We start from the raw sequence: 461,373 nt of genomic DNA on the forward strand, positions 1-461,373 counted from the left end.
CGCTGAAAAGAGTACAAATGTGCTCCATGGACAATCTTACCCCCAAACGCCGCGCAATCCTCGACTTCATCCGTGAACGCATCACCGATCATGGCCAGCCGCCGAGCCTTGCCGACATCGCCCAGCGTTTCGGCTTCGCCTCCCGCAGTGTTGCGCGCAAGCACATCACTGCCCTGTGCCAGGCCGGCTACATCGACGTCACGCCCAATCAGGCACGTGGCATCCGCCTGGCCGCACCCTTGCGCCGCCCGGAAATTCTCGAAGTGCCCGTGCTGGGCCAGGTGGCTGCAGGCGCGCCGATCGGCCCCGACCTGGGCATTCACGAGCAGTTGCTGATTGACCCCAGCCTGTTCCGGCGTACACCGGACTACCTGCTCAAAGTGCGCGGCGACTCGATGATCGATGACGGCATCTTCGACGGTGACCTGGTGGGTATTCGCCAGCAAGGTGAGGCCCGCGATGGCCAGATCGTGGTCGCCCGCCTCGACGGCGAGGTCACCATCAAACGCCTGCAACGCCAACCCGGCGGCTACCGGCTGCTGCCACGCAACCCTGCCTATGCGCCGATCGATGTCGGGCCTGAGCGCGAATTCTTCATCGAAGGCGTGTTCTGCGGCCTGTTGAGGCGCGACTGATGGGCGCGGTGGTCGACCTTGACCGCTTGCTGGACCAGCGCCAGGTCTGGCGCGGCCGGCAGGCGCGGGTCCGGCCGGCCGGGTTGCAGCCCACCGGCCATGCGGCGCTTGATCAACGGCTGCCGGAGGGTGGCTGGCCCGCAGCTGCGCTGAGCGAGTTGCTGTTGGCCAGCCCTGGATGTGGCGAACTGCAACTCTTGTGGCCCTCATTGGCCCGGCTGACCGCCGATGGCGGGCGAGTGGTGCTGGTGGCGCCTCCCTTTATCCCTTACGCACCGGCATGGCAAGCGGCCGGGGTGGACTTGCGCTGGCTGGTCCAGGTCGATGCCCAGCAGGCTGATGCCCTCTGGGCTGCCGAGCAGTGCCTGCGCTCTGGCAGTTGCGCCGCAGTACTGTGCTGGCCGGAGCGAGCCGATGACCGTGCGTTGCGCCGCCTGCAGGTGGCGGCAGAAACCGGGCAGGCGCTGGCTTTTGCCTGCCGGCCGCAGCAGGCTGCGCACAATCCATCCCCGGCCGCGGTACGCATCGCCATCGACGCGCGGCCCGCGCAGTGGCGTGTGCTCAAGTGTCGCGGTGGTTTACCGCCGGCTGCAGCCATCCCCTGTGCCTGGCAGGGGTGATGCAACATGCTCTGGGCCTGCATCCTACTGCCGCAATTGGCGCTGGACTCGATCCTGCGTGAACGTGATGACGCCGATGCGCCCCTGGTGCTGATCGGCGGGCCGGTACAACGGCGTGTGTTGCAAGCGGTGAACCCTGCTGCGGCAGCGCTCGGTCTGCGTGCTGGGCTAACCCTCACCGCCGCCCGCGCCTTGGCCGACGGTTTCACCTGCGTTGAAGCAGACGCGGCGCGCATCGAGCAACTGCAGCAATTGCTGGCGGCCTGGGCGTACCGCTTCAGTGCCCAGGTCAGCTTGCATTACCCGCGTGCCGTGTTGCTGGAAGTGGGCTCCAGCCTGCAACTGTTTGGCCCATGGCCCGTGTTCGAGGCGCGTCTGCGCGAGGAGCTCGCAGCCCTCGGGCTGCGTCAGCGGATTGTCCTGGCCACCAACCCAGTGGCGGCGCGCATGCTTGCCAATGGTCATGACGGCCTGGCATTGAGCTGCCCGCAAGCAACCCGGTCGGCGCTGGCGCGTATGCCCATTGCGCGGGTGGGGTTGCCACAGGACGCCGCTGAAGCGTTCGCCAGCATGGGGCTGCATCAGCTTGACCAGGTATTGGCCTTGCCGCGGGATGCCCTGGCCAGACGCTTCGGTGCCCAGGTCCAGTTGCACCTGGACCAGTTGCTGGGGCTGCGTACGCTCGGCTTGAGCTTCTATCAGCCGCCGGACCGCTTCGAAACGCGGCTGGAGCTCAACTTCGACGTGGAATCGCACCAGGCGTTGCTGTTCCCGTTGCGGCGCATGCTCAACGACCTGGCCGCCTTCCTGGCCGGGCGAGACTGCGGGGTACAGCGGTTCAGCCTGTACCTGGAGCACGCCGAGGGGCCGGACACGCCCCTGCAGGTCGGCCTGCTGGCGGCAGAACGTGATGCGGCAATGCTCTTCGAACTGGCGCGCGGGCGCCTGGAGCCGCTGCGCATCCCGGCACCGGTGCGTAATCTGCGCCTGGTGGCCGATGACTTGCCGGCTTTCGTGCCCCAGCACCATGCGTTGTTCGACCCACGGGCCCAGCAGGCCCAACCCTGGGAGCAACTGCGTGAGCGCTTGCGTGCCCGGCTGGGCGACGACGCGGTCAAGGGCCTGCGCGCTGAAGCCGACCACCGCCCCGAATGTGCCTGGCAGGCCGCCGAGTATGGCGGGCAGGGCAGCCTGCCCACCTTGCCCGGGAGCCGCCCAGGCTGGTTGTTGCCCCAGCCACTGGCACTGGACCCCAGCGTTCACAGGTTGCTGGGGCAGGCTGAGCGTATCGAGTCGGGCTGGTGGGATGGCGGTGATGTGCGCCGCGACTATTACCGCATCGAAACGCGTGAAGGCCTGCGCGGCTGGGCCTACCGCGACCTGGCCCAGCCCGGAGCCTTGTGGCTGCAAGGCTGGTTCGCATGAGCGCGCCGGGTTACGCCGAACTGCATTGCCTGTCCAACTTCAGCTTCCAGCGCGGCGCATCCAGCGCCGAAGAACTGCTGCGCCGAGCGCGGGAGCAGGGTTACCAGGCCCTGGCGATTACCGATGAGTGCACCCTGGCCGGCATCGTGCGTGCCTGGCAGGCTGCCAAAGCGCAGCAGATACGCTTGATAGTCGGCAGTGAAGTGCGCGTGCAGGATGGCCCGAAGCTGGTGTTGCTGGTCCAGGACCTGGGTGGTTACCAGAACCTGTGCGCCTTGATCACCCGTGCGCGTCGGCGAGCGGAGAAGGGCGACTATCAGTTGTTGCATGACGACCTGCGCGAGCTGCATCAAGGGTTGCTGGCGTTATGGCTTGCCGAGGACCCCAGCGACCTGGCAACCGGTCAATGGTTGCAGGGCGTGTTCGGCGAGCGCCTGTGGCTGGGTGTGCACCTGCACCGTGGCAGTGATGACGAGCGCCGCCTGGCCCAGCTGCGTGGCCTGGCCGGGCAACTGGGCATTCGCGCCGTGGCCTGTGGTGACGTACACATGCATGTCCGCGGCCGGCGGGCCTTGCAGGATTGCATGACCGCTATCGGTCAGCGTTGTACCGTCGCCCAGGCAGGGCAGTATCTGTTTGCCAACGGCGAGCGTCACCTGCGTACGCTGGAGCAACTGGCCGAACTCTATCCGGCCGACCTGCTGAGCGAAACGCTCTGCATTGCCGAACGCTGTCAGTTCGACCTGGGCCAATTGCGCTACCAGTACCCGCGTGAGCTGGTGCCCGAGGGGCAAACCGCGGCCAGTTGGTTGCGCCAGCTGTGCGAGCGTGGGCTGGCCCAGCGCTGGCCGGCGGGGGCGAGCGACAAGGTGCGCGAGGTGCTGGCCAAGGAGCTGGCGCTGATCGCTGAGCTTGGCTACGAAAGCTACTTTTTGACTGTGCACGATATCGTTGCCTTTGCCCGCAGCCAGCACATCCTTTGCCAGGGCCGAGGTTCGGCGGCCAACTCTGTGGTGTGTTTCGTGCTGGGCATCACCGAACTCGACCCAATGAAGCACCGGCTGCTGTTCGAACGTTTCCTGTCACGCGAGCGCAACGAGCCACCGGACATCGACGTCGACTTCGAGCACGACCGTCGCGAAGAAGTGATCCAGTACGTTTTTCGCCGTTATGGCCGGCACCGCGCAGCGCTCACTGCGGTGGTCAACACCTATCATGCTGCCGGCGCGGTGCGTGATGTCGCCCGTGTGCTGGGGTTGCCTGCCGACCAGGTCGATGCCCTGGCCAAGTGCTGTGGCCGCTGGACCGACCGCATCCCGGACGAGCAACGCCTTGCCGAGGCCGGCTTCGAACCCGGCAGCCCCTCGCTGCGGCGCATTCTGGTGCTGGCCGGGCAACTGATAGGCTTCCCCCGCCATCTGTCTCAGCATCCAGGCGGTTTCGTCATTTCCGAGCAACCGCTGGACCACCTGGTGCCGGTCGAGAACGCCGCCATGGCTGAGCGCACGGTCATCCAGTGGGACAAGGACGATCTGGACATGGTCGGCCTGCTCAAGGTCGATGTGCTCGCCCTGGGTATGCTCAGTGCCTTGCGCCGCTGTTTCGACCTGTTGCAGCAGCACCGGGGGCGGCACCTGACCCTGGCGACGATCCCTCCCGAAGACCCGGCCACCTACGCGATGATCAGCCGCGCCGAGACAATGGGCGTGTTCCAGATCGAATCACGCGCTCAGATGGCCATGCTGCCACGGCTCAAGCCCAGCACCTTCTATGACCTGGTGATCGAAGTCGCGATCGTGCGCCCGGGGCCGATTCAGGGCGACATGGTGCACCCCTACTTGCGTAGGCGTTTGAAGCAGGAGCCGGTGACCTACCCATCGCCCAAGCTCAAGGAAGTCTTCGAGCGTACCTTGGGTGTGCCGCTGTTTCAGGAGCAGGTGATGGAGCTGGCCATGGTGGCCGCAGACTACAGCCCGGGCGAGGCCGACCAGTTACGCCGCAGCATGGCCGCCTGGAAGCGCCATGGCGGCCTGGAACCACACCGCGAACGGCTGGTGCAAGGCATGCTGCGCAACGGCTACGACCTGGCGTTTGCCGAGCGCATATTCGAGCAGATCAAGGGCTTTGGCAGTTATGGCTTCCCGGAGTCGCACGCCGCCAGTTTCGCCTTGCTGTGCTATGCCAGCAGTTGGCTCAAATGCCATGAACCGGCGATTTTCACCTGTGCGCTGGTCAATAGCTGGCCGATGGGCTTCTACAGCCCCGACCAACTGTTGCAGGAGGCACGCCGTCAGGGGATCGAGGTACGGCCGGTGGATGTCGCCCACAGCCACTGGGATTGCACGCTGGAACCGGTTACCGAGGGTGTCCTTGCCATCCGCCTGGGGTTGCGGCAAATCCGCGGTTTCGCCGAAGCCGACGCGCGCCGGCTCGAAGCGGCGCGGGCGCTCAGGCCGTGGCGCGATGTCGAGGACCTGTGCTTGCGTGCCGGCCTCGACAGCAGAGCCCGCGCCCGGCTGGCCGATGCCGGTGCGTTGCGCGCCTTGGCACGTGACCGCTACCAGGCGCGCTGGCAGGTCGCGGCGGTGCAGCCGCAACTGCCCCTGTTCGCCGAGCTTCAGGCAACGCCCGAAGCCGCGGTGGCCTTGCCTGTGCCTAGCGTGGGCGAAGACCTGGTGGCCGACTACGCCACCTTGGGAACCACGCTGGGGCCTCACCCGCTGACCTTGTTGCGCCCGCGTCTGCGGGCGCTGGGCTGTCGCAGCTCGCATGAGTTGGCGGGCGTTGAGCATGGCGATGCAGTCGCCGTGACCGGCCTGGTGGTGGGGCGGCAACGGCCACAGACCGCCAGCGGGGTGACCTTCGTGACCCTTGAGGATGAATTCGGCATGGTCAATGTGGTGGTCTGGCGCGAGCTGGCCGAGCGGCAGCGGCGTGCGCTGGTCGGGTCTCGATTGCTCAAGGTGAATGGCCGCCTGGAACAGCAGGACGGGGTGCGGCACCTGATTGCACGGCGGCTGGAGGATGTCAGCGTGTTGCTGCAGGGGCTGGACGTACGCAGCCGGGACTTTCATTGATTCGACCGGCGAACGGGCTGCACAGCAGCCCCAGTCGCCGTTGTTGCCGAGCTGTCAAACCATTGCCAGGTGCTGCTTGCGTGTGGGCGCCGGGAATGCCCGGTCAATGGCTTGCAAGTCCTCGCTGGTCAAGGTCAAGCCTGCGGCTGCCGCATTCAACCTTACGTGCTCCGGCGACACCGCCTTGGGGATCGCGATGACACCGTCCTCGCGCGTCACCCAGGCCAGGCAGACCTGCGCCGGGGTGGCCCCATGGCGCTCGGCAATCTCCTGCAATAACGGATGCTGCAGCAGCTTGCCGGCCTGGGCCAATGGGCAGTAGGCCATGGTCGGTAGCCCGTGTTGCCGGCTCCAGGGCAGCAGGTCGAACTCGATGCCACGCTGCACGGGGTTGTACAGCACCTGGTTGGTGCCACAGTCAGGGCGGTCCAGCTCGATCAGGTCGTCGACATCGAAGTTGGAAACACCCCAGCGGCGAATCTTGCCCTGTTCGCGCAAGCGTTCGAACGCCTCGACGGTTTCTTCCAGCGGGTACTGGCCGCGCCAGTGCAGCAGGTACAGGTCGATGACATCGGTGCCCAAGCGAGCAAGGCTGCGTTCACAGGCAGCGGGTACGCCGCGCCGGCTGGCATTGTGCGGGTACACCTTGCTGACCAAAAAGACTTGATCGCGCCGCCCGGCGATAGCCTGGCCGACCACTTCTTCGGCGCCACCTTCGGCATACATTTCGGCGGTGTCGATCAGGTTCATACCCAAGTCGATGCCGTGTTGCAGGGCGGCAACCTCAGCAGCCCTGCGTGCCGGGTCTTCGCCCATGTACCAGGTGCCTTGGCCGATGGCCGGCACGTTGCAACCTGCCAGTTTCATGTAACGCATGTCACCTCCGGAATCTGGGTATGGGAAAGCAGTACCTCAAGCAGCGCCTGCGCTGCAGTGGACAGTTTATGGTCGCTCAAGGCGATTACGCCGATCCGCCGTTCGACAGTGGGCTCTACCAGGGTAATGCAACGCGCGCCGAGCTCCTGCATCTGGTTGATGCACAGCGCCGGCACCGCGCTCACGCCCAGCCCACTGGCGACCATGCGGCCAATGGTCGAGAGCTGGTGGCTTTCGAACGCCACCGCCAGCTTGCCATGCAGTGCCGCCACGTTCTGCTCCAGCAGCAGGCGCACGGCCGAAGGGCGCTGCAGGGCGATGAAATCTTCGCCCAGCAACTGCGCCCAGCTGACTTCGGCCAGCTCGGACAACGGGGAGTCGGTGGGCACCACGGCAACGAAACGGTCCAGGTACAGCGGGCGGAAGCGCAGGCCGTCGGTGTTTTCCGGCTCGAAGCCGATGCCCAGTTCGACGCGGCGGTGGCGCACCAGTTCCAGAACCTGCTCGTTGATCACATCGTGCACCGTGACGTTGACCTTAGGGTAACGCTGGCGAAACACCTTAAGTGAGTGGGGCAGCAGGTTGCCGGCAAACGCCGGCATGGCCGCCACCGACACCCGCCCCAATTGCAGGGTGAACCGCTGGCGCAGCATCTCCTCGGTGTCGTCCCAGTCGGCCAGCAGGCGCCGGGCCAGTGGCAGCAGGACCTCACCTTCGGCGGTCAGGCTGACGCTGCGCGTGGTTCGGGTGAGCAGGGCGCCACCCAGGTTCTCCTCCAGTGCCTTGATGGTAAGGCTCAGCGCCGGTTGCGAGACATGCAGGTGTTCGCCGGCCTGGGCAAAACTCTGGTACTTGGCCACGGCGACGAAGGCGCGCAGTTGCTTGACGTTCATGGCGGGCTCACAGGCTGTTTTGAAAAAGTTATCAATCGATGACGAAAACAAAATTAACAAATTAGTCGCCAGCGGTGAAGATGCCTGCACACGCTCACCGACAGCCTCGTCGGTCAACAACTACAAAAGGCGGATCAGCATGGCCGGACTGGACAAGCGCGTAGCAACCTATGAACAGGCCCTCGAAGGCCTGACCGACGACATGACGGTACTGGCCGGCGGCTTCGGCCTGTGCGGCATCCCGGAAAACCTCATTGCCGAAATCAAGCGCCGTGGCGTCAAGGGCCTCACCGTGGTTTCCAACAACTGCGGCGTCGACGGCTTTGGCCTGGGCGTACTGCTGGAAGAGCGGCAGATCCGCAAGATGATTGCCTCCTACGTCGGCGAGAATGCCGAATTCGAGCGCCAGTTGCTCAGTGGCGAGCTGGAAGTGGAACTGACCCCGCAAGGCACCCTGGCCGAAAAAATGCGCGCTGGCGGCGCCGGCATCCCGGCCTTCTTCACCGCAACCGGCTACGGCACGCCAGTTGCCGAGGGCAAGGAAGTGCGCGAGTTCAAGGGCCGCAACTACATCCTGGAAGAATCGATCACCGGTGACTTCGCCATCGTCAAAGGCTGGAAGGCCGACCACTACGGCAACGTGGTCTACCGCAACACCGCGCAAAACTTCAACCCGCTGGCCGCCACCGCCGGCAAGATCACCGTGGTCGAAGTCGAAGAAATCGTCGAGCCAGGCGTGCTGCTGCCCAGCGAGATCCATACCCCTGGCATCTTCGTCGACCGGGTCATCGTCGGCACCTTCGAAAAACGCATCGAAAAGCGCACCGTCAAGGCCTGAGCGCCGTCCTCCAGAACAATAAAGAGACTTTCACCATGGCACTGACCCGCGAACAGATGGCACAACGCGTCGCACGCGAACTGCAGGACGGCTTCTACGTCAACCTCGGCATCGGCATCCCCACCCTGGTGGCCAACTACGTCCCTGCTGACATGGATGTGATGCTGCAGTCGGAAAATGGCCTGCTGGGGATGGGCGAATTCCCTACCGAGAGCACGATCGACGCCGACATGATCAATGCCGGCAAGCAGACCGTCACCGCCCGTCGCGGCGCCTCGATCTTCGATTCGGCACAATCGTTCGCCATGATCCGTGGCGGCCATGTCGACCTCACTGTGCTCGGCGCCTTCGAAGTGGATGTCGAGGGCAATATCGCCTCGTGGATGATCCCGGGCAAGCTGGTCAAGGGTATGGGCGGCGCGATGGACCTGGTCGCCGGTGCCGAGAACATCATCGTCACCATGACTCACGCCTCGAAAGACGGCGAATCCAAGCTGCTGCCACGCTGCAGCCTGCCGCTGACCGGCGCCGGCTGCATCCGCAAGGTGCTCACTGACCTGGCCTACCTGGAGATCGAAAACGGTGCCTTCATCCTGCGCGAAACCGCACCGGGGGTGAGCGTCGAAGAAATCGTCGCGAAAACCGCCGGCAAGCTGATCGTGCCGGATGATGTGAAGGAAATGTCTTTCTGATACACCTGCCCAGCCCTGTGGCAGTGGCGGCAACGGCGAATGCGGTGGTGAATGCACCAACGCTTTCGACGGTGGCGCTGCTGCCACAGGGTTTTGTGCGTTGTGCCTGAAACGTTACACCCCATAAAACCAATAAAAGGAAGTTGCCGTGGCCGCTGAAATCCAAGACAGCCGCTCCGCCCGATTTGCCCTGCGGTGCTCCAACTGGGCCGAGCGCTGGTTCCCCGATTCCTGGGTGTTCGCTGCCCTGGCAGTGGTGCTGGTATGCCTTGGCGCCATGGCCATGGGCGCCAAACCTACCGATACCGCCAAGGCCTTTGGCGATGGCTTCTGGAGCTTGATCCCGTTCACCATGCAAATGGCCTTCGTGGTCATCGGCGGCTATGTGGTGGCCAGCTCGCCCCCGGCCGCTCGGCTGATCGATCGCCTGGCGCGGGTGCCGAAGAACGGCCGTTCGGCGGTGTGCTGGGTGGCGCTGATCTCGATGCTGGCATCCTTGCTCAACTGGGGCCTGTCCCTGGTGTTCGGTGGCCTGCTGGTGCGCGCGCTGGCACGGCGCGGTGACCTGAAGATGGACTACCGCGCCGCCGGTGCTGCTGCGTACCTTGGCCTGGGGGCCGTCTGGGCCCTGGGGCTGTCGTCTTCAGCGGCGCAGTTGCAGGCCAACCCGGCCAGCCTGCCGCCGTCCATTTTGTCGATAACCGGCGTGATCCCATTCACCGAGACCATCTTCCTCTGGCAGTCCGGTGTATTGCTGGCCGCGCTGGTCATCGTCTCGTTGGTGATCGCCTACGCCACCGCACCTGGCCCGAACAGTGCGCGCAGTGCCGAAGACTGCGGCGTCGACCCCAGCTTCACCGCACCGCCCGCACCCCAGCGCACGCGCCCGGGTGAATGGCTGGAATACAGCCCGATCCTGATCCTGCTGATGGTGGCGCTGGCTGGTGGTTGGCTGTACCAAGAGTTCGCCACCAAGCCTGCCATTACCGCAATATCGGGGCTCAATACCTACAACCTGCTGTTCATCATGCTTGGCGCCTTGCTGCACTGGCGCCCACGCAGCTTCCTGGACGCCGTGGCGCGTGCGGTGCCGACCACCACCGGGGTGTTGATCCAGTTCCCGCTGTACGGCTCGATCGCCGCCATCCTCACCCAGGTGAAGGGTGTCGACGAGCAGACCCTGGCCCACCACATCTCGTTGTTCTTCACCCAGATCGCCACCCATGACACCTATGCCGTGCTCATGGGCGTGTACTCAGCGGTGCTGGGGTTCTTCATCCCCTCGGGGGGTGGCAAATGGATCATCGAAGCGCCCTACGTCATGTTGGTGGCCAATGACCTGCAGTACCACCTGGGCTGGGCAGTGCAGATCTACAACGCCGCCGAGGCGCTGCCCAACCTGATCAATCCGTTTTACATGCTGCCGCTGCTCGGGGTGCTGGGCCTGAAAGCGCGTGACCTGATCGGCTTTTCGTTCGTGCAACTGCTGGTGCACGTGCCGCTGGTGCTGGTGCTGCTCTGGGCGTTGGGGACGACCTTGCAGTATGTGCCGCCGGTGATGCCTTGAGCTGAACTGGCGTCAAGGGGCGGTTGAACAAACCTTATGCAGGAGTAACACGTAGTGGGGATGGGCGTCAGAGGTATGCTATGCCGCCCATTTCCTCGAGATGTTGGTAGTGCGTACGCGGCCATTGCCAAATCGCGTACAGGTTTTGTAATAGTTTGGCGCTATCAGAATGATATTTCGCTCTTGTAGGATTATTTTCCCTATCTTCTATCCAGGTCCCCATGAGCACCTTCGCGGAACCCCCCAGTTTTCGGCCGTCCTGGCCATCCTTCACCCGTCTTCGTGACGCTTCTTTCGTGAGTACCCGCTAATGGAATGGCTAGCCGACCCCACGGCCTGGCTGGGCCTGTTGACGCTTATCGTCCTCGAGCTGGTGCTGGGTATCGACAACCTGGTGTTCATCGCCATCCTGGCCGACAAACTGCCGCCGCATCAGCGCGATCGCGCGCGGGTGATCGGTCTGAGCCTGGCGCTGATCATGCGCCTGGGCCTGCTGGCCAGTATCTCGTGGATGGTCACCCTGACCGCGCCGTTGTTCGAGGTGTTCGGCAAGAGCTTCTCCGGCCGTGACCTGATCATGCTGTTCGGCGGTGTGTTCCTGCTGTTCAAGGCCACCATGGAGTTGCATGAACGCCTCGAAGGCCATGTCACCCAAGCCAGTGGCGCGGTGCGCCATGCCGCGTTCTGGCCCATCGTGGCGCAGATCGTGGTGCTCGACGCCGTATTCTCGCTCGACGCGGTGATCACTGCAGTGGGTATGGTCGAACACCTGTCGGTGATGATGATCGCGGTGATCTTCTCGATCGGCATCATGATCGTCGCCAGCAAGCCGCTGACCCGCTTCGTCAACGCCCACCCGACGGTGATCATGCTGTGCCTGGGCTTCTTGATGATGATCGGCTTCAGCCTGACCGCCGAAGGCCTGGGCTTCCATATTCCCAAAGGCTATCTGTATGCGGCCATTGGTTTCTCGATCCTGATCGAGCTGTTCAACCAGCTGGCGCGTGCTCGCCGCAAGCGAAGCCTGCAGCAGCACCGGCCACTGCGTGAGCGTACCGCCCACGCCGTGCTGCGCCTGCTCGGCGGGCGCAGGGTGGAGGCTGACGAGGTCGGTGAGGAGATCGCTGACCTGGTCGCGGGCGGTGAGGAACATGTGCTGTTCGACCGCCGTGAACGGGTGATGATCAGTGGTGTGCTGAACCTGGCCGAGCGGCCGATCCGCACGGTGATGACTGCCCGTACCGAAGTCGACGTCCTCGACCTGGCGCAGCCTGCGGCGACGATTACCGAAGCGTTGGCCAACTCACCTTACTCGCGCCTGCCGCTGATCCGTGACGGCCGCATCGATGAGCCGCTGGGCTTTGTGCACAAGAAAGAACTGCTCAAGGAGCTGCTCTCTGGCAACCAGCCAGACCTTGAGCGCATGGCCCGGGCGCCGTTGAACCTGCTGGAAAGCTTCAGCATCCTCAACGCGCTGGAGCAGATGCGCAGCCAGTCGACGCACATCGCCTTCGTGGTGAACGAATTCGGTGACTTCACCGGCCTGCTGACCATGACCGACATTCTCGAGTCGATCGCCGGTGAGCTGCCGGATGCCAGTGAGGTGGAAGGCCCGGCGATCGTCGAAGACGCTGATGGCTTCGTCGTCAGCGGCGCGCTGAACCTCAGCCAGGTGCAGGCGCGCACCGGCTTCAGCGCGCGTGCGACCGAAGATTACCAGACCCTTGCCGGCCTGGTGATGAGCCTGCTCGACCGCCTGCCGGTGGTCGGTGACCACCTGGCCTGGAACGGCTGGAGCATGACGGTGGTGGCGGTGGAAGAACGGCGGGTGCGCCAGGTGCGCCTTAAACCGAACGGCGACGTTGGCGCAGCAGGTGCTTGAAACCCTCAAGCACCAGCACCAGGACCGCGGCCCAGATCGGCAGGTAAGTCAGCCACTGATCCGGGCCGATCGTCTCGCCCAGCAGCAGCGCTACGCCCACCAGCAGCACCGGTTCGACATAGCTGAGCAGGCCGAACAGGCTGAACGGCAGCAGTCGGCTGGCCAGCACATAGGCGATCAGGGCTGAGGCACTGATCGCGCCAAGCAGTGGAATCAGACCGTACAGGCCAGGATGCGCAACCAGGTCAGCACTGGACAGCGGGCCTTGGCTGACGAAGTACAGGGCCCAGGGCAGCAACAGGCACATGTCGCACCACAAGCCGCCCAGGTGGTCGGTGCGGCAGCGCCGGCGCAGCACGAAGTAGACGGGGTAGCCGATCATCACCAGCATGGTTTCCCAGGCGAAGCTGCCGTGCTGGTAAAGCTCGTGCGCCACGCCCAGCGCAGCGCAGGCCACCGCCACTTTTTGCAGGCGTGACAGGCGTTCGCCGTACACCAGGCGCCCCGTCAGCACCATCGCCAGCGGCAGCAGGAAGTAGCCCATCGACACCTCAAGGCTACGCCCGTGCAGGGGCGCCCAGAGGAACAGCCACAGTTGCACGCCCATCAGCCATGAGGTGCCCACCATGCCCAGCAGCAGCGCTGGGGTCTGGCGCACGCGCGCGAGCAAGTCACCGACCCGTTTCCAGTCTTTGCTGGCCAGCATGAACAGTGTGAGGCAGGGCAGCGTCAGCAGCGTGCGCCAGCCAAAGATTTCTTCGCCATCGAGCGGAGTGAGCAGGGAGGTATAGAAGTACATCACGGCGAACAGGCAGGAGGCCATGACCGAACAGAGAATGCCTTTTGACACGAATGCCTCGAATAGCGGGGTGGGCGGTGGGATCAGCCGCGCATGATCTCAGGGGCCGCGTCATGCGGCAACCGCGGCACGCCTGGTCGCGTGGCCAGTGCCTGGAGAAATTGCGCTGCCGGCATTGGCCTGGCGAACAGATAGCCCTGCTGAAAGTCCACGTCATACCGGGCCAGATAATCGCGCTGCACTTCGGTTTCCACGCCTTCGGCAACGATGCCCAGGCCCAGCTTCCCCGACAGTTCGATGATGCTGTCGAGGATATGCTGTGACAGCGCATCACCGCCGATCATTGCCACGAAGCTCTGGTCGATCTTCAGGTAGTCGACCTTGAACTGGCGCAGGTAATTGAGGCTGGACTGGCCAGTGCCGAAGTCGTCCAGTGCGATCATCACGCCCATCTCATGGAGCTGTTCGAACAGTTCGAGGGTCACTGCGCTGGCCTCGATCAGTTTGCGCTCAGTCAGCTCCAGCGTCAGCACCACCCGCCCGGGGGGGAAGTGTTCGAGGAACGTGCGGCAGTCGTCGATCAGGGCCAGGTCACGGCAGTGATCGGCCGTGATGTTGATGCCGATGTGGAAGCCGTCTTCCAGCAATGCTGCGTAAGGCGCCAGGCTTTGTGCGGTGTGCTGCATCAGAGCTCGGGTCATGTCGACGATCTGGCCGCTGTGTTCGGCATAGGGAATGAACAGGTCGGGGCGCACCAGGCCTTCTTGCGGGTGGTCCCAGCGCATCAGCACTTCGGCGCCAGCCCAGCGATAGTCGCCCTTGCGCACCACCGGCTGGAAAAACGGCAGGAACTCGTCGGCTTCCAGCGCGCGGCGCAGTTCGGCGCGGGGGGAATTGGCGCGGCGAATTTGCCAGCGGCAGGTGCAACCGGCAGCAACACCGAGCAACAGCAGCAAGCTGAGCAGTGCCGGGTAGCGGCTGCGCAGTAATTCGCTGCGTTTGTCGGCGGTGTAACCGCCGTGGACGCTGAAAGGGTAGTGCGTCGACCCGAGTGTCACGTCGCCAATGGCTGCAGGGGGTGGCAGGCCTTGATGCACCACGCCATCCTTGCCCATCCACGCCGTGCCGACACGCAAGTGCAGTGCCTCGCTGGGGCCGATAAGGCGCAGCGCGGTCAGCAAATGGTCGCCATCGACGGTGGTGATGGCGCCTCGGTCGCCGTCACTGGCCCGATACACCAGCAATGGGTGCCCCGGTGTCACGGAGTTGCCGTCCATCAGCCACAGCTTTCCATCGCTGTAGTCGCGGGGGTCCACCGGCTCGTCGAATTCGCCGAACAGCGAGGTGCAGTACAGCGTGTCTTGCCGGAACAGGTTGGTCGAGCGCACGAAAGCGTTGCGCGTCACCTCTTTACGCAAGGCCAGTTCGGCTTGCGCGCACGGGCTGCCCGCCAATGGCAGCAGCGTCTGAGCGGCACCGGAAAGGCTGTCGAGAATATGCTCGACCTGTTCGACCACTTGCCGTGTGGTGGCCTGGCTGCTGGCGCGCAGTTCGCGCTCGATTTGCCAGTGCATCACGATCAGGCCGAACGCCAGGGGCAAGATGCCAACGCCCCAAGGGAGGAGGGTGCGCCAGCTCCAGCGGGCGGGTCTTTTACTGCGCAGGGGCATGTTGGCGTAATCTTGACTTGAAATGACTGAGGATAGCCGTTTGTCGTCGCAGCCGGAGAACAAATGCGCGACAAAGAAATTTACGCACTGTAGAATCGGTTTACGATTACAACAATAAGGTCTTTCATCACTGAAGGATCATCCCCACCGAGAATGGGAATATATGACAAACCAAGGGTTCAAGCTGATCATTGGTGACTATCTCGCCAGAAGCGTGCGCGGCATCCCCTGCTCGCCGCCATTTTCGTACCACATCCCCGGCACACAATAATTTTCGCTGCAGATGAGGACACGAACATGGCTGATATCTTCGACAACCCTATGGGCCTGATGGGCTTTGAATTCATTGAACTGGCATCGCCAACCCCAGGCGTTCTTGAGCCCGTCTTCCAGATGCTCGGTTTCACCAAGGTCGCCACACACCGCTCCAAGGACGTGCACCTGTATCGGCAAGGTGGCATCAACCTGATTCTCAACAATGAGCCGAAAAGCATCGCCTCCTACTTTGCAGCCGAGCATGGGCCGTCAGTGTGTGGCATGGCGTTCCGCGTGCGCAACGCTCATGAAGCCTACGCCCGTGCCCTGGAATTGGGCGCCCAGCCCGTCGAGATCGAAACCGGCCCGATGGAACTGCGCCTGCCGGCGATCAAAGGCATCGGCGGCGCCCCCCTGTACCTGATCGACCGCTTCGAAGAAGGCAGCTCGATCTATGACATCGACTTCAACTTCATCGAAGGCGTGGACCGCAATCCGGCCGGCGCAGGGCTGAAGATCATCGATCACCTGACTCACAACGTGTATCGCGGCCGCATGGCTTACTGGGCCGGCTTCTATGAAAAGCTCTTCAACTTCCGCGAAATCCGCTACTTCGACATCAAGGGCGAGTACACCGGCCTGACCTCCAAGGCCATGACCGCTCCGGATGGCATGATCCGCATCCCGCTCAATGAGGAGTCGTCCAAAGGGGCGGGGCAGATCGAAGAGTTCCTGATGCAGTTCAACGGTGAGGGCATCCAGCATGTCGCCTTCCTTACCGATGACCTGCTCAAGACCTGGGATGCACTCAAGGGCTACGGCATGCGCTTCATGACTGCACCGCCGCAGACCTATTACGAAATGCTCGAGGAGCGCCTGCCAGGGCACGGTGAGCCGGTTGACCAACTGCAGGCTCGCGGCATTCTGCTCGACGGCGCCTCCGAGGCCGGCGACAAGCGCCTGCTGCTGCAGATCTTCTCTGAAACCCTGCTCGGGCCGGTGTTCTTCGAGTTCATCCAGCGCAAAGGTGATGACGGGTTTGGCGAAGGCAACTTCAAGGCACTGTTCGAGTCGATCGAGCGCGACCAGGTTCGCCGGGGCGTGCTCGACGTTCAATAACTGAACTGTACCGCCGTCACTTTTTTGGGGCGGCGGTACGTTCCGCTTTACGCCACTGCCTGAACAGCCCCCAGTAGACGATCGACCCTGTAATGATGCCGATCAACGTAAGCGATGGCAGCATCTGCATCAGCATATGGCGCCTTTCATCAGCGGCAAAGCCGTCCGGGTAGCCGACTTTCACGGTGTAGCCGTACTTGTCCGATTTCCCGGTCATTGAAAACTCGGACTGCGAGGGGCGGGCAGGGTCCCGGCTGTCGCCATCGGCCCAGATGTAAAAATCCCCGAACTCCAGGAGCAGCACCAGCCCGGTTTGAAATGCGCGCAGTTCGTTGCGCAGTTCCAAGCCGGAGGTCGATGCGATCACACTCAGATTTTCATCACGAAGCTGGTAGGCCACAAGCACTTCATTGGGCGCTGCGGGCGAGTCGAAGATCAGTTGCACCGGAGCCTCAAGGTCAGGCGAAAACCGGTTTTGTGCACTCGGCGGAACCAGCGTGTCACAGTACGTACGGCCATCGACAGCCAATGCCAGCGCTCGCAGGTATCGAACATCCTGAATTTGTTTCAGCAAGTGCGTCCTGGCTGTCTCGCAAGCACTGCCCGCCAGTGGCATTGCCGCCAAGGCCGCGTCGTGCAAGCGGTTGAGGGACAGATCAATGGAAAAAATGGCTTCCTTCAACGATACGCGAGCCGTCTCTTTGAGCTTGTTATCGTGCTGGTAGATCATCACCATCAAGCCTGACGCAACGGGTATCAAACTGATCGCCAGTGTCAGCAGCAGCGCCATCATGCTGCGACCGAGAACCTTGAATTTCGACATAGGACTGCAGCCCTCCTGGTTCGAATTGTCCGAGATGGACAATTGACCGGAGAGCCTATGTTTTCTGCGTAGTCGCCACTGTAATCCCCAACCGTGTTTGAGTGAGGATTCGCGCGGTTGGCGCGTAAGAATGATTACGGCTTGAGCGCCTGGAGCACTTTCTCTGCCAGTGAATGCGTCGAGGCGGGGTTTTGCCCTGTGATCAGGCGGCCATCACAGACCACGAAGGGCTTCCAGGGATCATCATGTTTGCTGTAACTGCCCCCTCGTGCGACCAGTTCGTTTTCGGTGAGGAAAGGCACCACCTCCTCAAGCTCGGCAAGCTTTTCTTCGGTATTGGAGAATCCGGTGACCTGTCGGTCCTTGAGCAGCAACTTGTTGTCACTGAGCTTGATGTTCAGCAGCCCTGCGACGCCATGGCACACGGCGGCCACCACGCCGTCGTTCTCGTAGATCCTGCGCGCCAGCGCCTGCAATTGCGGGTCGTCAGGGAAGTCCCACATCACACCATGGCCGCCGGTGTAATACATGGCACAGTATTCCTCTGCCATGACCTGGCCGGGGCTTAGCGTGGTGCCCAGGCGGTTCATGAATGCCTTGTCGGTGTAGTAGCGCCAATCCAGCTCGGGGGCCATCTGCAAGCTGTGCGGATCGATTGGCACGTATCCGCCGCCAGGGCTAACGTAGTCCACTGGATGACCTGCTTGCTCGACCGCGTCTACAAAATGCACAGCTTCACCCAGCCATAAACCGGTTGCGCGATTCAGGGTCGGATATTTGGCGGTATTGGTCAGTACCACCAGAATTTTCTTGCTCATCACGGCACTCCTGCCTGTAATCGAACGGGGAAGCCAGCACATGGCGCGGGAAGCCAATAAAGCATAGCTGGCGTTGGAAACACTGGCGGTGCATCGCTGTCAAAATCCCTGCAACCCGCATACGGCCTATTGCAGCGCTTGACCATGGAGTCGATGATGCAGGAGCACGTCCTTGAACCTTGAGCAACGGTGGAACCCACGTTTTGGCCGATAACAGTACACCTTGCGATATCTCTGCCCGTGGCGTGGCATCGTCTGCCCCACAGTCGACGGCTGGCATGCGAGAGAAAATCGTGGAGTTCGACTGGCGGGATACGGACCTGGGGCCTTTGCCGCACTGGGATGCCACCTTGCGCATTGCGATCGACATGATGCTGACATGGTCATTTCCCAGTGCCGTGGTCTGGGGGCCGAATATGAACGTTGTTCATAACGACGCCTACGTAGCGCTGATCGGTGACCGGGACCAGGCGCTGGGCATGCGTTTCGATGCGTTGTGGAAGGGCGTCTGGGGCGATATCGGCCCATGGGTGTTCAAGGCGCTGGGAGGTACTACCAGTTTTGTCGAGGATCAGCCTCATCAGATCACCTGCGCAAAGTCGGGAGCCGAGGGGTGGTTCGTGTTCAGCTATGCGCCGATTCGTGACGAGCAATATGAAGTTGTCGGCATGCTGCATACGGTGATCCCGAGCTCTGCCAGCGCTGCAGTGCATGACAGGTGGCGCGAACAGGCGCAGTCATTCGAGCGGCAGATAGCGCGATACATTGCTGACCGCGATTACATCTGGCGTCTTTCACGTGATGTCATGATCACGGTGAGCCTGGACCTCATGATGATCGGGGCAAACCCGGCCTGGCATCGCGCCCTGGGCTGGAGCGAGCTTCAGATACAGGGCATGTCGATCCTGGACCTGGTTCACCCGGCCGACAGGGAAGAAGTCGAGGCAGCTGCAATCGATTTCGTCAACGGCACAGGGCCTGCAGAGCTTGAAACACGTGTGCGCCATGTCGACGGGCATTACCGCTGGTTCCACTGGAGTGGCAGCTTCGACGGTTCGGTGCTGACTGCCGTGGGGCGGGACATTACAGCCGACCGTGAAGAGGCCATGCGCCAGTCCCAGATACTGTTGCGCAACACCCAAAGGCTGGAGGCTGTCGGTCAAGTGGCTGGCGGCATGGCTCACGAGATGAACAACCTGTTGTCAGGTATCGGCGGCAGCCTGGAGTTGCTGCAACGGCGTCTGAGCCAAGGCCGGACGGAGGCTATCGAAGGCTACGTGGAGATGGCGCGCGATTCGGTGCAGCGCGCCATGAGCCTTACCCACCGCCTGCTGGCGTTCTCCCGCCATCAGCCCCTTGCCCCGGCACCTTTGAACGTGAATGCCCACCTGACCACCCTGGAGCCGATGTTGCGCCATGTACTTGGGGCTGAGGTGTCTCTGTCGTGGCAAATGGATGTCGAGCCATGGACCGTGTGCCTGGATGCCGGCCAACTGGAAACCACCCTGATCAATCTGTGCGCCAATGCTCGTGAAGCCTGCCTGTGCCGGGGCAATGTTGCGATTCGCACGATCAACACACGGTTGACCTCGGCGTTTCCTGAAGAAGGAGGCCTCCCGCCGGGGGACTACCTGGGGCTGCAGGTGATCGACGATGGCCACGGCATGCCGGCCGAAGATGTGGCCAGGGCCTTTGAGCCGTTCTTTACCAGCAAACCGATTGGGCGTGGCTCTGGGATGGGGCTGGCGATGGTGCATGGCTTCGTCGGGCAATCAGGCGGTTATGTGTGGATCGAATCGTCACACGACCAAGGTACGAAGGTCTGCATGCTGTTCCCGCGAAGCCTGGAAGCGATACCGCAAGCCCCTGCTGTGCCAGTACCGCAGGCGTCACGGGCAAGCGGGCAGCGGGTGTTGTTGGTCGACGACGAGCACAGCCTGCGTGCAGTCATGGCCGAGTATCTGCGCGAGCGGGGTTTTACCGTCAGTGATGTGACAGACGCCAATTCCGCGCTGGAGTGTTTTCGTCATAAGGGCCCGTACGAACTGGTCATCACCGATATCGGGCTGCCTGAAGGCTTCAGTGGTCGCCAGATGGCCAGAGCCATGCGCGCCATTACCCCTGACCAGAAGATACTGTTCATTACCGGCTATGTGGATCAGCCGCTGGAGCCGCACATACTGGACGTGCCAGGCACGGCGCTGTTGATCAAGCCCTTCGAATTGTCGACCTTGGCCAACCAGGCGCTGTTGTTGCTGGACGACTGAGGCCCTCAGGCCTCACCGAAAATCTGTTTCACTCGGGCATGCAATTGTGCCAGTTCGAAGGGTTTGCACATCAGTTGCATGCCTGCGCCGAGAAAACCCTCCCGTGCCATTGCCGTTTCGGTGTAGCCAGTGATGAACAATATGGGCAGATGCGGGTGCAAGGTACGGGCGATTTCTGCCAATTGCCGGCCGTTCATGCCTGGCAGGCCGACGTCACTGACCAGCAGGTCGATCGCCTCGGAAGAGCGCAGTATTTGCAGGGCCTCACTGGCATTGCCGGCACTGCGGCACGGGAAGCCCTGCTCCTGAAGGGTCTGGCACAAAAGCTGTCGCACATCCGGGTCATCCTCGACCACCAGTACCGTGCGGCCGTTACGCCGTGGAGGAGGAGGCGCTGCGGGTGCCTGCGCTTGTTCCTGCTCCAGGTGGCGCGGCAGATAAAGGTCCACACGGCAGCCCTGGCCAATCTGGCTATGCAGTACCACATGCCCATGGGATTGCTTGCTGAAGCCGTAGACCATCGACAGGCCCAGGCCGATACCTTGGCCCACCGGCTTGGTGCTGAAGAACGGCTCGAAGGCATGTTCGAGTGTGCTCTGCGACATGCCTTGGCCTTCGTCGGTGACGCTCAGGCAGGTATAGTCGCCCGCCGCCAGGCTGCCATCGGCGAACGGTTGCGCGGTGACCTTTCGATTGCTGGCTTCGACAAATACCGTGCCGCCGTTGGGCATCGCCTCGCAGGCGTTGTGCAGCAAGTTGTCCAGCGCTTCTTGCAATTGTGTGTCGTCGCCGGCCACCGGCCAGGTGTCTTCCGGTACTGTCAGTTGCAGTTTCACGCCCGGTTGCAGCACGGCCTCCAGCCGCTGCGGCTGCAGCAGTGCCCGAAGGTCGATGCGACGGCTATGCAGCGACTGGCGGGAGGAAAACGCCAACAGACGATGGGTGAGGCGTGCTGCGCGTGAAACGGCCTCCTGTCCCCTGTGCAGCAGGCTTTCAAGCCCCTTGGTGCTGCCCTGTTTCACCCGCCTGTCGATCAGTTCGAAACTGCCCCCGATGCTGGTCAGCAAGTTATTGAAATCGTGTGCCACACCGCCGGCCAATTGCCCGATGGCGTCCATCTTGCGGGTCTGGTGCCGCGCTTGCTCGGCGCTCTGCAGTGCCTCGCTTTGCGCTTCCAGGCGTTGCTCCAGGTCCAGTAACTGGTCGCGCGCCAGATACTGGCGGCGACGGTGACGCAGCGCCACCTTGATCAGCGCCAGTAGCTGTTCATTTTCGAACGGAACGGCCAGCAGGGTCAGGTTGCCCAGTGGATGGTCGGCGGGCGTGCAGGGGCTGGTTGAGTTCTGCGGGCTTTGCGTGAGCATTACGATGGGCAGGTCCGACCAAGGCGGTTGATGGTCGATGAAAGCCTGCAACAGGCCGCTTTGGCTGCCGTTGAGCATGTGTTCGTCGATGACCACCAAGCCCGCGCCACTGCCCAGCCCATCTTGCAGGTGGGTCATGTCACGCGAACACAGGCACTCGATGCCAGCGCTCGTCAGAAACGTCGAGGCGTGCGTGGCAAGTTGCCTGGGTGCCAGAATCAAGGCACGTTCGTCCAGCGACAGCGACCTGGCCAATGCGATTCTCCTTGGGGGCTGCCATGTCTGGCCAAGCCGTGAGTGGTCCGATACCCACTGGACCACAGGCAATCGCTTGGGGTTCAACGCATCTAGAGCCCTTGTTGCAGAAATGGATCGTCCGGGTTTTGCCGCTCCAGTTCGGCAAGCAGCACCTGAACGTTCTGCAACTGCCCTGTTTCTTTCCAGTATTGAATCAGCAACACCCGCGCCCGGCGATTGGCCGGTTGCCGGTTGAGCAGCGTCTCGAGCTGCTTTTGCGCTGCATCGGACTGTTCCAGGTCGTGCAGGGTCACTGCCAGGTTATAGCGATAGTCGGCATTGTCCGGCTCCAGTTCGACTGCGCGGGACAACGCGAGCAGGGCGAACTCGCGCTGGCCATGGCGGATCAGCCAGCGGCCCAGTTCGTGTTGCAGGAAGGCCGAATCCGGACGCAGCGCCAGTGCCTGGGCCAGTACCTGCCGGGACTGGTCATGCTGGCCTTGACGTTCGAGCAAGCGGACCTGGGTCGCCAGGGCCTCGAGGTTGTCGGGGTTGGACGCCAGGCTGCGTTGCAGGGCGGACGCGGCCCCGTTGTAGTCATTCTCGTGCAGGTACAGGCGTGCCAGGTGGACCTGGGCCGCAGCATCCTGGGGCTGCTGCTCCAACGTTTGCTGATACTGCTCCAGCGCCGCCTGCAGTGGGCCGAAGTACAGGCCTATGGCGTCGGGGTCCAGGCCAAGCAAGGCATCGACGGCGGCAAAGCGAACGCTTTGCTCGGCATCATCGAGCAGTGGGCCAAGCACCAGGCTGCGTTGTGCGGCAGGCAGCAGGCGGCGGATGCTGGCGATCGCTGCACGACGGACCAAGGGCTCATCGTTTTCCAGGTCCATGCGGGCCAGTTTCAGCGCTTGTGGCGAGGGGTAATTGGGCAGCTCGGCATACAGGGCGGCGCGACGGATCGGCGCCAGGTCGGTGCGTTGCAGTTGCTGGTAGAGCACGCGGGCGGCGCCCGGTAGGCCATCATGCGCCTGGCGCAGGGCTTTGGCGTAGCTGTGCGGCGGTAATGTCGGTTGTGCTGGCGGGGTATCCCGGCGCAGGTAAGCGATGCCGACTGATACCAGAATCAGCAGAAACACAGCGATCAGGTAGCGGCGGCGTGTGGACATCGGAAGGGGCCATGGCGGAAGAAGTGGAAGCTTGGGGCAGATTGGCCTGGGCTGCAAGGGCGCCACAGCAATCGGGCCATGCGCCTGGCCGCGCCGACAGCGGCCTGCAACCCTGGCAAAAAAAGCCCCGCAAGCCAAGGCCAGCGGGGCAAACGGTTGGGGGAGGAACCAACCAAAGGAGTCGTTGAAGAGAGGGGAGTCAGCGGGCGCTGGCCACCGTTTCCGGTTGCCAGCCGCCACCCAGCGCCTTGTAGATCGAGACAATGCCGCGATACAGGTCAACCTCGCCCTGCGCCTGTGCGTCTTCAGCGCTCAGCCGCTCACGCTCGGCATCGAGCAGCACCAGATAATCCACCGTGCCTTCGCGGTAGCGCACCGAGGCCAGGTCAGCCGCCTTGCGGCTGGCCTCGCTCTGGCGCATCAGCGACAGCAGCCGCTGTTGGGTCTTGTCATAGTCGCTGAAGGCGTTGGCCGACTCTTCCAAGGCCAGCAGTACCTGTTGTTCATAGTTGGCCAAGGCGCCTTCGGCATCGGCCTTGGCACCGCGCAGGCGGGCCCGTACGCTGCCCAGATCGAACGCCGCCCACGTGATGCTTGGCCCCAGCCCCCAAGCGTTGGCGGCCGACGAACCGATCTGCGAACCGCGCGCCGCGGTAAAGCCCAAAAAGCCGCTCAGGCTCACCCGCGGGAACAGGTCGGCAGTGGCCACGCCCACATTGGCAGTGGCAGCGGCCAGTTGGCGCTCGGCACTGCGGATATCCGGGCGGCGGCGCAGCAGCTCACCCGGATCGCCCACCGGCAGGGCCTTGGCGATGGCCGGCAAGGCCTTGGGCGAGAGGTCCACGCTCAGGGCGTCCGGGCGTTGGCCGAGCAGGGTGGCAATGCGATGACGCGCGCGTGCCTGCTCGGCCTGCAGTTGTGGCACGGTGGCTTCGACGCCGGCCAGGCGGGCGTCGGCGCGTACCACGTCAAGCTCGTTGCCGACCCCGGCGTCACGCAGGGTCACGGTGATGCTGCGCGACTCCTGCTGGGTCTTGAGGTTGGCCACGGCGATCTTCTCGCGCAGTTGTGCACCGCGCAGCTGGCCATAGGCGTCGACCAGTTCGGCGATCAGGCTGACCTGCAACTGTTGCAGGTCGGCCTCGGCGGCCGCGGCCTGCGCGTCGCTGGCCTCGATCTGGCGTTGAATACGGCCGAACAGGTCGAGCTCCCAGGCCATGTCCAGGCCCAGGTCGTAACGCTCGCTGTTGACCCGCTGATCGGTCTGGCCGGGCACCTGGCCCTTGCCGATCTCACTGCTGGCGCGGCTGGTGACCACTGGCAACTGGTCGTTCGCGGCATCATCGCGGATCGCCCGTGCCGACTTGAGCCGGGCAAAGGCCACGCGCAGGTCGCGGTTGCCGTCCAGCGAAGCCTGCACCAACTGGTTCAGTACCGGGTCATCGAACTGCTTCCACCACACGCTCTCGAAGCGGCTACGGTCGAAGGCCTTGGCCGGCACGTCGCTGGCCATACGCGCAGGCTCAGTGGCTGGCGCTTTGTAGTCCGGGCCTACCGCGCAGGCCGCAAGGGCCAGGGCCAGCAGGCTCGGGGTCAGGGGTTTGAGCAGCTTCATGCGTGGTTCTCCAGCGATTGAACGCGTTCGGCCTTGCGCGCCTGGCGACGTTCGACGAAACGGCGAATCAGGAAGAAGAACACCGGGGTCAGGAACAGGCCGAACACCGTCACGCCGATCATCCCCGAGAACACCGCGACACCCATCGCATGGCGCATCTCCGAACCGGCCCCGGAGGAGAACACCAGCGGTACCACGCCCATGATGAAGGCGATCGAGGTCATCAGGATCGGCCGCAGGCGCAGGCGGCAGGCTTCCAGCACCGCAGCCAGTGGGTCGAGCCCCTTGGCTTGCTCGTCCTTGGCGAACTCGACGATCAGGATGGCGTTCTTGCAGGCCAGGCCCACCAGTACGATCAGGCCGATCTGGGTGAAGATGTTGTTGTCGCCACCGGACACGATCACCCCGGTGATCGCTGACAGCAGGGTCATCGGCACGATCAGGATCACCGCCAGTGGCAGGCTCCAGCTTTCGTACTGGGCCGCCAGCACCAGGAACGCCAGCAGTACGCACAATGGGAACACCAACAGTGCGGTGTTGCCGGAAAGGATCTGCTGATAGGTCAGGTCGGTCCACTCGAAGGTCATGCCGTTGGGCAGTTCCTCGTTGAGCAATTTTTCGATCGCGGCTTCAGCCTGGCCGGAACTGTAGCCCGGGGCTGCCGCACCGTTGATTTCCGCGGTGATGAAGCCGTTGTAGTGCATCACCCGATCTGGCCCGGAGGTGTCGCTGACCTTCAGGAAGGTCGCCAGCGGGATCATTTCGCCCAGGTTGTTGCGTACCTTCAGCTGGCCGATCTGCTCGGCATCAAGGCGGAACTGCTGCTCAGCCTGGACGTTGACCTGGTAGGTGCGGCCAAAGCGGTTGAAGTCGTTGGTGTACAGCGAGCCCAGGTAAACCTGCAGGGTGTCGAAGATGTCGGTGATCGCCACGCCGTGGGTCTTGGCCTTTTCCCGGTCGATGGCTGCATCGACCTGGGGCACGTTGACCTGGTAACTGGTGAACAGGCCTGCCAGCTCCGGCACATTGTGGCTCTTGGCGATGATGTTCTGGGTTTCCTTGTACAGCGCTTCGTAGCCCAGGTTGCCGCGGTCTTCGATCTGCAGGCGGAAGCCGCCGATGGTGCCCAGGCCTTGTACCGGCGGTGGGGGGAAGATCGCGATGTAGGCATCCTGGATGTCGGCGAACTGGGCGTTCAGCGCTGCAGCGATGGCAGCGGCCGACTGGCTCGGGTCCTTGCGCTCATCGAACGGCTTGAGCGGGGTGAACACGATGCCGCTGTTGGGGCTGTTGGTGAAGCCGTTGATCGACAGGCCCGGGAAGGCTACCGAGTCGGCCACGCCAGGTTGCTTCAAGGCGATTTCGCTCATGCGCTTGATCACCGCCTCGGTGCGGTCGAGGCTGGCGGCATCAGGCAATTGGGCGAACGCTACCAGGTACTGCTTGTCCTGGGCCGGTACGAAGCCGGTCGGGGTGGACGAGAAGCCGAGGTAAGTCAGGCCCATCAGGCCGGCATAGACGAACAGGGCGATGCCGCTGGAGCGGATGACCCGGCGCACGCCACCGACGTAACTGTGGCTGGCGCGGTCGAAGAAGCGGTTGAACGGGGAGAACAGCCAGCTGCCCAGCAGTTTTTCCAGCAACCGCGAAAAACGGTCCTTGGGTGCGTGGTGCTCTTTGAGCAGCACTGCGGCCAGGGCCGGTGACAGGGTCAGCGAGTTGAACGCCGAAATCACGGTCGAGATGGCAATGGTCAGGGCGAACTGTTTGTAGAACTGCCCGGTAAGGCCGGAGATGAATGCGGCGGGCACGAACACTGCACACAGTACCAGGGCGGTGGCGATGATCGGCCCGGTCACTTCACCCATCGCCTTTTGCGTGGCCTCCAGCGGTTTGAGGCCCAGCCCGATGTTGCGTTCGACGTTCTCCACCACGACGATGGCGTCGTCCACCACGATACCGATGGCCAATACCAGGCCGAACAGCGACAAGGCGTTGAGCGAAAAGCCGAACAGGTGCATCACCGCGAAGGTACCGATCAGCGACACTGGCACAGCCAGCAGCGGGATGATCGAGGCGCGCCAGGTCTGCAGGAACAGGATCACCACCAGCACCACCAGCACCAGCGCTTCGAACAGGGTGTGCACCACCGCTTCGATGGAGCCGCGCACGAAGATGGTCGGGTCATAGACGATGCTGTAGTCCATGCCTTCGGGGAAGTCTTTCTTCAGCTCGGCCATCTTCGCCCGCACTTCGTCGGAGATCTCGATGGCGTTGGAGCCAGGGCGCTGGAAGATCGGAAGGGCCACTGCGGGCTGGTTGTTCAGCAACGAGCGCAGGGCGTATTGGCTGGAGCCGAGCTCGACCCGGGCGATGTCCTTCAAGCGGGTGATTTCGCCATCGGCACCGGCGCGGATGATGATGTTCTCGAACTCTTCCTCGTTGACCAGCCGGCCCTGGGTGTTGATCGACAACTGGAAGCTGGTGGAGCCGGGGGCGGGCGGGGCGCCCAGCTGGCCTGCCGCCACCTGGCGGTTCTGCTCGCGGATGGCCGCGACCACGTCGCCGGCGGTCAGGTTGCGCGAAGCGGTCTTGTTCGGGTCGAGCCACACCCGCAGCGAGTAGTCGCCCATGCCGAACAGTTGCACATCACCCACGCCGCCCAGGCGTGCCAGTTCGTCCTTGATGTTGAGGATGGCGTAGTTGGACAGGTACAGCATGTCGTAGCGGTTGTCCGGCGAGGTCAGGTGCACCACCATGGTCAGGTCGGGCGAGGCTTTGTCGACGGTGATACCGATGCGGGTCACTTCTTCCGGCAGCTTGGGCTGGGTGCGCGTGACACGGTTCTGCACCTGTACCTGCGCGTTGTCCAGGTCGGTGCCCAGGGCGAAGGTGATGGTCAGGGTGAGCTTGCCGTCGGCGGTGGATTGCGAGGACATGTACAACATGTTCTCGACACCGGTGATGGCCTGCTCCAGCGGTGCGGCGACGGTTTCGCCGATCACTTTGGGGTTGGCGCCCGGGAAGTTGGCGCGCACCACCACGGTAGGCGGCACCACTTCCGGGTATTCACTGATCGGCAGCTGGAACAGGGAGATAGAGCCCGCGATCAGCAGTACCAGCGACAGCACCGCGGCGAAGATTGGCCGGGTAATGAAGAATTTCGAGAAGTTCATCGGTGTTGTCCCTTAACCGCGCGGCGCTTGGGCGCCGGCGACTTTTGCATTGGTGCCGGCCACCTTTGGCGCCGGGTTGCTGGCCTCCAGCGCCTGGCGCTGCTGGGCGAGGGCAGCGAGGGTCTGTTCGCTGGCCATCGGTGTTTCTTCGGGGGTGACTGGCGAGCCGGGGCGCACCCGCTGCAGGCCTCTGACCACGATGCGGTCGTCCTTGTCCAGGCCGCTGCGCACGATACGCAGGCCTTCGAGCTTGGGCCCCAATTCAACGGCGCGGTAGTTGGCCTTGTTGTCCTTGTCCATGACCAGCACGAACTTCTTGCCAAGGTCGGTGCCCACCGCCTCATCGTTGATCAGCACAGCGTCGTACTGGGCGCTGCCCACCAGCTTCAGGCGGGCATACAGGCCAGGGGTGAACTGGCCGTCGCGGTTGTCGAACACGGCACGGCCACGGATGGTACCGGTGCGCGGGTTGACCTGGTTGTCGACGAAGTTCATCTGGCCCAGGTGCGGGTTGCCGGTTTCGTTGGTCAGGCCGAGGTAGACCGGCGTGGCCTGGCCGCGCTGACCGTCACGCGCCAGCTGGGTGTACTTGAGGTACACGCGCTCGTCGGCATCGAAGTAGGCATAGACCTTGTCGGTGGAGACCACGCTGGTCAGTGGCGTGACATCGGCGGTGACGATGTTGCCGGCGGTGTACTGGGCGCGGCTGACACGGCCACTGATTGGCGCGGTGACGCGGGTGAAACTCAGGTTCAGGCGTGCCAGGTCGAGCTGAGCCTGGATCGCATCGACACCGGCGCGGGCCTCAGCGGCTGCGCTGCTGCGCGATTCGGCAAGCTCGGCCGAGATGGCGTTGCTGTCACGCAGGCGCTCGCCGCGACGGGCTTCGTTGGCACTGCGCACGGCGGTGGCCTTGGCTTGCTGCAACTGGGCTTCGAGGCGGCGCACTTCAGCCTGGAACGGGCGGGGGTCGATCTGGAACAGCAGGTCGCCTTTCTTGACCTTGGCGCCTTCGGTGAAGGCCACCAGGTCGATCTGGCCGGACACGCGCGGGCGGACTTCGACGGTTTCCGGTGCTTCGAGGCGGCCGGTGAATTCATCCCATTCGTTGATCGGCTGCTCGATCACCTTGGCGACGGTGACCTTGGGCGCGGCGGGAGCCTGCACGGCATCTGGGGTGCGGCCACAAGCGCTGAGCACCACCACTGCCAGGGCAGCGAGGGGAAAGCGCAGGGGTTTGAGTGAGTGGTCCATGGAGAACTCCGCCAAAGTATTAGTAGTGGGCGGAGTGTGAGTGCCTTGCGCGTGACGCACGAATCGAACGCAGCGAAGGTTAATATCACGCGCAATGATATGTCGGGATATTTCATCGATGGCGAGCATGGTAGGGTGCCCGTTCTGATCTTTCCCCGCATGTGACCCAAGGCCCGATCGTGAACAGCTCCCCCCAACTCCCCGGGCCCCTCGGCATCGTCTGCCTGGGCATCCTGCAAATCCTGGTGTGGGGCGGTTCGTTCTTCCTCATGGCGGTGATGGCCGAGCCGATCAGCCACGATACGGGATGGCCCAGCCAGTGGGTGTACGGTGCGCTATCGCTGAGCTTGATGGTCTCGGCGCTGTGCGCCCCGCTGTCCAGCCGCCTGATCGCACGCTTCGGTGGCCGTCCACAGATGGCCGCCAGCGGCGCGGTGGTCGCGGTGGGCTTGCTGATCATGGCCACCAGCCAGAGCCTGGCGCTGTTCTTGCTGGCTTGGGTGGTGATCGGGGTGGGTATGGCAATGGGGCTGTACGAGGCACTGTTCGCCACCCTTGGCGGTTTGTATGGCGAGGGTGCGGGCAAAGCCATCACAGGGATCACGCTGATCGCCGGTTTCGCCTCGACCCTGTCCTGGCCCACCGTGGCCCTGGCCATAGAACACCTGGGCTGGCGCACCACGTGCGGTTGCTATGCGCTGGTGCTGCTGTTGCTGGTGGCGCCGCTGTATTGGCGAGTGTTGCCGGCCGGAGGGCGGGTGGAGGTACGCAGGGCGCAGGGCCAAGGCACCGCGATTGGGGTCGATCGCCAGCTTTACCTGCTGTTGACCGGTATGTTCGCCATTGGCGCGATCATCATGACCGCCATTGCGGTGCAACTGGTGGCCGTGCTCCAGGGCCTTGGGCATTCGTTGCCTGTGGCCATCGGCCTGGCGGCGATGCTCGGCCCCAGCCAGGTGGCGTCCAGGGTGTTGCAGATTCTGGCCGGCCAACGCCATCCGATCTGGACGGCGCTGGCCTGGGTCAGCCTGGTGCTGGTCGGCCTGCTGCTGGTGACGCTGGTCCCGGCGGCCACGGCCGTGGGCCTGCTGGTGTTCGGTTGCGGTAATGGCTTGCGGGCGATCGTGCGCGGGCTGTTACCCTTGGCGATGATGCCGCCCGCGCAATACGTGCTATTGATGGGGCGTATGTCGCGGCCTTCGCTGATCGGGCAGGCGTTGACGCCCGTGGTGGGGGGTTACCTGTTCGAGCACTTCGGCGCGATGGGGGTGCTGGTGACCTTGTGCCTGTTGGCGTTGATCAATGTGGTGCTGGTGGGGATGGTGATGCAGCGGGTGCGCAGCGACGCGTGACGGGCGTGAAACTGATGTAGGCAATACTGGCCCCATCGCCGGCAAGCCGGCTCCCACAGGGATCGCGCCAGCTTTTGCAAGTTGAGCAAGACAGTTATTGCCAGGTTTGGACAACAATCCTAAGTCCAGGCGCTGTCCATATTGTGGGAGCCGGCTTGCCGGCGATGAGGCCGGCACTGCCAGCGACCGACCAACCGGCAAGGGCATCCAGGCTACCGGTCAACCCCGGGCAAACTGCAGCAGCTTGTCCCCATCCAACCGGTAGCGCACCCACTCATCCTGCGGCTCGGCACCCAGCGATTTGTAGAACCCGATCGCCGGCTCATTCCAGTCCAGCACACTCCACTCCAACCGCCCGCAGCGGTTCTCCACGGCTTCGCGGGCAATGTGCCGCAGCAAATCGCGGCCTGCGCCACCGCCGCGCTGTTCTGGCGTGATGTACAGGTCTTCCAGGTAAATACCGTTGCGCCCCAGCCAGGTCGAATAGCTATAGAAATACACGGCGAAGCCCACTGCCTGGCCATCGCGCTCGCAGATCAGGCTGTGCACCGTGTTGCCTTCATCGAACAGGCTGTGCTCGATGTCGGCAAGGGTGGCGATGACTTCGTGGCGTGCCCGCTCGTAGTCGGCCAGTTCGGTGATGAATGCAAGAATTTGCGCGGCGTCAGTGCGTACTGCGGGGCGAATGGTAAGGCTCATGCTGGGCTTCCTTGAAATGCAGGGTGTTTCATCGATACAGTCATGTGTATCTGCGTAATTTAATGTAACTGTACCGGTCGCGCGGATGTCGACTGCCGTAGTGTGACAGCACTCATAACGATTCTGGAACGCCTGCCATGCTTGCCTCTTTCGACCTGCTGATGGCCTTTGTGCTGTTTGCCTTCGTTTCCTCCATCACCCCGGGCCCCAACAACACCATGCTGTTGGCATCAGGGGTGAACTTTGGCGTGCGGCGCTCCATCCCTCATGCCCTGGGCATCAGCATCGGCTTCATGGTCCTGGTGCTGGCCGTTGGCCTGGGCCTGGGCGAGGTGTTCAAGGCCTGGCCTGCGTTGTACACCGTGCTGCGTTACGTGGGCGCTGCCTATTTGCTCTACCTGGCGTGGAAGATCGCCACTTCCGGCCCGCTGAGCACCGATTCGCCCAATGCCCGCAAGCCACTTGGCTTCTGGGGGGCTGCAGCGTTCCAGTGGGTCAACCCCAAAGCGTGGGTCATGGCGGTAGGGGCGATCACCACCTACACACCGGCCCAAGGCTATGTGATGAACGTGATCGTCATCGCGGCTGTGTTCGCCTTGGTCAACCTGCCCAGCGTCGGCGTGTGGGTGATGTTTGGCAGTGCGCTGCGTAACCTGCTGCAAAACCCGCGCTGGCTGATGCTGTTCAATGTCCTGATGGCCTTGCTGCTGGTGATATCGCTTTACCCGCTGCTGTTTGTAGAATCGGCGTTTTCGTAACGCGTCGAGTACGGCACACCCATGCAGTTGATCCCCTGGTCTCACCAATGCTCCGAAGGTTTCACCTTGCGCGGCTGGCGCTCGCCGGCCAGCGGCAGGCCGCTGCTGCACTTTTTGCATGGCAATGGCTTTTGCTGCCTGGCCTACCAGCCGATGATGGCGCGTCTGGGCGAGCACTTCGACCTGTGGCTCAGTGATGTGCAGGGGCATGGCGACAGTGACCATGGCGGTGTGTTCCGCGGTTGGAACCGCACGGCTGAGTTGGCGGTTGAGGCCTTCGAAGCAGGCCGTGGCGAGTACGGCGAGGTACCTCGCTACGCACTGGGGCACAGTTTTGGCGGCGTGCTCACGGGGCTCATCCTGGCCAGCAGGCCTGGGTTGTTCGAGCGCGCCGTATTGCTCGACCCGGTATTGTTCAGCCGGCGCATGATCGGGGTCATGGGGGCTGCCGCGCTGATGGGGCTGCACCGCCGGCACGCTCTGGCACGCAAGGCCGCCAACCGCCGCAGCCATTGGCCCGACCGCGAAGCGGCACTGGCTTCGCTGCAGGGGCGGGGCATCTTCAAGGGCTGGAGCGATGCCGCGCTGCAGGCCTACATCGAACATGCCATCGGTGAGTGCGGTGAAGGCGTGGTGCTCAAGTGCCGGCCGAGCCGAGAAGTGGAAATTTTCAGTTCGTTCCCCACGCGCCTGTGGGCGCATCTTGCCGCCATTCAAACGCCCACCCGGGTGCTGTATGGCGAGCAGACCTATCCCTTCGTACCACGTTCGGTGCAGCGGCTGGCGTCGATCAACCCCAGTGTCGAAGCCTGCCAGGTCGCCGGAGGCCATTGTTTCATGCAGGAAGATCCCGGCATGGCAACGCAGCAGGTACTGGAATACCTGCAGGGCTGAATCACTGTTCCATCGCTGGGACGATGCATGCCATTTGCGCGGGCTACCGGCCGATTGGTCTCATTGGTAAGGTTAACTTAGCCTTAGAGAGGAGACTTCTTATGAAAAAGATCCTGGGTCTTCACCGCAGCCCCCACACCCACTGGGTGGGGGATGGCTTCCCGGTGCGCAGCCTGTTCACCTACGACCACCTGGCCAGCCAGATCAGCCCGTTCCTGCTGCTGGATTATGCCGGCCCGCATGCCTTCACCCCCACCAGTGCCCGGCGTGGCGTAGGCCAGCACCCTCACCGTGGTTTCGAAACGGTGACCATCGTTTATCAAGGCGAACTGGAGCACCGTGATTCGACCGGCGCCGGCGGCCTGATTGGCCCTGGCGATGTGCAATGGATGACGGCCGCCAACGGCATCCTCCACGAGGAATTCCATTCCCCGGCGTTCGCTCGCAGTGGCGGCACACTGGAAATGGTGCAGCTGTGGGTCAACCTGCGTGCCCAGGACAAACGCGCCGCTGCCGGTTACCAGACGCTGCTGGCAGCGGACATTCCTGAGGTGCCGCTGCAGGGCCAGGCAGGCAGCCTGCGGGTCATCGCCGGCAGCTACCAAGGGCACCCAGGCCCGGCGCGCACCTTCACCGCGATGGATGTCTGGGATATGCGCCTGGGTGCAGGTGCTGCGCTGCAGCTGCCTGTCGCTGCTGGCCGCAATGCTGCACTTGTGGTGTTGCGTGGCACTGTGCGGGTCAATGGTGAGCGTGACGCCGGGCCGGCCAGCCTGGTATTGCTGGAGCGAGCGGGGGAAGGCGTGGCCATAGAGGCGCTGGAAGGCGCAAGTGTGCTGCTGCTCAGCGGCGAGCCGATCGACGAGCCGATCGTGGGCTATGGGCCATTCGTGATGAACAGCCAAGCGGAAATTGCCGAGTCCTTCGATGATTTCCATGCCGGGCGCTTCGGCCAGATGGCAGCCGAGCCACACTGACCGGCCTTGCACCGCTGACCGCCTGTCGTGAAGTGCCATGATTGGATCGAACGGTAGCAGGGCGCGCCCGTTCTTTTACTAAGGTGCTAGATGATTCTCCGCATCACTATTGCCGCGGCGCATGGACGGCCGCCCTGGCATGCTCATTATCAATTGGCACCGCGCCTGCCAAAGGCGTATTCCAATAAACAGGCCATCCACTCAAGAGAGGGTCGCGACAATGTCATTGATAGGCGTTTCGATGCTGGAAATGAGGCAAATGATTGAACAGGCCTGCCTGCCTGATCACTGTGAAGTCAGTTGCCTGGACGGCACCAGCCTGACCATTCGTTTGGCTCATGGGCAGAACATGGAACAGGGCGTGACGCTCAGTGGGGTCTCGTTGCAGGACCTGAACAGTTGCCGTGACGTGGTGAAACTGGTCGATCAGCTGCATGCGCTGCGCGACCGTCAGCCAGCGTCACTAAGGGCCACTGCCTGACCACACGGTGTGCCAAGGTCAGCCGATGCTGGCCGTGGCACATATAGGTCAGTCCCGTGCCAGTTCAAGTTGGTTGACCGCCGCTTCATTGCAATTCAACCAGCAGATTAAGACCGCCATCGCCGCATTTGCCCTTGTCACGAACGACGCCGTGATAACTGCGGCCATCCCACACGAAAGCCACACTGTGCGCGCGCTCGACTTTGTCCGGAAGCGGCGGGCAGATGTGCAAGCGCAGGGCAGGGCGGCCCTGTAAATTAAGCGCGGCGAGCTGGCACTGGCATTCCACGCTCAGGGCGACCGGGCCAAACAGCGTGTCGCGCACATAATCGAGTTGCACATTGGCGTTCGGGGCGCGGCCGGGCATCTTCATCGTTGCGGGGCTCCAGGGAGTTGGTCTCAATCATCATCTTGAAAGCGCGTGTGCGTGGACGTTCAATTTTTTTCGAAAGTTGTAGACAAAGCAGTCACCCCGGGCCCCAAAACCATCCGTGAATAATCCATTGCCAGGTGTGCCGCTCCCTGCAATGACAACCAATGCCATCCCCTGATGTGGGGATCGCAGCGGGGAATCCTCCCCAATCCGGTTCAATTTCCAGGCCAAGGCATTGATCTAGAAGAAAAAATTGTTCTGGCATACACCTTGCTGACCCTCTTGCACAGTTTCTGTGTCCCGGAGGTGCAGCATGTCGACCCCCAATAAAGGCCCCGTCCTCACATCACTTGTATTGGCCCTGCTGAGCGTTACAGCGACCAGCGAAGCGGCTGTGCAATGCCAGCGCACCTTGGTGGCCAACGTGATTGCCCTGGACCAGCCGCTGATGTTCAACCGCCTTGGTGCGCAAAACGCCAACGGCATGATGTTCGCCCTGCGCCAGGATGTGGTGGACGAACACCAGGTACCGCTGAGCAAGGGGGGCGCCGCAGTGCCGGGCAAAGTAACCCTGCGCCCGGACAAACGCCCGCGCCCCATAGTGCTGCGGGTGGCCGCGGGTGATTGCCTGACGGTCAACCTGACCAACCTGTTGGCTTACCAGGCCAATCCCAATAAACACGGTATCGACCATGATGACAACGAGGTCGAAGGTGTAGAGGAAGAAGAAGGCGAAGAAGGCGAAGAAGCCGCAGAGGTGGAAAATGAGGGCGGCGAGAACTTCGTTGTCGACGAGCAGGTCACTGACCGCCACGTCGGCTTTCAGGTCAATGGCCTGCAGGCGGTCAACAGCATCGGCGACATTGCCGCCAACACCGGCCGCAACGGCAACTTCCTGATCGCCCCAGGCGCCACCCGCAGTTACACCCTTTATGCCGAACGCGAAGGTGCCTTCGCCGCCACCAGCCAGGGCGCTACCTTCGGCGGCCAGGGTAACGCTGGCAACGTAGCCAATGGCCTGTTTGGCCAAGTGGTCGTGGTACCCAAAGGTGGGCGCACCTACCGCAACACCCTGAGCGAAGAGGAGATGCGCCTGGCCAGTACCGGCCGGGCCGCCACCGGCCAGCCCGTGGTCGATTATGAGGCCCGCTACCCTCAGGTTGAGCCGTGGATCGCCGAAGGCAAGGCGGGCAAGCCGATCATCGCGATGGTCGACGGCAACGAAATCCTCAGCAGTGAAACCGATGCCATCGTCATGGGGCCCAACCCGGACGGTAGCTTCCCACGTTCCACCTACCCTCTGGAAAGCATCAACAAGCGCAACCCGGCCTTGCCCAACCGGCTGGAAGCGTTTCGCGACTTCGCCTCGCAGTTTGCCGATGAAGTGGCCTCCACTCAGGCCTTCCCCGCCTACTGGGCTGACCCTGTCATGGGCCACGTGCTGGAGCCTGCGCGCGACGCCTTCATGATCAACTACGGCTCGGGCGGCATGGGTGCCGAAGTCGTTGCCAACCGCTTGGGTGTCGGGCCGATGCACGATTGCCTGTCCTGCGCCTTCGAGGAGTTCTTCCTCAGCGCGCACACCGTGGGTGATATCGGCACCCTGGTGGACGTGCCAGCCAACGTCGGCCTTGAACACATTCGCCCAGGCGATACCCCACCGGCCAGCGCCACTGGCGTCAAGGCCAGCATGGCGCTGTACCCGTCCGAGCCGTCCAACGTGCACCACAGCTACATTGGCGACTTCACCAAGTTCCGCAACACCCACAACGGCCATGAGCAACACATTTTCCACCTGCACGGCCACCAGTGGCTGTTCAACCCCAATGACGACAACTCCGACTACATCGATGCCCAGGGCATAGGTCCAGGTGTGGGGTACACCTATGAGATAGCCAATGGCGGCTCGGGCAACCGTAACCGTGTGGCGGGCGATGCCATCTACCATTGCCACTTCTATCCGCACTTCGCCCAAGGCATGTGGGCCATGTGGCGGGTGCACGATGTGTTCGAGGAGGGGACCCGCCTGGAAGTCAGCGTGCAGGGCCAGGATGGCTTCCATGACACGCCGTTCGCCTTGCGCAGCGGCAAGCCGGCGGCCGGCGCACGTGCGCTGCCTGACGGCGAAATCATCGCGGGTACGCCGATACCGGCGATCGTGCCGCTGCCAGGCAAAGCCATGGCGCCGATGCCGGGCAAGGTGGTGGTCGTGCCGAAGCTGGCGCAAGAGCTGGTCGCCGAAGGTGACGACGATCACGAAGACCCAGAGCATGGCGATGACGATCACGGCAGTGCGCCGGGCGCGGCCAAGGCTATAGGCTCGCTGGCACTGGTCGACCGCAGTGAAACCAACCGCAACGCTGATGGCACCCTGAAAAACCCAGGCTACCCCTTCTGGATCGGCGGTATGGAAAGCAGCGTCGGCCAGCGTCCGCCGACCCCGCCGCTGGACATGCTCGACCCGGCCATGGCTCGCCAGCTCAAGGACAGCGGCGCAGCGCTGTGGGCCAACCTCGACGGCAACCAGGTCGACGGATGGGACGGCGGCCTGGGCCGACATGCGCTCGATGGCGTCTCCGCTGGGGGCGAAGCCGTGACCACCACCACCAAGCTCGATTTCTCCAAGGTGGTAGAAAAGGCCAAACCGATCTACCTGCCCGAGGAGGGCACCGAGGTCGAGCAGGCCGCCATGCAGTTCCACGCCAAGGCCGAGCACCCAAGCTTTGCCCTGATCCCTGGCAGCCAGCCGGTGGCCAAGGCGTTTCGCACCAACGGTGCTCTGCCAACCGCCGGCGCCCCGTTCTTCGAGCCGTGCATGGATGACCGCGGCAAACGTCTGACCCAAGCCTCGTCCACGGGCGAATACAACAGCGGTGAAAGCCTGAGCAGCATCAGCTTCCGGGGTGCCTCCACGTTCACTGCCGACCGTCCTCGCATCTACAAGGCGGCCAATATCCAGTTCGACGCGGTGTTCAACAAGGTCGGCTATCACTTCCCGCAGACGCGCATCCTTGCGCTGTGGGAAGACGCCTGGCCGGTGATCACCAAGCAGCGCCCGCCAGAGCCGCTGGTGATGCGCATGAACACCTTCGACTGCACCATGTACCAGCAGACCAACCTGATCCCGGCGTTCTATGAAATGGACGACTACCAGGTGCGTACACCGACCGATGTGATCGGCCAGCACATCCACCTGCCCAAGTGGGACCTGACCTCAGCCGACGGTTCGGCCAATGGCTGGAACTACGAAGACGGTGTCCTCTCGCCCGGCAGCGTGGTGGAGCGCGTGCATGCCATCCGTGCGTTCAATGGCTGTTCCGAGGGCGACAGCCGCGACGGCACTGCAGCCTGCCCGACGGCCAAGCCGCACCCGTACTTCGGCCGCTTTGGCCGGGCCGACTGGGTGGGCGCGCGCACGGCCATGCAGCGCTGGTTCGCCGACCCGCTGGTCAACGTGCACAACGTCGACCGGGGGCTGGGCACCATCTTCACCCATGACCACTTCGGCCCATCGACCCACCAGCAGTTGGGCCTGTACGCCACTGTGCTGGCCGAGCCTGCCGGCTCTACCTGGCACCACGCCGAAACCGGCGAGCAGCTGTACAACCCGGCACTGCGCCAGGACGGTGGCCCGACCTCGTGGCAGGCGGTGATCAATACCGGCGACAATGACGGCGATGGCAAGAACGACAGCTACCGCGAGTTCTTCCTCGAGTACAGCGACTTTCAGCATGCCTATGAAGCAGGCGTGTATGTGGGCGCCGGCCCCGATGGCGTGCCTAACGCCCAGGCCTACCCAGCCTCGGGCGACAGCTTCCGCTACGCCATCAACCCGCCCGTTCGGCAGAAGGCCTCGAACCTGCTGGAGTCGGTCGTCGAATCGCGCGGGGGCCTCAACCCTGGTTGCCCGACCCGGCCATGCCCACAGGCGATCTCGGTGGATGACCCGGGCATGTTCGTCGTCAACTACCGCAACGAGCCATTGGCCCTGCGCGTCTTCGACCCGAACAAGGTGGCGCCGGATGGCAAACGCGGCATGCAGGCCGATGGCCTGGGAGGCGACCTGGGCTATGCCCTGCAGAGCCGCACCGACCGAGCCATCCCGGCCATGAACCTGGCCCCCTCGGCGATCAACTCGGCGGTGGGCCCCACCGGTGGCACCACCTTGTTCCCACCGCACATCAATACAGCAGGCAGCGAACCAGGCGACCCGTTCACCCCGATGCTGCGCACCTACTCTGGCGACAACGTACGGTTGCGTATGCACGCTGGCGGCTATGAGGAGGAGCACAACGTCACGATGCACGGCGTCAAATGGCTTCAGAACGGCACCGGCTACGGCAGCAGTTCCAACTCGGGGTGGAAGGCCTCGCAGATGATCGGCATTTCCGAGCAACTGGGCTTCCTGGCGCCGGTATCGATGATCTCCAGCTCGGCAGCCACCAATGGTGACTACCTGTATTCGCTGGACGCGGCGCTGGAAGGCTACTGGAACGGCATCTGGGGCGTCATGCGCAACTACACCGCGCAACGGCCCGACTTGTTCGCGCTGCCGAACAACCCGCAGCCGGTGGCCATGCGCAACACCACCAATTTCGATGGCATCTGCCCGAAAACCACGGCCAACCCCAACGGCGTCGGCACCCGGCCAACGGTCAAGCGCAACTACGAAGTGGTCGCCGCGCTGGCCAACGACATCCTGGAAAACCGCCATGGTGTGAGCATCAGCGACCCGGCCGGTATCGGCCAGCACGTCGGCGGCCCGCTGAAGGCCAATGGCGGCACCCTGGTATTCAACAGCCGTACTACCAGCATCCCGCAGGTGACGGTGACCGACGAGGAGGATGGCACCACCTTCACCGTGGGCGGGCACAGCGCGCCCCTGCACGACCCGACCGCCGTGCTGTACGTGCGCAAGGCCGACCTGGATACCAGTACCGGCAAGCTCAAGGCTGGGGTGCCGGTCGAGCCTCTGGTGTTGCGCGCCAATGCCGGGGACTGCATCAGCATCACCCTGGAGAACCGCCTGCCGCTGGTGATGCCGGACCTGCCCAGCACGGCGGTGATGCAGAACGTGGTCAAGCGCGACCGCAACGACAGCGAAGGCTCCACCGCCTTCAACAACAACCTGATGCGGCCCTCCAGCCACGTCGGCCTGCACGCCCAACTGCTGGCCTATGACATCACCAAGTCCGATGGCGTCAACGTCGGCCTCAACCCGGTGCAGACCGTACCGCCGCGCAGCGGTAACAGCGGTGCCTACCCGACCAGGGTGTACCAGTACTATGCCGGGCACCTGGAGCGCGAAGGCAAGGCGGTGCTGCAACTGGGCCGCACGGTGGACAACATCCGCAACACGGCAATCGAGTTCGGCGCCCTCAACCTGACCCCGGCGGATGTCATCAAGCAACCGCAGAAAGGCCTGGTCGGTGCCATGAGCATCCTGCCGCAGACCGCTACCTTCACCGAGGACGCGGCCAGCCGCGTGCAAGCCACGGTCAAGGTCAGTGGCCAGCCAGACTACCGTGACTTCGTCACCGTCTGGCAGCGGGCGCTGAACATGCGTTGGGCCGACGGCCGCCCGGTGGAGGGCATCGCCACCGAAGGTAACGGTGTGCCGGGTGACCCGAAAGACAACGGCAACATGGCCATCAACTACAAGACCGAGCCGCTGTGGTTGCGCTTCGGCCTGGCACCGGACGCTCCGTTCGGCCGTGCCGATGGCTTTGGCTTCGGCGATGTACCCAACGCGCACATGGCCTACAGCAATGCCCTGGTGGGTAGCGACCCGCAAACCCCGGTGCTGTACGCCAAACCCGGCCAACCCGTGCGCAGCCATGTGGTGATGCCCAGTGGCGGCAGCCGTGGCATCACCTACCAGCTCGATGGGCACCTTTGGCCGCTGCATGCCTACCAGGCCGAGAAAAATGACCTCGACGGCTACCCGATGAAGCAGCCTGGTATCGGCTCGGTACGCTTTGGCTACAACCCGATGTCGATGTACATCGGTGCCCAGGAGAGCGTGCTGCCCGCCGCGCACTTCAGCTTCATGTTGCCCAGCGCCGGGGGCGCCAATGCCGTACCGGGCGACTACCTGTTCCGTGACTATGCCGCCTACGGCAATACATCGGGGCTGTGGGGGATTCTGCGGGTTACCGACGACGCACCGCCGGCAACGGCGCCAGCACAATAAGAAAAGGGGCGTACCAACATGCATAACAAGAAAACCCGCCCCGCCGTGCTGGGGGTATTGCTGGGCGCGGCGTTGATCGGCCTGGGCGTGGCCTACGAGGAGCTTTGGTGCGACCCGCGCGAGCTGCTGCAGGCGCCTGCCGACCCGCAGGCGCTGCACCGGCTCAGCCGGGATGGGGTGACGGTGGAGTTCGAGGCCCGGCCGCTGGCCGGGAGCGAGTTGCGCGAAGGCGCCTTCGCCAATATCCGCTTCAAGGTCACCGACCAGACCAGCGGCCAACCGCTGTCGGGGATGGCGCCAGGGGCGTGGATCGACCCGGCACAAGCGGCACCGCAGGAAAGCAGCCGTGACCAGAGCTGCAAGGCCCGGGTGGCGCTGTTTCTCAAGAGCAGCATCGGTGCCAGGCCGCTGCTGGATCTGAACAGTTACTTCCTGCTGGTGCTGAACAAGGATGCCAGCCTGACGGTGATCGACCCGACCGTCTCGGTGGGCGGTGTCACCAGCACCCTGGCACGCATCGAACTGCCGGGGCGGCCCATGGACTGGGTAGCTACCGCCGATGACAAGCAGGTATTCGTGTCGATACCTGAGCGCGGCGAGGTCGCGGTGATCGACACCGAAACCTTTACCCGTGTGGCCAACCTGGAGGCTGGCGAGATGCCGCTGCGTGTAGCCCTGCAGCCGGACCAGCGCCGGTTGTGGGTCGGCAACAACAGTGATGACCCGGCCAAGGGCGGGGTGACGGTGATCGATGTGCACAGCCGCAGCATGCTGAAAAGCTTCGCCACCGGCTCCGGGCACCACGAAATCGCCTTCAGCGCCGATTCGCGCTACGCCTTCGTCAGCAACCGCGACGGCGGCACCCTGAGCATTATCGACATCCCCGAGATGCGCTTGGTGAACACCCTGGAAGTCGGCCCGCATCCGTTGGCTGTGGCCTACTCGGCGCTGTCGCAGGCGGTGTACGTCAGCGATGGTTCAGAGGGCACGGTGCGGGTGTACGATGCCCGCAGCCATCAGTTGCGCCATACCGTCCAGGCCGAGCAAGGCCTCGGGCCGATGCGCTTCAGCAGTGATGGCCGGTACGGCATCGTCCTCAACACCCTGGAAAACCAGGCCCTGGTGATCGATGCCAGTACCGACAGGTTGATCCACCGCATCCCGGTCGCCGCCGAGCCGTACCAACTGACGTTCACCAAGGGTTATGCCTACGTGCGCGGCCTGGCGTCTTCGAAGGTCAGCATGATCAACCTGAGCAGCCTGGGCGAAGGCCGTCAGCCGATCGTCCAGGGTTTCGATGCCGGCCCCGCCGCGCCGCGCCAGGCCGGCGACCTGCCGCTGGCCCAGGCGCTGTCGGTGTCACGCGATGACAATTCGGTGTTCGTGGTCAACCCGGTGGACAACACCACGTACTTTTATACCGAAGGCATGAATGCACCGATGTCGGGTTACAACAACCGCGGCCACCAGGCCCGGGCCGCCATCGTCATCGACCGCAGCCTGCGCGAACTGGCCCCGGGGGTGTATGGCTCGACGGTGAAGATGCCGGCGTCGGGCAAGTTCGACGTGGCGTTCCTGCTCAACCAGCCGCAGATCATCCACTGTTTCAGCACCGACGTGGCCGCCGTGCCGGATGCGGCCAAGCGCAAGGGCGCGCATGCCGAGTTCATCGGCCTCGACCAGCCCTTGGCGCAGCACCGCGCCATCACCGCCAAAGTGCGCATCTTCGGTGACGACGGCCGCCCGCGGGTGGGCCTGGACGACCTGACCCTGCGCTACTTCCTGGCGCCGTCATCGATGCCACGCAACCTGCGCCTGGAAGAGGTGGGCGAGGGGGTTTACCAGGCTGCACTGATGCTGCCTGAAGCCGGCGCGTGGTACCTGCATGTGCAGTCGCCATCGCTGGGGCACAAGTTTGCCGAAGAGAACTACACCAGCCTGCGTGTCCTGCCGGCCGCAGCGTCTACCGCTTCCCAGACTGAAGTGAGGAATGTGCAATGAACGCCAGACATTCTTGCAAGCTGCTCGTACTTTCCATGGCCATGGCCAGCCAATTCGCCCTGGCCCACGCGGGCCATGACCACAGTGGGCATGCGCAGCCGCCAGCGGCACATCAGGAGAAAGCCAGCGTGCGTTTCGCCGATGTTTCACTGCTTGACCAGGATGGCATGCCGGTGCGCCTGGAAAAGGACCTGGTCGGCGATCATCTGGTGGTGATGGGCTTCATTTACACCAGTTGCACCACGGTGTGCCCGGTGGTGTCTTCGATCATGGGCAAGGTGCAGCAGCAACTGGGGGGGCGGGTAGGCGAGGAAGTGCGCCTGGTGTCGATCAGCGTGGACCCACAACGTGACGACTCCAAACGCTTGCAGAGTTACGCCAAGGCCTTCCAGCATGGCCCCGGCTGGAGCTGGCTGACCGGCTCGCCCTATGCCATTACCGAGACCCTCAAAGGCCTGGGCAGCTTCAGTGCCGACCTCAGCCAGCACCCGCCGCTGATTCTGGTGGGTGACGGGCACAGCGGGCACTGGACGCGTTATTACGGCTTCACCGACCCGGCCGTGCTGATCGACGAAATCAACCGCCTCAGTGCCCGTCGGGTGCATGCCAAGAGCACGGCCATCGCCGAACACCAGGAGGTGCAACCATGAGCAGCCAAGCGTCCTGTCGTGTCGGCATGCGCAGCTTCGACTGGCTGGCCCTGGCCGGTTGCCTGTGGATCTTCGCGTCGGTGGCCCTGGCCCATGAAGGCCACGCACCGAGCGCGCCCAGCCCTCAGCCTTCGCCACCGGCGATGGCCAGTGGCGAAGGCACCCGCGACGCGCAGACCTGGTTCACCGACACCGTGCTCCAGGACCAGAACGGCCGCGCGTTGCGCTTCTACAGCGATGTGCTCAAAGACAAGGTGGTGATGCTCAACGTCATCTTTACCCACTGCACCGATGCCTGCCCGCTGATCACCCGCAAACTGCGTGAGGTGCGCGAGGCCATGGGCCCTGAGCTGGCCAGCCAGGTGACCTTCGTGTCCATCAGCAGCGACCCGCTCAACGACACCCCAGCTGCGCTCAAGGCCTTCGCTGAAAAACAAGGGGTGGACAGCGCCAACTGGCTGTTCCTGACCGGCGACAAAGCCAGCGTCGACCTGGTGCTGGGGCGTATCGGCCAGTTCCTGCCCAGCCCCGAGCAGCACTCGACCCAGCTGATAGCCGGTGACGTGGCGGGCAAGCGCTGGAGCAAGATCCGCCCCGATGCACCGCCAGCGGCCATCGCCCAGCGCATGAAGCTGCTGGCCCAGCCGTTGGCCGGACGCTGAATGCACTGACAGCCTGTGCGCAGCGGCGCAGAACACAGTGGCAGCACTGACAGGATCTGTTCAGCGGCGCAGAACAAAGTGGGAGCCGGCTTGCCGGCGATGAGGCCAGAATGAACACAGCGAGATCACTTTGCTTAGCGCTAGGCCTGACCTGCTGCGTTCAGGCGCTTGCCCTGGACCTCACCGCCCACGAGCAAGCCGGTAAACGCCTGTACCGCGAAGGCGTGTCCAGCAGCGATGCACAGTTGATGGCCCGGATAGGTGCCAGCGAAATGAGCGTCCCCGCTAGCGTATTGCCCTGTGCCAGTTGCCACGGCAATGACGGCCGTGGCCGCGCTGAAGGCGGGGTGCGCCCGCCCAGCCTCGACTGGCAGCGCCTGGCCCTGGGCCAGGGTGCACGCCAAAGCAACGGCCGCAGCTACCCGGCCTACACCGATAACAGCCTGGCCCGCGCCATCCAGCACGGTCTGGACCCCGCCGGCAACCGCCTGGACCCAGCCATGCCTCGTTTCGAGCTCACCCTGGCTGACCAGCGCAACCTAACCGCCTACCTCAAGCGCCTGGCTGACGAGCGCGACCCCGGCGTGGAAGAAGGGGTGCTACGCCTGGGGACCCTGTTGCCCGCCAGCGGGCCGTTGGCAGAGGCCGGGCACGTGGTGCGCACGGTGCTCGAAGACGGGGTGGCCCAACTCAATCAACAGGGCGGCGTGCATGGCCGGCGCTTGGCGCTGGTGGTGGTCGACCCCGGCAGCGACGCGGCAAGTGCCGAGCATGCGCTGCGCCAGTTGCTAGAGCAGCAGCGGGTATTTGCGCTGATCAGCCCGTTGGCACCGATGCTCGATTCGCGCCTGGCCCTGCTGCTCGAACAACACGGCGTGCCCTTGGTTGGCAGTGCCCCGCGTAGCGGCGGCAACGCGCACATCTTCGACCCCTTGCCAGGCATTGCCACGCAGTTGCTGAGCCTGGCCGTGCATGCCCGCGAAACGCTGGGCCTGGCGCGAGATGGCTTGCGCGTCGTGTATGCCGGCGATGACCAGGCAATGCTGGCCGAACAGGTGCGTGGGCGCCTGCAGCAGCAGGGTTGGGCGCCGGGGCCGATCGAGGCCTTCAGTGGCCAGGCGGTGCAGGGGCAGGGCATTGTGTTCGTCGGCCGCGCCCAGGCCTTTGCCGAGCTGGCTGCAGCGTTGCAAGCGGCAGGCCGTAACCCCTACCTGTTCGCCACCTCCAGCCAGGTGGCCGGCGCCGTGGCCGCGCTGCCGGTGCAGTGGTCGCAGCGGGTGTTCCTGGCCTATCCGTTCGTGCCAAGCGACTGGACCGAACAAGGCATGGCGACCTTGGCCGGCCTGCAGCAGCGCCAAGGCCTCGACCCACGCCAGGCCTCGTTGCAGGTGAACACCCTGTGCGCACTGCGCCTGCTTGGCGAAGCCCTCAAGCAGATCGGCCGTGATGCCAGCCGCGAACGCCTGGTCGCGGCGCTGGAGGGCTTGCATGACGTCGATACCGGCCTGACCCCGCCGCTGGGTTTCGGGCCCGGCCAGCGCCAGGGCCTGGCTGGCGCCCATGTGGTGGCGGTGGCGCTGCCTGGGCCGCGCTTTACCGCTGTCGCCCCCTATCGGCCTGTGCCGGTCAGCCCATGAATGGAGGTTGCCATGCGTATCGTGATGCTGTGCCTGTTGCTGCTGATCGCCAAGGCGGGCTGGGCCGATAGCCCGGCGGCGCGGGTCAATGGTGTGGGCATCGGGCTGATGCGCCTGGAGCGCTATTTCAGTGACTATCTGCAGGCACAGGGGCGGGCTGTGACCAGCATCCGTAACCCCACGCTGTACAAGCGTCTGCGTAGCCAGGCGCTGGATGAACTGATCGACAAGGAATTGCTTTGGCAAGAAGCCCAGCGCCGCGGCATCGCCATCAGCGATGAGCAGGTGTCGGCGCAGCTAGGTGAAGTGGAAGCCGCATTCGGTGACCCGGCGCTGTTTGAAAGACGGCTTGCAGATGCAGGGTTCGACCGCGCAGCATACGCTGACTACCTGCACCGGGAGCTGGCAGCGCAACAGGTGTATGCCCAGCTCAGCGCGGTAGCCGAACCCACCCAGGCCGAGGTGGAAGCGTTTTATCAGGCCAACCAACAGCGGCTGCAAGGAGCGCAGAACCAAAGTGATAATTCTTCGGTCATACGCGAACAGGGCCTGGTGCTGGCCAGGGCTTCGCTCATCAGCCAATTGCAGGCGCAGGCACGGCAAGCGGCGCGCCAACGTTTGCGCGAATCCGCTAAAGTGGAAATCGCTGACTGAAGCCTGCGATGGCGTTTCCCCAAAGCTGGGGAATAACGGCTTGGCAAAGTGCCATCAGCTGCCCCGGATGTGGGGCACCGGGCCTCGGCCTGTTCGTAGGGCTGGCAAAGGTGCTTTGAAAATCAACAACTTGACGTGGTGCAACATGACTATTCATGCCTGGCACGAAGCCTGCTCAAGCCTTCCCAAGGCCGCACTTCGCAGACCGGGGAACCGGGCAGTTCTTGGGAGTCGACCTTGGTGAACAGAGTATTGGTAGTCGATGACGAACAGACCCTTGCGCAAAACCTGCAAGCGTACCTGCAGGCGCAAGGCCTGGAAGTCCATGTTGCCCACGACGGTGCCAGTGGTATCGGCCTGGCTGAACGCCTGGCACCGGATGTGATTGTGCTGGATTACCGCTTGCCCGATATGGAGGGTTTTCAGGTCCTGCAGACCGTGCGCAAGAACAGGCAGTGCCACTTCGTGCTCATCACCGCCCACCCGACCGCCGAGGTCCGTGAGCGAGCCGCCGAACTTGGCGTGACCCATGTCCTGTTCAAGCCGTTCCCGCTCTCGGAACTGGCGCGCCCGATCTTCGACCTGATGGGCATCGAGCGCCGGCGCAGGGCCACGGACAACCCGGCAGAAGGGTTCGTCGAACGACGCCAGAACAGGAACGAATCGTTCCCCTTGCAGTTGTACGATGGTAGCTGGGTACTGGCCGACCGCCGCCGTAATGGCGCCAAGCCCTCTGGACCCGACGACGACCAACTGCTCACCGGGGAATAGCGGCGCCCGCAGCCCTCACTGAGCCTGCGACGCGCCCCCTGAGCGGAGTCGCAGGCCATGTCCGATGCAGTACAACCTCTGCCAATCTCGGGATACCCCCGCGATCTGCTGGCCCAGGCCCGCTTGCAAGCCGGCGACGAGCGCCTGCTCAACTGCCTCGAGCGCCTCGCCTGCGACACCCCTGCCACCTTCATCCGCCGCCTGGGCAGCACATTGCATTACCCGGTGCTGGACAGCCAGCGCCTGTTGGCCAGCAGCCCCCGGTTCGACAAGATCAGCCTGGCCCAATGCCTGAAGCGCGAGTTCGTGCTGATAGAGCAGGGCGGTGAACTGCGGGGTGTGTTCGCCGACCCCTTCGACCACGCCCGCCTGGCCTGGATCGACGATGTGCTGCAAGGGGCGCCATTGTACCTGGCCCACGCCGCCGACCTGGCCACGTTCCTGGCCCGCCACGAAGAAAGCTTTCACGCCGTCGATGCCCTGGATCACGACGCCGAAGCCAGCAGCGAAAGCGACCCGCTGCAACGGCTGTCGCTGACCAGCATCAGCGAAGACCAGAGCAAGGTGGTCAAGCTGGTCAACTCAACCCTTTACGACGCCCTCAAGCAGCATGCCAGCGATATCCACCTGGGCATGACCGGCCAGGGCCTGACCATCAAATACCGCATCGACGGCGTGCTCAATGCGGCCGGCAAGGCCAGTGGCAGCGCCTTCGCCGACCAGGTGATTTCGCGCATCAAGGTCATGGCCGAGCTGGATATCGGTGAGAAGCGCGTGCCACAGGACGGCCGCTTCAAGGTTGCCGTAGGCGAACGCCAGATCGACTTCCGCGTGTCGATCATGCCGAGCATCTTCGGTGAAGACGCCGTGCTGCGGGTGCTCGACAAGCAGGATTTGTCCGACCGGGTCAGCGGCGTACAGCTGCAGGCCCTGGGGTTTGCCGATGAAACCCTGCGCGCCCTGCGCCGCCTGGCCGCCGAGCCCTACGGGATGATCCTGGTCACCGGCCCCACCGGCAGCGGCAAGACCACCACCCTGTACGCCATGATCAGCGAGATCAACCACGGGGTGGACAAGATCATCACCATCGAAGACCCGGTCGAGTACCAACTGCCCGGCGTGCTGCAGATCCCGGTCAACGAGAAGAAAGGCCTGACGTTCGCCCGTGGCCTGCGTTCGATCCTGCGCCACGACCCGGACAAGATCCTGGTCGGCGAAATACGCGACCCCGACACCGCGCAGATCGCCGTGCAGTCGGCACTCACCGGCCACCTGGTGTTCACCACCATCCACGCCAACAACGTCTTCGATGTGATCGGCCGCTTCAGCCAGATGCAGGTCGACCCCTACAGCTTCGTCTCCGCCCTCAACGCCGTGCTGGCCCAACGCCTGATCCGCCTGGCCTGCCCGCATTGCAGCACGCCGTGCGAGGCCGATGACGAAACCCTGGCCGCCTCTGGCCTTACCCGTGACGCCGTGCAGGGCTGGACGTTCGTCCGTGCCCCGGGCTGTGGCCAGTGCCGCGGCAGTGGCTACCGCGGCCGCAGTGCCATCGCCGAACTGCTGCACCTGGACGATGACCTGCGGCAGATGATCGTCGAACGTCGCCCACTGGCGCAGATCAAGGCGCTGGCCTGCCAGCGCGGCCTGCGGCTGCTGCGCGCATCCGCCCTGGACCTGGTCCGCGAGGGCCGTACCACGCTTGAGGAGATCAACCGTGTCACATTCATTGCGTGATCATGCCTCTACCCGTTATTGCATCGTGCTCGGCGCCGAAGGCGTCGGTGTGGGCCGCTGGCACGGCAACCAGCACCAGTGGCTGGGCAGCCGCGCCTTCACCAGTGACGCCGGCGAACCGGCCTGGGCAGCGGCCTTGCCGGCCCTGGCTGCGCTGCTGGGCGAGCATGCCGTGCGCGCAGGCCAATGCCAGGTGCTGCTGTCGGCGCGTTACAGCCGCTTCTGCCTGGTGCCATGGAGCGCTGCCATCAGCCATCCACGCGAGCTGCAGGCCTACGCCCAAGCCTGCTTCGAGAACCTCTATGCCCAGCCGCTCGACGGCTGGCGCATCGTCCTCTCGCCAGAGCCAGCCGGTGCCGCGCGTATCGCCACGGCGTTGCCCGAGGCATTGCTGCAGGGCCTGCAGGCACTGGCCCAGGACAACCGCTTACGCCTGCGCTCGGTGCAGCCGTACCTGATGGCTGCCTACAACCGCTGCTCAGCGCACTTGCAGGCAGGGGATTTCCTGTTTGTCCTTGCCGAGCCACGGCGCAGCGTGCTGCTGCTGGCCGCCGGAGGTGCCTGGCAGCAGGTGCTGACCCAGGGCTGCGCCGACAGCGACCAAGCCCTGCAGGCGCTGATCGAGCGGACGTGCGAGCTGTATGGCGAGCACATGCCGCAGGTCTACCTGCATGCCCCTGGGCGGGGCGACGTGCCGCAACTGGCGGCGGTGCAGCTGTGCCAGCCGGCCAGCGAAACCGACCCGCTGTGCGCCATGTGGCGGGCGGTGGCCTGACATGCGCCGCCTCGACCTGGAATTCCAGCCCCGGCGCAGCAGCCCGCTGGCCTGGTCACTGCTGGCCTTGGGCGGCGCCGTGGTGGCCGTGCTGGTGCTGCTGCAACAGCACCTGCAAGCCGAGCAGGTCCACCTTGAGGCCCGGCTGCACAGCCTGGAGCTGCAACTGGGGCGCCGCTCGGCCACGGCCGCCCCGCAGAGCAGCGCCGCCAGCCGCGAGCAGGCCGAACGCCTGGCGCAGATGCGTAGCGTTTCCCAGCAACTGCAACGGCCCTGGCAGCAACTGTTCGCCATGCTTGAAGCGCAACCCCAGGCGGACGTGGCCCTGCTCAGCCTGACCCCTGATGCCCGCAAGGGCCAGGTCCGCATTGCCGCCGAGGCCCGTAACCTGGAAGCGATGCTGCAATACCACCACCGCCTGGAGCAGAGCACCGAGCTCAGCGATGTCTCGCTGCTCAACCATGAGGTGGTGGCGGGCCAACCCGAGCACCCGGTGCGCTTCACCCTGACTGCCACCTGGGAGACCGGCCATGCGCGCCCCTGACTCGATAAGCCCCCTGATCCTGCAGGAGCAGCTGCGCCGTATCGGCCCGGTCGGCCTGGCCGGCGCCGTAGTGGCCGTGCTGGCAGTCGCCCTGGCGCTGGCCGGGGTGCTGCCGCAGTGGCAGGCCCTGCGCGAGCTGCGCGCCAGCGAGGCCGATGCCAGCGCCCAGGTCGAACGGGTGCGGCGCGGCGAGCTGAAAATCGCCGTCAAGCCAGAGCAACAGGCGCTGGACAGCCTGCGTCAGCGACTGCCAGGGCAACCTGAAGCCAGCGAACTGATCGAGCGCCTGTACCGCCTGGCCAGCGCCGAACGCATCAGCCTGGCCCGTGGTGAGTACGCCCTGGGTATCGACCCCAAGACCCAGCTGGCGCGCTACCAGATCGTCCTGCCGGTACGCGGCAGCTACCCGCAGATCCGCGGTTTCGTGCGCGGCCTGCTGGGCCAGTTGCCGACCCTGGTGCTCGAAGACATGGAGCTGCAGCGCAAGCGCATTGGCGACAGTGAGCTCAATGGCCGCCTGCGCATGACCCTTTACCTGTCGAGGTCGTGATGAACACTCAGCGTGCAGTGGTGTGGGTGGGGTTTCTGGGGCTTGCCGGTGCCTTGGCCTGGGCGCCGGGGCACTGGTTCGGCGAGGACAGCGAGGTGGCCCTGAACGCTGGCAAGCAGGCGCCCACACAAACGGTTGCCGAGGGGGCGAGCGTACCAGCGACCAAGCCACAACAGGCCACCCGTGACCTGTTCCCGCGCCAGCAGTGGACCAAACCCAAGGCCGTGACCACTGTTACCGAAAAACCTGTGGTCGCCACCGCGGTGGTCGCCGCTGCCCCTGCAGCGCCGGCGCTGCCGTTCCAGTTCGTCGGCCGCCTGGGTGATCGCGACGACCTGCAGATCTTCTTGCGCAGCGGCGAAAAGCTCTACGTCGTGCGCCAGGGCGATGTGATTGACGACACCTACCGCCTCGATCGGGTCTCGGCCAATGAGCTGGGCCTGGTCTACCTGCCTTTGCACCAGTCACAGACATTGTCTGTCGGGAGCGCACCATGAAGCCATCGAAGTTGTGCAAGCCTGCTCCGTTCATGCTGCTGGCGCTCTGCGTGGCCATTGCCGGCTGCGGGTCGAGCGCGGTGCGCAAAGACAGCCAGGCGCTGATGAAAGAAGGCCAGTACGAGGCCGGTATCGCTCGCCTGGAAGAGGCGCTGCGCGACGACCCACGCGACACCGAACTGAACATCGCCTTGGCCCAAGGCCGCCAGCAAGCGGTCGAGGCGCTGCTGAGCCAGGCCGACAGCGACCGCATGCGCCACGACTTTGCGAGTGCGCGCCTGGGTTACGGCCGCGTGCTCACCTTGGAACCGAACAACCGCCGCGCCCAGGAGGGCATCCGCCAGCTGGAACTGATGCGCACCCTCGATGACCGCGTTGCGCTGGGCCAGGCTGCGCTGCGCCAGGGCGACCTGTTCGGCGCCGAGCGCTACATGCGTGAAGTCCTGCGCCTGGACCCGCAAAACCAGAAGGGCATCATGCTGCGCAGCGATATCGAGAACGTCCAGGCGCGTACGGCGCAGCCTTTCCCGCAACTGCGCAGCAAGCTGGAACGGCCGGTGACCCTGGAGTTTCGTGACGCCGAGCTGAAGATCATTTTCGAAGTGCTGTCCCAGGTGGCCGGCATCAACTTCATCTTCGACAAGGACCTGCGCCCGGACATGAAGGCCACCATTTTCGTGCGCGAGGTGCGTATCGAGGATGCCATCGCCCTGTTGCTGGAGCAGAACCAGCTGCGCCAGAAGATCGTCAACGACAACACCTTGCTGGTCTACCCCGACTCGCCGCAGAAGACCAAGGACTACCAGGAACTGGTCATGCGCACCTTCTACCTGACCAGCATCGATGCCAATACCGCCCTGAACATGGTCAAGACCATGCTCAAGACCCGCGATGTATTCGTTGACGAGCGCCTCAATACCCTGACCATGCGCGACACCCCCGACGCCGTGCGCATGGCCGAGAAACTGCTGCAGTCGCAGGACCAGTCCAACCCCGAGGTGGTGCTGGAAGTGGAGGTGATGGAGGTGGCCCGCTCGCGCATCCTCGACCTTGGCCTGCAATGGCCCAATACCTTCGGGGTGCTCAGCGATGAGGGCAACCCGGTGAGCGTGCTGGACCAGTTGCGCGGCATCAACTCCGGGCGTATCAGCATCTCGCCGGCGCCCCAGGCCAAGATCAACGCCCAGGACAAGGACATCAACACCCTGGCCAGCCCGGTGATCCGCGTCAGCAACCGCGAGCAGGCGCGCATCCACATCGGCCAGCGTGTGCCGATCATCAGCGCCACCTCGGTCCCTTCCACCCAAGGGCCGGTGATCACCGAAAGCGTCACCTACCTGGATGTCGGCCTGAAGCTTGAAGTGCAGCCTACCGTGCACCTGAACAACGAGGTGGCGATCAAGGTGGCGCTGGAGGTCAGCAACGCCACCCCGCTGGAGCCTACCCGCCAGGGCACCATCCCGGTCCAGGTCGACACCCGCAATGCCCAGACCAGCCTGCGCCTGCACGACGGCGAAACCCAGGTGCTGGCGGGGCTGGTGCGCAACGACAAGACCTCCAGCGGCAACAAGATCCCCGGGCTGGGCGATATCCCTGGCCTGGGCCGGCTGTTCGGCAGCAACCGCGATGACATGAGCAAGTCCGAACTGGTACTGGCGATCACCCCGCGGATCGTGCGCAACCTGCCTTACCAGAGCCCCTCGGACATGGAGTTCGCCACCGGTACCGAATCGAGCATGCAGGTGCGCCAACTGGCCCAGCCGTTGCCGGCCGGCGCGCTGCCGGCCGATGAGCCGGGCCAAGCGCCTGGCGATGCACCGGTTGTCGACAGCCAGATGGCGGTGGTGCCTGCCAGCAAGGGCCCACGGCCATGAAACGCCGCGTGCAAGGCTTCAGCCTGATCGAGGTGGTGCTGACCCTGGCATTGCTCGGGCTGCTCGCCAGCATGGCGGCACCGCTGACCGAAACCGTGGTGCGCCGCACCAAGGAGCAACAATTGCGTCAGGCGCTGTACCAGATCCGCGATGCCATCGATGCCTACAAGCGTGCCTTCGACGCAGGTTTCATCGAGAAAGGCCTGGACGCCAGTGGCTACCCGCCAAACCTGCAGGTATTGGTCGACGGGGTGCGCGATGTGCGCAGCGCCAAGGGCAACAAGTTCTACTTCCTGCGGCGCATCCCGCACGACCCGCTGGTGGCGGCAAAGGACGATGACGGCGGTGGCTGGGGCGTGCGCGCCTATGACAGCGGGCCGGACGACCCACGGGAAGGCGAAGACGTTTACGACGTGTACTCCAAGGCCCGCGGCAAAGGCCTCAACAACATCCCCTACGGGCAATGGTGACGGCCATGAAGCGCAGCCGAGGTTTCACGCTGATCGAACTGCTGGTGGTGATGGCAATCATCGCCACGCTGATGACCATTGCCATGCCGCGTTACTTCAACAGCCTGGAAAGCTCCCGTGAAGCTGCCCTGCGCCAGAGCCTGGCGGTACTGCGTGAGGCGTTGGACCACTACTACGGCGACACCGGTCGCTACCCGGACTCGCTGGAGCAACTGGTCGAGCAGCGCTACCTGCGCAACACCCCGGTCGACCCGATCACCGAACGCGGTGATGCCTGGCAACTGCTGCCGCCGCCTGAAGGCGTGGCCGGTGGCGTGGCCGACATCAAGAGCGGTGCAACAGGGAGGGCACGTGATGGCAGCCACTTCGCTGAATGGTAAGGCCTGCGAAGGCTTCACCTACCTGGGTGTATTGCTGCTGATCGCAGCCAGCAGTGTGGCCCTGGCGTCCAGCGGCACGCTGTGGGCCAGCGCGGCGCAGCGCGAAAAGGAGCGCCAGTTGCTGTGGGTGGGGGGCCAGTATGCCCAGGCCCTGCGCAGCTACTACCGCGCTTCGCCAGGCCTGGCGCAGTACCCGCAGGCGCTGGCCGAACTGGTGGAGGACAACCGTTTCCCCGAGCCGAAACGGCACATCCGCCGGCTGTACCCGGACCCGGTCACCGGCAGTGATGAATGGGGGCTGCTGCGTTCGATCGACGGGCGCATCACGGGTGTGCACAGCCGCTCCGACGCCCCTGCGTTCAAACGCAGTGGGTTCGACACTCAATGGTCGGGCTTCGAAGGCCTCGAGCGCTACAGCGACTGGCAGTTCGTCGCCGAGCAGGCCTTCAGCCAAAGCGCCACTGACGCACAAACCCACAGCAGCCCGGGGGGCACGCCATGAAACGCCTGAACGTGTTTTGCCTGAGCCTTGGCCTGCTGTTGGCCGCCGGGGTGCCCAATGTGGTGCGGGCCAATGCCGAAGACGAGATGAAGGGTTTCATCGTCGATAACACCATCTCGCACATCGGGCACGACTTTTACTGCTACTTCGCCGACCGCCTGCGCGCCACCAGCCGCCTGGATTTCAACCTGGTGGTGCGCGAACGCCCGGATGCCCGCTGGGGCAGCCTGATCACGGTGGAGTTCGAGCGCGACGTGCTGTACCGCCGCTTTCTGCCACCCAACGTCACCCAATTGAAAGAAGAGGCCGTCGCGGCCGCCGACCTGGTCAAGCAGGAGGTCATTCAGCGCAAGCTGCAACGCCTGCTCCAGGACACCACTGATCTGGAGAGGGACGAGCTATGAACACGCGTATTCCGCACTGCATCGCCGCCTGTTTCGTGGCCTGCGCCGTTACCGCCCAGGCCACTGAACTGGTGTATACCCCGGTCAACCCGGCGTTCGGCGGCAACCCGCTCAACGGCACCTGGCTGCTGAACAACGCCCAGGCGCAGAACGACTATGACGACCCCGACCTCAAGGACCGCACCTCCGCTTTTGGCGGCACCTCGGCCCTGGAGCGCTTCAGCAACCAGCTGGAGTCGCGGATGTTGTCGCAGCTGCTGGACAACATCAGCAATGGCCAGACCGGCAGCATGGCCACCGATGCCTTCCTGATCGATGTGATCGATGACTCCGGTGCCCTGAGCATCAAAGTCACCGACCGCGTCACAGGCGAAATTTCGATCATTGAGGTCAGCGGCCTGAACCCCTGAGAGGGAAGGGTTGTTATCTGGGGAGAGAACACCATGAAACGTCTGCTGAGCACTTTGCTGATCCTCGCCGCCCTGCAAGGCCTCCAAGGTTGCAGCCTGCGCGAGCCGATGTCGGCTGAACAGGACGCGGAGAGCCCGACCCTGACCCCGCGCGCTTCGACCTACTATGACCTGATCAACATGCCACGCCCCAAGGGCCGGCTGATGGCAGTGGTGTATGGCTTCCGTGACCAGACGGGGCAATACAAGCCGACCCCGGCCAGCTCGTTCTCCACCAGCGTCACCCAAGGGGCGGCGAGCATGCTGATGGATGCCCTCAATGCCAGTGGCTGGTTCGTGGTGCTGGAGCGTGAAGGCCTGCAGAACCTGCTGACCGAACGCAAGATCATCCGCGCCTCGCAGAAAAAGGCCGACGTACCGGAGAACATCCAGACCGAGCTGCCGCCGTTGCAAGCGGCCAATCTGATGCTCGAAGGCGGCATCATCGCTTATGACACCAATGTGCGCAGCGGCGGGGAAGGGGCGCGCTACCTGGGCATCGATATCTCCCGCGAGTACCGTGTCGATCAGGTTACGGTCAACCTGCGGGCGGTGGACGTGCGCACCGGGCAGGTACTGGCCAACGTGATGACCAGCAAGACCATCTACTCGGTGGGGCGTAGCGCTGGGGTGTTCAAGTTCATCGAGTTCAAGAAACTGCTCGAGGCAGAAGTGGGCTACACCACCAACGAACCGGCGCAGTTGTGCGTGCTGTCAGCTATCGAGTCGGCGGTAGGGCATTTGCTGGCACAAGGCATCGAGCGGCGCTTGTGGCAGGTGGCAGGGGATGCAGGGGAGGGCAAGGCTGAGGTGGACAAGTACCTGAGCCAGTCTCAGCCGAAATGACCATGCACACGGGCCCGACCTTCACAGGTACAGCGCCACGAGCGCGCTGTACCTTGGGATTGCCTTCTTTGCCCACCTGACCCCTGGCTTCAGGACGCAGGCTTGGCACCCGCCGGGATCCAGGTTTGCTTCGCTTGACATTGAACGCCGATCTGCAGGTTTTTTTCTTCCGTGTATGGGGTGCCGTTGTCGTCGACCAGGTAGAACACCTCGTGCAGGTACTGTTTGCCCTGCGGATCCTGGTAGCATCTGAACGCCGTGTTCTCAGGGAAGGCCTCGCGAATCTTCGAGAACGCGGTAGCGTTCCCCACCATCGCATTGAAGGCTTCATTGTCAAAACGCACGACTTTTCTCAAGTCGACGAAGTCCTGAAAGTACGCCTGCATACCCTTGCCTGAGCAGGTACCGTGTTTTCGCCACTCATGCGCGAACATGCCCATCGGCTCGCGGGTAACGATGTCCCGCAGGGCTTTGTTGGCAAGCACTGCATTCATGTCATCGGCGCTCATTGCACAGGCCTCGCCGTCGGTGCAGTCAGGGGACTGGGTGCAGTATTGGGGGTGACGGTTGGTGAGTTTGCCGATGCTTTCGCTGTAGGGCCATATACCGTGGGTGAGAAAGCGTTGCGGTGCCCGTTCACACCCTTCTGTCGAGGGCCGCATGATGCAGAACGTGGGTTGCCAGGTGACGGAGTAGACCAGGTACTTGGAGGGCGGTGCATCGACATAGGCCTCTTCATTGCGATCCAGCGCCATGACGCGGGTTGCCCCGACGAGGGTCAGCAGTAGCAGGGTGGTTGTCATCACACGCATGGGTTCGCTCCCTTGAACCAGGCCGCCCGGGGAGTGGCGGCGTCAGCACAATTAACCGGGAGCAGGACGGCGCGCGTCTACTGGCAGAAATGTCGGGTGGCTTTTTGACTGCATCACCCCGCCTTACGCAACGTCAGGTTGATCCGCCGCTCGCCCATCCGCGGATGCACGCCCGGCTTGATCGGCAATACCCCATGGAAGCGCAAGCGGTCCTCACCGCCCCAGACCAGCACATCGCCATGGCTCAACGCTATGCGGCTGGTCTTGTCCGAACGCTGGAAACCACCCAGCAGGAACACTGCCGGCAAGCCCAGCGATACCGACACGATTGGCTGGCCGAAGTCCGCTTCATCGCGATCCTGGTGCAGGCTCAGACGGGTGCCGGGCAGGTAGTGGTTGACCAGGCAGGCATCAGGCACGAACCCGTCGAAGCCTGCCGCGGCCGCAGCGCGCCCGGCCAGTTGAAGCAGCGCTTCAGGCAGGGCTGGCCAAGGCGCGCCGCTGACGGGGTCGGTCGGGCTGTATCGGTAACCCTGGGCGTCGCTGACCCAACCCAGGGAACCGCAGTTGGTCAACGCCACCGCCATGTGCAGCCCGCCGGGCGTACGCATGTGCCGGAAGGGGGCTGCGCGAAGCACCGGGCGCAGGGCGTCGAGCAACTGCTCGACGTGCGCAAGGGCAAAGCCGGGCAGCAGCACGGTGTGGCTGGCCAAGCGTTGTGGCTGGGGGCCGAACAGGTCGAGATCGGACTGGATCATGGTCGTGACGTCGAGGGATGTGTGTGGCCATTCTAACGCGCTCAGCAGGCCGGCCAGGGTTTTTCACTGCTATGGAACACGGCCAGCCACACGGTATGCGTGCCTTTGGCGGTCCATTCCACGCGATGGCGGCAATGGGCCGGGATGTCCAGGCAATCTCCCGGCCCCAGCAACCGTGTGTAGGCTTCGTGCTCGAGACGCAGGCCGGCGCTGCCGCTCAATAGCACGATCCATTCGCCTTCGGGCTGGTCGTACCAGAACCCGGGTGGGCTGCACTGGCCGCTGGAAACGATACGTTCGATGCGCAGGCCCGGGCGTTTCAGCAGATCATCGACCCATTCCGGTGCGCCAGGGTCACACGGCGGGAGGTGGGTCAGGACGTTGGCAGGTGTCATGGCAGATCTCGCTGTAGGGGAGGTGTTGCACTATGGACTGGATCGAAATGCGGCGCGCTTCTTGACCAGCTATCTCGAATGTAAGACTTTTCTGAGACAAAACGCCAAAGGACTCATATGGACAAGCTTCTGGCAATGAAGATGTTCGCTGCCACTGTCGACGCCCAGGGCTTTTCCGCGGCAGCGCGCCAGCTTGGCGTTGCCACTTCGTCGGTCACCCGGCTGGTCGATGCACTGGAGTCGGCGCTGGGGGCCACCTTGCTCAACCGCTCCACGCGCCAGGTCACCCTGACTGAAGCAGGTGCCCGTTACTACGCCCGTGCACGTGAAATCTTCGACGCGCTGGATGAAGCCGATGCCAGTGTCGCCGACCGGGGCGAGGAACCGGTGGGCGTGCTGCGCTTGTGCCTGCCGGTTGAGTTCGGCCGCCGGGTGATTGCCCCACACCTGGGGCAGTTTCTGGCGCGCCATCGCGCTCTGGAGCTGGACATCGACATGAGTGACCGGGTCGATGACCTGCTGGGTGGCCGTTACGACGTGTCCATCAGGCTTGGCGACCCTGCGCCCAGCGATGAACTGGTGTGCCGGCAACTGGGCCGCTTCGAGCGCTGGCTGGTAGCAAGCCCTGACTATCTGGCCGGTCGCCAGCCCTTGCAGCACCCCGGTGAGTTGCTCGAGCACGCCTGCCTGCGCTTCAGCTATGGGCAGGTGGTGCGGCCTTGGCGCTTGCGGCTGGGCGATGAGGTGCTGGAGCTGGATGTCAGGGGCCCACTGCGCAGCGCCAACGCGGATCTGCTGCGTGAAGCTGCGCTGGCCGGCAGCGGCATCGCGCTGCTGGCTGACTGGCTGGTGCGCGAAGATGTCGCGGCCGGGCGCCTGCAACGTCTGTTCGATACCTGGCAGGTCAGCCCAGGCACCGCCAACGCCAGCATCAATGCCTTGTACCTGCCCAACCACCGCGGTTCGCGACGCGTGCAGGCCTTCGTCAGGTTCTGCGAAGCGCTGCTGGTGCCCTGAAGCACTGGCGTTGCGCAGGGTGCAAAGCCCCGTTGCGCCCAGGCCCGATTCTCCTGCCGGGGATCTACCGCTAAGGTGCCCTGCATATTCCAACTGATGCCGAGGAACCTCGCATGAATCCCTCCCTAGCCGCTGCGCAGGCTACAGCTCCAGTACTGAGTCGTGGCCTGATCACCCTGCTGGCGTTCTGCTGCGGTGCTATCGTCGCCAATATCTATTACGCCCAGCCGATTGTCGGTTTGATTGCCCCGGACCTTGGGCTGTCGGCAGAGCGCGCCAGCCTGATCGTCTCATTGACCCAGTTGGGTTATGCGCTGGGCTTGCTGCTGCTGGTACCGCTGGCCGATCTCGTCGAAAACCGCCGGCTGATGATCTTCACCGCCGCGCTCGCTTGCGCCAGCCTGGTGTTGGCAGGGACCAGCAGCGCTGGCCAGGGGCTGTTGTTCCTGGGGTACGCGCTGCTGATCGGTTTCAGTTCGGTCGCCGTGCAGATGCTCATTCCGTTGGCAGCGCACCTGGCACCGGAGCAGCAGCGCGGGCGTGTGGTCGGCAACATCATGGGCGGCCTGTTGCTGGGCATCCTGCTGGCGCGGCCGCTGTCGAGCCTGGTGGCTGACCATTTCGGCTGGCGCATGGTGTTCATCGGTGCTGCGGGCCTGATGCTGGCGATCATCTTGCTATTGGTGCTGACCCTGCCGCGCCGGGTACCCGACCACAAGGCCAGCTACGCGGCACTGATGCGCTCGTTGAGCGCACTGCTGCGACAGTACCCGGTGTTGCGCCAGCGCTCGCTGTACCAAGCGTTGATGTTCGCGGCGTTCAGCCTTTACTGGACGGCGGTTCCGCTGTTCCTGGTGGCAGAGCATGGCCTTTCGCAAAGCCAGATCGCGCTGTTTGCGCTGGTGGGTGCAGTCGGGGCCATTGCCGCGCCACTGGCCGGGCGCCTGGCTGATGCCGGCCATGCCCGCGCCGCTTCACTGCTGGCCTTGGTGTTGGCGCCTGTGGCGTTGCTGCTGGGGTTGACCGCACCGGGCTATAGCGTCATCGGCCTGGCAACGACCGGGGTACTGCTGGATTTTGCCGTGCAGATGAACATGGTCATCGGCCAGCGCGAGGTCTACGCGCTGGACCCGGCCAGCCGTGGGCGGCTCAATGCGCTGTACATGACGAGCATTTTCCTCGGCGGTGCATTGGGTTCGGCAGCGGCCAGCGCGGTGTTTGCCGATTATGGCTGGCAGGGTGTGGCAGTGTTGGGAGCTGCGTTACCGGGCCTGGCGTTGCTGGTGTTCCTTCTGGTGGAACGCCGCGAACCTGCCCGTTGAGCCCTAGCGGCCCAGCGGCAGTGCCACCCCGATCAACGCGAACATACCCCCACAGCAGCGATTGAAACCCTTGCCACCTCTGGCCAGCCAGGGCCTGATACGAAACGCCAACCGCGCCAGCAGGTACTCGACCATGAATTCCACGCTGGCGAAGGTGGCGGCCATGATCAGGAACTGCATGAGCAAGCCGCGCTGGGGGTCGATGAACTGCGGCAGGAACGCGCCGTAGAACAGCAGTACCTTGGGGTTGGCCATGGCCGACAGCAGGCCTTGGCGGAACAGCCCGGCATTGCTCAACTGCGCGGCTCGCGCGTCCATCTCAAGGTGCAAGGCCGGGCTGCGCCAGAGCGCGATCCCCAACCACACCAGGTAGGCGCCACCGACCCACTTCAACACCGTCAGCAGCGCCGCTGACGTTTGCAGCAGGGCCGTCAGCCCGAACATGGCCAGGGCGATCAGCGCACTGAAGCCGAACACGCCGCCAACGATGGTGAACAAGGTGCGGTGAGCGCCATACAGCGCGCCATGGGTCAGTGCCAGCAAGCTGTTCGGCCCTGGGGTCAGCGACAGGCCGATGCTTGCCAGCAGGTAAATGAGCCAGGTATCAAGAGCCATGTCATGCGCCTTTTTCTTATCGGTGTGTTCAGCTGTTCAGTCCAGCGACCGTTCGCCAGCCGCAACGCGTAGGTGCTGCGTAACGGGGCTCACTGCGGTGTGCCGAACAACCCCGTCCAATAGATGCCCGCATCGCTTTTCGGGTCCACGGCATAGGCGGCCCCCATTTCGCGGAAGTCCGGGTTCATCAGGGTTGCGCAATGCCCGGGGCTGGCCAACCAGCCATCCACCACCTTCTGCGCCGAGTCGCGCCCGGCTGCGATGTTCTCACCAATCTGCTGGTACAGGTAGCCGGCCAGTTCAGCGCGGTCACCTGGGGTGCGGCCGTCGCGGTCGATGTGGTCGAAGAAATTCTGGTTGGCCATGGCCCTGGTATGGTTGGCCGCCACCCCCGCCAGCACAGTGCTCCAGCCAAGCGCGGGTGCCGGGGCAAAAGGTTGGCCGCCGCATTGCCGGGGTGCCTTGCGCGCAGTGTTGATCGCCTGCAGGACTTTTTGCCCCTCAGCCTGCCAGTCGCCCAGGCGCCCGCTGAGCAATGGGCGCGCCAGTACGATGCGCCAGTCACGGCCTTCCTGGCTGACGCCGATGTCGACGAACTGTGGGTCGAGCACCACCTGGCAGAAGCTTTCCTGGATGGCATGCATGGCGGCGCGCGCATCGCGCGGGCCGGACAGGCTGATGGCCTGAACGTTGACCATGGGGTAGGCCGCGCGGGTCATGGCCTGCTGGAGGTCGCGCGTACCTTCGGGCGACAGCGCCAGGCGGGTATCGCTGTTCAACGGCGGCAGCTCAAGCGATGCTTCATCGCCGCAGGGTTGGGCCTGGCTGCGGTAGGCATTGATCGAATCGATCAGTTGCGCTTCTTCGCCGTTGGCAGCCAGGCTCGAAGTCGAAACGGCCAGGCTTAACGACAAGGCGGCAACGGATGACAGGACGCGCATGTGGATCTCCCTGTGGCTGGCAGCGTCTTGGTGTGCGCTGCTCATCCTACACAAGCCCAAGGCTTTTGGCCCGGTGTCGTGCAAAGCAATGAAAACACCAGCAATGGCTTGCAGGCGGCAAAAGAGGTGGTAGACCGCGGGCCGCCGTAAAAGTGCGATGAGTTGCCACGCATTGTCGGGGCTTGAGTTTGACTGCACGGCGTGGGTAAACGTTCGTTGGCGTCAGGGCGCGACGATCACCCGGCTCAGCGTGCCAACGCCTGGTTGGGTTTGTAGAACAAGAAGCGCCCTGTCTGGGCGGTCCTGCGGTAGGCCTTGGCCCAGTCGGGGTGCACGGTGCGGTCGTGGAAGTACAGCGCGCCGCCGGTGGTGTCCTTGAGCTGCTGGTTGAGCGCCTTGCGCGCGATCTCTTTGGCGATGTCGTAGCGTTGCGGCTCCTCGACCTGGTCGGCGCGCCCGTCACACCACCAGGAAAACTGGCAGGACTTGCTCTCCACCCCTTGCTTGACCACACCGCAGATGGTGTCGGGGAAACCGTCCTTGCCCAGGCGGTTGAGCACCACGCTGGCCACAGCGCTCATGTCCTGTTCATCGGCACCTTTGGCTTCCCAGTAGATCGTGCGTGCCAGGCAGGTGATGCTGTCGTCCAGCGGTGCCTGGCCTGCGGGGTCGACTGCCTTGACCTCACTGGGCGTCAGGGTTTCGGCTTTTTTCGGTGCAGGCGCATCTTCGACCACCTTCTCTTCAAGCACCTCGGCTTTGTCCTCGGCAACGGTGGCCTTGGCAGTGTCAGCAGCATTCAATGGGCCTGCGAGCAGGGCTGAGGTGAAGCCGATTACCATCCACGATAGGCGCATGGTGCAGGTTCCGAAGTGTGTGCTGATCCTCAGTCTAGCCAAGCGTATTCAATTGAGCGAAAGCATTAACACCAAAGGCAGGGTTACCGCGGCGGCTACGGTCTGCAAGGCGATGATGGTCGCCATCAACGGCGCGTTGCCGCCCATTTGCCGCGCCATGACATAGGACGACGATGCTGTAGGCAATGCCTGGAACAACACCGCCACCACCGCCGCCTGGCCACTCAGGCCGAGCAGGCGGCACAGGCCCCAGGTGGTCAGCGGCATGACCAGGAACTTGAAGGTCGACGCCGCCAGCAGCGGGCGCACCTGTTGGCCGACGCTGGCGCCGCCCAGTGCCGCGCCTACACACAAAAGGCCCAGGGGCAGGGCGGCCTGGCCCAGCGCCTTGATCGTTGGCTCGATGCCCGCGGGTAGCCCCAGCCCCGTGACGCGCAGCAGCAGCCCGCCGGCACAGCCAACGATCAGCGGGTTGGCGAAGATCGCCCGCAGCACGGTGGCCGGGGAGCTGTGGCGTGCGCTGAAGCGGGCGAACACCAGCACGCAGAGCAGGTTCACCAACGGCACGATGGCGGCATTGGCCACCGCTGCCAGGGCAATGCCTGCACTGCCGTAGAGCCCGGCGGCCAGGGTAGCGCCAATATAGTTGTTGAACCGCACTCCACCCTGAAACACCGAGGTGAAGTCTGCGCCATCGTGGTTCACCGCACCTTGATACAGCACCAGCAGCGCGGCGCCGAGCAAGGTGGAGAGCATCAGCACACCGACCATGCCCAGCACTGGCACACCCTCGAGGTTGGCGGTCGCCAGGCCATGAAGGAACAGCGATGGCAGCAGCACGAAGTAGCTCAGGCGTTCGGCACCAGGCCAGAAGGTTTCGGCAAGAAAACCGCGTACGCGCAGGAATGTGCCCAGGGCGATCAGCAGGATGATGGGAACCAGCGTGGTCAGCAGGAGGTGGAGCATGGGCGGGATCCGTGGCCGGGTAACGGCCACAGGTTAGCGTGGCTGGCGGGTTGGATGAAACGCTTGTTTCGGCTCTGAAGGATGCGCTGATGGGTTTGGGTGGAAGTATTTCATTCTGTGGCCGGATTGAATGCCTGCCAACCTGTGCAGTCCCACCTGTTAGGTGGGTAACCGTTCACCTCAAACCATGGAGATACATCATGAAAGCAGTGGTATTCAGTGCCTTGCTGGCCACGGCCGGCCTGGCCCAGGCTGCGCAGACCGTGGAACTGCAACTGGCCACCCCGGATGGCCCAGGAAAAGCGATCGGCACCGTCAGCATCGAACAGAGCAAGTACGGCGCCGTGCTCACCCCAGACCTCAAAGACTTGCCACCGGGTATCCATGGCTTCCACCTGCACCAGAAGCCTTCATGCGCACCTGCCGAGGAAAATGGCAAGCCTGTGCCTGCAGGTGCAGCGGGCGGCCACTGGGATCCGGACTCGACCAATGCACACAAGGGCCCTTACGACGACAGTGGCCACCGCGGTGACCTGCCGGCGCTGTATGTGGGCGCAGATGGCAAGGCCACCTACCCGGTACTGGCCCCACGCCTGAAGGCGTCGGACTTCAAAGGGCACGCGCTGATGGTGCATGCCGGGGGCGATAACCACAGCGACCACCCCGAGAAGCTTGGTGGCGGTGGTGCGCGGGTGGCTTGCGGGGTGGTTCAGTAGGCTGCCTTAAGCGTGCAGGGCGACGTCGGCAGGCCTTAACCCAGTGTGCTGCAAACACAAAGCCCGCCAGATAGCGGGCTTTGCGACAGCCTCGAGGGCTTAACGCTGCGGGTTCAGGGTCAGGTGCACGTGACGGTTGACGTCTTTGTACAGCAGGTAGCTGAACTTGCCTGGGCCGCCGGCATAGCAGGCTTGCGGGCAGAATGCACGCAGCCACATGAAGTCGCCGGCTTCCACTTCGACCCAGTCTTGGTTCAAGCGGTACACCGCCTTGCCTTCCAGCACGTACAGGCCATGTTCCATGACGTGGGTTTCAGCGAACGGAATCACGCCGCCGGGCTGGAAGGTGACGATGTTGACGTGCATGTCGTGGCGCATGTCGGCCATGTCGACGAAGCGGGTAGTGACCCAGCGGCCTTCGGTACCCGGCATTTCGATGACAGTGGCGTTGTCGCGGTGGGTGACGAACGACTCAGGGATGTCCAGGCCTTCGACCTTCTGGTAGTGCTTGCGCAGCCAGTGGAAGGTGACGTTGGATTTGCTGTTGTTGCGCAGGCTCCACTCGGCGCCTGGGGCAAGGAACGCGTAACCGCCCTGGCCCAGGGTGTGATGCTTGCCTTCGACGGTGATGTCGATTTCGCCTTCGACGACGAATACCACGGCTTCGGCGTTAGGGTCCAGCTCTGGGCGCTCGCTGCCGCCTTCGGGGGCCACTTCGACGATGTACTGGGCGAAGGTTTCGGCGAAGCCGGTGAGTGGGCGTGCGATGACCCACATGCGCATCTTGTCCCAGAACGGCAGGTGGCTGGTGACGATGTCACGCATCACACCTTTAGGGATCACGGCGTAGGCTTCGGTGAACATGGCACGGTCAGTCAACAGCTCGGTTTGAGCCGGGTGCCCACCGTGGGGGGCGAAGTAGGAGTGATTCGACATGAACGATCTCGACTTGTTGTTCTCTCCCCATGCCTTGGACCACACCGGCCGGTGCGTGCAGGGGATGCATGGACAGCATAGGGGCCAGCGCTGCACATCCACAAATTAAATGTTGGAATGCGCAGTATTTGATTGCTGAATGGCAGCCTGCTTCGCTGGGCGTGCCTGGTCCAGAGTCAACCCGCCCGATCAGCCACCAGTAACAATGACTGCGGCGCTGTGCTTTGTGGGTGTTGCGGCTCTTGTAAGCTCACCACCCTGAAACCTGCCATGTCCAACGCGTTCAACCAACTGGCCAGGGTGCGGAAATACCACGGCATGGGTTGCCACTTCCCGGCTACCCCGGCAAACGACTCTTCACGCCAGCCATCCTGGTAATCCCCGTGCGCCTGACTCCAGGGGTGCAGTGTCTGGATCACCAGCGCGCCGCCAGGGGCCAACAGCGCGTTGATCGCCACCAGCAGCGGGATGATGTCCTGATGCAACAAGGCGAAGTTGCTGCAGATCAGGTCATAACCCCTACCGATCTGGACCGCGCCATCGCACAGTTGCTGGTAGCTGGCCAGGTGCACCTTCGGCGAGCCTGCTTTGCGTGCTGCCTCAACCAGCGCGGCGTCGCCATCCACCCCGGTGGCATCGATGCCGCGGTCGGCCAAGGCGCGCAGCAGCCACCCCTCACCACACCCCAGGTCCAGAACGCGCTCAGGCTGGCGGCCCAGTATCGCGAACAGCATGGCTTGATCGGTGACTTGCCGCCGGCTTTCGATAGCCCCGCTGCGCACGGCTTCGATCCAGCGCTGGGCGTTTTGCTGCCAGCTAAGGCGCAGCGCTGCTTCAGGTGAGGGCATGGTGGCCTCCGGGGTTGCCTGCGACAACGCCGGTACGCTCAAACTCAATGTCCATACTTGCCAACCAGGCTCTGCGCACCTAATGCATGCCCTTGCAGCAACTCCATCAGGCCATTGCGATCCAGCCCCTCGGGCAAGATGCCGATGGGTATGTCCGTGGCTATCAGGGTCAAGGCATAGTGGTGCGGGTTGTCCCCGGCTGGTGGGCACGGCCCGCGGTAGGTGAGGGTGCCGCGCGAATTACGGCCCACGGTCACACCCTTGGTGGTCAAGGCGTACTTGCCTTCTTTGAGGCTACCCAGCTCAGGGTCGATGTTATAAGCGACCCAATGCACCACCCCGATACCCTTGGCGCCGTCCGGGTCGAACATCACCAAAGCCAGCGAGCGCGTGCCAGCAGGCAAATTCATCCAGCTTAACTGCGGGGTACGCTCCTCGCCCGCGCCGCAGGCCGGGTCGGGCCCGACCTGCTGCAGGGCGATGACGCCCCCATCGGTGAACGACGATGAGCTGATCGACAGCGCACCGGAGTCGCTGCCCGCAGCCAGGGCGGTGCAGGGCAGCAGCGCGGCGAGCAGCCAGGGTTTGAGGTTCATGGCGATTCCTTGGCAAGGCGACTCGCCGCAGTGTAGCCCAGGCTGCCGTCAGCGGCTGTCCTGGTCCTCGGCAGTGCCGCCGGTATGCCCAGCGCCAGACCCCGTCGCTTCGCCAGTGCTGTTGGAGCCGCCTGCGGCGCCATCGGCGGCATCGCCGCCAGTGTTGGCGCTGTCGTTGTCCCGGCTGCTGCCGGGGCTGTTGACGCTGCTGCCTTCACCGGCAGTCTTGCCGCCTTGCTGGTCGGTTTTCGGGTAGGCGTCGGTGTTGGTATTGGAGGTGTCAGAAGCGGCGAAACTGGTAGCCGAGCCAAGGCCCAGGGCGAGCGTGAAGAGCAGGGGGAGGGGGCGAATGCGGATCATGGCGAATCTCCTGTGCGGATGATCTGTCATTCGTTTGGCTGGCCAATGATGGCCGGGTGCCCTTGGGGCGACGGGCGGTCACCCTGCGGGCCGCCCGGCAGCCCCCTGGCTTCAGTGGGCGTTGACGCCTGGGGCCGGAGCCTCTGTTGGCTCCAGCGGCGGGTGCTCCTGCGCCGCCTGCTTCAGGTCTTCGGTCACGCGCAATTCTGCGCCAGTCGGCGAGAACGTGGTCGAGGCGGTGAACGGTGCCGGGTGCTCCGCCGCTGGGCGTTTGCCGCGGCGCCAGAGGAAAAAGCACACCATACCCAGGTTGACCACGGCAAAGGCCCAGAACAGCCCCGCCTCGCCAAACTCGGTCATCGCCGGCGAAATCGCCAGCGGGGCCATGGCCGACCCCAGCGAGTTGATCAGCAGCAGGCCCTGGATCATCGGCACCAGTGCATCGGACGGGGCCCGGTCGGCCGCATGGCTGACCGCAACCGGGTACAGCGCGAACACCCCACCACCGAGCAGGAACAGCATCACCGGCAGTAGCGGTGACTGCGAGGGCAGGAACACGGTGATCAGCGACAGCACCACGCACAGCGCTGCCAGGGCGATCAGCACATCCTGGCGGTCCTTGCGGTCGGACCAGCGCCCCACCGGATACTGCAACAGCATGGCGCCCAGGATCACCCAGGCCATCATGTTGCCGACTTCGCCCACGTCCAGGCCGATGCGCTGCAGGTACAGCGGCAGCAAGGCGTAGATCCCGGCGATGGCCACGCCCGAACCGAAGCAACCGACCAGCCCGGACGGCGCCACACCCAGCAACTGGCGTGGCTTCAACGGTTCGACCTGGTCCAGCAGCGGCGATACCCGCGGCAGGATCACGATCGGCAGCACCGACAATGCGGCCAGCATGCCGGCCAGCATGAACGGTGCGCTGTCACCCAGGTGCGTGATTTCGCCCAAACCGGCCTGGGCAATCACCCCGGCGCCGTAGAAGGCAATCATGTACAGCGCCAGCAACCGGCCGCGGATCTTCGCGTCGCCCGCCAGCAGCAGCCAGCTCTCGATCACCAGGAACACGCCGACTGCAGCCCAGCCGTTGATCAGGCGCAGGATCGACCACCAGGTGGTGTCGTAGAAAAGGCCCTGCAGCAGGATGGTCGCGGCGATCAGCGCGGCGAAGCTAGAGTAGGCGCGGATATGGCCGATGCGCAGGATCAGCCGGTCGTTGAAGATTGCGCCCAGGGTCAGGCCCAGGAAGTAGCTCGACGAAACGATACCGATCATCGTTGCCGATTCACCGGCAGCGCCAAGGCGCAGGGTAGTCAGGGAAGACATGAAACCGTTGCCCAGGGCAATGATGAACAGCCCGAGCAGGGGCGCCAGCGCCATGGCCAGCAAACGCGCAGACATACAAACCTCAAGTTGGAGTGGCGGTGAGAGAGCGCCTTTTCGAACGCGCACGCCAAACAGGCCCAATGAGGGCCGCGAGGTTGCACGGGTGTGCCTGGGCTGGATGCGACCTGGGCAAGACTCAACCGCTGGCAGCATGAAGCGCTGGGCCGGGCGGGGTCGGTTGAGCCTATTTCACATGACGGGCATGTGGTCAGGCACGGACTCTGTCGTTGCTGCCGGTTGCCACCGTTCAAGGCGACGGGCGAAAAGGAGGCGCGATTCTACGGCCTGCGCACGATTTACCCAAGGGGCCAGGGGCTGCGACGCGACGCCGCAGGTCGGAAGGGGGCCGTTTTCAGCCTTACCCGGTATTCAAGAGAGCAGCAAATCAGCCGCAGGGCCTTGACGCCTGCTGCATAATGTCGCCCTGCACCCTTTCCAAGGAAGGCTTACCCCATGCTCGCTTCACTGTTCGCCGTTCTGGCCCCGGTCTTCATCGTCGCCGGCATCGGCTACGCCTGGGCCCGCAAGGGCCTGGATTACCCCACCGCATTCGTCGCGCGCATGGTCATGACCGTGGGCACGCCTTCGCTGGTGCTGTCGACCCTCAGCCGTACCGAACTGGACCCGGCAGCTTTCACCAGCATGGCAATGGCCTGCCTGCTGTGCACCCTGGCGATGGCGGTGGGCGGCTGGCTGGTGTGCCGCGCCTCGGGCCATCACTGGCGCGTGCTGGTGCCGGCGTTCATGTTCCCCAACACCGGCAACATGGGCCTGCCCATCAGCCTGTATGCCTTCGGTGAGCATGGGCTGGCGTTGGCGGTAGCGTTCTTCCTTACCCTGTCGATCGTGCAGTTCACGCTGGGCATGGCCATCTCCGGTACGGCAGCCTCGTTCAAGGCGCTGCTGCGCAACCCCATCGTCATCAGCCTGGCTGGGGCCATGCCGATCATCTTCCTGGACTTCGAACTGCCGCGCTGGCTGGCCAATACGGCAGACCTGCTCGGTGGCATGTCGATTCCGCTGATGCTGCTGACCCTGGGCGTATCGCTGGCGAGCATCCGCGCGCAGCACATCGCCAGCGGCCTGGTGCTGGGCGGCGTGCGCATCGTGCTGGGGGCGGGTGTGGGTTGGGCAGTGGGCATGGCGCTGGGGCTGGAGCAGATGGAGCGGGCGGTGCTGATGCTGCAGTCGGCCATGCCGGTGGCGGTCTTCAACTACTTGATGGCGGTGCGCGCCAACCGTGAGCCGGAGCAGGTGGCCAACCTGGTGATGTGCTCGACCGTGTTGTCGTTTGCCTGGTTACCGCTGGTGCTGGCCTGGTGGCTTTGACTCGACCGGCCCCGCGAAGGGGCCGGTAGTCACCCTCACTTATCGAACAAGCGCTCGTGCACCCAGCCCTTGTCGGTCAGCACCATCGCTGTTGTTTCCTTGACCGGCGCCTGGTTGGTGGCCACGGCCTCATGCAGCGTGGGAATGTTCGCTTGCACTTCGTCGTCCGCCGCCCAGGCCGGCAGGCCGGTGATCTTGTAGGCGTAGGTGACATTGGAAATCGTCTGGCCCATCACCTCACCCGGTTCGGTGAAGCGCTCGATCGCAGTGACCTGCGCCTTGCCGAAACACAACCCACCGCGGGTTTTGCCGTTGAGCGTTTTCTGCGCGTCAGCCTTGTAGTACTTGCGGCCTTCATCGGTAAGGTCGTAGGCGTAATAGATGTCGGTGCGTGCTGGCTGCCACAGGCGTTCCGGCACTTCAGTGCGGGAAATTTCCTTCTCGCTGACCACGCCGACTTGCGCCAGCGCGTGCAGCGCCTTGTTGGTGCCGGTGGTGTCGAAATCCTGGGTCTTGGCGGGGAAAGAAGTGACTACGAAGCAGTGGGGGTACTGGGTGTCGAGGTAGGCTTGCGCGGCGTTCTGGAAATGGGTTTCGCGGGTGTCCGTGGTGTCCGAGCAGCCAGCCACAGTGGCCAGCAGCGCCAGCGGTACGAGCTTCCTGTACATGATCAAGCGTCCTTGGATGGCGAAGATAAAACCGGTGGGTCAGAATTAGAACCCACGGGCTAGAGCGGCGCAATCGTGGCAAGACGGCATCTCGACGTAGTTCTCAGATTCACCGCGGGCCGGTCCAGTCATCTTTCATCCTGGGTATCGATACTCACCACCACCGACATCCCAGGGCTCAGACGCCTGGCCGCTGGCTGGTCGGCATCGACGGTAATGCGCACGGGTATTCGCTGGGCGATCTTGACGAAGTTGCCGGTGGCGTTGTCGGCTTGCAGTAAAGCGAACTCGGAGCCTGTGGCCGGTGAAATCTGCTGCACATGGCCCCGCAGCTTCAGGTGGTTGAGGGCGTCGACGGTGAAGGTCACCGGCTGGCCGATACGCACATTGGCCATCTGGGTTTCCTTCATGTTGGCAATCACCCACACGGTATCGGGTACCAGCGCCATCAGTTGAGCGCCGGAGTTGACGTAGGCCCCCAGGCGCGTGCCGATCTGCCCCAGTTGGCCATCGCGCGGGGCTGTGACGCGGGTATTGTCCAGATCGATGCGCGCCAGCTCCACGGCTGCCTTGGCGTTTTCCACCGAGGCCTCCAGTGCGGCGCGGTTGACGATGACCGTCTCGCGGTCCTGACGGGCGATGGCCAGCGCGGCTTTGGCCTGGGCCAGGGTGGCGACGGCAGCGGCCTGGCTGGCACGGGTGACGTCCAGGTCGCGGCGCGACACCGAGCCATCGCTGACCAGCGCCTGGTTGCGGCTGAGGTCGGCGCGGGCCTTGTCCGCCTGGGCCTTGGCATCGCCGATGGCGGCCTGACGTTGGGCGATGGTGGCTTCGGCGCTGTTGCGCTGCTGCAGGTTGTTGGCCTGCGCCGCTTGCTCCTGTTGCAATTGGGCGATGGCCTGGGCCAGGCGTTGTTTGTAGATGCGGTCGTCCAGTTGCACTAGCAAATCGCCGGCCTTGACGGACTGGAAGTCATGTACAGGCACAGCGACCACATAACCGCTCAGTTGCGGCCCGATGATGGTGACCTGGCCGCGTACCATGGCGTTTTCGGTACTTTCGATGGCACTGCCGAACGGCGGCAGGCGCCAGGCATAGAGCACCAGCAGGATGCCGGCCAGGGCCACGCAGGCAAACATGATCGAAGACAGGATACGCACCCGTCGCGTGCGCACCGGGCTGGTGGGTTCGCTGGGCGGTGTGGCGCCTTCCGGGGTCTCGGCAAGCGCAGTGGTGGTGGTAGTGCGGCTTTGGTCGGTCATCGGTTGGTAGTACCGCTGGAGGAATCGGGTGAAGCGGCCTGGCGGGCTGTGTACCACAGCCAGGAACCGCGGATGCAAATCCAGATCATGGTGAGGATGGCGATGCTGCCGATCAGCATGAACACATCGTTGTAGGCCATGACGTTGGCCTCACGCGTGGCCGCGTTGGCCAATACGCGCAGGCCGGCCTCGCTGCGCAGCGCCGGGTCGGCGAGGATACCGGCATAACCACTGCCACCGCTTTGCACGCGGGCGTTGACCAGCGGTTCGAGGTAGCTCAGGCGGTCGACCAGGTGGCTGGAGTGGAATTTTTCGCGCCAGGTCTGGAAGGTCCCCAGCAGCGCGGCGCCGATCAGGCCTCCGAGGTTGTTGCAGATGCCGAACAGCACCGAGAAACTCACCAGGTTGCGCGGGTTGGCGCGCACGTGGCTGATGCCCAGGGCCATGGACGGGCCGAGGAAGAAGGTACTGCCAAAGGCCAGCAGGAACTGGCTGAGGTACATCTGCGCCGGCCGGGTGAGGTTGCTCGAGCTGCTGTCCATGAACGCCCCGGTGGCCATGGCCAGCAACGAGATGAACAGCGGGATCACCAGGTGGTTGGGGCTGATGGTCAGGGCGCTGGTGGCCAGGCCCGCCACCGCGCCGAACAGCATCACCCAGTACAGCGTGCGCATCTGTTCGCTGCCCATGTTCAGCACCTGCAGAAACCCCACGGCGCCGGTGGACTGCTCGGAGGTGACCATGCGAATCAGGATCACGCACAGGCCCAGGCGGATGATCGCGCCGCTGCCCAGCCAGCGTGTCATCAGTAGCGGGTTCTGGCGGTTGTGCTCGATGGCCAGGCCGCTGAACACCAAGGCGATCGACGCGGCCAGGGCGACCCCTATCCACGGCGCTTCCAGCCACCAGTCGATGCGCCCCAGCGACAGGGCGGCGCAGAGCAGGGCGGTGCCGCTGGCCATCAGGGTAAAGGTCAGAAAGTCCAGCGGCTCGAAGGTTTTGAAGCGGTCGCCGGGGGGCAGCTTGAGCAGCAGTACGCAACCGAGCGCGGCCAGTGCCAGGCCCAGTTCGAACAAGTACAGGCCGCGCCATTCAGCGATCTGCAGCAGGTCTTCTGAGAAAATCCGCGCCAGCGGCAGGGCCAGCTGCGAGGCGCCCAGGCCCAGCACCATGGCCTTGAGCCGCCACTGCGCGGGGAACGCCTGAATCATGTAGTACAGGCCCAGCGAACTCAGCGCGGCCCCTACCATGCCGTGAGCGGCCCGCACGGCGATGGCCGAGTTGAGGTCGTTGACGAACAGGTGGGCGAAAGTGACCAGTGCGTAAAGCACCAGAAATACTTCGGTGAAGGCGCGCAGGCCGAACTGTTGGCGAAACTTGACCAGCAGCAGGTTCATCGACACGTTGGTCATGACATAGGCGGCGGGTAACCAGGCCATTTCCGCAGTGGTCGCGCCCAGGGCCCCTTGCAGAAACACCAGGTTGGCGGTGACCAGCGCGCTGCCCAGGCCGCCGGTGATCGCCACCAGCAGCCCGACCATGCCGAAGGCCAGGCGTTTGGCCGGTGTATGCAGGGGCGTGGAAGGGGAACCGGGCAGGCTGGGCTTTTCGTGCGGCAGCCACTGGTGAGGGGTGTATTTATCCATGGCGCAGACTGTACCCACAGGCCCTACTGCCGGCAAGCCGCCAGCAGCGCCACTGCTGGCTCAGCCCCGAGCAGTGCAGAGCTCATACTGCAGCTCGAACCTGTCCGTTTTTGAGGAGCAACCCAAATACCTTTGGGCGCACCTGTCTTGCTCAACTCCAAAAGCTGGCGCGACCCCAGTGGGAGCCGGCTTGCCGGCGATAGGGCCAGTGCAGGCGCAAAAAAAGCCAAAGGTCTAAAAAACTAAAGAGCTCTGGCCAGAAACTCGGCTGTGCGGCTAGCAGAACACCTCGCCACATCCCCGGGCGTACCACTCACCACCACCGTACCTCCCGCATCCCCAGCCCCTGGCCCGATGTCGATCACCCAGTCGCTCTGCGCGACCACGCGCATGTCATGCTCGACCACCACCACACTGTGCCCGCCGTCTACCAGCCGGTTCAGCTGCACCAGCAGGCGATCGATGTCCTGCGGGTGCAGCCCGTTGGTGGGCTCATCCAGCACATACAGCGTAGCGCCGCGGGCGGTGCGTTGCAGTTCGGTGGCCAGCTTGATCCGCTGCGCCTCGCCGCCGGACAGTTCGGTGGCCGGCTGGCCCAGCCGCAGGTAGCCCAGGCCGATGTCCTGCAGCACCTGCAGGCAGCGCCGGGCCGGGGGCTGTTCGGCAAAGGCTTCAAGCGCCTGGTCGACCGTCAATTGCAGTACCTGGGCGATGGTCATGCCTTGCCATGTCACGGCCAGGGTCTGCGGGTTATAGCGTGCGCCGTGGCAGGTCGGGCAGGGCGCATAGACGCTGGGCATGAACAGCAGTTCGACACTGACGAAGCCTTCGCCTTCGCAGCTTGCGCAGCGGCCCTTGGCGACGTTGAACGAGAAGCGCCCGGCATCGAAGCCAAGGGCCTTGGCCTGCTCGGTTGCGGCGAACAGCTTGCGCACATGATCGAACAGCCCGGTGTAGGTGGCCAGGTTGGACCGTGGCGTGCGGCCGATGGGCTTCTGGTCGACCTGCACCAGCCGCTTGATGCGCTCCAGCCCCGCACTCACGCGCCCGCTGCTGGGCAGTTCAGGCTCGTCCTCCAGGCTCTGCTCCTCGGGTTCGGACAGCTGTTCGGCATGGCCCAGGTGTGTACTCACCAGCTCCAGCAAGGCCTGGCTGACCAGGCTCGACTTGCCCGACCCAGAGACGCCAGTGACCGCCGTGAAACAGCCCAAGGGAAATTGCACACTGAGCTCACGCAGGTTGTTGCGGGTGATGCCTTCAAGCCGCAACCAGGCCTGCGCTGGGCGCGGCGTGCGGCGGGTCGGCTGTTGTCCGGCAAACAGGTAGGCGCCGGTGCGCGACGCCGCGACCTGTGCGAGGCCTGGTGGCGGGCCGCTGTAAAGCACTTGGCCGCCGTGTTCACCTGCCGCCGGCCCGACATCTATCAGCCAGTCGGCCCGGCGCATGGTGTCCAGGTCGTGCTCCACCACGTACACCGAGTTACCCGCCTGCTTCAGCTGCTGCAGCGCCTCGAACAGCGCCTCGCTGTCGGCCGGATGCAGCCCGGCCGACGGCTCGTCGAGCACATAGATGACGCCAAACAGCTGAGAGTTGAGCTGGGTGGCCAGGCGCAGGCGCTGCAATTCGCCCGAAGACAACGTCGGTGTGCTGCGCTCCAGGGCCAGGTAGCCGAGCCCCAGGTCGATCAGCGGCGCGATGCGCTCCAGCAATTCGTGGGCGATGCGTTGGGCCGCCAGGCGTTTTTCCAGGGTCAGGGTGTCTTCATGCTGCTCCAGATAACCGGGCGCTGCCACTGTGCGCAACACCTCGGCCAGTGCCTGCAGCGGCAGGCGCGACAGCTCGCCGATGTCACGGCCGGCGAAGGTTACAGCCAGCGCCTCACGCTTCAGGCGCTTGCCCTGGCACAGCGGGCATGGGCTGGGGCGCATGAACTGGGAGACCCGTTTGCGCATCTGCGCACTCTGCGAATGCATGAACGTGTGCATCACGTAGCGCCGGGCGCCGCTGAAGGTGCCCTGGTAGCTGGGTTCGAGCTTGCGCTTGAGCGCGGCGCGGGTCTGCGCCGGGGTGAGGCCGGCATACACCGGGACGGTGGGTGTCTCTTCGGTGTAGAGGATCCAGTCGCGTTGCGCTTGGGGCAATTCACGCCAGGGGATGTCGACGTCATAGCCCAGGGTCACGAGGATGTCGCGCAGGTTCTGCCCCTGCCAGGCCATCGGCCAGGCTGCCACCGCCCGCTCACGGATGGTTAGCGACGGGTCGGGGACCATGGTCGCCTCGGTCACCTCATAGACCCGGCCCAGGCCATGGCATTCGGGGCAGGCGCCCTGGGGCGTATTGGGCGAAAAGTCCTCTGCATACAGCATCGGCTGCCCCACCGGGTAGCTGCCGGCGCGCGAGTAAAGCATGCGGATCGAGCTGGAAAGGGTAGTGACGCTGCCCACCGACGAGCGTGCGCTAGGGGTGCCACGTTGCTGCTGCAGGGCCACCGCTGGCGGCAGGCCCTCGATGGCGTCGACATCCGGCACGCCGACCTGGTCGATCAGGCGCCGGGCATAGGGCGCGACCGATTCGAAGTAGCGGCGCTGGGCTTCGGCGTACAGGGTGGAGAAGGCCAGCGAGGACTTGCCGGAGCCAGAGACGCCGGTGAAAACCACCAAGGCGTCCCGGGGGATGTCGACGTCGATGTTCTTGAGGTTATGCTCACGGGCGCCACGTACGCGGATGAAGCCTGGCGGGGTCGGGGGGCGGGGTGGCATGGGGTGGTCCTTGGCGGGGTGGCAAGCCACAAGTTTGCACCATTTGTGCCGGCAGTGCAGGCCTCAGGAGCGCTGCTCGCGTGTCCCCAGCACGTCGCGGATGTTGTCCACCACATTACTGTCTTTGATCACATCGCTCAGCCAGCCCTCGAGCGGCATGTTGCCCCACTTGATGGCGCGCTCTATCAGATACGGTACCGGGCTTTGCGGCTCGGTCTGTTTGAAGAACTGGGCAATGCCGGCGAGCATCGTAAAGGCTTCGTCTCGGGTCAGCGGGGTGGTGCGCATGGGCGCAGGCGCTGTGGTCTGAACGGGCGTATTCATCGCTTCACCTGGCTCGCTGGCTGCGCTGAGGGTGACGGCAGGCTCTGGCTCTGCGGCGGCAGGATGCAATTCAATGCCGCGGTCCTTGAGCAGTTTCTCTGCCAGTTGGCTGGCCCGCGAAAGCATGTCGGCGAGGCTGGCAAAACTTGGCGCTTCGGTACCGAACAGGCGGTCGGTGGTCGCTTGCAGGCGTTGGCAGGCCTGCAGGCTCGCGGCAATTTGCACGGCCTTGGCCTGCAGGTGCTCGGTGTCGCTGAGCACCACCGAGCGCTGGAAGATCTCGGCGTTGATCTTGCCCTCGCTGAGCGCGGTTTGCATCGCCTTGGGGTTTTGCAAGGCAAGGTTTTCTACATGGCGTGATTCGTCGTAACGCAGCACGCCGAAATTCTGCCCTTGGGTAATGGGCAAGCCACCGACGATGTCGGTGAGCGTGGTCTTGAGCCAGGACAGCCGCGCGGCGCGCTCGTCCAGGCCGTCCTCGAGCGACGGGTAGGCGGTCTCCCAGAAGGTTTCTAGGATGCGTTCGCACAGGTTCAGGCCGAAGGTGATGCCCTGGAAGTGATCGCGCTGGGCCAACCCTTCGTTAAGCCAGGCGACCAGCATCAGGTCCTTGCTCTGCTGCTCAAGCCCTTGGGCCGACAGGTTGATGACCTTTTCCCAGTCGGCGGTTTTCAGGTCGGTCTGCCAGTCACCCTGGGTCAGGTAGTCAGGGTCTGCCCGGCGCGCCTCCTTGATCTGGTCGAACAAGGCAGAGAAGCTCAAGTCTTCGCCGCTGCCACCGTCGATCGGCGCGGCCAGCGCGGCCAGCGAAAGGCCGTTGAGGAATTCAGGCATAAAACACTCTGATCAGGGGTATAGAGCAACGTGCCGGGAAGCCCGGCACGCCACAGGGTATGGGCCGCTCGCGCGGCCCAGGCCAAACAAGTGCTTAGGCAAACACTTTGTTCGCGGTGCGGTCCCAGCCACCGACGATGTTGCCACCAGCCTGGCCGTCGGTACGGTTCTGCTGGGTGTAGGTGGTTTTGATGCGGGCGAAGTTGAAGCTGATTTCTTCGATCGGCAGGTCGCTGACCGCCTTGTCTTCACCGCCCTGGTTGCCACCGGCGACGAACCTGACCGAGGACACCACCACTTCTTCCATGTCGATGGTCAGGTAGGTGACCTTGTCACCACCGGCACGGTTGACGTTCAGCTTCAGCTTGGCGATGTGCTTGCCGGTGCAGCAGTGCTCGAAGAGCTTGGCCGAGGCCTTGTCGACTGCCTTGCGGATCTTGAAGTCGGTCAGCGACACGCGCTCGGACGACGCACCGCCCGAGGAGCTGGCAGTGGCCGAGGTGGCCTGGGTGGCGCCGTACTCGTAGCCCAGCACTTCGATCCAGTCCTTGTGTTTTTCATCCAGAACTTCGCCCGGGATGCCGTCGATTTGGATATACGCGTCAAATGCCATTGTAAAACTCTCCATTAACATCAATTAAAGGCCGCTCATGCGCCCCTTCGTGTTGACCTCGCTGAACGCGTCAGCAGAGGTAGCTTGCCGCCACCTTGGCCTCCTCCTGTGAGGCCCCGGTGGCCGGTTCGTGCAGCGCGCGCTCAGTTCAGCCCGCGCACTTCGATTTCGACCCGCCGGTTGGGCTCCAGGCACTTGATCAGCTGCGCCCGCGGTTGTTGCATGTCGCAGTTGACCAGCGGTTTGCGGCTGCCTTCGCCCTGTGCACTCACCAGCTCGGCGGGTACGCCCTTGCCGACCAGGTAGGTGCGGATGGTTTGCGCCCGTTGCCGGGAAACCTGCAGGTTGCCTTGCGCATCGCCGAGCTGGTCGGCGTGGCCCGAGATAATGATCTTGCCAATGTTCGGTGTGTTCAGCAGTTTGCTGGCGATGGCACTCAACTGGTTCTGGCCTTCACTCTTGAGGCTCTGGAAGTCGGCGCGAGCAAAGGCGAACAGGGTGTCGGACTCCAGCGTGATGGTTTCGATCGAGCGTAGCGACTGGGTCAGCAGGCTGTTGATGTAGTTGCGCGAGCTGGACATCAGGAAGGCATTGTCGAGAATGCGCGGCACATCGGGCTCGCGAATCTGGTCGCTGTAGAACACGATCTGGCGGCTGGCGTACAGGTAGTCCTGGTTGCCGGCAGTTTCGCTGCCAGTGGCGCCCATGCGCTTGCCGGTGTGGCGGGCGATGGCCGGGTACCAGTAGTCCGGCAACCTGGCCTTGAGCAATGCCGGGTCGGCCTTTTCTCGCTGGGCAGGCGACAGCATTACGTAAGTGTCCAACGCTGCCTTGCCGAAGTCGGCGATCGACTGGGCGCGGTTGTCATGCGGCAGGGCTTCGGCCTCGACGCTGTCGACACCGGTCACCGGCTGCAACTCTCGGGTATTGCGCTGGTAGACCTTTAGCGTGGTCAGCAGGTACAGGGTGCGTGTCAGGTTGTCTGCTGTAGGCTTGAGCATCACGTTTTGCAGGGTGGCGAAGTAGCGCGCACGCAGTACCGGTTCCACCGCATGGCCCTGGTACAAGCCCAGGCGCATGCCCAGCGGCACGGCCTGGTCGTGGTGCTGCTGGTAGTAGTGCGCGGCCCAGAAACGCAGGCGGTCGAGGCTGTGCCATGGGGCGTATTGGCCAGGGTTGGCCTGGTCCTCACGCTTGGCCTGGGCCAGTTCGGCGGCCATCGTATCGAGGGTGTTGCGGTTGTTGATGTACGACCAGCCCCACAAGCTGCACAGCAGCAGGCCCGCCAGGCTGGCAGCACCCACCCAGGCGGCCTTGCGCTGGCGTTCGCGCCGGTTGCTGGTGTATACGGCCACCAGATGCTGGTCGGGGATGATCACCTTGCGGAACAGGCTATTGATGAACAGCGGTGCCGGCTGGCTGTTACCCGCGCTATGGTCCTGGCCGTGGGCCAGGGCGAAACGCTCGGCGACGTGCTGGCCATGGCTGCCCCACAGGGCGTCGTCGGCTTCCAGCGCGGCGGTGAAATAGAAACCACGCAGCAGTTCGGCGTTCTGGTACGGGTTGGCCCGCAGCAGGCTGTCGACGAATTGCTGCAGGCGCGGCTTGAGCGCAGCCAGTTCGAGGGGGAAGCGGTAGGCGGCATTGTTCTGGCGGGTTACCTGGATATCCTGCTGCATCAGTTGCTGGCTCGCTACCTGCTGCCAGTAGCCGGTCAGCTCGTCCATGGCTTTGCCGAAGCGCTGGCCCCAGTCGGCTTGTTCGTAGCCTTTGTGCGAGAACGTCTTGCCCATTACCTCGCCGCGCGCTGCGTCATCCAGCTGGCGATAGAAGGGCATGAAGCCCGGGATCAGGTCGCATTTAGTGAACACCAGGTAGATGGGCAGGCGCACCTCCAGCAGGGCGCAGCTTTCCTGGATACGCTCGCGCAGGCGCTTGGCCACGCGCTCCTGGTCTTCAGCCGAGCCGTGCAGGATATCGGCGATGCTGACGCTGACGATCAGCCCGTTGAGTGGGCGGCGCTGGCGGTGCTGGCGGAGCAGCTGCAAAAACCCGCGCCACTTGCCCGCTTCCTCAGGGCTGTTCATGTAGCGGCCGGCGGTGTCCAGCAGCACCGCTTCGGAGCTGAAGAACCAGTCGCAGTTGCGCGTGCCACCCAGCCCTGCAACCCGCGCACCTTCACGCTCGGCGTAAGGGAAATTGAGCCCGGATTGCAGGATCATGGTGCTCTTGCCGGCGGCCGGTTGGCCAATCACCAGGTACCAGGGCAGGGCGTACAGGGCGTCCTTCGCTGGGGTGCCGCGTGGTTTGTTGCTGTGCAGGCGTTCGATGCTCTGCAGCAGGCGCTCGCGCAGCAGGCTGATTTCTTCGCGGTCGGCCGGGGTGGCGTTGAGTACCGCTTGGTCTGCGTCATCACGCAGCAGCGCCTCAAGGTTGTGGTGCTGGCCTGCGCCACGATAAAGCAGTAGTACATAGCCCGCCGACAGCAGCAGGAACACACCAATGCCTGCCAGCAGGCTGTGCAGCGAGGCAAAGCCCAGGGCACGGCCCAGGGCCCAGACCACGAAGATCGCCAAGAAGAAGGCCAGCCCCAGCAGGTAGGGTTGATAGCGCAGGCAGTAGTACTTGATCTTGTTCATACAGGCGTCGCATCCAACGCATCGACAAAGCGGTCGATAACGTGTTGTAGGGGTCGGTCGTAATCGTGCACGGGCGCTTTTGGCGGCAATGGGTCGAGCAGGTCCAGGCGCTGGCCGGCTGCAGCCGTGCCGCTGAGCAGGCGGTACGCTGTGCCGGTATGGCGCGACGGGAAGCAGTACAGGCGCGGGTGCATGAAGTCGTCGGCAAGCAGGCTCACCGCCGGTACGTCATGCCGCCTGCCGATGCGTGCCAGCCAGGTCAGCCACAGGTCGGCGGTAGGGTTTTTCAGGCCACGCTCAGCCGGCAGTGGCAGCTCGATGCCGCCGTCGAAGTCGCCGTGCAGCACCGCTTGCGTAGCCTGCAAGCGTGCCAGTGCGGTAGCACTGTCGAAGGCCGGCCAGGAGCCGTGCAACGCACGGGCGACGTCACTGAAGCTGAAATCATGCAGGAACTTGCCGTGTACCCGCCGGAACAGGTCCAGGTCCTGGGTTTGCAGTGGGCGCAGGGCCTTGATGCGTTCGAACAGGCTGGCGCGCTCGGCGCCTTGCACTGCCTGATGCAGCAACGGCTTGATTTGCGCGCTGAACAACTCGCCGAGGGTGAACGGGTTGAGCAGCGTTTCACCTTCCTGGCCCTTGAGCACTTGGAAGATGAAGAAAGGGTAACGTCGGGCGCTGGCATCGCGGGAGCTGAGCAGGCCGCCCAGCAGCCAGTTGCCATTGCGCGCGCGGTAGCAGAAGAAGCACATCGGCAGTGCATCGAACAACGCCTGCCAGTCCTCGCGGTGGCGCATTGCCGCCAACGAGGCCTGCAGCCAGGCGTCGAACTCGCAGACTTCTTCTGCCGCGCCATGCAGGCTGACGAAGTCTGCGCTCGACGGCAACTTGCCGAAGCAGCCGATCATTGTGCGCCCCTGCCAGCGTCGTTGAGGGCGCTCAGCGCCTTGACGTCGCCCAGGTCGGTGAGTTTGACCCCACCGAAGTTGCGCACTACCAGGCTGACGCGACCATTGGCGGTGTTCCAGCTGAAGCGCTGCTGAATGCCATCCAGGTCATCGACCCGGGCGCTTTCGTTCATGCGCAGCAGGCCCCAGCGCCCCGGGAAGTCGAACACGGTGATGCGTGCACCGCTGAGGGTGACCACGTCCAGGCGCGCGCCCGGCGCATTGCTGGTACCAGGCCAGGCAAAACGGCTCCAGCTGCTGCGGCCGTTGCGATAGTGCTGCTCTTGGCCATCAAGGGTGAACACGATGTCGGTAAAGTTGGCCGACGGCTCAAGCATGATCTCGAAGCCGTTATCGCGGTCCGACAGGCTGGCGATCACCTGGCCCACGCTGCTGGCCTTGTCGATGCTGTTGAGCATCCCCGGGTTGACCAGCGCAGGCGCCTTGCCGTTGCTCAGCCCCAGGCCTTCACCACCGGACAGGTTGCCGATCTCATTGCGCTTGAAGGTCGGCAGCAGGCCGCTTTCGGGGTCGACGAAACGCTGCAGGTCCTTGACCGAAGCCTCGTTGCGGCTGCCGGTGGCGATCGGGTAACGGTGCGCCATGACCTGCTCCCAGGGCTTGGAGATCTGCTGCTTCCAGGCTTTGGCGATCTGCTGGCCGGCCGGGTCGCGCAGGGTTTCCCAGGCGTACTGGATCGGCAGGCTGAACAGGCTCTGCAGCGAACGCGACAGGCCGTCCTGGCTGGTGTCGACGCTGGTTTCCACGTAGTTGCGCACGGTGGTCACTTCGCTTGGCTGGCCTTCCAAGGTTTCGCTGATCAGTTGCTTACTGCTTTTACCGACATCCTGCGAGCGCTGGATGTTGTTCATGCGCACCTTGAGCTTGCGCAGCGCCGCCAGGTAACGGTCCATGATGGTGCTGTCGGCGCCTTCGGCGTTGTTGGCTGCGAACACACGGGCGACCGGCTCGAAACGCTTGGCCAGGCTGCCGTCGTCCACGGCCGGCAGGCTAGGGGCCAGGGCTTCAGGCGCCACATCCTTGGCTTCGTCGATCAGGCCGGTGACCTTGCTCCAGAAGCTGTCCGCGCGGGCATTGCCCGTAGGCGTGGCGTCACGCTTGACCGGTAAGTCCCACTGAGTGTTGTCATTGACCGCTGCCAGCAGGTTCTTCACCGGCGAGTTCTGCACGTCGCTGAGCAGCCCGAGGTGTTCGGTGGCCGAGGCCAGGTCGGCGAAGTGGCGCACGCCCACGCTGCTGACCATCTTGTACCAGGCCTGGGTGTAATCGCGTTTGTAGCGGGCCATGAACTCGCGCACGAAGTTGGCTTTCTGCACGATGGCATCGCCGCCTTCGCCATCGAGCACCCAGTCCGACTCGTTGCGCAGGTTGCCCGACACCAGCTTGATCAGCTCGGGCTTGACGAAGGTGTCCCAGCCTTGGCGGGTATAGATCGCCGGCACGCCGGCAGAGCTGTACAACAGGTTACGGCCAGGCGTTGGCACCAGGTCGTTGAGGCTCAGCGCGGGGAACTGGCGGCTGGACTCCAACTGCAGGCGCAGGTATTCGCGATCCACCAGCGAACTGGAAATCATGAATGCCTTGAGGTTCTGCCGGGTTTCGTCGATCAGCTGTTGGTTACGCGGCAGCGACGGCGCCTGGCCTTGCTCCAGCAATTGAACGTACAGAGGGGCGTTTTCGCTGATGACGGCTTCGTCGGTGGGGGAACCTTGGGTTGCGGCGCCTGCCCAGGCCTGTGGCAGGCTGGCGGCGACGAAAGCTGGGTCCGGATGGGCTTGCGGTTCGGTCAGCAGCAGGTACAGCTTGAGGGTGTTGTAGGCCTCGATGATCGACGCCACCTGCTGTTCGTCCAGGCGCCCGAGCATCTCTTCGGACAGCGACAGGCCACCGGTGGTGGCGGACAGTTCGGCCGCGTCGCTCGCCGTGGCCAGGTTGACCTTGGCGGCGTAGGCGCCGGCACGGGTCTTGGTCAGGGCCGCCTGGGCCTTGGCCGCCAGGCGTGGCGCCAACGGCTTGCCATTGCGGCTTTTCGGCGTCGGGGTGAACTCCAACTCCTGGTTGATGCCGCTGGCAAAGGTGTTGAATGCACGCATCTGCACCTGCAGGCTGCGGGCGATCGGCTCCAGTGCTTGGCTGCGCAGTTGCGCCAGGTAGGCGTCGCGGGCCACCTGGTGAATCGCCTCACCGTGGTACAGGCCAGCGCTCAATTGCAGCGGCACGCCCTCCTGGCGATGGGCTTCGACCGTCGCCATCTGCCCGCGCAGCACTTCCAGGCCTTTACCAGCAGCCAGCAGTTGTGCGCGGTCATCGGCGCGTTCGATCTCGGCCAGTTGCCCACGCAGGCTGTCCAGCCATTGGCGGTTGTTGGCGAACGACAGCGCCTGCCAGCCGATGAAGGCCACCCCGGCGGCAGCCGCAAGGCCAAGCAACAGGGGGCTGAAGCCAGCCTGGCGGCCTAGGCGCGACTGATACAGGGTCAGGTCGCGGTCGGGGAAGATCACCTGGCGGAACGTGTCGGTGATGAAGTAGCTGCGGTTGCCTTGCGGGTGGCTGGCCGGCTGGGCGCTATCGTCGTGGGCCGCTTGCAGGGCAAAGTTGTCGGCGATGAGGTCTTCGTACACCTGGCCCAGTTGCTGCTCGGTTTGCAGGGCACTGGTGAAGTACAAACCGCGCAACAGCAGCGGCGCACCGCCACCCTGGCCGCGGGTGAAGTGTTCAAGGAACTGCTCCAGCACGCCGTTGAGTTCTGCGAAGTACTGGGGGAAGTTGAGCAGTGTGCTGTCGGCGTCTGCGCCGAGGCTGATCATCTGCGCATCGACGTGGCGGCGGACGTGGCTCTGCAGGTTTTTCAGGCGGGTGTTGAGCACCGCCTGCAAACCGTTGTTGCGGATTTCCGACAGGCCGAAGGTCATGCCCAGCGGCTGCTGGCGCTGGTGCAGGTCCAGCCCTTCGAAGGCCTGGTTGAAGCCGGGCAACTGGTCGGTCTTGCTCAGCATCAGGTACACAGGTGGGTTAGTGCCCAGGCACTCGGCGTATTCCGCCACGCGCGCTACCAACTGCGCGGCCAGCGCATTACGCCCGTCGCTGTTGGCCGGCAGCAGTTCAGGCAGGCTGACCACGAGCACTAAGCCGTTGATCGCAGCCTTGCCGCGTTGCTTGCGCAGCATGCGCAGGAAAGCTGAGAACTCGCTGGCAGACTGATCGTCCCGCAGGTAACGGCCTGCGGTGTCGATCATCACTGCGTCGGGGCTGAAGTACCAGTCGCAGTGCTGGGTGCCACTTTCACTGTCATTGGCGGTGGCGATGCTGGCCGAAAGGCCCGAGTGGGTCAGCAGCGAGGTTTTGCCTGCAGCCGACATGCCGATCACCAGGTACCAGGGCAGGTCGGACAGGGCTGCCTTGCCACCACCACCGGCGGAGCGGTCGGTGCGCAGCATGGCGATGGCATGCTTGAGGCGCTCGCGCAGCACCTGCTGGTCACGGAATTCACCCGTGGCGTTCCACGAGCGATCGACCTCGATCTGCAGCAGGTTCTCCAGGTTATGCTCGGCGCGGATGCGCTGGTACTGGCGCAGTACGATCACCAGCAAGAAGCAGGCGCTGATGATGGCCAGCGCTTCAGGCACATGGTGGCGCAGCCAGGGCACCATCGGGGCCACCAACCAGCAGATCAACAGGGTCACCAACCACAGCAGTGGCAGGAGAATCCAGAAACTCTTCAACAGACGCAGTAATGTTTTCATGTCTTCCTGACTCGGCTACCTGAGGTGTGCTCAGGCACTGAACAGCTGGCGGATTTGTTCGGAAAGGGCGGCGACATCCTTGTCCAGCAACCAGTCGAGCGTCAGGTACACCGCGACGCAGACCAGCGCAATCAACACCAGGTACACCCACAGCGGCACTTCGTGGCACAGCATCTGCGACACCTGATCGGGCAGGGCCCAGTCCGGCGAGAGGGTTTTGGGTGGCTTGCGGTAGCGCGCGATGTCCTGGCCCAGGGCGTTGGCCAGGTAGCGCAGCTGGTCTTTCTGGCCGAGGCTGAACTTGCCCTCGAAGCCCAGTGCCAGGCACAGGTGGTAGACCTCCAGTACATCGAGGTTCTGTTTGACGTCGCCGCGCAACGTTTCGACCTTCTCGAAGAAGCCTTCACCGGCCAGGTGCACGCCGAAATAGCGGAACTGCAGCGGTTGCAGCTCGAAGTGCCCCCGCAGTTCGTTGTCGCCGGAGCGCAGCACGCTTTCGTCGAGGAAGGCGCACAAGGCGTACTGAGTGTCCTTGACCTGCTCGACGCTGTAGTTGGCCGCGCGGGCATCGCGCTCCAGGGTGGCGAAGAAGCGGTCGACGCTGGCTTCGAAGGCTTGTACCGAGGTCACCTGACGGCCACGGCGGACAATCAGCGCCATGCTGATGAAGTCCTGTACCAGGCTCTTGAGGGTTGGTTTGTCGGTGGCGGGCGCGACGGCGCCCTGTTGCAATACGGCTTCGGTCATTTGAGCACCGCCATCAGTTCAAGCTTGAGGTTGGTAAAGGCGCTGGGCGCATAGAAGCAGATGGTCTGGGCGTTCATCATTCGCTCGTAGACATGGCCATGTGGCTCGATGGCGAAGTACTGGTTGTCCAGGCGTACTGGGATGGCGTTGGGCAACCGGGCGGCATGGTTGAGGGTGACGCCAGGCATGGCGCTGTTGACCACCACTTCGATGTCTTCCGGCGAGCCCACCTTGAACGCACGCGGCACCAGCTCCAGCAGGCTGGCACCAGGCATGTCGGCGTGTACCGAGATATAGAAGTCGGCCTCGACCAGGCGCGGGTCGCGCAGTTGCCCCTGCCAGTACGACGGCTTGGTCTGGGTGAGGTTGATGATGATGCATTGGTTGGGCACGACGTTGTCGAGCATCACCCGGATCATCTCGTCCAGTTTGACCAGTGACGCCGCCGGGTCGTGGTGATCGTATTCAGGAACATCACTTAGCTGGGTATCGAGAGTGAACGTCAACAGCCCGCCGGCAAGGTCGGCCAGGAACAGGTACAGGCGCTCCGGGTGCAGCCGCGGATGGGCCAGCAGGTGGGCCAGTTGCGGGTGCGCACGGTTGACCGTGTTCAGCAACCAGAACAGTGTGACGTCGCTGGAGCCGAATTCGGCGATCTGGTCGGCGCGCTCGCGGCGCCGGCCCGACAACGCCTTGCTCTTGGCCTGTAGGGCACCGAGCAAGCGCTTGCCGATGCCGGCCAGCGTCTCATGGCTGCCCAGGTGCAGGGTAGGGTGGACGAAGTGCGGGTCCAGGTTGAAGCCGCCCATGCTGTTGCGGGTGAGTTTGGCCAGCGGGCAATGGCTGTAGCCATCGAGGCTGTCGCCATCGACCAGCAGCACGACATTCAGGCGCAGGCTGGTGATTTCGTTTTCCAGTTCGCCTTCGTTGAGGTCGGGCAGGGTATCGAACTGTTTGCGAAAGCGCCGCGCTGCCTTGTGCTCTTGGCCATCTTCGACATAGTTCAGGCCGAAGGGCTCGGGCAGTTTGAGTGCGGCGTAAACCTTCAGGTCGTTGGCCTTGAGGAGGTCTTTGAGGTCGCGCGCGGCCGGCAGCGGGTCGTGCTGCGGCGCGTCGTACAGGCTGCCGTCCGGAAACACCAGTTTCAGCCGCTTGAGCTGCAGCGAACCGTTGGCCAGGGCATCTTCGTCCACCTGCAGCGCCTGTACCCCCCAATGAAACGGGGTGCCGCGCAATGTGGCCTCGGCCAGCTGGTGCTGGTGGAACTCGTCCTGGTATTGGAAGTGTTGGGGCAGCAGGAACATGCCTTCCGACCACATCACCCGGCTCTGCTTGCTCATTTGACGCTATCCACTAAAGAATTGAAGGTTGAATCCATGGCGTTACTGGCCGATTTGCCGGCAGCGTCGGTGGCCTTTTCGATCACAGCGTCCTGCACTTTTTCGGTGAGAGCAGACGGCGCTTCGTCGGCCTTTTGCGCAGCAGCCAACTGGTCAGCGGTGGGCGGCTTGTTCAGCACATCGACGCCACGCAGGGCGCTGATTTCGGTGTTGTCCACCAGTACCCACAGGCCATCGGAAGAGAACCAGATACCGTCCTTGCGCAGCGACTCGGCATCGAAGGCGACCTTCCAGCGGGCATCGTGCTCATCACGGAAAAACGCCGCCACGCCGACATAGCGGGCGGACTTGGCCAGTGGCCATTGGTCGGTCTGGCCGATACCTGGCAGCAGGGTGAGCTCGCGGGCTTCTACCAGCGTGTTGCCCAAGGCTTTTTCCGGAGCGTCCCAAAGTGTCTCGGCGTCGGTGGCTGCAAAGCGCTCGAGGTCGGTCAGCTGGTACACGCGCATCACCACCGACAACGGCTTGCCTTCAGCGTCGGGGTTGAGCTGGTTGCCTCCGTCGGAGGTCAGGATGACCTTCTCGCTGTCGGCCAGCATGTCGGCCGCCCAGCTGTCTTCCATGCGCTTGCCGATACGGTCGGTGACGCCGCAACCCGCCAGCACCAGCAGCAGGGCTGCGACGGTCAGGCGCTTGAGGGCAGTGTGTGTGTGGTACATGACGGCTAAACCTCCGGGTACTCGTTCAGGCCATGCGATAGGCGAAATCGCCATCGCTGCCCAACTCGATCGTCAAGCGCTCGATCGGCGCGTCCTGGGCCATGCGCTCGAGAACGTGCTGGGCAAGCTCGGGCATCAGGGTGCGGGACAGGATGTTGTCGATGTTGCGTGCGCCGCTGTCGACCTCGGTGCACCGTGCCGCGATGGCCTTGACCAAGTCGTCGTCGTAGCTCAGCTCGGCCTGGTGGTTGCGGGCGAAACGTTTGGCGATGCGCTCGAGCTTGAGGGCAACGATGCGCTCGAGGATCTGGTCCTGCACCGGGTAGAACGGCACGATGCTCAGGCGGCCGAGGAAGGCCGGTTTGAAGACGTGGTTCAGCTCGTCGCGCAGGCCTTCGACAATGGCCTCGGGGGCAGGCAGCGTCTGGGCATTCAGGCAGGTCTGCATGATGCGCTCGGTGCCGGTGTTGGACGTGAGGATGATCACCGTGTTGCGGAAGTTGATCTCGCGGCCTTCGCCATCGTCCAGCACGCCTTTGTCAAACACCTGGAAGAACAGCTCGAGCACATCAGGGTGAGCCTTTTCCACCTCGTCCAGCAGCACCACACTGTAGGGCTTGCGGCGCACAGCCTCGGTCAGCACGCCGCCTTCGCCGTAACCGACGTAGCCGGGTGGCGAGCCCTTGAGGCTCGACACTGTGTGGGCCTCCTGGTACTCGGACATATTGATGGTGATCAGGTTGCGCTCGCCACCGTACAGGGTGTCAGCCAATGCCAGCGCGGTTTCGGTCTTGCCGACGCCGCTGGGGCCCAGCAGCAGGAACACGCCGATCGGTTTGTTCGGGTCTTCCATGCGGGCGCGGGAAATCTTGATGCGCTTGCCGATTTCGTGCAGCGCGTGGTCCTGGCCGAGCACGCGTTCACCGAGCAGGGCAGGCAGGCGCTGCACGGTGTCGATTTCGTCACGCAGCATCTTGCCCAGTGGGATACCGGTCCAACCGCTGATCACCTGGGCGATGGCGCCAGCGTCAACCAAGGCGTGGACCAGGGGCTGGTCGCCCTGCACGTTGCTAAGCTCGGCGCGCAGGGCATTGAGCTGGGCGGCGTCGGTGTCCTTGGCGCTGTCCAGGGCTTTGAGTTGTTCGACCAGTTCCAGCTCCTGCTGCCACTGGGCGCTCAGGCGCTGCTCGTGCTCCTGCTCGGCCTGTAGGGCGGCCTGCAGCTCGGCCAGCCGCCGGGCATGGTCGTGGCCCTTGCCGGCTTCGTGGTCGAGCACGGCGATTTCGGCCTGCAAGTTGTCGATATGCCGACGGCAGTCTTCCAGCGCGCCGGGTTGCGACGACTGCGCCAAGGCGATGCGTGCGCAGGCGGTATCGAGCACGCTGACAGCCTTGTCGGGCAATTGGCGGCCGGTGATGTAGCGGTTGGACAGGCGTACGGCCTGTACCAGCGCTTCGTCCATCACCGCCACCTTGTGGTGCTCGCGCATCTTGCCCAGCAGGCCGCGCAGCATATGGATGGCCTTGTCTTCGTCAGGCTCTTCGACCTTGACTACCTGGAAGCGACGGGCGAGGGCGGCGTCCTTTTCAAAGTACTTCTTGTATTCGGCCCAGGTGGTGGCAGCGATGGTGCGTAGTTCGCCACGGGCCAAGGCTGGCTTGAGCAGGTTGGCGGCATCGTTCTGCCCGGCCTGGCCACCAGAGCCGATCAGGGTGTGGGCCTCGTCGATGAACAGGATGATCGGGTGCAGGCTGCGCTTGACCTCTTCGATCACCGCTTTGAGGCGGTTTTCGAACTCGCCCTTGACCCCGGCACCCGCCTGCAGCAGGCCCAGGTCGAGGGTGTGCACGGCGACGTCCTTGAGTGGGGCCGGCACATCGCCCTGGGCGATGCGCAAGGCCAAGCCTTCGACCACTGCGGTCTTGCCGACGCCGGCTTCGCCGGTGAGGATCGGGTTGTTCTGGCGGCGACGGGTGAGGATGTCGACCATCTGCCGCACTTCGAACTCGCGGCCCAGTACCGGGTCGATCCGGCCGTCACGGGCGCTTTGGGTGAGGTTGACGGTGTACTGGTCCAGGGCCGGGGTCTTGCCGCCAACCTTGCCGGCACCTGCCACTGGCGCCGAGGGGCTGGCCAGAGGGCTGGCGAGCCTGGATTCGGCACTGCTTTCGACCAGTGCGCTGAGGTTCAGGCGCAGGTCGTCGGCGTTGATCTTCTCAAGCTCAGGTGCCGAGGCGATGACCACCCGGCGCAGTTCGGCGTCGTCGAGCAATGCTTGCAACAGGTGCGCACTGCGCACCTGGCCCACCCCGTACTCGATCGACGCCAGCACCCAGGCCTGCTCGATCATGCGGGTGATGTGCGGGGACAGCGCCGGGGTGCGGGTGTTGCCTTTCTTGAAGGTACCCAGTGCGGTCACAAGTTGCGCCTGCAGGCGCTCGGCGACCACATCGTAGTGGCGCAGGATCAGCGGCAGGTCACTGTCGCTGTTATCCAGCAACTGCAGCAGCAGGTGTTCCACCTCTACATCGTAGTGGTGCTCCGACAGGCACAGGGCCGCTGCGCTTTCAGTGGCCGTGCGGCTGGTTTCGTTAAGCTTGGCGAACAGAGACTTCAGGTTCACAAGGCGACCCCATCGTAAGGAATGTGGAAGACGGCGCAACGCGAAGGCTCTGCGTCACGACCAGGGCGTTTGAGCCAGCCCAGCCAGCCCAGCGCGACATTGCCGCTGCGGCCCAGTTGGGCACGGGGCACGGCCTCGCGCTTAAGTAGCGGGGCGATTTCGAAATCAAGCTCGGCACCCACGTAAAACCGCACCAGTTCGACCAGCTTGCGGTAGTCGTCCGTGCCAGGCTGGAACCGACGGTAATCGGCCAGCGCCAGGGGGCCGAGCTCGATGCGGATGCACGACTGGTAGTCCCACACGCGGTTGCCGGCCACAGCGCTTTGGCCAAGCTGGGCGTTCTTGCGGCCAAGCTGGGTGCACTGTTCGGGCTGCAGGTTCAACCAGCGGCCGGCGAACTGCCTGACCTTGATCGGCAGGGCGAAATAAAAACCGAGCATTCGCTCAAGGTTCAGCGCATTGCGTGGCTTCTGGCTGAGCAGCCCGGCGAAGTAGCTGAACAGCTCGCGGCGCAGCACCGGTTGCTGTCGTTCGAACTTCAACTGCTGGGCGCGCGGGCCCAGCCCGACCAGGTTGAGCAGGTAGCCATCGAAGCCCGAGGTACCGTTGCGCTCGTGCTCGATATGGAATTTGTACTTTTGCCAGGCTTCGTAGAACAGCGTGGTCATGCGGTGCGAGAAAATATCGAGAAACGCGTGGGCGGCATCGTCTCGGTACTGCACGTGGCGTTCGAGCAGCAGCTCGGTGTACGGGCGAGGCAGTACGCCCGACGGGCCCACCAGGCCCATGAAAGTGACCTGCACCTCAGACAGCGGCAGGCCGGCCGTCGATACCTTGCCCTCACGCTCGAACTGCAGGTCGCTGACCTCGCTGGCCGGAAACGCCAGCGACAGCTGGGTGCGAAAACGCAGCGGGTCTTCGTGAGGCCGGGTTGCCAGGTCCATGCGCCCGGTACGGCTGTAGTGCAGGCGAAGCAGGCGCACCAATTGAAAGAATTCGAATCGGTGCGGCTCGGCTCTGGCTTGATCGATCAGACCAGGGGCTGATCGCCAGTACGTGCTGGCCATTGGACGACTCTCTTTTCTCGTTGTTGGGTACGCAGGGTCAGTTGGGTGAAGCTGTTCATCGAGCAGTACTGGCCAAAGAAGTGGTCCAGCACCATGCCGAACAGGAACACACCGCTGCCGGTGAATTGGCTTTCATCGAAGGTCAGCGTGATGCCCACGCCACGCACGAAATTCGGCCGCGGGTGGCCGATGCGCGCTACTACCGGCTCGCTGCTGATTGCCTTGATGCCGTTGATCTGTTTACGGATGGCCGACACGTTGCGGTAGTTGTACAGCGACAGCAGCTCGAGCAGCACTTCGCGGCCCTGGCTCACCAGCGACAAGTGGTTGAGCGACAGGTGCGCGATCAGCCGCCAGATCAGGCCTTTACCCAGCGGCACGCGCACCGTGGCGGTGGGTTTGCGCAGGCAGCGGATATCTTTGATCACCGAGTTGGCCGGGATGTTGAAATCACCCCGTTCGCCACCGAACGGCAGCAGCAGGGGGACGTCGCGGTTGCTGCAGGTCAGGCTGATGCTCAGGGTGTCGCTGTTGCCGTCGATCAGTTCCAGGTCGCGGTCGACCACGCGAATGCTCATCGCCGTGGCATCGCCCTGGTTACGCCGGCGGGCAATCCAGAAGCTGTTGTGCGGGTCTTGCTCGCCACGCGGCTCGAAGAATGGCTGGCAGGTGCCGACGTGGTCGATGCCACCGAGCTTGCGCACGCGCCGTACCCGGTCGATCGAGACCACTTCCGCCGCATTGTGCAGGCGAATGTCCGGGGTGACCGGGTATTCGTGCTGAGTGTGGGTGAGCTTGATCGGCTCGGCCTGTTGGCGGAACAGGTTGATGATCGGCGTGCAGTTGAGCTTGAAGTTGTTGCGACCGATGTTCTGGGCCAGCCGCGCCAGGCGCTCGCTAAGGTCGTAATCGTTGAAGTAGAAGTTGATCTCGACCTGCTCGATGGCTTTGCCCTGCAGGATGCGGGCAAAACCTGAGAGGTCGAAGAACATGAATTTGTCGGGAAACGTGAAGTACTCGTGCAACAGGCGGTAACCGAGGAATGAGCGCTCGGAATAATCCACCAGGCCTTCGTCACGGGCATAGCCCACCGCCTGCAGGGCGTCGGCGGGCAGCGCGACTTCCCGGCCGCGGCCTTCATCCTGGAAGCTGAGTGTGGCCTTGGCCAGGTTGTTGAACAGCAGCTCGTAGAGCTGGTGCATCAGTGTTGCTTCGCCATCGAGGAAAAAGCGCAGGCGGTCCAGCTCCATCTGGCCAAACAAAGCGTCGCCGGTGGCTTCCAGGCGGATGCGCAAGCGCGCCACCAGATCGGCGCTATGGCCGTTGAAGGCCGAGCGTTCCATCTCTGCGAAGGAGGCGTGTTGCACGGCCACCGGCCACAGCTCCACCGGATAGCAGGTGCGGAACTTGCACACGACGCCTTCAACGGCGTTGGCGTGCAGCTCGGTGTGGCGCGCCACGCGGTAGGCTTCGGTGACCTTCTCCTGCTTGCCAAGGCTGAGCTCGGCGATCGACATCGAAGGGGTAGGGCGCAGGTAGTGCGGGTACAGCACCTCAAGGAACGACTCGACAATCTCGGGGAACTCGTCATCGAGCTTTTTGTGCACCCGCGCCGACAGGAACGAGAACGCCTCGATCAGGCGCTCGGTATGCGGGTCCTCGCAGTTGTCGCCCTCGATCAGCAGCCGCGAGGCGATTTTCGGGTACTGCGCAGCAAACTCCTGGCCGAGGAAGCGCAGGTGCGACAGTTCCTTTTCGTAGTAGGGCAGCAGTTCGTCGAGCATCAGTTGAGGTTCTGCACTTTGTATTCCTGGGTGTTGACCTGCAGCACCGCGTCGAACGACACCTGGCGGCTGATGTCCTGCAGGCGCAAAACTGCGTCCACGCGGAAGGTCAACATGCGATGGCCGTTTTGCTGGGCCAGCAGCTGCACGCGCACCCGACGAAAACGCCGGTCGCCGGTACTGATCGCGCGCTCCAGCTGTTGCTGGATCAGCCGCCGGTCGTGCGGGTCGAGCACGCTGCGGCTGATGAAATCGGGCATGCCGTATTCGAGGATGGACCCACCGAGCTGGCTGAAACCTTCGATCTGCTCGGCGACCAGGGACTGGCGGGTATTCACCAGCACCTCCAGGTCGCGCACGATGCTCGCCTTGTATTCGGCCAGCGAGCAGGTGCGCTGCACAGCCGGCTCGGCCGACTGAAACGGACGGTCGTCCAGCAGCCGGTCGAGCAGCGAGGGCAGCAGGCGGGCCTGATTACTCATGTGTCATCCTTGAACACGCAGGCCGGTTAGCCGCGAGCGCCTTGCGGCAGCTCTGCGACCAGGCGCAGCGAAGCGGTCAGTTCGTCGAGCTGGTAGTGCGGGCGCAGGTAGGTCACGGCCTTGTACACACCTGGCTTGCCTGGCACCTCGAACACCTCGGCACGGGCTTCGCGCAGCGGGAACTTGGCCTTGGCCTCCTGGCTGGCGGTGTCGTCGAGCAGCACATAGCTGGCCAGCCACTGGTTGAGGAAACGCTCGACGTCCATGCGCGAGGCGAAGCTGCCGATCTTGTCGCGCATGATCGCCTTCATGTAGTGGGCAATGCGCGAGGTGGCGAAAATGTACTGCAGCTGCGCCGAGAGGCGTGCGTTGGCATTGGCGATGTCGGTGTTGTATTGCTTCTGCTTCTGCGCCGACTGGGTGCCGAAGAACGCGGCGTAGTCGGTGCCCTTGCAATGCACGAGCGGGATGAAGCCAAGGTCCGACAGCTCTTTTTCACGGCGGTCGGTGATGGCGATTTCAGTTGGGCATTTGAGGGCGATTTCGCCGTCATCGGTCTTGAAGGTATGGGTTGGCAGGCCTTCTACCAGGCCGCCACCTTCGACGCCGCGGATGGCCACGCACCAGCCGTAGCGCGAGAAGGCATCGGTGACGCGGGTGCCCAGGGCGTAGGCGGCGTTCATCCACAGGTATTTGTTGTGGTCACGGCCGTCGACGCTTTCGACGAAGTTGAATTCTTCCACCGGAGTGGTATCAGGGCCGTATGGCAGGCGGCCGAGCACATGCGGCAGGGTCAGGCCGACATAGCGCGAGTCCTCCGAGGCGCGGAACGACTTCCACTTGGCGTATTCGACCGTGTCGAAGATTTTCGCCAAGTCACGCGGGCCGGACATGTCGGTGAACGAGTCCCAGCCAAACAGCTCGGGCGAGGCGGCCGAAATGAACGGCGCGTGGGCCGCAGCGGCCACGTGCGAGATCTCTTCGAGCAGGTACATGTCTTCGGGGTTGCGGTTGAATTCGTAGTCACCGATCAGCATGCCGAACGGGGCGCCACCGAAGGTGCCGTACTCTTCTTCGTACACCTTCTTGAACAGCGCGCTCTGGTCGAATTCGCTGGCGGCCTTGAGGTCGCGCACCAGGTCCTTCTTCGAGGCGTTGAGCAGGTGGATCTTCAGCGTGGTGCTGGTTTCAGTCTGGTCAACCTGATACTTCAGGCCGCGCCAGGAGGCTTCCAGCTGCTGGAATTCACGGGCGTGCATGATCTCGTTCATCTGCTCGGAGAGCATCGAGTCGATCTCGGCGATGCGCGCGTCGAGCACGGCGATCAGGTCTTTGCTCGGGGTCATCTCGCCCTCGAGCACCTGGTTGACCAGCTCACCGATCAGGTCACGGGTGCGGTTGCGCTCGGTGTCGGAGCGGGCCACACGGCTTTGCGAAATGATGCTGTCGAGCAGCGAGGCCTGCGGGGCGAAGGTTTCCACCTCGACCAGGTCGGTGTCCTGTTGTGGCAGTGTTTGCTTGTCGGTCATCGTCTGGCTCCTGCTTACTCTTTGCCATCGGCGGCGGGGACGGCGGCTTCGCGACCGAATTCCTTGCCCAGGGTTTTCAGCTTCTCGGTGTTCTGCAGCACGTCCATCAGCAGCTCTTCGAGCTTGTCGTTGCCGCCCATCTTGTTGCGCAGGTCGGCCAGCTTGTTACGCACTTCCAAGAGCTTGCGCAGCGGCTCGACTTGCTTCACCACGTTCTGCGGCTCGAAGTCTTCCATGCTGTTGAAGTTCAGCTCCACGCCCAGCTGGGTGCCGTTCTTGGCCAGGGTGTTGTCGACGCGGTAGGTCAGGCGCGGCTTGATGCCTTTGAGCACGCCGTTGAAGTTGTCGCGGTCGATGAAGACGAACTTGCGGTCCTTGAGCTTGGGCAAGGGCTCCAGCGGGTTGCCGGAAAAATCGCCCAGCACGCCAACGACAAAGGGCAGCTCCTTTTTCTCGATCGCATCACCGATGTCCACGTCGTAAGTGATGTGAACCCGCGGCGCGCGAACGCGGTCGAGTTTGTGCTGGGTACTTTCCTTCTTCGCCATCGTGTTCTCCAGTGCGAGCAATTCGCTGCGAATCATGGCGCGGCCCGGCGGGGCCTGCGCGTTACAGTCCTTCGATCGTCAGCAGCAGGCGCTGACGGATTTCGTCGTTCATTTCCAGAATGTTGTCGCGGCCCACCAGCTCTTCGAAACTGGTGTTGCCGGCAATTTGCGTGCTGCTACGGATGACCGAATCGTCGGGAAGTTCCGAACGCACCGGCGAGCTGATGACGCAGAAAGGCAGGTCGCCCATGCCTTTGAGGCGTTCGAAGCTCAAGCCAAAGCGCAAGCCTTCGAACAGGCGGCCAAGGCCAGGCGACTTGCTCAGGCAGTAGAACAGCACCAGGTAGTGCACCACGAAGCGGTACAGCTCTGCGCTGCTGCGGTTGGGGTCGCTGATGACATTGCGAAAGCGCGCCAGCTCGAAGCCCTGAAAACCCACGACCCAGCGCACAGGGCTGGTGACGCGGATGACCTGCCCGCTGGGGGCCAGGACCTTGTCGTATTCGAGGGGGAACAATTCGGGGGTGGTGCTGATGAGGTTAAGCGGCACTTCCAGCTCGCTGACCAGCTGGAAAGGCGTGGCCGAGCCGATGCGTTCGTACAGTTCGATAAGCGACTGGAAGTGGCCTTGGGTTTCGCGCCCGCTGCTGCGTTGCGCCCCCTGCAGGTATTCGCCGAACAGCGTTTGCGGACGGATCAGCGGCGCCACGGTAGCGAGGTAATCGGCCGCCTGCGCCTTGAGCGCATCGGAGATTGCCCGCGTTTGGCTACGCAGCTTGATCAGTGCTTCGACATCAAACGTCTCTGTCATCGGTACATCGTCCATGAGCCTTTTGAATCGTCCTGATACGCCGCTGGCGTGGACTGGAAACTCGGTACTGGCACATGAATATCGTGTTGCCAGTAATGCCGTGTAGGGCACCCCACGTTGGAAGAAGTTCCTGTGAGGGCCGCGATTTTTTCCCTGTTTGTGACGCAGCGCAATGATGTCGCATTGATATCGGTCAGGGGTTTTGAGTGCGTAAAATCTGGGCTCGGGCCCGTGGGGAAGGGGCTTGAGGCCTGTGAAAACAGCTGAAAAAGAGATTGGAAAATATTTTGCAAAAGGTGAAGCAGGTCGCATTTCTGGGTGGCCCTGGTGGTGCTGCGAGGGCTTTACCACGGGCCTTTCAATGATGGCAATGCGACGGAATACGCCGCATGTGGCAGCCTGGAGCAAGGTGTTCATACTCCAGCAACCGCATAGTTGAGCTGCGTGTTCGGCAGGATGACTGGCACGGGCTGCGCCCTTGATCGCCGGCAAGCCGGCCCACAGGAGGGTGAGGTGTGGGCTTTGGATATTTGACCCAGGCCGCTATTGGCACGCTGGTCGCAACCGCTTGAGCGTCATGTGCGCCGACGATTGTGGCACCGCTTGCCTGGTTCTTTTCCAGTATTGATGAGATTTGTCCAAGGGCAGTCCACCCCTGTGGGAGCCGGCTTGCCGGCGATCACCGGCAAAGCCGGTGCCATCCCACCTCGACCGTGCCGTTCGGCGGCAGGTCGTGGCGTTGCTACCTACCGTCCACCTGGACGCAAATAGTCTTCTCCCCCACAACTTTGCACGGCCAATGGTCGTTGATGTAGGAATCGGGCGTAAAGCATATGCGCTCATCGTTCACCCAGAACATCTGCCATGCGGAGCCTGAAATACGGAGCTTTGGGCAAGACCAGTAGCCCTTCGCAGAGAGTGTGGCCGTGGTCGCAATGATCATGGCCGGGGCAGCGCAGCACATTATCGCGAACATCAACTGCAACGACCGGATTTCGAAGGTGTGAAGCCTGGACTTTTTGGGCGGGTCGAATTTCTGACCGGTCCATACCGCGAAGGCGCAGACAACGAGCGAGTAGGGCGTCCCCGGAATCGCCGCGAGTACGAAAAAACTCATGAGCGGCGTCTCCACAACGGGTGCATTTCTGTAGAGGCGCCCATAAAGCGGCAGCAGTTCGGTCCACAGCACGTAGAACGCAAGTGCGCACACCGCTAGCATGCACAGCGCAAAGCCGATGGCCACGCAGCGAAAGAGCAGCGGGGATCTGACATGGAGTTCGGGATGAGATTTCATGATGAGGTCAGCGTTCCTTGCTGTCCTTGATCGTTGATTTTGCCAGAGCCTGTCTGGCGGTGTTGTCAGGGGCTGACCAGGTCAGCAAAATGGGCCGATGGATGAGCGCAAGCCTTTGCAAGGAGCCAGCATGATCGACCTGAGAAGCCCGGACGCAGTCCTGAGCGAATACGCCCAGCGTTACATCGACCTGGTCCCCGACGTATCCCCCCAGTTACAGCAACGCATGGAGTACGTATACGATCCAGACCCGCCCATATTGCCACGCATCAAGCCAGCCTGGCTTAGCGACAGGCCTTGCACGCTTTCACGCGAACAAGCACTCGACCGCGCACAGGGCGCACTGCTGGGCCTGGCAATCGGTGATGCGGTGGGGACCACACTGGAGTTTCAGCGCCGCGGTCAGGGCCAGGTTACAGACATGGTCGGTGGTGGCCCGTTCCGTCTGGCGCCCGGCGAGTGGACCGACGATACCAGCATGGCGCTGTGCCTGGCCGATACTTACGAGGCCAAGGGCAGGTTCGATTTCGCGACTTTTGCAGATGCACTGGTGCGTTGGTACCGCCAGGGCGAGAACAGCGTCAACGGGCGCTGTTTCGACATCGGCAATGTCACTCGGCGCGCGCTCGAAGGGTGGGAAGCTGAGGGGCTTGCTTGGCAAGGGAATGCCGAGCCCTCGTCTGCTGGCAATGGTTCGCTGATCAGGCTTGCGCCCACTGCCATTTTTCGTCGCCACTCGCTCTCGGCGACCTGGCGAGAATGTGCCACACAGAGCCTAGTCACACATAGCGCGCCCGAAGTACTGGAGTGTTGCAGCCTGTTCGGCGCGCAGTTGCATCTGGCACTCAATGGCGCCGACAAACACGAGGCGCTGGCAGCCAAAGTGCGCCCGCTGAAATCTCGGCCGCAGATCATCAATGCTGGCGAATACAAGCTCAAATCACGAGAGCAGATTCGCTCTTCTGGCTATGTGGTCGACACCCTCGAAGCAGCGCTCTGGGCGGTTTGGCACACTGATAATTTCAAGGATGCGATTCTGCTCGCGGCCAACCTTGCCGACGATGCCGACAGCGTGGCCGCCACGGCGGGGCAGTTGGCGGGTGCCTTGTACGGGGTATCGGGAATGCCGCCCGAGTGGGTAGCCAAGGTGGCCAGGTCGCACCGTATAGGTCACTTGGCAAGCCGCTTGTTTGAGCATTCGCCGGCAACTGACGAACTCGATGAGCTGGTGTATGCCGACAACTGATGCTCAAGCCTTCCTCTGGTGAGCGGCTCGCAGAACGGGATCTTGCGCCACGTCGTTGAGGTACGAATCACTCCCAGGTTTGCTGCTTTCTACAAGGGGCTTCGGGTTGGGGGCGAATAGGGTGATTTATTAGTAGGTAGCAAATAGACTTATGTTTACCACGGATAGATTTTTTGCAAAGATTTGGTCGGCCTGGACGCTGGTCGTAATAGTCACTGTACTTATGATCGGTCTGAACCCAACGCTTTTCGCTATACCAGCATTCATTGTGGTGGTCGCAATGACGCTGTGGTGTATCCATTGTGCTTATCGGACTGAGTACTTTGTAAGCTTCGCGAATTTGCGCGTGTTCTTCAATGTGTCGTGTGCGCCAATGTTCGCGTCGTTGCTGATATTGGGTATTACGTTCAAGAAAATGAAGCTGAGTGCGCCAGCGTCGTTGATGTTAGGCCTCGCGCCTGTCGTGTTGGTGTTGTTGGCCTACGCGGCAGCTTATTACTGGCGCAGCAAAAATGACATTCTCCAATACAAAGGGCGCCGCGTTGAATCCATAGAGCCGCCTCAGCAAGTTAGTTGGTGGCAGGCAGGTTTGGCCGCGGGCTTGAGCAGCGTAATTTACCCCCTGATGAAAAGTCATGACGTGCCGGCCACCGGGTTGATCTATTTCCTTATGCTCATCTCTGTGTATATGGTTTTTTATAATCGCGACAAGATCAGTGCGCTCAGAGACCTGAAAGCGCGCGAGGCGAAGGAAAACGGTCATTACATTTTCATGGACATTGAGGCTATTCAGAGCATGCGGGCTGCCTCGTGGCTGGGTAGGCTATTTGCCGTGCGGGCGCGCTAATGTTCACTGTTGCAGGGAGTCATTATTCTGACTGATGTTCTTTCAGTAGCATCTTCATGATTGGCCCCGCCATCGTTGGGGTTGGCGCTGGCTGGAGCGCAGGTGTCACTATCTGGCTGGCATGACTGAAGAAGTGATTTGCACAATTACCATGTCGTTATATATGGTTTTTTGATCGCCACAGTATTGTGCTTGACCTGTTGCCACGCCCTGAGTACCACCACGCGTGATGCAGTCAGTATCCAAAATGTGAAAGGGGGGGGCTTAACGTTCCGCTATGTTGCAGGAGGGTCAAGCTCGTTTAATAAGGAGCCGCAGAGAGATTTCGTGGCTCCTTTTCTACAGCTGGTTAGCGACTGTCAATTTGTACGCATACATTCTTGTCCCCGATGCGCTTACAGGGCTGGTTGTCGTTAGTGTAGAAATCAGGCTTGAAGCAGTACCGCGCATCGTTTACCCAATATACCTTCCATGCTGATCCGGAGATCAGCAATTTTTGACACGGCGTGTACCCCTTTACCCACAAACCAAGCGTTACAAGTACAGCCAGTGCTGGCGCTATGCAAATCATTGACCATAATGTCAATTTGTAAGATTGATACTGGAATCGATAAAGGCGAGAGTTGATAGGTGGGTCAAACTTTTTGGCGCGCCAGCATGCGTAAGCGGAGGTTATGACGAGTATGGGGCTAACGGTGCACATGGCGATGAGCATAAAGCCCAAATAGGGTGTGACTACAATGGGTGTATCTGTAAACAGGCTGCCGAATAGCGGCAGTATGTCGCTTACAAACCAGTTGGCTGAAAGGAGGCCTAAAGCGGCGGTCAATAGACAAATACTAAAAGCTACGAGGCGGAAGATATACGGTGAGCGCTCGTGAAATTCATAAGGGCGATGTGTGGTCATTGTTAGAACTTTGGCAGATTGAAAGTCGGGACGGAGGGCATGGACGGCAGCTCAGGCAATGACGGCCACCCAGGTAAATTGAGGTCTCCAGGCTGCAATTTTCTAAGTGCCCAACGCTTGGCCTCGCTGTACAGGTTCTCCGCAATTTCACTTACAATGTTCGTGACGGTTTCTTCTGCGTATTTTTGCATGTCTTCAACGCTGATGAGGCTGGCCTGCTGGTGTAGATATTGAATGTTATCTACGGCGTAGCGGAGTCCGGCTTTAACAGAATTTTTTATCCCGTATTCGGCGTCGAGTACGTTAAGCCCCCAGCCCACTGCGAACACAACAGCCGCACCCGCGATCACCGGTGCGGCGGCGAAAGTGGCCATTGTGCCAATAGCAAGCCCAACAGCATATCCGACTGCTGTCGCAATCCCAGCTTTCACCAACTCCACCCCGATACCACCAAACAAGTCACTCATCACGTGCTCGTCGCCAAACGCCCACTCCGCGACTTCGATACCGACGGCTACATAGCAAGAGAGCTTAAGCGCCTTGAGAGAGGAACCGCGAATGCCGTATTTGCCGATGCCCATGCTGATCAGTTTTGCGTTCTGAATACCATAGCGCGGCGCATTGAGCGTTTTACGTAACCCAGGGTACCCCGTGATAATTACGTACTGTTTACCCTTGTAAAAGGTGTAGCGTATCTTGGTGAGTAAACCACCCATATCTCTAACGAAAGAAGCCGCGTTACGTGCATCCCAGGCGGCCATGGCTGCGGGAACGCCCCATGTGGTATTCACAAACGTATGAGGCAGCCCGTTGTAGGCAGACTTGACACTTTGCCCGATGCCGCTCAGCAGGTCTGCCTGTGTGCGAGTGCATACCTGCGGAGGCTGTGTTACGGCGTGTGCTTGCGGTGTGGAGCGGTCCTGTGCCTGGAAAGCTTCAATCGGCATCATCACCATTTCCATGTGGTTAGAATCCATCTCCCGGTCAAGTTGGCTGAGTTGGCTCTCACTCACGCTCATCGCGGTGCTCCCTGAAAAATTCGCTATATGCTGCCTCATGGCTATGCGCAGGGAGCCTACACCTCAGACGTCAGCCAGAGCAAACTCATGGTCATGACGTCAGGTGATTTCAGCTTGGGTGAAAGGGGGATGGCTTAATGGCATCATTTGACAGCACCGGCGAACCACGTTTTCATTGGTAGATTTCCAGCTTGATGCAGGATGCATTGAAATGATTACGGACGCCCTCGAGTCGATGCTCACGCAGAATAAACGCCTGTTCACCTTCGACTCACCTTTGCCTCCCGAACAAGAGCTCCAACTGCTTAGTTTCAGCGGCCGCGAGGCGATTTCGGAACTCTTCAGCTTCCAGGCAGAACTCATCTCCCAGGATGCTCGGATCGAGCTCAAGAAACTCATTGGCAAGAAGGTAACTGTAGGCATCGCGCTTGCCGATGGGAGTACCAGATACCTCAGTGCGCATGTGTCTGACTTCGTGCATACCGGTGCCGACGGGGGTATTGCTAACTACAGCGCAGAGCTGGTGCCATGGCTCTGGATTCTCAGCCGTCGCCGTGATTCGCGCATCTTCCAAGACAAGACCACCGAGCAGATCGTCAAGGAAGTCTTCGACTACTACCTGACCTTGGCCGACCATGAATTCCGCCTGAGCCAACCGCTCAAACCGATCAGTTACTGTACGCAGTATCAGGAATCTGACCTGAATTTCGTGCTGCGTATGCTTGAACATGAAGGTCTGTTCTTCACTTTCGAGCATTCTCAGGAAGGCCATCGCATGATCATCAGCGATGACAGCAGCATCCTTCCGCAGTTGGAGCGCCAGCCGCTGATCCGTTACCACAGTGCGTCGGTAACTGAAACTGCAGACTCGATCACCGCGTGGTCTTCGGCGCGGCGGATGCAGCCAACGCGCTTGGCTCTAAAGTCGTTCGACTACAAGCAACCTGCCAACCCGCATCTGGTACAGCTGAATTCCGTCAACCAGCAGGGCGAGGTCGGCCAGTACGAAGTCTTCGAATACGAAGGCCTTTACGGCTACGCCGATTCAGATGAGGGCCTGCGCAAGGCTCGGCGTCGGCTCGAGGCAATAGAGGTGGACGGCAAGACATTCCACGGCAAGAGTAATTGTCGCGCCATGGAGCCGGGTCATTACTTCGAGCTTAGCCAGCATTACGATCACGACAACGACACGCCGGACGATCGCCAGTTTCTTCTGCTATCTGTCACTCACTGGGGGCGTAACAATTACGCCAATGACGGTGAGGCAGGCTACGGGAACAGCTTTACCTGTATCCGGCGCAAAATCCCGTTCCGCCCGTCATTGAGCACGCCTAGGGCAGGCATCTCCGGGCCCCAAACGGCCATCGTCGTCGGCCCGCCCGGCGAAGAGATCTATACCGACGAACTGGGGCGTGTGAAGCTGCAGTTCCACTGGGACCGCAACGGTGAGTTCAACGACCAGAGTTCCTGCTGGGTCCGCGTTGCCCAGTCCGGTGCCAGCGGCGGCTTCGGCAGCATCCAGATCCCCCGCGTCGGCGATGAAGTGGTGGTGGTGTTCCTCGACGGCAACCCAGATCGCCCGCTGATCATGGGCAGCCTGTACAACAGCAGCAACACCCCCCCATGGTCGTTGCCAGCGAACAAGACCCAGAGTGGTTTCCTGACCCGTTCGATGAAGGGCGACGGCGGTACCGCGAACTTCTTCCGCTTTGAAGACAAGGCCGGCGCCGAGCAGATCATCATGCACGCCGAGCGGAACATGGACACCGAGATCGAGCTGGACGAGAAACATGAAGTGGGGAACAACCGCACGATCACTGTTGGCGGTACGCACAACGAAACGGTCAAGAAAGACACCGTGGTGAAAGTGACCGAGGGCTCCTACACCTTGCAGGTCGACAACCAGTTCATTCAGGTGGCGGCCAAGCAGCACATCATCCTGAAGGTCGGCGACAGCAGCATCACGCTGACCCCTGAAGGCATCCAGATCAAGGGCAAAGTCATTACCACCACCAGTACCGACATCACCAAGATCACTGGCGCCCCGGTGCGGATCAACGACTGAGGCCAGGCTCATGTACAAACCCTCTATCTACGACCGTATCTCCGCCAAGCGGGAAGCGCTGGAGGAGGAGGCGCGCCTGGCCAAACTGGCAGAGGCATCCTCGGTACTCGAGCCGGAGCCTGAGCCGGAACCCGAACCGGTACCTGTGGCGCTGCGGGACGTGGCCAGCGGGTTTACCTTCGGTGGCTTCAACCTGCAGTTTCCGGCCGGCTTTCGTTTTCGCGACATCCAGACCACCCTCGAGCATGAAGGCGAACCTGTCTCGCTAAAAATACGGCGCCGCGATGCGCCCGCGCAGCAAACCTTGGAGCAATTGTTCGACGCCTCGATACAGGCGCTGCGTGAGTCGAACACGACATTGCGCGTAATCCGGCAGCGTGATTGCAGCCTTGCCGGCAATGCAGCCAAGGTCCTGGATTTTCATTTTTCGGCCGGCCTTGAGCAACGGCATGGCAGGCTGGTTGGGGCTCTGGTCCCAGTCGAAGGACAGGACAGATTGCAGTGGGTCGACATCTCGTGTGTGGTCGACCCCTCCAGGCCAGCGCTCAGCCTCTGGCTGATCGAGTTTGACAGCATGCTGGCAGGCCTTGTCGGCAACTGAGGCTCAACCTTTTTCGTTATCAGGAATTTTCATTACATGGACTATCAACTGCAGGAAGGCGGCATCGTGTTGCCAGAGGGCTTTCAGGACCGCACCGTCAACATGTTCGTATTGGGTGCCAGTATTCCTGCTCCCTTGAGTATCACGGTTTCCAGGGACAACCTTTTGCCGGGGGAGGCGTTGAAAGCCTACGTCGAACGGCAGGTGAAAATGCTTTCGTCAAAGCTGCGCAACTACTCGCTCCTGGGCACGAAAGCCGTCACCCTGTCGACCACAGCGCCCATCGAGGGGCTGCAGATCGATGCGTACTACATCAATGAAGGCCGCCCGTTTTACCAGCGCCAGGCCGCGTTTCTGCTGACGCCTGAACGCGCACTGATTTTCTCCACCACAGCCCAGGCAGACTTCAGCCCTGAACAGAATCAGGACTGGCAAAACCTGCTGGCCAGCTTCCAGCCCCGTACGAACGGTGGGACGACTACCGAGCCAAGCGAACAGGAGTAACCCCTCATGTTCGAAGCAGCCCGGTTTGGCGACGAAATCGCGCACACCAGTGCACTCGGAGGGTTCCTTCTTGGAGCCGCCCTGGGTATCGCGCTGGTGGCCACGGTGGCCATCGCCACCTTCACCTGTGGGTTTGGCGTCGCACTGCTGGCCGGTATGGCAGCGGGCATCGGTGGTAGCTTGCTCACTGCTGCGGGGGAGGCGTGGGGGCGAAGTAGGTCATCCCCCTCAGGGACGATAGCCACCGCCTCACCCAATGTGTTCATCAACAGCCTCAAAGCCGCACGCGTTGAAAAAAGCATCGGCGCCTGCGACAAACACCCAGGGCCGGTGAAGATCGCCGAAGGCTCGACCAACGTCTTCATCAATAGCGTTGCGGCTGCACGCAAGGGCGACAAACTGACCTGTGGTGCGACCATTTCCGGTGGTTCGGACAACGTGTTGATTGGCGGTGGTACCTACCAATATCTGCCCGTGGACGACGAAGTCCCGAAATGGCTGCGCACGACCGTAGACGTGCTGATGGCCGTCGCCGGTGCCGCCGGCGGTATCGCCCAGCTGATCAAGGCCGGCACCCAGGCCGGCATGAAAGCCGTCATGCCCTGCGCCCTGAAGTTCACCGCAGGCTTTGTCGCCGGCGAAGTCGCCAGCCGCTATGTGGTTGAACCGGTAGCGCAGCGGGCCATGGGCGCCCTCACCGGTAACCCGGTAGACCTGACCACCGGCCGCAAACTCATCCCCGACGAAATCGACTTTAGCCTGCCCGGCCTGATGCCCATCGAGTGGTCGCGCTTCTACGCCAGCGACCTGACAGTCGACAGCGTGCTCGGCCGCGGCTGGGTACTTCCGTGGGAACAAAGCCTGCGCCGCAAGGGCAGCTTCATCTACCTCACCGACAACCAGGGCCGCGAAGTGCCATTCGTGACCCTGCAGCCGGGCGAACGCATCTACAACCCCCACGAGCAGGTGTACCTGGTGTGCACCGAGGGCGGCCACTACATTCTGCAGACGCTGGACAACCTGTTCTTCTACTTCGGCGAAGTGCCAGACACCGACACCGACGTGCCGCTGCAGCGCATCGAAAATGCCCTCGGCCACTTCCTGCACTTCACCCGCACTGAGGATGGCAGGCTGACTGATATCAGTGCCACCGGTGGCACCCGCGTGCACCTGCATTACGACAACCCGCTGGGCCGGCTGACCGACATCAAGCGGGTAGTGAATAACGAAGCGGTCGAAACCCTGGCTCAATACCGCTACGACGAACACGGCCAGCTCAGCACGGTGATCAACCGCAACGGCGACACCGTGCGCAGCTTCAGCTACGCCGACGGCGTAATGGCAAGCCACAGTAATGCCCTGGGCCTGACCTGCCATTACCGCTGGGAAACCCTCAATGGCCAGCCGCGCGTGGTCGAGCACTGGACCAGCGACGGCGAGCACTTCCACTTCCGCTACGACTTCACCCAGCGCATCAGCTGGGCCACGGACGTACTCGGCCGCGAGCTGGAGGTGCAGTACAACGCCGACCACCGGGTGTTTGCCAGCCGCGACTACGGCGGCGAGCGCTACGCCATCGACCTGGACGATTTCGGCAACATGGTCGGCCTGACCCTGCCGGACGGCAACCAGCTGCACTTCAAGTACGACGAGTTCGCCCGCCTGCTCGAAGAAACCGACCCGCTGGGCCGTACCATCACCTACGAATACCATCACCTGACCACCCTGGTAACCAAGGTCACCTACCCGGACGGCAGCACCTGGCAGGCGCGCTACGACGACAAGGGCAACCTGCTCGCCGAAATCGACGCGCTGGGCCAGATGACCGAGTATCTCAACGGCGATGATGGCCTGCCGCACACCATCATCGATGCGACGTACAAATCCAAGCACCTGTGGTGGAACACCCTGGCCCAGGTCGAGCGGTATCAGGACTGTTCGGGCAAGAACACCTATTACCGCTACGACGAGCGCCATCACCTGGTGGCCGTGACCGATGCGTTGAACCAGACCACCATGCTGGAACGCAAACCGGACGGGGAGGTGGTCAAGATCGACCACCCGGACGGCACGGCAGAGACCTTTACCTACAACCCGTACGGCCAGGTGCTGACCCATACCGATGGCAAGGGCCAGACCACGCGTTTGTTGCGCACCGCCCGAGGCCTGCCGAGCAGCCGCCAGGATGCCAAAGGTCAGCAAGTTCGCTACGAGTACGACAAGGCCATCCGCCTGACTGCATTGGTCAACGAAAACAGCATGCCGTACCGCTTTGCCTACGATGCCTCGGACCGGCTGATTGAAGAAGTGCGGGTGGACAACCTGACGCGGCGCTTCACCTACAACGACGGCGGTCATCTGACCCGGCTGGATGAAATTGGTTACGGCGAGAACGGTGAACAGCCCCAGCGCGAAACGCTGTTCGAACGCGACCCAATTGGCCGCCTGATGGCCAAGCTCAACCGCGATGCGCGACAAGACTATGCCTATGACGATGTTGACCGGTTGCTGAGCATTGAACGGCAACCCAGCGGCATCGGCAAACAACTCGGCATTACCGAAGAAAAGCTGGAATACGCCTATGACCTGCTGGGGCGACTGACCCAGGAAATCACCCCACAAGGCGTACTCGGCTACGAATATGATCCGCTGAGCAACCTGACCACGCTGACCCTGCCGGACGGGCGCAAGGTCAACCACCTGTACTACGGCAGCGGGCACCTGCACCAGCTGAACCTGGACGGCCAGGTCATCAGCGACATGGAACGCGATGACCTGCACCGCGAGGTATATCGCACGCAGGGCAAGCTGACCAGTTGCTTTGGCTACGACGCCATGGGGCGCAAGGCGTGGCAGTTTGCTTCGACGCTGCCTGCAGAGAAGCTGTCGCAAGTGCACAACCCCGGCATCAATACGTCGTTGCTGGTGGAGCATGCGTACAACCCGATTTACCGCCGTTACCAGTACGACCCGGCTGGAGAGTTGGTACGCACCCTCGACAAATTGCGTGGCGAGATCAAGTACGAATACGAAGCCAACGGCCAGTTGCATAGCCGCGATACTGGTTCCATCATTGGCAGCGAAGAGTTCCGCTACGACCCGGCAGCCAACCGACTGGACTTCAATGCGCGGCAGTTGGAGAAGGTCAAGGACAATCGCATCAAGCGTTGGCGGGATCAGGAGTACCGCTACGACCCGTGGGGCAACCTGATCGAGAAGCGCTCGGGGCATAGCAAGTTGCAGAGCTTTAGCTATGACTGCGAGAACCGGCTGGTTCGGGCTGAGACGCTGGTCAATGGCAAGTTGGAAAGCACCGGCGCGTATCGCTATGACAGCCTGGGTCGACGGGTAGCCAAGCAGTCCGAGATCAACGGCACCACCGAGCAGAAGCGTTTCCTCTGGCAAGGGCTGAGGATGCTGGGTGAGGAGATGCCGGGGCGGAGCATCCTCTATCTCTACGAGCCGGGCAGCTATGCGCCGTTGGCTCGCGTTGATCAGGCTGAAGGGGAAGAGCAGACGGTCTACTACTTCCATACGGACCAGATTGGGACGCCATTAGAGTTAAGTAACAGCGAAGGCGAGATCGTTTGGCAGGCGACGTATCGTTCTTGGGGAGCGATTGAGCAGCTTACCATCAGTAACATTGAGCAGAATCTACGTTTCCAAGGTCAGTACTATGATGACGAGACGGGACTGCATTACAATACTTTTAGATATTATGATCCTGAAACCGGTCGCTTCATCAGCCATGACCCGATAGGCCTGTTGGGCGGATACAATCTTTATAGCTATGTTTCTAATCCCTTTAATAGAATCGACCCATGGGGCTGGTGCGAAAAGAAAGGGATGGGTGTGAGTAAGTCTGGGCATCATGTTCCATCGGTACGGAAGTCTAAAGGAAGACCTTTTGCCGTATCGAGATCTGATAAAACCAGGCCGACATTATTTCCAAAGGGGGAAAATCCAGAGCATGAACATTGGCTTCTACATGAGGCGGAACGAGGGCCAATTGGTCCACGACAAGGAGACTTCAAGGGCACTGATGATCAGCTTTTTTCTGCGTATCGAGAGGCATATAAAGATTTGGATCACATAAAGGTAGATGTGGTTTCTCCAAATGGAACTCATGTACTTGGGGAAAGTGTTACTCCGCGCGCAGCGGTTGATTTAATTGAAAACTGGCTTAAAGAGAGTGGCTTGAGATGAGTGATTCTTTGGATTCTATAAAGCAGATTGTTGAGAGAGATGGTTTTTTTGAAACTATCTTGAATGGTGTTAGTGACTGGGATAACGCTTTAGATGAGCGTGACGAGCCTGAGTTTGATGAGGCGTGGGTCAGCGCTTTTGAAGAGCTTAAGGCTCTTGATTACCCTGTCTGCGGGAGCGAGGTAATTGTAAGTGAGATAAGAGAGTTGGTCTTCAAAAAGGTTTTTTCTCTTGTGAGTAATTCTGAAGTTGCAGGTTATATCTCGGATGATTTTGGACTTATTGCAGAATCGGCTTCTAAGTTCCACAGCGTGGATTTTATTAGTAAGCTTTTGGCTAGTTATGTTTCCGGGTGCTTTCCGAGGTGAGCAGATCTGTGTAGGAGTGGGGGGTAGTAGCGGTAGGCTTCTGTGATGCCGCTACGGAGCTCCGAGAGTTTAGCAAGCAATTGGCGAGAAGTCCTGCCTTGCCACAGGCTAAGATACTCTTCAGCCACTTTTTGGAATTGCGATTTAATAGATGGTGGCATGAACTAAAAAAGCACCGCTGCAACATGCTGGTTTGCGAGGCTCTTTATTAAGTCGGAATTGTCCTGGTCTGAGGTGGCGATTGATCTTAATGATGTCGCAGCGCTTCGAAACTCAGATTTTTGCTCAATTGCCAGAGTCATTGAAGCATTTTTTTGGGCGGGGTAAGTGATACGACTTGGTGAGATGGTGATGACGAAAGCGAAGCGATTCGATTAAAGCTATAGCACGGTCTGGGGCTCAAGATGCTTCTGATGCAAATTGTTTCGGTGGGCTATTGTAACTGTGAAAGTTTAACAAGTTATGCCTGTAACGTTGCTCTCATTTGCAATTTATGATGGTGGTAATTTTCTGCCTTGACTTGGTCGGCGGGTGAGCATGTTTTGATTCGACCGATCTTATAGCTCTGAACTTCCTGTTAGTGAAAATTAACTGAGCTTATCGTAAGCATTATTAGTAGCTAAGGATTTTGATTGGCAGGGTTGGAGTCCCATGAGTTTACAAAGGGTATGGTTGGCGTTGCAAATTCCGCTTGTCTAACCAGTTGATCTTTAAAAATCTAAATTAAGGACTGAGGCACAAGCCTCAGTCCTGTTGGCGAAGTGCCAAACTGCTGCAACGCTTTAAAAAACGGCCTCGGCCACTTCCTGCACTGCACCTGCACCATACAAGGCACGCTGAGCGTGGTCGAGCACTGGACCAGCGACGGCGAGCACTTCCACTTCCGCTACGACTTCACCCAGCGCATCAGCTGGGCCACGGACGTACTCGGCCGCGAGCTGGAGGTGCAGTACAACGCCGACCACCGCGTCATCGCCAGCCGCGACTACGGCGGCGAGCGCTACGCCATCGACCTGGACGATTTCGGCAACATGGTCGGCCTGACCCTGCCGGACGGCAACCAGTTGCACTTCAAGTACGACGAGTTCGCCCGCCTGCTCGAAGAAACCGACCCGCTGGGCCGCACCATCGCCTACGAATACCATCACCTGACCACCCTGGTAACCAAGGTCACTTACCCGGACGGCAGCACCTGGCAGGCGCGCTACGACGACAAGGGAAACCTGCTCGCCGAAATCGATGCGCTGGGCCAGATGACCGAGTACCTCAACAGCGATGATGGCCTGCCGCACACCATCATCGATGCGACGTACAAGTCCAAGCACCTGTGGTGGAACACCCTGGCCCAGGTCGAGCGGTATCAGGACTGTTCGGGCAAGAACACCTATTACCGCTACGACGAGCGCCATCACCTCGTGGCCGTGACCGATGCGTTGAACCAGACCACCATGCTGGAACGCAAACCGGATGGGGAGGTGGTCAAGATCGACCATCCGGACGGCACGGCAGAGACGTTTACCTACAACGTCTACGGCCAGGTGCTGACCCACACCGATGGTAAGGGCCAGACTACCCGCCTGCTGCGCACCGCCCGAGGCCTGCCGAGCAGCCGCCAGGATGCCAAAGGTCAGCAAGTTCGCTATGAGTACGACAAGGCCGTGCGCCTGACCGCGTTGGTCAACGAAAACAGCATGCCGTACCGCTTTACCTACGATGCGTCGGACCGGCTGGTGGAAGAAGTGCGGGTGGACAACCTGACGCGGCGTTTCACCTACAACGACGGCGGCCATCTTACCCGGCTGGACGAAATCGGCTACGGCGAGAACGGTGAACAGCCCCAGCGCGAAACGCTGTTCGAACGCGACCCCATTGGCCGCCTGATGGCCAAGCTCAACCGTGATGCGCGACAAGACTATGCCTATGACGATGTTGACCGGTTGCTGAGCATTGAGCGGCAACCCAGCGGCATCGGCAAACAACTCGGCATCACCGAAGAAAAGCTGGAATACGCCTATGACCTGCTGGGGCGACTGACCCAGGAAATCACCCCACAAGGTGTGCTCGGCTACGAATACGACCCGCTAAGCAACCTGACCACCCTGACTTTGCCGGACGGGCGCACGGTCAACCACCTGTACTACGGCAGCGGCCACCTGCACCAGCTGAACCTGGACGGCCAGGTCATCAGCGACATGGAACGCGATGACCTGCACCGCGAGGTGTATCGCACACAGGGCAAGCTGACCAGTTGCTGTGGCTACGACGCCATGGGGCGCAAGGCGTGGCAGTTTGCTTCGACCCTGCCGGCAGAAAAGCTGTCGCAAGTGCAGAACCCGGGCATCAACACCTCGCTGTTGGTGGAGCACGCCTACAACCCGATTCACCGTCGCTACCAGTACGACCCGGCGGGCGAATTGGTGCGCACGCTGGACAAGCTGCGTGGCGAAATCAAGTACGAATACGAAGCCAACGGCCAGTTGCATAGCCGCGATACCGGCTCGTTGGTCGGCAGCGAAGAGTTCCGCTACGACCCGGCAGCCAACCGCCTGGACTTCAATGCGCGGCAGTTGGAGAAGGTCAAGGACAACCGTATCAAGCGTTGGCGGGATCAGGAGTACCGCTACGACCCGTGGGGGAACCTGATCGAGAAGCGCTCGGGGCACAGCAAGCTGCAGAGCTTTAGCTATGACTGCGAGAACCGGCTGGTGCGTGCCGAGACAGTGGTCAACGGCAAGCTGGAAAGTACGGGCGCTTATCGCTATGACAGCCTGGGGCGGCGGATTGCCAAAACCGCTGAAATCGAAGGCGCGACGGAGCAGAAGCACTTCCTATGGCAAGGATTGCGGATGCTGCGCGAGGAGACGCCGGGGCAGAGCATTCTGTATTTGTATGAGCCGGGTAGCTATGCGCCGTTAGCGCGAGTGGATCAAGCGGAAGGAGACGAGCAGAAGGTCTATTATTTCCATACTGACCAGATAGGTACGCCGTTGGAGCTTAGCAATAGCGAGGGCAAAATCGTCTGGCAAGCGACATATCGCTCGTGGGGCTCCATAGAGCAGTTGGCCGTTAGTGAGGTCGAGCAGAATCTCCGATTCCAAGGTCAGTACTTCGATATTGAAAGTAACCTGCATTACAACATCTTTAGATACTACGATCCTGAAATAGGCCGCTTCTTCACTCAAGACCCTTTAGGGCTAGAGGGTGGGAATAATCTGTATGCGTATGTGTCTAGCCCGATTACTTGGGTCGATCCATTAGGGTTGGCCCCTTGTCCGATGCGGGAAGTTAACGGTGCAAAAGTATTTGGTAAGGGGCAAAAAGATGGTACGCCAGGTCATGATCAGTTCTCTGAGGTCATCGCTAATAAGTTAGCGATGAGCGGTAAGTTCAAAGAGATTTATATGAACAGGTCGTACAGCTTTGCAAATGGTAAGGGGGTTTCAGGCAGGCGTCCCGACATAATGGCTATTGACAAGGCTGGCAGGGTTCACGCCATAGAGTTAGCATCCAAAACTGATATGGGAGGCAAACTGCCATCGTTGACGGCACGTAATCAGGCTGCTATGACTAATTTGCCAAAAACCGGTCAGGGTAACATTGTCGTATTGAAACATCCTTACAATGCATCAAAAATAAAAAGTGTTTTGGATAATTTAATTGAGAGTATATGAGGGGCTGTTATGTCAGTATCTAGCGCTGTAGCAATATATGGTGTCGATAAAACCCCTGTCGAGACCGCCTTTGCGATTGGGTTGGATTTTTTTTCGATTATAGGGTTTGATATTATAACTTCTGGATATTATAAGTATAGAGAGGATAGGAGCGAGGAAGATCTTGACTTCGTTGAGCTTTCAGTAGTCGAACTGAAGGACGAAATACGTGCCGGTAATGTTACTTCGTTTAGGCTTTATTCTGAAAATAGTAGCGGTAGGCTGTGGGATGCATCTTTTGGCTATTCAACTGAGGATTTTGGTGGTTTTTTTCATATTGACGCGCAGTGTGTAAAGTCGCTCTTTGGAGAGCAGGAGTTTGTGGCATTTATTCGAAAGGTTTGCGACTCTTCGGAATTTAAGTATGCGATATTCTACGAGGCTGATGATGTTTCCGAAGGCTTTTATTATGCTCAAGGAGAGAATCTGGTCAGTCTTTATAACTACGAGAATCCAGTGTTGTTCGCAAGAGAGACAGGGGGGAGGTTTAGGGGCGCGGAACGCTATAATAACAATATGCTACGGATGGTCTATCCAATAAATGTGTTGAATGAGATGCATCTCCATATAGAAGTTGAAGGGATGATGCTTCGCGATTGGATTCTTAGTGACGGGCGGCACGGCACCCTTGGTGAAATGCCTAACGGTATGTGGATTTGGCAGGTAGAAGAAAAGGATCTAGGCGATGTTAATGCTGCGCTCGGAGCTTTGGGTGTTTTAATCTCTTGGAAGCCCCCTCGATCTTTAAAGTCGTCCAGAATTCTGCTGTAAAACTGATTTCTATGAATGATCGAATGATGCCAAAGGTCAGCAAGTTCGCTACGAGTACGACAAGGCCCTCCGCCTGACTGCATTGGTCAACGAAAACAGCATGCCGTACCGCTTTGCCTACGATGCGTCGGACCGGCTGGTGGAAGAAGTGCGGGTGGACAACCTGACCCGGCGCTTCACCTACAACGACGGCGGCCATCTTACCCGGCTGGACGAAATCGGCTACGGCGAGAACGGTGAACAGCCCCTGCGCGAAACGCTGTTCGAACGCGATCCGATTGGCCGCCTGATGGCCAAGCTCAACCGCGATGCGCGACAAGACTATGCCTATGACGATGTTGACCGGTTGCTGAGCATTGAACGGCCACCCAGCGGCATCGGCAAACAACTCGGCATCACCGAAAAAAAGCTGGAATACGCCTATGACCTGCTGGGGCGACTGACCCAGGAAATCACCCCACAGGGCGTACTCGGCTACGAATATGACCCGCTGAGCAACCTGACCACGCTGACCCTGCCGGACGGGCGCAAGGTCAACCACCTGTACTACGGTAGCGGTCACCTGCACCAGCTGAACCTGGACGGCCAGGTCATCAGCGACATGGAACGCGATGACCTGCACCGCGAGGTGTATCGCACGCAGGGCAAGCTGACCAGTTGCTTTGGCTACGACGCCATGGGGCGCAAGGCGTGGCAGTTTGCTTCGACGCTGCCTGCAGAGAAGCTGTCGCAAGTGCAGAATCCGGGCATCAACACCTCGCTGCTAGTGGAGCACGCCTACAACCCGATTCACCGTCGCTACCAGTACGACCCGGCGGGCGAATTGATGCGCACGCTGGACAAGCTGCGTGGCGAAATCAAGTACGAATACGAAGCCAACGGCCAGTTGCATAGCCGCGATACTGGTTCCCTCATTGGCAACGAAGAGTTCCGCTACGACCCGGCGGCCATACGGATCAGATTGGGACGCCATTAGAGTTAAGTAACAGCGAAGGCGAGATCGTTTGGCAGGCGACGTATCGCTCTTAGGGTTCGGTAGATCAGCTAGTCGTTACAAACATCGATCAGAATTTGAGATTCCAAGGTCAGTATTTTGATGCTGAAACTGAGCTGCATTACAACATGTTCCGTTATTATGACTCAGGTGTTGGGCAGTTTGTGACCCAAGATCCTATTGGGTTGCAAGGACGAGTTAATTTATACAGATATGCTATTAATGCTTTGTCTTGGATTGATCCTCTCGGTTTGGCAAATAGGCCGAACAACGGCAGATATGATATTTTTTACGATCACGCGCTGGGTCCTAAGTATCGCTACTCCAGCGATGCCGTTCAGTTTAATAGGGCAAATGCAGATCTGTTAAATAGAATGGAGATCGAGCCTGAGTTCAGGAAGGATATGCTGAATCGCTATCCTAAGCTTGAGGGGTGGGCTAACGCGGGGAACAAAAGTGCCGGCACGCCTGGTTTAATATGGCACCATCATGCAGATGTCAATAGGCTATCTCTTGTAGATCGTATGGATCATAAAGCTAATCATGGGCTATGCCACCCGATTGGTAAGGGTGGTCGAGATATATGGGGTGGCGACGCTCAAGGGTGAAAAGGGAAGCTTGACGGCGCAACGGGAAAAATTTGCTGCGGTTAACATACTGGAGTTATTAAATGTTATTAAAGAATAAATTTTATGCGCTTTCAGAGATAATTGATCATGTGAGGTTTTTTGCAGAGCAAGATGATGAGTTTTGTATTTATGGTGAGGATCAAGATCGCCTCGATCTGAGTGCGCACTATCTTGTCGCGGATTACCCAGACGTGAAGGATGATAAGGAGGTATTTCCAGAGTCTGTTAAAAAAGCAGGGCTGTGCTATTTATATTCTGGGCAGCAATTTGTTGACGTTGTAACATTGCTGGCAGAGCAAAGTCCTGATGCATCTTACGGGGACTATATTAAAGCGCTAAATTATTATCAGGATAACGATGAGTTTTTTGATTTGTAATTTTCCCGTCTTGCTGTAAGCGAGCACTCACATATCATATGTAACGTATGCTGTGCGTGACACACTGATCTCGCACAGTCATACGTATCGAGCTAGCAAACGGATGCACGAGGTGGGCGTGAGTGATGGTTGACGGCAGCAGCGGTAGTGATGACCTGTACCGCGAGGTGTATCGCACCGACGGCAAGCTGACCAGTTGCTTTGATTACGATGCGATGGAACGCAAGGCATGGCAATTTGCGTACACGCTGCCGGCAGAAAAGCTGTCGCAGGTGCACAACCCCGGTATCAATACCTCGTTGCTAGTGGAGCATGCCTACAACCCGATTCACCGTCGCTACCAGTACGACCCAGCGGGCGAATTGGTGCGCACGCTGGACAAGGTGCGTGGAGAGATCAAGTACGAGTACGAAGCCAACGGCCAATTGCACAGCCGCGATACCGGCTCGCTTATAGGTAGCGAAGAGTTCGGCTACGACCCGGCGGCCAACCGGCTGGACTTCAATGCGCGGCAACTGGAGAAGGTCAAGGGCAACCGCATCAAGCGCTGGCGCGATCAGGAGTACCGTTACGACCCGTGGGGCAATCTGATCGAGAAGCGCTCGGGGCACAGCAAGCTGCAGAGTTTCAGCTATGACTGCGAGAACCGGCTGGTTCGCGCTGAAACGCTGGTTAATGGACAATTGCACAGCGTCGGGAATTACCGCTATGACAGCCTGGGGCGGCGGATTGCCAAAACCGCTGAAATCGACGGCACCTCGGAACAGAAGCACTTCCTCTGGCAAGGACTGAGGGTGCTGCGCGAGGAGACGCCGGGGCAGAGCATTCTGTATCTCTATGAGCCTGGTAGCTATGCGCGGTTGGCACGTGTGGACCATGCGGAAGGGAACGAGCAGAAGGTCTATTACTTCCACACTGACCAGATTGGTACGCCGTTGGAGCTGACTGATAGCGAAGGCCAAATTGTCTGGCAGGCGACATATCGGTCTTGGGGAGCGATTGAGCAAATGACGGTCAGTGAGGTCGAGCAGAACCTACGCTTTGAGGGCCAGTACTTCGATGCCGAGACAGGGCTGCATTATAATACATTCCGTTATTATGATCCTGAAATGGGTAGATTTATCGTACAGGACCCATTGGGCCTGATGGGCGGGGATAATCTTTATCGTTACGGTCCGAACCCAACACTGTGGATTGATCCTCTCGGCTGGATGCCGTTGGCTAACCCAGTTAAAGTAGGTCATCACATGGTTTCACATTCGCTGGCTACTTCTTTGGGGATAACTCCATTCAAATCGTTTAATAATGTTACCTCCATGTTCTGGCTGCAGCCAGGACAATGGAATAGAATGGAGCACAGCGGTATGCACGGTTACAACGGTTTGGCCGCAAGTACCAAGCCGGCATTGACGCTGGATGCTTTTAAATCCGAAGGTCTAACGAATGAGAAATGGCTGCAGTCGCTTGAGGCTCATTATAATAATCGGAAATTTCACACTTTAGAGGAGATTTAAGATTTGTCGAGAACGGAAATTCTGGGCGTATCATTGCTGTGAATGTTTCTCCTGCTGAAGGTTGGGCGGCTACCAAAGCATGGGCGCGATCTAAAGGTGCAAGTTTGCCGGGGTGCAGTTGATGAAAAGCGCTAAAATCAGTTTTATAACGGTTAATGATTCAAGGTTGGTAGCTAGTGGTAAGTTGGAAATTGGTGGTGCAGTGGTGCGCCTTAATGATTTTGACTTTGGCGAGTTTGGGGCTGTCCAGCGAAAGGTTATTGTTGGCTGGTGTGTTGGAGAAAGACCTAGATATTCTACCGCTGTTCGTGGGCGAGAGATTTCTTCCAAGGAAATATCCATAGTTGACGAGTCCGGCGGTCCTGTTGTGCTAGATCTCGGCTGCGAAAGATTAATGCTGGACGAAGTAAGCAACGCTCATGCATGCTGCAAGCTAGTTGTTAACGTTTCGCTTGAAATTCCATTAGAAGCTTTTGGTGAAGTGCCGCCTCATATCGAGCCGCTACTCCAGTACTCTGAAATATTACATGTCACGATCTCACTTTTTAGCGAGGATGTAGGCGCGCATGTGGAGTTAAGTCCCAAGCGGCCGGTGTACGATGGTTACGGAGAATTGGGTTTTTCTCGCTGATCTGGATAAGATGAATGAATACATTGTTTCCAGGTTGGGTGCTGATGTTATTAACCTTAAAGATGCGTTCTGTGAAACTGAAATTGCAAATGAGCTGTTTGCTGAAGGCCTATTAGTCTTGGTTTGGGGGATGACGCCGTCGCACTACTATCTGTATGGCTTAAACGAGGCTGGAGATGCCGCTTATATTCCAAGGCTTATCAATCCGCAGTTCCATGGCAGCTATAGATTGCGTCGTGAAATTCAAAATCCGAGCGTTGTGCCAGGCGAGTTTTTGCTGAATTGGCCAGAATGCCTTAGCAAGAGCTTTCCAAAAATCAAAATAGGTGGCGAAGGGGAGCTATTAAAGGTCCATATCAGTGTTATGGGTTTTTACGTTCCAAATGTCGGTGTTGGACCGCCCCTATCGGTAATCATAGCTAGCAGAGAGGACAGTGAGCCTGTTATTGATCCCTTGCTAATGGTAGATATTGAGGCGGTAGAGCCTAAATTATGTTTTTGATATTTTAATATTGTTTTTGTGGTTTGTGCAATTGTATGCAGTAAGTTTACTGCATGGCTTATTTTGATTGTTTGATTTAACGTGGGTGTTTTCTCTACGTTGGTGCAGTGAGTTGTCGGATCTTTAACATTGCTGGGGTGGAACCGGATGCCAACGTTGTCTCATTCGCTTCCAAATTAGGAGAGCTACTTCTACCTCACCGACAACCAGGGCCGCGAAGTGCCATTCGTGACCCTGCAGCCGGGCGAGCGCATCTACAACCCGCACGAGCAGGTGTACCTAGTGTGCACCGAGGGCGGCCACTACATTCTGCAGACGCTGGGCAACCTGTTCTTCTACTTCGGCGAAGTACCAGACACCGACACCGACGTGCCGCTGCAGCGCATCGAAAACGCCCTCGGCCAATTCCTGCACTTCACCCGCACTGAGGATGGCAGGCTGACCGATATCAGTGCCACCGGTGGCACCCGCGTGCACCTGCATTACGACAACCCGCTGGGCCGGCTGACCGACATCAAGCGGGTAGTGAATAACGAAGCGGTCGAAACCCTGGCTCAATACCGCTACGACGAACACGGCCAGCTCAGCACGGTGATCAACCGCAACCGCAACCGCAACCGCAAAGGCGACGCCGTGCGCAGCCGCAGCTACGTCGACGGGGTAATTGCAAGCCACAGCAATGCTCTGGGCCTGACCTGCCATTACCGCTAGGAAACCCTCGATGGCCAGTCGCGCGTGGTCGAGCACTGGACATTGAGCAGAATCTGCGTTTTCAAGGTCAGTATCATGATGGCGAAACGGACCTACATTACAATACCTTTAGATATTATGATTCCCAAAATGGCCGTAACATTAGCCAAGATCCCATCGGTTTGTTTGGCGGTAATAATCTTTATCAGTATGCGCTGAACCCAAATTCTTGGATAGACGCCCTGGGGTTGGCGTGTGATAAATGGGATGTAAATGCTCATCAAGCAAACAAAAGTGCAGTAAAAGGTAAAAACTTAGGATTTGGATTCACATCATGTTGGGCAGAAAAACTTGATGTGAGACCTTGTTGAGGGCTACGATCCTGCAAGAGGGCCTGCTATGCTGGTTCCGCGAGTAGGGCATACTGTTTCTAAAGAGGGTGTAGGCATTGTCTCTTGAAGCAATATAAATCCTAGGACGGGACTTCCTTTTGTTAATGCTCGTGATGTGGTTGCGCGTGATATCAGAGAGCTTAGGCGTGTTTATCCAGACGTGCCAAATGAAAAGCTGCAAGAACTGATAGCTCTAAATGAGGCTATGTAACCAGAAGTGCGAAAATAGAGGAGTGTGCCATGAGTGATAAACTATTCGTTGAAGCTGTTTTTTCTGAGCTGTACGGCAAAAACCTTTCGCAATACAAGGATTCGCTTACTAAGCCTGTTAATGGAGATAAGGACTCCTATGCGCGGGCTCGTAATGCTCTAGCATCATTGAGTGAAACTCAAAAGCTCGATGTTTTTGATTTTTTGAAGGTTGTTATTGCGGATAGTGCTTCTGTGATTCTTGGTACGTTGGATGGGGTTCATTTTCCGGATAATCTTGAGGGTGAATTTGTGTTAAGTGTGGATGGCAATGAGATTCAAGGTAATTTGCAAGATATATTCATTGACAAGGTCCAGGAAGAAGGTGTTTATGATTAACTCTTAAATGCACTTCGCCCCAGAAGTCTGCCATCCTGTTGTGGTGTCATAAAGCTTTGAACTTAAAAATACAATTAAAAATGGCTGAGGCGTAAGCTTCAGTCATTTTAGCTATATGGTAATCGTAACGTATGTGGTTCGGCGCAGTGCCCGACACCGAGGTCCCGCTGCAGCGCATCGAAAACGCCCTTGGCCACTTCCTGCGCTTCACCCGCACCGAACAAGGCAAGCTGACCGACATCAGCACCACCGGCGGCACCCGCGTGCACTTGCACTACGACAACCCATTGGGTCGACTCACCGACATCAAACGCGTGGTCGACATTCAGGCTGTCGAAACGCTGACCCAGTACCGCTACGACGAACACGGTCAGCTCAGTGCCGTGGTCAACCGCAACGGCGACACCGTGCGCAGCTTCAGCTATGACGAGCGCCAGCACCTGGTGGCGGTGACCGATGCGCTGAGCCAGACCATCACGCTGAAACGCAAAGCGGACGGGGAGGTGGTAAAGATCGACCATCCGGACGGCACGGCAGAGACGTTTACCTACAACGTCTACGGCCAGGTGCTGACCCATACCGATGGCAAGGGCCAGACCACGCGTTTGCTGCGCACCGCCCGAGGATCCTGCTGGATTATCACCTAGCAAGCTTCTTGCTGCTGCCATGGCAAAGGCTGGAAAAACAGTTCCCTCTGTGACATGCCGCCCGCCATTTAATTCCTATTAATGTGGTAAATAAGTCTAATCTCATTCAAGAGGCAATGAAGCGAGGTATATATAATCCAAATGGCGCTAGCAACGGATCACCACTCCCTACCACATCTGCGGAATCCCTAGCCTCAGGTAAACCGCTGCATAGTGGTGGCCATTTGGGTTCTTACTATGACGCAGCTAGGAACCGCTTATTGATAGCGGAGCAGAAGATTGGCAATGTGGCTACTGCATCTGATAAGACTCTTCTTAAAAAGATCGGCGCTGTCGAACGCAGTATGATGATGAGTCTTGGTTCAGATACCTTGCGCTTACAAAATACGGACCCTAGGCCGAAAGGCACCAGGTGGACATGTTAGGAGAAAAATCATGAAATATTTCACAATGTCGCATGAGTTGGTTGAGGGTGGATATACGGATGGCGATGTTTTATTCTCTCCAGGGCTCGAAGATTACTATCAAGTAGGAAAATCCCTTCCGTTAGACGGTATATCAATTACCGTAGTGTTGGATAAAAAAGTCCGCAGTCTGAAATCTGATTTTTTCTTAACAGCATGCGGTGCGTTTATTGGGTCGAAAGAGTTAAGGGTTGTATGTGAGGAGTTGGGTTCAGATGCCAGGTTCGTAAAAGCTGAGGTGAAATATTTTGGCGGAAAGTCTGTAGAAAAGGATTACTTTTTGATTCATTTAGATGCGAAGATCAAATGCTTCGATTATGAGCAATCAGATTATTCTGGTAAGAACATGGTTTTAAGAAGATTGCAGTCAGGGGAGTTGGATGCTGAGTACTTGGCCCGAGGTGTAACAAAGCTGTGTATTGATGAATCAAAAGCAGATGGTTCTCATTTTTTATTTTTGGGTGACGTGGCTTGGATTGATCCGATAGTGTCGGAAGTTTTTGTTAGTAAGGTTGAAGACAAAAAGCTCGCGACAAGGTTCATTGCTCTCGGCTGAGTGGTCGGTTTCGCGGGTGTCACCATGCGTTGATGTGCTAAGTGTCGTAGAGTGGGGTTCGTCGAAGTTTGTGCATCGGAGATAGGCTTGATCACAAAGCCTATCAAAAAATATATCACCCTGGTTGCACGGGTGGTCGTAATAAATGGGGCGGAGGTACCGCCTGAAGATGATGGAGATATGATGAAAACATATAATGGGTTTGCCGCACTCCTGAAGGACGTCAATCAGCTTCCAATCACTGGGTGGATTTTTATTGATCGAGGTATTGATGTCGGGTCCGAGGCTTCGATTGCTGAAGCTAATTACCACCTCGCCGAAGCTGAGCTCGAAGAGATTGATTTCGAGAAAACCAAGAAGACTTTCGTTGAGTGTCCAACCTTTGTGGATATTGTTTCAATTCTTGATAAAAGACCGACTCGCCAACACTTGGGTGACTACATCGCTGGCGTGATTCATTATCGAGAAAATGACGATTTCCTTGACTGAGTTTCAGGCATTTTAGCTGGCGCTGCATCAGGCTTGTTCTTTGGCGTGTGTGCTTGCTGGTTGGTGCGGTTAACCAAACTGGTGGTAGATAGGGGGGTGCCTAAGTTATTGAACTGTTCCTATAATGCTCTTTAACAAAGGAATGGATATTTATGGAGCTGATGATTCCTCATTTTTTCAAAACCACTATGGGTGGAATCAAATCGTTGTCGCTCTGGGCTGCCGAGAATTATCGTTCCTGCCGGTGCGCGATAAAGTTTAAGGCTTTGTACGAGAAGGAATCTCACAAACCGGTTACGGCGAGAATTGCGAACAGCCCCAACGCGAAACGCTGTTCGAACGCGACCCAGTTGGCCGCTTGTTGACCAAGCTCAACCACGATGCGCGACAAGACTATGCCTATGCCTATGCCTATGACGATGTTGACGGGTTGCTGAGCATCCAGCGTCAACCCAGCGGAATCGGCAAACAACCCGGCATCACCGAATAATAGCTGGAATACGCCTATGACCTGCTGGGGCGACTGACCCATGAAATCACCCCTCAAGGCGTGCTCGGCTACGAATACGACCCGCTGAGCAACCTGACCCTACGTCAGCTGACCCAAGACGAGTCTGGCCGATGGCGCAAGTTTTAAGTGGTTTCCATTCGAGGCATGATAGGGTATTGCAAAAGTGTCCTAATCAGTGGGATAAGACTTGGGTAGCCGGGGGCGAACTAAGGCTCCTCTATAGTAGCGCGCCTCCGAGTATGAGCCGTAGACCATTAAATACTTAAAAGAAATCTTATTGGAAACTGCCAGCATTGAACTTTTGAGAGGGTTGGTATGAGCTATATTGATGTGCTTGACTCAGAGATTAATTTAAGTGGTGAGGAACCTGCGTTTGCAGGTGGCGCAACAGAAGAAGTCATCCTCGCTTTCGAGAAGGCGCTAAGTGTTAAATTTCCCGACTCGTATAAAGAATTTCTTAGGAAATATGGTGCTTTGTCATTTGCAGGCGATACTTATTACGGGATTACTAAGAATGGCGTGGACGCAGTATCCATCCCCAGCGTGGCCTTTGCTACTAAAAGCGCTAGAGCAGCTGGAGAGGCCGACGATTCGATGATCGTCGTTAAGGCTTCAGGATATGGGCCGATTTATTCAATCGATACCTCTATAACTGGGGCCGCTGGAAAGCCTGCGGTGGTAGAGACAGAGCTTTCGTTTAAACGGAAAAAAGATAAAAAAGTTATTTCTCAAGACTTTCAAGAATTTTTTACTGATATGGTAAGGCAGGCAATAAAGCAGCTATAGTCGGCCAGTGGTCAAGCCATGATTGATTTTCGGCTTGGATGATGAGCATAAAATCTATGCTTTGTCATGGATTTCGGTGCGTTCGGCAACATCATTGGCTTTACCTTGCCTGACGGTAATCGCCTGCGCTCAAGCATCCGCCAGGATGCCAACAGCCAGCAAGTTTGCGACGAGTACCACAAGGCCATCCGCCTGACTGCGTTGGTCAACGAAAACAGCATGCCGTACCGCTTTGCCTACGATGCGGCACCCAACCTCCACCGGCAAGCAATGGGCATCACCGAAGAAAAGCTGGAATACGCCTACAACCCGGTTCACCGTCGCTACCAGTACGACACGGTGGACGAATTGGTGCGCACGCTGGACAAGCTACGCGGCGAGATCAAGTACGAACACGATGCCAACGGCCAGTTGCACAGCCGCGATACCGGCTCATTGGTGGGCAGCGAAGAGTTCCGCTACGACCCGGCGGCCAACCGCCTGGACTTCAATGCGCGTCAGTTTGAGAAGGTCCAAGACAACCGCATCAAGCGTTGGCGTGATTAGAAGTACCGCTACGACCCGTGGGGCAACCTGATCGAGAAGCGCTCGGGGCACAGCAGGCTGCAGAGCTTTAGTTATGACTGTGAAAACCGGCTGGTTCGGGCGGCGACGCTGGTCAATGGCAAGCACCGGCACGTATCGCTATGACAGTCTGGGACGGCGGATTGCCAAAACCGCTGAAATCGAATGTGCGACGGAGCAGAAGCACGTCCTCTGGCAAGGATTGCGGATGCTGCGCGAGGAGACGCCCGGGCAGAGCATCCTCTATTTCTACGAGCCAGGTAGCTATGCGCCGTTAGCGCGGGTTCACCAGGCGGAAGGGGAGGAGCAGAAGGACTAATACTTCCACACTGACCAGATTGGTACGCCGCTGGAGCTGACGGATAGCGAAGGCCAAATTGTCTGGCAGGCGACATATCGGTGTTGGGGCGCGGTTGACCAGCTGACGGTTAATGAAATCGAGCAGAATCTGAGGTTCCAAGGCCAGTATTTTGATACCGAAACAGAACTGTACTACAACACTTTCTAATATACGATCCAGAAGTAGGTAGATTTACTACTCAGGATCCAATTGGGAAAAATGGAGGACTCAAACTTTACCGATATGCACCAAATCCATCATCGTGGATCGATCCATGAACTGGGTATTACACTTGATTCCCCATCATGGTTTCTCAATGAGATTGAAGGCTCTGATAAATTGCAACAGGTGTTTCATGACGCGATTAGAAAAGAAGGAGTACCTTTCAACAGGAAGTTTGAGGGAACTACTGAGGACCTAGTTAAGAAGCTGGATAAGGCATATGAGGGTATCCCTCAAAAACACTCAAAATCCCACGTTCTGGTGAAGTTATTGCGAAAAACGTAACAATCGGTGAGGCTCTTACCAAGTCCATGGGTAAGGCTTCGAGTAGTAATTCTGCAGGAGGGTGTAGTTAGTGAAAACAAAAGCTAACATTCAATTGTTTTCCCCAGGCATTGTGTTGTTTGATCCGCTGGTGTTGTCAAGTTTCTTGCAGCATAATGGTGTTGCGGATTCAAACGTGTTCGAGCAATTTATTCAGGATGAAAATTTGGGTAGGGCTGCTATTGAAAACGGCGTGATTTGTCCAATGTATCAAATCTCAGAGCAGGATTACTCAGTTTTCATTGAGAACGGAAATGATGCTAAGTATGAACTGCCGGTGCCAAAATTTTCTTACTCTGATTTTCCGCTCAAGATTAAATCAGGTATTATGATTGCGTCTGATTTGAATGCTCTTTTGGATTGGGATGATGACTTTTTCTTGAGTTACAAGAAGAGGTACGACTCCCGGCTTTCGAGTAATGATTTTCTTGAAATCGAATCAGGCCTTTACAATTTGACAATTAATGGGTACGTGGGACTTCGGAGTCGTTCCGCCAACTGCGGCTATGGTTTGATTTTTCAAGCTGTGGACTGCTTGCCCGCTGTTTCCAAGGATACTTTTGCAGACGACTTGGATTTTGAGTTGGCCGGTTACCAGCAATGATCGCAGAGTGGTGGAACCGGTAGCGCATCTGGCCATGGACGACCTGGCCGTTAACCATGTACTCAACCAGCGTCGGCAGGTAAATGGGCATCGCCGATACGGTAATGACCCGCAGGGCTGATTGACCCAGGAAATAACACCGCAAGGCGTGCTCGGCTATGAATACGATTCCCTGAGCAAGCTGCGCGGGGAGATCAAACACGAATACGAAGCCAACGGCCAGTTGCACAGCCGCGATATCGGGTCCCTCGTAGGTAGTGAAGAGTTCAGCTACGACCCGGCAGCCAACCGCTTGGACTTCAATGCGCGTCAGTTTGAGAAGGTCCAAGGCAACCGCATCAAGCGTTGGCGGGATCAGGAGTATTGGTATGACAGCCTGGGTCGGCGGGTTGCCAAGCAATCCGAGATCAACGGCAGCACGGAGCAGAAGCACTTCCTTTGGTAAGGGCTGAGGATGCTGCGTAAGCAGATGCCTGAGCAGAGCATGCTGTATGTCTAGGAGCCGGGCAGCTATGCGCCGTTGGCAAGGGTCGATTGGGCGGAAGGGGGCGCGCAGAAAGTCTACTACTTCCACACTGACCAGATTGGAACGCCTCTGGAGCTGACTGATAGCAAAAGCCAAATTGTCTGGCAGGTGACGTATCGGGCTTGGGGGCGATTGAGCAGGTGTCGATCAATGAAGTCGAGCAGAATCTGCATTTCCAAGGTCAGTATTCTGATACTGACGAGCCGCTGGGGTGGTGTTCTTCCAGGCTTGGGCAGAACATGGGGCATAGGACGGGAGATGGGATGGCTAACCATCACCTTACTCCTGAGTAGTTCATTAATAAGCCTATTGTCAGTTCTATGTTTAAAAGGCTAAAAGGGCTAGGGTTTGATGCCGACGGGGCGTAAAATGGTATTTTCTTGCCCGATAAGAAAAATGTTCAGCTTGTCGATGTGCCAGGGCATTGAACGAATCGTGATGTCTATGCCGCTGCTGTTGGTAAGAAATTACTCGAGCTCAATAAAATGGCACGACAATGGAGTGATATTCAGTTGGCTTTGGGTATTAAAAATATCCAGGATTGAGCAAGGTCCGGACTTCAGAACGGGTTGCTTAATACTGATCCATCTAACTTTAGGTTGCTGTGAAGTTTATGAAAGAATTTTATATGATCAGTGCTGCGGAAAGCGACCATGTTCCGCTTTTCTTTGACGAGGTGTGGGTCCCAGAATTGCCTGCGTTCAATCAAGTGATTGCGAATCCTGATGTATTGGATTTTTCAGATTCTTATGAGATGGAAGCTGACCTGAATAAATTTCACGTCGATGTGACATTTGAGCAGTATCTCGCCTCATCGGAATTCATTCGAATGTGCGAAAATTTTAATTGTAAGTTTCTGAGCATACCTGTGATGATTTCGCTTCGCGGCTCTACGAAGCCTGAAAAAGATTATAAGTTTTTCTGTGTGCTTAGTAGATGTTCATTACTAGACGTCGAGCGGTCTACCTTTGAATTGGTGGATGACGGGCTCTTGCGCCCAGAGAATGAACGGCAATATATGTCTCCTTTATATGCTCGAATAGATAGGTTTTGCGCAAGGTCAGATGTAGAATATGATTTATTCTACTGTGAAGAGTTGAAGCAAGTGGTCTGTTCTTCCGAATTTAGAGAAGCATACTTAAAAAATAGTTTCATTGGCCTCTATTTTGAAAAAATTGATGAAGGATTTGTATGTGCTCCTTGGAGTTGAGCTCGTAAAGTCAAGCACTTCTAGAACTGCGCTGGTAGAAACACCCATTACCGGTGCATGAGAAATTATATAGATCAATTGGAAGTGGAAGTCATTGCGGGTGTGAAGTCTCTGGCATGTGAACGAAGTCATCAACCTTAAAGGGGTTAATGTATGGTGACCGAGGTTGATTTGGATTTGGTGCAGGTTGTTAGTTCTGAGATCTATTAGAAGATGCTGTCATAATTAACTAGCGTCGTTGGAATTGAGATCGAGTCAGGATATGCGGAGGTCTTCGCAAGGCACGATGCAGCGAAGCTAGTGAGAGCGGGTCTAATCGCTCAAGATATAATGGTTTTTATGAACGAAAAATATGATTTCATAAAACAATATTCTATCGTTAAACTGTCTGCACGTCCCAAAGATGAAGAGGATGAAGAGTATTCTCCGGGATTCGCTCCCCCTGATGATGAGAGAAGCAAAACACTCAAAGTAGGCAAGTATTCGCGAGGCTTTTTGGTTACCGATAGTATAGAGTACGCTTTGGCTATCGAAGGGATCGAGCCTTTGCTTCAATATTTAAAAAACCTAGAATTCCAAATGCAAAAAACTATGCTGGTCAAATTATAGGTTTTGTCGACGTTAAGTGAAATTCACCGTCGCTACCCATACGATCCGGCAGGTGAACAGATACGCTCCCTCGACAAAGCGCGTGGCGAAATCAAGTGCGAGTACGAAGGCCACGTCCAGTTGGACAGTCGCAATACCCGCTCGGACAGTGGTAAACGGCTAGATTGAAAGTACGAGGGTTTAATAGCTATGAAAGCCTGGTGCGGCGGATTGCCAAGCAGTCGGAGATTAATGGCACCGCGGAGCAGAAGCGTTTCTTGTGGCAAGGGCTCCGGGTATTGCGTGAGGAGACGCCTGGCCAGAGCATTCTGTGTCTTCTACCTTGAGACTGTCGATGATCAATTATTGACTTCTGATTTCTAGGCCTAATTCAAGCCCTATCTGCTCCCGATAAGGTTACTCATCCATGTTAAGGCATAATTTATTCCCATCCACTATTTTGCAGGGCCATCTATTTTCTGTGTAACTGTCGGGCACAAAACAGAAACCGGGGTGGCTTACCCAATAGGTCTGCCAGGCCGAGCCTGACTTCCTCAGTTGTGGGCAACTGGTATAGTCCAGTTTATTAAGCGCAATTGTCGTGACGATGCCCGCTAACGGCGCGAGCACGATGAGCGAGTAAACAGAGGCTTTCATCATTCCCGTCTGAAATTTCGCAAGGCCGGATTTGGTAGGTGGATCGAACCTTTTTCCTGTGTATATTGCGAACGCGCTTGCAACGACGCAAACAAGCATCACGGGCGGGGCCATGAGCAAGCCGAAAGCCATGTATTGAACCTCAATTGCCGACGCCTGTCGCCACAGCTGCCCGTAAATTGGCAGCACATGAGCGATCAACCAATACGTAGAAAATCCACCTATTGTCGCACATATCAAGAGCGTCAATGCGGCACGTAGCCTGAACTTGAGAGATTCAGTAGACCATTTACTCGGAGTCATTGGTGCGTGCTCAAAACCTAGGGTGTTGAAGTCCGGAAAGCGCAGGCAGCTTGACGCCTCAGGCCAATCGAAGCCTGGTGTGCTCGGAATAAAATTAGGGGGTAAATCATGTAGTAATCCTGAATCCCTTTGTCGATGGCCGCACGCAACAAGCGCTTCAGTAAAACTATTGATAACGTCATTCTATAGCGCTCAAGGTCGCTCGTGTCGATGGGTTCGGTCAATTGTCGGATATTGTCAACGGGGTAACGTTGGGCGTCCCTTTGATCTCAAGGTCGTTATCCCCAAGCAGAGCACCCAGACACGCCATTGAGTCGCCCCGGCCATGGGCTTCGATAAGAGATCGGTGGCCGCATCCCAAGCCTCGTTCGATAACTACACAGCCGGCCCATCAAAATCTGCCACACGAAAAGGCCAGCCTGCAGATTGACTACCTAACGACGCATCCCGAGCTCAGCATCATCCAGAAGCGCCTTGGCCAGCGCGCTCAGGTAGTAGGACGCCCAGATCAGTTGCGGATTTTCATCCATCACCCCGGTGATGGTCAGATCGCGCACGCAACCCATCAGCTCCGAGGCTTGCTCCCTGGCATCCTGGCAGGGGATACCTGGGGCGATGCAGAACAGCGGGCGGGTTTGGCCCTCAGCCTGGTAGAACATGGTTTTGCCGGGTGTGGTGTATTCGTTTGTGCCGTCTTTTGGCATTGGCTAGCTCCCTGAAAATGCGGGTGCCTGGGCTGGCCCTTTCGCCGGCAAGCCGGGCCCACACGGGTTCACCACGCGCCTAAGGGTCGTCTACAACCTCAGGGGCGGCGCCGTGCGAGTGGTTAGCCTTTGAAAACGCCAGAACAGGCCTGACATGATGCGGCTTAGTGAAGCGTTCTCGGCTCTGTCGGCATTTGCACTTGCACCAAGGCCACCTCAAGCAGCTTGCGCAAGGTTTCGAGCTCGTGCATGGAGGTCATGATCAACAAGGAGCAGGGCGATTTGGGGTGCATCACCATCGCCTGCTGGGCGACGGCCTCGGCACAGAGTGCGTAGTCCGCAGCCATCATGAGTGTGTCTTCCAGGGTGTGGGGAGTGTGGGGTGGGTCGGGGACTATCTTCAGCATAAAACCCTCTCAGTGCCTGCAGGGCTGCCGCAAATCCGCTGTCAAACGGAAAGGGTGGCAGCTGTTCGTGGGTTGACAGACCGAGGGCACTGAGAATCCCGGCGCACACAGAGGTGCCCCACGTACAGCTGCCATAACAGGCATTGCACATGCTCTCAGTGACTCACGGTCTGTCAAAACCGTATCGCCGATTGGCAGCGACCGGCCGAGACTATGACCCACGTTTAGCGCATGCAACGAAAAACAGGTGCACGCATTATCTTTGGGAAATGGACTACAACAAAGGGAATTAATCTGATTCTTTCAGCCGTTTTCCGTAGGAAAACATCCCCGCCACCGTGATGTTCCACCACGTGAAACCACATTCAATTGTGCTCCCGCCCCACTCGCGCTTATCTGTTCGCAACCACGACCTGCCTCAACCGTCGTGACCTCAAAGCGAACAACAAGAACGGGACCCACCCGCGCGAGGAGATTCCCCATGCAGCAGCACCAGCACATCCTGGCCTGGCTCACCGACGTAGCCAGCGACCTGCGCGCCATCCGCCACGATATCCATGCCCACCCCGAACTCGGTTTTGAAGAAAGCCGCACCGCGGCCCTGGTCGCGCAACTGCTCCAGGAGTGGGGCTACGAAGTGCACACCGGCATCGGCAAAACCGGTGTGGTCGGCGTGCTGCGCAATGGCAGCAGCCCACGCAAACTGGGCCTGCGTGCCGATATGGACGCACTGCCTATCGTAGAAACCACCGGCGCTGAATACACCAGCCGTCACCAGGGCTGCATGCACGCCTGCGGCCATGACGGCCACACCACCATGCTGCTCGGCGCGGCTCGCTACCTGGCGGCCACGCGCCAGTTCGACGGCACGCTGACGCTGATTTTCCAGCCGGCCGAGGAGGGCCAGGGCGGGGCCGAGGCGATGCTGGCCGATGGGCTGCTGGAGCGCTTCCCGTGTGATGCGCTGTTCGGCATGCACAACATGCCGGGGCTGCCGGCGGGGCACCTGGGTTTTCGTGAAGGGCCGATGATGGCTTCGCAGGACCTGCTGACCGTGACCATCGAAGGCGTCGGCGGGCATGGCTCCATGCCGCACCTGACGGTCGACCCATTGGTGGCGGCAGCCAGTGTGGTGATGGCGCTGCAAACCGTGGTGGCGCGCAATATCGATGCGCAGGAGGCGGCGGTGGTAACCGTGGGCGCCCTGCAGGCAGGCGAGGCGGCCAACGTGATCCCGCAGCAGGCGCTGCTGCGGTTGAGCTTGCGTGCGCTGAACGCCGAGGTGCGGGCGCAGACCTTGGAGCGGGTGCAGGCGATCATCGTCAGCCAGGCCCAAAGCTATGGCTGCAGCGCCCGCATCGAACACCGCCCGGCGTACCCGGTGCTGGTCAACCACCCCGACGAAAACGCCTTTGCCCACCAGGTCGGCGTCGAGCTGCTCGGCGCCGAGGCGGTGGATGGCAACACCCGCAAGCTGATGGGCAGCGAAGACTTCGCCTGGATGCTGCAACGCTGCCCCGGCGCCTACCTGTTCATCGGCAACGGCGTACAGCGCCCGATGGTGCACAACCCTGCCTACGACTTCAACGACGACATCCTGCTGACCGGTGCCGCCTACTGGGGCGCCCTCACCGAGCGCTGGCTCAACTAGGCAGCTTCAAGCTTCAAGCTTCAAGCTTCGAGCTTCAAGCTGCAAGTAAAGGCCGCGCATGGCCCGCTTCTGCTTGCAGCTTGCAGCTTGCAGCTTGCAGCTTGCAGCTCGCCGTTCGCCGCCGTTTCTGGCCAACAGATTGATGGAGTGTCCCGCATGCAGACTTCACACACAGGCGCGTCGCGTACCCGGCAAGTGGTCGCGGCGGTCATCGGTAATGCCCTGGAGTGGTATGACTTTATCGTGTACGGCTTTCTGGCCAGCATCATCGCCCGCCAGTTCTTTCCCTCCGACGACGAGTACGCCTCGCTGCTGATGGCCTTGGCCACCTTCGGCGTGGGATTTTTCATGCGGCCGGTGGGCGGGGTGCTGCTGGGTATCTATTCCGACCGCAAAGGGCGCAAGGCGGCGATGCAACTGATCATCCGCCTGATGACCGTGTCCATCGCCATGATCGCCTTTGCGCCCAGCTACCTGGTCATTGGCATGGGCGCGCCGCTGTTGATCGTGGTGGCGCGCATGCTGCAGGGCTTTGCCACGGGCGGGGAATACGCCAGTGCCACGGCGTTTCTGGTAGAAAGTGCACCGGCCCATCGCAAGGGGCTGTATGGCTCGTGGCAGCTGGTGGGGCAGTGCCTGGCGGTGTTTTCGGGCGCGGCCATGGTCGCGCTGGTGACCCACCTGTGCACTCCCGAGGCGTTGGACAGCTGGGGCTGGCGAATTCCGTTCGTGATCGGCTTGCTGATCGGGCCGGTGGGGCTGTGGATTCGCAAGCACATGGAAGAGCCCGAGGCGTTCCTCGAAGCGCGCAAGCAGGCCAAGGGCCAGGCGCCGAGCTTGTGGCAGGTGCTGCGCGAGCATCGGCGCAGCTTGCTGGTGTCGATGGGGCTGGCCTGTGGGGCGACCGTGTCGTTTTACGTGGTGCTGGTGAACATGCCCACCTTCGCCCACAAAAACCTTGGCCTGCCACTGGACCAGGTGCTGCTGGTGCAGATGCTGGCCGTGGGCCTGATGACCGTGGTCATCCCCCTGGCCGGAGCACTGTCGGACCGGCTTGGCCGGCGCCCGGTGCTGATGGCCTTTACCTTGGCATTTTTCGTGATGGTGTACCCGCTGTACGTGTGGGTAGCCGCAGCGCCGTCGATCGAGCGCCTGCTGGTGATGCAACTGCTGCTGTGTACCGCCATCGGCGGCTTCTTCGGGCCGGCGCCCACCGCCTTGGCCGAGCAGTTCCCGATCGAGGTGCGCTCCACCGGGGTGTCGGTGGCCTATAACGTGGCGGTGATGGTGTTCGGCGGCTTCGCGCCGTTGATCGTCACGTGGCTGAGCAAGGTGCTGGGCACCCCGGTGGCGCCGTCGTTCTATGTGCTGTTCGCTTGCTTGTTGACTCTGCTGGGCACCTACTGCCTGAAAGAAGCCCCTCGCGCTGGCAAAGCTGCCGCTTTCAACTTTGGAGTGAAACCGTGAACCCGTTAGCCATTGACCCGATCGTTGCCCTGGATGCCCAGGCGCTGTCCGAGGCGATCCACGCGCGCCAGGTGTCGTGCCGTGAAGTGATGCAGGCCTACCTGGGCCACATCGAGCGCTTCAACCCACAGGTCAATGCGCTGGTGTCGCTGCGCGAGGGCGCGGTGCTGCTGGCCGAGGCCGAGGTGCGTGACCGCGAATTGGCCGCCGGCCAGTCGCGCGGCTGGATGCATGGTATGCCGCAGGCGGTCAAGGACCTGGCCGCCACGGCGGGGCTGCGCACGACGCTTGGCTCGCCGCTGTTTGCCGAGCAAGTGCCGGCGCATGACGCCATCAGCGTGGCGCGGGTGCGGGCGAGCGGGGCGATCATTGTCGGCAAAAGCAATGTGCCGGAATTCGGCCTCGGCTCGCAGAGCTACAACACGTTGTTCGGCACCACCACCAATGCCTATGACCACCGCCGTGTGGCCGGCGGCAGCAGTGGCGGCGCCGCGGCGGCGTTGGCCATGCGCCTGCTGCCGGTGGCTGACGGCAGCGACATGATGGGCTCGCTGCGCAACCCGGCCGCGTTCAACAACGTGTTCGGCCTGCGCCCTTCGCAAGGGCGGGTGCCTTACGGGCCAACGCCGGAGCTGTTCGTGCAGCAGTTGGCCACCGAGGGGCCGATGGGGCGCACGGTGACGGACGTGGCGCGCTTGCTGTCGGTGCAGGCCGGGCACGACCCGCGCGCGCCGCTGTCGCTCAGTGACGGCCCGCGTGACTTTGCCGCCGGGTTGCAGCGCGATTTCAAAGGGGTGCGGGTGGGCTGGCTGGGCAACTTTGACGGCTACCTGCCGATGGACGAGGGGGTGATGGACCTGTGTCAGGCGGCCTTGGCAGACTTCGCCGAGCTGGGCTGCGAGGTCGAGGCGTGCCAGCCAGGGTTTGACCCGGGGCGTTTATGGCAATGCTGGCTCACCCTTCGCCACTTCCTGGTGCACGGCAACCTGGGCGCGGCGTATGCCGACCCAGGCAAGCGTGCACAGCTCAAGCCTGAGGCGCAGTGGGAAGTGGAGGGCGGCCTGCGCCTGACCGCGGCGGACGTCTACCAGGCTTCGCTGGACCGCAGCGCGTGGTACCTGGCGCTGGGCAAGTTGTTCGAGCGTTACGATTATTTGCTGTTGCCGGCTGCCCAAGTGTTCCCTTTCGATGCAGCCGAGCCGTGGCCCAAGGTGGTTGGCGGGCAGGCGATGGACACCTACCACCGCTGGATGGAGGTGGTGATTGGCCCGACTTTGGCCGGCCTGCCGAGCATGAGCGTGCCGGTGGGGTTCAACGCCGCCGGGCTGCCGATGGGCCTGCAGATCATAGGCCCGGCCCAGGCGGACCATGCCGTGCTGCAACTGGCCTATGCCCACGAACAACTGACCCGCTGGGTAGCGCGGCAGCCGCCTGGGTGCCTGCAGGTGCGCTGAAAGCCCTGGGCAGGCCCGTATCTTGCTGGGCATGATGACCATCCACGCACAGACACGGAGGTCGAACCCATGGGTATTACCGCAGACAGCGGGGGCGTGCGCTCGGTGGAGCGGGCACTGGCGATTGTCGAACTGCTTGGTGAACACCACGCGCTGGGGCTCGAAGAGCTGCATTACCTGACGGCACTGCCCAAAGCCACGGTATCGCGCATGCTCGCCACCTTGCAGGAGCAGGGCTGGGTCTACCGTGGCCTGAGCGACCGCCGTTACCGCTTGTGTGCCCGGCGCCTGTTTGGCGACCGCCAGCTGCGCTTCAAGCGCACACTGGTGGAACGCGCCGCGCCGCTGTTGTTGGAGCTGAGCGAGCGCACCGGGCTGGTGGCGGACCTTTCTTCTTTTGACGGCGAACGGCTGGAGGTGATGGAAAGCGCCATTGCGCAGGTGCTGCGCAAACGCTACCCGCACACCTGCCAGCTCGTTGGGCACCATGCCAGCTTGTTTCACTCGGCCATGGGCCGGGCGTGCCTGAAGGAGCTGGCGCCGGATGAGGTACAGCGCCTGGCGGCGCATGAGCGGGTGCGCGATGAGGCGCTGTTGCGCGATATCGAGGCTGATGGGCACAACGGCTTTGGCCAGCGCACCGAAGGGTTCTGGGAATACCCGGTGCGCTTGCCGTTCCTGATCCGGGCGATTGCCCTGCCGGTGCGGGTGGAGGGGCGGCTGGTGGGCAGCATCGCGCTGCACTGGCCGCTGGACCTGGCACCGGTGGAGCGGGTGCAGAGCTTGCACCTGAACAGCTTGGCGGCGACGGTGGGGCAGGTACAGCACGCGTTGCTGAACTGAGGCGGCTGTTCCGGCCTCACCGCCGGCAAGCTGGCCTCATCGCCGGCAAGCCGGCCACAGGGACCTGGGCTGGGTTCAGGAATCTGGACACCCATCCAATGCCCTGGGCAGTCCAGGTACAGCACAGAGCTCAAGCACTGCGCGGTCCCTGTGGGAGCCGGCTTGCCGGCGATGAGGCCAGTGAAAACAGTGCAAACAGTTGCCCCAAAGCGGCGTTTGCAGCTATGCCTACTGTTGCCCCCCAAACAAGGTCCCAAGCTAATGTTGGTCGTCGAAAACCTGCGCAAGTCATTCGCCACCGCCCAAGGCCCTCTGGAGGTGCTGCGCGGGGTGGACCTGTCGCTGGACCGTGGCAGCAGCCTGGCCCTGATGGGCGAGTCGGGCAGCGGCAAGAGCACCTTGCTGCACCTGCTGGCGGGCCTGGACCGCGCCGACAGCGGGCGCATCCTGATCGATGGCCAACCACTGGACAACCGCGGCGAAGCGGCCTTGGCACGCTGGCGGCGCGAGAGCATCGGCCTGGTGTTCCAGCAGTACAACCTCATCAGCAGCCTGGACGTGGCGGCCAACCTGGCCTTCCAAGCGCGCCTGGCGGGGCGCCATGACCCGGCCTGGGTGACCCACTTGGCCCGCCGGTTGGGGCTGGCCCCATTGCTGCAACGCTACCCGGAGCAACTGTCTGGCGGGCAGCAGCAGCGCGTTGCCATCGGCCGCGCGCTGGCCAGCCGGCCGTTACTTCTGCTGGCTGACGAGCCCACCGGCAGCCTTGACGAGGCCAGCAGCGATGAAGTGTTGGCGCTGCTGCTGCAACTGGTGAACGAGGCGGGTAGCAGCGTGCTGATGGTGACCCACAGCCAGCGCCTGGCCGCCAGGCTGCAGCGCCGCTGCATGCTGCAGATGGGCCGGGTGCAGGGGTGATGATCAGTTTGCGGACCACCTTGCAGGCCCTGTGCAGCCATTGGTGGCGCCACCGGCTGCAGTGCATCAGCATCTTCACCGGGCTGTGGCTGGCCACGGCGCTGTGGAGCGGCGTTCAGGCGCTCAACACCCAGGCCCGTAACGACTACGCACAAGCCAGTGCGGTGCTTGCCGGGCCTGCCCGCCCACAACTGGTAGCACGCTCGGGGCAGCGTTTCGACCAGGCGTTGTATGTGCAATTGCGCAGGCTGGGCTGGCCGGTGACGCCCGTGCTGGAAGGGCGCCTGCGCCTGGCGGGGCAGCAGCAGGTCGCGTTGCGGCTGATCGGCATCGAGCCGCTTGGCCTGTTGCCGGGCATGGCCGTGGCCGGTGCCGATGTGCAGAATTTTGACTTACAGGCGTTCGTGGGCACGCCGGGGCAAGCGTGGGTAGGCCCGGACACGCTGCGCCAGCTGGGCCGCCAGCCCGGCGATCAGGTCAGCACGGTGGACGGGCAGGTACTGCCGCCGCTTACCTTGCACGCGCAGCTGGCACCGGGTGTAGTGGTGGTCGACATCGGCCAGGCGCAGGCCTTGCTCGATGCCCCCGGGCAATTGTCGTGGCTGCTCAGCGACAGTGACCGGCCACTGCCGAGTGACATCGCGGCCAGCCTGAAGCTGCAGCCGCCCGGCGACGATGCCGACCTGCAGCGGCTGACCGCCAGCTTTCACCTGAACCTCACCGCCCTCGGCCTGCTGGCCTTCGTGGTGGGGTTATTCATTGCCCATGCTGCCATCGGGCTAGCGCTGGAGCAGCGCCGCGGGTTGATCCGCACCTTGCGCGCATGCGGTGTGAGCCTGAAGGTGCTGTTGACAGCGCTCGCCTTGGAGCTGGGGTTGTTTGCGCTGCTGGGTGGTGTGGCGGGCGTGGCTGCAGGCTACCTGCTGGCCGCGCTGATGCTGCCTGATTTCGCCTCCAGCCTGCGCGGGCTTTATGGGGCCCAGGTGGCAGGGCAATTGCACTTGCCGGCGCACTGGTGGCTGGCAGGCATTGCCGTCAGCTTGTTCGGCGCACTGCTGGCGGGGCTCGACAGCCTGCTGCGTGCGGCGCGTCTGCCATTGCTGGCCTTGGCGCAGCCCCAGGCCTGGCGCCTGGCGCAAGTGCCTTGGTTGCGGCGCCAGGGTGGCGCTGGCGCCGTGCTGCTGATGGTGGCGGCGGGCTGCGGCTACCTGGGTCAGGGGCTGCCCAGTGCGTTTGGCATGCTGGCCGCTTTGCTGCTGGCGGCGGCGCTGTTGTTGCCGGGGTTGCTGGCGCTTTTGCTCGGCGGCCTGGCGCGGGTGTGCAAGCGCCCGCTGGCGCAGTGGTTCGTTGCCGACAGCCGCCAGCAACTGCCGGCCTTGAGCTTGGCACTGATGGCGCTGTTGCTGGCCTTGGCCGCCAGTGTCGGGGTCGGCGGCATGACCGAAGGCTTTCGCCGCACCTTCATCGGCTGGCTGGACCAGCGCCTGGCCGCCGATGTGTACGTCACGCCCCGCGACAGCGCGCAGGCGCAGCAGATCTACGCGCGCTTGCGGGCAGACCGTACCGTCAGCGCGGTGCTGCCCAGCTGGCGGGTGGACTGGCGCCTGCAGCAGTGGCCGGTGCAGGTACAGGGGGTGGATGATCACCGCTTCTACCGTCAGCACTGGCCATTGCTGCAGCAGGCGCCGGGCGCCTGGCAGGCGCTGGCCGACGGCCGTGGTGCGATGCTCAGCGAGCAGCTGGCCCGTCGCCTTGGCCTGGCTGTAGGGCAGGCCCTGCAGTTGCCTGGCGAGCCACCGCAGGCCATGGCCGTGGTGGGCATTTATGCCGACTATGGCAACCCCAAGGGCCATGTGCTGGTCAACGCTGACTGGTTGCGCAGGCATGCACCAGCGGCCAGCCTGGCCGGCTTGAGCCTGCTGGTACCGCCTGAACGGGTAGCTGCACTGAAGGATGAACTGCAACAACGCTATGCCCTGGATGACAATCAGGTGGTGGAGCAGGCCCGCCTCAAAGCCTGGTCGAGCGAGGTGTTCAGCCGCACCTTCGCGGTCACCGCGGCATTGAACAGCCTGACGCTAGGGGTTGCCGGCGTTGCGTTGTTCATCAGCCAGCTGACCTTGAGCCAGCGCCGCCTGGGGCAGTTGGCGCCGTTGTGGGCGTTGGGTGTGCCACGGCGCTGGCTGGCCTGGCTGAGCCTGGGGCAAACGCTGATGCTCAGTTGCTTCACCGTGCTGCTGGCGATACCCCTGGGCCTGCTGCTGGCCTGGTGCCTGGTGGCGGTGGTGAACGTGCAGGCGTTCGGTTGGCGGTTGCCTTGGCATGTATTTACCGGGCAGCTGGTGCAACTGGCGGTATTAGGTCTGTTGACCAGCCTGCTGGCCAGCGCCTGGCCGTTATGGCAGCTGGCACGCAGCCAGCCAAGCGCACTGTTGAGGCAATTTGCCGATGAAAGCTGAAACGTGGCTGTTGATGGCATGCCTGCTGCTGGCCGGCTGCGACCCGCCTGCGCCAGCAGCCAAGAGCTTTGCGGGCCTGGGTGAGGATGCGGCGGCGTTCAGCCAGGTGGTACCGGGGCATGCGCTGGCATTCCCCCGTGACCATGGCGCGCACGAGGGCTTTCGTATCGAATGGTGGTACGTCACCGCCAACCTGCGCGATGCCCAGGGCCGTGACTGGGGCGTGCAATGGACGTTGTTCCGCTCGGCCTTGCGGCCCGGGCCTGAGACCTGGAACTGGAACAGCCCCAACCTGTGGATGGGCCACGCCGCGCTGACCGGCCCGGGCGGCCATCAGGTCAGTGAAACCCTGGCGCGCGGTGGCATCGGCCAGGCTGGCGTCGAGGCGCAACCGTTCCGGGAGTGGATCAACGACTGGTCGCTGCTGGGCAAGCCCGGTGTCGAGCGCCTGCAGATGCGTGCCAGCGGGGAGGGGTTTGGCTATGACCTGGCCCTCACCAGCGATCAGCCGCTGCTGCTGCACGGGGTGCAGGGCTACAGCGAAAAATCCGGCAAGGGCCAGGCGTCGTACTACTACAGTCAGCCGTTCTACAGGGTCAGTGGAGAGGTCGAGCGAGCGGGGCAGCGTGTCGCCGTCACAGGGCAGGCCTGGCTTGACCGGGAATGGAGCAGCCAGCCGTTGGCCGCCGGGCAAAGTGGCTGGGACTGGTTTTCCCTGCACCTGGATACGGGCGCCAAGCTGATGCTGTTCCAGGTACGCGAGGATCAAGGGCCGCCTTACCGCGCGGGCACCTGGGTCGATGCCCAGGGGCAGGTACGGGCGCTGCAGGGCGGGCAGATCGAATTGGCACCGCTGGCCTGGACGCGGCAAGACAATGGCAAACAGGTGCCCACCCGCTGGCGGGTGAAAGTGCCAGCGGTGCAGGTGGATGTCGAGGTGGATGCGCTAGAGCCCAAAGCCTGGATGGGCACACGCTTTCCTTATTGGGAGGGCCCGGTACGTGTGGGCGAGAAGGGCCGTGGGTATCTGGAGATGACGGGTTACTGAGGCCCGCACAGGCAGCGCAGTGCTGTGCGGGCATCGGATTGCCACCGGTGGGACTTCACCGGCCTACTTGAAGCCCGTCACCGCATGTGGCACGTACGGGGCTTGCAGGCGCTGCACTTCCTCAGCGCTGAGCTCGAACTGCAGCGCGCCAATCGCATCGTCGAGGTGCGCCACCTTCGATGCCCCTACGATCGGCGCCGAAACCCCTCGCTTGCCCAGGACCCAGGCCAGCGCCACCTGCGCCATGGGCACGCCACGTTCGCCGGCGATCTGTTCGACCACATCGATCACCCGACCGTCTTCCACTTCAGTTTTTTCATAGAACGACTGGCCGGAAATGTCGGTACGGGTACGCGCGGTCTGCTGGCCATGCGGGCGGGTCAGGCGGCCGCGGGCCATCGGGCTCCAGGGCATCAGGCCCACGCCCTGGTCCAGGCACAGCGGGATCATTTCGCGCTCTTCCTCGCGGTAGATCAGGTTGAGGTAGTTCTGCATCGACACGAAGCGGCTCCAGCCGTTGCTGGCTGCCACCTGCTGGGCTTTGGCGAACTGCCAGGCATACATCGAGGAGGCGCCGATGTAGCGCGCCTTGCCGGCTTTGACCACATCGTGCAGCGCTTCCATGGTCTCCTCGATGGGCGTGTGGTAGTCCCAGCGGTGGATCTGGTAGAGGTCTACATAGTCGGTGCCAAGGCGGGTGAGGCTGGCGTCGATATTGGCCATGATCGCCTTGCGGGACAGGCCTTGCTCGTTGGGCCGGGTGCTGCCTTCCCACATGTTGGCCGGGAAGAACACCTTGGTGGCGATCACGGTTTCTTCGCGGCGGGAGAACGCCTTCAGCAGCTTGCCCAGGATCAGCTCCGAGGTGCCGGCCGAGTAGCTGTTGGCGGTGTCGAAGAAGTTGATGCCTTGCTCCACGGCGTGGCGGATGATCGGGCGGCTGTCGTCTTCGCCGAGGGTCCAGGGGTGGGTGCCGGCGCCCGGCTCGCCGAAGGTCATGCAGCCCAGGCACAGTTTCGAAACATCCAGGCCGGTGTTGCCCAACTTGACGTACTGCATCCGCTTCTCCTCGTGGTCGTTTGCGATGGGTGAAGCTTAGCGGGGCTATGGCCCTGCGGAAATCCCGTATCGCTGCAGGCGAGCTCTGCAGAAATTCACAAGCGCAGCAGGGGCTTGACCTGTTGCTGCAAAAAGTCGGTGACGGCCTTGATGCGTGGTGTATTGCGCACGTCCTCATGCACGGCCAGCCATATTTCGATGCTCATGGTTTGTGTTTCTTCCCCGATGGCCTGCAGGCCATGCTCCTGGGCCATGAACGCCGGCAGGCAGGCGATGCCGATGCCGCCGGCCGCCGCCTGGGCCTGGATACGCAGGTCGTTGCTTTGCAAGACAAAGGTTTGATGGTGGGTTTGCGCGAGCAACCACTGCTGCTGCGGCGACTTGGCCTGGGACTGGTCGTAGCCGATGTAGCGTGGCGCGCTGGTGCTGCGCAGGTAGCCGGGGGCGGCATACAGGCGGTAATCCAGGTGGCCGAGCAGGCTGGCCACCAGCGTCGGTTCGCTCGGCCTGGCCAAGGTGATGCTGATATCAGCCTCGCGCCGTGCCAGCGAGGCCCGGGACTTGCTGCCGACCAGTTTGAGGCGCAGCTGCGGATAACGGCTGCACAACTCGCCCAGGCGCCGGGCGATGATGCTGCCCAGCAGCGCGGGCGGGGCGGCCAGCACCACGTCGCCTGCAACCTGTTGCTGGTCCGCCGTGGCGAAGTGTTCGAGGGCGAAAGACGACTGGGTCATTTGCTCGGCATATTCGCCCACGCGGCGGCCCTGCTCGGTCAGCACATAGGCCCTGGGGCGGCGGTCGACCAGTTTTAGATTGAGCGCGGCTTCCAGCGCGGCGATGCGCCGGGCCACAGTGGCGTGGTCGACGCCCAATTGCTTGGCCGCAGCCGAGAGCGAGCCTTCGTTGATGAAGGCAGAGAAATGGCGCAGATCTTCCCAATCGAACATGGCGGGCCTCAGGTAAGGGGGCCCCATGATAAAGCCGTTGGGTAAACCTGTGGGCACGCGTTCACCCGCGAACACGAGCCAAGCCCACCCCAAGAGACAACAGCGCCGTTTTCAACTGATGCTAGGATGGCTGCCACCCTCTGCCCGGACACTGCCATGCAGCCCCTCGATCACCTGTCACTGCACCTGTTCATCGTGGTCTGCGAAGAGGGCACCATCGCCCGCGCCGGTGAGCGGGCGTTCATGGCGCCGTCGGCGGTCAGCAAGCGTATCTCCGATATCGAGGCCCGCTTTGGCACTGCGTTGTTCACACGCAGCAAACGTGGGGTCGAACCAACCCCGGCAGGGCTTGCGCTGTTGCGCCATGCCCGCGGCCTGACGCGGGCCATGGAGCGCCTGGACAGCGAGCTGAGCGAATACGCCGAAGGCGCGCGTGGGCATGTGCGGGTTCTGGCCAATGTGTCGTCGATCATCGAGTTTCTGCCTGAGGAGCTGTCGGCCTTCATGCTGGAACACCCGCTGATCCAGGCAGACATCGAAGAGCGGTTCAGCCCGGATGTGGTGCGCGGGGTGGCTGAGGGCAATGCCGACCTGGGCATTTGCAGGCAGTCTGCGGCAGTCGGTGACCTGGAATACGTGCCTTATCGTCAGGACCACCTGGCCGTGGTGGTCGGCGCCAGCCACCCGCTGGCAGGGCGCAGCAGCATTGCCTTTGCCGAAACCCTGGGCTACGAGCACCTGGGCCTTTCGGCATTCGCCACGTTGAACAATTTCATGCGCAAGAGCGCCGAGGCCACCGGCAAAGAACTGCGTTTTCGCTCCTATGTGTCGTCGTTCGACGCCGCGTACCGGCTGGTGCAGTTCGGCCTGGGCCTGGCGGTGTTCCCGCAGGAGGCCGTGGCGCGCTATGCGCCGCTGTTCGATTTGCGCGTGATCCCGCTGACCGATGACTGGGCGCTGGGTGAATTCGTTATCTGCATGCGCGACCGGCATTCGCTGTCGCTGTCGGCGCGGCGCTTGCTGGACCACCTGTTGTTGCGCGCCCCAGCCAGGCAAAGCCTGCCCTGATATCCATCGTGGCTGGCGATGGATCAGCCCGTGAAACACGTCTTTTCTGCCTGCCGTGGTGCTCGTAGTCTGGCTGCACGCTTCAGACAGAGAACCCCTGATGACAACAATAACAATCAACGAAGTCGGCCTGCGTGATGGCCTGCAGAGCCTGCAAACGGTCATGCCGACCGCCGCGAAGCTGCGATGGATCGACAGCGCCTACGCCGCCGGCGTACGCCATATGGAAGTCGCCTCGTTCGTGCCGGCCAGGCTGCTGCCTCAGATGGCCGACGCCAAACAGGTGGTCGCCCACGCCCTGACATACCCCGATTTGCTGGTCACGGTCCTGGCCCCCAACCTGCGCGGCGCCCTGGATGCGCTGGAGTCTGGCGCGCAGCGTATCGTGGCGCCGGTGTCGGTGAGCACTGCCCACAGCCTGGCCAACGTCCGCCGTACGCCCCAGGAGATGGTCGAGGAGCTGGGGCGCATGTGCCAGCTGCGCAACGAGACGGGCCGGCATGAGGTGCAGATGATCGCCGGCATGTCGGTGGCCTTTGGCTGCACCCGCCAGGGTGACGTGCCGCTGAGCGACCTGTGCGCCTTGACCCGCCAGGTGATCGAGGCCGGTTGCGACCTGGTTTCGCTGGGCGACACCACCGGTTACGCCAACCCCGGCCAGGTCGCGACGGTGATCCAGGCCGTACGCGCCATCGCCGGCGAGCGGCTGCGCGCCGCGCATTTTCATGACACCCGTGGCCTGGCCTTGGCCAACAGCCTGGTCGCCGTGCAGCAGGGCATCCGCGAGCTGGACGCGTCGCTGGCGGGGCTTGGCGGTTGCCCGTTCGCACCGGGTGCCTCGGGCAATACCGTCACCGAAGACCTGGTGTTCATGCTGCAGAGCATGGGCCTGGACACCGGCATCGACCTGCAGGCGCTGATCGACTCACGCCAGGTGCTGCGTGACGCCTTGCCCGAAGAGCCGCTCTACGGCGCTATCGCCCGTGCCGGGCTGCCACTCAACTATTAAGGGATACAGCAATGTCCAGACTCCCCTTGGATGGCATCCGTGTCGTCGAGATTTCGCACATGGTCATGGGCCCCACCTGCGGCATGATCCTCGGTGACCTTGGCGCCGAAGTGATCAAGATCGAGCCTACCCGCGGTGACGGCACGCGCCGGTTGCTGGGTGCGGGGGCGGGTTTTTTCCGCACCTTCAACCGCAACAAGCAATGCATCGCCGTTGACGTCGAAACGCCCCAGGGCCGCGAAGCCGTGCTGCAGCTGATCGACACGGCCGACGTGTTCATCGAGAACTTCAAACCCGGGCGCATGCACAAGCTCGGTTTCGACTACGCCGCGCTGCGCCAGCGCAACCCCCGGCTGGTCTACGCCTCGCACAAGGGCTTCCTCAGTGGCCCTTACGACAACCGCCTGGCGCTGGACGAAGTGGTGCAGATGATGGCGGGCCTTGCCTACATGACCGGCCCGGTGGGCCGGCCCTTGCGCGCGGGCAGTTCGGTGAACGACATCATGGGCGGCATGTTCGGCGCCATCGGTGTGCTCGCCGCGCTGAACGAGCGCAACAGCACCGGCAGCGGCCGCGAGGTACAAAGTGCGCTGTACGAAAACTGCGTACTGCTGGCCGCCCAGCACATGCAGCAGTATGTGGTGACCGGGGAGGCCGCAGCGCCCATGCCCAACCGCATCAGTGCCTGGGCCATCTACGACGTGTTCACCTTTGCCGGGGGCGAGCAGATGTTCGTGGCCGCGACCGGGGAAGGGCAGTGGAACGCGCTGTGCCAGCTGCTGGGCCAGGCCGCATTGCGGGATGACCCGACGCTGGCCACCAACAATGACCGGGTGCTGCAGCGCCCACGCTTACTGGCGCACCTGGCTGAAGTGTTCGCCAACCTCGATGCCCAGCAACTGGCGGCTGAGCTGGAGGCCAACGGCATCCCGTTCGCGCCCATCCGGCGCCCTGAAGAACTGTTCGATGATGCGCACCTGCTAGAAAGCGGCGGCATGGCCGAGCTGGTCCTGGAAGACGGCAGCAGCACGCCGATGCCGTTGCTGCCGCTGTCGCTCGATGGCCAGCGCCTGCAACCGCGCCGCTCGATCCCGCGCATTGGCGAGCACACGCACAAGGTCATGCGCGAGCTGGGCTACAGCGACCAACACATCGCCCAGCTGTGCGCAGCGGGCGTTCTCAAGACTGACGAGCAGGGGTGCTAAGGATGGCTATCTATCGCTACGACACACTCACTCCCACCCTTCACCCAGAAACCTTCGTCGCCGAACAGGCCACGGTGATAGGCGACGTCACCCTGGAGCAGGGTGCCAGTGTCTGGCCGCAGGCGGTGCTGCGCGGCGACAACGCTGCAATCCGCATTGGCCAGCACAGCAATGTTCAGGAAGGCGCGGTGCTGCATGCCGACCCAGGCTTCGCACTGACCGTGGGCAGTGGCGTCACCATTGGCCACCAGGCGATGCTGCATGGCTGCACGGTCGCTGATGGTGCACTGATCGGCATTCAGGCGGTGGTACTCAATGGTGCGGTCATCGGCCGCAACTGCCTGGTGGGCGCGGGCGCCATCGTTACCGAAGGCAAGGTCTTCCCCGACAATTCCCTGATCCTCGGCGCACCGGCCAAGGTGGTGCGCGAGCTGACGCCTGACGCTATCGCCCACATGCACGCCAACGCAGCCGATTACCTTCGCAAAGGGGCCGCCTACAAGGAAAAGCTTGTGCGCATTGGCTAACAGCCCTTCAGTGGCGCCCAAAAGGGCGCCGCCGCTCTCCAATAATTACAAGAACGGAGATCCATCATGGTTGCCTTGACCGGTGTTCTGGCGCGCGAGCGCAATGACAGCCACATCAATGAACTGCTGCTGTACCGCCGCGTGGCCTGGCGCATCATGCCGCTGGCCATCATCTGTTTCCTGTTTTCCTACTTCGACCGCATCAACATCAGCTTCGCCAAAGCCCAGATGCAGGCTGAGCTTGGCCTGAGCGACGCTGCCTATGGCCTGGCCGCGAGCATGTTCTTCATCGGCTACGTATTGTTCGAAGTGCCGAGCAGCCTGGGCCTGAAACGCTACGGAGCGCCGGCGTGGATCTGCCGGATCATGGTGTCCTGGGGGCTGGCTACCGCCGCGCTGGTGTTTGCCTACACACAGTACACGTTGTACTTCCTGCGCTTTCTGATCGGTGTGATGGAGGCCGGTTTCGGGCCGGCGATCCTGTTCTACCTGGCGTGCTGGTTCCCGCGTAGACACTTGGCGAAGATGAATGGCCTGTGGTTCCTCGCGGTGCCTCTGGCCGGTGCGATGGGTGGGCCGGCAGCGGGTTTCTTGCTGGGGACCATGGACGGCGTGCTTGGCCTGGCCGGCTGGCACTGGCTGTTTTTGATGTCGGGCCTGCCATGCGTAGTGCTGGGTATCGTAGTGCTGTACAAGCTCGACCGTGATATCGAGTCGGCCCGCTGGTTGAGCCGTGCGGAAAAAGACCTGCTGGTGGAAAACCTGGCGCAGGACCAACGCGCGCAGAAACCAGTGCTGGGGTCGTTGTGGCGGGTACTGCTGACCCGCGAAGTGGCGATCATGGCGTTCATCTATTACGTGGTGAAATCCGCGTCCTACGGCCTGAACTTCTGGATGCCGCACCTGATCAAGTCCTCGGGTGTGCAGGACATGCTGTGGGTCGGCGTGCTGTCTGCGCTGCCGTACGCGGTAGCCTGTGTCGGCATGGTGCTGCTGACCCGGCGCTCGGACCGCACCGGCGAGCGCAAGCGCTACCTGGTCTATTGCCTGCTGGCGGCCGCGGCCGGCTACTTGCTGGCGTGCCTGTTCTCGGACTCGTCCTGGGCGATGATGGCGGCGCTGGTACTGGCCACGGCAGGTACATTCATCGCCATTCCGATCTTCTGGACCATCCCGCAGTCCACGTTCTCGGGCCTGGCGATCGCCACCGGCACGGCGGCGATCAACTCTGTGGGGCAGCTCAGCGGCATCGTGGCGCCGGTGATGGTGGGGCAGATCAACGACCTCACCGGTAGCAGCTACATGGGCATGCTATCCATTGCGCCGCTGATCCTGCTCGCCTGCCTGGTGGTGATGCGTTACGTCAAAAACCCCAAGGCCTGAACCTGCCCGACAACAACAATAACAAGGCACATTCATGATCACTTCCACCTCCGTGCGGGCATCGCTGATGCTCGCGGCGTTCTGCTGCGCGTGGCAACCCGCGCAGGCTGCCTTTGTCGAGGACGGCAAAGGTAGCCTGGAGCTGCGCAACTTCTACTTTGACCGCGACTTTCACGGTGATGCCGCCAGCCAATCCCGGCGTGGCGAATGGGCCCAGGGCTTCATGCTCAAGTGGCAGTCCGGCTACACCCAGGGTGTGCTGGGGTTTGGCCTGGATGCGGTCGGGATGCTTGGCGTAAAGCTCGATTCATCGCCGAACCGCAGCGGCACCGGACTGCTGCCGCGGGGCAGCGACAAGCGCGCGGCGGACAGCTACAGCAAGGCGGTCGCCACGTTCAAGACGAAGCTGTCGCAGACCGAGCTGCAGGTGGGCGCGCTCAGCCCGCAGTTGCCGTTGCTCGCGTCGAACAACAGCCGCTTGTTCCCACAATGGTTCAACGGCGCGCAACTGGTGAGCAAGGACCTCGACAACCTGGTGCTGACGTTACTGCAGGTAGATGCCACCAAGCTGCGTGACTCCACCGATTATGAAGACCTGACGGCGATGGCGCAGCAGGGCGCCTATTCGGCCACAGTGAGCAGTACCCGGTTGTATTACCTGGGGGCCGATTATCAGCCGATCAAGAACCTGACCCTGAGCCTGCACGCCAGCCAACTGGATGACCTGATCCGCCGGGATTACGCCGGGTTCAAGTACAGGACTGGCGTGGGGCCAGGTGAAGCCTTCACCGAATGGCGCTGGTTCAATGCCCAGGAGCAGGGAAGGGCGTTGCTCGGTGAGGTGGATAACCAGACCTTGAGCACCCAGTTTGGTTACAGCTTCACCGGCCATACCCTCAGCGGGGGTTATCAGAAGGTCAGTGGCGATACGGCCTACGCCTATGTGGGCGGGACCGACACTTATCTGTTCAGCGAACAGCAGGTGAGCACCTTTGCGCTGGCCAACGAACGCGCCTGGATGTTGCGCTATGACTACAACTTTGCCGCGCTGGGCATACCTGGACTCACGTTCAATGTGCGCTATGTGAAAGGCGATCAGGTCGACCCGCAGCGCATCGCCAGCGCCAAGGGCAGGGCGCTGGCTGCGCGAGGCGGTGAAGGGGAGGAGTGGGAGCGCACAACGGACGTGACCTATGTGGTGCAGTCGGGGGCGCTGAAGAATCTTTCGCTGCGCTGGCGCAATGCGAGCATGCGCTCGAATTTTGCGGATGCGGCGGATGAAAATCGGGTGATCGTGGGGTATGTGGTCGAGTTTTGATGGGTGGAGTACAAGTGTGCTCTAGTGAGTGGATGGCTTGTTCTTCGCTTTGGGTGGCCACCCACGCAAGCGCGCCTGCGCGGGTGGCCACGACCCATGCAAGTGATATGAAACCGGTTTCAAAATGTTTCCGAACCAGCTAGATTAGGCGGTTTATCAGGGCCTCTCCCTGACCGAAACCCAGACGGCGCAACCCAAGGCCGCCCTATGCTGATGAGGACTCGCAATGCCTGAGCATGCCCCCGACAACCCGCGCCGGGACTTCCTGCGCAAAACGTTGACCCTGATTCCCGTGGTCACCGTGGCGACCAGCACCGGCCTGGGTGCCGGCCAACTGCTGGCCCAGCCGGCCCGCGAACCGAAGGTACCCGCGACACCGCCCGCTGGCCATTACCAGCCGACGTTCTTCACCGCTGAGGAATGGGCCTTCGTGCAGGCGGCGGTGTCGCGCATCATCCCCGCTGACGAGCTGGGCCCCGGCGCACTCGAAGCAGGCGCCGCCGAATTTATCGACCGCCAGATGAACACCCCCTATGCCACAGGTGCCCAGTGGTACATGCAAGGCCCGTTCAAGGCCGATGCCGCCCCGGAGCTTGGCTACCAGCTGCAACTGAGCCCACAGCAAATCTACCGCCTGGGCATCGCCGCTGCGGACGCCTGGTGCAAAAATGCCAGCGGCAAAACTTTCGCCGAGCAAGATAGCGCTACCCGAGACAAGGTTCTTGCCAAGATCGAAGCCGGTGAGATCGTTTTCGACCAATTGCCGGCAAAGGTGTTTTTCAGCCTGCTGGTGCAGAACACCCGCGAGGGGTTCTTCTGTGACCCGATTCACGGTGGCAACAAGGGCATGGTCGGCTGGACGCAAATCGGCTTCCCAGGTGCCCGCGCAGACTTCATGGATTGGGCCGAGCGCAACGAGCCTTACCCCTTCCCGGCAGTATCGATTCGTGGCGAGAGGGCGTAAGGCATGGCCAATGCAATGAAGAAGGTCGATGCGGTGATCGTCGGTTTCGGCTGGGCGGGCGCCATCATGGCCAAGGAACTCACCGAGGCCGGGCTGCAGGTGGTCGCGCTGGAGCGCGGGCCGATGCAGGACACCTACCCCGAGGGCAGCTACCCACAGGTCATCGATGAGCTGACTTACAGCGTGCGCAAGAAGCTGTTCGTGGATGTCTCCAAGGAAACCGTCACCATCCGCCACAGCGTCCACGATGTCGCGCTGCCCAACCGCCAGCTCGGTGCCTTCCTGCCCGGCAAGGGCGTGGGCGGCGCAGGCTTGCACTGGTCCGGCGTGCATTTTCGTGTAGACCCGATGGAACTGCGCATGCGCAGCCACTACGAAGAGCGCTACGGCAAACGCTTCATCCCTGAAGACATGACCATCCAGGACTTTGGCGTGAGCTACGAGGAGCTCGAACCTTGCTTCGACTTCGCCGAGAAGGTCTTCGGCACCTCGGGCCAGGCCTGGACCGTGAACGGCAAGGTGGTCGGCGAAGGCAAGGGCGGCAACCCCTATGCACCGGACCGCTCAAACCCCTTCCCGCTGGTGTCGCAGAAGAACGTGGTGTCGGCGCAGCTGTTCCAGAAGGCCGCCGCCAGCCTGGGCTACAAGCCCTACAACCTGCCTTCGGCCAACACCTCGGGCCCCTACACTAACCCGTATGGCGCACAGATGGGGCCGTGCAACTTCTGCGGCTTCTGCAGCGGGTACGTCTGCTACATGTACTCCAAGGCCTCGCCCAACGTGAACATCCTGCCGGCGCTGCGCCAGGTGCCGCATTTCGAGCTGCGGGCCAATGCCCACGTGCTACGGGTGAACCTGGACGACAGCAAGCGCAAGGCTACCGGCGTGACCTACATCGATGCCCAGGGGCGGGAAGTGGAGCAGCCGGCGGACATCGTCATCCTGGCCGCGTTCCAGTTCAACAACGTGCGCCTGATGCTGCTGTCGGGCATCGGCAAACCCTATGACCCGATCAAGAACGAAGGGGTCGTGGGGCGCAACTTCGCCTACCAGAATATGGGCACGGTGAAAGCGTTCTTCGACAAGGACACCTACACCAACAACTTCATCGGCGCTGGCGGTAACGGTGTGGCGATCGACGACTTCAACGCCGACAACTTCGACCATGGGCCGCACGGTTTCGTCGGCGGCTCGCCGATGTGGGTCAACCAGGCCGGCAGCCGGCCGATTGCCGGTGTTGCCAACCCACCGGGCACGCCCGCGTGGGGCAGTGCCTGGAAGAAGGCCACGGCCGATTACTACACCCACCAGGTGTCGATGGACGCCCACGGCGCGCACCAGTCTTACCGTGGCAACTACCTGGACCTCGACCCGACCTACCGTGACGCCTATGGCCAGCCGCTGCTGCGCATGACCTTCGACTGGCAGGAAAACGACATCAAGATGAATCAGTTCATGGTCGACAAGCTAAGCAAGATCGCCCAGGCGATGAACCCGAAAACGATCGCTGTGCTCGGCAAGAAGGTCCAGGAGCACTTCAATACCGCCAACTATCAGACCACCCACCTCAACGGCGGCGCGATCATGGGCACCGACCCCAAAACCAGTGCCCTGAACCGCTACCTGCAAAGCTGGGACGTGCACAACGTGTTCGTCCCGGGGGCTTCGGCGTTCCCCCAAGGCCTGGGTTACAACCCCACCGGCCTGGTGGCGGCACTGACCTACTGGTCGGCGCGGGCCATCCGCGAGCAGTACCTGAAAAACCCCGGCCCGCTGGTTCAGGCGTGAGGAGCGATGGCATGAAACGACTGTTGATCGCGACCCTGCTGTTGGGCACGGGCCTGGCTGCCCAGGCTGAGGAAGCCACCGATGCACTGGTGAAGAAGGGCGAGTACCTGGCCCGTGCCGGTGACTGCGTGGCCTGCCATACCGCCAAGGGCGGCAAGCCTTTTGCCGGTGGGCTGCCGATGCAAACCCCTATCGGCACCGTGTACTCCACCAACATCACCCCGGATGTCACCGGCATCGGCCAGTACAGTTTCGAAGATTTCGACCTGGCCGTGCGCAAGGGCGTGGCCAAGGACGGCAGCACGCTGTACCCGGCCATGCCGTACCCGTCCTATGCGCGGGTCACGGACGAGGACATGCGCGCGCTGTACGCCTACTTCATGCAAGGCGTGCAACCGGTGGCGCAGCCGAACAAGGCCACCGACATCCCTTGGCCCTTGAGCATGCGTTGGCCGCTGGCGATCTGGCGGGGCATGTTCGCGCCAGAGGTGAAAGCCTGGCAAGCGCCGGCCGGCGCAGACCCGGTGGTCAGCCGGGGTGCCTACCTGGTGGAGGGGCTGGGCCATTGCGGCGCGTGCCATACACCGCGTGCCCTGACCATGCAGGAAAAGGCCCTAAGCCCCGCCGATGGCGAGCAGTTCCTTGCCGGCAGCGCGCCGTTGGAAGGCTGGATCGCCAAGAACTTGCGCGGTGACCACAAGGACGGGCTGGGCAGCTGGAGCGAGGAGCAGCTGGTGCAGTTTCTGAAAACCGGCCGCAGTGACCGCAGTGCCGTTTTCGGCGGCATGAGCGATGTGGTCGAACACAGCATGCAGCACTTGAGCGATGGCGACCTGACGGCCATTGCCCGCTACCTCAAGACGCTGCCGGCAAGCGACCCGGACGACCAGCCGCATGTGTATGACAAGCAAGTGGCACAGGCTTTGTGGAATGGCGATGACAGCAAGCCGGGTGCGGCGGTGTACATCGACAACTGCGCCGCCTGCCACCGCACCGATGGCCAGGGGTATACCCGGGTGTTCCCGGCGCTGGCCGGCAATCCGGTGGTACAGACGGCCGATGCCACCTCGCTGATTCATGTGGTGCTCGAAGGCGGCACGGTGCCGGCGACCCATACCGCGCCGTCGAACCTCACCATGCCAGCGTTCGGCTGGCGCTTGAGCGATCAGGAAGTGGCTGAGGTGGTGAACTTCATCCGCACCAGTTGGGGTAACCAGGGCAGCGCTGTTTCGGCCAGTGATGTGAAGGCCATTCGATAGGGCTGGCGCTATCCCCTTGTGGGCGTCGGCTTGCCGGTGGTGCCGACACCGCGGTGTATGGCACCGGCTTCGCCGGTGATCGCCGGCAAGCCGGCTCCCACTGGGGGGTGAGCGGCGCCTCAAATAGTGGACACCAATCCAGCCTTTGGCGGCTAGATGTGGCGTCAATAAGACTGGCACTAGACCTTTGTGGGAGCCGGCTTGCCGGCGATGCGGACACTGCGGTGCATGGCACCGGCTTCGCCGGTGATCGCTGGCAAATTGAATTACTCAGTGACCCGCAAAGGTCGCACCCCTGTAAAATCCCGACGAACGGTAGGTGACGAAAGCGCGCGGTTTTGATGTATTGAAACCGGTTTCATTCACCGTCACCGACAATAATCACAAGGGACCGAAATGACCGATCTGCCTGCCCATTCCCGTGAGCGCGTGACCATCAGCGAGGTCGCACGCGTTGCCGGCGTCTCCAAGGCCACCGTGTCGCGCTACATCGGCGGCGATCGCCAACTGCTGGCAGAAGCTACCGCCAAGCGCCTTGAAGAAGTCATCGAACGCCTGGGCTACCGGCCCAACCAGATGGCCCGCGGCCTCAAGCGTGGCCAGACGCGTTTGATCGGCATGCTGGTCGCAGACATCCTCAACCCCTATTCAGTCGCGGTGATGCACGGCGTTGAAACCGCCTGCCGCCAGCACGGCTACAGCCTCGTGGTGTGCAACACCAACCGCGACGACGAGCAAGAGCGCCATCACCTGGCGGCCCTGCAGTCTTACAACGTCGAGGGCCTGATCGTGAACACCCTCGGCCATCACCCCGGCGAACTGCTGAACCTGCAGCGTGACATGCCCATGGTCCTGGTAGACCGGCAACTGCCAGAGCTGAACGTCGACCTGGTAGGGTTGGATAACGCCCACGCCATCGGCCAGGCCCTGGACCATTTGCAGGCGCGCGGCTACCGCGACATCCTGGCGGTCACCGAACCGCTGGACGGCACCAGCTCCCGGCTGGAACGCACCCAGGCATTCACCGCGTCGATCAGCCGCCGCGCTGGCATGCGCCAACAACTGGTGGAAATCGACAACGCGCTGCCCGCCCGGCTTGACGCCTTTCTCGCCAGCAAGGGCCATGGCCCGCAGGCGATCTTCACCTTCAACGGCGTGGCCACCCTGGCGGTGACCCGTGTACTGCACGACGCTGGTTGCAACCTGTTCCAGGACGTAGGCCTGATTGCGCTGGACGAACTGGACTGGTACCCGCTGGTGGGCAGCGGCATCACCGCGCTCGCCCAACCCACCCAACGCATCGGCGTGGCCGCCTTCGACTGCCTGCTCGACCGCCTGCGCGGGGAGAGCGGGGCGCCCCGGCGCCTGAACTTCGAAGCAGAGTTGATCATCCGAGGTTCCACGCAATCACGAAACTGAAGCAATGGCTGGCAAAGACGCCGGCCATTGCTGCAGCCTAAAAATGAAACCGGTTTCATAAGGATAAGAACAATGCACGCGAACCCCGTTTCCATCAGCCTTTCCAGCTACGGTGCCAGCCTGGTCCGGGAGCGTGGCCAGGAGAGCTTCCTTGAAATGCTGGCCGCTGCCGGCGTGAGCTGTGTCGAACTGCGCGAAGAGCTGTTCGACGAGGCGCCGGATGCCACCGCGCTGTCGGCGGCAATCACCGCGCTGCAGTTGCAGTGCCTGTATTCCACGCCACTGGAGCTGTGGACGCCTGAAGGGCAGCTGGACGCGCGCTTGCCCGCCAAGCTGGCGCTGGCCCGCGCACTCGGCGCTGTGGCGCTGAAGGTGTCGTTGGGGCATTACCCTGGCGCAGGCGACCTGGCAGGCTTGCAAGCGCACCTGCGCCCGGGTGACCCGCTGTTGCTGGTGGAGAACGACCAGACCGTGCAGGGCGGGCGCATCGCCCCGCTGCTGCAGTTTTTCCAGCGCTGCGAGGAGCAGGGGCTGGCGCTGGGCATGACCTTCGATATCGGCAACTGGCAATGGCAGGGTGAATCCGCCGCGCAGGCAGCCCAGTCGCTTGGCCGCTGGGTGCGCTATGTGCATTGCAAGGCGGTGCAGCGCGAAGCCAGCGGGCGCCTGGTAGCTGTTGTGCCCCAGGCACGCGACCTGATGGCTTGGGAGGCGATGTTCGCCGAGTTCACCCCTGGGCTGATGCGCGCCGTGGAGTACCCGCTGGCCGGCGCTGATTTGCTGGCGTTGACCCGCGCCCAGGTCAATAACCTGGCCCGCATCGCCATGAGCGAGGAGGTGAGCCATGCCTACGCATGACGTTCTGTGTTTTGGCGAAACCATGGCCATGTTCGTTGCCGAGCAGGTCGGTGACCTGGCGGCTGTAGGGGCATTTACCAAGCGCATTGCCGGCGCCGACAGCAATGTGGCCATCGGCCTTGCCCGCCTGGGTTTTCGGGTGCGTTGGCTGAGCCGGGTGGGCAACGACTCGCTCGGGCGCTTCGTGCTCGACACCCTGCAGCAGGAAGGGCTGGACTGCAGCCAAGTGGAGGTCGATGACCAGCACCCGACCGGCTTTCAGCTCAAGGGCCGTTGCGACGACGGCAGCGACCCGGTGGTGGAGTATTTTCGCCGCAACTCCGCGGCCAGCCACCTGTCGCTGGCGCAGCTCAGCCCGGCGTTGCTGCAGGCCCGCCACCTTCACGCTACCGGTATTCCACTGGCGCTGTCGGCCGGCTGCAGGGCGCTGGCCCATGAGCTGGTCGAACGCATGCGCAGCGAAGGGCGCAGCATCTCCTTCGACCCCAACCTGCGCCCGTCGCTGTGGCCCGACAGTGCGAGCATGGTCCGTGAGGTCAACGCGCTGGCGGTGAAGGCGCATTGGCTGCTGCCAGGGCTGGAGGAAGGGCGCCTGTTGACCGGTTTGCAAACCCCGGCAGACATCGCTGCGTTCTACCTGGACCGTGGTGTCGAGCATGTGGTGATCAAGCTGGGCGGCGAGGGTGCCTACTACCGCAATGCTCAAGGCCAAGGGCAGGTCGCCCCTGTACCCGTGGCCAGGGTGGTGGACACTGTCGGCGCCGGCGACGCCTTTGCCGCTGGCGTGGTCAGTGGCCTGCTCGAAGGCCGCCCGCTGGCCGAGGCGGTCGCTCGCGGCAACTGGTGCGGCAGCCGCGCCGTGCAATCGCGCGGCGACATGGAAGGACTGCCCCTGCGCCGGGAGCTGGAAGCGTACGCGTTACTCAAGAGTGCCTGAAACTTTGATCGCCGGTACGCCGGCCGGTTGCTACAAAAACAACAAGCTCAGGAGCCGCATCATGCAATCGACAAGCCTCGCCCCACGCCGTTGGTGGTACATCATCCCGATCGTCTTCGTCACTTACAGCCTGGCCTACCTCGACCGCGCCAACTACGGCTTCGCCGCCGCCTCAGGCATGGCCGATGACCTGAACATCACCCCGGCGCTGTCGTCCCTGCTGGGGGCGCTGTTTTTCCTCGGCTACTTCTTCTTCCAGGTGCCTGGCGCCATCTACGCGCAAAAACGCAGCGTCAAAAAGCTGATTTTCGTCAGCCTGATCCTCTGGGGCAGCCTGGCGACCCTGACCGGCATGGTCAGCAACGTCTACCTGCTGATTGGCATCCGCTTCCTGCTCGGGGTGGTCGAGGCCGCGGTGATGCCGGCGATGCTGGTGTACCTGTGCCATTGGTTCACCCGCGCCGAACGCTCGCGCGCCAATACCTTCCTGATGCTGGGCAACCCGGTGACCATCCTGTGGATGTCGGTGGTCTCGGGGTACCTGATCAAGCATTTCGACTGGCGCTGGATGTTCATCATCGAGGGCCTGCCGGCGGTGCTCTGGGCGTTCATCTGGTGGCGCCTGGTGGACGACCGGCCAGCCCAGGTGGGCTGGTTGAACGAGGCGGAAAAAGCCTCGCTCGAACAGGCCCTGGCCGCTGAGCAGCAAGGCATCAAGCCGGTGAAGAACTACCGCGAAGCGTTTCGCTCGGCGCAGGTCATCGTGCTGTCACTGCAGTACTTCTGCTGGAGCATCGGGGTGTACGGCTTCGTGCTGTGGCTGCCTTCGATCCTCAAGCAAGCGGCGAACGTCGACATCGTCGAGGCCGGCTGGCTGGCCTCGGTGCCCTACCTGGCAGCGGTGCTGGCCATGGTCGGGGTGTCGTGGGCCTCTGACAAACTGCAAAAGCGCAAGCGCTTCGTCTGGCCGCCCTTGCTGATCGCCGCGCTGGCGTTCTATGGCTCCTACGCGTTGGGCACCGAGCATTTCTGGGCGTCCTATGCATTGCTGGTGATTGCCGGGGCTTGCATGTACGCCCCCTACGGCCCGTTCTTCGCCATCGTGCCGGAGATCCTGCCCAGCAATGTGGCCGGTGGGGCCATGGCCCTGATCAACAGCATGGGCGCGCTGGGCTCGTTCGGCGGCTCGTGGCTGGTGGGCTACCTCAACGGCGCCACCGGTGGCCCTGGCGCTTCTTACCTGTTCATGTGCGGTGCGCTGCTGACAGCAGTGGCGCTCACGGCTGCACTGAAAACTCCGCAAACCTCCGGCCAGGCCAAGCCCCGCGGCCAGCGCCTGGCCATGAGCCAATAGGAAACAGCCATGAAAAAGCGAATCGTCCTTTACAAGCGCCTGCCCGAGGCCTTGCTGGCGCGCCTGCAACAGCAGGTCGAGGTGACCTGGGTGGATACCACCGGCAGTGACGGCCTGGCCCGGCTGCGCGATGCCTTGCCCGGCGCCCACGGCCTGCTGGGCGCCAGTGTGCGGCTGGACAGCAGCCTGCTGGACCTGGCGCCCCAGCTTGAAGTGGTGGCCAGTGTGTCGGTCGGCGTCGACAACTACGACATTGCCGAACTCACCCGCCGTGGCGTGATGCTGACCAATACCCCTGATGTCTTGACCGAAACCACCGCCGACACCGGCTTTGCCCTGATCCTGGCCACTGCCCGTCGGGTCGTGGAGCTGGCCGGCTGGGTACGTGACGGCCACTGGCAGGCCAACATTGGGCCGGCGCACTTTGGCAGTGACGTGCATGGCAAGACCTTGGGCATCGTTGGCATGGGGCGCATTGGCGAGGCCTTGGCAAGGCGTGGCGCCGCCGGGTTCGGCATGCGCGTGCTGTACCACAGTTCGCGGGCCAAACCAGAGGTGGAGGCCCGCTATGGTGCCCGCTATCGCACCCTGGACGCGCTGCTGAGCGAGGCGGACTTTGTCTGTTTGACGGTGCCTTTGAGCGCCAGCACCGAAGGCTTGATCGGTGCACGGGAGCTCTCGCTGATGAAGCCCGAGGCCATCCTGGTGAACATTGCCCGCGGACGTGTGGTGGATGAGCAGGCACTGCTTGCGGCGTTGCAGGCCAAGCGCATACGCGGCGCCGGGCTGGATGTGTTCGTGCAGGAGCCGTTGCCGGCACATTCGCCCCTGTTGCACCTTGACAATGTGGTGGCAACCCCGCATATCGGCTCGGCAACCCATGAAACCCGCGAGGCCATGGCGCGCTGTGCGGTAGAGAACCTGTTGAGCGCGTTGGCGGGGCACAGGCCGGCGAATCTGGTGAATGAGGTCTGAACGCGAGCGCCGCACGTGCGGCGCTCACTGGAAGGCAGCCTGCTAATGGCCACCCTTCATGCGCCGCGCCACCGCGTATATCCCCAAGCCCACCAGCGCCGCAGCGGCGCCGATATAGCCGGTGCTGGTCCAGCCCAGCCCGGCACTGATGGCCATGCCGCCAAACCACGGCCCCAAGGCATTGGCCAGGTTGAAGGCCGCATGGTTGGAAGCCGCTGCCAGGCTCGGCGCTTCGTGGGCAATGTCCATCAGGCGGATCTGCAAGGGCGCGGCCAGTGCGATCATGGTGCCGACCAGGCCGATGCCCAACAACAGTGTCCACAGCGAATGGGCAGCGAAGGTGAAGAACACCAGCACGGCGGTCGACCACACCAGGACGATGCCCACGGCGCGGAACTGCAGCCGGTCGAACAGCTTGCCGCCGGCAATGTTGCCGATGATGCCGCCAAGACCGAAGGCGGCCAGGCCAAAGGGAATCCACTGGGGCGCTACTCGAGTCACTTCCAGCATGGTCGGCGCCAGATAGCTGAACACACAGAACATGCCGGCAAAACCGATCGAGGCGATGCCCAGCGCCATCCACACCTGCGGCAGGGTGAAGGCTTTCAGTTCCTTGCGTGGGTCGCTGCGTACTTCATCGCTGCGTTGCGGCACGTAGTGCCAGACCAGGGCGATGGTGCACAGGGCGATCAGGCCCACCAGCAAAAACGCCGAGCGCCAGCCAAAGTACTGCCCCAGGAATGTCGCCACGGGGTTACCCAGCAACATGGCCAGTGTGAGGCCCATCATTACCCGGGCTACGGCGCCGGCGCGCTGGTTGCTCGGTACCATGCTCGAGGCAACCACCGCAGCGATGCCGAAGTACGCACCATGGGGCAGGCCGCTGATGAAGCGGAAGGCCACCAACCCTGCGAACGACGGGGCGAAGGCGGTGGCCAGGTTGCCGATGGCATACAGCGCCATCAACAAAAGCAGCATGTGCTTGCGCAGCAGCTTGGCACCGAGAATGGCCAGTGCCGGCGCACCCACCACCACACCCAGCGCGTAGGCGCTGATCGCATGGCCTACCTGGGGCTCGCTCAGGTGCAGGTTGGCGGCGATGTCCGGCATCAGCCCCATGATCGCGAATTCGCCGGTGCCAATGGCAAAACTGCCCAAGGCCATGGCGGCTTCCATCTTGCCGATTTCGCCTTTGGAAAGGGCGACTGGCGGTACTTCATGAACTGACATTAGGATCCCTATTGAAACATGCTGAAACGTTCAAGGCGGGATCATAGTCAATTCGTCCACTGAGCGTCGAGGACGACGGGCAGTGGTTCAGTCCATCATCTGCAGCTCGGGCAGCTTCACCCGAAAGGCGCGGGTCAGCCCGAGCAAGCAGACGAAACCTGCCGCCATCCAGCACAGGCCGATGGTGAACGACATGCTCGACAGGCTGCTCCACAGCCACAGTGTGCTCAAGAAACCCAGCGCCGGCAGGGCGCCATACAGCAGGCAGTTGCGTGTGCCACGCAGCTTTTGGTCGACGAGGTAATGCTTGACCACCGCTAGGTTGACGGCCGAAAAAGCAAACAGTGCGCCGAAGCTGATCATGTTGGCGACGGTGTCCAAGGTGATGAACAGGGCGACCAGCGACAGGGTGCTGACCAGCATGATCGCCGTGGCCGGCACGCGCTTTCGCGTCACCAGGCGGCCAAACGCCCGCGGCAATGCGCCGTCGCGGCCCATGGCGAACAGCACGCGGGACACGCTGGCCTGGGACACCATGGCCGAGGCGAAGCAGCCGGCCACGTAGGTGGCGGTAAAGCCGGTCACCAGCAGTTCGCCACCGACATGGCGCATCACATCCACCGAGGCGGAGTCCGGGTCAGCGAACGAGGCCCAGTCGGGGAAGACCATCTGGGCGCAGTACGACACCAGCAAAAACAGCAGGCCACCGATCACCGACACGGCCAGGATCGCCTGCGGGATACGCCGGGTCGGGTCGCTGGTTTCCTCGGCCATGGTCGACACCGCGTCGAAGCCCAGAAACGACAGGCACAGCACCGCAGCGCCGGTCATGATCAGCGGAACACTGAAGCCCTCGTGGTGGAACGGTGCCAGCAATGACACCGGTGCGCTCTGCTCGCTGAGGTTGCGCACCGACAGCGCGACGAAAACGATGATGAACACCAGTTGCGCCACCACCAGTATCCAGTTGACCCGGGTGATCGACTCGATGCCGATCAGGTTGAGGAAGGTGACCAGGGTGATCGAGCCCAGCACCCACACCCAGGCGGGCACCGCCGGGAAGTACTCGGACATGTAGATGCCGATCAAAAGGTAGCTGAGTAAGGGCAGGAAGATGTAGTCGAGCAGCAGGGTCCAGCCGGCGATGAAACCGAAGTGGCTGCCGAAGGCCTTGCGGGTGTAGGTGTAGACCGAGCCGGAGTACGGGTGGGCCTGGACCATGCGGCCGTAGCTGTAGGCGGTGAGCAACATGGCGGCGAGGGTCAGCAGGTAGGCGGTGGGCAGATGCCCTTTGGTCATCTGGGTGACCAGCCCGTAGGTGGTGAACACGGCCAGGGGCACCATGTAGGCGAGGCCGAACAGCACCAGTGCGGTCATGCCCATGGATTTTCTGAAGCGGCCTGAAGCGGTGGGGTGCGACGCAGAGCGGGGCGGGTGGGCTGTATTTGTTGTTGTATGCATTGCTGACTCCTGGTTCTGGATGCAGGACGCCGCAATATGCGAGCAGGCTCGATACTGTTGATGGCGTTGGATCAGGGGCAGAGCTTGAGGTGGGACGAGGGAATGCTCCCACACTCGCGGCGCACCCGAAATCACCCTTTGGGGGGAGCCTGTACAGGAGCCGCGCCATGGCTCCTGCACGCAGGTGGCGCGCTAGGCCAGCAGGTTTTCCAGGTTGTGCAGGATCGAGGCTGCGTCGTAGGGCTTGCGCACCACCGGCACATGTTTCAAATGCTCGGGGATGTTCATGCTGTCGCCGTAGCCGGTGGCGAACAGGAAGGGGATATTCAGGTTGGTCAGCGCTTCGGCCACGGCAATGGAGGTGCCGGTGCCCAGGTTGATGTCCAGCACGGCGACATCCGGGGTGTGGCTGGCAAGCAACTTCAGGGCTTCGGCTTCAGAGCTGGCGGTGAGCACTTCCTGCACCTGCGCATCGGCCAGGATCTGCTCAAGGCCAACCGCGATCACCAGCTGGTCTTCGAGTATCAGCACGCGCGCCTTGGCCAGGCTGCTGCAGTCTACCTGTGGCTGCTGGTGGGTAACGGCCGGGGTCTCGCTGGCGAGCTCTTCGACCAGCGTCAGGTGCTTCGCCGGAATCCGGAAGAAGCCCTGCAGGCCCTCTGGCCTGTATTCGAGAGTGCTGCTGCCACCCAGGTCGAACGGGATGCTTCGCTCGATCAGAACAGAGCCGAAGCCGCTGCGGGTCGGTGCCCGTACGATTGGCCCGCCGCTCTCGCGCCAAGTGATGTCACAGGCCCCACCCGAGTCGACCACCCAGCTGACGGCCAGCTTGCCGCCCGCCCTGGACAAGGCCCCGTACTTGGCCGCATTGGTCGCCAGTTCGTGAAGCACCAGGGCCATCACCGAATAGGCGCGGGCATCGAGCAGCAGCGCGGGGCCGTTGAGCGCCAGTGCATCGGCGCTGGTGCGGTAAGGCGACAGTTCGGCCTCCAGCAAGTTGCCAAAACGGCCGCCACCGTCACCGCGTACCACCTGATCATGTGCCAGGGACAATGCCTGGATCCGCCCTTTGAGCGTCGCCACATAGCCACTGAGCGTCTGGTTTTCCGAGGTGGGGTGGGCCACCAGCGTACCGATGAGCGCAAGAATGTTCTTCACCCGGTGGTTCAGTTCCTCGTTGAGCATCCGCTGGCGAACAGCCGCCCTGGAACGCTCATCGGCCAGCAGTTCGCTGTTATGCAGCGCCACCTCGACCACCGCCGCACGGATGGCTTCGCCAAACTGGCGGTCCTGCTCGGACCAGGGCAAGCAGTGGTGGTGGACTGTCTCTTTCCACACGGCGAAGCTCTTGCGGGGGGTGAGGCGGTCGCCCAGAGGGCCGCTTTCGTACGTCTTGTTGGGGTCGCCCGCCCAGTTCAGGGTTTCGACCACCTCCTTGCGAAACAGCATGAGGTAGTCACGTGGGTGCTGCGACATCGGGATGATCAGCACCCCCGCGACATCCAAGGCATAGTCCTTGGCTGCAGGGTGCGCCAGCGACAGGCAGTTCGACGCCCAGGTGCGGCCTTCGGCGACGCCTTCGGCAAAGCTGAGCAAACCGGGTACCGCCTGCCTTGGCGGCGTCAGCCCGGCCACGGTCCATTGGCCTTGCAGCGCCATGCCAATACCGTCGCAGGGGATCAGGCCCTGAAAGTCGGGCAAGCGCGCGCGCAGCAGTTCGTCGATGTCCGTTGTGCGGTGCGCATCGTGCAGCAGGTTGTCGAGCACCTGCCGGGCGTGGGCGGCGGCCTCCAGCGTTTGGCGGGCGTTGAGGGTCTGGATGTGCAGGGAAAAGAACTCGCCGAACATCTCAGCCGCGACCCGCTGCCCCATGCTCAGCGTGCGTGGTGCGTAATGGTGGCAGGCGATCAGCCCCCAAAGGGCACCGTCGACGATCACTGAAATCGACATGGATGCGCCCACGCCCATGTTGTTCAGGTATTCGCAGTGAATCGGCGAAACGCTGCGCAGGTGGGCATAGGAGAGGTCGAGGGGCTCGCCAGACAAGTCCAGTACCGGCTCGAGCGGCACGGTCTTGAAGTTGGCGTCGGAAATGACCCTCACCGGGTTACGCAGGTACAGTGCCCGGGCCTGCTGCGGAATGTCCGAGCCTGGGAAGTATTGCCCCAGGAAGCTCTCAAGCCCGCTACGCCTGGCTTCGGCCACGACCTTGCCAGCGCCGTCGGCGCCCAGCTGGTAGATCATCACGCGGTCGTAACCGAGCAGTGCGCGAACCCGCTTGGCGGTATCGGCCACGAGCCTGTCGGAGCGGTCGATCTCGCGCAATTGGGCGATGACCGTGCGCACCAGTTCGATTGGTTCGGCGATGCTTTGGCTGGCAGGCTCGAACTCAAGGATGACAGTGCCCTTGAACAGGTGGGCAGACACGTCGAATGCTTTGCCTGAGGCCAGCACCACGCCAAACGACAGCGCTGGTCGGGAAGCTTCCCTCACACGCGCCAGTGAGTTGCGCACCGTGTGGGCTGCCTCGACGCCGATGATTGCCTCCAGCCGTTGACCATTGACGCCGCCTGCCACGCCGAGCATGGACGCGGTATTTGCCGAGTGGCGCAGGACCAGGCTGGCTGAGGCGTCGCAGGCGAGCAGGCAGCCGTGTGGCTGGATGCTGCCCGGTATCTGGATCGGCTCGCGATCGCAATTGGTCAAGTTGACGTGAGGTTGCAAGGTCATGGTTTTCCGCCGGCAGTGCTAAGACCGGCTGCCTGTGTGACCGCCGAGCATGTTCAAGCAAACGCAGTGTTCACAGTTGCATTAACTGGCGAGTCTAGCCTGCGCCTATGGCTTAGTCACCTTGGCGTCGCAGAGGTTTCGGCGGCTATCGCCCAAATTGCCATCAGCGGGTGCCGGCGCGATGGCTTGGGTGTGCAGGCTTGGGCCAAGGGCGCCGGGGCGGGTTGACCTACGCCTGGAAGTCCGATGGGTTGGGCGCATCATTGAGTGCATCCTGGCGGATGTCGAGATATACGGCCGCTCCGCATACGCCGAGCAGGCCTACCGAGGCGATCACGATGTCGCCCAGCAGCATGCCGGCGAGCAGGATCAACAAACTTAGCCTACAGAACAGCGCCATGGCCACCTCCTTGGCAATTGGGATGCGCGATGCCCCGTACCCTATCGCCTGAGGCCCAGGGATGCAGCCTTGCCTGCTGGTTGTGGCAATCCTGGCGCCCGCTTTGGCAGAACGAGCGCCTTCGGGGCGCGAACGGTGGTTCACCTGCCTGATCTGGTGTCCGTTTTGCCCTGCGCGCGTAGGTGGACTAACAGGTTCGCCAGTTGCACTGCACCGATCAGGATGAAGCCGGCAACGATACCTTCCAGGCGTATCAGCCCAGGTTCAGGGCTGGCATCGGCATAGGCGTCCGGCACCATCACCACCAGGTACACCAGCGCGAACTGAGTGCCGGCATAGGCGAAGGAGCGGTTGCTGTTCTCGATATGCCGGCCCAACAGCACCCCGATGCACATCACCAAGGTCATGGCCAGCCAGTTCGAACCCATCAACCCCAGTGCCAGCCAAGCGCACGCGGCGCCGGCAGCACAGCCGATCAGGCGATGGATATTGCGCAGGGTCACTGCCTTGCTGCCAGGCACCAGCGCGGCTGGCGGCACCATCATCACCGCCATGATGGTAATGGCTGCCTGGCTTAGCCCCTCGACGGCGAGCCACTGGCCCAGCAGTGGAATCAGTGCCAGCGCAACGCCGGCCTGCAGGGCGTGCACCCGCATGCTGCGGGTAACCTTGGCGGGCAGGGCCGCCTTGGCAAGCGGGGCGTGCGCTGTGACGACAGGCAACGCGCGCCTCACTGTGTGGCCAGAGAGCATCGCCACGAACCAGCAGGCCAGGGTACCGCAGGCCACTTCTTCGATCCGGGTTCTGGCGAAGTACAGCACGGCATCGGGGTCGTCGGCCTGCAGGCTCGCGATAGACACCATGGCGAAGGTAAGCCCGGTGAACAACCACGCATAACCATGGGCATAGCGGATGGCACACAGCAACGTGGCAGCACCGACCAGGCCGATGACCAGGCCAAGCCAGTGCCCGGGCAGCCCCGTGCGCGTCGCGAGTACGGCAGCGGCCATGGCGCCGGCCGCGGTGCCGATGATTCTCAGCCCGCCCCGATAGACAGTGTCGTGCAGGCTGGAGCGCATGACCATGTACCCACTGAACGCGGCCCAGCCGACATTGGCAACGCCCAGGTAGTGCGCCATGGCTATGGCCAGCAGCACTGAAAGCAGGGTTTCCGCCTCGTCGACCAGGCGCTGGGGCAGCCGCTGTGGGGTGACGAACTCCGAACGTATGCCTTGGCAGAATTTCGCCAGGCCGTGCCAAGGTGAGTGTTGATCGGACATTGCAGTACCGTGACCATGTTCGACGGCGTGGCGCGACCTGCCACTGGCCCCTGAGCACAGGATAGGCCAGCAGCGGGCAGTGGTCGGTTTACCTAATCCCCCTGGGGTACTGCACTGTTGCCATGAACCTCTGCTTCAAAAGCCTTCCAGCACGATCTTGCCGCGGGCTTTGCCGCTTTCGAGCAGGGCATGGGCGCGCCGCAGGTTGTCAGCGCTGATGGCGCCGTAGTGCTCGCCCACGGTGGTCTTGAGCACACCCTCGTCGACCAGGGCCGACACGCGCTCGAGCAACTGATGCTGTTTGATCATGTCTTCGGTCGTGTACAGCGAACGGGTGAACATCAGCTCCCAGTGCAGCGACAATGACTTGCGTTTGAGCGGCACGACGTCCAGTTGGGCGGGGTCATCGATCAGCGCAAGCTTGCCTTGCGGCCGAAGCACTTCCACCAGTTGCGCCAGGTAAGCGTCGGTGTGCGTCAGGCTGATCACATAATCCACTGGCTCCAGGGCGTGCTCTGCCAGTTGCTGGGGAATCGAAACGGTGTGATCGATCACATGGTGGGCACCCAGTTCGCTGACCCATTGCTGGGTTTGTGGGCGCGATGCCGTGCCGATCACGGTCAGTTGCGTCAGCTGCCTGGCCAGCTGCACCAGGATCGACCCAACGCCGCCACCGGCGCCAATGATCAGCAGGCGTTGCCCCTTGCCACCGTGCTGCTCAACGCCCAGGCGGTCGAACAGCAGTTCCCAGGCGGTGATGGACGTCAGCGGCAAGGCTGCGGCACTGGCATCGTCCAGGCTGCGGGGTTTACGCCCGACGATGCGCTCATCCACCAGGTGGTACTCGCTGTAGCTGCCAGGGCGGTCGATGGCACCGGCATAGAACACCTCGTCACCGGGCTGGAACAGTGTCACCGCGTTGCCGACCTCGCGCACGATACCGACCGCATCCCAGCCCAGCACCTGCGGCTGGTCGGCGCTGCGCGAGGCCCTTACCTTGGTGTCCACCGGGTTGACCGCAATGGCCTTGACTTCGACCAGCAGATCGCGGGCACCTGGGGTGGGCTTGGGCAGATCGGCCTCGTACAGCGACTGCGGGTCCTGAATCGGCAAACCGGGTTGGGTGAAAACAATGGCCTTCATTGCCATGACCTCGTTAGGGGAAGGAGTGCTGCTGAGGCTACCTGCATTGTGTTGAGTCAAAAACAGGGGCAATCGGATAAGACTTTCACTTTTACGGTGAAAATCAGCCGCGCCGCGCCTGTTTCGGTCGGCGCGGCTCAAAGCCTCTGCAGCGCCGGGGTTGGCTCGTTACACAGCGACAGCACCCCGCGTTCCGGCGAGTTGAACATCGACTTGAGATTGCTTTCGATATTGCGGCAAAAGTCTTCGGTACGGATGCGGTGCTGGCTGTTGCCGAACGGCGCCTGAAGGTCCGTGCCGATCCGTTCCATGGCCAGCAGCATGCAGCCCACGACCGTCGATACGACCGGCGTGAACCAGCCTAAGGTTGGAACCAGGCTCAGCGGCATGATGATGCAGAACAGCGTGCCAAACAGCCTGGGGAAATACACATAAGGGTAGGGCAGCGGTGTATTGGCGATACGCTCCATGCCGCCTTGCCAGTTCGACAGGTCTACCAGGGTCGACTCGATGCGCGCCAGCCTGATGCTGTCCAGGCGACCTTCGTTGAACTCGTGCGTGATCAATTCTGCCGAACCGCTGAGAATGTCGTTGGGCACGTTGCTGGACCCGGCCAGGCGGGCCCGTTCACTTTCAGTGAGCAAAGCGCCCAGCGCTTCGGGGTTTCTGTCGCCACCCAGGTGCATGCGCAGGGCATGCAGATAAGCCACGTGCCGGCGCATGAGCTGGGCTTTGACCGGGTTCAGGCCCTGGCTGTCTTCGATGAGGGTAAGCACCTGCCGGCCCAGGCTGCGCGAGCTGTTGACCATCGACCCCCACAGCGTCCTGGCCTCCCACCAGCGATTGTACGCACTGGAGTTGCGAAAGCTGATGAGCACCACCAGCGCGGAGCACAACAGCGTCAGGGGCATCAGCGGAAGCTCGAACCCGTAGCCTGTGACCAGCATGGCATCGAGGGTAACGGCCACGTCCCACAGCAGTAGCCACAGCAGCGACCACCCGACGTATGTGACCGTCCTGGCCAGGCATTTCCATTTCATATCCAGTGCGTGGGTCATGGCACAACTCCTTGTAAGCCCTTTGAAGACGGGCGAAAGCGCCTTTGCTGGGGACAGGTTAAGGTGCCAGACTTAATCGCAGCTTAATCTTGAGCTTGAGCATGGTGGAGCCTTCCGGCGCTTGGCGCAGGTGTGCGACCATGGCCGACGGTTGTCACTGAGAGACAGGTTATGGATCGCGAAAGTCCTGGCATTTACAGCCCTACTGGCGCGTCTGCAGCGCAGAACCAGGAACATGCGTTTCCAACCAATACTGCAGAGCGATTGCAGCTGGCGCTCGATGCAGGTGCCATCATCGGCACCTGGTTATGGGATATCCCCAACAACCAGGTCACAGCCGATGAGCGCTTCTCCCGATCCTTCGGGCTGTCGGCAGACAGGTGCATGGCGGGCATACCGATCGAAGAAGCGTTCGCCTCCATTCACCCGCACGACCGTGAGCGAGTCTGGGCAGACATCCAGCAAGCGATGGACCGTGGTGGGGCATTCAGGTGCGAGTACCGGGTGCGTCACGACGATGGCGGCTACAGATGGGTCGAGGCCAATGGCCGCGCACAGCACGACCTGCAAGGTGTGGCTGTGCGCTTCCCTGGCATACTCATGGATATCGAGTCGCGGCGTTCGGCAGAGGCTGAGCGCGACAGGATGTCGGCCCTTTTGCGAACATTCACGGCAGCGGTGCCCGGGGTTGTCTATGCCAAGGACCTGGCGGGGCGCATGCTGGTGGCCAACCATGGGGCCACGCAACTGATCGGCAAGCCGCCGGAGTTCTACCTGGGCAAGACCGATGTCGAGTTCCTGGAGGACAAAGCCCAGGCTCGCCAGGTGATGGAGACAGATCAGCGCATCATGCACGGCGGTGTGGCCGAGCAGATCGAGGAACGGGTCGACATGCCCGATGGCTCGGCGACCTACTGGCTGTCCATCAAGGCCCCGCTGCTGAGCGACACCGGCGAAGTCATGGGCCTGATCGGGTCCTCCATCGATGTAACCGCCCGCAAAAATGCTGAATCCAAGTTGCGTGAGCTCAACCGTACGCTGGAAGCACGCATCGAGGAAGCCGTGGCCGAGCGCGAAGCGGCCCAGGCGGCGCTGCGTCAGTCGCAGAAGATGGAAGCGGTCGGCCAACTGACCGGGGGGATTGCCCACGACTTCAACAACCTGTTGGCAGGCATCACTGGCAGCCTGGACCTGATCAAGCTGCGTTTGAACCAGGGGCGGGTCGCGGACGTGGAGCGTTACTTGTCGGTAGCGCAAGGGGCTGCCCAGCGTGCTGCCTCACTGACACACCGCCTGCTGGCATTCTCGCGCCGCCAGACGTTGCTGCCTGAGCATACCGACGTCAATACCTTGATCAGCGATATGGAAGAGCTGATTCGTCGAACGGTCGGCCCCTCGATCAACCTGCGGGTGCTGCTCAATGCGCAGGCCAGCACGTGCCTGGTCGACCCGGCGCAAGTCGAAAATGCGTTGCTCAATCTCTGTATCAATAGCCGTGACGCCGGCGGCGGTGAGATAGCCATCAGTACATTCGACCAAGTGCTGCAGCCAGGCCTGGACCTCGATCCAGAGCTGTCCCCCGGAACGTATCTGACAGTTTGCGTGGCTGACAATGGCATCGGTATGAATGCCGAAACACTCAGCCGCGCATTCGAGCCCTTTTTCACGACAAAGCCGGTCGGTGCGGGCACCGGGCTGGGCTTGTCGATGATCTATGGGTTCGCCAAACAGTCAGGGGGGCAGGTGAAGATCGAATCGCAGGAGGGCGCAGGCACCCGCGTCTACCTGCAGTTACCCAGCCAAGCCGCCCGTGCAGGCCAGGATGCGTCTGTACGAGCGCCAGTGAAGGCGCCGCCGGTGCTATCCGGTGCCACGGTCCTGGTGGTCGACGATGAGCCCTCGGTGCGGATGTTCGTCAGCGAAGCCCTGGGCAGCTGTGGCTATGTCGTGATTGAAGCGGCTGACAGCCTGGCGGGCTTGCAACTGCTGCGCTCGGATACGCGTATCGACCTGTTGGTGACGGACATAGGCCTGCCTGGTGGCATCGACGGCCGGCAGATGGCGCAGACGGGCCGCCTTTGCAGGCCTGGGTTGCCGGTGCTGTTCATGACCGGGTATGCGCAGCCGCATGTACTGGACCAGGCCCCGATGGAAGCGCACACGGCAGTGCTGACAAAGCCGTTTGCACTCGAAGCGCTGTCGCTGAACGTCAATACGCTGCTTGGACATTCAAGCCGATAACGGCTGGACGCTGCTGTTGCGCCTCACGGTTCAGCGCGTGCAGCACTTTTGCAACGGCGGTGATCAGTGCTCGACAGGGCAAGTGCTGTTCGTCGACGAAGCCGCTTGACTGATCAGGGCCACCAGGCGCTTGACGTTGGCTTGCTGGGCGATCACAACGTCATCGATGCTATTGCCGGCCGCCGTCTGCAAGGTGCTGCGGCAAGTCAGCTGGGCATCGGCGCCGCGTGCTCGCAAGCGCCATCGTGCGTCCAGCAGGGCATACTGCCCGGGCACCGAATCGAACCGTTGCACATCCACCCGCAGTGACAGCTTGCGCGCAGGGCGGGTGTTGCTCAATTGGTCGATCAAGGCGCTGCGCAGCTCATCCACCAGGGTGGCGCCCCACCACTGCGTCTCGAGGATGGCCAGGCTGCTATTACCTTGACGGATCACCAGTTGGGGCCGGTCGACCTGGGGCGGCACGCTGACACTTTCAAGCAGGATTTCGTCCGTGGCGGCGTGGGAGGACGGCGCAGGCATCGCCGGCGTGAGGGTATGGAACTGGATAGGGTCACTGCGGCAGGCGCCCAATGCCATCAGCGCGACCAGCAGGGTAATCCTTGGCAACGGGGTCATGCTCAACACTCCTGTGGTCAATTGCGTGGCGGCCCTTGCAGGTCCATCGGTGCGGCGTTGTCCGGGCGGCCACGCAGCAGGGACTCAGGGTTGCGGCCCAGGTAATCGGCGAGCTCGCGCAGCGAGCGCGACATACGGCTGAGCTCGTCCAGGGTCTGCGTCAGTTGTTCCCGCTGGGGCGAATCGTCTGCCAGTGTCGCGTTGGCAGATTTCAGCGTGCTGCTGACTTCGGCCAAAGTGCCTTGTACGCCCGGCAAGGTCTTGGCGTTGAACTGTTTCAGGCTCTTGCGCAGCTCGACCAGGTTGGCGTCCAAGTTGCTGGCAATACGTTCCAGCGGCAGCCGATTGACCTTGTCTACCATGGTCTGCAACTGCTCTTGCAGCAGCTCCAGGCTGCCAGGAATGGTCGGGATCATCACCGGTCGGGCAGTAGGGTCGAATGCCGCTTTCGGCGCTTTTGGGAAGAAATCCAGGGCAATGTACAGCTGGCCCGTGAGCAGGTTGCCACTGCGTGCCTGGGCTCGCAGGCCGTTGTCGATGAACGTCCCCATCAGTTTGGCGGCGGACGCTTCGTCATTAGGATCGTGCTGCAGGGCCTTGAGCATCTTCTCGTGCGCGCGCCCCAAGCGCTGGGGGTAGATCACGATGCCGACGTTGACCGGGAAGCTGCGCTGTTTCTCATCGAAGTCAAGGTTCACCGAGACCACGCGGCCAATCTCCACGCCCAGAAACTCTACCGGTGCCCCCACCTTCAGGCCGCGCATCGCCTGGTCGAAGCGCAGTGCCAGGTACTGCGCCTTGCCGGCGGGCGGTGCCAGCGCGCTGGCCTGGTCGGCGAACAGCTCGAAGCGCTGGTCTTCACTGGCGGCGCTGTCATTGGGGTTGTAGTCCGGTGCACGGAAGGCGATGCCCCCGACCAGAATGGAAGACAGCGATTCGGTCTTTAGCGCGAAGCCATTGGCGCCGACGTCTATGTCAATGCCACTGGCGTTCCAGAAGCGGGTGTTGGCGGTCACGAAGGCATCGTTGGGCGCGTGGACGAAGATCTCTACATCAACCCCTCTGCCATCCTTGTCCAGGGCGTAGGCGACCACCTGGCCGACCGGGATCTTGCGGAAATACACCGGGGAGCCGATGTCCAGCGAGCCCAGGTCCTGGGTGTGCAGGGTGAAATGCTTGCCGGGCTCGCCGTAGGTGATGGCGGGTGGGTTTTCGAGGCCGGTGAAATGTTTGACCCGGGTGTTTGACTGGCCGATGTCGGCGCCGATGTAATCGCCCGAGAGCAGGGTGTCTATGCCCGACACGCCGCCGGCACCGATCCGTGGGCGGACCACCCAGAATTTCGAGTCCTCACGGGTGAAGCCTTCTGCCTGCTTGTCGAGCTTGACGGTGGCGTTGACGTTCTTCTGGTCGTTGCTGAGTGCGACCTCGGTCACGTGGCCGATCACGACGTTGCGATAGCGTACTTCGGTCTTGTTGGCTGCAAGCCCGGCACCGGTCTTGAAGGTGAGGGTAATGGTCGGGCCTTCCTGCATGAGGTTGTGCACCACCAGCGAGAGGCCCACAAGCACTGCCACGATCGGCACGATCCACACCAGTGAAAAGCTGAACCGACGGGTCTTGACCTGTGCCTTGCCCGGCACGGCTGGGCTGTCATTGCTGGATGGGTTCATCCATGAGCTCCTTGTCAGGTGGCGTGTCCCAGATCAGACGGGGGTCGAAACTCATCGCAGAAAGCATGGTGAACACCACCACCAGGCCAAAGAACAGAATGCCGGGGCGCGGCTCGATATCGCCCAGCGCCTGGAACTTCACCAGCGCCGCAACCAGGGCAACGACCAGCACATCGAGCATCGACCAATAGCCGATCAGTTCAACGAACCGGTAGAGCTTGGAGCGCTGCTGTTGCGCCCAATGGCTGCCACGCTGGACCGTGATCAACAACATCGACAATGCCATGAACTTCACGCCTGGCACGGCGATGCTGGCAATGAAGATGATCAGCGCGATATCCCAGGCGCCGTGCTCCCAGAACTCGATCACGCCGCTCATGATGGTGCTGTCGGCACCGCTGCCGAGCATGGTGGTGTTCATCACCGGCAGCACGTTGGCCGGTATGTAGAAGGCAAGCGCCGCGAAAAGGTAGGCCCAGGTACGGCCCAGGGAATTGGTCTTGCGCCGATGCAAGGGGGCGTCGCAACGGGGGCACCGATGCGGTTCGTCGCGCATGTCGCAGGCGAGCCCACAACTGTGGCAAAGGCACAGGTTGAGTTCGCTGGCGGTTGGCGGCCTGTTCATGGCATATCCCACAGGTCGCGGATGTCCCGGCCGGCAATGCGGATCATCAGCAGGCTCAGGGCGGCCAGTGCGAGCAGGCCGATGCCCGGCAGCACATCGAGCATCCCGGCGAGCTTGAACACCGCCACCATCGCGCCGAGCAGGCACACTTCCAGCATGCTCCAAGGGCGCAGTGTCTCCAGCCAGCGCATGCACAGCTTGAATGCCGGTGAGCGGCGGGCGGCAAGGGCGTAACCCAGGACCCAGATGAGCAGAAGCAGTTGGAATGCCGGGGCGATGATGATCGAGATGGCCGCGACCATGGCCATGAACGTGATCGGCCCCTGGCTCAGTGCCAATACCGAATCCCACAACGTGGCGCTGTTCTTCAGGCCCTTCAGGCTGATGCTCATCACTGGATAGAAGTTGGCGAACAACCACAGCACCGCGGCCGTGAGCGTGAGCGCCAGGCGTTGCTCCACCGTCAGGCCATTGTGCCGCTGCAGCACACCGCCACAGCGGGCGCACAAGGTCTTCTGATGCTTGGCGAGCAGTGCTTTCTCGTACACGCAGTCGCAGTGCTCGCAGATGATCAATCGCTCTGTCGGGGGCATCATGACGCTCTGGTCAACTGAGGGCAGGCCTTTGTGAATATAGAAGCGCTGCTGTATTAGGCAAATGTTGTGCGAACAAACTGTAAACCCGTGGGCCAGCGCATTCAGTCGGCCCTATCGCTAACTTTGCCCGATAGCACCGCTGGCGGCCTGCGGGCCGGTAAGCATTGCCCTGATGCTCAGCTGACCGGGCCTTGTTCAGGGGAGTGGGGGCTGGCCGGGGCGGTATGCCACTGCTCTTTGGGTACCCATTTGGCCTGCTCGGGGTCATCCAGGTAGTGCGGGGACATGATCTGCACCCCATATTCGTTGAACACGTCCTGAATGTTGGCGTGCAACAGGCTCAGCAGCAGCGCGCGCGGCCTGGGCTCAGCGGGAACGGCCTGCGCGACCAGGCGGTATTCGGGGTAGAAATCCGAGAGAGCCGTCTGGAACACCTGTGGTCTGGGGTCCTGGAGTACGCCGTCGGTGCGCCGTGCCGCTTCCAGCAACATGGCCTCCACCTGTCGCCAAGGCGTGTCGTAGCCGATGGTCACAACCGTGTCCACGACATAGCCTTGCCCTTGCACGATACGCGAGTAGTTCTTGGTCACCGCCCCTGTAATCATGGAGTTGGGCAGCGTCAGGACTTCGCCGAGCCCGGTTCTGATCGTCGTGGTGAACATCCCCACTTCGGTCACTGTGCCTTCGTATTCGCCCACCCGGACGAACTCGCCGGCCCGAAGGGTACGGGTGTAGGTCAGGATCAAACCGGCTGCGCCCTGGCCGATGACGCTGGTCGCCCCCAGTGAAATCATCAAACCGATCAACACCGACAGCCCTTTGAAGGCATCGGTGCCTGAACCTGGCAGATACGGGTAAGCCATCACCAGCGCGAACAGCCAGATGGCCAGCGAGGTCAGGCGCATGGTGGGTTGCAGGGTTTCGGCGGTGAGCCAGGTCAATGTGCCCGGGCGGGCCATGCGCCGCAGCACACGTTTGGAAAAGGCGCTGATGCCACGGGCGATGAAGAAGATCGAGATGGCCACGGCAAGGCCCGGCATGGCACGCAGAATGCCGCTGACCAGGTACCTGAACAGCTCCATCAAGTGGATATTCAGGCTTTCGCCCCAGGAGCGGGTGTAGGGGAACTGCGACAGCACGAACCCCAGCCACTGGTAACAGAGCAGCAGCACGATCAACCAGTACAACAGCCACAGTGAGCGGTCGATCAGGTAGTAGAGGTTCTGCAGATCGAACAGCGGCGTGTGCCCGACCTTGAAGCGCTCGGAGTGTTTGCCCATCAGGCGGGGCAACAGGCCCAGCAGCTTGCTGCGACCCAAACCTGCAGCCTTGAGCAGCAGGACGAACACCAAGGTGGCGGCCGCCGAGTAGCCCACCGCCGTCAACAGGAACTTCAGGCTGCGTGCCTGGCGGGTTTCCTCGACCACCAGGCGCAGGTTTTCGGCAGCACGTTCGGCAGCCTCGTTTGGCGTGATGGCGTCGGCTGCGGCATCGAGCGGTGTAACGATGAAGGCGCGACGGCCCCCCAGCAACACCAGATAACTGTTCAGGATAGGGTCGGTCCTGACTTGCAGGTCGTTGTCTTCCTGCAGGGTTTCTTCGATCAGGCTCTTTGCCCGCTGGGCGCGCGCCTTGGGCGTTTCGCCCAGCAAGGTAGAACGAAAGACGAAAACCGTGCGGTTGATGACCGTGAGCGCGGCTGGCTCGGCAATGACGCCCTCGACACCTGTGGCGGGCTGCTCGCCGTCGGCGTTAACGAGGGGAGAGACGATCATGTACAACCCCAGAATCAGCCAAGCCACCCGCCCAGACCAACGCTTGATCCCCATGCTTCACTCTCCGGCGCCTGCCTGCGAATTGTTTCCAGCATAGCCGGCTTCAGGCAACCTTCAGTGGCGTGCAGGAGTCGGCTTCATCAAGCGATGCAGGGACGTCACCACGCTGTAGAATGCTCACCTCTGCCTTCGCCAAGGAATCAAGATGCCGTTGCACCCTATGCCCACCGCAAGCGCCGCTTCATGAGCCGTTCGCTGTTCGTCTCCATGGACGGGCCCAAGGGCACCGGCAAAACTACATTGTTGGAGTCCGTCACCCAGGCACTGCGGGCTGACGGGCTGAAAGTCATCCGCATCTGCGAGCGAAAAAGCGACCCCTACAGGGCTGAAACCATGGCACTGGTCAACCAGTTCGTCAGAAACCCCAGCCCGGACCTTGAGCTGGCGATCTGTGAGCGCTTTGCCCAGAGCCGTGCGTGGATATCCCGGCACGTGCTGGCCAGGCAGCCGCCGGACAGCATCATCCTGATCGACCGCTGGTACCCTTCGGACGCTGCATTTCGCCGGCTGATCCCGTTCCCTGGGATTCTGCGCCTGAACACCGCTTGTGATGTGCGCATACCCGACCTGCATGTGGGGGTGGTCACCGCCCCGGCTATTTCATGGGCGAGGGCGACGGCACGCACGCGCGGGTTGAGCAGCACGGTGATGCACAGGTTCGAAGAGCATGTGGCCTGTACCCAGGCCTTCGAGCGAGCCGTTGCAGACAACGGCTGGCTGATGTGCCGCAATGAAGGGACGATCGAAGACGCTACGCTGCAGGTGGTTTCAGCGATTCAGCGCGTGCTTCGACGCCCTTAGCGCGTGCCTCGTTCAGGCGTCGAGCACCAAGCGCGAAGAGCGCGCCCCTGAGACACACGGCGTGATCCATTCCCCGCTGCTGCGTTGAGCTTCGGTCAGGCACTCGTCACGGTGCTCTGGCGTGCCCTCGATGACCCGGCACATGCACGCGCCGCAAATGCCCATGCCGCACGAGATGGGCAGGTCCACCCCGACCCGCGCAGCGGCTTTCAACAGGCTCTCGCCCGTTTGTACCTGCACCTCATGCCCGCTGCGCTGCAACACCAGTGTGCAGCTGGAATGGGTTGCGGCTGTGGGCTCGCCGGGCTTGAAGTGCTCGCGGCACAGGGCCGATGCTGGCCAGCCCTGGTTGAGAGCGGCGTGCTCCACACTGTCCATGAACCCTGCGGGCCCGCAGCAATACACGCTGGCGTGGGGCTGCCAAACGGGCAACAGCTCGCTCAAGGCTTGCTTGATCTGCGCAGCGCGCAAGCCGCTGAATACTTCGATGGGCAGGCCCTGGCGCTGGACCAGCGGCAGCGGGTGCGCATCACGGGTGAAATACAGCAGGCGCGCCGCGCGCCCTTGGGCCAGGCATTGGCGGTACATCGGTAGCAGAGGCGTGATGCCGATGCCGGCCGCCAGCAATACCACTGAACCTGTCCCCGGTTGCAGGGCAAACTGGTTGCGCGGGGTGCCGACCTCGATCCGTGCACCCAGGCGCAGGTGCTCGTGCAGCCACTGTGAACCGCCGCGTGAGGCAGGCTCACGCTTGATACCCAGGTACAGATGGCCCTCCTCGGGCAGGCTGACCACCGAATACTGGCGGACCATGCCGTTGCCCAGGCGCAGGTCGACATGGGCGCCGGCGGCCCAGCTCAGCGGCAGCGGTGCGCCGCCCGGCGTGCCGAGCTCGACACCCAGCACGTCGTCAGCTTCCAGGCGCAAGGCGCGTACTTGCAATGAGGTCCAGCTCATGCGCGCACCCCCGCAGCGCGCTGCAGGCGCAGCACGGCCTCACGGGCCTGGCTACCGAGTTCGGCGAGGTCCAGGCCAGGGATCGTGTCGTTGTCCACGCTCAGGCGCCCACCTACCAACAAGGCCCGCAAGGTCGGCCGACCACCCCCCACCACGGGCGCAATGCCCGGGTCATGCAAGCCGAAGTACCGCGGCTGGTCCAGGCGGTAGACGGCCAGGTCCGCGGCCATGCCAACCTGCAGCGTGCCAAGGGCGTTCAGCCCGAGCACCTGAGCCCCACCGGCGGTGCCCCAACGCACCACGTCTTCCACGCTGGCGGCATGGGCGCCGCCTTCCAGCTCGCCGCCTGCATAGTCGGGCAACGCCCGCTCACCGGCCTTGGCCCGTTGCATCAACCAGGCGGCGTGGGTTTCGCTGATCATGTCGCAGGCTTCGTTGGAGGCTGCGCCGTCGACACCGATCGAGATCGGCATGCCGGCCGCTTCCATCGCCAGGATATCGGCGATGCCGCTGCCCAAACGCCCGTTGCTTTGCGGGCAGTGGGCAATGCCGGTACCGGTGGCGCCCAGCAGGCGGATTTCCTCGCGGCTGAGCTTGACCAGATGGGCGAACCACACGTCAGCGCCGAGCCACTCGTGCTCTGCGCAGAACGCCACCGGAGACAGGTTGTAGCGGCGCTGCACCTCGTTCTGGTACTCCACCGTTTCGCTCAGGTGGCTGTGCAGGCGGATGCCCAGCTGGCGTGCAGCGCGGGCGGTTTCGCGCAGGTGCTCTGGCGGCATCGAGTAAGGCGGGCTGGTGGGCGCCATCACCACCCGGCGCCAGGCGTCGGGGGCAGGGTCGTGGTAGGTGCGCACCAGCCGCCCGACGTCATCAAGGTACTGTTCGAGGGTTTCCGGGCCGGCACTGGCGGCGCCTTCGGCCTGGCGCACCTGGGTTGCGCCGCCTCGGCACAGCACGAAACGCAGGCCTAGTCGCTCTGCCTCCTCGAACAGAATCTGCGCGCTATCAAAGGCCATGCCTGGCAGGTACAGGTAATGATGATCAGCGACCGTGCTGCAGCCGGAGCGGGCAAGCTCGACCAGGCCGATACGCGCGGCCAGGCGGAAGCTGTGCTCATCGAACAGGCCGCGGTAGCGATAGGGCACCGCGGCCAACCACGCCCCCAGGCTGTGATCGATGCCAGCCGGGATCCCTTTGAGAAGTGACTGGAACAGATGATGATGGGTATTCACCCAACCTGGGTAAACCACGCAGTCGGTGGCGTCGAGCACCTGCTCTGCGGCCAGCGGTTGCAAAGCGCCGAGGGCAGCGATGCGCCCTTGGCTGATACGGATGTCCGGCCCGGCGTGGCGGGCGGCTGCGCCGGGCAGGCCGGTGAGGATGGCGCTGGCGTTGCGGATCAGCCAGCTGTCGGTAGGGTTCATGAGGGGCTCCAAGGGCTTAACCCAGTTCACTTTCGTGCCAGTGGCGCAGGCTCAAACGTGCCAGCAAGGCCATCAGGCTGAACAATGCGACGCCGGTCAGGGCGATCAGCACCAGGGCGGCGAACAGCCGCGGAATATTGAGCTGAAAGCCCGCTTGCAGGATCTGGTACGCCAGCCCGGCGCCGGTGCCCCCGGTGCCGGCCACGAATTCGGCCACCACCGCGCCGATCAATGCCAGGCCACTGGCAATGCGCAGGCCGGCGAAGAAGCACGGCAAGGCACTGGGAATACGCAGGCGCAACAGCACCTGCCAGCGGCTGGCGCGATTGAGGCGGAACAGGTTGAGCAGCCCCGGGTTGACGCTGCGCAGGCCCAGCACAGTGTTGGCGATGATCGGAAATACCGCCACCAGAGTGGCGCAGATCACCAGCGCCAGGGTGGTGTCGCTGCACCAGATGATGATCAGCGGTGCAATCGCCACCACCGGCGTCACCTGCAGCAATATCGCGTAGGGGAACAGGCTGGCTTCCACCAGCCGGCTCTGTACGAACACGAATGCGGCCAGGGTACCGATGACCACTGCGAGGGCGAACGAGAGGAAGGTGATCTTCAGGGTCATCCACAGCGCACCGAGCAGCATGGGCCCGTCGCTGATCAGCGTGCGGCCGATGTCGGCGGGTGATGGCACCAGGTAGACTGGTACTTGCCAGGCAATGCATGCCAGCTGCCAGAGGCCCAGCAGCACAGCGCCGACCAGCAGCGGCGAAGCGATGCGCAGCACCGTGGGGTTGTGTAGCCAGGGAGTAGAGGGTCGACTCATGTCAGGGCTCTCATGTTGTGCTCTGAAGTTATGCGCTCAAGCAGGCTCGCCGTTGGCCTGGGCCAGCAGCCGGGACAGGTGGGCGCACTGGGCGATGAAGGCGGGGGAGGTGCGGTAGGCCTCATCCCGCTGCAGCGGGCCGTCGATGGGCACATCGGCGATCACCCGCCCGGGTCGGGCACCCATCACCACCACCCGCGATGACAGGTACACCGCCTCGAAGATGCTGTGGGTGACGAACACCACGGTCAGGTCGCGCTGGGCCCAGAGCTGGCGCAGGTCGCTGTCGAGCTTGTTACGGGTGAACTCGTCCAGGGCGCCGAACGGCTCGTCCATCAACAGCAGGTTGGGTTCGGTGGCCAACGCCCGGGCGATCGATGCGCGCATCTGCATGCCGCCCGACAACTCGCGGGGGTAGGCCTGGCCGAACGCGCCCAGGCCAACCAGCTCCAGCGCCGCCTGTACCTTGGGCTGGCTGTGGGCTTTGGGCATGCCGGCGAGGTCAAGCGGCAGGCGCACGTTGTCCTGCACCTTGGCCCAGGGCATCAAGGTCGCCTCCTGGAACACCATCGCCAGGCTACGCCCCGCACCGGTGCCCAATGGCTCGCTGCCTGGGGCATCCTTGCCCCACCAGCGCACGTGGCCTGCCGAGGGTTGTTCAAGGCCGGCGAACATTTTCAACAAGGTGCTTTTGCCGCAGCCTGACGGGCCCAGCAACGACACGAACTCGCCGCGCTGGATCGCCAGCTTGACGCGGTGCAGGGCGACGGTGCCGTTGCTGTAGGTCTTCTCGACCTGGTTGGCGAACAGCGGCGTATCGCCACCCAACGCGTCGGCGTTGGGTGGCGCCTGCAGCTGGGCGCGGGTTTCGGATAGGGTCTGCATCAACATGGCGCTCTCCCATAAGGTCATGAGCGGTTGCATATGCCCCGGCACACCGGGGCGCCGAACAGGCGGTCAGTGGCTGGCGAACACTTCGCTTTCGCCGTGGGCTTCGAGCAGGCCCAGCAGTTGCCGGCGGATCACCAGGCCTGGCTTGTCCGAGGGCATGTGCAGCTCCACACGCCGCCGGGTATCGACGCAGGCGTCCGGGTCGGTGGCCTCAAGGATGTCACGGTCTTCGGCGGTGATCGCCGCGTCCCAGTCGATCAGCGCCTGGGTCGGGCAGTCGGTCTCGCTGTCATTGCGATAGAGCCACTGCACCAGCATCAGCCGGCCGTCATCGATCGGTGTGGCGCAGTTGTAGATGATGTGGTGGATGCCGCTGTCCGGGTACATGCAGCCAAAGCGGCGGGAGAATGGCAGGTAGTAGCGGTTGACCAAGTGGCGCTCGGTGATCGGCGCACGGGTGCCGGTAATGGCGAAGCTTTCTTCAGGGTTGCGGATGGGCACGCGGGTCTCGGCTTCAAAGCCGTAGTCGGTTTCGCGAAAGTCATAGCTGGCCGGTTGCGGCTGGTCGAACAGGCCGAAGTTGGCTTTGTGCACGAAGGAAAAATGCGAGTTGTCGAACGAGTTCTCCATTACCCGCAGCGGGCTGGTTTTCCACTCTTCATAGAACTGGAAGATACGCCGGTAACCGGGGGCGCCGTCTTCGGGGAAGTCGGGGATCGGCTGCAGCGGATCGTCCAGCGCGACCCAGGCATAGCCATACTTTTCCTGGCAATGGTAGGCCTTGACGGCTGCGCCCGGTGGTATCGCCCCCGTGGGGTTCTGCGGGATCTTCACGCAGGCGCCGCTGCAGTCATACTCCCAGCCGTGGTAGCCGCAGGCGATATTGCCGTCTTCGCTGACAAAGCCCTTGGATAGTTTGGCGGTGCGGTGGCAGCAACGGTCGCGCATCGCTACCGGGGTGCCGTCGGGGCGCTTCCAGAGGACCAGGGCTTCACCGAGCAACGTGAAGGGTTGTGGCCCGTCGTCCAGCGCCGTCATGGGCAGCAGGGCGTACCAGAAGCGTCGCAATACAGGTTGTTTGGTGACCAGCATGATCCAGTTTCCTCACGGTGTGGGTTGTTGTTACAAGGCTCAGCGGCTGGCCGCCTGGACGGTGTCGGGCTGCACATTCAGGCCTTGCACGAAGCGAGTGGTGTAGGCTTTCTGCCAAGGGGCCGCGGCGCCGAGCAGGCCGGCCTGGACCATGAAGTCGCGGGTGGCTTGCCAGCGGGCGTCATTCATCGTGCCGATGCCGTGGCTGGCAGCATCGCCACCGGTGACCAGCTGGTATTGCTTGAGCGTCGAGACGCCCCAGGCCAGCAGTTCATCGCTCATGTTGGGGTTGTCGCGCTTGATCAGCGCATTGCCCGCCGCGGGGTTGGCCAGGTAGCGTTTCCAGCCTTCGAGCGAGGCGCGGACAAAACCGGCGACCCGCTCGGGATGCTGGTCGATGACGTCCTGGCGGGTGACCACGGTGGAGCCGTAGGGCGGGTAACCGGCATCGGCGAACAGGAAGAAGTTGGGTTTCTGGCCGGCCTTGATGGCCTGGAACAGTTCCGAGCTGGCGTAGGCCTGCTGGGTGGTGTCGGCGCCGGCGAGGAAGGGCTGCAGGTTGAAGGTGTAGGGCCGTGCCTGGTTGTCCTCGAGCTGGTACTTGCCCTTGAGCCAGGGCCACCAGGTCTGCTGGCCGGACGTAGAGACCAGCACCTGCTTGTTCTTCAGGCCGTCCAGGCCGTTGACATCGGCGTGCGTCATCAAGCCCTGCGGGTCACCCTGGAAGGGTGCAGCCACCGCGACCACCGGCAGCCCTTGCTCCACGCTCTTGAGGATCTGCAGGTCGTAGTTGACGATGAAGTCGGCTTGCTTGCTGACCAGCAACTGCATGCCGTTGACCTGTGGGCCGCCCATGCGGATGGACACATCCAGGCCTTCTTTTTCGTACAAGCCATCGGCCACGGCCTGGTAAAAGCCGCCCTGTTCTGCCTGGGCGTACCAAGAGGTGAGCAACACGACTTTGTCGTTGGCCATGGCCAGGGAGGCGCTGCTGAACACTGCTGCGCCAAGCAGCGAGCGAAGCGGGTAAGTCAAAGCAAAGCGGTTTTTCATGATTGTTCTCCACCTCGATTCGAAATGCGCCAGGTGTTCGGGAACACGCCAGCGAGGACCGAGCGGAGACAGAACGCAGCAAGAGGAGGGGTGCACAGCATGCAGCAGCCACGGCTGACACTTCTCTACTTGCCCAGGGCCGGCAGGCCTCGTGCAAATCATCCGCTCGGATGTACGCCCTTTCCAAGGCGCAAGAGCAATGCCCCATGCCATGTCTGGCACTGACCGCTTCTACTCGAAGGCAGCTCAAGCCAGAAGCGTGCCAATGTGCGGCAACCGCCAAAAACGGGCTGTTCAGGTGCAGGTAGGTGTTGCGAGGGCAGGACAGTGATCCGGGAAGGTGCAGGGCAGGACTGCCGGGCGCCATTAGAGTGCGCAATCCTTGGGGGTCTGGTACTCAGTAATCCACGAAATTGGCCACAATCACCGAACTAGACTGTATTCGATCAGTTGGCACGCGCCCTGCTATGGCACAGTCGAGTAGAAGCGGTCAGTGCCAGATATGGCATGGGACATTGCTCTGGCGGCAGCACGCCGCACACCCGGCAAGGGTGGCGCCACGGTTTGCAACGTGGCCAGAGGAGAGGTCCGTCCGCTGAATCCCTTGCTGGTGAACCTCACCGACCTCGACCCAAGGGATGCCCATGAAACTCACCCCTCTTGCCTGCCTTAGCTACTGCTTCCTGCCCCTCTGTGCCCTGGCCAGTTCCGGCGCCCAGGCCGGCCCGCTGATGTGGTACGACAATAGCCTGAGCTACCTCTATGGCCACAATTACAAAGTCGACGGCACCGGCAACGACATCCAGCAGACCGTCACCTTCGAACACGCCAGCGGTTGGAGCTGGGGGGATGTGTTTCTGTTTGTCGACAACAAATGGTCCAACGGGTTGTCGGGCAATGACGGCCATACCTACTACGGTGAATTCTCTCCGCGGTTATCGCTGGGTAAGGTCAGCGGACAGAACCTGCGCTTTGGCATCGTCAAGGATGTACTGATCGCCGCCACCTACGAGCGTGGCGAGGGGCGTAATCGCAAGTACCTGCTGGGGCCTGCCGTGGACTTGACGATCCCGGGGTTCGATCGCTTTTCGCTCAATACCTATTACCGCAAGCCCGACGGGATTACCGGCAAGGCGTCAGGGCAATGGCAGATCAACCCGACCTGGGCGATGACCCTACCGCTGGGGCGGTCGGACATTCTGTTCGATGGTTACCTGGAGTGGTACGTGAATGACGTGGGCAGCAAGGGTACGTCGGATTACGTGGCCAAGAGCTTCCACTTCAATCCGCAGGTCAAATACGACGTCGGCAAGGCCCTCGGGCACACGCCGAAGCGGTTGTATGCGGGGCTCGAATGGGATTACTGGTCGGACAAGTATGGGATCGAGGACAGCCACGGGTTCCCGACGGATCAGAATGCAGTAAGTGTACTGGTCAAGGCGCATTTCTGAGAAAACATATTAGGACTGTGACGTATCCCGTTGTTTCCAAATGAGTATTGCATCGAGCGCAGCACGGGCTGCGCTCGATGCTCACGAGCGCCAAACCGATAATGTTCGATTATCGGGCGCTAACGCCCTTTATGCACTCAACCTTCTGATCGACATGCCGAACGTAATGGGTAGTACATCCCACTGCCATCCGGATACGTCCCCCATGCGCCTGCGCCATCTCAACATCGCTACTCGCTCTTACCTGAGTTTCAGCCTGATCGCTGCACTGGTCGTAGTGCTCGGGCTGTTTTCCATCAACAAGATCTCCAGCATGCGCGAAGCGGTGGTGTATACCGAGCAGGTGACCAACGTCGGCACCCGCTACCTGGGCGAAGTGCGCAGCCACATGCTGGGCCTGCGCATCATCACCATGCGCATGGCCATCGCCCGTGAGCCCGCGCAGTTGGCACCGACCCTGGCGCGCCTGGAGGTGCTCAAAGGCCTGCTCGACAAGGGTGTAGAGGGCTACGGTGCAGTATTGCCAGCGGCGGGCAAACCGGCCTTTACCGAGATGCAGCACCTGATCGACGAATACCGTGTGCTGCTCGACCAGTACAAGGCGTTGTCCGAGCAAAACCAGGTAGCCCAGATGCAGACGATGCTTAGTGGCGCCATGCAGGACATTTCCAACCGTATCGGTGAGCTATACGACAACCTGGTCAAGTTCAGCAGCGACACCGCCGAACAGCACACCGCCCACGCCCGCGCTGAGTACCAGAGTGCCCTGTACCTGACCTTCGGTGTGCTTGGCCTGGTGCTGGTGCTGACCATTGGCCTTGCCTGGTTGCTGACCCGTAGTATCGTCAGCCCGCTGCGTGAAGCCATCGACGTGGCACAGAACATTGCCCAGGGCGACCTTTCCCACACCGTGCATGCCACTGGCCGCGACGAGGCGACCCAGTTGATGCATGCCCTGGCGGCGATGCAGGCCAGCCTGAAGGACGCCCTGCGGCTGATCGGCGACTCCTCCCATCAGCTGGCTGCGGCCAGTGAACAGATGTCGGCGATTACCCAGCAAACCTCCCGCGACCTCAACCGGCAGAACGACGAGATCCAGCAAGCGGCGACTGCCGTGACGCAGATGAGCGTGGCGGTGGAAGAGGTGGCGCGTAATACCGTGAGCACCTCGGAAATCTCCCGTCAGTCCGAAGACGCGGCGCGGCGCGGTCGTCAGCGGGTGGGCGAGGCGATCAGTTCGATCGGCAAGATGAGCCAGGATGTACATGAGGCGTCGCGGCAGATCGAAGCGCTGGCGGTGCAGTCGCAGGAAGTGGGCAAGGTGCTCGATGTGATCGGCGCCATTGCCGGGCAGACCAACTTGCTGGCGCTCAACGCCGCGATCGAGGCGGCGAGGGCGGGTGAAGCGGGGCGCGGCTTTGCCGTGGTGGCAGATGAAGTCCGCGCGCTGGCAGCGCGTACCCAGACCTCGACACTGGAGATCGAGGAAATGATCAACGCCATTCGCAGCGGCACGGCGCGCGTGGTGGAGTCGATGCACAGCAACAGCCAGCAGGTGGGGCATACCCTGCAGGTGGCTGAGTTGGCCGGGCAGGCACTGGATGAGATCACCGATGGTGCGACCACGATCCATGAGCGCAATATGGTGGTGGCCAGTGCCACTGAAGAACAGGCACAAGTGGCTCGAGAAGTCGATCGTAACCTGTTGAATATTCGGGAACTTGCCGTGCAGACCTCTGAGGGCGCGGACCAGATCAGCACGGCGAGCCAGGAGCTGGCCAGCTTGTCGATCGGCTTGAACGGGATGATGAAGCGTTTTCAGCTCTGACAACCGAGGGATGATGGTCGACATGAGTCGAACCATATGCTGACCCACTGGTCAGGATATTTACCTATCCAGCACTAGAGAGGTCAGCATGCACACGTACAACCTGACGTACCTGTTCAAGGGCGAACCGCGTGATCACCGTTTCGAGCTCAAACAGCACGGGCTTTCGCTTCATGAAGCCGCGTTGCATTTGATTGTGTTGCATTACGGGGATGGCGAAAACAGCCTGGTGATGCCAGCTGCAGATGCCTCCCCGACGGAGATTCTGCAGCAGGCCAAATCGCTTGAGATAACCCAAGTCGAAGTACATCCAGGCGAGTAAGCGTGGTCGGCGGGTTGCGCGCGTGCAGGCTGCTCAGCCTGCCTTCAAGCCGGCCAACTGCTGCTGAAGCTCGGCGAGCAACCGCCGACCCGCTGCTTCCACCAGGTCCCCGTACTGAGCGATGGCATTACACTCCCGGCAGGTGACAATCGATTTTCTGTGGAGCCTGCCGGGCTTTACCAAATCTTGCCCACCGCACGTGAGGCATTTCAGGGTGACACTCATGATCTTCCTCTCCATGGAACATGCGCAGGATCCTTCACTGCGTTTTTGTCGCGGCTGGCAATGATGATGCGGTACATGGAGTGGTCAAGTGGGTAAAACGTTCCTTCCGAAAGCAACTAAAGCAGAGCGGGCCCTTCAAAAGTTGCCAGGGAACGTTTTGCGCGTCACCAAGACCCCAACAGAACCGGAGATCGCGAAGTGATTGACCATCTGGACCACCTGGTACTGACCACCGTCGATGTCGATGCATGTAAAGATTTCTATGGCCGCGTGCTCGGCATGCGCCTGGAAACCTTCGGCCAAGGACGCTTGGCGTTCTGCTACGGCAATCAGAAGATCAATGTACATGTGCGGGGGCATGAGTTCGAGCCCAAAGCTCATCTGCCTGTTCCGGGCGCATTGGACCTGTGCTTCATCGCCAGTGTCAGCCTGGAAGCGGTCATCGCGCAGCTGGAACGTCAGCGTTGGCCGATCATCGAGGGGCCGATTCAGCGAACCGGTGCGACCGGGCCTATCCGTTCCGTGTACGTGCGCGACCCGGATCTCAACCTGATCGAGATTTCCGAGCAGTTGTGACTCAAGCTGGCAGTGGGCGATGCAGGCGTCACCAAGCGTGGCGAGAGGCGCGCCCGGCAAGCGGGCGCAGAAGGCTGAAAAGGCGGGCTGGTCTATCGCAGTACGACGGCGCCACGGCGGCAACGGGCTTCTCGGCCCCTTCGCCGCCAGGCGGATACAGGCAGCAGCTTACTTGATCAGCGGCACGCCACTGAGCTTCTGCAACTCGTCGAAGTCGATGTCAGCGCAGATCTCTACCACTTTCAGGCCGTCGGAGGTCACTTCCAGCACGGCCAGGTCGGTGTAGATGCGGCTGACGCAGCCGATACCGGTCAGCGGGTACGTGCACTCAGGCACGATCTTGCTTTCGCCTGTCTTGGTCAGGTGGTCCATCATCACGAACACCTGGCGCGCGCCGGTGGCCAGGTCCATCGCGCCGCCTACGGCCGGGATCGAACCCTCAGCGCCGGTGTGCCAGTTGGCCAGGTCACCTTTGACCGACACCTGGAAGGCGCCCAGAACGGCGATGTCCAGGTGGCCGCCACGCATCATCGAGAAGGAGTCGGCGTGGTGGAAGAACGCACCCCCGGTGAGCAGGGTCACGTGCTGCTTGCCGGCGTTGATCAGGTCATCGTCTTCCTCGCCCGGCGCGGGGCTCGGGCCCATGCCCAGCAAGCCGTTTTCGCTGTGCAGAAACACTTCCTTGTCGCCCAGGTAGTTGGCCACCAGCGTTGGCGCGCCGATGCCCAGATTCACATACGCGCCTTCCTGGATGTCTGCGGCCACACGCTGGGCCATCTGGGTGCGGGAAAGTTTTGTGGTAATGGTCATGGCAGGCCTCAGACAGCGTTGGCGATCGAAGAAGCAGCAGCGCCGGTAACGGCGACCACGCGCTGCACGAAGATGCCCGGGGTGATGATGTGTTCCGGGTCCAGTTCACCGAGTTCGACGATCTGGTCGACCTGAGCGATGGCGGTCTTGGCCGCCATGGCCATGATCGGGCCGAAGTTACGCGCCGCCTTGCGGTAGATCAGGTTGCCCCAACGGTCACCCTTGTACGCCTTGATCAGCGCGAAGTCGGCGTGCAACGGCATTTCCAGCACGTACTGGCGACCATCGATCTCGCGGGTTTCCTTGCCTTCGGACAGCAGCGTGCCGTAGCCGGTCGGCGAGAAGAATGCACCGATGCCCGAGCCTGCTGCACGGATACGTTCGGCCAGGTTGCCTTGCGGCACCACTTCCAGCTCGATCTTGCCGGCCCGATACAGTTCGTCGAAGACGTAGGAGTCGGACTGGCGTGGGAAGGAGCAGACCACCTTGCGCAAGCTGCCGGCCTTGAGCAGGGCGGCCAGGCCAATCTCGCCATTGCCGGCGTTGTTGCTGATGATGGTCAGGTCGCGAGTACCGGTATCGATCAGCGCATCGATCAGCTCGGACGGCATGCCGGCAGTGCCAAAACCACCGACCATGATGGTCGACCCGTCTGTGATTCCTTCCACCGCGCTGGCGATGGACTCATATGTTTTATTGATCAAAGCGAGCTCCTGGTTGTTCCTGGAGTATGGGTTGTGGGCCTGCCTGGCGCGCCCTTTGAACAGGGGGCCAGCCAGCGCTTGGGACATGTTTGCTGCATGTGCTAAGCGTGCCGCAAGATCGGGCACAAGTAGAGAGGGGGTAAGCGGATGGTGTGCGATTATCGAACCATTGTGCGATCTGCGGGCGGGGCTGTTGCCGATGTGGTCAGTGCCAAAGCCCCGTCGATCAACGGTGGTGGGCTAGCGCTGCGCAAGTTTTTCCGGGGTAATCCAAATCGTGCGACCAAGGCCATGCCTTCGACGGTCATGGCCATTCCCCTTGGACGCGCTCCCGGCGCAGGCAGTGGCTTGTGATAGTGGACCAGGCCGAACACACCACAGCTCGCGCCGTTATCGCTGACCGTGAGCAGAACAGCAAACACTGCTGTTCACGCGCAGGGCAGCTGGGCGGAACTCAGCCTGCCACGGCTTTGATCAATTGCTCGTTGAAGGCAGGAATATCGTCCGGCTGGCGGCTGCTGATCAGGTTGCCATCGACCACCACCTGTTCATCTACCCACGTGCCGCCGGCGTTGCGAATATCATCCTGCAAGGTCTTGTAGCTGGTCATCCGCTTGCCTTTGACCAACCCACTCGATATCAGCAACCAGGCACCGTGGCAGATGACCGCCAGGGGTCTGCCGGCAGCGTCATGGCTTTTGACCAGCTGTTGCGCGCCAGGGATCAAGCGAATGGTGTCGGAGTTCTGAACGCCGCCGGGCAGCACCAGGGCATCGTAAAGATCGACCTGGGCATTGTCGAAAGTCGTATCCACGGTGAATTCGTCGGCGGGCTTGTCATGGTTCCAGCCTCGGACCGTACCTTCTTTCTCACCCAGGATGTCGACCACCGCGCCGCTCTTTTCCAAAGCCTCACGGGGGCCGGTCAGTTCCACCTGCTCGAAGCCCTCAGTGACCAGAAACGCCACGCGCTTACCGCTCAGTTGTGCATTCATCATTGATCTCCTTTACCAATAAACCTTCAATAGGGGCCCGCCATGGCGAGCAAAGTTCCTGCTCGATGCTCAGCGGTGTGCTTAGCGGCGCCTGCGTGGCGAGCGGGTGGCGGCGAGCCCGGCGATGACACCGACGGCTGCCGCAACCACCCACAGGGTCATGTTGCCGTTGCTGGATTTCCAGCCGCCCTCCACGCTGCGCCGGTCATTGGTTGGCTCGAACAGGTTGCCAGAGGTGATCTGTGCACTGGGGCTGCGGTTCAACGCCCTGCGTGTCAGCCACCCTGTGACCAGCGCCAGGCGCGGCACGAGGTAGCTCGCCAGGTGGGCAAGGCGGGCGGCAGTGCCAACGGTGGTGTGGGCGCGAGGGGAAATAGCGCTGGCCACCATGGCCCTGGCTACCTGCTGCGGGTCGTAGATCGGCCCGGGCGGTGTGAGCGCATGGCCGGTGTAATTGCCACCATCCCTGAAGCCCGGGGTGTCCATGACCGCTGGATAAATGTCGCAGACGTGGATGTCCGGGAACTCGGTCAATTCGCCGCGCAGCGCCTCGGTCAGCCCGCGCAGGCCGAACTTGCTCGCCGAATAGGCCGCCGCGTAGGGTTGGGCGATCCAGCTTCCCAGTGACAGGGTGTTGATGAGAATGCCGCTGCGTTGGGCCTTGAAATAGGGCAGGGCCACGTAGGCGCCACGCAGGTAACCGATCAGGTCGGTCTGAATGACCTGTTCGTGTGCTTGCAGCGGTGTTTGCTCAAAGTTGCCCACCGCGCCAACGCCGGCATTATTGACCCAGATATCGATCCGTCCGTGGCCAAATTCGGCAGCCTGTGTGGCCAGCGCCTGCACCTGGTCGCTGCGGGTAACGTCGGTGACGATCGCCACGGCGTCTGTGCCACAGTCGGTGCACTCATCCAGCACATCGAACAAGGCTTGCTCATCGCGTGCAGCGAGCACCAACCGCGCGCCGGTGCAAGCGAATGCATGCGCCGCGGCCCTGCCTATACCACTGGAAGCGCCGGTGATGACCACGACCTTGCCACGCAACGGGCCCTTTAACGGGGTAGGGGCTGCAGGCTGGGCAGGTTCTGGGGCCTGCTCGAGGTTGTCCGCGGTAGGTGCGAGGGTGGCGCTGGCGGGTATCTTCGAGAGCTGCAGGGCCGTGCCGTCGATCAGCACCAGCTTCATGCCCTCGATGGTGCCCGCCACCCGGTCCGGGAAAACGGGTTCACCCTGCGCATCCAGGCTGTCATAGAGGAATTTCGTCCCTTCGAGCCAGCCTACTGCCGTGAGCAGCTCAGCGCCGAGGTAATACTTCCCGTCCTGAAAGAAACCAGGGAACTGATGAGCGCGCTCGACGTTCTCCACGCTGTAGCGTTCGCCTGGTTTCATGCCTGTCGCTTGATCGATCATGGTTCGAACCCCTTCGGTCAAAGGCCAGCGATCGCTTGGCGTTTGCTGTGTTCGTCGGACTCTGCGAGGCACAAGCCCCAATGAGGAGTGACTAAGCAACTGAAGCCGGCAGAGGCAGCAAAGTTCAGAGCAGATGGCAGGCGGCATGAGCAAGGCAACGAGCCCAAATGCGGATGGCGTGAACTTGCCGGATCTTCAGGCGGTCCACCGTCACTCAAGAATGGAAAAGGGAGTGAGGATGTCGACACCTGGCAAGCTCCGGACGCGTGCAACAGTGCTCTGCTTTCGCAGTGGCCGACTGTTGTTGGTGCGCCGTAAATCGCGTGGATGGAATTTCCCAGGTGGCAGCGTCAAGCCGCATGAGTGCCCCCTCAGTGCTGCCGTTCGTGAACTCCAGGAAGAAACGGGTATCCGCCGGCAACGCTTGGTACAGCTGTGTACTATCCGTGCCGGTCGAATTGTCCATCACATCTTTACCTTGCAGATCGATGAACGAGACCGGCCTGTGCCGCAGAACGAAATCGTGGCGTGCAAGTGGGTACAGCGCCGCAAGCTGGGACCGTCCCGGCTAGGGCCCGCAGCTGCTGAACTGCTGGCGCGCAAGCTTCCGGCCTTGGTCGCTTGACTGGAGAAGGTAGCGCTGTAGCTAGGCAAATGATGCCCGAGGGTTGGGCACTAAGCCGGTGAATCTCCTTGTTTCAGGCGCGCCACGTTACAGGCCAGCCACTCCATCCGGCCCGATTGTGCAAGTGCCCGGCGCGTGCAAACCCATCGGCTCATTTCCAGACAAAGCCATTACTTCAAGATGGCAGTTGACCTGAACCGTTTTTGATGGTCATCTGCGCGCCTGTTTCAGGTGCCCCCTGCCGCCGTGCATGGGGTGAAACGGGAAGCCGGTTCGTCATCCTCGCGATGATCAGTCCGGCGCTGCCCCCGCAACGGTATGCGAGCGAAGTATTCGACACACCACTGTGCCTCGGCATGGGAAGGTGAATGCTTCATGACCCTCGCGAGCCCGGAGACCGGCCTGAAGCACAGTTTGGCAAACCCGCGGTGGGCGGGCGCAGGCCGGTTTCCGTGGGCGTGCGCGCCTGCGCGTTCCCCATGCGTTGTTCCCTCCGGGATTCTTTCATTCCTGCTGCAAGTGGAAAGATATGTCCCGCTACTCGCTTTTCAGTTCTCTGCCAGGCACGTTGATGCGTGCAAGCCTGGTGCCTTGTGTTTTCATCACCGTCCCGGCGTACGGCGCCGAAGTTGACCAGGCACTGGCGTTACCGGCTACCGCCATTACAGGCACCCTCGGGCAAGACACCCCACCGGATCTGCATACCCCCAGCACCAGTGGTTCGCGTCTGAACCTCACACCCCTGGAAACGCCTGCGAGCGTCACCAGCATCAGCGCCGAGCAGATTCAAGCCCGCAACAACAACACCGTCCAGGATGCAGTGACGCGCTCGCCCGGCATCACCTTCATCGGTACCCCCGGCAACGGCGGCACGGCGCTCTCGGCCCGAGGGTTTACCGGGCACAGCTCCACCATGCAGCTGTACGACGGCACCCGGCTGTACGTGGGCGCCGGCACCGTCACCTTTCCTGTGGACACCTGGTCGGTCGAGCGCATCGACGTGCTGCGCGGCCCGGCATCGGTGCTCTATGGCGAGGGTGCCACGGGCGCGGTCATCAACGTGGTGCCGAAAAAGCCCTTCGATGGGGAAGTGCGCAACCATGTACGCTTGGGCTATGGCTCCAACGATCGTCGGCAGGTGGCGCTGGACAGCGGCGGCTCGCTGACCGATACGCTGAGCTACCGACTGAACCTCAACAAGCTTGCCAGTAACGGCTGGGTCGACCGCGGTGAATCAGAAAGCATCGCCGTCAGCGGCGCGTTGCACTGGCAACCGAATGACGACCTCAGCGTCACCCTCAGCCACGATTACGGTGATCAGGACCCACAGCAGTACTTCGGTACACCGCTGGTCAACGGGCATTACCAGGAGTCGATACGCGACCACAATTACAACGTCGATAACGCCGAGGTCCGCTACAACGACCAGTCCACGCGGCTGGTCACTGACTGGGTGATCAGCGACAACCTCACCGCCAGCAATCAGTTGTACTTCCTCAAGGCTCAACGCCGCTGGCGCAACGCCGAGAGCTATACCTGGCTGCCGGGTGGTCAGGTGCAGCGCAGCAACTTCATCAGCATCAAGCAGGTCCAGGAGCAGATCGGCGATCGCCAGTCGTTTACCTTGCAGCATTCGCTGTTCGGGCTGGACAGCCAGACGGTGGTCGGCGCCGACTACAACTCGATCCGGTTCGTGCGCAAGCATGACTTCGGCAACACCCACACCGATACCGTGCCGCTGTCCGGTTCGGGTGGCGGCGACTACATCAGCACTGACCCCTACCGCTCGCGCGAAGCCAACCAGGCCAAGCAGTTCTCGTTGTTCGCCGAAAACCGTACGCAGCTTACCGAGCGGTTGTCGTTGATTACCGGGGTGCGGCGTGACCAGGTGCACCTGGACCGTGATGATCTGGATACCGATACCCGGTCGGATCGCAGCCTGAATGGCGACAACTGGCGAGCGGGCCTGGTGTTCGCGCTTAGCCAGGACCTCTCGGTCTACGGCCAGTACGCCACCAGCACCGAGGGCGTCAGCAACCTGCTGACGCTCAGCGCCGCGCAACAAAGCTGGGACCTGAGCACCGCCAAACAGACCGAGGTGGGCATCAAGCAGATGCTGCCTGAGGGCCGTGGCGAGTGGACCCTGGCGGCCTACCACATCGTCAAGAAGAAGCTGCTCAGCACCGATCCGCTCAACCCGACGGTGCAGCAACAGATCGGCCAGCAGTCTTCGGACGGCATCGAAGTCACGCTGGCGCTACGCCTGCCCTACGATATGCAGCTTTCAGCCAACGCCGCCTGGGTGCGTGCCGAATACGACGAGTTTGCCAGCGGCAGCAACGACTACAGTGGCAACCGGCCCGTCAACGTACCGCGGCGTTCGGCCAACCTGTGGTTGAGCAAGGACTTCGGTCAGCGCTTCAGCGCCGGGGCAGGGGCGCGTTATGTCGACAGCCGCTATGGCGATAACGCCAACACCGTGCAGGTGCCGAGCTACACCGTGGTCGATGCCAACGTCGACTGGCATGTCCAACCTGATCTCACGCTGGGCCTGCAAGTGAACAATCTGTTCGACCGCCAGTACGCCACCACCACAGACAACAACGGCCTGCAGTGGTACCTGGGCGAGCCGCGTTCGTTCTTCGTGACGGCTGACTACAGCTTCTGACGGGGCCGCCACCGGCCTTCGGGCCGGTGCTTGCTGGAGTGGGTTCAATGATGCATCTGAAAATCGACGGCCTGCATTGGTCTGTGCCTGAGCGAGGCGGCAGGCAACGCCCGTTGCTGCACGCCGTGGATCTGTGTGTCGGCAAGGGAGAGTTCGTTGGGCTGATTGGCCCCAACGGCAGCGGCAAGACCAGCTTGCTGCGCTGCGCCTACCGGGCTACGCAGCCAACCGCAGGCCAGGTCAGCTTGAACGGCGTCGAGTTGTGGCAGCGCAACCCGCGCTGGTGCGCCCAACGCATTGCCGTGGTTCTGCAGGAGTTTCCAGAGGAGTTCGGGTTGAGTGTCGGCGAAGTGGTCGCCATGGGCCGCTCGCCGCACAAATCGCTGTTTGAAGGGGACACAGCCGACGATCTGCAACTGGTCGCTGAGGTGCTCGAACGGGTAGGGCTGAGCGGCTACCGCGAACGGACCTTCGCCACGTTGTCGGGAGGTGAAAAGCAGCGAGTGCTGCTGGCCCGTGCGCTGGTACAGCGCCCTGAAATGCTCATTCTCGATGAACCGACCAACCATCTCGACCCCCGCTATCAACTCGGGTTGCTGCAGCATTTGCGAGGCCTGGGCCTGAGCACCCTGGCCAGTTTTCACGACCTCAACCTGGCAGCGGCGTTTTGCGACCGCTTGTACGTCATCGACGGCGGGCGAATCATTGCCAGCGGCGCGCCGCAGCAGGTGTTGACCGTCGAGCTACTGTGGCAGGTCTTCGGCCTGCAAGCGCTGATCGACACGCACCCGCTGCATCCTTACCCACGCATTACCTGGATAACCCGGCCATGAACATCTACGCCTTGATCGGCCTGTTGTCTCTGCTGATGGCATTGCCCATCGCGGCCAGTGAATACCCATTGAACATCCGCAGTTGTGAGCGTTCGGTGAGTTTCAGCAAAGCGCCGCAGCGGGTTGTGGTGCACGATGTGAACATGACCGCCATGCTGTTGCACCTGGGCCTGCGCGAGCGCATCGTCGGTTACACCGGCTTTACCCGCCACAAACACCGCGACCCATGGATCGATGATGCGCTGGAGGGCGTGCCGCAACTGGCCAGTCGTTACCCCTCCATCGAAACCTTGCTGGCGATAGACGCCGACTTGTTCTTCGCTGGCTGGAACTACGGCATGCACGTGGGTGGCCCGGTCACGCCCGCAACGCTGGCAGCGTTTGAGATCCCGGTCTATGAACTGAGCGAGTCGTGCTCCTGGGTCATGCCCCAGCAACGCGCCAGCTTCGATGATGTCTCCCGCGACCTGGGCAATCTGGGCCGCATCTTCAGTGTCGAGCCGCAAGCCGAAGCCCTCACGGCGCACATGCGCCAGCAGGTTGCCGAGGTGCGCAGGCGGGTAGCTCAGGCGCAGCATCGGCCACGGGTATTCCTTTACGACAGCGGTGAAGACCGGCCGACCACGTCGGGGCGCCTGGGCATGCCGCAGGCCTTGGTCGATGCTGCCGGTGGCGTGAATGTGATGCAGGACGTGGCGGCCAGCTGGACGCAGGTGAACTGGGAGAGCGTGGTGGAACGCGACCCTGAAGTGATTTTGATCGTCGATTACGGCCCTAGAACCTGGCAGCAGAAGCGCGACTTCCTGTTGCGCCAACCTGCGTTGAAGGATGTGCGGGCCATACGCGAGCAGCGCTTTGTCCCCTTGACGTACCTGCAAGTCACCCCTTCGGTGGAAAACGCCGAGGCCGTCGCGAAGATCGCGCGGGCGTTGCATCCGGCGTTGTTCAAGGAGGCAACACCATGACCTGGGGGCGCAGCCCGGGGAGTTATCGCTGGCTGATCGTGATCCTGGTTGTGCTGTTGGTGCTTTCTTCAGTGATCGCTCTGGCATTCGGCCCGGCCTCGGTCCCGGTGGGCCATGTGTTCGGGATCGTTGCCCAGCAGTTGGGCGTCGATCTTCCGGGAGCGTGGAGCAACAGCCAGGCGCAGATCGTCTGGATGATCCGCGCACCGCGTGTGTTGTTAGGGGTAGTGGTAGGCGCGGGGCTGGCATTGGTGGGTACCGCCCTGCAGGCCGTCACGCGCAATCCGCTGGCCGACCCGCACCTGCTGGGCGTGAGCTCTGGCGCCGCGCTGGGCGCGGTGCTGGTCATGCTGTACCTCGGCGAATTCATCGGCGTGTTCAGCCTGCCCCTGGCAGCTTTTGTGGGGGCAGCGGCGAGCATGCTGTTGGTTATCGCCGTGGCCAGGCGTGGAGGGCGCATGGAGAGTGACCGCCTGCTTTTGGCGGGTGTCGCGGTGTCATTCGTCCTGATGGCCTTGGTCAACCTGTTGCTGTACACCGCTGACCAGCATGCTGCAGCCTCGGTGGTGTTCTGGATGTTGGGTGGGCTGGGCGCGGCGCGCTGGAGCGTTATCGGCTTGCCGGCAGTGTGTGTGTTGCTTGGGTTGCTTGTGCTACAGGTGATGGGGCGTGGCCTGAACGCGCTCATGAGCGGAGAGCAGACCGCGATCAGCCTGGGGTTCAGCGGCCGCCGCCTGCGTCTTCATGTATTCATCTGCACGTCGTTGCTGACAGGGGTGCTGGTTTCGCTTTCGGGCGCCATAGGCTTCGTGGGGCTGATGGTGCCGCACGTGGCGCGTGCGCTGGTGGGGGCGGAAAACCGGCGGTTGATGCCGGTCAGCGCGCTGCTCGGCGGGCTGTTCATCGTTTGGGTGGATGTGGCTGCGCGCACGCTGATCGCGCCGGAGGACCTGCCGATTGGCATTGCCACTGCAGCCTTGGGTGGGCTGTTCTTCATCGTGCTGCTCAAGCGTTGAGAGCACGGCAAGCGACGGCCTGGTCGCTTGCCGTGTCTTGCGTCAGAAGTCGACGGTGAGCCCCGCATACAGGGCGCGACCGTCGCCGGGGGAGTGCAGCGATGCATCGGCACCGTCCGGGTCGTACCAGACGTATTCGTAGTAGCGATCGGTCAGGTTCTTCAGTTGCAGGTCGACGCTCAGCGTTTCGCTGAGCTTGTAGGTGGCGCCGAGGTTCATCAGCACGTAGCCGCCATACGTACCTTGGGTGTTCTCCCGCTCCAGGTAGTAGTTGGTCTGCCCGTTCGCCCAGGCAGTCAGCTGCAGCTTCGGGGTAGCCTGATAGCTGATGCCGGTGTTCCACAGATGGTGGGGCACGTGATCGATTTCCTGGCCTTTGCTGCCTGGTAAGGCGCTGCTGGGCTCCAGGATCTTGGAGTACTGCCAGGAGTAGGACATCCACACCTCAGTGCGTTCGTCCGGGTGCAGGTTGACCTGCAGGTCATAGCCCCAGCGGCGTGTTTCACCAACGTTGTCCGACTCCCCGCTGGGGTCGTTCAGGCGACGGCTCACCTCGCCAGAGGCGTCCTGACGCCAATAAGCCACGCGGCCATCGATCCAGCTGGCCGGGGTGAACTTGACGCCCGTTTCCCAGCCTTCGTTGATCGATGGGTCCAGGTCCTCGTTGCGCGGCGGCACCTTGTAGGCTGCAGCGCCCGTCCCGACCTGGAAGGTCCGGCCCCAGTTGGCGTAAACGCTGGCGAACTTCCACGGCGAATAGACAATGCTGAGCTTGGGCTGCTTGATCAGCCCGTAGTCGTTGATGTCCGAGTCCAGCCCGGTCATCTTGTTGGTAAAGTCACCGCTGATCTTGTCGACGCGATAGGCCGGCACGATCTTGAGCGACTCCACTGGCTCGATTTCAGCCTGCACATAGGCCCCGACCGTGTTGAAGTCGAAGTCCTGGTCACGGGTCTGCGCCTGCCGCACGCGATTGATCGTGCGGTATCGCTCGCTGCGGTTCTGCTGTTTCTGCACATCGCTTCCGCCTTCAAGGGCGAACGCATGCAGCCAGTCCACCTGTGGCCGCCAGGTCAGCGAGGTAATGGCACCGTACTGATCCTCGTAAGTGTCGCGCTCCTGTTGTGAACTGGTGCGCCAGTACTGCGTCCAGCGACGGTCGTCATAGGTGTTGAGGTAGGTCTTGGCCGACCAGGACAGCGTTTCGGCCAGGTCGGTGTCGAAGTGCACGCTGACCTGGTTCATTCGCCGCGTGCCTTTGTCCGTGGCGTTGTAGTCATTGCTCATGCGCGGATGATGGCGGGCGTCATCCTCGGTCAGGTAGCCGGCCTCCTGGGCTTCGGACTCGTAGTGGCGGGCGATCAGGCCAAGGCGATAGCTGCCATCGTCAGGGGTATAGAACCATTTGCCGCCGAAGCTGTAGCGTTCGGTATCGGCATGGTCGCGGTAACCGTCGACCTGCTGGCGGGCGAAGAAGTAGTTCTGCGTCCAGTTGCTGGTCTCGATGCCCTTGGCCAGTTGCACCTCGCGGGTGTTGAAGCTGCCGTAGCGCAGGCGCGCCTTGTTGTAGTTGCCGCCGGTGCGGGTGTTGATATTGACGTTGCCGGCGATGTTGTTCAGGCCATAGCGCGGGTCGCTGGTGCCGCGCACCACCTCGATGCTGTCGATGTCCATGGGGAACACCGAGTCGATGAAGGGCATGTTGCCGTCATTGGTGTTGCTGGGGATGCCATCGATCAGCAACTTCACCGCGTTCACTTCGCCTTCGCCATTGAAGCCGCGGAACGACAATTTGCCTGAGGTGGTGCCCTGGTTGAACTCGGTGAGCATCACCCCTGGCGCGCGGCTGAACAGCTCCCAGCTGTAGGCCACGGGCATTTTTTCGAGGATGTCACCGCCCAGAATGTCCACCGAACTGAGCACGCTGCTGGTGGCCAGCGGGCCGCTTTCGGTACTGGTCACGTTGACCGCGCCAAGGGTGAGGGTGGAGTTTTCAGCAGGCAGAGTTTCGGCAACGGCCAGCGACAGGGGGCTGAGGCTGAACAAAGCGAGCACGGGCAGGACAGCGCGTGCGGTGCAACGGAACGCAGGCATGGAAGGTTTCCTGGTCAGACAGTCGGGCAGGGCTGCGCACCGAAGGTCACGGTGCAGCCGTGGGCAAGCAACGACAGGTCAGGCCAGGGGAGAGGCACGCGGGTTGAGCTTTGGCCACTGCTCGCGCGGCAGCAACAGCGTGTGGCTGGCGCCGAGCAGCAGCGCGTCGGGCCAGTAGCGGGGATAGAGGTGGCGATAATGGTCGCTGGCCAACATGGCATGGCCGGCATGACCACAGCAGCAGTCGCCTGCCGGGTGTTTCGTCTCGGACTGATCGCCGAGTTGCGGCAGTTCGGCTTTGAGCTGGGCCAGCAACGATTTGGGCAGGCTCTGCGCACCGTGCAGGCTGCAGAAGCTGCCGAGAATCAGCGATTGGCTGTCGATGCGGGGTGTTTGCAAGGCACGGTCGAGCGGCATCGCCAGCAGGTTGAACAGCATGGCGAGACAGGCGAGGAGGCAAAAATGTGCGCGAGCACGTATCGTCATGAAACCCCCGGACGGGTAAGGCGTGCATTAAGCCGCATCTGTTGCGGGCTGTAAAAGTTCAGCGGTGCGCCATTTTGTCGCAGGCGCACCCCACCGAAGGCTCAATGACTGCGCATGCCGGCGGCCACCTTGGGAGCGTCCTGGCCGGCTCTGCGCTGTTGTCTGCGTGGGATTGCACCGAGCCATTGCGATGGCGGCGCCACTGTAAGGACCGTGGTGGGTCTGACCAACTGTGACAATCTGTCCCTGGGGGCCACCCGCATTGGCCAATGGCGTCCAACTGCGCCAAGTGTGGCGGCTTGTCGCAGACGGGGCAGGCCACCGCTGAAGCTTCTACGGGGCCGGTTTCGATGCTAAAGTCGCCGCCCATGAACCGTCTGCCTTCAAACCGACCCCTCGTTGCCTGGGCACTGTACTTCTGTGTCCTGTTCAATGTACTTGGCTGTGGCCTGGCCCACGGGCAGGCAGTGGGGCTGGCGCTGAATGGATTCGGCGGCGCGTTCTGCAGCTTGGGTGGCGATACCGCCCCTCTGAAGGCCAAGCAGGACGGCGCCCTGGCGAGCGACTTGAGCATTCCGTTCAGTTGCCCGATGGGCTCGGCGGCTTTTCTTACCCTGGTCTTTCTCATCGCTGTCGGCTGGCTGCTGGCCAGCAGCGAGCGCCGGCCAATCCTGCGTGAAGTACGCAGCCATGCCCCGCCGCGTTATTGCTGGCCCTCATCCAACCCTCGCGCTTCACCTCTCTGACGCTACCTGCGCCTAGGCGCCGTGGCGGGCCAGTGCCTGCCATTAACACGCCGGATCTACGGTGCATGCTCAAGCATGCACCTGCCGGTTGGTTTGGCCGTCGTTGGAGGTAAGCCCTCATGACCTGTCGAATCTCCACGCCCGCGCTACCTGGCGAGGCATGAACATGCGCCATTGCGGCCTGCGCGCACGCACCTGGGATAGCCTCTGGGTCGCCGCGTTGCTTGCCATGCTGCTCAAGGTATTGGCATTGCCCATGGCCAGTACCCTGGGCGACCTGAGCCTGGCGCAGTTGCTGGCGGGCAGTTATTGCTCGTCGGGCGGCGTTCAGCCGGCCATGCCGGACAAGGACGGCAACCTCAGCCCGAAGACGTCCGCCCCGGGGCATTGCTGTTGCGCCCAGGGCGGCCCTGCACCTCTGCCTGCCTCGTTGATCCTGGCCGGCTTCGTGCTGCCCGTGCTGCCGGTCGACCAGCAGCCCGCCGTTCTGGTGCATTCACCGCGGCACTGCTGGCCGTCGATCAACCCCCGTGCCTCCCCGACGTCGATCGCCTGACCCGCAAGGACCCAGGCCGCACCCGCTGGAAGCGGGGCGTCGGCCTGCCGATGGCTAGCCGTACCCAGGAGCACACGATGTCTCGCACCCTGACCGCTTCAGCGTTGCTGGAGCCCTCCATTCGCCCGTCGCGCGCGGGCGACTTCCTGTTGCCGTTTCCCGATTACCCCTGCAACGCCCGCAGTTTCGTCAACCTCGATGCGCGCCTGTTGCCTTACTGGCACACGCTATTCGATGTCTGCCCAAGCTTGCTGAAGCTCGACCCGCCTGAGGGTCTTGAGTTGTTCCGACGCTTCATGACGTGGGCCTACCGGCACCATCCGGCGCTGGATTGGACGTATTACATCAGCGTTTGCCGCTGGTTGCTGAGCTCCCCCTACCAAGCGCGTGTGACTGAGGAGCACATCGAGGCCTTCATGGTGGCCGCGGCCGCCTTGTGGGTGGCGACTGATGTGTCTCAGGCCCGTGGCTTGGTGCTGGCCTGGCAGCCTATGGGCGAACGGGTCGTGGAGTGGAAAACCGGCGTACGGCCGGCGCTGCCAGCCTCCCAGGCGGACGAAGACTTGCCGTCACCCCCTTGGGAATTTTCCTGGAGCCCACTCAGCGCCAAAGGCCAGAGCAGCTTCCGGCGTTGGTTGCCGGTACCTGGCTAAGGCAGGGCGGCACAGGGGCGGCGTTGCGCCGCCCGTTTTCCTATTCGTTGAATGCTTAGCGAGAGACCGACGATGGACATACTCCAAGCCATGCGCGCGTTCAGTTGCGTGGTTCAGGCCGGCAGCCTGACCGGCGCGGCCGAACGCCTCGACACCACCACCGCCAGCGTTTCCCGGATGCTCTCCAACCTGGAGGCGCATCTGCATATTCGCTTGTTGAACCGCACGACCCGCCGCATCGCCCTGACCGAAGCCGGCAACCGTTACTTGAAGCGCTGCCGGGTTATCCTCGAACTGGTGGATACCGCAGAGAACGAGATACACCGCCACACACTGGACTTGCCCACGAACGGGCAGGCCAACACCCGAACGGGCGCAGCGCTCCAACTGGGCGCTTGTTAATCGGGTAGGTCGTCTTCGCCGCTGGCCAACGGGCGCACAGGCGCATCGACCTTGACCGAGGTTTCGTTACCCGCGTCATCGACCACGGTCAGGGTCAGCGGCACAGTGGCGCCTTCCTTGATCTGCTCTTTGGGGTTGATCAGCATGATGTGGTAGCCGTGGGTGTCCAGCACCACTGGCTGGCCCGCTGGCAGTGACAGGCTCGCCAATGGCTTCATGGTCATTACGCCGTCCTTCATGGTCATCTCGTGCAGCTCCGTCTTGGCGGCCACGGGTGAACTGACCCGAACGAGCTTGACGTCCTCGTTGGCGGTAAGGCGCATGAAGGCTCCGGTGGCGGGCTGGCTGGGTACCGTGGCCCTGACCCAGGGGGCCTCCACCTTCACTTCGACCTGAGCCAGGGCGGTGCTGGCGAAGCTCGTCATTAACAAACCGAACAGGAGGCCATTGGCCTTGCGCAAGCCTTTGAGCGCGAGTGGTTTCATCAGGAACTCCTTGTTGATTGGCGGCGCCAGCCTTGTGTATGAAGGACGCCTGGTCAAATAGCATAGTCGGTGCTGTATGAGGGCGTGGCAGGTGTGGTGCCGGCACGTTGTGGTGCGACAGACTGCCGCAGCGAGCCCAAAGCCACTGCTCGACGCCCGTGCAGTCAGCGCGTTGCGCGACATGCGACGAGCTGTCGCAGTTGGGCGGGCAGCAGACAGCGCCTAGCATGGTCGGCGCCTGTATTCCTTCGTCCCCTTCACGCTGCACGCCAGGCGACCCGCAACGCCCCCCGCCTTTGGGCGGGCCGCTTTCTTTCGAGCCGAGAGAGCCGTCATGGACCATGAACTGCTGAAAATCGTCTGGTGGCTACTGATTGGCGTAATGCTGATCAGTTTTATGCTGGGCGAAAGCCTGGACGTGGGCGCGCGGGTACTGGTGCCGTGGTTGTCGGGTCGAAGTGGCGACCCGCTGCCGCAAGCACCGGCGGCGCCAGCGCATATCAACCTGCTGTGGTTGCTGGCCCTGAGTTTCACCCTTGCGCTGGTCTGGCCATCGCTCGGTGGCCTGGCCTGCCTGATGACGGGCCTGTTGGGCCTGCTGGTACTGTTGCGCCGATCTGCCTCGCAAGCCGCCCGGCCACGACAAGCCTGGCGCGTGCTGGCAGTCGGCCTGCTGCCGGCAGTTCTGCTGGGGGGCATGCTGGGCAACGTGCTTCTTGGGTTGCCATTGAGTCGCTGTGGCCAGGCGGGAATACAGTTTCACGGGAGCGTGGGCGGCCTGTTCAGTCCGTTCGCCTTGCTTACAGGCGTGGTGAGCCTGGCGATGGTTTGCCAGTTTGGCGCTGCCTGGGTAATGCAGCGCGGCGGCGGCGGCTGGTATCAGCCTGCAAGCCGGGTCGCAGGCGTTGCAGGCGTTATGTTCCTGGCCAGTTTCATAGTGGCTGCGATATGGCTGGCAACGAATGCGCGCGGCTACAGTGTGTGGGCGGTGGAGCGTTCCGCTACCCTGTGCGGGCCTGGCACCTGGGTGGTGCTGGCCAACAACCCTGGCTGGCTGGACAATTTTCAGGCCTGGCCTGCAGCTGTTCTGGCACCACTGTTTGCCTTGTCTGGCACTGTCATCAGTCTGTTCGCTTGCGCCAATGGCCGGTCTAGCCTGGCGCTATTGGGCAGTGGCCTGACGGTGGGGGCAGTGCTATGCAGTGTGGGGCTCGCGTTATTCCCTTTGATCTTGCCTTCCAGCGTGCAAGTGTCTGCCAGCATGACGCTATGGAGCGCGGCCGGTGACGAAAGAACCTTGGGGACTTTGCTGATTGTTGCCAGTGTGCTGCTACCGATGTTGCTGGCTTACACCCTGGGTGTCAGCCTCAAGGGCTCGCACCTGCTGATCGAGCCATCGAAGCGAGTTGGAAAACGCCAACGCCATGCGCTTTGCTCGATCCAGGGCGATGAACGCATTGCGTGAATCACGCATTCGAGCGTCATGCCTCGAGATTATCTCTGGCAAACTCCGAACCCTGCCATCGTGAACCAACTGCGAATGTGCGCGCAAACTCCCTGGCCATTGCCTGGACCAGTTGTGCCCGCAAGGTATCGCTGTACCACAACCGGACGGGGGCCTGAAAGCCCCCGGGTTGTTCATCAGTGATTGCCGTGGGCAGCGTCCTTGTCGACCTTGACCACGCCTTGGAACAGCGCGAACTGCTTGACCCGCTCGGCGGGTTGAGCACTTTCGGCCTGGCGCACTGCCTGGCTCAGTTGGGCCGCGTCCTGTTCACTGAGCCCGGCGCTGTGCAGGGTTGCCGGGTCGAGCAGTGAATCGCCGGCGCACAGCACCACGCGCCAGCCGTGAGGCCCTTTACGCAACAAGGCACGGCCGCCGCGCTGGTCTTGCAACCAGCCGGCTACCGCATGCTCGCCCTGGATGGTAACCGGGCCAACGTCCAGTGGCGCATCCGGGCGTTCGAAGTTGTGTCGCATCAGGTGCTGAATGCTCTGCTGCTCGCTGGCGGTATCGGCCACGGCCAGCAGCGGGCTGCAGGCCAGCAGCAGCGCAAGGATCGGTGCTTTCATGTGCTTGTTCCTTGTAAGGCTGCCGACTGCTGTCGGCAGCTTCCGGTGGCGGGCTCAGAAGCCCATCTTCACACCCAGTTGCGCCGAAGTACCGGGCATCGGGTAGTTGGTACGGTAGGCGTAGTCACGGTCGAACAGGTTCTCCACGGCGACGAACACTTCGCCCACCTTGCCCAGTGCGGGTACGGCGTAACCGACGCGCATGTTGACCACGGTGAAGCTATCGACTTTGGAGAAGTTGCTGGCGCCGGCGGTGCGTTCCTCGGCCAGCACGTACATGTCTTTCTGGTACTGCGCATCAGCCGACAGGCGCCAAGGCCCGGTCTCGTAGGTGGTGCCCAGCGACAGCGATTTCTGCGGCGCGTAGGGCAGGGTCTTGAGGGACGGATCGAGCCAGGTGAAGCCGACGAAGCTGCTCCAATTGCTGGTCCAGCGCTGCTGCCAGGTGGCTTCGGTACCCTTGATGTCGTAGTCACCCAGGTTGATGTAGGAGGGGCTCGACACGGCCGGCGGGAAGGCGAACAGATAGCGGTCCTGCAGCTTGTCCTTGAACACCGCGAGGTCCAGGGTGGCGCTGTCGATGGGGTTGAAGCGCACGCCCAGTTCCTGGTGGTCGACTTTCTCGGGCTTCAGGTCCTTCCAGGTTTCACCCAGCGCCGGGATCAGGCTCGACATCACCGAGGCTTCCAGGCCGGGGTAGTTGATGCCGCGCGAGGCGTTGGCACGGAACTCGACATTGCTCGATGACAGCAACAGGCCTGCGTGCGGGGCGGTGGCGTTGTCGAACACATTGTGCTCATACGTGCGTACGCCGACCGAGGGGGTCAAGGTCCAGGTGTCGTTGAGGGCAAAGGCATGGCTGACGGCGAGGTGCGGCGATGTCACGCGCAGGGTGGGCGCATCGAACTTCGCTTGTGGCGCCGGGGCGATGCGCTTGAAGTGGACCTCGCCCTTGCTCTCGTCGATGTCCAGGCCCAAGGCCACTTCGCCGCCTTGCCAGGGGCGCAGCTGTTCTTCCCAGCGAATGCCTTGGAGCGTGAAGTCACTGATGGTGTCGCCGTCCAGGCCGGTCTGGTCAAGGGCCGAACCTCGGCCTTCGTTGTGGTAGACCTTTAGGCTGCCATCGCCCCATTCGTGATTGTGCGCCAAGGACAGCGAAGCGAGTGTGCCGCGGGTATTGAACTCGCCATTCTTGGTTTCCGGCAGGCCTTTCTGCCCGGGGTCAGAGACCTGGTTATTGGCATGCAGCAGCAGCAACCCGGTACTCCAGTTCTCATTCAGCCGGTAACCCAAGCGCGCCATGCCATTGTTCAGCCGGCCATCACCGTCACTGCGGTCACCGTCGGAGTGGGCCGCACCCTGGGCCAGCAGGTAATCAAAATCGCCTTCCCGGCCAATCAGGCTGGCTTGTTCGGTGGCTGTGCGGAAGCTGCCGCCGGTGAGTTGCAGCTCCCCATGGTGGTTGTCGCCCTGCTCGGCAACCTTGGGCGTCAGGTCGATGGCCGCGAAGGTGTTGCCGAACTTCTGCGGCTGCGGGCCTTTGTACACGCTGATGCTCTGCATCGCGTTGATCGGCAGCAAGTCGAGCAACGGGTGGCCCCAGACGCCCATGTAGAACGGAACGCCGTCGATGTAGGTCTTGATCTCGCTGCCCGGGCGGCTGGCACCCATGCCGCGGATGTACACCGCACCGCCTTCGGCACCGCCGAACGAGCCTACCGGGTTGAAGCGCGACACCACTACGCCGGGTGTACGACGCAGGGCCGAGGACAGGTCGAGGGCGTTGAGGTCGCGGATTTGCTCCTGGCCTACCACGGTGGTCAAGCTGCCGAAGCTATCGACGTTGTTCTGGTCGATGACCGAGGTCCCGACCACCGAGGTTTCGGCCAACTCCACCGTGTTGGTCTGGGCCAGCGTGGCACCACTGGATAACGCGAGTGCAGCAGCGCAGCAGATTGTCTTGTTCTTCATGCTCTGGGTATTCCTGAATGCAAAAGTGGCAAGGCGAGCCGTAGTCCACGCGCCAGGCGACATCCCCATGTGTATAGAGCCGGGGGCGTGGTGAGGCTATTGGGTTGATTCAGGTCAGGGCGGGTGAGGCGCGGGGGTTGACTGCAGGCCAAAGGCGACGAGGCCAGGCTGCAGGGGAGGCGGGCAGGGAACTGTCAGGTGTCACCCGGGCGACCGGAAGGTCGCGCAGCAGGGGCATCAATGCCAGGCCGGTGTGGCTGCACAAGGGGCAATCGAGCGTAGCGCCTGCGGCCAAGGTGTCACCCAGCCTTGGCGCGAAGCCAAGCGGACCGGGCGGGACCCCGGCGTGGCCGCAGAAGGCGCTACCTGCGCCATTGAGCGTCAGGCCGCTGGTCTGGCCGTGGCCGAGCCCGCAGTGCAGCACGGCAAACAGCACGCTGGCGTAAAGGAGCCAGGCGTAGGCGTGACGACGTCCTGCTGATCGGTGCATATCCCTTGCTCGATGACTGCGGCGGTTGAAATGGTGCGGTGCGCGAGTCTAGCAACGCTTGCTGTTTACGCAGGGTGCGACAGCCTGCCGCACCTGAATTTGGCTCCGAGATACCGCCGCACTGACCCTGTGTAGGCGGTTACCAAGGGCGCGCCTTGCTGAAGGCGGCCCTGGTACGCCAATCACTTGGACATGTAGTCGATCACGGCCTTGTAGTCGTCTGCGGTGCAATCCATGCACAGGCCGCGCGGCGGCATGGCGTTGAAGCCTTCGGTGACGTGCTTGACCAGTACCTCGTTGCCTTTGGCCAGCCGTGGCTTCCAGGCCTCGTGGTCACCTTTTTTCGGTGCCGTGGGCAGTTGGCCGTTGTGGCACATCTGGCACGCGCGGTTGAACACTGCCTCCGGGTCCTGGGCCGCTTGAGCCAGGCTGGCGGTTGCCAGGCAAGCAAGCATTGCCAGTGTTTTTTTCATGACCGACCTCTCAGGTTTTTTATTGGAAGGCAGAGTCTATGGGAGTACGCATGCCTGTCAGGTGCGACACCCTGCCGCACCCCGGGCTGCCAAGGCTTACCTGCCTGGTTGGTGCATGGGGTGCGGCAGGATGTCGCAGGGCGGCGTTGAGCCGAGGCCGTGCTACGTTGAAGTCGATCCGATGTTTGACTCTTGGCAGGGTTTTCATCGGGTCAAACAAAAGCCGGGGCGTATCAACGCCCCGGCTTTTGTCTTTTCAGGTGCTCAGTTGAAATTTCAGGCCGCGAGCACCTTGACGCTGGCCAAGTGGGCGCCCAGCAGATCGCCGCTGCCAAAGCCGTTCAACCGCGGGCTCGAACTGTGGAGCGACGTAGCCTGCGCCAGCCTAAGATGATTCCACTTAGCGAGATCACCAGGCCGCCGATGCTCAAGGCGATGATCAGGCTTTCGCGTAACGCCGGCCTTTGCAGCAGGGGTTGCAGGTCCCAGCTGTGCAAGAGATTGAACAGCCAGCGGCCGGTGCGTTGCCTGGTATCGTGGCTGGCCACCATCTCCCCGCTGGCCGGATCAAGGTAGACCCAAGTGCTGGCGGCATCGTCGAATCGCAGGCGCAGCACCGGCAACGGGCGGCGCTGGGAGCCATACATGCTCTGCGGGTCGCGGGCGAAGTAGTAGGCGTCGTAGTGGCGCTGCCAATGGGTATGCACCGGGATGCCTGCCGCCATCGCGTGGGCAGCGTTGAGCAGGCGTTGCTCGGACAACTGCCGTACGGGTGCCGCGTCGGCCTCCAGAATCCGACTATCGCCCACGGCATCGCGGGCCACCAGAAAGGTGTCAGCGCCAAGGCGTTGCCACTGCAGTTCCACAGGGGCGAACCCAGGTATCTTGTGCAGGCGGGCCAAGGCCTGAGCCACTGGCTGGCCGATGTCCACCGCACGTAGCGGCCCTTGATGCAGAGCCTGGGTGGCCAGTTGCGAGCGGCTGTCGGTGAGGCCCCAGGGGCGCATCGACATGAATCCGCTGAATATCCACAGCACCAACATCCCACCGAACAGTAACCCACCTATATGGTGCCAGCGCAGCCAACCGCCGGGATAAGGGCTGCACGAGCCACTGCGATAGCGCTTGCGCAGCCGCAGGCGCAAGATGCCGACAGCCATGCCCAGCAGCGCCATGATCGTTGCGGCCAGAGACAGCCCGATTACCAGGGTGCGCCAGCCGTTGCTGAACCCAAACCCGCCGCGTAGCGGGTAGAGCCAATGCAGCCAGGCCCCGACCCAGTTCCAGGCGCGCTCCGGGGCTGTGACGTCACGCACCACTTCTGCAGTACGTCCGGACAGGTACAGCCAGGTACCGGCTGCATCGTCGACCTGCACCCGGTGCAAGGGGCGGTCGCTGTCCAAGGCGGTGGAGTGGGTCCACATGTCCTCGTCCACCGTGCCCCGGTACGCCACCCCGACCTCGCCTGCATACTGCCGCGCGCTTTCCAGCGCCCAGCCGGCGTCGACCTGCGCCAGGGGCTGGCCGCTGGCAGCGTCGAGCGCGACGCGGCGGCCATCGGCCAATTCCAACAGGTAATACGGCCGCCCACCCAGGCTGGTCAGGCGCAGCGCTTTCAGAGGCCGCTGCGCCCACTGCTCGGGTAACTCGGCGCAGCAACCCGCAGGCAACGCCGGCAGGTGGGCAAGGCGTTCGGCCGGTGTCAGCTTGGGGTAGCCGACATACAGCATGACCACCCCAGAGACGAACCACAGCGCCATGAACAGGCAGGCGACGATTCCCAGCCAGCGATGCCACAGGTAGAGCTGGCGCTTCATGCTCATCAGTACCGCCACTGCACGGCGACTTCCAGGCTGCGCGGCTCACCCAGGTAGTACTGGGTATTGGTCTGGTGGATGAACCGGGCGTAGACCTCGTCGGTCAGGTTTCGCAACCGCGCGCTGATTTGCACGTGCTTGTCCAGGTCGTGGGTCATGGAAAGCCCGTAAACGGTGTAGGACGGTACCGACGAGGTATTAGCGGTGTTGGCGTACACCGACGACACATAACGGGCGTCGGCGCCGACTTGCCAGCCGGGGGCGAGGTCGTAGGTCAGCCAGAGATTGGCCACCCGATCAGGGATGTTCACCGGGTTCTTGCCTTTGCGCGAATACACCACACCGCTGATGGTCTCGTTGAATTCGTCGTATTCGGCGTTCACCCAGCTGAAGTTACCTGCCGCCAGCAGCTTGGGCGTGACTTTGAACGAAGCCGCCAGTTCGATGCCGGTAGAGGTCTGCTGGCCTGCCTGCTCAGTGGTGTTTGGCACGGTCGAGGAGGGCACCGAGATGTTCTTGCGCACGATCCGGTAAGCCGCTGCAGTGGCCGTACCGCGGCCATCGAGGAAGTCGAACTTGCTGCCCACTTCGACCTGGCGCCCGGTACTCAGGTCGAAGTCGCCCACTTGGCTGATCGAGGCACTGGTCAGAGTGCCTCCCGGCGGCTCGGCCGAGGTGCTGTATTGGGTATAGAGGCTGACATTCGGGGTCAGGTCGTAGACCAGGCCCAGGCGACCGGTCACTGCGTCCCAGCGCCGGTCCAGCTTGGCCCGCGCAACGTGGTCGATGACGTCGAAATCGATGTGGTCGTAGCGCAAGGCGGTTATCAATGACAGCTGATCCGTCAGACGGGTACGGTTCTCGACAAAGGCCGAGGTGGTGTCGGTGGTGGTGGTGCGTCCCTTGGCCATGGGCGCGTCCATACCGGGGATATCGAGGAATTGCCCTGGCTCGAAGCCATTGGGGTCAACCGTGTCGAACGCGCCCTTGGACAGCGGGTAGTTGGTTTGCTGGTTGGTGTTGTAGTCCATGCCGAACGCCCAGTCACTGGCCAGGCCGAACAGCTCACCCTGATGGGTCAGCTCGACCCTGTCGCCGTTCACCTCCTGGTCGTGACGCTGGCGGTAGCCGCCCGAGCGAGCGATGGCGCTGTTGTCGGCGTTGTAGCGATACACCTCGAGGTTGCGGTAATCGCGCTGGCCGTTGTAGTGATAGAAGGTATTGCGCAGTTGGGTATTGTCGTCGAAGCGGTAGTCGGTGATCGAGCGTAGCCAGCGAGTGCGCTGTTCGTAGCGACCGTCTTCAACGTTGTAGTTGTTGAAGCGGTTGTGCTTGTCGATGTGCAGGGTGCCGACCAGTGGCTGCAATACCGGAGTGCCCCAGTAGGGGCTGTCTTCTTTCTCTTCCAGGTATTCGATGGCCAGCGTGTGCGAGAGCTGGTCGTTGATGTCGCTGAGCAGCGAAAAGGCCAGGTTGCCGGCCCCATTCTCCTGGCGATCGATGTAGCCGTTGGTGCTGGTGCGGCTGTAGTCGAGACGGGCGTAATGGCGCGGGCCGTCGCCTGTGTTCAGGGTCTTGTTGAAACCGACCGAGGTTTCCGTGGTGTCGAAGCGGCCATAACTGACGCGCCCTTCAAATGTGTCTTCGTCTCGGCTTGCCAGCCGGGTGATGAAGTTCAGGCTGCCACCGACAGCACCGCTGCCATTGAGGAAGGAGGACGGCCCGCCGAGCAATTCGATGCGGTCGTAGATCCAGGCGCCCACCGGGCGCGCTGCGCCGCCATACTGCAAATTGATGCCGTTGAACAACTGGCCGATCTGCGCGCCATTGAAACCCCGGTACGAGACATAGCCGCCCCAGCCTGGCGGCGCCGAGGCGTTCACGCCAGGCAGTGCGTTGGCGGCGTCCTGGAAGTTGCGCGCGCCGATACGCTCCATGGTCTTGCGGTCGGCCACACTGACCGAAGCAGGGTTCTCACGTGCGCTGAGGTTGAGGCGCGAGCCGCTTTCGATGGGGCGGTCGAGGTCCAGGCGCGTGGCCTCGGTGGATTGGTCAGCGGTGGCGGTAATGGTGCTGGATGGCAATGTAAGGGTTTCATCCTGCGCCCAGGCGCAGTTTGCGCTGCCAACGAGCAGCGCCAAAGTGGTCATGCGGAGCATGCGAGGCTTCCTGGTTGAAATCGATGAACGCACCGCCGATGCCGGTCGGGTGGCTCGGGGGCGATGTCAGAACGCGGGAAGCGAAGCAGGAGAGGCGCGGGGGTTCACCCGTGGCCAGCGCAGCTTGGGCAGGCGTGGCGTGGGTTGGCTGGGTAAGGGGCTGGCCGACTGTTCGGCGAGCAGGGTCAGCAGGCCGAAAAATACGGCCAGCAGCGTGGCGCTGAACAGGCTGGCGATCACGCAGTCACCGCCGGCAGGCAGCATGGGGTCGGCAGTGTCTTGCTCAGCTTTGAAAGAACCGCTGGCGTCGGCGGAGCACCAGGCGGCGTCATCCAACCCGGCGAGGCGCAACCCGGCCATCTGCCCATGGCCCATGGCGCACAGCAACGAGCCGAACAGAATGCTGAAATACAGCATCCAGGCGACATGCGATCGTGTGTGGCGGGCCAGTTTCATGGCAGTACTCTGGATGGCACTGGGTTGTCAGGTTAGATGTGGCGGCGCGATTCTACATCTTCTGAAACGTCTGAACAGGGTGTTTTTTAAGGTGTGAGTATTCAACCGAATGATGCAGTTCGCTGCCCGAGCCCAACGGATGTCGAGTAAAAAGTGCTTTGTTGGTATGCGGTAATCACTCGCTTTTCTACCTCTGGCGGCGGCCAGGGCCGACTCAGTTGCAATCGTTTGAAAGGCTGTGACTAGAAAGAAAGGCGTTGCTTTCGACGTGTTATAACATATCATTATGCGGGTGAGGCCAGGGTTTTCCGGCCGCGTCATTCCTTTCGTTTTGGAACTCACCCGTGATTCTGTGCCAAGACCTCTTGTGGGGGGCTGCCAAACGCCCGTTGACCCCGCACCTGAACATCACGCTGCCAGCGGGTAGTTTGACTGCAGTGGTGGGGGCCAATGGTGCTGGCAAAAGCAGCCTCTTGAAAGTGCTTGCCGGCTTGCAGAAGCCTCTGTCCGGGCGCCTTCGCATCAGTGCCGAAGGCACGAAAATTGGCTATCTGGTCCAGCGCTCTGCCATTGACCGGCAGTTCCCCATCAGCCTGGGCGAGTTGATCAGTGGCGGCTTCTGGGGGCAAGGCCTGCACCGTCGGGAGCGCAGCCAGCGGTTGCGCCAGGCATTGCAAGCCTGGGAAATCGAAAAGCTCGCAGCCCACCCGCTCGAAGCGCTTTCCGGCGGCGAACTGCAGCGTGCGCTGCTGGCACGCTTGAGCCTGACCGACGCCAACCTGCTGCTGCTCGACGAGCCGGACTCGGCGCTGGACAAGCCGGGGCAGGCGTTGCTCTGGCGGCATATCGACGCTTGGCACAAAGCTGGCCAGACAGTGGTGGTGGTCAGTCATGACCTGCCGCGCGTGCAAGCGATGGCCGACTATTGCCTGCTGATCGACCGCGAGGGGTGCCAATACGGCCCCAGTCAATCTGTGATCGGGCGTGCCGCACTGGGGCAGGTGCAGTGATGTTGGATATGGCATGGGCACCGTTCGTCGAGTTCGCTTTCATGCGCCGTGCGCTGTTCGGCGGGCTCACCCTTGCGCTGAGTGTCGCGCCGTTGGGGGTATTCCTGGTGGTACGGCGTATGAGCCTGATCGGTGACGCCATTTCCCATGGCATTTTACCGGGCGCTGCTTTGGGCTTTTGGCTGGCAGGGCTGTCCGTGGTTGCCATGACACTGGGCGGCCTGGTGGCGGGCTTGATGGTGGCAGGCTTTTCAGCCCTGGTGAGCCGGCACACCGGTTTGCGTGAGGACGCAAGCCTGGCGGCGGTTTACCCGATTTCACTGGCTTCGGGCGTTCTGCTGCTCGGGCTGGCGGGCAAGCGCCTGGACTTGTTGGGGTTGCTGTTTGGCTCGGCCCTGGCGGTCGATCAGGCGACCTTGCAAACCATGGTGTGGGTAGCCGTAGGCAGTCTCTTGGTTTTTGCCCTGATTTACCGGCCTTTGCTGCTCGACAGCCTCGACCCCCTGTTCCTGCGCAGCGTCAGCCGCTTTGGGCCAATCGCCCATGGCGTGTTCCTGGGCCTGGTGGTCATCAACCTGGTGGTTGGCTTCCAGGCCATCGGCGCCTTGATGGTGGTTGGCCTGATGATGCTGCCAGCCATCGCCGCACGTTTCTGGAGCCAGCGCCTGCCCTGGCTGATAGCCATTTCGGCGCTGATCGGCATGGGCTCGGTCTGGCTGGGGTTGCTCTTGTCCTACTACGCCTCACTGCCCTGTGGCCCGGCGATCGTCGTCGTGGCCGGCTGTGCCTACCTGCTGTCGGTGATGGTGGGGCCGGTCCGCGGGCTGCTGCGTCGTCACTACACCCCTGTCACTCACTGAGGAGCCGCTATGCGCCCGTTGATCGTTGTGCTCATGTTGTTGCTGTCACCGTTACTGTCTGCCGCCGAACGCATCAAGGTAGTGACCAGCTTCAGTATTCTGGCCGATATCACCCGACAGCTCGGTGGCGATCAGGTACAGGTCATCAATATCGTCGGGCCCGACAGCGATGCGCATGTCTACGAAACCACGCCGGATGATGCCAGGCACGTGTTGCAGGCGCGCCTGGTGGTGGAGAACGGCCTGAATTTCGAGCCCTGGCTGGACCGCCTGATCAAGACCACCGGCACCCAGGCTCAGGTCGTCCGGGCTAGCCAGGGGATCCTTCCGCGTACCTTGGACGAGGAGGGCCAGACCATCCCCGACCCCCATGCCTGGAACAGCCTGGCCAACGCCAAGATCTACGCGGCCAATATTGCCAAGGCGCTGGAAGCGGTTGACCCCGGCAATGCGCAGGCCTATCGCAGCCACCTGGCTGCCTACCAGCAGCAGATCGACGCCTTGCTGGCCGAGGTGAAGAAAAGCTTCGCGGCCTTGCCGACGAACAACCGGCGTATCGTTACCTCGCATGATGCCTTCGGTTACCTGGGCCAGGCTTACGGCATCGAGTTCCTGGCACCCCAAGGCCTTTCCACCGACCAGGAGCCTACTGCCAAGGATGTCGCCAGCATCATTTCGATGATCAAGCGCGACAAGATCAAGGCCGTGTTTATCGAGAACATCAAGGATTCCCGGCTGATGCAGCAGATTGCCGACGATACCGGAGCGAAGATAGGTGGGACGCTGTATTCCGATGCACTTGCCGCCGAAGGCCCTGCCAGTACCTACCTGGGCATGTATCGGCAGAATGTGCAAACCCTCACCCAGGCGCTGGCAGGCCAGTGAGGCCAGCGCCTCCAGCCCTTGCCGGCTGGAGACGGGCAACGGTCATTTGACCACGGTCACCGGGCCGTGGTCGTCGCAGTGATCGCCGTGCGGGTGGTGGAGGTGGCCATCGACCAGGTAATCGACATGATCACCATGGGGGATCGCCTCATGCCCGCAGCCCGGGCCGTGGGTATGGTCGGCAGCATGGCCGCCACATTGGTGGCCGGGGGTGCAACGGTCGGGATTCTGGCCGTTGGCTTCCAGTGTGTGTTCATCGACATGGTCGCCATGCACGTGATGCAAGTGCCCGTCGTGCAGGTAATCGATATGCCCATCGTGCTCGATTGCAGTGTGGCCGCAGCCGGGTTTGTGCTGATGGTCATGGTGGGGATGCTGGTTGCAGGTACCCATTTCGAACGCCTTTAACGAGTGCTGAGACATTCAGCGTAGTTGGCGGGCGCCGCTTCTTCCAATCCGGTGAAGACCGTCGGTCCTTGGCCTGACATCCCTGCCGTACCTCGGCCGAGATGGCCGAGGTACGCTACTTTCGTCACTCGTGGTGCGGTTCACCCAGGAACGTCAGCGAACTGAAGAAGCTCTGCTGGGCAACGGGGCTGCCTTCGGCCATCGGCAGGGTAGCCTGAGCCGCGATGATGTTGAGCCCTTCATTGCGAACGGTGACACGTGCGCGGCCTTGCTGGTCGGTGGTGGCGCTGACCTGGTGAGGGGCGCCCCGGTAATCGCCCACAAGCGGGATATCCGCAGCCGGTTTGCCATCGAGCAGCACCTGCACTTCCAGCATCTTGCCCGGGCCGACCTGCAGAGGATCGCTCAGGGGAACGATCGCCAAACGCAGCATGTCCAGTTTCGGCAGCCGAGCACCGCTCTGGTAGATCGCCAGGCTGTACTTGAAGCTGTGGGTGGAGGCGATCGCATCCTTGATGTGGGTGCGATCCTGATTGACCCACTGCTTGTCCGGGCGCTGCGACCAAGGCCCGTTGTCCAGCAGCACGGCCAGTGCCGCAGGCGGCGTGAGCGGCTGCAGAACAGCATGGTCCGCCAGGCGCTCGACGGTGACCGGGACCATGTCCCCGGTCGCGTCGAACGCCCAGGCGCGCTTGATCTTCTGCGCCCTGTAGGCGTTATCCTCGGCGCCGTGGCCGTACACAACCTCGATATTGCCGCGTCGCTCCTCGGTCCACAGGCCGTGGGCGCCTGCGTTGACGCTGACCATCAGGGTCAACAGGGCGACGACTTTCAACGATGGATGCATGATGATTCCTCGGTTCAAAGGCTTAGGGTCAGGCTGACACTGAAGTTGCGCGGCTCACCGGGCAGCACCCAAGAACTGTTGTACGACCGTTCGTAGTACTTGCGGTCGAACAGGTTGTTGAGGTTGAGGCCGACGGTGACCTGTTCGCTGGCCTTGTAATGCGCCAACAGGTCGACGGTGGTATAGGCGTCCAGGGTGAAGTCGCTGCCGGCCTGACCGGAACGTTCGCCGACGTAATTCACCGCCGCCCCAACGTCCGAACCGCGCAGGGCACCTTCCTGGAATTCGTACACACCCATCACGCTGCCGCTGTTGCGAGCGATGCCCAGCAGGTCGCTGCCTTTTGGCAGGGCCGCGTCGCCCTTGGTGACCTCCACGTCGATATAGGCGTAGGCACCGATCACCCGCAAGGCGTCGGTCAGCTGACCGCTGAACTGCAGGTCCAGGCCTTGGCTGCGGGCCTCGCCAGCCGCCACGCTCTCGCCAAGGGCGTCGGTGGTGATGACGTTCTCCTTGTCGATATGGAACAGGGCGATGGTCGCGCCCAGGCGGCTGTCGAGCAGGTCGAGCTTGACCCCGGTCTCGTAACCCAAGCCCTTTTCAGGCTTGTAGACCTGACCCTGGGTGCCGATGGTGTTGGGTTTGAACGACGTGGATGCGTTGGCGAACACGCCGACTTGCGGGGTCAGTTGATACAAGACCCCGATGCGCGGAGTCGCGACGTCCTTTTCCTGGCTGTCGCTGGCACCGGTGGTGCGGTTCTGCGATGTCTGCTCGAAGCGCTCCAGGCGTACACCCAGCAGTCCGCGCAAGCGGTCGGTGAAGGCGATCTGGTCTTGCAGGTTGATCGCGTAGCTTTCAGTGTGCTCGAAAAAGTCGTTGGCACGGGTGATGGCCGGCTTCGGCTTGCCGTATACCGGGTTGTAGATATCCAGGCCATACCCTGCAGAGGTGGCGCTTTGCGGGTACTTCTGGCTGTTGCGGTAGTTTTCGTACTCCAGCCCGACCAGGGTCTGATGCTGCCAGCCACCCAACTCGAACTGCCCGTGCAGCTCGGCCTGGGTGATGTTGTCGTTCCATTCGAAGTCGCGTTCGCGATAGAAGCGCGTGATGGTGGTGCCCACCAGGGCCTGGGGCTCGGAGCTGTTGCCCTTGAGCGTGCCTTGGGTGTAGTGGTTGGCCAGGCGCAGCTTCCAGTTGTCGTTGAGCACGTGTTCCAGTGCGAGGTCGAGGGTCTGGTTGTCGTTGCGGATCTTGCCGTCATTCGGCTCGCCGAGGAAGGTCGAGCGCTTGACCGAACCCATTTCGCCGTTGACCGCCGGAATGCCACGGTCGAACACCGACTCGGTACGGGAAAACTCGGTGTCGATCATCAGCCGGGTGTCGGGCGACAGCTGCCAGCTCAGGGAGGGGCTGACGATACGGCGCTCGCTGCCGACATGATCGCGGAAGCTGTCGTTGTCCTCGATGGCGAGGTTGATCCGGCCCAACAGGTTCCCTTCGCTGTCCAGCGGCGAGTTGGCGTCCAGGGCGGTGCGGTAGCGATCCCAGCTGCCGGCACTGAGGGTGAGGTTGCTGAACGCTTCGGCCTGGGGACGCTTGGTGACGATGTTGACCAGGCCTCCAGGGTCGCCACGGCCGTACAGGCTGGCAGCCGGGCCTTTGAGCACTTCGATGCGCTCGATGTTGGACGTGTCCGGCGCGCTGTAGCTGCCGCGGTTGATGGCGAAACCGTTCTTGTACAGCTCGCCAGTGGTGAAGCCGCGCACACTGTAGTTGAGGAACGTCAGGCCGCCGAAATTGTTCTGCCGCGACACGCCGCCAGCAAAGTCCAGGGCGCGGTCGATGCGGGTGGTGTTGAGGTCCTTGATGACCTGCGCGGGCACGACATCGATACTCTGCGGTGTGTCGCGGATGTCGGTATCGGTGCGGGTGGCCGTGGCTGAGCGGGTGGCACGATAACCTTGCACCGGCCCGTCGGCGCGCTCTTGGAGGTAAACGTCGGTGATGGCGGTTTCGTCCAGCACCAAAGGTTCTGCCGCTAGAATCGGCTGGCCGAACAAACCCAGCGTCAGGCCGGCCAGAAGGGGTGTACGAGGGTTCACGAAAAGTCTCCGTTTTTCACGCCATAACGCTGCATTTTTTAGTTGTCCTGGCTTGGGCACTGCCCGCGAGTTGGTAAGGGATTACAAGGGACACACGTCAGGTGTCACGGCGCAGGCCTAGCGCCAGGCCTGACAAATGAATCTTGATGAGGAAACGTTCATCTTGGGGCGCGCATTTTAGAAGATGTAATAACGTAACGCCAGAGCTTAATGATCATTCCCAGTTGCAAGTGATTCGTATTGGTAGTGTAATGTTATCCAGTAACGTTAAGGAGTTATTTATGAAACCTGGCATCCATCCCAACTATCGCCCCGTGCTGTTCCACGACACCTCAGCGAACATCTTCTTCCTCATCGGCTCTACGGCCGAATCCGACCGCACCTACCAGCACACCGACGGCAAGACTTATCCCTACGTGCAACTGGACGTTTCCAGCGCCTCGCATCCGGTGTATACCGGCCAGCAACGTCAAGCCACGACTGAAGGGCGCATCGCCAACTTCAAGAAACGCTTTTCCGGGTTTGGCGGTAAGCCGTAACAGCAGGCTGGGCTAGAAGGCGAACCGTGTCAGCGCACTCTGGAGGGTCGCATGCAATGCTGCCCTCCAGAGGCGTTGGTTCAAGGCGGGTTCAGGCAGTCGCTGAGCGATTGGCAGGCGAGACGCCCGCCCACAGGCGCTCCATCTCCAGTCGCCGCTCAGCCGCATCCGGCGCTTGGCACTGCTGCAACAGCAGGTCGATGGCCGAGCGCAGTTCGAAGCTGCCCATGTCTTGTCCGTCGCGGTTGCGAATGGCGATGGTGCCTTCTGCCTGTTCCTTGGCACCGGCAATCAACAGGAACGGAACACGTTGCAAGGTCTGCTCGCGCACCTTGTAGCCGATCTTTTCATTGCGCGTATCGGCCTCGACACGCAAGCCGGCGCCGCGCAACAGCTTCGCCACATCCTGGGCATAACCTGCGTACTGCTGAGTGATCGAGGACACCGCCACCTGTACCGGCGACAGCCAGGCTGGCAGCTTACCGGCATGGTGTTCGAGCAGGATGCCAGTGAAGCGCTCCAGCGAGCCGAACAGTGCACTATGCAGCATCACCGGTCGCTGGCGCTGGCCGTCCTCGTCGACATACTCCAGGCCGAAACGTGCTGGCAGGTTCATATCCACCTGCAGGGTGCCGCATTGCCAGTCCCGGCCAATGGCGTCGCGCAGCACGAACTCAAGCTTCGGCCCATAGAACGCGCCTTCGCCGGGGTTCACCTGATAGGCCAGGTGCATAGCGTTGAGCGCGGTGATCAGCGAGCCTTCCAGCAGGTCCCATGTGGCATCGTCGCCCATACGGTTGTTCGGGCGTGTGGAAAGCTTGATACGCACATGCTCGAAGCCAAACTGGCGATAGATGTCGAGCACCATGGCCACCACCGACTGGCATTCCTGATCCATCTGCTGTGGCGTGCAGAAGATGTGCGCATCGTCCTGGGTGAAGTGGCGCACCCGTAGCAGCCCGTGCAGCGCACCCGAGGGTTCGTAGCGGTGCACCTTGCCGAATTCGCCCATGCGAATTGGCAGGTCCCGATAGCTTTTCAGGCCGTGCTTGTAAAGCAGCGAGCCGCCGGGGCAGTTCATGGGCTTGAGCGCCAGTGCACGGCCATCTTCGGTTTCGGTGGTGAACATGTTGTCGCGGTAGTTGTGCCAGTGGCCGGAAATTTCCCACAGGCTGCGGTCCATCACATCCGGCGTGTTGACCTCGATGTAGTCTCCGTCGTCCCGGCGACGACGCATGTAGGCGATCAGCGACTGGAATACAGCCCAGCCCCGTGGATGCCAGAACACCGCGCCAGGCGCATCGTCTTCGAAATGAAACAGGTCGAGCTCGCGGCCCAATTTGCGATGATCGCGCTTTTCTGCCTCTTCGAGACCGCGCAGGTGCTCCGCGAGCTGTCTGGCATCGGCCCAGGCAGTGCCATAGATGCGCTGCAGTTGTTCGTTGCGCGCATCACCGCGCCAGTAGGCGCCGGCCAGCTTGGTGAGCTTGAATGCTTTCAGCAGGCGGGTGTTCGGCACATGCGGACCGCGGCACATGTCGACATATTCCTGATGGAAGTACAAGCCGAGGTGCGTGGCCATCGGGAGATCGTCGATCAAGCGAAGCTTGTAGGTTTCGTTGCGGGCGCTGAACACGTCGATGGCTTCTGCGCGGCTGAGCATGCGCTTGATCACGTCGTAGTCCTGGGCGACCAGTTCGCGCATGCGGGCCTCGATAGCCTCCAGGTCGGCCGGGGTGAACGGCCTTTCATAGGCGACATCGTAGTAGAAGCCATCGCGAATCACTGGCCCGATCACCATCTGCGCGGTGGGGAACAACTGTTTCAAGGCGTGCCCAAGCAGGTGAGCGCAGGAGTGTCGGATGATTTCCAGGCCTTCGTCATCCTTGGGCGTGATGATCTGCAAGCTCACATCGTGGTCGATAACCTCGCAGGCATCGACCAACTGCCCGTCGAGCTTGCCGGCAACGGTGCTACGAGCAAGGCCGGGGCCAATCGATCGTGCGACGTCGAGCACGGTGACGGGGCTGTCGAAGTGACGCTGCGACCCGTCGGGCAAGGTCACGGAGAAGGCGGGGGGTTGGGCGTTTTCTGGCATTTTTTCAGGCTCGGCGTTCAATAGTGTGGCGGCGGGTCGGTCAACCCAGCCCTTGCTCGGTCTGCAGCATGGCGGAGTGGGATTTGAGGTGCTCGAACACGCCTGGGTTTGCCCAGGCTTGGCAGATGGCGGGCGAAAATTCGATGGCGTGCAGGTCGATCAGGCCCATTCGCGGGTTCTGCGCGTCTGCCCGGAAGCACTGGGCGTAGCCGGTCTCGGTTTCATGCACGATGACCGAATGCAAGCGTACATCCGCCTCGCCATTGCGCATTTCGGCCTGCGACAGCGCTGCGTCGACCAGGCAGAAGAACAGGCGCGAGAACTGTTCGGCGCTGGGCGAAACCGGCACCAGCACCCAGCGTTCCGAATGCCGGCGGACCGACGCCAGGTAGTCGGGATCATCACCGGACCACAGCGCGACGCTATGGTCAAAGGCGTCGATCAAGTCCCTGATGTCGCCCTTGAGCAGGCCGAAATCGTAGACCATCTGACCATTGTCCAGCGCGTCGGCGTGCAGGATCAGCTCGACCTTGTAGGAGTGCCCATGAATAGAGTGGGAACAGCGCCGGGTGCTGCAGCCCCGCACGATGTGGGCGTTCTCGAATTTGAACAGTTTGCGAATCAGCATGGGTCACCTGCATTGTCGCGGCCGCGGGTGGGCTGCTGGAGGCGGCGCAGTCTTGGCCCTTGGGCGGTATCCTCGGCGGTGTAGCCAGCCTCTTCCAGCTCGCTGCGCAGTCGGTCGGCAGTGGCAAAGTCGCGGGTTTTGCGCGCGGCCTCGCGGGCCTCGAGCAAACGGAGTAACGCGGCTTGCGGTGGCGGCTCGTCCCTGTGTGGCTGCAGGCCCCGCAGTGCTGCCAGCGGTGCCTGCTGCAACAGGCCGAGTAGCGCGGCCGACTTGAGCAGCCGGGCCTTGGCCTGGGCACGGGATGCACCGTCACTGGCATTGTCGAGCGCCTGGCGCAGCACATGCAGGCGGGCCAGGGCTTCAGCGACGCCCAGGTCGTTCCTGAGGGCAGCAAGCAATTGCGCGTCGGCTGGTACATCGTTGGCGCCGGGCAGATCGTCGCAGCGAGCCAGGCTAGCGTAGAAGCGGATGAGGCTCTGCACGGCCGCGCTCAGGCGCTCGGCGTTCCAGTCCATCGGGCGACGGTAGTGGGTGGACAGCAACGCCAGCCGAATCGCTTCGCCAGGGGCCTGGCTGAGCAGGTCGCGCACCAGTAGCACGTTGCCCAGTGATTTGGACATCTTCTGCCCATCCACGGTGACGAAGCTGTTGTGCACCCAGGTGCGGCAGTACAACGTGCCGTGGGCACAGGTGCCTTGGGCAATCTCGTTCTCATGGTGAGGGAAGATCAGGTCCTGGCCACCCCCATGGATGTCGATGGTATGCCCAAGGTGTTGCCCGATCATCGCCGAGCACTCCACATGCCAGCCCGGCCGGCCTCTGCCCCAGGGGCTGCTCCAGCCGGGTTGGTCGGCCGTGGACGGCTTCCACAGCACGAAGTCCAGCGCGTCGCGCTTGTAAGGCGCGACCTCCACGCGGGCGCCCGCCAGCATGTCCTTGGTGTTACGGCCGGAAAGCTCGCCGTAGGCTGGGTAGGAGGGCACATGGAACAGGACATGGCCTTGCGCCACATAGGCATGGCCACGCGCGATGAGGGTCTCGATCAACTCGATGATCTGCGGGATGTGCGCGGTGACCCGGGGTTCGAGGTCGGGTGACGCCACCCCGAGTGCCGTCATGTCCTGATGGTACGCATCGATGAAGCGGTCAGTGATATCGGCGATGGGCACGCCTGCCGCTGCCGCGGCGGCATTGATCTTGTCGTCTACGTCGGTGAAGTTGCGGGCATACACCAGCTCGGCATAGTCGTGGCGCAGCAGCCTGGCCAATAGGTCGAAGACCACCGCAGGGCGGGCATTGCCGATGTGCGCATAGTTGTAGACCGTGGGGCCGCAGACGTACATCGTCACTCGCTCGGGGCTTGCGGTGCGCAGCACTTCCTTACGCCGGGTAAGCGTGTTGTGCAGGTAGATCGGTTCAGTCATGTGCAGCGGCCTGCGGGGCGGACCAAGCCGAGGCATCGTGCGGGTGCAGGCTTTCCAGGTGGCGAACATGCACTTGGCTATCGCGGTAACCGTGCAGGCTGAACTGGATACGCCGCGCAGCGTCCTCGACGAACATCAGGTTCTGCCCGTTGAGGGCTGCGAACGCCTGTTCGTCAGCCCGCTTCACGGCGGTCTGAACCGGGGTGCGCAAGGCGCCTTCGACTTGGTCGATGAGGGCCAGCAACCCCAGATCAGGGGCATCGGCAGGCACCGCGACGCGCACCCGGGCTTCGCTGCGTTGGCTGTGCGGCGTGGCCAGCGATGCGTTGCTGCGCAGCCACTGCGCGACGGCGCTGGCTTCGAGCAGTGGCTGGTCTTTGAAGGCTCGCACAAAGCCGTCCTCGATCAATTGCCGGGACAAAGCGGCCGAGCAGGGGCACGTCGAGGAGTAGCCGATCCTGACCTCGATGCTCAGGTTCGTCACCCCCCCGACCTTCGTGGCGAGCACGTGAACCGGGTACGACTTCCAGCCAGATAGGCCCTCGGTCACCAGTGCAGGGCGGCGAACCAGAAGGTCGAAATCCAGGCGCAACCTGGCATTGCGGCTTTCGCAGTCGTGATGGCTATCGATCATGTCCTGCAACAGCGCAAACAGGCTTGCCGGCGACAGCGCTGCAGCCTCCCCCCAGGCGTCCAGCAGGCGGTAGAGCCTGGACATGTGAATGCCTTTGACGTGCGGTGCTGGCAGGTCGACCTGGACATCCGCCCGGGCGTGCAGCTCGCGCTGGTAGGCCGGTTCTTCGATCCTTAGCGGCAGGTCGATACCTTGCATCCCGACCCATTGCAGCGGGCTGAGGGTAGGGGCGAGGTCGGTGACGGAAACGTCGGGTAATGCTGAGCTCATCATGTATATCCAGTGGTGGGAGCCTTGCACCTTGCAGCAAGGCGTATGAATCAGGTCCCGCGGGTGAACGGGTTGGGCAGCTTCACCCAGCCTTGCGGTCCCTGGGCCATTTCCTCATCGGTCAGCAGACAAGCATCGAAGCGCGGGCGCAGCGCGGCCTCGTTGCTATTGGGGATGGGGGTGCTCATCGGGACGCCTCGTGATAAAGGGGGGTGCGCATGCGTGCGGCTCTGCTCAGTTCTCGCCTGCATCACGGCGAGTGCAGAGGGCACATTTACCGCGCAACTCGATGACCGAGCTGCACAGCGAAAACACGTTCTGTTTCATCCAGAGACCCAAGGCCTGGCTCAGGTGCGGCACGTTGAACTCATCGACGTGGCCGCAGCTATCGCAGATGGCGAACGCTCTGAAACCTGCTTCGCACTGGCCTGGGCAGGTGCAACTGACATAAGCGTTCAAAGACTCCAGCCGGTGAATCAAGCCTTGCTCGGCCAGGTGGCCCAGCGCGCGGTAGATCTGCGTCGGCGCCCTGACACCTTCATTGCGCAGGCTGTCCAGGATGGCGTAGGCACTGAGCGGCTTGTCGGCTTGCCGAAGCGCCATCAGGACACGTTGCTGATTGCTGGTCAGTTGCATGCAGGCCTCCTTGCGTTTGGCAGGCAGTCTTCATTTTTATCTGGAAGTAGGATGTTATAAAGTAACATTTATAAAATGGCCAGCTAAATTGCCGGGGGGCCGCTGGTTCGCAGGTCAACAGGAGTACGTATGGATCGACGCAGAGTGCTGAAATTAGTGCTTGCCTGCCTGGCATTGCCGCTGCCTCTGGCGGCGCAAGCCGGGCAGGCGGTGAAACGGGTCCGGGTGAGCCGGGCGGGCAGCGTGACCAAGGTGTCGCTGGAGTTGACCGGGCCGGTAGCCGCGAAGCATTTCAGCCTCACAGCGCCTGCGCGATTGGTGCTTGATCTTCCTCATGCCACGCTGGAGGCGTCACTGAACGAGCTCGCCCTGGACGGCACTGCGGTCACGGCCGTGCGCAGTGGCATTACCGCCACGGGTGACTTGCGTATCGTGCTCGACTTAGCCGACTCGGCGGTGCGCAGCGAAGTGCGCTCGCTCAACACAGCGAGCCATGGCCTGGAGTTGCTGCTCACTCAGCCAGCGGTGGCCGTTGTGCCAGCGGTTGCCAAGCCCTCGCGCCGTCAGCGCGACCTGTTGATCGTGGTCGATGCCGGGCATGGCGGTAAAGATCCCGGCGCGCTGGGCGCCAAGGGGGAGCAGGAAAAACGCGTCGCGCTACAGATCGCCAGTTTGCTGGCCAAGCGCATCGATGCGCAGCCGGGCTACAAGGCGCGCTTGGTACGTCGTGACGATGTATTCATTCCGCTGCGCAAGCGTGCCGAACTCGCTCAGCGGCTGAACGCGGACTTGTTCGTTTCGGTACACGCCGATGCTGCACCGCGGCTCACGGCGTCGGGGGCATCGGTGTTCGCCTTGTCGCAAGGCGGCGCTACGTCGTCGATGGCACGCTGGATGGCGCAGCGCGAAAACGGTGCCGACAGGGTCGGCGGGGGATTACCGATCAAGCTGCGCGAGCACGACCCTATGGTCGCGGGCGTGCTGCTGGACATGTCGATGAACTCGACGATCGCCACCAGCCTGGATCTCGGTCATCAGGTGCTCGCCCAGCTTGGGCAGGTGTCGGGCCTGCATCAAACGCGGGTGGAGCAGGCGGGCTTCGCCGTGCTCAAGTCAGCGGCGGTACCCTCGATCCTGGTCGAGACCGGTTTCATTTCCAATGCTGGAGATTGCCGGCGGCTGCATGATGTGCGCCATCAACGCAAGGTGGCGCAGGCGATATTCGACGGGCTGGACAGCTACTTCCGCCAGAAACCACCGGCTGGCAGCCTGATCGCGGCCAGGGGGCAGGCGTGATCCTTCATTGGCTCAGACGTCATTGAGCGCGGGATTGCTCCCTATAGCGCCGAGGGGTCAGCTTGAGGTTGCGCTGGAACACCCGGCGCATCTGTTCTTCGGAGCCGAAACCGCACTGGTCGGCAATGCGCTTGAGTGCAGTGTCCTCGTCCACCAGTAACCGCCTTGCCTTCTCCATTCGCGCCCGCTCGATGAATACCAAGGGTGAGCAGCCCGACTCCCTGTGGAACAACCGGCGCAAGTTCCGACTGCTCATGTTCGCGCGCTCGGCGAGCAACTCCAGGCTCAGCGGCCGATCAAGGTTCTGCAGGATCCACAACCGTAGGCGCCTGATCGCGGAGTGCGGGGTCATCTGGCTGTCCAGGTGCTGGCTGAACTGCGATTGGCCACCCGGGCGCTTGAGGAATACCACCAGTTCGCGGGCAATTTGCAGGGCCATTTCCTGGCCGAGGTCTTGTTCGACCAGCGCCAGGCTCAGGTCGATGGCAGCTGAAACGCCAGCACACGTCCATATGCGCCCCTGCTCGATGAAGATGGCATCGGAGTCGACATTGACCAAGGGGAAATCACTGGCCAGCTTACTGGCGACGCTCCAGTGGGTAGTGACATTCAGGCCGTCTACGACTCCCGCTTGGGCAAGAAAAAAAGCCCCCGAGCAAACGCCGACCAGCCGCTCGATGCGAGAGGCGGCCTGCCTGCACCAGTCGACGATCAACCGCTGCTCGACTATCGCCGTGCCAATGTCGCGTGCGCCGACAACCAGTGCGGTGTGCGGGCGTGGGCTGCTACGAAGGTCGTCGGCTTGCAGGGTGACCAAGGTGTCCGAACCTACAAGCCCCGGTTGTGGTGCCACCAGATGCAGGCTGTAGGCCGCAGGCAACCCTTCGGCCGCCTGGCGTATGTTGGCGTAGTCGAAGACGGTGAGGGCACCTACAGCCTCGATTGATTTGAAACCGGGGTAGATGACTATGTGCACCCTGCGTTCAGAAGAGGCTTGGTCAGACATTCGCGATCGAACTCCATGGGCGCTTGCGGACAGATTTCGTACGGATCCGGCCACTTTTGGCCGGGTGATCTGGCGCACGGAATCACGCAGGTTAATGTTCTCAAGCGTTATAACATTACATGGAGAACGACATGAAAACACGTGCAGCTATCGCCTGGGGGCCCAATCAACCGCTTGAGTTCGAAGAGGTCGACTTGCAGGGGCCCAAAGAGGGCGAGGTGCTGGTTCGTATCGTCACCACGAGCCTTTGCCACACCGATGTATTCACCCTGTCCGGTCGTGACCCGGAAGGGAAGTTCCCCTGCATCCTCGGCCATGAAGGCGTCGGTATCGTCGAGGACGTGGGGCGGGGGGTGACCACGGTCAAGCCGGGCGATCACGTGATCCCGCTCTATACACCGGAAGATCCGAACTGCCCGTTCATCAAGTCCGGCAAGACCAACCTTTGCCAGACCATTCGCAAAACCCAGGGGGAGGGGCTGATGCCCGATGGCACCAGCCGCTTCTCCTACAAGGGGCGCACGATCTTTCATTACATGGGCACGTCCACATTCAGCGAGTACACGGTCCTGCCGGAAATCGCCGTGGCCAAGATCGACCCTGCGGCACCATTGGCCAAGGCCTCGATCATGGGCTGTGCGATTCCTACCGGGATCGGTGCCGTGCGCAATACCGCCAAGGTACGCCCCGGTGACACGGTCGCGGTATTCGGCCTGGGCGCCGTCGGTATGGCGGTCATTCAGGGGGCGGTGTTACAGGGGGCGGGGCGGATCATCGGGATCGACGTCAACCCGAATAAGTTTCCGTTGGCCCTTTCCCTGGGGGCGACCGAATGCGTCAACCCAAGGGATTTTCGCGAGCCGCTGCAGAACGTGATCATCGATATGACCAACGGCGGCGTGGATTTTTCGTTCGAATGCGTCGGTAATGTGGAATTGATGCGTGCAGCCCTTGAGTGCTGCCACAAAGGGTGGGGCGAAAGCATCATCATCGGCGTGGCAGGGGGCGGGGAGGAGATCGCCACGTGGCCGTTCCAGCTGGTTACCGGCCGCGTCTGGAAAGGCAGCGCGTTCGGCGGGGTGCTGGGGCGTTCCGAGTTGCCGGGGATGGTGGACGAGTGGTTGCGCGGGGAAATAAATGTCGACCCCTACATCACGCATAACATGGACCACGAAACGCTGAATCACGCGTTCGATCTCCTCAAGCGCGGTGAAGCGATTCGCTCGGTCATTCATTATCGGGAGCATGAGACCCTGAGCCACGATTTGCCTGGGGTGATACTGGACCGCGACGGGCGCGTGATTGCCAAACCAGCGGTTTCCACCCCTTTGATATGAAGCGCTGAACGGACGCATTCACATCACCGATGTGAATGCGTCTATCAAGGCCGTCACCCCCGCCGCAGTCGCGTGGCGGCCTCCAGGGCGAAGTAAGTCAAAATGCCGTTGCACCCTGCACGTTTGAACGCCATCAATGCCTCCAGAATGACCGTGTCCGGATCCAGCCAGCCCTGGTCGATCGCGGCCTTGAGCATCGAATACTCGCCGCTGACCTGGTAGGCGAAGGTTGGCACGGCAAAGGTTGCCTTGACCCTTTGAATGATGTCCAGGTAGGGCATGCCGGGCTTGACCATCACCATGTCGGCGCCTTCTTGAAGGTCCAGCGCGACTTCACGCAGGGCTTCGTCGCTGTTGGCCGGGTCCATCTGGTACGAGCGCTTGTCGCCTTTGAGCATGGCCGCCGAGCCCAGCGCATCGCGGAACGGGCCGTAGAAGCCGGACGCGTACTTGGCGGCGTAGGACATCAGCCGCACCTCGTTGAACCCGGCCAGGTCCAGCGCTGACCTGAGCGCGCCGATGCGCCCGTCCATCATGTCCGAGGGTGCCAAGGTGTCGATGCCGGCCTGGGCCTGGACCACGGCTTGAGCCGCCAGCATCTGCAAGGTCTCGTCGTTGGCCACGCGGCCTTGGCGCAGCACCCCGTCGTGGCCATGATCGGTGTAGGGGTCCAGGGCGACGTCGCCGATCAGGCCAAGGTTGGGGAATGTGGCCTTGAGCAACCTGGCGGCGCGGCAGATCAGGTTGTCCGCGTCTAGGGCGTGGCTACCCTCACTGTCCTTGCGCTGCGCCGGGGTAGCTGGAAACAGGGCAATGGCCGGAATGCCCAGCTCGACCGCCCGGCCTACATGATCCGGCAGTTCGGCCAGGCTCACCCGTACTTGGCCCGGCATGGCGCTGATCGCCTCGCGTGTACCTGAGCCTTCCTTGAGAAAGACCGGCCAGATCAGGTCATCGCAAGACAGGCTGTTTTCAGCGACCAGACGACGCGTCCATTCGTCAGCGCGGTTACGCCGCATGCGCGTAGCAGGGAAAGCGCCCGTTGAGTGCGGGAAGTGGGCCACGACCTTCATGCCTCGATGGAGGAATGGTGGCCGGTGATCAGCCACTGCTGTTCGATTCGTTCGAAGGTGAACAAAAAGCGCGCTGGCACTACCCGTTGCTCGCCGTCTTCACGGTAGACGAAGGTGTACTGGCCGCCGACCACCACGGTGCCCAGCTTGCGGCTGACGCGCTTTTTGAACAGCTGGATGTCACAGACCAGCCCGTCGTTGGCGAGGAAATTTTCAAAATAGTTGCGACGGCTGTCGTCGCAGTCACGCACTTGGTTGGACAGGGTCGGCACCAGGATCGCATCCGGTGCGTACAGTGCCAGTACCTGATCAACATCACGGGTAGCCACGGTAGCGGCCCAATGGTAGAGCGCTGCTTTGGCACCTGCCAGGCAGGCCAGTTCGGTGTCGGCGTAGGTTTCGGTGCAAGGGTTGGTGCGTGTTTCGGTCATGGCGTTTTACCTGCGCGAGTCGAAAAGATGAACCGTAGGGGCGTTATCTGCTACATTATCAGTGTTATAACATAACATTTACAGTAGGTCGCAAATCATGTTCCTTACCCTTGAGCAGGCAGTAGCGGATAGTCGCTTTGCCTTGACCGATGTGCTTCGCCACATTCCCTGGAGCCCCCAGGGGCTGATTCCCGCCATCACTCAGCAGCATGACAGCGGCGAGGTGCTGATGTTGGCCTGGATGAATGAAGAGGCGTTGCTGGAAACCCTCGAAACCCGGCGGGCCTGCTATTGGTCGCGTAGCCGCGGACGCTTGTGGCGCAAAGGCGAAACCTCGGGGCATGTTCAGCATGTCCATGACGTGCGGCTGGACTGCGATGGCGACGCGCTGTTGGTGTTGGTAGACCAGACAGGGGCCGCCTGTCACACGGGGCGTCGTAGCTGTTTCTACAACGCGATCAAGGGTGATCAGGTAGTGGTGACGGGCAACCCGGCGCAGGTGGGCGCATGAGCCGGATCATCATTCGCAACGCCCGCCTGGTCAATGAAGGGGCCATACAGGAGGCCGATGTCCTGGTCGCCCATGGCCGTATCGAAAAAATCGCCCGCAGCATCACGGGCGTCAATGCGCCGATCGAAATCGACGCCCGTGGCCAATGGCTGCTCCCCGGCATGATCGACGACCAGGTGCATTTTCGTGAGCCTGGCGCTGCGCACAAGGGCAGCATGGCCAGCGAGTCGCGCGCCGCCGTGGCGGGCGGTATCACCAGTTTCATGGACATGCCCAACACCAACCCTGCCACGCTGGATCTTGCCGCCCTGCAGGACAAGAAAGCCCGCGCCGCCGCCACCTCGGTTGCCAATTACGGTTTTCATTTCGGCGTGAGCAAGGACAACCTCGATACCGTGGCAGCCCTCGACCCACGTGAGGTCGCGGGGGTGAAGGTGTTCATGGGCGCCTCCACCGGTGAAATGCTGGTGGATGACCCAAGGGTGCTGGAACGGCTGTTCGCCAGCGTGCCGACCATCCTCCTGGCACACTGTGAGCACACCCCGTCGATCCTCGCCAACGAAGCGCGCATGCGTGAGCGCTACGGCGATTTCATCCCGCCGGCCATGCACCCGATCATTCGTGATGCCGATGCCTGCCTGCGCTCTTCGAGCCTGGCCGTGCAGCTTGCCAAGCAGTTCGGCACACGGCTGCACGTGCTGCACCTGACCACCGCCCAGGAGCTGAAGTTGTTCCAGCCAGGCCCTTTGCAGGGCAAGCAGATCACCGCTGAAGTGTGCGCACATCACCTGCTTTTCGATGACCGCGACTATGCCAGGTTAGGCAACCTGATCAAATGCAACCCAGCCATCAAAAGCAGGGAAGACCGGGACGCCCTGCGTCAGGCGCTGCTGTGCGACCGCATCGATGTAATCGGTACCGATCACGCCCCCCACACCTTGGCAGAGAAACAACGCCCGTATGCCTCGGCGCCTTCAGGTTTGCCGTTGGTACAGCATGCACTTGTGGCGCTGCTCGAGCTGGTGGAGGAGGGCGTGCTGACCATTGCCCAACTGGTGCGCAAGACCAGCCACGCCGTCGCGGACCTGTTCGCCATCGCAGAACGCGGTTACCTGCGTGAGGGCTACTGGGCCGACATGACGCTGATCGAGCGTTTGCCCGAACCCCGCGCTGTCAGCCTCGATCCAGTCCTGGCGCACTGCCAGTGGACGCCGTTCGAGCACCATCGTTTTCATCACCGAGTAGCCACGACTTTGGTCTCCGGGCAACTGGCCTGGCATGAAGGCCGGCTAGTCGAGGGCTGCCAAGGCTTGCCTCTGGCCTTCAACGCACGACGCGGCTGAGCCCCATTTCTTTTCATTGACTTGAGAACACCTGCAATGACCGAACAAGAGCTGCTATCCCAACCTGAAGACGCTTACATGGACGCTGCGCAGCAACGTTTCTTCCGTGAGCTGCTGCATGCCCAGCGCAAGGAGCTTCAGCAACGCATCGCTGAAGAGTTCGAAGTGATCCGCGACTTCGAACCCACCAGCGATCCTTCCGATATCGGCACGGCGGAGGAGCATCGTCAATGGCAATTGAGGCTGCTGGAGCGGGAGAAAAAACTACTGGACAAGATCGACGAAGCGCTGGAGCGCATCGCCCGTGGCGAGTATGGCTGGTGCAAGGAAACCGGCGAACCGATCGGCCTGCAGCGTTTGCTGCTCAGGCCAACCGCCACCCTGTGCGTGGAGGCCAAGGAACGCCAGGAGCGCAATGAACGGCACATGCGCGACGATTGAGTGAACCACTAATGCTTCGATCCCCCCAGGCGTGCTGCTAGCTGCGGTTGGGCATGCGAGCGGCATGGCGTTTGACATACCAAGCGAAAAGCATCAGTGCTAGGAGGCACACAGAGGTTTGAGTGGCTCCCAGTACGGCAATCGTGGGGAACTTCGGTGTGGAGACCACCCAGGTCGACACTGCGCCGATCGCCATGGTGAGGAATCCCAAAAGGGCTGAGGCCAGCCCTGCTTCTTTCGCGAACGGTGTCATGGTCAAGGCCGTTCCCAGCGGGTTGGCAATCCCCATACCCCATAGGAATAGCACCATCGACAATGAGTACCAGCCCAGGCCTGGATTGCTTGGGCCTACCAGCAGCAAGGCACCCGCTGTAAACGCAGTGGCGAGACCTGCCAAGGTGATGGCGCGGCTACCCCAACGATGAGCCAGGCGAGGAGCCGCCACGCCAGCGGCAAAGACCACGAAAACAGTTGCCGCGAAATACAGGCCCACTTGCAGCGAGTTGAGGCCCATGCCTTCCATCAGGATTGAGGGCGCAGCGGCGAACGACGCGAATAAACCGCTCATCAGCAGACTGGTCGCGAGTGCGGGCAAAATGAAGATGCCCTTGGACGCCAGTTTGCCGTATGCGATCAGGGTCGCAGGTACTGATTGGCTGACCCGCCGATGGCGCGGAAGGGTTTCACCTATCCCCCTGAGGTAGAGCAGGGCGATGAGGATTGCCGACATGCCGACGGCTATGAAAAGTGCGCGCCAACCCAACGTGGTGTTCAGCACACTGCCGATCAATGGTGAGAAGCCTGGGGCCGTGGCGGCAGCGATCATGGTCAGCGATAACGCGCGTGCCAGGTTCTCGCCCTCAAAAAGATCTCGCGCGATGGCTCTGGCCAGCACTGCGGCGGCACACACGCCAATGGCCTGGATTACCCGACCAAGGATCAGCATGTCGAGTGTCGCCGCGTTAGCCGCCCAAAACGTACCCGCCACGAAAATCATCAGCCCACCGACTACCAGCCGCTTTCGGCCATAGCGATCGGCAAGCGGCCCTACCACTAACTGGGCGAAGGCGAACGTAATGAAGAAGCTCGAGAGCGTCAGCCCGAGTTCCTGGGACGAGACGTGAAGTTGTCGCGCTATGTCCGGAAAAGCGGGCAGGATGATATTGGTAGACAAGTTGCTGATGGCAGCGAGTGCTGCCAGTAACAGGATGACCTTGACCGTCAGGGCGTTGGCTTTCAGAGCGTCGCCATCAGCTTCGTTGGCGTGTGGCTCGAGTTGGCTATTCATACGTCGGCCTCCCAGCGGCGGAACAGCACGCTGGCGTTCACACCACCGAAGCCGAAACCATTGGACAAGGCATATTCGATGGGCATTTCACGGGCTATGCGGGCAACCAGGTCAAGGCCGAGCGCAGCGTCATCGACCTGCGTCAGGTTGAGCGTGGGTGGGACGATCTGGTCTTGCAGCGCCAGCACCGTGAATAGGGCTTCGACACCGCCCGCCGCGCCCAGCAGGTGGCCGGTGGCCGATTTGGTCGATGTAATCGCCACGCCGCTGCCGCTACCGAATACTGCACGAATCGCTGCAAGTTCACCCTTGTCGCCAACCTGGGTCGAAGTCGCATGTGCATTGATGTGGTCCACATCCCCAGGCGCTACCGACGCCTGTTGCAGCGCAAGTTGCATGGCACGCCTGGCCCCGCTTCCGTCTTCTGGGCCAGCGGTCAGATGGTAGGCATCAGCGCTCGTTCCGTAGCCGACCAGTTCGGCCAGTGGCTTGGCGCCACGGGCCAGGGCATGTTCCAGCGACTCGATCACCAGCAAGCCAGCCCCTTCAGCCATGACAAACCCGTCACGTTGGCGATCGAAAGGACGGGAGGCTTGCTCAGGGCTATCCGAAAAGCCCGTGCTGAGCGCTCGTGCAGCCGCAAAGCAGCCAAGCGTCACACGATCGATTGCCGCCTCGGCGCCGCCGCAGACTGCGATATCCGCTTCGCCGCTTCTGATTAGCCGAGCGGCGTCGCCGATGGCCTGCACCCCCGCAGCGCAGGCTGTGACGGGTGCCCCAAGTGGGCCTTCGAACCCGTAGCGTATGGAGACATGACCCGCTGCCATATTGGCCAGGAATGATGGCGCCGTGAAGGGCGAGAGCTTGCGAGGGCCGCGCGTATCAGTGGTACGTACCGCGTCGGCAATGGCGCCGAAGCCACCTACGCCCGATGCGATGATCGTGGCGGTACGTGACCGTTCTTTCGCGCCCTCGGGGTGCCAGCCAGCTTGCTGCAAGGCTTCATCCGCAGCAACCAGAGCGAACTCGATGAAGCGATCCATCTTCTTGCGCGCTTTAGCGGGGATGATACGATCGGGCTGGTAACCTGCCGCTGGATCCTCGTCCAGCGTGGGCACGCGCCCACCCACCGACACGCCAGTGCCTTCGACGGTATCGGCTGCAAGGGCGCGAATCCCGGACTGCCCCGCCAGCAAGCGGCGCCACACCTCCCTTACGCCGCAGCCCAATGGGCTGACAACGCCGGTGCCGGTCACCACGATGCGCTTTTGACTAACGTTGTGATTCATTTCGACCTCTCTTGGAGCCTGTGCGCACCTCGAACTCCATCGTTGGCGCGCGGTTTGAAGGCAATGCGTACTCAGGCGCTGCGAGCAGCTTCTGGCTTGGCAATGCGGTGAGTGCGGTTAATGCGGCGGATCTTGAACCAGATGGCGTACATCGCCGGCAGGAACACCAAGGTCATGATCGTACCCACGAACGTGCCTCCGATCAGGGTGTAGGCCAAGGTGCCCCAGAACACTGAATGGGTAAGAGGGATGAAGGCCAGGATGGCTGCCAATGCCGTGAGCAACACTGGGCGGGCGCGTTGCACCGTGGCCTCGACCACCGCGTCGAAAGGCGCGAGCCCTTCAAGCTGGTTGTGGTCGATCTGCCCGATCAGGATCAGGGTGTTGCGCATCAAGATCCCGGACAGCGCAATCAAGCCAACCAACGCGTTGATGCCGAACGGTTGTCCGAACAGCAGCAACACCGGGACTACGCCGATCAGCCCCAGCGGTGAAGTCAGAAACACCATGGCCATCGCCGAGATAGAGCGCACCTGCAATATGATGATCAACAAAGTCCGGGCGATCATGATCGGCAGAAGAGGGACGATAGCCTGGCTTGCCTTGCCTGACTCCTCGATGGAACCTGCCATTTCGATCTTGTAGCCCGCCGGCAGTTGCGTGACGATGGGCTGGAGGTCTTTCCAGAGTGCCGTGGATACATCGGGCGGCTGCAGCCCTTCGGCAATGTCGCCACGCACGGTCATGGTGGGGGTTCGGTCGCGGCGACGAAGGATGGGATCCTCCAGGCGAATACTCACATCACCGATCTGCGAAACCGGAACCCGCTGACCGTTCGAGCCTACCAGGGTGAAATTCTCGATCTGGGCAGGGTCGAGCCTGATCCGGCCCGCGGCCCGCCCGACCACCTGCACAGAGCGAATGTCTTCCCTGACCGACGTGATCGGCACACCGGTGAGCAAGAACTGAAGCTGCTGCGACACCGAGGCGGACGTCAGGCCAACCGCCTGCAGGCGATCTTGATTCAGCGAGAAGTGAAGCGTGGGTACAAGCGGGCCCCAGTCGGTATTGACGGTCTTCATCATGGGGCTTGCCTGCAGCACGCTCTGGACTCGGCCAGCGATCTGGCGCAGTTGCGCAAGGTCGGGGCCCATCACGCGATAGGCCACCGGATAAGGCGAGTAAGGGCCGAACACCAGTTGGGTTACCCGCACTTGTGCTTCAGGCGCCAGCCCTTCGGAGGCGGCCTCGCGCAGACGATGCTTGAGGGCCTCACGAGCCTCCTGGCTCTCGGTCAGGACGACAATCTTGGCAAAGGACGGGTCGGGCAACTCAGGGGCCATTGCCAGGAAGAAGCGGGGCGGGCCTTGGCCGATGTAGGTGGTGACAATCTTTGCCTCCTCTTGCTGACGAAGCCAGGACTCCACCTTGATCGCGGTGGCATTGGTTTGTTCGATGGCGGTGCCATAGGGCATCTGCAGCTCGACAAGCACTTCGGGGCGGTCAGAGGTCGGGAAGAACTGCTTCTTTACCAGGGCCATGCCAAGCACAGCGGCCACAAATGACGAAACGACGGCGCCCGCCACGAGCCATTTATGTGCGATCACCCAGCCCAATAAGGTACGGAACCGGTTGTAATGCCGGGTGTTGTAGATGGCGGCATGCCCCCCTTCGATCGCTTTTATCTGAGGCAACAACTTCACACCCAGATAGGGGGTGAACGCTACCGCGACGACCCAGGATGCGATCAGGGCGATGCCGACAGTCCAGAACATGTTGCTGGTGTATTCGCCGGCAGTGGACTGGGCGAAGCCGTTAGGCATGAATCCAATGGCGGTAACCAATGTGCCGGAAAGCATGGGGGCAGCCGTGTGGCTCCAGGCATAGGCCGACGCCTTGATGCGGTCGTAACCTTCTTCCATCTTCACGACCATCATTTCGATGGCGATGATCGCGTCGTCGACCAGCAGCCCCAAGGCCAGGATGAGCGAGCCCAGGGTAATCCGATCGAAATTCTTGCCTGTTGCGGCCATCACCACTAATACGATCGCCAGTGTCAATGGCACTGCGGCCGCGACGACCACGCCGACACGCCAGCCCATGCTGAGGAAGCAGACAAGCATCACGACCAGCAGGGCAACGAAGAACTTGATCATGAACTCGTCGACGGAGGACGTGATGTTCACCGCCTGATCGGTGACCTTGCTGAGCGTCATGCCCAAGGGCATGCGTTCGTTGATTCTGGCTGTTTCGGCGTCCAGGGCTTTACCAAGGTCGAGGCCGTTCCACCCTTCGCGCATGACAATGCCAAGCAGCAGGGCTGGCTCGCCATCGTTACGCACCAGGAACGTCGCGGGATCTTCGTAGCCGCGTTCTACGTCGGCCACGTCCGACAGCTTCAGCGGGCGGCCCTGTGCGACCACCGGGGTTTCGCGAATCTTTGCCAGTTGATCGAAGGCGCCGTCAACCCTGATCACCACTTGTGGCCCCTGCGTTTCAACCGAGCCCGCCGGCGACAAGGCGTTCTGGTTGGCCAGGGCTGAGAAAATGTCCTGCGGCGTGATTCCGAGCGTGGCCAGCCGGTCATGGGAAAAGGACACGAATATCCGTTCAGCCTGCTCCCCGATGATGTTGACCTTCTTGACGCCCGGCACGTGCAGCAGCTGCTGGCGCAGCGTTTCGGCGTCGCGTACCAGCTGACGCTGCGGTTCGCCTTTGGCTTTGAGCGCGTAGACCGCAAATGTCACGTCCGAAAATTCATCATTGAGCATTGGGCCGACCACGCCCGCTGGCATGAGCTTGGCCTGGTCACCCGCTTTCTTGCGGGCTTGGTAGAACTCCTCCTGAACCGCCGAAGGCGGGGTCTTGTCTTGCAGCGACACCATCGTGAAGGCTAACCCAGGCCGGGTGTAGGTTTCGGTACGGTCATACCACCGCAGCTCTTGCATGCGTTTTTCCAACGGTTCGGCCACCAGATCCTGCATCTCTTGTGCAGTGGCGCCGGGCCAGGCAGTGATGATCGTCATCTGCTTGACGGTAAAGGGTGGATCTTCTGCACGGCCCAGTATGAAGAACGCCAACGTTCCGGCGAAGGCGATCAGCACGATCAGGAAGAGGGTGATCGACCGCTCGCGTACCGCGAGCGCGGATAAGTTGAAACCAGGCTGGCTCATTGCTGGTGCTCCGTGACCTGCGCTGTTTGAGCCTGTTCCATGACCTCGACGCCATCGCGCAGCAGATGCGCACCCAGTGCCACGATCCGATCGCCAGCGTTCAGATCACTCTTCACGACAGCTTTTTCGTCACTGACACTGAGCACCTGCACTGCGTGCCATGACACCTTGGCCGGTTGGCCTGCGATTACCCAGACCCCGGCGCCGGTCCCCGGGTCGAAGAGTGCACCGATGGGTATCTGCTTAGCGTCGGAATGCGTATCAGAACTGGGAATATCAAGCGTAATGGTTGCACCCAGTGGCGCGCTCGCCAAAGGGCCAGAGAGTACGTACCTGGCCTCGAACGTACGGGTGATAGGGTCTGCTGCATCGGAAAGTAAGCGCAGTTGGGCGGGTACGGCCTGTGAAGGCTTGCCAAATAGCGTGGCCAGAGCAGTGGAGCCAGGCATCGGGCGAAGCGTTTCTGGCAAGTAGACGACAGCTTCTCGTTGGCCGGCCCTGGCCAGCTTTACCACTGCTTGGCCAGCGCTGACGACCTGGCCCGGTTCGGCCAGTGTCTCCACCACCACACCATCGGCGTCGGCTAGCAAGACCGCATAGCCGGTGGCGTTCCTGGCAACGTCAGCCTGTGCTTGCGCCGCGCTGAGTTGCGCCTTGGCAGCATCAGCCGCAGCTTTGATCTGGTCGTAAGAAGATGCCGAGACCGCGCCCTCGGCCACCAACCTTCGATAGCGAGCTTCGTCGTCGCCGGTCTGCTTGGCCCGTGCGCGAGCAGCGGTTACTGCTTCTTGCTGCGCGCGTGCCTGTAGGTTCAGATCCACTGGATCCAGACGCATCAAGGGCTGACCGCGTTTGACTGGTTGGCCGGTATCGACCAGGCGCTGCAAGATTTTGCCGGATACTCGGAAGCCGAGGTCACTCTGTGTGCGAGCGACTACAACTCCGGAAAACGAACGTGCAAGTTCTGACGCGCCCTGTACTGAGGCCGCCTTCACGACCGGCGGTTTATCTCTCGGGTCTTTTCCAGGTGAAGAGTCCCCGCAACCGGCGAGGGCCAGTGGGAGTAAGCAACCGACTAAGGCGGCAGGACGCAGGCGCATGGGATCCCTTTCTGAAAAGGCGATTGAGGAATCCCATTTTTCAACCAGTGACCAATATTGTCAATGGTCACATCATGCTAAGGCGCGAGACTTCTGAGTATCAAAGCCGGCAGTTGGATGACCGCATCCTGAAGCGTGTCTAGGTTGTGCTGAAGGAGCGCGGCATTTACGTAAGGCCTCATGATCAGAAAAATGGCCAGCGTCAATTCGTCCAATGGTGTCTTGCGTTCAAATTCCCCAGCGTCGCGGCCCTGGATCAGGATCTCCATAATGACCTTGCTGATATTGGCCTCATGAGACTTGACCGACGACCATTGATCGCGCGATGCGACCGCCGCGATGTCGTAGAGCTTCCGCTCGTGGAAGAAAAGGTCAGCTCCCGCCTCTGCAAGCGCGCGGAATAGGCGTCTTAGCTTTTCTGATGCAGTTGCGGCGTCGCTGGTAGCCGTCGCAATGTGCTGCATGATGAGCGCTAGGCGGCTGGAGCAGATCACTTCTCCGATCGCTTGTTTGGACTCGAAGAACTTGTAGATATAAGCCTTTGAAAAGCCGATCGACTTGGCTAAGTCAGAGACCGTGGTCTTGTCGTACCCATAGTGGGCGAAGTGCTCCATGGCCGCCTGGATGATCTGATCCCTCACGTCATGATCGGCTGGCCCTCGCGCCGGCGAGGGTGGAGAAGGTTTACTCATTTCTGAAGCATCCTGGAACTGATTGACAGGTAGTGACCAAAATATAGCATGGTCACAACCCCTATTGGTCTGTGAGAATCATCATGCTTCCCTACCGGGCGATTGCTCTGCTGTCGAGCTGAAGTCTCACTGCAGGTTGCATGGTTGGCCCGGATTATAAACAGCCTGAGGTTCCGCTGGCCGATCATTACATCACGGATACTCAGCCGTCGGCCGCAAGGGCGACATCGGTCGGTCACCTCGATGGCTGGTGGGAAGGGTTGGCAGATCCGTTGTGGAGCAGGCTCGTGACCGCGGCCATGCAGCAAAACCTGAGCGCTAAAGCACCTCGACCCGTTTCATTCAGAAGCGTTGGCCAGGGTGTTCAGCACCTTCATTGCTTTTTGCGCATCATCTTTCCCTACGAAGACATGATCGTGGAAATAGGCCGCGATCACATTGCAGCTGATCCCTGCCTGGCCCAGGGCAGTCGAGAACGCCGCAGTCAGCCCGATTGCATCGAGGGCTGAATGGATGGTCAGGGTGATCCATGCAGCGACGAAATCAAACTTCAGCCCGAGCGCTTCGGCACGGCTTCGTTCGATGATCAGGGTCAAGCCTTCCTTCTCTTTGAAGCTGCCCACCACGTCGTCCGGGCTCAGCCCTGCGAAATCAGGGACGGTGCAGAAAACGTATTCACCCTCGTTGAGGATTGGGCTCATACCGCGTAGCAGGGCAGCGATAGATTTTTCACCGGCCATGTGTCACCTCCAAAAAATGTAGGCAAAAGTCTGCCTGAAATAGTGATCACTGCAATGAATAGCGAGCATGACGGATTAGAAAAACTAATGCAGATGCGCTATGACGAGGTTGTTTCTTGCCCACTTTCAGCGCATCGCCGCCCTCAAAAGAGGCGCCGCACAGGGCGCACGGCAATGAGATATCGCTGTGCCAGCGCCCGTGGGTATAGCTCAACCGGCCGTAACTGCTGAGCCTTGGAGTGGCAATGGCATTGTTCCACGCAGGTTGGCACGCCTCTCGCATCGTGTAATTCCGTGCAGGAGCAGCGCTGGCTGAGTGCACCACAATTTGAACAATGGTTGGCTAGGGTTCCGGCTCGCGAAAACGAGTGTCTGGACCGAGAGCTGACGACCTCCAGTTGAGGTTACACGGCGGGATAAAAGCCCGGGAGACAGACCACCTTGTAGAGGGTGATGCGCTGCTCCTGTCCGCTCACCGTCAACTGGAGTCCCACCATGCGAAAGCCCTTACTCTCCGCTTTCATGGCAGCAGGCATTGCCCTGTTGGCTGCCACTTCATCACACGCTGCGGCCAAGAAAGACTTCAACGTCTGCTGGACGATCTATGCCGGCTGGATGCCTTGGGAGTTTGCACAGACGCAAGGCATCGTCGACAAATGGGCCAAGAAATACGGTATCCATGTCGCCCTGACTCAGCTCAACGACTACGTCGAATCGATCAACCAGTACACCGCTGGCCAGTTCGACGGCTGCACCATGACCAACATGGACGCGCTCACCATTCCAGCTGCCGGCGGTGTCGACAGCACGGCATTGATTGTCAGCGACTACTCCAATGGCAACGACGGTGTTGTCATCAAGGGGGCAGGCAAGACCGTTTCCGACCTCAAGGGCATGGATGTGAATCTGGTCGAGCTCTCGGTATCGCATTACCTGCTGGCCCGAGCACTCGATACGGCCAACCTTCGAGAGAAGGATCTGAAGGTGATCAACACGTCTGATGCAGACATCTCCGCCGCCTTCAACACCGAGAGCGTCCAGGCCGTCACCACCTGGAATCCGATGCTCTCCGACATCAGGGCCACGCCCGGTGTGACCGAAGTGTTCAATTCCAGCCAGATACCTGGCGAGATCCTCGACATGATGGTGGTCAACACCGAAACCCTCAAAGACAACCCCGCACTGGGCAAGGTACTCACAGGGGCGTGGTTTGAGGTCATGAGCATGATGAGCGCCAGGGACGCCGGCGCCGAAGCGGCCGAGGAGCACATGGCCAAGGCATCAGGCACCGACCTTGCCGGTTTCAGGGCGCAACTGGCAACCACCCACCTGTTCTTCACTGCCCAGGATGCATTGGCATTCGCCAAGAGTCCGGAGCTGCCACAGACCATGGGCAAGGTCGCGAACTTCTCGTTCGAGCACGGTTTGTTGGGTGATGGAGCACCTGACAGCAACGTGGTGGGCATGAGTTTCGCCAATGGCGTCACCCTGGGCAACCAAGCCAACTTGAAGCTGCGCTTTGACCCGACCTACGTGCAAATGGCCGCCGACGGCGCCCTGTGAAGGGAGAGTGCTCAATGCGCTTGATCAACCGACATCCCGACCGGAGTTCACGGCTGTTGCTGGTGATACTCCCGCTACTTCTGGTGCTGTGCACGTACTTCGTGAGTTCGGCGCAGCGCCTGGCGGATAACCCGAACGACAAGCTCCTGCCCAGCGCGGTGCAAATGGCCGACGCCATGAAACGGATGGCGTTCACCGAGGACAAGCGCAGTGGTGCCTACCTGCTATGGCAGGACACAGGCGCCAGCCTGCAACGGCTGGGTACTGGCCTGGCCATTGCCGCAGGCGTCGGCCTGTGCCTGGGTATCGCCGCGGGTACCTTGCCACTGGTTGGCGCATCGCTGTCACCAATGCTCGTCGTGCTGTCGATGATTCCGCCACTGGCCATCCTGCCGATCCTGTTCATCGTCTTCGGGCTGGGCGAGCTGTCCAAGGTGATGCTCATCGTCATCGGCATCACCCCCATCCTGGCCCGCGACCTGGAACAACGGGCCCGGGAGATCCCGATGGAGCTGCTGATCAAGGCCCAGACACTGGGGGCCAGTACCTGGACGCTGATACTGCGGGTCGTGCTGCCGCAGTTACTGCCGCGCCTGCTGATTTCGCTGCGGCTGGTGCTTGGCTCCGCATGGTTGTTCCTGATCGCTGCCGAAGCCATCGCAGCTGAAAACGGCCTGGGCTATCGGATTTTCCTGGTGCGCCGTTATCTGGCGATGGACGTGATTCTTCCATACGTCGTGTGGATCACGCTGCTGGCCTGGTTGATGGATTGGGCGCTGAAAACGCTCACCCGCCGAGCCTTCCCCTGGTATGAGGGCGCGCGCGCATGAGCTTTATAGAAGTCAAAAATGTATGGCAGCAGTACGGGGAGCACGTGGTGCTGGAAGGCTTGAACCTCACTGTCGAGGAAGGCGAGTTCTGCACCATGGTCGGGACTTCCGGCTGCGGAAAATCCACGTTCTTGCGCCTGCTGCTGGGCCAGGAAACCCCAAGTAAAGGCCAGATCCTCCTGGGTGGCCAACCGCTTGGCGCCGAGCCCGATCCTGCGCGTGGCGTCGTGTTCCAGCGTTACTCCGTGTTTCCACACCTGACAGTGCTGGACAACGTCGCACTGGGGCTGGAGTTGCCGACTGCACCTGTGCTGGGGCGGCTATTTGGCGCGAGAAAACGCGCTGCGCGGGATCAGGCGGCGGCGCTTTTGAGCAAAGTAGGTCTGCAACCCGCACTCGGCAAGTACCCATCGCAGCTCTCAGGGGGGATGCAGCAACGCCTGGCCATCGCGCAGGCGTTGATCATGAAGCCTCGCGTTCTGCTGCTTGATGAGCCGTTCGGGGCGCTCGACCCGGGCATTCGCAAAGACATGCATGCGCTGCTGCTGGAGCTGTGGAGGGAGACAGGCCTGACGGTCTTCATGGTTACCCACGACCTCAGCGAAGGCTTCAGCCTGGGCACTCGGCTGATGGTGTTCGACAAGGTCCGCGTCGACCCGCATGCGCCACTTTCATATGGCGCGCGGGTGACCTACGACTTGCCACTCAACAGTAAACGTACACATGCGCAGCTGGCTTCTGGTGCATCGCTGTCGTGTGCGATTCAACCAACCAAGGAATGCTACCCATGATCGAACCCACTGTGTTTTCCAATGAGTTGCTACCGGGAGGAGGTCACCTCTCATTCGTGCTCAAGCGCGGTGAGTTGTTGCGCCTGACCGACGTGAAGGGCGGGGCGAACGTCAGCGTCATGCTGTTCAACGCCCACGAGAAGACCGAGCGCTTGAACCTGCCCGACAGCTTGAAGTGCCAGCACACCGCAAAGCTCACGGCAGGCCATTGCCTGTACTCGGATATGGGCCGGGTGCTCGCTGCAATCACGCGCGACACCTGTGGTTGGAGTGACAGCATCGCAGGCGTGCTTTGCGCTGAGGAAGTCTTAGAGAAATACGGTAATGGCCGTTACCAGGAATTGCGCAATGGTTTCTACCGCAACGGTGCGGACAACCTGCTCGTGGAAATGGGCAAGTGGGGGCTGGGGCTGAGCGATCTGACGATGGTGCTCAACATGTTCAGCCGAGTCGACGTCGACACCGATGGCAGGCTGCAGTTCGTCGAGGGTAATTCCAAAGCAGGCGACTGCATCGAGCTTTATGCACCGATGGACACCTTGTTCGTGATTACCGCCCTTCAGCATCCGATGGATCCTTCGAAGGCCTATGCGCCAAAGCCTGTCGAGCTCACCTTCATGAAGGCCGCGCAAGAGGTCGCCGAACACTGTCGGACGTCGCGCCCGGAGAACGAGCGCGGTTTCATCAACACCCAACGGATACATGCCTGAGGAAGCCTCATGACTGCATCATTGCACCTTGAAAACGCGTTGTACCAAGCCACCATTCCAGCCGGGGAACCCTGGCTGACTGAAGTGAAGGCTGGCCAGACTCTACGCATCCGGGATCTTGAAGGTAACCAGGCGATCGACACCCTGTTCTACAGTGCCGCCAATCCTCGTGAGCGCTATGACGTCCAGCGCACCTTGCGGCGGCAGAACAATGTTTACCTGGGCCAAGGCAGCGTTCTGTACTCGAACCTGGGCCGGCCTTTACTCACCCTCATCGAAGACAACTGTGGGCGCCACGACACACTCGGCGGCGCTTGTGCGCAGGAGAGCAATACCGTCCGTTATGCCCTGGACAAGCGTCACATGCACAGCTGCCGTGACAATTACCTTCGGGCCTGCAGCCATGACGGCCGATTGAGCAAGCGCGATATCAGCCCGAACATCAATTTCTTCATGAATGTGCCAGTCACTCCTGATGGCGGCCTGACCTTCGAGGACGGCATTTCTGCGCCCGGCAAATACGTGCTGCTGCGCGCAGAGATGGATGTAATCGTGCTCATCTCCAACTGCCCGCAGTTGAACAACCCCTGCAACGGCTACAACCCGACACCAGCAGAGCTGACCATATGGGCATGAATACGTGGGCGAAGCGCTTGAGGTACATGTTCTACGTGTACTGCCACTACCGTGCTGGGCGCATCCAGTACCGCAGCGACCCACCAGACTGCCCTGACAAGCATTCCTGATCCAGGCTGGGGACGACCCCAAGACCTCGTAAGCACTGTGGGACGACCCACAACCCAACCGCACGGACATGTACCGTCGTAAGGGGCTTCTTATGTTCGAATCATTGTTGATCGCCAACCGTGGCGCTATCGCCTGCAGGATCCTGCGTACGCTCCGCCAGATGGATGTGCAGGGCGTCGCTGTCTATTCAGAAGCTGACGTGGCCAGCCTTCACGTTCGTGACGCAGCCCAGGCTGTGAGCTTGGGGGAGGGCGCTGCTGCCAACACCTATCTGTGCGTTGACAAGATCCTCGCTGCTGCCAGGGAAACCGGCGCAGGCGCCATTCACCCAGGTTACGGCTTCCTCTCCGAGAATGCGGCTTTCGCGCAGGCGTGTGAGGCGGCAGGCATTGCCTTCGTCGGCCCCACGCCCGATCAGCTGAAGCTGTTTGGCCTCAAACATACTGCGCGCGCCCTGGCGCGCGAGCATGGCGTCCCGATGCTTGAGGGTACCGAACTGCTCGACAGCGTGGAGGAGGCCCTGGCAGCTGCGCAGGAGGTGGGCTACCCGGTCATGCTCAAAAGCACAGCCGGCGGCGGCGGCATCGGCATGCGGGTATGTTGGTCAGCCGCGGAGCTGGAAGACGCATTCGAGACGGTAAAACGGCTGGGTCAGAACAACTTCAGCGATGCAGGCGTCTTCATCGAGAAGTACATCCAGCGTGCGCGCCATCTTGAAGTCCAGGTGTTCGGCGATGGCCGTGGGGACGTCCTTGCACTGGGCGTGCGTGATTGCTCAGTCCAGCGTCGAAACCAGAAGGTACTGGAAGAAACCCCCGCTCCGAATCTTCCGGACGGGATCGCAGCGTCACTTTGTGAGGCTGCCATTCGCCTGGCCAAGGCAGTGAACTATCGCAGTGCAGGTACCGTAGAGTTCGTGTTCGACAGCGATGCGCAAGCGTTCTACTTCCTGGAGGTCAACACCCGCCTGCAGGTCGAGCATGGCGTAACCGAGCAGGTCTGGGGTATCGATCTTGTGCGCTGGATGGTCGAGCTCGCGGCTGGGACCCTGCCACCGCTCAAGGCCCTGGCGCGCACCCTGGCGCCTCGTGGCCATGCCGTTCAGGCCCGGCTCTATGCAGAAGACCCCGGCAAGGAGTTCCAGCCAAGCCCTGGCCTGCTCACCGCCGTTGAATTCCCGGACGCCGACGGCCATACCTTACGTATCGACACATGGGTAGAGGCGGGGTGTGAGATTCCTCCGTACTTCGACCCCATGATCGCCAAGGTCATCACTTGGGCAGATGATCGCGACCAAGCCTGTTCGCGGTTGCACGCTGCGCTCGACAACAGCGTCATCTACGGCGTTGAAACCAACCGCGAATACCTCAAGCAGATCCTGCTGGATGCCCCATTCGCGACAGGCAAGCCGTGGACGCGCTGCCTTGAGGGGTTGGTGTATGAAGCGTCAACCCTCGAGGTCCTCAGCGGTGGCACGCAGACCAGCGTGCAGGACTACCCTGGTCGCCAAGGATACTGGGCCGTCGGCGTGCCCCCGTCAGGGCCCATGGACAGTCGAGCATTGCGCCTTGGCAATCAGCTGATCGGCAACCCTGAAGGTGAGGCTGGGCTCGAAATCACCATGACCGGGCCGAGCATTCGTTTCAACACCGACGCCGTGGTAGCAGTCACGGGGGCAGAGATTCCGGTACTGATCGATGGCAACGCCGCTGCGATGAACACCGCGCTGCTGATCAAGGCAGACTCGGTACTGAGCATCGGCACGATCGGCGGTGCTGGCGCCAGGGCCTACCTGTGTATACGTGGAGGCATCCAGGTGCCTGAGTATCTGGGCAGCAGGAGCACGTTCACCCTTGGGCAATTTGGCGGCCACGCGGGGCGAGCCTTGCGCGCGGGGGATGTTCTGCACATCAACCGCTTGACCGATTCAAGTGCAGGAAAGCAACTGCCAGAGCAAGCGCCGCTAGGGGCGCGCCGAGAGATCCGTGTGATTTACGGCCCCCATGGGGCGCCCGAGTACTTCACGCCGGCCTATATCGAGACGTTCTTCGCCACTGAGTGGGAAGTGCACTTCAATTCCAGCCGCACCGGTGTTCGGCTGATCGGGCCAAAGCCCGAGTGGGTGCGCGCTGATGGAGGGGAGGCTGGGCTGCATCCTTCTAACATCCATGACAATCCTTATGCGATCGGGGCGGTGGACTTCACTGGCGACATGCCGGTGATACTGGGCCCGGACGGGCCAAGCCTGGGGGGGTTCGTCTGCCCGGTCACGGTGATCGAAGCCGACCTGTGGAAGCTGGGGCAGCTCAAAGCCGGTGATAAGGTCCGCTTCGTACCTACGGACATCGCGCACGCCCGGGCACTGGCGATTTCGCCGTTGCTGGGGGAGGTGCCGGCTCGTACCGCCTGCCCGGTGAAAATGTCCGAGCTTTTGCCTCCAGTCGTGATGGACTTGGGGGAGGGCGAGATGCGCCTGGTAGCCCGGTTAGCGGGTGATACCCATCTGTTGCTGGAAATTGGCGAACCAGAGCTCGATCTGGTACTGCGCTTCCGTGGCCACGCGCTGATGCAGGCGCTGGAAGCCCAGGCGCTACCCGGGGTCATCGATCTGACGCCCGGGATCCGCTCGCTTCAGGTCCACTACCAGCCCGAGCGGCTTCCCTTGGACCACCTGTTGCAAGCCATCGCCGGCGAGTGGGATGCGGTGTGCGCCGCTAAAGATCTTGCGGTACCGTCGCGTATCGTCCACTTACCGTTGTCTTGGGACGACCCTGCGTGCCAGCTGGCCATCGAAAAGTACATGACCACCGTGCGCAAGGATGCCCCCTGGTGCCCAAGCAACCTCGAGTTCATCCGTCGCATCAACGCTCTTCCAGACCTGGATGAGGTGCAGCGCACGGTGTTCGAAGCCAGTTACCTGGTCCTGGGCCTCGGCGACGTTTACCTCGGCGCTCCCGTGGCCACACCGCTCGATCCTCGCCACCGCCTGGTGACCACCAAATACAACCCTGCACGTACGTGGACTGCAGAAAACTCTGTCGGCATCGGCGGCGCTTACATGTGCGTTTACGGCATGGAGGGGCCTGGGGGGTACCAGTTTGTCGGGCGAACCCTGCAGATGTGGAACCGCTACAGAGAAGTAGAGGCGTTCGGCGGCAAACCGTGGCTGCTGCGCTTCTTTGATCAAATTCGCTTCTATCCTGTGACAGCCCAAGAGCTGCAACGTATTCGCAGGGACTTCCCGCTCGGCCGATACGACCTGCGTATCGAGCAGAGCCAACTTCGACTGGCCGATTACCAGGTGTTTCTGGCGGGTGAGGCGGACAGCATTGCAGCCTTCCGCAATCAGCAACAGGCCGCGTTCGCCGCCGAGCGGCAGCGTTGGATTGATACGGGGCAAGCGCACTTCGAGAGTAGCGAGGCTATCGCCGCGCAGAGCGAGGAGAGCCCCCTAGCCAACCATCTGCTGGGCGTGGAGAGCCCGATTGCTGGCAACCTGTGGCAAGTCCAGATCGCTACTGGTGATGAAGTCGAGGCTGGCACGACCTTGGTGGTGCTTGAATCCATGAAGATGGAAATACCGGTGTGCGCGCCCTGTGCAGGTGTGGTCAGGGAGATCCGCGTGGAGCCAGGGGCAGCCATTCGTGCCGGGCAGCGGGTAGTTGTGATTGAGCCTATCGCCAAAGGGGCCGCCGCATGAAGAATGATCTGCGTATCGATGCATTGCGTGAGCGCTATGTGCGTGGTGACGTGAGCCCTCGGCAGCTGATGCTGGCCTTGCATGACAAGGCCCAGAGCATCAACCCCCAGTTCAACGCGTTCATCCATCTGCTGAGCCCCGAGGAGCTTGAGCCGTACCTTGCGGTGCTGGAGTCGACGCCTATTGAGCGTTTGCCCTTGTATGGGGTGCCTTTCGCCATCAAGGACAATATCGACTTGGCGGGCGTGCCGACTACGGCGGCTTGCCCTGCCTATGCTTACACCCCTGAGCGCTCGGCCAGCGTCGTCCAGCGCCTGATCGACCTCGGTGCCGTGCCATTGGGGAAGACCAACCTTGATCAATTCGCGACAGGGCTCAATGGCACGAGATCACCTTACGGTGCATGCGTGAACAGTGTGAATAGTGATTACCCCTCAGGAGGCTCGAGCGCTGGATCACCTTTGGCCGTGGCACTGGGTATCACCAGTTTCGCCCTGGGTACCGATACTGCAGGCTCAGGTCGCGTACCTGCAGCCCTCAATGGCCTTGTGGGCTTGAAGGCAACCAAAGGGCTGATTTCCACCGCAGGCGTCATACCCGCATGCCGCACCCTGGATTGCGTCACTACATTCACGGCGACATCACGGGAAGCCAGCCAATTGTTGGCCTTGCTTGCCGTGCAGGATCCTGCGGACGAATACAGCCGAGCCAACCCTGCCTGGAATGATGGCAGTGCGTTTGGGCGCATCACATCCTTCCGGTTTGGCATCCCGCGAGCGTGCGACCTGGAGTTTTTTGGATGCAGCGAGGGGCCAGGGTTGTTTGAAGCAGCCGTCGAGCGCCTGAAGGCGCTGGGGGGAGAGCCGGTCACCATCGACTTCTCACCATTCCTTGAGGCTGCACGCTTGCTGTATGAAGGCCCTTGGGTTGCCGAGCGTTACAGTGTTGTGGGGGCGCTCGCACAGGCCCAACCGGAAGCCGTGTTGCCAGTCATTCATGCGGTGCTTGAGGCAGGCCCGAAGGTAAGCGGCGTCGATACCTTCCGCGCTCAGTATCGGTTGCAGAGGCTCAAGGCCCAATGCGATCAAACCCTGAAAGACCTGCATTGTGTGCTAACGCCCACAATCGGTCGGCCCGTGACCCTGGCCGAGCTCGCTGATGAACCGGTGAAGCGCAATTCTGAACTGGGCTATTACACCAACTTCATGAACCTGCTCGACTATGCAGCCGTTGCTGTGCCCAGCGGTGTCATGCAGAACGGCCTGCCTTGGGGCATCACGCTAATGGGCAGGGCATACACCGACCACTACCTGCTAAGCCTCGCGAACGCCTACCAAGGGCTCGAAGCGCCAGCGAGCGATGCTCGTAATGACATGACCCGCCTGGTGGTCTGTGGTGCCCACCTGGATGGGCTCGCGCTCAATTGGCAGCTCCGCCAGCGTGGCGCACGCTTGCTGGAGTCCACAAGCAGCTCTTCCCACTACAAGCTCTACGCGCTTGCCGGCGGAGCTGTGAAACGACCCGGGATGGTGCGGGTGCAAGAGGGCGGCGCCGCCATCGCCGTTGAGGTCTGGGAGATGCCGAGCATGGAGTTGGGCTCATTCCTGACCGGTATCCCGGCGCCGCTGGGGCTGGGCAAGGTGGAACTGAGCGATGGTCGCTGGGAGACAGGTTTCATCTGCGAAGGCGCGGGGCTTGAGGGGGCCACGGACATCACGGAATGGGGCGGCTGGAGAGCCTGGTTGGCTTCGATGAGCTGAGGGGCGCTGTGGCACCCAGTGCACAGCATCCTCATTTGCCTTGCGTGCACGAGCCTCTGCCGGAGCTCGTGCACGCTGATGATGCCTCAGTTTCAGTACAGCCCCCACACAAACTGAACGCCGAGAGCAGCGCGGGGGTCGGAACGGTAACTGTCACGAAAAAGGAAGGTAGCATGAAAGCGATGACTCGAGTGTTCACTGGCCTCGCCATGGTTGGCGCACTGGCAAGCTCTGCAGCATGGGCCGACCAGCCCGGCGCTGATTGGAAGGTGACCAAGGATCAGGCTGAGGCCACGTTGAAGGGCGCCGGCTACACGCAGATCACCAAGATCGAGGCCGATGATGGTCATTGGGAAGGTGAGGGCATGAAAGCTGACGGCAAGCAGTATGAGTTCCAGGTTGACCCGCACGACGGCAAGATCATCAAAGACGCGCTGGATAACTGATCATCCGGCATATGGAGGAGCCCGCGCTATAAGGCGGGCTTTTCCAATCTTAGGAAGATATCTCAGATCTCCAACGAAGCCATTGCTGGGTAGATCCACAGACCTTAGCTAGCTGCTGGCTCCCCCTGCGGTAGAGGGGCGGCGTCGTGAGACTTAGTTATCCCTGGTGTTCGGCTCCAGCATCAAACTTACATTTTCAGCGAGCGCTTGTAGCGTGAAGGGTTTGGTCAGTAACCTCATGCAGGGGCCTAGAAACGCCTCTCTGTCAGATGCAGCCTGGGCATAACCTGTCAGGAAGAGCACTGGGAGATTGGGATACCTCTGCTGCACGATCTCCGCCAATTGTCTACCGTTCATGCCTGGGAGCCCCACGTCGGTGACCAAAATGTCGACACTCTCCAGGGTCTTGAGCACGTGCAATGCCTCTTCGCCATCGCTGGCAACGAAAATCTCATAGCCCAACTCGGTGAGCACCTCCTGATTCAGCATCCGGACTGACTGATCATCTTCAACCAGCAGCACTATCTGTCCGGTTCCGTGATTCGCTGCATGGGGTGTTTCAACAGGCTGATGAAGCTGGAGGTCAGCGGTTGGGAGGTACAAGGAGATCGTGGTTCCTTTACCTGGAATACTCGATATCTCCATTTTCCCGCGGCTTTGCTTGGCAAAGCCATACACCATCGAAAGCCCCAGGCCCGTACCCTGGCCGATAGGCTTAGTGGTGAAGAATGGTTCAATCACTTTTGGCAGCAGATCAGCGCTGATCCCCGTCCCGGTATCCTCCACATCAATCCGGATATACTGCCCGGCTGCGAGCTCATCGGCTTCTGAGGACGCCTGCGCGACGGTCACTTCGCGTGTCGATACTGTGATCGTTCCCCCATCCGGCATAGCATCGCGGGCATTGATGACCAGATTGAGTATCGCGTTTTCCAGTTGGTTGGCATCCGCCATGGCGTAGGGGAGGTGGTCGCCGAGTTTCATCAATACCCTGATCTGCTCGGTCGCCGAGCGCTTCAGGAGGTCGTACAGGCTGACGATGAGGTCGTTGGCTGATAGCGGTCTTGTATCCAGCGATTGCCTGCGGGAGAACGCGAGTAAGCGTTCCGTGAGGGACGCTGCGCGTTTTGCAGAGGTTTGAGCCGCATCGATATAGCGGTCCAGTGCGTCTAGGTTGCCCTTTTTGAGCCTCAATCGAAGCAGGTCGAGAGCGCTTATAATCCCCGTCAGCATGTTGTTGAAGTCATGGGCAATTCCGCCAGTGAGTTGTCCAACGGCCTCCATTTTCAGGGATTGTCGCAGTTGATCTTCCGCTCGCTCCCGCTCTCTGCTTTCCCGGTGGAGTTGCTCGACAGCCAGGGCAAGCGCTTGGGTGCGGCCAGCTACCTGCTCTTCCAATGCTTCATTAAACCCACGAAGCGTCAGCTCTGACTGCTTCTGGTCGGTGACGTCAACAATCACAATGGCTGCCCCCATGATCGTGCCATGGGCTCCCCAAAGCGGAACAGCGCTGACCCGGATCCAGGCCTCGTTTTGACCGGCAGGCTTGTGCTGGAACACCATGCCGTCGACAACTTCGCCTCTCAAGGCGCGTGCACCGGGGAATGATTCTGGCGTGACTGGCTGGCCATCAGCGCTTATCGAGACCCATTGCTCCCGGCCATTGATAACCTTGGAGGGAATAACTCGATCCGGGACATATTGGTTATAAAGCGGATTGCTGATCAGCGACACACCAAAGGCGTCGACGAAGCTGATGCCAACAGGCACATTCTCCAGCAGGATACGAAGCCGTTCTCGCTCAATTCCCAATTCCGCAACACGATCGCGCATGTCGAATTGGCGTGCTCGAGATCGCCATGCCGCAGCAATGGCGCTCATCAAGGCAGAGGAGCTCATCGGGCGTTCCAGTACTACTACGTTGGAGGCACTGGAGGGAAGGCGCCTGCGAACTTCATCATTGTCTTTCCCGGCGCGGTTTCGATTGGAGGTCAGCAGCAAAATCGGAATGTCGGACCAGGAAGACTGATTCGCTAACGCCTTTCCGAGGTCTGCGATGTCTCCGCTCAAGGCCTCTTCGGTGATCAGGATGATGCCTGTCTCATCACCAATGTTTTTTGCCAGAGCGCTCAAGTCACAATATGCCTGTACTCGGTAAAGTGTGCCCGCAACACGCTGGAGCACAGCCGCATCGCCTCGGAATGGCGCGACCACCAGCAACGACCGTTCTTGAGATCGGCGGCTAACGTCCAAAGGGGCGGCCTTCCAGCAAGGGTTCTTGGCTACCAAAATATTCGGGAGTTCCGGTCAGCACGCCCTTGAACTTGGTCAGGGGCTCACCAACACGGACGCCTTGGCTATCTATATTCAGTTCGCGAATAGCATCTTCGTGGGCGCCACCACGGTTTTTCAGGACAGAGATCGCTTTGCGCAGACGGCCTTGAGCCTCAAAAAACCGTATGAGGATGACCGTGTCCGCGACGTAAGAGATATTGAGGGTGGTTGTCATCGTGCCGATCAGTCCGCTTTGAGCGTTGATCAGGAACGTTGCCACACCATGCTGGGCGAGATAGGACAGCATTTCGTGCATCTGAAGTATCAGCTGTTGCTCCTGTGGCATCGCCGCCAAGTAGCCGTTTAGGCTATCGATCACGATCACCCGGGCATTCCTGGCCTCTACCTGAGTACGGACTCGCCATGAGAATTCGCCTGGCGAAATCTCGGCAGGGTTGATTTGCTGCACATTCAATAGACCGCTGGCGATGTATTTTTGAAGCGCGAAGCCCATAGCCTCGGCTCTTCTCAACAGCGTGCCGACCCGCTCATCGAATTCATAGACGGTGCAGCACTCACCACGCTCACATGCCGCAGCCACATAGGCGAATGCCACCGTGGTCTTGCCCGACCCCGCAGGCCCGGTGATCAGCGTGCTTGTGCCTCTGAGAGGGCCTCCAGCAAGCAAACGGTCAAGCGCTGCCACGCCACTGCCCACAGGTTCAAGCTCGAAGGCCGAATGTTGTCCTCCCGCCATCATCCGCGGGAAGACATGCAATCCTCCCTTTACGATCACGAAGTCGTGATAGCCGGCAACGAAGTCGACACCCCTCAGCTTTTGAACCTGCAACCGCCGCCGAGCCGCGCCGAAATCAAGCGTTAGTCGCTCCAGCGTGATCACCCCATGGCAGATGCTATGGAGATGGTTGTCATGCTCACCATGGGATGTAGTCAGGTCGTCCACCAGCAAGACTGTGATGTTTCGTCCCGCAAAATACTGTTTCAGTGCCAGTACCTGGCGGCGGTATCGAAGGGGGTCTTGTGCCAGCAGCCTCATCTCAGAAAGGCTATCGAACACTACCCGAGTGGGCTTGGACTGCTCCACGCGCTGCTGTATAAGCTTGATAGTGTTTCCGAGCTCAGCTTCCCACGGATGAAGAATGGTCTGCTCTGCGGCCTCGCCGAAAATCTCGTCCGTCTGGGACAGCTCGAACACCTCGATGCCGTCCAGGCTCCATCCATGTGACCTGGCAACACTCTCAAGTTCATCCGCAGTCTCGGAGAGGGTGACGTACAGCACCGGCTCCTGGTTGGTCACACCACTCAACAGGAACTGAAGCCCCAATGTCGTCTTGCCAGCTCCTGGCGTGCCCTCTACCAAGTAGAGCCTATGCACCGGCAGCCCGCCTTTGAGGATCAGATCCAATCCTTCGTTACCAACAGATAGCGTTGCGGATATCTTATGGGGCATTCATTTTCATTCCTGAACTGGGTGGCCCTGCTTGGGGCAGTGGGCGTCAAGACTGCCGGCGTATTCGCTGAATCTAGCAAACGCGCCTTCACTGCATAAGGTATTGGCGCTGCAGATTCGCGCGATACTCCGCAGTGATATTGATGATTGATCGCAGGGTGCCACCAAAGGTTCATCAAGCGTAGGCTGCTTGAATCGGATGGTCATCGTAGTTCTTGACTGATGCGCCAATGAAAGAAACAGTCAGGCGCGCTCGCCTCGCAGCCATCGCTGGTGATAATGGGAAAGTCGGGTGAGTCCAAAAAGTGCGCCCTGACGCATCACGTCGGCGCGTTCACCAAAGAAGCGCTGAGTTCGTGTAAACACGGCTACCGGCTCGCCGGCGAATGCCCAAGCGAAGCACACGGTGCCTGGTGGTACGCTAGATTCAGGTAGTGGCCCAGCCACGCCAGTGGTGGCGATCACCACATTGGCATCGCTGCCTCTCAATGCGCCCAAGGCCATTTCCCACGCGACTGCTTCGCTGGTGAGGCCATAGCGCTCGATAGTTTCGGCGCTTACGCCGAGCAAGCGCTGCTTCGCACTGGGTGAGTAAACGACATAACCACTCTCCACTACCTCCCCGGCACCGGGTACCCCTGCTAGGAGGGCCACCATGCAACCTGCCGTGCACGACTCCGCAGTCGTCAGGACTAACTGATTGTCTTTGAGATAGCCGAGGGCGGCCAGTACAGGGTCGCTTGCCATTGAAGAATCGACTCGCTTGTTCTTTTGCGGTGGACGCAACCCATCAGGTTTTGGTTCATCGCAATTTACGTCCGACGTGTCCCACGTCAGTGGCTGGAGCCTTAACGGGTGCGTAAGGTACCAAGGGCAGGTGACCAGACGTTATGACCGCAGCGTTCACACACGACTGAGTCCACGGGTTCATGGAAGGTCGTGAAGCCGCAACTCACGCAACAGTGCAGGCCGGCGTTCGGCGGCGCCTGGTACTCAGGACGATGTTCGACTGGCAGCACTGAAAGCCCTGGCCGGGTGTCATCAGGCCCGTAGAAATACAGACTGAGATCGCCATCGGTTTCCAATAAACCGAGTCGAACCTGGCCGAGATGCTCCACACCTTGTTGTCGCAGTTCCATGAACAATTCGTTGGACGAGATGTTCAAATTCTGCAGCGAATGAATTTCGTACATCCCGTCCTTTACTACCGTGATGGGTAGCCCATCGATCCAGGCTTCGCATGTTCTGCTGCGCCTCATCAAGGAGATGGTTCCGCGATAGAGCATCAGGAGCGTCAGGAACACCAATCCGACGGGGAGTAAAGGTACATCTTCGTAAAAGGTGACATCACCGGCGGCTGAGCCCAGGGTCAGGATCACCACAAGCTCGAATCGAGACAGTTGCCTGATTCCACGTCGACCACTGAATTTCAAAAAGAAGAACACGGCCAAGAAAGCCGCTGAAACGCGCAGGGCGACCTCCAACAGAAAGGTCGGCGGGAGTTCGCCAATGAGCATCCTGTGCAGATCAAACGAAACCATTGGGTTTGTCCCATATGTCGCAATCGCCGGTTAAAGATTGACCGGCTAAATTCGACGCTAGTTCACGAGGTGACGCCATATGGCGACATGGCCTGAGAGGATGATCATTGGAAAAGCAGGATGCTCCCGCCATAGGGATTTCGCTAACTCGAGACCAGCGATGCCCCTCAGCTTGGACAAACCGCTTCCATGCTTGAGGCGTAATCCCTTCGGATCTCATAAACGTCCGGCAGAAACGCGGCTGGGCGTAGAAGCCGCACTTCAGGGCAATCCTGTGGGTTGGAGTGCTGGCGCTTCCTCCAATTCGCGCCTACCGGTGCGATGTCACTGAGCAGCGGTGCTTTCAGGTTAGCCCACGTTAACGCGGGCTTTCATTCGAGCAATGATCAGAAACCTTCCAGGACAACTTTGCCCCTGGCTTCACCACTTTCAATCAACGCGTGGGCTCGCTTGAGATTTTCGGCACAAATGCTTCCGAAATGCTCTCCGACAGTCGTCTTCAGTGTGCCCTCGTCAACCAGCTGGGAAACACGCTCGAGCAGTTGGTGCTGTTTGATCATGTCCTCGGTCTTGTACAGCGAGCGGGTGAACATGAGTTCCCAGTGTAGTGACAGCGATTTGCGCTTGAGCGGCATGACATCCAGCTGTGCCGGATCATCAATCAGTGCGAGCTTGCCTTGGGGGCGAAGCACTTCCACCAATTGCGGCAGGTAAGTGTCGGTGTGGGTCAGGCTGATCACGTGATCAATGGGTTCGAGCTTGAGCTCTGCCAACTGAAGCGGGATCGACTCAGAGTGATCAATGACATGATGGGGTCCCAGTTCTTTGACCCAGGCTTGAGTCTCAGGTCTTGAGGCAGTGCCTATGACTGTCAGCTGCGTCAGCTTCCTTGCCAGCTGAACCAGGATCGAGCCCACTCCGCCTGCTGCCCCGACCACCAGGAGACGTTGACCTTTGCCGCCATGTTCTTCGACGGCCAAACGGTCGAACAGCAACTCCCACGCGGTGATCGACGTCAGCGGCAGGGCGGCGGCACTGGCGTCGTCCAAGTTCTTAGGCTTGTGCCCGACGATTCGCTCGTCCACCACATGAAACTCGCTATAGCTGCCTGGTCGATCTAGGGCACCGGCGTAGAACACTTCATCCCCAGGCCTGAAGAGCGTTACCTCTGGGCCAGTCTCGCGGACCACACCGACAGCATCCCAGCCGAGAACGTGTGGTTGCTCTGTACCACGGCTGGCGCGAACCTTGGTATCGACGGGATTGACGGCAATCGCCCTGACCTCGACGAGCAGGTCGCGTGCGCCGGGTTTTGGCTTCGTGAGCTCCGCGTCATACAGAGACTGAGCGTCGTGAATAGGTAATCCGGGTTGCGTGTAAACGACAGCCTTCATGGCGCTACCTCTAATAAGAATCAAAAGTTGGCACAGGGTATTGTCTTTGATTAATTCGAAAATCAGCCTCAAAGCAGCAAGGCGTTCTCGCGTGTAATGAAACTAGCGGGAGGCGCTGGCGACCGGTGCCTGGACGCCTCGCGCAGTTCATTGGTTGTCGGTAGGTGGGAAGTCGATGTCCGTCATCGCCACATTGTTGAGGTAGTTGGTCAGCGTCAGGAGGGAGACTTGGGCGATGACATCCACGATTTTCGTATCATCCAGCCCTGCTTCCCGTGCTGCCGCCAGTTGCACCTCGCTGACCTGGCCTCGGCTTAGCGTCACCGCTCTGGCGAACGCAGCAACGCCATCGAGAGTGCCGGCACGAGCAGCCAGCAGCGCACCAGCATCCAAACCTGCTTTTTCGCCGAAGAAACTGTGGGCGGCGATGCAGTAGTCACAGCCATTCACCGCTGATGCAGCCAGCGCCGCTACTTCACGCTCGGCAGGGCTGAGGCTGTTCTTGTTAAGGGCTTGCGAGAGCGCCAGATAGCCAGCGAGGGCTGCCGGCGAATGGGCGAGGGTGGCGAACGCGTTCGGGATAAAGCCCAAGCCTTTCTCCACACCCTGCAGGGCACTACGCGCTGCTGCAGGCGCCTGGTCGAGGGTCAGCGCATTGATTCGAGTCATGATTCAGCTTCCTGTGCTGATGATCACTTGGCGTTGTAACGCGGCGCGAGCTGGTTACTCGACAACTGGCTGAACAACGCCTGCCGGCTGGCTTCGTAGTGTTGGAAAGCGTGCAAGTCATGCAGCGAAGGGATGGAGATCAGCACGTCGTTGTCGAAATCCTGCAGAGCACCGTCGACCAGATCATGAGCGGACATGACGATGCCGGGGTCGAGGTTCTCGACAGGCAGGCCGCCGATCTGCCAGAAGTCGGTCGCAGTGGCTCCTGGCAGCACCGCCTGGATCTTGATGCCTTTGTCTGCAAGCTCCTTGTGCAGGGATTGGCTGAAGGCGGTCACGTAGGCCTTGCTGCCACCGTAGACACCGTTGAGCAGCTCTGGCGCAAGGCCTGCGATGGACGAGATGTTGATGACGGCGCCTTGCTGGCGGGCGATGAAACCTGGAACGGCAGCGTAGGTCAGGCGGGTCAAGGCGGTGACGTTGAGGCTGATCATTTCGGCCATGCGTTCGACATCACTCTCCATCAGGCTTGTGTGAGTGCCGATTCCCGCATTGTTTACCAGCAGGCTTATGCTGGCGTCCTCACGAAGTTGGCGTTCAACCTTAACCAGGTCAGCGGCGTTGGAAAGGTCTGCCGGAATAACCTCCACATTTCGCTGGGTCTCGCTGGTAATACGGCTGGCCAGGGCGTTGAGACGTTCCCGGTTGCGGGCCACCAGTACGAGGTCGTAGCCACGGCGGGCCAAACGCTCTGCGTAGATCGAGCCGATCCCGGTGGAAGCGCCGGTGATGAGCGCGGTGCCTTTGGATTGCTGCGTCATGGTCATGCTCCATTGTTTGGTGTGAAGCCATGATGCAGAACGTCGCTTTCGGCTTAAATGACGCATAAGATACGTTTTTAGGACATCGCGTAGGGAGTCATTCGATGCACCGGGTCGGCTATCTGATAACCGAAGGTTTCCAGGTCATGTCTTTGGCCACGCAATCTGTCTTCGAGTTTGCCAATATCGTTGCCGGCGAAACGGCTTACAAGATCCAGAATTTTTCCATAAAGGGCGGAACGGTGCGCTCCTCGCTGGGGATGTACATGGATACGCTTCCCTTGGGTGCGCCTGGCTTGGCCGACACCTGGATGATTACCGGGACGTTTACGCCACTGACGCCGCCGAGTGAAGAGGTACTTGCCAGTGTGCGAGGTTTTGTGGACGGTGCGCGGCGCACTGCAGGCCTGTGTACGGGCTGCTTCGTGTTGGCGCAGGCAGGTGTCCTGGACAATCGGCGGGCAACGACACATTGGGCCTATGCCAATAAGCTTCGTGAGTTGTACCCGAAAATCGAGGTCGAAGAAGACCGGATTTTCATCGTGGATGGGCCGATATGGACATCTGCGGGCATGACAGCCGCTCTGGACATGGCATTGGGGATGGTCGAAAAGGATCACGGCACTGAGCTGGCCCGGTCGGTGGCGCGGAAACTGGTCATGCATCAGCGCCGCTCCGGTGGGCAATCCCAGCATTCCGAACTGCTGACGCTTTCCCCTAAGTCTGACCGCATCCAGAGCGCCTTGGATTACGCACGCAAGCATCTTGGCCGGCCACTCAGCGTTGAGGAGCTTGCTGAAGTAGCGCATTTGAGCCCCAGGCAGTTCACCCGGGTCTTTACCGCAGAAACCGGACAGTCACCGGCCAAAGCCGTAGAAAGTCTGCGCCTGGAAGCTGCCCGGTTGATGATCGAGCAGAGCCGGCACAGCTTGGATGTAGTGGCCAGAGAAACGGGGTTCAGGGATCGCCGACATATGCGGGAAGTGTTCATTCGTGGGCTTGGCGTTCCGCCTCAGGCAGTACGTAGGGATGCCAGGCGAGTGGTAACCGGATGAGGGAGGAGGGGCCGCCGGGGGCCCTCAGGTAGCCCAGGCCGAGATGAACGCAGCGATGTGACTGGCCGCCGCCTCAGGCTGCTGCATGTGAGCCCCGTGGTCAGCGCGAGGGAAGCTCACGAGCATCAGCGTCGGAGGCCGATAGGGTGCCAAGCGGATGGCACTGGGGCGGGCGACTTTTCTAAGCCCGCTAAGCCACCATCACGCTCCAGTTTCTCTATTTGCAAGCGAAGATCATCGATAAGCTCCGCTGAGGATCGGCCAGATTCCAAGCTCAGGGTCAGTGTCAGTAGCGTCAGTGAGCTCACCCCTAGCCGCTGACTGACCTGCTCGAGTTTATCTAACGTCAGGCTGGCTTTGCCCCCCTCCAGCTTAGAAAGAAACGTCCGACTGGTGTCACCAAAGTCACGCTGCGTGATTTTGCGCTGACTGCGTAGCGCCCGGAGGACAAGGGCGAAAGACGATTTCAGTGACATATGCGACCTCTCCGCTTGAGCGTGTCTTCGGTGAAACCCACATGGGATTTCTGCGTAACCTCGAAGCCCGTTGGCTTGCCTGTCCTTGCGGTCAGGAGGAGCTATCGCTCCAGTGAGACACTGTAGATGCATCCAGTATATCTCGCTAAGCGCGTGAGGAGAACATTTGTACTACTCGCGGTGATGGGCCAGGAACTGACGGCCTCTCGCGAAAAGATCGCCATGTTGGTATCGATGTGGACGGACGTCCAAGCTGAGCTGCAGCAAGCGGAGTCAGAATTGACACCGGCGAGGTAGGCGCTTCAGGTCAGCAGCGTGGCTTCTTGAGCATTCAGCACCCCACCTTGTTCGTTGGGGTAGCACCGCCACGCTCTGACTTGTGAAAAAGAGGAGGGCTGTGTTGCCCTCCTTTGAGTCGTCACATCCAGCTTTTGATCTGAGCGCAAACCGCCTCGGTAGAGATGCCGTACCGATCATGCAACGTCGGCAGTGCTCCTGCATCCAGGAAAGCATCCGGCAGGGCAATTTGACGGAAGGTGGGTGCCACTCCGTTGCGCAGCAGCAAGCCTGCGACCGCTTCGCCAAGGCCGCCAATGATCGAGTGGTTCTCGGCGGTAATCACCAAGCGCCCGGATTTACGGGCCTCGCTGAGAATTGCTTGTTCATCCAAAGGTTTGATGGTCGGTACATGTAGCACGGCCACGTCAATCCCGTCCTTTTGCAACTGTGCTGCCGCTTCCAGCGAGCGCATGGTCATTAGACCCGTTGAGATAATCAGCACGTCCCTGCCAGTGCGCAGCGTCTTGGCTTTGCCTATCTCGAACTTGTATCCGTATTCGTCTAGCACCAGCGGCACATTGCCGCGCAGCAAGCGCATGTACACGGGGCCCTGGTGTTCTGCAATGGCTGGCACTGCTTGTTCGATTTCCAAGGCATCGCAGGGATCGACAATCATCAGGTTCGGCATGGCGCGGAAAATCGCCAGGTCGTCGGTCGCTTGGTGGCTTGGCCCATAACCGGTGGTAAGGCCGGGCAGCCCGCAGACGATTTTCACGTTGAGGTTTTCTTCGGCGATCGCCATGCAGATAAAGTCATAGGCCCGCCGTGAAGCGAAAACAGCGTAAGTCGTTGCAAACGGCACGCAGCCTTCACGCGCCATACCAGCAGCAGCGCTCATGAGTAGCTGCTCAGCCATACCCATCTGATAGAAGCGATCGGGGTGGGCCTTGGCGAAAATATGCAGGTCGGTGTACTTCGACAAGTCAGCAGACAGGCCCACGATATCCGAACGCTGATCCGCTAGCGCAGCTAGTGCATGGCCGAATGGCGCAGATCGTGTTGCCTGACCTTCGGCGGCGATAGAGGCAATCATCGCTGATGTCGTCAGTCGTTTCTTGCCGGTCTCGGTTGTGTTTGCGCGGCTCATACGGTTCTCCCGACCTTCAGGTTTTGCAGTGCCAGATCCCATTCGTTTTCATCGACGCGGATGAAATGCGTCTTTTCGCGGCTTTCAAGAAAGTCGACGCCTTTACCCATTTTGGTATCGCAGATAATGACCCGGGGTTGTTGGCCCTGATGGCTGCGTGCTGCATCGAAGGCTGTGACCAATGCCCCGATGTCATTACCGTCCACTCGTTGGGTGAACCATCCAAACGCCTGCCAGCGGTCGACGATGGGCTCGAAGGCCAAGACTTCACTCGAGTGCCCATCGGCTTGCTGGTTATTGACGTCGATGATCGCGATCAGATTATCGAGCTTCCAATGCGAGGCCGACATTGCAGCTTCCCAGGTCGAACCCTCGTTCAGCTCGCCGTCGGACAGCAAGTTGTAAACAAACGAATCGGATTTTTTACGCTTCAGACCCAGGCAAGCACCAACGGCAATACCCAGGCCGTGGCCGAGGGAGCCGCCGGTGATTTCCATGCCAGGCGTGTAGGCCGCCATGCCTGACATCGGCAAGCGGCTGTCATCCGACCCGTAGGTTTCCAGTTCATCGAGGGGGATGACCTGGGCCTCGATCAGCGCTGCATACAGGGCAATGGCGTAGTGGCCGATCGACAGGTAAAAACGGTCGCGCTCTTCCCATTCAGGATTGTGCGGTTGATAGCGCAGAGCGTGAAAGTACGACACTGCCAGCAGATCGGCAGCCCCAAGCGCTTGGCCGACGTAGCCTTGGCCTTGCACCTGGCCCATGCGCAGAGCATGGCGGCGAATGTTGAAGGCGCGCTCGGCCAAAGCCGAGAGCCCGGTAGTTGAGGCATTGACAGCCATGGTGATAACTCCGAGTAGTTAACGATTGACCGAAGCAGCTGGAATACGCAGCACCAGGCATGCGCCGATGCACAGCACCCCGGTGATCAGGTACATGCCGATGGCGCTCGACCCGGTCGTGGTGGTAATCCAGCCGATCAGGTAGGGCGAACAGAAGCCCGCAAGGTTGGCAAAACTGTTGATGCCGGCGATGCCTGCCGCCGCAGAGACCCCACCCAGCAGCGTGGTGGGCAGCATCCAGAATAGTGACGAAGCCGAAAGCACACCTGCGGCGGCCACGCAGAGGCTCAGCACTGACAGCAGCAGATTGCCCCCGAGCATGGCCGCAAGCGTCAGGCTGACGGCCCCGGCTAGCATGGGCACAATCAGGTGCCAGCGACGTTCGCGATGCTTGTCGCCGCTGCGTCCCATCAGCAACATTGCGGCGATGGCGCACATGTAGGGCAGGCTGGTCAGCAAGCCGATGTGCAGTGGATCTGAAACCCCGGCATTGCGGATGAGGGTTGGTAGCCAGAAGGTGATTGCGTACTGGCCCATGACAACGCAGAAGTAGATGGATGCCAGTAGCCATAGGCGGCTGTCACGGATGAACTCCCGAGGCGATCCATGAGTGACCTTATGGCTGTTGTCTTCGGCCAATTCTTTGTTGATCAGCGCTTTTTCTTCATCGGTTAACCAAGTGGCCTGATGCACGCCGTCTTTGAGGTAGCTCAGTACCAGCAGTCCGACGATCACCGTAGGAATGGCTTCCAGCACGAACATCCATTGCCAACCTGCCCAGCCGTGAACACCCGCGAACTGAGTCATGATCCAGCCTGACAGCGGGCCGCCGACCATGCCCGACAACGGGATAGCCACAAACCAGAGCACGGTCATTCTGGCGCGCCGGTAGGAGGGGAACCAGTAAGTCAGGTACAGCAGCAGTCCGGGGGCCAGGCCTGCTTCGGCGATCCCCAGCAGAAAACGCAGTGCATAGAACTGCCAGGCGGTCTCGACGAAGGCGAAGAGGGCAGAGATGATGCCCCAGGAAATCATGATTCTTGCAATCCAGCGCCGCGCGCCGACTTTGTGCAGGATCAGATTGCTGGGTACCTCACAGAGGAAGTAACCAATGAAGAACATACCCGCGCCCAAACCGTAAACGGTTTCGCTCAGCGACAGGTCATTCATCATTTGCAGCTTGGCAAAGCCGACATTCACCCGATCCAGATACGCGCACAGGTAGCACAGCATCAGGAATGGCATGAGCCGCCAGGCCGTTTTGCGGTAAGCATTCGAACGCACGGTCGAGGCCGCGTCGAGGGGCATTGTGGTAATCATGTCAGTCTGATCTCTTGTTTTTATAGACCACCCGGCTGTAACGCCGAGTGGGTCATCGATTCAGAACAGGGCGGGCCGTTAACGACCCACGTACTTCAACTCAATGAATGAGCATCCCGCCATTCACGTCTAGGGTGATGCCCGTGAGGTAGGACGACAGGTCGCTGGCAAGAAACAGTGCAGCGTTGGCCACGTCCTGGGCTGCACCCAGGCGGCCGAGCGGGATGCCATCGATGATTGCGTGTCGACGCTCGTCTTGCATGAGGCCACCTGTGATGTCGGTGTGTATCAGGCCGGGAGTGATGGAGTTGACGCGAATCTGGTCAGGGCCAAACTCTCGGGCCATGGCCTTACCCAGGCCTAATACGCCAGCTTTGGCAGCACTGTAGTGTGGGCCGCCAAAGATGCCGCCCCCGCGCTGCGCGGAAACCGACGACATACATACAATGCTGCCTGTGGATTGGGCTCGCATGGTCGGGATCACCGCCTGCGACATGAGGAGGGTGCCCCGCAAGCTGACGTCTAGCACCTTGTCGTAATCAGACGGGCGAATATCCAGTGTCTTGATAGGCTGGGTGATCCCCGCGTTATTGACCAGAACGTCGATACGCCCGAAATGTTCAAGAACGCTCGCCACCGCGGATTTCACTTGCGCTTCATCGGCGACGTTGGCTCCCAGCCCGAGATGGCCTTCACCCAGCGTTTCAGCAGCTTTACGTGCCGAGGATTCATCGAGATCCACGATTACTACTTTGGCGCCATGTTTAGCGAAGGTGATGGCCGTAGCTCGACCGATCCCTCGCTCCGATGCAGCGCCAGTGATGATGGCAACTTTACCTTGCAGCAGCATGAAGAGTTCCTCTGATTGTTTTTATGGTTCGATTCAGCGATCGATGATTCAGAGTGTCCCCTTGCAGCTGGTCGAGCAATTATGTAAACGTCACTGGTAGGTGAATAAAATTCACCTCTCGCCATACCGCACTTCCAGTGGTTGAATCCGAGGTGGCCTGGTTATCAATGGAAACCGAGTGAGAGCAGCTATGCGTCAAGACGATCGTGCCCCCATTGACCTCCCACCGTTGAGAGCTATTCAGGCCTTCGAGCAAACCGCTCGGTTCGGCAATCTGGCAAGGGCGGCTGAAGTGCTGGACCTGACACCGTCGGCAGTCAGTCACCAATTGGCCAAACTCGAAGCGCTGATAGGGCGTCAGTTGTTCGTTCGGGCAGCACGTGGTGTGACACTGACTCCGGTAGGTGAGCAGTATCTGAAAGACGTTTCGGGACTTTTGCATAGCCTGGAGATGGCCACTGAGCGCGCGGCCAGTGATGTGAGCCTGGATTGCCTGCGACTGCATTCATCACCTAGTTTCGGCTTGCTCTGGTTGATGCCGCGTTTGCAAGCGTTTCGCAATAGCCACCCTGACATTCAGATCAATCTTTCCTGCTCCTATGAATCGTTGCATTTCAGCAGAGACAAGATCGACGTCGACATCCGTCACGGGCATCCCAATTGGCCGAGCTATGAGGTGCGTACTGTCCGCCACGAAACGTTTGCGGTTTTGGCCGCTCCCTCGTTGCTTGCCCGGTATCCAGTGACTCAGGCTGCGGATCTCTTTGAGCGGGACCTGATTCTCTCGGAAGCCACCCTGTTAAAGTGGCCCGCATGGTTCGCTCAGCATGGCCTGGCGCGTCCGGAGCATCCCTACGCGTTGAGTTTTGATCGCTCGTACATGACGCTCGAGGCGGCAAGTCATGGTCTGGGCTTTGCTCTGGAAAGCACGTTGCTGGCCCAGAAATATTTGGCATCCGGAGCGCTGGTAGAGGTGGCGCCCGAGCGCTTGACGGCCCCAGTGGCAGCGCATCACTTGGTATTTCCTAAAGCTCACTCAAGCTTTCCGCGCGTCAGGCGGTTCTTGGAGTGGATGGAGAGCGAGCTAGGGCATAACTTTGTGTTTTGAAGTCGCGCTACCAGTCGACGCGGAGTACGGCTTCGCCTGGAGGCTGACCCTCTGTATCAACCGTCAGCGGTTACCAGTTCTACCAGGCCGGCCCCCTTGAGCAGTCGGTTTACTGATAGATGGCTTGGATGGAAGGCGGTTGGCTTGTGTTGCATATTCAAGCATCCTGCATAGCCATCCTCTTCAAGCTCGACGATATCCCATGAGCAACTCTGTTTTCCCCCAGCCCTTTTCAGCGATGGGCTGCTCCCAGTGTCGTGACCTGGCCAGGCTGGATGTCGAAATTACTATGGCGTTTCAGCCAATAATCCATGTTCCTTCAGGCAGGCCGTTCGCTTATGAGGCGCTGGTTCGCGGTCTGGCCGGTGAAAGCGCTGCGGAGATTTTGGCGAAGGTATCTCCCGACAATCTGTACCGCTTTGATCAGGCCTGTCGCGTCAAGGCCATTGAACAAGCGGCTGCACTCGGCTTGGGGCGGCAGAAAGAGTGCAAATTGAGCATCAATTTCCTGCCCAATGCCGTCTACAGTGCCAGCACCTGCATCCGGGCCACTCTAGAAGCCACTCGAACATTCGACTTCCCCGCCAATCGGCTCATGTTCGAGGTGACCGAGGGCGAGCGGATCGAAGACACCGAGCACTTGAAATCAATCTTCAAGGAGTACGAGCGACAGGGCTTTACCACTGCAATAGATGATTTTGGCTCGGGGTACTCAGGGCTGAATCTACTGGCAGAATTTCAGCCGGCTGTGCTCAAACTGGACATGGCACTCACGCGGGGAATCTGCAAGGATTCAGTTCGCCAAGCCATTGTCGCCGGTATCGTTCTGGTGGCCGAGCGGTTGGGCATTACGCTTATCGCCGAAGGGATTGAGACTGACGAAGAGTGTCAAGCGTTGGCGACGCTGGGGATTGAGTTGATGCAAGGGTATCTGTTCGCCCGACCGCAGGTGAATGGATTGCCGTTGATTGAGCGGCTTTCTTGATGTTGCTCTTATAGAGTCCCTTCTTGCCAAAAGCGGCATCAAGCCGTACTCGAAAGAGAACTAACCAGAGCCACCAAGCGGAGGGCGCTGGGCTGATGGAAAGTCCCCTGGTAGGGGAGACTTCAACCTATGTCCCTCTGGCATGCAGCCAATGCGTCATCTTTGGTGTCCTTGGTGTATCACTCAAGAGATCTGCGTTATGCATCCAACGACACCAGACAGACGCTATTTTGTTGTCAAAGGTCAGCTCTGGCGCTGTACGAACCCGTCACTTAGTGAATGCGAGCGGCAACGCCTTGTGCATGACCTGATGGATGCTCGACGAGATGTCAAAAGGGCCAAGCGCGCTGACGATTTGAAAATGCTCAAAACTGCGCGTGCGCGAGTGAATGCCGCCAAAGTGGGACTGGGCGAGCGGGGGCCTGTTTGGTGGGACGACGACAGTCCTGACTACAATCGTTGTCGGGTGGAACATACGCCCTACGCTGATTGGTACGACGCTTTGGATGCCACTAAGGATGAGTAATGCACGTCGAAAAGACTTGGCCGGGGTCGGCCTCGACTGAGCGACCGACTGATTGAGCAAGGCTTGATTGATCTGTAAACCTGGATGATCGACTCAACCGCAGTACGCGCATGAAAAGTTGCGCGATTCCTATTTATCTCGTTTATCTCGATCGTCTTCAATTTGCTGTAAAGTAAAAGTCCTTCTGGCTTACCAAGGTCTTGATCGATGCGCCATCTTGTTTTGCTCGCAGGGGCTCTGCTGAGTTTCAGTGCTTTGGCCGACAGCGCGATTATTGAGCCTGTCAAGAAGTGGACATTGCTGGATCAGAACGATAAAGCCTACACCCTCGATGACGATGCTCAGGTGCTGCTGGTGGTACGAAGCATGGCGGCGGCTAAATTGGTGAACGCGGCAATTGAAGATGAGCCTGCAGGCTATCTGGAGTCACGTCGTGTGATTTATGTCGCAGACATCGAAAAGATGCCATCGGTGATCAAGCTAGTGGCCGTGCCTGCTATGCGTTCCGCCAAATACCGAATCTTGTTGGACCGCGACGGCCGGGTCGCCAGTGCCTATAAAGGCGATCGTGAGTCCGTTCAATGGTTGGCCTTACAGGGCGGCGCCGTTGTGCAAGAGCAGCGGTATACAGACAGCGAGGCGCTCAAAGAGGCCATTGCTCAGCGTTCGCAGCGGTGATCAGCTGGTCACCGCCGCTTTCTTGAACATCGAGGCAATGAAGCCTGCGATCACGTCAGCATCAACGAATACAGTGCGCAGTTCTTTTTCGGCATTGGAAAGATGCATTTGCAGATTCGCTTGCAGCTCTTGTTCACCGTAGATCGACAGGAATGTCGACTTACCGCGGTCTTTGTTCGAGTCCTTGCCGGTATCACAGCGGACGTCACATAGGTCGTCGTACATCTGAAACGCCTGGCCTAGCTCCATGGCGAAGCGTTGCAAGCTTGAACGAGTGCTTTCATCGCTGTCACTGATAAGCCAGGCCATGTCCACAATGGCACCGAACAAGACCCCTGTCTTGAGGTTATTGGTGATGGCAATGTCTTCGGGGCTCCGGGGTTGCTGACCGTCCCTCAAATCCTGAAACTGGCCACGCACCAGGCCTTGCATGCCTACAGCATTTGAAGCCAGTTCGACCAGTTCGCTCCTGATCGCAGGTGGCACTTCACGGGTAGCCGCGATGATACCGAAGGCGCGGCTCAGCAGTGCTACCGCAGTTAGAATTGCGACATCCTCGCCAAATTTCAAATGCACCGTGGGCCGGCCTCGCCTAAGCGAGGCGTTGTCCATGCACGGCATATCGTCGAGCACCAGTGAGGCGGCGTGGATCAGCTCCACTGCGCAGCCCAGGTCACGGGCTGCCGAGCCCTCGTGGCCCAGGCCACTTGCAATGAGCATTAGCAACATGGGGCGCATTCGCTTACCCGGAGCCAGCGTCGATTCGCGCATGGCGAGCGCGACGAGATCACGTTCGTTACCTGTGTCGGGCAGTAACTCATCCAGGCGTTGTTCGATCGAAATCCGTATCTGCGAAAGGCGGTCAGTGGAGCCGAGGTCGGAAAAAGCTACGAGGGCGGTGGTCATCGTGATGTATGCCTCTGCTGTGGCCAAATTGGTCGAATGTTTTTTTGATCTGCCACACTGGAATTCGGGGAACGACTCAACCCCGCAGCTGCCTCAGTCTCAATCAATCTTGTACAAAACCAGCGCCGCTGCCAATGTTGTATAAGTTTTATTCGTAGAAGACCACGCTGGGTACGAAATGATTCAAGCAACCGGAGCTTGATATGAGCGACAGCGAATTGAGTAAACGCAAGGACGACCACCTCGACATTGTGCTGAGTAGGCGCACAGAGCCACGTGGCATGGGCACCGGTTTCGATGCGTTGCAATTGGAGCACTGTGCTTTGCCAGAGCTGAATCTGGACGCCATTGATCTGGGTAGTGCGCTGGTCGGGAAATCGCTTCGGGCGCCGATACTGATCAGTTCCATGACCGGGGGTGCAGCCCGCTCGACCGCGATCAATCGCCACCTGGCCGAGGCTGCACAGGCACTGGGGATCGCCATGGGTGTGGGTTCGCAGCGCGTTGCTCTGAGAAGTGGTAATGACCAAGGTCTGACGCGAGGTCTGCGCCAACTGGCCCCGGATATACCTTTGCTCGGCAATATCGGCGCTGCGCAACTGCTGGAAAAAGACGGCCTCGACCTGGCGCACCGGTGTGTCGAAACGCTGCAAGCCGACGCGCTGATCATTCATCTCAACCCGTTGCAGGAAGCGGTTCAGCCTGAAGGTGATCGGAACTGGTGCGGGGTTTTGGAGGCTATTACCCGCACGGTGGCAGCGGTAGGTGTACCGGTTGTTGTCAAGGAGGTCGGCGCCGGGATATCGGCGCCGGTCGCATTAGCCCTCAGCGAAGCTGGCGTACAAGTCATTGATGTTGCGGGCATGGGCGGCACGAGCTGGGCGGCGGTCGAAGCAGCTCGGGCGGTGCGTCCGCTGGATCGTCGCGTAGCTGAAGCTTTCAGTGGCTGGGGTATACCGACGGCCATCAGCCTGCAGCGCATCAGACGTGCGCTGCCACAGATACCCTTGATTGCTTCGGGCGGGATTCGAGATGGCGTCGATGCAGCCAAAGCCATTTGCCTGGGCGCCGATGTGATCGGTCAGGCGGCGGGTGTTCTCCACGAGGCGACTCAGTCGACGTCGGCGGTCGTCGAGCATTTCGAGATGCTCATCCGGCAGCTGCGCATTGCTTGCTTCTGCACGGGCTCGGCCAACCTGGCAGCGTTGCGCAGCGTGCGCGTGCTGCCATCCGGCCCCACTGCGTTGGTTATCCCATGAGCCGTTTCGGCGTGGTCGCGCCGGCGTTCTATAGCCATTTTCAGGCTTTTCAGGCACTGGCATCGGCGTTGATAGACCGCGGGCACGGTGTCACTTTCTTTCAGCAGGTCGATGCGCGTCGCTGGCTGACTGATCCACGCATCGGTTTCGTCGCAGTGGGTAGTGACAGTCATCCCCTTGGCAGCCTTGACCGGTCATTGCAGCGTGCTGCAACGTCCAATCACCCGCTGCGCCTGCGCGGCGTAATCCGTGATTTATGCGCCAACACTGGGATGCTGTGCCAAGCCTTGCCGCCAGCGCTGAACCAAGCCGGGGTCGATGTGGTGCTGTGCGACCAGATGGAAGCGGCTGGCGGCCTGGTGGCCGAAGCATTGGGTATGCCGTTCTTGTCCGTGGCCTGCGCACTCCCGGTCAACCGCGAGCCTGGCATTCCGTTGGCGGTCATGCCGTTCGCGTACGGGGAAGATGAGCGCCAGCGACGGCTTTATGAAGGCAGCCAGCGTGTATATGACTGGCTGATGCGCCCCTTGCGCGATGTGATTCGCCAGGCTTGTCGGCGGTTCGGCATTGAGCTGCGCGATGGCCTGCACCAATGCCTGTCATCTTATGCCCAGATTAGCCAGACGATCACCGGGTTCGATCTTCCTCGCCAGCAGTTACCTGCTCATTACCATGCGGTGGGCCCGTTGCGGGCGCCGTTCTCTGGCGGGGTAGGGCAGTGGCCGATCGACCCAGGGCGCCCCTTTGTGTTCGCCAGTCTCGGTACGTTGCAAGGTGATCGCGTGGGTATGTTTCACCAGATAGCCAAGGCTTGCGCACGGCTTGATGCTCAGCTGCTGATCGCCCACTGCGCAAAACTCGGCCCGGCTCAGGAAGAGCGCCTGCGCAGGGCCGGGGCGACTTGGGTAACCAGCTACGCGCCGCAGCAATGGGTGCTCGACCACGCCCATGTCGTGGTGACTCACGGCGGCCTGAACACGGTCATGGATGCGATCAAGGCGCGGACCCCCGCATTGGTGATGCCCATTGGCTTCGATCAGCCCGGTGTGGCAGCGCGGGTCGTGCACGCGGGTATCGGGTTGCAGGTCAACCGACGGGCGAGGGCGAGCACCATCCATGATGCGCTGAAGCGGCTGCTGGAGCATCCGGTTGAACGGCTACAGTGGCTGGCGGCTGAATTGGAGCAAGCGGGGGGCACGCCGCGGGCTGCCGATATCGTTGAAAGGGTTGCCCGAACCGGCTGCGCTGTACTTGGGGGGCCTGCCCAATGACTTACGACCTGATTCTGGCCGGTGGCGGGTTGGCCAACGGCCTGATCGCCTGGCGACTGAAGCAGCAGCGGCCCGCATGGCGTGTGCTGTGCATCGAAGCGCAGAAGCTTATCGGCGGCAATCACACGTGGTCGTTCCATGACGGTGACCTGACACCCGAGCAACATGACTGGCTCGCCCCGTTGGTGGTCAAGCGCTGGCCGTGCTATGACGTGCATTTCCCAGCCCGCTCGCGCCGCCTGAACTCGGGGTACGCTAGCATCACCTCTGAGCGATTTGCCGAGGTGATCGGCGCCGAGCTGGGTGACGACCTGCGCGTAGGCCAACGTATCATCGACCTGACCCCCACGTCGGTAACGTTGGCGAACGGCGAGCGCGTGCAGGCGCGTGCTGTCATCGATGGTCGAGGTGCTCGGGCTAGCGCGCGGATGGTGCTGGGGCATCAGGCATTTGTGGGGCAACTGTTGAGATTGCAGGCGCCCCATGGCTTAGTCGCGCCAATCATCATGGACGCGCGGGTGGCACAAGGGCAGGGGTACCGGTTCGTTTACGTCCTGCCCTTCAGCCCAGACACCGTGCTGATAGAAGATACCCACTATGTAGATCGACATACCTTGTCGCCCGACCAATTGCGGGCGCACATCGCCGAATATGCCGAGGCGCAAGGTTGGGCGGTGCAGGCATGTCTGCGCGAAGAAACCGGCGTGTTGCCGATCACCTTGGCGGGAGATTTCGAGGGCTTCTGGAGCGAAGCCCAGGGGCACCCGCTTTCCGGACTGCGCGCAGGCTTGTTCCATTGCACCACGGGCTATTCGCTGCCCCATGCCGTGCGCCTGGCCGACTGGGTCGCGCAACAGCACGACCTTGACGCAAGCGTCCTGGCTGCCGGCATACGATCGATCGCCTATAAGATCTGGCGGAGCCAGCGTTTCTACCGCCTGCTCAACCGGATGCTGTTCCTGGCCGGGCGGCCCGAGTACCGGTGGCAGGTCATGCAGCGTTTCTACGGGCTCTCCGACGGTTTGATCTGCCGCTTTTACGCAGGCCAAAACAGCTTTTCCGACAAGCTGCGGGTGCTGTCGGGCAAACCACCGGTGCCGCTCGGCGAAGCCGTGCGCGCGATGCTCCGGTATCACCCCAGACACTATGGAATTCGAGAATGACCGACGCAAAGAAAGCCATCGTGATTGGTGCCGGGTTCGGCGGGCTGGCCTTGGCCATCCGGCTTCAGGCCGCTGGGGTGCAGACGACCCTGCTGGAAAAACGCGACAAGCCGGGCGGCCGCGCTTATGTCTATCACGAGCAAGGATTCACGTTCGACGCCGGCCCGACTGTGATCACCGACCCGACAGCGATCGAGGCGCTGTTCACACTGGCGGGGCGCTCGATGGCCGATTACGTGGAACTGCTGCCGGTAGCGCCGTTTTATCGGCTGTGCTGGGAAGATGGTACGCAGTTCGACTACGCCAACGATCAGGCCGCGCTCGACCGCCAGATCGCACAATTCAACGCAGCCGATGTCGCTGGCTATCGGCGTTTTCTGGCCTATTCCAAGGCGGTGTTTCGTGAAGGGTACCTGAAGCTGGGCGCTGTGCCGTTTCTGTCGTTTCGCGATATGGTCGCCGCAGGCCCGCAACTGGCGCGGCTGCAGGCTTGGCGCAGCGTGTATGCCAAAGTCTCGACGTTTATCGAGGACGACAAGCTGCGCCAGGCATTTTCGTTCCATTCCTTGCTGGTGGGGGGCAACCCCTTCGCCACCTCCTCGATCTACACCCTCATTCACGCGCTCGAGCGCGAGTGGGGGGTGTGGTTCCCCAGAGGAGGAACCGGCGCGCTGGTGAACGCTTTGGTGAAGCTGTTCGAAGACCTTGGCGGCTGCCTGCAGCTCAATGCCGATGTCGCCCATATTACTACCGCGGGCCGGCGTGCCACTGGAGTGCGCCTAGTGGATGGGCGGCACTATGAGGCTGACAGCGTGGCCTCCAATGCGGATGTGGTGCACACTTACAGCCAGCTGTTAAGTGGGCATCGCAGAGGCGTGCAGGAAAGCGCTCGCCTCAAACGCAAGCGCTTCAGCAATTCGCTGTTCGTCATTCATTTTGGGCTAAAGCGACCGCAACCTCAGTTGCAACACCATACAGTGTGCTTTGGGCCGCGTTATCGGGCGCTTATTCAGGACATTTTCCAGGGGCAGGCGTTGGCCGACGACTTTTCCCTGTACTTGCACGCCCCTTGTGTCACCGACCCCAGCCTCGCCCCCCAAGGCTGCTCCAGCCACTATGTGCTGTCACCGGTACCACACTTGGGCAATGCCCCGATTGACTGGAAAGTCGAAGGCCCGCGTTACCGGGAGCGTATTTTCGACTACCTCGAACAGCACTACATCCCCGGGCTGCGCAAGGACTTGGTGACCTGCCGGATCTTCACCCCCGCCGACTTCGAAAGTGAGCTCAACGCGCACCTTGGGTCGGCATTTTCCCTCGAACCGATCCTCACCCAAAGTGCTTGGTTCCGGCCACACAACCGCGATGCGATGCTCACTAACCTTTATTTGGCCGGTGCCGGCACGCACCCAGGCGCGGGGGTTCCGGGTGTGATAGGGTCGGCGCGAGCCACCGCTGGGCTGATGCTGGAGGACATGCAGGGATGATGACAGTTGAAGGCAATGACCAGACCCTGTTCGACCATGCGAACCGCAGCATTGCCGTAGGCTCGAAGAGCTTCGCCGCCGCCGCGCGGCTGTTCGCCCCCGCCACCCGGCGCAGCGCGGTCATGCTCTATGCCTGGTGCCGGTATTGCGACGATGTGATCGACGGGCAGGTAGCAGGCCATGCTGCTACCTCTGTAGGGCAGGATGAAGTCGAGCGGCGCTTGGCCAGCCTATTTGCACAAACCTATTCGGTATATGCCGGGCGGCCGGTGCAAACGCCCGCATTCGCGGCTTTCCGCGAAGTGGTGCGCCGTCATTGCATTCCTGAGCCGTACGCCTTGGCGCATCTTTCCGGTTTCGCGATGGACGCCCAGAACCGACGCTATCACCGCATCGAAGACACATTGGATTACTGCTACCACGTTGCGGGTGTGGTTGGTCTGATGATGGCGCGTGTCATGGGGGTGAGCGACGAAAAGACCCTCGACCGGGCGTGCGATCTGGGCATGGGGTTCCAATTGACCAATATCGCCCGGGACATCATCGAAGACGCGGGCGTTGGCCGATGCTATCTGCCCCAAGAATGGCTGCAAGCGATGTCGATTCCAGAGCACGACATTGCCAACCCTAAGTACCGGGATGCTGTGGCCATGCTGGCTCAGCGACTGATCCACATGGCAGAGCCATTCTACATCAGCGCCCAGGCAGGGTTGACGGCGTTGCCATGGCGCTCGGCCTGGGCGGTGGCAACGGCTGGCGGCGTGTACCGGGCGATCGGGTTGAAGGTCAGACAGCGGGGCAGCCGGGCATGGGACGTGCGGGTCTCTACGTCGAAGCTGGAAAAGGTCTGGCACATTGTTGCGGGGCTATGGCGCACCGTCATGTCCCGTGGCCGTCGCTGGCCTGACCGCGCTGCTGGCTTGTGGCAGCGTCCTCATCATGTCTGGCCAACGGCCCACCGTGCAAAGCACGAAGCTGGGCGCGAAGTTTAGAAACCGATGGTGCGTACAGAAAGCCGAACGCCACGCACCCCTCCTTTCCGGCAACGGCATGGTGCAGCAGGTGCGCCTGATAAAGGCGCTTGAGGTAGCCGTGCCGGGGGACAAATCGCAATGGCCATCGCTTGTGTACCAGCCCATCATGGGCCAGGAAGTACAGCAGTCCATACGCGGTCATGCCGGCACCGATCCACTCCAGCGGGTGTACGCCTAGATTGCCGAGGGCGATCAGCGCGACGGCGAAACCCGCGAACACGACGGCAAACAGGTCGTTTTTCTCGAAGCGCCCAGTTCTAGGCTCATGGTGCGAACGATGCCAGCCCCAGCCCCATCCATGCATCACGTACTTGTGGGCGACGAACGCCAATCCCTCCATGCCAATCAAAGCCATCAAGAACACCAGTGCGTTGACAATCATGCGAAGTACCTTGGTAAGCAAGCTTTTAAGACCCGTGTCACCGGTGGATGTTCGAGTTCGATCATATCTCAAGATGAGGTTGCGATCTGGATGGGGGGTGTACGACGTTGTTTTCGTACGCTGCTAAGGCTTTGCTGCTGTTGCGCCAAGTCGCAGGGCAGTAGTCGCCACTGCCGGCCAGCAGTTTCCACCCAACGCCTGGCCCCAGTCGTCTTGAGAAACTCATCCTAGGCCACTAAAGCTGCGCTTTCGAACCTATGAGGCATTGACGACCGCGATCCAGAAGTACATACCAAGGGCGTTCATAGGTTTGTGCTCCGATGGCTTACACGTAATCACTCCCTAACGTTCCAGCGGCCGCTCCTGGAACGAGGATCACTTTCCGGCAGTTATCCTGTTTTTGATCGAACATTTTGTAGCCCATGGCAGCCTCTTCCAGGGCGAGGCGGTGAGTCACGATCAGTTCCGGTTCCAGGCGCCCGGCTTCTATGTGTTCGAGCAGTTCCGGGAGGTATTTCTGCACATGGGTCTGGCCCATCTTGAACGTCAGCCCCTTGTCGAACGCATCGCCAAACATGAAGGCGTGAATGAAGCCGGCATAGACGCCGGGCACGCTAACTATGCCGCCACGCCGCACAGCCGCAATGCTTTGGCGCAGGGCCTTGCCGCTGCTGCCTTCCAGTTTCAAGGCCGTCATCACGGTTTCCGTGGTGCTGCCTTTGGCTTCAAACCCGACCGCGTCGATGACCGCGTCCACGCCACGCATACCCGGTGTATGGCGGATGATGCTATCGGCTGGGTCATCATTCTTTTCGAAGTTGATCGGGATAACGCCATAGGCTTGCTGGGCATAGGCCAGCCGGTAATTGTTGTCATCCACCATGAAGATGGTGTGAGCGCCCAGCATCTTTGCGCAGGCGGCACTCAACAGGCCCACTGGCCCCGCGCCATAGATCGCTACCGATGAACCTTCGCCGATCTCGGCATTGATGACCGCTTGCCAAGCGGTGGGAAGGATGTCTGATAGGAACAGCACTTTGTCATCCGCGAGCGAAGTCGGAACTTTGAATGGCCCGACATTGCCTTTTGGCACCCTAACGTAATCGGCCTGGCCTCCAGGGATCCCTCCATACAGATGGCTGTATCCGAACAGCGCCGCGCCTGGTGGTATGCCCTTTTTGTTGATGATCGATCCGCGCCCGGTATTGGTGGTTTCACAGGCAGCGAAGAGATCATGCTGGCAGAAAAAGCAACTTCCACAAGCGATGACAAATGGAATCACCACTCGGTCGCCAACCTTCAGGGTCGTCACGTCCCTGCCAACCTCCTCCACGATGCCCATGAACTCGTGGCCGAAGATGTCGCCTTGCTCTGTTTCCGGGATCTTGCCCCGATAGAGGTGGAGGTCGGATCCGCAGATGGCGGTGGCCGTCACCCTGAGGATGATGTCGTCTGGGTCTTGGAGGATGGGGTCTGGGACATTATCGACCCGCACATCGTTTGCGCCGTGGTAGGTCAGTGCTCTCATCATGCTTGCTCCTGCTGCGGTAAATTTATGAGCATATGCAGGGGAAGCCTGGAGTAGCGCCAAAGTTCAGGCTGACTGGTTCAATGGTCATCGGAGAGCCGCAGCGTCGAACAGCACGGCCTCATCGGCGTGCATTTCCTTGAATGCCCCTAAGAAACCTGCATCGCTGCCAGGGAACGACGCTGACGGTACGGACACCGCTAAAGCGCACAACGTTTACCCGACCGGCAAACTCAACGGAGCCGGTTTCAGTGTTTTTGCTCTAGCTGTGCAAACGGCTAGCGCTTGTGCGGATAAGGGCGAGGGCAGGGTGCCTGGTGCGGGCGTGGCCTACCGAACACTGTATATGCGTACAGCATTATGTTTGGCCTCGAGACTGTGCCACCTGGATGACCTGATTAACGATGTCGAGCATGGCGGTTGGTCGCGAGACTGGCGGTGGCTCCAGGATGGCCAGGTGGGCTTATCATCGGCGCGGTTTCTGATACTGAAGGCTGAACAATCAGATGAGCAGAGCCGTGTTGCCCCTCGATTCTATTGTGCGAACTGGAGGGGAGTTGGCGGCGGTTGGGCTACGAGTCTCACGATTTCAAACTGTGATCAGGTTCGCCCGTGGGGAGATTAGCCAGCCACGCTTGAACACGGTCTTCCCAGCGGGCTTCGTAGAAGCGCGTGGCGGGCCAGAAGTTGTGCGCTCTGCCAGCAATCAGTTGCTTGGCAAGCTCTCGCTCGCGCGTAAGCTTCGATGCCCAGTTGATCAACTTCGCGGTCGAAACACAGATTCCGTTCAGTTGATCCAGCAAGGATCTTTCTGACGTGATGTCGACGGTCTTGAGAAACCAACCTTTGGTTCGAGCGCGGGTGCATTAGGTGGTTTTTGTGACGGGCATTTAAATGCTGTAAACGTTGAAATAAAATCGGACGCCCACAATCCCTTTTAAAAACAATATGTTAACCCTTCCTGTCGCTATATCGGCGGAAAAACGAAGTCTTTTTTCCGGGCTTATCCCGCATAAGAGTCTGTCTTCCGGTCTTATGTCACACGGGTTCGATGTACTCCTGAGCCCGCAGTGTGATTCCAGGTGCGCAGGTGTTTCATGGATTGGTTGGATAGCCTAATGGGCGCAATACCGATAAAACTCTACGATCCAAGACGTCTTTCTCAGGGGATCCCATTGCACTCGAAAGCCCGTGAACCGGGAGGAAAGTGGTGATGTGTATGGCGCCAACACCAGATAAGCCGTTGAAGATTGTTAGCGCTTGGTAGCCCGCAAGCCCTGAAACCTGGGACGTAACCGAAATGACAAGGTGTGCGCCTTCTACTCGCCCAGCACGGTGCGTTCAAGAATGAACAACAAGAACGCAGTACCTACACCAGATTCGTCACAACTCTTCCCTCGTTCCGCCCACCGCAGGTAGCTACCAGGAACCAATCGTCGTCCCAAGCCGAGAAACACACCGGCCCCAACGGCAGATCCACAAGCGCACTTTTATGCGTATGTCGCAATACGACAGGTATGGGAAATGCCATTCCCGTCCAAGATCTGCTCCAACGACCGAATATTTACGTTCGGAGGTTAGACGGTTTAGGAATGAAAAAGGCGAGCTTTATGTTCAGGACTTAATCATTCGGGTTAAATATATATTGAATGTGCGTGAATTTCGTGATTTTTAACTTGATGATCTCTATAAGCTTTTTTTAGTTGGAGTTTTTTTGTAATTTCTGAAGAAATGTCAATATATCTAATACTCAACTTCCTCCTGGCCTTGCCACCGCTTGGAAGCTGCCTAGCCGAAATTTGCGTGCATCTACCACTCCACTATCCTCACCTGTCAAATCATCGGATTAGTACCGGATAAGATGGATAAAGAACTCAACCTGCCTGCAGCGCCTAGCGATTCGGAAGAAAAAGCAAAGGTAAGAGTACCCAGAGACTGGAAAGAGTCAGGAGTACCTCCTGGAGGTGAGTACATTCCCTACCAGGAAAGAACTTATGACGCGCGCGAGCAAGAAGTGGCTAAAGAGCGCGCATCCGTTTTTGACCAGGTCATTGAGCGGTTTAACGGGATGACCGTCAAGCGAGGCATGGAAGTTCTTGGCCTCGGCCACTCTCAATTTTATAACTTGCTGCGCAAGCACAGAAAAGAAGAAAGTATCCAGCGAAACAAGAAAGGCAGGGTTATAGGAAGTTGCTGGGCCAGTGATGCACAAATCGCTGCTCTTGAAGAAGCCTACGAGAAGAAATTTGAAGGCCCCAAGGCATCCCTCAGTAAGCTCCACCAGTGGGCGCGGGAGTACTTCAAGGGAGAGGGTGAAAATGTCACGCGCTATAGGGCCAGGCAATTCTTAATGTCCAAGCCGGAAAGAGAGGTTTATTTCAAGCGGTACGGGAAAGAAAAGACGGATCATAAATATGGATTCAAGCCTCACAAGTTTGTGATCGATGGGCTTTTGCACAGAGTATCGATGGATCACACGATGGTCGACATCTTGTTGGTCGATGAGCAGAACAGAAATATTATCATCGGTAGGCCATGGGTAACGATGTTAATCTGCGATAAGTCGAGAGTGATCTTAGGTTTTTTTCTTAGTCTAGATCCCCCTAACCTTGATACCGTCGCTGCCGCCCTTGCTTTTGCAGTGATGAACAAAGATTTTCATCTATTCCGCTTCTTGACTAATCCGAATGAGTATCCATTCTTTGGTATTCCATTTGTTATATTTACCGACAATGCCGCTGAGTTTACAAGTGAAAAGTTCATTGAGCAGTGCAAGGCGTGGGGTATGGATTGGGAACACCGCCCTATAGGGAAAAAATGGTATGGAGGCATTATAGAACGCTTGATTGGCACGTTTATGACGACAGAAGTCCACTTCCTTCCCGGCGCAACCGGGAGTAACGTCGTTCAGCGAGAGGACTTCAATAGCGAATATAATGCAACGATGGATTATGAGCAGTTCGCTGTATGGTTCCTAAATCAAGTAACTGTTTATCATGGCAAAATCCACTCGTCGCTAAAATGCACTCCGCGTGAAGCTTGGAATCATTACGTTAATCAAGGTCTTTATGATCATGATCGTGTCATTGCATCAAACGATCAAATGAGGTTTTTGATTGATTTCTCACCGACAAGCTTCGATCACAAGGTGCATCCCTACGGAATAAATTTTGCTGGCCGTAGATACGCATGTTACGAGCTTGCCCCCTACGTGGGTCAGCGTTTTGATATCAAGTACCTTCGGCACGATCTGAGCTACGTCTGGGTCAAGCTCCCAGGCAAATTTCTGAAAGTTCCTTGTAGTTATAATCGGGTGGGGCTAGCTAACACTTGGGATTCCTACTCGAACCATAAACAACTTTCGAAGCGTAAAGCACTACTCAAAGACCTGCCCCCTGGCACTGTCGACGATGAGTTCGCGCACGCTGCTCTTGCCAATCAGACAGTGATCGTTCAAGAGGCCGTTGACCTTAAAACTGCTTTCATGGCCAATCTACCGCCTAAAGGTCTGCCCGCTCCACAGAGCACTCTAATCCCTGCAACCGAAGCAGTAACCAATGAACCCGTTGAGGACTGGCTTATCGAAGACACGCAAGACTTTATCCCGACAATCTTAACCCAGGACGAAAACGCTCACGATGTTTTTGTGCCGCGCATCATAAGAGAGCATTCAGATCAGCCTGATTTTCTTCCTGTAATTATAGTTGATAAGCATAAAGACTAACTTGGAGAGCTATGATGGCTTACGAACATATCAAGCACGATCTTAGAAATAACGCTGATCTGCCTGCGAAGGAGCGAATTAAGATATGTCGACATGATATATGGATTGATACGCCTCGCTACGCGCCTCTTTTCGAAAGCTTGAGGAACATGCTCTATACCGATAACCAGATCCAGTCCGCTAGCATTTTCATCCATGGGGATGGAGGCGACGGTAAAACGGCCTTATTCAACCGGCTTAAGGCTCTCGGTGAGCTTGAAGGTAAAAGGTTCGTGTTTATTACACTTACCGAAAACGTTAACCGTTTTAAATTACACGATGCATTGTGCGATGTCTTCGATGTTCCGATTGGCAAGCGTGGCACTGCGGTCAATCGTGTTAAGCTCATCATACAGAAGATAAAGGCCCTTGGAATCGGCGCGATCGTTGTTGATGAGTTGTCTGATTGCATGCTCGAAGCGTATTCCCATAAAAAATCTATATTGTCGCTGCTTCGTGGACTCGCAGAGGGTGATGGTAAGCTCTGTGTTATTGCGTTCGGGAACTCAGTTGCGAGTGAAATCATCTCACTGGATCGAATAATTGATCGGCGATTCGTGCCGTGGCATCTGAAGCCTTGGAAACTTGATCAGGATTTTGTGGATTTCATTGCTACATACGAGACCTACCTTCCACTCAAATTGCCCTCTAACCTTGCAAGCCCTAAGCTGCGAACGCTTATTCATGTGAACTCACACGGGATCCTTGACAATATCGTCAAAATTATCAAGTCCACTGCTATGGATGCAATCAAGCATGGGACGGAGCAGATTACGCCGAGTCAGTTCCAGAATCTTGAACCGATGACCAGGCTCTATGGTTACAAACTGCACCATCCCAAGGATAAGGAGGTTTCAGAATGACATTGGCGCCTTTCCAAGCCGTTGCTGTGAAAAGTGTAGTTTCTGCGCTGAAGGACGGTAGCGTGGTATGCCATTTGATGTCTGATCCTGGCAATGGTCTGACCACCTGCACCAATGCCGTTCTGAGCCAAATTACCGGCTCTACAGTCTTTGTTGGGGATCACGTAGACCTTGCGGGACTGGATTTGCTGGGTCAGTTCTATGAAGAGATACACGTTGATTTTGAGTTTCAGCCACAGTCGGGTGTTCCTGCATTGGTTACTGAGCTTTGCGCCATGAAAGGAGATCCGACCATATTCATCCACGACTTCGAAAAATTTGCCCTCACGGCGCTTGCCAAAGAAAAGTCATTGAAGCAACTGGGATGGCTGCTGAAGGCGCTTCCTGATAGTAGTTTTGTCATCGTCAGCAGTCCTGACTATCAGGCTGAGATGGTCGGACTGTGTCGAGCTCACGAGCGTGCCTACTCGCCTGTTGAGTTAGGGTCATTCGCGGATCGGACAGAGTTTACAGCCTTTTTTGAAGCATTGATTGATCAGAAGTCAGGACTGGGACGAGCAGCTGACAAGCTGTTGCTGCATGACATTTATCATCGACGAAACGGCAATTTGGCGTGGACGATGCTGGAGCTCTTCCATCCAGGCTATCGCAGTCAACGGGAGTCATCCCTTCAATGAATGCTCCTGATGTCCCCATTTTTGATGGTGAGGCTTTCTCTTGCTGGGTTTACAGGCAAAGCCTATGTTCCCAGCATACATTGCTCGATAGGAGCAGGCTTGCGGAGCTTTGGCATGCGTGCGTACAGTCAGAAGACTTTGACCCTGACTTTACGCACGATGCCAAATTCTCACGAGCGGCGTGCGAAATGCTGGATATTCCAAGGGAGGAGCAGGCAAAGATCTTCCAGCCGAATAGTCAATGGGTTATACCTCGATACTTCAGACGCAGCTTTTGCTACAGCTGCATGAAGGAGCACATTGCGAATTTTTCACTCCCTTCATACAGGAAAGAGTGGTGCTCTGTTGGTGTGGTCGTATGTCAAATTCACAAGTGTTCCCTGCTCGATGCAAGTGGTATTGTTGCTTCAAGTCCGAGTATGGCCATGCGCATCCTCAAGGCATATTCCGAGGATCCTTCTCAATGCGTTGCTGCGTCTCGTAGCCATGATGCTGACGAACAATTTACTGCGCTTTATAAGACTCAACTATTTTTTCAAACCTTGGAAGCTTCTCAGCAGCAAGCTGATCAAAACGGAATGTGGTCATGCAGTGAGCCGCATACGGGACTGCCACGCCTTTTGCTGTCAATTTTTTTGTATCCACGATTTGGCTTGGTGAATCGTTTTATAGCTCCTCGAAGCTCATATCGTATTACTACCCTATTTCAACAGACTCTTAACGCTGGGCCATTGGTTGCAGGAATAGCTCAAAGATGGGCTGGCATGCTGATGCTCGGATGGCTATTTGAGCTATTTACACCCCGCGAGAGCACTGATGTTGAATCGTTCATCGAGCGCGCAGGTGCTATAGCAGGATTTCATGATGCACGCAGCTTGGGAGCAGCATGTAATGTGTTCAATAGCCTGCACAGCGACGTTATAGCTAGACGACTGCGCGAGTGGATGCCAAATCCTAGTCCTGCTCTGTTGCAACAATTCATCGAAGGATTTTCTGAGGTATCTATTCGGTCGTGAGTATAGAATGTTTGGGAGCTGTCATGCCAGTAAAATACTCCTATATAGGGAATGTGACACTACCTTTGGGTGTTGTCGGTGTTGGAGTTGGTGGTTTGAATCATGAGGCTTGGCTTTCGTGTACCATTTCCCTGCCAACGATACACGTCTTCCAGTACTCGATACATTGGGGCTCAAAGGCTGCGCGGGCTGAAGTCCTTCACAAAGCATGTACAGCTATTGGGTTGATCCCAGCAGTTAAACATAGCGGTTCAAACTGGCTATTGAATCGTCAGGATATCTACTCACCCTGGCCAGCCGGTGAAGCATATCGTTCAATAAGAGAATTTTCGGATTTCATTCTCTTTGAGTTCTATCAATGGGGGCCAGGTATGTTTGGCTCTCGCGCAGCGTTCTATCAGGCAAGCATACATAAAATTCACCTGAGGGTCGCTGCGGCTCTCGCGAAATCTCATGGTATCCGAATGGGAGCTAGTTAGAGCATAGTGTCAATCGATTAATCAATCACTTGGCTTCAAGCAACATCCCAGTGCGCAACAGCGGGTAGACTTACGAGACCAGCGTTTGGCGGTCACACGCTTTGATTCCACACATTCCAGTCGAACAGACGTTTATCGCGAGAGATAGCGTCTCGCCCCCAGTCTGTGGCATATAGCCAGTAACATTGCGTTTGGCCAGGACTCCACCAAGCCAACACTGGCCAAAAGAGGCCAGAAGAAGCGAGAAGTGGCCAATAGCGCCGACAGAAGCCAGGCTTAGGGAGAAGTGGGGATGTACCTTTCAGCGCTGTCGATCCGTAATTTCCGCCAGTTTGGCGATCTGACTCCGGGTTTCACCATCCACTTCAACGAGGGCGTCACTGCGCTTGTAGGCGAGAATGATGCCGGAAAGACTGCGGTGATCGACGCCATCCGGCATGTCCTGCAAACCCGGGATTCAGACTTCCTGCGACTAGAGCTCGAGGACTTCCATGTCGGGAGTGACGGCGAGCCTGCGACCGACATTACTATGGTTTGCACGCTGGCAGGGCTGACCACACTGGAACTTGGAGCCTTCGCCGAATACGTCACGTTTTCACGCGGGGAGGGGCTGCTTCATGTGCACTGGTCGGCGCGTCGACTCGCGATGCCGACAGCGTCGCGTCGCTGGGTGGACATCCAGGTTCGCTGTGGTGAGCGGGGAGAAGGGCCTGCCTTGGACGTCGGCGCGCGCCAGTTGCTGGCAACCGCATACCTGAAGCCATTGCGAGATGCCGAACGGGAGATGTCACCGGGTCGCAACTCGCGCTTGTCCCAAGTCCTGTCGAGCTTCCCGGGTATAGACGCCGGTGAGTCCTATGTCGATATCGCTCCACCGGCGTCGGCAGCTGAAGCCACTGGCCTGAGCATTGCGGGCATGGGTGATTACATGCGCGAGCTGGTCAGAGGACATCAAGCCATCAAGGTTGCCCAGGCGACAATCAACGACCGATATCTGGAGCCTCTCTCTTTAGCAGGACAGCCGCTTCATAGCCATCTTGGCTTCGGCGATACCGGCAGTGAAACCACAAAGCTCAAGCAGATCCTTGAGCGCCTGGAGTTGGGTTTGCTGGACAAGGGATCGGGGAATGCGAGGGGGAGCTATGGTCTGGGCTCGAATAACCTGCTGTTCATGGCCTGCGAGCTCTTACTGCTCGGCAAGGAACCGGATGGGCTGCCGCTGCTGCTGATCGAGGAGCCGGAGGCGCATCTTCACCCGCAGCGCCAACTTAGACTGATGGAGTTCCTCGAGCGCGCATCGCAGCCTCGCCCCCAACAGCAAAATCAAACCCAACAGCAAGATCAAACACAACAGCAAGATCAAACACAACAGCCAGATCAAGCCCAAGCGGAACCAGCGCATACACGTCCCGTGCAGGTGATCCTCACCACACACAGTCCCAACCTGAGCTCTAAGATTGCCTTGGAGAATCTGGTGCTCATTCATGGCCAGCGTGCCTTCTCCATGGCACAGGGGCGAACCAGGCTGTCCGCTGACGACTATCGCTTCCTGAGTCGTTTTCTGGATGTCACCAAGGCCAGCCTGTTCTTTGCGAAAGGGCTGCTCATCGTTGAAGGGGATGCAGAGGCGATCCTGCTGCCGGCACTGGCCAGGCTGCTTGGGTGTGACTTGACCGAGCATGGTGTGTCAATCGTCAATGTGGGTGGCGTTGGCTTACGCCGTTACGCACACATCATGCAGCGAGCTGATGCGACAGAGGGAATAATCCAGATCCCAACGGCCTGCATCACCGACATGGATGTGATGCCGGATTGCGCGCCGGCCATCATGGGGCTGGATCCGCACAAGCTCAACGCCAAGGGTAAACCGGCGCGTCGTCAATGGCGGATGCTCAGTGACTTTGGCGCTACCGAGATTGAGCGCGAACCGAAGCTTGCGGCTCATCGTCAGAAACGGACACGTGGCGATGGCCAAAACGTGAAGACCTTCGTGGCCGATCATTGGACGCTCGAGTATGACCTGGCTGTCGAAGGGCTTATGGACTGGGTACACCGTGCCGCCACGTTGGCCTTACATGATGTAAAAATGAACGAAAAAAAGCTGACGCGACAGAAAGTCCTCGAGAGGGCGACGAAGGCGCTGGCGGCACTTAAGTCTCAGTATCTCACCAATGAAGAGCGTGCCACCGAGGTTTACCGGCAGGTTGATTCGGGCTCCAAGTCGATTACTGCACAGCATCTGGTCGACCTGCTGCAGTCGGCATTTGATGAAGGTGAACTCGACCGGGCAAGCTTGCGTGCAGCGTTACCGGCCTACGTGATTGAAGCGATCGAATACGCCACAAGAGGCCGGATCATGCCTTCGGCGCCGGAGCAGCCGGCCACAAACACCGCGGAGACGCCGCTAGAGGCGCTTGAAGCAGGGGAGTTGGCGTAATGCGGCTCCAGGATCTTGTGCCTCCAGTCACGGATGCAGACATCGAGTGGGTGAGCGCGCTTATGTCGTTGCGCGACCTGGATGAACCTCGGAGGGAGTTCCTCAAGCGTCTCGATACGCTCGATGTAGCGGCCTGCCCGGGGAGCGGTAAGACCACCCTCGTGGTTGCCAAGCTGGCCATTCTTGGTCGTCATTGGCGTAGTCGAACGCAGGGGATCTGCGTGCTATCGCACACCAATGCAGCGCGTGAGGAAATTGAGAGCCGGCTGGGCGCCACAGAGATTGGCCAGAGGCTGCTGCGCTACCCACATTTCATCGATACCATCCACGGTTTTGTCATGCGGTTTCTTGCGTCGCCCTGGCTGCGCTCGAATGGCCACCCGCTGACGGTGGTGGATGACGAGGCAACCGGGCGAGCAAGGGGAAGGGCGCTGGGAAAAGATCGTTGGGGTGTAGAGTACTTTCTCGATCAAAAAGAAAAGACGCTCGCTGATCTTCGACTGCCCTCGGTCGATTTTTCTACCCCTCTTCAAGGTAAGCATTACATTTGCTCGCCAGATGCACCTACTCATGGAAAGTTATGCAGAGCCATGGGCGCTGCCGCTTCGGAAGGCTACTTCTGCTATGACGAGGTTTTCACGCTTGGCCAGGCCATGATTGAGCAAGAACCGAATGTTGCTCAATCGCTGCAAGCCCGGTTCCCCTGTGTACTCATCGACGAAATGCAAGACACGGACTTGGAGCAGAATCGCCTTTTGAACCACGTATTTCCGCGCGATGCAGCGAATACAGTGGTGATCAGGGTGGGCGATCCCAATCAGCAGATATTCGAGGGTGACGGAGAGTCTGATGGGGCATTCCCGCATGGCGGGACAATCGAGATCTCCACAAGCTTTCGATTCAACCAGGCCATTGCCACGCTGGCAAACAGCTTTGCAGTCGCTCCCATTACGGGCGGATTGGTCGGTCGGGCCAGAACGGGTGAAGACTGTCCCAACACCCTTTTTGTCTTTCCAGACGACGATACGAGCGGTGTGCTTGGCGCATTTGCAGAGCTTGTGTCACGGCATGTACCCATCACCCAGCGCAAGGATGGGGTGCATGCGCTCGGTGCTGTTCACCGACTGAGGAAGTACAAGGACAACCAATTCCCGAAGGCCCTGGAGCACTATTGGAGCGCCTACCGCTCAGACGCTAATGGCTCGACGTATGCGCCCAAGACATTCATTGACGGTGTTCGCAGGGCCAGAGCCCACCTGGCGATCAGCGGTCACGCGCACGAAAGCGTTGAGATGATCGCGAGGTGCCTGCTCCATCTCGCTGAGCGTGCTGGGTTGAGGACGCCAGTCCAGATCAGAACAAGGCTACACCGCTACATCGAGCGAAGCTTGGCAGCTAACGCGAAGCTTCTCAAAGCCTACCAGCGAGGTATCTACCTCTACTTGTTCTATCCGCATCCACTACGAGAGAAGCGGTGGGTTGAGACCCACGTTGGGCTCCTCAAGCGGCTGATCCAGGAGCTGCATCCTGGGGAGGAGGTTTCAATGACTACCGATGTGGAAGCCTATCTGGCGTGGGCAGAACCAGGCGATACGGTCGAGGTCGAGTCGCAGGTGCCCCGCAAAACCATTAACACATACCGATGGGAGGCCGGGGGGCACGAGCCTGTCGACGTTCAGCTGGCGTCCATGCACTCCGTCAAAGGGAAGACGCATTCGGCGACGCTGATCTTGGAAACGTTCAGTGGACAGCACTTTCTGGAAATGATGTTGCCCTGGCTTGAAGGAAAGCCCTTGGTTAAGAAAGAACATCAGGTGACTTACCGGAAAAACAGGATGCTCATGTATGTCGGCATGACTCGGCCTACGCATCTGCTTTGTCTGGCGATTCGAAGCAGCGCGCTGGGTGAGGGGGAGGCGAGAGTTGAGCGAAGGGCGGCCCTGCAGGCACAGGGCTGGGTGATCAATGAGTTGGATGCGAGAGCGGCAAGCTGACCCACGGTTGATATGCCCGGTAAAACCCGGAGACATTGTCATCATCGTTGATCTCACGGGAAGGCATGGTGAAGCGATCGGGTGGAAAAATTCCCACCCGTTTCGCTTCGTCTGGCCTATTAGCTCTGCACCAGCTCGAACGTGCGACCCGATAGGGCACCATGCAGGCTTTTCAAGGCGCTCTCCAGTTCACTGCCTTCCTCAACCTCGAACTGCTCAATGGTTTCCAGCGAGCTTTTGAGGTCGGCGTTCGCGTTCACAATCACTTCCTTACCCGCGATTTTGTTCAGCAGATCCTCACACAGCTTCTGCCCTTGCGGCGTGATGCCTCGGTATAGCGTGACGCTGTGATCATTGGTTTGCACCCGAATGAAGCGAACATGATCGTCGAAGCGATGGAAGCGAGGGTGGAACATTTCCGTGAAAGAATTGGGCGCAGGGTACGCCTCCAAGCCCTGTTTGGTGGGGCTGGCCCAGTCGTCGTCAGTCTTCAAACTGTTGCAGTCAACGCAGGCGACCGACAGGTTCCAGAAGTGGAAGGAATATTGTTCGTAGCTTTCGCGTGGAAGGATGTGCTCGATTGGCTTCGAGTAACCGCTGTTGAATAACCACCGCCGGCAGTAGCAGCAACGGTTACCTTGCTGCTTAGCGATGTACTGCCTGAAAGCCCCCTTGATGTCACTGACGGTCGGCTTCGCTGGGCCTCGCTTGCGCTTGGGCGTCTCAGCAGGTGCAGGGGAACCTGCAGCTCCCGCCTCAGGTGAGCCAGGTGCAGCGATCGTGCCGGGTGCAGCGACCGTGCCAGGGGCGGCGATCGCGCCAGGCGCTGCGGCCACTGTAGCTGCAGGCACCGGCTTTTTAGGATTCGAAAATTCGTTCCAGAGGTTTCGCTTCTTGATTGCTTCGCCAGCCTGTCTTGCCTTGAATCGCTGCAGAGCCATCACGTGGAAACGGTGAATGTTGAACATTACGACCTTATGGAAGCGCTCCTCGGCATGGCACTGCGCCTTGTACTCGTCGTAGGCAGGCTTCATGTCGGCATCTTTCAGCACATAGTAATCCGCCATGCTACACCTGAGCCTCGTCGGTACGTTTGCTTGCCGCTTCCTGGTCGACCAGTAGCAACTCAATCGCGGTGTAGGCCTTCTTGATCAGGTCGATGTCCTCTTCCTGACCTGGAGGTACGTATGCTCCAGGTTGAGTCGGCATCTTCTTGAGCATGTCATTCAGCTCTTTGAGAGGTGAGGGCTGGTCAGCTCGAAGCTTGCCTTTTGTTTCAATCGTTTTGGCAACGATACGAGCGCAGGCCTCATGCACCGCGCGGTTGTGAGGGGTGTAGGTACCGAAGCCTTCCAGAATGATCGACTCAACGGAGTACCGCTCCTTGTCAGTCAGCTTCGGCAATTTGCCCGTGTCGAGCAAGAAGCTGTGACTGCCTTGGTCGTTCGCATTGGTGATGAGGGTCGGAGCATGGGTTGCGACGACGAATGAGCAACCGAAGCGGCGGGAGAGCAGGTGGAACACCCTTGGAAGTGTCTGCTGCCATTTCAGATGCAAGCTGATTTCTGGCTCGTCTACCAGAAAGACCGTCCCTGGTTCGGCTGACGTGATGATGTTGAGCAGCAACTGGTTGATGTTTTGCTCTCCAGAACTCAGCGATGAGTAGGAGACAATCCGCTCCTTTTGATCGTCAATCGCTGGGCGCACGACGCCGAACTCGTATTTGGCCAGCTCGTCAGGAACATGGTTATCCGCAGCGTGATCTGACATCCTCAAGGTGCGAATTTCATTAGGGGCATTGTCCAGTGCCATTTCTGGCCGAAGCATGAAGTAGAAGCGTGGGGCGAAGCCCAGGCACGTTTGGCACTCTTTCAAGGCCTCAAGCATGTGCTGATCGACGAAGACCCTGGCCGCCAAGGCGGTTACGGCTTTGGTCAACCTGGAGGGTGAGATGGCATCTGCACTGGTGCGGGCACCGCGATACTCAAAACGTTTGTATTGTTGGCTGCGTCCGAGCGGGAAACGATCATGTACCCCTGTCGAGATGCCAACAGTTCTGCGATCAAGCTCACCGACCCTGTCGATGAGTTCACACAGCAACTGGGTCTTCCCTGCACCGTTGTTACCAATGATATAGATGCAGGCAGGCTCAGTCGGATCGCTCAAAAGCTTGAGAATGTCTTGTGGGTTGGCCGCAAGGTTGAAAACACTTCCCTGAAGCTGATTGGTTCGGATGAAGTTTTTGGGCGAATAGATTTTCCAGGCTTCCTGATGCTCGCTTTTGTCCTCGATACACAGCCCCTTTACATCCTTGAAACCATCTGAAAACTGTGCATTCAAGATAGTTTCGACCTTCGGAGGAATGCTCCTGGGCAGGTCGTCGATGTTGCGTGATTCATGGATGTTAAAGATATGACCGGCTAGGATCGCGCGTTCTTCAAGATCCAGCCGCTCCAGGGATTTATTAGCGTTTGAGACGTCGATGTACAGCGCTGGCTTGCGCATCAAGTGAATATGCTGGCTAAAAATCAGCAGGACTTGGTCATGCGCGGCGGCTGTCGCTTCGCTGGAGCTAAAACAGATAGCAGCGTCTAACCGCAGACCGTTGAAGATCGCCGGTGCAAGCTCTTTACGTAGTCCGCCGTACTTCGCTTTGCTGGCTGGCAGTACAAGCATGAATCGCGCAGGTTGAGGGTACTGTAAGGCAAATGCGGCGAGGTTGATGAGTCCCGTCACGGCAGTGAATTTGAATTGCGGGCCAGCGTCAACGAGGTAGCTCGGCTGACTGTCGGCGACCCTGTCAGGAACGTGACGATGAATAAAGTCAGGGTAGATCTGGTTGATGATGAGTTTTAAGGAAATCAGCGCCTTCAAAGCAGCAGAGGTCGGGGACAGCATCGGGAAAGAACTGCTGTCTATTTCAGAGGACTTTCCAATAGACAGCTCAGCCGTCGTCGGCGCAATCTCGACAATAGGCGAGTACAAGGTGGAATGAATACTTCCGACCAAGGCTGCGACCACCATTGGATGGCTCGGGGCAATCTTGTAGAACTCAAAGATGAAGAGATCAATGAGATGTGTCGCCGTTTTTACCCTGACCTCCCGATCCATCGTGTCACTAGACACCGCTCGGATGTGCAGCAGCTTTTCGTTGAACGCTGCCCTGACGTCTGTATCATCGAATTCGTTTAGCTTCATCAGCTCGGTTACATGTACCCTGGCATCCTCAAAACTGCTTCGGTACCTGTCTTCCAGGATCAGCCCCTTCGTCAGGTGCAACGCGGCGAGGAGATTGATTTTCTCTGATGAAATGTTTGGGAAGCTACGTCCTACGTTAAGCATTTCTTCAGCGATCAGGCGAGTGATCTCCCGGCCTTCGTCGTATTCCATGTGACGCTCTCATTTTCCAATGTGTTAAGGGATGGTGGCTGTTTGGCATGATCCGACAGCCTGAGTCCGCAGGCAAGCGGGTCTCTAATGGAGAAGGAGCGAGCCGCTATATGGCGCGCAAAAGTGCTATGCAGGGAAGAGATTTGCGTGGACGAGACTGGGAGCAGATCCTTGCGGCAGCCCCCAGTTTGAAGGCGTTAGTGCATGGGTTATTCGCCGATGGTCTGGCCAAGCTTGCTGGTTAACAGCTCGTAGAACTTCTCGCGACTACGAGGATTTTTGAGTTCGGCACAGGCTTCGTCCAGCGCCTGAATTGCCTCGTCGTGGGTGATCTCGTCATCATCGATCAAAGGCTTGAGCTTCGTCTTGTAGATGTAGCTCAACTCGTTGTAATCCTCACACTGAGCGCACGACACCAGTGAGGCGTCTCGCTTACCGCCTGGGTTCTCATCCTTGTAGCTGTATTTGGCGTTGATGTCGCTGATGGTCTTAGCCTTGGCCATGTCTTACGTTCCTGAGCCGGGCGATCCTGGGAAATCCTTATCGCATCCGGTAAGCCAGACGTGGTGGCTATCTGCTGGTATTCAAGTCGCAGACACAAACGATTACCACTGTGACGGTTTGATGTCTGGCCAAGCCTACGTAACAGGCAATGAGAGCATTGCTCTGTACCGTGATTTTGGAGGGCCTGTTTTGGCGTGCATAGCAGGATTTAGCGTGTGAGTATGAATGCCCCTCGGCTTTGTACGAAAAGTGCCTGCGCGCCGATCATGCTGCGTTGAATACAGGCTCGGAATGCTCATTTGCCACCAGCAAAGTCGAGCGCGACTCCGACCGTTCCTCGCCTGTTTTCGCCTTGCCTGATCGCCGCTCGGCGACTTTTCGTACAAACCCTAGCATCGCTAACAGGAGCAGCATGACCATGAAAGCCATCCATAACCGCATTATCGAAAACCGTCTGGCCAAGCGACTTGTGGCCTGGGCCTTGATTCCGCTATGTCTCATCCAGGCGGGAGACGAATCTCGTAACCTCATACGCATAACGTACGGCCTGACGGTTGAGCAGGGGGTTGCTGAAACACTTCCCTACATTGTCTGCTGCGCATTGGTAGTAGCGATCACTGCACAAGCTAAGAAGGTAGCGCGAGCGCTGCGTGGACAGCACCGGCTGCTTGGCCGCTGACTGGCTTCACATGCGACTGAATGCAGGCGCATCGTCTGGATAGCTGAGGCGTCGATCGTGAAGGTTCAGGCAGGGTGGGATCTGTTGACCCCACTCCGGTTACAGAGTGAGGTCTGGGAAGCCCCCTACCATTGGGAGAGGTTTAGTGAGGGCGTGGGTACCAGTTACTGTCGCCAGGACGGATATGGCCTGGGCAGTACCCATATCTGATTCTGAGTTCGGCTTTCTGCTCCTGGTACATGCCCCCCAGGGTATCCTGGATCATGGAAACATAAGCTTCGAAAGACGGGTGCTTGCGCCAGTAGTTACCATAGATCGCATGGGCGAGGGAGCGGTCATACCAACCACGCACAAGCAGTAGCACGCCTTCGATCCGTGCCTCCAAGCCCTGATCCGAGAAAGCCTGTTTACTTCCCCTGTCTTTCATCTGCTCGCGCAGCACAAAATTTGCTGGGCAATAGCCCATCGCCTCGCTTGCCTCATGAAATTGCTCATGCACTTCACGGTGAGATTCGCGATCTTCTTTGAGGTCGAAGGCGAAGCTGTAATCGCAGAGGGAACACTTGCTAACGCCATGAGGGTCAGGAGAGACGTGCACATGGAGCATGATCCACTTGTCATAAAGGCGGATCGCCTCATGGTAATTTCTGACGCCTAATTCCTGGACTGCAGCTTTGTCTTGACGCTGACCCAGCTTTAGCCAGGGGTAGGTGTCTTTCAATTCCTTGGCGACACGTTTGACTTGCTTGATGTGGCTGGAGGTGACTTGCATTTTTTCAGCTCTCGGGAGGGCTGGCCTGGCGTCCACTACGAGGCAACCTGATTGATGTCAGGTCGGGTAATTCAACTGTCACGATAGTGCTAGAGCTTCGCTGGTGTGGACTGCAGGCACCTACCGAGTACCTGGCCGCGGAGACTAGCACTGGTGTGGCTGCTTGACAATCCGTTGTGCCGCCCTGGTGTCCAGAAGCAATGACTGCTGGGTGGTGGTGTTTGCCGTAATTACCAATGCCTCGCCACCGTCTGTTTGGAAACGCCTAGCTCCCGAGCCACCTCAGCCTTGGTCAGCCCTTGGCCCCTCAGGCGTTGAACCTCTTCCCGGCGCTCATTGGCCGCTGCCACCCGGGAGTGTGTCCTGGACTCTGGCTTGATCGCGAGCGGGGCTATCGACCCACCCAGGGTAGCCACCTCTTTAGACACCTGCTTCAACAGTTCCGTAGGGCGAACGACCTCATCAGCGCCGTATGCCAGTGCGAGAAGGGTGAGGGGATGCACACCAAGCTGTCGCGCGATCGCATCGAGCTTTTCCACCGTAACCCCACGCTCACTGCGCTCGACGCGACTGAGGTGGGCGGCGGTTACGCCTTCCTCAAGATCGGTCAGCAGTATTTGCTGTTGCTGGCGAACGTGGGTCAGCGCTGCGGCGATCGCTTGCCTGAGCATTCGGGCGTATCCCTAAAATCCGACTGTATGCCCGGTTTGCGCAGTTCCACTCAATGTCGTATAGTCAAATGAGTGGAACTGTCGCGATTTGCTGCGCGTGCGGAAGACCAGATCGGCCTGTCCACACGCAAGCCAGGGGCGATTTCAATATATCGCTTAATCGAAATTACGGGACTGAAAGTCAGTCCTGCGGGTAGCTGCATGAAAATTTTGGTGTATTCCGATTTACATACCGAATTCGAAGATTTCACGCCGCCGGCGACGGGTGCTGATGTGGTTATTTTGGCAGGGGACATCGGTGTGAAAACTCGGGGCGTGCAGTGGGCAAACGCTGCGTTCGGTTGTCCTGTCATTTACGTCTGCGGTAACCACGAATTTTACGATGGCCACCTCGAAAGAACGCTTGAGGAGATGAAGGCGGTCGCAGCGTCGCATGTACATGTCTTGGAAAACGAGTGTTGGATTTGGAATCAAACCCGGTTTCTGTGCGCCACTGCCTGGACTGACTTTTCATTGACGGGTTCGACAGACATTGCCATGCGCAGGGCTGCTGAACGGATGAATGATTTTCGGGTGATTCGGACTGGAGCAGACAATCGCCGCTTGCGACCTGAAGATGTGGCTGTACGTAACCTGGCGTCACGCACTTGGCTTTCCCAGGAGCTCAGCAAACCCTTTGCAGGACTTACCGCAGTGGTAACTCACCATGCTCCGTTGGTCGGTGTTTTGAATGGCCCTCGTGACCACCTTGATGCGGCGTATGCCAATCACTGGCCGGATCTCGTTCACCAGGCAGATCTTTGGGTTTTCGGCCATACGCATTGTCCGGTCGACCTCATGGAGCGTGACTGCCGTGTGGTGTCGAACCCAAGAGGCTATCCGGGGGAGCGACTGCAGTTTCGCTCTGATTTTGAGGTTGAGATCTAATGACTGCAGGCACCGATCTGGGTTACCTGATCAAGACGTTTGGCGCCACAAAGGCAGACGTTACCTTCAATCGGCTTCCTAAAGTTATCCAGGCCGCCAGGGAGGTGATATCCGATGACGAAGTCGTTGGCTATCTGATGTGCGCGCTGGACAAGCCGCCGCAGATGACCGGCCTGATCTTTTGCGACTATCGCCATGACTTCCCAGAGGGGCTGCCGATGTGGACGCCCCCAGTGGTAGAGCGTCTCTATCGGGGAGGTTACCTGGTTGTGCGAGCACAGGGCGGCGGGCTGTATGTGATTGCCCATTGGTTTTACGAAAACGGCGGTTTACGTCCGTTCTTTGAGGTGCATTGAGATGGATGACCAATGGGACGAGCCAGGTCGGCAGCGCGCAGCCGCAGCCTGTGGCGAGCCTGAGTGCGTTACTCGGGCGCGCGCTACCGGATTTGCATCATTGGTCACGGGGTACCTGTACCACACCGCGATTGATCTGCATCTAGGCTGCTTGGTTGGCATCGTTTACGGCGAGCGTCGAGGCCGCTTTGAGGATAGCGCCGTCATCCGAAGTTCTCGGTTAGAGGGTGGTTGGGAGCAGGAGGGATTTCGGCTTTATCGCACCGTGAACGGGAGCCTCTATTTCGTCTGTGACTGGGCCTCTGTGGAGCTCAACTCACGTTTCGCAACATTCAGTTGTTGAGCGTAGCGGTGCTTGAATCGGTTCATAGGGGCTAGAAGGTCGACTGAAGAGGAGAGGGAGGTGACGGCATTCCTGTAATCGTTGAAGACCGTCTCATGCGTTGACGGAAGGGTGTCGGCGCCGCCATCTGAGGTTATCGACCGGCCTGGTTATCGAGCCGCAAAAACAGCTGCGGCATCCGTACACGCGTGGGTAGCGATTCAACAGACAGCAGGTGGCGTCAGTTTAATGATGCGAATCTGACAACGCTCGCTATCACACCAGATTCTCAAGACACGAGCTGCTGGCCTGAGCGTCGATGGGGCGTTGAGAAGCTTGCAAACAAATTTACTCGGCGGCGAGGGTAACCCTTGTTAGCCGACTGCGATAGAGGCGACTAAGCATTCAGTCGTCGGGCCTGATGATGAGAAAGGTGGGACGGTGGAAGCAGCACAGTTGGCGTACTTTTTACTCCACGGCGCAGAGCACGTAGAAGGACTGGCATCTTCGGACGATCAGTTGATTGAATTAGCAAAGACCCGTTCGGGAGACAAGCCTTACTGCGTGATCAGGAGTTGGATTTTGCTTGATGTGATGGTGTCTCACACCGACGAGAAGACTCTGCAGGCGCAAGGTCTTCAACCTACCGTGTTATTGGGACGGGAAATCATTTTCGACAGTCGCACCCAGTGCTCACGGCCAGGCGGGCTGAGATCCAGCTTTCTTTACTCGCAGGTAGGGTCGGTGTTCGAAAGCAAAGACACGCTGTATTACCTGGCGGGGCCCGGCTTTCGCAATCACACCAGTCTCACAGCTGTACTGACGCTCGATAACGTTGGGTGGCGGGTGACCCAGGACGCAATGTGAAGCGACGACCTGATACTAACGACACGGAGCCTGGGTAATTGAAGATAGCGATCTACTCTGATTTGCATCTGGAATTTTCTGAGTTCGAGCCTCCTCCGGTCGAGGCTGATGTGGTTGTACTCGCGGGCGACATTTCGGTGCGAAGCCTCGGAGTGACGTGGGCAAATCAGACATTCAAATGCCAGGTGATCTACGTCTGCGGCAACCACGAGTTTTACAAGGGGCACATTGATCGAACGCTTACCAAGATGCGAGACGCAGCCGAGCCGCATGTGCGCATCCTGGACAACCAGAGCCTCGTCATCGGGGGCACTCGGTTTCTGGTGGCGACTGGTTGGACAGACTTCACCTCGACCGGGGACTACAGAGCAGCGATGAGGGAATGTGCGCAATGGATGAACGACTTCAAACGAATCCGCATCGGGGACGGTTATCGCAAGCTCAGACCCGCCGACCTCATTGCCCGGAACATCGCTACCCGCGAGTATCTCGCCTGCGAACTCGCTAAGCCGTTTGACGGCAAGACGGTAGTTGTTACACACCACTGCCCGATAGCTGAGGTCGCCGGGGATGGCCATGAAGGCCACCTAGCGGCGGCTTACTCCAACCAATGGCACGATTTGCTTGAGCTCGCGGATGCATGGATCTTTGGTCACACGCACCATGCTGTTGATACAAGTGTCTCCGGCTGCAGACTCGTCTCAAATCCGAGGGGATATCCTGGTGAGCGAACAGGATTTGCCGCAGATTTCATGATGGAGATCTGACTCTGAGTGGCCTGGTCGACATCCGCCATGGTGACATAACGTTAAGCCAAGGTGAGTGTGAAGCCGCCAGGACGGTTGTCGCCCAGCTTCATTAGTTGTTTTAGCCTAGCTAGCCAGGCTCATCTATGGCATATAGCCGCTATCGGAGCGTGAGCACCCTTGAGCTGGTGCGCATGCAGATGGAGGCTAGGTAATCCGCTCGCAGCGCGACACGGAAGGCCGGGATCGGGATCAAGGTAGATGGTTGAGTATCGGAAAGGCCGTGTGAAGCGTTTATGGGACGCGCTAGCGGCGCGGATCTGCGAAATGGGCGAGGGGTATAACACGTCTCAGACGCTTTCGAGTAAAGAGAAGTTCTTTGAGCCGTTGACCCCCGTGCTATTGAAGGAACATGTCTCAAGCAGGTACGAGCGTGAGCTGAGGCACGCTCTGGAAAATCCCGAGATTCTGAACATAGCCATCACGGGCAGCTATGGCGCTGGCAAGAGCAGCGTTCTGAAGACTTTTTTTGAGAACCACCGATCCTACAAACACACCTTCATATCCTTGGCGACTTTCACCAAGCCCGATCTTGTCGGTGAATCTGGGACTAAGCCCAAGGTGGACACGTCATCTCAGACGCCTGCAGAAAAAGGCGCTGATGCTGCCGGGCCCAAGGTGGATAAGGACATCACGGTTGAAAAAGCGGACAAGGACGTCCTGATCAATCGCATCGAAGAGACGATTGTTCAGCAGTTGCTCTATGCAGTGCCTGCCAGCAAGGTTCCCAAGTCCCGCCTGAAGCGGATCACACAGACTTCGAGCTTTCACTTGTCGCTTCGTACCGGTGCGATGACAGCAATCGCTGTCTGCGCATTGAGGTTGTACAGCCCTACGATAGCCAATAACTCGAGCGTCGCTTCAAGCTGGCTGCTTGAGAAGCTCTTGTTGATTTCCGAGCCTTTGGCCCTGCTCGTCCTGGCTGCTGGAGGTATCTGGTTGCTTCACACCGCTTTGAAGCTCCTGTCGTTATTCAGCATCGATGGGTTAACGCTCAAGGGGGGCAAGCTTGAGGCTACCCAGCATGGCTCGGTGCTTCACAAAAATGTGGATGAGATCATCTACTGCTTTGAGCGCAGCGACGTCGATGTGGTGGTGATCGAGGATCTGGACAGGTTCGATGTTCAGGAAATCTTTTTCCGGCTGAGGGAAATCAATTTCATCATCCGTAACTCTCCTCAGGTGAAGCGGCCTGTCCGATTTGTGTACGCCATTCGGGATGAAATGTTTGGGGTGGGTGACAAGACCAAGTTTTTCGACCTCATCATTCCGATCATCCCAGTCGTTCATGGGGATAACGCCAACGAGCTGCTTTCCAAGCTGCTTGGCGAAAGGGTTTCAAGCGATCGGCTGCCCCATCGGCTACATGAGCGGCTCATAGACAATGTCGGCTACTACATTGATGACATGCGTCTGATCAAAAATCTCGTCAACGAATACTCTATCTACGAGAGCCTGCTTGTCTGCGGTGAAGTGAAACTCGACCTGAACAAGCTCTTTGCCATGGTTGCGATTCGAAATCTCTACCCCCGTGCCTTTGCAGACCTGGCGAAACGACGAGGAACACTCTATTCAATTTTCGAAGAATACCCGGCGTGGGTGGCTTCCCAGTTCCAGTCCAAAGAGGATGAGCTTTCTGCCCTTCAGGCGCGCCGTATAGCCCGTCAGCACGAACAGGCGACGGATGTTGTAGAACTGCGCGCCCGCGTCTGGTACGAGATAATGAGGCGCGACCAAGCGTGGGAGGCAACCTCACTGCAGCTAGATGACGGCTCCTACATTTCACTGAAGGACATCGCCGAAGATGATGGGTTTGCGCGCTTCAAAGCGGCTAACAACGCCCGGCCATCGATTCAAAAACGACCTGACGTCATATGGAATCCTCAGAAAACGGAAATGATCCTCAAGGAAGTGAATTACGAGGCACGCGCCAAGGTGCTGGCTGATTCGTTGCCCGAGCTTGATGCCCAGATTGCCAAACTGGAGCGTGAGATTCGTCACCTCAAAGCGGTACCTTTCAGGGTTGCTGTCAGAAAAACCTATGGTGGTGTGGTCAGGGAGAGGCTAACTGACTTCAAGATGGTGATCTTCCTGGTGCTCAAGGGCTATCTCGACACCGATTTTGTCGATTACCTCGGCTATTTCTACGAAGGCTCGCTGACCCAATCGGATAAGAACCTCATTCTTGCGCTCGGTCGTGATGAAATGGCTGGTTTTAATACCAAGGTTGAAAAACCAGAACGCGTGATTAGAGCGCTCGATCATGAGTCCTTGAGCCAGGGGCGCGGGATCTTGCTCGGCCTGATGAACGAACTGCTCAAGCCAAGGCTTCTGGAGCGAGAGGAGAGTGAAGAACGGGCAGAGAAGTTGGCGGTAATACTCAAGGGGGGGCATCAGGAGCCTGAGCTGCTGGGAGAAGCAACTGAGTACTTCGTCGAATTTGAAAAAGGTAACGAGCTGGTGCGAGCGTTGCACAGCGCTGATTCCGACCTGATTTTCAGCGTATTGAGCACTCGGCGTTTTCAAACAGATGCGTCACGAGCCCGGTGGATCTACCACGTTCTGGATACCCTGACAGCGGATGAGACGGCCAGATTGGACGAGGACGGTACACTCTCAACATGGGTTGAACAGCTCAAGGACGTGTCAGCCTGGATCCCGCGCATGAGCGCGAGTGAGAGAGGTTGGCAATGGTTGCGCAGCAAACCCATCAAGTTTTCGAATATTAGCAAGCAGATCAGCCCGGACGACCTCAAGGCCGTGGTCACGTGGCGCTGCTTGAAACTGGATCTTCGCATGCTACGGCTGCTTTGCCAGGTGGCTGATGGGAATGTTGAGGACGACGCTGTCAGTTACGAAAGGCTCGTTCAGCTGGACGTTCCGAATCTCAAAGAGCAACTCGACGAGGACATCGTTGCTGTCGTCGAGCAGCTCCTGCAACAGGAAGGGATGTTGGATGAGTCGTCCGATACATTACGGGCTCTGTTAGAGCTGCTCAGTACACAGCCAGACAAGATGCGCGAGTTGTTCAGCCGCACCCAGTGTTCATTGCCCAGCCTCGATGAACCTCTGCGGGAGGTTTGGCTGCTGGCAATGGATGAGGATCGTATCGATGCCAACGGTATGCCCGGTGCAGTTTGGATGGTATTCAGGGAGGTCTTGAATGACGGTGAGGGGGTATCAGCCGCCGTCCAAGACCGCAATGCAGAGGCTGTATTCCTGGACTACATCCAGAGCAAGGCCGAAGTCCTGGCTCATGAGCTATGGAGCGAATCCGACCAGCAAATCAAGCTGCAACGGTACCTTCTTTGCAATGAGCGTGTGCAGGACGAAACTCTGGCGCATCTGTTTGCCCCGATAAAGATAGATTTCGCCCTCCTGGATTCGTCGATACCTGCTTCGAGGTGGGCATTCATCTCTGAAGCTGATTGCGTGCCTTATAGCCAAGTGGGGCTGGACATCTTCAGGGTTCATGCACCCCATCTGGAGTTGGCTTACCTGCTCAACCGCTGGGAAGAGGCGAGGCTGAAGCTCAACTTTAGTGCTCTGCCGATCTCCATGACTGTCGCACTGAGCAATTCTCAAGTGCCCTCCATGGGAGAGGTCATGCAGCTATGGTCGACGGTGCCAGCTGATGTCTTTATGAAAAATTCCGAAGCAGCTGTTGGGCTCGCAAACGCGTGTGCACGAGGAAATCAGGAATGGATGCCGTTTTCTGAGAGCTACCTCCCGGTGTTGTTTGAGTTGACCAATAGCCCATTCCTCAGCCAGGGAAACCGTGCCGACATCATGATCCACTTGTTGATCATGGGCTGCGACTGGCTGAGCGTTGCAGCCGTATTGCCACATTTGGGGGATGAGTTCTCAGCCCTTGCTGGGCAGCGGCGCCCGATCAGACTGGCCGCGGAGGTTGAGAACGTGCGATTGATCAAAGCCCTTCAGCGACGTGGTTTCGTTCGTGCCAAAATCTTCGATGCATTGATTATCGCCTGCCGAAAGAAAAGCACCTACTCAGGTGAGAGGGCCTCTAGCCCGTCTCAGGCAGGATGGTTGTGAACCCTGACTCTACTCACATCTACACAAAGGATGAGATCAACATGGTGGTAAAGGAAAGCATCGGCCCACACAGCGGGGCGGTTGTTAATGCCCTGACGTTTGATCAGGCCTACGACCTGGCTACTCAAGAGCCTGACCGCCAGTATCATACTGGCGGGAACTCCACGCCCTTTACGGTTCAGGCACGCATCACCACAAAAGGCGAGCATCGTGGCAGCCGCGTGATTGTTTTCCGCTCCGATGACCAGGAGCGCGCTCGGGCCTATCCTTGCTGCTGGGGTGCCAGAACTAACTGCAACAGCACGCATATTGAGCCTTACACGCCCCAAATGAAGCGCTGAGTAGTATATGCGCTGGGTCACTTGCGGCCCCTTTCTGGGCCGCCTATCAAAACCTTCCTTTCCTTAGCTTTTCCGCAACCGGGTGATCCTCTGCAATCTGACGCGCTGCATGAAGCGGGGAGGGAAGGCGCAAGAAGCCATCCCACAGTGGAGCATTCTTGCACCAGTAACCTGTCTGCAGTGCCAGCTGATCGTTGCAGGCAAAGTCGCCTTTCTGGATCATCACGAATTCCGTCACGCCCAGTTGCTGCCATGAATCCTTCAGCTCGGATTGCCTCACGTCATAGCGCGTGTGGTAGCGGTGTGAGCGCGTCCTGTTGAAGGTTTTGGAGTATGAGGTGAAGTAGTAAACGAGCTCCTGGTGCTCGGCCTGATGAACACCGATCCGGTTGCCGATGTACATGGGAGCCAGAGGCGAAAGTGAGTGCACGCCGGTCATTTGGGCCGTCTGAGAGTCAGACCGGGTACGAATCAGCCAGGCATTTTCCGGTACTGGTGGTAGCCCGCTCCCCGCGCCATCGTTCATGCCGGGGTATAGACGCTTGCCGCCGGCATTGATCAGTACGATCAGAGGAGTATTCGCAACGGGTGTGGGTGCCAGAAGTGCTTGCCTGATCATCAGCTTCGCATCGTCTTCATTCAGCAATCCAGGGGAAGCATGGATAGCACATAAGCCTTCGCTGTAGCTTTTCCATTGGCCAGGGTGGCCATCCGCGCCTTGGACGTACACCTGCAAATCTCGTGTGTTGACCACTGTACGCGTGATGACGGGCAAATAGACGTTCAGTTTGCTGAGGTGGTCAACGTACACCGATACCACTGTCGTATTTGCGGGAATACCGGCAGTACGATCCAGTGGAAGGGGGAGGTAGCCGGTACCGCGCAATCCATCGATGAGGCTGTTGATGGCAGGCCAATCCTCGGGAGGATCGGATTCTATCGATTTGGTTTTGCGCATCCGACTTTTTACCCCCGCTGGCATCGCTTTCTTTGTATCGGCTCCTTCTCCTGGTGGTGCGAGATGAAAGATGAACTGGGTCGAGATGCCGTGTTTGGCGCATAGTGCTCGTAACAGATGCTTTGGGTCATGGTCGTCCTTGGTGGCTACCTCAGGCGCCGTTTCAATGATCGCGGCGTCAGGTGCGAATGCACTTAACCGTGGAAGCAACTCGTTGGTGAACCACTGTTGGATATCAGTTGACGTTGTCTTGGTGGTGAGCACCCGTTGGGCGTCCTTGCATTGAATCTGTTGAAGGGTGACCTGGGGCTTGGGCTTGCCTTTGAAGACCGGGGAGAGCGCACTCAGGTGTTCATAGGCATGGTTGATACGCATCATGATGTCCGTGTGCGCAGTTACTACAGCGATGCGGATGGGTCGCACCGAATCATTCCCCGTCTTGTCACGCTGGGCTATCAGCCGTCCTACATAACGGGTCAGCATGGGTTTGGCAGAGGTAAGCGTCTTCTGCAGGTGGAAGCTCGCCTGGTCGAGAATCACCGTACCCACGCCGCTGCCGATAGGAGAGCCAATCGGTGTGTGCGCATGGATTGGACGCAGTGCACCGGTCAGTGAGATTTCATTCCCGCCTAGCGCCGGCAGCGTCCCTTCCCCCATGAGCTCCAGGAGCTCCGCCGAAGGGCTGGTATAGATCGTCCGGAATTGACCATCGACCAGGGGCAATGTGCGAATCTGGAATTTGGAGATCCCGCGCTCGGTCTTTAGCCAGGTGGAATGCGTGGTGTGACGCCATTCGGGCAAGATATGGCTCAGATGCACTGTGACTGACGCGTACTGGCTGGGAACTTTGTGCAACAGTAACAAACTGGTTGAGACCGAGTGCATTGCCACTGCCCGACGCTCACCGTAGCTGTAGAGCAGCGGGCTGTCCCAGGCAAGTAGGTTTCCATCACTGGACACTTCGAGGTTTAACGGGACGGATGATTCCATGGGTTGGCTGGCCAGCTGCTGGGCGAGCATCCAAGGGACAACCTTGTAGGCCGACGCAGACTGGCGGGGGTCGTTCATCACATCGCGTGCATACAGCGGGGCTGCACGTTCAGGTATCAGTAGCTTGATGAATTCCTGCGCCTCAAGTGGTGCTTTGCGCATTATGTGCTGGGCCCAGACGTTGACGGCCCGGTTCAGCTTATCGGTCTGGATCTCTTTCAGCGAAGCAATGGCAGGCCCGCCCTTCAACAGCTGGGCATTTATCCAAACAGGGCCACCCGTGATGTAACTGAGCATCTCCTCAAGCGCTTCTGTGGGCAGGTAAGGTCTACCAAAGTGATTGGTGAGCAGTTGCCAGCCGTTCTTGAACGCCGGCGATGCTGCATATTGCACGGCAGCTGGTAGCTCGTCTGGATCGAACCTGAACAGGTTAGTCCTCAGGGAAATCGTCATCAGGTAGTCCCTCATCCTCGGTGCCTGCAGATCCGATGTACAGCATCATGGCCTCCACCAAGCCTGCATGGTGGGTGGAAAATTCGTTCCAGTGGCCATCATTCCTGAGCTTTTCTATGGTTCGGTTCAAAAGCTTCGCCCACGTGTTCTGTCCGTCAAAGAACGCCGCGTCGGCCAAGTAGCAGGTGACAGGCGTTCCTCCGCGCCTTGCCCGCCCTACCAACTGAGTCAGCGTGACCAGGACGTTCATCACGGTGTAAAAACGTATGTCCTCGGGTTGGCTGCAAAAGTAGGGGGGCGCCAGGCGTATGCCATTGAGGATACGGTTGGCCTTGGCACGCTCTTGCAGCAATGCCAGGCCTGGCGTCGCCGACGCATGCACCTGCTCGCCCACGCTGTAGCACAGGTGGGCCAGGTTGTTGCCGGGCTGATCGGAGGAGGGCAATGGCCGCACGCAAACCACAACGCCGCCCAAGGCTGACTTGGCGTCTTTGGTGACGATGTTATGGCCCCGCGCCATAGGGTAGATGGAACTCACCAGCAGCTCGACATCCGCATGAGGGCTGTCGGCGAACTCAACCAGATCGTCATAGGTCAAGCGATTGGGCATGGGTAGGCGGTGTTGGCGATCGGCCTTCTTTCCACCCCGGATCCAAGCGACTTTCCGTTGGCCGGCAGCAATTTCGTAAAGTGTTGACGCCAGCTGCTCTGCTTCAGCATCGCTGCCAGTGACGAGAAGTAAACGAGCGCGATGTCGCGTGACTGGATCCTGCTCAAGCGCTGCCAAGCGGCCCGATAACCACGGCCACAGCTCGAAGGCCAGATCTCTGACATGCAGCAGACGGCCATCGATCGGCGTACCCGAAACGTGAACGGACACATTTACGTTCTCAAAGCGGATGTTGCCTTTGGCGTCGGGCACGTCGATCAAGGTTTTCGCATTCAGATCGAAGCAACTGGCCCCTGGAAAATAGGCTGTGGCACTGAAGCCGATAAATGTCCTGTTTACGCCAGCGTGAATCTTGGAGTTAAGGTTGGGCAGAAACTGCAGGGTACGGTGGGGATCGCCAGACATGGCCACGACCTGAAGAGCCCATGTGTCGTGACCCGCTTGTTTGCGTTTGAATCCGTAAACGACGCGCTGCAGAGGGCCGAGAGGGGTTGGGCTGAAGGGCGCGGATCCTGATAGATCCTGCTGCACCCTGAGTGCTGCTGCGACCTTGGCACGTGCCAGGACAGGAACATCGGCATACAGCGTGCGAAGACTGGTTTCGATGTAGTGCAAACTCGTCCGTATGACCAGCGACGACTTCAGCTTTTCGAGTTTTTTCTCCGTGAAGCGACCGCTTAGTTTCCGTTGCTTGGCAAGCGTAAGGAGAAGCCTGCCGATCTCGACGACTACGTCGCTTGGACTGGGTATCGGGTCATTGTGTGCAAAGAAGCTTGCGCAACGGATCAAGGTGAGGCGGTATGGCCTGTACACCGTAGCCGCACACCCCATCGAGAATACTGGCTTCGACGCCCAGGTCGTCGCTGATTTTTTTGTCGTCGGCACGCTCCCACACCGTTTCGCGGTCTGGCCAGACGATGTGCTCAAGGGCAAGCTGCAGTAAGCGAGTGGTGTGATGAATGACAGCGGTACAGGCGCGCTGCGCGCGATAGAGGGTAGAAGAATCGACATCGGGGATTCTGTCACGCTGGAAAATTTCGATATGCAATTCGGCGAGGCTGCTGTGCTCAATGTGGTTGCTCAGAGGAAGTTCGAAGACACTGGTATCGATTGCGCTCAGCAGCAGCCCGTCAATTTCGTCGACCATGAACAACGAAGCCGATCGCAGCAGCAACTCAAGCAGGCTGCGCGACTCGCCACCACCTCCTTCGACTGCGATGCGAGAAGTGCCTGAGATGAGTGCATGGTGGTTTACCACGACAATGTCAGCGGCCAATGCCTGCTCGAGCATGGTGCGCTTGCCACACTGATTCATGAAGGGACAGCTGCGTATGCGCTTGAAGACCTCTTGCCCCTTGCGCTCGCCTGGAAGCTGCAAGTTAAAGCAGGGCTCTGCATCACTGGGGCTCACGCTGCCGTCGGTGGCACAAGCATCCAAAAGGCATCGATAGTCGTATGGATGATCCTCTCTACCGCGAGCGACGTAGTAGTCGGCTGCCTTGGCAATTCGTCGCTGAGAGTGCAAGGGTGCGATCCTAAGGTGCGGTGCAACGACCTTGCTCGCTCGCTTTAGCTGCTCCACCATATTGCGCACATCGGTCAGATTCGGCACCGCAATCACAACGCGGTGGCCCTCCAGGGCGGAGCTGATTCCCATCATTCCCATGACGACTGTCTTCCCGACGCCCGTCGGTGCGTTCACCCGATAAAAATTACCCGCGTCAGCCTTTACGCATCCATCGTTGCGCAAGACAGCATTCAGGCAGTCTCGATGACTCCGGTGCAAATGGTTGGCCGGATCGGCACCTGCTTCATCCAGCGTTCTGGCGATGTCGAAAAGGATGGCTTTATCCCAGCAAAAGGTCGTGACATCAGGGGCCACCTGCAGAGGTAACGGATCGTCTTCCAACTGCAGGCGTGAGCGATGCTCCTCCGGTATCACGAACGTGCGGTAGCCTTCAGAGAGCGTTTCGCGAAGGATGATCGGGCCTTGGGCAGGCCACTTGGTTTGTGAAGCTTCAGCGGGATTGGACTTGATAGCCAGGAGTTTCTCTTCGATCAAACCTTCGAGGTCAAAGCCCTTTTTGAAAAAGTAAAAGTCGGTTTCCTTAAGGCGAGGCGGGGACTCCAGTTCACCCCAGAGGTCAGCACCGGCCACGCGAAATGGCGCATTGTCTGACAGCAGGATTCGTACTGCTTCCTCCATGAAACGACCCGTCTGATTCAGGTCACCTGGGCGATACTTGATGAGCGTGATGATCTGGTCGCGATGTTCCTGCGGGGCATCATTCCAGCCATTCCACAGGTGTGGTCGCCCCACCAGAAAAATCTCGGCATCGGCCAGCATAGGTTCCTTGCTGATATTCTTGATGGCTAAAGCCAATGCAAGCGTGGTGGCATTTTCAGTTAGGGTTGGCATGGATCTTCACCCAGCGCAGGCACTGTGTCTCAGACATGATCTGCCTGGGGTAGCACTGCTCATTCAGCATGGATACGTACTGCACCTGGTAATCGGGAATTACGATCATGGCATCGGCGTGTGCGGTGTTCTGCAGGTGGTGCCCAAGATGGCCGGGGGAGTGCCATACCTTGGCATCCAGCGAGTAGCTTTCACCGGCAACGCTAAATCGCAGGTCGGCGTCATCCACATCCGGCCACAGTTCGACCGGCACGCCTAGGCGCGTAATACCGTCACGCAGACGCCGCTCCAGTAAGCCCGGAATCAACGTGAATTTCCACAGTGCAGGCGTGAGTCTGTATTTGTTCTGCGCGGGCTGCGGGGGTATGACCTTCGAGGTTTTGACGCTTACCAGTTCCTCTTCCATCCACTGCGCGATCCCGAATGTTTGTTCGCACCAGTGAGCACCACATGACACGGCATGGCGGTGTATCTCCATCGGCCACCCACAGCTGGGACATAGGTAAACCTGACCCGCCCGGATCAGATGCTCAGGGATGGGTTCGTACAGGGAGTTGAAGCTGACTTGAAGGGGTATCAGGAAGTCGAGGCTTCGGTCAGCGTCGACTACCCCGTGGTCGATCAGAAACATGCGAAACAGACGGTACTCATCAGCCCCGTGAGGACGCGTCCTGCACAGGTCACGAACGTTCTTAACGATCTGCTGAATACGTTCCCAGCCCACCCGGGGGTTGGACTCCAGGGCAATGGCGTTGCACAGCATGCTGGGCTCGTCAGCGAACTTCAGCGCACCTTCATACCCTTGTCTGAGGCGACTATCGAGCCACTGCTCAAGCGGCAAGCTCAAGCATGCGAGCAGGTTGGCGATCGTGCGAGGCGGGGCGTCAGGCTCCAGCCACCAGAGTAAAGCGCTGACCTGTCGAAGAAGATCGTGGCGTGCCCCATGTTGACTGGCGTCCAGCTGTGCAGCTCTTACAATCAAGCTGAGCAAGCGTTGGGCGTCGCTATCCACTGAGTTCATAAGCCCCCCTTGATCTGGAAGCATCTGGCTCTGCGGAGCATCGTGCTCTGCACGTTATTACTGCTGGGTTATGAAGGCTGGATCAATATAGGCATAACCGCAAGGCAACAGATCGGGCGGTTCGCCTGATCCAATCACGTGAACTGCAAAAAGCGCCTAGCAGAAAGCTCCCAGTGGGTACTGTCGTCCTCGAGGTGAGGACTTCCTGACAGGTGGTAATTGTGTAACGACCTTGCAGCGCTATGTTTCGCTGACCGGAGCCCACTCGATAGCGTGGTCATCACTGCACTGCTGGAGGCAGGCATGAAAAAGGATTTTGTCAAAATCTACGAAGACAGCCTGCCGCTTATCAACCAAGCGATCGAAGCATTGCGACGTCTGCATGAGGCTGAAGCGGCAGGCCACCCGGCTGAGTAGATCAGGGTGCTACGAGTGCACGCAGAAAGCCTGTTTCAAGCGGTATCCGCATATCAGCTGCGTGCGATGGGTGTGGCTTCTGCACCCCTCCAGTAATCAGCCTGCTAGCGCCTTCATCACGCTCCTTAAAGCACTGATGGTTGAGTTGGGCTTCTTTGTTTTCATTCTGCCCTACACGATATTATTTACAATTGGGTATTCGATAAAGTGAGTGCGCGCGTCTTTAGCAACAGACGCTTGGCGAATGTCAACGCAAATTCCTGACCCATCCTCAACTGAGGAACGCTTCTCGAAGCTTGGCAGAGCCACCGCCTCACAGCGCGGTGGCTTCATACGGGTTTTTTAGCGCAGGGCCGTTGAACTAATCGCCTGAGTGTTCAGCGATCAAATTTTTGCCGGCCCGTACGGAAGAGTTCACCGTGCAGCTTGACGATTTTTCCGGCGGTCTCGTGAAGGCCTTTGACGACTGAAGCGAATAGCTCTGGCTTATCGATTTCCCATTCTGGAGGGACGGTTTGTCTGTCCGGATTATGAGTGGGGAAGGTGTAGGTGGCGATCTGCTCCAGGTAGTCGCCGACCAACTGATGCAGCTGCGCGCGCATTGTTTCCATTTGCGCATCGATGAATTCGTGCTCGACGTTATCCCATTCATAGTAGAAATGCCTGAGCTGGTCGAGCTGGGAGAGGCGCCAGGAAAAACCGGCCATATTTTGTTCGTTTATGAAACTGATGCTGCCCTTGGTAGGTAACTCGGTTCTGAAGCGCTCGAACAGCTCGGTATCCGCTGCGCGGGGTTGAGCCTCATTGCCTCTAGCGTCGCTGGTTTCAGTCGCGTGCGTCCGTGACCCATGGGATTCAAAGATCGTGTTCAGTGCCACCACAAACGTACTTGCCAGCGCTCTTCTCGTGGGCGCTTTTTCTGCCGCGTCGCTTGCAATAGCGTATGTCGTAATGCGCTTGGATCTGAGGTCGAAGGGCAGCTTCTCTGGGAGGCCGAATGTGGTGTTCATCACCATGATGATGCGGTTCCAGCCCAGAGCCTTGATCGCGTACCCCAGTTCGATTAGCACATTAGGATTCGGTGTCGGCCTTGCTGCCGAGGGGTCGATGATTGAGACATCGCACACGAACACCGAGGCGGCATCGATCTTGTCGAAAATGGAGTGGCTGATGTCCGGTGAGCCAGCCAGGCCAAGTGTGTCTCGGTCGATGACCGGCTCAACGTCGGTCGTGTCGTCTTTGTGTATGTCGGCAATCGCCGTTTCCAGTGCCTGCTGAATGAAATTTCGATTGATGTTGCCGGGGCTGTCAGATTGCCAAGAGTAAAATACGCGATCGTTCATCTCATCACCAAAGTAGTATTCAGCGTTGCCCCTTCCTTCAAGTATCACCTCGTCCAGAGTCGAGATGGCTTGTTCCCTAGGGGCGGCGCGATCGTCGCACGTATGCCCGCCAGCAAGCCAGCGGATCGGTGTCGACGAAGAAGTCCAAATGCCCTGGGTTCCGTGGGGCGAGCAGCGCAGACATCTTGCGAGCATAAAAAAGCCACCACCCGCGTGGGGGTGGTGGCTTCAAGGTGCTGAAAGCCGTCAGAACAGCACCTGTCCGATCAGTGGCGAGGAGTTGGCCTCGTGAGCCTCAGCCTCACCCGCCGATCAAATCCCAGAAATGCGTTGAACGCACGCCTGGGCTGGACTCTGTAGCCCTTAGGCTCTGATACACGCTTACAGGAAGCGCATTATCGTTGCCCAAGAGAAGAAATATCAGTCGACGGAGTCTGTCTTCCAAACCAGCTTACTGGTAGGCGCCCAATGGATGGGCCCCGTAGTGTGGACAGACTCGCCTTGGGAAGAAACCGCTACCGTGGTCGGCATGTCTTTAAGTTCAAACTCATAGATTGCTTCCATCCCCAGGTCTGCAAATGCGACCACGCGGGCATTCGTAATTGCCTGGGATACCAGGTAAGCCGCGCCGCCGACAGCCATCAGGTAGACTGCACCGTGTTGGCTGATTGCCTCGATAGCGATGGGGCCACGTTCCGATTTACCAATCATGCCGAGCAGACCCGTCTCGCTCAGAAGGCGCGGCGTGAACTTGTCCATCCGAGTCGACGTAGTAGGCCCTGCAGGGCCTACCACTTCCTCACGGACGGGATCGACAGGCCCAACGTAGTAAGTGCCGCCGAAACACATGCAGTGTTGCGTTTGCGGGATGGATTCAGCCTTGACCAGATGGTCTCCGAATACCGAGCCCTACGCTCCAGTGTATTGAGGCTGTGGCTGGCACAGGAGACTTCGGTTGAGCATCCCGAGCGCGTTGCTGAGATCATTCGCTTCAACGAGGCCATTGACCAGGCGTTGATGGAGTCTATTGCCGCGTATGGCAAAGCTGTCGAAACCACGCGTAAGCTCGTCCTGGGTGTTCTCGGCCATGATATGCGGGCGCCCCTGACGGCTATAACCATGGGGGCTGGTCTGCTCGCCAACGCCCATCAGATGGGGGTGAGGGAACAGAAAGTGGTCGGCCAGATTTCCGTAAGCGTCGAGCGGGCCAACGACATGGTCAACGACCTGCTCGATCTTGCCCGATGCAACCTCAGCACAGGGATACCCATACAGCGACAAACTTTTGAGCTGAGGGAATTGTGTACTTCGTTCGTAAAGGAGGTCAGCCTGGCTCACCCAGAGGCGACCATCGTCTTCGAAGGCATCTCTTCTCTGTCTGCCAGCTTCGATCCGCAACGTATGGGGCAGGTGATTTCCAACCTAGTCATCAATGCTATACGACATGGGGATGTGAAAAAGCCTATTCAGCTGCGGCTTACTGGATCCCACGGCGTAGCGCAGATTGACGTTCACAACTGGGGGAGCCCAATTTCGCCCGATGAGTTGCCCTACCTATTCAACCCCGAGGCTCGCTTGGCGCGGGCCACGGATGACTCAGAAAACACCCATGGATTGGGGCTGGGGTTGTTCATCGCCAATGAAATTGTCACGAGCCATGGAGGCACGATAGACGTGATGTCAAGCGATGAAGACGGCACAACCTTCAAGGTCGCTTTCCCTCAAGGAAGCTAAGATATTTTTCGAGCTTGGCGGCGGTTTCTACCGAAAATGAACATCCTATATACCCCACTTTCGCAATCTGCTGTTACAGCTTGACCGGCATGTATCGTTCTTGGTTCATGAGGTGGTGTCAGCGAGACAAGCTCATGCTCAGGAACGGAAAATATCCCCCATGGGCAAAGAAGCCCTGACTGTCGAGACGAATTTCCATATCTCGCATCAGGCAAAGACCCCCTTCCAGCATGCGTAAAGGCTGCTCGCGCAAGCGACGCGCGCGCCCATTGACCGGTGACCATCATGGGCTGAATGAAAAGGGCTGGATCCAATCTTGTATTTTTTCATGGTCAAACGTACAGTGATGGCCTCTTGAAGGCATCGTCAATGCTTCGCATGTCGCTGGCTGACAGGAACTGAGTGATTGCTGTTGTACCGGGCCAAGCACGCAGCAACCTGCCGTGCAAGAGGAGCGTTTGATCATGCAGGCATTGCTGTCTTACCTGATGGGGATCGGCACTAAACTCGTCAATTTCCTAACCCGAAAGCGCAACATTGGCTTGGGCATTGCGGCGGTTGGTGTCGGCATCATCGCCATCGTGGGGGCGGGCAGCTTCACCCTGGAATTCCATCAGTTCTTCGGGGTCATCGAAGCGTTCAAGTTTTCAAACGAGGGCGGACTGAGCGACTTCCTCAGCACCCTCTGTGCGTACTTTGGACTTCTGATCATCGCCATCGGTGTCTCCATGGCGTATAGCGACTGGCGCAATGAGCGCAAGGAGCGCGAAAGAAAGCGCGTAGTGGTAGTAGAACTGCGAGGCCTGGTGGATACCTCTGATCATCCATTGCTGGAAGCAGTCCCCGAAAGTCTTGTCGGTCAGCGTCGCAGTCTACTGCTGGATGTCAGGCAGAAGCTCTCATCAAACCCGCCTCAGGTTGCCCAGGTGCTGGATGAGATCTATCTGATGCCTCGCTTCCTAAGAAGCATCCGGGAAGAAAACGCCCGGGGGGATGTCCAAGTAGTCGCCGGCGGCATCATGCAGGTACCGCTGCTGTTCTTCACAGGCGTTGTGCTCGAAGACGAGGGTAATATCCTGGTCATGGAGTGGGATCGCATCAACTCTCGGTGGGGCGAACTTGCCGAAGCTGACTCCGGCGATCGCTTCGCCATCACCGGCCTGGAAAACGTTCAGCCGGGCGGTGAAGTGGTGGTGGCAGTGTCTGCGAGCTACGTGGCATCGCTCCCCGATATCGAAAAAGCATTTCCTGGCGTTCCACTGGTGCACCTGCGCCATCCCAAGGCACTGCCGAATCAGCTGTGGTACGCGGGCGAGAACGCCGCGTTGCAGAATCAGTTCCTGCAGACCCTTGGCCAATTGGAAGGCCTGAAGGTTTCCATGGTGCACCTTATCCTGGCGGCGCCAGCCAGCATCTGTATCAACTTTGGCCGCCGATATGACCCGCACAACATGCCCCCGCTTCGTTGCTATCAATGGCAGCGTGCCGAAGAAAATCCATACCCCTGGGCCGTAGAGATGCCATCCGCACCTGAGCAGCCTGGCAAGTACGTCCAACACTTCCTTCCCGAATTTGATGCCACCAAGTGAGGTGAACATGGCTGTCCAGTCGCAACGGCGTTCCAAAGTGCTCCCAGGCTTGCGGGAAAAAAGCGAGGCCAGGCAGTGGGAGAGCTTCATCGTATCGATGCTGAAGAAGCTGGAGCTTCCTGAAGCCAAGCGGCAGGCGGCGGAACGCAGCTACAAGCGATTCGGCCTTCACATTGCGCACAAGCTCGGCATGTCCACCGATGATGTCCACGTCGTGGTGCAAGGCTCGATGCGCACCCAGACCACCATCGCTGGCGATGGGCGTGAAAATTTTGACCTCGACGTGGTCGTGAAGCTCAGCGGTTCCCGGTTCACGAACCTGACGCAGTCAGAAGGGTTCTTCCAGCTGTTCGGGGCAGCACTGGAAGGCATTGATGGAGCAGGGGAGCCAGAGCCAAAAAATCGTTGCTGGCGCCTCCCGTACCCGGGGGAGCCGTTCTACTTCGACGTGACACCAGCCATTCCTCTGTCAGCACATATCACGGGTACAGACCTACGCGTGCGCGATAAAACAAGCGTATGGAGCCCGTCCAACCCCGAAGATTTCGCCAACTGGTTCTGTGCAATCGCGGCGAAGCGCTTCCCGTTCCAGATGATCGCAATGGATGAAGCGATCAACATGCGTACCCAGGTGGATCCGATACCCAACGCGCCAGTGGCACTTGATGACATTTTGCGCCGGCTTGTTCAACTGATGAAGCTGCACCGCGATTACCATTTCAAGCGTCAGCCGGATCACATCCGCGAAACCAGTCCAATCTCGATCATCTTGGTGACACTGGCGGGCCAGGCTTACGACGATCTCCTGCAAAACCACCCTTATGGCCTGCATTCCTCGATTGAGGTGGTGATGGAAATCATTGCCCGGATGCCTGACTTCATTGATCGCAGCCATGGGATACGAGTTAACAACCCGGCTATGCCCGGCTTCGTGAAAGAGAACTTCGCGGATCGGTGGAATACCGACGGAGGGGCTCGCAACAAGAGTTTCAACGAGTGGCATGAGCGTCTGACCCAAGACCTTGAAGCGCTGTTCTCCGTTGGGCAAAGCAAAGCTGCAGAAGAGCGGGTAAGGGCGATCTTCGGTGAGACTGGGGTTCGTGCATGGAAAGGCAGCCAAGCGGCAGCAGCTCCCGCGGTCACTGCCCCTGCGATTCTGGCCGGCCTAAAGGCGTCGTCCCCGACATCCAGCTCTGGCCAGCCAGTGCAGCCGCGGAAAACTGGATCGAGGGATACCCTTGCCTGACGGGACTGTAGCGGTGACGCCCTTTGAAGCCGCTGCCGCGATTGTCAGGCAGTGGCTGGATGGAAACGGCGCCGTGTTTGCCAAGCGCTCAACTAAACCCCAGCGCGTCAAAATGGACGCTTGGGTGATCGAACTGGATCATCCAGCAGTGGGGAAACAATCGGTGCAACTGTCGATCCTATCGGACTTCCCGGTTACTCCTCCCTTGATTCATGTCGATCCATCACTCTGCTTGGTGTGGCCACATATTGAGGAGGATGGGAAGTTCTGTCACGGCGTTGAACCTGCTCCCGGGGACTTCGCATCACCGATTCAAGTGGTTGAAGATGTCCTCGACAGGCTAGCGCAGTTCTGGGTTAACACGCAGAATCAGGCCTGGCTTGAAAGCGAATTTCAAGCAGAGCGTCTGTCTTACTGGCTGCGTTTTTGCTCAATACGCCACAAAGTATTGGGTTATCAGCCGCCGGCGACGACCCGAGTAATGATGCACCCGCTGTCACAGGTGACTGAAGGCACAGTGGCTGGCTACTTCCCTAAGGGGCAGAACGCTGGGACATCCGCTTTGGTGGTCACCCAGGGCAGTGAAGACCCTCATCAGCTGGCCCAACGGCACAGATGGGACTTCGGCACGTTAGCGCGTGGTTGCGCGCTATTCGTACCTCTCCCAGATGGTAGTCTCTGGACGCCTGTAGTCTGGCCCACCGACTTCGTGGGCCTTTCGGCCTTGGTCGACTACCTCGCAGATGAGCCGGGGCGGTTCACCAAATGGATCACCAAAGTCCGTGATGGCAAGAACAGGCAGCAATCACTGACCGTCATCTTCGCCGAAGCCACAGTCTGCTACGGCTATCTGATTTCGCCGTCCATGATTGATCGACTCATGCCACCCAGGGTCACTCCCTTCAGGGCAGAGCGTGTCGACGCAGACTGGGCATTGGCTCGAGATACTGGATTGGCGATTGTGCACAAACGACGAAGCTCGCGGGCCTTGCTATTGGGTTGTGGGTCGCTGGGTTCCCCTGTAGCCGAGCTACTGGCGCGGGCGGGGGTCGGCACGATCGATATCGTCGACAAGGAAGTTTTCGAGGCAGCTAATTGCGCTCGCCACGTATTAGGGGCCAATGCCATTGGCCAGGCCAAAGCTGACTCGGTCAGCCAGAGGCTTACCGCACTCATACCTCAAGTGAAGATCAATCCCTTCCATGAGACTGTCACCCAATGGCTAGCTGAGCACTGTGAGACAGACGCCTATGACCTCGTGATTGACTGCACGGGTGAAAGCACGACTAGAACCGTCCTATCTCTTCTTCGCGAAACGCTGCTGGGGGAATGCGCAACGGTGTATGCGTGGATGGAACCCTTCTGCGCTGCAGCCCATGTCGTCCACGTTTCAGCCAAGGATACATGGCCCGCTGATGACCCAGTTGAACGGGTGAATGTAGCGAGCTGGGGGGCTAACGGGGTGATAAAGCTTCCTGCATGTAGCACCAGTTTCAGCACCTATGGCGCTGCCGATGCCTGGCAAGCTGCTGGGTTCGTCACTGAGCGCGCGTTGTCGATTCTGGATGCGCCGGATTCACCCTCTCAGATTTGGAGCTGGGTGAGGGCCTCGAGCTTTTTTGAGCGTACTGGCGCCGCCACCAGGCTGAGTGATCTCGTGCCTCACTCTGATGATCCGTTTCATGCGGTTCAGATCATCAGGGACTTTCCGGAGACACTCAGCCATGCATGAGCACAGCCTGCGGTACCGAATTCCAGGCGCTCAATGGCAGATCGAGTTCCCCGCTGAATCTGTACTGATACTGAAGCAGCATGTCCAACACGATTTTAAAACCGCTGAGGCAGCAGGGCAGCTCTACACCAGGGACGTCAATGGCCCAGTGATACGCGTCGAGAGGGTTACCAATCCCGTTTCACGATGGGCTCGCTATGCCGGGGTGAAACTGGATCTCAAGGTTGTGAAGAAGGAGCGCGAGCGCTTGTTTCAAGAGGGGCTGCACTGCCTGGGTTTCTGGCATTCCCATCCCGAGGCCCAGCCACGCCCGTCGCAACCAGACCTTGCCATGGCTGCGGATCAGGCCCGTGCCGGCATTGATGACTTCGCGGGATTGCTTTTCGTGATCATAGGTAACGCTCCTTTTCCCCAGGGGCTTGCTGTCTGGGTGCATGACGGCTCCACGCTCTGGAGTGCCGAGCACGTCGTGGACTGAAGATAGGCTCACACACCAAGTGCGCGGTCGGCTAGGACGTCCTGCGCTGTAACCGTTATCCAGGATGACCCCCATGTCTCGCTTTGAAAGCATACTGACCAACATCGTCGCCCACTCAGCCCTGCCGCTGGATGCATATGAAACCGCAGTGGATCGCTACCAGGGGTTTGGAAAGTGGCTCGAGCGGGACGATTCCCCTCTTAAGGACAATGATATACACGCGTTCCCTCAGGGATCATTTGCTTTGGGAACCGCAGTTTCACCGGTAAATCCTGCAGATAGCTACGATCTCGACTTTGCGTTCAAATTCCGCAAGGGCGTTTCGATCGACACGCATACCCAGAAGCAGATCAAGCTGATGCTTGAGCGCGAGTTGGAGCTCTATCGCCTCCACACCGGTATAGCAGAGCCCCTTGAGGAGAAGCATCGCTGCTGGCGACTTCTATACCCAAGCTTTCATTTGGATATCGTGCCTTGCATTCCCGCTCACGAAAAGCAGCGAAGCCTGTTGGTCGCCTCGATGGAGAGCATTGGTACCGCAACCGAGGAGGCTCAAAGCATTGCGTCGTTGGCCGTTCTGATCACGGACAATGAAAGTGCCACGTTTGAGCAGATTGATAGGAACTGGCTGGTGAGTAACCCTGATGGGTACGCTCGATGGTTTGCGGCCCGGTCACAGAACCTCAACTCAGTGTATTCGGCTGAGGCGTTTGTCGAAGCTGTTCCCTATTTCAGTCAATCCACCAACCTGCAGCGTGTTATCCAGCTACTCAAGCGACATCGCGACGTAATGTTCAAACTCGAACCCGACAGCAAGCCCATTTCTGTGATCATTACAACGATCGCTGCACAGGCATACCAACCTGCACAATCTCTGGAGCAGACGTTGGAAATGGCAATGGCGGGGCTACGCAGCTTCATTGGGAGCAATGTGCATGTCCTGAGGAATCCAGTCGACCCCAATGAGAACTTCGCCGACCGCTGGGATGATCCTCGCTACGCTGACCTTCAACTCAAGCAGAATTTCCACAATTGGGTCATACAGCTGGGAAAGGACATCGACTTTATCAAAGCCGCGCAAAGCGAGCAGGAGGCGATGAGTAGGGTCAGAGTAAAATTTGGGGTTGAGCTGAGTGAGTTGTTACCTTTTGAGGGTCTTGGCGGGACGGACGAGCCCTATGCCGCGCTGCCGACCACGTTTGTGACAGCGCCTCCACGGCCATGGGGGATAGGCCGGTGATTGACCCTTCCGTTGAAGATTTTCTCCTGACTAACCCAGGTATGGGATATGGCCCTGTAAGCCGAGGCGTCCAACACATCTCGGGACTTTTCAGATTTCGAGCCCGGTCGAGCCGCCTCTCTTACATTGAAGATGAGTTTTGGCTGCGTATTAGTCTCAGTGCCCCGCTGAAAACGGCGCTTCCAGAGGTTTTCGAGGAGGGCGGACGGATACCCAGGATTGCAGCCAACCATATAAATCCGGACGACTCGCTGTGCCTGGGTTCTCCACTGCGCCAACGTCTTGCTATGTGCGGTAGTACGACACTGCAATCCTTCGCAGAAAGCTGTGTGGTGCCTTTTCTCTACACACGAGTTCTGCGCGAGCAAGGCATGCACGTCTTTCCATTTGGAGAGCTTGAGCATGGGGCAGCTGGGCTGGCTGAGGACTATCAGGATATTTTCCAACTTGAAGAGCGGGCACAACTCGAGCCCCTGCTGAAGCTACTCCTCATGGATGCTGCAGCGGCTGACACAAAGATGTGCCCGTGCTGCGGTTCCAGGCCATTTGGCTCATGCCTCACAGGCATCAAAGCCCGCCTCATTGCAAGTGACTTCAGCCAGCAAGAACTCAGCACTGCGTACAGCCAGCTTTTTGATGAGTGATGGAAAGGGCCCTTTAGCCACGATAAGGATGCGGCACCTACCTGCGATGTGGTCAGACACCACGTCGACCCGATCAGGTGTTGCGGGCTCTGTATTTCGTTAATCCACAAACGCCAACTCGGTTTGCATGCCCGAGGAGCCGGTCGATCGGTGAGTGGCGGGGCGCGCTGGCATATTTCTCTGGCTGATCGTAGGGCTTTCCATTCCAGATACCCGCAATCCGGTAAGACCGTCACCCTGGTGGAGCGATGACAGCTCAGACTCCAATTTTCTGATCAGCTCCCCTACCGACTCACCCGAACTCTCACTCAATGTCAGCGTGAGCAATGTGAGGGGACTTAAGTCCAGGTGCTGGCTCAATTGCTCGAGCTTGTCCAACGTGATGCTGGATTTACCGGTTTCGAGCTTGGACAAGTAGGTGCGGCTGCTGACTTCAGCGAATCCCCGCTGACTCATATTGCGCGTCGTACGCAACGCTCGAAGCACGCTTGCAAACGCAGATTTCAGTGACATCCATCTTTCCCAAAATGAGATTACTGGTCAGATCATCATGCTGTTACGCGTTCATCATACCTTTTACGCCTGGAGGAGTACATTTGTACTCTTAACGAGTTCGCACGACGCCGCTGTGAGCGCCGTGGCAGAATGCTCGAGCCTGAGCAGCGGTCTCGCACCCTTTGACCGGAGGCTAAAGATGAAAGTGAGCAAAGGATCGCAGTCATGGAGCAGCTGAACAGAGCCAAGCGCTACCTGGGAAAAATAGAGCGCTTTTACAGTGGGGTGATCTCATCGGCCTGTCATGACGAGGACGCCTACCTTGACGATATGCTCTCCTTTTTCATCCACTGCTACCACGTTCGAGACTGGGCTATTCACGGCGCAGCACTGCACAGCCGAGAGATCGACGCATTCATCAACAGTCATGAATCCTTGAAGATTTGCACGGATCTGGCCAACGGCTCAAAGCACTGCAAGCTTACGCGCGCACCACGGACTGGCTGTCAGCCGTCAATTGCCAACGGTGGAGTGGAGTACTCCACCTGGTACGCAAGGGATGGTGGTGGCGAGGGTCTGAAGTGCAGCTACGTCGTCATGAGCAACGGCGTCGCAATGGATGCCCTGCAGCTGGGGCGTGACTGCATAGCGCTCTGGGATCAATTCCTCGAAGGATCAGGCGCCCGGTAGACGAGCCTGTTTTTTCCCCCACACAACCATCGAATGATCTATCAACCCTCAACCACCGGGAATTGCCATGATCCCTTCGTCCCGCTTCGCAGAACACGCAACCAGTAGTATGAAGCTGATGAGCTTCTACCTCAGTCGTGATCGGGTGCTAGCGTTGCTCCACAATCAACAACTGCCCTCATACGTGAGGATGGCGCTTCAGGGGCAGAATGTCTCGATGGCCTCTGCCATCTTGTCTAATGAGCTTGGCGCCTACGTTCTGGATGCGATAACCACGAGCTCGATCAAGACGCTTGACCAGTTAGAGCGAGATGGCCAGCTCGCAGAAGGATCGTTGTTCATGCACTACGGCCAAGTGTCGGGTAAAGGATTTTCCTGGGCCAACAAGACGCCCGCTCTGTGTCTCACGGGCAGACTTGAGTATGCCTTGGCGGGTAAAAAGCTGATCGTCGATTTCACGAAAAATGGACTCATCAACGACACCGCCTACACACGCATGCAAGGTCTGACCCGCCTATTCATCTTTGGATATGTCACTCAAATTGACGACTACACCATCCGTGCTGTTCCGTACGTCATAGGGGATCTGGTCAAGGCAGCACCTGCATTTCCCGCCCCCATCATCACCACCTTGGAGTTGCGCCCTCAGGAAATCCAGCAGTTCGCGAGCATTAATGGCTCCGGGATGCCAAGAGGAGCGGAATTTCAGAGAATGAAGGAAGTGCCCGAACGCACCGTGAAGGCGCTGTTGTGCAGCCTGTTAGAGGAGCCCGACGTGCCGGCTGACTGGGGAGGGGAAGAATGTGATCTTCTCTCCAATAACCTTCTCGTTGGAGGCCAGCGCCAGCTCGGAGCGTTCCTTCTGAAGGGGCCGGCCAGGTTTCATGAAATGAAGCCCTCTGATCTGGGAAAAAATGCTGATCAGCTCTACCGGCTCTTCAATATTCCCGCTCAGATCTATGTAATTCAACACTGCCACAAGATCGGCGCTGCGGTGCGCAAACAGGCCTTGGCACTGGCGTTCACCCAAAATCTCGTTGCGCCCTGCCGTATCTGTTTTCTCGATGGCGTATCGACAGCACAACTGCTGCAGGCTAACGGATTATGGCCCTCCCGTAGCTAGCGAACTCGCCTGGGCAAATCCTCAGCAATAAATCAGAAAATCGAGGGTTTAGAGGTCTGACTTTTTCCAAATGTCATTAACAGTTGACCGCGCAATCCCCAGGCTCTCGGAAATTTCTCGCTTGGATTTTCCAGCAGCTTTTGCCTCTAGAACAGCTTGAACCTTGGCAGGATCGGTGCGACGCCCAGGGGTTTGGATGACGACATCGCCGTCTCGATAATGGTCAGCTATTTGGGCATCGATCCCCAGATCTGAGATTTTCTGTAGCTCCGAATTCAAGTAATCAACATATTGAGCAGGCGTCACGCCTTGCTCCAAGCGCGAGGCGTACGCCAGCAGTGCAACCGGGTCGATCCCGAGTCGACCAGCCAAAGTTTCCAGCGTGACGAGCGTCGCGCTTGCCTTCGCATTTTCCAGGTTATGGATGTGTCTGGCCTCGACTGCGCCGGAAAACTGCTCTTGAGACAGGCCTCGCGCGACACGAACGAGCCGAAGCACGGCAGCCAACGGGCGCATGAGCGACATGGGTAATCCTCGAAAACTGAGGATGTAGCCACATTGCCACCTACGGAACTATGCAATATAGCTCCTGTTACCGTATGGCGAAGCGCCATATGCCATGTGCCTTCCAGATTAAAGGGCTGTCGTCTGGTCGGTAACAGCGCCCCCCTAATGTCTGGCGCTGACCGCATGATCAATAGACCCCTTCAAAAGCCCCTAGCAGATCGTGCGTAACAGCTACCACGGCACGCTGGGGCTCGCCTGGGCGTGATTGAACATGCCAGATCAGGCCGCTTTCCAATGGAGTGAAGCATGTCCGACGTCAGCATCGTCACCGGGAAACTCGAGGTTGTAGGCCCTTCAAGCGACAAACCTGACGGCTCCGAGTACACCTATCTCCGGTTCAGTCAAAAGAACGGGGCTACTAAACTGATGAAGAAGGTCGGGGTAGGGCAGTTGGTTGAGTCCTACCTGCGTCCGGGCATCGAAGGGCAATTTTTCTTCGTCAAACTGGGACGCCTCGGGCACATCCTCTTCGCGGTGAAAACTACAGACGGGCAGAAGATCTATGAGGAAAATGGATTCTCAAGCTGGATCAGAAAGATGCGCCTGAGTGCCTTCGTACTCCTTTTACTGTTCTTACCGCTTAGCTTCGTGGGGCTGCTGATGGGAGGGTATCTCGGGGTCATCGTGCCAATCGGCTTCGTCTACGTCATGTGGAAGCTCGCAGTGTCGTTCCCTAAAGTGCTCAACGAGAAGTTCCTGCGTGAGCACCTCGATCAGCAAGGCTTCGCGAGCTGACTAGGGACTCTTGTTCCGCGCTGGCACAATCCCAGCGCGGCCATCACTTACAGTCTCAGGGAAAAGATCTGGTGGCGCGTTCAGCGGACAGACTTTTCGATCAAATGAAGAACGATCGCCGCTACGTTTCTCGCATCATCGATTCCGCGATGGTACGTTCCTGACCAAGGCAACCCCAACTGCTCCACGCTGGGCTTCAAGCCACCTGGCCGCTTCGCATAGACCTGCTCAAACCAGTCCTTGACGTTGTAATGCGCGAGAGCCTCCAGAATGCTGGAGCTCTGATTGATTCTCCCATCGCGCCGAATCTGGGTAGCGTCGTATTTACCCCAGGATACCCAGGCAGCGTTTTCGTAGCTCCTCGAGAAATCATCAACCTGCTGCATGACCTCGACAAACCCTGGCGCTGTATCAATATCGCGTTGGTTGATCGTGGTGAGTGCTTTGCAAAATGATGTGAGGAGGGGGTGCAGGCGTGGTCGGATGAAGCTCTGAAAGCTGTCCACCACACGGTGTTCTCGCTGATCCACTACCACTAGACCAAGCTCAATTGTCTCCATTTCATCAGGCGTTACGATCAGCGGCCTGGCAGGCTCGTCCTGCCCCACATCATCGCAGGTGGCTTCGAGGTCTACGCAGAAGAGGTACCGATAGCGGCTGATGCATTGCTGAATATTCTCTTGAGGATAATGGTGGGGCATGGAATTGCGCTCGATCAGTCGGTTTCATCAGGCTATCCAGTTCTCGGCAACGCTGGCAATGCCTGAACCAATGCGCCACCGAGGCGTCTTGTGAACGAACAATCGCTCACGAAGCGAGAAGCTCAGTTTTCGAAAGCCCCCACTTACCTTAGGCACCAGCGCCTTCTTTGTGAGTCGGCGCGGGAGCCAGCATCACGCCCGCGGATCAATCCGCGGTTTCTTTAAGCACCAAGGCAGCCCCTTTGGCCAGCCCCCCTATAGCCACCTGACCTTTAGGTGTCCAGGGAAGGTTTTTGGTTGGATTGATATAGATGCGAAGCTCAGTCTCATATCCTTCCTCCAGGCCAGAGACGATGACCAGGTAGAAGTTGGTTTTGCTTTCTTCAGCGCGGCGGAACTCGGCTTCGGTGAGGGTGATTTCACCAGGCGCTCCGCGAGCGAACGACTTCATCTCGATGAATGTGCTCTTATCCAAAGCTCCGTCAGCACCGATTCCTCTGCAGGACTGTAAATCAACCAGCACAGCATCGTCCCGCTGCAACGAAGCTTCCAGATAAGCCCACGCTTTGGTCTGCAATTCTGCGGAGGAGTACTGCTTGTAGGCGCTTTCTGGCACCGACGTAGAAGGTGCTCTTTTGGGTGTAACGGGCGGCTTTGACAAAGGGTCAGTTTTGCGCGGCTGCGGCCCCTTATGTGCAAGGCTGCTCCCATCTACGGTTTCGACAGTAAATTGGAAGTCGTGAGGCAGCGCCTTCAGCTTACGTGTCTGGATGGGGCGCTCAGCACTGTCCGTGATAGACGTAGCGCCGGCATCCCGCTTGATGATGCGTTTACGATTACTGCCTTTCAAACGCTCCTGTTCGGCAATCAACATGTCAAGACTGGTCTCCTCAGCATCAGTCGCCAGATTGATGTCGGGGAAGTATTCCCGGTCTTGGCTGGTAGCCCAGGCGGAAACCCACGCGAGCGCAATTTCACGCATGCACGTACCATCGCCCAGACCCGCGATCGCGACGCCCCCATACTCGCTCCTGCCGATGAATTTCTCGTCATCGAAATGCACCGCGAGATCGGATAAGTGGGAGTAGGCATGTAGCTGAATAGAAATTTGCCGCGCCCCCTGGGGGGCTGCGTTAACGATCAGCTGTCCTGGCAGATGCATATTGAGTGTCGCGTTTTCAAACCGATTCCAAGGCTCCATCGCTTTGTAAGAGCGCTCATCATCTCTCGCAAGATCAGCTTTCAGTATGCGAAGTGCAGCTTGGAAACGGAATTCGAGCTCGTCATTGGTCACATTCGTTTTCGCCGGGGCAGCTGCAGCGAATGGGAGTCGCTCCAGGCCCGCAGCGTTCACGAATCGAGAAATGGTGTCAGCCGCACAGGGTGGCGTCCACAAGGCGATCTTTTCGGATCGAAGATTTGAGTAGTGTGAGTAATACAGAGGACGCTTGGTTGTCCAGGTATCGCCTGACCGTAATGGCAGCAGGCTCAGGCTTCGACGATCTGCGGCAGTCGCTTTGTCCAGCTGCCTGTCCATGTGCCGATAGATGTCCAGCAACAATGCGTCGTGCTTCGGGTCGTACGCGGTTTTCGCTAGGGATTCCAGCTCACGAATACAGCTTTTCAAGTCAGGATGACTGATGCCCAACGCGTTCCACAAAGGGGTAAGGCTGCGGTCATACAGAACGAAAGGTTGTCTGCCATGGAAGATGTCTTTGCCGGCAAAGACCGCTCGCATGCTGAACCATTCCTTGCTGCCCCTGGAGGTTGTGACGCAGGGCGCAATCAGCCCTTTTTGAGAGCGCTGAATGCCAAATTTGCCACGTAGGCTTCCCGCCTGCATGTCGCCGATCATCGCTTCATGCGCGACGGTAGAACCGCCCTGTGGGCAATGACCAGCCAGAGCCTTGTACAACCTCATCAGGCTGACGTCATCAGATGACGACGTGCTCCTGGCACGCTCAAGAGCCGCTACCAGCTGTGAAACGGGCGGATTGACGCGCATTCCCAGCGCGCGCGCAAATTCGCTATTGGCGTCGGTTTCTGTCAAGCCACTGGCAAAATCCGTGTGATGCTCGTACATCGCGAGTGTGACCTTCGTCTCGACGATGAGGGTGCCAGGTTTACACGGTGTACCTGCGTAGTTGGGGTACCACGCATTGTCAATCAACCTTCCGAGCCACGTGGTGGGCACCGGCGAGCTATCGCTCCTGCCGCTTTCTCGGTAAGCGAAGGTTCTGCTATACGGCTCGAAGGAGAGCCAGTTGCTGTCGATACAGCGAAACAGGGCTATCGCTCTTTCAACGGCGGTGGGGGCGGCCACTGGCGCCGAAGCACGAGATTTTCCGCCTCTGCGCGATACAGGTTGGGCTGGGCTCTGGCGAATGTGGCGTATGACGGCATCAAGATCAGGCGAGGCGAAATCACGCCGCAGGCCGCCGCGTGCTCGGCCCAGGAAACGGCGTGCTGCATATTGGGACGGGAGCACGATGTGTGCGGAGTCCGTCGTGGCTTCAACAAGGCGAGGAGAAACCTCGGCGCCCAGCAGTGACAGAAAGCGCTTTACACCTCGCTTTCGACTGGTAGCAACTGAATCGCCCTGGATGCCCCGTTGTTCTGCTCTGCTGATTTTGAACACCTCGGCATAGCTGGGGGACGCCCATAGCAGCTCAGGGGTGGTTCCAGCTGCCTTCGACCACGTATCTTGCGAATCAGCGATGGAGGCTGGCAGGTATACGCTGGTCGGCGAGGCGAGCACCTTCGAAACTGTTGATCGACCATCCTCGAGTGCAACATAGCTGAACGCGTCAATCAGCAGTGCCGCGCCTACCTCCGAGCCCAAGTCACTGTTCTTGGTATCAACGTGCTCAAACAGGTCTCGCAGATCGAGTAGGTCTTGTTTATCGGCTGTGATGGGATCTTGCGCGAATCGCCTGGCAAACGCTTCAAGCACGTCCTGGGCGGCTACGGCTGTCTTGTAATTGGCGTTCTCTGATAGCCACTCGATGAGGGAGGCGTACGGTGTAGCAAGCAGAAGAGGGTGAACTACATTCGTCAGATGATGGCGAGCTGCAAAGCCAATTGCGGGTGGCTGCCCCGTTAGCCACGAGTCGGCTTCGTCTTCGGCTTTGGCTTGTGTACGCCGCCCGCTTGCAAGCGGCACCCATTGAGCGCCCAGCAGCAGATAGTCTTCGTCCAGTTCGAGGCATTTTATAGCCATGTCCAGGAACCACGCCGGCGATTTTTGCTCGAATCCGTCCTGGTCACAGTGTTCGAATACATCCGCAAGCGCGAGAGCGTGTGAAATGGAGAGCGCTTTCAGGACGACACGCCAACGTCCATCTCTGTCCCGCATCCACTCGGGCAGCATCGGCAACCCGCTCACCGCGAGGTGGTCAGCTTCCGTCAGCATCCCGTCGATCGACTCATCGCAGTACGAAATCTGACTCAGCGCATAGCGGCCATCAATGAGGGTGGGACACGCTTTGAAAGCCTCAATCGCTTTGCTCCATTGTTCATGGAACAATTTGTTGAGCCAGTCCGAACTGCTGTCCGTCTTCGCGCCGACAGGGATGGCCAGCCAAGCAAGCGTATTGCGTTGCTGGGCTAGATAGATGGCCAGCTCACCTAAAAACTGCCCGGATGCCTCAGTCAACCACTGGTTCCAGGCGCCGTGAATCATGTCCTCTCGGGAGGTGGACGGGTCAAACTGTGCGTCCAGAGAAAACGCCGCATTGGTGTGAATCTTGGTGGGCAGCGCGATGTGGATTCGTCCATGAGCCCTACCATCTACCGGTATCGCAACACCAATGGGCGTGAAATCGCCGGTCGCCTTGGCAGCGCGTGCCTTACCGGCTGGAACCTTCACGTCACAAACGAAGCGCTCCCAAAGGTTGTCGTCCACCAGGAAGGTTGAGTGAGTGACACGGCTCTGCTGCTTACCAAGTGCGAGTTTGAAATGGCGATCGGGTTGAGTCTGCTGGATTGCAAGATGCTTGAGCGAAATGCCCTCATCCAGATCGAATAAGGTGATCGCGCGGACGTTATCCAGGAAAACCAAGTCACTGGGGGCCCAATCATCGAACCAGGCTTCCAGAGAATCGATGTCATAGTCTGGAGAGAGATCGACGCTCACCATGGTATGACCGGCGTTGGGGTCGTAAAAACCCCTGATCGCCTCGGCTTCCTCCACCATGGCCACGTGGTCATCGCGTGAGCCGAAATGGAAGGGGGCGCTGTGGACTGTCAGGTTGTCGCCGAGCTGGGTGAGGGTTTTGAGGCCGATCCCGAACCGCCCTTTAAGCACCGCTGACTGCTGCTTGGTGGAATAGAACGGGTAGATCATCGGTAGCACGTGGGGCAGTTCAACGGGCAGACCGTTATGGACGATCACCAGCTGCTTATTGCCTTGAACCGTTTGCACCCCGAACTGCACGGCAGTGGCATCAAGGTCATCAGCATTCTGGATAACCTCGCGAAGCCCTTGGTAGGGGTCGGTATTCAACCGTTTGGCGCCCTGATTGCCGCCCTTGAGGAGGGTGGTCAGGATCTCGGGCTGCTCGCGCTGAAGCTTAACAAACTCAGTTAACGCGGCATTCGCATACGCTTTGCTGCGCAGCGTCGTTTCCTTGAAGGTAGAAGCTGAGTTGAAGCAGGCTGTAGCGTGCAAGCGTCCGAGTTGCTCGTCCATAATGGACTACTCCATGAAGGCATTTTGAGATCGGTCGAGCATAGACCGGCTTTGGGGCGAGTTCCATGGATGCAGTACGCTTCAAATGAGTGCCGCCACTGATGTCTGAGGGCGACCAGAGGATTGCTCTGTTCGTATTTGCATACCTTGCCAAAAAAGCCAGAGTCCAGGCCTTCGCCCGCATCCATTGGCCTTCGCAATGACGCGCGCCTATCGGCACTACTAGCGATTGAGTGCCTCCGTCGCCGGCGGCTCCTGGCTGACCTCGCACGCTGGCGGAGCAGGTGTTTTTTGCTAATGCACTTGCCTACACGTGGACGGGTAGCTGTTGCGGGGAAACTCATCAACGGCTTTATCCATAGCCTTTTTCGTGGGGCGTCAATCAGCCACTGAACTCATATCTGGATCCGGCGCGGCGTCAAACGCTGCAAGGTATCGCACTGGGCAACCGTGACTGATTGCGTTCTCTCGGAGCCTGTGCGAAAAATGCTGGCCTGTAGCCACCGATGGTGACCCAGGGCGCGCCTCATATTGCACTCAAGGCCGGTAGTGGCGCACGGAACCAATCCAGGACAAGCGAGGCAAGGATGCGTAGGTTGATTTCACTGCTGGTGATGTACTGCCTCTTCAGCATGCTGCTTATCGCGGCGATCGGGATGGCGACGACGAGCCTGTTGGCAGGCTTGGCCATGTTGATAGCTGCGCTGCTGTTCCTGCCGCCAGTCAACGATTGGTTTACCGCCAAGACAGGCAAACCACTAACGCCAGCCTTTCGATTTCTGGGCCTCATAGGACTTATCGTTCTGTCGAACGCCGCGCTCAACGCACAGTTGAAGCAGGACAACATAGACCGAGAAGTGAGGGCCGCTGCTGATCAGAAGCAACAAGCGGAGAAGGAAGCCCAGGAGCAGCGTGAGTATTTGGCAGCTCATCGCCCGCAAATTCTGCAAGAGATGCAGGGCAAGGTGGCGAACAAGGATTATCAAGCAGCGGCGGTGCTGGCCCGAAAGTACCAGGGGCTGGGAGATGCGGAAGTGGATGCAATCGCAAAAACTGCATTGGAGGGCGAAAAATCACTCCTGGATCAACAGCGCAAAGCTTCCCTTGTAGCCACGCTGAAAACGTTGAAACCACAGCAATACCAAGAGCTCGCCAGCACCTATCGCCAACTGGCCGCCCTGGAGCCTGACAACGCTCGCTATATTTCAGAGGCTAAACGCCTCGCCCAGCTCGTTACCGATCAGGAAGCTATTGCCAAGCAAAAGGCTGCCGAGCATGAGGCCCGAGAGACGCAGCGCAATGCCGGCCTGCTATGGAACTACGTGGAGTCGGATGACTCAATGACGGGCAAAAAGATCAAATTCGCGGTGGTCGATTCGACGAATTCCGTGGATTTTGGTTTCCCGTACAACGGCTCTCAGCGCGGCAAGCTCAGCCTGCGTAAGCATCCCCGCTGGGGCGAGTCGGCATACGTCTCGCTGGAGAAAGGACAGTTCGTCTGCGGTTACGACAACTGCAACCTTCGAGTGCGCTATGGAGAGGGTGCACCTCAGCGGCTCAGCGCTTCGGAGCCTAGCGATCACAGCACGAATCTCCTGTTCATTACCAATCACAAGCAGTTCATAGCGCAGGTCAGGAAAGTCAACAAAGTCTACATAGAGGCGGAGTTCTACCAAGAAGGCAATCGGGTGTTCGAATTCAACGTCAGCGAGCTCAACTGGTGACAGATCTGCCAGTGAGCAATACCTTCCAGCCTGCCTGCACATCGGAGTGCATACGGTGGACTACTTTCACGTGACGGGCGATGGCTGGATCTTAGGCCTGGCTGGCGCTCAGCAATCATCAGACAGCAAGAGAGAGCGCTCCGATGAGGTTACTTTCGTGGTTGTTCGGCAAGCGTGATAAGCCCAATCCCCCAGCAGTGATGATCAAGGATGCTCCTCAACCAATTGTCGAGCTGTCGAAAACCTTCTTATGCATCGATGCAATCGAATGGCACGGCTTGTTCAAGAAATCTCCAAACCGCAAGTGGGCTGTGTCGTGGCGCGACAGTACCCCGGATGGCTCCAGGGGAGGCCACCGGGAGAGCGGGGAGGGTCGATATCTACTGGTCAACCTTTCCACTGGCGCCGTTGCTGCTCAGGGATCCCTGCCTAGGCCAAACCAGGGTCAGGTTGCCGACAACGGCACCTTCTCCATAGAGGACTGGCATTTTGGAAGCAACCTGTCCGGCACTTTCCATGTCTTTTCCGCCGATGGGACGCCCATCGTCCTGCGCACCTTCACAGCCAACATCCTGGAAAGTGGACTCTCCAAAAACGGGAAGCTGGCTTACTGCATAACGGCAAATAGCCCGACAGAGGATGCCGGAAAACTGACCCTGTTCGACCTGACGACCGGGCATGTGCTTTTCTCTGTAAGGCCGCGACGCTTTGGCGCTGACAAGATCGAGTTTGACGAGAAGCACTGCCAGCTGGTCTTCAAGGTTTCCGGCGGTGGCGAGTACCGCTACGGTGCTGATGGCACCATCCTGGATGAACACACGGCTGATGATGCGTTCCTGAATTCGAGCGACTACTCCGCCGTGATCCTTTCTGCAGAATCCATGTTGAAAGGCGACTCGACGTTGCTAACCCCCGAAAAGGGACAGGAAATTCTAGAAGCTCTGATTCGCGCCCGGCGCATTGGCGCGGATATGAATCCTGCATGGAAACCCACAGCGCTCAAAGTCCAAGGCCTGGCGCACGAAGCCTTATCACAGGTCACAGAGGCGATCGCATGCTACGAGGAGGCGCTCAGCCTGAATCCCAAGATCGGGGTAAAAAGAAAGCTCGATTTGCTTCGTAAACGAGCCGGTATGGACACCCGTAAGACGGCTGAATGAGCCTTTTTATAGGAGTACAGATGTACTCCTATCATTGAGCGCCATGACGAAGCCGCTTCACAGCAAGCCTCAGTCTCAACGTTTCCCAGGCTGATTATCTGTTCGTGGCATGGAGTACCTCAGGCGCGCTCCGTGGTTGATCGTGCTGGCTTGAGCTCCGCTGGCCCTTATTCAACGCCAGAAGGATCGATGCTGCTGACTACGCTCGGGGTTACCCTCGCCATAGCGGCTAGACATTCGGGATCGCCCTGTTTTTATGGTAATTCTGCACAGCCTCCTCCATCTCTCGAACATACCTTTCAAACTCATCGACGGCATATGTCAGGAATGTTTGACCCATGATGACGCCATCGAACATGTTGACCGACACTCCCGTTGCTCTACGAATGGCTGACAAGACCCTTTTTTCTGCGTGGGTCTTTTTTGTTTTACGGGTGCTCATCTCTTCATATCCCTCAGCAACGCCGTCGCTGTGGATCATGATGTTTCTAAGGACTGTGAGGTGATCTAAATCCTTTATTTCGTTGCCACCCACCACATTGAGCAGCATGTACTGAGCCTTTTCTACAGGGCCCTTACCTTTGACCTCTCCATCGTGTCCAGTGAGCTCAATCATGAATTCCAGGCATTGGCTCACACGATGCTCGAACAAGCCGAAGATGGTGAGATACGCTGAGCGTCGCGTGAGCTGAGTGATCAAGAATTGGTGCATGGCCAAAGCCTCTTCAGGGTCATAAGCCACAGAAGAGCCGCACGAATAGCACGTTCGGATCCTGACGTAGCTTTCACCATACTGGTCGCATGCTTCCTCTTCGAATTCATGCGCGTTTACTGACCCTGACTCATTAGCCTCTTTGATCGCGAGCGCCACATTTTTTTCTGCCTGCTCAGCGAGCATTCGCATAATCGAAATGGACTGACTCATCGCACACATGTGAACGCTAAAAATGAAATCCAGCTTAGCCACGTTGCCTCCTTGCAAACCCAGTTGAGCGAGCAAAGCTCAGCTTTGATTCTTTTGAAACGGCTGCCTCATGAACCCGCACTGACATCCACATCGATGATCTGTGAGTTTCTTTGCATTTGAATGCCAAGCTACGAGCTTCCCTCAAGCGTTCGTACCAATCCCCCAAACTGCTGTGCCGGCTCGACGTAGCGCAGGGCCGACTTCAGGTCACTCCAGCCAATGTACTCCATCAGTGTCTTGATGTCCCAGCCAGAGCTGGCCGCCCAGGTAGCAAAGCCCCTGCGCATCGAGTGAGCGCTGTAGATCTCAGAAGGTAGCCCGCATCGTTCCAGCGTACCCCTGAGCAGGGGAATCAAACTGTGGGCCGCAAGCGCCTGGCCGCTGACATTACCCCAACGATCAATCCCCCTGAACACCGGGCCACGAGCAATGCCAGCAGCCTCGATCCAGTTCAGGTAAGCCTCAACAGGGCAGAGCTTATTGAGCGATGGCGTCCTGTATTCGCGACCAACATGCTGGCGATCACCCTTGCTGTGAGCCAGGTAGAACCTGATACCCACATAGCGCTCCGCCTGGGTGTTCTCGACTGTCAATCGAGACAACTCATCGCCGCGAAATCCTCGCCAGAACCCGATCGTGAGCAGCGCGATATCCCGGGTCGACTTCAACACACCTTGCATGTTGCCAGCGATGCGCGCATCGCTCGCTTCCTGCTGCAGAAACGCAACCGCCTTCTCAAGCTGCATTAAGGGCAGGGGAGCAGCCTGCTTCTGCTGGACGGGATGGAGCACCCGAATGCCCTTCAGGAGCTGGCGCACCTTTGGCGCCTTGGTGGGATCAGGAAAGCCATGGGTCTGGTGCCAGTTTGCAAGTGCCGCAAGACGCTGCTTCAGCGTGCTGATGGCCAACTGATCGGCGTACTCGGCGATGTAACGAACAACGGCTTCAGTCGTGGTGGGCAGGAAACCGCCCCAGGTGGTTTCGAAGTGACTGATGGCAGCTGCATAGCTTTTGGAGGTATTGACCCGAACGCTGGCATCTAGATATCGATCCGCCTTGCTCATATTCAGCCCTTTTTGCTTCTTGGCCCGGCGGGGGCGCCGTCGCTCTCGCGTCCCCTCAATACCGCATTTCGAGGCATTTTACCTGCGCAGGAGCGCCTGACAAGAGATAACACTCGATTATGTCTTTTCAAGATTACTGAATAAGAAGGCATTTCTAAGTGATAGGATAGTACGTAATTACATGACACGTAATACAGTACGAAATTGTAGGAGCTGACATGGCTAGAGGCGGCGTTAACCTGGTTCTTGTGCGAAAAGCCCGCGAGGCACTGCTGGCAAGAGGTCAAAACCCCAGTATCGATGCAGTACGCATTGAGCTGGGAAATACCGGCTCGAAAACGACCATTCAGCGATATTTGAAGGAGATCGAGAATCACGATACGCAGCCAAATGCCTCGCCCTCGCGACTGAGCGATGAGCTGAGCGGACTGGTTGAGAAGCTGCTGGAGCGGCTATTGGAGGAGGGTAACGAAGCATTGCTACATGAACGCGCCTCCTTCGAGCGAGAGCGAAAAGGTATGCGAGAAGCGCACAGTACGATTGAAGCAGAGCTCAATGCTGTGAGACAGGAAGTCGCTACGCTGCGCCAGGCGCTGGAGTCCCAAGACCAAGCGCTGCAAACGAGCCAATCTTCGCTTCAGGCCGAGCAGACTCGCAACGCACGCATCAGCCAGAGCTGCGCAGACCTGGAAGTACGCGTTCGTGAGAAGGACGAGCAGATAAAGTCGCTTGAGGACAAACACCAGCATGCGCGGGATGCACTCGAACACTACCGAACAGCATCCCGGGAGCAGCGCGATCAGGATCAGGCCCGCCACGAGTCTCAGCTTCACCAAAAGCAGCAGGAGCTTACGCTGCTCCAGCAGACGCTTATGGTCAAACAGGATGAAGTGACGCGCCTGATCCGGGACAACGAGCGCCTCATTGGTGAAAATCGCCAGCAGCTTAAGGAAAGGGCGCAGCACAGGGATCAGATTGAGCGCCTGAGCACAGATATTGGCATCGCCAATGCAGCAACCGCTCGCGCCGAGGGCGCGCGGGAATTGCTTCAACAGCAGGTAGCTTCGCTTGCCGCTGCCTCAGATGAATTGCGCACCAGCCTCACCGCTCTGAAGATCCGCGACAAGCAGACGGAGCAGTTGTTAGATCAGGCCAAGGCTGAAAATGAAGCGTTGCGCTCCAGACTTGCAGCAGGGGAAGCACCCCATTGAAGCCGCTCTACGCTAGTGTGACCGCCCGGCGCGCTGGCGCCGCTATCTTGCAAAATGCCGTCTTTGAAAACTTTAGAGTGGCTTGACTGAGTGACCTGATACAAGGTGCGAGCACGAAAGGATGGAGTACAAATGTACTCGTTGCGCTTCGTGCCCATACCGCGTAATTGAAAGCCCTGGGTTAAGGCGTAGGGTCTGCCTCCACTTGAACGGACAGGGGAGTGGTATGTACTGGCTAGGGCCATTTGAGTACCGTAGTAAGAAAGCCTTGCTAGAGGGCTTAAAGACCTTCCTGCGCACCGCGCCAATGGGAAGGGTGAGCCATCCTGTAGCGATTCAGAAGCTTCATTTGTTGCTGGCGCTGCACCCCGACGCCAAGCGCAAGATCGGCGCCGGCGTCGACCACTTCATGGTGGCTAGAAATGAGCTATCAGGTCGAGGGTTTCACTTGGTGCGCCTGGATGGGACTGAAGAAAGCTTCTCCTACAGGAAGTGCATTACCGGCGTCGCACAGTCGCCGCACGGCAAGGTGTGTGAAGCACTTAGATTCGCTGTCCGACCTCAACTCGACGCATTCCGGGCGCAGCTGACCTATCCAATCGACTGCGCCATCAGCGGCGAGCCAATCGTTCATCCCAACGATCTGCATGTGGATCACGAAACGCCATTCTGGAAGCTGCTCGCCCATTTCTGCAAAGACCACCAGGTCGATCTGACACAGCTACAGACGACCGGCAGCGGCATGAAGCTGGCGCTGGTAGATTGCAGCGTTACAGATGCATTCGTGTCGTATCACTTAAAGCATGCGAAGCTCCAAGCCAGCCGCAAGGCCGCCAACCTGCTCAAAGGTGGCTCGCTTGCCGCGTCGCGCGACGCGCTCAGCAATAAAACACCTTGAAGCACCTAATCAAGAGCGCTTACCGCCAGTAGAACAGCGTCCTTGGCGAGAACGTAACCTGCGCCTCCAGGGAGGCCGGCATGCAAGGGCCCTGAGCATTGTCCTTGGCAACAGCAACGCTGCGCCTTATGAAAGTAAAATAGCTCTCAGTGACGCCCTGGTGCTGCAGTTGACGAAACGCTTGAAGCGCTTTTGTTTCCCACTCCCCAGGACAGTGCACATGCCTGAATAGCGGTTCCAGCAGAAGCTCGATCAGCTTCAAAAGTACGCTGAACGTACAGCGAACGCTGGTGAACATTTTGCAAATGAAGTCGATGACCGTCGACGCTGCGGAGTCAAAGATTAAATTCGGATCTGCGAGGTAGCGCCTAAGGCTGTTGATGCCCACATTCGCGAAAGGCAACCCTTGATCCATCATCGCGACAAGGTCGTCAGGGCGGATCGCAATGAAGCTGCGCCGCGCAATAACCATCTTGACGAGTGCACATGACGCCTCAACGGGCCTCAGGCCACCCTTATTTGTGACTGCCGTAAGAAGCATCTGCACAGTGGCGGATGGTATGTCGTGCATTTGAGCGATCTGAAGCAGGCGCCCATCAAGAGAGATGAGGCTGGCCTGATACTCTAGGCACAGCGACAGAGCCGCACGACCCTCAGCACTTAGAATTTTGTTGAATCGCTGAAGCGGAAGGCCGGGGTCGTGTGACCCGTACGCCGGGACAACGGTGCAGTAGTTCGAAATCGCCATATCAATGGCGCCCAGGAAACCCTCACTCTGGTCGATCGGCGGCTCATCTTCATACACCACATTCTCCTGGCCAACCTCCAAGAGCCCCACGCCGCCGCCTAAGAACGCAGAGACCTCGATTTTGGCATCCAGTGCCTGCCGCGATACGGCGCTGATATAGACCTTGGGCAAATGCTCAAGAATGTCCAACAACCCAAGGGTTGCGAGCTCAGCCAGTATCGAGAGATCGACCACCCAGATCCGGTCATCGAGCGAGAACGTTGGTTTGTTATCGGCGTCGTCATCTTCAATCGACACGTCCAGGCAAGGAGCATCACTGGGCCAATCGCGAACCATGTCGATGATATCTCGCCCCATCTGCTTCGCCAGTAGGGCCAAAGGTACCGGTTTCTGTGCATACAGCGCGTAAAGCGCTGCCGTGCGAGCCTGATACAGATTGTGTTGCTCTTGAAGACGCGTGAAATCCATCTCGCCATTGGCATCTAGCGGGAATTTCAACGAAACGAGCGTTTTGCCCGGGACAATGGATTCCGAAAGCAGCGCTTTTGAGAGGTCGAACAAGCGGCGGTGCAGGGTGATGATCCGCTTCACTTCGAACACCTGAGCATTAAAGATGTCGTGCAAAGTGATGCTTTCGCCGACGGCTAGCCCCATCAACGTCTGAGCAAAATCATCTTGAGGAGATAGGAACTCCGCAGCGCCAGGCGCAAAGGCACCTGCCTCAGCATCGATCGAGATGTATCGGATCACTCCCTGCGCATCGGCAAGCTCTACTGAGGTGCCAGGTGCGACGACTGCAGGCTCCTGCTGAAAGACGTCGGATCCCTCGCGCAACATCAGCACCATTTTTACGTGCGTCTCAGCTGCCTGCGAATTGCCTGGATTGGCGCGAATCGCAGCGCAAACCCGATTCAATCCACGCTCGATATGACCGTACCGCAGTTCAATGTTGGCCAGGAGCAGCAAGTCTTCCACTGCGCCCTCGAGGCAGGCGGGCATCGAGGAGATGATCACATTCAGATCTGCGGCGCCCTCACACGCGACCACCCGGATAACCTTGATCCATTCGCTGGCGCTTTGCGGAGACAGGGATAGCTGGTGCTCAACAATAGGGCGCATTCGCCCCCAGTCTCCAGCGTTGCCGTAGAGGAAAAGCGCCAATTCACGTGCCTTGGCGGAGTCACACCAGGCGATGGGCATGGCATCGAGCAGATCACGGGCCTTTGCATGTCGACTTGTTCGAATGTAGCAGTACAGCAATTCATCATGCAGCTCCGTGTATATATCGAACGGCAGCAGCCTTTCTAGAAGCTGAGCGCCAATGTCGAAACGTTCGGCATGCAGCATCACGCGCGCGCCCATCGCGATTTCGTGGGGATCAGTACTGTCAGGAGCAAGCTTGGCCACCTGATCTTCTACAGCCTTCGCTACGACCTTATCCTGCGCATACGCTCGTGCAACAAACTGCAGGTCGACAAGTGATGATGTGCTGCGCACTGATAGTCCTGCGTCCTCCAACTCTTTTTGCACAATGACCAGCTCACCCTTATCGAGCAATTGATCCCAGTGGAGGTGCTGAAGCCTTCTGGACACATGGCAAATGACATCGGACTCCGGACGCCGTGCTGCTTCATCACGAACTCGCTGCAGTAGATCTGCCCGTGACAGTAGGACGCATGCATGCCCGAAGCGAAGTAGTGAGTCGTCTGGCAAGGTACCGATCGACTCCCCGAAGCGGGCAATCAAGTCGCTCCATCTGTTCAAGTCGCAGAGTGCTTCGACTTCAAAGCGGATCAGGCCTGCCTTTTCGTAGACGCCCTTCAGCTTGGCTTGGTGCAGCAGCTCTAATGCGGCCTCCGTGCGCTCCAGCAAAATCATCCCGTAAGCCAGGTGTGCGATGATCTCCCCCAACGTTTTCGGGCTCTGGCACGTCCAAAACGAACCCGTTCGAATCTCGTCGCGGGCCATTGTTTCCGTCAAAAGCTGCACATGTTCCGCTTCTAATGCCCTGCAATTCACCCGAACCGCGTTCAGCGTCACCAATCGCAACACGAAGCGCAGATAGCTTTCGAAGATGAAAATTGAACTGTCTTCTTGCTCTAGCGCAATGCGGTTGACTCGAACCGCGCTCTCGTCGTCGTCGAAGGCCGCATGCGAGCTGGCCACGAGTTGCCAGGCGAGCGCCTTATCTGCGAATGCATCAGGGATCTCGTCTTCACCCACGCGCTCGCCGGCGATGATTCTGGCGTTCGTGAGAGCTACCCACACCGCGAAAGACTCGGGGAATCGAACCATCAGCGCTTGACCGGCCTCAACAGCGGCCTTTATGTCGCCCCGGATGATGCGGCTACGCACCGACGCCACTGCGATCCGATCATCAGAGTCGCAAAGACTGGCTGCGGTATCAAAGTCCTTCGCGGCCAGCTCATCATCATCCCTATGCCACAGCGATAAGCCATGAAGCAGGTACCAGCGAGCCTTTTGGTGGTCGTCGAAATCCTCCAACTCAGGCTGCAGGAGATCCAACTGATTCAGGCACTCCTGATAGCGATGCTCCTTTTGCATCTGAGTGATGCGGTCGAGCTGGCGAGTTACCAACGAGTTGGTAGAGGTCGAATGAGCGCCGGGGAGGGCCTCAGTCATCGAGGCTCCCTGTGGTGTCACTGCCGAGGCGAAAAACGGTTGCAGTAGCTGCGCCAGAGGCAGCAGATGGCCGTGAGCTTCAGGACTCAAGGGCAGGGCGCTGTTCGGCTGAGCAGACACGTGGTGGTTCACGCCACCAGGCCTGGCACTCTGTAGATCGTGCAGCGCCCGCATGAGCTCACGCGTTTCCTTGAACTCTGCACCAAGCTCGCCCAAGTGACGCTCAGCGCTCTCCTGGGTGATCTGGCCGGCAGTGCTATTGAGCTCCACGCACGCTGCCTGCAGTAATGCCCATACCTCAGCGCTCTTGCGATTAGGCAAGCGTTGACTGATCAGCTGTTTCTGGGTCGCGACTGCCTGGGTATGGTCGGAATCGAGGTCGTGCGACATGAACCTGAGATGCAAGAGAAACAGATGGAGCTCCTCAGCGTCCACTGGCGATCCTTTTTGGAGCTCGACAGCATTTCGCAGCGCTCCGTAGGCTTTACGGTTGCTGTCGTTACTAAACCCCTCCTCAAAAACCCGGACGATCCAGTCTGCCGCGGCTTCCGAGGCCATTGCGAACCGAACGACCTCGACTACACCTTGCATCTGTGAATGGCACGAGCTGTTGAAGACAATCTGGCACTCATCCAGTCCGCGCTGGAAATCAGGCTTGCTGAAATCCTCCCAGGCTAGGCCAACGGATTCATTGAATTGCGCGTTATCACCAGGTTTGAGTGACCGCTTCATCTGCAAGCGATGCTTGGCTGTCTGGCCGGTTTTCGGGTTCATCAGGTCGATGATGAGGTCATCGGTGTTGTGGCCGAATACTCGCCCTTGAAAGACCATGCGCGTGATGTAGAAGCCGGCGGGGGCACCTGGGCACTCGAGGCCCAGACACATCGATAGAAGGCGAACCGCCTGTACACGTAACTGGAACGCATCGCCTCTGCCACCCGAGGAGACCGGGCTCGACACGTTTTTACGGCGCCCCTTGGCTTGTGTCTTCTGTGCACTGGCAGCTTCCCTTGCGGGCTGTTTCCTTGGAGCCTTGGCCATACCTGGTTCGCGACAATGAGGGTGGTGGCATTTTAACGGCCCGCGCGCGGGTTGCGTAGCTTGGTTGCAGTGTTGCGTAGCTTGATTGCATTGTTGGGTAGCTTGGCTGCTGTGCTGGGTTGCTTGGCTGCAGTGCTGGGTAGGTAGGTTGCAGTTTTGACAGGGGATGTTCACCACGTTTCGTACTGACGCTTCGTTCACCGAACAGCAGCCTGATCCATACCTAGGGTTACTGGCGAGCGCGAATCTACATAGCGATGAGCGCTACGCTGAATGTGGATACGCGCTCAACCACTCAACCACTCTAGGCCAGGTTTGCGAGGTTCCAAACGATATCGTATAGTCAAATGAGTGGAACTTATAGGGATGGCGTGGTTGGATGGAACCGGTTCGTTGCGCAGACTAGGGCGCTCACGATCTAGCGACTGTTTGCCTGCACGCGCCCTTGGAGCAGCAATGAATTTTGAGGAGATGATTCGACACCAAGCCGAGCAGGTGCTTGGTAGCAAAGCCAAAGCCGACGTTTGGTTGACTCACCCACGGGTCGAATTCGGTGGTTTAACAGCTCTGAAGTATGTACGCAATGAGGCTGAATATCTGAAGGTGAAGGCTTTGCTCGACCGGATTGATCACGGGTATGGCTGCTGATGGAAACGATGCTTTCGGGCTATTTGATCCGCTGGGCTCAGAGCCACGCGATGATCCACCATGAGGTAACACTTCCACGGATTGAAAAATTCGCAGACGAGACCAGCCGACGTGCCTAATGATCCAATTATTGAGTCTGCCCTTGTTACGCTTTCTCACGAGCAAGACAGGGCTAGAAGCCATGACTGGGCCCGATTTTGCTTGCGGCATCGGGGAATCGAAGAAGCCTTCGATATTGGCTGCACCCATGCTGAGCTTCTCCAAGTTGATGGGGTTACGCAAATTCGAGTAGCGGTCAGTTTCACTGGCGGCAAGCAAATGCGTTGTACGCTGTTTTTCGTACGTCCGGGCGTGGCCGATCCTCTCCCTGTAACATTTTCCCAGAGCAAGACTATCGCGGATTTGAGGGGAGGGCATTGCTTGCTGGTGCCTATATCTGAGGATATGGAATGGACTGACAATGTGTGGCCCAGGTCACTGCAGGAGCTAGAAGGGCTCATTTCTGATTCCACCGGGTGCCCCCGCTTCTTTGAGAATTGGGTTGATGAGAAAAGCCGCGAATCCAATAAATTGCTGATGGTAGTGGCCGTTAGAAGCGATTGTTGCTATGGGTACCTGTTAGGTTCACCAAAAATTGCAGGGTACACTGAGACTCGGGTAGTCCCTGTTTTCTTTGATCGTATTGGTGTGCTGGCACTAGACTTCCCCGTGCCGTTTGAGCTGGCAGTCAGTAGCAAAAATCTCGAGGCGCTTCTCAAGCATGCGCGTAGCTTCCTGCCTCATTCTGGAGACGCCCAGGAAGATATCCGTTTGCGCCAAGCCCTTAATGAGCTGGCTGATGCCTTGGAAAAGGGTGCTAGCCAATCTCGGCAGGTTTGAGATCTGCGCGGTTTATTCGTGTTGCCGAGAAGATAGCCTCTAACGCACTTGGAGACACAACGAGGCGCGATTGTGTTGTCCGAGCCCGGTAAATGTTTCTAACCTGTAATGGGTCAATATCAATCGTCATGCGGTTGTACAGGCGCAAGCTCCACAGTATCCTGAAATAGAATAATAATAAAAAGGAGCGCCCAAATGCCCGAGTTTAAAATCCTCATCGAAGTTATCGGTGACAGGCTGAATGTTCGGCATACCATAGAGAAACGCGACACTGAAGAGCTCTCCAAATTTCAGGCCTTAGGTCTTCTTTATCACATGATTGATTCAGTCACTCAGCTCGATGCGGGGCTCGAACATTCAGCCGTAGTGGTTGCCCGAGAAATTTTTAGCAGGGAAGGGTGGGAGGACGATGTCATAGACCTGGTGCTCGGAGCTCAGACCTGGGAAGACCGGATGATCGCGGCATGGAACGCTGTGGACGAGGATGCCAGGAAGGCGGCGCTCTCGTTGGATTACCAGTCCTTCCAGAACTATTGGCCTAGTCTGGATTTCTGCCAACCGGGGTGGGACGTTGCGGTAAATTCAAGCTCTGTCTCGGCGGCCCGCCGGGAAAGCCAGAAAGCCACCGGAACTACATTACACTAGTGAACCTTGAGCCTGTGTCGTTAAATGAGGCGGTTGGCCACCATTGGAGGCTTGGGTAAGCAAACCGGGAGCCGCCCGGGATGAGCGCATCGATCAATCCCCGGGCAGCCTATAGGGACTATGAGCCCATATCGCAGGAGATGAAGGCTGATGGATATGATGCGTTTTCACGACCTTTATCTGCGTCTGTACACCGAAGACCTTCAGGCTAACGGCAAAGAATTGCTCGACCAGTTCTTTGCGCTTTGGAGCGAGGCAGAGGAGAGCGGGATTGACCTGGACAGCCTCAATGAAGAGGCCGACGACTGCTTCCATCGTATCGCCGAAACCCGGCTATTTCCGTTAGCTGTTTGTAAGTGGGTCGGAGAGCTGGGGCATAAGGGCATCAGCAGGCCGTTGCTTCATCATGTGAGCGTGCGCTACCTGCAGCACTCAGAATTGCTCAGGTTTCTGTTGCCTGAGGAGGCGGAGCAATCTGCCCTGAAGGCGGCCAGCCGCATGTGCGTAATGAGTGTGCCGGTACCTGTATCCCTCGGTTGGATTCTCAGCCTTAATGAAGAACTACCCGCCAGTTCGCGGCTCACCAGCATTACCAGAATGGTTGTGGGGCTCCTGACTTCTGAGTATCCGGGCACATGCATGCGCCTTCTTAAGTCGGAAAAATCACCGTTCGCGCAGTCACGGGTGGCGCAGGAAGCCTTGCAGCGGCTTGTCGCTGCAGATGCCACCCTGGATAACCTTCCTTATCTGACCGAGCTTGAGATGCCACCTGCGATGGAGCGCAGTTTCCGATATTTACGCCGCGACGAGAGCCGATCGGTGACAGACCAGGCGCATGAGCATGCATTGTTCGGCACGGTCACAGCTAAACACTTCAAATACGCAACCAGGATCGCCATGGAGTACGTAGGGAATGACGAAGCTGGCGACATGACCATTCCAATGTTCACGCACGAAATGAGTTTCGAGTTGCCGCAGACATGGGTCGCCGACCCACTGCGCTACGCGCTGATGATGAACGCTCTCTGGAACGGATCTGACGAATGAGTATCCAGCTCGTGCTCTCTCATTACCTCTCTGGACTTCGCGAGCGAGAAGAGCTGGACGCGCTTCTGCCCGATCTACTGATGGCCATGGGGCACTGGGTCGAAAGCAGCCCTCAGGTTGGCGTCAATCAGGGCGGGGTCGATGTTCTGTCTACCCTTACCGACGCTGACGGAGCTGTGGAAGCATTCCTGTACGTGATCAAATTTGGCAACGTAAGCCGCAGTGACTTCTACAGCGGTCAACAGGCGATCCAGCCCAGCGTGCGCCAGGCTGCCTCGGAATACATCCAGAATCGATTGCCGGCGAAACTGCGACGGTGCAAGAAAACGATCGTCATTGTGTCCAATGGTGAGCTTAAGCAAGACGCACAGTCAGACTACGCCGCGCTCACCAAAGAAGTCGCCGAGATCAACCCGCTGTGCTCGCTGGATTTTTGGGGCATCAATCGACTCAGTCCGCTCATTGAGCAGCATCTGTTTGATGATGCCTTGCTTCTAGACAGGGGCAAATCCGATCTCAGAGCCGCCCTGGCTGGTCTGGAAGACACGCAAGCGTCCTTCAGTCGCTTCATCAGGTTTGTTGAGGACTGTGTAGCAGCGCCTGAGGGGGCCGCTGAGGGCTCAGCGAACACACGAAAAAAACGGTTTCTGAAACGCGCTGCCGCTGCGGCCATGGGCTGGGCTGTGCTTCTGGTGTGGGGCCAGACTGAAAATAATCAGAAGCCTGGTGTGCTCGCCGGCGAATATCTTCTGCTACGGCTGTGGAGCGAGGCGATAACGCTCGACGTCCAGCAGGACAAACAGTTCCTCAAGCGCTTTGAGACCCTTGCGAGGCTTCACCTGAGCGCGCTGAATCGGTATTACGATCGCATATTCCCCTCGCTTCTCAACCTTCGCAGGGTTCTTCGGTACCGCCCAGATCACGTGCTGTACATGGATTTGGCGTGCGAGGAGCTCGGGCGCTTGGGTACGGCCTCACTCTTGGCCCAGGCGATTAATGCCGGCGAGTCGGAGCGCGCCCTGCTTCATGCGCAACTGATCAGCTTCATAAGCGTACATCAAGGCTGTCGGATGCCGGTCTACGATGGTCAGGCGATCGACATGTCACTGGCAATGGCTGCTCTGTTCGCTAAAGGCGATACAGCAAACATCAGAGCGGTCTTGGGCGAATGCGTCGACCGCTTCAGTGCGGCGCTCCGAGAGAGGCACTTTATGCCGGTCGACACTGATGACCTGGAAGACGCTATGGCGCTTCACAATGGTAAGGAAGGACATCACGGTCGCTTCTTCAAAACCACGACTTGGATACCGCTTCTGGGTACCGTTGCAGCAATGCTGGACGACCAGAAAAGCCTTCACAAGCTGTCGACCCGAATTGTTCCCCAACTGAAGGGGGTGACCATGGAGCGCTGGTACCCAAGCATTGGATTGCAAACACTCACAGGCTCAAGAACGGCACTAAATACGGTTGGCGTTTCCCGGGCCATTTCAGAGTTTCGCAATACGCCGGAGGAGGAGGTCAGCGCGTCATTGCACCTGCCGCCACACAGCGCGGCGCCCAATGAGTTCGAGTGGCACAACACGCCGTGGGATGTGCTGATCGCTATCTCCGCCAGAATCCATCGTCATCCGTTGCCAACCTGGTACCTGCAGAAATGTACTGCCAGCCAGGCTACTGCCTGAACCGAGCCGTAAACCCTTGCGAGTGGAAGGGGGATCCAGCGGCTTGCGAGAGGGCGGGGACGTCAAAGGAGTACAAATGTTGCCTCTGCGCGCTTCTAAGATGAGGGGGTGCGCAGGGCCAACTCCTACTATTTGGTTAACCTTAGAAGCACCTTGGAAGCACCTCTTCCACGGACGTGCCAGCGTTGTGAAAATCTCGGCCCGCAACCGTTGTCCAGGAGCTGTTCGAATGGGGTCGGGCTGGTCACCGAGAGCGAGGCTGATAATTTGCCGAGGACTTGATGGTCTCCCTGCGTGATTCTCGCCAGAAAGCTCGACTCCAGTAGGGCTGCAGCCCCCGACCCGAGGCGCTGTAGCCGTCGTGTAGCTCGACACAACAGCAGTACTCGCAGCCCTATGCCTTATCTACTGCCGATGCACCACCAGGAAATGCGATGCTTGATCAATTGCTGCGAGCAAAATTAATGAGGATGACTACGCTCGAAAAAAACACAGGAGATGGATTATGAAAATGATGACGCGGAAAGAGTTTCTAGAGTGGTTCTCCGGCCAGGTAGATTGTTACGAGCATGCAAACGATCCGACCACTTCGGGGTGCCATTCACTACAGCCCTCGAGCGTTGGAGGGTGGCAAAAGCGATGCACCAGCCGAATAAAGTTAATGGGCGTCATTCTGTCAAGCCGAGAAGAGGAGTTCTTTGATGTTGAAAACTATCGCTTCTTCATTACAGGTTAAAGGTTTAGTCATAGATGAATGTGAAACCGTAGCACTACGACCGACCTTTATATCGCTTTTGGATACTGCGAACGTTAGCAGTGCCGTGTTCAATGCTGCTTATCAGAGAGGGGTTTCGCTTGAGCAGATCGACCGTATTTGGCGATTGGCTGATGACCAACTTGAAAATGTCAAGCTTTTCGAGCTTTTTAGTTCCATGGCCATACGCACTGACATACGTTGGTTAGAATGGGCCGGTCGTAGCATGGTGGGTCAGCGTGATACGATGAACGGTGGAGAAAAGTGCATCCCCTTTAGGATTTTAGGCGAAATTTTGCACAAGACGTTGCTGGCCCAGCGCGAGGGCACCTTGCCTATCCCCGACTTTACTCAAGGCGTAAGTTGGTCGAGTTTTACTTTTGAATTGCTGGCTTTGATCACTTCCCGCGGACTTACGGATGAGGCGCTGACGGCAACATCGCTCGAGTTCGAACTTGGGCTTTGATTTCTTTCTCAACGACTTAGAGAGTCATCAATGAAAAAAACCACTATAGAATGTGAAGAATTTCGTTTTGCCAGCACAACACCAAAGCGGATTGTACTTCAGCTTTCACTGCAGTACTATCGCCGACGCACCGTTGCGGCATATGGACTGCATGACAGCACGGAAGTCGCAGGGGGCACTTGGTCTATCCGCTTCTTTAAACTGCCTGACATTTACTTCTATTTTGACAAGTACACCAAGACCATCCTTGAGTATCACCTCAAGCCACTCGACGAAGGGCAAAAACACGTGCGCACGCGCTTTATTTAGTGATCATTGAAAACATTAAGAAGCTTATGATTATTCTCAATCAATTTTCTGTAAGCTGATTTACACCAGCCCCTTATTCTAGCTGTTCGTAAGATTGACTTTTCCCAAGAATCCTCAAACTCATGAAAGGGAGTCCAATAACTATTGATCGCCAATCGTGAGATCGAGTTAAACCTGGGTTGGGCACTCCCGCCGCGCCATGATGCTGGTGGACTCATACAGAACCTCAAAAAGTCTTTGGCATCATTCTTGGTGAGAGCGCTAATAGGTTTGTCAGTGAAGTAAATCGCCCAAAGTAGCCACTTCTCCAGAGCGGCTAGCTTCAATCGCTCCTTATTCAATCGAGCGTACGAGCGGATCATATCTAAGGCCTCCAGTGCCCGCCCCCTCAAGTGAGATGGAAAGTTTTTGTCCACATAGCTGTCCGCGAGTTCCGACGATATTATCAGGGTTTCACGTATGTCCAAGGCGAACAGGGGAGGAGGTGAGGGCGCATTTTCAGGATATGCACGGGCTCCTGAGTATTCAGGCAGCAACTTTGCTTGAGCAATCGACTTTCTTTCCCAGTGCACTCTACCCAAGCGATTCGCCTCGACTCTATTACGATTACGCCGAGCCTCATGCGGGTTGGTATTTGTCCGATATCTAATAGCTCTTTTAAGGATAATCGCTGGCGAGTAAGGTAACTCTTGCATCCAAGGCAATCTTGTAATGAAGCGCTTAAAATTATTAGTTGACCACAGCGGCTCGACCTCGCTGCATGATGGAATTAGTGGAAGTCGCATATAGGTGCGATATCGTTTTATATAGAATATTAGCGGTGACGGCACTTCCAGGCTGTAAGAGCTTTGAACGCCTCGCATTAAGAATTTTGCTTTATCAGTATCCGAAAACCTGAAGCAGGCCATACAAAAAATCTCGCAATTCGAAATAAGCTCCAGCGCGGGGATATTCAAATAGAAGCATGTCGCATAAAGGAACAGGCTTCGTTCCATTCGCTCGTTAGACCTATGAAAGGTGGCCACATATTCTAAATACCGCTCCGCATTTATCTCATCCTGCTCAACATATGGATCCTGTAACTCTACCCAGTGTTCGGAAGGACTAATTCTCAGCTGAAACTCTAGCTGTGGTGAAATTTCACTCATGAATCTATTCAACCTGTAAACATAACTGCTTAACGCGATGTTTATCGGTCGAACAAATGGCCTCCAATCAGGGTTGTGCTCTAATGCTGATTGCCTTTCCGTAAACCTGGGGGCGCGCGCTCCACACCAACCGTGAGGTGGGGAATTGCAAAATTCAGAAAACTCTCTCAAATCGGATAGGCTTAACTCTTTTAGGGATTTCTGCGCTACGCATAATATCCACAATACGTATTTTTCAAGGAACCTACCAGCTACATCACCGGCGCTGTTATGGAGTGAGAAACGATTGATGTGCTGGGCAAACAGCCTATAGGTCTCGAATGCATCAATTTCTTCGGGAAAAGTGCCAAGATACGCCCACACAAGCCGCTCCTCATCCAGGACACTAGCAGGATCGCTAGCATTTATAGAAGCGAACTGAAACGGAACTCCAGACTCGCTGAGGATCGATCTAGGTGACTGGTTCATAAGAATAGATGCGTAGGCGGAATAGTGATGGAGACTTGAATTAATAGCTCAGCAATCAAGTCCGCGCAAGAGCCATATCCAAACGAAATCGGCACCGCCTTGCAAATAGTGCGTAAGCACCGCCTGGCGCGAAGAACGTTCGATGATTTTTCCGATTTTATTCCGACAGGTGATTTTTTTGAATTGAATGGCTACGTCTAAGAATTCCGCAAACTCAGCAGTTTAGATGGCCGTAGGCTGACGCCACGAATCTTTCTTCTGATTTTATTCCGAATGGTAGGTTAAGGCGCTCACAGGATCCGGCAATTTCGACGGAATCAGCAAAAGCGTCCTCAGTTCAACGAGTTAGCGAAATCTGCCGTCCGATCTGATTTCAACGGCTGACCTGGCCTCAAGGAGAATTGACCTTAAGCGCGGGACGTAAGGGTGCACGGGAACTGAGATTCCGGTCACTTCAGCGGATTCCACTTTGATTTCAACGGTTACAAATGCCTCCATTTGGCGCATCCGGTTTTAGGGCGCAAGCGACACAGATGTCATGGAGCAGTACCATGATATTCCATTTAACATAATATGCATTATGCGTACCCGTGGATTTTCTTGCAGGGCGGTGGTAGCCTACTTTTCAGCACTAAAACGTCTAACTACGCTAAATGACTATTTAGAATAGTTATATGCCAGCATCGACTAGCCGCGGCGTCAGAAACAAAACCAGCTCAGTCTGCGTCTTCACCGTCGACGTGCTGTTGAACAACCATTTCAAGCCCGGGATTTTCCCAAAGAACGGCACGCTACGCACGACCGTGCTGTCAGCATCCGAATACACGCCTCCCAACGCAATCGTCTTCCCAAAGCCCGAGAACACACGCGACGTCAGCGACGTTGTGTTAATCGGCGGCACCCCGTTCATGGCTTTAGAGTAATCAGGCTCATCCTTGCTCAAAACCACGTCCAGGAGCACGCCCTGGTCGTTTACGAGAGGCATAACATCAAGCGACAACGCAGCTTCTTTAAAAGATACGGACGTGGCCCCATCACCGGCAGACTGCTGATAAGGAACCTGCGAACCTTTAATGATCTTCGCCTGATGCCGATCTGTCGTGTAAACGCGCGGACTAGATATCACACGACCTTTGCCTGCTTGTTCCATGGCATCAAGCTCAGCATCTAGATTGAAAGACCTGGACGTAATGCCGAATCCAGCAATAGCAGCTGGTGTTAAACCCAAAGGCACACTACCAATCAAAGTTCCTGCGCCGCTGCCTACAGAGGTGCTCCACTGAACACCAAGATTTTTGGTGTACGAACGATCAACCTCAACAATTCGTGCCTCAATCATCACTTGCTTTCGAGAATAGTCGACGGCATCGAGGTAATGGCGCAGTTCAGACAAACGCTCGGTGTTCATGCGCGCAACAATAACGGATGAGCCTTCTTCCGCGTTCAAACTCTCGCCTTGATCCAAAGGAAATGCCTTGATGGCATCAATGGAAGGAATATTTCTTACTTTAAGCACAGAAACCTTATATGACTGACTTGCAGCCGCTGGCATGGCTGAAGCGCTTCCAGCGTATGAGTCATATGAACCTGGATCAGCGTTAGTGCGTGGATATGCACTCACATGCAAAAACTTTCCTTCAACCGTATAGAGTAAGCCGCGAGGCGCAGTAACGAACTCTATGGCTTCGTCCCATGTAACATCCTTCATGCGCATGGACAGCGAACCGCTAACACCTTCGCCCAGGACAAGATTTAGCCCCCTATAATCGGCAAGAAGCTGTAAGGCCGCAGATGTTTGAATAGTTTGAAAGTCAAAGGTCAGAGATTGCGGACCGTCTTCCGCAAATGTTTGGCTGATAATCACCGAGAGAAAGGCGGCGACAAAGTAACGGCTAAAAGATTTGCAGATGCTCATAACGTCAATGTCCATGATTTGTGGATTGCTTGGGATAGGGGTCAGCGCTACGCTAAACCCCTCCCCCAATCAATCCACCAACTATAGGGTTGGACTTTTTTAAGGCCCAGGCTGTAATTTTTAAACCATCAACAACACAATAAGCCTCAGTGAAGTCTGAAACATACCTGCAGTGACTAAACGATATGTATCTGGTATTGCCATTTGCATCAGATATGAGAGCTAATGATTCAGATATAGCTCTGGAATTCGGGTCAGGCTTTGAGGGGTGAACAAAACCAACCAGCCGCCACGTAGTTGATAAAGGCGGCTCAACAGGCTTTGCTGCAACTGCACTTACCTTTGCGTTGACGGCGCTAATCGTGTTGGCGTCATCACGCTGAAAGAACTTTTTCGAGTAATGAAAACCAAATCCGAGCAGAAACAAAGCTCCGAAGACACATAGCCAAAGCCCGTAGGAACGCAAGAAACTAGAACGCCCATCAGCCGCAGACTCATCTCCTACGCCAGAGCTAGAAAGAGTTGCAGACTGATAAAAAGAATACACAGATGATTTAAAGGCCCCACCTGTTGTTCGAACAAGTTTTGACTTGGGCGGACTATCACCGGTTACTGAACCTTGATAAATATCAACCTTGAACGTTTTTTTACTCAGTTTGCGTATACGATAAGTGGTTTCAACAAGCAGGCGAACCCAGCTAGATATTTGAGCTAAATCTTGTGTAACAAGCACAACGCGCATGGAGTTATTTTTGTCATCAACGCGATGACGATGTTCTGCTAACAGGGACTTATCGCTTAAATTTGCATGATTGACATTCTGCCCAGCTGGCCAGCGTCTCCAACATTCATCAAGGATAGCAACAGAACCAGGTGGTATCACCTCAGAAATATCATCTAATTCGAACCAATTAGAAGGCAGCTGAGTAATATTTCCGCCAAAAGTAGCTAGGAGATCATCAACCGAAAGAGGGATGTTTGTAACCACATGCCTATTTTGCTTCAAGGAAGGAATTACAACATGCTCAACAACGCCATAGCTTTTACCATGGCCTGGCTTGCCTACATATGCATGGATAGCCATAAATCACCCTACAAAAGGAATGCGACGGACAAGAAACCTGAGAACATAAGCGCCCGTAACCATGGTTAGCCCGTAAGGAAGGTGCATTAAGTTGAGGAAGTACCAGACACCCGGATCGATATTTGAGAACAGATCGCCAGATGCTTCGATTAACGGAACGATTTTACTGTTGCTTACAAGGTACAAGAGGCCCTGCCAAAACCACTCACCAATAATAAGCGGCAGGTCAAGAATAAACTGAATAAGCTGCTCAATAATTGAGATTAACCACTGGGCAAAAGAAGTCATAAAGGCTACCTATTATTAAGCAGTCAAGAACACACGGACAGCCAATAAGGACCAGCACGCCAAGAAAACCGTGCTCAAAATTCCCGAATAATTGGACAGCAAGGTGCAGTGAGCATCAAGTGTTACGACAGTTCCGAATACCGGTATCTCAGGTGCGGGGCAAATTCCTTGTTGCGCACTGCCAGATATTTTTGAATCAAAATCTACGAGTGCCTTACCAAACGCAGACTCATTAAAATCAACCTCCATTTGCAGAGCGTAACGCTGATAACCTATAGCGTTTTCTTCCTTATTTATGATAGAAGTAGCATCGATGTTGCCTGGATTTACAAAAGCGATATCCCTTACAAACACTGAGCCATCACCAGAGTTTGCTCCTCCATCACCTCCTCCTACGTCACCGCCACCGGTATCACCACCCTCCCCTGTATCCTCACCCTCATCGGGGTCAGAGGCATTCAAAGGATCACCAGTGCCTGGAGGTAAATAGGCAGATTCGACAGTGCAATTAGGGCTGGAAGAGTCCAGCCCTACAGAAAAATTACAGAAGCCAGTATCTGTTGAGCCTGTAACTAAATAGCATGTGCTAGTAGAAGCAGAGGAAGCAAGATACAAACAGGAATCATGACAAATATCCTCAGTAACTTGACGTGTAGACCAAATGACAGAGTAGTCTTTGCCATTGTAACTTGCAGGGGATAAAGAGCCGCGTGACCGAAGAACCTCAGGGCAAACAACATCCTCTGCTGGCACAGCAAAAACAATATTTGCCATTTCTCGAGTGCCGGCTTGGTCGTATGTAAGAGTGTATGAGTAATCACACTTATACATAGTGGAGGACAGTGCAGAACAACCTTTCGCTGTAAAGTTGCTTTTAGTAGTGTCGGTGTTGGAGCTTCTGAGGTAACCCACATAAGCGGCAACAAACAATTCCGGCGTGCTCTTAACTCCAGCAGATGAGCAAGCCGCAGCTGTCGCGCCTTGTTTGTAAGAGTCAGAACACTGCCATCCTGCAAAAGCACTAGGCGCAAAATTCAGAAAGGCTAAAAGAGCAAGAAGCGAATAAAATTTTCTCATTTAACCCACCCTGTGAAAACAGCAAATGCGCAGCCAGCCCCAATACAGAAAAATGCAAAGTAATAAAATTGCTCCATGGCAAGGGCCTCGATTTACAGACAAAAAAAGGGCGCCCGAAGACGCCCAGGTGCAGCAGGTTCGAATTAACGACCGAAGAAGCCGAGTACCAGGCGCGCGCCTTTAACCACGACCAGGACGCCGGCCAGGGAAGCAGCAACAGCAAGAATTGCCGTACTAACGCCCGAAAAATCAGCAGAGGAAGTAAGCGCCGAATAATCGACGGCACCTTCGGCAGCAAAAACAGCAGGCGCAGCCAGAACAGCGGCTACAGTGGCAACGACAGCGGATTTCTTGAACTTATTTTTCTTGGACATATTAAAGCCTCATGATTGAAAGAAGTTTAAAACAACCCGGATACCCATAGCCAAAACAAGAAATGTTCCAACGAGAGTAAAGCCGGACCCCAACGCCTGGGCCGCAACAAGCGGATCAAGCTGAGATGGATCAAAGGGCGGGTTATAAGGAATAACCACCCAATTAGAAGAACAGATCGGCACCCCGCCCTCAGTTACTAGGTCAGAAGGACAATAAAGGGTGCCAGACATTACGAAGCCTTCTGAACAGCTGCACCATTACCGACTGGGCGCTGTTCCTCAATGCGGAGGGGAATACCGGCCAACTGATAATTCAACTCTTTATAACGCTCGTTATAAGATACGTTGAACGGCGCGTAGACTTCGACGCCCTTTTGAGCGCGATACGCATTGTGGAGACCCTGCTTTACCGCATCGCCGAATACGGAAAGTTCATAAAGCTCGAATTGCTTCATGCCATTACGGTTCAGGCTCTCTGCCTGGATACCTACGATAGCCCATGGCTTTTCAGCAGTGCCACGATCAATTACGTCAACGATAACGCCTTTCAAGATTTTCATATTTTCAATTCCACTGGGGAGTTAAATGCCCAGCCGGGCACGTTTAATGGCGAAGCGTTCTTTGATAAAGAAGTAGAAATAAGTCGAACAAGCCAGCACTAGGCAGGAACCAAGAGACAAACCAAGGCCCAATAAAAAGCCAGTAACTACAACATCAGGCGTGCATTGCATATTTAGCCTCAGCTGCGCTTATCTTGTGGATGAAATGCCCAGCCAGGGACCTGGACAGAGTCATCACGGCGGAAAGTCATAAACTCACGTCGTGACTTTTGGCGCTTTACTTCCTGTTGAGCCAATGCAGTAAGAAAGACGCGCATAAGGCTATTAACACAAGCAGATTGATCCAGTCCTGGAGATCGAATTGCAGCATCTATTTGGGCCTCCACCTCAAAACGTAGGTTTTGATAAGTTACACGGTCCATTTAGTAACCCATCCATTCAGCAATACAGAGAGTGCCTTTCGCTTCATACTCCAGAACCCAAATACGCTCGGGCTTAACTGCCTGCTCTTTACGAGTTTCAAGCGCCTGAATTGTTTGTTCGACAGACTGCTGTAGGACGGAATTCTTGCGTGACGCCTCAAGAGATTTTCGAAACTCAATGTTGCGACGATCAGAAGCAGTTAGACGGGCTCCGTCAAAACGAACAGTAATCACGCTGCCACCAACTGCAAATGGCCAGCCGGGCGCTTGTACCAGTTAGGAATCTCGATAACAGAAACACGTGTAACCTCACGAATTTCTTTAACGATGACCGGCGAAAACTTAGTGTGATCAAATGGCATTCGGATGTTAATTCCAATGCGATTAAGATGTGCAGCATGCTCATTAACTTGGCGCTTCGAAAAATCCAATGGAGTTTGTGCATTCATCCACTGGATTGCATACATAGCAGTCGTATTGGCAGCCCTCATGTTAGGGCGAACACCCGAGGCGACAAGCTGTTCAGCGATCGATAACAAGTCCATGGCATTCACCTTAAGCTTCTGATCAAGCTTCAAAAAATCTTTATGGAGGCGGGTTAACTCACCTTCGTCAAATAAGCCCCAATAGGCCAAGTGATGGCGTTTGAGAAATTCAGCCTTGAATCCTTGTTCAAAGCGAACAATGCCTTGCTCTTCGCAATAGGCCTGAACCTTCTGGATGTATTTATACTCTTCGGAGGTCTCGCCGAAGATTCTTTTTACTTTTGGGAGACTATTACTAAGCATTTCGAATGCTTTATCGTAAGCCTTACGGAATTGAAGGCGAGCACCCTGCCCTAGAGCCTTAGTTGTCCAGGTGGCAGTGCGACCATTGGGATACAAAAAACCATAATTCCTACCGATAGCCTGACTTGAAATACCTTTCAAATATGCAGGCACGTTACCTTTACCGACAGCGTGATTGCTCGTCACGTCAATGCGAGTAATTACCATGCCATCGGCAGTGGTACCAACATGTTGTCCGTCTGGACCTTGGCGAAAATCAATCCGGGTACACTTCGTTAACGGAGGAAGGCCGTATTGAGCCAAAATACGGTTGTAAACGATCACGCACTGCTCAATTGTTGTATAACCAAAAAGGTTGTCTGCCCTATCGATGCGGCTTGGATTCCCTTCAATGAATACCCGACGGCCATGAACTCTGATGATTATCACGGTCGACCAGCTGCCTTCATGCTTGAAGCCAGGTTGCTTGCTCGACAAAAGCTCGCCAGTCTTTGAGCACAGGGTCTCAATGACAATGTCCGTCACCTTAGGCAGGTCGAAATCGTATTCCTGGTAGGCGGAGAGCCAGTCGTAGAAGATGTGCATCCCTGAACCTTGCTATCGAAACCACGGATTACCTCTGTCACAACGGAGGTATTCCGCGATGATAGACAGTCCACCGATGCAGTCAAGAGAAAAAGAACGGTTTTTTCCTGATAATAGGGCTATAGCAACGGGAAACTGTCTTTGGAGGCGTGCGGAATGGGCATTGGAACGAGGATCAGGCAGGAACGACTCAAGCAAGGCCTGGAACTCAAGGAGCTAGCCAGGCTCAGCGGAATGCCTGAGAGGACTCTGGCGGACATCGAGCGTGAGGTCTCGAATCCGAGGGCGGACAACCTGAAGAAAGTGATCATTTCACTGGGCTGTTCAGCCGATCAGATCATGTTCGACGACGATGAGCTGACGGAGGACGGTGACTTATCACTTCTGGTACGCGAGCTGAGCAAAACGGAAGAAGAAACCAGGCAAACGGTCAAACGAGTGATCCGAGCAATGCTCGTACAAGAACGTGTATTCGAGCTGGAGCGAATCAGGATGGAGGAAAATCGAGACCGACAGAATCTGGCGCTTCCTCTAAAACGCTATGGAAAAACGGCTCAACAAAAATGAAAAAATGCGGATATCCGCAATGAAGTGGGGGTGTAACAGCACCCCCACTCCTCCAGCCAGAAACCGCAAGGATCGCTACAAGTGCTGAACAGCAAGTGCCAAGGCCTGATCGAGATGCAGGAGCTTACCGTGCAGGGCATCGAGCGCGAATTGCTCGGTTGGCTGATCTTGATGGGGCTGGAGCCTCGACGCTACGGAGAGGCACCGCTGATCTCGGTTTTGATTAACCAGGTCAAGCTGAATGCCGGCTCGTTCGGCACCTCAACCCACCGGCTGATCTTCATGGCCATCGAGCGCCTCTACCGCCGACAGGACCCGATCGACATCCTTCTCATCCTGGAGGATCTGGAGCTGTCGGGCGATCCAATAACGTTGCAGGAACTGGCCGAAATCGCACGGGATACGCCGTCAGGATTGATGGAAAAAGTGGACGCTATGGCCCGAATCATCAAAGCGTTTGGCGATCTTCGATCAGGCTTCGATACCAAAGAAAAGATCAGCCGGCGGCTGATGAGATTCCGTGAGGTCATGGACCACGGTTATTCGCACGGTGCCGTGTGGTGGACAGAAGATCCTCAGTGGCTGCTATCAAATCCACACGGCGAACACATCTGCTACGTCTATTACACGGAATAAAAGCAAAGTCGTCTCCGACGGCCCTCCGGGGGGTCACCCTTTGTGACGCGGCGGGAGTCAGGAGGAAAAGCACCTCCTAACTCCCTTGCAGAGGGTAAGGGTCAGCGTGTGGTCAAGGGTACGCTTCGCCCGGGACTCCGTTCATCGTGACGATGAGGCGCTGTCACGACGAGCCGGGGTCGCGGCCCTTGACTTAGCCGAGCACGGGAAAAGGACGAAAAAAAACCGCCGTGCGGGCGGTTCTTCTCTCGCAGTCCAGGTGAGAAAGCTGGGCTGCGAACCTGGATGCAGTAACGTGTACGGCAAGATACTACCTCGAAAAATAGGCAGCAAAAAGCCCGCTGAGAAGCGGGCTTCGTGTGTGCCTTTCGGCCAGAAATATTGCAACGTGCCTTTCGGCCAACACGGCAGAATATACCCGAAAACCTAGGCTCTTTCGAGCCGCCACGCTTCCTGAAACAGAGCTTTGATCGCTGCCTGACGCTCTTTTGTGAATGTGGAAATGCCCTTGCGCAGACGCGGTTCTCGCCAAAATTCATTCCGCAAAAGCTGATGATAAAATACTTCCTGAGCCGTAATCGTAGGCTGATCAGTGCCATAAAGGACGCCTACTTTGAGCCCGAGATTGTAGCGATTGGAAATGATCCAGGACGAATCGGTAATGCTCGAAACAGCCTCAGAAAGAGCCTGGCAAGCCACGCGAAAATGAGGGGCGGCCAACCCGGCAGCCCGAAGGGAATCCATTGCCTCAGCCCTGATTTTCTCAGCCAAAGCGATCTGCTTTGCAGTGCCTTCCACCCTACTCCCTCCATCATTTTTTGATTGCAAAAACGTGCTGCAGCTCGATGACCTGGTTGAATAAATGCCATCAAAAAAGGGCCACGCATAATGCACGCTATGTGTAAATCCGGCGCCGGGGCTGCGCGATTTTCCCGGCGCCTGATTCGGCCTAATCGGCCGGCTTCGCTAACATAACGTGCGTCACATTATGCGTACCCGTGGATTTTCTTGCAGGGCGGTGGTAGCCTACTTTTCAGCACTAAAACGTCTAACTACGCTAAATGACTATTTAGAATAGTTATATGCCAGCATCGACTAGCCGCGGCGTCAGAAACAAAACCAGCTCAGTCTGCGTCTTCACCGTCGACGTGCTGTTGAACAACCATTTCAAGCCCGGGATTTTCCCAAAGAACGGCACGCTACGCACGACCGTGCTGTCAGCATCCGAATACACGCCTCCCAACGCAATCGTCTTCCCAAAGCCCGAGAACACACGCGACGTCAGCGACGTTGTGTTAATCGGCGGCACCCCGTTCATGGCTTTAGAGTAATCAGGCTCATCCTTGCTCAAAACCACGTCCAGGAGCACGCCCTGGTCGTTTACGAGAGGCATAACATCAAGCGACAACGCAGCTTCTTTAAAAGATACGGACGTGGCCCCATCACCGGCAGACTGCTGATAAGGAACCTGCGAACCTTTAATGATCTTCGCCTGATGCCGATCTGTCGTGTAAACGCGCGGACTAGATATCACACGACCTTTGCCTGCTTGTTCCATGGCATCAAGCTCAGCATCTAGATTGAAAGACCTGGACGTAATGCCGAATCCAGCAATAGCAGCTGGTGTTAAACCCAAAGGCACACTACCAATCAAAGTTCCTGCGCCGCTGCCTACAGAGGTGCTCCACTGAACACCAAGATTTTTGGTGTACGAACGATCAACCTCAACAATTCGTGCCTCAATCATCACTTGCTTTCGAGAATAGTCGACGGCATCGAGGTAATGGCGCAGTTCAGACAAACGCTCGGTGTTCATGCGCGCAACAATAACGGATGAGCCTTCTTCCGCGTTCAAACTCTCGCCTTGATCCAAAGGAAATGCCTTGATGGCATCAATGGAAGGAATATTTCTTACTTTAAGCACAGAAACCTTATATGACTGACTTGCAGCCGCTGGCATGGCTGAAGCGCTTCCAGCGTATGAGTCATATGAACCTGGATCAGCGTTAGTGCGTGGATATGCACTCACATGCAAAAACTTTCCTTCAACCGTATAGAGTAAGCCGCGAGGCGCAGTAACGAACTCTATGGCTTCGTCCCATGTAACATCCTTCATGCGCATGGACAGCGAACCGCTAACACCTTCGCCCAGGACAAGATTTAGCCCCCTATAATCGGCAAGAAGCTGTAAGGCCGCAGATGTTTGAATAGTTTGAAAGTCAAAGGTCAGAGATTGCGGACCGTCTTCCGCAAATGTTTGGCTGATAATCACCGAGAGAAAGGCGGCGACAAAGTAACGGCTAAAAGATTTGCAGATGCTCATAACGTCAATGTCCATGATTTGTGGATTGCTTGGGATAGGGGTCAGCGCTACGCTAAACCCCTCCCCCAATCAATCCACCAACTATAGGGTTGGACTTTTTTAAGGCCCAGGCTGTAATTTTTAAACCATCAACAACACAATAAGCCTCAGTGAAGTCTGAAACATACCTGCAGTGACTAAACGATATGTATCTGGTATTGCCATTTGCATCAGATATGAGAGCTAATGATTCAGATATAGCTCTGGAATTCGGGTCAGGCTTTGAGGGGTGAACAAAACCAACCAGCCGCCACGTAGTTGATAAAGGCGGCTCAACAGGCTTTGCTGCAACTGCACTTACCTTTGCGTTGACGGCGCTAATCGTGTTGGCGTCATCACGCTGAAAGAACTTTTTCGAGTAATGAAAACCAAATCCGAGCAGAAACAAAGCTCCGAAGACACATAGCCAAAGCCCGTAGGAACGCAAGAAACTAGAACGCCCATCAGCCGCAGACTCATCTCCTACGCCAGAGCTAGAAAGAGTTGCAGACTGATAAAAAGAATACACAGATGATTTAAAGGCCCCACCTGTTGTTCGAACAAGTTTTGACTTGGGCGGACTATCACCGGTTACTGAACCTTGATAAATATCAACCTTGAACGTTTTTTTACTCAGTTTGCGTATACGATAAGTGGTTTCAACAAGCAGGCGAACCCAGCTAGATATTTGAGCTAAATCTTGTGTAACAAGCACAACGCGCATGGAGTTATTTTTGTCATCAACGCGATGACGATGTTCTGCTAACAGGGACTTATCGCTTAAATTTGCATGATTGACATTCTGCCCAGCTGGCCAGCGTCTCCAACATTCATCAAGGATAGCAACAGAACCAGGTGGTATCACCTCAGAAATATCATCTAATTCGAACCAATTAGAAGGCAGCTGAGTAATATTTCCGCCAAAAGTAGCTAGGAGATCATCAACCGAAAGAGGGATGTTTGTAACCACATGCCTATTTTGCTTCAAGGAAGGAATTACAACATGCTCAACAACGCCATAGCTTTTACCATGGCCTGGCTTGCCTACATATGCATGGATAGCCATAAATCACCCTACAAAAGGAATGCGACGGACAAGAAACCTGAGAACATAAGCGCCCGTAACCATGGTTAGCCCGTAAGGAAGGTGCATTAAGTTGAGGAAGTACCAGACACCCGGATCGATATTTGAGAACAGATCGCCAGATGCTTCGATTAACGGAACGATTTTACTGTTGCTTACAAGGTACAAGAGGCCCTGCCAAAACCACTCACCAATAATAAGCGGCAGGTCAAGAATAAACTGAATAAGCTGCTCAATAATTGAGATTAACCACTGGGCAAAAGAAGTCATAAAGGCTACCTATTATTAAGCAGTCAAGAACACACGGACAGCCAATAAGGACCAGCACGCCAAGAAAACCGTGCTCAAAATTCCCGAATAATTGGACAGCAAGGTGCAGTGAGCATCAAGTGTTACGACAGTTCCGAATACCGGTATCTCAGGTGCGGGGCAAATTCCTTGTTGCGCACTGCCAGATATTTTTGAATCAAAATCTACGAGTGCCTTACCAAACGCAGACTCATTAAAATCAACCTCCATTTGCAGAGCGTAACGCTGATAACCTATAGCGTTTTCTTCCTTATTTATGATAGAAGTAGCATCGATGTTGCCTGGATTTACAAAAGCGATATCCCTTACAAACACTGAGCCATCACCAGAGTTTGCTCCTCCATCACCTCCTCCTACGTCACCGCCACCGGTATCACCACCCTCCCCTGTATCCTCACCCTCATCGGGGTCAGAGGCATTCAAAGGATCACCAGTGCCTGGAGGTAAATAGGCAGATTCGACAGTGCAATTAGGGCTGGAAGAGTCCAGCCCTACAGAAAAATTACAGAAGCCAGTATCTGTTGAGCCTGTAACTAAATAGCATGTGCTAGTAGAAGCAGAGGAAGCAAGATACAAACAGGAATCATGACAAATATCCTCAGTAACTTGACGTGTAGACCAAATGACAGAGTAGTCTTTGCCATTGTAACTTGCAGGGGATAAAGAGCCGCGTGACCGAAGAACCTCAGGGCAAACAACATCCTCTGCTGGCACAGCAAAAACAATATTTGCCATTTCTCGAGTGCCGGCTTGGTCGTATGTAAGAGTGTATGAGTAATCACACTTATACATAGTGGAGGACAGTGCAGAACAACCTTTCGCTGTAAAGTTGCTTTTAGTAGTGTCGGTGTTGGAGCTTCTGAGGTAACCCACATAAGCGGCAACAAACAATTCCGGCGTGCTCTTAACTCCAGCAGATGAGCAAGCCGCAGCTGTCGCGCCTTGTTTGTAAGAGTCAGAACACTGCCATCCTGCAAAAGCACTAGGCGCAAAATTCAGAAAGGCTAAAAGAGCAAGAAGCGAATAAAATTTTCTCATTTAACCCACCCTGTGAAAACAGCAAATGCGCAGCCAGCCCCAATACAGAAAAATGCAAAGTAATAAAATTGCTCCATGGCAAGGGCCTCGATTTACAGACAAAAAAAGGGCGCCCGAAGACGCCCAGGTGCAGCAGGTTCGAATTAACGACCGAAGAAGCCGAGTACCAGGCGCGCGCCTTTAACCACGACCAGGACGCCGGCCAGGGAAGCAGCAACAGCAAGAATTGCCGTACTAACGCCCGAAAAATCAGCAGAGGAAGTAAGCGCCGAATAATCGACGGCACCTTCGGCAGCAAAAACAGCAGGCGCAGCCAGAACAGCGGCTACAGTGGCAACGACAGCGGATTTCTTGAACTTATTTTTCTTGGACATATTAAAGCCTCATGATTGAAAGAAGTTTAAAACAACCCGGATACCCATAGCCAAAACAAGAAATGTTCCAACGAGAGTAAAGCCGGACCCCAACGCCTGGGCCGCAACAAGCGGATCAAGCTGAGATGGATCAAAGGGCGGGTTATAAGGAATAACCACCCAATTAGAAGAACAGATCGGCACCCCGCCCTCAGTTACTAGGTCAGAAGGACAATAAAGGGTGCCAGACATTACGAAGCCTTCTGAACAGCTGCACCATTACCGACTGGGCGCTGTTCCTCAATGCGGAGGGGAATACCGGCCAACTGATAATTCAACTCTTTATAACGCTCGTTATAAGATACGTTGAACGGCGCGTAGACTTCGACGCCCTTTTGAGCGCGATACGCATTGTGGAGACCCTGCTTTACCGCATCGCCGAATACGGAAAGTTCATAAAGCTCGAATTGCTTCATGCCATTACGGTTCAGGCTCTCTGCCTGGATACCTACGATAGCCCATGGCTTTTCAGCAGTGCCACGATCAATTACGTCAACGATAACGCCTTTCAAGATTTTCATATTTTCAATTCCACTGGGGAGTTAAATGCCCAGCCGGGCACGTTTAATGGCGAAGCGTTCTTTGATAAAGAAGTAGAAATAAGTCGAACAAGCCAGCACTAGGCAGGAACCAAGAGACAAACCAAGGCCCAATAAAAAGCCAGTAACTACAACATCAGGCGTGCATTGCATATTTAGCCTCAGCTGCGCTTATCTTGTGGATGAAATGCCCAGCCAGGGACCTGGACAGAGTCATCACGGCGGAAAGTCATAAACTCACGTCGTGACTTTTGGCGCTTTACTTCCTGTTGAGCCAATGCAGTAAGAAAGACGCGCATAAGGCTATTAACACAAGCAGATTGATCCAGTCCTGGAGATCGAATTGCAGCATCTATTTGGGCCTCCACCTCAAAACGTAGGTTTTGATAAGTTACACGGTCCATTTAGTAACCCATCCATTCAGCAATACAGAGAGTGCCTTTCGCTTCATACTCCAGAACCCAAATACGCTCGGGCTTAACTGCCTGCTCTTTACGAGTTTCAAGCGCCTGAATTGTTTGTTCGACAGACTGCTGTAGGACGGAATTCTTGCGTGACGCCTCAAGAGATTTTCGAAACTCAATGTTGCGACGATCAGAAGCAGTTAGACGGGCTCCGTCAAAACGAACAGTAATCACGCTGCCACCAACTGCAAATGGCCAGCCGGGCGCTTGTACCAGTTAGGAATCTCGATAACAGAAACACGTGTAACCTCACGAATTTCTTTAACGATGACCGGCGAAAACTTAGTGTGATCAAATGGCATTCGGATGTTAATTCCAATGCGATTAAGATGTGCAGCATGCTCATTAACTTGGCGCTTCGAAAAATCCAATGGAGTTTGTGCATTCATCCACTGGATTGCATACATAGCAGTCGTATTGGCAGCCCTCATGTTAGGGCGAACACCCGAGGCGACAAGCTGTTCAGCGATCGATAACAAGTCCATGGCATTCACCTTAAGCTTCTGATCAAGCTTCAAAAAATCTTTATGGAGGCGGGTTAACTCACCTTCGTCAAATAAGCCCCAATAGGCCAAGTGATGGCGTTTGAGAAATTCAGCCTTGAATCCTTGTTCAAAGCGAACAATGCCTTGCTCTTCGCAATAGGCCTGAACCTTCTGGATGTATTTATACTCTTCGGAGGTCTCGCCGAAGATTCTTTTTACTTTTGGGAGACTATTACTAAGCATTTCGAATGCTTTATCGTAAGCCTTACGGAATTGAAGGCGAGCACCCTGCCCTAGAGCCTTAGTTGTCCAGGTGGCAGTGCGACCATTGGGATACAAAAAACCATAATTCCTACCGATAGCCTGACTTGAAATACCTTTCAAATATGCAGGCACGTTACCTTTACCGACAGCGTGATTGCTCGTCACGTCAATGCGAGTAATTACCATGCCATCGGCAGTGGTACCAACATGTTGTCCGTCTGGACCTTGGCGAAAATCAATCCGGGTACACTTCGTTAACGGAGGAAGGCCGTATTGAGCCAAAATACGGTTGTAAACGATCACGCACTGCTCAATTGTTGTATAACCAAAAAGGTTGTCTGCCCTATCGATGCGGCTTGGATTCCCTTCAATGAATACCCGACGGCCATGAACTCTGATGATTATCACGGTCGACCAGCTGCCTTCATGCTTGAAGCCAGGTTGCTTGCTCGACAAAAGCTCGCCAGTCTTTGAGCACAGGGTCTCAATGACAATGTCCGTCACCTTAGGCAGGTCGAAATCGTATTCCTGGTAGGCGGAGAGCCAGTCGTAGAAGATGTGCATCCCTGAACCTTGCTATCGAAACCACGGATTACCTCTGTCACAACGGAGGTATTCCGCGATGATAGACAGTCCACCGATGCAGTCAAGAGAAAAAGAACGGTTTTTTCCTGATAATAGGGCTATAGCAACGGGAAACTGTCTTTGGAGGCGTGCGGAATGGGCATTGGAACGAGGATCAGGCAGGAACGACTCAAGCAAGGCCTGGAACTCAAGGAGCTAGCCAGGCTCAGCGGAATGCCTGAGAGGACTCTGGCGGACATCGAGCGTGAGGTCTCGAATCCGAGGGCGGACAACCTGAAGAAAGTGATCATTTCACTGGGCTGTTCAGCCGATCAGATCATGTTCGACGACGATGAGCTGACGGAGGACGGTGACTTATCACTTCTGGTACGCGAGCTGAGCAAAACGGAAGAAGAAACCAGGCAAACGGTCAAACGAGTGATCCGAGCAATGCTCGTACAAGAACGTGTATTCGAGCTGGAGCGAATCAGGATGGAGGAAAATCGAGACCGACAGAATCTGGCGCTTCCTCTAAAACGCTATGGAAAAACGGCTCAACAAAAATGAAAAAATGCGGATATCCGCAATGAAGTGGGGGTGTAACAGCACCCCCACTCCTCCAGCCAGAAACCGCAAGGATCGCTACAAGTGCTGAACAGCAAGTGCCAAGGCCTGATCGAGATGCAGGAGCTTACCGTGCAGGGCATCGAGCGCGAATTGCTCGGTTGGCTGATCTTGATGGGGCTGGAGCCTCGACGCTACGGAGAGGCACCGCTGATCTCGGTTTTGATTAACCAGGTCAAGCTGAATGCCGGCTCGTTCGGCACCTCAACCCACCGGCTGATCTTCATGGCCATCGAGCGCCTCTACCGCCGACAGGACCCGATCGACATCCTTCTCATCCTGGAGGATCTGGAGCTGTCGGGCGATCCAATAACGTTGCAGGAACTGGCCGAAATCGCACGGGATACGCCGTCAGGATTGATGGAAAAAGTGGACGCTATGGCCCGAATCATCAAAGCGTTTGGCGATCTTCGATCAGGCTTCGATACCAAAGAAAAGATCAGCCGGCGGCTGATGAGATTCCGTGAGGTCATGGACCACGGTTATTCGCACGGTGCCGTGTGGTGGACAGAAGATCCTCAGTGGCTGCTATCAAATCCACACGGCGAACACATCTGCTACGTCTATTACACGGAATAAAAGCAAAGTCGTCTCCGACGGCCCTCCGGGGGGTCACCCTTTGTGACGCGGCGGGAGTCAGGAGGAAAAGCACCTCCTAACTCCCTTGCAGAGGGTAAGGGTCAGCGTGTGGTCAAGGGTACGCTTCGCCCGGGACTCCGTTCATCGTGACGATGAGGCGCTGTCACGACGAGCCGGGGTCGCGGCCCTTGACTTAGCCGAGCACGGGAAAAGGACGAAAAAAAACCGCCGTGCGGGCGGTTCTTCTCTCGCAGTCCAGGTGAGAAAGCTGGGCTGCGAACCTGGATGCAGTAACGTGTACGGCAAGATACTACCTCGAAAAATAGGCAGCAAAAAGCCCGCTGAGAAGCGGGCTTCGTGTGTGCCTTTCGGCCAGAAATATTGCAACGTGCCTTTCGGCCAACACGGCAGAATATACCCGAAAACCTAGGCTCTTTCGAGCCGCCACGCTTCCTGAAACAGAGCTTTGATCGCTGCCTGACGCTCTTTTGTGAATGTGGAAATGCCCTTGCGCAGACGCGGTTCTCGCCAAAATTCATTCCGCAAAAGCTGATGATAAAATACTTCCTGAGCCGTAATCGTAGGCTGATCAGTGCCATAAAGGACGCCTACTTTGAGCCCGAGATTGTAGCGATTGGAAATGATCCAGGACGAATCGGTAATGCTCGAAACAGCCTCAGAAAGAGCCTGGCAAGCCACGCGAAAATGAGGGGCGGCCAACCCGGCAGCCCGAAGGGAATCCATTGCCTCAGCCCTGATTTTCTCAGCCAAAGCGATCTGCTTTGCAGTGCCTTCCACCCTACTCCCTCCATCATTTTTTGATTGCAAAAACGTGCTGCAGCTCGATGACCTGGTTGAATAAATGCCATCAAAAAAGGGCCACGCATAATGCACGCTATGTGTAAATCCGGCGCCGGGGCTGCGCGATTTTCCCGGCGCCTGATTCGGCCTAATCGGCCGGCTTCGCTAACATAACGTGCGTCACATTATGCGCACCTTGGTATGGAGCTACCGGGCCGTGGGTGGGCAGATTTGGAGCCAGGCGCTGGCCTTCATCACACGCGCTGCAGCTCGGGCCTGGACCTCAGCGATGTGATTCACCACAAATTGATCCTGCGAGCCTCGTTACTTGCAATCGCCAACCACGTTCGCCGACGTCCACCGCAGCAACCTCATCAGCGCTGGATTGGAAAACTTTCAGCAAGTCCACTCGTACTGATACCGGCTGTTGGTGACACATCCTCATAACGTCGCACGAACCTTCCTGGCTATCCAGGGCCAAGGTCTTGCGAATCGCTGCGGGCATATTTAGGTGGATTATTGCCGATTGACTGCAGGTGCTGGTGAGCCGCTTTGAGTGCTAACATGTCGAGCTTATGGGTTTCGCCGGACGTAACTCGGTGCTGATCAGGCACGGAAATTCAGGACGTTTTGGACGTCCACAAGCTCAGTGTTTGACCTATTTATGGGCGCTTTCAAGCATCCAGCCTGGAAAGTGAGTCATTGAATGCGCTCCTTAATGGTGACCGCCGCCGAAGGTAGCCCACCAATTGAGCTACCCGTAGCTCACTTTTGAACCCTATCGTGAAAACGTAAGCGCTAGCGATCACACATGAGCTACCCCCAGCTCACCAGATCAGCTACCCTGCCCTTATGATATGAATCTAAGGAATAACTAAACTAAATATTCATTTAGTTTAGTTATATTTGGGTGCCATGATCTACCAGCCCTTCCTACATGTTAATGGTGGTACCGCCTTGATTCATATTACTTAGATCAAGGCGATTTCGCCTCCATGTCAAACGACTCGTAAGCCTCCCGGGCACCGCCAACGCCCCTACCTGGCTATCAACTTCAACTCCCAATCGAATCCCTATGGGCAATGACCAATCCTGGATCTTCGAGAAAAGAACGACATCCTGCTCTGCTTCAAACCTGCAGCGCCCGCGGCCTCAAGCTCCGTTGTTCTTCACCCGTCTCAACCGCAGGCTGCAGTTGGAAGTCAAAGCACAATTCGGCAAAACGCCCTTCCACGCCTCGTTTGGCCGCCAAGCCAGCGTCTTCGATGAACTTCACTTCGCCGACGAGCCCTTCGCGTGTGGCGTAGGCAAAGTCATCCCACAGGTACTTATCCCCTGACAGGTTGATTTGCGTCGTCAGATGGCGGTACCCCGGTGCCGAGATGAAGTAGTGGATGTGCGCGGGTCGCTGCCCATGACGCCCGAGCAAGTCAAGGCACTCCTGAGTCGGCCCCTGCGGGTCACACCCATACCCCGAGGGCACAATACTGCGGGCCCGGTAACGGCCTTCGGCATCGGTCACGATGCGGCGGCGAAGATTGAACGCCGACTGCGATTTGTCGAAGTACGAGTAGTTGCCTTTGGTATTGGCTTGCCACAGGTCAACGATGGCCCCGGCGATCGGCTTGCCTTGCAGGTCGATGACCTGGCCCTCGATAAACAACGTGGTGGCAACGCCGTCCTCCGTACCATCATCCATGCGTGCCTCGCCCTCGCACAGCGGGGCGCCGGCGACGTACAAGGGCCCCTCGATGGTACGCGGGGTGCCGCCGGTTTGGCCGACTTGCGCGTCCCGGGCGTCGTTGAGCAAGTCCAGGAAATGCTCGAGGCCCAGGCCGGCGATCAGCAGCGCGGCCTCTCCACGGCCACCCAGGCGGTTGAGGTAATCGATGGCGCGCCAGAATTCGTCATCGGTGATTTCGAGGTCTTCGATCAGGCGTGCGCTGTCCTGCAGGATGCGCAGCAGGATCTGCTTGACCCGAGGGCTACCCTGGTCGTTGTCCAACCCGGCAGCTTGTTTGAAGAACGCCTGCAGGTCGGCGGTTTGGGAAATTTTGACAGTCATGATGGGATCCTCATCTTGTTCTTATGATTCACAACAGCGAGCGTGGCGACGCTCAGCGATCATCTTCATGAATCGACGAAGGGTGGCGGCACAGGCCGGTCACTTCGATGTCCATGTAGGGGAATAAAGGCAGTTGCATGAGGGTGTCGTGCAGCGCTTCGACACTGTCCACATCGAACACACTGAAATTGGCGTAGTGGCCGGCGATGCGCCACAGGTGACGCCATTTCCCCTCACGCTGCAGGCGCTGGGCCAGTTCCTTTTCATCAGCCTTCAAGCGGGCAGCCACTTGCGGGTCCATGTCCACTGGCAGCTTTACAGTCATCTTTACGTGAAACAGCATTTGCCCAATCTCCTATAAAGGTTTCAAGTACGGCGGAATCTGGCCAGGCGCTCTTCATCGAGCGTCAGCCCCAGGCCCGGCGTGGCAGGAACGTGCAGCTGGAAGTCGCGGTACACCGGCGCTTGGGTCACGATTTCCTCGGTGAGCAGCAGCGGGCCGAACAGCTCTGTGTGCCATTGCAGCTGATCCAGGGTAATGAACGCGTGTGCCGATGCCAGGGTGCCCACAGCCCCTTCCAGCATGGTCCCGCCATACAGCGCAATGCCGGCTGCCTGGGCGATCTGGGCCGTGCGCAGTACGGCGCGGGGGCCGCCATTCTTGGCGATCTTCAGCGCGAAGATGCTGGCAGCACCATCGGCCGCCAGGCTGAAAGCGTCCTCGACACTTTCGATGGATTCGTCCGCCATGATGGGCGCAGGGCTGCGCTGATTCAGGCGCACCTGCCCTCCCCGGTTGATCCGTGAAATCGGCTGTTCGATCAAGTCGATACCGTTTTCACCCAGCACCTGGCAGCCTTTGATGGCCTGCGACTCGCTCCAGTATTGGTTGACGTCGACACGGACGCTGGCGCGGTCGCCCAGGGCTTTCTTGATGGCCACCACATGGGCAAGGTCATGCGCGAGTGCGTTGGCGCCAATCTTGAGTTTGAAGATGCGGTGGCGACGTTGCTCGAGCATACGCTCGGCTTCTTCGATGTCCTTGCCGGTGTCACCACTGGCAAGGGTCCAGGCCACTTCCAGCGCATCACGCACCCGGCCGCCCAGCAACTCGCTGACCGGTAGTCCCAGGCGCTTGCCTTGGGCATCGAGCAACGCCGTTTCCACTGCAGAACGGGCGAATGTGTTGCCCTTGATGGCTTTGTCCAGGCGCTGCATTGCCGCATTGATGTTCTCCGCGTCCTGGCCGATCAGCAAAGGCGCGAAGTAGCTGTCCAGGTTACTTTTGATGCTCTCCGGGCTTTCGTTGCCATAGGCGAGCCCACCAATGGTGGTGGCCTCCCCGATACCCTCGATGCCATCGCTGCACAGCAAGCGAAGAATGACCAAGGTTTGGCCGCGCATGGTGTGCATCGCCAGTTTGTGTGGCCGAATGGTCGGCAGGTCGACAATGATCGTCTCAAGGCGCTCGATCCGGGCTGCTGTCATTTCAGGTTCCATCTCGCAAGGTAGAGGTAAGGATCGCCATCAAGGCTTCAATACCCATAGGATCTTGTTTCGTGTACCTTAGGATCGACCTTCGACATTCGTTGAGTCCAATATTGTTTCCATCTCGCACCATACCTGGGAGGTATTGTGGAGCTCAGGCATATTCGTTATTTCCAGGCCGTTGCGCAGACCCTGAATTTCACCCGCGCGGCAGAACGCCTGCATATCGCCCAGCCGCCCCTGAGTCGGCAGATTCAGCAATTGGAAGAGCATTTGGGCACCGCATTGCTGGAGCGCAGTCGACCGTTGCAGTTGACCGAAGCCGGCCGCTTTTTTTATGAGCAGAGCGACACATTGCTCAAACAGCTTGAGCAGCTATGCGAAAACACCAAGCGCATAGGCCAAGGTCAACGCCAATGGCTGGGCATAGGATTCGCCCCGTCAACCCTGTATGCCGTGCTGCCGGAACTGATTCGAGAACTTCGGCGCGATGCAGACCTGGAGCTGGGGCTGCAAGAGATGACTACGTTGCAGCAGATCGAGGCGCTCAAGAGCGGCCGCATCGATATAGGGTTTGGCCGGATTCATTTCGACGATGCGGCTATTCATCAGGAGGTGTTGCGTGAGGACCCACTGGTCGCGGTGTTACCCGTTGGGCACCACTTGATAGGCCAACCGATAACGCTGGAACGTCTGTCGAAGGAACGCTTCGTACTGTACCCAGCCAACCCTCGGCCCAGTTACGCCGACCATGTACTGGCGCTATTCGCCAACCATGGCATGGGCATCCAGGTATCCCAATGGGCCAACGAGTTGCAGACCGCCCTGGGTCTGGTGGCGGCAGGGCTTGGCATTACCCTCGTCCCCGCCTCGGTCCAGCAGCAGCACCGCGCCGACTTGACCTACGCACGGCTGGAAGAAAGCGAAGCCGTCTCTCCAATCATCCTCAGTCGCCGCGCCAGTGACATCAGCCCGATCGTTCGGCGTTGCCTGGCAATCATCTCGACCATCAATTAATGACACCCTGCCCCACCTGGTAATGCTGGCAAAGTCGGCCGATAAAACCCGTGCTGCGGTCGTGATCCATCTGTCGGTTTTCCCATTACGCCGGCTGATCATCTGTCGCTCGATCGCACTCCAAAGTGCATCTGACGCCAAGGAGAACCGTGATGAACCCACTAATGAAAATGGGGGGCGGTAATGCCCAAGATAACTGGCCTGAACTGGATCCGGACCAGCCTGACGATCGAGTGGACGACCCGGATGCTGACCCGAATCTCACCGATGATGAAGAGCAGCATCCAGGCGTACCAGCAAGCGACCCCGAATCAGGCGCCTGACGCTAGGGAGCGGGCGAGGACCCGCTCCGTTTCCCTCAACTGCTAATTGCAGAGTCACTGACCGGTTGGTTGGGTTTACCCCCAGACAGCCGCCAACTCACTGCGGTAATGCCATAGCGTTCAGCCATGGGTTTACTGACTTTCTTGATTTTTTCGCGGCCGAACTTAGGAATGATGCCAATACCCGCATCACAACTGGCCCAATGCCAGGCTTCGGTATTATCCATCCGCTCCATGCGGATGATGAAACTGCGTGGCTGGCCATGCAGTTGGTAGTCAATGATATACAGCTGGGGATTAGGCATCACGGGGCCCTCCTCTTCTCCATGGATGACTCATTCATTGAGTGATGCCCATCGGGAAAGATTCAAAATAATTGTCCAACAATTTTACTCCCGCACCACCTCGCAAAGCAGCGGGTTAGATGCATCGCCAGGTAGCATGATTCCCTTGCGGCATTGCCCCGCTGGTCGTCGAACCCTAGGCCGCTGCGCGGATGCTTGAGTATCCCTGCGCGAGTGGAGGCCGAGGCCGCTGGTAGCACCGACAGGCCTCGACGACGGCGACCCTTCAATTCGGCTGGCGCCCCCCGCCATGGCTGTTCTGCCCGCCCTTGCGACCAGCTTGCGAGGCGCGCTCTCTATCGTTGGCAAAGTTGCCACCCGACGCCTGCCCGCCCTTCTGGCCTGCACGGGAAGCCCGTTCACGGTCATTGGCAAAGTTGCCCGGGTTGGTTTCCTTGGTGCCGCCACGTTGTCCAGTACGCTCTTGATCACGAGCCATGCCGTTTCTCCTTGCGATGGGATGGTGGGACGCATGAATCTTTGCCATGCCCTTTTTCCGAACCGTCGACGCACAGGAATGCTCAATTCGATCGTGGGCAGCTGACCGGTGGCACGAAACACCGCCCGGGAAAATGTTTGCGTACCAGCCTATTTGCCCCTGGTCCGGGTGTCAGGCATGCACACTCCACTGGGTCACCTGCGAATCGATCGGCATCTCATCGACGGCATGAATCAGGCCGCTATCGAGTGCCTCCTGAGGGTCCAGTATCCGCGGGTAAGCCATCAGGTAGCGTTGAACGTCTAGCGTTTCGGCACTGCCTGCGGTTCTTTCGGCAACGATCTGGGCATATAGCCGCAAATCGTAATCCAGGCTCATCGCGTATTCGGCCATACGCGCGTGGTCGACCGCACCGTGTAATGTCCAGTGAAACGGGTGAAACAGGAACTTGCTCATCGCGCAGGCGGTACGGCGCTCGCCCGCCAGAAACAGGATGTTACCCATCGATTCCACGGTGCCGAGGTTGTGCGTGTGCACGGGTACCGGCAGGGCGCGAAGGAAGTTGTACAAGGTAAACCCATAGCTGCATTCGCCGCCCATCGTAGCGATGTTCAACTGAAGCACATCGCCACCCTGGTGCATCACTTTGGAGCAGGTGCTGATCAGGTTGCCACAGGTGGACGAATTGATCGGGCCGGTGAAGTGAATGATGTGTCGGGCCATGCTTACCTCCAATGTGGGGGTCATTCCCGTAGGGTGAACAGGCCTCCCTTTGCGCCAGCGCAAGGTATTCTTCAGGCCTGGTTTGCGGTGGAAACGTGAGCGGGTGCAAAGTTCCCTGGCGCGGGCCAGATCGCCACTGGTCAACCATCCTGAACCGTTTGCGGTCGCTGCGTGTCGCTAATAATGGGACAGCAATGAGGACCACAGTGTGAGCGAGATCCGCATCGGCATATCCGGATGGCGCTATGGCCCCTGGCGCAAGGACTTCTACCCCAATGGCCTGCGGCAGGATGATGAATTGGCTTTTGCCTCGCGCGCCGTTAACAGCATAGAGATCAATGGGTCGTTCTATAGCCTGCAGACCCCGGAACGTTATGAGCGCTGGCGGGACGATACGCCGGACGACTTCGTCTTTTCAGTCAAAGGGCCCCGCTATATCACCCACGGGCGGCGCCTGAAGGACGTCGAACAGCCGCTGGCCAACTTCTTTGCATCTGGCCTTCTATCGCTGGGCGACAAGCTTGGGCCGATTTTGTGGCAGTTCCCGCCGAACATGGCATTTGATGCGGACCGCTTCGAGCGTTTCCTGGCGCTGTTGCCTCACGACCACCAGGCGGCGAACGCCTTCGCCCGCAACTGTGCAGAACGTTTACAGCACAATGGCGGCAGCCCCATCGACGGCAATACCCGCCTGCGTCACGCGGTGGAAATTCGAAATGAGAGCTTTCTGTGCGAGACGTTCGTGCAGTTGCTGCGCAAGTACCGGGTGGCGCTCGTAGTCGCCGACAGCGCGGGTAAATGGCCTTATGTCGAAGACGTGACCGCTGACTTCGTGTACCTGCGCCTGCATGGCGATGTCGAGCTTTACAGCAGCGGCTACACCGCCCGCGCCTTGCGCCGTTGGAAGCAGCGTATCGAATGCTGGAGCCGCGGCGAGCAGCCGGATGATGCCCACCTGATCGTCGATCAGCCGCCACCCCGGCGTGCTTCACGGGATGTGTACTGCTACTTCGACAACGACCAGAAGGTACATGCCCCTTACGATGCACGCCGCCTTCTGCACAAGATGGATCTCAATGGCCACTTGGTGACAGAACCGGGTGTCACACCGCAGGTGGAACTGTGAACAAGACATTGCCTACACCCACCAGCGTCATCGACCGGATCACCACGGTGCATCGTCTCAACGTATTGACGATCAACGTGCACAAAGGCTTCACCGCGCTCAACCGGCGTTTCATCCTGCCCGAATTGCGCGAGGCAGTGCGCGCCACCGATGCCGATCTTGTGTTCCTGCAGGAAGTCCACGGCAGCCATGAGCACCATGCCCTGCGCCATGCCGAGTGGCCCGACACCCCGCAGTACGAATTTCTCGCAGACAGCATGTGGCCGCAGTTCGCCTACGGCCGCAATGCGATTTACCCGCATGGTGACCATGGCAACGCGCTGCTGTCCAAATTCCCAATCGCCGAGCACCGCAACCTCGATGTATCGATCCATGGCAACGAACAGCGCGGCCTGCTGCACTGCCGCCTGGACGTGCCAGGCCACGAGTCGGTTCATGCCGTCTGCGTGCATCTGGGGTTGCGTGAAGCCCACCGGCAGCGCCAGGTCAGCCTGCTGCTCGACTTGCTCGACAGCTTGCCTGCCGACGCACCTGTGATTGTCGCCGGGGACTTCAACGACTGGCGCCTCAAGGCCGATGCCGTGCTCTCGCAACGCCTCGTGGAAGCGTTCGGAGAGCACTTCGGTAGCCCTGCCCGCAGCTTTCCGGCGCGCTTGCCGCTGCTGCGGCTGGACCGTATCTACTTGCGCAATGCCAAACCGAGCAAAGCGCAAGTGCTGTCTCATTATCCCTGGTCACACTTGTCTGACCATGCACCGTTGGCTGCGGAGATCGATCTGTGAACAAACCTTGGGTAGAGGGCAACAGCGTCGAGCTGTTGATCAATGGGGAAGGCTATTACCCGCGTGTGTTCGAGGCGATGGCCCAGGCGCGCGAAGAGATCCTGCTGGAAACGTTCATCATCTTCGACGACAAGGTCGGCCAACAGCTGCAGCGGGTGCTGATCGAGGCGGCGCGCCGCGGCGTACGGGTGGAGCTGGCGGTGGACGGTTACGGCACAGCCGACCTGCCGGATGCGTTCATTGCGGCCATGACAGAAGCAGGTGTGCGGTTTCATGCATTCGACCCGCAACCGCGGGTGGCCGGCATGCGGACCAACCTGTTCCGGCGCCTGCACCGCAAGATCGTCGTTATCGATGGCGAGCTGGCGTTCATTGGCGGGATCAACTACAGCGCCGATCACCTTGGCGATTATGGGCCGATGGCCAAGCAGGATTATGCGGTGGAAGTGCGCGGGCCGGTGGTGGCGCAGCTGCACGCCTCCAGCCGCCAGCTGATGGCCCCGGTGCTTGAACCGCCTAGCCAGGTGCGCCCGCTTACCCAGCCCGCTGGCCAAATCAGCGCTGTGCTGGTCGAACGGGACAACACGCGCCACCGCAGCGATATCGAGGCCTGCTACCTGCAAGCCGTGCGCGCGGCACGTCAACGCATCGTGATTGCCAATGCCTACTTCTTTCCCGGTTACCGCCTGTTGCGTGAATTGCGCAATGCAGCGCGCCGCGGTGTAGAGGTCACTCTGATCCTCCAGGGCCAGCCGGACATGCGCTGGGTCCGCGCGCTGTCGCGGCTGCTGTACAACTACTTGCTGCGTGACGGCGTACGCATACACGAGTACTGCCAGCGCCCCCTGCACGGCAAAGTCGCGTTGGTGGACGATGAATGGTCGACGGTAGGCTCCAGCAACCTTGACCCGTTGAGCCTGTCGTTCAACCTCGAGGCCAACCTGCTGATACGTGATCGGGCATTCAACCAGCACCTTGACCAACACCTGACCTCGCTCGCCAGCGACCACTGCAAGGCGGTGACGCTGGAGCGCATGATCCGTGGCTACTGGTGGCGGGCGCCGCTGATCTTCATCGGCTTCCACCTCACCCGCTACTTCCCGCGCATTGCCGGCTGGTTCCCGGCGCACCGGCAACGCCTGAAATCTGTCCAGCCTGAAGTCCAGGCCCAGGGCGACCTGCACGAGGGCAATACCTGATGAAGCACAAAGACTGGCATATCTGGGGCAAGCGCCTGCTGACCCTATTGTTCATCGTGCTGATTCCGGCGCTGCTGTACATGCTGGCGCGCAACCTTGACTGGAACGAGGTTCGCCAGTCACTGGTCGACTACAAGCCCAGCACCTTGATTATCGGCTTGGGTCTGGCGGTGTGCAGTTACCTCACATTCGCCAGCTACGACCTGCTGGCACGCGCCTACACGGGCCACCACCTGCCGGCGCGGCAGGTGCTGCCGGTGGCCTTCGTCTGCTATGCCTTCAACCTCAACTTCACGACCTGGGTCGGCGGCGTTGCCTTGCGTTATCGGCTGTATGGGCGGTTGGGCCTGGACACCGGCACCATCACCAAAATCCTGACCCTGGGGCTGCTGACCAACTGGATGGGTTACATGCTGTTGGCCGGCACGGTGTTCGCCTTGCGCCTGGTCAAGTTGCCGGACAGCTGGGCGGTGGGTGTGACCGGGCTGCAGTTGATCGGTTTTCTGCTGCTGGCTGTGGCGCTGGCCTATCTGCTGGCCTGCGGTTTTGCCAAGCGTCGTACATGGCGTGTGCGCGATCATGAAATCACCCTGCCCTCGATGCGCCTGGCGCTGTGCCAAGTGGCGCTGGGTGCCAGCAACTGGGCATTGATGGCCGCACTGATTTACTGGCTGCTGCCCGGTGACCTGTTCTACCCCTCGATACTCGGCATCTTGCTGATCAGCTGCGTGGCTGGTGTTGTCGCCCATATTCCCGCCGGGCTGGGTGTGCTCGAAGCCGTGTTCCTGGCGCTGCTGCACGGCCAACTGGGCCAGGGCAGCCTGGTGGCAGCATTGCTGGGCTACCGTACCCTCTACTACCTGATCCCGCTGTTGCTGGCGGTGATTACCTACCTGGTACTGGAAAAACGCGCCCGCGCCATGCGCCAACGCGGTGAAGCGACCCTACGCAAGACTTGACCACGGGCCCTGAGCCCGGGAGGTGGCACATGCGTTTATCCCTGCTGATGGTGGTGCTGGGCGGCCTGGCCAGCACAGAAGTGCTGGCTGAAGCGTGCGAAGTGATAACGCGTTCCTCCAGCGAAGCGGTCAAGCCCGTTGAGGGACGGACCTGCTACAGCTTCAGCGACATGCCGGCTGAAGCGATCAATTGGTCGTGCAGCAATGAAAGCAAAGAGATGCTCAGCACCGAGAAGCGCAAGGTGCCGCGCTGCGCCGATGGCAGTGTCGGTAGCTGCATCGCACCGTTGACCCAGGAAACCCTCGCCAACCCGAAATCGGCAGGGCGTGACGAGCCCTCCACAAGCCCGGCGCTGCCCAAGGAAGCCCGGGTGATGACTTACTACTACGACACCCCCAGCCTTGGGCAGGCCCGTGCGGACTGCGAGCGTAATAACGGGATCTGGCAAACGCATTGAAGCGAGGCAAAGCTGAGCCCCAGGAGCTGGTATGGCCAGCCCTGGGGCGTGTTCTGCCGCAGTTATCTAGCTATTGAAGCCGTCACGGGGAAATCGGGTCGCTGGCCGGGAAAGTTTCATCCAAGGCATTGTCAACCTTGCTTTCATTAGGCTGGGCCGCGTCACCGCACTTGCAATCACTCATGCGGCACGGTTCACCGTTACGGTGCCCGGACGCACAGGCCTCACAGCAGTAGGCCTTTTCGTTCTGCATGCGGGCATTCTCGTCCACCATGCACGAACAGTTCCCACAGGCACATCGTCGCTCATTCATGGTCAGTTCCTCGGCTCGTCATCAACCACTTCATCAGTCCAAGGTTCACCGTCCAGCGGCGCGGACCGTGCCAACTCGGCTTCATCCAGGCCAATGCCACCACCGATCTCCTGCGCATCGACTTCACGCAGGTTCTGGTCTGCCGGGCCTTCGTCATCACCAGGCTCGTAGGGGTCGCGCGCGCCAGTCTCATCCAGCAGTGTGCCAGGGCTCAGGTCGTCGTCGGTGACGTTGTCTTCATGCACGCTGTCGGTCAGTGTCTCACCGCCGGTCATGCCGCTTTCTGCGACGCGACGCGCCGGGAAGTCCTTCGCCACTTCCGCGGCTGGGCGCTCATCCCCTATGCGCCCCTCCGGGCGGTCACTGAAGTCCAGCTCGTGCACGCTGCCCATGCGGTCCTCGGTGTCATCGATTTCGCTGGGGGTGTAAGGCTGGCGATCATCGGGTCGGCTCATTTGGGCTCTCCATCAGGGGGTGTGTTCGGTCGACTGCGAGTGGGCCTGGAAAATTCAGAGTTTTTTGCCCGCCCGCGGGCGATCGATTTTTTGAACTCGCGCCCTGCCCGCTGCCTCCCAAATGAGAGACAGCCACCCCTGGGAGCCTTAGATGAAGGCCAAGCCCCTGCAGGAATATGAGCGCAAGCGCGACTTCAATGCCTCGCCCGAACCCAGTGGCAAGCGCGGCCGTGCAAAACGTCACCAGGCCCTGCAGTTCTGCATTCAGAAGCACGACGCCAGCCACCTGCACTACGACTTCCGGCTCGAACTGAACGGTACGCTGAAAAGCTGGGCCATCCCCAAAGGGCCCTCCCTGGACCCCAAGGTGCGGCGCCTGGCGGTGCATGTAGAGGATCACCCGCTCGATTACGCCGATTTCGAAGGCAATATCCCCCAGGGGCACTATGGCGCCGGCGATGTGATCGTCTGGGACCGTGGCATTTGGGAGCCAGAAGGCGACGCGGACCAAGCCTACAGCAAAGGCAAGCTGCGCTTTCGCTTGAAGGGTGAAAAGCTCGGTGGCGTGTGGAACCTGTTCCGCACCCGTCTTTCAGGCAAGAAAGAGCAGTGGATGCTGGTCAAGTCCGCCGATGCACAGGCACGCAGCGAGGCCGACTACAGCATTGTCGAAGCGCAGCCCGACAGCGTGATCAGCGATCGAACGCTCGTGCCGCGGCAAAGTCCCAGCGCCAAACCTGCCAAACCTGCCAAACCTGCCAAACCTGCCAAACCTGCCAAACCGCCCAAGCGCAAACCAAACGGCGCAGGCAAGAAAACAGCCTTGCCCGCGCAACTGCAACCGCAGCTTGCGACCCTGGTCGATTCGCCTCCCGCTGGCGACTGGCGCTATGAGGTCAAGTTCGACGGCTATCGTGTGCTCGCCCGTATCGAAGGCGAAGACGTGCGCCTGTTCACCCGTAACGGCCACGACTGGAGCCATAAAATGCCCCGGCAGGTGGCCGAGCTGCGTGCTTTGGGCCTGGACAGCGCTTGGCTGGACGGCGAGATGGTGGTCAACGGCGAGAACGGCGTGGCCGACTTCCAGGCATTGCAGAATGCCTTCGATACCGAGCGCGACGAGCAGATCGTCTACTACCTGTTCGACCTGCCCTTCCTGGGTGGCCAGGACCTGCGCGCATTGCCACTGGAAGACCGGCGCAACGCATTGAGTGACCTGCTTGAGCATGATCAGTCCGATGTTCTGCAATTTTCCGCCGACTTCGAGCAGCCGGTCGAGTCGCTGCTCGACAGCGCCTGCCGGCTGGAGCTCGAAGGGTTGATCGGCAAGCGCGCCGGCAGCCCCTACACAGGGCGGCGCAGCGCGGACTGGATCAAACTCAAGTGCAAGCAGCGCCAGGAGTTCGTCATCGTTGGGTTCACGGACCCGAAGGGGAGCCGCAGCGGCTTCGGTGCCCTGTTGCTCGCCCTTCATGACCCAGACAGCGGCGAGCTCCGTTATGCCGGAAAAGTCGGTACCGGCTTCAGCGCCACCACGCTCGAGAGTATCCATGCTCGTCTCAAGCCTTTGGAGATCCGCAAGCCAGCCCTGCCCCGGCCACCCACCGGGTCGGAAGCTCGGGGTGTCCACTGGCTCCAGCCAGAACTGATGGCCGAGGTCGCGTACGCGCAAATGACACGCGACGGCGTAGTACGCCATTCGGTTTTCCACGGGCTGCGCGACGACAAACCTGCCAGCGCCATCGACCTGGAGCGCGCCATGCCAGCCAAGACCCTGCCCAAAACCAGGCGTAGCAAAGCGCCAGAAGACCTGGGCGACCTGCGCCTGACGCATCCGGACCGGATCATCGACGCCAGCATTGGCGCAACCAAACGCCAGGTTGCCGAATACTACGCCGGCGTCAGCCAGTGGATTCTCCCGCAGCTCATGGACCGGCCGGTCGCGCTGGTACGGGCGCCAGAGGGCCTCAACGGCGAACTGTTCTTCCAGAAAAACGCCGACCAGCTGCATATCGCCAATGTGCTCAGTTACGACAAGGCCGAGGCCGGCCAGGCGGCGATGGTCATCAACCGCGCTGACACGCTACTGGGTGCCGTGCAGATGAACATGCTCGAGTTGCACACCTGGAATGCCACCGATAAGGACTTCGACAAGCCCGACCGCTTCGTGCTCGACCTCGATCCGGACCCGGCACTGCCCTGGAAGGCCATGATCGAAGCCACTCAGCTGGCCCTCACCCTGCTCGACGAACTGGGCCTTAAAGTCTTCCTCAAGACCAGCGGCGGCAAAGGCATGCACCTTGTAGTGCCGTTGACCCGCCGTGCGGGCTGGGACGAGGTGAAAGACTTCAGCCATGCCATCGTCAATTACCTGGCCAAGTTGTTCCCCGACCGGCTGAGCGCAGTGTCTGGCCCGAAGAACCGGGTCGGGCGGATCTTCATCGATTACCTGCGCAACGGTAAAGGCGCCACCACAGCCTGCGCCTACTCCCTGCGGGCCCGGGAAGGCTTGCCGGTGTCTGTGCCGATCTGGCGCGAGGAACTTACCCAGCTCAAAGGCGCCAACCAGTGGCATATCGGCAACCTGCACGAACGCTTGGCCGAGGTCGATGACCCTTGGGCGGACATGGGCAAGACCCGACAGTCGATCACAGCGCGCATGCGCAAACAGATGGGGATGACATGAGCATCACTCAGGATGTTGACCTGAACACCCTCGATAGCCTGCTGCGTACGTTCAGCGAGCGCGCGCAGCCTTTGAACCTGGACAACAAGCTGTCGCAACTGATGCAGGCGCTGAAGGCGGACCATCTCGACCAACTGCCGCTGCCGGGCCAAGGGCTTACCTTGCAGCGCTGGCAGACGTTGGCACGCATTGCCGGTTGCGACCTGGCGCTGGCCAAAGTGTACGAAGGCCATACCGACGCACTGGCGATCCTTGCCGAATGCGGCGCCGCGCACCTGGCGGGCAACGCAATATGGGGTGTGTGGGCCGCCGAGCCCCCTGATGCGCGGGCTCGGATCATCGAGCGTGATGGCGACCAGGTGCGCCTTGCCGGCAGCAAGGCCTGGTGCTCAGGTGCCTTGCAGATCGACCGCGCGCTGATCACGGCCTGGGCCGAGGATGACGACCAGCCGCAGTTGGTGGCGATCGAGCTGGCCCATCCCAGCCAGGGGGTGCAGGTCGAGCATTGGCAAGCGGTGGGCATGGCGACGACCGCCAGCATTGAAATCACCTTCGAGGCTGCGCCCGGGATCGCCGTCGGCAAGCCAGGGCAGTACCTGTCGCGCCCCGGTTTCTGGCACGGCGGTGCGGGGATCGCCGCCTGCTGGTACGGCGCCGCGCAGGCGCTGGCCGATTACTTGCGTGAGCGTTGCTGCAAACCGCACCCGGATCCCCACGCCCAGGCACACCTGGGGGCAGTGGATGCCGCGTTGTACGGTGCCCGTGCGGCACTGCGCGAATGCGCCACGTGGATAGACCGCCAGCCCAACGCCGACGCCAGCTTCGAGGTACGCCGTGTGCGTGCCCAGGTAGAGCAGGCTGTAGAGCAGGTGATCCATCATGTGGGGCGGGCGTTGGGCGCAACGCCGTTCTGCCGCAGTAGCCACTTTGCACGGCTGAGCGCCGACCTCCCGGTGTTTCTGCGCCAAAGCCATGCAGAACGTGACCTGGCCGCACTTGGCCAACAGCTGGCCCAGGTGCCGGCAGGAGCCTGGCAACTATGAGTGAGAACCTGATCAAGGCCAGTGAAGGCAGGCCGTGGGCCGAGTGGCAGCAGTCTGCACACCTGGCGCGGGCGAGCTGGATCACGCCGGAGCAATTACTACCCGCAGGCCGGCGCTTGGTACTGCTGGCGCCCCACCCCGATGATGAGATCCTCATGGCCGGTGGACTGTTGGCCGGGCTGCACGGCCGCGAACAGGACGTGCTGCTGATCTCCGTCACCGATGGTGAAGGAAGCCACCCAGAATCGGCGACCTGGACCGAGCATCGCCTGCGCCGTCAACGGCCACTTGAAAGCCGGCACGCCCTGCAGCAGCTGGACCTGGACCTCAACCGGCTGGACTGGCGGCGCCTGCACCTCAAGGATGGGGCGCTGTCACGCGACGAAGCGTTCCTGGTCAATCACCTCAACCAACTGCTCAAGCCCGATGATGTGCTGATGACTACCTGGCGCGGCGACGGCCACTGCGACCACGAAGCGCTTGGCCGGGCGGCAGCGCAGGCTGCCCTGGCGCGCCAGGTGCAACTGGTGGAGGTGCCTGTGTGGGCCTGGCATTGGGCACAGCCTGACGACCCGCGCCTACCCTGGCAACGGGCACATCGCATCGAGCTGGACGAAACACGGGTTGCGCGCAAGCGTCAGGCCTTGGCCGCGTACCACAGCCAGCTGGAGCCCGACCAAGGGCGGGCGCCGGTGCTGCCTGCCGACCTGCTCGATTGCATGCTGCAACCCTTCGAACTGGTATTCCTGTGAAGGAGTTGTCATGAGTATCGATGCGCAATATTTCGCCGACCTGTATTCCAGCAATGACGACCCCTGGGCATTTCGCACCCGGTGGTACGAACGCCGCAAGCGTGACCTGCTGATGGCCAGCCTGCCGCGCCAGTGCTACCAACGGGTCTTCGAACCCGCCTGTGCCAATGGCGAGCTGAGCGCAGCGCTGGCCGATCGCTGTGCCGAGCTGCTTTGCCAGGACCTTGACCCTACTGCAGTTTCCCTGGCCCGCCAGCGCCTGGCGGGGTTGCCCAATGCTTCAGTCGTCGCTGGCCGCTTGCCGGCGGACTGGCCGGGCGGCAGCTTCGACCTGATCGTGCTCAGCGAAGTGGGTTACTACCTGAACCCAACCGACTGGTTGCAGGTGATCGAGCAGTCGGTCGCAAGCCTGACCTATGACGGTGGCCTGCTGGCCTGTCACTGGCGCCATCCGATCGCAGGCTGCCCCCAGGATGGGCGTGAGGTGCACCAGCTGTTGGCCAAGCATGTACCGTTGTACCCGGTGTTTCGCCATGAAGAGGCGGACTTTTTGCTGGAATACTGGTCAGCGGAGCCCAGCGTGGTCGACCTGGACGAGACATGCTCATGATTGCCGTCATCATTCCTGCCCATAATGAAGCGCGACGGCTGGGGCGCTGCCTCAAGGCCATGGCAGCGGCGGTAGCCTTGGCCGAGCAGGCAGGGCATCAGGTTGAAGTGTTGGTGGTGCTGGACCGTTGCCGTGATGCCAGTGCGGCGGTGGCGGCGCGCTTCGGTGTACGCACGCTGGCGGTGGAAGCTGGCAGTGTCGGCATGGCCCGCCGGCTTGGCGCGGCCCTGATGCTGGAGCGCGGCGCCCAGTGGCTGGCCTGTACCGATGCCGATAGCCAAGTGCCCTCGCACTGGTTGCTGTGGCAACTGGCGTGCACTGCCGAGGTGGTCTGCGGCACGGTACATATCGAACACTGGCAGCCGTGGCAGCGTGCGGCGCTGCGCAAGCTGTACCGCAGCGGGTATCAGGCCTGTGAAGGCCACCGGCATATTCATGGGGCCAACCTGGGGGTCTGTGCCCGCGCCTATGAACGTGTGGGCGGCTTTCAACCGCTGGCGGCGCACGAGGACGTGCAGCTGGTCCGCGACCTGGAGGCTAGCGGCGCGCAGATCGTCTGGACCGCCAAGCACAGTGTTGCGACCAGCAGCCGGAGGGACAGCCGGGCGCGTGATGGGTTTGGGGATTTTCTGGCAGGGCTGCAGGTGCGTTTGGGCGGTTGATCAGCTGGACCATGCTCTTCGGAATTCTTCAGATAGAGCGCCGCGTGGATGGCGCTCTATCTGAATGATGCCGTGCTAACAAGGCAGGCAACCCGCCCAAGCGTTCATGAAGCTTTACGCGTACGCTTGGCAGGTTTCTTTTCGGCAGGTGCTTTTTTCGCAGCTTTGCCACCGAGGCTGCGCTTGAGCAGTTCGGTAAGGTCGATGATATCGGCGCTTTTTTCGGCTTCGCCCCCCTCGCCCTTGTCCACCACACTGATCTTGCCTTTGCTGGCCTTCTCTTCCACCAGGTCCATGATGGTCTGGCGAAACGCATCATGGTAGTCATCCGGGGCCCACGAACCGCTCATGTCCTCGACCAGGCGCTTGGCCATGGCCAGTTCGCGCTTGTCGAGCTTGGTGTCGGTCACGCTTTTGTCCAGCTCCAGCGTATCCAGCCCACGTACTTCTTCCGGCCAGCGCAAGGTGATCATCACCAACGCGTCATCCAGCGGCCGCAGCAATGCCAGGTGTTGGCGGGTGTGCAGTACGACCGTGGCCAGTGCCACCTTCCCAGTGCTCTGCAGCGTTTCACGCAGCAAGGCGTAGACTTTGCCGCCGCGGCGGTCCGGGCTCAGGTAGTACGGCGTATCGAACTGCTGCAGCGGTATTTCGCTGGCAGCCACGAACGAAAAGATATCGATCGTCTGGGTCGCTTCCGGCCTCGCCTTGCGGATCTCTTCTTCGCTGATCACGACATAGCGGCCTTTCTCGTACTCCACGCCCTTGACGATGTTGTCCTTGTCGATTTCCTTGCCGGTTACCTTATTGATCCGTTTGTAGCCGACCGGCTCCATGCTGCGCTTGTCCAGCCAGTCGAAGTCCACGCGCTCGGTGCGCACCGCCGTGTTCAGTGATACCGGGATATGCACCAGGCCGAAACTGATCGCACCTTTCCAGATTGCCCTGGCCATGACGTGCCTCCTAGGGTTGCAGGGGATGACCGGGCTGGCAGTAGCGCAGCGCGCCACAACGCTCGCAAAGCTGGCACTGCAGCCCGGGCACTTCGGGTTTGACCATGGCACGCCAATGGCAGCCACGCAGTAGGCAGACAAAGGTCATCAGCCACCTCCTCGGCCCGCAAATGTCGGGCACTTACCTGAAATGACTGCGCGGCGGGCGGAAGGTTTAGCCCAAGTGCCCTACGGGTTTGCTACCGACACTGGCTTGGCTGTCATGCCTGATCAGGTTTCGCTGCTGAACAGCACGCGCTTGAACGCCGCGGCGGCCAGATGCACCTGCACGGACCAGTCCTGGGCCGCATCGCTGCCGGCATCATCGGAAATGTATTTCAGGCACACGAACGGAATGCCTTCATTACGGGCGATCAACGCTAAAACGTAGGCTTCCATGTCGACGATGTCGTACGGGGCATCCCCGTGGCTGACCTCAAAGCTGTCGCCGCTGCCGCAAGTGCCCAGTGGCAGCCCCTCTATCGCGTGGCCATGTTCGAGCAGCACCGGAACTTCCGACAGCGGCGTCTGGTAGCGGGCGAAGCCCAGCGCAGTCACATCCATGTCGCGTTGCACGAAGCGCGTGCAGCACACCACCTCCCCCTTGCCGTACCGCTGGCTGCCTGCCGACCCAAGGTTGACGATCAGTTTGGGCCGCTGGCGCTCGATCGCCTTGGTCAGGGCGATGGCAGCATTGACTTTGCCGATGCCGGTGAACACGGTATGGACGTCAGCGAATACGCTGCCGGCTTCCGCCTCGAGGGCAAATACGAACAGGGTGTCGGCCAAGGTAATGGCGGGAAATTGCTGGGTCAGCATCATGGCGCAGGGCGTTCCGAATGGCTTGCTAAGGGCGCTGCCATTGTCGGTGAACGCTAACTGATTGCAAGCCCCGCAGTGGTGGCAAGGCGCACTAGCGCGTCACGCACTGCGGTTGACCGTCAGCGCCACGGCAGCGATGCGCTCGACATGCTCATAACCTGGCTGGAGCAATTGTTCGCCGAATACGTCCGGGTCGACCTCACGGTACACCCAGGCCCATTCAGGCCCCGCCAGGCGCAGGCGAATAGCCTCGAGCAGAGGATCACGGCCTTCGACAATCGCCACGCCGGTGTACAGCAGCAGTGACCCGCCAGGGCTCAGACGCTCGCACGCCTGCTCGATGATGCGCAGTGACAGATCGGCGCCCAGAGAACCGCCACCGTGGCGATACGTACGCTGGCCGTCATCGAGCATGTAGGGTGGGTTGGCCACGATCAGGTCGAAATGGCCACTGATGCCCGCAAGCAGGTCACTGTGGGCAATGGATACATTGCTCACCCCCGCCAGCGCCGCATTGATCGCGGTGTACCGCAGTGCCAGGGGGTTGATGTCCACAGCGCTGACCTGGGCATGCTGCGCCGCGCGCGCGATCAGCAAGGCACCGACGCCGCTGCCGCAGCCAATGTCCACCGCGTGTTCGACCCGTACCGGGCTGCGTTGTAGATGGTCATGGATGACCTGGGCGAAGCGATAGCTGTCAGGGCCGAAGAACACCGCATCAGCCGCCTCGGTCGGGTAGGCGGAATGCACCAGCAGCAGATCATCGAGGCTGGACCAACGTACCCGGCTGCGTAGCAGGTCACCGTCCTCGTACAGCACGTGCGCGGTGCTGAGTTGGTCCAGCTCGTCGGCACTGATCAATGAGGCTGGGAATGGGCGGCTCCAACCAAACACGTCACGCAGGTTGGCGGCCCGCTCGGCGCCGGCGCGGGCATTGTTGCAGGCATGGGTGGCAGGCGTTACGCAGGTGAACCGGTAACCGTCAGCGCGCAGGCGCCGGCCGAGTTGAAGCAGGGCTTCGTCGGCCCGGGTTTGTTGCGGGTCAAGCGTCATCAGTGCGGTCCCTCCTCGCCAAGGCCTGTGGCACGCAGGTACGCCCGAGTGGCGGCAAGCCCCTGAGGCAAGGCGTGCTGATTGCCTGCCATGCGCTCGATCAAGGTCTCGATATCAATCACTTCATGGCGTTGTTCGCCATTGGGCTGCTGGTGCAAGGCAGCTTCCCAACTGCCCGGCGGCACGCGGCGCACCGTGCTTTGCCAGTCGCCAGCGATCCAGTCATGCCACAACTGCTTTTCGTAGGCATTGAACACCCCGAACATCGGCGCACCTGGGCCATCGATCAGCGACCACCAGCGGCTGTCGGCTGGGTTCTGCCCGCGTTTGATCCAACCCTGCGCCACTAGCGCTTGCAAGAATCCCGGTAGCGCCGAGGGTTCACTAAGCCATTGGTTGACCGTGCGCTCCTGCAGTCGGCAACGGTCAGCGTGCATGAACTGCCCGAACACGCGCTTGCGCTCCAATGCAGCCAGCAATTGGGCTTCAAGGTCGAAGCTGCCGATCAGCGTCGGTGTGTCGGTGCCTAGATCATTGAGGCGGTAGCCGTGCCTGACTCGGCGGTAGAACACCTCGGCATCCTGTGCCGGGCACAGTTGCCGAACCGCCTTAATGGCCTTGCTGGAATGGCCACTGGCAGCATTGTCGATCGTGACGTGAAGCTGGAAATAATGGCCGTCGATGCCCAGCTCGGCCAGTTCGTGAGTGGTGATCAGCAAATGTAGAGGCGGCTGCTCATAACCCAGGTTGTACCCAATGATTTCGGGCAGAAACCATTCCACACAGCTGCCCAACGCCAGTTGCACGGCCCCTTGCAGGTAGCGCTCGTCCTCCAGAGGCAAACCCTCCAGGCAGCCGAGCCTGCCCAGCAACCGCTGGTAGATCAACACATGATTGCAATGCGGATCGCCGTCGCCCAGCTCCTCGAGGTAGGTGCGGATCAGGCCGTGGTAGCGCGGGTCTTGCCAGTGGCGCAGGGCCCCATGAAGCCAGGCGCCATCGACGACCTTGGTCGGTGCGACCTGTTGCAGGAACCACAGTGCCTGGGCGCGGTTGGCAAAATACCGCCGAGGCGCGCCTTCACGGCGCTGGGCCAGGTAGGCGGCGTGTTCGGCTGCAACCTGTGCGGCGTGACGCGCGCTCCATGCCTGCAACTGATCAGGCGTGTCCGGCAGGTCATCGGCCATGGCGTTCGCCTTCGCGAACTGCTCGGCGAGCCACTGGCGGGCAGTGGTGTAGTCACCGGACAATATCGCATGGTAGCGGCTGCTCAGCGGCTGTGCGGTTGGCGCCGGCGTCTTGTAGGGGTTGCTACGCGTCAGAACCGTCATGCCTCGCTCCTTTGTCGACTATTGGCTCTGGCCTTCGCGTGGCATCGGCTCAGGGCCAGGTGCAGGTTGTGGCGCAGGCTTGTCATCGGGCTGCTGCATTTGCAGCGAAGGTTTGCTGTGGTCGGCATCCTCCGCCGCGTGATCGGGGTCACGATCGAAACAACCGCCGAGCAGCGTCAGGCTGCTCAAGGCAATGATGATGGCTGTGGTGCGCATGGGACGTCCTCTTTCTAACTGAACGCGGTGCCGAAGCGTCCGACACCGCGCTCTCGTCACTTACGAGCGGCCGCCTTTCTGGCCCGACTCGCGGTCTTTGTGCATATCGGCATCCTTGCGGCCCGACTCACGGTCGTGGGCCATGCCGGAGCCTGAGGACTGCCCGCCCTTGCGGCCAGCTTCGGAGGCTTTTTGCCGATCGTTGGCGAAGTTGCCGGGGTTCTTGGTGCCACCCTGGCCGCCCTGGCTGCCGGTGCGGCTGTTGTCTTTGTTTGCCATGGTCTGAAACCTCATGTGACTTCTGGATGCACGGCGAGCGCCGTACATAGGTTCGGAGTTTGGCGATAGCGAGGGATTCGTTTTATTGCCGCGCGTTCGGACCGGTGGCGTTAAATAACCGGTGGCGGTGTATTTTGCGCGCCAGCCGGTTGTGTGCCGTGGGCATCCAATGTGCGCTGCCGCCGCCCCAGCCACCCACCGGTGAGGCCCCAGCCCAGGGCAATGGCTGCCCCAATCATCATGGCCAGTTGCGGATGGTCGCCCAGCACATCCAGTGCACGCTTGACCCACCCACTCAACGCATCGCCCCCGCGGTAAACCACGGTGTCGATGAAGTTCTTGGCCTTGTATTTGTCCTCGGCGGGCAACACGGTGAACAGCATCTCCCGCCCCGGCCGGACCAGGGCATATTCACCTGCGCGGCGAACCACCATCACCACCACGAACACCGCAAATACCGGTGCCAGGGCCAGCCAGACGTAGCCTGCCGCCATCACCAGCGGCACTGCCACCAGCAACACCCCTACCCCCAGGCGTTTGGCCAGCCGACCGGTGATGAACACTTGGGTGAGGATGGCCAGGGCTTGGACCACTGTGTCGATCAGGCCGAACACCTGCGTCTGGCGTGTACGGTCGGTGAAGGTTTCGCTGACGATGCGCGCCTGCTCGAAATACAAGAAAGTACTGACACTGGCCAACAGCACCACGAACAGGGCAATGCCCAAGAGGTACGGCGAACGCAGTACAGCCGTCGCACCGGCAAATGGGTTACCGCCCAGTGGCCGCGACGCGGGTTGTTGGTTCTGCACAGGCAGTGGTTGGCGATCGCGCCAGCGTTGCAGATAGACGGCGGCGGCGATGCTGCCCAGCAAGAACAAAGCGGCCAGCAACACCAGCCCGGCATGCCCCAGCGGGGCAACCAGCAGCGTACCCAGTACCGGCCCGCTCAGCCCACCAAGGCTGGCCCCCGCTGCCAGCAGCCCGAACAGGCGCTTGCTCTGCTCTGTGGAAAACAGATCGGTCAGCACGCTCCAGGCCAGTGAGATTGTCAGCAGGTTGAATACCGACAGCCAGATGTAAAAGGCCCGTGCGGTCCACAGGTCGTCTGGCTGGCGAGCAAACAACATGGCAAACAGCAACAGGTTGGCCGTGAAGAAGCCGTAGGTCCAAGGCAGGATGTGCCGTCTGCGTACCCTGGAGGCCAGCCAGCCGAACAGCGGGAGGCAGGTCAGCGTAGCGATGAAAGTGCCGGTGAACAGCCATTGCAGGTTGTCGACACCTCCCGCCACGCCCATGGTCTCGCGCACCGGCCGCAGCATGAAATAGCCGGTGAACAGCAAGTAGAACAGGGCCAGACCGCCGATCACGGCCGGGCCTTCGCCAGGCTGGATATTCAGCCCGTGGTCCAGGCGTTTGCGCCAGCCGGTCATGTTGTCAGGCAAACTGTTCGATCAGCGCTTTTTGCTGCGCGGGGGTGAACAACGGCTCATGGCCGGCCTTGAGCTGGTCGAGCTGGCGATCGGGGCGGCCGGTTGCCGGGATAACCGTGGTCACCGCGGGGTGGCTGAACGCGAACTTGAGGAAAATCTGTGCCCAGCTGCTCACGCCCGCTTCTGCAGCCCAGGCAGGCAGTGGCTGGCCCTTGACCTTGGCAAACAGGCGACCATCATCGAACGCCCGGTTGATAAGCACTGCCACGCCCTTGTCCTGGCACAGCGGCAACAGTTCCTCTGCTGCGTTGGGCGCATTGACCGAATAGTTGATCTGGATGAAATCCAGTGGTTCGGAACGCACGATGCTGGCGACTTCGTCATGGCCGCTGTTCAGATAATGCGTAATGCCTACGTAGCGGGTCTTGCCCTGCTGCTTGAGCTGGCGGGCATAGGGCAGTTGGGTCTTCCAGTCGCGCAGGTTGTGGATCTGCAGCAGGTCAACCTTGTCTGTCCGCAGGCTTTTGAGGGTGCCCGCCCATTGCGCTTCGGCGTCGGCCCGGCTGTCGGCGGCGATTTTGGTGGCGATGAAGCACTGCCGGTGCCAGCCGCCCTCCTCCAGCAACTGGCCAAGAATACGGTCTGCCCCGCCGTAGTTCGGCGACGTGTCGATGACTTTGCCGCCGCCTTCGAAAAACGCTTTCAGTACGGCCTTCAGTTGTTGGTAGTCGGCCGAGCCGGCCTCGACCTCGAAACTGCCAGAGGTCCCCGCGCCAATGACCGGCAAGGCCTCGCCGGTGGACGGCACCTTGCGGGTCAGCAGCCCGGAGCGGGACTCAGCGCGTAGCCAAGGGCTGGCAGCCAGCAGCCCCAAAGTCGCGCCGGCGCGTAGGACATCGCGACGTGCATACATGGCAAAGCTCCCGTCATAAGTCGGAAACTTCCAAGACTAGCCGCTCTACCTCGGCCTGGCAGATGATTCTGTTTCTGAATATTTGCTCAAGCCTTCAGCAGCAGGCTCAGGTCCAGGTGTGCGTCGGTGATCGGCGGGCACCAGTAATACCCCCCCGTCAGCGGGCGGCTGAAGCGGTACAGGCCGTCGATGATGCCATCTTCCAGCCCGCTCATGCGCCGCAGCTGCACTTCGAACGCATCGAAGCTTCGGCCCAGCGCGACAAAGGCCAGGCCCGCGCCACGGTGGTCGGCCCAGGAAACCGAGCGCCGCACCATGAAGGCTTCGGGTGCGAAGCTTTCCTGTGCCGTGCGCTTGACGTGTGCCGACTCCGGCGCATCGTCCAGCTCCTCGTTATCGCTCAGCCGCCGGCCGATGATGTTGTCCTGGTCCGCCTGGGGCAGCGACTTGAAGTACTCCAGATCATGCTTCCACAACTGGAAAACCGCAAAACTGGAGTCTGCCAGGCCCGGCTGCTCGCCCGCGACGATGGCCGCGTCGACTGCGTCCTGGTCAACCGGGTTTTCGGTACCGTCCGCATAACCGGTCAGGTCGTGGCCGCCACGGTGCAGGAAGCCGTCGATGCTGTCGGCCAGGCGCAGAGCCGGTGCCAAGGCCTGCTCCAGCGCGTGGGCCTGCAGCAGCAGGTCACCCCGTTCTTCGCCGCGCAGCCACAGCCACAAGGCGTGCTGGGTGCTTGGGTTCTCCACCGCTGCATCCAGTTGGGGGAACGCGCGCAGCCCAGGCACTTCTCGGCCCAAGGCCTTCGCCAAGGGGGCGCCTACGCCCATGATCAGGCGTTCGCCATCCACATGCGGCAGCAGCGCATCCAGTGCTGCAGGCAACCCCTCGGGGGCTTGCAGGGTGAAGAACAAGTGGCGGGCCTGGGTAGGCACCGGGGTGGCAAGCAGCCCTTGCTGGAACGGCATGACAGGCAAATCCTTGGTAAAAGCGCGAATGCTACTGCGCGCAGCGGCCGGTCGCAACGAGGCATGCAGTCCCGCTGCCATCAGCCAACCGGGTGCTTCAGTAACAAAAGGTTACCAAGTGCTGGCCCATTGCAATTAGCTATCGATCAGGCCCGGCCTAGACTGGCTTGATCCCTTGCCCGAGTAGCCATCATGACCGCTTCGCCCTTGCTTACCGCCTTCCTGCCTTTGGCCTTGGGCATCATCATGCTAGGCCTTGGTTTGTCGCTGACAGTGGCCGACTTCGCGCGCGTGGTGAAATACCCTAAACCCGTGGTCATCGGCCTGGCCTGCCAGATTCTTCTGCTGCCGCTGGCCTGTTTCCTGATTGCCAACGGTTTCGGGCTGGAAGCGGCCCTGGCCGTGGGCCTGATGCTGCTCGCCGCCTCCCCCGGAGGCACCACCGCCAATCTGTTCAGCCACCTGGCTCATGGTGACGTGGCCCTGAACATTACCCTTACGGCGGTCAACTCGCTGATCGCCATCCTGACCATGCCGCTGCTGGTCAACCTGTCACTGATGTGGTTCATGGCGTCGGACCAGGCCATCCCGCTGCAATTTGCCAAGGTCATGCAGGTATTTGCCATCGTTCTGCTGCCAGTCGCCTTGGGCATGATGATCCGCCGCTGGGCGCCAGGCTTTGCCGCTCGCATGGAAAAGCCCATGAAACTGGTGGCGGCGCTGTTCCTGGTCTTCACCATTGCGCTGGCCCTGGCCAAGGATTGGCAGACCGTGGTTGCCTACGCCCCCGTGGTCGGCCTGGCGGCACTGCTGTTCAACGTGATCAGCCTCGCCGTGGGCTACTGGGTGCCGCGCCTGTTGAGCATTCCCAAGCGCCAGGCCATAGCCATCGGCATGGAGATCGGTATCCATAACGGCACTCTGGCGATCGCCGTCGCCTTGAGCCCATCGCTGCTCAACAACGCCACCATGGCGGTGCCGGCGGCGCTCTATAGCTTGATCATGTTCTTCACGGCGGCGGGGTTTGGCTGGTGGGTGAGCCGTGGGCACCACACGGGGGAGGCCCAAGGCAAGGGCGAAACGGTGAACTGACGCCTCAGTTGCGCCGGCGTCGGGCCTGTAACTGGCGTTTGAGCACCTTGAGGGGAGGTGCGTAGAAAAAGCCGAACGACACACTGCCTGTACGCCCCTTTACCGCATGGTGCAGGCGATGGGCACGATCCAGGCGCTTGAGGTAGCGGTTGATCGGTCGCGGCTTGCGAGGCCAGTGCCGGTGGAAGAAGCCGTCGTGGGCCAGCACGTACAGTATTCCGTAACCCGCCACGCCGCCGCCCACCCACTGCAAGGGCGCATGGCCGGCCTTGCCCAGGGCCATCAAGACTGCTGCGATGATGCCCAGGGCCAGCAGATAAAAGTCGTTGGTCTCCAGCATGCCCAGATGGGGCTCATGGTGCGAACGGTGCAGCCACCAGCCCCAGCCATGCATGATGTACTTGTGGGCCAGCGTGCCGACACCTTCCATGGCCACCAGCGTGCCGATCAGCACAACGAAATTGAGCAGCATGTAACGGTCCGGGGGATGCCAAAGAATGGCGCAAGGGTAACGAGTCACGACGGTTTTTTCCATGCGGCCGTGGCTTGCTGTAGGGCATTTCCTAATGAAGCCATTGTCATGTTATCGCCCTTGACCCCTACACACACCGCGGCGTATGTTCGCCCCGCAATTTCGCATCCCTGAACAGGAGTCCTGCTTTGGACAGTAGCCCCAGTCGCTTGCGACAGGCCCACACGGCGAGCTAGTCCGGCAGTTTCCTGCCACTGTCTCGCTACTGGCCAGACGGTGGTTTTCTCAGCCTATATGGCTTGAGCCCTCCTCCTTCCTCCTCTCGTGGTCCTGCGCATTCCTGGTTTTTCAACCACGCCATTTGCGATGGCGTTAGAGCGGGCATGTGCCCGCGCAAGAGGTTCGCTATGGATTGGAAAGTATTTTTGCTGCGTGTCAGCATCGCCCTGCTGCTCGGCGCCCTGATCGGTGCCGAGCGCCAACTGCGCCAGCGCCTGACCGGGCTGCGCACCAATGCGCTGGTCAGCACGGGTGCCTGCCTTTTCGTGCTGATGACCCAGGCGGTGCCGGGCATGGCCCCTACCGATGCGTCTCGGGTTGCCGCCTATGTGGTCTCGGGCATTGGCTTTCTGGGGGGCGGTGTGATCATGCGCGACGGTTTCACGGTGCGCGGGCTGAACACGGCCGCCACCCTGTGGTGCACGGCAGCTGTCGGCGTGCTGTGCAGCCTCGGCCTGCTGCTGGAGGCGGCCCTGGGTAGCCTGGTGGTGCTGTGTGCCAACATACTGCTGCGCGACATCGCCCAACGACTGGACGGCCAAGGCGTGGTGCCGGCCAGCGAGGTCGAACACCGTTTCGAGGTGCGAGTGGTATGCCGTGCCGAAGATGAAATTCAGGTACGCAGCCTGATGCTGCAAAGCCTGAGCGACCCGCAACTGCGCCTGCAGTCGCTGCACAGCGAAGACTTGCCCACCCCCGCACGGCTGGAGGTGCGGGCAGAGTTGCTCGGTAACCCACAAGCACCGGCGCAGCTGGAGCGCCTGGTCAGCCGGGTAAGCCTGGAGAAAGGTGTCAGTTCGGTATGCTGGCAGCTACAGGCCTAATGACCGGCACTCATCGCCATGCGGCCAGCAACGACATAGCCATCGCGCCCTTGGCGTTTGGCCTGATACAACGCCCCGTCAGCCGCAGACATCAGGCTTTCGGGGCTGCTTGCGTCCACTGCCGGGTGCCCCACAGCGATGCCGGCACTGGCAGAGACGCGGCCTAGCGGGCTGCCGGCATGCTCGATCATCAAGCGGCGCAACAGTTGCAGGATTTCATCGACGACCTGTTCGGCGCCCTGTACATCGGTGTCAGGGAGCAAAAGCGTGAACTCTTCCCCGCCATAGCGCACCGCCAAGTCCGCCGGGCGCTTCAACACCTGCTGCAGCAAGTCGGCAAAGCGGCGCAAGCATTGATCGCCCGCAGGGTGGCCATAGCGGTCGTTGTACAGTTTGAAAAAATCCAGATCGACCATCACCAGCGCCACAGCCTGCCCCAGCCGCCGCGCCCGGCGGATTTCCGCATCAAGCACCGCGTCCAGCCTGCGGCGGTTGCCCAGGCCCGTCAGGCTGTCGGTCAGGGCCAGCGACCTGAGGGTCTGGTGGGCCTGGTACAGCGCCCTTTCGATAGCGATTCGCTCACGCAACTGGCGCAATACCACCCAGCCGAAGCCACTCAACCCCACCAGCAACAGCAGCAGGATCACGGCTGACTTGATGACGTCTTGCCGCCAGGGCGCAATGATCGACTCGCGCGACAAACCCGCCTCTACCACCAACGGGTAGCGCGCCAAGGCGCGATAGGCGTACAGACGGGGCGTACCGTCAACGACCGCCACCGCTTCTACCAGCCCTTCGCTCGCATGAGGCAGGTGGTGGCGAAAGACTTCGCTGTTTGCCAGGCTGCGGCCGACGACGTCCTCCACAAACGGCCGGCGTACCAGGATCGTCCCGTCCCGCATGGCCAGCACCAGAGCGCCCCGCTTGTCGATCTTGAAATCACCGTAGTAGCGCACGAACCAGTCCACCTTGATCGTGCCCAGCAGCACCCCGGCAAAGCTGCCATCGCGATTCTCCAGCCTGCGCGAGATTGGAATGATCAGGTCACCGGTGGAACGGCTACGTACCACCGAGCCTATATGCACGGCACGGTCGGTGTGGGTCTGGTGGTAAGCGAAGTAGTCACGGTCGGCATTGTTGGCCTTTGCCGGGATGGAAGCCTGGTCAGTGACGATCCACGTGCCATCCGGGCCGTACACGAACAAACCGTGCAGTTGCGGCATGATGGTTTTCTGTTGTGCCAACAGCGCGTGCAAGCGTGGGCGATCGAGATGATCGAAGCCATCCCCTTCAAGGCGCTCTGCCAGCACAGCGGTAATCGCGTCCACTTGGCGAATGGCGTCCTCGGCGTGCTGCGCCGTGGCCCTGGCCAGGTTGCTGACCGTGTTTTCGGCATTGACGAAGGCTTGCTTGTAATCGCGCCAGATCCGCCACCCTTCGATCGATACGAAGGTCAACATCACAACCGCCATGAACGACAGAACCAAGCGAAACAGCGCCACCGCACGCACCTCGCTGGGTACGCTCAAGAGCCCGTCTTCGTCCTGTGTTCCGCCCGCCCTCATGGAAGTCCTTGCCTTGACGCGTTCGCCGTCTGTCACTATAGATCACTGCCGTTTGCGCGCACCCAACTCGATCCATGCCGGTGCATGGTCGCTGGGCTTGGGCTCGTTGCGCACCCACGCATCTACGCCGCCGGCCTTGAGGTGCGAGGCGATATCCGGGCTGAGCAACAGGTGATCGATACGCAAGCCAGCGTTGCGCGCCCAGTGGTTACGGAAGTAGTCCCAGAAGGTGTAGATGCGCTCATCGGGGTACAGATGACGAATGGCATCGGTCCAGCCCTGCTCAAGCAACGCCTGGTAGCAATTGCGCGCCTCGGGTTGGAGCAAGGCATCCTTGAGCCAGGATTTGGGGTTGTAGATATCGAAGTCGGTCGGCACCACGTTGAAATCACCGGCCAGAACAGTCGGGTGGCCACTCCCAAGCAAGTCCCGCGCATGCTCGACCAGGCATTGGAACCAGCGCAGTTTGTAATCGAACTTCGGCCCCGGTTGCGGGTTGCCATTTGGCAGGTACAGGCAACCTATCAGCACACCCTGTACCGCTGCTTCCAGGTAGCGGCTCTGGTCGTCATCCTCCATGCCTGGCAGGCCGCGCCGGACTTCCAGCGGCTGGCTGTCGCGCGCCAGGATTGCCACCCCGTTCCACGAAGGCTGCCCCCTATACAGGCAGCCATAACCTGCAGCTTCCAGGGCCTCGCGGGGAAACTTCGCGTCAGCTGCCTTGAGCTCCTGAAGGCAGGCGATATCGGGCTTTTCCCGCTCCAACCAAGCCAGCAGCGCCGGTAGCCGGCTGCCGATGCCGTTGATATTGAAGGTGGCGATGCGCAAGGGCTTCATGTGCCAGGGTCATCCACGTGGCTCTGCACCGCCGCCTGCAGCGCACCCACATGGGCCTCGTCTGCCAGGGCCTTGAGGGCCAACCAGTCATCCCAGTCGATGGCGCCGTCATCACGCAGCGCTTCGGCGGTGCGCAGTAATTCGTGATGGTAGGCATCCGGGGATTCGCGACGGTAACTGTCATCATCGTATTGCGCGTACCAAGCCTCAAGTTCGGGAATGCTGCGCTCTATGCTCATGCCCTGCTCCTTCGCGGCAACCTTTGAATGTGTGAGCGCTAGCACTGCGTATCGTTCAACCGTGGCGCCGCGGTGCTGGCTCGCCCAGACAAAAACCTGAAAAAAATTTAAACCTATGCCCACTTCCCCGGCTCAACCGTACGCGACACTGAGGTCGCGCCACCGATAGCAAGGAGTGAAACATGGGCAATCTGTTCATCAAGCGCGCAGGTTTGTCGCTGGTGCTGGGCATGGCGTCGCTGCAGGCACTGGCGGCTTCCTCCGATGACTTCGTCGATGCCGCTACCGAAGCTGGAATCGCCGAGGTGGTCACCGGCAATCTGGCTTTGGAAAAGAGCCAGAACCCTGACATCAAGACCTTCGCCCAGCATGTGGTCACCGATCACACCAAGGCCAACCAGAAGCTCGGCGACATCGCTCGCAAGCTGGACATCAGCGTGCCCGATGAGGCGGCGCTGACCGACAAGGTGAAGAAAATGATCCTTGAATGGCGCGAGGAGTCGTTCGACAAGTCCTACGTCAACAACCAAGTCGATGCCCACGAAAAAACCGTGGAGCTGTTCAAGAAAGAAGCCGCTTCGTCTGACAAACCAGAGCTGAAGGCTTTCGCCAGCGAAACGCTGCCAACGCTCGAGAAACACCTGGAAGAGGCCAAGGCTCTTCAGGCCAAACATGGCAAGTGATCGGAGGACACACATGAGTAACGATACATTGCGCAGCGAAATCCTGACGCGCCTGCTGCACGCCCACCCACAGGGCTTGGGCAAGGAAGTGCTGGATAATTACCGTGGTGAAAATGCCGTTGCCGATGCGCTCAAGACGCTGCAGGAGCATGGGCTGATTCACGATGGCAGCGTAACGGTCGACAGCAATCAGCAGTTCAGCGTCAGCTATCCGATCAAGCTCTCGGCAGCGGGTGTCGAGGCTGCGAAGCGGGTGGAAGGCTAAGTCACCCTTCCAGCCTTTCAATGGTGCGTAGCGGGGGCTGGCTTTCCGCCCCCCCGCAACGTACCCGTCACGGCCTGGCACCCTCGCGCAGCGCCTTCAGCGCCTCGTCGCGCCTGAGCAGTTCAGCTTCCAGGAACTGCAACTGCCTGCCCTGCTCCGCACATTGCCCACGTTTTTCTTCCAGGGTTTGGCCCTGTGCCTGCAATTGCCTGCGCATCTCGTCACTGGCGCCCTGCGCTTGCGCCAGGATCGTGCGCAAGCCCTGAATCTGTGTATCACGCTGCTCCAGCAGTTCATCCAGCGCCTTGCGCTCGCTACTGGCCTGGCGATGCTCGCCAAGCAGGCGCTCGTTGTCCCGGTGCAGGCGGGTCAGTTCATCCTGCTTGACGATCATGCCTTGTTGAAGCTGGCGCAGTTCGAGCTGCAACTGTTGCACCTGTGCCTCGTGGCGGCGCTGGTCCTGGTCACGCTGTTCGCGGCTGGCGCTGCGGTAATGCTCCAAGGCATCCCTGGCATGCTGATGCTTTTCTTCCAGCGAGCGCACCTGTTCATCCTTGTCGGCTATACGCAGCTGCAGTTCACCTAGCGCCTGGTTCAGGCTGGCACCCCGCAGCTGCTCGGCTTGCAGCGTGCTCTGGGTGGCGCTGAGCCGCTCCGACTCGGCGGCCAGCGCCGCCGCCTGGATCTGCTGTTGCTGATGCGCTGCGGCCAAGGCCTCCTGCGCCAGTTGTAGCTGCGCTTGCAACTGCTCCTTTTGCTCGTTGTGGGCCGCTTCGATCTGCTCGATCCGCCCATCGGCCTCATCCTGCAGCTGTTCGGCCAACTGCGCCACCAGCTTGGCCAGCGTATCGCTCAGCGCTGGCGCGCCTTGAAGCGCCGCAGGTTTCTGGCCTTCCAGCTCTTTGAGATATCGGTGAATGGTGGTCTTCGAACCCGTGTTACCCAGTTCGATACGTACAGCATCGATGCTGGGGTACTCGCCCCGGGCAATCAGCACTTGCCTTGCTTGCTGCACTACCGCCTTGTTGATACCACCCCGGGCCATGTTTGCTCCTACGATTTCGTGTCATGGTACGTACCATGTATTTACGTACGGATTCTGGCGGTTTTGATGCCTCAGCTCAAGCCATTTCTAAGGTGCAATAATCACGGCTTATCGCATGAGATGGCGGTATGAGCGGGATTCGAAGCGCCTGGCGTAGCACAAGCAGTACGAAAGGCCCTGAAAAGAGTTCTGGCCCATGCCTTGAAGTTGAATCGTGCTTGCGTCCACCATGGACAAAATGGCTACCCGCCCAATCAAGCACCTACCCCGGCTCAAGATGAACATCGAAAACTACAAGGCAATCGCCGATAGCATTGCGCTGCTGCTCTTTCCCCACGCCGAAGTGATCGTCCACGAGGTACAGAGTCAGACGGTCGTCCACATCGCCAACAACTTTTCCAGGCGCAAGGTTGGCGATGACTCGGCACTGGACCTGGAGTTGGGCGACTTCCGCAACGCGGCCAAGCTCGGCCCTTACGAGAAGCTCAACTGGGATGGTCAAAAGATCCGTTCCATTACCACCGTGCTGTACAACCAGGACGGTGAAGCCCAGTACCTGCTCTGCATCAACCTGAACTTCTCTGTGCTGGAACAGGCACGTGAAGCGCTTGATGCATTTTTCCAGGTCAGCCGCCTGGTACCGCAGCCCGATGCGCTGTTCAAGGATGACTGGCAGGAACGGATCAATACCTTCCTGCACGCTTGGCTCAAGGCGCGCAATTTGTCCCTGCGTACGCTGAAGATGAAAGACAAGCGCACGTTGGTTGAGGCCCTGCATGCCGAAGGGGCATTCGAGGGGCGCAGCGGGGCGGACTATGTGGCCAATGTGCTGAGCATGGGCCGGGCGACCGTTTACAAGTACCTCAAGGAACTGAGGGGCCAGGCCGCTGAATGAATGACTAGCGCTTGTCCGCAATGGATATTGTGTCTATTGTGGACACTCAGTCCATATACGAGCGGTAGCCACAATGCCTGTCGATGCCCCCAACCTGTCTTCCCTGTATCAAGCGATCGCAGATGCACACCAGGCACTTCGCCCTGAGGTGAGTGTCACCCCGCTCAACTTCAGCGCCGGGCTTTCGGCGATGACCGAATGCAGCGTGTATCTGAAATGCGAGCACCTGCAACACACAGGCTCGTTCAAATTCCGCGGTGCCAGTAACAAGCTTCGCCTGCTGCCCGCCGAGCAGCGCGCACTGGGCGTCATCACGGCCTCCTCTGGCAACCATGGGCAAGCGCTCGCGCTTGCCGGCAAGGTGATGGGGGTGCCGGTCACCGTCTATACCACCACTTCGGCGTCTGCTTACAAGCTGGGTGCAATTCGCGCGCTCGGTGCCGAGGTGGTCAGCCTGGATCTGGACCCTTTGGGCGTGGAGCTTGAAGCGGGGCGTCAAGCAGCCCTGCAGGGCAAGCCGTTTGTCTCGCCCTACAACGACCTTGAAGTGATCGCCGGCCAAGGCACCATCGCGATGGAGCTCTTTGAACAGGCACCGGACCTGGACGCCGTGTTCGTCGCAGTCGGCGGCGGCGGGATGATTTCGGGTATCGGCGCAGCACTGCGAGCGCTCAACCCAGGCATCGACATCATTGGCTGCTGGCCAGCGAATGCCCCTACCCTGCAGCGCTCGCTGGAAGCCGGGGAAATCATCGACATGCAAGAGCAGCAGACGATCTCCGACGGTACGGCCGGCGGGGTCGAGCCAGGCTGCGTGACTTTCCCGCTCTGCCAGGCGCTGCTGTCGCGTACCGTGCTTGTGAGTGAAGAAGAGATAAAGGCGGCGATGCGAGATGTGGCCGCGCATGAGCGCTGGATCATCGAGGGTGCTGCCGGTGTCGCGGTGGCAGGCATGCAGAAGCTGGCCAAGGCATACCGCGGCAAGCGCGTCGCGGTCGTCATTTGCGGCCGCAACATCGTGCTGGATAAATTCCTCGAGGCCGTTCGATGAACATTTTCAGCAAGCAACAGATCACCTCCCGGCTCGATGTGGAGCAGGCAGTGCAATGGCTGGAGCACGGTTTCATCGCCTTCTCCCAAGGCAAGGCCCAGGTGCCACCGGTACAGGCATTCACTTTTGCGCAGGCCAATGGCGACTGCTGCATCAAGGCTGCCTATATCGAGGGCAGCGACACGTTCACGGTCAAACTGTCGACTGGCTTTTACGACAATCCGTCAAAGGGCCTGCCAAGCAATGATGGCTTGATGCTGGTGGCCTCGGCCAGCACCGGGCAGCCTCTTGCCTTGTTGCAGGATGAGGGCTGGCTGACCTGCATCCGCACCGCGCTGGCCGGGCGCATCGTCGCCCGCCTGTTGGCACCAGCAAATGTGAGAGCGATCGGTATTCTGGGCACCGGCACCCAGGCGCGCATGCAGTTGCAGCAACTGGGTGCAGTTACGTCCTGCCGCAGCGTAGTGGTGTGGGGGCGCAGTGATGGGGAACTGGCAGCCTACAAAACCTTTGCTGAAGCTCTGGGCTATGAAGTGCGGGTAACCCGTGACGCTGCAGAGGTTGCACACGCCGCCAACCTGATCGTCTGCACGACACCTTCCCGCGAACCACTGCTGCAGCGTGAATGGGTGCAACCTGGCACCCATATCACCGCCGTTGGCGCCGATGCGCCGGGCAAGCAGGAGCTCGATCCTGCGCTGGTGGCATGTGCCGACCGTATCATCGTCGACTCCCTCTACCAGTGCAGCCAGTACGGCGAAGTCTCCCATGCGCTGAAGGCCGGCCTGATCGGCGAACAGCAACTGGCCGAGCTTGGTGCCCTACTCGAGGGCCGCGCCACCGGCCGTGAGCATGACGCCCAGATCACGCTGGCCGACCTGACCGGGGTGGCCGTGCAGGACGCCCAGATCGCAAGCTGCGTGTTGGCATCGCTCACCGCCGGTTGACGGGCGCTGCCGCGCCCGGTCGATCAAGGCTCTGTCACCCGGGCTTTGCCGGGGGCCGGTTTGAACGAGGGTTTCTTCTCCTGCACCACGATGTAGAACTCCTCGCCGTGCTTGACCGCGCCGTACAGCACCGCTTTTTCGATCAGCTCGCTGCCGCGCAGATGGCGCAGCATCATCGGGTCCTTGCGCAGGTCGCGGTACAACGCCAGGCACAACAGCACCATCACCACCACAAATGGCAACGCCACGACAATCGTCAGGTTCTGCAGGCCGGTAAGCGCCTCGCCGGGGTTACCCGGGTCGCCCAACGCAAGCATGATGGCCGCGACTGTGCCAGTCAGTGCCCCCCAGAAAATCACTGTCGCACGCGAGGGTTGCGTGGTGCCGTGTTCGGATAAGGTACCCATCACAAGCGACGCCGCATCTGCCCCGGAGACGAAGAAGATCGCCACCAGGAGCATGACCAGCACCGAAGTCGCCGCGGCCCATGGGTAGCTGTCGAGCAACTGATACAGGGCATGGTTGCTGTTCACCGCACCGTCGATAAGGACGAAGCTGCCTTCGCGCAGGGCATCGATGCCGGCGCCGCCAAAAATGCTGAACCACACCAGGCTGACCAGCCCCGGCACCAGCAACACGCCGCTGACGAACTGGCGGATGCTGCGGCCGCGGCTGATGCGGGCGATGAACATACCCACAAAAGGTGTCCAGGAAATCCACCAGGCCCAGTAGAACACGGTCCAGCCGGCCAGCCAGGCGTCCATCGCATCCCCCCCACTGGCGCTGGTGCGCGCCATCATCTCGGGCAACATCTTGATGTAGACACCGATCGACGTGGGCAACAGGTTGAGCATCAACAGCGTCGGCCCCACCAGGAAGACGAACAGCGCCAGCGCCAATGCCAGCACCATGTTGATATTGGACAGCCACTGGATCCCCTTACCGATGCCAGACACGGCCGAAGCAACGAAGGCAATGGTCAGCAAGGTGATGATGGCGATGTAGAACAGCTTGCCGGGGTGCTCGATCCAGCCGTTGTATTCCAACCCACCGGCAATCTGCAGGGCGCCGAGCCCCAGCGAGGCCGCTGAACCGAACAGGGTGGCGAAGATCGCCATCATGTCGATCATGCGGCCGACAGGGCCGTTGGCGTGCTTGCCGATCAGGGGCCGGAACGCGGTGGAAATCAACTGCGAACGGCCGCGGCGGAACGTGCCGTAGGCGATTGCCAGGCCGACGATGGCGTACATTGCCCAGGGGTGCAGCGACCAGTGAAACAGCGTGGTCGCCATCGCCACCTGCAGTGCTTCGTCCGATTGGCCTGCGGCAGTGCCGGGCGGTGGTGAAATGTAGTGCGACAGCGGCTCGGCGACCCCGAAGAACATCAGGCCGATGCCCATGCCCGCACTGAACATCATGGCAACCCAGGACACCGTGCGAAACTCCGGTGCTTCGCCATCGCGCCCCAGCGGGATTCTGCCGTAGCGGCTGGCGGCCAACCACAGCACGAAGATCACGAACACGGTGGAGGTCAGCACGAAGAACCAGCCAAAGTTGACGATGACCCAGGATTGCGCAGAGGTTGCGCTTGCAGCGAGGCTGGCCTGGTTGACGACACCCCAGGTGATGAAAGCCATTGCCAGCAGGCTGGTGAAGCCGAACACCGCCCAGTCGAGCTTGCCTTCAAGGTGGCGGTCCTGCCTGGCCTCGGCAGTCTTGGACGGGTCGGTGACGCCTAGCGGCGGTGTTTCAACGTGCTCTTGCGTTGCCATCGATGGGCCCTTTTCAGTTTTGCTGCAGGCTTTTGTTGTTGTAATTGCTAGCGATGCCTGCGCAAAAACCGGGGGCGGCCGCGCTGGAGGCCCCGCGATTATCCTGTGAGCGAAACAGCAGCCCCTATTCCAGGACCGTCCTGGCCCATCCTCTGAACGACCAACCGGTCACATCATGCAAACCCCGATGTAACCGGCACAGAATCTGAACGGGCTCAGGCAGCCCCATCCAACCCCATTTGCCAGAAGTCCGCCTCCAGCCTCGACGCCTGGCCAAAAATCGCCGCCAGCTCCACGAACCGCTGCTCGGTCATGCTGCGTGCGGCCAGCTCATCGAGGTGCTTGCGTGCCGCAGAGGCCACGCTCTGGTAGCCCTCCCCGGCGTATTCGGCAATCCACTCTCGGTAAGGATGAGCACTGAGGTCACCGATGTGCGCCGCGAGGGTGCGGCCTATCTCGGCATAGCCGATCACGCACGGCGCCAAGGCCACATGCAGTTCGAGCAGGTCGCCGGCAGCGCCGCAGTCGAGCACGTAACGGGTGTAGGCGACCGTGGCCTGGTGCTCCGGCGCGGCCTGGATATCGGCCTGCGACAAGCCCCAACGGGCGCACAGGCGCAAGTGCAGCTCGGTTTCGTCAAGGATTGCCGCCAGGCCAGCTTGTGCCGCGCGGATGTCGGCCGGCAGCCTGCTTTTATAAGCGGCAAGCGCCCAGGCACGGGCGAACTGGATGAGGAACAGGTAATCCTGCACCAGGTAAGTCCGGAACGCTGCTTCGCTCAAGGTGCCCTCACCCATCTGCCGAACGAAATCATGCTCCACATAGCTCGACCACTGGGGGGCGCTGGCCGCTTTCAGGCGCTCGAAGATATCCATGCTCAGGCCTCCTGATCGTAGATGGCGTCGAAGAAGGCCAGTTCCAGCGCCACGGTGCGCTGGTAGAAGTCACTCGCCAGTGCCGGCTCCTGCGGGCCTACGCGGTCCAGTTCGGCCTGCAGGAAGGCGACAAACGCTTGGAATGCCGCGTTGTCATGCAGGGTGATCCACTCGGCATGGACGAAGTTTTCCGGCAAGGGTTTCGGTGCCTTGAGCGCCCAGTCCAGGTACAGGCCTTCGGCAACGTTGAGCACTGCCAGCGCCGCCGCGTAGGAGCGGGTCGCGGCGGCTTCGCGCATGATGGCCTTGAAACCTTGGGTCGGCAGCGTGTCCTTGGGTTCGGTGCGTTGCTGCGGGCTCACGTCCAGCGCCTGGAAAGCGCGCAGGAAATAGGTGTTTTCATCGCTGCTGATCATCCCGGCAAAGCGGCCGAACCGCAGGCGCGCCTCGAAGGTGTCGGCTGTGGCGATGGCGGCGCCGAGCAAGGTCAGGAAACTGTCGAGAAAACGGTGGTCCTGCACCAGGTAGCGGACCATGATCGGGTCCGCCACGCTACCGTTGCACAGTTCCGTGACGAAGCGGTGGCCGACTGCAGCCGACCAGGTCGGTTCGTTCTGGCGGCGCAAGGCGTGGGTGAAAGGTTCGTTCATGGTGCTGCCCTCCCTAGGGTGACAGCGAGGCCTTGACGGTGGCGCATGGGGCGGCCTCGCAATGAGGCCGGCAAAAAGGCAGGTTGGCAGTCCCATCCCTTCGCCGGCATGATCCGGATCAGGTTCTAAGGGTCACCGCGCTGCAGTGCCAGCGGTTTCTCAGCCCGTTGCCGGGCTCCCCTTGGTGGCGTGAAGGTATACAGCACCTCCGGGGCCTTTGTCACGGAGCAGATCACCCCGAGCAGCCCGCGACAGCTGCACCTTCAAGGGCCTTGGCAGCAAAAGAGACAGCGTAGAAGCAAATAGCCACCAGTCATTAGCCTGTCATCTTATTGTCGTATTTTCCGACCTTCACCCAGGGTCGGGAATACCAGCCGTGATACGCCGTTTTCTCTCGTCAGCAGGCCTGCTGCGCCTATTGATCCTGATGCTCTGTGCCGCCACCCTCACCTTCCTTTGGGGGGTGCACTTCAGCCAGAAGGCCGCCGCGCGCCAGGATGCGCTGATGGCCAAGGCAGCCGAGCACCAGAACCTCGCCCGCATCGTCGCTGAGAGCCTGCGCCAGCTGGTTGATCGTGCCCAGGCTGTGGGCCGCGTCACTCAGGACGACATGGAGGCGCTACCCCAAGGCAGCCTGAGCCTGGCGCGGCTGCTTGCCGAGGACCCGGTGTTCAAACGCATGGGCCTGTACGACCGAAATGGCAAGCTGTTGTCAGCCAGCCACGTCAATGAAGTGGCGGCGCTGCCGGACGGCTGGCTGCAGCAGTTGAAACTGCATGTCGCGCACTACGGTTTCAAACCCTTCATGCCGCGTGTGGACCCGGGCCTCAGCCCTTCGGCCCTGCCCACCTGGCGCTTGCCCTTCCTCTTGCCGCTGACCAGCCTGCCAGGCCGGGAGATCGACAAGATCCTGGTGGTGCAGCTCGATATCGGCTACCTCGCGGTGCTGTTCCAGCACATTGACCTGGGCACCACCGGCCTCATGCGCCTGCTGCAGGACGACGGCCAGGAGCGCCTGCGTATCGATCCCCGCGGCGTGGTCATGGCCGATGTCGATTTCGAACCCGGTTTGCCGGCATCTGCCAGCGAGTCGGGGCTGCTCATCCAATATGCATCCGGCCAGCCCTACCAGAGCCTGTACCGGCGCATCGACGAGCGCGGGTTCAGCATCATCGTCAGCCAGCGCATCGACGAAATCCTCGCCCCCACTGCCCTGGCGTATTCACGCCAGTTCTGGTTGAACTGGAGCATGACGGTGATGATCCTTGCCAGCCTGGTCTGGACCTTGCGCCTGCTGCACAAGCGTCAAGAGGCTTTCAGCGCCCTTGAGCATGCGCAACAGGTCAACCAGCAATTGATCGGGCGCCTGGAAGATGCGCACCGGCGCAGCAGCCACGCCGCCGCCACCGACCACCTCAGCGGGCTGCACAACCGCCGCCAGTTCGTCGAGGTGGCGGGCCTTGCGCTGACCCGCCAACGCGGCAAGCGCCGGCTGATGGCGATCCTTCATCGACATGGACCGCTTCAAGTCGATCAATGATTCGCTCGGGCACAAGATCGGCGACTTGCTGCTGCAAGCCGTGGCCGGGCGCATTCAGCGCCTGCTTGAGCAAGGCGACGAAGCCTCGCGCTTCGGCGGTGATGAGTTCGTGGTACTGCTGGCCGGCGAACGCAGTGAAGAACAGATCGATACCTGGGTGCGCGAACTGGTGCAGAAACTCTCGGCCACTTACTCCCTCGACGGCCAGGAGGTCAATACCAGCCCCAGTGTCGGCATCAGCATCTGCCCACGCGACGGCCAGGACATCGACAGCCTGATCCGCTGCGCCGATGCAGCCATGTATTCGGCCAAGCAGGCCGGGCGTGCCCAGTACCGTTTCTTCGACCCCTCGCTGAATCTTTCCGACATCCACGCCTTCACCCTTGAACAAGCCTTTGGCAGTGCCCTGGCCGAACGTCAGTTCGTACTGCACTACCAACCGCAGATTCGCCTGGATACCCAACGCGTGCTGGGCTATGAAGCCTTGGTGCGCTGGGACCACCCAGAGTTCGGCCTGCTCTACCCCGACCGCTTCATCGGCCTGGCCGAGCGTAGCGGTTTCATCATCGAGCTGGGCTGGGAAGTGCTGCGCCTGGCCTGCGAGGAGCTGGCACGTTGGGATCTGCAGGGCCGCGACAACCGCCTGGCGGTGAATGTATCGGCATTGCAGCTGCGCCAGGCCGACTTCAGCACCCGCCTGCTGGCGAAGTTGCAGCTGTACGGCATCAGCCCGCAGCGGCTGGAGCTGGAAATCACCGAAACCACCATTCTGGACCCGGAAGGGACGGCGGTTGAGCATCTGCACCGCCTGCGCGCGGCCGGCCTGGGCATCAGCCTCGACGACTTCGGGCGTGGCTACGCCGGCTTCGCCCACTTGCAGTCACTGCCGTTGAGCAAGCTCAAGATCGACCGGTCGCTGATCGCACCGCTGTGCAACAGCCACGACGACAGCCCGATCGTCTCCTCGACCATCATCCTGGCCAAGCGCCTGGGGCTGGAGGTGGTGGCCGAAGGGGTCGAAACGCGCGAGCAGGTGGTGTGCCTGAAACTTGCCGGCTGCGATATTGCCCAGGGCTACCACTTCAGCCGCCCCTTGTCGCCGGCGCAATTGCGTGAGTACCCGCCCTTCAACGGCATCGAGGAAAAGCCATGCGTGCTCTGAAGCCTTGGGCGGGCGCACCCGTCAAAGAGCCGGGACAGACCAGACGTTAGGGTTTATTGTGGTGGCAACACACGCTGACACCACCCTCACATGACCGACATAGAGCGCTACGTCCGCGCCGCCACCCGCGACAACACCCGGCGCAGTTACCAGGCTGCCATCGAGCATTTCGAAGCCCACTGGGGCGGGTTCCTCCCGGCCACTGCCGACAGCATCGCCCGCTACCTGGCCGATCACGCCGGGCAGCATGCGGTCAGCACCCTGCGCCAACGCCTTGCGGCCCTCAGCCAATGGCACATCAGCCAAGGCTTCCCCGACCCGACCAAGGCCCCGCTGGTGCGCCAGGTGCTGCGCGGCATCCGCACCTTGCACCCGACACCGCCGAAACAGGCCGCCCCGCTGCTGTTGCAGCACCTGCAAACGGCTGTCGAGCGTTTTGAACAAGAGGCCAGGCTGGCCCGCGAGCAGCATGACCTGCCAGCACTGCGCCGCGCCCGGCGTGACACTGCACTATTGTTGCTGGGTTTCTGGCGTGGGTTTCGCGGTGACGAACTGGCGCGCCTGCGGGTGGAGCACATCCAGGCCGAGGCCGGCGTGGGTATCAGCCTGTTCCTGCCACGCAGCAAAGGTGACCGTGAAGCGCTTGGCGTACAACATCGCACCCCGGCCCTGAAGGCGCTGTGCCCTGTCGCAGCCTACCTGCAGTGGCTCGAAGTGGCGGGCATCGCCCACGGCCCGGTGTTTCGCAAGCTCGACCGCTGGGGCAACCTGGGCGACACAGCGCTCAACAGCAACAGCCTGGTCGGCCTGTTGCGGCGCATGCTCGAACGGGCCGGCGTGCCGGCGGCGCTGTACACCGGCCATTCCCTGCGCCGTGGTTTTGCCACCTGGGCCACGGCCAACGGCTGGGAGCTGAAGTCGCTGATGAGTTACGTGGGCTGGAAGGATGCCAAATCGGCGTTGCGCTATATCGACTCGGGCCAGCGGTTTGGCGAACTGGCCGTGTTACCGGCCAGCCAGGGGCAAGCGCTCATTCCGTGAACGTGTAGCGGGCAACACCGCCCGCTTCCGGGCGAATCGCATACAGGTCGCCAGCGTCCGGGTAATGCCGCAGCTCGGTCGGCGACATGCCGACCCGAGCCGTGGTGATGTACAGCGTGCTCATGCCGTCGCCACCGAAACAGCAACTGGTTGGGCGCGGCACTGGCATCACCACCTGTTCGGTCAAATGGCCGTCGCGGTCATAGCGCAGCAGGCAGCTGCCATTGAACTGACACACCCATAACCCACCTTCACGATCCAGGGCGATGCCGTCAGGGCGCCCCAGTTCGGCAGGCGTCTCGGCAAACAGGCTGACCTGCTCCAGCCGCCCTTCGGGCAGATACGCGGCGCGGTAGATCGAGCGAGCAGCGGAGTCGACGAAGAAAACGGTATTGCCATCGGCGGACCAGGTAATGCCATTGGGCAACGCCATGCCGTCATGGATCACCACATCGTGCAGTTCCCCGTCAAAGCGCAGCAGCGCGCCGGTCTTGCCGCTCGGGCCCTCGTCCATCAGCCCGGTGACGAAGCGCCCTTGCGGGTCGCAGGCGCCGTCGTTGAAGCGGTAGCTCGGGCGGTGATGCACAGGCGCCGAGTACTGGCGCACCTTGCAAGTCGACATATCCAGAATGGCAACGCTGGCATCTTCGGTGAATATCAGGTTGCCTTGGTCGGTCAGTGCCAAGGCACCGATACGGGCAGCGGATTCATAGAGGGTCTCGACTTCGCCATCCGCTAGCAGCCGGTGAATCCGCCCGCCGGTGATATCGACGAAATACAACGCGCCGGTGCGCGCATCCCACACAGGGCTTTCACCCAGGTCGGCCCGGGTGTTGGCGACCTTGGTCGGCACGTAGTGGCATTCCTTGATGAGGCTCCAGCGTTCGGCCACTTCGCCCAGGCTGGAAGCCTCGACGCGCGCCAGGTCACGCGGGTAGCTCACGCCGCTGTTCTCGCTGAAACGCGTGGCGGTGAACTGGCCATTGCTGGCCCGCAGGATGTACCCGGTATCCCGGCAAAGCGGGCTGGCCAGGTACAGAACGCCCGGTGTCACCCATTGCGGCTTGAGTTCTTCCGGTGGCTGGGTCACGCCCCACATCCTGGTTTTGGCCACCGGCGAGACCGCATTGACCAGAATGCCGTGTTCCAACCCTTCCATGCTCAATGCGTTCATGATGCCCACCTGGGCCATCTTGCCCGCCGAGTAGGCGACCAGGCCTGGCTGGGCATAGCGCTGATACATGGCGCGGTCCGAGGTGGTGAGCACTATGCGCGGTGCCTCGGCTTGCTTGAGGTGCTTCCAGGCATGCTTGGCCAGCCATACCGGGGCGTGCACGCTGATGCCCAGGGCGCGATCAAGAAATGCCTGCTCCTGGGTCTCGATGCCTTGGTAATCGACCCAACCAGCGTTGTGAATGAGGATATCCAGCGCGCCGAAATGCGCGATGGCCAGTTCCACCAGTTCGCGGCAATCGTCTTCGTTTTCCAGGTGGCCGGCATGAGCGACCACCTCGAAACCCTGCCCCCGCAGCGTTTCGAGCGCGACGCTGACCGCCGCCGGGTTCTGTCCTTCACCCGAGCGGTCAGTGCCCAGGTCGCTGATGACTACCCGCGCTCCCCGCGCGGCCAGCGCCATGGCGTAATCCAGGCCCAGGCCCTGGGCGGCACCGGTGACGATGGCGACTTTATCTTTGAATGGGTCTGTGCTTGGCATTGTAGCGCCCTTCCGATTCTCCTTTTTTACGATAACAATAAAAAAATCAATGACTTAATATTAAAAGCATGCAACTTTGATATCTGCTGGATATCACCTGAGACCCGCCATCTTCCGATGCACCCCGACCTGCAACCTCAGGCCCCGGATCAGCCGTTTACAGCAGAGGCTTTGTCGCCGCGATGCCACGCACTATCATGGCCGCCTTGCAGGGTCGGCCGCCGGTGAACGCTTTCCCGGCCCCCGTTCGACTCGATGAAGGAACGTAGAATGATCGAGACACGTTTGCTCAGGCAGTTCATTGCCGTGGCCGAGGAGCTGCACTTTCACAAGGCAGCCATTCGCCTGCACATGGCACAGCCACCCCTGAGCCAGGCGATCAACCGGCTCGAAGAGAAGCTGGGCTTCAGCCTGTTCCTGCGTAACAAGCGCGGGGTCAAGCTCACCGCCGCAGGCATGGCCTTCCTGGAAACCGCCTACCGTACCCTCAAGGAGCTGGAGCAAGGCATCGAATACGCCCGTAACGTGTCCGAGGGCATCTGCGGCAAGCTGACCATCACCGCCATCTCCATCGCTTACTACGAGTCGCTGCTCAATACCCTGAAGAAATTTCGCGAAACCTACCCGAACGTGCGGCTTACCATTCGCGAAATGCCGTCAGCCTCCCAGGCCAAGGCGTTGATGGCCGGTGAAGCGGACATCGGTTTCATGCGCAAGCTGCCGATGCCCCCAGACACCATCGAATCCAGATTGCTGCTCAACGAGCAGATCGTCATGGCGCTGCCCGCCAGCCACGCCAAGGTGCATCAGCCTGTGGTCGACCTGCGCGATTTTGCCGAAGAGGATTTCGTCTTCACCCCGCAAGCGCTTGGCAGCGGCTACCACAGCCAGCTGATCGCGCTGTGCGAATCGGCAGGTTTCTACCCTAAAGTGGTGCAGGAAGCGGCGCAGATCCACACCCTGATCGGGCTGGTGGCGTGCGGCTTCGGGGTTGCCCTGGTGCCTGAATCGATCGCCTACTCGACGCTGCGCGAGCGCGTGCAGTTTCGCCCTATCCGGCCGATCAAGGACCAGCCCACGCCGACCATGGGGCTGTACATGAACTGGAACATCCAGAACGCCTCCCCAGCCTTGGGCAGTTTCATATCGATGCTCGACCTGGGGGCCCCTCGTCGATTCGTCGACACCATCCAGCAACCGTTCATTCTGGATGGCAGCGACAAGCGCGAATCACACCGCTAAGCGGTATTCGCGCAGCCAGGCATCCAGTGCCAGAGCGGTCTCAAGGTTGTTACGGCGCAACTGCGTGTTGAAATAGCCCTCGGGCTGATGCAGCTCAGCGCCTAGTCGACCATGGTCGATCACCTGGAACACCGGGCTGTCCGCCCGCCCAAGCAGGCGACTGGCCCGCTCACGCAGGAATCGTTCGTAGCCCAGGTTGGCCGATGTCGGATAAGGGCTCTTGCGCCGCTGCAGCACGGCCGGTGGCAGGATATCGACGCAGGCCTGCTTGAGCAGCCACTTCTCCACACCGTCTTTACCTTTGATCGACCACGGGACGTTGTAAATGTACTCGACCAGCTCATGATCGGTGAACGGAACACGCACCTCCAGGCTGGCGGCCATGCTCAGGCGGTCCTTGCGGTCGAGCAGAATTGGCAGCCAGCGCTGCAGGTGCATGTGACAGATCTCACGCATGCGCCGCTCTTGCGGGCTGTCGCCGGGCAAGTGCTCGACGCTGTCCAGCGCCTGGTGATAGCACCCGTCCTGGTAACTGGCAAAGTCACACAGCCGGTTGAAGTCCGGGTTGATCAGCTCAGGCTGCAGCAACTGCATGCGCGAAAGCCAAGGAAAGCGCTGCGCCGCCAGTACCTGCGGGTCGCGGAACCAGGCGTAGCCGCCAAACACTTCGTCTGCTGCTTCCCCGGAAATGGCCACTGTCGAATGGCGGCCGATGGCCTTGAACAGCAAATACAACGAGGTGTCGACATCGCCAAAGGTGGCCGCCGAATCATTGGCCCGGTACACCGCGCTGCGCGCGGGCTCGGCCACCAGTTCGCCGTTGTCGATGAGGATGGTCTGGTGATGGCTGCCAATGTGTTCGGCAGCTGCCAGTGCATAGGGCTGATCGCGTTCCGGGCGAAAGCTGTCGCTCTGGAACTGCTCGGCCTGGCCAACGAAATCCACCGAAAACGAATTGACCCTGCCGCCCTGCGCTGCCGTCAGGCGCTGTTGCGCCATGGCCGTGAGGATGGTCGAGTCCAGCCCCCCGGAGAGCAGCGAACAGACCGGCACATCGGCATGCAACTGCTCGCCCAGCGCTTTGCCGAGCAGCGCGCGGGTGCGCGCCACGGTGCCGGGCAGGTCATCCTGGTGTTCGCGGCGCTGCAACTGCCAATAGCGGCTGAGTTTGGCGCGCCCGTTAGGCCGCCAGGACAAGCGATGCCCTGGCGGCAGTTCGCTGACCCCGCGCAAGGCCGTGCGCGCCGTGCCGCGAGAGAGGCTCAGCGCGTCCACCAGGCCGACCACATCGAGCGCACTGGCGAACGCTGGGTGCGCCAGGATTGCCTTGATTTCCGAACCGAACAGCAGCCCCTGCTGGTGGTGGGCGTAGTACAGCGGCTTGACCCCCAACCGGTCACGCACCAGCAAAAAGTGGCCGTCGCGCCCGTCGAACACCGCGAAGGCGAACATACCGCTCAGGTGCTCACAGCAGTGTTCGCCCCATTCCAGATAAGCGTGCAACACCACTTCGGTGTCGCTGCGCGTCTGGAACTGGTGGCCCGCCAGGCGCAGGCGCTCACGCAGCGCGTCGTGGTTGTAGACCTCGCCGGTGTAGATCAACGCGACTTCCTCGCCACTGGCGCAGCGGTAAGTCATCGGCTGCACGCCGCCGCTGAGGTCGATGATCGCCAGCCGCCGGTGGCCCAGCAGGGCATTGCGGTGCCGCCAGCTGCCACTGGCATCCGGCCCGCGCAGTGCCAGGGTATCGGTCATGGCGTCGATGATCTCGCCGGCCTGGCTCAGGTTGCGGGTGTAGTCCACCCAGCCTGTGATTCCGCACATGCTGTGCTCCTTACACGTGAAGACGACGGGTTGGCAGCAGGCCGGTCAGGGCCTGCAGGCGCTTGGCGACATCCAGCAACTGGCGCTCGCTGTCACGCCGGCCCATGATCTGCACGGCCAGCGGTGCCTTGCCGTCGGCACTCAGGCAGATCGGCACGGTAATGGCCGGCAGGCCGCTGAAACTGGCCAGCGGAGTGAAGCTGATTTTCTGCTCATAGCCTTCGTCCGCGGGCGAAGGGATGGTCGAGTCGCCTGGCTGCGGGTTGCGCCGGTCGAAGGGTCGGTTTGGGTCCATGGGGAATACCACGAAGTCCACTTGGGCCTCGTTGAACCAGGCGTCGATACCGGCGCGGACGTTGTCCATGCGCTGGTGGATGCGCCGATAGTCAGCATCGCTCACGCCCTCACCCACCTTCAGGGCGCTGAGCGTGGACCAGTGCAGCTCGCAGTCGAAGCGCCGTGCCCAGGCAGCCGAGGCCAGCCACGCATCGCGGGCGCACAGCTGCCAGGCGTCGCCACGGCAGGCCCACAGGTCCGGCATGGCAACCTCACCGGGCGTCATGCCCAGGTCTGCCAGCGCGTTGCGCGCCTGGCCCAGCATGTCGAGCATGGCCGCGCTGGTCAGCGCCGGGTCCAGCGCATGCTCCAGCATGGCGACCCGATAGCGCTCTTTGAGTGGCTGTTGCTCGCCGAGCAGCGGCTCCAGCCCCAGCAACGGGAACAGCAGGCCAAGATCGTCGGCGCTGCGGGCCACCCACCCCAGCGCGTCCATACGCGGTGACAGCGGAAACACGCCGGCCAGGCTCTCCGGCTTCTGGGTCATGCGCAGGCCGACCATGCCGCAGTGCGAGGCCGGCCAGCGTACCGAGCCGAGCACATCGGTGCCCAAGGAGATATCGCACAGCCCCGCTGCCACCGACACGGCCGAACCGGTGCTGGAGCCAGACGGATCGATGCTCGGGAAGCGCGGGTTGCGGCAGCCTGCGCCAAAGGCAATGTTCAGCTCGGTAGTGGCGACCTTGCAGGTCAGGGCAATGCGCGGGTCGAGAAAAGCCAGCGCCTCGGCGCTGCGCTGGGGGTAGTGGCGGTAGCTGCGCAGGCCCAGGCGGGTCGGCAAGCCTTGCACATCGACGGTGTCCTTCACCCCAAGGCGGTACCACGGCGCCTCGACCTCGCGGGTGCTAGTCAGGCAACGGTAGTGGCTGTCGGCATGCACGCTCCAGTGTGCGTACTGCTGCGCCCAGTCCGCGGCAAGCTCGGGGTTGCGCTGCAGCAATTCGTGGCGTTTGCGCAGGCTCAATCCCAGGTATTCGGGCTGCTCACGTCCGCGGGTGGCGTCGGCGCCGCAGTTGCTCAGGTAGTGGGCGATGGCGTCTTGGGTGTCAACGTGGTTCATGGGTGCATTCCTTGACTGAGGTAGAAGCCGCCCACGGCAGAGGCTTGCCGGTGGCGGACAAAGGCAGGTCGGTGACACGGCGTACCGCAACCGGCCATGGATGGCCCGGCGGTAATTGGCGCAAAGCCTCCCGCACCGCGTGCTCGGTGAGGGTCTCGCCGCTGTACAGCACCTCGAACGCTTCGCCGCGCAACGCATCGGCCACGGCAACGCAGGCCAGCGTCGGGCAGTCCAGGCGCTGGGCGAGATCACTGGCCAAGCGGGCCAGATCGACGCGCAGGCCATTGACCTTGATCAGGCTGCTGGCCCGCCCCAACCATTGGAAGCGCTGTGCGTCCAGCACCCGTACCAGGTCATCGCAACGGTGCGTCGCGGCAGCGCGTGCCTGGCCCGGTTGGCGGGCGATGCGCGGGCTGGCCACGTTCAGCGCACAGGGCTGGCCAGGGGGGCTGAGCAGTGTCACATCGTCCAGCAGCGTCCAGGGCTGCTCTGCGTCACTGTGCGCATCCAGCTCGCGGTAAGCCATGGCCCCGGTTTCGGTGGAACCGAGCAGCTCGATGAAACGTACCTGAGGCCCGGCATGGCGCTGCACCGTGGCCATGGCACCGGCGGGCAGCAGCGAGGCGCTGTGCACCACCAGTACCTGACGCCGGGTGCTCAGCCGGGCCAGCAGCGCCGGCAGCACGCGCCAGGTACTGGCAATGGCCAGAATCACGCACGGCCCGTCGCCCTCGAGCGCTGGCAGGCGCTGCTGCTCCAGCGAACAGGCGTGCAACCGCGCATGCAGAACCCGCGCACCGACCTCGCCAAGGATCATGCCGTAGCTGTGGCAGGCGGGCGCGAACGAGAAAATCTCCCGTGCATCAGGCGCCCAGCGGCCGAGGATCAGGGCCGCTTCGCAGGCCATCTGCGCCTGGCTGCGCAGCCATTGCCGGGGCGTACCCGTTGAGCCGGAGGTGGTGAACAGATGCTCGGCGTTCACTTGGCGGCCTGCAGGGTCAGCTGATCTTCCAGTTTTTGCCCGACGAAGCGTTCCATCTTTTCCAGGGTTTCGAACCAGAAGCGCACATCGTCGCTGAGGTAGTCCACTTCGATGTCGAAGCAGCCTTCGATGGCGGTGATCACTTCAACAGCCATGAGGCTGTCGAAGCGTTCACCAAGAAAGTCACGAAAGCTGTCGCGCTTGTCGATCGCGTCGACGTGCTCGCCAAGCAACTGGCCGAGGGTTTGGCGGATACGCTGTTCAATGCTTAGGTCGTTCACGAGCCGGTCTTTCCTTGTTGGTGGGCAGCGTTGGTCAATTCCGCTCCGGCACTGAAGAACACGTGCTCGGGCAGGATCGGATCGAAGTGCAGGTAAATGAAGGCTTTGGGGTACTGCGTGCGCAGGCAGCCGTGCAGGCCTTCAGCCAGCGCCTGGTGGGCGTGACGATCGCGGGCCTGCGACAAGGTGATGCGCACATGGAACTGCGCCGGTGCGCCGTCGCGGTCGGCAACCGGCATCGGCATGCCGGCACTGAACACACTGGCCTCAGGTAATGGGTTGAAGAACACCATGCAATGCGCAGTGTCAGCGCCCAGTTGCTTGAGCTGGCGGGTAAAGGCCAGTGCCAGGCGCTTGCGCTCCAAGGGTTGCAGCGGTGCACAGCTAACAGTGAGGGTGGGCATGGCGGCTCCTTACGACAACTGCAAGCTGGGCAGCTGTTGGCGCAGGCCTTGGGCAAAGGCGTCGAGCAGGCGGCCCAGGCAAATGGACAGCGCGTCCACCCCTTGCAGGAACAAGGGCGACCAGGCGTGGCCGGCGTCGCCGTGCACCTTGTCGAGGAAAAAGCGCAGGTGGGCAAGGTCCACCGGCAGGCCCAGTTCGGCAGCCAGTGCCACCGCCTGGTAGGTACTGAGCAGGTCAGGTATGCGCTGCCCCTGGTTGGCGAAGCCCCCCTGGCGCACTTTGTGCGCAGCCAGTAACGCGGCGGCAGCCTCAGTGACGTCGTTGCCGGTGTGGGCCAGGCAGGCCAGGGCCTGCAAACCGGCGCGCAGTGACACTTCGCCCCGGGGGAACGATGCGTAGCCATGGGCTTGCCGGCAGCTGCCGACGAAGCGTTCGATGGCCGCGAGGTCCACGCCGTTGTCATCGCCCAACTGCCGCACGATCGACACGGCCGATGCGGTGGACACCATGTCCGAGCCGCGCCCCTCCCAGAACCCGAAGCCGCCGTCAGGGTTCTGCAGCGAGGCCAGCCAGCGGCCGATCGCCTGGCGAGGCCCGGGCTGGCCACTGAAGGCGCCCGCTGCAAGGCCCCAGTTGGTGCACCGCACCTCGGCACCACGGCCTGGCATGTACATGATCCCGGCTTCGTTGGGCATCTGGCAGCCTTCGATCCAGCGCAGGGCTGCATCGCGCTGCTGCGGGGCCAGGCGATCGCCCAGCACAGCCGCCGCAGTGGTCAGCACGTCGGCGGCGGTGTCGGCGCGGCGATACGAATAACCGCCTTGGGGCATGCACAACGTGGCGATGAATGCAGCCACGTCATCGGCCAGGTGCGCCACCGGCTCGCCCAGTGCCTTGAGTGAACCCACTGCGCAGAATGCCGCCCAGACGTCCTCACCGTCATAACCGGCCCAGCGTACGAACGCACCGGTCGGGCCGCGCAAGGCATCGATCCACTCGGCGCAGCGCTGACGGCCCAGCGGTTGCGCCTGCAATGCAGCAAGGCTGGCGGTGGCGCGATACGTCGCCCACAGGCACGGCACAGCCGCCGCTTCGCTGAAGCGAAAGCCGCCACAATCCAGCTGCTGCGCCTGCAGCCAGCCGATCAAACGTGGCAGGTCCCATTGCGGCGCCGGCAAGCCTTGGCGCGCCAACGCTCGCGCAGCCATCACGCCGTAGAAACAGGCACGGGTGTCGGCGAGGTTGCGTCGGGCGAAATCCGCCGACCAGCTCAGGCCACCATTGGCACACTGCAACCCTTCGAGCCATTCATACAGGGGCGCGGGGTCCGCTACCTGGCCCTGGCACACTTCGATCAGGGTGCGCAGCGCGTAGTGGCTGGCCCACACGTCCGCCGTCTGGCCCGGGCACATGGCATAGGCGTTTCCGTCGAACAGGGTAGTGATCCAGGCCGCTGTCTCGTCGCTCTTTTCAACCGCAACGCCCAGGTCGTGCAAGGTTTCGGTGCAGTAAAACGTGGCCCAGGCATCGGACGGCATCCCCTTGCTCCAGGCAAAGCCGCCATCGCGGTTACGCCGAGACAGAATGTAGGCCTGCAATACCGGTGCATCGGCTTGCTCAAGGCGCTCGACCCAGGCCAGGCTGCGTATGGCCGCATAGGTGCACCACAAATCCGCCTGGCCGTTGCCCAGGCCCTGCCCCGCAGGGAAGCGTGGCGGCGTCATTGCTGGCCACCGACGAAGCGCAGGTTGGTTTTCTTCCAGCTCTTTTGCGACCCGCCACTCTTGTTCAGCGCCGACAGGTTGTTGACGAACAGTACACGGCTCCAGCGCAGCCCCATGTGCTGCTCGGAGCGCTCCAGCAAATGCGCTTGCAGGCGCGCTTCCTGGCTGGTGTCCCAGACCACGTCACGCTCGAGAATCAGCGCGGCGCTGTCAGCCTGGCGGTCCACTTCGATGACATACCCGGTGGCATCGCAACTGCCGTAGACCACCTCCTCGACCGCGCGGATTTCAAGGCCTACCCCCGCCACCCGGACGCTGTCGCTGTCACGCCCGTTGACCTGCAGTGTCGGGCTGATCCGGCCTGGCGCCCAAGGCGAGGTGATGGTCACGCTGTCACCGGTGTCCAGACGCAACAGCGGCCGTGCATAGAGGTTCAGCGGCGTAACTACGAGGCGGCCCGTGAGACCCTCGGCCGGGGTCACCAGGTTGCCGTCGGGCAACAGCAGTTCGAAATGATTGCTCGCCGTGGCCAGGCGCATCTGCAGGTCTTCGCCCACTGCGGCCAGGGTGCCTGTTTCGGTACTGCCGTAGCTGGCATCGAACACATCGCATTGCCACCAACGCGCCAGGCGTTCACGGAACGGCTGGGTGTTGACCTCGCCAAGCAACATGATCGAGCGCACCGACCCGGCGAAGCTGTGCAGCATTTCGCGCTGTTTCAGGTAGCGGGTCAGTTGCACCAACACACCCGGCGCGATGAACAGCACCGTAGGCCGATAGGTGTCGAAGGTCTTGCACACACGTTCCCAGTCGGTAATCCCGGTGGTGAAGGGATAGAGGCGCACGTGGGAAACGTCCAGGTACTCGCAGACATTGGCGATCAGGTCACCTACCGGCACGATGTCCGATGGCATCAGGTTGGCCACCCGAGCACCCGGGCGCAGCACTGTCCGCCAATGGCTGGCGACGCTGACGGCGTTCCAGATGATGTCTTCTTTCACACGCGGGGTTGGTGTCGGCTCGCCAGTGGTGCCGGTGGTCGCGTAATACTTGGCCGCCTCACCGAGTTCTACGGTGCAGAACTTGAGCGGTTGGTCTTTGAGCAATGCCTTGGCAGTCACGGGCAACTGCTGGAAGGCCGTTGCACTGTAAGGACCTATGTTTGCGTAATGGGCGCTGTGTTGTGCTCGCGTCCAAACTGCTTGCAACTTGCGTTCATAAAATGCGGCGTCGGGCACCTGCCCCGCTTGCAGCTGAAGCTCGCGTTCCGCGGCCTGCAGCACGCCGTAATCCTGGTCCCTATGAACTAACATCGACTCGCCCTCTCGAATGAACAGCGCAGAGAATTGGCGAGCGTCCGGCTCAAGTAAAATACTTATTTGAAACCGTCGGTGATAGGTGCGGGGTATTATTCAGCAACTTCAGCAGGTAAAACCTGATCATTAAGTGCGCTTTTTCTGAACGCATTTCCCTCATCGCGCCGTGGATCCGGCGGGATATCAGATAAAGATGTTTTTGGTATTTCCCAAAGGGTGTCCGGCTGCAGCACTATCGCCACGCAGCCAGGCAGGCTGTCGAGCAGGTGAGGTATTTAGGGCATGCCACGGGCTTTATCAGCATCTTTGCGATCGTGCGCCGCCCACGCGGCGCATCGCCATATTTGCCGCAGAGGCTTCAACGCCCTTGGGCGCACCGCCATACCCGCGCGATATCGTTTGCCCGGGCCTGCAACAAGTGCGCGGCGTCGGCGCACGCCTGCTCCAGGGTCATCGGCCCGCTGGCCAGGGCAAAGGCCGCATCGATGCCATGCGCATACAACTGCTGATAGCCGTCGCCCAACGTGCCCGCCAGCACCACCACGGGCACCCCGTGGCGCTTAGCGACCCGGGCCACGCCCATCGGGGTCTTGCCCCGCAGGGTCTGGGCATCGAAGCGGCCCTCACCTGTGATCACAAGGTCGGCGCCTTGTACCAGCGCATCGAGGCCGGCCAGCTCCGCGACCACTTCCACGCCAGGGCGGAACTGCGCCTGCATGAAGGCCTTGGCAGCGAAGCCCATGCCGCCGGCCGCGCCACACCCTGGCAGTGCTCTCACGTCTTGGCCCAGCAGCTGCGCACAATGGTCGGCAAAGTGGCTCAGCGCTTTGTCCAGGGCCTGGACCTGCTCGGGGCTGGCGCCCTTTTGTGGCCCGAAGATCGCCGAAGCACCATTGGGCCCGCACAGGGGGTTGTCGACGTCGGCCGCCACGTCGACCTGAACCTGCGCCAGGCGTGGGTCAAAGCCACTGGCATCGATGCGTGCCAGCCCGGCCAGGGCCAGGCCGCCGTCTGCCAGTGGCTGGCCGTCGGCGTCCAGCAAGCGCAGGCCCAAGGCCCGCAGCATGCCGCTGCCGCCATCGTTGGTCGCACTGCCACCAATCGCCAGGACGATGCGCTGTGCCCCTGCGCTGAGTGCGGCGTCGATCAGCTCGCCGGTACCCCAGGTGCAGCTGCGGCAGGCATCGCGCTGCGCACTCGGCAGCAGCTGGATACCACTGGCCTGGGCCATCTCGATGATTGCCGTGCGGCTGTCGGCCAGCCAGCCCCAGGTGGCCTGCACGCGCTGGCCCAGTGGCCCGCGAACGGTTTGCCGGCGCAGATCGCCGTGGCTGGCAGCGACAATCGCCTGCATGGTGCCTTCGCCACCATCGGCCATGGGGCACTCGAGCAACTCGGCGGTCGGCAGCGCTTCGGCCAAGCCGGCGGCAATGGCACGGGCGACACCGGCAGCATCGAGGCTGTCCTTGAACGAGTCGGGGGCGATGACGATTTTCATGGTGATTCTCCTGTCCAGATAGCCGCATGCTGACAGTTGTCTGGCGTGCGGGCCTCGGTCGGATGCACAAATGGCCGGTAGCTTGTTTGGGCAAATGCCTTTCTGCCCCGCTCAAGCCGCTGGCAACAGCTGCAACCCCAGGTACAGGCTCAACATGCCTTCCAGACGCAGCGGGTCGACCTCGCCCAGCTCGGCAATGCGTTCCAGGCGGTAGCGCAGGCTGTTGCGGTGGATGCCAAGGGCATCGGCGCAGGCTTGGCTCTGGCCATCATGCGCACACCACGCGCGCAAGGTGGCGAGCAATTGCCCGCTGGCATCCTTGGCGCCAATGCGGCGCAGCGGCTCAAGCAGCTCATCCAGCGCATCTTCATTGCGATGGCGCCACAGCAAAGCCGGCAGACGGTAACGCGCAAGGCTCAACAGGCGCTCGCCCGGCAACACTTCGCGGCCATAGGCGAGCAGGTCACGGACCCGCCGGTAACCGCGGCGCAACTGCTCAAGGCTCTGCGCCGGGCTGCCCAGCGCCAGGCGCTCGATCTGCCAGCCGCTGCGCTGCACGCGCTCGAACAGGCGCTGATCGTCCAGCACGACACCGGCCGGGCGGCACCATAGCAAGGAATCGCGCGCCGGGCTCACGCACCAACTGTCCGGGTAACGGTTCATCAACCAGGCGGCCAAGGCCTCGGCCGCCGGGCCGGCGCTCAGTTCGAACAAGCACGGCACCCGTGGCAATTGCGGTTTCAGGCCCAATTGCTGCGCTTCGTCCAGCAGCCGCGGCGAGTCGCCGGTGCCACCGAGTAGCAACGCCAGCAGGTCGTCACACCGCTGGCGCCGCCATTGCTGTTCAACCTGCAAGTGGCGCTGAGCCAAGAGCATTTCGGCGGTCATGCGCACCAGTTCGCCGTAGGTGCGCAGCTGCTGCGGCTCACCCGTCAGCCCCAGCACCCCGATCAGCCGCCCATCGAGCATCAGCGGCAGGTTCACCCCCGGTTGAACACCTTTGAGGCACTTGGCGGCCTCTGCATCGAGCTCAACGATCCGGCCGTTGGCCAGTACCAGTTGCGCGCCCTCGTGGCGGGTATTGATGCGCTCCGGTTCGCCACTGCCCAGGATCAGCCCCTGGCTGTCCATGACATTGACATTGCACGGCAGAATGGCCATTGCCCGATCGACAATATCCTGCGCCAGGTCATGGTCCAGTTCGAACATTCGATGATCCTTGAGGGTGTTAGGCTTTGTTCGCGAGCACAGCGTCTTGCCCAGATGGCTGTGCAAAAGCACAAAGACAGCTGCGTCGCACTGCCCGAGACTCATCAGGGCGAGCGCCGGCACAGGCGACGCGGCGACAACCATAACAATAGAGAACCCGATCATGGCACACAGCCCTGCCCCTGACCAAGGCACAGACATCACCCGCAACGCGCTTTACCGGCGCATCACCCTGCGGCTGATTCCGTTCATTTTCATCTGCTACCTGTTCAACTACCTCGACCGCGTCAATGTCGGCTTCGCCAAGCTGCAAATGCTCGATGCGCTCAAATTCAGCGAAACCGTCTACGGCTTGGGTGCCGGGATCTTCTTCATCGGCTATGTGCTCTGTGGCCTGCCAAGCAACCTGGCGCTCAACCGCTTCGGCCCGCGGCGCTGGATTGCGGCGATGATGATCGCCTGGGGCAGTCTCTCGACCTGCCTGCTGTTCGTCACCACCCCAACCGAGTTCTACACCCTGCGCTTGCTGACCGGCGCTGCTGAAGCAGGCTTCTTTCCGGGTGTGGTGCTGTACCTCTCGCGCTGGTTCCCGGCAGACCGCCGTGGCCGGATCATGGCTTTGTTCATGTCGGCGATCCCTGTATCGGGCCTGCTCGGCGGGCCTTTCTCCGGCTGGATCCTCGAACACTTCGCCACGGGCCAGCATGGCCTGGCAGGCTGGCAGTGGATGTTCCTGATACAGGGCCTGCCAACCGTGGCGCTGGGTTTCCTGGCCATTGGCATGCTCAGCGATGGTTACCACAAAGCCGCCTGGCTGAGCCCCGCCGAACGCCAGCTGATCGAGGCCGATTTGAAGGCAGATGCCGCCAGCAAACCCGTCGCCAAGGGTGACGGTGTGCTCGCCGTGCTGACCAACCCATTGATCTGGACCTTCGGCTTCGTTTATTTCTGCATTCAGAGCGGTGTCTACGCGATCAACTTCTGGCTGCCGTCGATCATCAAGAACATGGGCTTCGACAACCCGCTGCTGATCGGCTGGCTGAGCGCCATTCCGTACCTGCTGGCGGGTGTGTTCATGATCCTCTGTGGCCGCTCGGCGGACCTGCGCAACGAACGCCGCTGGCACCTGGTGGTGCCGATGCTGATGGGCGCTGGCGGTTTGCTGATTGCGGTCAACTTTGCCGCCACACCGGCCATCGCCATCCTGGGCCTGTCGATCGCCACCATGGGGGCCCTCACCGGCCTGCCGATGTTCTGGCCGATGCCCACCGCACTGCTCAGCGCCAGTGCCGCGGTCGCGGGCCTGGCGATCATCAACTCGGTGGGGCAGATGGCCGGGTTCCTCAGCCCGTACTGGGTTGGCTTCATCAAGGACCAGACCGGTTCGACCGACGCCGCTTTGTATTCACTGGCAGCACTGATCGTGCTGGGGAGCCTCGTGGCGCTGCGGGTGACGCGCGCCAGTGCCCTGGCGGCGGCCCGGGCCCATTGAGTGCGTGGGGCCGCTCTGCGGCCCCGTTGACGGCAAGGCGGCTGCCACATCGGGCATGTTTCGCCGGGAAGCGACTCGGCGTTTCCGGTCGTCAGGTCAACGCATCACCCTCCCGTCCGAGGCGTCAAATGATTCCAAAGGCCCCCTTTGGAGACTCCCATGACCGACCACGCCGTGGCCCGCTTTGACCAGCTGGACCCGAAACGCCCCCTGCGGGTACAGGCCGGCAGCGAAGAAGTGATCCTGATCCGCAGTGCCGGGCAGGTCCGCGCCTTTCAGGCCAATTGCCCGCACGCCGGAGCGCCGCTGGATGAAGGCGTGGTGTGCGACGGCCTGCTGGTCTGCCCCTGGCACAAGGCTGCTTTCGCCATCGACGAGGGTGTGGTCTGCGAGCCCCCGGCGTTGGCAGACCTGCGCCGCTACCGCGCCTGGGTCAAGGATGGCGATGTCTGGGTCGATGACCAGCCTCTGCCGCAACCCGAGCCACCGCGCCACAGCGATGCGCGCTGCTTCGTCGTCATCGGCGCCGGAGCCGCAGGCTCGGCGGCAGTTGCCACGCTGCTGGCCCATGGGTTCGGCGGGCGCCTGGTGTGGCTCGACCAGGAACGGCAACCGGCGTATGACCGGACTGCGCTGAGCAAATTCGTGATTGCCGGCGAAATGCCGCCGGACGAGGTACCGGCGCTGCTTGAAGCTGACCAGTTGCGCACCGGCCAACTGGAGCGGCGCTCGGCCAAGGTGCGCCTGCTGGATGCCAAAAAGCGCCAGATCATCCTCGCTGACGGCCAACGCATCGATTATGACGCAGCCTTGCTGGCCACCGGCGGCAAACCGCAACGCCCAGACCTGCCCGGTGCAGGCCTGGCGGGCATCCTGACGCTGCGCTCGCGCGAAGATGCAGCGCGCCTGCTCGATGCCGCCGAACCCGGCCAGCCCGTGGTGATCGTCGGTGACGGTTTCATCGGCCTGGAGGCCGCATCGGCACTGTGCGCATACGGCGCACAGGTCCACGTGGTCACCCGCCACGAAGTTCCGTTACGCACGCCGTTGGGGGAGCGCATCGGCCGCTCCATTCGCGCGCTGCATGAGGGCAAGGGCGTGGTGTTTCATGGCCCGACCGAGGTCGAACGCTTCGTCGGTACGCAGCACGTCGAAGCCGTGCAGCTGAGCAACGGTGAGACCCTCGACACGTCACTGGCCTTGCTCGGTACCGGCGTCACCCCGGCCACTGCCTTCGTGCAGGGCGTGCAATTGGCCGAAGACCGGTCCATTTCAGCGGACGCCCACTTGCAGGCCGCCGATCGGCTATGGGTTGCCGGCGATATCGCGACCTTCCCCCTCACCGGCCGCCCGGTGCGCATCGAGCATTGGCGCCTGGCTCAACAACACGGTGTCATCGCGGCTGCCAACATGCTGGGCGAGCAGCGCCGGTATGCCGACGTACCGTTCTTCTGGACCTATCAGCATGGGCTCACTTATGAAGTACTGGGGCATGCGCGCGACTGGGACCGCATCGAATTTGTCGGGCAGCCGGAACAAGGCGACTTCATTGCCTTGCAATGTGCAGGTGAGCAGGTGCAAGCGGTGATCGCCAGGGGCTATTCTGATGCCATGGCGCAGTTGTCGCAGCGCATGAAGCGGTCACTGAGCCTGGCGCAGGCGCTTGAGTTGATCGGTTGAACGCTTTCGCCCCGCGCCAGCCTGGCTGCCGATCCTGCAAAAATCAGCTATGGTTTTCCCCACCTCCAATAACAAGAATTTCGTGGAGCGCCCATGGCCGCGCACACCGCCTCACCCCCCGCCAGTGAGCTGGCTGCGTTCGTCGATTGCCATTTCGCCGAACGCGGCCTGATGCCAGAACCTGTTATCGCCGAGTCCTGGTACCGCAGCATCAACCAGCATCACCTGGACCCTGAATTGCGCCATGTCGACAACATGCTCAGTGCAACCGAAATCCGCCTGCACCAAGCCCAGCATGAGGCCTACCTGGCCATCGCCAGCCAAGGTGTCAGCGGCCTGGCGCGGCGGGTGGTGGATGCAGGCTTCGCCGTGCTGCTCAGCGACGCCGAGGGTATTACCCTCGATGCCCGCTTGCCGCCCGACCCGCAACGCTATACGCGCTCGGGGCTGATCGTCGGCGCGCGCTGGGACGAGTCGGTAGCCGGCACCAACGGCATCGGCACCGCGCTGGCATGCGGCCAAGCCCTGACCATCCACCGTCAAGAGCACTTCCTGGCCGCCAACGCGCGCCTGAGCTGCTCGGTGTCGCCGATCTTCGATGCCCACAATCGATTGCTCGGTTGCCTCAATGCCACCTGCCTGTACAACGATGGCCCCAAGCAAGCACAGCACCTGACCTTGCAACTGGTGACCCTCTACGCCCGGCTGATCGAGAACAGCCATTTCCGCGAACGCTACCGCGACCGCCTGACCCTGGCGCTGAAACCGCGTGACGAGTTCTCGGACCTGGCGGCCGAGCAGTTGCTGGCGCTGGATGAGGGTGGCCGGGTGATCGGTGCCAATCGGGCAGCCTTCCTGGCGTATGGCGGCACGTTACTAGGGGCGCCTGTCGAACAGCTGTTGCACGCCGATATCGACCAATTGCTTGACCTCACCCGTGGCGGCGCGCGCGGTACCCAGTTGCGCGGCCCGGCTCAACCGCTTTTACTGGACGTGGGCCTGCGCGTCCCGGCAGGCTACCGCCCGCTGCGGGCTGCACCGCCGATGCCTGCGCGGGCTGGCCACCCCGGCCTCGATCAGCTGGCCGGCCAGGACGCGCAACTGCAACAAGGCGTGCGCCGGCTGCGCAAGGTGTTGGACAAGGACATCGCCATCCTCCTCAACGGCGAAACCGGTACTGGCAAGGAGGCGTTCGCCCGCGCCCTGCACCAGGCCAGCCAGCGCCATGCCAAGCCGTTCGTGGCGCTCAATTGCGCCGCGATACCCGAGTCATTGATCGAAAGCGAACTGTTCGGCTACCGCGCTGGCAGTTTCACGGGTGCCAGCCGCAAAGGCATGAAAGGCAAGCTGGAGCACGCCAATGGCGGCACGCTGTTCCTCGATGAGATCGGTGACATGCCCGCACACCTGCAAACGCGGCTGCTGCGGGTGCTGGCCGAACGTGAACTGGTACCGCTGGGGGCCGAAACGCCGGTGCCGCTGGATATCCAGGTGATATCGGCGACCCACCAGGACCTGCAGGCCATGATTGGCGAGAAGCGCTTTCGCGAGGACCTTTACTATCGCCTGTGCGGGATGCGCATGCGGTTGCCGGCCCTGCGTGAACGCAGCGACCGCCGCGAGCTGATCGATACACTGCTGTGTAGCGTGTCGGCGGGGTCGCGTTTGCGTTTGAGCGCAGAGGCGCATCGTTGCCTGCTGGAGCATGCGTGGCCAGGGAATGTGCGCCAACTGCACAACGCATTGCGCCAGGCGGTGGCGCTGGCCGAAGGCGGGGTGATCGAGCTGGCCGACTTGCCCCAGGAGCTGCTGGACTGCCCTGCGCTGGCGCAGCCTGGTGCGCTCGAGCAGCAGGTGGAAGACCTTGAGGTGCAGCACTTGTTGGACGTTTTGAAGCGTGAGCGCTGGAACATGAGTGCAGCGGCGCAGGCGTTGGGTATTTCGCGCTCGACGCTGTACCGCAAGATGAAGCGCTACGGGATCGTGCAGCCGAACCTGATGGTGTGACCCGTGCGGCCCAATCGCCGGCAAGCCGGCTCCCACCTGGATTGCGCCGAGTATTAGAAATGGGTAAGACCGTTGCTTCCACAGGTAAAGCGCAGGCCTGAAGAACTACGCGGTCTCGGTGTGAGCTGGCTTGCCGGCTCCCACTTGGATTGCGCCGAGTTTTAGAAATGGGTAAGACCGTTGCTTCCACAGGTAAAGCCCAGGTCTGAAGAACAGCGCGGTCGGGGTGGGAGCCGGCTTGCCGGCGATGGGTTGCGCAGCAGCCCCCCATAGCACAGCTGTGATAGCCCGGGCGCGCTCGATGAGACCAGCGAGCATCTGGGTCGGCTTTACAGCCCGTCGCCAGCCCCCACTCAGCTGGCCGGCGACAGGGAGATGCTGTGATCACTTACCCCTGGATATACACCACCTGCGTACGCGTGTACTCATACAACCCGTGCTTGCCATCCGCCCCGCCGATGCCAGACTTGCGCGCACCGGCGTGGAAGCCCTGCATGGCTTCGAAGTTCTCACGGTTGATGTAGGTCTCGCCAAAGTCGATCTCGCGGCAGGCCTTCAGCGCGGCATTGAGGTCACGGGTATAGAGTGACGAAGTCAGCCCGTACTCGCTGTCATTGGCCAAGGCAATCGCCTCGTCCAGATCATCGACCACCTGGATCGGCAATACCGGTCCGAAAACCTCCTTGCGCATGATCTCCATGTCCGCCGTACACCCGGCCAGCACGGTCGGCTGGTAATGGAACCCGGCGCCGAGGTCGGCCACCTGCCCCCCGGTCACCACCTGGGCGCCCTGCCCTACGGCCGTGCGCACCATCTGCGCCACCTTGTCGAGGCCGGCCTGGTTGATCAACGGCCCCATGTCCAGGTCGGCCTGGCGCGAGGGGTCGCCATAACGGGTGGCCGCCATGGCTTGGCCTACCTTGTCGACGAAGGCGTCGGCCACCTTGCGCTGCACATACACGCGTTCGGCACAGTTGCAGACCTGGCCGGTGTTGATCACGCGCGAGGCTACGATGGCTTTCACCGCCAGCTCCAGGTCGGCATCAGCCAGCACGATCGCCGGCGCCTTGCCGCCCAGTTCGAGGTTGAGCTTGGTAATGTTCGGTGCCGCCGCAGCCATGATCCGCGCGCCAGTCGCAACACTGCCGGTGAAGCTCACCAGGTCGACACCGGCATGGCTCGACAGGCCGTGACCAACGCTCGCCCCTTTGCCACCGACCACGTTGAATACCCCCGCAGGCAGGTCTGTCTCGGCCACCAACTGGGCGAACGCGTAGCAATTGATGGGCGTTTCCTCACTGGGCTTGACCACGATGGTACTGCCGGTGAGCAGCGCCGGCGCCATCTTGCGTGCGATGAGGAAGAACGGGAAATTCCACGGCAGAATCCCCGCCACCACGCCCAATGGCTTGCGCATCAGGAAGATGTGTTCGTGGGCGCGGTCGCTGCTCAGTACCTCGCCTTCCAGGCGCCGCGCCCATTCAGCCATGTAGTCCAGGTAGTCAGCGGTAAAGTTGACCTCGACCTGGGCCAACGCCGGCACCTTGCCGCCCTCTTGGGTAATGATCCGCGCCAGGCGGTCGGCATTGGCCCGCACCTTGTTGGCGATCTGGCGCAAGTAGCCTGCCCGTTCGATGGCTGTCTTCGCCGCCCAGCCCTTTTGCGCCTTGCGCGCCGCGGCAATGGCGCGCTCCACCTGTTCAGCCGGGGTTTCCGGCACCCGGCCGAGCAACTGAGCGTTGGCCGGGTTGTACACCTCGATCAGCGCCTCGCTGGGCACGAACGTGTTGTCGATGAAGTTCTGGTAGGTCGTGTCAGTCATGCTCGTGTCACTCCTGTGGTGTGTTGTCGGCCAGGGGCGGCTGGGCGACGGGCTTGGCGCTGAAGCACTGCCACGCATCGCCTTCGGCCTTCAAGTCATGGGCGCGCTTGATCAGGTACTGGTGCACCTGCTCGACCTGCTCGGGGTTGAGGTTGTCGGCGAACGAAGGCATGCCATCGGGTACCCGGCCGCCATAGAGGATGCCAAGGAACATCTGGTGCTTTTCGGCAGTGAGCTTGCGCAAGTCGGGCAGCACGCCGCCACTGACGGCGTGAATGCCGTGGCACTGCGAGCAGTTGCCGTCATACAGCGCTGCCCCGGCAGCGACCGTCTGCGCATCGGCGCTCAACGCGGGCGGCTCCGGTGCATCGGCCGGTGGCGCCGGCTCGCGCAACTTGGCGGTACCGCCGATCTTGTAGGTCAGCACCTGAGCGAACGGCTGCACCCCGGCGCGCAGCGACAGCGCCCCGGCAAAGGTGGAGAACGCCCCGCCCCAGCCGGCCATGAACGTCACGTACTGCTCGCCGTCCACCGAATAGGTGATCGGCGCTGCCATCACGCCACTGGCGGCGGGCGACTCCCAGAGCTTTTTGCCTGAATCGGCGGCATAGGCGATCACCCGGCCATCGGCGCTGCCTTCGAACACCAGGTTGCCGCCAGTGCTCAGAGTGCCGCCGTTGAAGATGGTGATGTACGGTACTTCCCACGCTGGCGCTTGCTTGACCGGGTCCCAGGCAATCAGCTTGCCCGACCAGCTCTTGGCCATGTCCAGCAGGCCTTCAGCGCCTTCGGGCATCATGCCGGTACGCAAGCCCAGCTGGTAAACGCTCTTGAACGGGTTGCGCTTGGGCGCCTCGGGGATGTGTTCGTAGTAGGCCGACATGATATGCGCCGGGATGTACACCAGGCCCGTGTCGGGGTTGTAGGACATCGGGTGCCAATCGTGGGCGCCCCAGAACGCTGGGGTCACCAGCTTGCGCTTGCCGTCCTTCCAGTAGGCGGCCGCCTCATCGTCGAGGATCGGCCGTCCGGTTTTCATGTCGATACCCTTGGCCCAGTTGACCGGCACGATGTTCTTCGCCGACAGCAGCTCGCCGGTGGCACGGTCCAGGACGTAGAAGAAGCCGTTTTTCGGGGCTTGCATCAGCACTTTGCGTGGTTTGCCGTCAATTGGCAGCTCGGCCAGGATCATGTGCTGAGTGGCGGTGAAATCCCAGGCATCGCCTGGCGTGGTCTGGTAGTGCCAGGCGTATTCGCCGGTGTCAGCGTTGACCGCGACGATCGAGGACAGGAACAGGTTGTCGCCCTTGGCCTGGCTGCGCCATTTCGGGTCCCACATCGAGCCATTGCCCACGCCGATATACAACAGGTTGAGTTCCGGGTCGTAGGCGAACGAGTCCCAGGCGGTACCGCCGCCGCCCCACTCGACATAAGCGTCGCCGTGCCAGGTCTTGCTGGCGATTTCCATGGCTTTGTTCTCGGGCGGCAGCTTGGGGTCGCCCGGTACGGTGAAGAAGCGCCAGGCCTGTTTGCCGGTTTCGGCGTCGTACGCCGTCACGTACCCGCGCACACCGAATTCGGCGCCGCCATTGCCAATGATCACCTTGCCATTGACCACCCGCGGTGCCCCGGTGATGGTGTAGCTGCGCTTGGTGTCATCGCGGGTGTCCACCGACCACACGCGCTTGCCGGTCTTGGCATCGATCGCCTCCAGGCGGCCATCGAGCACGCCAACGTAGACCTTGCCCTGCCACACCGCCACCCCGCGGTTGACCGCGTCACAGCAGGCTTCACCGGCGCGGTGGCGGTCGGACTGCGGGTCGTACTTCCACAGCAGCGCGCCATTGCGCGCGTCCAGGGCATATACCACCGAGAACGGCCCGGTGGTGTACATCACCCCGTCAACCACGATCGGTGTCGCTTCCACACCCCGGTCAAGGTCTAGCTTGTAACTCCAGGCAAGACCGAGCTGGTTGACATTGTCCTGGTTGATCGCCTTGAGCGGGCTGTAGCGCTGCTCGTCATAGGTTCGGCCGTGGCTCATCCAGTTGCCGGGTTCCTTGTCGGCGTCGATGATGCGCTGGCCGTCGACTTCGGCGGCTAAAGCAGGTGCGCTGCACGCCAGGCTCAAGGCCAGGCAGCTCAGCAAGTGCGGCAGAGGCCGACGGTGTGGGCCTGTTCGATTCATGCTCGGTTCTCCGTTCTTGTTATGGACACCGCATCAGGCGTCGGTAACACACAGAGCAACGGCTGTGCCACTGATAGCACGCGCTCGCCAACCCCCCATGCCAGAGCGGTTCGGCACTACCTTGTAGGGAACCACCAGGCCAGTGCCACTGGCGCAGCGATGAAACAATTGCTGCAGGCATGACACAGGTGTGCCAGCCGCTCGCTGGCCCAAAAGGTGCCGAGTTGCATGAACAAAGACCATTGGGGAGCCCGCAGCCGGGGTGCCGGTCCCCCCATTCCCCAATCATCCCGGTATCGTGCGCGCCATTGGTTTTTCACCTTCGGAGCGGCAATGAAACTCTTCCAACCCTTACAGATCGGCCCACTGACGTTGCCCAACCGCGTGTTCATGGCGCCCCTCACCCGCCTGCGCAGCCGGGAGCCTGGTGATGTACCCACCCAGATGATGGCCGAGTACTACGCCCAGCGTGCCAGTGCCGGCCTGATCATCACCGAGGCTACGCAAATCTCCTTCCAGGCCAAGGGTTACTCGGGCTCGCCAGGCATTCACAGCGCCGAGCAGATCGCCGCCTGGCGCCTGGTGAACGAAGGCATTCACGCTGCAGGCGGCCACAGCGCCGTGCAGGTCTGGCACACCGGCCGTGTTTCGCACACGTCCTTGCAGCCTGGTGGCCAGGCACCTGTAGCGCCCAGTGCCCTGGCTGCCAATGCCCGTACCACGTTGCGGGACGAACAAGGCAACCTGGTGCGCACCGAGACCTCTGCACCGCGTGCGCTGAGCGAGGAAGAAATCGCCGGCATCGTCGCCGATTTCGGCCAGGCCGCGGTCAATGCTCGCGAAGCCGACTTCGACTTCATCGAATTGCATGCCGCCCACGGCTACCTTTTGCATCAGTTCCTCACCCCCAGCGCCAACCAACGCGAGGACCGTTATGGCGGCAGTGTCGAGAACCGCGCCCGTATCGTGCTCGAAGCGGTGGATGCCGCCATTGCCGGCTGGAGCGCCGAGCGCGTGGGTATCCGCATTTTCCCGTTGGGTGGCTTCAATGGCGTGGACAATGGCGAAGATCAAGAGGCCGCAGGGCTGTACCTGATCAAGGAACTGGCCAAGCGCAACCTGGCCTACCTGCACCTGTCCGAGCCGGACTGGGCGGGTGGCAAGCCGCTGCGCGATAGCTTCCGTGAGGCTATTCGGGCGGCTTACCCAGGCGTGATCATTGCCGCAGGCGCCTATACCGCAGAGAAAGGCGAAGACCTGATCGGGCGTGGATTGATCGATGCCGTGGCGTTCGGCCGCAGCTTCATCGCCAACCCGGACCTGGTGGAACGGCTGCTGATCAAGGCGCCACTGAATGAACATCGGCCACAGTTCGACTATGCGAACGGGCCGCAGGGGTATACGGATTACCCGTTCCTGCAACAGGCTTGATGGCATGACCGGCCCCGCATCTACGGATCAGACGCCGTAGAGGATGCCGGGATGAACCCGGCTTCAGGGGCCTGACGTGCGCAATCATTGTTCCCAGGGCACGCCCTGCTCCCAGCTCGCCACCAGCAGATCGATGAACCCGCGTACGCGCGGCGACAGGTGGCGTTTGCTGGGGTACACCACCCGAATGGGATCCGCTGGCGGCCTGTAGGCGTGCAGCACTTCCACCAGGGTGCCTGCGCGAAGGTCCTCCCCGGTGATGTAGGTGGGCAGGTGAATCAGCCCGAACCCTGCCCGTGCACCATCGAGCATGGCTTCGGAACTGTCGATATTGAGCCGCCCCGGCTCCTCGCACAGGTGCAGGCCCTCTTGGGTGTGAAAGCGCCAAGGCATGGATTTTTCACCTGTCAGGAAGGCGATCTTGTCGTGCCCGTAAAGGTCTGCCGGCACCTGCGGCACCCCGTGCCGGCGCAGATAATCGGGCGAAGCGCAGGTGACGAACTGCTGCCAGGCCACAGTGCGTGTGAGCAGCTGTGAGTCTTCCTTGGGTGCACCGATCCGCACGGCCACGTCAATGCCCTCCTCGACCAGGTCGACGAACCGGTCGGTAAAGCGGATGTCGGCACGCAGTTCCGGCCATTGCTTGAGGTAAGCATCGAGCACCGGCAGCACATGGCGCTGGCCCAACGACAACGGGGCGGTCAGGCGCAGTGTGCCGCTGGGCTTGCCGCGCCGCTGGGCCATGGTGGTTTCCACCTCGTCCAGGTCATCCAGAATCTGCCGCCAACGCTCATACGCCACCAAACCCTCATCGGTCAGGCTCAATTTGCGAGTGGTACGGTTGAGCAGGCGTACCGCCATGCGCGCCTCCAGCCGCGCGATGCTCTTGCCCACGGCTGAACGGGTCAGCCCCAGGCTCGCCGCTGCAGCGGTAAAGCTGCCCGCCTTCGCGGCACTGACGAAAGCGGTGATGTCGCCGAAGCGGTTGGGTTCCATGTCCGGTACCTGCAGAGACTCAAGACCCGCTTAGATGGGTGCATATTGCAGTAATGCAAGGGCGTCGTTACAGCATCCACTGCAGGCCCTTGATGACCAGCAGGTGCACCGGGTAGAACAGATACCCCCAACGCCCCACCGCAGGCACGGGCCAATGGTCGTGGCGCAGCAATCTGCACCCGACAGGAATGGCCAGGGCTGCAGCGGCCATGGTCAACAACGTGACCGGTGCCAGCAGGTGTTCGAACAACCAACTGTTGGTCAGGTTGCCCGCCACAGCCAACAGGCACGGCAGCAGCCAGGCCACGCCCCCTCGGCTGCGCGCCATCAGCCAGGCGCTAGGCAGCAGGACGCCGGGCAACCCATACATCAGCTGCGCGCTGCCCAACGTTGCGATCACCAAGGCGACAAGGCCGATCAGCCGCGCTGCCGCCGTTGGGTGGTGCACCGCCCACGCCACCAGCAGCCCCAAGGTCAGTGTGGGGATCACGCTGAAGGTCTGGGTGGTGGCGTCCAGCCAACGGTAAGGGCCTTCAGACAGGACCATGAACGTCAGCATCCAGCCCAGGTAGCGCAGGTTGGGGCGGGTCAACAGCCGACCCGCTGGGCTGCGCCCGACATTCACTGCGATCGCCAGGCAGAACAAGGGGAAGGCCAGGCGACCGACGATGAACAGCCCGTCCGCGGCTGGCCAGATGAAACGTAGATGGTCGGCGACCATGGTCACGATCGCCGTCCACTTGACCAGGTCCAGCCCTGCCGAACGCACGCCTCAGCGCCCGGGGCCGTCGGCCTGATGCAGGTATTGGGTGGTCCAGGCGGCCAACGGCAGCGGGGGTTGCTGGTCCAGGATACGGCGCCAGATCAACGCCAGGTCGTGGCGGTTGAACATCGAGCCTGCTCCGCTGCCGCGCCACGCGGTGGGCGTGTCGGCAACCCATTGCCCCTGAGCATCGCGGTGGCCCATGTTGAAGCGGAAGGTGTAATTGCCCGGGATCCCCATGCGCAGGTCGGTCACCACCAGCGCACCGTCCACCTCGTCGTAGCGCAGCCAGTCATCGGTAAACCAGCGCAGCCGCTGCAACAGGGGGTTGTCGGCCAATGCAGCGGCAAGCTGCAGGTTACGCGGCAGGCGCTGCATTTCCGGGGGCGCACGGTCGAACACACTGCTGATGCCCTCGTAATAGTCACCCTCCGGGGTCTTGGCCAGCACGCGCCAGACCAGGCTGTTGAACGCGATCGGTACCGCACGCACGTCGCTGGCGACAACCCCCTGCTGGTCGAGGGCCGCCTGGAAACGCTGCTCGGCTGCCATGCGCCCGGCCAGGCCGAAACCCAGGTAGGCCGTGCTGAACACCAGGGCCAGGCTCATCAGCCGCAGCGCCTGGGCGCTGACGCCCCTGACCGCAGCGTAGAGCACGGCCGCCAGCAGTGGCACGGTATAGACAGGGTCGATGATGAACACACTGGCCCAGCTTTGCGGGGTGAACTGCAATGGCCAGAACAGTTGCGTGCCGTACACCGTGAATGAATCGAGGATCGGGTGGGTGACCAGCACCAGCCAGAACGCCAGGAACAGCCTGGGCAAGGTATAGCCTTTGTCAGGCCAGCGCTTGCGCCCCAGCCAGTTGACCAGCCAGGCGAGCACCAGGGCCAGGCCGGTCAGCACGAAGATCGAGTGGGAAAAGCCCCGGTGGTAGGTCATTTGCGACACCGGGTCGGCGTAGCGGATGACCACGTCCAGGTCCGGCACGGTGCCCAGTACGGCACCGTAGATCAACGAGCGGCGGCCCTGGATGCGGCCGAGCACTGTGCCTTGCAGGGCAGCGCCGAGTACGGCTTGGGTAATGGAGTCCAAGGGAAGGTTTCCTGAGCGGGCAATACTGGAAACCTAACCCTGCGAACCCCGTTGATGCAATTGCTGCTGTGTGACAACGCGTGGCCGGTACGGCCTCAGAACAGCTGCCAGGTGTATACCAGGATCAACCGGTTCTCATCGATGTCGCTGCGGTAATTGGACCGCGCCATGGCATTTCTCACCCGAATCCCCAGCCCTTTGAGCACACCGCTCTGCACCGCATACCCCAGATCGATGTCTCGTTCGCGATCCTTGCCCTCATACCCTTGGCCAGTGTCGACGTTGTTACCGGTGAGGTAGCGCACCGTCGCCGTCAGCCCCGGGATGCCCATGGCCGCGAAGTTGTAGTCATAGCGCAGCTGATAGGAGCGCTCATCGGTGTAGGCGAATTCATAGGTCGGCACCTCATTGCCCAGCGGGGAAATATTGGCGAATACCCTGGGGAACGGGCTGTCACCGTACATGGCCTGGTAGCCCGCGTGAAAGCTGTGCCCCCCTCGCCTGGCTGTGAGCAGTGAAAAGAATGCCTGGTTGTCGATGCTGCCCAGCAAGGCGTCACCTTGCTCACGGGCGGTGAAATAGCCGAGGTTGGCACTGAGCACCCAGTCGCCGATCGGTTTGCTGTGCTTGAACCCGGCAAAGCCCTGGGCATAGATGTCCTGCAGTTGCCCGTACCAGAGGCTGGCACTGGTCTGGTTGCCATTGAAGGCATAGTCGCCGCCCACATAGTTGAACGCGTCGCTCTCGACCTGGCGCTGGGGCACATGGCCGAGCATGGCGTTCATTTTGCCGTCGCCGCCTTCGTTACGCAGGTGCGAGCCGCTCAGGTGCCCGGCCTGCACCGTCAGGCCGTCCAGGTCGGATGAGCTGAGGCTGACGCCTTGGTAAGTGGGCGGCAACAGGCGGATATCGCTGAAGGTCAGCACCGGCAGGTTGGGCTGCAGTTCACCCACGCGCAGCTCGGTTTTCGACACCTTGGCCTTGAACGTAGGTGCCAGGCGGCTGTACTCGTCGGCGGCTCTGCCATCACCGTGCACCGGCAGCAGCCCTGTATTGACCCGGTCCGGGCTGCTGTCGAGCTTGATGCCGAGCACGCCCAGCGCGTCGATCCCAACACCTACGGTGCCAGGTGTGTAACCAGACTTGAAATCAAGAATGAAGCCCTGAGCCCACTCCTGGGCCTTGGACTGCTGATTGGCGCCGACGATGTCGGAAAAGTCACGGCTGAAGTAGTAGTTACGGGCGCTGAGGCTGGCTTTGGCATCCGTGAAGAAACCGCCTTCGGCGGCGAGTAACGGTTGGCTGAGCAGGGTCAGCCCGATGGCGACGCAAGGGGTTGGGTTCATTCCGAAGCTCTCTTGATCTTGTTGTTATGGGTAAAGCGTTGGCGGTACGGACTTCACAGTGAACGGCGCAGGGCCTCGCGGGCATGGGGGCGACGCAGCCTGAGCAGCGCGTGGGCCAGCAGGCCGAACAGCAGCCCCCAGAACGCCGCCGAAAGGCCAAGGAAAGACACCCCGGAAGCGGTGACCAGGAAGGTGAACAAGCCAGCGTCGCGCTCCTGCGGCTCAGCCAGGCTGCGGGCCAGGGCGTCGCTGATCGCGCCATACAACGCAAGCCCGGCCAGCGCGGCAATCAACGCAGCAGGAAAAGCGGCGAACAGCGACATCAGCGTCGCCCCGGCGATGCCCAGCAACAGGTACAGCGCACTGCCGGCGAGCGCCGCCACATAGCGCCGGCGCGGGTTGTCATGGGCCTCGTGCCCCGTGCACAGGCTGGCGGTGACGGCAGCGAGGTTCAGCCCATGGCAACCGAACGGCGCCAACAAGGCTCCACCGATGGCACTGGCGCTGATCAACGGGCTGGCAGGCGTTGCATAGCCGGCGTTACGCAGCACTGCCATGCCCGGCATGAATTGCCCGGTCAGCGCCACCAGCACCATTGGCAGTGCCAGGCTGAACAGCGCCGCCAGGCTGAACTGCGGGGTGATCCATTGCGGCGAGGCCAGTTGCACGACCAGCGCCTCGCTGCGCAGTGCGCCACTGGCAAAGGTGACAACGGCACCGACACCCAACACCGCAGCCACGGCGTAGCGCGGTTGCAGCCTGCGCATCAGCACATAAGTAACGAACATCGCCAGCACCAGCCCCGGCTGCAGCGGCAATGCCCGGAACACCTCGATGCCGAAGCTGAACAGAATGCCGGCCTGCATGCCGGCGGCGATCGAGCCCGGCAGGCGCGCGATGATGCGGTCGAAGGCCCCACTGATGCCGATCACCAGCAGGACCAGGTTGGCCATCAGATACGCCCCTACCGCCTGTTCCAGTCCTAGCTGGGGCAAGGCCGTGACCAACAGTGCCGAACCCGGGATGGACCAGGCGATCACCACCGGCACCCGGTAGTACAGGCTCAACACGCCGCCGAGTACCGCGCTGCCCATGGAGATGGCCCACACCCACGAAGACAGCAGGCCGTGGGGCAAGCCGGCGGCTTCGGCGGCGTGGAAGATGATCACCAGGGGGCCGGCGTAGGAAATCATCGTCGCCAGGCAACCTGCGACGATGGCGGAAAGGGAGCAGTCCTTGATCAGGTTTTTCATGGGCCTCTCGCTGCAGTGGTGGGTTGCAAGGGCTTTGCGCTCGATCGCCGGCTAGGCGCCTGCGACCCAGACGCCGCTGAGTCGAATGCCTGCGCTGGACCTGCAGACCCCGACGTGCCCGCGATCGCGGCTTAGCCTTCCTGCAAGGCCCGAGGCCGTCCGCTACGCTGCTCATCCGCGCCTTGCAGCGCCTTCTGCAACTGGAAGTCGAACTTCAGTTCGGCAAAACGGCCGTCGGCCCCCTCCCGGAACACCACCTCACCGACCAGCCCATCGCGCGTGGCATAGGCGAAGTCATCCCACAGGTACTTGTCACCAGACAGGTTGATCTGGGTGGTCAGGTGCCGATGCCCCGGCGCCGAGATGAAGAAGTGCACATGCGCCGGGCGCTGGCCGTGCCGGCCCAACAGGTCCAGACATTCCTGGGTCGGCCCCTGCGGGTCGCAGCCGTAGCCCGAGGGCACGATGGAGCGCGCGCGGTAGCGGCCTTCGGCGTCGGTGACGATGCGCCGGCGCAGGTTGTAGTCGGACTGGCCAGGGTCGAAGAACGAGTAAGTGCCTCGGGTGTTGGCATGCCACAGGTCAACCACGGCGCCGGCCAGCGGCTGGCCCTGTGGGCCGAGCACCTGGCCTTCGAGGAACATAACCGTGGCCACACCCTCCTCGCTGCCGTCATCCATGCGCACCTGGCCCTGGGCAATCGGCGCGCCGGCAACGTACAGCGGGCCTTCGATGGTGCGCGGGGTGCCGCCGCTCAGGCCTGCCTCGGCATCCTTGGCATCCTGCAGCAGGTCGAGAAAGTGCTCGATGCCCAGCCCCGCTACCAGAAGCCCGGCCTCGCCCCGCGCGCCAAGGCGGTTGAGGTAGTCCACCGCCAGCCAGAACTCGTCCTCACTGATTTCCAGGTCTTCGATCAGGCGTGCGGTGTCTTGCAGCACACGCTGAATGATACGTTTGAGGCGTGGGCTGCCGTCGTCGTTGCCAAAGCCTGCTGCTTCTTCGAAAAACTTCTGGGCGTCGGCAGTGTGGGAAATTCTCACGGTCATGATGCTCATCTCGTCTTGTTGTTGTGCCTAAGGCGTGTTGCAGCAGTCGTCGCCGTGGATCGACCACGAGTGACGACACAGGCCGTCGAGCAGGATGTCCCTTCAGGGATACAGAAGGTTCAGGCCGTCACGGACAAGGCGTGACGCCGGCTGCTGGCCAGGTGCACGGCCATGGCCAGGGCGGCGATTGCGCCGGGAATGGCGAAGGCGATGAAATTGAGTTGCAGCGGCAGGTTGATGCCCATCAGCGCACCGCCCAGCAGTGGCCCGACAATGGCGCCGTTGCGGCCTATGCCCGAGGCCCAGCCCAGGCCGGTGGAGCGCACCGCCAGGCCGTAAAGCTGGGCAGCACCGGCGTACAGCAGGATCTGCGTGCCAATGGTGGTGGCGCCGGCGATGAAGATCAGCAGGTACAGCACCGGCATTGGGCTGTTGACCCCGAGCAGGCTGATCGATATTGCAGCTGCCAGGAAAAACGCGACTTTCACTTTCACCAGGTTGTAGCGGTCGCCCAGCCAGCCTCCCAGGATTGCCCCGGCCATGCCGCCGAAGTTCAGTGCCAGCAGGAAGGACAGGCTCGAGCCCAGGCTGTAACCGGCGTTGGCCATCAGTTTCGGCAGCCACGAGCTGAGCGCGTAGACCATCAGCAAGCAGCAGAAAAACGCCAGCCACAGGGCCAGGGTGCGGGTTGCCAGGCCGTTACGGAACAGGTCCAGCACAGAGCCACCCTTGGATTGACGGTCATTGGCCTGCAACTGGTCGTCAGCATGCACATCGCAGTCAGGGTCGAGGCGCTTGAGCAACGTGCGCGCCTCGTCGGTACGGCCCTGGCGCACCAGAAAGCCGATCGATTCGGGCAGGTAATACAGGATCACCGGCAACAGCAGCAGCGGCACTGCGGCGGCGAAGAACATCGACTCCCAGCCAAAGCGCGGCAGCATGAAGATGCCCACGCCTGCCGAAAGCATGCCGCCCAGCGAATAGCCACTGAACATGATTGCCACCAGCGTGCTGCGCAGGCGCTTGGGCGCGTATTCATTCATCAACGCTACGGCATTGGGCATCAGGCCGCCGCAGCCAAGGCCGGCGATGAAGCGATAGATGCCGAACTCGCTGGGGCTGCTGGCGAAGCCGTTGAGGATGGTCGCCCCCGAGAACAGGGCGAAACAGAGGGCAATCCCTTTCTTGCGCCCGATGCGGTCGGCCAGGCTGCCAAAGGCCAGGGCACCGAACATCATGCCGAACAGCGCATAGCTGCCCAGGGCGCCGGCCTGCAACGGGGTCAAGCCCCATTCTTTCATGATGACTGGCAGTACCACGCCGTAGATGAACAGGTCGTAGCCGTCGAAGACCAGCAGCAGGCCGCACCAGGCCATGACCATCCAGTGGAAGGCGGTGAAACGGGCGTTGTCGATGATCGGGTGAACGTCAAGGGTTCGCATGGCATGTGTCTCTGTTGTTTTTGTTGTGGAGTAAAACTGCCTTTGGGGTGCTGCTCAGCCGAGGTCGCCGCCCCCCACCGGCAGGGTCACACCAGTGATGTAGGAGGCTTCGTCGCTGGCCAGGAAAAGGATCGCGCCAACCTGTTCGTCAATGCTGCCGTAGCGGTGCATCAGGCTGCTGTCCAGGGTCTGGTCGACAATCTGCTGGTACCAGCGCTTGTCCTGCTCGCTCTGCGCGGCCTCATTGCGTGGCACCCGCCGGGGTGGCGCCTCAGTGCCGCCAGGGGCGGTGGCGTTGACGCGGATGCCGCGGCCGGCGGTCTCGAACGCAAGGCAGGCGGTGAGTGCGTTGACGCCGCCTTTGGCGGCGCCGTACGGCACACGGTTGACGCCGCGGGTGGCAATCGAGGAAACGTTGACGATGGCGCCACTGCCGCGTTCGAGCATGTAGGGGAGCGCCGCGTGGCAGCACCACAGCGTGGGGAACAGCGAGCGGCGGACTTCGGCTTCGATCTGCGCCACTTCATAGTGTTCGAACGGCTTGGCCCAGAGGGTGCCGCCGACGTTGTTGACCAGAATGTCGATGCGACCGAACGCCTCCACCGCCGAGGCCATGACGCGGGCGCAGTCGGTGTATTGCTCAAGGTCGGCGGTGAGTGTCAGCACGCCCTCCCCGGCCAGTTCGTGAACCAGTTCGGAGCGGTCCACAGCAACCACCTGCGCGCCCTCGGCCTTGAGCCGCCAGCACACGCCACGGCCGATGCCTTGGGCGGCGCCGGTGACCAGGGCTACTTTGTTATGGAATCGGTTGTTCATCTGCTACTTCCTTATCCTGTTTTCAGGCGCAACCTTGCCTTGCCTGCACTGGCCCGATCGCCGGCAAGCCGGCGTTCACAGGTACAGCGGTGCTATCAGGCCCAACTGCCGGCTTTGGAAGAAAAAAAGGCCACCTTCACCCGCACGATGGGGTGGCCCCAAGGAAACTCAGGCTGCGGCTGCAGCGAACTTCTCGTAGTAGAAGTTGGCCGGTGTGATGCCCTGCTCGCGGATGTACTGGCTGACCGCCTCGACCATCGGTGGCGGGCCGCACAGGTACACATCGACATCGCCATCGTTGAGGTGGCACGGCGCGATGTGCTGGGTCACGTAGCCCTTTTGCGGGTACTGGCTTTCGGGGTTGGCCACGCAGGCGCTGAAGGTGAAGTTGGGGATGCGCGCAGCCAGGGCGTGCAAACGGTCCAGCTCGACGAGGTCGAAATCATTGGTCACCCCATAGATCAGGTGCAGGGGATGCTCGCTGCCCTGTTCGGCGATCTTTTCCAGCATCGCCGTGAACGGTGCCAGGCCCGTGCCACCGGCCAGCAGCAGCAAGGGGCGCTGGATCGGGCGCAGGTAGAAGCTGCCCAGGGGCCCGGCCAGGCTCATGTTGTCGCCGGCCTTGGCCAGGCTGGTGAGGAAGCTGCTCATCAGCCCGCCCGGCACGTTGCGGATCAGGAAACTGACCTCACCGTCCTTCTGCAACGAACTGAAGGAGTAGGCGCGACTCTGGTCGCTGCCCGGCACCGTGAGGTTGACGTACTGCCCGGGCAGGAAAGCCAGCCTGTTCAGCGATTCACCCTTGATCGACAGGGCGATGGTACTGGCTGACAACTGGCGTACATCACTGATGGCGGCCTGGAAGCTCGCCTGTTCGGTCTTGCACAGTTGCGAAGATGCCGGGATGCGTACCACGCAGTCGCTTTCGGCGCGCATCTGGCATGTCAGTACATAGCCTTCGGCGATTTCGTCTTCACTGAGGGCGTCTTCGATGAAGTTGTCGCCCAGGTCATAACGGCCGGATTCGGCCTTGCACTTGCATGTACCGCAGGCGCCATCGCGGCAGTCCAGCGGAATATTGATGCCTTGGCGGTAAGCGGCGTCGGCCACGGTTTCATGGCCGCTGGCCTCGATGAAGCGGGTTACCCCGTCTTCGAAATTAAGCGCGATCTGGAAGCTCATGTTGCACCTCGCGGGCGAACCTGGCCACGGTGCGCCATGGGGCACACCGGGCCGTTCGCGTAACCTCGGTTCAGATGTGGTAGATGTCGATGACCTGGCGCACGTAGTCGTTCTTCAGCACCACCTTCTTGGCCTTGATCAGCGGCTGTTCGCCGCGCAGGTCCAAGGTGTAGAAGCTCGTACCGAAGTAGCTGTCGGTGGTCTTGTAGCGAAAGCTCAACGTGTGCCAGTTGAAGCGCACCTGGCAATGACCCTCGCCCTGCTCGACGATCTCGATGTTGCTGATGTTGTGCGAGGTGCGGGTGTCGGGCACGGTCGCGCTGGAACGCTCGGTCTTGATGCGGAACACCCGGTCCTCGAGGCCGCCACGGTTGCCGTACCAGATCAGCGAGATCTCGCTTTGCGGGTCGGTCGTCAGGCGGTCGTCGTCATCCCAGGCAGGCATCCAGAAGCTTGCGTCGCTGGCATACAATTCCAGCCACTGGTCCCACTGTGCATCGTCCAGGTAGCGCGCTTCGCGGTACAGGAAGTCGCGCACGGTCTCATGAAGGCTCATTGCACGGCCTCCACGGGGATCAGTCGCTGCTCGTCCTCGAGGGCCTTGAGCATGGTGTCCTGCCAGTACTTGTGCTGCAGGACGAACAGGCCCTCGTCCTCGGTACGCACGCCCGACAGCAGCGGGCTGAGCTCGATTTCGCGGGCGGCCTCGTCGGCGCCCTCGACCCAGTGTGCCGCGCCACGCGACATGTCGTTCCATCCGGTACCACCGCCGTAACCGGTTTGGCACGAGCGGAATTCCTCGAGATCGTCCGGCGTGGCCATGCCACTGACGTTGAAGAAGTCTTCGTACTGCCGAATGCGGCTGGCCCGGGCCTCGGCGCTCTCACCTTTGGGCGCGATGCAGTAGATGGTGATTTCGGTCTTGTTCACCGATATCGGCCGCGCGATGCGGATCTGCGAGCTGAACTGGTCCATCAGGTAGACGTTGGGGTACAGGCACAGGTTGCGCGAGTTCTCGATCATCCAGTCGGCACGAGCCTGGCCGAAGTCTGCGGCGAGTTGTTCGCGGCGCTCGAAGGCCGGGCGGTCTTCGGGATTGGCCCAGCGGGTCCACAGCAGCAGGTGGCCGTGGTCGAAGGAGTAGAAACCACCCCCCTGCTTGGCCCATGCACCCGCGCTCATGGTCTTGATCTCTTCACCCGCTTCGCGCTGCTTGCGCTGGTTCTGGGTGGCGGCGTAGTTCCAGTGCACGGAGCTCACATGGTAGCCATCGGCGCCGTTCTCGGCGGTCAGCTTCCAGTTGCCTTCGTAGATGTACGAACTGGCCCCGCGCAGCACCTCCAGGCCCTCGGGGGACTGGTCAACGATCATGTCGATGATCTTGGCCGACTCGCCCAGGTGTTCGGCCAGCGGTTTGACATCGGCATTGAGGCTGCCGAACAGGAAGCCACGGTAGGATTCGAACCGGGCAACCTTGGTCAGGTCATGGGAGCCGTCGCAGTTGAAACTGTCGGGGTAGCCGGCGTTGCTCGGGTCTTTGACCTTGAGCAGTTTGCCGCTGTTGTTGAAGGTCCAGCCATGGAACGGGCAGGTATAGCTTGCGCGGTTTCCGCGCTTGTGCCGGCAGAGCATGGCACCGCGGTGGCTGCAGGCATTGAGGAACGCATTGAGTTCACCGTCTTTGTTGCGCGCGATGAAGATCGGCTGGCGCCCCATGGACAGGGTGAGGAAGTCGTTTTTTTCGGGGATCTGGCTTTCGTGAGCCAGGTAGATCCAGTTGCCCTCGAAGATGTGTTTCATCTCCAGGTCGAACAGGCGTGGGTCGGTGAACATCTCGCGCTTGCAGCGATAGATGCCCTTTTCACGGTCGTCCTCGAGCATGGCATTGAGGTAGTCGAATCCCAGGGACATGGCCAGGGTCTCCATTGTTATTGTTCAGACCGGGTCAGGTTAGGGCAGAGATTCGAGGGCGAATATCCAGATCGTGCACGTGGCTATCCAGTTCCTGCAGGCCTGTGGCCCGCTGGGTGCGGCGCCTTGGCCCGGCCAAGGCGAATGACGTTTGTGCAGCCATCGCAATTATCCATTGAACGCGCCGTGCCACCTGAAGTAAGCTCGGGCTCATCAACTGGAGAGCAACATGCCGAAACACCCCCGCAACCACGCCAACCACACCGGTCGCAACCTGCGCCCTGTGCTGGCCGTTGCCGGCTGCAAGGCTGTTGCCTGCTTTTATTTTGGGTATTGGTTTAGCCACTAGGCGCCGCTGATACCCACACGGCGCCCACTTTCGAGGGCCGCCGAACATGAGAATACTCAAACCCCCGGTCGGCTCCCCGACCGGGGGTTTTGCTTTTCTGGCCTTTGAACATTACCGAATCACACTGAGGACACTTTCATGAACTACGCCACTTATTACTACGCAAGCACCTACGCCTGGCGATTTAGCCAATCCCGCTCGGGCCAGCCTGCCGCCTCCGACCGGTTCGTCCACGGTGGCAATGCTGCAGCCAATCTGAATTCAACGATCAGTCGAACATCTCGATAGGGGCCGACAGCGCGGGTCAGAACCCGCCGTCCGCCCAGGGAACCTACGCCATGCAAGCCTCGAACCTCGCTCTGCCCCTGACCCAGCCAAACGCTGCCAACACCATCGTCAGCCGTCGCCTGCCCAGCCCGCACCTGCTCAAGCAGCAGATGCCGCTTCCAATCGAACATGCCCAGCACGTCCAGGCCCAGCGCCAGGCCATTCGCGCCATCCTCGAAGGCCGCGACCCGCGCCTGCTGGTGGTCGTCGGCCCGTGCTCGATCCACGACCCGCGCTCGGCCCTTGAATACGCCGACCGCCTGGCGGCCCTGAGCCGCGAAGTCGACGACAAGTTGCTGCTGGTGATGCGCGCCTATGTGGAGAAACCGCGCACCACGGTGGGCTGGAAAGGCCTGGCCTACGACCCGCACCTCGATGGCAGCGACGACATGCATGGCGGCATCGCCCTGTCCCGCGGCTTGATGCTGAACATGATCGAACGCGGCCTGCCGATCGCCACCGAGCTGCTGCAGCCGCTGGTCGCCGGTTACTTCGATGACCTGTTGGGCTGGGCGGCGATTGGCGCGCGTACCACCGAATCGCAGGTCCATCGTGAGATGGTCAGCGGCCTGGCGTTGCCAGTCGGCTTCAAGAACGGCACCGATGGCGGTGTCGCCATCGCGTGCGACGCGATGCGCAGCGCCGCCGCCGCCCACCGTCATTTCGGCATGGATGCGCAAGGGCACCCGGCAATCATCGAGACCCTGGGCAACCCGGACACCCACCTGGTGCTGCGCGGCGGCCACAAAGGCCCGAATTACGACAGCACCAGCATTGCCCAAGCCCGCCAAGGGCTGGCCAAAGCGGGATTGCAGGCGCGGATCATGGTTGATTGCAGCCATGCCAACAGTGGCAAGGACCCCGCGCGTCAGCCGGCGGTGTTCGAGGAGGTGCTGGCCCAGCGCCTGGCCGGCGACATATCGATCGTCGGGGTGATGCTTGAAAGCCACCTTTTCGACGGCTGCCAGGCGCTGGGCAAAGGCCCGCTGAAGTACGGCGTGTCGATCACCGATGGCTGCCTGGGCTGGGAAGCGACACAAACCCTGCTGCGCGAGGCTGCGACACGTATGTAGGAGCCGTACAGCAAGCCTTGCGAGACTTTTCCCAAGCAAGTGCGCTAGGCTTGCCCTTTTCACCCAAGGAGTAGTACCCATGGCACGCGCCACTGCCCGCCACATCCTCGTCAGCAGCGAAGACAAGTGCAACGAACTGAAAGCCCAGATCGAAGCCGGTGCCGACTTCGCTGAAATCGCCAAAGCCAACTCCACCTGCCCGTCCAGCCGCCAGGGCGGTGACCTGGGCTCGTTCGGCCCAGGCCAGATGGTCAAGGAGTTCGATACCGTTGTGTTCAGCGCCCCGGTCAACACCGTGCAAGGCCCGGTCAAGACCCAGTTCGGCTACCACCTGCTGGAAGTGACCAGCCGCCAGGACTAAGTCCACGCTGACCATGACCACCTCTGGGGGAGCGGCGTTGCCCGCGAATGCGCCCGTGCAGGCAACACCGTTGCCTGGCCAGGCCTTTTCGCGGGCACGCCAGCTCCCCCAGGCGTTTCTGGGGCTCGTGCTGGCCTGCATGGGTTTTACTGCCCTAGCCGAACCGACACACGCCCTCACCGTCTACGGTGAAACCCCGCGCTACGCCCAGACGTTCCGCCACTTCGACTACGTCAACCCCAACGCCCCAAAGGGCGGCACCCTGCGCCGCTCAGCTACCGAAATCGGTCAGTTCGACCACATTCTGCCGTACATCGACAAAGGCATCGGCGTCAGTGAGGTCGATGGCTGGCTGTACGCGCCCTTGGCAGTGCGTTCGTTCGATGAGCCCTACACCGTCTATGGCCTGATCGCCCGGCGCATGGAGCGCGGCCCCCGGGACGCCTGGCTGCGTTTCGATATCGACCCCAGGGCAACCTTCGCCGACGGCAAGCCCGTGCGTGCCGAGGATGTGCGCTTCAGTTACGACAAACTGATGAGCGAGGGCAGCCTCAAGTACCGGACCCAGTTCGCCGATGTGGCGGGTGTGACGGTCGAAGGCCCACACCGCGTGCGCTTCGACTTCAAGCAGCCCCATGGCCGCACCTTGCCCCTGGACCTTGCCAGTTTGCCGGTCCTACCCGAACACGACTGGAAAAACCGCGACTTCGCCAACGGCGCCGGCTTTGACACCCCGGTCGGCAGCGGCCCGTACCGCATCGGGCGGATCGACAATGGCCGCAGCATCACCTTCGAGCGTGACCGCCACTGGTGGGCCAAGGACCTGCCCGTCAGCCGCGGTCGTTTCAATTTCGAGCGCATTCGCGTCGAGTACTTTGGCGATACCGAAGTGGCGCGCCAGGTGCTCAAGGGCGGTGGCTACGACTACAACCGCGAGTTCTCGGCCACGGCATTCACCTTGGGCTACAACGGTGCACAACTGGATGACGGCCGGCTGCAGCGCGCCCACCTGGGCCCGGCCAAGCCACAGACCGCCCAGGGCTTCGTGTTCAACCTGGACAGGCCGCAGTTCAAGGACCGCCGCGTGCGCCAGGCGCTGGCCATGCTATGGGACTTCGAGTGGAGCAACCGGCAGATGATGCGCAACCTGTACATCCGCCAGCAGAGTATCTTTTCCAACACCCCGCTGGCGGCGCGTGAACTGCCGGATACCGGTGAGCTGCAATTGCTTGAGCCGCTGCGCGGCAAGGTCCCGGACGAAGTATTCACCCAAGTCTTCACAGCACCGGTAACCGACGGTTCGGGGATCGTGCGCACGCAGCAGTTGCAGGCCCTGGCCCTGCTGCAGCAGGCCGGCTGGCAGCCTGAGGGTGATCACCTGGTCAACGCCGAAGGCCAGCCGCTGACATTCACTTTTCTCAATGGCCAGGCCGGCCTCGAGCGCCTGCTGCTGCCCTGGAAGCGTAACCTGGCGCAGATCGGGGTTACCCTGAACATCCGCAATGTCGACTCGGCCCAGTACGTCAATCGCCTGATGGCCCGTGACTACGACCTGATCGTCACCGGCTACCCGGTCACCCTGTCGCCGGGTGCCGAGCTCTACAACTATTTCGGGTCTGCGGCAGCCAACGATCCAGGCTCGAACAACCTGATGGTGCTCAAGGACCCTGCGGTAGACAGCCTGATCGACGGGCTGGTGCGCGCCGACACCCAGGCTGACATGCTGCATCACGCCCATGCGCTGGACCGTGTGCTGCAATGGAACTACTACTGGATCCCCAACTACTACCCGCCAGGCAGTTCGACCGTGTGGTGGAACCGCTTCGGCCTGCCCAAGGTCCAGCCTGCCTATGACGAAGGGCTGGACAGCTGGTGGGAAGTCAGCCCTACCGCCCTGACCAACGCACAGATGGCCGAGCGCCAGAAGGCTGCGCCATGACCTCCTACATTCTGCGCCGCCTGCTGCTGATCATTCCCACGCTGCTGGCGATCCTGCTGGTCAACTTCGCCATTGTCCAGGCCGCCCCTGGCGGGCCAGTGGAGCAGGCCGTGGCCAGGCTGCAAGGCATCGGCGGCGGGGCGCCGGGCGCGCGGGCCGAGGTGGTTCAAGGCCAATCCCGCGCCACCCGTGGCCTGGACCCGAAACTGATCGAAGAGATCAAGCGCCAGTACGGCTTCGACAAAACGGCGCCGGAGCGTTTGTGGCTGATGCTCGGCCAATATGCGCGGCTGGATTTCGGCCAAAGCTTCTTCCGCGGTGCCAAGGTCACCGACCTGATCCTGGACAAACTGCCGGTGACCTTGTCACTGGGGTTCTGGGCCACGTTGATCACCTACCTGGTGTCGATCCCGCTGGGCATCCGCAAGGCGGTGCGCCACGGCAGCCGCTTCGACGCCTGGAGCAGTGCGCTGATCGTGATCGGTTACGCCCTGCCCTCCTTCCTGTTCGCCCTGTTGCTGATCGTGCTGTTCGCCGGTGGCACCTCGTTGAACTGGTTCCCGGTGCGTGGCCTGGTGTCGGAGCACTTCGACCAGCTCAGCCTGCTGGGCAAAGTCGCCGACTACTTCTGGCACCTGGTGCTGCCGGTGGGGGCACTGGTGGTCGGCGGGTTCGCTACGCTGACCTTGCTGACCAAGAACGCCTTCCTCGACGAAATCTCCCGTCAGTACGTGGTCACAGCGCGGGCCAAAGGCCTGAGCGAGCGCCGGGTGCTGTACGGCCACGTACTGCGCAATGCCATGCTGGTGGTGCTGGCCGGCTTGCCGCAGGCGCTGATCACGGTGTTCTTTGCCGGGTCCCTGCTGATCGAGGTGATTTTCTCACTCGATGGCCTCGGCCGCATGAGCTACGAGGCAGCGGTCTCGCGTGACTATCCGGTAGTGTTCGGCACGCTGTTCATCTTCACCCTGGCCGGCCTGTTGATCCGCCTGATCGGCGATTTGTTGTACACCTTGCTCGATCCGCGCATCGACTTCGACGCGAGGGCGCACTGATGCTCTCGCCGGTTTCGCGTCGCCGACTGCAACGCTTTCGTCGCAACCGTCGTGGCTGGGTGTCGTTGTGGCTGTTCGCTGGCCTGCTGCTGCTCAGCCTCGGCGCGGAGCTCGTGGCCAACGACAAACCCTTGCTGCTGGGCTACAAGGGCGAGCTGTACATGCCTGCGCTCAAGCGCTACAGCGAGCAGCAGTTTGGTGGCCAACTGCCGTTCCAGCCGGACTACCGTAGCGCGTATGTACGCCAGTTGATCGAGGGCCAGGGCGGCTGGATGCTGTTCGCACCGATTCCGTTCAGTGCCGACACCCCTAACTATGACCTGCAAGTCCCCACGCCAAGCCCACCGAGCAGCAGCAACTGGCTGGGTACCGACGACCAGGGCCGCGACGTGCTCGCGCGGGTGTTGTACGGCACCCGGGTATCGCTGCTGTTCGCTTTTGCCCTGACCGTGGTCAGCGTGCTGATCGGCGTCAGCGCCGGGGCCCTGCAGGGCTACCACGGTGGTTGGGTGGACCTGCTCGGGCAACGCGTGCTGGAGGTGTGGTCAGGGTTGCCGGTGCTGTACCTGCTGATCATCCTCAGCGGTTTCGTTGAGCCGGACTTCTGGTGGCTGCTGGGGATCATGGCGCTGTTCTCGTGGTTGACCCTGGTGGATGTGGTGCGTGCCGAGTTCCTGCGCGGGCGCAACCTGGAGTACGTCAAGGCCGCCCGCGCACTGGGCCTGCCGGACAGCCAGGTGATGCTGCGGCACATCCTGCCCAATGCGATGAATGCCACGCTGACCTATGTGCCATTCATGCTCACCGGGGCCATCACCACACTGACCGCATTGGACTTCCTCGGCTTTGGCATGCCGGCCGGCAGTGCTTCGCTGGGCGAGTTGGTCACCCAGGGCAAACAGCACCTGGAGGCACCTTGGCTGGGCTTCACCGCGTTCTTCGCGCTGGCGCTGGTGCTGTCATTGCTGGTGTTTATCGGAGATGCCATGCGTGAGGCTTTCGACCCGCGCGTTTAGGCTGGCGCGGCCATCACAGGTTTCAGGGAACTGCCATGCAAGAAAGCAACACCCTCAAGGACTACCCTCAGGTACGGCAACTGGCGATCCGCTCGCTGTTCGAAATCATCGAGCAGTCCAGCGAAGGCACGGTGATCGTCGACCGCGACGCGCGAATCGTGTGGATGAACGAACGCTACGCCCGGCGTTTTGGCCTGGCCGATGCAGCCAGTGCCATCGGCCAGCCATGCGAAACGGTGATCCCGGGCAGCCTGATGCGCGAGGTGGTGAGTAACGGCCGGCCGATCCTGCTGGACATGCTCGACACCCCTAACGAGCCACTGGTGGTCATGCGCCTGCCTATCCACGATGCCCAAGGGGCGCTGATCGGTGCGATCGGCTTTGCCCTGTTCGACCAATTGCGCAGCCTGTCGCCACTGCTCAAGCGCTATTCGAGCATGCAGCAGGAATTGGCCACGACACGCTCGCAGTTGCGCGCGCGCCAGGCCAAATACAGTTTTGCCCAATTCGTCGGCAGCAGCGCCGCGAGCCTTGAGGCCAAACGCCGGGCCAGGCGTGGCGCGGCCAGCGAATCACCCGTGTTGCTGCTTGGCGAAACCGGCACCGGCAAAGAGCTGCTGGCCCACGCCATCCACGCAGCGTCGGCACGTGCGCACAAAGCCTTTGTCAGCATCAACAGCGCAGCGATTCCCGAGGCGCTGCTGGAGGCCGAGTTCTTCGGCACGGCACCAGGCGCCTTTACCGGCGCTGACCGCAAGGGGCGTAGCGGCAAGTTGCAGTTGGCCGAAGGCGGCACCTTGTTCCTCGACGAAATCGGCGACATGCCTTTGGCCCTGCAAAGCAAGCTGCTGCGAGTGCTGCAGGAGAAGGAATACGAACCGGTGGGCTCGAACCAGATGCTGCGCAGCGACGTGCGTATCATCGCTGCCACTTCGATCGATTTGCAGGCGGCCATCGCCCGCGGGGCGTTCCGCGCCGATCTGTATTACCGCCTGAATGTGCTGCCAATCCAGGCCCCGCCGCTGCGCGAGCGCCTCGAAGACCTGCCGGCATTGTGCGAGGCGATCCTCGCCGAACTGGGCAGCCAGTTCGAGCTGGAGCCCGATGCGCTGCAATTGCTGGCCCGCCATGCCTGGCCCGGGAACATCCGTGAGCTGCGCAACGTGCTGGAGCGGGCGACCCTGCTGGCGGACCAGCCGCGCCTTGCCGCCATGGACGTGCGCGAGGCACTCGGGCCGGTGACGCCCGTTGCTACGCCACCCCAGCGGCAAAGCTACCGCGATGCCTGTGCGCAATTCGAGCGCAAACTGATTGCCGATGCCTTGGCCGAGCACGCCGGAAATGTGGTCGAAGCAGCGAAAGCATTGGGCTTGGGTCGTTCGACGTTCTACAAGAAAAGGGTGGCTTTGGGAGTGTAAGTCTCTTTTTAGAGACTAATGTTTCTGATCGGAGACAGCGCTTAGCGCTCTGACAGACGCAGCGTTTGGGTTGGATTCTTGCCCAAGTCAGTCTCGAATGGGAGACACAGCGATCTTGTTTTTAGTAAAAAACCATACAAATCAATGACTTAAATATTGGCACGATTCCCGCTATCTCCCGGCTACCGATAACAACAAGACTTACCCAGGAGATCTACCCGATGACCGTGCTCATCGCTCTCGCCGCTTTGGCCCTGCTGATGCTGGCCGCCTACCGCGGTTACAGCGTGATCCTTTTCGCGCCCATCGCCGCCCTCGGCGCGGTGCTGCTGACCGACCCCGCCGCCGTGGCGCCCGCCTTCACCGGGGTGTTCATGGAAAAGATGGTCGGCTTCATCAAGCTGTACTTCCCGGTGTTCCTGCTGGGCGCAGTGTTCGGCAAGCTCATCGAACTGTCCGGTTTCTCGCGCTCGATCGTCGCCGCGGCCATCCGCCTGCTCGGCACGCGACAGGCCATGCTGGTGATCGTGCTGGTCTGCGCCTTGCTCACCTATGGCGGGGTATCGCTGTTTGTGGTGGTGTTCGCGGTGTATCCGTTCGCTGCAGAAATGTTCCGTCAAAGCGATATACCCAAGCGCCTGATCCCGGCGACCATCGCCTTGGGCGCCTTCTCGTTCACCATGGACGCCCTGCCCGGCACCCCACAGATCCAGAACATCATCCCCAGCACCTTCTTCAACACCACTGCCTGGGCCGCGCCCTGGCTGGGGCTGATCGGCACGGTGTTCGTGTTCTGCAGCGGCATGCTTTACCTGCAACGCCAGCGCAACAAAGCCCAGCGCGCCGGCGAGGGCTATGGCAGCAACCTGCGCAACGAACCGGAGACTGCCGCCGACCTGACCTTGCCCAACCCTTGGCTGGCGCTTTCGCCGCTGGTGCTGGTGGGTGTGATGAACCTGCTGTTCACCCACTGGATCCCACAGTGGTACGGCGCCAGCCATACCCTGCAGCTGCCGGGCATGAGTGCGCCGGTGAACAGCGACGTGGCCAAGCTCACGGCAATCTGGGCAGTGCAGGCCGCGCTTCTGGTGGGCATCCTGATGGTGCTGGTCTGCGCCTTCGGCGCCATCCGTGAGCGGCTGGCCGAAGGCACCAAAAGTGCTGTCGGTGGCGCCTTGCTGGCCGCCATGAACACAGCGTCAGAATACGGCTTTGGTGCAGTGATCGCTTCGCTGCCAGGCTTTCTGGTGCTGGCCGATGCCCTGCGCGGCATCCCCAACCCGCTGGTCAATGAAGCCATCACCGTGACGCTGCTGGCGGGTATCACCGGTTCCGCTTCGGGCGGCATGAGCATTGCCCTGGCGGCCATGGGCGACAGCTTCATCGCCGCGGCGAACGCCGCCAACATCCCGCTCGAGGTGCTACACCGGGTGGCCGCGATGGCCAGCGGCGGCATGGACACCCTGCCGCACAACGGTGCGGTGATCACCTTGCTGGCCGTCACCGGCTTGACCCATCGCGAGGCCTACAAGGACATTTTCGGTATTACCCTGATCAAGACCCTGGCGGTCTTCGTGGTCATCGCCACGTTCTACGCCACCGGCATCGTCTAAGGAGCTTTTGCATGACCCTCAAAGGCAAGACTGCACTCATTACCGGATCCACCAGCGGCATTGGCCTGGGCATCGCCCAGGTGCTGGCCCGCGCCGGCGCCAACATCCTGCTCAACGGTTTCGGCGACCCGGCAGCGGCGCTGGCCGAGGTTGCGCAACAGGGGGCGAAGGTTGCGCACCATCCGGCCGACCTTAGCGATGTCGCCCAGATAGAAGCCTTGTTCGCGTTTGCCGAACAGACCTTCGGCGGTGTCGACATCCTGGTCAACAACGCGGGCATCCAGCATGTGGCGCCGGTCGAGCAGTTTCCGCTGCAAAGCTGGGACAAGATCATCGCCCTGAACCTGTCGGCGGTATTCCATGGCACGCGCCTGGCCCTGCCCGGCATGCGTGCGCGCAACTGGGGGCGCATCGTCAACGTCGCTTCGGTGCACGGCTTGGTCGGCTCCACCGGCAAAGCAGCTTATGTGGCGGCCAAGCATGGCGTGGTCGGCCTGACCAAGGTCGTGGGGCTGGAAACCGCCACCGGCAATGTCACCTGCAACGCCATCTGCCCAGGCTGGGTGCTGACCCCGCTGGTGCAAAAGCAGATCGACGAACGTGCCGCCAAGGGTGTCACCCCGCAGCAGGCGCAAGAGGACTTGCTGGCCGAGAAGCAACCGTCATTGGCCTTCGTCACGCCTGAGCAGCTGGGCGAACTGGTACTATTCCTCTGCAGCGAGGCCGCAAGCCAGGTCCGCGGCGCCGCCTGGAATGTCGATGGTGGCTGGCTGGCCCAGTGATGGTTGGCCCCGGCCTGGCGCGGCGCTTGCCATCGTTCAACTGCAAGGAGGCCCTATGCGCCCGATCCCCCCATCCGCGATCCTGGCCCTGACCCTGGCGGCCACTGCCCCGGCGATGGCCGCCAGCCTGAAGGACGTCGCACCTTACCCCGAGGCCGAAAAAGGCTTTACCCGGCAGGTCATCCACCTGCCCACGCAAGCCGACGAGCAAGCCCACAAACTTGAAATCATCGCTGGCAAGACGCTCCAGGTGGACTGCAACCGCCAGCGCCTGGCCGGCAGCCTGGAGGAACACACCCTTGAAGGCTGGGGCTACAGTTATTACCGCCTGGACAAGGTCGGCGGGCCGGCCAGCACCCTGATGGCCTGCCCGGATGGCAAAAAGACCGAGGCCTTCGTGCCAGTGGTCGGTGAAGGCTTCCTGCTGCGCTACAACAGCAAGTTGCCTGTGGTGGTGTATGTGCCCGAAGGTGTGCAGGTGCGTTACCGGGTGTGGTCGGCAGCGCAGGAGGTGCAAACGGCCAAGGTGGAGTAAATTCAAGCGTAGCGGTACCTGATCCCCGGCAAGCCGGTGATCAGGTGCGTCATGGCACTGGGAGGTATGGCATGAATGATGTGCTTTGGAGTCCTGCTGCGGCGCAAATCGAGGCCAGCACGATGGATGCCTTTCGCCGCTGGATCAACCGGCGCTACAACCTGCAGCTCACCGAATACGCAGCCCTGCACCGCTGGAGCATCGAGCAACGCGCCGCGTTCTGGCAAGCCATTGCCGACTATTTTCAGGTGCTGTGGCATACCCCGCCCAGCCAGGTGCTGAGCGAAGGTGCGCACATGCCCGATGCGCGTTGGTTCGCCGACGCCACGCTCAATTTCGCCGAGCACCTGCTACGCCGGCGTGACGATCACACTGCGGTGACGGCCCTGCGCGAGGACGGCCAGCGCAGGTCACTGAGCCACGCGCAACTGGCCGCGGAAGTGGCCGGGCTGCAAACGGCCTTCAAGGATGCCGGCATCGAGCCAGGTGACCGTATTGGCGCGGTGATGCCCAACACCTGGGAAACCCTCGTGGCCATGCTGGCCTGCACCAGCCTCGGCGCCATCTGGTCGACGTCATCGCCGGAGTTCGGCCTGCACGGCATCATCGATCGCTTCGGCCAGATCGAGCCCAAGCTGCTGATCGTCTGTGCCGGTTACCAGTACGCCGGCAAGCAGATCGACCAGGTCGACAAGATCAACCAGGTCTGCGCGCAGTTGCCCAGGCTGCAGCAACTGATCGTGGTGCCCTACACGCGCGAGCAGACCCAAGCCGACGAATTCAATACCCCTGCCAAGGTCAGCCTGTGGGGCGACTTCTACCAGGCAGGCGGTGAGCCAGGCTTCACCCCGCTACCGTTCGATCACCCGCTGTACATCCTCTACTCCAGCGGCACCACCGGCGTGCCCAAGTGCATCGTCCACAGCGCGGGCGGTGTGTTGCTGCAACACCTCAAGGAACACGGCCTGCACAATGACCTCAAGGCCGATGACGTGCTGTTCTACTACACCACCTGCGGCTGGATGATGTGGAACTGGCTGGCCAGTGGCCTGGCAGTGGGGGCTACGTTGATACTGTACGACGGCTCCCCCTTCCACCCGAGCCCCGAGCGCCTGCTCGACCTGATCGACGCCGAAGGCATCCAGGCCTTCGGCACCAGCGCCAAGTACCTGGCCGCGCTCGAACAGGAGGGCCTGGAGCCGGCACGCAGTCATCGACTGGACAGCCTGCGCCTGATCCTCTCCACTGGCTCACCGCTGTCGCCGCACAGCTACGACTACGTTTACCGCAAGATAAAGGCCGAAGTGTGCCTGGCGTCCATGTCCGGGGGCACCGATATCGTGTCCTGCTTCGTGCTGGGCAACCCCACGCTGCCGGTACGCCGAGGCGAAATTGCCTGCAAGGGCCTGGGTATGGCTGTCGAAGTATGGGATGAGCAGGGTCGCCCGGTGACCGGTGAAAAAGGCGAGCTCGTGTGCACCCGCCATTTCCCGTCGATGCCCCTGGGCTTCTGGAACGACGACGATGGCAGCCGCTACCGCGAGGCCTACTTCAGTCAATTTCCCGGTGTCTGGGCGCAGGGCGACTACGCCGAGCAGCTCAGCACAGGCGGCATGGTGATCCATGGGCGTTCCGATGCCGTGCTCAACCCAGGGGGCGTGCGCATCGGCACGGCGGAAATCTACCGCCAGGTAGAAAAGGTCGAAGAGGTGCTGGAGAGCGTCGCCATCGGCCAGCAGTGCAAAGGCGATGTGCGTGTCGTGCTGTTCGTGCGCCTGCGTGATGGCCTGACGCTCGATGACGCTTTGCAACAGCGCATTCGCCAGGTGATCCGCCAGTACACCACGCCGCGCCATGTGCCGGCGGTGATCGTACAGGTCGGTGATATTCCACGGACCATCAGCGGCAAGCTGGTGGAGCTGGCGGTGCGCAACGTGGTGCACGGGCTACCCGTGAAAAATACCGACGCGTTGGCCAACCCCGAAGCGCTCGAATACTTTCGTGACCGCACGGAGCTGCACGTTCAGGCATAATGGCGCCCTTTTTTCACCCCGAAGCACAGGTGTCTCATGAAAGCTCAAGCCCGCCACATCCTGGTCAAGACCGCTGAAGAGGCCGAAAAGCTCAAACAGCGCATCGCCAATGGCGAGGCCTTCGACGTGCTGGCCAAGAAGTTCTCCACCTGCCCTTCGGGCAAGCGCGGCGGCGACCTGGGCGAAGTGCGGCCAGGGCAGCTGGTCGGGGCGATCGACCAGGTGATTTTCAAGAAACCCCTGCGTGTGGTGCACGGGCCGATAAAAAGCAAGTTCGGCTACCACCTGGTGCAGACGTTCTACCGCGACTGAACGCGCCATTAACGGCGCGCGGCCAGCAAGCCGAGGCCTGCGCAACCGAGCAGGCCGGCGCTGACCCGGTTGAACACCCGGCGCGGGCCCGGCTGGCTGAACCAGCGCTGCAGGTAGGCGCCAAGGCCGGCATAGAGGGCAATCGCCACCCATTCCAGCAGCAGGAACAGTACCCCCAACCAGAGAAACTGCTCACTGACCGGGGTGGTGCTGCCTACCGTGACGAACTGTGGCAGGAAAGCGGTAAAAATCAGGATCGCTTTCGGGTTGCCCGCGGCCACCCAGAACTCCTGCCGCGCCAGGCGCCAACTGCCACGCGGTTGCTCGCTGGCCACCAGCGCCTCGCCCACCGGGGCGCACCACAGCTGCCAGGCGATGTAGAACAGGTAGGCCGCACCCACCACCTTGATCACCAGGAACAGGTATTCGCTGGTGTGCAGCACCACCGCCAGGCCCATCGCTGCCAAGGCAATCATGCCGCTGAAGGCGATGATGCGCCCGCCACCTGCTACGCAGGCGGTACGCAGGCCGTAGCGGCTGGCATTGTGCAACGACAACAGGTTGTTCGGCCCAGGTGCCATGTTCAGGGCGAAGCAGGCAGGGATGAATAACAGCAGGCTCGACAGGTCCATTTCGTTCTCCTGGAAATCTGCCGCCAATTTCGATGCTCAAGCGGTACCGGGTCAAGGTACAGCCACAGGCAAAAACTGTACGGCAGTGCGTTCGGCGCTGTTAAGCTGCCAGCCAGACCAAGGACTTCAGCATGCCCCCTACCCGCTCCTCACTCTGGCGCGATCCGGCCCTGCCCTGGGTGGAAAGCCGCCGGGCCTGCCACAGCCGTGCCTGCTACAAGGCCCATAGTCATCCGACCTTTTCCATTGGAGCGGTGGATGCGGGGTACAGCCTCTTCACCGGCGCGGGTGATGGGCAACAGCGCCTGGCCCCAGGCACGCTGGTGTTGGTGCCGGCGCAGCGGGTGCATGCCTGTAACCCCGAGCCCGGTCAGGCCTGGAGCTACCAGATGCTGCATGTCGAGGCCCAGTGGCTTGCGCAGCTGCGGCTGGAGTCGGGGGTCGATGCGGCCGCGCCGGGGGCCCCGGCACGGATAAGCCGGCTGCCTGCGTTGTACCGGGAATTCTGTGCGTTGAATGAATTGCTGTTCTCGGCTGCAAGCAGCGGCGAAAAGGAAGCCGCCCTTATCGCCTTCATGGGTGATCGTGATTTTGCCCAGCATCCGCACCTGGAAGCCGCGCCAGCGCCCGTGTTAGGCCTGCCGGCCCTGGGTAGCCTGATTGAGTACATCGAAGCCCAGGACCCTGCCCGGCTCAGCCTTGAAGTGCTTGCCCGGCAAGCAGGGCTTGGCCGCTATCAGTTGATCCGTGCGTTTCGCGCCGCCACCGGGCTGACGCCGCATGCCTACCTGATCAATGCCCGCATCAACCGTGGCCGCCGGCTGCTAAACGACGGGCTGGCGCTGGCCGAGGTGGCCTATCGATTGGGTTTTGCCGATCAGAGCCATTTTCAGCGGGTATTCAAGGCGCATGTGGGCGTGACGCCGGGTCAGTATCGGCTGCGCCGGGGTTAGCCGCCTTGGGCAACCTGCAATAATCTTCAATACCTGCTTCTGACGCGCCTGCACACTGCGGCTCCACCCCTTGAGAAAGCCGCCCCATGGAGCAGTTTCTGATCGTCGCCCTCGCCCACTTCCTGGCCCTGCTGTCCCCTGGCCCGGATTTCTTCCTGGTCGCCCGCACCTCGATCAGCGCCGGTTGGCGCGTCGCCAGCGGCGCCTGCCTGGGCATCGCCCTGGCCAATGGCCTGTTCATCAGCCTGGCTTTCGCAGGCCTGGCGGTACTGCAGGAAAGCAGCCTGGTGTTCATCGCCTTGCAGCTGGCCGGCGCGCTTTACCTGCTTTACATAGGCGCGCTGTTCCTGCGCCACGCCGGACGATCCGGCCTGGCTGCGGTCGGTACCCGAGGGGCAGTGAGCGGGTGGTTGCGAGGGCTGGGGATGGGCTTCGTATCGGGCGGGCTCAACCCCAAGAACGGACTGTTCTACGCCAGCCTCGCCAGCATGGTCGCCAGCAGCAGTGTTGGCTGGAAATGGGCCTATGGTGTCTGGATGTTCAGCATCGTTCTGTTGTGGGACTTACTGGTAGCGGCAGTGATCGGCAACCAGCGCCTTTTGCGGCGCTTTGCTCATGCCCTGCCCTGGCTGGAGCGGGCCTCGGGGATGATGCTGATAATACTGGCAGGTGCATTGCTGCTCAGACTGGCGCGGGGTTGAGCAGTGCCAGGTCGGCCAAGCCCATCAGGCTGAAATGCCCGCTTGCCCAACCCCCGGTGTCCAGGTGCCAGACGTTACCCAACCGCTTGGCCTGGAGCACCGGCGTATGCCCCACCAGCAGGGCACGCACGCCTTCAACGGCGCCGGTGTCCCCTTCTTTGAGCCGCCGCCGGGACCATTGGCACACTTCACGCACGCCCGGGTCATCATCTTCCAGCAGACTGGCGCGCAGCTCGGCCCAGTCTGTAAAGGGGCTGTCGGCATGCAGCACACCAATCAGTCCGGCCTCTGTCTGCACTTCCATGGCTATCGGCAGCTGCAGGAAGTGTTCGACGAACACAGCCTGCTCATCTTTTGGCAGGTCGAGAAACCAACCGCCGCCCGCTGCCCGATACATGTCCAGATCCAGCCGCCCCCCGTAATGACAGGTGATGGCCAACGATTCGTGGTTGCCCTGCACAGCGTAAAACCACGGCTTGGTCAGCCACGTCAGTGCCTCGAGACTATGAGGGCCGCGGTCGACCAGGTCGCCGACGCTGAACAGCCGATCCACTGCTGGGTCGAACCCTACCGCCGCCAGGCATTGCTCAAGCCGCCGAAAATGCCCGTGTATATCGCCAACTGCCAGATCACGGCCGTGGCTGTTGGCGGCTACCCGCCGAAACCGGCTCATTGCATTCTTCCTCTGCTACTGCACGCTGGGGAGCGGACGATGGGTGCCGCGCTCGTCCATGACGTGCTCATGCCCCTGTCAACCAACAGCATGGCACAAGTTTCGCCCCGCCCGCGGCCTGCTGAAATACCCTTCACTGGTACAGGCATCCGTGGCGGTAGTATGCTCGGCCTTCGACCTGTACCAGGGAAAGGGATTACCCATGAAACTCTGTGCCGTACAGCTGGCATCCGTCAAAGGCGACCTGCAAGTCAATCTCGACCGTCACCTGCACTGCATAGAACAGGCCGCAGGCCTGGGCGCCGAACTGGTGGTATTCCCCGAGCTGTCGCTGACGGGTTACGAGCCTACCCTGGCACGGCAGGTGGCCTTGCCGATCACCTCGGCCCGGCTCGATCCGTTACAGCGACTCTGCGACCGCCTGGAAATCTGTGTAGCCGTGGGCCTGCCATTGCCCACGGCTGATGGCATTCAGATCGCAATGCCGATCCTGCGTCCCGGTCAGCCGCGGCTGGCCTACGCCAAACAACGGCTGCACGAGGACGAGTTGGCGTTTTTCTCAGCCGGCGAGCAGCCCTTGGTTTTCGCCGCAGGGCAACTGCAGATAGCACCCGCCATCTGTTACGAGTCGATGTTCCTCGCGCACGCAGCACAAGCCCGCGACAGCGGCGCCGAACTGTATCTGGTGAGCGTGGCGAAAACCGCAAAGGGCGTCCGTGAAGGCCATGAGCACTACCCCCAAGTCGCTCGCACTTTGGGTATGCCGGTATTGATGGCCAACTGCGTGGGGCCGGCCGACAACTTCGTGGGCGCCGGCGGCTCGGCGGCCTGGGACAGCCAGGGCAACCTGCTGGCAGCGCTGGACGGTCGCCAGGAAGGCATCCTCTTGCTGGATACCACGAACGCCAGCGCCAGCGGCGTATCGCTGAGCATGCCGTCGCCATGAAGTATCTGCTTTTGACAGCGGCCTGTTTTGCCAGCACCCATCACGTGCTGGGCCTGTTGATCGACAGCCATCTGAATGAGCTGGCCGAGGGGTTGCGCCATCGCCCGGATGCACCACCGCCCGGCCAGTACCTGCGCGAAGTAAGGCCCCAGGCCCGCCGGGCGCATCGGCAGTACACGCTGATGGCAGGCTCGACGCTGGCAGTGGTGGTTTGCCTGATCGCGTACTGGGTCAGCTGAGTGGCCAGGTTCAGTCGCGACCCTTCACCGCCAATACCTGGCTAAAAGTCCCAAGCCTGGCTCTGTTGGCCTTCCAGCGCCAGGAGGTACTGCTTGGCCGGTATTCCCCCGGCAAACCCGGTCAGGCTCCCGGATGCGCCGATCACCCGGTGGCACGGGGCAATGATCGAGATCGGATTACGGCCGTTGGCCGCACCGACCGCGCGTACGGCGCTGGGGTTACCGATCTGCCGGGCAATGTCGCTGTAGCTTCGGGTCTGGCCGAACGGAATGGTGAGCAACGCCGCCCACACCTGGCGCTGAAACGCGGTGCCGGCAAAATCTAGTGCCAACTCGAAACGTTGGCGCTTGCCAGCAAAATACTCATCCAACTGACCAGCGGCTTGGCGCA

General features: G+C 60.4%; 408 protein-coding genes, 14 pseudogenes and 3 riboswitches (1 of these 425 only partly in view). Of the genes and pseudogenes, 215 read left to right on the forward strand and 207 right to left on the reverse strand.

Annotation, left to right across the window (positions count from 1 at the left end):
* Positions 1-17: 17 nt before the first annotated feature.
* The 4 genes from lexA to OSW16_RS12120 are packed head-to-tail and all read left to right on the forward strand — an operon-like array spanning position 18 to position 5,757.
* Positions 18-635: a transcriptional repressor LexA gene (gene lexA / locus OSW16_RS12105; RefSeq protein ID WP_241805770.1), complete on the forward strand. Its 618-nt coding sequence runs from the start codon at positions 18-20 to the stop codon at positions 633-635.
* Positions 635-1,255 carry a translesion DNA synthesis-associated protein ImuA gene (gene imuA / locus OSW16_RS12110; protein ID WP_267823417.1) on the forward strand — a complete coding sequence of 207 codons (621 nt, stop codon included), beginning with the start codon at positions 635-637 and terminating at the stop codon, positions 1,253-1,255. The genes lexA and imuA overlap by 1 nt, the downstream gene beginning before the upstream one ends.
* 6 nt (positions 1,256-1,261) lie before the next feature.
* Complete coding sequence (locus OSW16_RS12115) at positions 1,262-2,680, forward strand: Y-family DNA polymerase (protein ID WP_267823419.1); 1,419 nt, start codon at positions 1,262-1,264, stop codon at positions 2,678-2,680.
* A complete protein-coding gene (locus OSW16_RS12120) occupies positions 2,677-5,757 on the forward strand; it encodes an error-prone DNA polymerase (protein ID WP_267823421.1) in 3,081 nt (1,026 codons plus the stop codon). Before OSW16_RS12115 ends, OSW16_RS12120 begins: the two co-directional genes overlap by 4 nt.
* Before the next feature lie 54 nt (positions 5,758-5,811).
* Here the strand turns inward: OSW16_RS12120 and OSW16_RS12125 are convergent, their stop codons facing one another.
* Entirely contained in the window at positions 5,812-6,633 is an 822-nt protein-coding gene (locus OSW16_RS12125; protein ID WP_267823422.1) for an aldo/keto reductase, read from the reverse strand.
* Positions 6,621-7,526 (reverse strand): LysR family transcriptional regulator, encoded by a 906-nt coding sequence (locus OSW16_RS12130; protein ID WP_267823423.1) that lies wholly within the window; start codon positions 7,524-7,526, stop codon positions 6,621-6,623. Before OSW16_RS12130 ends, OSW16_RS12125 begins: the two co-directional genes overlap by 13 nt.
* Before the next feature lie 139 nt (positions 7,527-7,665).
* Between OSW16_RS12130 and OSW16_RS12135 the strand changes: the two genes are divergently transcribed.
* The 4 genes from OSW16_RS12135 (at position 7,666) to OSW16_RS12150 (ending at position 12,505) form a co-directional block, all read left to right on the forward strand.
* The gene (locus tag OSW16_RS12135; RefSeq protein ID WP_241805764.1) at positions 7,666-8,364 is read left to right on the forward strand and encodes a CoA transferase subunit A; all 699 of its coding nucleotides are present in this window, start codon (positions 7,666-7,668) and stop codon (positions 8,362-8,364) included.
* 35 nt (positions 8,365-8,399) lie between these two features.
* The gene (locus OSW16_RS12140) at positions 8,400-9,056 is read left to right on the forward strand and encodes a CoA transferase subunit B (RefSeq protein ID WP_241805763.1); all 657 of its coding nucleotides are present in this window, start codon (positions 8,400-8,402) and stop codon (positions 9,054-9,056) included.
* 148 nt (positions 9,057-9,204) lie between these two features.
* The gene (locus OSW16_RS12145) at positions 9,205-10,623 is read left to right on the forward strand and encodes a short-chain fatty acid transporter (RefSeq protein WP_267823425.1); all 1,419 of its coding nucleotides are present in this window, start codon (positions 9,205-9,207) and stop codon (positions 10,621-10,623) included.
* 310 nt (positions 10,624-10,933) lie between these two features.
* The gene (locus tag OSW16_RS12150; protein WP_241805761.1) at positions 10,934-12,505 is read left to right on the forward strand and encodes a TerC family protein; all 1,572 of its coding nucleotides are present in this window, start codon (positions 10,934-10,936) and stop codon (positions 12,503-12,505) included.
* Here OSW16_RS12150 and rarD read toward each other — a convergent pair.
* Together rarD and OSW16_RS12160 are read right to left on the reverse strand one after the other, a co-directional pair.
* A complete protein-coding gene (gene rarD, locus OSW16_RS12155; protein WP_241805760.1) occupies positions 12,468-13,355 on the reverse strand; it encodes an EamA family transporter RarD in 888 nt (295 codons plus the stop codon). The two genes, OSW16_RS12150 and rarD, sit on opposite strands and share 38 nt — an antisense overlap.
* A 32-nt stretch (positions 13,356-13,387) precedes the next feature.
* On the reverse strand, positions 13,388-14,974 hold the full coding sequence (locus OSW16_RS12160; RefSeq protein ID WP_267823429.1) for an EAL domain-containing protein: 1,587 nt from the start codon (positions 14,972-14,974) through the stop codon (positions 13,388-13,390).
* Positions 14,975-15,271: 297 nt separating this feature from the next.
* Here OSW16_RS12160 and hppD point away from each other — a divergent pair, with 297 nt between their 5' ends.
* Positions 15,272-16,348, forward strand: coding sequence for a 4-hydroxyphenylpyruvate dioxygenase (hppD, locus tag OSW16_RS12165; RefSeq protein WP_241805758.1), 1,077 nt, complete (start codon positions 15,272-15,274; stop codon positions 16,346-16,348).
* 16 nt (positions 16,349-16,364) lie between these two features.
* On the opposite strand, the gene OSW16_RS12170 is transcribed toward hppD, so the two are convergent.
* The gene (locus tag OSW16_RS12170; RefSeq protein ID WP_267823432.1) at positions 16,365-17,171 is read right to left on the reverse strand and encodes a CSS-motif domain-containing protein; all 807 of its coding nucleotides are present in this window, start codon (positions 17,169-17,171) and stop codon (positions 16,365-16,367) included.
* Positions 17,172-17,305: 134 nt separating this feature from the next.
* Entirely contained in the window at positions 17,306-17,989 is a 684-nt protein-coding gene (locus OSW16_RS12175; protein WP_267823434.1) for a type 1 glutamine amidotransferase domain-containing protein, read from the reverse strand.
* A gap of 278 nt (positions 17,990-18,267) precedes the next feature.
* On the opposite strand from OSW16_RS12175, the gene OSW16_RS12180 reads away from it, so the two are divergent.
* Positions 18,268-20,256 (forward strand): hybrid sensor histidine kinase/response regulator, encoded by a 1,989-nt coding sequence (locus tag OSW16_RS12180; protein WP_267823436.1) that lies wholly within the window; start codon positions 18,268-18,270, stop codon positions 20,254-20,256.
* A 5-nt stretch (positions 20,257-20,261) separates the two neighbouring features.
* Here OSW16_RS12180 and OSW16_RS12185 read toward each other — a convergent pair whose 3' ends face one another.
* The 5 genes from OSW16_RS12185 to mexE form a co-directional block, all read right to left on the reverse strand.
* Complete coding sequence (locus tag OSW16_RS12185) at positions 20,262-21,875, reverse strand: response regulator (protein ID WP_267823438.1); 1,614 nt, start codon at positions 21,873-21,875, stop codon at positions 20,262-20,264.
* 92 nt (positions 21,876-21,967) lie between these two features.
* A complete protein-coding gene (locus OSW16_RS12190; RefSeq protein WP_267823440.1) occupies positions 21,968-23,023 on the reverse strand; it encodes a tetratricopeptide repeat protein in 1,056 nt (351 codons plus the stop codon).
* Between the two features lie 199 nt (positions 23,024-23,222).
* A complete protein-coding gene (locus tag OSW16_RS12195; protein ID WP_267823442.1) occupies positions 23,223-24,638 on the reverse strand; it encodes an efflux transporter outer membrane subunit in 1,416 nt (471 codons plus the stop codon).
* Positions 24,635-27,814, reverse strand: coding sequence for an efflux RND transporter permease subunit (locus tag OSW16_RS12200; protein WP_241805751.1), 3,180 nt, complete (start codon positions 27,812-27,814; stop codon positions 24,635-24,637). The genes OSW16_RS12195 and OSW16_RS12200 overlap by 4 nt, the downstream gene beginning before the upstream one ends.
* Before the next feature lie 12 nt (positions 27,815-27,826).
* Positions 27,827-29,068, reverse strand: coding sequence for a multidrug efflux RND transporter periplasmic adaptor subunit MexE (mexE, locus tag OSW16_RS12205; protein WP_267823445.1), 1,242 nt, complete (start codon positions 29,066-29,068; stop codon positions 27,827-27,829).
* A gap of 230 nt (positions 29,069-29,298) precedes the next feature.
* On the opposite strand from mexE, the gene OSW16_RS12210 reads away from it, so the two are divergent.
* Entirely contained in the window at positions 29,299-30,420 is a 1,122-nt protein-coding gene (locus OSW16_RS12210; protein ID WP_267823947.1) for an MFS transporter, read from the forward strand.
* A gap of 219 nt (positions 30,421-30,639) precedes the next feature.
* Here the strand turns inward: OSW16_RS12210 and OSW16_RS12215 are convergent, their stop codons facing one another.
* Entirely contained in the window at positions 30,640-31,119 is a 480-nt protein-coding gene (locus OSW16_RS12215) for a GNAT family N-acetyltransferase (RefSeq protein WP_267823447.1), read from the reverse strand.
* Positions 31,120-31,256: 137 nt separating this feature from the next.
* Here OSW16_RS12215 and OSW16_RS12220 point away from each other — a divergent pair, with 137 nt between their 5' ends.
* From OSW16_RS12220 to OSW16_RS12240, 5 genes are all read left to right on the forward strand, one after another.
* Positions 31,257-31,877, forward strand: a complete 621-nt coding sequence (locus tag OSW16_RS12220) for a LysE family translocator (protein ID WP_267823449.1) — start codon at positions 31,257-31,259, stop codon at positions 31,875-31,877.
* Between the two features lie 21 nt (positions 31,878-31,898).
* Positions 31,899-32,771, forward strand: a complete 873-nt coding sequence (locus OSW16_RS12225; protein WP_267823451.1) for an alpha/beta fold hydrolase — start codon at positions 31,899-31,901, stop codon at positions 32,769-32,771.
* A gap of 101 nt (positions 32,772-32,872) precedes the next feature.
* Positions 32,873-33,748 (forward strand): pirin family protein, encoded by an 876-nt coding sequence (locus OSW16_RS12230; protein ID WP_267823453.1) that lies wholly within the window; start codon positions 32,873-32,875, stop codon positions 33,746-33,748.
* Positions 33,749-33,838: 90 nt separating this feature from the next.
* Entirely contained in the window at positions 33,839-34,015 is a 177-nt protein-coding gene (locus OSW16_RS12235; RefSeq protein ID WP_241805930.1) for a hypothetical protein, read from the forward strand.
* Positions 33,969-34,229 (forward strand): DUF1652 domain-containing protein, encoded by a 261-nt coding sequence (locus tag OSW16_RS12240; protein WP_241805745.1) that lies wholly within the window; start codon positions 33,969-33,971, stop codon positions 34,227-34,229. The genes OSW16_RS12235 and OSW16_RS12240 overlap by 47 nt, the downstream gene beginning before the upstream one ends.
* An 85-nt stretch (positions 34,230-34,314) precedes the next feature.
* Here OSW16_RS12240 and OSW16_RS12245 read toward each other — a convergent pair whose 3' ends face one another.
* A complete protein-coding gene (locus OSW16_RS12245; protein ID WP_012314315.1) occupies positions 34,315-34,602 on the reverse strand; it encodes a hypothetical protein in 288 nt (95 codons plus the stop codon).
* Between the two features lie 313 nt (positions 34,603-34,915).
* On the opposite strand from OSW16_RS12245, the gene mnxG reads away from it, so the two are divergent.
* The 19 genes from mnxG (at position 34,916) to OSW16_RS12340 (ending at position 56,198) form a co-directional block, all read left to right on the forward strand.
* Positions 34,916-40,795, forward strand: coding sequence for a manganese-oxidizing multicopper oxidase MnxG (mnxG, locus tag OSW16_RS12250; RefSeq protein WP_267823457.1), 5,880 nt, complete (start codon positions 34,916-34,918; stop codon positions 40,793-40,795).
* Positions 40,796-40,813: 18 nt separating this feature from the next.
* The gene (locus tag OSW16_RS12255; protein WP_267823459.1) at positions 40,814-42,796 is read left to right on the forward strand and encodes a cytochrome D1 domain-containing protein; all 1,983 of its coding nucleotides are present in this window, start codon (positions 40,814-40,816) and stop codon (positions 42,794-42,796) included.
* A complete protein-coding gene (locus tag OSW16_RS12260) occupies positions 42,793-43,446 on the forward strand; it encodes an SCO family protein (RefSeq protein WP_267823460.1) in 654 nt (217 codons plus the stop codon). The genes OSW16_RS12255 and OSW16_RS12260 overlap by 4 nt, the downstream gene beginning before the upstream one ends.
* Positions 43,443-44,108 (forward strand): SCO family protein, encoded by a 666-nt coding sequence (locus tag OSW16_RS12265; protein WP_267823462.1) that lies wholly within the window; start codon positions 43,443-43,445, stop codon positions 44,106-44,108. The genes OSW16_RS12260 and OSW16_RS12265 overlap by 4 nt, the downstream gene beginning before the upstream one ends.
* A gap of 110 nt (positions 44,109-44,218) precedes the next feature.
* Positions 44,219-45,745 (forward strand): ABC transporter substrate-binding protein, encoded by a 1,527-nt coding sequence (locus OSW16_RS12270; protein ID WP_267823464.1) that lies wholly within the window; start codon positions 44,219-44,221, stop codon positions 45,743-45,745.
* 12 nt (positions 45,746-45,757) lie between these two features.
* Positions 45,758-46,399 (forward strand): SurA N-terminal domain-containing protein, encoded by a 642-nt coding sequence (locus OSW16_RS12275; protein ID WP_267823466.1) that lies wholly within the window; start codon positions 45,758-45,760, stop codon positions 46,397-46,399.
* A gap of 237 nt (positions 46,400-46,636) precedes the next feature.
* The gene (locus tag OSW16_RS12280; RefSeq protein WP_267823468.1) at positions 46,637-47,170 is read left to right on the forward strand and encodes a response regulator; all 534 of its coding nucleotides are present in this window, start codon (positions 46,637-46,639) and stop codon (positions 47,168-47,170) included.
* 57 nt (positions 47,171-47,227) lie between these two features.
* A complete protein-coding gene (locus tag OSW16_RS12285; protein WP_267823470.1) occupies positions 47,228-48,907 on the forward strand; it encodes a GspE/PulE family protein in 1,680 nt (559 codons plus the stop codon).
* Entirely contained in the window at positions 48,888-49,682 is a 795-nt protein-coding gene (locus tag OSW16_RS12290; protein ID WP_267823472.1) for a hypothetical protein, read from the forward strand. Before OSW16_RS12285 ends, OSW16_RS12290 begins: the two co-directional genes overlap by 20 nt.
* 1 nt (position 49,683) lies before the next feature.
* Entirely contained in the window at positions 49,684-50,226 is a 543-nt protein-coding gene (locus OSW16_RS12295; protein WP_267823473.1) for a PilN domain-containing protein, read from the forward strand.
* A complete protein-coding gene (gene pilO / locus OSW16_RS12300) occupies positions 50,213-50,776 on the forward strand; it encodes a type 4a pilus biogenesis protein PilO (RefSeq protein WP_267823475.1) in 564 nt (187 codons plus the stop codon). The genes OSW16_RS12295 and pilO overlap by 14 nt, the downstream gene beginning before the upstream one ends.
* A complete protein-coding gene (locus OSW16_RS12305; RefSeq protein ID WP_267823477.1) occupies positions 50,776-51,273 on the forward strand; it encodes a hypothetical protein in 498 nt (165 codons plus the stop codon). The genes pilO and OSW16_RS12305 overlap by 1 nt, the downstream gene beginning before the upstream one ends.
* Positions 51,270-53,147: a secretin N-terminal domain-containing protein gene (locus OSW16_RS12310; protein ID WP_241805732.1), complete on the forward strand. Its 1,878-nt coding sequence runs from the start codon at positions 51,270-51,272 to the stop codon at positions 53,145-53,147. Before OSW16_RS12305 ends, OSW16_RS12310 begins: the two co-directional genes overlap by 4 nt.
* Positions 53,144-53,617, forward strand: coding sequence for a type II secretion system protein (locus OSW16_RS12315; protein WP_241805731.1), 474 nt, complete (start codon positions 53,144-53,146; stop codon positions 53,615-53,617). Before OSW16_RS12310 ends, OSW16_RS12315 begins: the two co-directional genes overlap by 4 nt.
* A 5-nt stretch (positions 53,618-53,622) precedes the next feature.
* Complete coding sequence (locus OSW16_RS12320; protein WP_241805730.1) at positions 53,623-53,997, forward strand: type II secretion system protein; 375 nt, start codon at positions 53,623-53,625, stop codon at positions 53,995-53,997.
* A complete protein-coding gene (locus tag OSW16_RS12325) occupies positions 53,972-54,499 on the forward strand; it encodes a type II secretion system protein (RefSeq protein WP_267823480.1) in 528 nt (175 codons plus the stop codon). Before OSW16_RS12320 ends, OSW16_RS12325 begins: the two co-directional genes overlap by 26 nt.
* On the forward strand, positions 54,496-54,903 hold the full coding sequence (csgE, locus tag OSW16_RS12330) for a curli production assembly/transport protein CsgE (protein WP_267823482.1): 408 nt from the start codon (positions 54,496-54,498) through the stop codon (positions 54,901-54,903). Before OSW16_RS12325 ends, csgE begins: the two co-directional genes overlap by 4 nt.
* Positions 54,900-55,313, forward strand: coding sequence for a curli assembly protein CsgF (locus tag OSW16_RS12335; RefSeq protein ID WP_267823484.1), 414 nt, complete (start codon positions 54,900-54,902; stop codon positions 55,311-55,313). The genes csgE and OSW16_RS12335 overlap by 4 nt, the downstream gene beginning before the upstream one ends.
* 33 nt (positions 55,314-55,346) lie before the next feature.
* The gene (locus OSW16_RS12340) at positions 55,347-56,198 is read left to right on the forward strand and encodes a CsgG/HfaB family protein (protein ID WP_267823486.1); all 852 of its coding nucleotides are present in this window, start codon (positions 55,347-55,349) and stop codon (positions 56,196-56,198) included.
* Positions 56,199-56,287: 89 nt separating this feature from the next.
* Here the strand turns inward: OSW16_RS12340 and OSW16_RS12345 are convergent, their stop codons facing one another.
* The 3 genes from OSW16_RS12345 to OSW16_RS12355 form a co-directional block, all read right to left on the reverse strand.
* The gene (locus OSW16_RS12345) at positions 56,288-57,010 is read right to left on the reverse strand and encodes a ribonuclease T2 family protein (protein WP_267823488.1); all 723 of its coding nucleotides are present in this window, start codon (positions 57,008-57,010) and stop codon (positions 56,288-56,290) included.
* Between the two features lie 113 nt (positions 57,011-57,123).
* Positions 57,124-57,768 (reverse strand): DNA oxidative demethylase AlkB, encoded by a 645-nt coding sequence (alkB, locus tag OSW16_RS12350; protein ID WP_267823490.1) that lies wholly within the window; start codon positions 57,766-57,768, stop codon positions 57,124-57,126.
* Between the two features lie 41 nt (positions 57,769-57,809).
* On the reverse strand, positions 57,810-58,163 hold the full coding sequence (locus OSW16_RS12355; protein WP_241805723.1) for a cupin: 354 nt from the start codon (positions 58,161-58,163) through the stop codon (positions 57,810-57,812).
* Positions 58,164-58,280: 117 nt separating this feature from the next.
* On the opposite strand from OSW16_RS12355, the gene OSW16_RS12360 reads away from it, so the two are divergent.
* A complete protein-coding gene (locus OSW16_RS12360; protein WP_267823493.1) occupies positions 58,281-59,180 on the forward strand; it encodes a LysR family transcriptional regulator in 900 nt (299 codons plus the stop codon).
* A gap of 113 nt (positions 59,181-59,293) precedes the next feature.
* Positions 59,294-60,502: an MFS transporter gene (locus tag OSW16_RS12365; RefSeq protein ID WP_267823495.1), complete on the forward strand. Its 1,209-nt coding sequence runs from the start codon at positions 59,294-59,296 to the stop codon at positions 60,500-60,502.
* Positions 60,503-60,505: 3 nt separating this feature from the next.
* Here OSW16_RS12365 and OSW16_RS12370 read toward each other — a convergent pair whose 3' ends face one another.
* From OSW16_RS12370 to OSW16_RS12385, 4 genes are all read right to left on the reverse strand, one after another.
* Positions 60,506-61,117 carry a LysE family translocator gene (locus tag OSW16_RS12370; RefSeq protein WP_267823497.1) on the reverse strand — a complete coding sequence of 204 codons (612 nt, stop codon included), beginning with the start codon at positions 61,115-61,117 and terminating at the stop codon, positions 60,506-60,508.
* Between the two features lie 89 nt (positions 61,118-61,206).
* On the reverse strand, positions 61,207-62,058 hold the full coding sequence (locus tag OSW16_RS12375; protein ID WP_241805719.1) for a CAP domain-containing protein: 852 nt from the start codon (positions 62,056-62,058) through the stop codon (positions 61,207-61,209).
* 245 nt (positions 62,059-62,303) lie between these two features.
* Positions 62,304-62,915: a cell wall hydrolase gene (locus OSW16_RS12380; RefSeq protein ID WP_267823499.1), complete on the reverse strand. Its 612-nt coding sequence runs from the start codon at positions 62,913-62,915 to the stop codon at positions 62,304-62,306.
* Between the two features lie 48 nt (positions 62,916-62,963).
* On the reverse strand, positions 62,964-63,881 hold the full coding sequence (locus tag OSW16_RS12385; RefSeq protein ID WP_267823501.1) for an AEC family transporter: 918 nt from the start codon (positions 63,879-63,881) through the stop codon (positions 62,964-62,966).
* 200 nt (positions 63,882-64,081) lie between these two features.
* Here OSW16_RS12385 and sodC point away from each other — a divergent pair, with 200 nt between their 5' ends.
* Positions 64,082-64,597, forward strand: coding sequence for a superoxide dismutase [Cu-Zn] SodC (gene sodC, locus OSW16_RS12390; protein WP_267823503.1), 516 nt, complete (start codon positions 64,082-64,084; stop codon positions 64,595-64,597).
* A 99-nt stretch (positions 64,598-64,696) separates the two neighbouring features.
* Here sodC and OSW16_RS12395 read toward each other — a convergent pair whose 3' ends face one another.
* The 5 genes from OSW16_RS12395 to OSW16_RS12415 all read right to left on the reverse strand — a co-directional run bounded on the left by OSW16_RS12395 (position 64,697) and on the right by OSW16_RS12415 (position 68,741).
* A complete protein-coding gene (locus tag OSW16_RS12395) occupies positions 64,697-65,533 on the reverse strand; it encodes a bifunctional allantoicase/(S)-ureidoglycine aminohydrolase (protein ID WP_012314347.1) in 837 nt (278 codons plus the stop codon).
* A gap of 176 nt (positions 65,534-65,709) precedes the next feature.
* A complete protein-coding gene (locus tag OSW16_RS12400) occupies positions 65,710-66,381 on the reverse strand; it encodes a class I SAM-dependent methyltransferase (RefSeq protein WP_267823506.1) in 672 nt (223 codons plus the stop codon).
* A 44-nt stretch (positions 66,382-66,425) separates the two neighbouring features.
* The gene (locus tag OSW16_RS12405; RefSeq protein WP_267823508.1) at positions 66,426-66,977 is read right to left on the reverse strand and encodes a YbhB/YbcL family Raf kinase inhibitor-like protein; all 552 of its coding nucleotides are present in this window, start codon (positions 66,975-66,977) and stop codon (positions 66,426-66,428) included.
* A 48-nt stretch (positions 66,978-67,025) separates the two neighbouring features.
* Positions 67,026-67,337 (reverse strand): hypothetical protein, encoded by a 312-nt coding sequence (locus OSW16_RS12410; protein ID WP_267823509.1) that lies wholly within the window; start codon positions 67,335-67,337, stop codon positions 67,026-67,028.
* 111 nt (positions 67,338-67,448) lie between these two features.
* Positions 67,449-68,741, reverse strand: coding sequence for an MFS transporter (locus OSW16_RS12415; RefSeq protein ID WP_267823511.1), 1,293 nt, complete (start codon positions 68,739-68,741; stop codon positions 67,449-67,451).
* A gap of 438 nt (positions 68,742-69,179) precedes the next feature.
* Here OSW16_RS12415 and OSW16_RS12420 point away from each other — a divergent pair, with 438 nt between their 5' ends.
* Positions 69,180-70,055 carry an AEC family transporter gene (locus OSW16_RS12420; protein WP_241805710.1) on the forward strand — a complete coding sequence of 292 codons (876 nt, stop codon included), beginning with the start codon at positions 69,180-69,182 and terminating at the stop codon, positions 70,053-70,055.
* 35 nt (positions 70,056-70,090) lie between these two features.
* Here the strand turns inward: OSW16_RS12420 and OSW16_RS12425 are convergent, their stop codons facing one another.
* The 20 genes from OSW16_RS12425 to OSW16_RS12520 form a co-directional block, all read right to left on the reverse strand.
* The gene (locus OSW16_RS12425) at positions 70,091-70,723 is read right to left on the reverse strand and encodes a hypothetical protein (RefSeq protein ID WP_267823513.1); all 633 of its coding nucleotides are present in this window, start codon (positions 70,721-70,723) and stop codon (positions 70,091-70,093) included.
* Positions 70,724-70,851: 128 nt separating this feature from the next.
* A complete protein-coding gene (locus tag OSW16_RS12430) occupies positions 70,852-71,985 on the reverse strand; it encodes an HlyD family secretion protein (RefSeq protein ID WP_267823515.1) in 1,134 nt (377 codons plus the stop codon).
* Positions 71,982-73,631, reverse strand: coding sequence for an MFS transporter (locus OSW16_RS12435; protein ID WP_241805707.1), 1,650 nt, complete (start codon positions 73,629-73,631; stop codon positions 71,982-71,984). The genes OSW16_RS12430 and OSW16_RS12435 overlap by 4 nt, the downstream gene beginning before the upstream one ends.
* 242 nt (positions 73,632-73,873) lie before the next feature.
* Complete coding sequence (gene uvrA, locus OSW16_RS12440; protein ID WP_267823517.1) at positions 73,874-76,390, reverse strand: excinuclease ABC subunit UvrA; 2,517 nt, start codon at positions 76,388-76,390, stop codon at positions 73,874-73,876.
* A gap of 63 nt (positions 76,391-76,453) precedes the next feature.
* Positions 76,454-77,548 carry a type VI secretion system protein TssA gene (gene tssA, locus OSW16_RS12445; protein WP_267823519.1) on the reverse strand — a complete coding sequence of 365 codons (1,095 nt, stop codon included), beginning with the start codon at positions 77,546-77,548 and terminating at the stop codon, positions 76,454-76,456.
* Positions 77,549-77,642: 94 nt separating this feature from the next.
* Positions 77,643-78,161: an Hcp family type VI secretion system effector gene (locus OSW16_RS12450; RefSeq protein WP_241807098.1), complete on the reverse strand. Its 519-nt coding sequence runs from the start codon at positions 78,159-78,161 to the stop codon at positions 77,643-77,645.
* Positions 78,162-78,304: 143 nt separating this feature from the next.
* Entirely contained in the window at positions 78,305-80,800 is a 2,496-nt protein-coding gene (tssM, locus tag OSW16_RS12455) for a type VI secretion system membrane subunit TssM (protein ID WP_267823521.1), read from the reverse strand.
* On the reverse strand, positions 80,797-81,705 hold the full coding sequence (gene tagF / locus OSW16_RS12460) for a type VI secretion system-associated protein TagF (RefSeq protein WP_267823523.1): 909 nt from the start codon (positions 81,703-81,705) through the stop codon (positions 80,797-80,799). The genes tssM and tagF overlap by 4 nt, the downstream gene beginning before the upstream one ends.
* Entirely contained in the window at positions 81,702-85,508 is a 3,807-nt protein-coding gene (locus tag OSW16_RS12465; protein WP_267823525.1) for a type VI secretion protein IcmF/TssM N-terminal domain-containing protein, read from the reverse strand. Before OSW16_RS12465 ends, tagF begins: the two co-directional genes overlap by 4 nt.
* Before the next feature lie 30 nt (positions 85,509-85,538).
* A complete protein-coding gene (gene icmH, locus OSW16_RS12470; protein ID WP_267823527.1) occupies positions 85,539-86,255 on the reverse strand; it encodes a type IVB secretion system protein IcmH/DotU in 717 nt (238 codons plus the stop codon).
* Positions 86,252-87,595 carry a type VI secretion system baseplate subunit TssK gene (gene tssK, locus OSW16_RS12475; RefSeq protein ID WP_267823529.1) on the reverse strand — a complete coding sequence of 448 codons (1,344 nt, stop codon included), beginning with the start codon at positions 87,593-87,595 and terminating at the stop codon, positions 86,252-86,254. Before tssK ends, icmH begins: the two co-directional genes overlap by 4 nt.
* Complete coding sequence (gene tssJ, locus OSW16_RS12480; protein ID WP_267823531.1) at positions 87,592-88,314, reverse strand: type VI secretion system lipoprotein TssJ; 723 nt, start codon at positions 88,312-88,314, stop codon at positions 87,592-87,594. Before tssJ ends, tssK begins: the two co-directional genes overlap by 4 nt.
* A gap of 25 nt (positions 88,315-88,339) precedes the next feature.
* Complete coding sequence (gene tssH / locus OSW16_RS12485) at positions 88,340-90,937, reverse strand: type VI secretion system ATPase TssH (protein WP_267823533.1); 2,598 nt, start codon at positions 90,935-90,937, stop codon at positions 88,340-88,342.
* Entirely contained in the window at positions 90,934-92,004 is a 1,071-nt protein-coding gene (tssG, locus tag OSW16_RS12490) for a type VI secretion system baseplate subunit TssG (protein WP_267823535.1), read from the reverse strand. Before tssG ends, tssH begins: the two co-directional genes overlap by 4 nt.
* Positions 91,968-93,788, reverse strand: a complete 1,821-nt coding sequence (gene tssF / locus OSW16_RS12495; RefSeq protein ID WP_267823537.1) for a type VI secretion system baseplate subunit TssF — start codon at positions 93,786-93,788, stop codon at positions 91,968-91,970. The genes tssG and tssF overlap by 37 nt, the downstream gene beginning before the upstream one ends.
* Positions 93,788-94,270 (reverse strand): type VI secretion system baseplate subunit TssE, encoded by a 483-nt coding sequence (gene tssE / locus OSW16_RS12500; RefSeq protein WP_012314368.1) that lies wholly within the window; start codon positions 94,268-94,270, stop codon positions 93,788-93,790. Before tssE ends, tssF begins: the two co-directional genes overlap by 1 nt.
* Before the next feature lie 26 nt (positions 94,271-94,296).
* Positions 94,297-95,799 carry a type VI secretion system contractile sheath large subunit gene (tssC, locus tag OSW16_RS12505; protein WP_012314369.1) on the reverse strand — a complete coding sequence of 501 codons (1,503 nt, stop codon included), beginning with the start codon at positions 95,797-95,799 and terminating at the stop codon, positions 94,297-94,299.
* 14 nt (positions 95,800-95,813) lie between these two features.
* Positions 95,814-96,347 (reverse strand): type VI secretion system contractile sheath small subunit, encoded by a 534-nt coding sequence (tssB, locus tag OSW16_RS12510; RefSeq protein ID WP_012314370.1) that lies wholly within the window; start codon positions 96,345-96,347, stop codon positions 95,814-95,816.
* A 61-nt stretch (positions 96,348-96,408) separates the two neighbouring features.
* Positions 96,409-97,158, reverse strand: a complete 750-nt coding sequence (locus OSW16_RS12515) for a hypothetical protein (RefSeq protein ID WP_267823539.1) — start codon at positions 97,156-97,158, stop codon at positions 96,409-96,411.
* 742 nt (positions 97,159-97,900) lie between these two features.
* Positions 97,901-98,452, reverse strand: coding sequence for a hypothetical protein (locus tag OSW16_RS12520; protein WP_267823541.1), 552 nt, complete (start codon positions 98,450-98,452; stop codon positions 97,901-97,903).
* A 130-nt stretch (positions 98,453-98,582) separates the two neighbouring features.
* Between OSW16_RS12520 and tri1 the strand changes: the two genes are divergently transcribed.
* A complete protein-coding gene (tri1, locus tag OSW16_RS12525) occupies positions 98,583-99,698 on the forward strand; it encodes an ADP-ribosylarginine hydrolase Tri1 (RefSeq protein ID WP_267823543.1) in 1,116 nt (371 codons plus the stop codon).
* A gap of 223 nt (positions 99,699-99,921) precedes the next feature.
* Complete coding sequence (locus OSW16_RS12530) at positions 99,922-100,545, forward strand: hypothetical protein (RefSeq protein WP_267823545.1); 624 nt, start codon at positions 99,922-99,924, stop codon at positions 100,543-100,545.
* A gap of 909 nt (positions 100,546-101,454) precedes the next feature.
* On the opposite strand, the gene OSW16_RS12535 is transcribed toward OSW16_RS12530, so the two are convergent.
* Positions 101,455-102,471 carry a hypothetical protein gene (locus OSW16_RS12535; RefSeq protein WP_241807112.1) on the reverse strand — a complete coding sequence of 339 codons (1,017 nt, stop codon included), beginning with the start codon at positions 102,469-102,471 and terminating at the stop codon, positions 101,455-101,457.
* A 211-nt stretch (positions 102,472-102,682) separates the two neighbouring features.
* Between OSW16_RS12535 and tssI the strand changes: the two genes are divergently transcribed.
* From tssI to OSW16_RS27105, 28 genes and pseudogenes are all read left to right on the forward strand, one after another.
* A complete protein-coding gene (gene tssI / locus OSW16_RS12540) occupies positions 102,683-104,536 on the forward strand; it encodes a type VI secretion system tip protein TssI/VgrG (protein ID WP_267823548.1) in 1,854 nt (617 codons plus the stop codon).
* A 10-nt stretch (positions 104,537-104,546) separates the two neighbouring features.
* A complete protein-coding gene (locus tag OSW16_RS12545; RefSeq protein ID WP_267823550.1) occupies positions 104,547-105,137 on the forward strand; it encodes a hypothetical protein in 591 nt (196 codons plus the stop codon).
* Positions 105,138-105,173: 36 nt separating this feature from the next.
* Complete coding sequence (locus OSW16_RS12550) at positions 105,174-105,641, forward strand: DUF1795 domain-containing protein (RefSeq protein WP_267823552.1); 468 nt, start codon at positions 105,174-105,176, stop codon at positions 105,639-105,641.
* A 6-nt stretch (positions 105,642-105,647) separates the two neighbouring features.
* Positions 105,648-109,847 carry an RHS repeat-associated core domain-containing protein gene (locus OSW16_RS12555; RefSeq protein WP_267823554.1) on the forward strand — a complete coding sequence of 1,400 codons (4,200 nt, stop codon included), beginning with the start codon at positions 105,648-105,650 and terminating at the stop codon, positions 109,845-109,847.
* Positions 109,844-110,215: a hypothetical protein gene (locus OSW16_RS12560; RefSeq protein WP_267823556.1), complete on the forward strand. Its 372-nt coding sequence runs from the start codon at positions 109,844-109,846 to the stop codon at positions 110,213-110,215. The genes OSW16_RS12555 and OSW16_RS12560 overlap by 4 nt, the downstream gene beginning before the upstream one ends.
* Positions 110,216-111,057: 842 nt before the next feature.
* Positions 111,058-113,886 (forward strand): annotated as a pseudogene (locus OSW16_RS12565) (RHS repeat-associated core domain-containing protein); the annotation flags it as partial.
* Between the two features lie 9 nt (positions 113,887-113,895).
* Positions 113,896-114,696: a hypothetical protein gene (locus OSW16_RS12570; protein WP_267823557.1), complete on the forward strand. Its 801-nt coding sequence runs from the start codon at positions 113,896-113,898 to the stop codon at positions 114,694-114,696.
* A gap of 25 nt (positions 114,697-114,721) precedes the next feature.
* Positions 114,722-116,175: pseudogene (locus OSW16_RS12575) on the forward strand (RHS repeat protein); the annotation flags it as partial.
* Positions 116,167-116,298, forward strand: a complete 132-nt coding sequence (locus OSW16_RS27095; protein ID WP_418942184.1) for an HNH endonuclease — start codon at positions 116,167-116,169, stop codon at positions 116,296-116,298. The pseudogene OSW16_RS12575 and the gene OSW16_RS27095, both read left to right, overlap by 9 nt.
* Before the next feature lie 62 nt (positions 116,299-116,360).
* Positions 116,361-116,696, forward strand: coding sequence for a DUF7716 domain-containing protein (locus OSW16_RS12585; RefSeq protein WP_267823560.1), 336 nt, complete (start codon positions 116,361-116,363; stop codon positions 116,694-116,696).
* 146 nt (positions 116,697-116,842) lie between these two features.
* Positions 116,843-117,904, forward strand: a pseudogene (locus OSW16_RS12590) (RHS repeat domain-containing protein); the annotation flags it as partial.
* A 427-nt stretch (positions 117,905-118,331) separates the two neighbouring features.
* Complete coding sequence (locus OSW16_RS12595) at positions 118,332-118,841, forward strand: hypothetical protein (protein WP_267823562.1); 510 nt, start codon at positions 118,332-118,334, stop codon at positions 118,839-118,841.
* Positions 118,842-118,851: 10 nt separating this feature from the next.
* Positions 118,852-119,343 (forward strand): hypothetical protein, encoded by a 492-nt coding sequence (locus OSW16_RS12600; protein WP_267823564.1) that lies wholly within the window; start codon positions 118,852-118,854, stop codon positions 119,341-119,343.
* Between the two features lie 183 nt (positions 119,344-119,526).
* Positions 119,527-120,051: pseudogene (locus OSW16_RS12605) on the forward strand (type IV secretion protein Rhs); the annotation flags it as partial.
* 56 nt (positions 120,052-120,107) lie between these two features.
* On the forward strand, positions 120,108-120,404 hold the full coding sequence (locus OSW16_RS26925; protein ID WP_324288850.1) for an RHS repeat-associated core domain-containing protein: 297 nt from the start codon (positions 120,108-120,110) through the stop codon (positions 120,402-120,404).
* Between the two features lie 261 nt (positions 120,405-120,665).
* Entirely contained in the window at positions 120,666-121,013 is a 348-nt protein-coding gene (locus OSW16_RS12615; protein ID WP_267823566.1) for a hypothetical protein, read from the forward strand.
* Positions 121,014-121,147: 134 nt separating this feature from the next.
* Positions 121,148-121,639 (forward strand): annotated as a pseudogene (locus OSW16_RS12620) (type IV secretion protein Rhs); the annotation flags it as partial.
* Between the two features lie 104 nt (positions 121,640-121,743).
* Complete coding sequence (locus tag OSW16_RS27100) at positions 121,744-122,085, forward strand: AHH domain-containing protein (protein WP_418942145.1); 342 nt, start codon at positions 121,744-121,746, stop codon at positions 122,083-122,085.
* A 10-nt stretch (positions 122,086-122,095) separates the two neighbouring features.
* Positions 122,096-122,680 (forward strand): imm11 family protein, encoded by a 585-nt coding sequence (locus OSW16_RS12625; RefSeq protein ID WP_267823568.1) that lies wholly within the window; start codon positions 122,096-122,098, stop codon positions 122,678-122,680.
* 87 nt (positions 122,681-122,767) lie between these two features.
* Positions 122,768-123,169 (forward strand): hypothetical protein, encoded by a 402-nt coding sequence (locus OSW16_RS12630; protein ID WP_267823569.1) that lies wholly within the window; start codon positions 122,768-122,770, stop codon positions 123,167-123,169.
* Positions 123,170-123,449: 280 nt separating this feature from the next.
* Positions 123,450-123,758, forward strand: a pseudogene (locus OSW16_RS12635) (sugar-binding protein); the annotation flags it as partial.
* A 237-nt stretch (positions 123,759-123,995) separates the two neighbouring features.
* Entirely contained in the window at positions 123,996-124,466 is a 471-nt protein-coding gene (locus OSW16_RS12640) for an SMI1/KNR4 family protein (protein ID WP_267823571.1), read from the forward strand.
* A gap of 294 nt (positions 124,467-124,760) precedes the next feature.
* Positions 124,761-125,645: pseudogene (locus OSW16_RS12645) on the forward strand (RHS repeat domain-containing protein); the annotation flags it as partial.
* A gap of 302 nt (positions 125,646-125,947) precedes the next feature.
* Positions 125,948-126,520, forward strand: a complete 573-nt coding sequence (locus tag OSW16_RS12650; RefSeq protein WP_267823573.1) for a hypothetical protein — start codon at positions 125,948-125,950, stop codon at positions 126,518-126,520.
* A 157-nt stretch (positions 126,521-126,677) separates the two neighbouring features.
* Positions 126,678-127,273: pseudogene (locus OSW16_RS12655) on the forward strand (RHS repeat domain-containing protein); the annotation flags it as partial.
* A 386-nt stretch (positions 127,274-127,659) separates the two neighbouring features.
* On the forward strand, positions 127,660-128,256 hold the full coding sequence (locus OSW16_RS12660) for a hypothetical protein (RefSeq protein WP_267823575.1): 597 nt from the start codon (positions 127,660-127,662) through the stop codon (positions 128,254-128,256).
* 339 nt (positions 128,257-128,595) lie between these two features.
* Positions 128,596-128,865 (forward strand): hypothetical protein, encoded by a 270-nt coding sequence (locus tag OSW16_RS12665; RefSeq protein WP_267823577.1) that lies wholly within the window; start codon positions 128,596-128,598, stop codon positions 128,863-128,865.
* A 21-nt stretch (positions 128,866-128,886) separates the two neighbouring features.
* Positions 128,887-129,182: pseudogene (locus tag OSW16_RS27105) on the forward strand (sugar-binding protein); the annotation flags it as partial.
* A gap of 1,056 nt (positions 129,183-130,238) precedes the next feature.
* On the opposite strand, the gene OSW16_RS12670 reads toward OSW16_RS27105, so the two are convergent.
* Positions 130,239-130,508 carry a DUF3077 domain-containing protein gene (locus OSW16_RS12670; RefSeq protein ID WP_241807125.1) on the reverse strand — a complete coding sequence of 90 codons (270 nt, stop codon included), beginning with the start codon at positions 130,506-130,508 and terminating at the stop codon, positions 130,239-130,241.
* A gap of 164 nt (positions 130,509-130,672) precedes the next feature.
* Positions 130,673-130,915, reverse strand: a complete 243-nt coding sequence (locus tag OSW16_RS12675) for a hypothetical protein (RefSeq protein WP_267823580.1) — start codon at positions 130,913-130,915, stop codon at positions 130,673-130,675.
* A 481-nt stretch (positions 130,916-131,396) separates the two neighbouring features.
* Here OSW16_RS12675 and OSW16_RS12680 point away from each other — a divergent pair, with 481 nt between their 5' ends.
* The 7 genes from OSW16_RS12680 (at position 131,397) to OSW16_RS12710 (ending at position 140,755) form a co-directional block, all read left to right on the forward strand.
* Complete coding sequence (locus tag OSW16_RS12680) at positions 131,397-132,566, forward strand: M20 aminoacylase family protein (protein WP_267823582.1); 1,170 nt, start codon at positions 131,397-131,399, stop codon at positions 132,564-132,566.
* 156 nt (positions 132,567-132,722) lie between these two features.
* Positions 132,723-134,033 carry a citrate-proton symporter gene (locus tag OSW16_RS12685; RefSeq protein ID WP_267823584.1) on the forward strand — a complete coding sequence of 437 codons (1,311 nt, stop codon included), beginning with the start codon at positions 132,723-132,725 and terminating at the stop codon, positions 134,031-134,033.
* Positions 134,030-135,487, forward strand: coding sequence for an amidase (locus OSW16_RS12690; protein ID WP_267823586.1), 1,458 nt, complete (start codon positions 134,030-134,032; stop codon positions 135,485-135,487). The genes OSW16_RS12685 and OSW16_RS12690 overlap by 4 nt, the downstream gene beginning before the upstream one ends.
* A 69-nt stretch (positions 135,488-135,556) precedes the next feature.
* Positions 135,557-136,330: an IclR family transcriptional regulator gene (locus OSW16_RS12695; RefSeq protein ID WP_267823588.1), complete on the forward strand. Its 774-nt coding sequence runs from the start codon at positions 135,557-135,559 to the stop codon at positions 136,328-136,330.
* A gap of 261 nt (positions 136,331-136,591) precedes the next feature.
* Complete coding sequence (locus OSW16_RS12700) at positions 136,592-137,248, forward strand: ABC transporter ATP-binding protein (RefSeq protein WP_267823590.1); 657 nt, start codon at positions 136,592-136,594, stop codon at positions 137,246-137,248.
* Positions 137,248-139,707 carry an ABC transporter permease gene (locus OSW16_RS12705; RefSeq protein WP_267823592.1) on the forward strand — a complete coding sequence of 820 codons (2,460 nt, stop codon included), beginning with the start codon at positions 137,248-137,250 and terminating at the stop codon, positions 139,705-139,707. Before OSW16_RS12700 ends, OSW16_RS12705 begins: the two co-directional genes overlap by 1 nt.
* Positions 139,697-140,755 (forward strand): lipocalin-like domain-containing protein, encoded by a 1,059-nt coding sequence (locus tag OSW16_RS12710; RefSeq protein WP_267823594.1) that lies wholly within the window; start codon positions 139,697-139,699, stop codon positions 140,753-140,755. The genes OSW16_RS12705 and OSW16_RS12710 overlap by 11 nt, the downstream gene beginning before the upstream one ends.
* A 63-nt stretch (positions 140,756-140,818) precedes the next feature.
* Here OSW16_RS12710 and OSW16_RS12715 read toward each other — a convergent pair whose 3' ends face one another.
* A complete protein-coding gene (locus OSW16_RS12715) occupies positions 140,819-141,814 on the reverse strand; it encodes an aldo/keto reductase (RefSeq protein ID WP_267823596.1) in 996 nt (331 codons plus the stop codon).
* Between the two features lie 95 nt (positions 141,815-141,909).
* The gene (locus OSW16_RS12720) at positions 141,910-142,761 is read right to left on the reverse strand and encodes a LysR family transcriptional regulator (RefSeq protein ID WP_267823598.1); all 852 of its coding nucleotides are present in this window, start codon (positions 142,759-142,761) and stop codon (positions 141,910-141,912) included.
* Between the two features lie 156 nt (positions 142,762-142,917).
* Between OSW16_RS12720 and OSW16_RS12725 the strand changes: the two genes are divergently transcribed.
* From OSW16_RS12725 to OSW16_RS12790, 14 genes are all read left to right on the forward strand, one after another.
* Positions 142,918-143,829 carry a LysR family transcriptional regulator gene (locus tag OSW16_RS12725; protein WP_267823600.1) on the forward strand — a complete coding sequence of 304 codons (912 nt, stop codon included), beginning with the start codon at positions 142,918-142,920 and terminating at the stop codon, positions 143,827-143,829.
* A 100-nt stretch (positions 143,830-143,929) separates the two neighbouring features.
* Complete coding sequence (locus tag OSW16_RS12730; protein WP_267823602.1) at positions 143,930-144,838, forward strand: hydroxymethylglutaryl-CoA lyase; 909 nt, start codon at positions 143,930-143,932, stop codon at positions 144,836-144,838.
* 11 nt (positions 144,839-144,849) lie between these two features.
* A complete protein-coding gene (locus OSW16_RS12735) occupies positions 144,850-146,043 on the forward strand; it encodes a CaiB/BaiF CoA transferase family protein (RefSeq protein ID WP_267823604.1) in 1,194 nt (397 codons plus the stop codon).
* 2 nt (positions 146,044-146,045) lie between these two features.
* Positions 146,046-146,570: a gamma carbonic anhydrase family protein gene (locus tag OSW16_RS12740; RefSeq protein ID WP_267823606.1), complete on the forward strand. Its 525-nt coding sequence runs from the start codon at positions 146,046-146,048 to the stop codon at positions 146,568-146,570.
* 66 nt (positions 146,571-146,636) lie between these two features.
* The gene (locus OSW16_RS12745; RefSeq protein ID WP_267823608.1) at positions 146,637-147,953 is read left to right on the forward strand and encodes an MFS transporter; all 1,317 of its coding nucleotides are present in this window, start codon (positions 146,637-146,639) and stop codon (positions 147,951-147,953) included.
* 34 nt (positions 147,954-147,987) lie between these two features.
* Positions 147,988-149,271 carry an OprD family porin gene (locus OSW16_RS12750; RefSeq protein WP_267823610.1) on the forward strand — a complete coding sequence of 428 codons (1,284 nt, stop codon included), beginning with the start codon at positions 147,988-147,990 and terminating at the stop codon, positions 149,269-149,271.
* A gap of 226 nt (positions 149,272-149,497) precedes the next feature.
* Positions 149,498-150,235, forward strand: a complete 738-nt coding sequence (locus tag OSW16_RS12755) for a gluconate 2-dehydrogenase subunit 3 family protein (RefSeq protein ID WP_267823612.1) — start codon at positions 149,498-149,500, stop codon at positions 150,233-150,235.
* 3 nt (positions 150,236-150,238) lie between these two features.
* Positions 150,239-152,023 carry a GMC family oxidoreductase gene (locus tag OSW16_RS12760; RefSeq protein WP_241806881.1) on the forward strand — a complete coding sequence of 595 codons (1,785 nt, stop codon included), beginning with the start codon at positions 150,239-150,241 and terminating at the stop codon, positions 152,021-152,023.
* A gap of 11 nt (positions 152,024-152,034) precedes the next feature.
* Entirely contained in the window at positions 152,035-153,282 is a 1,248-nt protein-coding gene (locus OSW16_RS12765; RefSeq protein WP_267823615.1) for a cytochrome c, read from the forward strand.
* Between the two features lie 396 nt (positions 153,283-153,678).
* Positions 153,679-154,701, forward strand: coding sequence for a LacI family DNA-binding transcriptional regulator (locus tag OSW16_RS12770; protein ID WP_267823617.1), 1,023 nt, complete (start codon positions 153,679-153,681; stop codon positions 154,699-154,701).
* A 72-nt stretch (positions 154,702-154,773) separates the two neighbouring features.
* The gene (locus tag OSW16_RS12775; RefSeq protein ID WP_267823619.1) at positions 154,774-155,559 is read left to right on the forward strand and encodes a sugar phosphate isomerase/epimerase family protein; all 786 of its coding nucleotides are present in this window, start codon (positions 154,774-154,776) and stop codon (positions 155,557-155,559) included.
* Positions 155,546-156,496, forward strand: a complete 951-nt coding sequence (locus tag OSW16_RS12780) for a sugar kinase (RefSeq protein ID WP_267823621.1) — start codon at positions 155,546-155,548, stop codon at positions 156,494-156,496. Before OSW16_RS12775 ends, OSW16_RS12780 begins: the two co-directional genes overlap by 14 nt.
* 61 nt (positions 156,497-156,557) lie before the next feature.
* A complete protein-coding gene (locus tag OSW16_RS12785; RefSeq protein ID WP_267823623.1) occupies positions 156,558-157,850 on the forward strand; it encodes an MFS transporter in 1,293 nt (430 codons plus the stop codon).
* A 9-nt stretch (positions 157,851-157,859) separates the two neighbouring features.
* Positions 157,860-158,825, forward strand: coding sequence for a 2-hydroxyacid dehydrogenase (locus OSW16_RS12790; protein ID WP_267823626.1), 966 nt, complete (start codon positions 157,860-157,862; stop codon positions 158,823-158,825).
* A gap of 42 nt (positions 158,826-158,867) precedes the next feature.
* On the opposite strand, the gene OSW16_RS12795 is transcribed toward OSW16_RS12790, so the two are convergent.
* The 7 genes from OSW16_RS12795 to OSW16_RS12825 form a co-directional block, all read right to left on the reverse strand.
* Entirely contained in the window at positions 158,868-160,055 is a 1,188-nt protein-coding gene (locus OSW16_RS12795; protein ID WP_267823628.1) for an MFS transporter, read from the reverse strand.
* Between the two features lie 87 nt (positions 160,056-160,142).
* Positions 160,143-161,516, reverse strand: a complete 1,374-nt coding sequence (locus tag OSW16_RS12800; RefSeq protein WP_267823630.1) for an APC family permease — start codon at positions 161,514-161,516, stop codon at positions 160,143-160,145.
* Between the two features lie 192 nt (positions 161,517-161,708).
* Positions 161,709-164,246 (reverse strand): HWE histidine kinase domain-containing protein, encoded by a 2,538-nt coding sequence (locus OSW16_RS12805; protein WP_267823633.1) that lies wholly within the window; start codon positions 164,244-164,246, stop codon positions 161,709-161,711.
* Between the two features lie 229 nt (positions 164,247-164,475).
* Complete coding sequence (locus OSW16_RS12810) at positions 164,476-164,646, reverse strand: hypothetical protein (RefSeq protein WP_267823636.1); 171 nt, start codon at positions 164,644-164,646, stop codon at positions 164,476-164,478.
* A 140-nt stretch (positions 164,647-164,786) separates the two neighbouring features.
* Entirely contained in the window at positions 164,787-165,926 is a 1,140-nt protein-coding gene (locus OSW16_RS12815; RefSeq protein WP_267823638.1) for an FUSC family protein, read from the reverse strand.
* Between the two features lie 135 nt (positions 165,927-166,061).
* Positions 166,062-167,069 carry a zinc-binding alcohol dehydrogenase family protein gene (locus OSW16_RS12820; RefSeq protein ID WP_267823640.1) on the reverse strand — a complete coding sequence of 336 codons (1,008 nt, stop codon included), beginning with the start codon at positions 167,067-167,069 and terminating at the stop codon, positions 166,062-166,064.
* A 137-nt stretch (positions 167,070-167,206) separates the two neighbouring features.
* Positions 167,207-168,127, reverse strand: coding sequence for a bestrophin family protein (locus OSW16_RS12825; RefSeq protein ID WP_267823642.1), 921 nt, complete (start codon positions 168,125-168,127; stop codon positions 167,207-167,209).
* A gap of 171 nt (positions 168,128-168,298) precedes the next feature.
* On the opposite strand from OSW16_RS12825, the gene OSW16_RS12830 reads away from it, so the two are divergent.
* Positions 168,299-170,368, forward strand: coding sequence for a hybrid sensor histidine kinase/response regulator (locus tag OSW16_RS12830; protein WP_267823643.1), 2,070 nt, complete (start codon positions 168,299-168,301; stop codon positions 170,366-170,368).
* Positions 170,369-170,431: 63 nt separating this feature from the next.
* Here the strand turns inward: OSW16_RS12830 and OSW16_RS12835 are convergent, their stop codons facing one another.
* The 5 genes from OSW16_RS12835 to OSW16_RS12855 form a co-directional block, all read right to left on the reverse strand.
* Complete coding sequence (locus tag OSW16_RS12835) at positions 170,432-170,986, reverse strand: PqiC family protein (protein WP_267823645.1); 555 nt, start codon at positions 170,984-170,986, stop codon at positions 170,432-170,434.
* Positions 170,987-171,003: 17 nt separating this feature from the next.
* The gene (locus OSW16_RS12840) at positions 171,004-172,659 is read right to left on the reverse strand and encodes an intermembrane transport protein PqiB (RefSeq protein ID WP_267823647.1); all 1,656 of its coding nucleotides are present in this window, start codon (positions 172,657-172,659) and stop codon (positions 171,004-171,006) included.
* Positions 172,640-173,284, reverse strand: coding sequence for a paraquat-inducible protein A (locus OSW16_RS12845; RefSeq protein WP_267823649.1), 645 nt, complete (start codon positions 173,282-173,284; stop codon positions 172,640-172,642). The genes OSW16_RS12840 and OSW16_RS12845 overlap by 20 nt, the downstream gene beginning before the upstream one ends.
* On the reverse strand, positions 173,281-173,877 hold the full coding sequence (locus OSW16_RS12850; RefSeq protein WP_241806977.1) for a paraquat-inducible protein A: 597 nt from the start codon (positions 173,875-173,877) through the stop codon (positions 173,281-173,283). The genes OSW16_RS12845 and OSW16_RS12850 overlap by 4 nt, the downstream gene beginning before the upstream one ends.
* A 179-nt stretch (positions 173,878-174,056) precedes the next feature.
* Complete coding sequence (locus OSW16_RS12855) at positions 174,057-175,709, reverse strand: mechanosensitive ion channel family protein (protein WP_267823651.1); 1,653 nt, start codon at positions 175,707-175,709, stop codon at positions 174,057-174,059.
* Positions 175,710-175,898: 189 nt separating this feature from the next.
* Here OSW16_RS12855 and OSW16_RS12860 point away from each other — a divergent pair, with 189 nt between their 5' ends.
* Positions 175,899-176,516, forward strand: coding sequence for a dTMP kinase (locus OSW16_RS12860; RefSeq protein ID WP_267823653.1), 618 nt, complete (start codon positions 175,899-175,901; stop codon positions 176,514-176,516).
* 12 nt (positions 176,517-176,528) lie between these two features.
* Here the strand turns inward: OSW16_RS12860 and OSW16_RS12865 are convergent, their stop codons facing one another.
* The 6 genes from OSW16_RS12865 to OSW16_RS12890 form a co-directional block, all read right to left on the reverse strand.
* The gene (locus OSW16_RS12865; RefSeq protein WP_267823656.1) at positions 176,529-177,473 is read right to left on the reverse strand and encodes a PDR/VanB family oxidoreductase; all 945 of its coding nucleotides are present in this window, start codon (positions 177,471-177,473) and stop codon (positions 176,529-176,531) included.
* The gene (locus OSW16_RS12870) at positions 177,470-178,900 is read right to left on the reverse strand and encodes an amidohydrolase family protein (protein WP_267823658.1); all 1,431 of its coding nucleotides are present in this window, start codon (positions 178,898-178,900) and stop codon (positions 177,470-177,472) included. The genes OSW16_RS12865 and OSW16_RS12870 overlap by 4 nt, the downstream gene beginning before the upstream one ends.
* Positions 178,901-178,916: 16 nt before the next feature.
* Positions 178,917-179,645: an ABC transporter permease gene (locus OSW16_RS12875; protein ID WP_172655317.1), complete on the reverse strand. Its 729-nt coding sequence runs from the start codon at positions 179,643-179,645 to the stop codon at positions 178,917-178,919.
* A 111-nt stretch (positions 179,646-179,756) separates the two neighbouring features.
* Entirely contained in the window at positions 179,757-180,611 is an 855-nt protein-coding gene (locus OSW16_RS12880; protein WP_267823660.1) for an ABC transporter ATP-binding protein, read from the reverse strand.
* A gap of 66 nt (positions 180,612-180,677) precedes the next feature.
* Positions 180,678-181,703: an aromatic ring-hydroxylating oxygenase subunit alpha gene (locus tag OSW16_RS12885; protein ID WP_267823662.1), complete on the reverse strand. Its 1,026-nt coding sequence runs from the start codon at positions 181,701-181,703 to the stop codon at positions 180,678-180,680.
* 39 nt (positions 181,704-181,742) lie between these two features.
* Positions 181,743-182,756 (reverse strand): ABC transporter substrate-binding protein, encoded by a 1,014-nt coding sequence (locus OSW16_RS12890; RefSeq protein WP_241806909.1) that lies wholly within the window; start codon positions 182,754-182,756, stop codon positions 181,743-181,745.
* Positions 182,757-183,400: 644 nt separating this feature from the next.
* Here OSW16_RS12890 and OSW16_RS12895 point away from each other — a divergent pair.
* The 3 genes from OSW16_RS12895 (at position 183,401) to OSW16_RS12905 (ending at position 186,357) form a co-directional block, all read left to right on the forward strand.
* The gene (locus OSW16_RS12895) at positions 183,401-184,207 is read left to right on the forward strand and encodes an outer membrane protein OmpK (RefSeq protein WP_241806910.1); all 807 of its coding nucleotides are present in this window, start codon (positions 183,401-183,403) and stop codon (positions 184,205-184,207) included.
* Between the two features lie 205 nt (positions 184,208-184,412).
* Complete coding sequence (locus OSW16_RS12900) at positions 184,413-186,035, forward strand: methyl-accepting chemotaxis protein (protein WP_267823665.1); 1,623 nt, start codon at positions 184,413-184,415, stop codon at positions 186,033-186,035.
* An 88-nt stretch (positions 186,036-186,123) separates the two neighbouring features.
* Positions 186,124-186,357 carry a hypothetical protein gene (locus OSW16_RS12905; protein WP_241806912.1) on the forward strand — a complete coding sequence of 78 codons (234 nt, stop codon included), beginning with the start codon at positions 186,124-186,126 and terminating at the stop codon, positions 186,355-186,357.
* Between the two features lie 33 nt (positions 186,358-186,390).
* Here OSW16_RS12905 and OSW16_RS12910 read toward each other — a convergent pair whose 3' ends face one another.
* On the reverse strand, positions 186,391-186,582 hold the full coding sequence (locus OSW16_RS12910; protein WP_267823668.1) for a hypothetical protein: 192 nt from the start codon (positions 186,580-186,582) through the stop codon (positions 186,391-186,393).
* 198 nt (positions 186,583-186,780) lie between these two features.
* On the opposite strand from OSW16_RS12910, the gene OSW16_RS12915 reads away from it, so the two are divergent.
* Entirely contained in the window at positions 186,781-187,158 is a 378-nt protein-coding gene (locus tag OSW16_RS12915) for a VOC family protein (protein WP_267823670.1), read from the forward strand.
* A gap of 168 nt (positions 187,159-187,326) precedes the next feature.
* Here the strand turns inward: OSW16_RS12915 and OSW16_RS12920 are convergent, their stop codons facing one another.
* The 4 genes from OSW16_RS12920 to OSW16_RS12935 form a co-directional block, all read right to left on the reverse strand.
* Positions 187,327-187,968, reverse strand: a complete 642-nt coding sequence (locus tag OSW16_RS12920) for a 3-oxoacid CoA-transferase subunit B (RefSeq protein WP_241806915.1) — start codon at positions 187,966-187,968, stop codon at positions 187,327-187,329.
* 8 nt (positions 187,969-187,976) lie between these two features.
* Positions 187,977-188,672 (reverse strand): 3-oxoacid CoA-transferase subunit A, encoded by a 696-nt coding sequence (locus OSW16_RS12925; RefSeq protein ID WP_267823673.1) that lies wholly within the window; start codon positions 188,670-188,672, stop codon positions 187,977-187,979.
* 454 nt (positions 188,673-189,126) lie between these two features.
* Positions 189,127-189,666, reverse strand: a complete 540-nt coding sequence (locus OSW16_RS12930) for a type 1 glutamine amidotransferase domain-containing protein (RefSeq protein ID WP_267823675.1) — start codon at positions 189,664-189,666, stop codon at positions 189,127-189,129.
* Between the two features lie 81 nt (positions 189,667-189,747).
* On the reverse strand, positions 189,748-191,076 hold the full coding sequence (locus OSW16_RS12935; RefSeq protein WP_267823677.1) for an SDR family oxidoreductase: 1,329 nt from the start codon (positions 191,074-191,076) through the stop codon (positions 189,748-189,750).
* A 145-nt stretch (positions 191,077-191,221) separates the two neighbouring features.
* Here OSW16_RS12935 and OSW16_RS12940 point away from each other — a divergent pair, with 145 nt between their 5' ends.
* The 5 genes from OSW16_RS12940 (at position 191,222) to OSW16_RS12960 (ending at position 197,183) form a co-directional block, all read left to right on the forward strand.
* Entirely contained in the window at positions 191,222-191,701 is a 480-nt protein-coding gene (locus tag OSW16_RS12940; RefSeq protein ID WP_267823679.1) for an NUDIX domain-containing protein, read from the forward strand.
* Positions 191,702-191,913: 212 nt separating this feature from the next.
* Positions 191,914-192,122: riboswitch (cobalamin riboswitch) on the forward strand.
* A 108-nt stretch (positions 192,123-192,230) separates the two neighbouring features.
* Positions 192,231-194,369: a TonB-dependent receptor gene (locus OSW16_RS12945; RefSeq protein WP_418942151.1), complete on the forward strand. Its 2,139-nt coding sequence runs from the start codon at positions 192,231-192,233 to the stop codon at positions 194,367-194,369.
* Positions 194,370-194,416: 47 nt separating this feature from the next.
* Positions 194,417-195,202, forward strand: a complete 786-nt coding sequence (locus tag OSW16_RS12950) for an ABC transporter ATP-binding protein (RefSeq protein ID WP_267823683.1) — start codon at positions 194,417-194,419, stop codon at positions 195,200-195,202.
* Complete coding sequence (locus OSW16_RS12955; protein ID WP_267823685.1) at positions 195,199-196,167, forward strand: ABC transporter substrate-binding protein; 969 nt, start codon at positions 195,199-195,201, stop codon at positions 196,165-196,167. The genes OSW16_RS12950 and OSW16_RS12955 overlap by 4 nt, the downstream gene beginning before the upstream one ends.
* The gene (locus OSW16_RS12960; RefSeq protein WP_267823687.1) at positions 196,164-197,183 is read left to right on the forward strand and encodes a FecCD family ABC transporter permease; all 1,020 of its coding nucleotides are present in this window, start codon (positions 196,164-196,166) and stop codon (positions 197,181-197,183) included. Before OSW16_RS12955 ends, OSW16_RS12960 begins: the two co-directional genes overlap by 4 nt.
* Positions 197,184-197,225: 42 nt before the next feature.
* Here the strand turns inward: OSW16_RS12960 and OSW16_RS12965 are convergent, their stop codons facing one another.
* On the reverse strand, positions 197,226-199,277 hold the full coding sequence (locus OSW16_RS12965) for a TonB-dependent receptor (RefSeq protein WP_267823689.1): 2,052 nt from the start codon (positions 199,275-199,277) through the stop codon (positions 197,226-197,228).
* A 78-nt stretch (positions 199,278-199,355) separates the two neighbouring features.
* Complete coding sequence (locus OSW16_RS12970) at positions 199,356-199,763, reverse strand: DUF2946 family protein (RefSeq protein ID WP_267823691.1); 408 nt, start codon at positions 199,761-199,763, stop codon at positions 199,356-199,358.
* Between the two features lie 368 nt (positions 199,764-200,131).
* Here OSW16_RS12970 and OSW16_RS12975 point away from each other — a divergent pair, with 368 nt between their 5' ends.
* The 4 genes and pseudogenes from OSW16_RS12975 to OSW16_RS12990 form a co-directional block, all read left to right on the forward strand.
* Positions 200,132-200,509 carry a DUF2946 family protein gene (locus tag OSW16_RS12975; protein WP_267823693.1) on the forward strand — a complete coding sequence of 126 codons (378 nt, stop codon included), beginning with the start codon at positions 200,132-200,134 and terminating at the stop codon, positions 200,507-200,509.
* A 160-nt stretch (positions 200,510-200,669) separates the two neighbouring features.
* Positions 200,670-201,065: a DUF2946 family protein gene (locus OSW16_RS12980; RefSeq protein WP_267823695.1), complete on the forward strand. Its 396-nt coding sequence runs from the start codon at positions 200,670-200,672 to the stop codon at positions 201,063-201,065.
* 77 nt (positions 201,066-201,142) lie between these two features.
* Positions 201,143-201,718, forward strand: coding sequence for a putative natural product biosynthesis protein (locus OSW16_RS12985; RefSeq protein ID WP_241806930.1), 576 nt, complete (start codon positions 201,143-201,145; stop codon positions 201,716-201,718).
* 72 nt (positions 201,719-201,790) lie between these two features.
* Positions 201,791-202,036, forward strand: a pseudogene (locus OSW16_RS12990) (LysR family transcriptional regulator); the annotation flags it as partial.
* Between the two features lie 80 nt (positions 202,037-202,116).
* Here OSW16_RS12990 and OSW16_RS12995 read toward each other — a convergent pair.
* Entirely contained in the window at positions 202,117-202,605 is a 489-nt protein-coding gene (locus OSW16_RS12995) for a copper chaperone PCu(A)C (RefSeq protein WP_267823698.1), read from the reverse strand.
* A gap of 334 nt (positions 202,606-202,939) precedes the next feature.
* On the opposite strand from OSW16_RS12995, the gene cydB reads away from it, so the two are divergent.
* Complete coding sequence (gene cydB / locus OSW16_RS13000; protein ID WP_267823700.1) at positions 202,940-204,070, forward strand: cytochrome d ubiquinol oxidase subunit II; 1,131 nt, start codon at positions 202,940-202,942, stop codon at positions 204,068-204,070.
* Positions 204,071-204,246: 176 nt separating this feature from the next.
* Here cydB and OSW16_RS13005 read toward each other — a convergent pair whose 3' ends face one another.
* The 7 genes from OSW16_RS13005 to OSW16_RS13035 form a co-directional block, all read right to left on the reverse strand.
* The gene (locus OSW16_RS13005; protein WP_267823702.1) at positions 204,247-204,678 is read right to left on the reverse strand and encodes a copper uptake system-associated protein; all 432 of its coding nucleotides are present in this window, start codon (positions 204,676-204,678) and stop codon (positions 204,247-204,249) included.
* Positions 204,679-204,732: 54 nt separating this feature from the next.
* Entirely contained in the window at positions 204,733-206,649 is a 1,917-nt protein-coding gene (locus OSW16_RS13010) for a TonB-dependent receptor domain-containing protein (RefSeq protein ID WP_267823704.1), read from the reverse strand.
* 109 nt (positions 206,650-206,758) lie between these two features.
* Positions 206,759-207,139 (reverse strand): DUF2946 family protein, encoded by a 381-nt coding sequence (locus OSW16_RS13015; protein ID WP_267823706.1) that lies wholly within the window; start codon positions 207,137-207,139, stop codon positions 206,759-206,761.
* 182 nt (positions 207,140-207,321) lie between these two features.
* On the reverse strand, positions 207,322-207,612 hold the full coding sequence (locus OSW16_RS13020; RefSeq protein ID WP_267823708.1) for a c-type cytochrome: 291 nt from the start codon (positions 207,610-207,612) through the stop codon (positions 207,322-207,324).
* A 341-nt stretch (positions 207,613-207,953) separates the two neighbouring features.
* On the reverse strand, positions 207,954-209,429 hold the full coding sequence (locus tag OSW16_RS13025; RefSeq protein ID WP_267823951.1) for a PepSY domain-containing protein: 1,476 nt from the start codon (positions 209,427-209,429) through the stop codon (positions 207,954-207,956).
* 5 nt (positions 209,430-209,434) lie between these two features.
* A complete protein-coding gene (locus tag OSW16_RS13030) occupies positions 209,435-211,588 on the reverse strand; it encodes a TonB-dependent receptor (RefSeq protein ID WP_267823710.1) in 2,154 nt (717 codons plus the stop codon).
* A 66-nt stretch (positions 211,589-211,654) separates the two neighbouring features.
* A complete protein-coding gene (locus OSW16_RS13035; protein WP_267823713.1) occupies positions 211,655-212,044 on the reverse strand; it encodes a DUF2946 family protein in 390 nt (129 codons plus the stop codon).
* Positions 212,045-212,388: 344 nt separating this feature from the next.
* Here OSW16_RS13035 and OSW16_RS13040 point away from each other — a divergent pair, with 344 nt between their 5' ends.
* From OSW16_RS13040 to OSW16_RS13055, 4 genes are all read left to right on the forward strand, one after another.
* Entirely contained in the window at positions 212,389-213,054 is a 666-nt protein-coding gene (locus OSW16_RS13040; protein WP_267823715.1) for a metal ABC transporter ATP-binding protein, read from the forward strand.
* Positions 213,054-213,914, forward strand: coding sequence for a metal ABC transporter permease (locus tag OSW16_RS13045; RefSeq protein WP_267823717.1), 861 nt, complete (start codon positions 213,054-213,056; stop codon positions 213,912-213,914). Before OSW16_RS13040 ends, OSW16_RS13045 begins: the two co-directional genes overlap by 1 nt.
* Before the next feature lie 9 nt (positions 213,915-213,923).
* Positions 213,924-214,799 carry a metal ABC transporter substrate-binding protein gene (locus tag OSW16_RS13050; protein WP_267823719.1) on the forward strand — a complete coding sequence of 292 codons (876 nt, stop codon included), beginning with the start codon at positions 213,924-213,926 and terminating at the stop codon, positions 214,797-214,799.
* 66 nt (positions 214,800-214,865) lie between these two features.
* Positions 214,866-215,207 (forward strand): hypothetical protein, encoded by a 342-nt coding sequence (locus OSW16_RS13055; RefSeq protein ID WP_267823721.1) that lies wholly within the window; start codon positions 214,866-214,868, stop codon positions 215,205-215,207.
* Positions 215,208-215,331: 124 nt separating this feature from the next.
* On the opposite strand, the gene OSW16_RS13060 is transcribed toward OSW16_RS13055, so the two are convergent.
* Both OSW16_RS13060 and OSW16_RS13065 read right to left on the reverse strand, forming a co-directional pair.
* On the reverse strand, positions 215,332-216,054 hold the full coding sequence (locus OSW16_RS13060) for a DUF4198 domain-containing protein (RefSeq protein WP_267823723.1): 723 nt from the start codon (positions 216,052-216,054) through the stop codon (positions 215,332-215,334).
* A gap of 14 nt (positions 216,055-216,068) precedes the next feature.
* Positions 216,069-218,159 carry a TonB-dependent siderophore receptor gene (locus tag OSW16_RS13065; protein ID WP_267823725.1) on the reverse strand — a complete coding sequence of 697 codons (2,091 nt, stop codon included), beginning with the start codon at positions 218,157-218,159 and terminating at the stop codon, positions 216,069-216,071.
* Positions 218,160-218,440: 281 nt separating this feature from the next.
* On the opposite strand from OSW16_RS13065, the gene OSW16_RS13070 reads away from it, so the two are divergent.
* The gene (locus tag OSW16_RS13070; RefSeq protein WP_241806943.1) at positions 218,441-218,698 is read left to right on the forward strand and encodes a type B 50S ribosomal protein L31; all 258 of its coding nucleotides are present in this window, start codon (positions 218,441-218,443) and stop codon (positions 218,696-218,698) included.
* A gap of 91 nt (positions 218,699-218,789) precedes the next feature.
* Here OSW16_RS13070 and thrS read toward each other — a convergent pair whose 3' ends face one another.
* The 6 genes from thrS to OSW16_RS13100 are packed head-to-tail and all read right to left on the reverse strand — an operon-like array spanning position 218,790 to position 224,388.
* On the reverse strand, positions 218,790-220,796 hold the full coding sequence (gene thrS, locus OSW16_RS13075; protein WP_267823728.1) for a threonine--tRNA ligase: 2,007 nt from the start codon (positions 220,794-220,796) through the stop codon (positions 218,790-218,792).
* A 40-nt stretch (positions 220,797-220,836) separates the two neighbouring features.
* The gene (locus OSW16_RS13080; RefSeq protein ID WP_241806945.1) at positions 220,837-221,424 is read right to left on the reverse strand and encodes a 6-pyruvoyl trahydropterin synthase family protein; all 588 of its coding nucleotides are present in this window, start codon (positions 221,422-221,424) and stop codon (positions 220,837-220,839) included.
* Positions 221,418-222,848, reverse strand: a complete 1,431-nt coding sequence (gene cysS, locus OSW16_RS13085) for a cysteine--tRNA ligase (RefSeq protein ID WP_267823730.1) — start codon at positions 222,846-222,848, stop codon at positions 221,418-221,420. The genes OSW16_RS13080 and cysS overlap by 7 nt, the downstream gene beginning before the upstream one ends.
* The gene (folE2, locus tag OSW16_RS13090) at positions 222,841-223,752 is read right to left on the reverse strand and encodes a GTP cyclohydrolase FolE2 (RefSeq protein WP_267823732.1); all 912 of its coding nucleotides are present in this window, start codon (positions 223,750-223,752) and stop codon (positions 222,841-222,843) included. The genes cysS and folE2 overlap by 8 nt, the downstream gene beginning before the upstream one ends.
* Before the next feature lie 50 nt (positions 223,753-223,802).
* Positions 223,803-223,940: a hypothetical protein gene (locus tag OSW16_RS13095; protein WP_267823734.1), complete on the reverse strand. Its 138-nt coding sequence runs from the start codon at positions 223,938-223,940 to the stop codon at positions 223,803-223,805.
* A 46-nt stretch (positions 223,941-223,986) separates the two neighbouring features.
* Positions 223,987-224,388: a Fur family transcriptional regulator gene (locus OSW16_RS13100; RefSeq protein WP_267823736.1), complete on the reverse strand. Its 402-nt coding sequence runs from the start codon at positions 224,386-224,388 to the stop codon at positions 223,987-223,989.
* Between the two features lie 129 nt (positions 224,389-224,517).
* Between OSW16_RS13100 and OSW16_RS13105 the strand changes: the two genes are divergently transcribed.
* Positions 224,518-225,684 (forward strand): N-acetylmuramoyl-L-alanine amidase, encoded by a 1,167-nt coding sequence (locus OSW16_RS13105; protein ID WP_267823738.1) that lies wholly within the window; start codon positions 224,518-224,520, stop codon positions 225,682-225,684.
* A gap of 19 nt (positions 225,685-225,703) precedes the next feature.
* Here the strand turns inward: OSW16_RS13105 and OSW16_RS13110 are convergent, their stop codons facing one another.
* Positions 225,704-226,690 carry a GlxA family transcriptional regulator gene (locus OSW16_RS13110; protein WP_267823740.1) on the reverse strand — a complete coding sequence of 329 codons (987 nt, stop codon included), beginning with the start codon at positions 226,688-226,690 and terminating at the stop codon, positions 225,704-225,706.
* Positions 226,691-226,821: 131 nt separating this feature from the next.
* Here OSW16_RS13110 and OSW16_RS13115 point away from each other — a divergent pair, with 131 nt between their 5' ends.
* Positions 226,822-228,027 carry an S-(hydroxymethyl)glutathione dehydrogenase/class III alcohol dehydrogenase gene (locus OSW16_RS13115; protein WP_267823742.1) on the forward strand — a complete coding sequence of 402 codons (1,206 nt, stop codon included), beginning with the start codon at positions 226,822-226,824 and terminating at the stop codon, positions 228,025-228,027.
* Positions 228,028-228,080: 53 nt separating this feature from the next.
* Here OSW16_RS13115 and hemB read toward each other — a convergent pair whose 3' ends face one another.
* Together hemB and OSW16_RS13125 are read right to left on the reverse strand one after the other, a co-directional pair.
* Positions 228,081-229,046 (reverse strand): porphobilinogen synthase, encoded by a 966-nt coding sequence (gene hemB / locus OSW16_RS13120; RefSeq protein ID WP_418942160.1) that lies wholly within the window; start codon positions 229,044-229,046, stop codon positions 228,081-228,083.
* Positions 229,047-229,096: 50 nt separating this feature from the next.
* Positions 229,097-229,531 carry a DUF4440 domain-containing protein gene (locus OSW16_RS13125; protein WP_241806954.1) on the reverse strand — a complete coding sequence of 145 codons (435 nt, stop codon included), beginning with the start codon at positions 229,529-229,531 and terminating at the stop codon, positions 229,097-229,099.
* Between the two features lie 97 nt (positions 229,532-229,628).
* Between OSW16_RS13125 and hisI the strand changes: the two genes are divergently transcribed.
* Genes hisI through dksA form a run of 3 tightly spaced genes read left to right on the forward strand, consistent with a single transcriptional unit; the run spans position 229,629 to position 231,826 of the window.
* Positions 229,629-230,042: a phosphoribosyl-AMP cyclohydrolase gene (hisI, locus tag OSW16_RS13130; protein ID WP_267823747.1), complete on the forward strand. Its 414-nt coding sequence runs from the start codon at positions 229,629-229,631 to the stop codon at positions 230,040-230,042.
* Entirely contained in the window at positions 230,039-231,385 is a 1,347-nt protein-coding gene (locus tag OSW16_RS13135) for a dihydroorotase (protein WP_267823749.1), read from the forward strand. Before hisI ends, OSW16_RS13135 begins: the two co-directional genes overlap by 4 nt.
* A gap of 36 nt (positions 231,386-231,421) precedes the next feature.
* Positions 231,422-231,826, forward strand: coding sequence for an RNA polymerase-binding protein DksA (gene dksA, locus OSW16_RS13140; protein WP_267823751.1), 405 nt, complete (start codon positions 231,422-231,424; stop codon positions 231,824-231,826).
* A 37-nt stretch (positions 231,827-231,863) separates the two neighbouring features.
* On the opposite strand, the gene OSW16_RS13145 is transcribed toward dksA, so the two are convergent.
* The 6 genes from OSW16_RS13145 to OSW16_RS13170 all read right to left on the reverse strand — a co-directional run bounded on the left by OSW16_RS13145 (position 231,864) and on the right by OSW16_RS13170 (position 240,108).
* Positions 231,864-233,114 (reverse strand): multidrug effflux MFS transporter, encoded by a 1,251-nt coding sequence (locus OSW16_RS13145; RefSeq protein ID WP_267823753.1) that lies wholly within the window; start codon positions 233,112-233,114, stop codon positions 231,864-231,866.
* Positions 233,111-234,403 (reverse strand): beta-ketoacyl-ACP synthase II, encoded by a 1,293-nt coding sequence (fabF, locus tag OSW16_RS13150; protein ID WP_267823755.1) that lies wholly within the window; start codon positions 234,401-234,403, stop codon positions 233,111-233,113. Before fabF ends, OSW16_RS13145 begins: the two co-directional genes overlap by 4 nt.
* Before the next feature lie 71 nt (positions 234,404-234,474).
* Positions 234,475-237,576: an efflux RND transporter permease subunit gene (locus OSW16_RS13155; RefSeq protein ID WP_267823757.1), complete on the reverse strand. Its 3,102-nt coding sequence runs from the start codon at positions 237,574-237,576 to the stop codon at positions 234,475-234,477.
* Positions 237,573-238,676, reverse strand: a complete 1,104-nt coding sequence (locus tag OSW16_RS13160) for an efflux RND transporter periplasmic adaptor subunit (RefSeq protein ID WP_267823759.1) — start codon at positions 238,674-238,676, stop codon at positions 237,573-237,575. Before OSW16_RS13160 ends, OSW16_RS13155 begins: the two co-directional genes overlap by 4 nt.
* 77 nt (positions 238,677-238,753) lie before the next feature.
* Positions 238,754-239,368 carry a TetR/AcrR family transcriptional regulator gene (locus OSW16_RS13165; protein WP_267823761.1) on the reverse strand — a complete coding sequence of 205 codons (615 nt, stop codon included), beginning with the start codon at positions 239,366-239,368 and terminating at the stop codon, positions 238,754-238,756.
* Between the two features lie 338 nt (positions 239,369-239,706).
* A complete protein-coding gene (locus OSW16_RS13170; RefSeq protein WP_267823763.1) occupies positions 239,707-240,108 on the reverse strand; it encodes an ACT domain-containing protein in 402 nt (133 codons plus the stop codon).
* Positions 240,109-240,440: 332 nt separating this feature from the next.
* Positions 240,441-240,541: riboswitch (guanidine-I (ykkC/yxkD leader) on the forward strand.
* Between the two features lie 62 nt (positions 240,542-240,603).
* Between OSW16_RS13170 and OSW16_RS13175 the strand changes: the two genes are divergently transcribed.
* The 8 genes from OSW16_RS13175 (at position 240,604) to OSW16_RS13210 (ending at position 250,655) form a co-directional block, all read left to right on the forward strand.
* Positions 240,604-241,671, forward strand: coding sequence for a putative urea ABC transporter substrate-binding protein (locus OSW16_RS13175; protein ID WP_267823765.1), 1,068 nt, complete (start codon positions 240,604-240,606; stop codon positions 241,669-241,671).
* 14 nt (positions 241,672-241,685) lie between these two features.
* On the forward strand, positions 241,686-242,501 hold the full coding sequence (locus OSW16_RS13180; RefSeq protein WP_267823766.1) for an ABC transporter permease: 816 nt from the start codon (positions 241,686-241,688) through the stop codon (positions 242,499-242,501).
* Positions 242,498-243,292, forward strand: coding sequence for an ABC transporter ATP-binding protein (locus OSW16_RS13185; RefSeq protein ID WP_267823768.1), 795 nt, complete (start codon positions 242,498-242,500; stop codon positions 243,290-243,292). The genes OSW16_RS13180 and OSW16_RS13185 overlap by 4 nt, the downstream gene beginning before the upstream one ends.
* Positions 243,289-244,002: an urea amidolyase associated protein UAAP1 gene (locus OSW16_RS13190; protein WP_267823770.1), complete on the forward strand. Its 714-nt coding sequence runs from the start codon at positions 243,289-243,291 to the stop codon at positions 244,000-244,002. Before OSW16_RS13185 ends, OSW16_RS13190 begins: the two co-directional genes overlap by 4 nt.
* Before the next feature lie 9 nt (positions 244,003-244,011).
* A complete protein-coding gene (locus OSW16_RS13195; RefSeq protein ID WP_267823772.1) occupies positions 244,012-244,638 on the forward strand; it encodes an urea amidolyase associated protein UAAP2 in 627 nt (208 codons plus the stop codon).
* 202 nt (positions 244,639-244,840) lie between these two features.
* The gene (gene uca, locus OSW16_RS13200; RefSeq protein ID WP_267823774.1) at positions 244,841-248,449 is read left to right on the forward strand and encodes an urea carboxylase; all 3,609 of its coding nucleotides are present in this window, start codon (positions 244,841-244,843) and stop codon (positions 248,447-248,449) included.
* Positions 248,446-250,209, forward strand: coding sequence for an allophanate hydrolase (gene atzF / locus OSW16_RS13205; RefSeq protein WP_267823776.1), 1,764 nt, complete (start codon positions 248,446-248,448; stop codon positions 250,207-250,209). The genes uca and atzF overlap by 4 nt, the downstream gene beginning before the upstream one ends.
* A gap of 173 nt (positions 250,210-250,382) precedes the next feature.
* Positions 250,383-250,655: a PepSY domain-containing protein gene (locus OSW16_RS13210; protein ID WP_241806958.1), complete on the forward strand. Its 273-nt coding sequence runs from the start codon at positions 250,383-250,385 to the stop codon at positions 250,653-250,655.
* A 153-nt stretch (positions 250,656-250,808) separates the two neighbouring features.
* Here OSW16_RS13210 and OSW16_RS13215 read toward each other — a convergent pair whose 3' ends face one another.
* The 7 genes from OSW16_RS13215 to OSW16_RS13245 form a co-directional block, all read right to left on the reverse strand.
* Positions 250,809-252,788: a response regulator gene (locus OSW16_RS13215; protein ID WP_267823779.1), complete on the reverse strand. Its 1,980-nt coding sequence runs from the start codon at positions 252,786-252,788 to the stop codon at positions 250,809-250,811.
* Between the two features lie 109 nt (positions 252,789-252,897).
* Positions 252,898-254,400, reverse strand: coding sequence for an ATPase domain-containing protein (locus tag OSW16_RS13220; protein WP_267823782.1), 1,503 nt, complete (start codon positions 254,398-254,400; stop codon positions 252,898-252,900).
* Positions 254,401-254,643: 243 nt separating this feature from the next.
* Positions 254,644-255,147 carry a CinA family protein gene (locus OSW16_RS13225; RefSeq protein WP_267823784.1) on the reverse strand — a complete coding sequence of 168 codons (504 nt, stop codon included), beginning with the start codon at positions 255,145-255,147 and terminating at the stop codon, positions 254,644-254,646.
* Between the two features lie 101 nt (positions 255,148-255,248).
* A complete protein-coding gene (locus tag OSW16_RS13230; RefSeq protein WP_267823787.1) occupies positions 255,249-255,941 on the reverse strand; it encodes a DUF421 domain-containing protein in 693 nt (230 codons plus the stop codon).
* Positions 255,942-256,327: 386 nt separating this feature from the next.
* On the reverse strand, positions 256,328-257,335 hold the full coding sequence (locus tag OSW16_RS13235) for a zinc-binding alcohol dehydrogenase family protein (protein ID WP_267823789.1): 1,008 nt from the start codon (positions 257,333-257,335) through the stop codon (positions 256,328-256,330).
* A 147-nt stretch (positions 257,336-257,482) separates the two neighbouring features.
* The gene (locus tag OSW16_RS13240; RefSeq protein ID WP_267823791.1) at positions 257,483-258,004 is read right to left on the reverse strand and encodes a carboxymuconolactone decarboxylase family protein; all 522 of its coding nucleotides are present in this window, start codon (positions 258,002-258,004) and stop codon (positions 257,483-257,485) included.
* A 23-nt stretch (positions 258,005-258,027) separates the two neighbouring features.
* Positions 258,028-258,825: an SDR family NAD(P)-dependent oxidoreductase gene (locus tag OSW16_RS13245; RefSeq protein WP_267823793.1), complete on the reverse strand. Its 798-nt coding sequence runs from the start codon at positions 258,823-258,825 to the stop codon at positions 258,028-258,030.
* A gap of 104 nt (positions 258,826-258,929) precedes the next feature.
* Here OSW16_RS13245 and OSW16_RS13250 point away from each other — a divergent pair, with 104 nt between their 5' ends.
* Positions 258,930-259,880, forward strand: a complete 951-nt coding sequence (locus tag OSW16_RS13250) for a GlxA family transcriptional regulator (RefSeq protein WP_267823795.1) — start codon at positions 258,930-258,932, stop codon at positions 259,878-259,880.
* A gap of 894 nt (positions 259,881-260,774) precedes the next feature.
* Here OSW16_RS13250 and OSW16_RS13260 read toward each other — a convergent pair.
* The 4 genes from OSW16_RS13260 to OSW16_RS13275 all read right to left on the reverse strand — a co-directional run bounded on the left by OSW16_RS13260 (position 260,775) and on the right by OSW16_RS13275 (position 264,797).
* Complete coding sequence (locus OSW16_RS13260) at positions 260,775-261,782, reverse strand: transketolase family protein (RefSeq protein WP_267823798.1); 1,008 nt, start codon at positions 261,780-261,782, stop codon at positions 260,775-260,777.
* Entirely contained in the window at positions 261,779-262,627 is an 849-nt protein-coding gene (locus OSW16_RS13265) for a transketolase (protein WP_267823800.1), read from the reverse strand. Before OSW16_RS13265 ends, OSW16_RS13260 begins: the two co-directional genes overlap by 4 nt.
* A gap of 18 nt (positions 262,628-262,645) precedes the next feature.
* Entirely contained in the window at positions 262,646-263,947 is a 1,302-nt protein-coding gene (locus OSW16_RS13270; protein ID WP_267823802.1) for an MFS transporter, read from the reverse strand.
* A 100-nt stretch (positions 263,948-264,047) separates the two neighbouring features.
* Entirely contained in the window at positions 264,048-264,797 is a 750-nt protein-coding gene (locus OSW16_RS13275; RefSeq protein WP_267823804.1) for an SDR family NAD(P)-dependent oxidoreductase, read from the reverse strand.
* Between the two features lie 190 nt (positions 264,798-264,987).
* Between OSW16_RS13275 and OSW16_RS13280 the strand changes: the two genes are divergently transcribed.
* The 4 genes from OSW16_RS13280 to OSW16_RS13295 all read left to right on the forward strand — a co-directional run bounded on the left by OSW16_RS13280 (position 264,988) and on the right by OSW16_RS13295 (position 268,094).
* Complete coding sequence (locus OSW16_RS13280) at positions 264,988-265,905, forward strand: LysR substrate-binding domain-containing protein (RefSeq protein WP_267823806.1); 918 nt, start codon at positions 264,988-264,990, stop codon at positions 265,903-265,905.
* Between the two features lie 202 nt (positions 265,906-266,107).
* Positions 266,108-266,890, forward strand: coding sequence for an EAL domain-containing protein (locus OSW16_RS13285; protein ID WP_267823808.1), 783 nt, complete (start codon positions 266,108-266,110; stop codon positions 266,888-266,890).
* Positions 266,891-267,089: 199 nt separating this feature from the next.
* Positions 267,090-267,416 carry a hypothetical protein gene (locus tag OSW16_RS13290; RefSeq protein ID WP_267823810.1) on the forward strand — a complete coding sequence of 109 codons (327 nt, stop codon included), beginning with the start codon at positions 267,090-267,092 and terminating at the stop codon, positions 267,414-267,416.
* Positions 267,417-267,623: 207 nt separating this feature from the next.
* The gene (locus OSW16_RS13295; RefSeq protein ID WP_267823812.1) at positions 267,624-268,094 is read left to right on the forward strand and encodes a hypothetical protein; all 471 of its coding nucleotides are present in this window, start codon (positions 267,624-267,626) and stop codon (positions 268,092-268,094) included.
* Here OSW16_RS13295 and OSW16_RS13300 read toward each other — a convergent pair whose 3' ends face one another.
* A complete protein-coding gene (locus tag OSW16_RS13300; RefSeq protein WP_267823814.1) occupies positions 268,095-269,000 on the reverse strand; it encodes a polyprenyl synthetase family protein in 906 nt (301 codons plus the stop codon).
* A 203-nt stretch (positions 269,001-269,203) separates the two neighbouring features.
* On the opposite strand from OSW16_RS13300, the gene fni reads away from it, so the two are divergent.
* From fni to OSW16_RS13325, 5 genes are read left to right on the forward strand one after another with little or no spacing between them, the layout of a single operon-like run.
* Positions 269,204-270,259, forward strand: coding sequence for a type 2 isopentenyl-diphosphate Delta-isomerase (gene fni, locus OSW16_RS13305; protein WP_267823816.1), 1,056 nt, complete (start codon positions 269,204-269,206; stop codon positions 270,257-270,259).
* A complete protein-coding gene (locus OSW16_RS13310) occupies positions 270,256-271,530 on the forward strand; it encodes a glycosyltransferase (RefSeq protein WP_267823818.1) in 1,275 nt (424 codons plus the stop codon). Before fni ends, OSW16_RS13310 begins: the two co-directional genes overlap by 4 nt.
* On the forward strand, positions 271,527-272,693 hold the full coding sequence (crtY, locus tag OSW16_RS13315) for a lycopene beta-cyclase CrtY (RefSeq protein ID WP_267823820.1): 1,167 nt from the start codon (positions 271,527-271,529) through the stop codon (positions 272,691-272,693). Before OSW16_RS13310 ends, crtY begins: the two co-directional genes overlap by 4 nt.
* Positions 272,690-274,180 (forward strand): phytoene desaturase, encoded by a 1,491-nt coding sequence (locus OSW16_RS13320; RefSeq protein ID WP_267823822.1) that lies wholly within the window; start codon positions 272,690-272,692, stop codon positions 274,178-274,180. Before crtY ends, OSW16_RS13320 begins: the two co-directional genes overlap by 4 nt.
* Positions 274,177-275,172, forward strand: coding sequence for a phytoene/squalene synthase family protein (locus tag OSW16_RS13325; RefSeq protein WP_267823824.1), 996 nt, complete (start codon positions 274,177-274,179; stop codon positions 275,170-275,172). The genes OSW16_RS13320 and OSW16_RS13325 overlap by 4 nt, the downstream gene beginning before the upstream one ends.
* Here OSW16_RS13325 and OSW16_RS13330 read toward each other — a convergent pair.
* The 3 genes from OSW16_RS13330 to OSW16_RS13340 form a co-directional block, all read right to left on the reverse strand.
* Positions 275,060-275,596 carry a sterol desaturase family protein gene (locus OSW16_RS13330; protein WP_267823827.1) on the reverse strand — a complete coding sequence of 179 codons (537 nt, stop codon included), beginning with the start codon at positions 275,594-275,596 and terminating at the stop codon, positions 275,060-275,062. The two genes, OSW16_RS13325 and OSW16_RS13330, sit on opposite strands and share 113 nt — an antisense overlap.
* Before the next feature lie 325 nt (positions 275,597-275,921).
* The gene (locus OSW16_RS13335; protein ID WP_267823953.1) at positions 275,922-277,124 is read right to left on the reverse strand and encodes a zinc-dependent alcohol dehydrogenase; all 1,203 of its coding nucleotides are present in this window, start codon (positions 277,122-277,124) and stop codon (positions 275,922-275,924) included.
* 581 nt (positions 277,125-277,705) lie between these two features.
* On the reverse strand, positions 277,706-277,927 hold the full coding sequence (locus OSW16_RS13340) for a hypothetical protein (protein WP_267823829.1): 222 nt from the start codon (positions 277,925-277,927) through the stop codon (positions 277,706-277,708).
* A gap of 1,058 nt (positions 277,928-278,985) precedes the next feature.
* Between OSW16_RS13340 and OSW16_RS13345 the strand changes: the two genes are divergently transcribed.
* From OSW16_RS13345 to OSW16_RS13370, 6 genes are all read left to right on the forward strand, one after another.
* Entirely contained in the window at positions 278,986-280,848 is a 1,863-nt protein-coding gene (locus OSW16_RS13345) for a Mu transposase C-terminal domain-containing protein (protein ID WP_082432323.1), read from the forward strand.
* Between the two features lie 14 nt (positions 280,849-280,862).
* Complete coding sequence (locus OSW16_RS13350) at positions 280,863-281,750, forward strand: ATP-binding protein (protein WP_060511532.1); 888 nt, start codon at positions 280,863-280,865, stop codon at positions 281,748-281,750.
* On the forward strand, positions 281,747-282,427 hold the full coding sequence (locus OSW16_RS13355) for a hypothetical protein (protein ID WP_060511530.1): 681 nt from the start codon (positions 281,747-281,749) through the stop codon (positions 282,425-282,427). The genes OSW16_RS13350 and OSW16_RS13355 overlap by 4 nt, the downstream gene beginning before the upstream one ends.
* Positions 282,424-283,443 carry a hypothetical protein gene (locus OSW16_RS13360; protein ID WP_267823835.1) on the forward strand — a complete coding sequence of 340 codons (1,020 nt, stop codon included), beginning with the start codon at positions 282,424-282,426 and terminating at the stop codon, positions 283,441-283,443. The genes OSW16_RS13355 and OSW16_RS13360 overlap by 4 nt, the downstream gene beginning before the upstream one ends.
* A gap of 771 nt (positions 283,444-284,214) precedes the next feature.
* Entirely contained in the window at positions 284,215-286,359 is a 2,145-nt protein-coding gene (locus tag OSW16_RS13365; RefSeq protein ID WP_267823837.1) for an ATP-dependent nuclease, read from the forward strand.
* Positions 286,360-286,421: 62 nt separating this feature from the next.
* Complete coding sequence (locus OSW16_RS13370; protein ID WP_267823839.1) at positions 286,422-288,353, forward strand: UvrD-helicase domain-containing protein; 1,932 nt, start codon at positions 286,422-286,424, stop codon at positions 288,351-288,353.
* A gap of 119 nt (positions 288,354-288,472) precedes the next feature.
* On the opposite strand, the gene OSW16_RS13375 is transcribed toward OSW16_RS13370, so the two are convergent.
* The 4 genes from OSW16_RS13375 to OSW16_RS13390 all read right to left on the reverse strand — a co-directional run bounded on the left by OSW16_RS13375 (position 288,473) and on the right by OSW16_RS13390 (position 292,667).
* Positions 288,473-289,420 carry an HNH endonuclease gene (locus tag OSW16_RS13375; RefSeq protein WP_060511524.1) on the reverse strand — a complete coding sequence of 316 codons (948 nt, stop codon included), beginning with the start codon at positions 289,418-289,420 and terminating at the stop codon, positions 288,473-288,475.
* Between the two features lies 1 nt (position 289,421).
* Positions 289,422-291,743, reverse strand: coding sequence for an AAA family ATPase (locus OSW16_RS13380; protein WP_267823841.1), 2,322 nt, complete (start codon positions 291,741-291,743; stop codon positions 289,422-289,424).
* Positions 291,744-291,952: 209 nt separating this feature from the next.
* Complete coding sequence (locus OSW16_RS13385; protein WP_060511522.1) at positions 291,953-292,246, reverse strand: hypothetical protein; 294 nt, start codon at positions 292,244-292,246, stop codon at positions 291,953-291,955.
* Positions 292,247-292,511: 265 nt separating this feature from the next.
* The gene (locus OSW16_RS13390; RefSeq protein ID WP_156340907.1) at positions 292,512-292,667 is read right to left on the reverse strand and encodes a hypothetical protein; all 156 of its coding nucleotides are present in this window, start codon (positions 292,665-292,667) and stop codon (positions 292,512-292,514) included.
* On the opposite strand from OSW16_RS13390, the gene OSW16_RS13395 reads away from it, so the two are divergent.
* Positions 292,660-292,926: a hypothetical protein gene (locus tag OSW16_RS13395; protein ID WP_264313359.1), complete on the forward strand. Its 267-nt coding sequence runs from the start codon at positions 292,660-292,662 to the stop codon at positions 292,924-292,926. The two genes, OSW16_RS13390 and OSW16_RS13395, sit on opposite strands and share 8 nt — an antisense overlap.
* Before the next feature lie 142 nt (positions 292,927-293,068).
* On the opposite strand, the gene OSW16_RS13400 is transcribed toward OSW16_RS13395, so the two are convergent.
* Positions 293,069-293,698, reverse strand: a complete 630-nt coding sequence (locus OSW16_RS13400) for a hypothetical protein (RefSeq protein WP_060511519.1) — start codon at positions 293,696-293,698, stop codon at positions 293,069-293,071.
* A 497-nt stretch (positions 293,699-294,195) separates the two neighbouring features.
* Here OSW16_RS13400 and OSW16_RS13405 point away from each other — a divergent pair, with 497 nt between their 5' ends.
* The 7 genes from OSW16_RS13405 to OSW16_RS13435 all read left to right on the forward strand — a co-directional run bounded on the left by OSW16_RS13405 (position 294,196) and on the right by OSW16_RS13435 (position 302,044).
* Positions 294,196-294,441: a hypothetical protein gene (locus OSW16_RS13405; protein ID WP_256249822.1), complete on the forward strand. Its 246-nt coding sequence runs from the start codon at positions 294,196-294,198 to the stop codon at positions 294,439-294,441.
* A 129-nt stretch (positions 294,442-294,570) separates the two neighbouring features.
* Positions 294,571-295,296 (forward strand): metallophosphoesterase, encoded by a 726-nt coding sequence (locus OSW16_RS13410; RefSeq protein WP_267823955.1) that lies wholly within the window; start codon positions 294,571-294,573, stop codon positions 295,294-295,296.
* Positions 295,296-295,652 (forward strand): hypothetical protein, encoded by a 357-nt coding sequence (locus tag OSW16_RS13415; protein WP_267823847.1) that lies wholly within the window; start codon positions 295,296-295,298, stop codon positions 295,650-295,652. Before OSW16_RS13410 ends, OSW16_RS13415 begins: the two co-directional genes overlap by 1 nt.
* A gap of 763 nt (positions 295,653-296,415) precedes the next feature.
* Positions 296,416-296,841: a DUF6957 family protein gene (locus OSW16_RS13420; protein ID WP_170029810.1), complete on the forward strand. Its 426-nt coding sequence runs from the start codon at positions 296,416-296,418 to the stop codon at positions 296,839-296,841.
* A 38-nt stretch (positions 296,842-296,879) separates the two neighbouring features.
* A complete protein-coding gene (locus OSW16_RS13425; protein ID WP_060511507.1) occupies positions 296,880-297,608 on the forward strand; it encodes a metallophosphoesterase family protein in 729 nt (242 codons plus the stop codon).
* Between the two features lie 240 nt (positions 297,609-297,848).
* Entirely contained in the window at positions 297,849-301,703 is a 3,855-nt protein-coding gene (locus tag OSW16_RS13430) for a hypothetical protein (protein WP_267823850.1), read from the forward strand.
* Positions 301,700-302,044 (forward strand): hypothetical protein, encoded by a 345-nt coding sequence (locus OSW16_RS13435; RefSeq protein ID WP_156340836.1) that lies wholly within the window; start codon positions 301,700-301,702, stop codon positions 302,042-302,044. The genes OSW16_RS13430 and OSW16_RS13435 overlap by 4 nt, the downstream gene beginning before the upstream one ends.
* Before the next feature lie 46 nt (positions 302,045-302,090).
* Here OSW16_RS13435 and OSW16_RS13440 read toward each other — a convergent pair whose 3' ends face one another.
* The 4 genes from OSW16_RS13440 to OSW16_RS13455 all read right to left on the reverse strand — a co-directional run bounded on the left by OSW16_RS13440 (position 302,091) and on the right by OSW16_RS13455 (position 308,555).
* On the reverse strand, positions 302,091-304,445 hold the full coding sequence (locus OSW16_RS13440; RefSeq protein ID WP_264313357.1) for an RNaseH domain-containing protein: 2,355 nt from the start codon (positions 304,443-304,445) through the stop codon (positions 302,091-302,093).
* Positions 304,423-305,730, reverse strand: a complete 1,308-nt coding sequence (locus OSW16_RS13445; protein ID WP_267823853.1) for a hypothetical protein — start codon at positions 305,728-305,730, stop codon at positions 304,423-304,425. The genes OSW16_RS13440 and OSW16_RS13445 overlap by 23 nt, the downstream gene beginning before the upstream one ends.
* Before the next feature lie 139 nt (positions 305,731-305,869).
* Positions 305,870-307,534: a hypothetical protein gene (locus OSW16_RS13450; protein WP_267823855.1), complete on the reverse strand. Its 1,665-nt coding sequence runs from the start codon at positions 307,532-307,534 to the stop codon at positions 305,870-305,872.
* On the reverse strand, positions 307,518-308,555 hold the full coding sequence (locus OSW16_RS13455) for a hypothetical protein (RefSeq protein WP_267823857.1): 1,038 nt from the start codon (positions 308,553-308,555) through the stop codon (positions 307,518-307,520). The genes OSW16_RS13450 and OSW16_RS13455 overlap by 17 nt, the downstream gene beginning before the upstream one ends.
* A 532-nt stretch (positions 308,556-309,087) precedes the next feature.
* Here OSW16_RS13455 and OSW16_RS26930 point away from each other — a divergent pair.
* A pseudogene (locus OSW16_RS26930) lies at positions 309,088-309,236 on the forward strand (chlorhexidine efflux transporter); the annotation flags it as partial.
* A gap of 113 nt (positions 309,237-309,349) precedes the next feature.
* Here OSW16_RS26930 and OSW16_RS13460 read toward each other — a convergent pair.
* Positions 309,350-310,315 carry a hypothetical protein gene (locus OSW16_RS13460; RefSeq protein ID WP_082432225.1) on the reverse strand — a complete coding sequence of 322 codons (966 nt, stop codon included), beginning with the start codon at positions 310,313-310,315 and terminating at the stop codon, positions 309,350-309,352.
* A 420-nt stretch (positions 310,316-310,735) separates the two neighbouring features.
* Positions 310,736-311,146, reverse strand: a pseudogene (locus tag OSW16_RS13465) (fumarate hydratase C-terminal domain-containing protein); the annotation flags it as partial.
* 21 nt (positions 311,147-311,167) lie between these two features.
* On the opposite strand from OSW16_RS13465, the gene OSW16_RS13470 reads away from it, so the two are divergent.
* The 7 genes from OSW16_RS13470 to OSW16_RS13500 all read left to right on the forward strand — a co-directional run bounded on the left by OSW16_RS13470 (position 311,168) and on the right by OSW16_RS13500 (position 318,978).
* The gene (locus tag OSW16_RS13470; protein WP_267823859.1) at positions 311,168-312,049 is read left to right on the forward strand and encodes a sensor histidine kinase; all 882 of its coding nucleotides are present in this window, start codon (positions 311,168-311,170) and stop codon (positions 312,047-312,049) included.
* Between the two features lie 464 nt (positions 312,050-312,513).
* Positions 312,514-313,638, forward strand: coding sequence for an SAVED domain-containing protein (locus OSW16_RS13475; RefSeq protein WP_060506960.1), 1,125 nt, complete (start codon positions 312,514-312,516; stop codon positions 313,636-313,638).
* 7 nt (positions 313,639-313,645) lie between these two features.
* Complete coding sequence (locus OSW16_RS13480; RefSeq protein ID WP_060506963.1) at positions 313,646-314,884, forward strand: nucleotidyltransferase; 1,239 nt, start codon at positions 313,646-313,648, stop codon at positions 314,882-314,884.
* Between the two features lie 13 nt (positions 314,885-314,897).
* On the forward strand, positions 314,898-316,616 hold the full coding sequence (locus tag OSW16_RS13485) for a ThiF family adenylyltransferase (RefSeq protein ID WP_264313352.1): 1,719 nt from the start codon (positions 314,898-314,900) through the stop codon (positions 316,614-316,616).
* Positions 316,609-317,094 carry a Mov34/MPN/PAD-1 family protein gene (locus OSW16_RS13490; RefSeq protein ID WP_267815875.1) on the forward strand — a complete coding sequence of 162 codons (486 nt, stop codon included), beginning with the start codon at positions 316,609-316,611 and terminating at the stop codon, positions 317,092-317,094. The genes OSW16_RS13485 and OSW16_RS13490 overlap by 8 nt, the downstream gene beginning before the upstream one ends.
* Positions 317,095-317,167: 73 nt before the next feature.
* Complete coding sequence (locus OSW16_RS13495; protein WP_170029817.1) at positions 317,168-318,334, forward strand: nucleotidyltransferase; 1,167 nt, start codon at positions 317,168-317,170, stop codon at positions 318,332-318,334.
* The gene (locus OSW16_RS13500; protein WP_156340840.1) at positions 318,331-318,978 is read left to right on the forward strand and encodes a hypothetical protein; all 648 of its coding nucleotides are present in this window, start codon (positions 318,331-318,333) and stop codon (positions 318,976-318,978) included. Before OSW16_RS13495 ends, OSW16_RS13500 begins: the two co-directional genes overlap by 4 nt.
* Before the next feature lie 99 nt (positions 318,979-319,077).
* Here OSW16_RS13500 and OSW16_RS13505 read toward each other — a convergent pair whose 3' ends face one another.
* Entirely contained in the window at positions 319,078-319,491 is a 414-nt protein-coding gene (locus OSW16_RS13505; protein WP_082432227.1) for a helix-turn-helix domain-containing protein, read from the reverse strand.
* A gap of 207 nt (positions 319,492-319,698) precedes the next feature.
* Here OSW16_RS13505 and OSW16_RS13510 point away from each other — a divergent pair, with 207 nt between their 5' ends.
* Together OSW16_RS13510 and OSW16_RS13515 are read left to right on the forward strand one after the other, a co-directional pair.
* Positions 319,699-320,163 carry a hypothetical protein gene (locus OSW16_RS13510; protein WP_264313351.1) on the forward strand — a complete coding sequence of 155 codons (465 nt, stop codon included), beginning with the start codon at positions 319,699-319,701 and terminating at the stop codon, positions 320,161-320,163.
* A 67-nt stretch (positions 320,164-320,230) separates the two neighbouring features.
* Entirely contained in the window at positions 320,231-321,286 is a 1,056-nt protein-coding gene (locus tag OSW16_RS13515) for a methyltransferase (RefSeq protein WP_256248176.1), read from the forward strand.
* 48 nt (positions 321,287-321,334) lie between these two features.
* Here OSW16_RS13515 and OSW16_RS13520 read toward each other — a convergent pair whose 3' ends face one another.
* A complete protein-coding gene (locus OSW16_RS13520; protein WP_060506975.1) occupies positions 321,335-321,811 on the reverse strand; it encodes a helix-turn-helix domain-containing protein in 477 nt (158 codons plus the stop codon).
* A 288-nt stretch (positions 321,812-322,099) separates the two neighbouring features.
* Here OSW16_RS13520 and OSW16_RS13525 point away from each other — a divergent pair, with 288 nt between their 5' ends.
* On the forward strand, positions 322,100-322,588 hold the full coding sequence (locus OSW16_RS13525; protein WP_060506977.1) for a hypothetical protein: 489 nt from the start codon (positions 322,100-322,102) through the stop codon (positions 322,586-322,588).
* Between the two features lie 80 nt (positions 322,589-322,668).
* Here the strand turns inward: OSW16_RS13525 and OSW16_RS13530 are convergent, their stop codons facing one another.
* Positions 322,669-323,289 carry a 3'-5' exonuclease gene (locus OSW16_RS13530; protein WP_060506979.1) on the reverse strand — a complete coding sequence of 207 codons (621 nt, stop codon included), beginning with the start codon at positions 323,287-323,289 and terminating at the stop codon, positions 322,669-322,671.
* A 205-nt stretch (positions 323,290-323,494) separates the two neighbouring features.
* Positions 323,495-327,979 (reverse strand): protein NO VEIN domain-containing protein, encoded by a 4,485-nt coding sequence (locus OSW16_RS13535; RefSeq protein WP_060506981.1) that lies wholly within the window; start codon positions 327,977-327,979, stop codon positions 323,495-323,497.
* 596 nt (positions 327,980-328,575) lie between these two features.
* Here OSW16_RS13535 and OSW16_RS13540 point away from each other — a divergent pair.
* Positions 328,576-329,703: a hypothetical protein gene (locus OSW16_RS13540; protein WP_060506983.1), complete on the forward strand. Its 1,128-nt coding sequence runs from the start codon at positions 328,576-328,578 to the stop codon at positions 329,701-329,703.
* Between the two features lie 143 nt (positions 329,704-329,846).
* Positions 329,847-330,863, forward strand: coding sequence for a tetratricopeptide repeat protein (locus tag OSW16_RS13545; RefSeq protein ID WP_235575276.1), 1,017 nt, complete (start codon positions 329,847-329,849; stop codon positions 330,861-330,863).
* 229 nt (positions 330,864-331,092) lie between these two features.
* Here the strand turns inward: OSW16_RS13545 and OSW16_RS13550 are convergent, their stop codons facing one another.
* Both OSW16_RS13550 and OSW16_RS13555 read right to left on the reverse strand, forming a co-directional pair.
* Complete coding sequence (locus OSW16_RS13550) at positions 331,093-331,830, reverse strand: hypothetical protein (RefSeq protein WP_267815889.1); 738 nt, start codon at positions 331,828-331,830, stop codon at positions 331,093-331,095.
* Positions 331,831-331,958: 128 nt separating this feature from the next.
* Positions 331,959-332,894, reverse strand: a complete 936-nt coding sequence (locus tag OSW16_RS13555) for a tyrosine-type recombinase/integrase (RefSeq protein WP_060506987.1) — start codon at positions 332,892-332,894, stop codon at positions 331,959-331,961.
* Between the two features lie 218 nt (positions 332,895-333,112).
* Between OSW16_RS13555 and OSW16_RS13560 the strand changes: the two genes are divergently transcribed.
* Both OSW16_RS13560 and OSW16_RS13565 read left to right on the forward strand, forming a co-directional pair.
* Positions 333,113-334,105, forward strand: a complete 993-nt coding sequence (locus OSW16_RS13560) for a DNA-binding protein (RefSeq protein ID WP_170029823.1) — start codon at positions 333,113-333,115, stop codon at positions 334,103-334,105.
* Between the two features lie 226 nt (positions 334,106-334,331).
* Positions 334,332-335,003 carry a DCL family protein gene (locus tag OSW16_RS13565; RefSeq protein WP_060506992.1) on the forward strand — a complete coding sequence of 224 codons (672 nt, stop codon included), beginning with the start codon at positions 334,332-334,334 and terminating at the stop codon, positions 335,001-335,003.
* 19 nt (positions 335,004-335,022) lie between these two features.
* On the opposite strand, the gene OSW16_RS13570 is transcribed toward OSW16_RS13565, so the two are convergent.
* Complete coding sequence (locus OSW16_RS13570; RefSeq protein WP_267815895.1) at positions 335,023-339,435, reverse strand: PIN domain-containing protein; 4,413 nt, start codon at positions 339,433-339,435, stop codon at positions 335,023-335,025.
* 456 nt (positions 339,436-339,891) lie between these two features.
* Between OSW16_RS13570 and OSW16_RS13575 the strand changes: the two genes are divergently transcribed.
* The 7 genes from OSW16_RS13575 (at position 339,892) to OSW16_RS13605 (ending at position 345,865) form a co-directional block, all read left to right on the forward strand.
* Positions 339,892-340,083 carry an MbcA/ParS/Xre antitoxin family protein gene (locus tag OSW16_RS13575; RefSeq protein WP_060506996.1) on the forward strand — a complete coding sequence of 64 codons (192 nt, stop codon included), beginning with the start codon at positions 339,892-339,894 and terminating at the stop codon, positions 340,081-340,083.
* A 111-nt stretch (positions 340,084-340,194) separates the two neighbouring features.
* Entirely contained in the window at positions 340,195-340,962 is a 768-nt protein-coding gene (locus OSW16_RS13580) for a hypothetical protein (protein ID WP_235575278.1), read from the forward strand.
* Between the two features lie 195 nt (positions 340,963-341,157).
* Positions 341,158-341,607 (forward strand): hypothetical protein, encoded by a 450-nt coding sequence (locus OSW16_RS13585; protein WP_060506998.1) that lies wholly within the window; start codon positions 341,158-341,160, stop codon positions 341,605-341,607.
* A 150-nt stretch (positions 341,608-341,757) separates the two neighbouring features.
* Complete coding sequence (locus OSW16_RS13590) at positions 341,758-342,654, forward strand: hypothetical protein (protein ID WP_060507000.1); 897 nt, start codon at positions 341,758-341,760, stop codon at positions 342,652-342,654.
* The gene (locus OSW16_RS13595; RefSeq protein WP_060507003.1) at positions 342,651-344,336 is read left to right on the forward strand and encodes a hypothetical protein; all 1,686 of its coding nucleotides are present in this window, start codon (positions 342,651-342,653) and stop codon (positions 344,334-344,336) included. Before OSW16_RS13590 ends, OSW16_RS13595 begins: the two co-directional genes overlap by 4 nt.
* A gap of 701 nt (positions 344,337-345,037) precedes the next feature.
* Positions 345,038-345,556 (forward strand): hypothetical protein, encoded by a 519-nt coding sequence (locus OSW16_RS13600; RefSeq protein ID WP_060507005.1) that lies wholly within the window; start codon positions 345,038-345,040, stop codon positions 345,554-345,556.
* Between the two features lie 30 nt (positions 345,557-345,586).
* Positions 345,587-345,865 (forward strand): hypothetical protein, encoded by a 279-nt coding sequence (locus OSW16_RS13605; RefSeq protein ID WP_060507007.1) that lies wholly within the window; start codon positions 345,587-345,589, stop codon positions 345,863-345,865.
* On the opposite strand, the gene OSW16_RS13610 is transcribed toward OSW16_RS13605, so the two are convergent.
* The 10 genes from OSW16_RS13610 to OSW16_RS13655 form a co-directional block, all read right to left on the reverse strand.
* The gene (locus OSW16_RS13610) at positions 345,862-347,013 is read right to left on the reverse strand and encodes a hypothetical protein (RefSeq protein ID WP_267815905.1); all 1,152 of its coding nucleotides are present in this window, start codon (positions 347,011-347,013) and stop codon (positions 345,862-345,864) included. The genes OSW16_RS13605 and OSW16_RS13610 overlap by 4 nt on opposite strands.
* Positions 347,014-348,151: 1,138 nt before the next feature.
* Positions 348,152-349,396 carry a hypothetical protein gene (locus tag OSW16_RS13615; RefSeq protein WP_267815907.1) on the reverse strand — a complete coding sequence of 415 codons (1,245 nt, stop codon included), beginning with the start codon at positions 349,394-349,396 and terminating at the stop codon, positions 348,152-348,154.
* A gap of 52 nt (positions 349,397-349,448) precedes the next feature.
* The gene (locus OSW16_RS13620; protein WP_267815909.1) at positions 349,449-350,480 is read right to left on the reverse strand and encodes a zonular occludens toxin domain-containing protein; all 1,032 of its coding nucleotides are present in this window, start codon (positions 350,478-350,480) and stop codon (positions 349,449-349,451) included.
* 3 nt (positions 350,481-350,483) lie between these two features.
* Positions 350,484-350,768, reverse strand: coding sequence for a DUF2523 family protein (locus tag OSW16_RS13625; protein WP_267815911.1), 285 nt, complete (start codon positions 350,766-350,768; stop codon positions 350,484-350,486).
* Between the two features lie 15 nt (positions 350,769-350,783).
* A complete protein-coding gene (locus OSW16_RS13630; RefSeq protein ID WP_267815913.1) occupies positions 350,784-351,845 on the reverse strand; it encodes a hypothetical protein in 1,062 nt (353 codons plus the stop codon).
* Positions 351,846-351,988: 143 nt separating this feature from the next.
* Positions 351,989-352,219: a hypothetical protein gene (locus OSW16_RS13635; RefSeq protein ID WP_267815916.1), complete on the reverse strand. Its 231-nt coding sequence runs from the start codon at positions 352,217-352,219 to the stop codon at positions 351,989-351,991.
* 9 nt (positions 352,220-352,228) lie between these two features.
* Positions 352,229-352,450: a hypothetical protein gene (locus OSW16_RS13640; protein ID WP_267815918.1), complete on the reverse strand. Its 222-nt coding sequence runs from the start codon at positions 352,448-352,450 to the stop codon at positions 352,229-352,231.
* Positions 352,450-352,779 (reverse strand): hypothetical protein, encoded by a 330-nt coding sequence (locus OSW16_RS13645; RefSeq protein WP_267815920.1) that lies wholly within the window; start codon positions 352,777-352,779, stop codon positions 352,450-352,452. The genes OSW16_RS13640 and OSW16_RS13645 overlap by 1 nt, the downstream gene beginning before the upstream one ends.
* Before the next feature lie 422 nt (positions 352,780-353,201).
* Complete coding sequence (locus OSW16_RS13650; RefSeq protein WP_267815922.1) at positions 353,202-353,435, reverse strand: hypothetical protein; 234 nt, start codon at positions 353,433-353,435, stop codon at positions 353,202-353,204.
* Complete coding sequence (locus OSW16_RS13655; RefSeq protein WP_324288777.1) at positions 353,432-354,574, reverse strand: phage/plasmid replication domain-containing protein; 1,143 nt, start codon at positions 354,572-354,574, stop codon at positions 353,432-353,434. The genes OSW16_RS13650 and OSW16_RS13655 overlap by 4 nt, the downstream gene beginning before the upstream one ends.
* A 156-nt stretch (positions 354,575-354,730) precedes the next feature.
* Here OSW16_RS13655 and OSW16_RS13660 point away from each other — a divergent pair, with 156 nt between their 5' ends.
* Positions 354,731-355,141, forward strand: a complete 411-nt coding sequence (locus tag OSW16_RS13660) for a helix-turn-helix domain-containing protein (RefSeq protein WP_267815924.1) — start codon at positions 354,731-354,733, stop codon at positions 355,139-355,141.
* Positions 355,142-355,222: 81 nt separating this feature from the next.
* Positions 355,223-355,777 (forward strand): DnaB-like helicase N-terminal domain-containing protein, encoded by a 555-nt coding sequence (locus OSW16_RS13665; protein ID WP_267815926.1) that lies wholly within the window; start codon positions 355,223-355,225, stop codon positions 355,775-355,777.
* A 426-nt stretch (positions 355,778-356,203) separates the two neighbouring features.
* Here OSW16_RS13665 and OSW16_RS13670 read toward each other — a convergent pair whose 3' ends face one another.
* The 10 genes from OSW16_RS13670 to OSW16_RS13715 all read right to left on the reverse strand — a co-directional run bounded on the left by OSW16_RS13670 (position 356,204) and on the right by OSW16_RS13715 (position 363,278).
* Complete coding sequence (locus OSW16_RS13670; RefSeq protein ID WP_267815928.1) at positions 356,204-356,575, reverse strand: hypothetical protein; 372 nt, start codon at positions 356,573-356,575, stop codon at positions 356,204-356,206.
* A gap of 280 nt (positions 356,576-356,855) precedes the next feature.
* Positions 356,856-358,100, reverse strand: a complete 1,245-nt coding sequence (locus OSW16_RS13675) for a hypothetical protein (RefSeq protein ID WP_267815907.1) — start codon at positions 358,098-358,100, stop codon at positions 356,856-356,858.
* 52 nt (positions 358,101-358,152) lie between these two features.
* Positions 358,153-359,184 carry a zonular occludens toxin domain-containing protein gene (locus OSW16_RS13680; RefSeq protein ID WP_267815909.1) on the reverse strand — a complete coding sequence of 344 codons (1,032 nt, stop codon included), beginning with the start codon at positions 359,182-359,184 and terminating at the stop codon, positions 358,153-358,155.
* Between the two features lie 3 nt (positions 359,185-359,187).
* Positions 359,188-359,472 carry a DUF2523 family protein gene (locus OSW16_RS13685; protein ID WP_267815911.1) on the reverse strand — a complete coding sequence of 95 codons (285 nt, stop codon included), beginning with the start codon at positions 359,470-359,472 and terminating at the stop codon, positions 359,188-359,190.
* A 15-nt stretch (positions 359,473-359,487) separates the two neighbouring features.
* A complete protein-coding gene (locus OSW16_RS13690) occupies positions 359,488-360,549 on the reverse strand; it encodes a hypothetical protein (RefSeq protein WP_267815913.1) in 1,062 nt (353 codons plus the stop codon).
* Positions 360,550-360,692: 143 nt separating this feature from the next.
* Positions 360,693-360,923, reverse strand: a complete 231-nt coding sequence (locus OSW16_RS13695; RefSeq protein ID WP_267815916.1) for a hypothetical protein — start codon at positions 360,921-360,923, stop codon at positions 360,693-360,695.
* A gap of 9 nt (positions 360,924-360,932) precedes the next feature.
* The gene (locus OSW16_RS13700) at positions 360,933-361,154 is read right to left on the reverse strand and encodes a hypothetical protein (RefSeq protein ID WP_267815918.1); all 222 of its coding nucleotides are present in this window, start codon (positions 361,152-361,154) and stop codon (positions 360,933-360,935) included.
* A complete protein-coding gene (locus OSW16_RS13705; protein ID WP_267815920.1) occupies positions 361,154-361,483 on the reverse strand; it encodes a hypothetical protein in 330 nt (109 codons plus the stop codon). Before OSW16_RS13705 ends, OSW16_RS13700 begins: the two co-directional genes overlap by 1 nt.
* A 422-nt stretch (positions 361,484-361,905) precedes the next feature.
* The gene (locus tag OSW16_RS13710; RefSeq protein WP_267815922.1) at positions 361,906-362,139 is read right to left on the reverse strand and encodes a hypothetical protein; all 234 of its coding nucleotides are present in this window, start codon (positions 362,137-362,139) and stop codon (positions 361,906-361,908) included.
* Positions 362,136-363,278 (reverse strand): phage/plasmid replication domain-containing protein, encoded by a 1,143-nt coding sequence (locus tag OSW16_RS13715; RefSeq protein ID WP_324288777.1) that lies wholly within the window; start codon positions 363,276-363,278, stop codon positions 362,136-362,138. Before OSW16_RS13715 ends, OSW16_RS13710 begins: the two co-directional genes overlap by 4 nt.
* 156 nt (positions 363,279-363,434) lie before the next feature.
* On the opposite strand from OSW16_RS13715, the gene OSW16_RS13720 reads away from it, so the two are divergent.
* Together OSW16_RS13720 and OSW16_RS13725 are read left to right on the forward strand one after the other, a co-directional pair.
* Positions 363,435-363,845 (forward strand): helix-turn-helix domain-containing protein, encoded by a 411-nt coding sequence (locus OSW16_RS13720; protein ID WP_267815924.1) that lies wholly within the window; start codon positions 363,435-363,437, stop codon positions 363,843-363,845.
* Positions 363,846-363,926: 81 nt separating this feature from the next.
* Positions 363,927-364,481 (forward strand): DnaB-like helicase N-terminal domain-containing protein, encoded by a 555-nt coding sequence (locus OSW16_RS13725; protein WP_267815926.1) that lies wholly within the window; start codon positions 363,927-363,929, stop codon positions 364,479-364,481.
* A 426-nt stretch (positions 364,482-364,907) separates the two neighbouring features.
* Here OSW16_RS13725 and OSW16_RS13730 read toward each other — a convergent pair whose 3' ends face one another.
* From OSW16_RS13730 to OSW16_RS13745, 4 genes are all read right to left on the reverse strand, one after another.
* Positions 364,908-365,279 (reverse strand): hypothetical protein, encoded by a 372-nt coding sequence (locus OSW16_RS13730; RefSeq protein ID WP_267815928.1) that lies wholly within the window; start codon positions 365,277-365,279, stop codon positions 364,908-364,910.
* A 1,132-nt stretch (positions 365,280-366,411) separates the two neighbouring features.
* Complete coding sequence (gene catA, locus OSW16_RS13735; protein WP_267815930.1) at positions 366,412-367,347, reverse strand: catechol 1,2-dioxygenase; 936 nt, start codon at positions 367,345-367,347, stop codon at positions 366,412-366,414.
* A 52-nt stretch (positions 367,348-367,399) separates the two neighbouring features.
* On the reverse strand, positions 367,400-367,690 hold the full coding sequence (gene catC / locus OSW16_RS13740) for a muconolactone Delta-isomerase (RefSeq protein ID WP_014756783.1): 291 nt from the start codon (positions 367,688-367,690) through the stop codon (positions 367,400-367,402).
* A gap of 23 nt (positions 367,691-367,713) precedes the next feature.
* A complete protein-coding gene (locus OSW16_RS13745; protein WP_267815933.1) occupies positions 367,714-368,835 on the reverse strand; it encodes a muconate cycloisomerase family protein in 1,122 nt (373 codons plus the stop codon).
* A 147-nt stretch (positions 368,836-368,982) separates the two neighbouring features.
* Between OSW16_RS13745 and OSW16_RS13750 the strand changes: the two genes are divergently transcribed.
* Entirely contained in the window at positions 368,983-369,852 is an 870-nt protein-coding gene (locus tag OSW16_RS13750; RefSeq protein WP_267815935.1) for a LysR family transcriptional regulator, read from the forward strand.
* Between the two features lie 152 nt (positions 369,853-370,004).
* Positions 370,005-370,175 carry a hypothetical protein gene (locus tag OSW16_RS13755; RefSeq protein ID WP_267815937.1) on the forward strand — a complete coding sequence of 57 codons (171 nt, stop codon included), beginning with the start codon at positions 370,005-370,007 and terminating at the stop codon, positions 370,173-370,175.
* 35 nt (positions 370,176-370,210) lie between these two features.
* Here the strand turns inward: OSW16_RS13755 and OSW16_RS13760 are convergent, their stop codons facing one another.
* The 3 genes from OSW16_RS13760 to OSW16_RS13770 form a co-directional block, all read right to left on the reverse strand.
* Entirely contained in the window at positions 370,211-370,480 is a 270-nt protein-coding gene (locus tag OSW16_RS13760; RefSeq protein ID WP_241803414.1) for a DUF6555 family protein, read from the reverse strand.
* 265 nt (positions 370,481-370,745) lie between these two features.
* Positions 370,746-370,958: a general stress protein gene (locus tag OSW16_RS13765; RefSeq protein ID WP_046786214.1), complete on the reverse strand. Its 213-nt coding sequence runs from the start codon at positions 370,956-370,958 to the stop codon at positions 370,746-370,748.
* Positions 370,959-371,129: 171 nt separating this feature from the next.
* Positions 371,130-371,681, reverse strand: a complete 552-nt coding sequence (locus OSW16_RS13770; protein ID WP_241803415.1) for an ATP-dependent Clp protease proteolytic subunit — start codon at positions 371,679-371,681, stop codon at positions 371,130-371,132.
* Positions 371,682-371,889: 208 nt separating this feature from the next.
* On the opposite strand from OSW16_RS13770, the gene OSW16_RS13775 reads away from it, so the two are divergent.
* Genes OSW16_RS13775 through OSW16_RS13795 form a run of 5 tightly spaced genes read left to right on the forward strand, consistent with a single transcriptional unit; the run spans position 371,890 to position 376,205 of the window.
* Complete coding sequence (locus OSW16_RS13775; protein ID WP_267815943.1) at positions 371,890-372,807, forward strand: DUF72 domain-containing protein; 918 nt, start codon at positions 371,890-371,892, stop codon at positions 372,805-372,807.
* Entirely contained in the window at positions 372,804-373,589 is a 786-nt protein-coding gene (locus OSW16_RS13780; RefSeq protein WP_267815945.1) for an endonuclease/exonuclease/phosphatase family protein, read from the forward strand. Before OSW16_RS13775 ends, OSW16_RS13780 begins: the two co-directional genes overlap by 4 nt.
* Entirely contained in the window at positions 373,586-374,788 is a 1,203-nt protein-coding gene (gene clsB, locus OSW16_RS13785) for a cardiolipin synthase ClsB (RefSeq protein ID WP_267815947.1), read from the forward strand. Before OSW16_RS13780 ends, clsB begins: the two co-directional genes overlap by 4 nt.
* Positions 374,788-375,747 (forward strand): lysylphosphatidylglycerol synthase domain-containing protein, encoded by a 960-nt coding sequence (locus tag OSW16_RS13790; RefSeq protein WP_267815949.1) that lies wholly within the window; start codon positions 374,788-374,790, stop codon positions 375,745-375,747. The genes clsB and OSW16_RS13790 overlap by 1 nt, the downstream gene beginning before the upstream one ends.
* 29 nt (positions 375,748-375,776) lie before the next feature.
* Positions 375,777-376,205: a hypothetical protein gene (locus OSW16_RS13795; protein WP_267815951.1), complete on the forward strand. Its 429-nt coding sequence runs from the start codon at positions 375,777-375,779 to the stop codon at positions 376,203-376,205.
* A gap of 82 nt (positions 376,206-376,287) precedes the next feature.
* Here the strand turns inward: OSW16_RS13795 and OSW16_RS13800 are convergent, their stop codons facing one another.
* Together OSW16_RS13800 and OSW16_RS13805 are read right to left on the reverse strand one after the other, a co-directional pair.
* The gene (locus OSW16_RS13800) at positions 376,288-376,518 is read right to left on the reverse strand and encodes a metallothionein (protein WP_267815953.1); all 231 of its coding nucleotides are present in this window, start codon (positions 376,516-376,518) and stop codon (positions 376,288-376,290) included.
* Positions 376,519-376,520: 2 nt separating this feature from the next.
* On the reverse strand, positions 376,521-376,973 hold the full coding sequence (locus OSW16_RS13805) for a phosphotransferase system, HPr-related protein (RefSeq protein WP_267815955.1): 453 nt from the start codon (positions 376,971-376,973) through the stop codon (positions 376,521-376,523).
* 151 nt (positions 376,974-377,124) lie between these two features.
* Between OSW16_RS13805 and ligD the strand changes: the two genes are divergently transcribed.
* The 5 genes from ligD to OSW16_RS13830 are packed head-to-tail and all read left to right on the forward strand — an operon-like array spanning position 377,125 to position 382,726.
* Positions 377,125-379,659, forward strand: a complete 2,535-nt coding sequence (ligD, locus tag OSW16_RS13810) for a DNA ligase D (RefSeq protein WP_267815957.1) — start codon at positions 377,125-377,127, stop codon at positions 379,657-379,659.
* Positions 379,656-380,702: an acyl-CoA dehydrogenase family protein gene (locus OSW16_RS13815; RefSeq protein WP_267815959.1), complete on the forward strand. Its 1,047-nt coding sequence runs from the start codon at positions 379,656-379,658 to the stop codon at positions 380,700-380,702. Before ligD ends, OSW16_RS13815 begins: the two co-directional genes overlap by 4 nt.
* Positions 380,699-381,454, forward strand: a complete 756-nt coding sequence (locus OSW16_RS13820; protein WP_267815961.1) for a PIG-L deacetylase family protein — start codon at positions 380,699-380,701, stop codon at positions 381,452-381,454. The genes OSW16_RS13815 and OSW16_RS13820 overlap by 4 nt, the downstream gene beginning before the upstream one ends.
* Positions 381,455-381,464: 10 nt before the next feature.
* Positions 381,465-382,064: a class I SAM-dependent methyltransferase gene (locus OSW16_RS13825; protein WP_267815963.1), complete on the forward strand. Its 600-nt coding sequence runs from the start codon at positions 381,465-381,467 to the stop codon at positions 382,062-382,064.
* Positions 382,061-382,726 (forward strand): glycosyltransferase, encoded by a 666-nt coding sequence (locus tag OSW16_RS13830; protein ID WP_267823959.1) that lies wholly within the window; start codon positions 382,061-382,063, stop codon positions 382,724-382,726. Before OSW16_RS13825 ends, OSW16_RS13830 begins: the two co-directional genes overlap by 4 nt.
* Positions 382,727-382,830: 104 nt before the next feature.
* Here OSW16_RS13830 and OSW16_RS13835 read toward each other — a convergent pair whose 3' ends face one another.
* The 10 genes from OSW16_RS13835 to OSW16_RS13880 all read right to left on the reverse strand — a co-directional run bounded on the left by OSW16_RS13835 (position 382,831) and on the right by OSW16_RS13880 (position 390,730).
* Positions 382,831-383,679 (reverse strand): Ku protein, encoded by an 849-nt coding sequence (locus OSW16_RS13835; protein ID WP_267815965.1) that lies wholly within the window; start codon positions 383,677-383,679, stop codon positions 382,831-382,833.
* Positions 383,680-383,689: 10 nt separating this feature from the next.
* Complete coding sequence (locus tag OSW16_RS13840; RefSeq protein ID WP_241803428.1) at positions 383,690-383,827, reverse strand: PSPA7_2676 family Cys-rich small protein; 138 nt, start codon at positions 383,825-383,827, stop codon at positions 383,690-383,692.
* Between the two features lie 122 nt (positions 383,828-383,949).
* On the reverse strand, positions 383,950-384,540 hold the full coding sequence (locus OSW16_RS13845; protein ID WP_267815968.1) for a 5'-methylthioadenosine/S-adenosylhomocysteine nucleosidase: 591 nt from the start codon (positions 384,538-384,540) through the stop codon (positions 383,950-383,952).
* 99 nt (positions 384,541-384,639) lie between these two features.
* Positions 384,640-385,593, reverse strand: a complete 954-nt coding sequence (locus OSW16_RS13850; protein ID WP_267815970.1) for a class I SAM-dependent methyltransferase — start codon at positions 385,591-385,593, stop codon at positions 384,640-384,642.
* Positions 385,593-386,924, reverse strand: coding sequence for an iron-containing redox enzyme family protein (locus OSW16_RS13855; RefSeq protein WP_267815972.1), 1,332 nt, complete (start codon positions 386,922-386,924; stop codon positions 385,593-385,595). The genes OSW16_RS13850 and OSW16_RS13855 overlap by 1 nt, the downstream gene beginning before the upstream one ends.
* 18 nt (positions 386,925-386,942) lie before the next feature.
* Positions 386,943-387,140 (reverse strand): hypothetical protein, encoded by a 198-nt coding sequence (locus OSW16_RS13860; RefSeq protein ID WP_241803432.1) that lies wholly within the window; start codon positions 387,138-387,140, stop codon positions 386,943-386,945.
* 60 nt (positions 387,141-387,200) lie between these two features.
* A complete protein-coding gene (locus tag OSW16_RS13865) occupies positions 387,201-387,419 on the reverse strand; it encodes a general stress protein (protein WP_241803433.1) in 219 nt (72 codons plus the stop codon).
* Positions 387,420-387,529: 110 nt separating this feature from the next.
* Entirely contained in the window at positions 387,530-388,849 is a 1,320-nt protein-coding gene (locus tag OSW16_RS13870) for an NTP/NDP exchange transporter (protein WP_267823962.1), read from the reverse strand.
* Between the two features lie 4 nt (positions 388,850-388,853).
* The gene (locus OSW16_RS13875) at positions 388,854-389,762 is read right to left on the reverse strand and encodes an aldo/keto reductase (RefSeq protein ID WP_267815975.1); all 909 of its coding nucleotides are present in this window, start codon (positions 389,760-389,762) and stop codon (positions 388,854-388,856) included.
* An 86-nt stretch (positions 389,763-389,848) separates the two neighbouring features.
* Entirely contained in the window at positions 389,849-390,730 is an 882-nt protein-coding gene (locus tag OSW16_RS13880) for a Dyp-type peroxidase (protein WP_267815977.1), read from the reverse strand.
* A gap of 192 nt (positions 390,731-390,922) precedes the next feature.
* Here OSW16_RS13880 and OSW16_RS13885 point away from each other — a divergent pair, with 192 nt between their 5' ends.
* Complete coding sequence (locus OSW16_RS13885; protein ID WP_267815979.1) at positions 390,923-391,822, forward strand: bile acid:sodium symporter family protein; 900 nt, start codon at positions 390,923-390,925, stop codon at positions 391,820-391,822.
* A 4-nt stretch (positions 391,823-391,826) separates the two neighbouring features.
* Here the strand turns inward: OSW16_RS13885 and OSW16_RS13890 are convergent, their stop codons facing one another.
* A complete protein-coding gene (locus tag OSW16_RS13890) occupies positions 391,827-392,294 on the reverse strand; it encodes a sterol desaturase family protein (RefSeq protein ID WP_267823964.1) in 468 nt (155 codons plus the stop codon).
* Between the two features lie 407 nt (positions 392,295-392,701).
* On the opposite strand from OSW16_RS13890, the gene OSW16_RS13895 reads away from it, so the two are divergent.
* Positions 392,702-393,397: an MgtC/SapB family protein gene (locus OSW16_RS13895; RefSeq protein WP_267815981.1), complete on the forward strand. Its 696-nt coding sequence runs from the start codon at positions 392,702-392,704 to the stop codon at positions 393,395-393,397.
* Here OSW16_RS13895 and OSW16_RS13900 read toward each other — a convergent pair.
* From OSW16_RS13900 to OSW16_RS13910, 3 genes are read right to left on the reverse strand one after another with little or no spacing between them, the layout of a single operon-like run.
* Positions 393,394-394,962, reverse strand: coding sequence for a sensor domain-containing diguanylate cyclase (locus tag OSW16_RS13900; protein ID WP_267815983.1), 1,569 nt, complete (start codon positions 394,960-394,962; stop codon positions 393,394-393,396). The two genes, OSW16_RS13895 and OSW16_RS13900, sit on opposite strands and share 4 nt — an antisense overlap.
* A gap of 42 nt (positions 394,963-395,004) precedes the next feature.
* Positions 395,005-395,799, reverse strand: coding sequence for an exodeoxyribonuclease III (gene xth, locus OSW16_RS13905; protein ID WP_267815985.1), 795 nt, complete (start codon positions 395,797-395,799; stop codon positions 395,005-395,007).
* Positions 395,796-396,038: a hypothetical protein gene (locus OSW16_RS13910; protein WP_241803442.1), complete on the reverse strand. Its 243-nt coding sequence runs from the start codon at positions 396,036-396,038 to the stop codon at positions 395,796-395,798. The genes xth and OSW16_RS13910 overlap by 4 nt, the downstream gene beginning before the upstream one ends.
* A 182-nt stretch (positions 396,039-396,220) precedes the next feature.
* Between OSW16_RS13910 and OSW16_RS13915 the strand changes: the two genes are divergently transcribed.
* Both OSW16_RS13915 and OSW16_RS13920 read left to right on the forward strand, forming a co-directional pair.
* Positions 396,221-396,721: a DUF4142 domain-containing protein gene (locus OSW16_RS13915; RefSeq protein ID WP_241803443.1), complete on the forward strand. Its 501-nt coding sequence runs from the start codon at positions 396,221-396,223 to the stop codon at positions 396,719-396,721.
* Between the two features lie 13 nt (positions 396,722-396,734).
* Positions 396,735-396,986, forward strand: a complete 252-nt coding sequence (locus tag OSW16_RS13920) for a hypothetical protein (RefSeq protein ID WP_241803444.1) — start codon at positions 396,735-396,737, stop codon at positions 396,984-396,986.
* Between the two features lie 67 nt (positions 396,987-397,053).
* On the opposite strand, the gene OSW16_RS13925 is transcribed toward OSW16_RS13920, so the two are convergent.
* A complete protein-coding gene (locus OSW16_RS13925) occupies positions 397,054-398,031 on the reverse strand; it encodes a DNA-binding protein (protein WP_267815988.1) in 978 nt (325 codons plus the stop codon).
* A 277-nt stretch (positions 398,032-398,308) separates the two neighbouring features.
* Between OSW16_RS13925 and OSW16_RS13930 the strand changes: the two genes are divergently transcribed.
* From OSW16_RS13930 to OSW16_RS13940, 3 genes are all read left to right on the forward strand, one after another.
* Positions 398,309-398,926 (forward strand): helix-turn-helix transcriptional regulator, encoded by a 618-nt coding sequence (locus tag OSW16_RS13930; protein WP_267823966.1) that lies wholly within the window; start codon positions 398,309-398,311, stop codon positions 398,924-398,926.
* A gap of 73 nt (positions 398,927-398,999) precedes the next feature.
* Positions 399,000-399,977: a threonine/serine dehydratase gene (locus tag OSW16_RS13935; protein WP_267815990.1), complete on the forward strand. Its 978-nt coding sequence runs from the start codon at positions 399,000-399,002 to the stop codon at positions 399,975-399,977.
* Positions 399,974-400,924 (forward strand): ornithine cyclodeaminase family protein, encoded by a 951-nt coding sequence (locus tag OSW16_RS13940; protein ID WP_267815992.1) that lies wholly within the window; start codon positions 399,974-399,976, stop codon positions 400,922-400,924. The genes OSW16_RS13935 and OSW16_RS13940 overlap by 4 nt, the downstream gene beginning before the upstream one ends.
* Positions 400,925-400,947: 23 nt before the next feature.
* On the opposite strand, the gene OSW16_RS13945 is transcribed toward OSW16_RS13940, so the two are convergent.
* The 3 genes from OSW16_RS13945 to OSW16_RS13955 all read right to left on the reverse strand — a co-directional run bounded on the left by OSW16_RS13945 (position 400,948) and on the right by OSW16_RS13955 (position 404,221).
* Positions 400,948-402,696, reverse strand: a complete 1,749-nt coding sequence (locus OSW16_RS13945) for a BCCT family transporter (RefSeq protein WP_267815994.1) — start codon at positions 402,694-402,696, stop codon at positions 400,948-400,950.
* 215 nt (positions 402,697-402,911) lie between these two features.
* Entirely contained in the window at positions 402,912-403,571 is a 660-nt protein-coding gene (gene tenA / locus OSW16_RS13950) for a thiaminase II (RefSeq protein ID WP_267815997.1), read from the reverse strand.
* A 2-nt stretch (positions 403,572-403,573) separates the two neighbouring features.
* A complete protein-coding gene (locus OSW16_RS13955) occupies positions 403,574-404,221 on the reverse strand; it encodes a TenA family protein (protein WP_267815999.1) in 648 nt (215 codons plus the stop codon).
* Between the two features lie 78 nt (positions 404,222-404,299).
* A riboswitch (TPP riboswitch) is annotated at positions 404,300-404,413 on the reverse strand.
* Positions 404,414-404,597: 184 nt separating this feature from the next.
* Here OSW16_RS13955 and OSW16_RS13960 point away from each other — a divergent pair.
* Positions 404,598-406,923, forward strand: a pseudogene (locus OSW16_RS13960) (putative bifunctional diguanylate cyclase/phosphodiesterase).
* A gap of 90 nt (positions 406,924-407,013) precedes the next feature.
* Complete coding sequence (locus OSW16_RS13965; RefSeq protein ID WP_241803452.1) at positions 407,014-407,964, forward strand: site-specific integrase; 951 nt, start codon at positions 407,014-407,016, stop codon at positions 407,962-407,964.
* Here the strand turns inward: OSW16_RS13965 and OSW16_RS13970 are convergent.
* Together OSW16_RS13970 and OSW16_RS13975 are read right to left on the reverse strand one after the other, a co-directional pair.
* Complete coding sequence (locus tag OSW16_RS13970; RefSeq protein WP_418942187.1) at positions 407,954-409,063, reverse strand: SMP-30/gluconolactonase/LRE family protein; 1,110 nt, start codon at positions 409,061-409,063, stop codon at positions 407,954-407,956. The genes OSW16_RS13965 and OSW16_RS13970 overlap by 11 nt on opposite strands.
* A 42-nt stretch (positions 409,064-409,105) precedes the next feature.
* A pseudogene (locus OSW16_RS13975) lies at positions 409,106-409,678 on the reverse strand (SDR family NAD(P)-dependent oxidoreductase); the annotation flags it as partial.
* Between the two features lie 270 nt (positions 409,679-409,948).
* Here OSW16_RS13975 and OSW16_RS13980 point away from each other — a divergent pair.
* Complete coding sequence (locus OSW16_RS13980; protein ID WP_241803453.1) at positions 409,949-410,920, forward strand: LysR family transcriptional regulator; 972 nt, start codon at positions 409,949-409,951, stop codon at positions 410,918-410,920.
* Here OSW16_RS13980 and asnB read toward each other — a convergent pair.
* From asnB to OSW16_RS14025, 9 genes are all read right to left on the reverse strand, one after another.
* A complete protein-coding gene (asnB, locus tag OSW16_RS13985; protein ID WP_267816002.1) occupies positions 410,909-412,744 on the reverse strand; it encodes an asparagine synthase (glutamine-hydrolyzing) in 1,836 nt (611 codons plus the stop codon). The two genes, OSW16_RS13980 and asnB, sit on opposite strands and share 12 nt — an antisense overlap.
* A 10-nt stretch (positions 412,745-412,754) precedes the next feature.
* Entirely contained in the window at positions 412,755-414,140 is a 1,386-nt protein-coding gene (locus tag OSW16_RS13990; protein ID WP_267816004.1) for an amidase family protein, read from the reverse strand.
* Positions 414,127-415,122: an AMP-binding protein gene (locus OSW16_RS13995; RefSeq protein WP_267816006.1), complete on the reverse strand. Its 996-nt coding sequence runs from the start codon at positions 415,120-415,122 to the stop codon at positions 414,127-414,129. The genes OSW16_RS13990 and OSW16_RS13995 overlap by 14 nt, the downstream gene beginning before the upstream one ends.
* Positions 415,119-415,403, reverse strand: coding sequence for an acyl carrier protein (locus tag OSW16_RS14000; protein WP_267816008.1), 285 nt, complete (start codon positions 415,401-415,403; stop codon positions 415,119-415,121). The genes OSW16_RS13995 and OSW16_RS14000 overlap by 4 nt, the downstream gene beginning before the upstream one ends.
* Positions 415,400-415,807, reverse strand: a complete 408-nt coding sequence (locus OSW16_RS14005; RefSeq protein ID WP_241803458.1) for a hypothetical protein — start codon at positions 415,805-415,807, stop codon at positions 415,400-415,402. The genes OSW16_RS14000 and OSW16_RS14005 overlap by 4 nt, the downstream gene beginning before the upstream one ends.
* 9 nt (positions 415,808-415,816) lie before the next feature.
* Positions 415,817-417,532 carry a prenyltransferase/squalene oxidase repeat-containing protein gene (locus tag OSW16_RS14010; RefSeq protein WP_267816011.1) on the reverse strand — a complete coding sequence of 572 codons (1,716 nt, stop codon included), beginning with the start codon at positions 417,530-417,532 and terminating at the stop codon, positions 415,817-415,819.
* Positions 417,529-418,653, reverse strand: a complete 1,125-nt coding sequence (locus OSW16_RS14015) for an AMP-binding protein (RefSeq protein ID WP_267816013.1) — start codon at positions 418,651-418,653, stop codon at positions 417,529-417,531. Before OSW16_RS14015 ends, OSW16_RS14010 begins: the two co-directional genes overlap by 4 nt.
* Positions 418,654-419,206: 553 nt before the next feature.
* Positions 419,207-420,346 carry a glycerate kinase gene (locus OSW16_RS14020; RefSeq protein WP_267816015.1) on the reverse strand — a complete coding sequence of 380 codons (1,140 nt, stop codon included), beginning with the start codon at positions 420,344-420,346 and terminating at the stop codon, positions 419,207-419,209.
* A 111-nt stretch (positions 420,347-420,457) separates the two neighbouring features.
* Positions 420,458-421,555: a sugar diacid recognition domain-containing protein gene (locus tag OSW16_RS14025; protein WP_267816017.1), complete on the reverse strand. Its 1,098-nt coding sequence runs from the start codon at positions 421,553-421,555 to the stop codon at positions 420,458-420,460.
* Positions 421,556-421,718: 163 nt separating this feature from the next.
* On the opposite strand from OSW16_RS14025, the gene OSW16_RS14030 reads away from it, so the two are divergent.
* The 3 genes from OSW16_RS14030 to OSW16_RS14040 all read left to right on the forward strand — a co-directional run bounded on the left by OSW16_RS14030 (position 421,719) and on the right by OSW16_RS14040 (position 426,734).
* Positions 421,719-423,047 (forward strand): MFS transporter, encoded by a 1,329-nt coding sequence (locus OSW16_RS14030; RefSeq protein WP_267816019.1) that lies wholly within the window; start codon positions 421,719-421,721, stop codon positions 423,045-423,047.
* A 159-nt stretch (positions 423,048-423,206) separates the two neighbouring features.
* Complete coding sequence (locus OSW16_RS14035) at positions 423,207-424,727, forward strand: apoptosis inducing factor family protein (RefSeq protein ID WP_267816021.1); 1,521 nt, start codon at positions 423,207-423,209, stop codon at positions 424,725-424,727.
* Positions 424,728-424,820: 93 nt separating this feature from the next.
* Entirely contained in the window at positions 424,821-426,734 is a 1,914-nt protein-coding gene (locus OSW16_RS14040) for a sigma-54-dependent Fis family transcriptional regulator (protein WP_267816023.1), read from the forward strand.
* Positions 426,735-427,122: 388 nt separating this feature from the next.
* Here OSW16_RS14040 and aldA read toward each other — a convergent pair whose 3' ends face one another.
* Both aldA and OSW16_RS14050 read right to left on the reverse strand, forming a co-directional pair.
* Complete coding sequence (aldA, locus tag OSW16_RS14045; protein WP_267816025.1) at positions 427,123-428,556, reverse strand: aldehyde dehydrogenase; 1,434 nt, start codon at positions 428,554-428,556, stop codon at positions 427,123-427,125.
* A gap of 7 nt (positions 428,557-428,563) precedes the next feature.
* Positions 428,564-430,744, reverse strand: coding sequence for a PQQ-dependent dehydrogenase, methanol/ethanol family (locus OSW16_RS14050; protein WP_267816027.1), 2,181 nt, complete (start codon positions 430,742-430,744; stop codon positions 428,564-428,566).
* 333 nt (positions 430,745-431,077) lie between these two features.
* On the opposite strand from OSW16_RS14050, the gene OSW16_RS14055 reads away from it, so the two are divergent.
* Positions 431,078-432,175: an alkene reductase gene (locus OSW16_RS14055; protein WP_241803468.1), complete on the forward strand. Its 1,098-nt coding sequence runs from the start codon at positions 431,078-431,080 to the stop codon at positions 432,173-432,175.
* Between the two features lie 84 nt (positions 432,176-432,259).
* Here OSW16_RS14055 and OSW16_RS14060 read toward each other — a convergent pair whose 3' ends face one another.
* The 11 genes from OSW16_RS14060 to benA all read right to left on the reverse strand — a co-directional run bounded on the left by OSW16_RS14060 (position 432,260) and on the right by benA (position 444,025).
* A complete protein-coding gene (locus tag OSW16_RS14060) occupies positions 432,260-433,171 on the reverse strand; it encodes a LysR family transcriptional regulator (RefSeq protein WP_241803469.1) in 912 nt (303 codons plus the stop codon).
* Positions 433,172-433,238: 67 nt separating this feature from the next.
* The gene (locus tag OSW16_RS14065) at positions 433,239-433,940 is read right to left on the reverse strand and encodes a TraX family protein (RefSeq protein ID WP_267816031.1); all 702 of its coding nucleotides are present in this window, start codon (positions 433,938-433,940) and stop codon (positions 433,239-433,241) included.
* 3 nt (positions 433,941-433,943) lie between these two features.
* The gene (locus OSW16_RS14070; protein WP_267816033.1) at positions 433,944-435,029 is read right to left on the reverse strand and encodes a metal-dependent hydrolase; all 1,086 of its coding nucleotides are present in this window, start codon (positions 435,027-435,029) and stop codon (positions 433,944-433,946) included.
* Positions 435,030-435,124: 95 nt separating this feature from the next.
* Positions 435,125-436,375 carry an OprD family porin gene (locus OSW16_RS14075; protein WP_267816035.1) on the reverse strand — a complete coding sequence of 417 codons (1,251 nt, stop codon included), beginning with the start codon at positions 436,373-436,375 and terminating at the stop codon, positions 435,125-435,127.
* 53 nt (positions 436,376-436,428) lie between these two features.
* Positions 436,429-437,628, reverse strand: a complete 1,200-nt coding sequence (locus tag OSW16_RS14080; RefSeq protein ID WP_267816037.1) for a benzoate/H(+) symporter BenE family transporter — start codon at positions 437,626-437,628, stop codon at positions 436,429-436,431.
* A gap of 131 nt (positions 437,629-437,759) precedes the next feature.
* Positions 437,760-438,674: a catechol 1,2-dioxygenase gene (catA, locus tag OSW16_RS14085; RefSeq protein WP_267816039.1), complete on the reverse strand. Its 915-nt coding sequence runs from the start codon at positions 438,672-438,674 to the stop codon at positions 437,760-437,762.
* 119 nt (positions 438,675-438,793) lie between these two features.
* Positions 438,794-440,116 carry an MFS transporter gene (locus OSW16_RS14090; RefSeq protein WP_267816041.1) on the reverse strand — a complete coding sequence of 441 codons (1,323 nt, stop codon included), beginning with the start codon at positions 440,114-440,116 and terminating at the stop codon, positions 438,794-438,796.
* 54 nt (positions 440,117-440,170) lie between these two features.
* Positions 440,171-440,932: a 1,6-dihydroxycyclohexa-2,4-diene-1-carboxylate dehydrogenase gene (locus OSW16_RS14095; RefSeq protein WP_267816042.1), complete on the reverse strand. Its 762-nt coding sequence runs from the start codon at positions 440,930-440,932 to the stop codon at positions 440,171-440,173.
* Between the two features lie 168 nt (positions 440,933-441,100).
* Complete coding sequence (gene benC / locus OSW16_RS14100) at positions 441,101-442,114, reverse strand: benzoate 1,2-dioxygenase electron transfer component BenC (RefSeq protein ID WP_267816044.1); 1,014 nt, start codon at positions 442,112-442,114, stop codon at positions 441,101-441,103.
* 70 nt (positions 442,115-442,184) lie between these two features.
* Positions 442,185-442,670: a benzoate 1,2-dioxygenase small subunit gene (gene benB / locus OSW16_RS14105; RefSeq protein WP_267816046.1), complete on the reverse strand. Its 486-nt coding sequence runs from the start codon at positions 442,668-442,670 to the stop codon at positions 442,185-442,187.
* Positions 442,667-444,025, reverse strand: coding sequence for a benzoate 1,2-dioxygenase large subunit (benA, locus tag OSW16_RS14110; protein WP_267816048.1), 1,359 nt, complete (start codon positions 444,023-444,025; stop codon positions 442,667-442,669). Before benA ends, benB begins: the two co-directional genes overlap by 4 nt.
* 687 nt (positions 444,026-444,712) lie before the next feature.
* On the opposite strand from benA, the gene OSW16_RS14115 reads away from it, so the two are divergent.
* The 11 genes from OSW16_RS14115 (at position 444,713) to OSW16_RS14165 (ending at position 456,838) form a co-directional block, all read left to right on the forward strand.
* Positions 444,713-445,774 carry a 3-deoxy-7-phosphoheptulonate synthase gene (locus OSW16_RS14115; protein WP_267816050.1) on the forward strand — a complete coding sequence of 354 codons (1,062 nt, stop codon included), beginning with the start codon at positions 444,713-444,715 and terminating at the stop codon, positions 445,772-445,774.
* 79 nt (positions 445,775-445,853) lie between these two features.
* Complete coding sequence (locus OSW16_RS14120; RefSeq protein ID WP_003248318.1) at positions 445,854-446,135, forward strand: peptidylprolyl isomerase; 282 nt, start codon at positions 445,854-445,856, stop codon at positions 446,133-446,135.
* A gap of 13 nt (positions 446,136-446,148) precedes the next feature.
* Entirely contained in the window at positions 446,149-448,074 is a 1,926-nt protein-coding gene (locus OSW16_RS14125; RefSeq protein WP_267816052.1) for an extracellular solute-binding protein, read from the forward strand.
* A complete protein-coding gene (locus OSW16_RS14130; protein ID WP_267816054.1) occupies positions 448,071-449,129 on the forward strand; it encodes a microcin C ABC transporter permease YejB in 1,059 nt (352 codons plus the stop codon). Before OSW16_RS14125 ends, OSW16_RS14130 begins: the two co-directional genes overlap by 4 nt.
* On the forward strand, positions 449,129-450,145 hold the full coding sequence (locus OSW16_RS14135; protein ID WP_267816056.1) for an ABC transporter permease: 1,017 nt from the start codon (positions 449,129-449,131) through the stop codon (positions 450,143-450,145). Before OSW16_RS14130 ends, OSW16_RS14135 begins: the two co-directional genes overlap by 1 nt.
* Before the next feature lie 35 nt (positions 450,146-450,180).
* Positions 450,181-451,563: a sigma-54 interaction domain-containing protein gene (locus OSW16_RS14140; protein ID WP_267816058.1), complete on the forward strand. Its 1,383-nt coding sequence runs from the start codon at positions 450,181-450,183 to the stop codon at positions 451,561-451,563.
* Between the two features lie 221 nt (positions 451,564-451,784).
* Positions 451,785-453,176 carry a GntP family permease gene (locus tag OSW16_RS14145; protein ID WP_012314567.1) on the forward strand — a complete coding sequence of 464 codons (1,392 nt, stop codon included), beginning with the start codon at positions 451,785-451,787 and terminating at the stop codon, positions 453,174-453,176.
* Positions 453,177-453,187: 11 nt separating this feature from the next.
* Complete coding sequence (gene hbdH / locus OSW16_RS14150; protein ID WP_241803486.1) at positions 453,188-453,958, forward strand: 3-hydroxybutyrate dehydrogenase; 771 nt, start codon at positions 453,188-453,190, stop codon at positions 453,956-453,958.
* Between the two features lie 55 nt (positions 453,959-454,013).
* Positions 454,014-454,493: a serine protease inhibitor ecotin gene (gene eco / locus OSW16_RS14155; RefSeq protein ID WP_267816063.1), complete on the forward strand. Its 480-nt coding sequence runs from the start codon at positions 454,014-454,016 to the stop codon at positions 454,491-454,493.
* A gap of 71 nt (positions 454,494-454,564) precedes the next feature.
* Entirely contained in the window at positions 454,565-456,526 is a 1,962-nt protein-coding gene (locus OSW16_RS14160; RefSeq protein WP_267816065.1) for an acetoacetate--CoA ligase, read from the forward strand.
* Positions 456,527-456,562: 36 nt separating this feature from the next.
* Complete coding sequence (locus OSW16_RS14165; RefSeq protein ID WP_046786145.1) at positions 456,563-456,838, forward strand: peptidylprolyl isomerase; 276 nt, start codon at positions 456,563-456,565, stop codon at positions 456,836-456,838.
* A gap of 8 nt (positions 456,839-456,846) precedes the next feature.
* Here OSW16_RS14165 and OSW16_RS14170 read toward each other — a convergent pair whose 3' ends face one another.
* Positions 456,847-457,470, reverse strand: a complete 624-nt coding sequence (locus tag OSW16_RS14170; protein WP_241803489.1) for a LysE family translocator — start codon at positions 457,468-457,470, stop codon at positions 456,847-456,849.
* A gap of 131 nt (positions 457,471-457,601) precedes the next feature.
* On the opposite strand from OSW16_RS14170, the gene OSW16_RS14175 reads away from it, so the two are divergent.
* Together OSW16_RS14175 and OSW16_RS14180 are read left to right on the forward strand one after the other, a co-directional pair.
* On the forward strand, positions 457,602-458,423 hold the full coding sequence (locus OSW16_RS14175; protein ID WP_267816069.1) for an AraC family transcriptional regulator: 822 nt from the start codon (positions 457,602-457,604) through the stop codon (positions 458,421-458,423).
* An 86-nt stretch (positions 458,424-458,509) separates the two neighbouring features.
* Positions 458,510-459,124 (forward strand): LysE family translocator, encoded by a 615-nt coding sequence (locus OSW16_RS14180; protein ID WP_267816071.1) that lies wholly within the window; start codon positions 458,510-458,512, stop codon positions 459,122-459,124.
* Here the strand turns inward: OSW16_RS14180 and OSW16_RS14185 are convergent.
* The gene (locus OSW16_RS14185) at positions 459,105-459,797 is read right to left on the reverse strand and encodes a metallophosphoesterase (RefSeq protein WP_241803492.1); all 693 of its coding nucleotides are present in this window, start codon (positions 459,795-459,797) and stop codon (positions 459,105-459,107) included. The two genes, OSW16_RS14180 and OSW16_RS14185, sit on opposite strands and share 20 nt — an antisense overlap.
* Before the next feature lie 202 nt (positions 459,798-459,999).
* On the opposite strand from OSW16_RS14185, the gene OSW16_RS14190 reads away from it, so the two are divergent.
* Positions 460,000-460,743, forward strand: a complete 744-nt coding sequence (locus tag OSW16_RS14190) for a carbon-nitrogen hydrolase family protein (RefSeq protein ID WP_267816075.1) — start codon at positions 460,000-460,002, stop codon at positions 460,741-460,743.
* The gene (locus OSW16_RS14195; RefSeq protein WP_267816077.1) at positions 460,740-460,982 is read left to right on the forward strand and encodes a hypothetical protein; all 243 of its coding nucleotides are present in this window, start codon (positions 460,740-460,742) and stop codon (positions 460,980-460,982) included. Before OSW16_RS14190 ends, OSW16_RS14195 begins: the two co-directional genes overlap by 4 nt.
* Positions 460,983-461,023: 41 nt before the next feature.
* On the opposite strand, the gene OSW16_RS14200 is transcribed toward OSW16_RS14195, so the two are convergent.
* Positions 461,024-461,373: the 3' portion of a methylated-DNA--[protein]-cysteine S-methyltransferase gene (locus OSW16_RS14200; RefSeq protein WP_267816079.1), read on the reverse strand. The gene runs 151 nt beyond the window's last position; the window shows 350 of its 501 coding nt (coding positions 152-501); its start codon lies off the right edge, out of view; it ends in the stop codon at positions 461,024-461,026.

Origin of the sequence: Pseudomonas putida, assembly GCF_026625125.1 — a bacterium.
In the GTDB taxonomy this organism is placed as follows: Bacteria; Pseudomonadota; Gammaproteobacteria; order Pseudomonadales; family Pseudomonadaceae; genus Aquipseudomonas; species Aquipseudomonas putida_X.

Excerpts from the sequence above, each read along its gene's own strand:
- lexA (WP_241805770.1), top strand. The coding sequence starts at position 18 with ATGTGCTCCATGGACAATCTTACCCCCAAACGCCGCGCAATCCTCGAC.
- imuA (WP_267823417.1), top strand. The coding sequence starts at position 635 with ATGGGCGCGGTGGTCGACCTTGACCGCTTGCTGGACCAGCGCCAGGTC.
- OSW16_RS12115 (WP_267823419.1), top strand. The coding sequence starts at position 1,262 with ATGCTCTGGGCCTGCATCCTACTGCCGCAATTGGCGCTGGACTCGATC.
- OSW16_RS12120 (WP_267823421.1), top strand. The coding sequence starts at position 2,677 with ATGAGCGCGCCGGGTTACGCCGAACTGCATTGCCTGTCCAACTTCAGC.
- OSW16_RS12125 (WP_267823422.1), bottom strand. The coding sequence starts at position 6,633 with ATGCGTTACATGAAACTGGCAGGTTGCAACGTGCCGGCCATCGGCCAA.
- OSW16_RS12130 (WP_267823423.1), bottom strand. The coding sequence starts at position 7,526 with ATGAACGTCAAGCAACTGCGCGCCTTCGTCGCCGTGGCCAAGTACCAG.
- OSW16_RS12135 (WP_241805764.1), top strand. The coding sequence starts at position 7,666 with ATGGCCGGACTGGACAAGCGCGTAGCAACCTATGAACAGGCCCTCGAA.
- OSW16_RS12140 (WP_241805763.1), top strand. The coding sequence starts at position 8,400 with ATGGCACTGACCCGCGAACAGATGGCACAACGCGTCGCACGCGAACTG.
- OSW16_RS12150 (WP_241805761.1), top strand. The coding sequence starts at position 10,934 with ATGGAATGGCTAGCCGACCCCACGGCCTGGCTGGGCCTGTTGACGCTT.
- OSW16_RS12160 (WP_267823429.1), bottom strand. The coding sequence starts at position 14,974 with ATGCCCCTGCGCAGTAAAAGACCCGCCCGCTGGAGCTGGCGCACCCTC.
- hppD (WP_241805758.1), top strand. The coding sequence starts at position 15,272 with ATGGCTGATATCTTCGACAACCCTATGGGCCTGATGGGCTTTGAATTC.
- OSW16_RS12170 (WP_267823432.1), bottom strand. The coding sequence starts at position 17,171 with ATGTCGAAATTCAAGGTTCTCGGTCGCAGCATGATGGCGCTGCTGCTG.
- OSW16_RS12175 (WP_267823434.1), bottom strand. The coding sequence starts at position 17,989 with ATGAGCAAGAAAATTCTGGTGGTACTGACCAATACCGCCAAATATCCG.
- OSW16_RS12180 (WP_267823436.1), top strand. The coding sequence starts at position 18,268 with ATGCGAGAGAAAATCGTGGAGTTCGACTGGCGGGATACGGACCTGGGG.
- OSW16_RS12190 (WP_267823440.1), bottom strand. The coding sequence starts at position 23,023 with ATGTCCACACGCCGCCGCTACCTGATCGCTGTGTTTCTGCTGATTCTG.
- OSW16_RS12195 (WP_267823442.1), bottom strand. The coding sequence starts at position 24,638 with ATGAAGCTGCTCAAACCCCTGACCCCGAGCCTGCTGGCCCTGGCCCTT.
- OSW16_RS12200 (WP_241805751.1), bottom strand. The coding sequence starts at position 27,814 with ATGAACTTCTCGAAATTCTTCATTACCCGGCCAATCTTCGCCGCGGTG.
- mexE (WP_267823445.1), bottom strand. The coding sequence starts at position 29,068 with ATGGACCACTCACTCAAACCCCTGCGCTTTCCCCTCGCTGCCCTGGCA.
- OSW16_RS12215 (WP_267823447.1), bottom strand. The coding sequence starts at position 31,119 with ATGAGCCTTACCATTCGCCCCGCAGTACGCACTGACGCCGCGCAAATT.
- OSW16_RS12220 (WP_267823449.1), top strand. The coding sequence starts at position 31,257 with ATGCTTGCCTCTTTCGACCTGCTGATGGCCTTTGTGCTGTTTGCCTTC.
- OSW16_RS12225 (WP_267823451.1), top strand. The coding sequence starts at position 31,899 with ATGCAGTTGATCCCCTGGTCTCACCAATGCTCCGAAGGTTTCACCTTG.
- OSW16_RS12230 (WP_267823453.1), top strand. The coding sequence starts at position 32,873 with ATGAAAAAGATCCTGGGTCTTCACCGCAGCCCCCACACCCACTGGGTG.
- OSW16_RS12235 (WP_241805930.1), top strand. The coding sequence starts at position 33,839 with ATGATTCTCCGCATCACTATTGCCGCGGCGCATGGACGGCCGCCCTGG.
- OSW16_RS12240 (WP_241805745.1), top strand. The coding sequence starts at position 33,969 with ATGTCATTGATAGGCGTTTCGATGCTGGAAATGAGGCAAATGATTGAA.
- OSW16_RS12245 (WP_012314315.1), bottom strand. The coding sequence starts at position 34,602 with ATGAAGATGCCCGGCCGCGCCCCGAACGCCAATGTGCAACTCGATTAT.
- mnxG (WP_267823457.1), top strand. The coding sequence starts at position 34,916 with ATGTCGACCCCCAATAAAGGCCCCGTCCTCACATCACTTGTATTGGCC.
- OSW16_RS12255 (WP_267823459.1), top strand. The coding sequence starts at position 40,814 with ATGCATAACAAGAAAACCCGCCCCGCCGTGCTGGGGGTATTGCTGGGC.
- OSW16_RS12260 (WP_267823460.1), top strand. The coding sequence starts at position 42,793 with ATGAACGCCAGACATTCTTGCAAGCTGCTCGTACTTTCCATGGCCATG.
- OSW16_RS12265 (WP_267823462.1), top strand. The coding sequence starts at position 43,443 with ATGAGCAGCCAAGCGTCCTGTCGTGTCGGCATGCGCAGCTTCGACTGG.
- OSW16_RS12270 (WP_267823464.1), top strand. The coding sequence starts at position 44,219 with ATGAACACAGCGAGATCACTTTGCTTAGCGCTAGGCCTGACCTGCTGC.
- OSW16_RS12275 (WP_267823466.1), top strand. The coding sequence starts at position 45,758 with ATGCGTATCGTGATGCTGTGCCTGTTGCTGCTGATCGCCAAGGCGGGC.
- OSW16_RS12285 (WP_267823470.1), top strand. The coding sequence starts at position 47,228 with ATGTCCGATGCAGTACAACCTCTGCCAATCTCGGGATACCCCCGCGAT.
- OSW16_RS12295 (WP_267823473.1), top strand. The coding sequence starts at position 49,684 with ATGCGCCGCCTCGACCTGGAATTCCAGCCCCGGCGCAGCAGCCCGCTG.
- pilO (WP_267823475.1), top strand. The coding sequence starts at position 50,213 with ATGCGCGCCCCTGACTCGATAAGCCCCCTGATCCTGCAGGAGCAGCTG.
- OSW16_RS12305 (WP_267823477.1), top strand. The coding sequence starts at position 50,776 with ATGAACACTCAGCGTGCAGTGGTGTGGGTGGGGTTTCTGGGGCTTGCC.
- OSW16_RS12310 (WP_241805732.1), top strand. The coding sequence starts at position 51,270 with ATGAAGCCATCGAAGTTGTGCAAGCCTGCTCCGTTCATGCTGCTGGCG.
- OSW16_RS12315 (WP_241805731.1), top strand. The coding sequence starts at position 53,144 with ATGAAACGCCGCGTGCAAGGCTTCAGCCTGATCGAGGTGGTGCTGACC.
- OSW16_RS12320 (WP_241805730.1), top strand. The coding sequence starts at position 53,623 with ATGAAGCGCAGCCGAGGTTTCACGCTGATCGAACTGCTGGTGGTGATG.
- OSW16_RS12325 (WP_267823480.1), top strand. The coding sequence starts at position 53,972 with ATGGCAGCCACTTCGCTGAATGGTAAGGCCTGCGAAGGCTTCACCTAC.
- csgE (WP_267823482.1), top strand. The coding sequence starts at position 54,496 with ATGAAACGCCTGAACGTGTTTTGCCTGAGCCTTGGCCTGCTGTTGGCC.
- OSW16_RS12335 (WP_267823484.1), top strand. The coding sequence starts at position 54,900 with ATGAACACGCGTATTCCGCACTGCATCGCCGCCTGTTTCGTGGCCTGC.
- OSW16_RS12340 (WP_267823486.1), top strand. The coding sequence starts at position 55,347 with ATGAAACGTCTGCTGAGCACTTTGCTGATCCTCGCCGCCCTGCAAGGC.
- OSW16_RS12345 (WP_267823488.1), bottom strand. The coding sequence starts at position 57,010 with ATGCGTGTGATGACAACCACCCTGCTACTGCTGACCCTCGTCGGGGCA.
- alkB (WP_267823490.1), bottom strand. The coding sequence starts at position 57,768 with ATGATCCAGTCCGATCTCGACCTGTTCGGCCCCCAGCCACAACGCTTG.
- OSW16_RS12355 (WP_241805723.1), bottom strand. The coding sequence starts at position 58,163 with ATGACACCTGCCAACGTCCTGACCCACCTCCCGCCGTGTGACCCTGGC.
- OSW16_RS12360 (WP_267823493.1), top strand. The coding sequence starts at position 58,281 with ATGGACAAGCTTCTGGCAATGAAGATGTTCGCTGCCACTGTCGACGCC.
- OSW16_RS12365 (WP_267823495.1), top strand. The coding sequence starts at position 59,294 with ATGAATCCCTCCCTAGCCGCTGCGCAGGCTACAGCTCCAGTACTGAGT.
- OSW16_RS12370 (WP_267823497.1), bottom strand. The coding sequence starts at position 61,117 with ATGGCTCTTGATACCTGGCTCATTTACCTGCTGGCAAGCATCGGCCTG.
- OSW16_RS12375 (WP_241805719.1), bottom strand. The coding sequence starts at position 62,058 with ATGCGCGTCCTGTCATCCGTTGCCGCCTTGTCGTTAAGCCTGGCCGTT.
- OSW16_RS12380 (WP_267823499.1), bottom strand. The coding sequence starts at position 62,915 with ATGCGCCTATCGTGGATGGTAATCGGCTTCACCTCAGCCCTGCTCGCA.
- OSW16_RS12385 (WP_267823501.1), bottom strand. The coding sequence starts at position 63,881 with ATGCTCCACCTCCTGCTGACCACGCTGGTTCCCATCATCCTGCTGATC.
- sodC (WP_267823503.1), top strand. The coding sequence starts at position 64,082 with ATGAAAGCAGTGGTATTCAGTGCCTTGCTGGCCACGGCCGGCCTGGCC.
- OSW16_RS12395 (WP_012314347.1), bottom strand. The coding sequence starts at position 65,533 with ATGTCGAATCACTCCTACTTCGCCCCCCACGGTGGGCACCCGGCTCAA.
- OSW16_RS12400 (WP_267823506.1), bottom strand. The coding sequence starts at position 66,381 with ATGCCCTCACCTGAAGCAGCGCTGCGCCTTAGCTGGCAGCAAAACGCC.
- OSW16_RS12405 (WP_267823508.1), bottom strand. The coding sequence starts at position 66,977 with ATGAACCTCAAACCCTGGCTGCTCGCCGCGCTGCTGCCCTGCACCGCC.
- OSW16_RS12410 (WP_267823509.1), bottom strand. The coding sequence starts at position 67,337 with ATGATCCGCATTCGCCCCCTCCCCCTGCTCTTCACGCTCGCCCTGGGC.
- OSW16_RS12415 (WP_267823511.1), bottom strand. The coding sequence starts at position 68,741 with ATGTCTGCGCGTTTGCTGGCCATGGCGCTGGCGCCCCTGCTCGGGCTG.
- OSW16_RS12420 (WP_241805710.1), top strand. The coding sequence starts at position 69,180 with ATGCTCGCTTCACTGTTCGCCGTTCTGGCCCCGGTCTTCATCGTCGCC.
- OSW16_RS12425 (WP_267823513.1), bottom strand. The coding sequence starts at position 70,723 with ATGTACAGGAAGCTCGTACCGCTGGCGCTGCTGGCCACTGTGGCTGGC.
- OSW16_RS12430 (WP_267823515.1), bottom strand. The coding sequence starts at position 71,985 with ATGACCGACCAAAGCCGCACTACCACCACCACTGCGCTTGCCGAGACC.
- OSW16_RS12435 (WP_241805707.1), bottom strand. The coding sequence starts at position 73,631 with ATGGATAAATACACCCCTCACCAGTGGCTGCCGCACGAAAAGCCCAGC.
- uvrA (WP_267823517.1), bottom strand. The coding sequence starts at position 76,390 with ATGCCACCCCGCCCCCCGACCCCGCCAGGCTTCATCCGCGTACGTGGC.
- tssA (WP_267823519.1), bottom strand. The coding sequence starts at position 77,548 with ATGCCTGAATTCCTCAACGGCCTTTCGCTGGCCGCGCTGGCCGCGCCG.
- OSW16_RS12450 (WP_241807098.1), bottom strand. The coding sequence starts at position 78,161 with ATGGCATTTGACGCGTATATCCAAATCGACGGCATCCCGGGCGAAGTT.
- tssM (WP_267823521.1), bottom strand. The coding sequence starts at position 80,800 with ATGAACAAGATCAAGTACTACTGCCTGCGCTATCAACCCTACCTGCTG.
- tagF (WP_267823523.1), bottom strand. The coding sequence starts at position 81,705 with ATGATCGGCTGCTTCGGCAAGTTGCCGTCGAGCGCAGACTTCGTCAGC.
- OSW16_RS12465 (WP_267823525.1), bottom strand. The coding sequence starts at position 85,508 with ATGAAAACATTACTGCGTCTGTTGAAGAGTTTCTGGATTCTCCTGCCA.
- icmH (WP_267823527.1), bottom strand. The coding sequence starts at position 86,255 with ATGACCGAAGCCGTATTGCAACAGGGCGCCGTCGCGCCCGCCACCGAC.
- tssK (WP_267823529.1), bottom strand. The coding sequence starts at position 87,595 with ATGAGCAAGCAGAGCCGGGTGATGTGGTCGGAAGGCATGTTCCTGCTG.
- tssJ (WP_267823531.1), bottom strand. The coding sequence starts at position 88,314 with ATGTACCACACACACACTGCCCTCAAGCGCCTGACCGTCGCAGCCCTG.
- tssG (WP_267823535.1), bottom strand. The coding sequence starts at position 92,004 with ATGGCCAGCACGTACTGGCGATCAGCCCCTGGTCTGATCGATCAAGCC.
- tssF (WP_267823537.1), bottom strand. The coding sequence starts at position 93,788 with ATGCTCGACGAACTGCTGCCCTACTACGAAAAGGAACTGTCGCACCTG.
- tssE (WP_012314368.1), bottom strand. The coding sequence starts at position 94,270 with ATGAGTAATCAGGCCCGCCTGCTGCCCTCGCTGCTCGACCGGCTGCTG.
- tssC (WP_012314369.1), bottom strand. The coding sequence starts at position 95,799 with ATGACCGACAAGCAAACACTGCCACAACAGGACACCGACCTGGTCGAG.
- tssB (WP_012314370.1), bottom strand. The coding sequence starts at position 96,347 with ATGGCGAAGAAGGAAAGTACCCAGCACAAACTCGACCGCGTTCGCGCG.
- OSW16_RS12515 (WP_267823539.1), bottom strand. The coding sequence starts at position 97,158 with ATGACAGAGACGTTTGATGTCGAAGCACTGATCAAGCTGCGTAGCCAA.
- OSW16_RS12520 (WP_267823541.1), bottom strand. The coding sequence starts at position 98,452 with ATGAAATCTCATCCCGAACTCCATGTCAGATCCCCGCTGCTCTTTCGC.
- tri1 (WP_267823543.1), top strand. The coding sequence starts at position 98,583 with ATGATCGACCTGAGAAGCCCGGACGCAGTCCTGAGCGAATACGCCCAG.
- OSW16_RS12530 (WP_267823545.1), top strand. The coding sequence starts at position 99,922 with ATGATCGGTCTGAACCCAACGCTTTTCGCTATACCAGCATTCATTGTG.
- OSW16_RS12535 (WP_241807112.1), bottom strand. The coding sequence starts at position 102,471 with ATGAGCGTGAGTGAGAGCCAACTCAGCCAACTTGACCGGGAGATGGAT.
- tssI (WP_267823548.1), top strand. The coding sequence starts at position 102,683 with ATGATTACGGACGCCCTCGAGTCGATGCTCACGCAGAATAAACGCCTG.
- OSW16_RS12545 (WP_267823550.1), top strand. The coding sequence starts at position 104,547 with ATGTACAAACCCTCTATCTACGACCGTATCTCCGCCAAGCGGGAAGCG.
- OSW16_RS12550 (WP_267823552.1), top strand. The coding sequence starts at position 105,174 with ATGGACTATCAACTGCAGGAAGGCGGCATCGTGTTGCCAGAGGGCTTT.
- OSW16_RS12555 (WP_267823554.1), top strand. The coding sequence starts at position 105,648 with ATGTTCGAAGCAGCCCGGTTTGGCGACGAAATCGCGCACACCAGTGCA.
- OSW16_RS12560 (WP_267823556.1), top strand. The coding sequence starts at position 109,844 with ATGAGTGATTCTTTGGATTCTATAAAGCAGATTGTTGAGAGAGATGGT.
- OSW16_RS12570 (WP_267823557.1), top strand. The coding sequence starts at position 113,896 with ATGTCAGTATCTAGCGCTGTAGCAATATATGGTGTCGATAAAACCCCT.
- OSW16_RS12585 (WP_267823560.1), top strand. The coding sequence starts at position 116,361 with ATGTTATTAAAGAATAAATTTTATGCGCTTTCAGAGATAATTGATCAT.
- OSW16_RS12595 (WP_267823562.1), top strand. The coding sequence starts at position 118,332 with ATGAAAAGCGCTAAAATCAGTTTTATAACGGTTAATGATTCAAGGTTG.
- OSW16_RS12600 (WP_267823564.1), top strand. The coding sequence starts at position 118,852 with ATGAATGAATACATTGTTTCCAGGTTGGGTGCTGATGTTATTAACCTT.
- OSW16_RS12615 (WP_267823566.1), top strand. The coding sequence starts at position 120,666 with ATGAGTGATAAACTATTCGTTGAAGCTGTTTTTTCTGAGCTGTACGGC.
- OSW16_RS12625 (WP_267823568.1), top strand. The coding sequence starts at position 122,096 with ATGAAATATTTCACAATGTCGCATGAGTTGGTTGAGGGTGGATATACG.
- OSW16_RS12640 (WP_267823571.1), top strand. The coding sequence starts at position 123,996 with ATGAGCTATATTGATGTGCTTGACTCAGAGATTAATTTAAGTGGTGAG.
- OSW16_RS12660 (WP_267823575.1), top strand. The coding sequence starts at position 127,660 with ATGAAAGAATTTTATATGATCAGTGCTGCGGAAAGCGACCATGTTCCG.
- OSW16_RS12665 (WP_267823577.1), top strand. The coding sequence starts at position 128,596 with ATGAACGAAAAATATGATTTCATAAAACAATATTCTATCGTTAAACTG.
- OSW16_RS12670 (WP_241807125.1), bottom strand. The coding sequence starts at position 130,508 with ATGCCAAAAGACGGCACAAACGAATACACCACACCCGGCAAAACCATG.
- OSW16_RS12675 (WP_267823580.1), bottom strand. The coding sequence starts at position 130,915 with ATGCTGAAGATAGTCCCCGACCCACCCCACACTCCCCACACCCTGGAA.
- OSW16_RS12680 (WP_267823582.1), top strand. The coding sequence starts at position 131,397 with ATGCAGCAGCACCAGCACATCCTGGCCTGGCTCACCGACGTAGCCAGC.
- OSW16_RS12685 (WP_267823584.1), top strand. The coding sequence starts at position 132,723 with ATGCAGACTTCACACACAGGCGCGTCGCGTACCCGGCAAGTGGTCGCG.
- OSW16_RS12695 (WP_267823588.1), top strand. The coding sequence starts at position 135,557 with ATGGGTATTACCGCAGACAGCGGGGGCGTGCGCTCGGTGGAGCGGGCA.
- OSW16_RS12700 (WP_267823590.1), top strand. The coding sequence starts at position 136,592 with ATGTTGGTCGTCGAAAACCTGCGCAAGTCATTCGCCACCGCCCAAGGC.
- OSW16_RS12705 (WP_267823592.1), top strand. The coding sequence starts at position 137,248 with ATGATCAGTTTGCGGACCACCTTGCAGGCCCTGTGCAGCCATTGGTGG.
- OSW16_RS12710 (WP_267823594.1), top strand. The coding sequence starts at position 139,697 with ATGAAAGCTGAAACGTGGCTGTTGATGGCATGCCTGCTGCTGGCCGGC.
- OSW16_RS12715 (WP_267823596.1), bottom strand. The coding sequence starts at position 141,814 with ATGCAGTACGTCAAGTTGGGCAACACCGGCCTGGATGTTTCGAAACTG.
- OSW16_RS12720 (WP_267823598.1), bottom strand. The coding sequence starts at position 142,761 with ATGTTCGATTGGGAAGATCTGCGCCATTTCTCTGCCTTCATCAACGAA.
- OSW16_RS12725 (WP_267823600.1), top strand. The coding sequence starts at position 142,918 with ATGCAGCCCCTCGATCACCTGTCACTGCACCTGTTCATCGTGGTCTGC.
- OSW16_RS12730 (WP_267823602.1), top strand. The coding sequence starts at position 143,930 with ATGACAACAATAACAATCAACGAAGTCGGCCTGCGTGATGGCCTGCAG.
- OSW16_RS12735 (WP_267823604.1), top strand. The coding sequence starts at position 144,850 with ATGTCCAGACTCCCCTTGGATGGCATCCGTGTCGTCGAGATTTCGCAC.
- OSW16_RS12740 (WP_267823606.1), top strand. The coding sequence starts at position 146,046 with ATGGCTATCTATCGCTACGACACACTCACTCCCACCCTTCACCCAGAA.
- OSW16_RS12745 (WP_267823608.1), top strand. The coding sequence starts at position 146,637 with ATGGTTGCCTTGACCGGTGTTCTGGCGCGCGAGCGCAATGACAGCCAC.
- OSW16_RS12750 (WP_267823610.1), top strand. The coding sequence starts at position 147,988 with ATGATCACTTCCACCTCCGTGCGGGCATCGCTGATGCTCGCGGCGTTC.
- OSW16_RS12755 (WP_267823612.1), top strand. The coding sequence starts at position 149,498 with ATGCCTGAGCATGCCCCCGACAACCCGCGCCGGGACTTCCTGCGCAAA.
- OSW16_RS12760 (WP_241806881.1), top strand. The coding sequence starts at position 150,239 with ATGGCCAATGCAATGAAGAAGGTCGATGCGGTGATCGTCGGTTTCGGC.
- OSW16_RS12765 (WP_267823615.1), top strand. The coding sequence starts at position 152,035 with ATGAAACGACTGTTGATCGCGACCCTGCTGTTGGGCACGGGCCTGGCT.
- OSW16_RS12770 (WP_267823617.1), top strand. The coding sequence starts at position 153,679 with ATGACCGATCTGCCTGCCCATTCCCGTGAGCGCGTGACCATCAGCGAG.
- OSW16_RS12775 (WP_267823619.1), top strand. The coding sequence starts at position 154,774 with ATGCACGCGAACCCCGTTTCCATCAGCCTTTCCAGCTACGGTGCCAGC.
- OSW16_RS12780 (WP_267823621.1), top strand. The coding sequence starts at position 155,546 with ATGCCTACGCATGACGTTCTGTGTTTTGGCGAAACCATGGCCATGTTC.
- OSW16_RS12785 (WP_267823623.1), top strand. The coding sequence starts at position 156,558 with ATGCAATCGACAAGCCTCGCCCCACGCCGTTGGTGGTACATCATCCCG.
- OSW16_RS12790 (WP_267823626.1), top strand. The coding sequence starts at position 157,860 with ATGAAAAAGCGAATCGTCCTTTACAAGCGCCTGCCCGAGGCCTTGCTG.
- OSW16_RS12795 (WP_267823628.1), bottom strand. The coding sequence starts at position 160,055 with ATGTCAGTTCATGAAGTACCGCCAGTCGCCCTTTCCAAAGGCGAAATC.
- OSW16_RS12800 (WP_267823630.1), bottom strand. The coding sequence starts at position 161,516 with ATGCATACAACAACAAATACAGCCCACCCGCCCCGCTCTGCGTCGCAC.
- OSW16_RS12805 (WP_267823633.1), bottom strand. The coding sequence starts at position 164,246 with ATGACCTTGCAACCTCACGTCAACTTGACCAATTGCGATCGCGAGCCG.
- OSW16_RS12810 (WP_267823636.1), bottom strand. The coding sequence starts at position 164,646 with ATGGCGCTGTTCTGTAGGCTAAGTTTGTTGATCCTGCTCGCCGGCATG.
- OSW16_RS12815 (WP_267823638.1), bottom strand. The coding sequence starts at position 165,926 with ATGTCCGATCAACACTCACCTTGGCACGGCCTGGCGAAATTCTGCCAA.
- OSW16_RS12820 (WP_267823640.1), bottom strand. The coding sequence starts at position 167,069 with ATGAAGGCCATTGTTTTCACCCAACCCGGTTTGCCGATTCAGGACCCG.
- OSW16_RS12825 (WP_267823642.1), bottom strand. The coding sequence starts at position 168,127 with ATGACCCACGCACTGGATATGAAATGGAAATGCCTGGCCAGGACGGTC.
- OSW16_RS12830 (WP_267823643.1), top strand. The coding sequence starts at position 168,299 with ATGGATCGCGAAAGTCCTGGCATTTACAGCCCTACTGGCGCGTCTGCA.
- OSW16_RS12835 (WP_267823645.1), bottom strand. The coding sequence starts at position 170,986 with ATGACCCCGTTGCCAAGGATTACCCTGCTGGTCGCGCTGATGGCATTG.
- OSW16_RS12840 (WP_267823647.1), bottom strand. The coding sequence starts at position 172,659 with ATGAACCCATCCAGCAATGACAGCCCAGCCGTGCCGGGCAAGGCACAG.
- OSW16_RS12845 (WP_267823649.1), bottom strand. The coding sequence starts at position 173,284 with ATGAACAGGCCGCCAACCGCCAGCGAACTCAACCTGTGCCTTTGCCAC.
- OSW16_RS12850 (WP_241806977.1), bottom strand. The coding sequence starts at position 173,877 with ATGCCCCCGACAGAGCGATTGATCATCTGCGAGCACTGCGACTGCGTG.
- OSW16_RS12855 (WP_267823651.1), bottom strand. The coding sequence starts at position 175,709 with ATGGGGATCAAGCGTTGGTCTGGGCGGGTGGCTTGGCTGATTCTGGGG.
- OSW16_RS12860 (WP_267823653.1), top strand. The coding sequence starts at position 175,899 with ATGAGCCGTTCGCTGTTCGTCTCCATGGACGGGCCCAAGGGCACCGGC.
- OSW16_RS12865 (WP_267823656.1), bottom strand. The coding sequence starts at position 177,473 with ATGAGCTGGACCTCATTGCAAGTACGCGCCTTGCGCCTGGAAGCTGAC.
- OSW16_RS12870 (WP_267823658.1), bottom strand. The coding sequence starts at position 178,900 with ATGAACCCTACCGACAGCTGGCTGATCCGCAACGCCAGCGCCATCCTC.
- OSW16_RS12880 (WP_267823660.1), bottom strand. The coding sequence starts at position 180,611 with ATGTTGATGCAGACCCTATCCGAAACCCGCGCCCAGCTGCAGGCGCCA.
- OSW16_RS12885 (WP_267823662.1), bottom strand. The coding sequence starts at position 181,703 with ATGCTGGTCACCAAACAACCTGTATTGCGACGCTTCTGGTACGCCCTG.
- OSW16_RS12890 (WP_241806909.1), bottom strand. The coding sequence starts at position 182,756 with ATGAAAAACCGCTTTGCTTTGACTTACCCGCTTCGCTCGCTGCTTGGC.
- OSW16_RS12895 (WP_241806910.1), top strand. The coding sequence starts at position 183,401 with ATGAAACTCACCCCTCTTGCCTGCCTTAGCTACTGCTTCCTGCCCCTC.
- OSW16_RS12900 (WP_267823665.1), top strand. The coding sequence starts at position 184,413 with ATGCGCCTGCGCCATCTCAACATCGCTACTCGCTCTTACCTGAGTTTC.
- OSW16_RS12905 (WP_241806912.1), top strand. The coding sequence starts at position 186,124 with ATGCACACGTACAACCTGACGTACCTGTTCAAGGGCGAACCGCGTGAT.
- OSW16_RS12910 (WP_267823668.1), bottom strand. The coding sequence starts at position 186,582 with ATGAGTGTCACCCTGAAATGCCTCACGTGCGGTGGGCAAGATTTGGTA.
- OSW16_RS12920 (WP_241806915.1), bottom strand. The coding sequence starts at position 187,968 with ATGACCATTACCACAAAACTTTCCCGCACCCAGATGGCCCAGCGTGTG.
- OSW16_RS12930 (WP_267823675.1), bottom strand. The coding sequence starts at position 189,666 with ATGAATGCACAACTGAGCGGTAAGCGCGTGGCGTTTCTGGTCACTGAG.
- OSW16_RS12935 (WP_267823677.1), bottom strand. The coding sequence starts at position 191,076 with ATGATCGATCAAGCGACAGGCATGAAACCAGGCGAACGCTACAGCGTG.
- OSW16_RS12940 (WP_267823679.1), top strand. The coding sequence starts at position 191,222 with ATGAGCAAGGCAACGAGCCCAAATGCGGATGGCGTGAACTTGCCGGAT.
- OSW16_RS12945 (WP_418942151.1), top strand. The coding sequence starts at position 192,231 with ATGTCCCGCTACTCGCTTTTCAGTTCTCTGCCAGGCACGTTGATGCGT.
- OSW16_RS12950 (WP_267823683.1), top strand. The coding sequence starts at position 194,417 with ATGATGCATCTGAAAATCGACGGCCTGCATTGGTCTGTGCCTGAGCGA.
- OSW16_RS12955 (WP_267823685.1), top strand. The coding sequence starts at position 195,199 with ATGAACATCTACGCCTTGATCGGCCTGTTGTCTCTGCTGATGGCATTG.
- OSW16_RS12960 (WP_267823687.1), top strand. The coding sequence starts at position 196,164 with ATGACCTGGGGGCGCAGCCCGGGGAGTTATCGCTGGCTGATCGTGATC.
- OSW16_RS12965 (WP_267823689.1), bottom strand. The coding sequence starts at position 199,277 with ATGCCTGCGTTCCGTTGCACCGCACGCGCTGTCCTGCCCGTGCTCGCT.
- OSW16_RS12970 (WP_267823691.1), bottom strand. The coding sequence starts at position 199,763 with ATGACGATACGTGCTCGCGCACATTTTTGCCTCCTCGCCTGTCTCGCC.
- OSW16_RS12975 (WP_267823693.1), top strand. The coding sequence starts at position 200,132 with ATGAACCGTCTGCCTTCAAACCGACCCCTCGTTGCCTGGGCACTGTAC.
- OSW16_RS12980 (WP_267823695.1), top strand. The coding sequence starts at position 200,670 with ATGAACATGCGCCATTGCGGCCTGCGCGCACGCACCTGGGATAGCCTC.
- OSW16_RS12985 (WP_241806930.1), top strand. The coding sequence starts at position 201,143 with ATGTCTCGCACCCTGACCGCTTCAGCGTTGCTGGAGCCCTCCATTCGC.
- OSW16_RS12995 (WP_267823698.1), bottom strand. The coding sequence starts at position 202,605 with ATGAAACCACTCGCGCTCAAAGGCTTGCGCAAGGCCAATGGCCTCCTG.
- cydB (WP_267823700.1), top strand. The coding sequence starts at position 202,940 with ATGGACCATGAACTGCTGAAAATCGTCTGGTGGCTACTGATTGGCGTA.
- OSW16_RS13005 (WP_267823702.1), bottom strand. The coding sequence starts at position 204,678 with ATGAAAGCACCGATCCTTGCGCTGCTGCTGGCCTGCAGCCCGCTGCTG.
- OSW16_RS13010 (WP_267823704.1), bottom strand. The coding sequence starts at position 206,649 with ATGAAGAACAAGACAATCTGCTGCGCTGCTGCACTCGCGTTATCCAGT.
- OSW16_RS13015 (WP_267823706.1), bottom strand. The coding sequence starts at position 207,139 with ATGCACCGATCAGCAGGACGTCGTCACGCCTACGCCTGGCTCCTTTAC.
- OSW16_RS13020 (WP_267823708.1), bottom strand. The coding sequence starts at position 207,612 with ATGAAAAAAACACTGGCAATGCTTGCTTGCCTGGCAACCGCCAGCCTG.
- OSW16_RS13025 (WP_267823951.1), bottom strand. The coding sequence starts at position 209,429 with ATGAAGCGCCAGCTCTACCTGTGGCATCGCTGGCTGGGAATCGTCGCC.
- OSW16_RS13030 (WP_267823710.1), bottom strand. The coding sequence starts at position 211,588 with ATGCTCCGCATGACCACTTTGGCGCTGCTCGTTGGCAGCGCAAACTGC.
- OSW16_RS13035 (WP_267823713.1), bottom strand. The coding sequence starts at position 212,044 with ATGAAACTGGCCCGCCACACACGATCGCATGTCGCCTGGATGCTGTAT.
- OSW16_RS13045 (WP_267823717.1), top strand. The coding sequence starts at position 213,054 with ATGTTGGATATGGCATGGGCACCGTTCGTCGAGTTCGCTTTCATGCGC.
- OSW16_RS13050 (WP_267823719.1), top strand. The coding sequence starts at position 213,924 with ATGCGCCCGTTGATCGTTGTGCTCATGTTGTTGCTGTCACCGTTACTG.
- OSW16_RS13060 (WP_267823723.1), bottom strand. The coding sequence starts at position 216,054 with ATGCATCCATCGTTGAAAGTCGTCGCCCTGTTGACCCTGATGGTCAGC.
- OSW16_RS13070 (WP_241806943.1), top strand. The coding sequence starts at position 218,441 with ATGAAACCTGGCATCCATCCCAACTATCGCCCCGTGCTGTTCCACGAC.
- thrS (WP_267823728.1), bottom strand. The coding sequence starts at position 220,796 with ATGCCAGAAAACGCCCAACCCCCCGCCTTCTCCGTGACCTTGCCCGAC.
- OSW16_RS13080 (WP_241806945.1), bottom strand. The coding sequence starts at position 221,424 with ATGCTGATTCGCAAACTGTTCAAATTCGAGAACGCCCACATCGTGCGG.
- cysS (WP_267823730.1), bottom strand. The coding sequence starts at position 222,848 with ATGACTGAACCGATCTACCTGCACAACACGCTTACCCGGCGTAAGGAA.
- folE2 (WP_267823732.1), bottom strand. The coding sequence starts at position 223,752 with ATGAGCTCAGCATTACCCGACGTTTCCGTCACCGACCTCGCCCCTACC.
- OSW16_RS13095 (WP_267823734.1), bottom strand. The coding sequence starts at position 223,940 with ATGAGCACCCCCATCCCCAATAGCAACGAGGCCGCGCTGCGCCCGCGC.
- OSW16_RS13100 (WP_267823736.1), bottom strand. The coding sequence starts at position 224,388 with ATGCAACTGACCAGCAATCAGCAACGTGTCCTGATGGCGCTTCGGCAA.
- OSW16_RS13105 (WP_267823738.1), top strand. The coding sequence starts at position 224,518 with ATGGATCGACGCAGAGTGCTGAAATTAGTGCTTGCCTGCCTGGCATTG.
- OSW16_RS13110 (WP_267823740.1), bottom strand. The coding sequence starts at position 226,690 with ATGTCTGACCAAGCCTCTTCTGAACGCAGGGTGCACATAGTCATCTAC.
- OSW16_RS13115 (WP_267823742.1), top strand. The coding sequence starts at position 226,822 with ATGAAAACACGTGCAGCTATCGCCTGGGGGCCCAATCAACCGCTTGAG.
- hemB (WP_418942160.1), bottom strand. The coding sequence starts at position 229,046 with ATGCGGCGTAACCGCGCTGACGAATGGACGCGTCGTCTGGTCGCTGAA.
- OSW16_RS13125 (WP_241806954.1), bottom strand. The coding sequence starts at position 229,531 with ATGACCGAAACACGCACCAACCCTTGCACCGAAACCTACGCCGACACC.
- hisI (WP_267823747.1), top strand. The coding sequence starts at position 229,629 with ATGTTCCTTACCCTTGAGCAGGCAGTAGCGGATAGTCGCTTTGCCTTG.
- OSW16_RS13135 (WP_267823749.1), top strand. The coding sequence starts at position 230,039 with ATGAGCCGGATCATCATTCGCAACGCCCGCCTGGTCAATGAAGGGGCC.
- dksA (WP_267823751.1), top strand. The coding sequence starts at position 231,422 with ATGACCGAACAAGAGCTGCTATCCCAACCTGAAGACGCTTACATGGAC.
- OSW16_RS13145 (WP_267823753.1), bottom strand. The coding sequence starts at position 233,114 with ATGAATAGCCAACTCGAGCCACACGCCAACGAAGCTGATGGCGACGCT.
- fabF (WP_267823755.1), bottom strand. The coding sequence starts at position 234,403 with ATGAATCACAACGTTAGTCAAAAGCGCATCGTGGTGACCGGCACCGGC.
- OSW16_RS13155 (WP_267823757.1), bottom strand. The coding sequence starts at position 237,576 with ATGAGCCAGCCTGGTTTCAACTTATCCGCGCTCGCGGTACGCGAGCGG.
- OSW16_RS13160 (WP_267823759.1), bottom strand. The coding sequence starts at position 238,676 with ATGCGCCTGCGTCCTGCCGCCTTAGTCGGTTGCTTACTCCCACTGGCC.
- OSW16_RS13165 (WP_267823761.1), bottom strand. The coding sequence starts at position 239,368 with ATGAGTAAACCTTCTCCACCCTCGCCGGCGCGAGGGCCAGCCGATCAT.
- OSW16_RS13170 (WP_267823763.1), bottom strand. The coding sequence starts at position 240,108 with ATGGCCGGTGAAAAATCTATCGCTGCCCTGCTACGCGGTATGAGCCCA.
- OSW16_RS13175 (WP_267823765.1), top strand. The coding sequence starts at position 240,604 with ATGCGAAAGCCCTTACTCTCCGCTTTCATGGCAGCAGGCATTGCCCTG.
- OSW16_RS13180 (WP_267823766.1), top strand. The coding sequence starts at position 241,686 with ATGCGCTTGATCAACCGACATCCCGACCGGAGTTCACGGCTGTTGCTG.
- OSW16_RS13185 (WP_267823768.1), top strand. The coding sequence starts at position 242,498 with ATGAGCTTTATAGAAGTCAAAAATGTATGGCAGCAGTACGGGGAGCAC.
- OSW16_RS13190 (WP_267823770.1), top strand. The coding sequence starts at position 243,289 with ATGATCGAACCCACTGTGTTTTCCAATGAGTTGCTACCGGGAGGAGGT.
- OSW16_RS13195 (WP_267823772.1), top strand. The coding sequence starts at position 244,012 with ATGACTGCATCATTGCACCTTGAAAACGCGTTGTACCAAGCCACCATT.
- uca (WP_267823774.1), top strand. The coding sequence starts at position 244,841 with ATGTTCGAATCATTGTTGATCGCCAACCGTGGCGCTATCGCCTGCAGG.
- atzF (WP_267823776.1), top strand. The coding sequence starts at position 248,446 with ATGAAGAATGATCTGCGTATCGATGCATTGCGTGAGCGCTATGTGCGT.
- OSW16_RS13210 (WP_241806958.1), top strand. The coding sequence starts at position 250,383 with ATGAAAGCGATGACTCGAGTGTTCACTGGCCTCGCCATGGTTGGCGCA.
- OSW16_RS13220 (WP_267823782.1), bottom strand. The coding sequence starts at position 254,400 with ATGCCCCATAAGATATCCGCAACGCTATCTGTTGGTAACGAAGGATTG.
- OSW16_RS13225 (WP_267823784.1), bottom strand. The coding sequence starts at position 255,147 with ATGGCAAGCGACCCTGTACTGGCCGCCCTCGGCTATCTCAAAGACAAT.
- OSW16_RS13230 (WP_267823787.1), bottom strand. The coding sequence starts at position 255,941 with ATGGTTTCGTTTGATCTGCACAGGATGCTCATTGGCGAACTCCCGCCG.
- OSW16_RS13235 (WP_267823789.1), bottom strand. The coding sequence starts at position 257,335 with ATGAAGGCTGTCGTTTACACGCAACCCGGATTACCTATTCACGACGCT.
- OSW16_RS13240 (WP_267823791.1), bottom strand. The coding sequence starts at position 258,004 with ATGACTCGAATCAATGCGCTGACCCTCGACCAGGCGCCTGCAGCAGCG.
- OSW16_RS13245 (WP_267823793.1), bottom strand. The coding sequence starts at position 258,825 with ATGACGCAGCAATCCAAAGGCACCGCGCTCATCACCGGCGCTTCCACC.
- OSW16_RS13250 (WP_267823795.1), top strand. The coding sequence starts at position 258,930 with ATGCACCGGGTCGGCTATCTGATAACCGAAGGTTTCCAGGTCATGTCT.
- OSW16_RS13260 (WP_267823798.1), bottom strand. The coding sequence starts at position 261,782 with ATGAGCCGCGCAAACACAACCGAGACCGGCAAGAAACGACTGACGACA.
- OSW16_RS13265 (WP_267823800.1), bottom strand. The coding sequence starts at position 262,627 with ATGGCTGTCAATGCCTCAACTACCGGGCTCTCGGCTTTGGCCGAGCGC.
- OSW16_RS13270 (WP_267823802.1), bottom strand. The coding sequence starts at position 263,947 with ATGATTACCACAATGCCCCTCGACGCGGCCTCGACCGTGCGTTCGAAT.
- OSW16_RS13275 (WP_267823804.1), bottom strand. The coding sequence starts at position 264,797 with ATGCTGCTGCAAGGTAAAGTTGCCATCATCACTGGCGCTGCATCGGAG.
- OSW16_RS13280 (WP_267823806.1), top strand. The coding sequence starts at position 264,988 with ATGCGTCAAGACGATCGTGCCCCCATTGACCTCCCACCGTTGAGAGCT.
- OSW16_RS13285 (WP_267823808.1), top strand. The coding sequence starts at position 266,108 with ATGAGCAACTCTGTTTTCCCCCAGCCCTTTTCAGCGATGGGCTGCTCC.
- OSW16_RS13290 (WP_267823810.1), top strand. The coding sequence starts at position 267,090 with ATGCATCCAACGACACCAGACAGACGCTATTTTGTTGTCAAAGGTCAG.
- OSW16_RS13295 (WP_267823812.1), top strand. The coding sequence starts at position 267,624 with ATGCGCCATCTTGTTTTGCTCGCAGGGGCTCTGCTGAGTTTCAGTGCT.
- OSW16_RS13300 (WP_267823814.1), bottom strand. The coding sequence starts at position 269,000 with ATGACCACCGCCCTCGTAGCTTTTTCCGACCTCGGCTCCACTGACCGC.
- fni (WP_267823816.1), top strand. The coding sequence starts at position 269,204 with ATGAGCGACAGCGAATTGAGTAAACGCAAGGACGACCACCTCGACATT.
- OSW16_RS13310 (WP_267823818.1), top strand. The coding sequence starts at position 270,256 with ATGAGCCGTTTCGGCGTGGTCGCGCCGGCGTTCTATAGCCATTTTCAG.
- crtY (WP_267823820.1), top strand. The coding sequence starts at position 271,527 with ATGACTTACGACCTGATTCTGGCCGGTGGCGGGTTGGCCAACGGCCTG.
- OSW16_RS13320 (WP_267823822.1), top strand. The coding sequence starts at position 272,690 with ATGACCGACGCAAAGAAAGCCATCGTGATTGGTGCCGGGTTCGGCGGG.
- OSW16_RS13325 (WP_267823824.1), top strand. The coding sequence starts at position 274,177 with ATGATGACAGTTGAAGGCAATGACCAGACCCTGTTCGACCATGCGAAC.
- OSW16_RS13330 (WP_267823827.1), bottom strand. The coding sequence starts at position 275,596 with ATGATTGTCAACGCACTGGTGTTCTTGATGGCTTTGATTGGCATGGAG.
- OSW16_RS13335 (WP_267823953.1), bottom strand. The coding sequence starts at position 277,124 with ATGAGAGCACTGACCTACCACGGCGCAAACGATGTGCGGGTCGATAAT.
- OSW16_RS13345 (WP_082432323.1), top strand. The coding sequence starts at position 278,986 with ATGGATAAAGAACTCAACCTGCCTGCAGCGCCTAGCGATTCGGAAGAA.
- OSW16_RS13350 (WP_060511532.1), top strand. The coding sequence starts at position 280,863 with ATGGCTTACGAACATATCAAGCACGATCTTAGAAATAACGCTGATCTG.
- OSW16_RS13355 (WP_060511530.1), top strand. The coding sequence starts at position 281,747 with ATGACATTGGCGCCTTTCCAAGCCGTTGCTGTGAAAAGTGTAGTTTCT.
- OSW16_RS13360 (WP_267823835.1), top strand. The coding sequence starts at position 282,424 with ATGAATGCTCCTGATGTCCCCATTTTTGATGGTGAGGCTTTCTCTTGC.
- OSW16_RS13365 (WP_267823837.1), top strand. The coding sequence starts at position 284,215 with ATGTACCTTTCAGCGCTGTCGATCCGTAATTTCCGCCAGTTTGGCGAT.
- OSW16_RS13370 (WP_267823839.1), top strand. The coding sequence starts at position 286,422 with ATGTCGTTGCGCGACCTGGATGAACCTCGGAGGGAGTTCCTCAAGCGT.
- OSW16_RS13375 (WP_060511524.1), bottom strand. The coding sequence starts at position 289,420 with ATGGCGGATTACTATGTGCTGAAAGATGCCGACATGAAGCCTGCCTAC.
- OSW16_RS13380 (WP_267823841.1), bottom strand. The coding sequence starts at position 291,743 with ATGGAATACGACGAAGGCCGGGAGATCACTCGCCTGATCGCTGAAGAA.
- OSW16_RS13385 (WP_060511522.1), bottom strand. The coding sequence starts at position 292,246 with ATGGCCAAGGCTAAGACCATCAGCGACATCAACGCCAAATACAGCTAC.
- OSW16_RS13395 (WP_264313359.1), top strand. The coding sequence starts at position 292,660 with ATGACCATGAAAGCCATCCATAACCGCATTATCGAAAACCGTCTGGCC.
- OSW16_RS13390 (WP_156340907.1), bottom strand. The coding sequence starts at position 292,667 with ATGGTCATGCTGCTCCTGTTAGCGATGCTAGGGTTTGTACGAAAAGTC.
- OSW16_RS13400 (WP_060511519.1), bottom strand. The coding sequence starts at position 293,698 with ATGCAAGTCACCTCCAGCCACATCAAGCAAGTCAAACGTGTCGCCAAG.
- OSW16_RS13405 (WP_256249822.1), top strand. The coding sequence starts at position 294,196 with ATGCACACCAAGCTGTCGCGCGATCGCATCGAGCTTTTCCACCGTAAC.
- OSW16_RS13410 (WP_267823955.1), top strand. The coding sequence starts at position 294,571 with ATGAAAATTTTGGTGTATTCCGATTTACATACCGAATTCGAAGATTTC.
- OSW16_RS13415 (WP_267823847.1), top strand. The coding sequence starts at position 295,296 with ATGACTGCAGGCACCGATCTGGGTTACCTGATCAAGACGTTTGGCGCC.
- OSW16_RS13430 (WP_267823850.1), top strand. The coding sequence starts at position 297,849 with ATGGTTGAGTATCGGAAAGGCCGTGTGAAGCGTTTATGGGACGCGCTA.
- OSW16_RS13440 (WP_264313357.1), bottom strand. The coding sequence starts at position 304,445 with ATGACGATTTCCCTGAGGACTAACCTGTTCAGGTTCGATCCAGACGAG.
- OSW16_RS13450 (WP_267823855.1), bottom strand. The coding sequence starts at position 307,534 with ATGCCAACCCTAACTGAAAATGCCACCACGCTTGCATTGGCTTTAGCC.
- OSW16_RS13455 (WP_267823857.1), bottom strand. The coding sequence starts at position 308,555 with ATGAACTCAGTGGATAGCGACGCCCAACGCTTGCTCAGCTTGATTGTA.
- OSW16_RS13460 (WP_082432225.1), bottom strand. The coding sequence starts at position 310,315 with ATGAACGATCGCGTATTTTACTCTTGGCAATCTGACAGCCCCGGCAAC.
- OSW16_RS13475 (WP_060506960.1), top strand. The coding sequence starts at position 312,514 with ATGCAGGCATTGCTGTCTTACCTGATGGGGATCGGCACTAAACTCGTC.
- OSW16_RS13480 (WP_060506963.1), top strand. The coding sequence starts at position 313,646 with ATGGCTGTCCAGTCGCAACGGCGTTCCAAAGTGCTCCCAGGCTTGCGG.
- OSW16_RS13490 (WP_267815875.1), top strand. The coding sequence starts at position 316,609 with ATGCATGAGCACAGCCTGCGGTACCGAATTCCAGGCGCTCAATGGCAG.
- OSW16_RS13495 (WP_170029817.1), top strand. The coding sequence starts at position 317,168 with ATGTCTCGCTTTGAAAGCATACTGACCAACATCGTCGCCCACTCAGCC.
- OSW16_RS13505 (WP_082432227.1), bottom strand. The coding sequence starts at position 319,491 with ATGTCACTGAAATCTGCGTTTGCAAGCGTGCTTCGAGCGTTGCGTACG.
- OSW16_RS13510 (WP_264313351.1), top strand. The coding sequence starts at position 319,699 with ATGGAGCAGCTGAACAGAGCCAAGCGCTACCTGGGAAAAATAGAGCGC.
- OSW16_RS13515 (WP_256248176.1), top strand. The coding sequence starts at position 320,231 with ATGATCCCTTCGTCCCGCTTCGCAGAACACGCAACCAGTAGTATGAAG.
- OSW16_RS13520 (WP_060506975.1), bottom strand. The coding sequence starts at position 321,811 with ATGTCGCTCATGCGCCCGTTGGCTGCCGTGCTTCGGCTCGTTCGTGTC.
- OSW16_RS13525 (WP_060506977.1), top strand. The coding sequence starts at position 322,100 with ATGTCCGACGTCAGCATCGTCACCGGGAAACTCGAGGTTGTAGGCCCT.
- OSW16_RS13530 (WP_060506979.1), bottom strand. The coding sequence starts at position 323,289 with ATGCCCCACCATTATCCTCAAGAGAATATTCAGCAATGCATCAGCCGC.
- OSW16_RS13535 (WP_060506981.1), bottom strand. The coding sequence starts at position 327,979 with ATGGACGAGCAACTCGGACGCTTGCACGCTACAGCCTGCTTCAACTCA.
- OSW16_RS13545 (WP_235575276.1), top strand. The coding sequence starts at position 329,847 with ATGAGGTTACTTTCGTGGTTGTTCGGCAAGCGTGATAAGCCCAATCCC.
- OSW16_RS13555 (WP_060506987.1), bottom strand. The coding sequence starts at position 332,894 with ATGAGCAAGGCGGATCGATATCTAGATGCCAGCGTTCGGGTCAATACC.
- OSW16_RS13560 (WP_170029823.1), top strand. The coding sequence starts at position 333,113 with ATGGCTAGAGGCGGCGTTAACCTGGTTCTTGTGCGAAAAGCCCGCGAG.
- OSW16_RS13565 (WP_060506992.1), top strand. The coding sequence starts at position 334,332 with ATGTACTGGCTAGGGCCATTTGAGTACCGTAGTAAGAAAGCCTTGCTA.
- OSW16_RS13570 (WP_267815895.1), bottom strand. The coding sequence starts at position 339,435 with ATGGCCAAGGCTCCAAGGAAACAGCCCGCAAGGGAAGCTGCCAGTGCA.
- OSW16_RS13575 (WP_060506996.1), top strand. The coding sequence starts at position 339,892 with ATGAATTTTGAGGAGATGATTCGACACCAAGCCGAGCAGGTGCTTGGT.
- OSW16_RS13585 (WP_060506998.1), top strand. The coding sequence starts at position 341,158 with ATGCCCGAGTTTAAAATCCTCATCGAAGTTATCGGTGACAGGCTGAAT.
- OSW16_RS13590 (WP_060507000.1), top strand. The coding sequence starts at position 341,758 with ATGGATATGATGCGTTTTCACGACCTTTATCTGCGTCTGTACACCGAA.
- OSW16_RS13595 (WP_060507003.1), top strand. The coding sequence starts at position 342,651 with ATGAGTATCCAGCTCGTGCTCTCTCATTACCTCTCTGGACTTCGCGAG.
- OSW16_RS13600 (WP_060507005.1), top strand. The coding sequence starts at position 345,038 with ATGTTGAAAACTATCGCTTCTTCATTACAGGTTAAAGGTTTAGTCATA.
- OSW16_RS13605 (WP_060507007.1), top strand. The coding sequence starts at position 345,587 with ATGAAAAAAACCACTATAGAATGTGAAGAATTTCGTTTTGCCAGCACA.
- OSW16_RS13610 (WP_267815905.1), bottom strand. The coding sequence starts at position 347,013 with ATGAGTGAAATTTCACCACAGCTAGAGTTTCAGCTGAGAATTAGTCCT.
- OSW16_RS13615 (WP_267815907.1), bottom strand. The coding sequence starts at position 349,396 with ATGAGCATCTGCAAATCTTTTAGCCGTTACTTTGTCGCCGCCTTTCTC.
- OSW16_RS13620 (WP_267815909.1), bottom strand. The coding sequence starts at position 350,480 with ATGGCTATCCATGCATATGTAGGCAAGCCAGGCCATGGTAAAAGCTAT.
- OSW16_RS13625 (WP_267815911.1), bottom strand. The coding sequence starts at position 350,768 with ATGACTTCTTTTGCCCAGTGGTTAATCTCAATTATTGAGCAGCTTATT.
- OSW16_RS13630 (WP_267815913.1), bottom strand. The coding sequence starts at position 351,845 with ATGAGAAAATTTTATTCGCTTCTTGCTCTTTTAGCCTTTCTGAATTTT.
- OSW16_RS13635 (WP_267815916.1), bottom strand. The coding sequence starts at position 352,219 with ATGTCCAAGAAAAATAAGTTCAAGAAATCCGCTGTCGTTGCCACTGTA.
- OSW16_RS13640 (WP_267815918.1), bottom strand. The coding sequence starts at position 352,450 with ATGTCTGGCACCCTTTATTGTCCTTCTGACCTAGTAACTGAGGGCGGG.
- OSW16_RS13645 (WP_267815920.1), bottom strand. The coding sequence starts at position 352,779 with ATGAAAATCTTGAAAGGCGTTATCGTTGACGTAATTGATCGTGGCACT.
- OSW16_RS13655 (WP_324288777.1), bottom strand. The coding sequence starts at position 354,574 with ATGCACATCTTCTACGACTGGCTCTCCGCCTACCAGGAATACGATTTC.
- OSW16_RS13660 (WP_267815924.1), top strand. The coding sequence starts at position 354,731 with ATGGGCATTGGAACGAGGATCAGGCAGGAACGACTCAAGCAAGGCCTG.
- OSW16_RS13675 (WP_267815907.1), bottom strand. The coding sequence starts at position 358,100 with ATGAGCATCTGCAAATCTTTTAGCCGTTACTTTGTCGCCGCCTTTCTC.
- OSW16_RS13680 (WP_267815909.1), bottom strand. The coding sequence starts at position 359,184 with ATGGCTATCCATGCATATGTAGGCAAGCCAGGCCATGGTAAAAGCTAT.
- OSW16_RS13685 (WP_267815911.1), bottom strand. The coding sequence starts at position 359,472 with ATGACTTCTTTTGCCCAGTGGTTAATCTCAATTATTGAGCAGCTTATT.
- OSW16_RS13690 (WP_267815913.1), bottom strand. The coding sequence starts at position 360,549 with ATGAGAAAATTTTATTCGCTTCTTGCTCTTTTAGCCTTTCTGAATTTT.
- OSW16_RS13695 (WP_267815916.1), bottom strand. The coding sequence starts at position 360,923 with ATGTCCAAGAAAAATAAGTTCAAGAAATCCGCTGTCGTTGCCACTGTA.
- OSW16_RS13700 (WP_267815918.1), bottom strand. The coding sequence starts at position 361,154 with ATGTCTGGCACCCTTTATTGTCCTTCTGACCTAGTAACTGAGGGCGGG.
- OSW16_RS13705 (WP_267815920.1), bottom strand. The coding sequence starts at position 361,483 with ATGAAAATCTTGAAAGGCGTTATCGTTGACGTAATTGATCGTGGCACT.
- OSW16_RS13715 (WP_324288777.1), bottom strand. The coding sequence starts at position 363,278 with ATGCACATCTTCTACGACTGGCTCTCCGCCTACCAGGAATACGATTTC.
- OSW16_RS13720 (WP_267815924.1), top strand. The coding sequence starts at position 363,435 with ATGGGCATTGGAACGAGGATCAGGCAGGAACGACTCAAGCAAGGCCTG.
- catA (WP_267815930.1), bottom strand. The coding sequence starts at position 367,347 with ATGACTGTCAAAATTTCCCAAACCGCCGACCTGCAGGCGTTCTTCAAA.
- catC (WP_014756783.1), bottom strand. The coding sequence starts at position 367,690 with ATGCTGTTTCACGTAAAGATGACTGTAAAGCTGCCAGTGGACATGGAC.
- OSW16_RS13745 (WP_267815933.1), bottom strand. The coding sequence starts at position 368,835 with ATGACAGCAGCCCGGATCGAGCGCCTTGAGACGATCATTGTCGACCTG.
- OSW16_RS13755 (WP_267815937.1), top strand. The coding sequence starts at position 370,005 with ATGAACCCACTAATGAAAATGGGGGGCGGTAATGCCCAAGATAACTGG.
- OSW16_RS13760 (WP_241803414.1), bottom strand. The coding sequence starts at position 370,480 with ATGCCTAATCCCCAGCTGTATATCATTGACTACCAACTGCATGGCCAG.
- OSW16_RS13765 (WP_046786214.1), bottom strand. The coding sequence starts at position 370,958 with ATGGCTCGTGATCAAGAGCGTACTGGACAACGTGGCGGCACCAAGGAA.
- OSW16_RS13770 (WP_241803415.1), bottom strand. The coding sequence starts at position 371,681 with ATGGCCCGACACATCATTCACTTCACCGGCCCGATCAATTCGTCCACC.
- OSW16_RS13790 (WP_267815949.1), top strand. The coding sequence starts at position 374,788 with ATGAAGCACAAAGACTGGCATATCTGGGGCAAGCGCCTGCTGACCCTA.
- OSW16_RS13795 (WP_267815951.1), top strand. The coding sequence starts at position 375,777 with ATGCGTTTATCCCTGCTGATGGTGGTGCTGGGCGGCCTGGCCAGCACA.
- OSW16_RS13800 (WP_267815953.1), bottom strand. The coding sequence starts at position 376,518 with ATGAATGAGCGACGATGTGCCTGTGGGAACTGTTCGTGCATGGTGGAC.
- OSW16_RS13805 (WP_267815955.1), bottom strand. The coding sequence starts at position 376,973 with ATGAGCCGACCCGATGATCGCCAGCCTTACACCCCCAGCGAAATCGAT.
- ligD (WP_267815957.1), top strand. The coding sequence starts at position 377,125 with ATGAAGGCCAAGCCCCTGCAGGAATATGAGCGCAAGCGCGACTTCAAT.
- OSW16_RS13815 (WP_267815959.1), top strand. The coding sequence starts at position 379,656 with ATGAGCATCACTCAGGATGTTGACCTGAACACCCTCGATAGCCTGCTG.
- OSW16_RS13820 (WP_267815961.1), top strand. The coding sequence starts at position 380,699 with ATGAGTGAGAACCTGATCAAGGCCAGTGAAGGCAGGCCGTGGGCCGAG.
- OSW16_RS13825 (WP_267815963.1), top strand. The coding sequence starts at position 381,465 with ATGAGTATCGATGCGCAATATTTCGCCGACCTGTATTCCAGCAATGAC.
- OSW16_RS13830 (WP_267823959.1), top strand. The coding sequence starts at position 382,061 with ATGATTGCCGTCATCATTCCTGCCCATAATGAAGCGCGACGGCTGGGG.
- OSW16_RS13835 (WP_267815965.1), bottom strand. The coding sequence starts at position 383,679 with ATGGCCAGGGCAATCTGGAAAGGTGCGATCAGTTTCGGCCTGGTGCAT.
- OSW16_RS13840 (WP_241803428.1), bottom strand. The coding sequence starts at position 383,827 with ATGACCTTTGTCTGCCTACTGCGTGGCTGCCATTGGCGTGCCATGGTC.
- OSW16_RS13845 (WP_267815968.1), bottom strand. The coding sequence starts at position 384,540 with ATGATGCTGACCCAGCAATTTCCCGCCATTACCTTGGCCGACACCCTG.
- OSW16_RS13850 (WP_267815970.1), bottom strand. The coding sequence starts at position 385,593 with ATGACGCTTGACCCGCAACAAACCCGGGCCGACGAAGCCCTGCTTCAA.
- OSW16_RS13855 (WP_267815972.1), bottom strand. The coding sequence starts at position 386,924 with ATGACGGTTCTGACGCGTAGCAACCCCTACAAGACGCCGGCGCCAACC.
- OSW16_RS13860 (WP_241803432.1), bottom strand. The coding sequence starts at position 387,140 with ATGCGCACCACAGCCATCATCATTGCCTTGAGCAGCCTGACGCTGCTC.
- OSW16_RS13865 (WP_241803433.1), bottom strand. The coding sequence starts at position 387,419 with ATGGCAAACAAAGACAACAGCCGCACCGGCAGCCAGGGCGGCCAGGGT.
- OSW16_RS13870 (WP_267823962.1), bottom strand. The coding sequence starts at position 388,849 with ATGACCGGCTGGCGCAAACGCCTGGACCACGGGCTGAATATCCAGCCT.
- OSW16_RS13875 (WP_267815975.1), bottom strand. The coding sequence starts at position 389,762 with ATGTATGCACGTCGCGATGTCCTACGCGCCGGCGCGACTTTGGGGCTG.
- OSW16_RS13880 (WP_267815977.1), bottom strand. The coding sequence starts at position 390,730 with ATGCCGTTCCAGCAAGGGCTGCTTGCCACCCCGGTGCCTACCCAGGCC.
- OSW16_RS13885 (WP_267815979.1), top strand. The coding sequence starts at position 390,923 with ATGACCGCTTCGCCCTTGCTTACCGCCTTCCTGCCTTTGGCCTTGGGC.
- OSW16_RS13890 (WP_267823964.1), bottom strand. The coding sequence starts at position 392,294 with ATGCTGCTCAATTTCGTTGTGCTGATCGGCACGCTGGTGGCCATGGAA.
- OSW16_RS13895 (WP_267815981.1), top strand. The coding sequence starts at position 392,702 with ATGGATTGGAAAGTATTTTTGCTGCGTGTCAGCATCGCCCTGCTGCTC.
- OSW16_RS13900 (WP_267815983.1), bottom strand. The coding sequence starts at position 394,962 with ATGAGGGCGGGCGGAACACAGGACGAAGACGGGCTCTTGAGCGTACCC.
- xth (WP_267815985.1), bottom strand. The coding sequence starts at position 395,799 with ATGAAGCCCTTGCGCATCGCCACCTTCAATATCAACGGCATCGGCAGC.
- OSW16_RS13910 (WP_241803442.1), bottom strand. The coding sequence starts at position 396,038 with ATGAGCATAGAGCGCAGCATTCCCGAACTTGAGGCTTGGTACGCGCAA.
- OSW16_RS13915 (WP_241803443.1), top strand. The coding sequence starts at position 396,221 with ATGGGCAATCTGTTCATCAAGCGCGCAGGTTTGTCGCTGGTGCTGGGC.
- OSW16_RS13920 (WP_241803444.1), top strand. The coding sequence starts at position 396,735 with ATGAGTAACGATACATTGCGCAGCGAAATCCTGACGCGCCTGCTGCAC.
- OSW16_RS13925 (WP_267815988.1), bottom strand. The coding sequence starts at position 398,031 with ATGGCCCGGGGTGGTATCAACAAGGCGGTAGTGCAGCAAGCAAGGCAA.
- OSW16_RS13930 (WP_267823966.1), top strand. The coding sequence starts at position 398,309 with ATGAACATCGAAAACTACAAGGCAATCGCCGATAGCATTGCGCTGCTG.
- OSW16_RS13935 (WP_267815990.1), top strand. The coding sequence starts at position 399,000 with ATGCCTGTCGATGCCCCCAACCTGTCTTCCCTGTATCAAGCGATCGCA.
- OSW16_RS13940 (WP_267815992.1), top strand. The coding sequence starts at position 399,974 with ATGAACATTTTCAGCAAGCAACAGATCACCTCCCGGCTCGATGTGGAG.
- OSW16_RS13945 (WP_267815994.1), bottom strand. The coding sequence starts at position 402,696 with ATGGCAACGCAAGAGCACGTTGAAACACCGCCGCTAGGCGTCACCGAC.
- tenA (WP_267815997.1), bottom strand. The coding sequence starts at position 403,571 with ATGGATATCTTCGAGCGCCTGAAAGCGGCCAGCGCCCCCCAGTGGTCG.
- OSW16_RS13955 (WP_267815999.1), bottom strand. The coding sequence starts at position 404,221 with ATGAACGAACCTTTCACCCACGCCTTGCGCCGCCAGAACGAACCGACC.
- OSW16_RS13965 (WP_241803452.1), top strand. The coding sequence starts at position 407,014 with ATGACCGACATAGAGCGCTACGTCCGCGCCGCCACCCGCGACAACACC.
- OSW16_RS13970 (WP_418942187.1), bottom strand. The coding sequence starts at position 409,063 with ATGTGGGGCGTGACCCAGCCACCGGAAGAACTCAAGCCGCAATGGGTG.
- OSW16_RS13980 (WP_241803453.1), top strand. The coding sequence starts at position 409,949 with ATGATCGAGACACGTTTGCTCAGGCAGTTCATTGCCGTGGCCGAGGAG.
- asnB (WP_267816002.1), bottom strand. The coding sequence starts at position 412,744 with ATGTGCGGAATCACAGGCTGGGTGGACTACACCCGCAACCTGAGCCAG.
- OSW16_RS13990 (WP_267816004.1), bottom strand. The coding sequence starts at position 414,140 with ATGAACCACGTTGACACCCAAGACGCCATCGCCCACTACCTGAGCAAC.
- OSW16_RS14005 (WP_241803458.1), bottom strand. The coding sequence starts at position 415,807 with ATGCCCACCCTCACTGTTAGCTGTGCACCGCTGCAACCCTTGGAGCGC.
- OSW16_RS14010 (WP_267816011.1), bottom strand. The coding sequence starts at position 417,532 with ATGACGCCGCCACGCTTCCCTGCGGGGCAGGGCCTGGGCAACGGCCAG.
- OSW16_RS14020 (WP_267816015.1), bottom strand. The coding sequence starts at position 420,346 with ATGAAAATCGTCATCGCCCCCGACTCGTTCAAGGACAGCCTCGATGCT.
- OSW16_RS14025 (WP_267816017.1), bottom strand. The coding sequence starts at position 421,555 with ATGTTCGAACTGGACCATGACCTGGCGCAGGATATTGTCGATCGGGCA.
- OSW16_RS14030 (WP_267816019.1), top strand. The coding sequence starts at position 421,719 with ATGGCACACAGCCCTGCCCCTGACCAAGGCACAGACATCACCCGCAAC.
- OSW16_RS14035 (WP_267816021.1), top strand. The coding sequence starts at position 423,207 with ATGACCGACCACGCCGTGGCCCGCTTTGACCAGCTGGACCCGAAACGC.
- OSW16_RS14040 (WP_267816023.1), top strand. The coding sequence starts at position 424,821 with ATGGCCGCGCACACCGCCTCACCCCCCGCCAGTGAGCTGGCTGCGTTC.
- aldA (WP_267816025.1), bottom strand. The coding sequence starts at position 428,556 with ATGACTGACACGACCTACCAGAACTTCATCGACAACACGTTCGTGCCC.
- OSW16_RS14050 (WP_267816027.1), bottom strand. The coding sequence starts at position 430,744 with ATGAATCGAACAGGCCCACACCGTCGGCCTCTGCCGCACTTGCTGAGC.
- OSW16_RS14055 (WP_241803468.1), top strand. The coding sequence starts at position 431,078 with ATGAAACTCTTCCAACCCTTACAGATCGGCCCACTGACGTTGCCCAAC.
- OSW16_RS14060 (WP_241803469.1), bottom strand. The coding sequence starts at position 433,171 with ATGGAACCCAACCGCTTCGGCGACATCACCGCTTTCGTCAGTGCCGCG.
- OSW16_RS14075 (WP_267816035.1), bottom strand. The coding sequence starts at position 436,375 with ATGAACCCAACCCCTTGCGTCGCCATCGGGCTGACCCTGCTCAGCCAA.
- OSW16_RS14080 (WP_267816037.1), bottom strand. The coding sequence starts at position 437,628 with ATGAAAAACCTGATCAAGGACTGCTCCCTTTCCGCCATCGTCGCAGGT.
- catA (WP_267816039.1), bottom strand. The coding sequence starts at position 438,674 with ATGACCGTGAGAATTTCCCACACTGCCGACGCCCAGAAGTTTTTCGAA.
- OSW16_RS14090 (WP_267816041.1), bottom strand. The coding sequence starts at position 440,116 with ATGCGAACCCTTGACGTTCACCCGATCATCGACAACGCCCGTTTCACC.
- OSW16_RS14095 (WP_267816042.1), bottom strand. The coding sequence starts at position 440,932 with ATGAACAACCGATTCCATAACAAAGTAGCCCTGGTCACCGGCGCCGCC.
- benC (WP_267816044.1), bottom strand. The coding sequence starts at position 442,114 with ATGAGCTTCCAGATCGCGCTTAATTTCGAAGACGGGGTAACCCGCTTC.
- benB (WP_267816046.1), bottom strand. The coding sequence starts at position 442,670 with ATGAGCCTTCATGAGACCGTGCGCGACTTCCTGTACCGCGAAGCGCGC.
- benA (WP_267816048.1), bottom strand. The coding sequence starts at position 444,025 with ATGTCCCTGGGATTCGACTACCTCAATGCCATGCTCGAGGACGACCGT.
- OSW16_RS14115 (WP_267816050.1), top strand. The coding sequence starts at position 444,713 with ATGCAAGCCTCGAACCTCGCTCTGCCCCTGACCCAGCCAAACGCTGCC.
- OSW16_RS14120 (WP_003248318.1), top strand. The coding sequence starts at position 445,854 with ATGGCACGCGCCACTGCCCGCCACATCCTCGTCAGCAGCGAAGACAAG.
- OSW16_RS14125 (WP_267816052.1), top strand. The coding sequence starts at position 446,149 with ATGACCACCTCTGGGGGAGCGGCGTTGCCCGCGAATGCGCCCGTGCAG.
- OSW16_RS14130 (WP_267816054.1), top strand. The coding sequence starts at position 448,071 with ATGACCTCCTACATTCTGCGCCGCCTGCTGCTGATCATTCCCACGCTG.
- OSW16_RS14135 (WP_267816056.1), top strand. The coding sequence starts at position 449,129 with ATGCTCTCGCCGGTTTCGCGTCGCCGACTGCAACGCTTTCGTCGCAAC.
- OSW16_RS14140 (WP_267816058.1), top strand. The coding sequence starts at position 450,181 with ATGCAAGAAAGCAACACCCTCAAGGACTACCCTCAGGTACGGCAACTG.
- OSW16_RS14145 (WP_012314567.1), top strand. The coding sequence starts at position 451,785 with ATGACCGTGCTCATCGCTCTCGCCGCTTTGGCCCTGCTGATGCTGGCC.
- hbdH (WP_241803486.1), top strand. The coding sequence starts at position 453,188 with ATGACCCTCAAAGGCAAGACTGCACTCATTACCGGATCCACCAGCGGC.
- eco (WP_267816063.1), top strand. The coding sequence starts at position 454,014 with ATGCGCCCGATCCCCCCATCCGCGATCCTGGCCCTGACCCTGGCGGCC.
- OSW16_RS14160 (WP_267816065.1), top strand. The coding sequence starts at position 454,565 with ATGAATGATGTGCTTTGGAGTCCTGCTGCGGCGCAAATCGAGGCCAGC.
- OSW16_RS14165 (WP_046786145.1), top strand. The coding sequence starts at position 456,563 with ATGAAAGCTCAAGCCCGCCACATCCTGGTCAAGACCGCTGAAGAGGCC.
- OSW16_RS14170 (WP_241803489.1), bottom strand. The coding sequence starts at position 457,470 with ATGGACCTGTCGAGCCTGCTGTTATTCATCCCTGCCTGCTTCGCCCTG.
- OSW16_RS14175 (WP_267816069.1), top strand. The coding sequence starts at position 457,602 with ATGCCCCCTACCCGCTCCTCACTCTGGCGCGATCCGGCCCTGCCCTGG.
- OSW16_RS14180 (WP_267816071.1), top strand. The coding sequence starts at position 458,510 with ATGGAGCAGTTTCTGATCGTCGCCCTCGCCCACTTCCTGGCCCTGCTG.
- OSW16_RS14185 (WP_241803492.1), bottom strand. The coding sequence starts at position 459,797 with ATGAGCCGGTTTCGGCGGGTAGCCGCCAACAGCCACGGCCGTGATCTG.
- OSW16_RS14190 (WP_267816075.1), top strand. The coding sequence starts at position 460,000 with ATGAAACTCTGTGCCGTACAGCTGGCATCCGTCAAAGGCGACCTGCAA.
- OSW16_RS14195 (WP_267816077.1), top strand. The coding sequence starts at position 460,740 with ATGAAGTATCTGCTTTTGACAGCGGCCTGTTTTGCCAGCACCCATCAC.